Here is a 461,373-nt window from a genome sequence, read left to right as displayed (position 1 = left end):
GGCAGAACCCCGACGTGCGGTATTTCCACGACGAGGTGGCCCCGCACCTGGACGGCGACCGGGTGCGGTGGCTCGGCACGGTGGCCGGCCGGGACCGCGACACCCTGCTCGCCGGCGCCCGGGCCACGCTGTTTCCGCTGCGCTGGGAGGAACCGGGCGGCACGGCGGTGGTCGAGTCGCTGGCCCTGGGCACACCGGTGGTGGCGATCGCCCGGGGCTGCCTGCCCGAGCTGGTCGAGCACGGGCGCACCGGCCTGCTCACCGGCGACGCCGAGGAGCTGGGCGAGCTGGTGCTCGCCGCCGATCTGCTGGAGCCCGACGAGTGCCGCCGGGAGGCGTCGGCCCGGTTCACCCCGGCCGTGATGGCCCGCCGCTACCTCGCCCTCTACGAGCAGCTGCGGCGTCTCGGCACCGCGCCGAGGCTCCAGGCCGCCTGAGGTGTCGGCCCGGCCACGGTCCGGTTTCACCCGGTGAGGGGCCGGGTACCTGGCAGGCTCCGCGAAGCAGGCGAGACGAGGGTGGAGATGGGCAGCCGGATCATCTGCGAGGTACACGACGGGGCACCGGTCACCGTCGTACGCCTCGTCGGCACCCTCGACATGATCACCATGCGTCGCGCGTACGACGTGCTGGCGGGGTGTCTGGCCCGGCAGCCCGACGCGCTGGTGGTCGATCTGGCCGAGCTGACCGTCCGGGACCACCTGGCGGTGTCGGTCTTCGCCGCCGTGGCGCGCCGCGCGGCGGGCTGGCCGGTCGTGCCGTTGGTGCTCTGCGCGCCGCGCCCGGAGGCCGCTGCCCCGCTGGCCGGGTCGACCGCCTGCCGGGTGGTGCCGGTGCGGGACACCTGCGACGAGGCGACCCGGGTCGCCGGCGCGTCCGCCGTGCCCCGGCTGCGGGTCCGCCTGGAGCCGGTGTCGGCGGCCTGCCGGCGGGCCCGGGAGCTGGTCGCCGACGCCTGTGCGCGGTGGAACCTGCCCGAGGCGGTCGGCCCGGCCTCGGTCGTGCTCAGCGAGCTGGTCGGCAACGTGGTCCGGCACGCCGGCACGCCGATGCAGGTGACGGTGACCCTGCGGCGGCCGTGGCTGCATCTGGCCGTGGTCGACGGCAGCCACGCCGGGGTCCGGCCCGGCGAGGCCGGGCAGCGGGACGAGGGCGGCCGGGGGTTGCTGCTGGTCCGCGAGCTGGCCGAGCGGTGGGGCAGCGCGCCGGCCGGCGACGGAAAGGCCGTCTGGGCCACACTGCCGGCGAATTGACCGAAATTACCCCTCTCGCCTGGTTACATGGTCGACGGGGTGGGTAGCCATGCCCGTCCTTTCTGTCGTCAGCGGGGTGAGAACTGATGCCCAAGCGGGTAACCACCGAACCCGGACAGGACCGGGGGCCGGCCATCCTCGCCCCGGCCCGGTTCGGCGGCTATCCCGGGCCGCTGCGCCGGCCGATCCCCGGCGCATCGCTGGTCAGGTTCCTGGCCACCACCGACCACAAGCAGATCGGCCTGCTCTACCTGCTGACCTCGTTCGCCTTCTTCCTGGTGGGTGGCATCGAGGCGATGCTGATCCGGGCCGAACTGGCCCGTCCGGGCATGCAGTTCCTCACTCCGGAGCAGTACAACCAGCTATTCACCTCGCACGGCGCGGTGATGCTGCTGCTGTTCGCCACCCCCGCGGCGTTCGGGTTCGCCAACTACATCGTGCCGATCCAGATCGGCGCGCCGGACGTCTCGTTCCCCCGGCTGAACGCCCTGGCGTACTGGCTCTACCTGTTCGGCGGCCTGATGGTCGTCGGCGGCTTCCTCACCCCGCAGGGCTCGGCCGACTTCGGGTGGACCGCGTACGCGCCGCTGAGCACCGTCGAGCACTCCCCCGGCGTCGGGGCGAACATGTGGGTGGTCGGCCTGGTGGTGTCGGGTCTGGGCACCATCCTCGGCGCGGTCAACCTGATCACCACGATCCTGACCCTGCGCGCACCGGGCATGACCATGTTCCGGATGCCGATCTTCACCTGGAACATGCTCTTCACCAGCGTGCTGGTGATCCTGGTGTTCCCGCTGCTGGCCGCCGCGCTGCTCGCGCTGAGCGCCGATCGGCTGCTCGACGCGCAGGTCTTCAACCCCGACACGGGTGGGCCGTTGCTCTGGCAGCACCTGTTCTGGTTCTTCGGCCATCCCGAGGTCTACATCATCGCGCTGCCGTTCTTCGGCATCATCACCGAGATCATCCCGGTCTTCTCCCGCAAGCCGATCTTCGGCTACACCGGGCTGGTCCTGGCCACCATCGCGATCACCGTACTGTCGATGACGGTCTGGGCGCACCACATGTTCTCCACCGGCCAGGTGCTATTGCCCTTCTTCAGCCTCCTCAGTTACCTGATCGCGGTGCCCACCGGGGTGAAGTTCTTCAACTGGATCGGCAGCATGTGGAAGGGGCAGCTCACCTTCGAGACACCGATGCTGTTCGCCATCGGCTTCCTGGTCACCTTCCTGCTCGGCGGGCTCACCGGCGTACTGCTGGCCAGCCCGCCGGCCGACTTCCACACGCATGACAGCTACTTCGTCGTCGCGCACTTCCACTACGTGGTCTTCGGCACCGTCGTCTTCGCGCTCTTCGGCGGCATCTACTTCTGGTTCCCGAAGATGACCGGGCGGCTGCTCGACGAACGGCTCGGCAAGCTGCACTTCTGGACCATGTTCATCGGCTTCCACGGCACCTTTCTCGTGCACCACTGGCTGGGTGACGAGGGCATGCCGCGCCGGTACGCCGACTACCTGCCCACCGACGGGTTCACCACCCTGAACACGATCTCCAGCATCTTCTCCTTCGTGCTCGGCGCCTCCACCCTCTTCTTCATCTGGAACGCCTGGAAGTCCTGGCGCTACGGCGCGGAGGTCACCGTCGACGACCCCTGGGGCTTCGGCAACTCCCTGGAGTGGGCCACCACCTGCCCGCCGCCGCTGCGCAACTTCGACCGGATGCCCCGGATCCGCTCCGAGCGCCCCGCCTTCGACGCGAAGTACGGCGAACTCGTCTCCGACCTGGGCCGTGACCTGCCACAGCGGACCACCAAGCCGCCGCAGGAGTTCACCGACGAACTGCACCGCGAGGAGCACGTGCCGGAGTCGCCCAGTGCCGAGGGTGCGCGCGGGGCGCGGGAAGCCGTCGCGTACCAGCCCGCGCCACAGTCCGGCGCCCGCCCGGTCGAGGTGCCGGAGCCGGAGGAGGTGCGCCGGCCGAGCTTCGAGGAGACCGACGAGCCGGAGGGCAACCCGCTGGCAGCGGAGAGCCGGCCGGAGACCGACGAGCGGTGGCAGCATCCGCGCGGGCACGGCGACAGCCGGGAGAACTGACCCGCGACGCGGCGGTGGGGCGGCACCGGCCGGTGCCGCCCCACGACGTTGTGCTCCGCTACCGGGCCCGGACCGAGGCGGTACGCGACTGGTTGGCGGCCTCGGACTCGGCGGGACCGTTCTGCCAGGGCGGCGGCGCGTCGGCCAGCATCGCCTGGCGCAACCAGGTCAGTGCCCGCGACAGCAGCCGCGACACGTGCATCTGGGAGATGCCGAACCGGGCCGCGATCTCGGCCTGGGTCTGGTTGCCGTAGAACCGCATGGCCAGGATCCGCCGCTCCCGCCAGGGCAGGCGGTGCAGCAGCCCGCTGACCGTCACCCGGTCGTCGACCGACTCCAGCGCGATGTCCGACTCGCCGACCAGGTCGCCGAACTCCGCCGAACTCTCGCCGCCGACCGGCGCGTTGAGCGAGGCCGGGCTGTAGCCGGCCGCCGACTCCAGCGCGGCGAGGATCTCCTCCTCCGGCGTCTCCAGCCGCTTCGACAGCTCCGCGACCGTCGGTGCCCGGGACAACTCGCTGGTCAGCGCCGCGGTCGCCTGCCCCACCTCCAGGATCAGGTCGCGCAGCCGGCGGGGCACGTGCACGCCCCAGGTGCGGTCCCGGAAGTGCCGCTTGATCTCACCCACGATGGTGATCGCCGCGTACGCGGTGAACGAACCCCGTTCCGGGTCGTACCGGTCGACGGCGTTGACCAGCCCCAGACGGGCCACCTGCTCCAGATCCTCCAGCGGTTCCCCGCGACCCCGGTAGCGGCGGGCCAGCCGGCCCGCGAACGGCAGCGCGAACCGGACCAGGTCGTCGCGCGCCTCCTGGCGACGCTCCGGCGGCAGTCCCTCGATCCGCGCCGCGTACGCCAGCGCCGCCGCGTCGAGGTCCTCCAGGCCCCGATCGGTGGGTGGTGGTGTGGTTGTGATGGTCTGTCCGAACATCCGCGCCTCCCTCGGGAAGGACCCCGCCCGGATTCGCCGACACCGGGCACGCGCGTAGGCACGCACGGGCCTGTGAGTGGGTTACGTGACTGGGATGCCAGCGGGTGACGGCGCCGCCTCGCGCAGGGTGATCAGCCCGTCGCAGCCGGCGGTGTTCCCGCTCCGTAGGTACTCAATCACGGGATCGCGGGTTCGCGAGGATGTTTCGTCAGCCCGGTCTCAACAGATCAGCAGGCCATGGTGGCTGCCGCCGTCGCGCAGCGCGGCCAGGGCGTCGGGCACCGCGAGCGGCGCCGGGCTGGGCAGGTCGTACGGCTGGGCGCGGAGCACCTCGGTGGCCCGGCGGGTGGGCACGGTGGTTACCGGGTAGCCCCGGGCCGAGGTGCGGTCCAGGGCCCGGCGCCGCCGGCCGAAGCCGGCGATCGCCAGCCACTGCGGCAGCCCGGCCAGCGCCGGCGAGCGTACGCCCGGCGGTTCCGGCAGCACGTCGACCGAGGTGTACGACTCGCTGCCGGCCAGCCACCACTCCACCTGCTCGACGCTGCGCCGGGTGGCGTTCTCGCACCAGTACGGCACCAGCCCGGCCCGGATCACCTGCCAGGGGTCGAGGAGCCGGCCGCACTCGACCACCAGCCGGTCACCGGTCTTGCCGGCGGCGCGCAGCCACCGGCGGTACAGGTCGGCGGTGGCGGCGCTGAGCGCCTCCGGGGCGGGGACGAGGACCCGGTGCAGCGGATGATCGTGACGGGTGGTCCAGTCCCGTACGGCGCGGTCGAAACCGGAATCCACCGCGTGCTCGGCAGCGCCGGGCGGTGCGGAGATCTCCGGCGGATCCCAGCGCGTGCTGTCCCCGCCGGCCGAGCGCAGCACCTGGCGCAGGGCGTGGCTGTCCGGGTGGAAGTCCACCGGGTTCAGCCCGCTGGCCGGGCAGCCGAGCTGGAAGCTGTGCCCGTCGGCCGCGTCGATCACCGGCCAGGTCCGGGTGTCGCCCAGCACCAGCACCGGCGCTCCCGGCGCCAGCCGATCGGCCAGGAAGCTCCGGTACGCGGCCGGCAGCGCCCGCCAGCGGCCGGCCAGCGCCACGGTCGCCCCGGCCAGCGCGCCCCGGCTGGCGGGGCAGTGCACCTGGCGCAGGTGCAGGTCGGGGTTGCCGGCGAGCACCCGCCCGGCCAGCGCCGCGCCGTGATCCAGGGCAGCCCGGGGGCGGTCCACCGCGCCCTGCGGCCAGTGTGCGGTCATCTCGAACCCGGCGGGCAGCCAGGGCATGCCGAGCGCCACCGCCAGGTGCACGGCAGCGCCGTGCGGGGAACCCAGCAGCACACCCGGGTAGCGGCGGGGTGGGTACTGGTCGACGAACCACCGGGCGACGCGGGCCGCGTCGACCTCGGCCGCCTGCCCGGCGGTGAGGGCGACCCGGCCGACCGAGCGGATGGCGGCGGCCCGGCGCACCGGGTCGGGGGTACCGGCGAAACGGGACACCGGTCCGGCGTGGCCGAGGTCGGCGCAGTCGCTGCCGCGCAACGCGCGAGCGGTGGCCGCGACGAGTATCCGGGCGCTGCTGCCGGCCGCCACGACGCGGTCACCGGCCATCCCGGCGCCGGCCGCCGTGAGTCCCGGGCGCACCTTGCGCACCGGCCCCACCTTGCCTCGATCGCTCACCACGCGGCCCGGCTTCCCGCCACGATGCGGGTTAAACAGGGCATCCCCCCACCGAGCGGCATCAATCAGCGGATCTTGACCGTTCCCGGCGACAGCGGCCGAGACGGGTCAGGCGCCACCCCGTCCCGGGGTGACCGGGTCGACGTAGCGCAGCACCGCGCCCACCCCGTCCACCAGTTCCGGCGCCTCCTCCGCGCCGAGCACGGTCAGCTCGGCGTCGGTGCCCACCAGGGCACGCACCAGCGCCGCGTCGGCACGGACCCGCGCCGGTTCGGCCACCGTGGCGAGCTGCCCCGGTGCGGTGGCGATGTCGGTGGCCGCCGGACCGATCCAGAGTTCGCCGTCGGCGGACGGATCGTCCACGATCAGCATGGTGTCGACCTGGTTGCGCTGCAGCGCGGCCACCACCGCGTCCAGCCCGGCGCCGACGTCCTCCTGCATGCCGAAGCGGTCCAGTGCCGCGGTCACCCGCTGGTCGGCCACCTCGGCGATGGTCTGCACGGTGAGGTCGTCCAGCAACGCCTGGTCGGCACCGCCGGCCCGCGAGCCGGCGTCGGTGCGGACCACCATGTCCTGCCACCGTTCCGGCATCTGTGCGGCGATCATGCCGGTGGCGCGGACGTCGCCGGCCACCACGACCACCTCGGCGCCGACCCGCTCGGCCAGTTCGACCGTGGCGGCGGTGACGTCACCGGCGTTGTGGTGCCAGGCCTCCATGGCGGCCCGCTGGTAACGCGACTGGGACCAGCCGCCGGGCTTGACCCGGCGCAGCTGATAGCTCTCCCGCCCGACGACGTGCGCCCGGCGCGGCACGCCGCCGGCGCTGACCGACATCGCGTCGGCACCGGTCCGGTCGGCCAGCACCCGCACCCACGCCACCTGCTCGCCCCGCTGGGCCAGCAGGGGCATCACGTGCGGCAACGGGGCGTACGCGGCCAGGTCCCGGCGCGGTGGGGCGGACAGGTACTCGGAGAGCACCACCCGGCCACCGGCGCCGAACACCGCCAGACCGTAGTCACCGGGCATCGGGTCGTGCCCACGGACCACCCCGTCGATGGCGGCGACGGTCGGCTCGTCGGCCCCCTGCTCGGCCAACTGCCGTTGCAGGGCACGCCACCGCAGATCGAGTGCCGGGTGCGCATCCTCGGTGTCCAGCGAGGCGTCCAGGTAGACCGAGCACCACGGGCCCGGACGCTGGTAGAGCGGACGCAGGAAGGACAGCTGCATGCTCGACCCCTTTCCAGCTCGACCCACCGCTTACCCGCGCCACCCGGCTTGTCACCTGCCCACACTCGCGTGACCGGTTTTCATTCACGTCGTTCAACCCCGAGGATCGATACGATCTGTAGGCGTAAGCGGACTCTGGGTGGTGGCCATGGACACGACATCGTATTCCCGGCGCAGCCTGCACCCCACCGGTCGGATCCTCACCGCGCAGATCGTGCGCCTGATGGACGGCTATCCCCGGGAGATACGGGTGGGGCAGCCGGTGCTGGTGGTGGTGCTCGCCGCCGCCGGGGTGGCCGGCCTGCTCGCCAGGCTGGTGCGGGCCCTGCTCTCCGCCGGCTCCGGGACGGGCCGCCGCAGCTTCAAGGAGCTGAAGAAGGGCCCGGAATATCTGGTCACGCCGGTCCGCCTGCGCGATGCCGACGGCCGGCTCTACGAGGTGGAGCTGCACGGGCACCTGCCGCAGAGCGCCCTGCATCCGGCGGACCACGTCCAGCTGACCCTGCGCGACCAGGGCGATCCCGACCTCGCCCCGAAGATCGAACGGATCGTCAACCTCACCACCGGGCAGCTGCTCCGGCCGCGTACGGCCACCATGTGGTCGCACCTGGGCCCGCCCCTGCTGCTGCAGGCGGTGCTGGGGGTGCTGGTGCTCGTCGCGGTGGCCGCCTGTACGGCACTGACCTGAGGCGCGCGTTTCCGGCCCGGGCGGCGGGGGCACTGCTGCCGGCATGTTCGCCGGGTTCACGCTGGAGGAGATCGACGTCGGCCCGGTGCGGCTGCGGGTACGCCACGGCGGCTCCGGGTCGCCGGTGGTGCTGTTGCACGGGCATCCGCGCACCCACGCCACCTGGCACCGGGTGGCGCCACTGCTCGCCGACCGGCACACGGTGATCTGCCCCGACCTGCGCGGCTACGGTGGTTCGTCGAAGCCACCGAGCACCCCCGACCACGCCACGTACGCCAAGCGGGCGATGGCCGGCGACGTGGTGCGGCTGCTCGACGCGCTCGGCCATCCCCGCGCGGCCGTCGTCGGGCACGACCGCGGGTCGTACGCCGCGATGCGGACCGCCCTGGACCACCCGGACCGGGTCACCCACCTCGCGGTGCTCGACGGGGTGCCGATCGGTGAGGCCCTGGCCCGCTGCGACGCCCGGTTCGCCGCCCGCTGGTGGCACTGGTTCTTCCTCGGCCAGCTCGCCAAGCCCGCCGAGCGGGTGATCAACGCGGACCCGGACGCCTGGTACGGCGGCTCCCCCGAGCAGATGGGCCGGGAGGCGTACGACGACTACCGCCGGGCCATCCACGACCCGGCCACCGTCCACGCGATGTGCGAGGACTACCGGGCCGGGCTGGGGCCGGACCGGGCGGCCGACGACGCCGACCGGGCCGCCGGGCGCCGCATCGGCTGCCCGGTGCTGTTCGCCTGGTCCACCCGCGACGACCTGGTCGACCTCTACGGCGACCCGGCGGCGATCTGGCGGGACTGGGCCGACGACGTGCGGGCGGTGCCGATCGAGTCGGGTCACCACATGGCCGAGGAGGCCCCCGGACAGCTGGCCGAGGCGCTGCGCGCGTTCCTCGCCGAACGCCGGCCGGACTGAGATCGCGGTCGGGCCGAGGTCGTCGGGCCGAGGTCACGGTCGGGCCGAGGTCAACGGTCGGGCCGAGGTCACCTTGCCCGGGGTGCCGGCCCGGCGATCAGCCGACCGGGGCGGGCTCGCGGGCCGGTTCGTCGACGTCGAGCATGCCGCGCCGGCGGGCCCACCGCTCGAAGGCGAGGGTGGCGAAGGGTGGCACCGCGCAGGCCAGCGCCACACCGGTGGCCAGCAGGCTCCACCGGTGCACTCGGGCCACGGCCAGCACCAGCACGCCGTACGCCACGAAGAGCGCGCCGTGGATCGGGCCGAAGATCTGCACCCCCAGCTCGTTGCCGGGCGGACCGTACTTGACCGCCATCCCGGCCAGCAGGCCGGCCCAGGAGATCGCCTCTGCGATCGCCGCCATCACGAACAGCCGGGTCACCTTCTCACGCACGCAGCCATGCTAGCCGCCACTTCGCCGGCGATCCGGGCTTCCCCCGATGGCATGGACGTGCGACGTTTGGGGTACCAGCGGTGACAAGGTGGTGACCATGGGCGAGGAAGTCGGCGTGCAGACCTTCAGCCGCCAGGACCGGGCTCGCTACCGGGACAAGGTACGCCGCTGCCTCGACGTCTTCGCCGAGATGCTGCGCGAGTCCCGGTTCGACGTCGACCGGCCGATGACCGGGCTGGAGATCGAGCTGAACCTGGTCGACGCCGGGTCGATGCCGGCGATGCGCAACGCCGACGTGTTGCAGGCGGTGGCCGACCCGAGCTTCCAGACCGAGCTGGGCCAGTTCAACGTCGAGATCAACGTCGCGCCCCGGCGGCTGGCCGGCACCGGCACCGCCGAGTTCGAGGAACACGTACGCGCCAGCCTGAACGCGGCCGACCAGCGGGCCCGCACGGTCGGCACGCAGCTGGTGATGATCGGCATCCTGCCCACGGTGCTGCCCGAGCACCTGACCGCTGCCACGCTGTCGGCGAACCCCCGTTACGCGCTGCTCAACGAGCAGATCTTCGCCGCCCGGGGCGAGGATCTGCGGATCGCCATCAACGGCGTCGAACGGCTCGCGGTCACCGCCGACACCATCACCCCGGAGGCGGCGTGCACCAGCACCCAGTTCCACCTCCAGGTCGGCCCGAACCAGTTCGCCGACTACTGGAACGCGGCCCAGGCCATCGCCGGGATCCAGGTGGCGCTCGGCGCCAACTCGCCGCTGTTCTTCGGCCGGGAACTCTGGCGCGAGACCCGGATCCCGCTGTTCCAGCAGGCCACCGACACCCGCCCCGAGGAGATCAAGACCCAGGGCGTACGCCCCCGGGTGTGGTTCGGCGAGCGGTGGATCACCTCCGTGTTCGACCTCTTCGAGGAGAATGTGCGCTTCTTTCCGGCGCTGCTGCCGGTCTGCGACCCCGAGGACCCGTCCGAGACGCTCGCCGCCGGCGGCGTACCCACCCTGGCCGAGCTGCGGCTGCACAACGGCACCATCTACCGGTGGAACCGGCCCGTCTACGACGTGCTGAGGGGTCGGCCGCACCTGCGGGTGGAGAACCGGGTGCTGCCGGCCGGGCCGACCGTGCTGGACACCGTCGCCAACGGGGCGTTCTACTTCGGACTGGTCCGGGCACTCGCCGAGGCCGACCGGCCGCTGTGGTCGCAGATGTCGTTCAGTGCCGCCGAGGAGAACTTCACCACCTGCGCCCGGCACGGCATCGACGCCCACGTCTTCTGGCCGGGCCTGGGCTACCTGCCGGTGACGGAGCTGGTGCTGCGGCGCCTGCTGCCGCTGGCCCACCACGGCCTGGACCGCTGGGGCGTCGACCCGGACGAGCGGGACCGGCTGCTCGGCATCATCGAGCAGCGCTGCCTGACCGGCCGCAACGGCGCCAGCTGGCAGGTGGCGACGCTGCACCGGCTGGAGTCGACCGACCAGCTCGACCGCCCGGATGCCCTGCGCGCGGTGGTGCGGCACTACGTGGAGCTGATGCACAGCAACCGGCCGGTCCACGAGTGGCCGATCCCCTGACCGACTCCCGACACAGGGAGTGACGATCCGATCACGACGGTTACGGTGAGTGCGTTTCCGCCCGACGGGTCGAGAGGATCCCGCCGATGCCACCACCGCTCCGCCACGCCGTCCCACTCACCGTCGCCGCGCTCGTCGCCGCCCTCGCCCTTCCGCCGCCCGCCCCGGCGGCGCCGCCCACCCCGGCATCGCAGGTCGGTCCGGCGACGCAGGTCGGTTCGGTGCGCGCCACGGTCCGTGACGCGACCACCGGCACCCCGGCGCGTGCCTGCCTGTCCCTGGTCCCCGCCGACCGCGACCAGCTCACCGTGGTGGGGCTCGGCGAGGAGCAGGCCGGGCGGCACGGCGGCTGCACCGGCCTCGACGGCAGCGACCTGGTCGCGACCGACGTGCCACCGGGCCGCTACCACCTGCTGGCCCGGCCGTACGACACCGCGCGGCACGGCTGGCAGTGGGTCGGCGGGCACGGCGGCACGGGACAGCGGGAGCGGGCGGCGATCCTGCGGGTGCGACCCGGCCGGACGGTGGTGGCACCGCAGGTACGGCTCGACCCGCCCGGCACGGTCACCGGCCGGCTGACCCGGGCGGCGGACGGCAAGCCGGTGTCCGGCGGGCTGGTCTTCGCGCTACCGAGGATCCCGCACCCGAAGTACAGCGAGGGCGCGATCACCGACGACGACGGCCGCTACACGCTGACCGGTCTCGGGCCGTACCACTGGCCGCTGTACTTCACCGGCGCCCGGCTGGCCAACCAGTGGTCGGGCGGGACGGCGGACCGGGCACGGGCGCGGCCGGTGCGGGTTCGGGCCGGCGCGACGGTCACCGCCGACCAGGCGCTCGTCGCGGGCACCGTGGTCAGCGGGACGGTCAGCGTACCCGAGTTGCCGTCCTACTCCCAGGTCGTCGCGTTCCACGAGAGAACCGGTGACGTGGTGGGCGTGGCGGAGGTCGGGTCCGACTACACCCTGCGGCTGCTACCGGGGCAGCGGGTGGTGCTGCGCTGCGACTGCCGGTACGCGCCGAGCCGCTGGTATCCCGACGCCGACGGGATCGGCGGCGCGACGCCGCTGCGGGTGGGCCGTACGCCGATCACCGCCGACTTCGACCTGACCGGTCCCTGACCGGTCCCTGACCTGAGGTCACGACGTGGGTGCACCGGTCCGGTGCCCCATCCCGGGCATTCAAAGTGAGGTTAGGCTGTGCTAACTTCTACAGTCAGTAGAAGAGCCGAGGGCTTGATTCCCCCGCCATCGAAGGAGCCTCACCGTGCCCGTATCCACCCGAAGGTCCGTGCTGGCCCTGGCCTGCGCGGGACTCCTCACCGCCGGTCTCGCCGCCTGCGGCGGCGAGGACACCGGCGCCGATGCCAGCCCCACGAGCGCGTCCTCCGACAAGAAGATCACCGTCTACAGCGGCCGGAGCGAGTCGCTGGTGCAGCCGCTGTTGGACAAGTTCACGCAGCAGACCGGGATCACGGTCGAGGCGCGGTACGCCGGCACCGCGGCCATGGCGACCCAACTGCTCGAAGAAGGTGACAGGTCACCAGCCGACGTCTTCTTCGCGCAGGACGCCGGAGCGCTCGGCGCGGTGGCGAAGAAGGGACTGTTCGCGCCGCTGCCGACCGAGGTCACCCAGCAGGTGCCGGAGTCGTACCGGGCGCGCGGTGGCGAATGGGTCGGCGTGACGGCACGCTCCCGCGTACTCGCCTACCACCCGGACCTGGTACCGGCCGCGCAGCTGCCCGCCTCCGTCTTCGACCTCACCGGGCCGGCCTGGAAGGGCAAGGTCGGGGTGGCACCCACCAACGCGTCGTTCCAGGCGTTCGTCACCGCGATCCGGGTGCAGCACGGCGATGCCCGGGCCACCGAGTTCCTCGCCGCGTTGCAGGCCAACGACCCGCAGGTCCGGGACGGCAACGGCCAGATCCTGGAGGAGGTCGAGTCGGGCAAGCTCGCGGCCGGCCTGATCAACCACTACTACCTCGGTGAGATCGCCAAGGAGCAGGGCAAGACCCCGGAGACGATGACGGCCAAGCTGCACTTCTTCCCGAACGGGGACACCGGCGCGCTGGTCAACGTCGCCGGAGTCGGCGTGTTGAAGAAGGCCGCCGACGACGCGGACGCCCGCGCCTTCGTCGACTACCTGCTCAGCGCCGACGCCCAGACGTACTTCGCGGAGCAGACCTACGAGTACCCGGTGCTCGCCGGTGCCGCGGCGCCGGCGTACGTGCCGCCGCTCGCCGAGCTGGCGGTCCCGGCGATCGACCTGAACGACCTTGACCAGCTCGAAGCGACCATCGAGCTGATCAAGAACTCGGGGCTCGTGCCCTGAGCAGCTCGTTGTCCGTGCGAGGGCGGGTCCGTTCCGGCGGGCCCGCCCTCGCCGGGACGCTGCGTCGATGGGCGCCCCGACCGGTGCTGCTGGCGTGCGCCGTCGTCGCCGTCGCGGTGGCCCTGATCCCGCTGGCCTACCTCGCGGTCCGCACCGGCGAGGCCGGCTGGGCACGGATCACCGAGGAGTTGTTCACCCGGCGGGTTCTCCGGCTGTCGGTGTACACGTTGGGACTCGCCACGGTGGTCACCGCCGCGAGCGTGTTCCTCGGCGTCGGCGCCGCGTTCCTGGTCACCCGCACCGACCTGCCGTTCCGGCGGGCCTTCGCGGTGCTGGCGGCGCTGCCCCTGGCGGTGCCCACCTACATCGCCGCGTTCGCCTGGGTCTCCACCGTGGACGGCTTCGCCGGATTCTGGCCGGCCGCGCTGGTCCTCACCATGTGCTCGTACCCGTACGTCTACCTGCCGGTCATCGGCGCGCTCGCCGGTGCCGACCCGGCCCTGGAGGAGGTGGCCCGCTCGTTCGGGCGGAACGCCTGGCAGGTGTTCCTGGTCACCCTGCGCCAGGTCCGGCCGGCCGTCGTCGGTGGCGGATTGCTGGTCGCCCTCTACGTGCTCTCCGATTTCGGCGCCGTCTCGATCCTGCGGGCCGACACCTTCACCCGGGCCATCTTCATCGCGTTCGACCTCGGCTTCGACCGCACCGGCGCCCTGGTGCTGTCGAGTGTCCTGGTCGCGCTCACCGTGCTGATCCTCACCGGCGTGACCGCCGGTCACCGCCGGGACGCCCGGCTGGCACCGCTCGGCACCGTCCGACGGTCCCCGGCCCGGCTCCGGCTCGGTCGGCTGCGCTGGCCCGCCGTGACCGGGCTGGTCATCCTCCTGGTGCTCGCGCTCGGCGTCACCACCGCCAGCCTGGGACACCGGCTGGCGCAGGGTTCGTCCCGGCCCGGCACCCTGTCCGAGGTGGTGACCGCGGCCGGCAACTCGCTGTGGCTGTCCTTCACCGGCGCCGCACTGACCACCCTGCTCGCCCTCCCGCTCGGACTGCTCGCCGCCCGGGTGCCCGGGCGGTTCAGCGCGATCCTGGAACGCGCGAGCTACCTCAGCCATGCGCTGCCCGGCCTGGTCATCGGCCTCTCCCTGGTGTTCTTCGGGATCAACGTGGTGTACCCGCTCTACCAGACCACCGCGCTGCTGGCCCTGGCGTACGCCGCGCTGTTCCTGCCGCTGGCCGCCGCCTCCGTCACCAGCGCGGCGATGCACGCGCCGCCGGTGCTGGAGGAGGTGGCCCGATCACTGGGCAGCGGTGGGCCCGCGGTGTTGCGCCGGGTCACCCTGCCGCTGCTCCTGCCGGGCATCGGCGCCGGCGCCGCCCTGGTCTTCCTCACCTGCATGAAGGAGTTGCCGGCGACGCTGCTGTTGCGGCCGACCGGCATGGACACCCTCGCCACCGAGTTGTGGACGAACACGTCGGTCGCGGCCTACGCCGGCGCGGCCCCGTACGCGGCGTTGCTGGTGCTGCTCTCGTCGGTGCCGACCTGGCTGCTCACCGCCCGTACCGGAATCCTGACGAAGGAGAGTGCCCCGTGAGCCAGCTGGAAATCCGCGCTCTGGTGAAGCGGTTCGGGACGGTGCCGGCGGTCGGCGGAGCCGACCTGACCGTGCCGACGGGCACCCTCACCGCGGTGCTGGGCCCGTCCGGATGCGGCAAGACCACGCTGCTGCGGTGTGTCGCCGGGTTCGAACGGGTCGACGCGGGCACGGTGGAGATCGGTGGACGGGTGGTGGCCGGCGCCGGCCGGCACGTCCCGCCGCACCGCCGGCAGGTGGCGATCGTGCCGCAGGAGGGGGCCCTCTTTCCGCACCTGTCGGTCGCGCGGAACGTCGCCTACGGGCTGCGCCGGGCGGCCCGCCACGGCGATCGGGTCCGGGAGGTGCTCGCCCTGGTCGGGCTCACCGGCTACGAGGATCGGATGCCGCACCAGCTCTCCGGCGGCCAGCAGCAGCGCGTGGCCGTCGCCCGCGCGCTCGCACCGCGACCCTCGCTGATCCTGCTCGACGAGCCGTTCAGCGCGCTCGACGCCACCCTGCGCAGCGCGGTGCGCGACGACGTACGGACCGCGCTGCACGCCGACCGGGCCACCGCCGTGCTGGTCACGCACGACCAGGCCGAGGCGCTGTCCATGGCGGACCAGGTGGCGGTGATGCGGTCCGGCGCCATCGTCCAGACGGCCACCCCGGTCGAGGTCTACCGTGCCCCGGCCGACGCCTGGACCGCCGGCTTCGTCGGTGAGGCGGTCCTGCTGACCGGCACGCTGTCGGCCGGGGGGGTGGCGACGCCGCTGGGTGTGCTGCCGCTGGCGCGTCAGCTGCCGGAGGACCGGGGCCCGGTGCGGGTCATGGTGCGCCCGGAGCAGATCACCCTCAGCCGGGACGACGACGGCACCGCCGCCGTCGTCGACCGGGTCGACTTCCACGGGCACGACGCGTTGCTCAACCTCCGGCTCGACGGCGGCCTTCCGGTCACCGCCCGGGTGCTCGCCGGCGCGGCCCTGCCGCTGGTCGGCGACGAGGTCCGGCTCCGGGTCCAGGGCACGGCGCTGGGCTGGACACACGAGACCTCCGTCGCGCCGACCGCACCGCGCGCCGCGATCCGGTCGTAGTCAGTCCTTGCGGTCGCGGGCGTGGGCCAGCAGCTCGAACAGGTCGTAGACACACTCGCCGGTCCAGACCACGGTGCCGGCGGCCATCAGCGCGGTCACGCCGACGATGACCGGCGAACGGAGCACGGGCGGCGCGGCGAGCAGCGAGGCGACCCGGCGGGGCACCACCCCCGCACCGCCGAGTTCCGGCCGCGACGGAGCCAGGCCCAGTGCGGCGGCGTGCCGGCGTCGTCCCGTCGCGGCGAGCGCCGCCGCACCGACCGCCCGGGCGACCGTACGTCGGCTGCCCACCGCCACCGCGGCGTACTCGTCCGCCGCGCGTTCGACCAGGTACTCGACCTCGCGCAGCAGCCACCGGAACACCGGATGTACGGCCGCCGCCAGCGCGACGAGCAGGACCAGCCGGTGGTGCCGGCCCACCAGATGCGCGCGTTCGTGCGCCAGCAGGGCCTCGTACTGCTGCTCGTCGAGGGCGTCGCGCATGCCCCTGGTGACGATGATGTGCCCCGGATCGCCCGGCACCGCGAAGGCATCCACCGAATCGTCGTCCAGGACCACGACGTAGGTGCCCGGAAGCAGCCGGTCGTACCGCCGGGCGGACACCATGGCCCGCCGGTGCACGACCCACGCCCGGGTGACCGCCACCCCGGCCACCAGGAGCCAGACCAGCGAGAACCAGGACACCCACGGGACATGCGCGGTGTCGGCGCGGACGACGTGATCCGACCAGTCGAAGCGGCGCGCCACCGCCGGAAGCTCGGCGAACGCCTTCAGCGCGAAGGTGGCCAGGTTGACGGCGCTGGCGGCCGCGGCGACCACGGCCGACCAGGCGAGGGCGATCGCCGCGATGTCGGGACGGAACCGACGTGCCAGCAGCCGGGCCGCCACCACCACCGCCACCGGCGCCACCAACACAGACCAGACGAAATGATCAAACACGCCCGCTCCCTGATCACGAGTCGGCTCCCAGTGTGCCACCAGGCGACCGGTACGCCGAAGACCGCGTGACGGCCATGGTGTCGATAGAGTCCCCACCGTGACACCACGCGACTCCGCCGACGTCGAGGAACCCGGCGGCCGACGCCGTCCCGGTGAGCTGGAGGCGGGCATCCTCGACGTGTTGGTCGCCGCGACGACGCCCCTCACCCCGGGCGAGGTGCGCGAGCGGTTGACCTGGTCGCCCCCGCTGTCGTACAGCACCGTCGTCACGACCCTCACCCGGCTGTACGAGAAGCACGCGGTCACCCGGCAGCGCGACGGGCGGGCCTACCGCTACGCCGCCCTCACCGACTCACCCGCCCTGGTGGCCCGCCGGATGAGCCAGTTGCTCGGCGCCGAGACCGACCACGCCTCGGTGCTCCGCCGGTTCGTCAACGGCCTGAACGAACAGGACGAGGCGGTGCTCCGCCAACTGCTCCTCGACGAGGACCAACCCGGACAGGACTGAGCCGCCACACCGCGCAGCTCCGATGTAAAAGTTTCTAGACATCACGTCAAAGACTCCTTACTCTGAGTGTGTCAAAGATTCTTTACCTCGGGGAGGCGGCCGTGACGCACGAGGAGAAGCGGGCCTGGATCATGCTGGTGGTCAGCGTGGTCGCCTACGCCGTGTACGCGGCCGTCGTCCTGAGCCGGGCCGGCGGGGCGCTGACCGCGACGCCCTACGCCGGCACTCTGCTGTGGACGGTCGGCGGTGCGATCGTGGCGAACATCGTGGCCGAGATCGGCATCGGCGTGGTCAACCCCCGCGCGCCCCGGACCAGGGACGTGCGCGACCGGGAGATCGGGCGGCTCGGTGACCACGTCGGGCAGGCGTTCGTGGTCATCGGCGCCGTGTCGGCGATGCTCATGGCGCTGGCCGAGTGGCACTGGTTCTGGATCGCCAACGTCATCTACCTGTGCTTCGTGCTGTCGGCGGTGGTCGGTTCCCTGGCGAAGGTGATCGTCTACCGCAGGGGCGTGCCGCAGTGGTGAAGCCGACCCGCGTCACCAACAACATCCGCGCGTTGCGCTTCGCGCGCGACGAGATGACCCAGGCCGAACTCGCCGAGCGGATCGGCGTGACCCGGCAGACCGTCATCGCCATCGAGCAGGGCCGCTACTCGCCCTCGCTGGAGATGGCGTTCCGGATCGCCCACGTGTTCGGCGTACCGCTCGACGACGTGTTCCAGTATCCCGAGGAGGCGGCACCGTGAAAGCCATCGTGCAGGACAGCTACGGCCCGGCGGACGTGCTCGAACTGCGGGACATCGCGCGGCCGGCCGTCGGCGACCGCGAGGTGCTCGTCGAGGTACGCGCCGCCGCGGTCGACCCCGGCGTGTGGATCCTCATGGCCGGGCGCCCCTACCTGGTCCGGCTCGCGGCCGGGCTGCGCCGACCCCGGATGCCCGTGCGCGGCCGCGACCTGGCCGGGGTGGTGACCGAGGTCGGTGCCCGGGTGACCCGGTTCCGGCCGGGCGACGAGGTGTTCGGCACCTGCCTGCGGGGGTCGTACGCCGAGTTCGTCGGCACCGACGAGCGGCGGCTGGCCCGCAAGCCGGCCAACCTGTCGTTCGCGCAGGCCGCCGCGGTGCCCGTCTCCGGGATGACGGCCCTGCGCGCGGTGCGCGACAGCGGCCAGGTGGGTCCGGGTCAGCGGGTCCTGGTGATCGGCGCGTCCGGCGGCGTCGGCTCCCACGCCGTGCAGATCGCCAAGGCGTACGGTGCCACCGTCACCGGAGCCTGCGCCACCGCCCGGGCCGACTTCGTCCGCTCCCTCGGCGCCGATGACGTCCTCGACTACACCCGCGAGGAGATCGACCGCGACGGACCGGTCCACGACGTCGTCATCGACACCGGTGGCGACCGTCCCCTGTCGCTGCTGCGGCGCGCGCTCACCCCGCGCGGGACGCTGGCGCTGGTCGGCGGCGCGTACACCCGGGGTCCGCTGCTCGGCGGCTACGGCCGGCAGATGTTCCGCGCACCGCTGCTGACGATGGTCGTCGGCCAACGGCTGCGCAGCGTGAGTGCGGTGGAGCGCCCCGGGGACCTCGACGAGCTGCGGGAACTCGTCGAGGCCGGCGCGCTTGTCCCGCCGGTCGACCGCACCTACCCGCTGGCCGCGGCGCCGGACGCGCTCCGGCACCTCGCGACGGGGCGCCCGGCGGGCAAGGTCGTCGTCACGATCTGAGGACCGCGGGACACCGGCCGGCCTGATCAGGCGGTCATCGGGGTGGCGCGATCGGCCACCGGCGGCGCAGCGCCTTGTGCGCCTCCACGGCGACCACGATCGACAGCGCCACCGCGACGATCACGGCCCAGGTTCCCGGCCGCAGCGGCTCCACCCGGAGCATGTACCGGGTGGGCGGCAGGTACAGGGCCACCACGTGCAGGGTCAGCGCCCCCGCCGTCGCCAGGAACAGGAAGCGGTTGGAGAACGGGCTCATCCGCAGCAGGGACCGGGAGTGGGACCGCGCGTTGCCCGCCTGGAACGCCTGGAACACCACCATCGTGCTCAGGGCCACCGTCTGGGCGTACATCAGCGAACCCGTGGCGGTCAGCTCCCGGTGGAACATCCACAGCGTGCCGGCGGCCATCACCACGCCGGAGATGACCGTCCGTTCCCAGAGCAGCCGGGACATGATGCCCTCCCGGAGCCGGCGTGGTCGGCGGCGCAGCACGCCCTCGGCGCCGGGTTCGAAGGCCAGGGCGAGATCCTGCAGGCCGCTGGTCACGATGTTCAGCCAGACCAGTTGGGCCGGCACCATCAGCAGCGGCCAGCCCAGCCACAACCCGCTGAGGATCGCCAGGGCCAGCCCGGCGGCGGTGGAGACGAGGAAGAACGTGACCTTGCGGATGTTGTCGAAGGTCACCCGGCCGACCCGGACCGCGCTGACGATGGTGGTGAAGTTGTCGTCGGCCAGGACCATGTCGGCGGCCTCCCGGGCCACGTCGGTGCCGTCGCGGCCCATCGCCACACCGATCTGGGCGGCCCGCAGCGCCGGCGCGTCGTTGACGCCGTCGCCGGTCACCGCCACCACCTGCCCCGAGTCGCGCAACGCGGTGACGACGCGCAGCTTCTGCTCGGGCGAGACCCGGGCGAAGACCGAGGTGTCGGCGACCACGTCACGCAGCTCCCCGTCCGACAACCGCCGCAGCTGCGTGCCCTCCAGCACCCGGGCGGGACCGTCGGTGATGCCCAGTTGCCCGGCGATCGCCCCGGCCGTGGTCGCGTGGTCCCCCGTGATCATGAGCACCCGGATGCCGGCCTCCCGGCACTGGCCGATCGCCTCGCGCACCCCCGCGCGGGGCGGGTCGGCCATCGCCTGTAGGCCGCAGAAGACCAGCTCGCCGGGTTCCCGGTCGAGCACGTCGAGGTCGCCGGAGTCCACCACCCGGTACGCGAACGCCAGCACCCGCAGGCCGCCGGCCGCGAAGTCCCGGGCCGCCTCGGCGACCGCGTCCGGATCGAAGGGCACCGTCCCCTCGGCGGTCAGCATTGCCGTGCACATGCCCGCGACCCGTTCCGGTGCGCCCTTGACGTACAGCGTGTGGCGGCCGGCCTCGGTGCGGACGCTGGCCGAGTAGCGCCGGGCCGGCTCGAACGGCTGTTCGGCGACCACCCGGTGCTCCCGCCGTACGACGGTGGGGTCCAACCCGGCCCCCAGCGCCACCGTCAGCATCGCCACCTCGGTGGGGTCGCCGACCGTGGCCAGCCGGCCGTCCCGGCGGGCCACGTCCGCCTCGTTGCTGAGGACGCCGGCCAGCAGGGTCAGCCGCAGTGCCTCGCAGTCACCGGCCGCCGCCACGGTCGCCGGGTCCGGCTGCCCGTCGAGCCCGACGCGGTCGAACCGGAAGGTCCGGCCCCCGGCCCAGGCCGCCCGCACGGTCATCCGGTTCTCGGTGAGCGTCCCGGTCTTGTCCGAGCCGATCACGGTGGTGGAGCCCAGCGTCTCCACGGCCGGCAGGTGCCGGACGATCGCGTTGCGCCGGGCCATCCGTCGCACCCCGATGGCCAGGGTGATCGTGACCGCCACCGGCAACCCTTCCGGCACGGTGGCCACGGCCAGCGCCACCGCCACCATGAACATGTCCCGGACCGACTCGCCCATCAGCAGGCCGCTGACGAACGCCACCGCCGAGACGGCCAGCACGGCGATCCCGACGAGCTTCGCGAAGCCGGCTATGGCGTGCTGCAACGGCGTGGTCGGTACGCCCTCGTTCCGGATCAGGCCGGCGATCGCGCCGAGTTCGGTGTCGGTTCCGGTCGCCACGACGACCCCGGTACCCCGGCCACTGCTGACCGCGCTGCCGCTGTACGCCATCGAGCGGCGGTCGGCGACCGGCGCCTCGGCGTCGACCGGTGCGGTGTCCTTGCCCACCGGCTCCGACTCGCCGGTGAGCATCGACTCGTCGACGCGCAGCGTGTTGGCCACGGTGAGCCGCAGATCGGCCGGGACCCGGACGCCGGACTCCAGCAGGACGACGTCGCCGGGCACCAGGTCGACGCTGTCGATCTCGCGTTCCCCGCCGTCCCGGACGACCCGGGCGTGCGGCACCACCAGCTGGGCCAGCGCCCGTACCGTCCGCTCCGCCTTGCGCTCCTGGGTGAAGCCGACGACGGCGTTGAGGGCCAGCGCCGCCGCGACCACGATCGAGTCCAGGTACTCCCGCAGCAGCAGCACGATGACGAAGGCGACCAGCATGATCACGATCAGCGGGCTGCGGAACTGGCGCAGCAGCACGATCACCGCCGGGGTGGGCCGCTCCTCGGCGAGGCGGTTGGGCCCGTACCGCTGTCGGCGCCGCGTCGCCTCGGCCGCCGCCAGCCCCCGGTCGCCGGTGGTCAGGACCCGCTCGACCTCGTCGACGGGCAGCGCATGCCACGGGTTGTCGTCCGGGTGCCCGGCCGCCCGGTCAGCGGGCCGGCCCCGCCGCTGCGACGGCGCGGCCCCCGGGCCGGAGCGGCGGTTCACCGTGCCGCGAGCCGCGCGGGCCGGGCGACGGCGGCACGCCGACGCACGTCACCCCGGGTCACCGGGTGGTCGTGCGCTGCTGGCCCCATCTGCCCGATGCTAGTGGACCGGACGTCAGTCGACGCCGAACTCCATCGCGGCGCGGTCCAGCGCCTCGTCCTCGGCGGACGAGACGCCCCGGGAGGCGATCGCCTCCGCGCCGCCCTCCGGCATCGCGCCGATCAGCCCGGTCGAGGCCGCCTGCGCGGCGCCGACCACCCGCTGCGGGGCACCACCGACCATGCCGAGGGTGGCGTACTGCTCCAGCTTCGCCCGCGAATCCGCGATGTCCAGGTTGCGCATGGTGAGCTGGCCGATCCGGTCCGCCGGACCGAACGCCGAGTCCTGCGTACGCTCCATGGACAGCTTGTCCGGGTGGTAGCTGAAGGCCGGGCCGGTGGTGTCGAGGACCGAGTAGTCCTCGCCCCGGCGCAGCCGCAGCGTCACCTCGCCGGTGACCGCCGTGCCGACCCAGCGTTGCAGCGACTCGCGCAGCATCAGCGCCTGCGGGTCCAGCCAGCGCCCCTCGTACATGAGCCGGCCGAGGCGGCGGCCCTCGGTGTGGTAGTTGGCCAGGGTGTCCTCGTTGTGGATGGCGTTGACCAGCCGCTCGTACGCGGCGTGCAGCAGCGCCATGCCGGGCGCCTCGTAGATGCCCCGGCTCTTGGCCTCGATGATCCGGTTCTCGATCTGGTCCGACATGCCCAGGCCGTGCCGGCCGCCGATGGCGTTGGCCTCCAGCACCAGGTCGACCGCGCTGGCGAACTCCTTGCCGTTGATCGTGACCGGGCGGCCCTGGTCGAAGCCGACGGTGACGTCCTCGGTCGGGATCTCCACCGACAGGTCCCAGAACCGGACCCCCATGATCGGGTTGACCGTCTCGATGCCGGTGTCCAGGTGTTCGAGCGTCTTCGCCTCGTGGGTGGCGCCCCAGATGTTGGCGTCGGTGGAGTACGCCTTCTCGGTGCTGTCCCGGTACGGCAGGCCCCGGGCCAGCAGCCACTCCGACATCTCCGTGCGCCCGCCCAGGTCGGTGACGAAGTCGGTGTCCAGCCACGGCTTGTAGATGCGCAGGTGCGGGTTGGCCAGCAGGCCGTACCGGTAGAACCGCTCGATGTCGTTGCCCTTGAAGGTCGAGCCGTCGCCCCAGATCTGCACGTCGTCGGAGATCATCGCCCGCACCAGCAGCGTCCCGGTGACCGCCCGGCCCAGCGGCGTGGTGTTGAAGTACGCCCGCCCACCCGAGCGGATGTGGAAGGCGCCGCAGGTCAACGCGGCCAGGCCCTCCTCGACCAGGGCGGCGCGGCAGTCGACCAGGCGGGCCAGCTCGGCACCGTAGCTGAGCGCGCGACCGGGCACCGAGGCGATGTCGGGCTCGTCGTACTGGCCGATGTCGGCGGTGTACGCGCACGGGATGGCGCCCCGGTCGCGCATCCAGGCGACCGCGACGGAGGTGTCGAGGCCGCCGGAGAAGGCGATGCCGACACGTTCACCGGTGGGCAGGGAGGTGAGAACCTTGGACACGAGGAAAAGTATGCATCACGCCGCATGGTCATGCAACGGGAACCGGGGGATTTTCGGCGCGATGTCACAGGGCCTCCCCCGCCGGTGTCTGGATGGGCGAGACCGGCACGCGAGGAGGAGACATGACCAGGATCCCCAAGACCGAGATCACCGGCGTCTACGGCGCCGTGCTGAAGAGGTTCACCCGGAAGATGTTCGGCGAGGTGCCCGAGCCCCTCGCCGTGATGTGGCACCACCGGCCGGCGCTCAACGCCAGCCTCACCCTCGGCCGCAGGGCCGCCAAGTGGAACAGGTGCGACAAGGACCTCAAGTCGTACGCCCACATGGCGGCGGCGTCCCTGATCGGCTGCTCGTTCTGCCTCGACCTGGGCTACTTCCAGGCCCGCAACGAGGGGCTGGACATGACCAAGGCCCGCGAGGTGCCCCGGTGGCGCGAGTCGGAGGTCTTCACGCCGCTGGAGCGGGACGTCCTGGAGTACGCCGAGGCTATGTCACAGACCCCGCCGACGGTCACCGACGAACTCTCCGCCCGACTCCTCACGCAGCTCGGCGCCCCGGCGCTGATCGAGCTCACCTCGTGGATCGCGTTCGCGAACCAGGCCGCGCGGACCAACTTCGCGCTCGGCATCGAGGCGCAGGGGTTCGCGGCGGCGTGCGGCCTGCCGCCCCTGGCGCGGCCGGGCCACGTACCGTCGCAGGCATGACCGACGATCCGTTCGTCGCACCGCGGCCTGCTCTTCACCGCCGCGTACGAGATGCTCGGTTCCGCCGTCGACGCCGAGGACGTCGTGCAGGAGACCCCCTTCGACCTTGTTGATCATGAAGTTGGCGGGGGCTTTGATCTCTAGAACGCCCGCTAACCTCATGATCGACGCGGGCATATTGAGCAATCGAGAAGAAGAGGCGCTCTTGGCGGATCCACCATCATGGATTTTCACCCTCCGTGATGTCGAGGAGCGTTTCCGTGACCCAGGCCGACAGACGCACCCGCCGTCCACCCGCAGACCGTGAGATCCGGCTGCCGTCCGAGCCCCGCGCGACCTCCGTATTCGTCGTCGGGCACGTCCCCCGCCGGCGCGGGCTGATCATCCTGCTCAGCGTGCTGGGCGGCTTCCTGCTCACCGTCGTCTGGTCGGCGGAGTTCGTCGACTCGACCATCGGCGACAACATCGCCAACACGATGCTGGGCCACGACGCCAAGGAGACGCCGCTGAGCGGGGCCGTGGCCGGCGTGCTCTTCGCCTTCGTCTCCGGCGTCGCCGGCACCTTCACCGCCTGCAACATCGCCGCCTTCGGCGCCCTCGCCCCCTTGGCCGGCACGTCCGACGGCCGGCTGAGCCGCTTCCTGGCACCGCTGCGTCCGCTGGGCTGGATGGCGGTCGGCATGATCGCGGTCTCCGCGGTGTACGGCGCGATCGTCGGCCTGGTCGGGACGTCGATGCCACAGTTCTCCACCGCACCGAACACGCCCGGATCACTGTCGCCGCGCAGCATCCAGTCCATGGTGGTCTTCGGCCTCATCGGCCTGATCATGATCTACCTGGGGTTGGCCGCGCTCAAGGTGGTGCCGGACCCGTTCGCCCGCATCTCCCGCCGGTACCCCAACGCCCCGCTGGTCTTCATGGGCGCGCTCGTCGCCGGCTTCCTGATCGGACGGCCGTTCCCGCTGTTCCGTCAGATGTTCCGCGACGCCGCGGAGAGCGGCAACCCGCTGTACGGCGCTGCGGCGTTCACCCTCCAGTCGCTCGGCAACATCATCATCATGGCGGTGCTGTTCCTGCTGTTGGCCTGGTTCGCCGGCAGCCAGCTCCAGAACTGGTTCGCCGCCCGCCCGACCCGACTGGCGGCGACCATCGCGGTGGCGTTCCTCGTCGCGGGCGTCTTCACGTTCCTCTACTGGGACATCCGCCTGCTCGCCCGCAGGGAGATCATCCCCTGGTATCCGACCGCCCCCTGGGCATGACCTGCTCCGGCGCTCGGCCGATGTCGCCGGGTCCGGGCCCGGCCGGCGACTCGGCGGACGAGTCGGTCCCCGGCTGGAAGTCGTACCCCTGCTCGATCAGCCGGTCGTACACCCGGTGCCGGGCCAGGGCCAGCACGTGGGTCTCCACCTCCGCCTCGGCACGCAGTTCCGCCACCACCTGGCGGACGGCCGCCTCGACCGCGGTGACATCGGTGTCCGGGAAACGCTCGGCGACCACCTCGATCTCGCGTTCGACGGCCCGCTCCGGATCGTCCAGCGCACCCAGTTCCGACGTTTCGCGGCTCGCGGCCGACGCCGGCCGCGACTCGTCCGGCACCTTCGGATCGTCAGTCATAGCTCCTCCTGGCTCCAACCTGCTGCCCGTTAGCGCCCTCCATCTCCGGGCGCCGCCGACCGCAAACCGGGAACCCCGCCACCCGGCGATGCGTTCGACAAGAGTTCACCTTTCCGCCAGCCCGCGATCGAAGAAATGGAAGCGGCGCCGCACGGTATCCCCTAGCCTCGCGAGGAGAATCCACGCCCAACCCGACACGAAGAGGAGATCGACCATGAGGACGTCCGGCGGTTTTCCCGGTCCCTTGTCTGTCTCCACCGCCGGAAAGGCACTTCGTGTTAGGTCTGTTCGAGAATCCGGTTGACCCCTTCCCCACCGGCAATCACCCCACCCCGGCCGCCAGCGTCCGGCGGTTTCTCCTGCGGGAACTCCGGCCGCTACGACCGGTCGCCGCGGCCGCCGTCGCCACCACGATTCTGGGCGCCGCGATCGAGGTGTGGCTCATCGGGTACGCCGGCCGCCTGGTCGACACGCTCGCCGCCGCGAGCCCGGACACGCTCTGGGCCAGCCACGGCACCGAGCTGCTCACGGTGGCCGTGTTCGTGCTGCTGGTCCGGCCGCTGATCAACCTGGTCGGCGAGGCCCTGGACGACATCGCGTTCCGGGCCAACGCCCGCCCGCTCGCCCGCTGGCGGGCACACCGGCACGTGTCCCGGCAGTCCGTCGGCTGGTTCCGCGACGACCTCGCCGGGCGCATCGCCACCTGGGTCCGCGACGGTGGCGATGCCGCCAGCACCGCCGCGTACTCGGTCATCCACACGCTGGTGTTCGTGATCGCCTACATCGCCGGCTCGGTGTGGCTGATGTCCACGATCGACGTGCGCCTGCTGCTGCCGCTGGGCGCCTGGATCCTGGCGTACGCGCTGCTCATGCGGTGGGCGGTGCCCCGCTACCGGCGCGCGTCGGAACGTCTGCAGGACGCGGAGTCCGCGCTGACCGGCCTGCTCGTCGACTCGTACGCGAACATCGACACGCTCGCGCTGCTCGGTGGCCAGGACACCCGCACCGAACACGACGTCCGGGTGTTCGCGCGGGCCAGACGCGCACACCTGGACCTGCAGCGGGTCGAGGTGACGATCAACAGCATCATGATGGCGTTCGGCAGCGCGCTGCTCGTGGGGCTCGTCGGATACGGGATCGTCCTCTGGCGTACCGATGCCGCGCCCCTGGGTCTGGTCGCGGCCGCGCTGGCGCTCAGCTTCCGGATCACCGCGATGGCGGAGTGGCTGCTGGACGCCGTGTCGTCGCTGTTCGGGTCCGTCGGCGCGCTCCGGCGTGCCCTGCGGACCATCGCGCAACCGCTCGCCGTCGCCGACACACCAGAGGCAACCCCTTTGCGGGTACGCGGCGGAGCCATCAGCTTCTCCCAGGTCAGCCACCACTACGGCCGCGGCACGGGTGGGCTCGACCGGCTGAGCCTCGACGTCGCCGCCGGGGAACGTGTCGGCATCGTCGGCCGCTCCGGCGCCGGCAAGTCCACGCTGGTCGGCCTGCTGCTGCGGTTCCACGACGCGGAGTCCGGCACCATCATGATCGACGGCACCGACATCAGGGACGTGACGCAGGAGAGCCTGCGCGGCCAGATCGCCATGGTCGCCCAGGTGGCCACGTTGCTGCACCGCTCGGTCCGGGAGAACATCGCCGGCCCCGGCGGGATCGACGACGTACGCATCGAGGAGGCCGTGCGCCGGGCCTCCGCCGACAGTTTCGTCGCCACGCTGCGGGACGCGGACGGCCGGACCGGCCTGGACGCGCATGTCGGCGAGCGCGGCGTACGCCTCTCCGGTGGCCAGCGGCAGCGGATCGCGCTGGCCCGCGCGTTCTACCGCGAGGCGCCGATCCTGGTCCTGGACGAGGCCACCTCCGCGCTCGACTCCGAGGCGGAGGCCGCCATCCACGACACGCTCGACGAGGTGATGACCGGCCGTACCGTGATCGCGATCGCGCACCGCCTGTCCACCATTGCCCGGATGGACCGGATCGTCGTCCTCGACGCCGGCCGGATCGCGGAGCAGGGCACCCACGCCGAGTTGCTGGAACGCGGCGGGATCTACGCGGACCTGTGGTCGCGGCAGTCCGGTGGATTCCTCGGCACGACCGTCGACCAGCACGGGACGCAGCCGCGCGTACCGGCTGATGTTCGTGGTGTCGTTGCCCAACGCACCGCCGACAACGCCGGCCGCCGCGCCGACCGCGGCTGAGCTCGGCGCCTCCGAATGGCCCGGTACGTCGAGCCCCACAGTGCTTTGGGAGTGGATCCGTGGCAGTAGAGGCCCCGATCCCGCGCGGACAAGTGCCCGAGGCGGGTCACTACGTGACGGGCAGGCCGACGATGATGGTCGACATGCGGGAAACGGTCGCCATCGCGCTGATCACGGCGCTGTCCACACTGACCGCCGCCGGGCTCACCGGGCTGATCACCGCGCTCACCGTGCGCCGACAGGTCGCAGGTCAACTCGCCGCCGCCCGGGAGGAGCGCGCCGAGCAGCGCACGCTCCGCCGGGGCCAGGCGCGGCGGGACACGTACGTCGGTTTTCTGGCCGCCTGCGACCGGGCCTACCGGGCGTTGGACACCGGGTGGGTCGGAGCGGAGACCGCACCGGGCGGGGAGGCGCCGTACCCGGCGCTGCGCGCCCTCGACGAGGCATACAACCTGGTGCTGCTGGCGGGCCCGGACCCGGTCGCCGAGGCCGCCGGGCGCACCGTCCGCAGCATCAACGAGGAGTACGCCCAGCAGCGCCTGCTCCATCAGGAGGCCACGAGCAGCGGCCCGCTGGCGGTCCGGCATCGCACCGAGCACCTTGCTGCGCTGCGGCACCGGACCGCGCGACGCGACGCCTTCGTCGCCGCCGCTCGCGGGACGCTGGAACTCCGTTGACGGCATTCCCAGGCCCACGGACGCCGCGGCCGATCACCGGGTGAGGCCGACGAGGGCGGCCAGGCGAGCGACGCCGGCCGGTGCTGGGTGCCGCTGGGCGATCTCGCCGATCACCGTACGCGCCAACGGCCGGCACCGGACCCCGGCCGGCGCGACAACGTCGGCGTCGACCAGCGCCCGCGCCGCACCCCGCAGGTCACCGACCTGGAGGTACGCCCGCGCCACGTCCACCAGGTAGGCGCCCCGGTGCTCGGCCGGCAGCCGCCGCCACCCGTCCCGCCGCAGCACCGCCGCGTGCCCGTGCACCGCCGCCCCGGCCTCCCCCAGCTCGATCGCCGCCACCACCTGCGCCAGCTCGACGGTGGCCAGCCCGAACCCAGTCCGAACAGGGGCGGTAAGTCCACGCCTCAGTTGCCCGATTGCGCGGACCTGATTCGGCGGCCGTGATCGTGGCGGCGTAGCTGTTCGACACGCCGGGCTGGGACCAGCTGCACTGCCACGAAAATGGTGGGCGCTCGCTCAGCGACGCGTCAGGACGCGGCACCACCAGGGTCTCGTGGTCAGGCCAAGGGCAGCGGCGGGGACGGAACCGGTCGTAGACTCCCTGGGCCCCGCCGCAGCACGGCGCACCGATCCGGGAGGACGTCCGTGGCGAGTGACGCACACGAACCGGGCAAGATGTCAGCTGCCTCCGGCACCGAGGTGCCATCGACCGCCGGCCCCAGTCGCAGTCGCCTGATCCTGGGGGTCGTGACGGTCGTGGTCGCGGTGGTCGCGGTGGTGGCGGGCCTGACCGTTCGGGCCACCCGACGGGCATCGAAGACGGACGACATTTCCAGCGGCCTAACCACGTCAGTACCCGTCAGATTCGACCTCGGCCACCAGTTGCTCCACCTCGGCTATCTGCCTGGCCCCGTCCTCGACGCCACCTACACCACCGAGCCCGGCGTTCACCGACTCGAGGTCTACGGATCGTTCGATGGCGCTTCGACCACTGAGGAGGACGACACCTCCTCAGACGAGACCGCCTGGCACGTCGAGATCTGGATGGCAGCGCGGGGCGCCGACGTCCACAGCTTCGTTCCAGTGGACGAAGACTCAGGCAAGGAGGGCATTCCTCGTGAGCGGGTCAAGCCGGTACACGGTCGTCCCGCCTTCCAGTCCATGTCGGACCAGAATCGGGTGCTGGCCTGGGAGTACGCGCCGGACGCGTGGATGCGAATGAGGCTAGGCACGGTGAGCACTGCCGAGCGTCGCGATGAGATGACGCGTCAGGTGGCCGAGGGCGTTCGCTGGAATACCACGCCACGGACCCTGCCGTTCCAGGTGGTGGGCCTGCCCGACGGTGCCGTGCTGGAGAGTACGTACCGACGTTGGGAAGCGGACGGACCTGTAACGGCCTCCGCCGATTACCTGGTGGCGCCGGTCAAGGACATTCACGAGTATCCGCGACCTGTCATCCAGGTCGGTGTCAGCACCAAGAGCCTGTTCCGTACCAGAGACAACGACCGTGTCACCGTGTCGGGCCGGTCCGCCACCGCTTTCGAATCGCGAGGCATCGGCACCTCAGGAGTCTACCGGGTGGCGCAGCTTCCCGGTGGGTGCGCCGAGTGCGTCGCGGAGCTGTTCATCGCTCGAAGCGCTACTGCCGCGGTGGGTGACCGGGACGACGCACTGAAGCTGGCCGCCTCGATTCGGCTGGTGGAGGGCCACGAGGATCCCGCCCAGTGGCGCTTCTGGTAGCCAACGGCTAACGGCCACCGGCTGTCAGAGCGCGACGATGGCTGCTGTTTCGGCGGGGAGTTCGATGCGGTCGCGTTGCACGGTGACGCCCTCGCCGGTGGCCAGCAGCACCCGTCGGGCCACCCCCGGCAGCGTCACCCGCTGCGGCTTCGACGCCAGGTTGGCCGCGACCAGGCAGCCACCGCGCCGCATCACGACGAAGCGGTCGCCGTGTCGCACCTCGATCGCGAAGAGGTGTGGGTCCGACAGCTCGGGGCGGGACTTCCGCAGCGCGATCAGCCGCCGGTAGAAGTCGTACATCGCCCGGTGCTCCGGCTTTTCCAGCTCGGCCCAGTCCAATCGGGAGCGTACGAACGTCTGCCGGTCCTGCGGGTCCGGCACGTCAGCCGACGACCAGCCGTGCGAGGCGAACTCCTGGCGGCGACCGGTGACCACGGCAGTGGCCAGCTCCGGCTCAGGATGCGAGGTGAAGTACTGCCACGGGGTCGAGGCCGCCCACTCCTCCCCCATGAACAGCATCGGCGTGAACGGTGCCGTCAGCAGCAGCACGGCCCCCACCCGCAACAGCCCCGGCGACAGCGACGCCGAGAGGCGATCACCCACCGCTCGGTTGCCGATCTGGTCGTGGTTCTGCAGGTACGCCACGAAGCGGTGCCCGGGGGTACGCGGGTCGACCGGCCGCCCGTGCTGGCGGTTGCGGAAGCTGGACCAGGTGCCGGTGTGGAAGAACGCGCCGGTCAGCACCTCGGCCAGGCACTCCATGGTGCCGAAGTCGCCGTAGTAGCCCTGCCGCTCCCCGGTCAGCAGGGTGTGCAGGGCGTGGTGGGCGTCGTCGTTCCACTGGGCGTGCAGGCCGTAGCCGCCGGCCTCCCGTGGGGTGATCAGCCGGGGGTCGTTGAGGTCGGACTCGGCGATCAGCGACAGCGGGCGCCCCAGGTGCGTCGAGAGCGATTCGACCTCGACGGCGATCTCCTCCAGCAGGTGCACCGCGCGGGTGTCGGGCATGGCGTGCACGGCGTCCAGCCGGAGGCCGTCGACGTGGTAGTCGCGCAGCCACATCAGCACGCTGTCGGTGATGAAGCGGCGTACCCCGTCGGAGTGTGGGCCGTCCAGGTTGACCGCGTTGCCCCAGGGGGTGTTCCGCTCGGCGAGGTACGGCGCGAACTTCGGCGCGTAGGCCCCGGAGGGCCCGAAATGGTTGTAGACGACGTCGAGGATCACCCCCAGCCCCTTGGCGTGGGCGGCGTCGACCAGCCGTTTGAGGCCGTCCGGGCCGCCGTAGGGTTCGTGCGGGGCGAACCAGCAGACCCCGTCGTACCCCCAGTTATGTTCGCCGTTGAAGGCGTTGACCGGCAGCAGCTCGATCATGTCGACGCCGAGGTCGAGCAGGTGGTCGAGCTTGCCGATCGCCGCGTCGAAGGTGCCGTCCGGGGTGAAGGTGCCGACGTGCAGCTCGTAGAGGATGCTGCCGGGCAGTTGCCGGCCGGTCCACGCCCCGTCGGTCCAGCCGAAGGCGGCGTGGTCGTAGATCCTGCTGGGCCCGTGCACGCCAGCCGGTTGCCACCGAGAGCGGGGATCGGGCAGGGGTTGGTCGTCGTCGTCGAGCAGGAACGCGTAGTCGGTGCCGGCGTCGGGCACCTCGACCCGCCACCAGCCCTCCCGGCCGGCTCTCATCTCGTGGTCGGCGCGGCCCGGCAGACGCAGCCGCACCCGTTTCGCCTCCGGTGCCCAGACCGTGAACTCGGACATGATGCGGCCTCCCGGGTCAGGTGGTGGGCACCAGCAGCGCGACGGGATAGGTGGCGAACAGGTCGGCGAGACGGACCTGACCGCCACTGTAGACCTGCCCGGTGAACAGGCACGACATCTCTTTAACGGGCAATGACAGGGTGGTGTCCCGCCAGCCGCCGGCCGCGGCCAGGCGCACCGGCAGCCGGGTGGCCACGGCGACCGCGCCGCCCCGGTCGAAGGCGACGACGTGCCGGGCGGCCGGCCCGTGGGCGGTCACCGGCAGGTAGTCGCCGAACAGGTCCGGGCGGTCACGACGCAGCCGCAGGGTCCGGGAGACCACGAGCAGCTTCGCCGCGCCGGTGTCGTCCACCGCCGGCCGCCAGCCGGCGTCGAGCCGGGCCAGCAGTTCCCGGCGTACGCCGAAGTCGACCGGGCGGCGATTGTCCGGATCGACCAGGGAGTTGTCCCACAGCTCGGTGCCCTGGTAGGTGTCGGGCACCCCGGGCATGGCCAGCTGCACCAGCTTCTGCCCGAGCGAGTTCGACCAGCCCGGCGGGGTGATCTCGGCGGCGAACGCGGCCAGCTCGGCATGGACGGTCGGGTCGTCGTACATCGCGTCGACCAGGGCGTGCAGGGCCCGTTCGAAGGCCGGGTCGGGGTCCGTCCAGCTGGTCGAGGCCGCCGCCTCCCGGGCCGCCTTCTCCGCGTACGCGTGCAGCCGCTCCCGTGGCAGCGGCCAGGCGCCGACGGCGGTCTGCCAGAGCAGGTGGGCCAGGGCGGCATCGGGCAGCGGGACCGCCGCCATCCACCGGGTGACCTGGTCGGCCCAGCGGCGCGGCAGCTCGGCGAGGACGGCGAGCCGGGCCCGGACGTCCTCGCCCCGTTTGGTGTCGTGGGTCGACAGGGTGGTCATGCTGGCCGGCCAGCGCTCGTGCCGACCGGCGGCGAAGCGGTGGAACCGGCCGGGCCGGGTGCCGAAGTGGGTGGGGCTGCCGCCGACCTCGTTGAGCGCCACGAACCGGCTCCACCGGTAGTAGGCGGTGTCCTCGACGCCCTTGGCCATCACCGCGCCGGTGAACTGCGGGAAGCGGCGGGCCAGCTCGTCGTCGGGGTCGCGCAGCCGCCGGGTGATCGCGTCCAGCGCGCCGGTCACGTCGGTGCGACGGCGGCCCGCCTCGGCGCGGGCGTTGGCCAGGTGCCGGGCGCCTTCGGGCGGGTAGCCCCGGTAGACGGCGAAGGCGGCGGCCAGTTCGGCCAGGGCGGCGCGGGCGGCGTCCCGGTCGACGTCGGGGGCGAGCGCGGCCAGCCGGGTCAGTTCCGCCGACAACAGCCGGGTGGCGGCGGCGAGCTTCGTGTCGTGGGTCAGGTCGGCCCAGGAGGTGGCCCGGCCGGTGAGCCGGGTGTCCAGGGCGGTGAGGTCGGCCTCCGCGTCGCCGTCGACGAAGAGGCCGCCGACCGCGGCGAGGGCGTCGTAGCCGGTGGTGCCGTCCACCGGCCAGGAGGGCAGCTCCTCGCCGTACTCCAGGATCTTCTCCACGATCAGCCACGCGTCGGGCGCGGCGTCGCGCAGCTGGGCCAGGTAGCCGGCCGGGTCGCGCAGCCCGTCGGGGTGGTCGACCCGGATGCCGTCGACCTCGCCGGCCGCCGCCCACGCCAGAATCAGTTCGTGGGTGGCGGCGAAGACCTCCGGGTCCTCCACCCGCAGCCCGGCCAGGCCGGAGACCGCGAAGAACCGGCGGTACGTCAGCTCGGCGTCGCCGCGCCGCCAGGAGATCAGCTCGTAGTGCTGCCGGTCGTGCACCTCGCGGGGGTTGCCGTCGCCGGTGCCGTCGGCGATCGGGAAACGGTGCTCGTGGTAGCGCAGTTCCCCGTCGGCGAGCTTGACGTCGTCCAGCGCGTCGGGGGTGTCGGCGAGCACCGGCAACCGCAGCCGCCCGGCGTCCCAGTCGATGTCGAACCAGCGGGCGTACGCCGAGTCGCGTCCCCGGCGCAGCACGTCCCACCAGGCCGGGTTGGCCACCGGCACGGCCACCCCGGCGTGGTTGGGCACGATGTCCACGACCAGGCCGAGCCCGGTGTCGCGCAGGGCGCGCAGCAGCCGCTGCCGGCCGGCCTCGCCGCCGAGTTCCGGGTTGACCCGGCGGTGGTCGACCACGTCGTAGCCGTGCGCGCTGCCCGGCGCGGCGGCCAGCAGCGGCGCGCTGTAGAGGTGGGTGACGCCGAGGTCGGCGAGGTAGCCGGCGAGGCCGGCGGTGGCATCCAGGTCGAAGCCGGGGCGCACCTGCACCCGGTAGGTGGCGGCGACGGGGCGCGGGTTCGCGGGCATGTCAGGCCACCCTCTCCAGCACCACCAGCGAGCGGTCCGGTACGCAGACCGTGCCGCCCGCCTCCACGGTGGTGCCCTTGTCCTGGTCGGGTTCGGCGGTGCTGATCACGATCTCCCAGCGCTGGCCGAACTCGACCGGCGGTGGGGTGAAGTCCAGCGGTGCGTCGTGGGCGTTGAAGCAGAGCCAGAAGGAGGCGTCGCGGTGGCGCTGGCCGTACTGGCCGCGTTCCCGGATGCCGTCGCCGTTGACGAAGAGCGCCACCGACCGGCCGAAGTCGTTGCCCCAGTCCTCGCCGGTCATCTGCCGGCCGTCGGGGGTGTACCAGGCCAGGTCCGGCAGGGGTTCGTCGACTCCCCGGCCGTGCACCGGCAGCCCGGTGAAGAAGCGGCGGCGCTGGAACACCTGGTGCTGGCGGCGGAACTCGACCAGCCGGCGGGTGAAGTCGAGCAGGTCGGTGTCGACGGTGTCCCAGTCGACCCAGGCCAGCTCGCTGTCCTGGCAGTAGGCGTTGTTGTTGCCGCGCTGGGTGCGGCCCAGTTCGTCGCCGTGGCCGATCATCGGCACGCCCTGCGACAGCAGCAGCGTGGCGATGAAGTTGCGCCGCTGCCGGGCCCGCAGGGCGAGCACCCCCGGGTCGTCGGTGTCGCCCTCGACGCCGCAGTTCCAGGACCGGTTGTGGTTCTCGCCGTCCCGGTTCTCCTCGCCGTTGGCCTCGTTGTGCTTGTCGTTGTACGACACCAGGTCGGCCAGGGTGAACCCGTCGTGGCAGGTGACGAAGTTGATGCTGTGGAAGGGGCGGCGCCCGTCGTCCTGGTAGAGGTCGGCGGAGCCGGAGATGCGGGAGGCGAACTCGGCGAGGGTGGCCGGTTCGCCGCGCCAGAAGTCGCGGACGGTGTCCCGGTACTTGCCGTTCCACTCCGTCCACTGTGGCGGGAAGTTGCCGACCTGGTAGCCGCCGGGGCCGACGTCCCACGGCTCGGCGATCAGCTTGACCCGGCTGACCACCGGGTCCTGCTGCACCACCTCGAAGAAGGTGGAGAGGCGGTCCACCTCGTAGAACTCGCGGGCCAGGGTGGCGGCGAGGTCGAAGCGGAACCCGTCGACGTGCATCTCGGTCACCCAGTAGCGCAGCGAATCCATGATCAGTTGCAGCGAGTGCGGGCTGCGGACGTTGAGACTGTTGCCGGTGCCGGTGTAGTCGACGTAGTGCCGCCGATCGTCCTCGGCCAGGCGGTAGTAGCTGGGATTGTCGACGCCCTTGAAGCTCAACGTCGGGCCGAGGTGGTTGCCCTCGGCGGTGTGGTTGTAGACCACGTCGAGGATCACCTCGATGCCGGCCGCGTGCAGCGCCTTGACCATGCCCCGGAACTCCTGCACCTGCTGGCCGAGGTGACCCAGCGCGGAGTACGCGTGGTGCGGGGCGAAGAAGCCGATGGTGTTGTAGCCCCAGTAGTTACGCAGCCCCAGGTCGGTCAGGCGATGGTCGTTGACGAACTGGTGCACCGGCATCAGCTCGATCGCGGTGACGCCGAGCCGGGTCAGGTGGTCGATCATCGGCAGCGAGGCGATGCCGGCGTACGTGCCGCGCAACTCCTCGGGGATGCCGGGCAGCCGCATGGTCAGCCCGCGTACGTGGGCCTCGTAGATCACCGAGTGGTGGTACGGGATGCGCGGCGGCGCGTCGTTGCCCCAGTCGAAGTACGGGTTCACCACCACCGACTTCGGCATGAACGGCGCCGAGTCGGCCGTGTTGATCCGCTCCGGATCGCCGTGTTCGTAGTCGTAGACCGCCGGATCCCAGCGCACGTCGCCGTCGATCGCCTTGGCGTACGGGTCGATGAGCAGCTTGTGCGGGTTGCAGCGCGTCCCGCCGGCGGGGTCGTACGGGCCGTGCACCCGGTAGCCGTACCGCTGCCCCGGCCCGATCCCCGGGATGTACGCGTGCCAGACGTACGCGTCCACCTCGCGCAGCTCGACCCGGCGCTCGGCGCCGGTGTCCCACTCGTCGAAGAGGCAGAGTTCGACCTTCTCGGCGATCTCCGAGAAGATCGCGAAGTTGGTGCCCATCCCGTCGTAGGTGGCCCCGAGGGGGTACCGCTCGCCCGGCCAGACCTGCATGTCGCTCCTTCGGCCCAGTGTCGTGAGCGCGCGAGGTAATGCCCCGCACGGTCCACCGCCAATCCATCCGATCGGGTGAATGCCCGGTATCCGCCCGACTGACCCGGCGTGAACCCTTGCGGTGTCATCAGTCACTGTGGCCGCCTTCGAGGTGCGGGATCGGCCGTCATGACGTTTCCTTGTCTGCGGGCGCGTCTCCGCGCGCCTACCGATCCTCGCACCGCCGGACGCGTCTCCGCGTGTCCGAAACCCAACGCTGCCCCTCGCCGTCACCGACGCCGGCGCGTTCCTCCCTGCACGGACGGAGATTGATGTGACGACCCTGCGGGTCGGCGGGCGCCCCGCCACCGCCTCGGACCGCGTTCACCGCCCCACGCTCACCTCGCGACCCCAGGTTCCGGCGCAGCCCGGCCCGCTCGCCGGGTCGCCGACCCGCCGCATCCTCATGCTGTCGTGGGAGTACCCGCCGGTGCTCGTGGGCGGCCTGGGCCGGCACGTGCACGCCCTGTCGGTGGCGCTGGCCGCCGCCGGGCACGAGGTCACCGTCGTCACCCGGCACGCCGAGGGCGCGCCGCTAGAGGAGTACGTCGACGGGGTGCGCGTCGTACGCGCCGCCGAGGATCCGGTCACCTTTCCGCTGGCCACCGGCTCGCTGCTGGCCTGGACGATGGCGTTCAACCACACCCTGACCCGGGCCGCGCTGCGCGCCGCCGCCTCCGGCGGGTACGACGTCATCCACGCCCACGACTGGCTCGTCGCGCACACCGCGATGACCCTGCGCGATCACCTCGATCTGCCGCTGGTCACCACCATCCACGCCACCGAGGCGGGCCGGCACCAGGGCTGGCTGCCCGAGGAGATGAACCGCACCATCCACGGCGTGGAGCACTGGCTGGGCGGCGAGTCCACCCGGGTCATCGTCTGCTCCCGCTACATGCGCGACGAGGTGACCGGCCTGTTCGGCGTGCCGGCCGACCGGGTCGACGTGGTGCCCAACGGGGTGGAGCCGCACCGCTGGCGGGTGCCGGCCTCCGCGGTGGCCCGGGCGCGGGCCCGGTTCGCCGGGGACGGCCCGCTGGTCACCTTCGCCGGCCGCCTGGTCTACGAGAAGGGCGTGCAGCACCTGCTCGCCGGGCTGCCCCGGCTGCGCGAGCGGCACCCGGGTCTGCGCGCGGTGATCGTCGGCGACGGCCCGTACCGGGCCGAGTTGGAGGCCGACGTGCACCGGCACGGCCTGGCCGGCACGGTCAGCCTGCCCGGTTTCCTCGGCGGCACCGACCTGCCGGCGGTGATGGCCGCCTCGGACTGCTTCGCGGTGCCCAGCATCTACGAGCCGTTCGGCATGGTCGCGCTGGAGGGCGCCGCCGCCGGTGCGCCGCTCGCGGTCGCCGAGACCGGCGGGCTCGCCGAGATCGTCGAGCCGGGTGTCACCGGGATGACCTTCCGCCCGCACGACCCGGACGCACTGACCGACGCGGTGCACGCGCTGCTCTCCGACGCCGAGCGCGCCCGCGTGCTGGCCCGCCGGGCCCGCGCGATGGTGCACGAACAGTACGGCTGGGCGGCGATCGCCAGCCGCACCGCGTCGACGTACGCCTCGGCGATCGCCCACGCCCCGGCCGTCACGGCCGAGCGCGCGGCGCGGCAGATGGCGCACGGCCGGGCGCTGCCGAGCGTGCCGGAGGGCAACCTGCTCGCCGCCGCCGGCCTGCGCTGACCCGGCTCCGGTCGGCTGCCGGCGGAGCGGAGACGGCCCTTCGGTCGGCCGCCGGGCGGAGCGGAAACGGTCCGCCCGGCAGCACCGGACTCCGCGGTGGGCGGGTCGGGACGGGCGGTGGGAACGTCCGTCACGCCTGTCGAGCTGATGGCACAGACGGATCGATCGGGCCGGCGGGTGGCCACCGTGGCCGATCCCGACCGGACGGCGGCTGGCACCCTGGTCGGCATGCGTGCGATGGATGGTGGCGACGTCGACCAGGCGGTGGCCGAGATGATGCGGGTGCTCAGGCCGCACGAGGCACGGGACTGGGATGGCCGGGCCGGGACACTGGAGTGGAGTTGCCGGACGACGGCGGCCCACGTCGCCCACGACCTGCTGGCGTACGCCGGGCAGGTCGCGGGCCGGCCGGACGACGCGTACCTGCCGTTCGATCTCGTGGTCCGCGACGACGCCGCGCCGCGCGACGTGCTCAACGTGGTCACGGCCAGGCCCGGTCGGCCAGTTCGTGGTGTCGTTACGATCCGCCGAGGTCCCGGCCGGTGGCACGTCGGGCCTCGCCGGGGTGGCCGGCGAACGTGAGCAGGGTGAGTGACGGCCGCCGGTCCCGCAGGGGCGGAAGGTTCGACAGCCGCCGCAGCACCCGGGACCGCCAGAGCCCTCGACCGGGCGGCAGGGCCACGTCCACCGCGCGCACGACCTGCGGGATCTCCGTGGCGAGCCGCCCGGCCTCGGTGACGGAGAGGTGGAACGGCATGGGCGGGGCGGTGTAGCGGTCGGAGAGATTCAGCCCGGCCAGGGTCCGGCGGCTGAACCAGGCGGGGATCGAGTCGAAGATGAGCTGCCCACCGGGAAACCGCTGGGCGCAGTCGGCGATCAGGGCCAGCACCTCGGCCGGCGGCAGGTACATGAACAGCCCCTCCGCGACGATGAGCACGCCCCGGGCCGGGTCGACCCGGTCCCGCCAGGACCGGTCCAGCGCCGAGACCGCCAGCGGGATGATCCGCGGCTCGGGCGGCAGCAGGCGCGCCCGTACGTCGAGCACGGCGGCGGCGTCCACGGAGAGCCAGTCCACGTCGGGGCGGCCGGTCCGCCAGTAGGTCGTCTGGAGGCCCTCGCCGAGCGCCACGATCGTCGCCGCCGGATGCGCCGCGAGGTACCCACGCACCGCGGCGTCGATCGCCCCCGCGCGCAACGGATGGGACTGGCTGGGGCGACCGAACCGGTCGAAGTCGTAGTCGATCGACTCGTAGAGCCGGACCGACCACGGATCCTCGAAGTCCGACCGGGGGTTCATCGCCTCGACCGCCCGGTTCCGCAGCGTCCACAGGCTCGTCGCCGCGACTCCCTCCAGCACCTCGCCATTGACTCGTGCTTTCGACATCGCACACCGCCCTCGCATTAGGTTAGGCAAACCTAACCTAATGCAAGGGCGATCGCCGCCACGCTCACGGCCAGGCCCGTTCGGGCAGGTCATTCTGTCGTTACGATCTTGTATCCGCACTGGTGACCGCCGCTTAACATCCGACACACTCGCAGGCATCCGGCGGCGGTGAGGTGCGAGGAGGGCGCGGGTGCGGGTGCTCCTGGTGGAAGACGACCTGCGCGTCTCGGCGGGCCTCGCGTCGGCGCTGCGGCGGCGGGGGCACGACGTGGTCCAGGCGGTGACGGCCGCCGAGGCGGTCGAGGCCGACCCGGTCGACCTCATCCTGCTCGACATGAACCTGCCCGACCGCGACGGTCTCGAGGTGTGCCGCCGGATCCGCCAGCACGACGAGGGTGTCGCGATCATCGCGGTGACAGCCCGCGTCGAGGAGCACGACCGGGTGGCCGGGCTGCGCGCGGGCGCGGACGACTACGTGGTCAAGCCGTTCTCGATGGTCGAACTACAGGCGCGCATCGAGGCGGTGATGCGCCGCACCGCGCGTACCGCCCGACCGCTGTCGACGTTGCAGGTCGGCGCCCTGCGCATCGATGTGGACGCCCGGCGGGTCTGGCTGGGCGAGCGCGAGGTCGGCCTGTCGCGCAAGGAGTTCGACCTGCTGGTGGCGCTGGCCCGGCAGGCGGGCACGGTGGTGGCCCGGGACCGGCTGCAACTGGAGGTCTGGCAGACCACCTGGGCGACCCGGCACAATCTCGACGTGCACGTCGCGGCGCTGCGCGGCAAGCTGGACGACGCCGGCCTGGTGGAGACGGTACGCGGCGTCGGCTACCGGCTGCGGGCCGGCTGAGCCGCCAACCTCAGATCATCCTCAAGAATCCCAGCTCGCGGCCCCGTCGCCGGCCGGGTGCGGGTGTGCTGTGCGTACCCAGCCATCCCTCCTGTTTGGAGATCCCCTTGAGATACAGACGGACAACGGCCGGTGTCTTCTCCGCCCTGCTCGCCGTCACCCTCGCGGCGACCGCGCAACCCGTGCCGGCGAGCGGGCAGCTCGCCACCATCGCGCAGGTGGAGCCGAACCAGGTGCAGGGCCTCACGGCCGTGCAGGGCGACGGGTACGCCACCCTGGCCTGGACCCCGGTCGCCGGGGCCACCGACTACGAGATCGAGCGCACTCCCGTCGCCGACGACGACACCGCCACCGGGAATTCGGTGACCGTCGGTGTCTGGCGGCCGAACCGTCAGATCAACACCTCCGCGCCGACCTTCGCCGACGCCGGCTTCGCCCCCGGCAACCGGTTCCAGTGGCGGGTCCGGGCCCGCTTCGACGGCGCCGCGCAGCCGTACTCGGCCCCGGTCAGCGGCACCACCCGGGGGCACTGGGGCGACCCGGACGCGCCCGGTGCGGGCCTGCGCACCCAGTGGGAGACCACGCTGGGCGCGCAGTACACCAGCGACGTCAACGAGTACGCCTACACCGCGGCGGTCGACGCGCTGAGCGAGCGGGTACGCGTGGTGGAGATCGGCCGCACCGTCAACGACCGGCCGATCAACATGTTCGTCATCGGCTACCCCACCCCGCCGGCCACCCCGGAGGCGGTGGCCGCGACGCACCCGCTGGTGGTCAACTGCAACGTGCACGGCAACGAGCCGGGTGACCGCGAGGCGTGCCTCATCATGGCCCGGCAGCTGGCGTTCACCGACGACGCCGCCACGCTCGACCGGCTGTCGACGACCACCATGCTGATCGTGCCGACGATCAACGGGGACGGCCGGGCGGCCAACACCCGGGGCAACTCCACCGGGCAGGACCTCAACCGGGACTACTCCCTGATCCGCCAGCCGGAGACGCAGGCCTTCGTGGAGATGGTCCGCGACTACCGGCCGGTGGCCAGCTACGACGGCCACGAGTACGGCAACGCCAACACCGGTGACCTGCCGATGCTGCCGCCGCGACACCAGAACGTGGCCCAGGGGATCTTCGATGAGTCACAGCACATGATCGAGGGCCACATGTACACCCAGGGCGCCAGGGACGGCTGGTGGGCCTGCCCGTACGGCTGCACCGGTGCCAACGTCGGCCTGGGTGAGGAGACCATCCTGCGCAACACCCTCGGCCTGAAGAACGTGGTCAACTCGCTGCTGGAGCTGCGCAGCTCCGGCGGACCGACCCGGCCGGACGAGGGCAACACGGCCAACAACCGCCGGCGCAAGACGTACTCGGCACTGTGGACGTTCCACCAGTTCCTCGCGTACCACCGGGCGAGCGTCGGCGACATCACCGCGGCCCGCGCCGAGGCGATCAGGTTCCAGTCCGCGAACACCGGCCGGATCGTCTTCCGGGGCTCCCGCCCGATCGAGGCGTATCCCGCGCCGCACCCGGGTGACACCCCGCCGCCGCTGGATGCCCCGGCGGCCGACCAGATCCTGGCGCAGCCGCCGTGCGCGTACAAGCTGACCGAGGAGCAGTACCACGGTGCCCGCACCGACGGCCCGACCGGCCGGCAGACCACCGTGGCGCAGCGACTCGCGGCGCACGGCTGGAAGGTGATCAAGGTTGCCGGCGGGTACCTCGTACCGCTGTCCCAGCCGGAGCGGGGTCTGGTGCCGCTGCTGCTCGACGGGCAGGCCGCCGAGGGCCTGGTCGCCGGCGAGCGGATCGCGCCGACGCTGACCGGCACCCACAACGGCCCGCTGACGGTCTCCGGGGTGGCCTGCCTCGCCGGTGCCACCGTCCGGGGCCCGGTCCGGGTCCAGCCCGGCGCCACGCTGATCGTCAACGGCGGAACGATCAACGGCCCGGTGGACGCCAGCGGCGCGGCCGGGTTCGTGCTGACCGCGGGCACGGTCAGCGGTCCGGTGAACGTCACCGGCACCACCGGTCCGGTCCTGCTGGTCGGCAACCGGATCAGCGGCCCGGTCAACGTGGTCAACAACGCGGGCGCCGCCCCGCTGGTGGCCGGCAACACCGTCAACGGCCCGCTGGGCTGCACCGGCAACGCCGCCGCGCCGGTCGACCTGGAGGTCGCCAACTCGGTCAGCGGTCCGACGTTCGGCCAGTGCGTACGCCGGTGAGCCGCTGAGCCCCGCCCCTCTGGTGCCGGCGGGCCGGATCCGCGCCCGGCCCGCCGGCACCCCCACCCGGAGTGGAGAAGACCGTGACCAACACACCTGCGGCCGCGACGCGTCCGTCCCGGCGCCTCCTGCCGGTTGCCGGCGCGGCCCTGGCCGCCCTGCTGCTCGTGGTGCTCGCCAGCAGCGGCGGCAGCGGCAGCGGTGACGGTGGCGCGGGGGCGGTCGACGCCGCGCCGGCCGCGGTCACCGTGACCGGGCCGCTGTGCGACCTGCTGCCGGCGGGCAGCGAACCGGGCAACCCCAGCTCGCTCGCCGGCCAACCCGCCGACCAGGCCCTACAGTGGATCCCCGTGCTCACCACCTTCGAGGCTGCGGTACGCGCCACCGGCCTGGCCGACGAGCTGACCCGGGGGGTGACCATCCTGGCCCCCACCGACGACGCGTTCGTCGCCATGTTCTCCCGGACCAACCTCGACGAACTGCTCCTGCGGGACACCGACGTGCTGCGCGACCTGCTGCGCGATCATCTCGTCACCGGAGTGCTGCCGGTGTCCGAGCTGATCGCCGCCGGCACGGTGACCACCGTCGCCGGCACCACTCTCACCGTCACCGGCCGCACTGTCACCGGTCGGGGGCAGACCGCCCGCGTCGACGAGGCCGAGACGGTCTGCGCCGACTACCAGGCGGTCGACGCCCGCATCCACGTCATCGACCAGGTGCTCGGCGACCTGCCCAGCACGGCGGGCGAGGACGACGACGGGCACCCGGCGCACTGACCGCCAATCCCCGCGTACAGCGACGGCCGTCGACCGGAGGTGTCCGGTCGACGGCCGTCGTCGGGTGAGGTGTTACCGGTCAGCGCTGTGCGGCGGGGTGGTAGTCCCGCTCGGCGGCGCCGGTGTAGACCTGCCGCGGGCGGCCGATCTTGGTCTCCGGGTCGTTGATCATCTCGCGCCACTGGGCGATCCAGCCAGGCAACCGCCCGAGGGCGAACAGCACCGTGAACATCTTCGTCGGGAAGCCCATGGCCTTGTAGATCAGGCCGGTGTAGAAGTCCACGTTCGGGTAGAGCCGCCGGGAGACGAAGAAGTCGTCGGCCAGCGCGATCTCCTCCAGCTGCATCGCGATGTCCAGCAGCGGGTCCGGCTTGGCCATCCGGCCGAGCACGTCCTGCGCCGCGTTCTTCACGATCGCGGCCCGCGGGTCGTAGTTCTTGTAGACCCGGTGGCCGAAGCCCATCAGCTTGACGCCGTCCTGCTTGTCCTTCACCTTGCGGACGAAGGACTGCACGTCGTCGCCGTCGGCCTGGATCCGCTCCAGCATCTCCAGCACCGCCTGGTTGGCGCCGCCGTGCAGCGGACCGAACAGCGCGTTGACCCCGGCCGAGACCGAGGCGAACAGGTTGGCGTTGCTGGAGCCCACCAGCCGGACGGTCGAGGTGGAGCAGTTCTGCTCGTGGTCGGCGTGCAGCACGAGGAGCATGTCCAGCACGCGGGCCACCACCGGGTCGACCTCGTACGGCTCCGCCGGCACGCCGAAGGTCATCCGCAGGAAGTTCTCCACGTAGCCCAGCGAGTTGTCCGGGTACAGCAGTGGCTGCCCGATGGACTTCTTGTAGGCGTACGAGGCGATGGTCGGGACCTTCGCCATCAGCCGGACCGTGGACATCTCCACGTGCTCGGCGTCGAAGGGATCGAGGCTGTCCTGGTAGAAGGTGGAGATGGCGCTGACGGCCGAGGAGAGCACGGCCATCGGGTGCGCGTCCCGGGGGAAGCCGTCGAAGAACCGGCGCATCTCCTCGTGCAGCAGCGAGTGCCGGCGGATCCGCTCGGTGAACGCGGCCAGCTGGTCCGTGGTCGGCAACTCACCGTAGATCAGCAGGTAGGAGACCTCCAGGAAGGAGCTCTTCTCGGCCAGCTGCTCGATGGGGTAGCCCCGGTAACGCAGGATGCCCGCGTCGCCGTCGATGTAGGTGATCGCGGACGAACAGGCGGCGGTGTTGACGAACCCGGGGTCGTACGTCGTCATCCCGGTTTCCTTCAGCAGCTTGCCCACACCGACTCCGGCGGGGCCCTCGACCGCGGAATGTACCGGCATCGACAGCTGCCCGCCGGGGTGATCGAGCTTGACTTCCGTCATGTGGTTCCTCGCTTCGCCGGCAGATCTACGTTGAATTGCCTTCGCTTCTACCGTAATTGCGGTTGCGGCGACACCGCCCCTCGTGGTTCAGCGGTGAGGTCTGCGTCACCCGATTCCCGACCCGGGAGCTGGGAAACCCCGACGAGCGGGACGTACGGGCACGGAGAACACACAGAGGGTGCAAGCACTCCGGGGCGCGCGGCACTGGCCGGCGGCGCTGTCCACCGGCTCAGGAAAGACGCGTCAGGAGATCGTCAGGTGGCGCAGGCCGCCGCCGGCCTCGACCAGGTACAGGTCGAGCCGGTTGGCGCCGGCGTGGAAGAGCCGGTCGTCGGCGAGCAGCGCGGCGAAGCGCCGGCCGCCCGGGTCCGGGGCGACCACCGGCACCACCGCCGCGACGGTGCCGTTGACGGCCACCGCCAGCTCGGTGCCGTCGGCGACCTGGTCGGGCACGGTGCCCCAGATCATGCCGGGCAGCAGGCCCTCGTCGGGATCGACGTGGCGGAAGGCGTCCAGCCCGCCGACCCGGGCGTCGCCACCGGGCGGCGCGTCGCCCACGGTGGTGCCGACCAGCGGATGCGGGGCCGCCGGTGGCGGCGCGGCGGGCACGCCGCCGGTGATCGGCATCGGTTGCGACGGACGGTCGTAGAAGACCTTGCCGGCGTTGGTACGGGGTGCCTGCCGGGCGGAGCTGCCGTCGACCCGCCAGGGCAGCCGGATGGCCGCCTCGTCGGCGATGGTCGGCAGCAGGTCGACGTGTTCCCAGTTGCGGTCGTCGATCTGCCCGCTGCGTTGACCCGGCGTCTTGACGAACAGCGGCACCCAGGCGACCTGGTCGGCGGCGGCCCGGATGGCATCCTCGCCGCGCCCCTGCACGCCCTTGGTGAAGCTGACCCCGTGGTCGGCGGTGACCACCACGAGCGCCTGGTCCCACAGGCCGGTGGCCCGCAGCGTACGCATCGTCTCGCCGATCAGCCGGTCGGTGTAGCCGAGCTGGGCGAGGTGACGGGCGCGGGCCAGGTCCACCCAGCCGTCGCCCTCGTTGGGGAAGTCCTCCGGCGCCTCGTAGCGCGCCCCCGACGGCAGGTACGCCCACGGCGAGTGCGGCATCAGCAGGTGCAGGAAGTGCAGCGTCGGCCGCTGCGACGGGGTCAGGCCGTTGAGGAAGCTGGTGAACCGGGCCGGCTGGTTGACGTTGAGGCTGTCCCAGCGGAACTTCGGATCGGTCGGCACCGGCTCGGCGGCGTCAATGCCGGCCTCCTCGGCGGTTTGCTCGCGGTAGGAGTCCTCCGGATCGATCCGGCTGTCGTGCGGCGCGGTCACCTGGCGCAGCAGCCGGCCCGTCTCGCGGGCCAGCACCCCCATGCCCTGCTCCGGGGTGACCGGCTGCTCGCAGCGGCTCGGCGGGCAGAGCCGGGTGATGCTCTCCTCGGCGCGGATGTCGTACAGCCCGCCGAGGGCGGTGAAGAGGTTGTCCGGGTAGTGCGAGTAGTGCGGGGCGAACGGCTCCGCCGGGTAGCGGCCGGTCAGCATCGCCGGCAACGCGTACGGCGTCCAACCGCTCACGCCGGTCGCGTTGCGGTACCAGGTCGAGGCGGCCGCCAGCTCGGCGAAGTGCGGGAACCGGTCGGCGTCGACGGCACCCGCCCGATCGAGCAGGGAGACCAGCGGAAGCTCGTCCAGGATCAGCATGACCACCGGCGGGTGCAGGCTTCCGGTGGCCGTACCGGCCACGCCGCCGTCGCCGCGCGGCAGCACCACGGGACCGGTCGGCGAGGCGAACAGGAACAGCCCGACGAAGACCAGCGGTCCGGCGGCGGCCAGGCGCAGCACCCGGCCCGGGGCCCGCCACCGCCGGTCCGCGGCGATCCCGGCGGCACCGACCACCCCGGCCACCAGCAGCAGCGGTACGCCCCGCAGCGGCGTGGTGTGCCGGCCGACCTGCACCGCCAGCGCGGCCGCCAGCAGGCCCAGGGTCAGGCTGTGGGTGACCGTCCGGACCGCCCGCCCGGGGAGGCCGGCGAGCAGGCCGACCAGGCCGAGTGCCGCCGTCGGCAGCACCGCGACCAGGGCCACCAGCAGCAGGATCTCGCCCCGGTCGGCTCGGTGGAACAGGAAGAAGTCCGGGCTGCGACCGAGGATGTCCAGCAACGGCTGGGTGATCACCAGCCCGACCAGCGCGGTGACCTCCAGCAGCCGGCCGGCCTCGGTCCGCCAGCCGCCCCACCCCCACGCCCACCGCCACCGCCACCGGCCTCGACGGTCCGTTTCGTCGACGGCCGCGCCGGGATCGGCGGTGGGCAGCTCGGTCACGGAATGACCACCCGGTACAGGGTCCGGGTGCCCGAGGGCAGCTCCAGCCGGTCCTGGACGGTGCCCGTGGCGGCGAGCAGCGCCTCGAAGGCGTCCCGCCGGTAGTCGGGGAAGATGCCGTCGGGCTTGTTGGCCAGCAGCCGGGCGGCCATCGGGTCGTCCGGGTGGACGAACTCCACCACCAGCCGGCCGCCAGGCGCGACGAAGCCGGCGAGGCAGGCCACCACCTCCGGCAGCGGCACGTTGCGGCCGATCGCCAGGTGGTGCACCAGCGCCAGGGCGAGCACCGTGTCCGCGCTGGCCCGGGTGGCGAACGAGGCCCGCTCGACACCGCGCCAGCCGCCGCCGGGGGACGGGTCGGCCAGGTCCATCACCAGCGGCAGCACCCGCCGTTCCGCCTCGCCCCGCAGGGTGCGGTACAGCCGGTCGACCACCGCCGGGTCCTGCTCGACGGCGACCACGTAGTCGGCGTGCCGGGCGGCGAGGCGGGCGTACCGTCCGTCGTTGGCGCCCAGGTCGAGCACCAGCCGCCGCCGGCCGGCGGCGGCCAGCGCGGCGGTGACGAACCGCTCCTTGCCCGCCCGGTCGTCGCCGGAGTAGCCGCAGGTCTGTTGGTAGTCGACCCAGTGGGTGGGCGGTGACTGATGCTCCAGGCGCCGGACCAGCTTCTCCATCCCGCGTACGGTGGCCAGCGCCAGCTCGCGGGTGTAGCCGGCGGCCCGCAGCTGCGCGCGCACGTCGGCGGTGCTGGTCGCGGCGTTGCGTCGCTGCACGCTGCCGTGCAGATGGACGTGGGTGAGCACGCCGGGCAGCAGCCGGCGCACGCCCTTGAACAGCGGGCCCATCTGGTCCGGCTCGATGCCGTCGACCTGTGCGCGCAGCCAGGGCTGGAACGCCAGCCCCAGATGGGCGCCGAGCATCAGCGGGTAGAGCAACGTCTGGCAGAACTGCCGGTAGCCGGCCCACGGCTCACCGTCGCGCAGCGGGGTGAAGGACCCGACGTCGATGAAGACCGGCTCGGTGCCACGCCACTGGAGGTTGTACGCCGAGCCGTCCTTGGTGGTGAAGCCCGCCGGCAGGGCCGCCCGGAGGATCTCCAGGTGCAGCAGCGCGGCGTCGCGCAGCATGGCGAAGGACCACTCGTACGGGTGCGAGATGAACGGGACGCGTTCGTGGCGCAGCACCGCCGCCCAGCCCGACGGGGCCGGACCCGCCGGCAGCTCGTGCCGCGCCGGTCCCGGCAGCTCCTCGGTGCCGCAGACCTTGCCGGCGGCGAGCAGCGGCGGGAAGAAGCTGCTTCCCGCCAGGGCGCGCCACTGTGCCGCGGCCGTCTGGTCGAGCGCGCGCAGCACGTCATCGCCAGCGTGGAACACCCGGTTCGCCGGGTCACGGAACGAGCCCGGCTCCGGGCGCGGGTCGGCGCCGGACTCCGGGCGCGCATCGGCGCCCGGCTCTGCGCGTGGGTCGGTGCCGGGCTTCGGGCGCGGATCGGCGCCGGGCTCTGGGCGTGGGTCGGTGCCGGGCGAGGCAGGTCGCGGTGACCGGCCCAGGTCCGGGATCGTCATCGCGGGCGGTCAGCTCTGGTCGGTGGGCTGGCGGCGGAACCGGCTGACGAGTCTGCGCCAGTAGAGCTTGGCCGCCACCGCGACGCCGGCGATCCCGCCGACCACCGCCTGCACGATCAGGCTGCCGGATCCCGCGTCCAGGTAGGCCAGGTGGTTCACCGACCGCTCCTTCCCTCGCCGTCACGACACCGGCATCAGCCACCGTTACTCGCATTTCGGATTTAAGCGGTGTAGCCGGACTTATGCCACCGTACGCTGCTCACTGCTGCCTGTCGGGCACAAACGCCCACTTCCCCGCGTCCGTTTCGTTCAAGACGGACGACTCCGGACGGCCCTAGCCTCACGGTCATGACCCTGACGCCACACCTCGACCTGATCGGCCTGGTCGCCGCCGACATGGCCCGCACGCTGGACTTCTACCGCCGGCTGGGACTCGACATCCCGGCCGGTGCGGAGCGGGAGCCGCACGTGGAGGTGACCCTGCCCGGCGGCCTCCGGCTTGCCTGGGACGACGTCGCGACCGTGCGCTCCTTCGACCCGGAATGGACCCCGCCGGTCGGCGGCCATCGGGCGGCGCTGGCCTTCCGCTGCGCCAGCCCGGCCGAGGTCGACCGCTGGTACGCCGAGCTGACCGCCGAGGGCCACCACGGCCACCTCCCGCCCTGGGACGCGCCCTGGGGCCAGCGCTACGCCGTCCTGCACGACCCCGACCACACCCCCGTCGACCTCTTCGCCCCCCTCCCGTCCCCCTCGCCCTCCCCCCAGTCACCTGGTTGATCATGAAGTTGTTGCCCCGACACGCCGGCCGGGACGACAACAACTTCATGATCAAGGGGGTGAGGGAGGTGGGAGGAGGGGGGTGGGGGGTAGGCCGGTGAGGGCTCTCGTGTCGCGGGTGAGGTGGGCCTGGTCGGCGTAGCCGGTACGGGCGGCCACCTCGGCCAGCGGCACGCCGCTGCGGGCCAGGGCGAGCGCCCGGCGCAGCCGCAGGATCCGGGCGAGGGTCTTCGGGCCGTACCCGAACAGGTGCCGGCTGCGCCGCAGCAGCGCGCGCGGGTCGAGGCCGACCTCGGCGGCGGTCGCGCCCACCGTGGCGCCGGCGGCCAGCGCGGCGGCCACCCGGGCACCGAGCGGATCCGGGCCGCCGGCGTCCCGCAGCCGGCCCGCCACCACCTCGACCAGCACGGCCTCGGCGTCCGACCCGGCCCGGTCGGCGAGCGCCGCGACGGCCCGGTCGCCCCACAACGCCCCCAGGGGTACGCGCTGGTCGCGCAGTTCCACCGCGGGAACGCCGAGCACCGCCGGGCCGACCCCGGGCGGCAGCCGGAGCCCGACCCACCGCTCCCCCGGCGCGCTGGTGGACAGGAACGCGGTGCGGTCCGGCCCGGCGACCAGCAGCCCGGCCCGGCTGGACCAGAGCAGGTCGAGACAGCCGTCGGGAAGCACCCGGGTGGGCGCGGGACGGTCCGGCGCGGTGCTGGTCCACACCGTCGCACCCGCAACCCCGGCCGGTCGTTCCCGATACACCCACACCCCCACCCCACCCACCCTCCCTCTCACCCACCCCTCACTGCCGTTGATCATGAGGTTAGCGGCAGTTTTGGAGATCAGAGTCGCCGCTAACCTCATGATCAAACCGGGTGGGTGGGATCCGGCAGCCGGACGGTGAACACGGTACGGCCGGGGCGGGTGTCGAGCGAGACGGTGCCGTGGTGCGCCTCCACCACGGCGGCGACGATGGCCAGGCCGAGTCCGGTGCTGCCGTGCGCCCGGGAACGGGAGCTGTCGCCCCGGGCGAACCGTTCGAAGACCTCGGGGCGCAGCTCGGGCGGCACGCCGGGGCCGTCGTCGGTGACGCTCAGCTCGACGGCGCCGTCGGCCAGCCGCAGGCGGGTGGTGACGGTGCTGCCGGACGGGGTGTGCACCCGCGCGTTGGCCAGCAGGTTCGCCAGCACCTGGTGCAGCCGGGCGGGGTCGCCGGGGACGCGGATCACCGCCTCGGGCAGGTCCAGCCGCCAGCGGTGTTCCGGGCCGGCCACGTGCGCGTCGCTGACCGCGTCCACCACCAGCGCGCTCAGGTCGACCGGCTCGACCGCGAGGGGGCGGCCGGCGTCCAGCCGGGCCAGCAGCAGCAGGTCGTCGACGAGACTGGTCATCCGGGTGCTCTCCGACTCGACCCGGCGCAGCGCGTGCGCCACGTCGGGCGGGACGCGGTCCCGGCCGCGGCGCGCCACCTCGGCGTAGCCGCGGATCGCGGCCAGCGGCGTACGCAGTTCGTGGCTGGCGTCGGCGACGAACTGGCGTACCCGCGTCTCGCTGGCCTGCCGGGCGGCGAGCGCGGCGGCGACGTGCCCGAGCATCCGGTTGAGCGCCGAGCCGACCTGGCCGACCTCGGTACGCGGATCGGTGTCGGCGGCCGGCACCCGCTCGGAGAGCGCCACCTCGCCCCGGTCCAGGGGCAGTTCGCTGACCCGGGCGGCGGTGGCCGCGACGCGGCGCAACGGGCGCAGGGTGGCCCGGACGATCAGCGCACCGGCACCGCCGGCCACCAGCAACCCGGCGGCGGTCACCCCGGCCTGCGCGGCCACCAGCCACCAGACGGTCTCCTGCACCCCGGACAGCGGCACGCCCAGCACCCGCACGGTCCCGGCGGCGGACTGCCGGGCCACCAGCCGGTAGCTGCCCCGGTCGCCGAGGCCGAGGCTGTGCGGGCGGCCGTCGACGGGCACCTCGACCAGCGCGGCGACCTCGTCGAGCGGTACCGCCTGTTCCTGGCGGGCGACCAGCGTCCACGCCTCGGTGACCCGGCCGTCGACGATCTGCGCGCTGATCGTGCCGGCCGGGAAGCCGCGCGGCACCCGGACGTCGCCCCACGGCCCGTTGCCCGGCCCCGGCTCCCACGGGGCGCTCGGCCGGCCGCCTGGGCTGAAGAGCAGCTGCTGGTCCACCCGGGAGATCAGGAACTGCCGCAGCGCGGCCGTGGTGATCGCGCCGACGGCCAGGCTGACCACGGCGAGCAGGGCGACCAGGATGACCACCAGCCGGGTCCGCAGCGACCAGCCCGCCAGCCACCGGCGCACCGCGCTCACTCCGCCGGCTTGAGCAGGTACCCGGCCCCGCGCAGCGTGTGGATCATCGGCGGGCGACCGGCGTCGATCTTCTTCCGCAGGTACGAGATGTACAGCTCGACCACGTTGGCCTGGCCGCCGAAGTCGTAGTTCCACACCCGGTCGAGGATCTGTGCCTTGCTCAGCACCCGGCGGGGATTGCGCATCAGATACCGCAGCAGCTCGAACTCGGTGGCGGTGAGGGTGATCAGCTGCCCGGCCCGGCGCACCTCGTGGCTGTCCTCGTCCATGCTCAGGTCGCCGACGGTCAGCACCGCGTCCGGGCGGGTGGCGACGGCGAAGCCGGAGCGGCGCAGCAGCGCCCGCAGCCGCGCGATGACCTCCTCCAGGCTGAACGGCTTGGTGACGTAGTCGTCGCCGCCCACGGTCAGCCCGGCGACGCGCTCCTCCACCGCGTCCCGGGCGGTCAGGAAGAGCACCGGCACGGCGGCATTGTCCGCCCGCAGCTTGCGCAGCACCTGGAAGCCGTCCAGGTCGGGCAGCATCACGTCGAGCACCACCGCATCGGGCTGGAACTGCCGGGCGGCGCGTACCGCGGCCGTCCCGTCGCCCGCCGTGCGCACCTGCCAGCCCTCGTACCGCAGCGCCATCGACAGCAGGTCGGTCAGGGTCGGCTCGTCGTCGACGACCAGGACCCGGACCGGCTCGCCGTCGGGTCGGCGCAGCTCCACGCGGCCCGATCCGACCGCTCCCTCGCTCATCACGGTTGCCAGGGTGGTGCGGCGCACTGTGTCCCGTCTGTGCGGATCCTGTGCGCCAGCTGGGCGGCGGTCCCGCTCCCGGCCGGGCCGGACATCACTCGGTCACACCGACCGGGTCGGTACGGACGAAGCGCATGGACCAGACCCCGGTCGCGTCGGGCCGTTGCCGGGCGTAGAGATGGTCCGCGGCGGGCGTGGCCGCCGCCTGCGGCCGGCGCAGCACCCACAGTCGCGGCGGAGCGCCGTCCGGGCCGGCCGGTAACGACCGGACCAGGTCGTCGGCCGGTCCACCGACGAAACGTACGGTCACCTCACTCATCACCCGCTCCGCCTCCAGCCCGCCCGGCAGGTCGGGCGTCCCGGCTCGCACGGTAACGCACCGGCCGCCGTCGGAGGCCGGTTTGCCCTGATCGGAGGCGGGGTACCGTGCCGACGCCACGGGCACGCGGGCCGGGGTGAGCACCACGAGGGTAGGGAGCGGTCGATGCGTACGCTGGACGGGAGGTACCGGCTCGAACAGCGGATCGGCATCGGCGGGATGTCGGAGGTCTGGCGAGCGCACGACGCGGTGCTGGACCGACCGGTCGCGGTGAAGCTGGTATCGCCCGGCCAGCCGGACGGCGTGGCGTCGGTGGAGCGCATCCGCGCCGAGGCCCGTTCCGCGGCCCGTCTCGTCCATCCCAACGTCGCCAGCGTCCACGACTTCGGCACCTGCGACACGGCGCCGGGGCGCGCGCTGCCGTACATCGTGATGGAGCTGGCCGAGGGGCGGACGCTCGCCACCCACCTGCGCGCCGGGCCGCTGGACTGGCGCATCGCGGTGCGCGTCTGCGCGGAGGTGGGCGCGGCGCTGGCCGCCGCACACGCGCACGGGATCGTGCACCGCGACATCAAGCCGGCCAACGTGATGCTCACCCCGGCCGGGGTGAAGGTGCTCGACTTCGGCATCGCCACGCCGGCCGGCGCCATCGACACCGCACCGGACGGCCTGCTGGTCGGTACGCCCGCGTACCTGGCGCCGGAGCAACTGCACCGGGCTCCGGCAACCCCGGCGGCCGACATCTACGCCCTCGGGGTGCTGCTCTACCGCTGCCTGGCCGGGCGCCTGCCGTACCTGGCGGACAGCGTCACCCAGCTGCTCGACGCGCAGGGACGCCAGCCTCCGCAGCCGCTGCCTGAACTGCCCGGGCTGCCCGCCGAGGTGGCCGACCTGTGCCGCCGCTGCCTCGCCGAGGATCCGGCGCGACGGCCGAGCAGCCTGGTGGCCGCGCTGCTGCTCGGCGAGGCGGTGGACGCCCGGGTGTACGTGCCGATGCACGAGCCGCTCATGCCACGGCAGCGGCCGGCGGCGGTGAGCCCGTGGACGGACCGGGCGGCGGCCGAGGTCACCGAGGCGGCGCGCGGCGTCCAGTGGAGCCGGCAGGGCGGCTGATCCCGGTTTCACCCGATCGGGCGCGGGTAGCCGGGCGGGGAGTGACGGGAGGAACGCGATGCCGAGTTCCTGGTTGAACGAGGTTGCCGCCGCGACCGCCGAGGGCGGTCACATCCACACCGACGACGAGGCGCTGTCATCCGCCCTCGCCTCGCCGTTGGCGCCGCACTGCACCGGGCTCACCCCGTCGCAGCTGCTCGCCGCCGCCTTCGCGTCCTGCCTGCACCACGCGGCGGTCGAGGCGGCCGGTGGGATCACCGACGAGGCGCACACCGTGCAGGTACGCGCGGAGGCGAAGCTCGGCCGCGACGACGACGGCCGCTACCGGGCCGACGTGCACGCCTCGATCTCCTCGGTGGGCCTGACCCGGCAGCAGCTCGCCGAACTGGTCGAGCACGCCGACCAGCTGTGGCCCTTCTCCAGCGGGGGCGGTAGCCGGCACCGGCTCACCGTCACCCCGGCCGAGAACGGCCGGCACTGAGCCGCCGGGCCGGGCGGCGCTGCCGGCGCCGGGATGGCCCGACCGCCCCAACGGGCGACGCGGTCGGGCGGACCCGGGGTCGCCCGTTCGGGGGAGGCGCGCGCCGCGACACATCGAGCCCCACAAGATCACCGTTTCGTACGGCTTTGCCCGCCCGTTTACGACATTTACGGAATTACGGATAGGGGATTTCCGTCCGTTAAAGAATGACTCGCGGAGAATCACCAGATGAATAGCCGCGAATTGTGACGCATGCCACCAACCGACCCGGTGGCATGCGGCCGCTGTCTTTCTAGCCTCGGCGGGTGCATCCCGACGACCAGACCGACCAGCAGCTGACCCCCCAGCAACCGGCGATCCCTTCGGCCGACGCCACATCATCCGAAAGGCTGACAGGCCGGCACCGCGCAGCGGTGGCCCCGCGCAGCGTCCGCGCCCTGCTGACCTCCACTCCCCTACGGGTGGCCCTGGCCACCGGCGTGGCCTGCTGCCTCGGCGCCGCGGCCGTCGTGGCGACCAGGGACGACGACGAGCCACCACCGTCGCTGCCGACCGAGGCGGTGGCCGACCGCGCCCTCGCCGCCCAGGACGAGATCGCGTCCCGCTCCCTCGACCGCAGCCCCTCCCCCACCCCGGCCAGCCCCAGCCCGACCGCTTCACCGACCGCATCGCCGACCGCCAAGGCGTCGGCCAGCCCCAAGCCGAAGAAGACCCCCACCAAGCCGCCGCGCCCCAAGCCGGTGGCCGGCCTGACCCAGGCCCAGATGGACAACGCCAAGGTGATCGTGGACGTCGGCGTCGACATGGAGATCCCCCGCCAGGGTCTGGTGATCGCCGTCGCCACCGCGATGCAGGAGAGCACCCTGCTCAACTACGCCAGCGGCGTGCTGCCCGAGTCGCAGAACTACCCCCACCAGGCCATCGGCTGGGACCACGACTCGGTCGGGCTGTTCCAGCAGCGCCCCAGCAGCGGCTGGGGCACCGTACGCGACCTGATGCGTCCCGCGTACGCGTCCCGCGCCTTCTACGAGGCGCTGCTCGAAGTGCCCGGCTGGCGGCAGATGAGCCTGACCCTGGCCGCCCAGGCCGTGCAGATCTCCGCCTACCCGTACGCCTACGCCCAGCACGAGGAGCGGGCCGCCACCATCGTGGCCGCGCTGACCTGACCCGCGACGCGGTGGTGGACCCCGGGGCGGGGTCGGCCGGGCGGGTCAGGCCCGCTTGGGCAGCACGACCACGCGACCGAAAAACTCGTCGATGCGGTGGACCACGTCGTTGAAGTCGTCCAGGTCGATCGGCTTGGTGACGTACGCGTTGGCCTGAAGCGTGTAGCTGCTGATGATGTCGGTGTCCGCGTTCGACGTGGTCAACACGACGATCGGGATGGTCCGCAGGTCCTCGTCGCTCTTCACCTCGCCCAGCACCTGCCGCCCGTCCATCCGGGGCATGTTCAGGTCGAGCAGGATCACGTCCGGGCGCTGGGCGTCGCCGTGCCGGCCCTCACGGCGCAGGAACTCCATCGCCTCCTGGCCGTCGCCGACCACGTCGATGACCTTCTCGACGTCCGAGGTCGACAGGGCTTCCTCGATCATGAGCACGTCGCCCGGGTCGTCGTCCACGACAAGGATGCGAACCGGAGTGAGGGTGCGTGCGCCCATCATTACCTGCCTCAGCTCGGCCAGGACGGAACCCACGGTCCCGCGCTGGCGGAAATCTAGCCCATGCCCGGCCGGCCGGTGCCCGCCGGGTCCGCGACGTCAGATCCGGATGCTTGCCGCTCGGCAAGTATAGGGCGGCCGATGGCCTGCCGGACTGTACGCCCCCTGTCGCGGGGACCACCCTCCCGTCGCCAACAGGGCCGCCCGCCCGGCCGCAGGTGACCCGTCCCCGGGCGCGGCAGGGGGATGGCCGCAGCGACCGGGGGCGGGTGTCTTACTTCGAGGGGTGCACGGGAACCCAGTCCGTGAAGCGATGGTGAAGGTCCGCCGGAGGGGTGCCGCACTCCAGTTCGGCAAGCTGCTCGGCGGCCTCTTCGCGCAGGCCCACCAGGTAGACCATCAGCGCGGCCAGGCGGCCCTTGTACTCGGCCAGCAGACGCAGCTTCGCCGGTGAGCACGGCCAGGCTGCCGCCTACCTGGACACGCAGCTCTACGGGCAGGTGGCGTCCGAACCGGGCGATCTCGTCGCCCTTCTCGCGGCGTGGGAGAATGTGCGCGGGGCCGCGCTACCACACCAGCAGTCGATACAACTCATAAGGGATGTGGCAGAGACATGGACCTGACCGGCGCCAGGTGGCGGAAGAACAGCCGCAGCGGCGCGAGCGGCGGTAACTGCGTCGAGGTCGCCGACAACCTGCCCGGCGTCGTCGGCGTCCGGGACAGCAAGGACCCGACCGGCCCGGCGCTGACCTTCGGCCCCGCTGCCTGGCGGACCTTCGTCGCCCAGCTCGCCGAGCGCGCCTGACCCAGACGCGCGAGAGCGCCCACCCCTCACCCCACCCCTCTCACGCCACCCTCGCCCCACCCCGCTGCGCCGATCATGCACTTGTGGTCGCCCTTATGCGAGGGATGCCCGCTTTACGGCGACCATAAGTGCATGATCGCGGGAGCGGGAGCGGGGGTGCCCGTACCGCTAGACCGACGGGGTGGCCCCCGACCCTGGGACCAGGGGTCGGGGGCCGGAGAAAGGCTCAGGTCACCGGGATGGGCTTCGGGTGGTCGGGACGCGGTGTCGACTCCGCGTCCTCGGGAGGCCCCGAATCGGGAGTCTTGAACAGATAGCGGACGAACTCCGCGACCGTCCCGTCGTCCCCGGGCCACTGCCCGGCGCAGTCGACGCCGATCACCTCGCGGCCCGTGCCGTCGGCCTCCTCCACCAGCGCCCACAGGCTCACCGCGTAGCAGCGGGTGCTCTCGGGGTCCAGGCGCCACCGGGCGTACCAGCCGGGTCGTGCGGGGACGATCTCGACTATCCGCTTCATCACGACCTTCCCTTCCGCCGTACCTCGGAAGATCTTCGGTCCACCGCGATCGTCGGCCCCGCCCGGGTGACCGCCCCTCACCCCGGCCGGATGAAGCCTCGCCGCCGGCACCGAACGGCCCGCCGGCCGCGCCCGAGCGATCGTTTCGCTCCCGGTAGCGGCGGGAAGGCCATCGACGAAGCCCGCGAAACAGCAGCGGAAGCGAGGTGTCACCATGCGCAAGCAGATGGAGGGCGACAACCAACGTCGCCGGGCGCTGGCCCGTCAGGCCCGGGAGCGCGGCATGCCGGCCGCCGACGCCGGTGCCAGCCTGAGCGCGACCAAGCAACCCGCCCATCTCGACCAGAACAGGCGGGCCGGCCCGCCGCCGGCCGGTCCCGCTCCCCCGCCGGCCGGCATCCCGCAGCGCCCCCGGCCCCGGCCGGAGCCGGGCGTCGAGGCGCCGGGGGTCACCACCATGGGCTACCGCGACCTGGTCGAGGATGTCGTCCGCCGCGCGGGCGTCGACTTCCCCACCGCCAAGGTCGGGGTGGAGTCGACGGTGCTCGTCCTGGCTCGCGCCCTGGAGGTCGGCGAACGTCGGCGGCTGCTGGAGGCCGTCCCCGCCTCGCTGCACGACGTGGTCCCGGTCGACGGGATCGAGCGGCGCCAGGACCTCGGCGGATTCCTGGCCGAGGTGGGCCGGATCAGCGGCCGCAGCCCCGAGCAGGCCCGCTACCAGGCCGAGGCGACCCTCGCCGCGCTCGCCGAACACGATAGTGACCTGGTCGAATCGCTGCACGTACCGGACCAGTTGCGGGAGCTGCTGAACCCGCCGGCGGTCGGCGGCGGCGTGGTCGGCGCGAGCAGCGCCACGCCCACGCTCTCGGACGCGGAGCTACGCGCGGCCCTCGACGAGTTGCCCTACTGGTCCGGTGACGGCAGCGCGCTGTCACGGACCGTCGAGCTGCCGCCGGGCAACCTCGACCGGGTCCTGGACCGGCTCGATCAGCTCCGTGACCAGAACGGCCGTGGCCCACGGATCGGTCGGGCCGACCCGAGCACCGCCGTACTGACCGTCACCAGCAGCAATGCCGGTGCGGTGACCGCGATGGACATCGACCTGGCCCGTGCGGTCGACGACGCGATCGACGAGGCCGGCGCCGGGATGGCCGCCGGCTGAGGGTCACCGGCCGGCTGCCCGTCGGCCCGCGCGGGCCCCACCGCGCGGGCCGGCCGCGCGGTCAGCGGGCCCGCGCCGGGATCTCGGGTGAGGAACTCTCCAGCGGTACGGCGTTGGCGGCGATCAGGCCGAGCTGTGCCGCCGAACGGGGCAGTGCGGCGTCGAGGAGCCAGTCCGCGCTCACCCGGGCCCGGTTACCGGGCATCGCGAGCAGGTGATAGCCACGGGTGACCGCCTTCGCCGGCAGGCCGGACAGCGGCACCTTGAGCGGGTTCGCCGCCGCCTGCTTGCCGCCCAGGTCGACCACCCACCCGAGGTCGTGATGCTTGTACGGCCGACGGCGCCCCTGCCCGTAGGAGGCGGCGATGTTGTGCGCGGCGAGCTTGCCCTGCCGCTGGGCGTGCTGGGCGGTCATCGTGCAGATCTCGCCCGCCCGGGCCAGGTCGGGCACGGCGGCGGCATCGCCGCAGGCGTACACCTCCGGGAAACCGGGGACGTTGAGGTACTCGTCGACGACCAACCGCCCCTTCTCGGTCCGCAGGCCCAGTTCCGCCACGAAGGGGTCGGGCCGTACGCCGACGCACCAGACCAGGGAACAGGTGGGCACGTACTCGCCGTCGGTGAGCTTGACCCCGTCGGAGGTGGCGACCGCCACCGAGGTGCCCATCCGGACATCCACCCCGCGCCGGCGCAGCACCCGGTCGGCGGTGACGGACATCCGTCGATCCAGCTCCGGCAGCACCCGGGGCGCGACGTCCAGCAGCATCCACCTCGGGCGGGCCTTCAGCCGGGGACGCTGGGCGGCCAGCTCGTCGGTGAACAACTTGCCGTGCGCGGCCACCTCGGTACCGGTGTAGCCGGCACCCACCACCACGAACGTGGCCCGGGCCTGCTGCTCGGCCGGGTCCTCGGCCTGCTCGGCCAACTCGATCTGCCGGACCACGTGGTCGTGCAGGTAGAGCGCCTCGGGCAGACCACGGAAGCCGTGCGCGTACTCGGTCACGCCGGGGATGGGCAGCAGCTTGTTGACGCTGCCGACCGCGAGGATCAACCGGTCGTACGCCAGCCGGTTGCGCTCCCCCTCCGGCTGGGTGAAGCCGACCCACCGGTTCTGCAGGTCCACGCTGTCGGCCTCACCGATGACCACCCGTACGCCGTCCAGCGTGCCGGTCAGCGGCACCGCGATCCGGCCCGGCTCCACCACCCCCGCGGCCACCTCGGGCAGCAGCGGCAGGTAGAGGAAGTAGTCGGTCGAGTTCAGCAGGACGATCTCGGCCCGGTCGCGGGCCAGCCGGCGCAACGTCTTCGCCGCGTGGTACCCGGCGAACCCGGCCCCCACGATCACCACACGAGGCTTCGTCATGCCGGGCCGGTTCCCGTCCCGGGCCACGGCAAACGTGACACCGGGAACCGTCACCCGGCCCCGCGGCGGGCCAACGCGGCACGCGTGGCGGTGACGAAGCTCCAGAACGGCGGCAGGGTGGTGTGCCGCCGCTGTGCCCGGGTGTTGGTGCCGAACATGGCGTTGCGCAGCGGCGTGCTCAGCTCCAGTTGGGCGCCCTGCTGGGACAGCGTCCGGTTGACGATGTTCCTCGGCTGGACGCCGGCCAGGGCCGCCAGGGCGGGAGTGGTCGGGGCGTCCAGGGCCAGGACGCCGATCGCGGCGTACTCCTGCCGGAGGTAGGTCCGCAGGACGGCGTCGAGCCCGCCTACGGCGACCGCCTGCGCGGTGTCGGGCAGGCCGAGCTGGCCGGCGGTGCAGCCGTGCAGGGAGACCGCGTACCGGGCGCCGCCGCAGAACGACTCCGCCTGCGGGTCGTCACATCCGGTCGAGGTCACGTGCAGCTCGCCGTTGTTGGCGGCGCGCAGCCCCTCGAACATCCAGTAGTCGTACGTCGCGCCGGTCGGGGTGAGCGTGGCCGGGTGGTAGCCGGCGACCGCGAGGCCGAGCTCGGAGGTGCCCACCTCGATGCCGCCGCCGTGCGGCGCGATCACGACGGTGTTCGGGAAGCCCACGACGCCGGCCAGATCGTCGTCGAGCGCGCCGTGCCGCCGGAACCGCCGGGCGTAGTCCACGCCCTCGGTCAGCGTCGGGCTCGCGTACAGCTCGCTGTTGGTCTGGTAGAGGTCGTCCGGGGCCGCGACGGCCGGTCGCGGCGCCACCGCGACCAGGGCCGGCGCCCCGACGGCCGCGCCGGCCAGAGCGGTCAACATCGTCCGTCGCCCGATTCCCGTCATCGCCGCCCCTCCGTCAGTCGAAGGACGACAGTAGCCACTCCGCCGCGACGGGAGGGGCCCGCCGGACAAGTCGGGCTATCGGTCGGGCGGCATCGGGAACTGGAGGAAGGTGGCGCCCCGCAGGTCGAGCCAGGCGCGGTCGGGCGCCCGGACCAGCCGCAGCAGCACCTCGGCGCAGTTCGGGCAGCGCCCCACCAGACCGGGCGTGTGCGAGTAGACCCGCAGCCCGGCCACCGGCCCCGGGGTGCCGCAGTGGGCGCATCGGGCGGTGGCGGTACTCAGGTCGACCGCGAACACCTCCCCCAACGGGCCGTCGAGCATGTTGCCGTCCACGTACGGCAGCGGGTTCATCCGCGGGCCTCCTCTCAGCCGGTCGGGCCGAAGCGTTCGGTACGCACCCGCCGGGCCGGGTGGCCCAGCCCGACGAGCAGATCGGAGACGGTCTCCACGAAACCGGTGGGCCCGCAGACGTACACCAGCGGCTCCAACTCCGGCGGCCAGCCGTGCGTGTTGACGTCGGCGAGGCCGAGCCGGTGCGGTCCGCCGCGCCACCCCTCGGGCGCCTCACGGGTGTAGACGTACGCCACGTCGAGACCGGCGTCGTCGCGGACCCGGTTCCGCAGTTCGTCGACGTAGAAGACGTCGGCGGGAGTGCGGACGGAGTAGATCAGCCGGAAGGGCGCCCGGCTGCCGGCCGCCCGCCGTGCCCGGATCATGGCCATCAACGGCACCACCCCCGAGCCGCCGGCCACCAGCAGCACCGGGTCGGTCTGTTGCGGCCGCCAGACGAACCAGCCGCCGATCGGTCCGCGTACCTCGACCGGGTCGCCCTCGCGGTAACCCTCGACCAGGAACGGCGACACCTCACCGTCGGGCACCCGCTGGACGGACACCTCGATCCGGTCGCCGTCGGCGGGCGCGGCCAGCGAGTACGACCGGGCGGCCTGGTACCCGTCGGTCGCGGTCAATCGGATGTCGACGTGCTGGCCGGGCAGGTGGGCCGGCCAGCCGGGCACCTCCAGCACCAGGGTCTGCGCGGTCGGTGTCTCCACCCGGCGGTCCACCAGCCGGGCCGGCTGCCAGCCCATCCGCCCGCTCAATCGCCCTGGTACCGCTGCTCACGCCACGGGTCACCGTAGTCGTGGTAGCCGGCGGTCTCCCAGAAGCCGGGGGTGTCCTCGACGGTCAGCTGGATGCCGCGCACCCACTTGGCGGACTTCCAGAAGTACAGGTGGGGCACCAGCAGCCGGGCCGGGCCGCCGTGCTCGGCGGGCAGGTCGTCGCCGTCGAAGGTGTGCACCAGCCAGGCCCGCCCGTCGCGCAGGTCGTCCAGGGGCAGGTTGGTGGAGTAGCCGCCGTACGAGTGGGCCAGCGCGTAGTCGGCCGCGCTGTCCACGCCGTCGAGCAGGGTGTCCAGGGACACCCCCCGCCAGGTGGTGCCCAGCTTCGACCACCGGGTGACGCAGTGGATGTCGACCGTCGGGGTCTCCTGCGGCAGCGCCATCATCTCGTCCCAGCTCCACCGGTACTCCGTGCCGGTCTCGGTGCTGATCACGAACTCCCACTGGTCACGCGGCACCCTCGGGGTCGGGCCGGCGGAGAGGACGGGAAAGTCGGGGGTGAGGTACTGCCCCGGGGGCAGGTCCGGCGCCCCGGAGCGTGGCCGGCCCTCGAAGCCCGGCGTGACGATACCCACCGCTCAGTCGTACCACGGAGGGCCTGACGGTCGGGCGCGATCACTTCCGTTCGGTGACGATCTCCTTCGAGCCGGGCACCACGTTGCGGGTCGCGCGCAGGCTGGTGATGGTGACGATGGTCAGCACCAGGATGATGACCGCGAGGGAGACCTCGGTGGGAATCAGCGGGACGCCCGGCCAGATGCCGTGTGCCCAGTGCAGGCCGAGCTTGACACCGATGAAGGCCAGGATGACCGCCAGGCCGTAGGTGAGGTGGACCAGCCGGCTCAGCGCCGCGTGCAGCACGAAGTAGAGCGCCCGCAGGCCGAGCAGGGCGAAGGCGTTGGTGGCGAAGACGAGGTACGGGTCCTCGGTGATGCCGTAGACGGCCGGCACCGAGTCGACCGCGAAGACCACGTCGGTGGCGAGCACCGCCACCACCACCAGCGCGAGCGGGGTCAGCGCCCGCCGGCCGTCGACCCGCACGATCATCTTCGTGCCGTGGTACTCGTGGACCACCGGCATGAAGCGGCGCAGCAGGCGCACCGAGCGCATGGTGCCGATGTCCACCGTCTGCTCGTGCCCGGTGAACGCGTCGCGCAGCAGCTTGGCCGCGGTGAACAGCAGAATCAGCGCGAAGATCAGGAAGGCGAAGTCGAGGGTCTGTAGGGCGGCCGCGCCGAGGGCGATGAAGACCCCGCGCAGCACCAGCGCACCGGTGATGCCGAAGAGCAGCACCCGCTGGGCGAGCACGCTCGGCACCGCGAAGGCGGCCAGCAGCAGCATGAAGACGAAGAGGTTGTCGACCGACAGCGACTTCTCGACCAGGTAACCGGCGAGGTAGTCGATGCCCTCCTGCCGCCCGTACCGGGACCAGATCCAGGCGCCGAAGGCCAGCGGCAGGGCTATGTAGAAGGCCGACCAGCCGAGTGCCTCCTTCAGGGAGACCTCGTGCGGGCGACGGGTCACCACGAAGTCGAGCACCAGCAGGGCGATGACCCCGACGATCGTGATCGCCCAGAGCGATGGCGTGGCCACCGATTGCAGGCCAGCAGCGGCATGCGACAAATCGGACATGGGGCCTCCTCGAACACCGTGTCATGTTCGAGGTCTCCTTCACCCGCGTTTTCGCGGGCAACCACCCGAGGCACGCTCCGGGCGCGCCGTACTGACCGGCATGGTTCGTGGGAAGTACTCCCCTCGTGCCGACAAGGCTAGAACAGCCGGTTCCCGATCGCCACGCGGGGCACGCCGGGCCGGGGTGGCGCCGCTCACCTGGCTATGGCGGCGCCGCCCACCTGGCTGCGGTGGCGCCGCTCACCACCGCAAACGCCCCACCGGCGACGTGAGCGCCTATCGTGACCCGGTGACCGCAGACCTGGCAGCCGGCCCGCTGGCCGGCGTACGCGTGGTCGAGCTGGCCGGGATCGGCCCGGGCCCGTTCGCCGCCATGATGCTGGCCGACCTCGGAGCGGACGTGATCCGGGTGGACCGGGTGACCGAGGTCGACACCTCGGCGTTCGGCACCCCGCATCCCGACCTGCTCAACCGGGGGCGCCGCTCGATCGGGGTGGACCTGAAGTCCGCCGACGGCCGGGATGTCGTGCGTGCCCTGGTCGGCGGCGCGGACGCCCTAGTCGAGGGGTTCCGGCCCGGGGTGACCGAACGGCTCGGGCTCGGCCCGGCCGACTGCCACGCGGTCAACCCACGGCTGGTCTACGGCCGGATGACCGGGTGGGGCCAGGACGGCCCGAGCGCCCCGCACGCCGGGCACGACATCGACTACCTGGCCCTGACCGGCGCGTTGCACGGCATCGGGCGGGCCGACGAGCGGCCGGTGCCGCCGATGAACCTGCTCGGCGACTTCGGCGGCGGCGGGATGATGCTCGCCCTGGGCCTGGTCTCCGCCCTGTACGCGGTGCGTGGCGGCGCGGCCGGTCAGGTGATCGACGCGGCCATCGTGGACGGGGTCGCGGTGCTCAGCACCCAGATCCACGCGCTGCGGCAGCTCGGCATGTGGCGGGATCCGCGCGGGGTCAACCTGCTCGACGGCGGCGCCCCGTTCTACGACACGTACGAGTGCGCCGACGGGCGGCACCTCGCGGTCGGCGCGCTGGAGCCGCGCTTCTACGACGAGCTGGTCCGGCTCACCGGCTTCCCGTTGCCGCCGGACGAGGCGGCCGACCGGACCGACCCGGCCAACTGGCCGGCGCTGCGCGCCGCCTGGGCGCGGCTGTTCCGCACCCGTACCCGGGACGAGTGGGCGTCCCTGCTCACCGCCTCGGACGCCTGCGTGGCGCCGGTGCTCGACTGGCGCGAGGCGCCGGAGCATCCGCACCTGGCCGCCCGGGGCACCTTCGTGCGCCGCGACGGGGTCGTCCAGCCGGCGCCCGCGCCCCGGTTCTCCGGCACCCCCACTTCGGTGCGCCGGCCCCCACCGTGGCCGGGTGAGCACACCGACGAGGTGCTCGCCGAGGCCGGCTTCGCTCCAGACCGAGTCACCGAGCTGCGGGCCGCCGGGGCGATCGCCTGAGCGGCGTCCGGCCGAGACGGTTCACCGGCGGCGCAGCGTCGCGCCGGGCGCCAGGGCCGGCTCGACCATGCCCCGGTAGTCGCGGGGCAACTGGACCACCAGCTCGTCGAACTCCCCGCCGGTCACCGCCTCGCGTACGGTGATGAAGACCGCCCGGACCACGTCCCGGGCGGCCGGCTCCGGCACCCCGGCGCGTACCGCCACCCGGGCGACGAACTCGGCCGCGCCGAAGCGCTCCGCCGCCTCGGTGTCCGGCGTCGGGCGCAGCGGCAGTCGCAGCGGCGCGGGCAGTTGCACGGCAAGGTCCAGCACCTCGCCACCGGTCAGCCGCTCGGCGAGCGTCTCCAGCGTCGCCTCGATCAGTTCCACCGCCCGGGCCGAGGACGTGCTGGTGCGCTGGGCCACCTGGCCGACGAACGTGTCGTAGTTCATCGCGCATCCCTCCGGCACGCCGCTTACCCCGGGGGCCGGAAGGGAAACGGCGGCCGGTTTTCCGCCGGTTTTTCCGCCAGGTCGGCGCGTGACGGCCGCCCGGGTGGGTATCCGCGCCCGGTCGTGGCCGGATCGAAGCCGGGAGGAGCCGACACCATGGCGAGTTACTCCGACGTCCTGCAGTACCTGTCCAGCCTGGACTTTCCCGCCGGCAAGGACGACGTGGTACGCGAGGCCGAGCGGGAGGGAGCACCACCGGACGTGCTGCGGGCCCTGCGCGCGCTGCCTCCGGTGGACTACGCCAACGGCAACCAGGTGGCCCGCTCGGCCGGCATCGACGCGGCGCCCGAGGTCACCGACGCGCAGCGCGCCGCACAGGCCCGGGACAAGCGTCACCAGCGGGTGTCTCAGCACCTGCGCGGCATCTGATCCGGTGAGCCCCGATCCGCGGATCGGGGCTCAGGTGGGCGCCCCGGCCGCGAACCGCGGCCGGGAGCGCCCCTGCGTAACCACCTGCCCTGGTGGCGCCCACGCCCGAACCGGGTCGCGGCCACCAGGCGGCCGGCAGCCGCCCGAACCGGGCGGCTGCTGTTACTGCGATCAGGTTACCGCACGCCATCGTCCGAACGGATGAGGGGTGCCGACAAAGAGCTTCATCCCGCCAGCTCCGCGTATCGTCGTTCCAGGTCGACCCGGGCGAGGGCACCGACCAGCCAGGCGAGTCGTTCCGACTCTCCCCCACCGGCCAGCCCGGCGAGATCCTCGGCGGAACGCCCCAGCCCGAGCCGCCGCGCCGCCGTCAGCGCACGCCGGTCGGCCACCGGCGCGACCTCCCCCCACAACGCCTGCGCCTCGCGCAGGAACAGGTCCGCCACCTGGCCGTCCACCCCGGGCAGCGCGGTGAGCAGGGCCCGTTCGCGCGTCGGGTCGCGGTGCGCCGCCGACCGCAGTCGCCGCAGGTCGCCGCCGTACCGCTCGACCACGGTGCGGGCCAGGTCACCCAGCAGGTCGGCCAGCGCGTCGACGTCACCGCGCTGACCGCTGTCGCGCAGCACCCGGGCCCGTTCGGCGGGCAGCGAACGGGACAACCGGGCCGCGCTGTCCCAGCCCGCACCGGGCAGCGCGTGCGCGCTGTCCAGGGCGCGCCGGAAGTCGCCCCGGCGGGCGAGCAGGATCGCGAGGCAGAGCAGCTGGAACAGGCTGGCGGGGTTGTTGGTGACCCGGAAGCCGTACTGCTCGGCGAACCCCCGGCCGCTGCCGGCGAGCCGGCGTGCCAGCCGCTTGCGGTCCTCGATGGTGGCGGGCGTGGTGGGCATGAGCGGCCGTTACCCGCACCCGGGGCGACTAGTCCCTCACGAGTCCCGGAAGCCGCCGGACCGGTCGCGGGCCTTGAGCCGGGTGGTGGGCAGCGTCGGCGCGGGCAGCGGCGGGTCCGGGTCGGCGGCGACGGCGCCGAAGCGCCGCCCGGCCATCCAGTCCTCCCGCGCGGCGACGATCTCCTCGTGGCTGCGGCCGACGAAGTTCCACCACATCACCAGCGGCTCCTCGAACGGTGTGCCGCCGAGCAGCATCAGCCGGGTGCCGGGTTCGCCGCGCGCGGCGAACGTGTCCCGTCCCGTGCCGAGCCAGAGCAGCGCACCGGGTGCGAGCGGCACGCCGTCGACCTCGGCGGCCCCGTCGAGGGCGAGCAGCGCGTACTCGAAGTCGCGCCGCAACGGCAGCGCGACCGCTCCCGCCCCGGCCAGCTCCAGCTGCGCGCCGAGCAGCGGGGTGTGCACCCGGGCCGGCGAGCGTTCGCCGGCGAGTTCCCCGACCAGCAGGGTGACGTCCAGGTCGCCGTCGCGCCACCGGGGCAACTCGGCGTGGTGGGCGAAGTCGGCCGCGCCGGCCCGGGCCGGGTCCGGCAGCGCCACCCACAGCTGTACGCCGTGCATCAGCGGCGGATGCTCGGCCGGCGAGCGCTCGGAGTGCGCGATGCCGTGGCCGGAGGTCATCACGTTGAGCTGGCCGGGGCGGATCGGCTGCTCGTTGCCGAGGCTGTCGCGGTGCAGGATCTCGCCGTCGAGCAGCCAGGTCACGGTCTGCAACCCGGTGTGCGGGTGCGGCGGCACCTCCATGCCCGGCCGCTGCGCCACGTCGTCGGGCCCGAAGTGGTCGACGAAGCACCAGGCCCCGACCAGGCGCCGGGTGCGCTGCGGCAACAGCCGGCGCACCGTGGTGTAGCGGCCCAGCGGCACGTCGTGGCCGGGCAGCAGGACGCTGCCGGGGTCGACGGTCGCCACACCGGGAGGTCGGGTCTGCGCGGGCATCGACTCGGTACGCTCCACAGGCCGACCCTACGCCCGTTCGGCGCCGCCGCGCCCGGCCGGACCGGACTCCCGCGGGCCCGGGTTCGCACCGCTGGCGCCGGGCCGCTCGCCCACTCGCTCGGCGACCTTGCCGGCGCAGCGCCCCAGCACCGCGCGGGCATCGAGGCCCAGGCTCTCGATGGCGACCAGGGCGGTGAACGCGGCGTCGGCCAGCTCCGCCGCCACGTCCTCCCGGGTGTGGGTGACGCCCTTGCGGGGGTTCTGGCCGAGCAGCCCGATCCAGGCGCCGGCCACCTCGCCCGCCTCCTCGGTCAGCTTCAGCATGCGACAGGTCAGCTCCGCCTGCCCGGTGCCGTTCGCCTCGTCCAACCAGCCACGCGCGGTCCGCACCGCCTGCCAGATCGTCTCGTCCACGACGACCAGTGAACGCTACGGGTCCGGTGAGCCGGACGGCGGTGACCGACCGGAGCCGGACACACGGGTACCGGTGCCCGCCGAGGGAACGGCGGACACCGGTACCGGTGTCTTGTCCGGGCCCTGCCCGGAGTGCTGGATCAGTGCGCGCCACCGGCACCGAAGCGGTTGCGCCGCCGCCACAGCACGGTGCCGAGCAGCAGGACCGCGCCGGCGGCCACGAGACCACCACCGACCTTCATCGGCGTGCCCAGGCTGCTGCCCGTGACCGGCAGGTGCGGCTTCTTCTTGTGCAGCACCCGCAGCTCGGTCGTGGCGGTCCGGCCGGACTCCCGGCCGGTCGCGGTGAAGGTGAGCAGGCCGGTCACCGACGGCGTGTACCGCCGGGTGAAGACGCCCTGCGCGTTGGTCCGAGCGGTGAAGCTCAGCGGCGCGCTGGCCTGGAAGGCCACCGGTGCCATAGCGACCGTGCTGCCGTCGCTGCGGCGGGCCGTGCCGGCGGCCGGCGCGGCCAGCGGCGTCACCGAGACCACGATGTCCACCGTCTCGTTCGGCCCGAAGTTGCGGCCGGTGAGGATGACCGTCTCACCCAGGAAGATGGTGGGTCGGTTCACCGTCAGCGAGGCGAGCACCGGCGGATAGGGCGGTGGCTGGGGCGTATCGGTGACTGTTGGCGCCGGCTGCGGCTGCGCCGCCCCCGCCGCGGTCGGCACGGCCACCACGGCCAGACCGACCGAGAGCGCCATGATGATGCGGGATAGCCGCATGGTTCGTTCCCTCCTACTGAGAACAGCTGGGTGCGGTAACAACTTGGGTGGTCCATGGGGTGGCGGTCGGGGTCAGCCACAGCTCGGCAGCCCCGCTGTCCGTCTTGCCCGTCAGCAGCGAGACCTCCAGCGTTCGGGCCCCGCCCGGGCCGACCTCGACGTTCACGGTGGCGACCTGCCGGCGCCGCTCCGTGCCGTTACCCACGGAGGTCTCGGCGCCGTCGAGGTGGGTGTCGAGCACCGACCCGCCGGCCGGGCCGTACACCGACACGAGCGTCCGGACGGTGTACGGGTCCCCGGTCCGCCCCAGGCCGAGGACCGACTTGCTGAGCCCCGAGGCCGGTGCGGTGGACCGGAGCGTCACCCTGAGGTTCAACTCGCGGCGACCGTCGGCGTGGCAGTCGCCGACCGTCAGGTCGGCGGTCTGTCGGAGGTAGTAGCCGAGCTTCGCGCCGCTGCCGTCGTTGAGGAACACGCCGACCGTCGGCACGGTGTCCTGTTCCGGAAGCGTCCCGGCCATCCGGCTGTCGCCGAATGTCCGCTGTTCCTCCGGTCGGGCACTCCAGAACAATATCCGACGTTCTTGTATAGAGCGGTCAAATGCGGACAGTAACCCATTCGGGTGCACGTTCCTCGCGAACAGGGTGTCGAACACCGTGGCGGCCGCGGCCGCGAAGAAGCTGTCCTGCTCCTCCGGAGCCATCCGCTGATACGCGTCGTTGAGCAGCGTCCGCACCGCGTTCTCGGCACTTAGCGACACCCCGCCCGGCACCCGTACCGGCCCGGTGGCCTTCAGCAGGTACGACAGCACCACCGGGTCGACGGCGAGGACACCGTCGACGGTCACTCCGCTGTGCCGGCGGTACATCTCCCGGTACAGCGAGGCGGCGGTCGGGAAGTGCGGGCTCAGGTTCACGTCCGCCGGATAGATGCCGGGCAGGTCCCCCCAGAGGGCCCGCAGCTCCTTCGAGATCTTCAGCGGCTTCACGAACCGGCCGAGGCTCGAACTGCTGCCCTGCGCGCCCATCTTGACCCGGCCCTGGTCCGCCTCGATCACCGCGTACGCGCCGAACATGCCGCCGGTCGCGCGCAGCTCCGCCGAGTTCTGCGACACCAGCAGGTAGCGTCGCGGACCGTCGACGCCGAGCAGCGGCGGCAGCAGGCGACTGGCCCGGTCGGCCGCCGAGGTCATCGCGGCCAGTCGGTCGATCTCACCGCGCAGGTCCTCCAGGGCGCGCCGGACCTGCCCGACCAGCCGGTCCCCGGAGACCTCGGCCAACTCCGTACGGGCCTGCTGCACGGTCGCGTCGACCGCGACCAGCTCGTCGGTGACGGCGCGCAGCCCGGAGACGTCGAGCCGCCCCTCCTGGGGCACCAGGTCACCGAGGTCGACGCGGAGCAGCGCCGGGAACGCCTGACGGGCGAGATCGTCGATGGCGATGGCGATCTGCCGGACCGCGGAGAGATTCGCCCCGGCGATCGGGGTCTGCCGGCCGAGCCACCAACCGGGATCCCCGGTGGCCCGGCGGGCCGCCCCGGACTGCTCCTGCAACGCGGCGAGCGTCCGCTGGGCGCGGGCGGTGTCGCCACCGACCAGGTGGGCGCTCAGTTCGCCGGCCAGCCCGGCCGCGTTGACCAGGTGGGCGCGGGCCTGCCAGCCGCGCAGACCGACCCAGCCGGCCAGGCCCAGCACCAGCGAGCCGACCACGAGCGTGGTGAGCAGGGCGCGGCGCAGCCGCGCACGCCGACGGCGGCGACGCCGGCTGGCCCGACGACGAGGGCTCTCGCTCTCCGTCACACCACACTCCAACTCGTCGAAAACGGACAGAAGACCACATACGTTCTTAACACTTAACGGCGAAACTGGTGGGTTAATGACGCTATTAGCCGTTATGCGAGATTCGGTCGTGATTCATGTCCCGGGTGGTGCCGCCGGCCGCCGCGTCCCGCAGCAGCTCCTCTATCCGGTCCACCCCGGCCGGCAGCGACATGTCCCGCAGGTACGCCTCCCGGCCGCGCCGGCCCATCTCGGCCCGTGCCGGGGCGGGGATGTGCGCCGCCAGCCAGAACCGGTCCGCCAGGCTGGCCCAGTCCTCGGGCGGGCAGGACAGCCCCGCCCGGGTCCGCTCGACCAGGGCGGCGGTGTCCCCGCCGGCCGAGGCGACCACCGGCGCCCCGCACGACAGCGCCGCCTGGAGCTTGTCCGGCACGGTGCTGCGCAACTCCGGCAGGTCACGCAGCATCACCAGCTGGTAGTCGGCGGCGGCGTACAGCTCGGGCATGTCCAGCGGGGACCGCCGGTCGACGAACCGGACGTTGTCGGCCCGCAGGTCGGCGGCGAGCCCCCGCACCCGCCGCTCGTCGGCACCCGAACCCACCAGGACCAGGTCCGCGGTGTCGCCCAGGGCCGCCGCGGCCCGTACCGCGGTCTCCAGCCCCTGCCGCGCCCCGATGGTGCCGGCGTGCATCACGACGCACCGCTCGTCGCGGCGGACCAGTCGGCGCGCGGCCGCGCTGGCCTGTGCCGGACGGAAGATGCGCTCGTCGGTCCAGTTGAGCACCACCCGGACCCGCGCCCGATCGATCCCGGTCGCCACGACCGCGTCGCGCAGCGACGGCGCGGTCACCGCGATCGCGGTGGCGGCCCGATAGGTCCGGGCCATGGCCGCGCGGACCCGCCCGGCCCAGCGGCCGTCGTCGACGCCCTCCGGCGCCTCCTCGGCGCACACGTCCGGCACGTGCAGGACCACCGGCACGGGGCCGAGCAGGCGCAGCAGGGCCGCCGAGGCGAACGCCGCCGCCGGCGGCTGGTGCACGTACAGCACGTCGACGCCGGCGAGAAATCGGCGCCCCACCAGCGCCGCGCTGCCGGCGAAGGAGAGCCAGGAGGCCATCCGGCCGCGCGCGGTGGCATCACCGGTGCTGTACCGGGGCACCCGGCGCACGGTCAGCCCCCGGCTGCGGGTCTCGTGGTGCCAGCGCTGCCGCCAGCCCGGGTAGACGTGCCCGCCCGGGTAGTCGGGAAAGCCGGTGAGCACCCGCACCTCGTGACCCCGCCCGGCCAGTTCCTCGGCCAGGCTGCCGGGGATGAACGCCGGTTCCGGCGGGAAGTGGTAAGTCAGGATCCCGATCCGCACCGTCACACCTCCGTCCCGGCCCGCCGGTTCGGCGCGCCGCCCGGGACCGTGGGCGCCGCGGCTGCGTACGATTCCGGCATCCCCTCCCGGGGCGGGCGCCACCGGCGACCGCTTCTCGTCGCGGTGCTACCGCCCGCGATCGCGTCGTCGAGGGGGTTCCACATGGCCAACGGGGTGCTGTTCGTCTGCCACGCCAACCTGTGCCGGTCACCGATGGCCGAGTACGCCGCGCGTCGCCTGCTCGCCGGCCGTCCGGTGCTGGTGACCAGCGCCGGCACCGACGCCGTCGAGGGCCTGGCCATGCATCCGTACGCGGCGGAGATCGCGGCGGAGACCGGCGAGGATCCGGCGTCCTTCCGCAGTCGACGGTTGCTGCCGGAGCACCTCACCGGCGCGACGCTGGTGCTGACCGCCACCCGGCGCCAGCGCTCGATCTGCACCGCACTGGCGCCCGCGGCGCTGCACCGGACGTTCACCCTGCGCCAGTTCGGTCGGCTCGCCGCCGCCGTCGAGCCGCCGGTGGACGAGCCCGGCGACCCGGTGCAGGCCGCGGTGGCCGCCGCGGCCCTGGCCCGGGGGCGGCTGCAACCCGCCCCCGGGGAGGCCGACGACCTGCGGGATCCGGTGAGCGGTACGCCCGAGGACTTCCGACGCTGCGCGGAGGAGATCGACCGCGCGTTGCGCCCTCTGGCGGCGCTCATCGAAGCACCTCCCTACGCTCTGCGCCGCGACGAGGCACCATCGCACTGAGCCCGATGATTCGCTCGCTGCGCACGCTCATCGGGGCAGCCGGGTGAGTTCCTGGGTGTGGTCGCTCGTCTCGGCGGCCTGCGCGTGCTCGGCGTGCCGGCCGGCCGATGCCCGGTCCGTGGGCACCGTCTGGGCGCCCGACGCGGCGGCGACCACGCGGTATGCCTCGTACTGGTACGCCTCGGTCTTGGGCACCCGGGCCATGTTCAGCACGCAGCCGAGCAGCCGCACCGAGACCGAGTGCAACGCCCGGGCCGCCGCCGCCACCTGCGCCCGGGAGGTACGTCCCTGCTGCGTGACCAGCAGAGCGCCGTCGGCCTGCACCGCGACCACCACACCGTCGGTGACCGCGAGCAGCGGCGCGGTGTCGATGATGACGATGTCGGCGGACTCGCGCAGGGCCAGCAGCAGGTCCGACATGGCCTTCGAGCCGAGCAGCTCGCTCGGGTTGGGCGGGGCCGAGCCGCTCGGCAGCACGAGCAGGGACTTGTCGCCCCAGCGCTGGACCACGTCGCCCACGTGCACGTCGCCGACCAGCACGTCGGTCAGCCCCACCCCGGCGTCGATGCCCAGGTAGTCGTCGACCTTCGGCCGACGCAGGTCGGCGTCGACCAGCAGGACCCGCCAGCCCGCCTCGGCCAGGGCGATCGCCAGGTTGCACGACAGCGTGGTCTTGCCCTCGCCCTGCAGGGCGCTGGTGACGGCGATGACCCGCGCCGGCTCGTGCACGTCGACGAAGCGCAGGTTGGTCCTGAGTTTGCGAACCGCCTCGGCCCGCGCCGAGGTCGCGGCGTCGCCCACGATCAACGGGGCCGAGCGTGCGGCGGTGTCGATCGGAATCTCGCCGAGCAGCGGGCTGCCGGTCACGCGTTGCAGCCCGGCGGCGTCGCGCAGCCGCACGTCGGCCATGCCGCGCAGGATCGCCAGGCCGACGCCGGCCAGCAGGCCGAGCAGGGCGCCGATGGCGGTGTTCCGGACCGGCTGCGGCGAGACCGGGGTGGGCGTGACCCGGGGCCCGCTGACGACCTCGATCTTGATCGGCCCGGGGCTGCCGTCCGGCCGCGCCTCGACCTTCTGCACGAGTTCGACGAACTTCGCCGAGAGCGCCTCGCTGACCCGCAGGGCCCGGGTCTGGTCGGTGTCGGTCACCGACGCCCGGAGCAGGACCGTGCCGGTCTCGGTGGAGGTGCTGACCCGGCGCTGGACCTCCTCGGCGGTCAGCCCCAGTTGGCTGTCGGCCACCGCGGCCTGTGCCAGCCGGTCGCTGGTCAGCAGCTCCGCGTAGGACTTCACCCGCTGCTGGAGGAAGAGGCCGCCCTGGTAGGCGTCCGTGACACCCTGGCTCGGCGTGGTGACGAAGAAGGTGACCGAGGCGACGTAGCGGGGCTGGGCCCGGACGGTGACCAGGGCGGTCACGCCCAGGGCCACCATGAGCGTGACCAGGACGATCCACCAGTGCCGGCGCACGAGGCGTAGTTGGCGGTACAGGTCCATCAGGCGGGCCTCCGTACCGGGCCGGTAACGCCAAAGAACTTCACGAAAACCCCCAAGGTCGTCTCAATCTCGTGAAACCATTAAAGCGGCTCATGCGGCTTATGTCCGGAGTTAGGTATTTTCCTGGGTCAGTGGGATCGCGTCCGCTGTGACCAACCGGACCGACGGGCCGTCGGAATCGCTTCCGGCCCGGAAAAGTGCGGTGTGTTCTTTCGGTCGGCAGTGGATAAGGTCGTGCACGGTGTGCCGGGAAGCCTGGTCGGCGATGGTGCAGTGCTGCCCTTCGACCGCGAGATGAGCCCCGGACATGAACCACCAGCCCCCGCGCCCCGAGCGCCGCGGCGTACGCCGCCTCTTCGCGCGTACCTCCTGGCCGGAGGCGCGCTTCGTGGCCGACGTGCTGCGCACCGAGACCGTCGGTGGCGCCCTCCTGCTCTTCGGGGCCGTGCTCGCCCTGCTCTGGGCCAACTCGCCCTGGGGCGACGCCTACGCCGAGCTGGGGCGATGGGTGCCCTGGCCCGGCGGCTCGGCGCTACACCTCGACATCGACCTGGCCACCTGGGCCGCCGACGGCCTGTTGGCCATCTTCTTCTTCGTGGTCGGGCTGGAACTGAAGCGCGCATTCGTCGCCGGTGACCTGCGCGACCCGCGCCGGGCGGTGCTGCCGGTGGTGGCGGCGATCTGCGGCATGATGGCGCCGGCGCTGATCTACGTGGGGGTCACCGTCGCCGGCGGCGGCGAGGGACTGCGCGGCTGGGCCGTCCCGACCGCCACCGACATCGCCTTCGCGCTGGCGGTGCTGGCCCTGATCGGGGCCCATCTGCCGCAGGGGCTGCGCGCCTTCCTGCTCACCCTGGCCGTGGTCGACGACCTGCTCGCGATCACCATCATCGCGGTCTTCTACACCGACGACGTCAGCCTGCTACCGCTGCTCGGCGCGCTGGCCCCGATCGCCCTGTTCGGCCTGCTGGTGCAGCGTCGCCGCACGTGGTGGTGGGCGCTCGTCCCGCTCGCGCTCGTGGCCTGGACGCTGGTGCACGCCTCCGGGGTGCACGCCACGGTCGCCGGGGTGCTGCTGGGCTTCACCGTGCCGGTGCTCGCCGGCCGGAACGGCGACCCGCGTCGCCCGATGCCCGGCCTCGCCGAGCACCTGGAGCACGTGTGGCGGCCGATCTCGGCCGGTGTCGCCGTACCCGTCTTCGCGTTCTTCGCCGCCGGGGTCTCGCTGCGCGGCGCCGACCTCGGCGCGGTGGTCACCGACCCGATCGTCCTGGGTGTCGTGCTCGGTCTGGTCGTCGGCAAGTGCGTCGGCGTCCTCGGCTCCACCTTCCTGCTCGCCCGGTTCACCCGGGCCAGCCTGGACGAGGACATCAGCTGGTCGGATCTGCTCGGCGTGTCGTTCCTGGCCGGTATCGGCTTCACCGTGTCGCTGCTCATCGGCGAACTGGCCTTCGGCTCCGACGGCGTGGCCGGTGGCAACGTCAAGGCCGCGGTGCTGGGCGGATCGCTGATCTCGGCGCTGTTGGCCACCGTGGTGCTGCGGCGGCGCAACAGGTTCCACCGGGCGATCGCCCTGAAGGAGCAGGTCGACCTCGACCGGGACGGCGTGCCGGACGTCTACCAGCGGCCCGGCGCCTGACCCGGTCGTCCCGAGCCACCGACCTGTCGCTGCTCCTGCTCGATCTCCCGGCCTAGGACGTAGTTCAGGACGGTCCGGATGGCGGCGATGGCGGCGAGCTGGCCGATCTGCGCGAAGGTCGGCGACAGGGCGGTACGCAGGATGTCCGCCGCCAGCTGGAACTCCAGCCCCAGGGTGAGGAAGCGGCTCAGGGTCAACCGGATCCGGGTGAAGACGGCGGCGTCGCGGTAGCGCAGCCCGTCGAGCACGAACCACAGCGCCGCCCAGGCCGCTCCGGCAGCGATCACCAGGGCGCCGACGAGTTCCACCGCGGTCACCAGGGACTGGTGACCGTGCTCCAGGATCGGCGCCACGTCCACCCGGGCGCCATACCCGGCCGGCACCCGGGTAGTCGGGCGTGCCGCGTCGGGCCGCGGCCCGACGCGGCCGCTCAACTCAGCTGCGCGACCGCCTCGACGATCAGCCAGACACCACTGATGGCGAACAGGGCGGCGGCGCCGAACTTGATGGTGCGTTCCGGCAGCTTTCGACCGAGCAGCCGGCCGACGACGATGGCGAGCGCGTCGGCGGCGACCATGCCGATGGTCGAGCCGATCCAGGTGCCGAACCAGCCGTACTGGGTGGCCAGGGTGATCGTGGCGAGCATCGTCTTGTCGCCGAGTTCGGCCAGGAAGAACGCGACACCGACGGCGAACACGGCCGACTTGCCGCCCTTGGCGGCCTTGCGCTTCTCCTCCTCGGTGAGCGTGTCACCGCGCAGGGTCCAGATGCCGAAACCGATGAAGGCCAGGCCCGCCAGCAGCGAGATCCAGCCGGTGGGCAGGGCGGCGCCCAGCCCGTAGCCGATCGCCACCGAGGCCAGGTGCACCACGGCGGTGGCGACGGTGATGCCGATCAGGATCGGCACGGTGCGGTATCTGGTGGCGAACGCCAGGGCCATGAGCTGGGACTTGTCTCCCAGCTCGGCAACGAAGATGACGCCGAAGCTGACCGCCAGCGCGACGAGGAAGCCCTCCATGATGTCCTTCCGGATCTTGCCGGGAGGAGGCACGGGGACGCCCTCGACCCGGCCGTTGAGCCTGGGTCGAAGGTCTCGCCCGCCTCGTCTGACGAGGCCGCGTGGCCGGATGCGGAACGCACCAGTATGTCGACCACGACGTTGCGGGCTACTCCCCTTCGCTACGCCGAGCCTAGCCGATCATCGGCCGCCGCGGCGCCGCCGGGTGAGATGGCCCACCACCGGACCCGCCGCCCAGCCCGGCTGGGCGGCGACGGCCCGTCACGCGGCCCGGGCCAGGGTGACCCCGAAGAGGCCGTCCGGGTCGGTCCAGAACCGCTGGGTGCGGAACCCCGCCGTGGCCAGTTCGGCGGCGATCCCCTCCGGGCGGAACTTCGCCGACACCTCGGTGCGCAGCTCCTCCCCGGCGGCGAAGCCGACGTCCAGGTCCAGTACCCGCACCCGCATGGGCCGCTCGGCCCGCAGCCGCATCTCGATCCACTCGTGCGCCGGATCCCAGAGTGCGACGTGGGCGAACGCCTCCGGGTCGAGGTCGGCCCCGAGTTCCCGGTTGAGCACCCGCAGCACGTTGCGGTTGAACTCCGCGGTCACCCCCGCCGCGTCGTCGTACGCCGGAACGATCACCGCCGGGTTCTTGACCAGGTCGGTACCGACCAACAGCCAGTCACCCGCCTCCAGGGCGGCGCGCATCCGGGCAAGGAAGTCGGCCCGCTCCGCCGGGAGCAGGTTGCCGATGGTGCCGCCAAGGAAGATCACCAGCCGCCGCCCGCCGGTGGGCAGCCGGTCCAGGTGGCGGGTGAAGTCCCCGACGATGCCGCGTACCCGCAGCCCGGGATAGTCGGCGGCGAGGGCGGTGGTGGAGCCCGTCAGGGCGCTGACCGACACGTCCAGCGGCACGAACGTCCCCAGCCCGCCCCGGTGGGTGAAGGCGTCCAGCAGGAGCCGGGTCTTCTCCGACGACCCGGAACCCAGCTCGATCAGGGTCTTCGCGCGCGTCAACTCGACGATCTCGGCCGCGCGGTCGGCCAGCACGGCACGCTCGGCGCGGGTGGGGTAGTACTCGGGCAGCCGGGTGATCTCGTCGAACAGCTCGCTGCCCCGGGTGTCGTAGAACCATCTCGGCGGCAGCCACTTCTCCGGCGCGGTCAGCCCGACCCGTACGTCCCGCCGCAGGCTGCGATCCAGGTCCTGGTCGTCGAGGTGGATCTCCAGCGGCTCAGCGCCCATCAGCTTCCCCTTCCGTCGTGCGTGTCGGTGGTGGTACGGGCCGGCTCACCACGCCGCCAGCGGGCGCTGGCGTACCTCGGTCGCGGTGGCCGCCACGAGCTGCCCCTCGGGCACCTCACGCCAGCCCGGTTCGTCGTCGTGCGGTTCGGAGGCCAGCAGCACCGAGACCGGTGCCGCACGCAGCGACAGGGCGTGCCCGGCCGCGTTGGCGACCACCGTGTGGCCGTCGGTGAGCAGCAGGTTGAGCCGCGAGCCGGGGGCGGCCGCGGCGACCGCGGTGACCGTCTCGGCGACCGCCCGAGCCGGCCCGAGGCCCGCGCGCAACCGGTCGCGCACCAGCGCCCACAGCAGCGCCGAGTCGGTCGACGCGTCGAGAGTGAGCAGGTCACGAACGGGTAGTGCGGCGGCGAGCGGGACCATCGAGTCCGGCCAGCCGCGCACCACACCGTTGTGGCTGAACAACCACCGGCCCTCGGCGAACGGCGCGGCGGCGGCGTCAACGACCGGCATGCCGACGGTGGCCGAGCGGACCGCGGCCAGCACCGCGCCGGCCGAGGTGACCGCCGCGAGTCCGGCGATCGTCGGATCGCTCCAGATCGGCTGGGCCCGGCGGTACCGCACCGGCGCGCCGCCGCCGTCCGGATACCAGCCGACGCCGAACCCGTCGGCGTTGACCGTCCCACCGCCACGCATGTCGCGTGGCGCCCAGGACTGGCGCAGCAACGAGTGCGGCGGATCGAGGAGCAGCTCACGCAGGGTCACCGGCGGCCCCAGGTAGGCCAGGTGTCGGCACATCAGGCCACCCGGGCCGGTCGCCTGGCTCCCGTCACCGGTCGACCTCGTCGGCCCGGGCGTCGCGGGCGCAGCGGAAACCGCTGAAGATCTGCCGGCGGATGGGGTAGTCCCAGTTGCGGAACGTGCCCCGGCAGGCGGCCCGGTCGGTGCCGAACGAACCGCCCCGCAGGACCTGGTGGTCGTCGCCGAAGAAGACCTCGGAGTATTCCCGGTAGGGGAAGGCGGCGAAGCCCGGATATCCCCGGAACGGGGTGGAGGTCCACTCCCACACGTCGCCGACGAGTTGGTGCACGCCGAGCGGCGAGGCACCGGCGGGGTAGGCGCCGACCGGCGCCGGCGACAGGTGCCGCTGCCCCAGGTTGGCGTGCGCCGGCGTCGGCTCCTCGTCACCCCACGGATAGCGACGGGAGCGGCCGGTCGCCGGATCCCAGCGGGCGGCCTTCTCCCACTCCGCCTCGGTGGGCAGCCGCTTGCCCGCCCAGCGGGCGTACGCCTGTGCCTCGTGGAAGCAGACGTGCACCACCGGCTCGTCGTCGCGGACCGGATCCCAACGGCCGAAGCGCCGGTACGCCCAGCCGTCGCCGTCACGCCGCCAGTGCAGCGGCGCGCTCAGCCCGGCCTGCCGGCGGTGCCCCCAGCCCGTCTCGGTCCACCAGCGCGGGTCGTCGTACCCGCCGTCGGCGATGAACGCGCGGTACGCACCGTTGGTCACCGGCGCCGCGTCGATGACGTACGCGGGCAGCTCCACCCGGTGGGCCGGACGCTCGTTGTCCAGCGCCCACGGGTCGGCGTCGGTGCCCATGACGAACGGGCCGGCGGGCACCAGCACCTCAGCGGGCACCCGCACGGCCGGCTCGGGCGGCGGCGGCGCGTGCAGCACCGCAGGGCCGGAGCGCAGCTGGTGGGTGGCGAGCATGGTCTCGTCGTGCTGCTGCTCGTGCTGCACGACCATGCCGAAGGCGAAGCCGTCGACGACCAGCCGGCGACTGTCGAAGGCGACGCGGTCCAGCAGGTCGTACACCTTCTCGCGGACGGTGGCCACGTACGCCCGCGCCTCGCCGGGCGGCAGCAGCGGCAGCGACGGGCGGTCCCGGCGCGGCTGTTTGAACGCGTCGTACAGGTCGTCGATGTCGCTCCGGACCGCCTCCCGCCGCCCGACGTCGCGGACCAGCCAGAGTTCCTCCTGGTTGCCCACGTGGGCCAGGTCCCACACCAGCGGGGACATCAACGGCGAGTGCTGGCGCGTCAGGTCGTCGTCGTCCACCGCGTCGGTCAGCAGGGCGGTACGGGCCCGGGTGCGGGCCAGCTCGGCCGCGATCCGGCCGCGGAGCTCCTCGGGGCCCCGGTCGGTGCTGGTGGTGTCGGTCACCGCTGACTCCTCTCCGCGGCGTGGCGCCGCCGTCGTACTCCCCGGTCGATCTCGTCGTGCAGGGCCGGCGGCAGGTCCAGCCGCGGCAACGCCGCCAGGGCCAGGTCGAACAGGCCGGCCGCGGCCCGGGCCAGGATCGGGTCGCGCAGACCCTGCCGCGCGGCGCGGTGCCAGCCGTCGGCCGCCGGTGCGGTCACCGCCGCCGCCTCGGCGACGGTCTCGGGACCGCTGAACAGCGCGCTGAGCACCGCCAGCGGCACGGTCCAGTCGCGGTCGGGCTGGGTGTCGAGGTAGCGCAGTTCGAGGTATCCGCGCGGGCGCACCGGTGGGAAGAGCGTGCTGACGTGGTAGTCGAGGTCGTCGACGCTGGGCGGTCGGCCCAGCGCACCGTCGATCCAGTCGGCGAACGTGACGCCCGGCGGGGGCGTCCAGTCCGCGCCGTCGCCGCGCACACAGAGCAGCGGGGCGGCCAGCACGTACGCGGTCCAGGCGGCGACCGGATCCTCGCCGGCCCGGCCCGGCGTCCAGACCGGCGCCGTCCGGGCCGGGTCGATGCGCCACCACGCGCCCATCCGGGCCGACGCCCAGCCGGTGTCGCGGCCCGCGTGCCGGCCGGCGGTGGCGAAGGCGGCGAGCAGCGGCGGCCCGACCGTGTGCGCCAGCTCCCAGCGCGCCACGAGCTGCTCGGGCTCCCCCGCGTCGAGACAGATCTGCAGGCCGGCGCTGCTGTACATCATCGTCTGCCCGTCCGGCCCGTGGCGGTCGAAGACCCGACGCATGGCGCGGTAACGCGGGGTGTCGATCACCGGCTGCGGGTGTCGGTACGGATCGATGCCGGCGCGGCCGAGCGTCAGGCCGGCGGCGTCCAACAGGCGGACGACCTGGTCGATGTCGGACTGGGTCGCCTCGATCAGCGCGGCGACGGAGGCTCGCGGCGGGGTGGAGATCTCCACCTGCCCGCCGGGCTCGACGGTCACCGCGCCGCCCTGGAGCAGGCGCAGGGCGGGGCTGGTCGGGTCCAGCGTGGTGGGGCTGTACGGCCCCAACGCCGCGCGCAGTCGCGCGGCGTCGACGGGACGGCGCGGGTCGACGGCGTCGTGAACCGTCCACTCGAGCTCGACCCCGGTGCACGTGGGTGGACCGGTCTTGAAGCAGATGCGGGCGAGATGTCGAGCGGCCGCGGCGCGGTCACGCAGCACCCGAACCTGACCCACCTCCGAAGACGTCACCATGCCACCGCTCCCCTCTGCGGACCGGACCGCCGCCCACCGTAACCCGCACCGGTGACATTCACACCGATCGTCGTCGTCTCCACCATCATCTGTGTAGCAGGGGTCAGCCGCCCGTCGAGTGGAATTCACGATCCGGCCGGATCCCGCCCGACGAGGAGCCGTACGCCCGGACCGTCGACGCGCCGTTCGGGCACACTGTGGGTACGGTGGTGCCGTGTTGTATGCGGAGGTCGTACTCAGCGGTCGGTACCGCCTGGACGAGCGCGTCGCCACCGGCGGCATGGGCGACGTCTGGCGGGGAACCGACCTGATCCTCGGCCGCCAGGTCGCGGTCAAGGTGCTGTTGCCCTCCCTGGTCTCCGACCCCGACTTCATCGCCCGGTTCCGTGCCGAGGCGCGGATCATGGCGGCGCTGCGCCACCCGGGGATCGTGCAGGTCTTCGACTGCGGCGAGGACGACCTACCCGACGGCAGCCGGGCCGACTACCTGGTCATGGAGTTCGTCACCGGTCAGCCGCTGTCCAAGCGGATCGAGGCCGAGGGGCGCCTGGACGTGGGCGTGGCCATGTCGGTCGTGGCGCAGGCGGCGCAGGCGCTGCACGCCGCGCACCTCGGCGGGATCGTCCACCGCGACGTCAAGCCGAGCAACCTGCTGATGCAGGAGGACGGCACGGTCGTCCTGGTCGACTTCGGCGTCGCCCGTTCGACGAACGTGACGAGCATCACCAGCACGAACGCGGTGCCGGGCACCGCGCTGTACATGGCGCCCGAGCAGGCCGCCGGACGGCCGGTCTCCGGGGCGACCGATCTGTACGCGCTCGGCGCGGTCGCCTACTGCTGCCTGACCGGCAGCCCGCCGTTCACCGGCGACAACCCGCTTCAGGTCGCCGTCCGGCACCTCGACGACCCACCGCCGGAGCTGCCGCCGGACATCCCGGAGGCGGTGCGGGTGCTGGTCGCCCGCGCGCTGGCGAAGGATCCGGCCGACCGGTTCGGCAGCGGTGCGGCGATGGCGGAGGCCGCGCGGGCCGCCGTGTCGGAGGGCTCCCTGCCCACGGCGATGGTCCCGGCGGCCACGTCCCTGCGCGGCGCGGGGCCGGACACCCGCACCGACCTGCCGGTGATCGGCGCCCGGCCGCCCGGCCGGCGGGGACGCGGCGCGCTCGTCGGCGCGCTCACGGCGGTGCTGGTCGGCTTGGCGGCCCTCGGCGCGGCACTCGGCGCGGCCACCGACGCCAACACCCCGGCGGTCAAGCTGCCGACCACCACGCCGACGGCCGAATCCACCGCCGAGGAGCAGGCACCGCCGAGTCAGGAGGAGAGCGCACCCGCCCGGGTGCCGCCGTTGGTGCCGGCCGGCTCGACGGGCCGGGCGACGGAGTCCCCGTCGCCCGAGCCGACCACGCCGCAACCGACCGTGTCGAGTGAGCCGACGACGCCGGAGCCGACGACGCCCAGCCCTGAGCCGACGGAGACCGGCAGCCCCAGCCCGTCGACCGATCCACCCTCGCCGACGCCGACGACCTCTCCGGCGGTGCCGCCGGAGACCGGGGACGGCGGCGCCTGAAGTCCCGGCCGCCCCGACCTTCCCGGATTCCCCGAAACGGACGTACGGCACCACACCGCGCTCTAGGCTCCTCACCAGCAGTTATCTCCTACCGTTCGGGAGTCCGGGTGAGCGCTCAGAAGGTGGTCGTCGTCGGCCAGGGTTACGTCGGCCTGCCGCTGGCCATGCAGGCCGTCGAGGCCGGCATGGCGGTGGTCGGCCTCGACGTCGACCCCGACCGGGTCAAGCGGCTCGCCTCCGGCGAGTCGTTCGTGTCGGACATCCCCGCCGACCGGCTCGGCCGGGCGCTGGCCAGCGGCCGCTACCACCCGAGCACGGCGTACGCCGACGCCAAGGACTTCGACATCTGCGTCATCACCGTGCCCACGCCGCTGCGCGACGGCACTCCCGACCTGAGCTTCGTGGAACAGGCCGGCACGGCGGTGGGGCCGTACCTGCGACCGGGCTGCATGGTGATCCTGGAGTCCACCACCTACCCGGGCACCACCGAGGAACTGCTGCGCCCGCTGCTGGAGTCGGCCAGCGGACTGCGCGCCCCCGGCGACTTCCACCTCGGCTACAGCCCGGAGCGGATCGACCCGGGCAACCCGACCTGGCGCCTGGCGAACACCCCGAAGGTGGTCTCCGGGGTGGACGCCGCCGCCCTGGCCCGGGTTGACGAGTTCTACCGGCGGCTGGTGGAGCGGACGGTGCCGGTGGACTCGACCCAGGTCGCCGAGCTGACCAAGCTGATCGAGAACACCTTCCGCCAGGTCAACATCGCTTTGGTCAACGAGCTGACCATGCTCTCGCACCAGTTGGACATCGACGTGTGGCAGGCGATCGAGGCGGCGTCGACGAAGCCGTTCGGCTTCATGCCGTTCCGCCCCGGCCCGGGTGTCGGCGGGCACTGCCTGCCGATCGACCCCTGCTATCTCTCCTGGCAGGTCAAGCGCCGTCTCGGCCGGCAGTTCCGGTTCATCGAACTGGCCAACGACGTCAACCACGAGATGCCCGAGCACGTGGCGCAGCGGGTGATGGCGGGGCTGAACCGCTCCGGACGGGCGGTCAACGGGGCCCGGCTGCTTCTGCTCGGCCTGGCGTACAAGCGCAACACCGGCGACATGCGCGACTCACCCGCCGTCGACGTGGCCCGGCGGCTGCGGGACCTCGGCGCCGAGGTCCGCGCGGTCGAGCCGTACGCCGAGGCCCACCACCTCCCCGCCGGGGTGCTGACGGTGGACCTGACCGAGCGCGAGGTACGCGAGGCCGACGGGGTGGTGGTGATCACCGACCATGACGCGTTCGACTACGACCTCGTCGCCCGGCACGCCCGCTACGTCTTCGACACCCGCAACCGCTGCACCGGCCCCACCGTGGAACGTCTCTGACGACACACCAAGCGCACGGTGACCGATGTGACAACGGCCAGCGACCGTCCACGTCGGGCGGTCACGCGGCGTACCCTGAGGGGCGAGGTCGCGGCGCTCGTGTCCACTGAAGAAGGACACGCCATGTGACTCAGATCACATCGATGGCCCTCTTCTGGGGGTAAGGTACGGCCATCGTCATCCCCCTTTCGAAGGGCCTCGCCGATGGTCAAATTGACCCTGCCACGGGGGCGGCAACTGCGTATCGTCAGTGTGGCCGCCACCGGGCTCCTCCTCGCCAGCATCGCGGTTGCCTCACCCGGCAGCGCGCAGACGGTCTCGCAGACGGCCGTAGAGCCTGCCGCGGCCGTCGAGGCACCTCTCGGTGTCGACGAGATCGCCAGCAGCCCCAACCTCAAGCTGATCGCCAACCTGCCGAAGCAGGCGCCGTTCGACACCACCGCGGCGCTCGGCACCGACATCGCCTTCCAGGGCAAGTACGCATTCGTCGGCAACTACGACGGCTTCGTCATCTACGACGTGTCCCGGCCGAGCAAGCCGAAGATCGTGTCGCAGGTGCTCTGCCCGGGCGCGCAGAACGACGTCTCCATCTACGGTGACCTGCTCTTCCTGTCGACCGACGCGTCCCGCAGCGACGACTCGTGCAGCAGCGTCTCCCAGCCCGCCACGATCAAGGAGTCGTGGGAGGGCATCAAGATCTTCGACGTCAAGAACAAGACCAGTCCCCGTTACATCAAGTCGGTCGAGACGGCGTGCGGCTCCCACACCCACACCCTGGTGCCGGCGAAGGACAAGAAGTCGGTCTACCTGTACGTCTCCTCGTACAGCCCGAACGACACCTTCCCCGACTGCCAGCCGCCGCACGACTCGATCAGCATCGTCAAGGTGCCGCTGAAGAAGCCGACCGACGCGGCCGTCGTGGCCACGCCGAACCTCTTCCCCGACGGTGGCTACGAGGGCCGCACGGGCGCCTCGGCGACCACCGGCTGCCACGACATCACCGCCTACCCGGAGAAGGACCTCGCCGCCGGCGCCTGCATGGGCGACGGGGTGCTGCTGGACATCAGCAAGCGGGAGGCGCCGCGGGTGCTGCACACCGTGCGGGACACGACCAACTTCGCGTTCTGGCACTCGGCCACCTTCAACAACCGCGGCACCAAGGTCGTCTTCACCGACGAGCTGGGCGGTGGCGGCGGCGCCACCTGCAACGAGGCCGTGGGCCCGGAGCGCGGCGCGAACGCCATCTACGACATCACCGGCAAGGGCAACAGCCGGAAGCTGGAGTTCCGCAGCTACTACAAGATCCCGCGGACCAACGGCGACACCGAGAACTGCGTGGCGCACAACGGCTCGCTGATCCCGGTGCTCGGCAAGGACATCATGGTCCAGGCGTGGTATCAGGGTGGCATCTCGGTGTGGGACTTCACCAACTCCCGCAAGCCGAAGGAGATCGGCTTCTGGGAGCGCGGTCCGCTGTCGGACAGCCAGCTGATCGTGGGCGGTTCCTGGTCGGCCTACTACTACAACGGGCACATCTACTCCTCTGACATCCAGAAGGGGCTCGACGTGCTCGAACTCAACGACTGGCGGACGTTGACGGCCAAGCTGGTCCACTTCCGCGAGTTGAACGTCCAGACCCAGCCCAGCTACCTGAGCTGGTAGGGCCAGCGCGTTCCACCGGGCCCGGTCGCTCCCGCACGGGAGTGGCCGGGCCCGGTCGCGTACCAGCGGCCACAGGGGTCGCGTTTTCTCCCGCGCGTCCCGGGTACCTCGTCCGTCACCCAGGAAAGGGGTGCGAGATGACGCGCAACGAGTACCACGTGGTGCCCGACGGCGGTGGCTGGAAGGTGGAGCAGGGCAGCACCGTCGTCGGCACGTACGACACCAAGCAGCGGGCGGTCGACGCCGGGCGCGAGGCGGCACACGGCAACGAGCCCAGCCAACTCGTGGTGCACACCGCCGACGGGAAGATCGAGACGGAGTACACCTACCGGGACGACCCCTATCCCCCCGCCGGCTGATCCGGCCGCACCGACGACGGCGCCGCCGTCCGGCGTCAGCCGGGCAGCGGCGCCTCGTCGCCGTGGTTGCGGCGCGGGGAGACCAGCCGCCGCATCATCGGCGCGGCGTTCCACCGCGCGGCGCCGACCAGGTCGCGGGCGTGTTCCAGCACGGTGTAGTCCGGCCTCGCCCGGCCGGCGGCGAGCGCGGCGTCCAGGTCGTTGCCGCAGCGCATCAGCACGCTGTCGAAGTCACGGCGTACCGGCTCCAGCAGGTGGTAGCCGAACGAGCGGTGCAGCCGCGCGAAGAGCGGCTTGTAGAGCCGGGCCCGCTCGTGCAGCCCCGAGGAGTACGACATCGGGTTCTTCGGCCGGCGCCGGATGTAGTCGGGCAGCATGTCGGCGAAGGCCCGCCGCACGATCCACTTCTCCTGGCCGTCGCGCATCTTCAGGTCGACCGGCAGCCGCATCGCCAACTCGACCAGGGCCAGGTCCAGGAAGGGCACCCGGGCCTCCACGCCGAAGCCCATGCTGGTGCGGTCGACCCGCTGCAACTCCGTACGACAGAGGTTGCGGATCTTGTGCAGGAAGAGCCGGCGGGACGCCTCCGGGCCGACCTCGTGATACATCGGGTAGCCGCCGAACAGCTCGTCGGAGCCGTCGCCGGTGAGCACCACCTTGACGCCCAGCTCCCGCAGCCGGCGGAAGATCGGCACCGAGACCACCGCGTTGATGATGTCGCCGTACTCGGTCAGCTCCGAGATCCGGATCGCCTCCCGCACGTCGGCGAGCCGGATGTCGCGCGGGCGCAGCTCGATCACCTCGTGCCGCACGCCGAGGTCCTTCGCCAGCCGCCGCGCGTACGCGAGATCCGGGCTCTCCGGCACCCCGACGGTCACCGCCACGCAGTCCGGGTGCAGCTGCGCCGCGTGCAGCAGCGCCAGCGAACTGTCCAGGCCGCCGGAGAGCACCACCCCCACGGTCAGGTCGGTGTCCAGCCGCACCCGGATGCTGTCGGTGAGGGCGGTACGGACGAGCAGGGCGGCCTCGTCCGGGTCCGTCACCACCGGCAGGCCCGCGCCGAGGGCGAGCAGGTCCACGTACGGGCGCAGCTGGACCTGCCGGTCGGCGTCGACCCAGCCGTGGTGCCCCGGCGGCACCTCGAACACCGGCGCCCTGAGCCGGACCAGCGCCTTGACCTCGCTCGCCACGTGCAGGCACCCCGGGGTCCGCGCCCAGTACAGCGGCTTGACCCCGAGCGGATCCCGCACCAGATAGGCACGGCCGGTGGCCCGTTCGACGATGGTGAAGGCGTACTCGCCGCGCAGCCGGGTCACCACCTGCTCGCCCCAGTGCGCGAACGCGGCGAGCACGACCTCGGTGTCGCTGGTGCTGCGGAACTGGTGACCGAGACCGGTCAGCTCGGCGCGCAGCTCGTGGTGGTTGAAGACCTCGCCGTTGTAGCAGAGCAGCCAGCGCTCGTCGGCGGAGACCCAGGGCTGCACCGCCCGGTCCCGGTCCACCACCCGCAACCGCCGGACCCCGGCGAGCAGGCCGCTCTCGTGCCGGGTCTCGGTGACCTCGCCCCGCTGGGCGAGCACGCCGAGCATCCGCCGGAAGATCGCCGGATCGGCCTCCGGGCCGATGCTGAGCATGATTCCGCACATCGTCAGATCCCCATCTCGGCTTCGTACGCCCGGCGCAGCCGCGGGGTCGCGGACGGGGCGAGGCAGATGTGCCACGCCTGCCCCTCGTCGACCACGTTGATCTCACCGGCCTCCTGCCGCTTCAGCAGCAGCCCGGCCAGCACGTCGCGGACGCCGAAGCGGCCGTACCAGGCCATCTCCACGTCGGCCGCCCAGCCCAGGCAGTGACCGCTGGGCACCATCGCGGCGTACCCGAGACGCCGCAGCCGGTACTGGTGCTCGGCGCTGCGGACCAGGCTGGTCACCCAGAGCGGCGGGGTGCCCGCCGGGGTGGCCGCGGTGAACTCGCGGCCGAGGTCGTTGAGCAGGGCGACCACCTCGCGACGGGCCTGACGGAACAACAACCCGGCGGTACGCGGGGTGGCGTCGGGCAGCACCCGGCGGCGCAGGGCACGCACCCCCCGGCCGACGATCGTGCGGGGCTGTTCGGTGTACCGGAACCGCAGCAGGTCCCGTCGCCGCAGCCACTCCAGGTCGATCAGCTCCGCGCTGCGGTGCACCTCGGTGTCGGTGAGGAAGGTGGACGCGTCCCGCCACCACATCACGTCGATCCGGGAGAGCAGGTAGATGCGGACCAGCGCGGTGAGGTCGCCGGCGGAGCTGCGCTCGTTCGGCTGGTACCGCGCCATCTCCAGCAGCAGGGTCTCGCGGGCACCGATCAGGCCCTGGGAGGTGGCGTCGAGCACCGTCGCGATGGCCGGCTCCCGCAGCCGCTGGTCGATCAGCACCTGGCGGGCCTTGGTACTGCTCGCGCCGACCAGCGCGCTCACCTCGACCAGCAGCTCGGCCACGGCATCGCGGTACGCGTCCAGGTCCGGCACGGCGGCGGGGACGCTGCGCGGCAGCCGGGACACCGCGCGACGGCGGGCCGGCGCGGCGTACGGGACGGGAGCGCCCGACTGCTGTCTCGGGCTACGGCTGGGCACACGCATGGTCGGGTCCTCTCCGTCGCGACGTCACGGCGTATGTCACCGTCAGCGACACCGTAACCACGCACAGCGGGAGGAGTCCGAACAATCCTCCTATCTACTCCAGACGAAGTCAGCACGGACGGCGGCGCCGCGGAGGCCGTTCCCGGACGATGCGACCCACCGGCCGCTGGACACCTCATGTACCATCCGGTACATAGCGATCGACAGGAGGCACTGCCGATGCCGACCATCACCCTGACCGCCGGGACGATCGACTACACCGACACCGGCGGCGACGGCCCGACCCTGGTGCTGCTGCACGGCGTGAACATGGACGCGAGCCTGTGGCGCCGAGTCGTCGACGAGCTGGGCCCGGGCGTGCGCTGCGTGTGCCCGACGCTGCCGCTCGGCAGCCATCGACGCCCGATGCAGCGACCGGAGCTGGTCACCCATCGCGGCGTCGCCGCGCTGGTCGGAGAGTTGATCGAGGCGCTGGATCTGCGCGACGTGACGCTGGTCGCCAACGACTGGGGTGGCGTGCAGTTCCTCGTCGCCGACGGGCCGACCGACCGGCTCGCGGGCATGGCGCTGGTCGCCTGCGAGGCGTTCGACAACTTTCCGCCCGGAAAGCCGGGCAAGGCGATCGCCATGAGCGCCCGCGTACCCGCGCTGGTGTGGTTGTCGATGCAGCTCCAACGCTTCGGCTGGTTCCGCCGCGCACCGGGCGGCTGGGGATGGATGAGCAAGCGCCCGATCCCCACCGAGGTGCTGGACGCCTGGTTCCGGCCGGCGCAGCAGGACGCGGCGATCCGGCGGGACCTGCGCACCTTCGCGCTCTCCACCCCGTCCCGAAACGAGCTGCGGGCCATGACGGCGCGGCTCGCCTCGTTCGACCGGCCGGTGCTCGTGGTGTGGGCACCGGAGGACAAGCTGATGCCCCGCGCGCACGGGCCCCGGCTCGCGGCGCTGTTTCCCCGTGGCCGGCTGGTGGAGATCGACGACAGCTACACCCTCGTGCCCCAGGACCAGCCGCGCCGGCTCGCGGCGGAACTCACCCGGTTCGTCACGACCGAGGTCGCCGGGCCGCCCCGCTGAGCTGGGCCTCCCCCACCCCGGCCGTCACGCGGCCGGGCGCGGCGGCCGGGTCGAGTCCAGGAAGGCGGCCATGGTGGCGTCGGCCGCAGCCCGGTCACCGGTCAGCGCCAGCTCGAACAGGACGCCCCGGCTCATCGCCATCGCCATGCGCGCCTGGGCCTGCGCCCGCGCGGCCGGGTGGCCCACGTCCTCGAAGAACCGGGCGAGCCGGTCGGTCCAGACGACGACCCACGTGCGCAGCGAGCTCGCCCACGCGTGCCCCTGCATCGCCGCCGCCGCCATCTCGAAGAACAGCGGCGCGAACGCGCGGTCGTCGGCGAGCCGCGACCAGAAGCGCCAGGCCCCGTCGTACGGGTCGTCCGCCGCCTCGCGCAGCAGCGACTCGAACAGCTGCTGCTGATCCCGCCAGACGGCGTCGACCATCGCGGTGAGCAGCCCCTCGCGGGAACCGAAGTGGTAGATGAGCATGCGGTGGCTCGTCCCGATCTCCGCGGCGAGGGCACGCAGGCTGGTGTCGCCGACGCCGTTGGCCGCGAACCACCCGATCACCCGCCGCAGAAGGGCCTCCTGGGGGCCGCTGGCGGGCTCGGTGACGGTCACGACACGCATGCTACGGCCGCCCCGGGTCCACCACGGCGAACCAGGGGTCGGGGCTCACCGGCACGCGGCGGCGGGTCGGCGCGGCGCGTTCCGGTGGTCGCCGCAGCGGGTAGGTGGGCGTAATGAAAGGCTTGACCCCATGAGTTCCACGCCCGTATCGCCCGACCCGTCCACCGAACCGCCCGCCTTCGCGGATCTCGGCCTGCGACCCGAACTGCTCGCCGCGCTCGCCGCGCTCGGCTACGAGGAGCCCACCCCCATCCAGCGGGAGGCGATTCCTCCACTGCTGGCCGGCCAGGATCTGCTCGGGCAGGCGGCGACGGGCACCGGCAAGACGGCGGCGTTCGCGCTGCCGCTGCTGCAGCGGATGCCGGAGGACCGGGCGGGCGATCCGCTGGCCCTGGTGCTGGTGCCGACGCGGGAACTCGCGGTGCAGGTGTCCGAGGCGTTCCACCGCTACGGCAAGGACCTCGGCGCCCGGGTGCTGCCGATCTACGGCGGTCAGCCCATCGGCCGGCAGTTGCGGGCGCTGGACCTGGGCGTCGACGTCGTGGTGGCCACCCCCGGCCGGGCCCTGGACCACATCGCCCGGGGCACGCTGCGGCTCGGCGACATCGCCACGGTGGTGCTCGACGAGGCCGACGAGATGCTCGACATGGGCTTCGCCGAGGACATCGACGCGATCCTGGAGCACGCCCCCGAACAGCGGCAGACGGTGCTCTTCTCGGCCACCATGCCGGCACGCATCGACGGGATGGCCCGGGCGCACCTGAACGATCCGGTGCGTATCCTCATCACCCGCGAGCCGGCGGTGGCCGGCGAGACACCCCTGGTGCGGCAGAGCGCGTACCTGGTGGCGCGGGCGCACAAGCCGGCGGCGCTGGGCCGGGTGCTGGACGTCGAGTCCCCCACGGCGGCGATCGTGTTCTGCCGCAGCCGGGAGGAGGTCGACCGGCTCACCGAGACGATGAACGGTCGCGGTTACCGGGCCGAGGCGCTGCACGGCGGGATGAGCCAGGAACAGCGCGACCGGGTCATGGGCCGGCTCCGCGCCGGCACCGCCGACCTGCTGGTCGCCACCGACGTGGCGGCCCGTGGGCTGGATGTCGAGCAGCTCAGCCACGTGGTCAACTACGACGTGCCGTCGGCCCCCGAGTCGTACGTGCACCGCATCGGCCGGGTGGGGCGGGCCGGCCGGGAGGGCGTGGCGATCACCCTGGCCGAGCCGCGCGAGCACCGGATGCTCAAGACCATCGAGCGGGTCACCGGGCAGCGGATCCTGATCGACAAGATCCCCACCGTCGCCGACCTGCGGAACCGCCGGCTCGAGCTGACCCAGGCCGCCCTGCGGGAGAGCCTGCTGACCGACGACCTGGACCCGTTCCGGGTGATCGTCGAGACGCTCAGCGACGAGTTCGACCTGATGGAGGTGGCGCTCGCCGCGGTGAAGCTGGCCCACGAGGCGGTCCTGCCCGGCTCCGACGAGGCCGAGGAGGAGATCCCGCAGGTCGCGGTCCGCCCGCCCCGCGAGGGCCGGGAGGGGCGACCGGGGTACGAGAGCCGGGGCGAGCGCCGACCGGCGCGCCCCCGCACCAGCGGCACCACGCAGGTCTTCATCGGGGTGGGCCGGCGGGCCGGGGTGCGCCCGCAGGACCTGGTGGGCGCGATCACCGGGGAGACCCGGGTGCGCGGCCGGGACATCGGATCGATCGAGATCGCCGACCGTTTCTCCCTGGTGGAGGTGCCGATCTCGGTCGCCGACGAGGTCATCGCCGGGCTGCGCGGCAGCACCATCAAGGGCCGCAAGGCCACCGTACGCCGCGACCGCGACGACCGCCGCTGAGGCGCGAGGAAGGGCCCCCGCCGGTGCTGGCGGGAGCCCTTCCCAAGGATGCTGGCCGGATCCCTTGCCTAGGGTGCTGGCCGGATCCCTTCCCTACGGTGCTCAGGCGGCGGTGAGGCGCTGGTCGCCCAGGGACGTCGGGTCGATCTCGGCCGGGCGCAGCGCCAGGGCGAGCACGTCGGCGACGTCGGCCAGGGTGTGCACGGTCAGCGCCTCGCGCACCTCCGACGGCAGGTCGTCGAGGTCCGGCTCGTTGCGGGCCGGGATGATCACCTCGGTCAGGCCGGCCCGGTGCGCGGCGAGCAGCTTCTGCTTCACCCCGCCGATGGGCAGCACCCGGCCGGAGAGCGTCACCTCGCCGGTCATCCCGAACTCGGGGCGTACCGGCCGGCCGCTGGCCAGCGAGGCCAGGGCGGTGACCATCGTGATGCCGGCGCTGGGGCCGTCCTTGGGCACCGCGCCCGCCGGCACGTGCAGGTGGATCCGCCGCCCGGCCAGGGCGTTCGGGTCCAGACCGAGCCGGCGGCCGTTGGCCCGCAGGTAGGAGAGCGCGATGTGCGCCGACTCCTTCATCACGTCGCCGAGCTGACCGGTCAGGGTCAGCCCCGGCTCACCCTCCATGCTGGTCGCCTCGATGAACAGCACGTCTCCCCCGGCGCCGGTGACCGCCAGGCCGGTGGCCACGCCCGGCACCGCCGTGCGCTCCGCCGACTCCGGCGTGTGCTTGGGCCGGCCGAGGTAGCGGACCAGGTCGTCGGCGCCGACGTGCACCGACGCCGGGTCGTCGGCCAGGGCGACCGCGATCTTCCGCATGATCTTCGCGAGGGCGCGCTCCAGCTGCCGTACGCCGGCCTCCCGGGTGTACTCCCCCGCGATGCGACCGAGCGCCGCCTCTTCGACGTCGACCTCGTCGGCGGTCAGCCCGGCCCGCTCCCGCTGCCGGGGCAGCAGGTGGTCGCGGGCGATGGCGACCTTCTCGTCCTCGGTGTAGCCGTCCAGGGTGACCAGTTCCATCCGGTCCAGCAGCGGGCCGGGGATGGCCTCCACCACGTTGGCGGTGGCCAGGAACAGCACGTCGGACAGGTCGAGGTCGACCTCCAGGTAGTGGTCCCGGAAGGTGTGGTTCTGGGCCGGGTCGAGCACCTCCAGCAGGGCGGCGGCCGGATCGCCCGCGTACCCCGCGGAGAGCTTGTCGACCTCGTCGAGCAGCACCACGGGGTTCATCGAGCCGGCCTCGCGCAGCGCCCGGACGATGCGGCCGGGCAGCGCGCCGACGTAGGTACGCCGGTGGCCGCGGATCTCGGCCTCGTCGCGGATGCCGCCGAGCGAGACCCGGACGAACGTGCGGCCGAGCGAGCGGGCGACCGACTCGCCGAGGCTGGTCTTGCCGACACCGGGCGGACCGGCCAGGGCCAGCACCGCGCCGGAGCCGCGGCCGCCGACCACCCCGAGGTCACGCTCGGCGCGCCGGTTGCGCACCGCGAGGTATTCCAGGATGCGGTCCTTGACGTCGGCCAGGCCGGCGTGGTCGGCGTCGAGCACGGCCCGGGCCGCCGCCAGGTCGGTGTTGTCCTCGGTACGCGTGTTCCACGGCATCTCCAGCACCGTGTCGAGCCAGGTGCGGATCCAGCCCGCCTCCGGGGAGGCGTCGCTGGCCCGCTCCAGCTTGCCGACCTCGCGCAGCGCCGCCTCGCGTACCTTCTTGGGCAGGTCGGCGGCGTCCACGCGGGACCGGTAGTCGGCCGAGCCCTCGGGCGCGTCCTCGCCGAGTTCCTTGCGGATCGCGGCGAGCTGCTGGCGCAGCAGGAACTCCCGCTGCGACTTCTCCAGCCCCTCGCGTACCTCGGAGTTGATCTGCTCGGTGACCTCCTGCTCGGCCAGGTGCTCCTTCACCCAGCCGACGAGCAGTTCCAGCCGGGCCGTGACGTCCGGCGCGGCGAGCAGTTCGGTCTTCTGCGCCAGGCTGAGCCAGGGCGCGTAGCCGGCCGAGTCGGCCAGCTCGGAGAGGTCGGTCATCCGCTCCACCGCGTCGATGACCTGCCACGCGCCCCGCTGCTGGAGGACGGAGGTCACCAGGGCGCGGTACTCGCGGGCGAGTTCCCGGGCCTTGCCGGCCGGAGCGGGTTCGTCGAGTTCGGTCGCACCGACCCAGAGCGCCGCGCCGGGGCCGGGCACGCCGGAACCGATGCGGGCGCGGGTGAGACCGCGGATCACGGCGGCCGGCTCGCCGCTGGGCAGCCGGCCGACCTTCTCGATCGTGGCGATCACGCCCACGGAGCCGTATTCGCCGTCCAGGCGCGGCACGGCGAGCAGCCTACGGTCGCCGGTGGCACGGGCCGCGTCGACCGCGGCCTGGGTGGTCGGGTCGAGGGTCACCGGGATGACCATGCCGGGCAGCAGCACGGCGTCGGTCAGTGGAAGTACCGGAAGGGTTGCCATCGAACACCTGCAATCGCATTGAGTTGAGCGTGTATGGCTCAAGTCGCGACGGGCCGCCGTTGTTCCTCCGTGTGATCCGGAACACGGGTTCGGGCCACGGCCGGCCGCCGCAGGTTGCCGGGCCACACGGGGTCGGCCTGCGCGAACCAGATCCAAAACGGGATATCGGCGTCACGCAAAACGCGAACCACCACCAACGTGCGCTTTTGTTGCGCAATTGCGGGGCGATGAGTCAAACTTTGACCACACCCCGCCCGACACAGGGAGTATTCGACGATGGCCAAAAAAGTAATCACGGTGCTGACCGACGACCTCGACGGCGGAAAGGCGGACCGGACGGTCGAGTTCAGCCTCGACGGCGTGGCGTACACCATCGACGTCTCCGACGAGAACGCGGGAGTCCTGCGCAAGGCGCTGGATCCGTTTATCGATGCCGGCCGGCGACTCGGTCGCGGCGGCACCGACACCGTTCGCAACCCGCGTCGCGCCGGCGGTTCGGGGGCCGCGGGAATGAACCGCGAGCAGAACCGCGCCGTCCGGGAATGGGCGGTCAGCAACGGCTACAAGATTTCCGAGCGGGGCCGTATCCCCGTCGAGGTCGTCGAGGCGTACAAGAACCGCTGAGCAGCGAGAATGTCGCTCCGACGCGGTGTGGTCCCGACACCGCGTCGAATGGGCGGGTCGCCTGCCCGTAGCTGTTGCGCACCGATCGACCTGCCACGGGTGAACGGCGCCGAACATGCCGCAGGGCCGCCCGGAAATCTCCGGACGGCCCTGCGTGCCTGGCCTCAGCTCACGGCCTCGGCCTTCGGCGTCAGTTGACCTGGATCCGCACCGCGTCGAAGGCGGGGGTCTGGTTGGCCCGCTCCGACATCGGGATGCGGTGCGAACCGTCACCGGCCCAGACCGCGCACTGCGCGAGACCCGACTCCGGCAGGCCCGGAATCTGGATGGTCACCTCGTCCGGCTGGGCGCCGCCGCCGCCGTCCTCGGTGGCGACGAAGAAGGCCGGCACCGGCTCCGGCGCCGGGGCCTCGTCGGTGTTGTTCAGCATCCGGCAGGCCGTGTGGAAGTGGCCACGGGTCAGGCCCTGCTCGTTGAGCAGCGAGCTTTCCAGGTAGTAGCCGCCCTGGCCGGCCGGGAGGAAGCGGTCCCGGATCAGGTTGCGGGTGCTGACCCGGATCGAGAAGCCCTCGTTGCGGTCGATCTGCTGCGGGAAGTCGGTGATCAGCAGCGACGGGTTGTTGGCCGCGGAACCCACCTCACCGAAGGCGGTGCTGATGCAGCGGTTGCCGTTCTGGAAACCGTCGTGCGCCTGCAGCTGGCTGTTGTTGCAGTTGTTGGCCAGCACGTCGAGGCCGTTGTTGCCACCGTTGTTGCCGCCGTTGTCACCACCGTTGTCACTGCCGTCGTCGTCGCCCTCGTTGGTGTTGTCGACGGGCTGGACCTGGCAGGTGGCGAGATTGGCGAGACCGCGCGGCCGGGGGCCGAACCGGTCGATGGCGTTGGTGATCCGGTTCAGGGTCGCCCGGCGCTGGTTGGCCAGCGGATTGAGAACGCTGCTGCGGATGAACGCCTCGTCCGCGTTGGCCTCCGCGGCGAGCCGCTGGTCCGCCGCGGTGATCTGGGTCTGCAGCGCGTTCAGGTTGCGGTCCACCTCGGCGCGGGCGCGGTCGGGCACCTGCGGCAGCCGGCTGACCACGTCCGGACAGGCCACCGCGAGGGTGCCGGTGGTCGCGTCATCGGTGCCGTCGCGGGTGTCCACACACTCCTCGACGGTCTGCTGCCCGTCGCCCCAGTGGTTGACTACCCAACGGCCGTTCTGCCAGGTGCGGGTGGTGGTGGCGCCGCGGGCCTCCGGTGCGGTGGCACCGGGGCTCGGCTCCACGCAGGCGGCCGACGCCGGCCGGGCCTGCTGGTTCGCCCGTCGGTCACCGGCCGACGAGATCTGGGTAACAGCGACGACGCCGCCGAAGACAGCGAGCGTGGCGCCAGCGGCCAGAAGTCTCTTGGTCCGCGCGTTACCGGATGGTGGCCGCGACCGGGTTGACCTGCGCATCGAATTGCTCTCCTTCTCGATCCGGTACCTGATTCGTGACTCGACGGACCGAACGGAATCGTGGTGGCCCGCTCGACGGGGACCGTCCGAGCGTGCCGGTGGCACGTCGACGAACGACGATGCCCTTTCCGCACCGTCTCCCGCGCCTGCCGGTGCGGGTTGGGGAGATCCTGTCCATTCCCGGTGAGGTACGGGCGCGCCACGACGGCGGTTCAAAGGGTGCCGACTTTTTTCCGATGTTTCTTTCCGCGCGCGGCCCGCTACCGTCCGCTCCTGGCCAGCCGGCCGCTCAGCGGACGGTCACGCCTCGCAGAGATGGTCGTACGCGAAGCCGTCCACGAGTTCGTCCCGGCGACCCTGTAGTCGCCGGATGTCGGCGCGCAGATCCGCACGGGACATCAGCGACGACACGTCGGCCTCCCCCGTCCGCAGCCGCTCGCCGACGGCGAGAACGGCCAGGTCCTCGGCGAGCCGGGCCGGGTCGACCCCACAGGAAAGGCGGTACGGCCGCAGCGTCACCCGCTCCATCAGGAAGCTCCCCGGACGCACCTCGACCCAGCTCCACCCCTCGACCGGTCCCTGAGCCCACCGCACGTGCAGCCCGCGCAGGATCGGATCCGCCAGCCGGCGCGCCACGTACGCCTCGATCGCCTCGGTCCGGGCCAGCGCGCCGAGATCGTTGACCGCGCCGTCCCGCCCGTCGGGCAGCCGGCCGACGATGTCCCGGAAGCCGACGGCGGCCGCCTCCGGACCGCTGGCACCCTCGGCGTACCGGCGGGCGTCGATCACGTACCCGATGACCCGCGGCCCGTGCTCGGCGGCGCGCAGGGTGGCGGAGGCGATCCGCAGCAGGGGCAGACCGACGGCGGCGGCGACCGCCTCCGTGGTCCGCTCGGCCCGCCGGGCGGTGGCGTCGGACGACGGTGGACGGAACTCGACGGCGAACTGCGGGCGTCCCGTGTCCTCGGCGCAGACCACCTGGTCGAACAGGGTGCGGGCGGCCGTGTTCCACTGGCTCGCGGTGAGACCCGGTGGCCGGCGCCGGACCACCTCGCCCAGGCGCAGGCCGGCGTGCATCCGCTGCCCCGACCGGAGCAGCACGGGGCCGCGCCCGGCGCCGCTCGGCACCGTCGCCAGCCAGCGGTCGTCACCGGTCATCGTCGTATCCACCCAGTGATCCCTTCAACCGACCGTGCCGTCCGGCGGATCGCATGGTCGTCATGTGCGGACGCCGCGCGGTTCAGGTGGGTAAGGATGCAATCCTGCCGCCGACCGATCGAGTCTAGGATGACGATCATGCCGGCCGGCTCCACCGGTCGGGCGTCGGCGCGTCGGCGGCGGGCCCAGCGGGCCGGCCCGGCCGGGGAGGTGACCAGGTGCGGGTGGTGTCGCTGGTGCCGTCGCTGACCGAGGCGGTGGCGTTGACCCTGCCCGGGCTGCTGGTCGGGGCCACCGACTGGTGCACCCACCCGGCCGACCTGGACGTGCCCCGGGTGGGCGGCACCAAGTATCCGGATCTGGACCGGGTCCGTGCGCTCCGCCCCGACCTGGTCCTGCTCAACATCGAGGAGAACCGGCGCGAGGATGCCGCCGCCCTGGCCGCCGCGGGCGTACCGGTCCGGCTGACCTATCCGCGCACCGTGGACGGTGCGCTGACCGAACTGGCCGACCTGCTCCGCGACCTCGGCGCACCGGCGGAACCCGACTGGCTGACCGCGGCCCGGCACGCCTGGGCCGCGCTCCCCGGGACGCCGGTCGCCCGGCGCGCCGTGGTGCCGGTCTGGCGGCGCCCCTGGGTGGTACTCGGCGCCGACACCTTCGCCGGCGACGTGCTGCGCCGGCTCGGCGTCGCCAACCGCTACGCCGAGCAGCCGGAACGGTACCCGCGGCCGAGCCTCGATCAGCTGCGGGCACAATCACCCGACCTGGTCGTGTTGCCGGACGAGCCGTACCGGTTCACCCGTGACGACGGACCGGAGGCGTTCCCGGGCATCCCCTGCGCCCTGGTGTCCGGACGGCACCTGACCTGGTACGGCCCGTCGCTGGCCGAGGCGACCGCGGTCCTGACCGCCCAACTCGCCGACCCGCTCGTCGCCGGCTGACCGCCCGCGTGGGCCCGTAGTGGCCGGCCACCGAGTGCCGACCGCAGCCCGGAAGGATCCGGCCAACGTGCCCGGCAGGCCCCGGCGGACCGGGTTCGGGGAGGTCCCGGCGGACACGGGTCGAAGGTCCCGCCCGGTTACGGCCCGGTCGGCCCTGACCGCCGGCTCTCCCACGGCGTCCAATAGAAGTGCCACCGGGAGATGCGGTGCGAAGCAGAGAAGGGACGTGGACACGATGACCGCGATGATCGAGCGGAACACCGCCATCAAGACCCCGGGGGCCGAGACCGTCCGGGAGCAGACCACCCGGAAGCGGGCCACCCGTTACCTGCTCGCCGGGCTCCGCCTGGCGCTGGGCTGGGTCTTCCTCTGGGCCTTCCTGGACAAGATGTTCGGCCTGGGGTTCGCCACCGAGACGAAGAACGCCTGGATCAACGGGGGCAGCCCGACCGAGGGCTTCCTCACCTTCGGTGCCGCCGGCCCGTTCCAGGGCTTCTACAACGGCATCGCCGGAGCCGCCTGGGCAGACTGGCTGTTCATGATCGGGTTGGCGGCCATCGGTGCGGCACTGCTGCTCGGCGTCGGGGTGCGCATCGCCGCCGCGGCGGGTGGCCTGCTGCTGGTGCTGATGTGGACGGCCGTCCTGCCTCCGGCGAACAACCCCTTCATGGACGACCACCTCGTCTACGCCGGTGTGCTGGCCCTGCTCGCGGTGACCAACGCCGGTGACACCCTGGGCCTGGGCCGCACCTGGGCGCGGCTGCCGATCGTCCAGCGGTTCGGCTGGCTCCGCTGACCTGATCACCTCCCCCACGCGGCGGGCGTCACCCCAGGTGACGCCCGCCGCCCACCCCCACCCCCACCCCCACCGCGCCGATCTTGCACTTATGGTCGCCGTTACGAGCCCTTTGCGGCTTTTACGGCGACCATAAGTGCAAGATCGGCGGTTGGGGGGCGGCCTGCCTCGGTCTGGGGGCTGCCTCCGAGGTCACGGGCATGCCGTGATCCTGGCTGCCGTAAAGTCCGGCAGGATTGTGCCGACCGAGCCCGACGTCCCAGGAGAATCCGCATGAACCAGGCAGCGAGCAAGCCCGAGATCGGTCCGATCGAGGGCGCACCGCCGGCCGACCTCGTGGTCGAGGACATCACCGTGGGAGAGGGCCCCGAGGCCCAGCCCGGCCAGGTGGCCCGCGTCCACTACGTCGGGGTTTCGCACTCCACCGGCGCCGAGTTCGACGCCTCCTGGAACCGGGGTGAGGCGTTCGAGTTCCCGCTCGGCGGCGGGCGGGTCATCGCCGGCTGGGACCAGGGTGTGGTGGGGATGCGGGTCGGGGGCCGGCGCCGGCTGACCATCCCGCCGCACCTCGGCTACGGCAGCCGGGGAGCCGGTGGCGTCATCAAGCCCAACGAGACCCTGGTTTTCGTGGTCGACCTGCTCGGCGTCCGCTGATTACCGCGTCCGGCGCCGGCCCCCGTGCCCGGCGCCGGACGCATCAGCGGCAGCCACCCCCGTGCCACCGGCACGTCGAGCCCGGTGACGCGCCACCCACCGGACCCCCAGCGGCGGCCACCCGGCCCGCGCCCGCCGCGTCATCTACCGGTGCCGGCACCGCCCCGACGTCCGCCCCGACGCTGGCATCGGCCCGACGCTGGCATCGGGGCCCGGCTCCGGCGTCGGGCCGGCGCTGGCATCGCCCCGGCGCCGGCGTCGGTCCCGTCCGGCCTCATCCCCGTGCTGGCGTCTGTGCGGCGCGGAGCCGGGTCACGCCGCCGCGAGCACCCGCCCGGGTGCCGGGCCGACGACCGGGATGACCCGACGCAGGCCGGTGGCCCGAAGCACCCGCTCCACCACGGGCGGCGGGTCGACCAGCACCAGGTCGCCGCCCTGGGACCGCACCCACAGCCGGGCCGCCACCAGCGTGCGCACCCCGGCCGCGGAGAGCAGCCGGACACCGGAGAGATCCACCCGCAGCTCCGGCCGGGCGGGGGCCGCCCACAGGGCGGCGCGGAACGCGCCGACGGTGGCGATGTCAATCACACCGACCGCGCGAACGCACACCGCGTCGTCGGACACGCTGGTCTCGACGTGGAACCGCTCCTCGCGCTCTCGCATGAAACGAACCTATCCCTCGCCACCGACACATCCACCCCACCGAAGGGCGGTTCCGGGTAAGCCCAGGGCATGACCCGCAGGCGCGGCGCGTCCACCCTAGGGACGATCCCCCGGGGACGCGGGACGCGGGACACGGGCGAGATCGCCGCGATCCAACGCCACGCACGCAAACACGACCCAACCCGGCAAACACGACCCGACCCGCCACACAAGCACGACCTGGCCCAGTAAGCACGAGGCCGACCCGGCAAGCGCGAGGCCGGCCCGGCTCGCGAGTCACGGCCGGCCGGGCCGGGGACCGCTCCGCAGCGCCCATGGGGTCACGCCGGGCCGACCCACGACGGGCGGCCCGGCGCGTACGATCCGGTCAGCCGCCGCTGGTGGACGGCTGTGGTTCCGGCGAGCCACCGGCCACCGCGCCCGGGTCCGGCGCCTGGGTCGGCGTCGGCCGCAGACCTGCGGGCACGGGTAGCGCGCTGCCCTTGGCGAACTGGTCCCAGCTGACGTTCCAGGCAGTCCAGCCGTTGCCTTCGTTGAGCTCGACCTCGGTGCCCTTGACGGTCACCAGGTCGCCGACCTGGGTGACGCCCATCAGCCAGTCCGCGTTGGCGGCGGAGAGGTTAGTGCAGCCGTGCGACACGTTGGTGTACCCCTGGTCCCCCTCCGACCAGGGCGCGCCGTGGATGAACTCGCCGCCCCAGGTGAGCCGCTGCGCGTCCTCGACGTCGACGACGTACGGATCGGCCGAGCCTCGCGTGTCGAACGTGGTGAACTCGTGTTTCTCCATGATCACCATCTTGCCGCTGGAGGTCGGTGTGCTCGGCTTGCCGAGGCTGACCGGCAGCTTGCGCAACAGCTTGCCGTCCCGGATCACCGACATCTGCTTGGTCTCGTTGTCGATCTCCAACTCGACCTGGCGGCCGATCTTCGAGGTCGCGCGCCGGTCGGCGTCACCGACGTTCTCCTTGCCGATCGGTAGGCCCTCCAGCGCCGAGCGGACGCTGATCGTCGTGTCGGGTCGCCAGAAATCGGGCGCCCGGTAATAGACCTGACTACCGTCGGACACCCAGGACCAGGTGCCCGGCTGCGGCGGATCCGTCTTCACGAACAGACGGCGTTGCACATCTGCCCTGGCCTCTTTCGGAATTGGTGGGTCGAAGGAGACGGTCACCGGCATCGCCGTCCCGTACGTCCGCTCACCGGCAAAATACAGGACGCTGGTGATCGCCGGTTTAGACGATTTCGGCTGAGTCGTGAAGGTGGTCCTTCGAGTGACCGTTTTTCCGGAGTCGCTGGTCGCGGTGACCTCCGCGGTGTAGGTCCGCTTCGGCTCCAACGGCCGGCTCGGCACCCAACCCGTACCGTCCTCGCGCGGCTCCGCCGCCACGGTCGCACCCTTGTCGTCGGTGATCCGTACATCGGTGACCCGACCGTGCTTGACGGCGGTGCCGATCTCGCCGCTGATCGGCACGTCGCGCGTGCCCTCGGCCGGCGTCACGGCCAGCTCCGGGTTGGCCCGCGCCTCGGCCGGCTGCCCCGACTTGCGGTCGCTGGTGCAGGCGCCCAGCGCCAGCGGTGCCGCTGCGACGCTCACCGCCAACAGCGTCAGTCGCCGCCTCAACATCATGATGCGTCCCCCCGTTTATCGCCGCTTCCTCCGCCCACATTCTCCCTGGCTCGGCGCCGTCGTTTTCGCAGTTTCCAGCAAGAGCGGCAGCATTGGAGCCCGGTTATTTCTCCGTTATCGCGCCACGACGAACGAGGAATAGCGACTGGCGACGCGACGGGCGAAATCCGGCAGGCGACGGCGCACGAACCCATCTCGACCTCTTGGCGGTCACCCGGTCCGCATGTCACACGAACCGCCGAGAGGATGAAAAAACGATCGCGGGGTTCGCGTCCGGACTTTCGGCCGAGGGCCGGACGCGAACCCGCGATCGACGCGAGGGGAGGGTGTCAGACGGCGGCGATCAGCAACGCGGGCCGCTCCACGCAGTCCGCGACGTGCCGTAGGAAGCCACCGGCCACGCCGCCGTCGCAGACCCGGTGGTCGAAGGTGAGGCTGAGCTGCGTCACCTTGCGGACCGCGAGTTGGCCGTCGACGACCCACGGCTTGTCCACGATGCGGCCCACGCCGAGCAACGCCGCCTCGGGGTGATTGATGATCGGGGTCGAGCCGTCGACACCGAACACCCCGTAGTTGTTCAGCGTGAAGGTGCCTCCGGTGAGCCGGGCCGGCGGCAGTTCGCCGGCGCGGGCCGCCGCCGTGGTGGTCGCGAGTTCGGCGGCCAGTTCCGCGGTGGTGAGCCGCTCGGCGTCGCGCAGCACCGGCACCACCAGGCCACGGTCGGTCTGGGCGGCGATGCCCAGGTGCACCCCGGCGGACTGGATGATCCGCTGCCCCTCGGTGTCGACCCGGGCATTGAGTTGCGGGTAGCGGCGCAGTCCGGACAGGCAGATCCGGGCGAGCAGGGCCAGGATGCTCACCGGCCGCTCCGGGCTGGCGGCGTTGATCGCGGCCCGGGTCTCCAGCAGCGCGGTGGCGTCGGCGTCCACCCAGATGGTCACCTCGGGGATCTCCCGCCGGCTGCGGGAGAGCTTCTCCGCGATCGTCCGGCGGATGCCGGTCAGCGGGATAACGACGTCCTGCGTACCCGCCGGAGCCGGCCCGGCGTGCCCCGACTGCCGCGTTTGCCCGGCCGCGAGCGGGTCCGCCACCGGCTGCTCCGCGCCCACCGGGAGCCCGGCCACCGTGGTCGGCGTACCGGCCCGGCTCGCATCGGAGGTGAGCCGGGCCGCCGCCTCCACGTCGGCCCGGCGGACCACGCCGCCGGGGCCGCTGCCGCGCAGCGCGCGCAGATCCACCCCGTGCTCGCGGGCCAGCCGCCGCACGATCGGCGAGATCACCAGCGCCGGCACCGGTCCGGCCTCCGGCGGGACGGATACCGTCGCCACCGGACCGGGCGCGACCGCTGGAACAGGCGCGACCACCGGACCGACCGCCGGGTCGGACGCGACCGACGCCGGGGCGGGTGGGGTGGTCTGCGGGTGGGGGGTGGTCGGGGCGCCGTCCGCCGTCGACACGGGCGCCAGCCGGGGCCGGCGGCGCCGCCGGGAGCCGCCGTGTCCGGTGCCGTACCCGATCAGGACGTTCCCGGAGCCGGCGCGCTCCTCCTCGCGGTACACGGCGTGCCCGACCGGTTCAGCCCCGCCCCCACCGGTCCCGGCCGCACCGGCGGCAGCGGAGACACCGGCGGCGATCGGCTCGGCGACGGTGATCAGTGGCTGGCCCACCGGGCGTACCTCGCCCTGGGCGCCGTGCAGGGCGACGACCCGGCCGGCGTACGGGCAGGGCACGTCCACGACGGCCTTGGCGGTCTCGACCTCGACCACGGTCTGGTCCACCGTGACGGTGTCGCCGACCGCGACCCGCCACTGCACGATCTCCGCCTCGGTCAGCCCCTCACCGAGGTCGGGCAGGAGGAAGGTGCGCTCGGTCATGCCGCGCTGCCCTCGGTCGACCAGCGTGGGTCCGGCTGGTCGTCCCACTGCAACCGGGCCACCGCGTCCAGCACGCGGTCGACCGAGGGTAGGTGGGTGTGCTCCAGCATCGGCGCCGGGTACGGGATGTCCAGCCCGGAGACCCGCAGCACCGGCGCGTGCAGGGCGTGGAAGCAGCGCTCCTGCACCCGGGCGGCGATCTCCGCGCCGACACCGGCGAAGCCCTGCGCCTCCTGCACCACCACGCACCGTCCGGTACGCCGGACCGAGGCGGCGACCGTGGCGTCGTCGAACGGCACGATGGTGCGTACGTCGACCACCTCAAGATCCCAGCCCTCCTCGCGGGCGGCGTCGGCGGCCTCCAGTGCGACCGGGACCGCCGGGCCGTACGCGACCAGGGTGGCGTCGCGCCCGGCCCGGCGTACGACCGCCCGACCGAACGGCTCGGTCCGCGCCGGCAGGGCGGTCTCGGCGCCGGCGAAGTAGAGCTTCTTCGGCTCCATGAAGACCACCGGGTCGGGGTCGTCGATCGCCTCCCGCAGCAGCGAGTACGCGTCGTCGACGGTCGCCGGGGTGACCACCTTCAGGCCGGGGGTGTGCGCGTAGTACGCCTCGGAGGAGTCGCAGTGGTGCTCCACGCCACCGATCCCACCGGCGTACGGAACCCGGATCACCATGGGCACGCTGAGCGCGCCTCGGGTGCGGTTGCGCAGCTTCGCCACGTGCGAGGCGATCTGCTCGAACGCCGGGTACGCGAACGCGTCGAACTGCATCTCGACCACCGGGCGCAGCCCGGACATGGCCAGCCCGACGGCGAACCCGACGATGCCGGCCTCCGCGAGGGGCGTGTCGAAGCAGCGCTTGTCACCGAACCGGGCCTGCAGCCCGTCGGTGATCCGGAAGACCCCGCCGAGCTGGCCGACGTCCTCGCCGAAGACGAGCACCCGCTCGTCGTCGAGCATCGCGTCGGCGAGCGCGGCGTTGAGGGCCTTCGCCATGGTCATGGTGGCCATCAGGCGTCCTCCTCCGCGGCGGCGGCCAGTTCGGCGCGTACCTGCTCGCGCTGCTCCACCAGTTGCGGGGTAGGCTGGGCGTAGACGTGGTCGAAGAGGCTGAGCGGGTCGACCGTGGGCTGGCCGTTCATCCGGTCACGCAGCCGCGCGGCGTACGCCTCGGCCTGCTCGGCGAACTCGGCGACGGCCGCGTCGTCGAGCGCCGCCCGCCCGCGCAGGTAGGTCTCCAACCGGGTGAGCGGGTCACGGTCGCGCCACGCCTCGACCTCGTCGGCGTCGCGGTAGCGCGTCGCGTCGTCGGCGTTGGTGTGCGGCTCCATCCGGTAGGTGTGCGCCTCCACCAGGAACGGCCCCTTCCCGGCCCGGGCGTGCGCCACCGCCCGGTTGAGCACGGCGAGCACGGCCACCGGGTCGTTGCCGTCGACCTGCTCGCTGGGCACGCCGTAGCCGACGCCCTTGTAGGCGAGCGACGGCGCGGCGGTCTGCCGGGACAGCGGGACGCTGATCGCGTACCGGTTGTTCTGCACGAAGTAGACGACCGGCGCCTTGAACACGGCGGCGAAGTTGACCCCCTCGTGGAAGTCGCCCTCGCTGGTGGCGCCGTCGCCGATGTAGACCAGCGCCACGGTGTCGCGCCCCTGGTACGACTCGCCGTAGGCCAGACCGGCGGCGTGCACGCACTGGGTGGCGAGCGGGGTGCACTGCGGGGCGGTCCGCCGGGCCGCCGGGTCGTAGCCGCAGTGCCAGTCGCCGCGCAGCAGCGTGAGCACCTCGACCGGGTCGATGCCACGGGCGGTCAGCGCCATCGACTCGCGGTAGGTGGGGAAGACCCAGTCGTCGTCGCGCAGCGCGAGCACGCCGCCGACCTGGCAGGCCTCCTGGCCACGGGAGGACGGGTAGACGGCGAGCCGGCCCTGCTTGGTCAGCGCGGTGGCCTGCGCGTCGAAGCGCCGGCCGACCACCATCCGCCGGTACATCTCGCGCAGCGCCTCGACCGGCGGCTCGGGATAGTCGGCGCGGGGCGGCCGCAGGGTGCCGTCCGGGTTCAGCAACCGCACCGGCTCGGCCTGGGGCAGCAGGCCGGCGGAGGGATCGGGCGCGGCCGGAGCGGCCGGGGTGCCCGGCCGCTTGCGCGGTGATGCCCTGCGGGCCGCCTGGGGGGTGGTCGTCACGGCGGGGACCTCCTGGACGTGTGGTGGCCCTATGCTCCTGCGGTTGGATGATTGACTCAAGATTCCCGGCAAACGCGGGACGGACGGCACTCAGGAGAGGTGACGATGAGCCAGGAAGCCGCCGAAGGGCCGGACCGACCGGGCGGAACGGGACGTTCGGCAGTCGCCCTCGACGAGGTGGACCGGCGCATCCTCGACGAGCTGACCCGCGACGGGCGGATCTCCATCCGGGCCCTCGCCGAGCGGGTGCACGTCTCGCGCACCAACGCGTACGCCCGCGTGGAGCGGCTGGTGCGCGACGGCGTGGTCACCGGCTTCGCCGCCCGGGTCGCGCCGGAGGCGGCCGGCCTGGGCACCTCGGCGTACATCGCGCTGACGATCAGGCAGAACACCTGGCGCGAGGTGTCGGCGGAGCTGGCCCGGGTGCGCTACGTCGAGCACGTGGCGCTGCTCAGCGGCGAGCACGACGTGCTCGCGCTGGTGCGGGCGCCGGACAACGCCACGCTGCGGGACGTGGTGCTGGACCGGGTGCAGCGCATCTCCGGGGTGCTCGCCACCCGCAGCTGGCTGGTCTTCGAGGAGTACGACGGGGTACGCAGCCCGTGGGCGTGACGGCTCAGCGCTCGGGTGGGGACTCCAGGCCCTCCCGGTCGGCCAGCTCCAGCAGCGGGTCCAGCGGGAAGCGTCGCTCGTCCAGGCCCGCGTGCGGGTCGCCCCGGTCGGCGAAGCGACCCGGCATGGTGGTCACGTCGAAGTCCTCCGGCCGGGCGTCGTCCAGCTCGGCCCAGTCCAGCGGCGCGGAGACCAGCGCGGCGGGCGTCGGGCGGATCGAGTACGCCGAGGTCATCGTGTGGTCCCGGGCCATCTGGTTGTAGTCGACGAAGACCGGCCGGTCGCGCTGCTCCCGCCACCAGGTGGTGGTGACCAGGTCCGGGCGGCGCCGCTGCATCTCGCGGCCCAGCGCCAGCACGGCCCGGCGGCAGTCGCCGAAGCTCCACCGTGGCTCGATGGGGACATAGACGTGCAGGCCACGCCCGCCGGTGGTCTTCGGATAGCCGACCAGGCCCAGCTCGTCGAGGAAGGCGTGCACCTCGTGCGCCACCGGCACCACCCGGTCGAATCCGACCCCGGGCAGCGGGTCCAGGTCGATGCGCAGCTGATCCGGCCGCTCGACGTCGGCCCGGGTCACCGGCCAGGGATGGAAGCGCAGCGTACCCAGGTTGACCGCCCAGATCACCACCGCCAGCTCGGCCGACGCGACCTCGTCGGCCGTCCGGCCGCTGGGGAAGGTGATGTGCGCGGTGCCCACCCAGTCCGGCGCGCCCGCCGGCACCCGCTTCTGGTAGAACGCGTCGCCCCGGTTGCTCTGCCGGGTGGCGATGGTCGCGCCCTCGAAGACCCCCCGGGGCCACCGTTCCAGCATGGTCGGCCGATCCCGCAACGCGCGCAGGATGCCGTCGCCGACGGCGAGGTAGTAGCGCACCACGTCGAGCTTGGTCAGGCCGCGCTCGGGGAAGTACGGCTTGTCCGGGCTGGAGACGCGGACCGTCCGCCGCCCCACCCGGATCTCCTCGGCCGCCGTCGCCACACCTGAGAGGTTACGACGGGACCGGCAGGATCCGGCGCCACGCCGGTGGCGTCGCCCGTGGCCGCCACTCCCTCGGGTATCCCACCGACACCTCCTCGAAGCGCACCCCGTCGTAGGAGGTGGTACGGGGGATGTGCAGGTGACCGTAGACCACCACGGCGGCGCGGAAGCGTCGGTGCCAGTCGGCCGTGGCCTCCGTACCGCACCACTGCGCGAAGATCGGGTACCGCAGTACCCGGGTCGGTTCCCGCACCAGCGGCCAGTGGTTGACCAGCACGGTCGGCAGGTCGTCGGGCCGCTCGGCCAGCCGCCGCGCGGTCTCGGCGACCCGTCGGGCGCACCACGCCGACCGGCTCCGGTACGGGTCGGGGTGCAGCAGGAACTCGTCGGTGCAGACGATGCCCGTACGGTACGCCTCGGCCAGCGCCGCCTGCGGCGTGTCCAGCCCGTCCGGCCGCCAGCTGTAGTCGTAGAGCAGGAACAGCGGCGCCACCAGCACCGGCCCGCCGGGCCCGCGCCAGATCGGGTACGGGTCCTCCGGGGTCAGCACGCCGAGGCGCCGGCACAGCTCGACCAGGTGACGGTAGCGGTCCACCCCGCGCAGCCGCACCGGATCCGACTGCGGGGTCCACAGCTCGTGGTTGCCGGGCGCCCAGAGCACGGTGCCGAAGCGACGCTTCAGCGTGGTCAGCGCCCACTCGATGTCGGCCACGGTGTCACCGACATCGCCGGCGACCAGCAGCCAGTCGTCCGGGGAGTCGGGACGCAGCGCCTCGACGATCGCGCGGTTGGCCGGGTGGCCGACGTGCAGATCGCTGATCGCGAGCAGGCTTCCCCCACCCCGGGCCGTCATGCGCCGATCGTAGGCGGGTCGGCCAGCGGTGGCGAGATGCCCACCCGGCCAGTGCCCGAGGCGCCGGGCGTCGGAGCCGGTAGGATCGGCGGGGGCCGTGACTGGCGCGTGGGGATGGAGCACCATCGGGAAGCGGCCCCGTCATGAGGACGCACGCCGAGCGCCTGGGCCTTCCGCACGTCACCTGGAGGTCGCATGTCCCGCAACGCCGAGTCCACCGCCTTCCGCAGCGCCCTGGAGGTGATCCGTGGCGTCGAGCCGCGGGTGGCCGAGGCGATCGGGGCGGAGCTGGCCGACCAGCGCGAGTCGCTCAAGCTGATCGCCAGTGAGAACTACGCCTCCCCGGCCACCCTGCTGGCCATGGGCAACTGGCTCAGCGACAAGTACGCCGAGGGCACCGTCGGGCGCCGATTCTACGCCGGCTGCCAGAACGTGGACACCGTCGAGGCGCTCGCCGCCGAGCACGCCCGGGAGCTGTTCGGCGCGGCACACGCGTACGTGCAGCCGCACTCGGGGATCGACGCCAACCTGGTGGCGTTCTGGGCGATCCTGGCCGACCGGGTGGAGGCCCCCGCGCTGAAGCGGGCGCAGGCCCGGCACGTCAACGACCTGACCGAGCAGGACTGGTTCGCGCTGCGGCGCGAGCTGGGCGACCAGCGGATGCTCGGCATGTCGCTGGACACCGGCGGTCACCTCACCCACGGCTTCCGGCCGAACATCTCGGGCAAGATGTTCGACCAGCGCAGCTACGGCACCGACCCGGCCACCGGGCTGATCGACTACGACCGGGTCGCCGAGGCGGCCCGCGAGTTCCGGCCGCTGGTGCTGGTCGCCGGCTACTCGGCGTACCCCCGGAAGGTCAACTTCCGGATCATGCGGGAGATCGCCGACTCCGTCGGCGCCACCTTCATGGTGGACATGGCCCACTTCGCGGGCCTGGTCGCCGGGAAGGTGTTCACCGGCGACTTCGACCCGGTGCCGCACGCGCACATCGTCACCACCACCACCCACAAGTCGCTGCGCGGCCCGCGCGGTGGCCTGGTGCTGTGCGGCCCGGAGCTGGCCGATCAGGTCGACCGGGGCTGCCCGATGGTGCTCGGCGGCCCACTGCCGCACGTGATGGCCGCCAAGGCCGTCGCCCTGGCCGAGGCCCGCCGGCCCGACTTCGCCGACTACGCCGGGCGCATCGTCGACAACGCCCAGGCGCTGGCCGAGGGCCTGCTGCGCCGGGGCGCCACGCTGGTCACCGGCGGCACCGACAACCACCTGGTGCTCATCGACGTGACCGGCTACGGCCTGACCGGCCGGCAGGCGGAGCAGGCGCTGCTGGACTCGGGCATCGTCACCAACCGCAACGCGGTGCCGCAGGACCCCAACGGCGCCTGGTACACCTCCGGCATCCGGATCGGCACGCCGGCGCTGACCACCCGCGGGCTCGGCACGGCGGAGATGGACACCACCGCCGAGCTGATCCACACCGTGCTCAGCCAGACCGGCGCCGGGGCGAACCCGGACGGCACGGCCTCCAAGGCGAAGTACGTGCTCGACCCCGCCCTCGCCGACAAGATCGGTCGCCAGGCCAGCGAGCTGCTCGCGGGTTTCCCGCTCTACCCGAGCGTCGACCTGGGCTGACCCGCCCCGGTGCCGGGCCGGCGTCCGGCCCGGCACCGCCCGCGCGGTTCACCGGCGCGGTCCGGGTCAGGAGAGCGGGCGCTTGAGGTGGTAGCGGTGCACCTCGGTGCTGCCCTGCACGTTGTTGACGTCCTCGGCCGCCGAGACCAGTTCCCAGCCCTCCCGCCCGGCGAGGTTCAGGTGCGCGATGGCGGTGTCGCCGTACGCCGTGATGTCCTTGCGGGATCCGTCGGGGCCGTACCAGACGAACGTGACATGGAAATTGCGGCCCTGTCCCTGGTACCGGCGGACCAGCAGGGCGTACTCCCAGGCAACCATGCCGCCCATTATGACCGTCCACCCAGGACCACGGCAGGGTGGCTGTCACAGATTGCCGAGCGGTGAACGCGATGTGTCCCTCCCCCTATCCCAGGGCCACGGTGCGCAGCTCACGGGCGGCGGCCGGGTCGGCGCAGCCGGCCAGGGCCAGCGCGTCGCGCAGTTCGTCGGCGAGCAGGGCCAGCGCGGCCCGCGCACCGGCCTGCCCGCCCACCGCCAGGGCCCAGAGCATCGGCCTGCCGACCAGCACCCCGTCGGCACCCAGGGCCAGCGCGCGCAGCACGTCGACGCCGCCCCGGATCCCGCTGTCCAGCAGCACCTCGCAGCGGTCGCCGACGGCCGCGACCACCTCGGGCAGCATGGTGACGCTGGCCGGCACCCCGTCGAGCTGCCGCCCACCGTGGTTGGACACCACCACGGCCCGCGCGCCCGCCTCCACGGCCCGGACCGCGTCGGCCGGATCGAGGACGCCCTTGACGATCAGGGGCAGGTCGCAGTGCTCGCCCAGCCACCGCAGGTCCGTCCAGCGCAGCGCCGGCGCGAAGGCCGTGCCGCCGCGCGCGGGCATCGGGGTGACGCCCGGCGTACCGCCGTGGGCGAGGTCGTCCCGGCCGCCCGGCAGGTTCGCCGCGACCAGCTCGGGGGGCAGCCGGAAGGCGTTGCGCACGTCCCGCAGGCGCCGGCCGAGCACCGGCACGTCCACCGTGACCACCAACGCCCGGCAGCCCGCGTCGCGGACCCGCCCCAGCAGGTCGGCGACCAGGCCCCGGTCGCGCAGCCAGTACAGCTGGAACCAGACCTCGGCACCGGTGGCCGTGACCTGCTCGATCGGTGTGCTGCCGAGGATGCTGGCCAGGTACGGCACCTCCGCGGCGCGGGCGGCGGCGGCCAGCGCCGGCTCGCCGTCGGGATGCACCAACCGCTGGTACGCCATCGGCGCCACGCCCACCGGCATCGCGTACGCGCGCCCGAGCAGTCGGGTGCGCAGGCTGGGGGTGTCCACGCCGGTCAGCACTCTCGGCAACACACCGACCCGATCGAGGGCGGCACGGTTGTGCCCGAGGGTGATCTCGCTGCCGCCACCCCCGTCGACGTAGTCCCAGACCTGGGCCGACAACACCGTCCGGGCGAGGTCGGCGAAGTCGGCCAGGCAGACGGGGCTGGGCGTGATCTCCATGGTCTCCACCATCGCCGACCCGTGACGTGTGGCGCCAGCGCCGCACGGCACCTCCCGGGTCCTGAGCGCGGCCATCTGGCGTACCGTCGGGAGATGGCCACGTGAGACGACGTACGGCGGATCGCGCTCGGTCTGCCCGAGACCAGCTTGCGGCCCTCGACTTTGATCGACGCGCGAAGATCTGCACAACTTCGGGGATGTTGCTGCCTCAACTCCCTGCGAGGCAGCAGTATCAGGGATGTTGCGCGGATCATGAACACGGGCGGGACGACGACGTGCCCCGCGGCAGGGATCATCCTTACGGTCGCTCGGCGCGGCGCGGGTTTGTTCGCTGTTCGTTCGTCCGCCATATCGGCGTCGCCGGGGGCGGGTACCGTTCCCGCCCGTGATCAGCCGTACGGCGACCGCCGAGGTACGCGCGCTGCGCCGCATCGGCGACGCCGCCGCGCACAGCGCCTTCACCGACCTGGTCCGGCACGCCGGGGCCTGGTTCTGCGCCTTCCGGGAGGGTCGGTCCCACCTGTCCGACGACGGTGCCCTGCGGGTGCTCACCTCCCCCGACGGCCGCGACTGGCGGCCGGCGGCGCTGCTCACCCGACCCGACGCGGACCTGCGCGACCCGCGCTTCGTGACCCGCCCCGACGGCCGGCTGCAACTGCTCGCCGCCGCCGCGACCGGCGGCGCGCAGAAGCGGTTCCACACCGTCGCCTGGCTCAGCGACGACGGGCACCGGTGGGCGGGCCCGCAACCGGTCGGCGAACCGGGAGTCTGGGTCTGGCAGGCCGCGTGGCACGGCGACGTGATGTACGGCGTCGGCTACGCCACCCGGGAGCCGAGGTTCGCCCGCCTCTACCGCAGCGAGGACGGCCTGGACCTGCGCCCGGTCGTGCGGACGCTGTTCGACGGTGGCTACCCGAACGAGTCGGGACTGGTCTTCGACCCGGACGGCACCGCCACCTGCCTGCTGCGCCGCGACGGCGACCCGGCCAGCGCCCAGCTCGGCCGGGCCCGACCGCCGTACCGCGAGTGGACCTGGACCGACCTCGGGGTCAGGGTGGGCGGGCCGGCGCTGTGCCGGCTGCCCGACGGCTCACTCGTCGCCGGGGTGCGCCTGCACGACGGTGCGGTGCGCACCGCGGTCTGCGCGGTGGACGTGACCCAGGGACGGCTACGCGAGCTGGTGGCGCTCCCCTCGGGCGGCGACTGCAGCTACCCCGGCCTGGTGTGGCACGACGACCGGCTCTGGGTCAGCTACTACTCCTCGCACGAGGGTCGCAGCTGCGTCTACCTCGCCGAGGTGACGCTCACCCCGTTCCAGGTCTGACCCGGCCTCGACCAGCGAGAACAACGGGCCGGTCATGGGATCGCCACCGTTCACCACCCAACGTCCGTGCGGGAGCGGAGCCGCCCGCGGGTCGCGTGCTCGGAGCACTGCGGGCACCCTACGGCAGCGACGATGCGCGCTACCACCTGCAAAGGGACGGACGATAAAGGGCGGCCGGCGGGATTGTCGGCGCGCTCTCCGAAGGGCATGATCGGAACCGTGTGTCAACTGTCGGTGAGCATCAGCTGACCCCCCGTGAGCCGGGGCCGTGAGCCGAAGTCGTGAGCCGAGTTCGTTTAGCCGGGGCCGCGAGCCGGGGTCAGGCCGGGACCGGCGTCTGGGCGTGGATGTGGAAGCGCAGCGAGCGGGCGTCGGTGAAGCACTCCCGCATCGGCCGGACCAGCTCGCGGTGCTCCGGGCTGCGTTCCCACGCCTCGAAGTCGGCCAGACTGGCCCACTCGCTGGTGATGAGCCACTGCTCCGGGTCGGTCGACGAGCGGCACACCTGGTCGACCAGGTGGCCCGGCACGCCGCCGGCGACCAGGTGCCGGACCGCCTCGTACGCCCGCAGGAAGTCCTCGGTGCGCTCGTCGGGCACCCGTACCAGGAAAACCACGCGTCCTCGCGTCATCACCGCTCCCGTCCCTCCGGTGGTGCCCCGCGCAGCACCAGCGCACTGTTGAAGCCGTCGAATCCCCGGGCGCAGACCAGCGCCACCCGGGTACGCGGGCGCCGGGACGCCCGCAGGAAACCCAGTTCACAGCCCTCGGCCACGGTGTCCGGGCCGGCCGAGGCGGGCAGTGTGTCGTGCGCGAAGGCGAGCAGGGCGGTGGCCACGTCCAGCGCCGAACCGCCCTGGTGCGCCCGCCCGGTCAGTTCCTTGTGGGTGCTCACCGGCGGCACGAGACCGCCGAACGCCGCGCGCAACGCGGTCGCCTCGGCCCGGTCGTAGCGGGGCACTCCGAGGGCGTCGGGGACCACCACGTCCACATCGGCCGGTTCCACCCCGGCCCGGCCCAGGGCCAACCGCATCGCCCGGGCGTACTGGTGCGGGTCACCGGCGCCCTCGGCCGAGGTGTGCACGGCGTCGTGGGTGGCGCCCCAGCCGGTCACCTCGCCGTAGATCCGGGCACCCCGGGCGGTCGCGTGCGTCAGTTCCTCGACCACGAAGACCGCGCCGCCCTCGGCCGGCAGGTAGCCGCTGGCGGTCGCGTCGAACGGTCGGTAGGCCCGCTGCGGATCGGGCACCTCGCTGAGCAGGCCGGAGCGCAGCTGGCAGGCCAACGCGTACGGGCTCAGTGGGCACTCGGTCGCCCCGGCGAGCACCACCGAGGCACCGCGCCGCACGGTCCGCACCGCGTGGGCGAGACTGTCCAGGCCGCCGGCCGACTCGGCCACCAGCACGCCGCACGGGCCCTTCGCCTGGTGCCGGATGGACAGCTGCCCGACGCTGGCCGCGTAGAACCAGGCGATCGACTGGTACGCCCCGACGGTGCGCGTCGGCGACGACCAGAGCCGCTGCAGCTCCCGCTGGCCGAAGAGGTTGCCGCCGGAGGAACTGGCCAGGGTCACCGCCCAGCCGTACGGGTCGGTGGCCCGCTCCGGCAGGCCCGCGTCGGCCAGTGCCAGGGTGGTGGCGGCGAACCCGAGATGGGTCCAGCGGTCGGTCTGCACCAGGGCCCGGTTGTCGGCGTACCGGGCCGGGTAGAAGTCGGCCACCTCGCCGCCGAGCCGGGTCGGGTAGCCGGTCGCGTCGAACAGGGTGATCGGGCCGGTACGGCGCCGGCCGGACAGCACCGTACGCCAGTGTGCCGGCGCGCCGACGCCGCTGGGCGCGACCACCCCGACGCCGGTCACCACCGCCCTGCGTGGCCGCTCGGTCATGCCGGCACGTCCCGGGTCAACCGGCGGAACAGCATGGCCGACTGGAAGCCGCCGAAGCCGCTGCCCACCGAGAGCGCCACGTCCACCGGCACCTCCCGGGCCTCGTTGGGCACGTAGTCCAGGTCGCACTCCGGATCCCGGGTGGCCCAGTTGGCGGTCGGCGGCACCACTCCGAACTCGATGGCCAGCGCGCAGGCGGCCATCTCGATGGCACCGATGGCGCCGAGCGAGTGCCCCACCATGGACTTGATCGAGCTGACCGGCACCCGGTACGCGGCCGTACCGAGCGACCGCTTGAAGGCGGCCGTCTCGTGCCGGTCGTTCTGCCGGGTGCCGGAGCCGTGTGCGCTGATGTAGGAGACGCTCTCGGGTGCCAGCCTGGCCTGCCTCAGCGCGTCGGTGATGGCCAGCCCCATCTCCAGCCCGTCCGGGCGCAGCCCGGTCATGTGGTAGCCGTTGCTGCGGCTGGCGTAGCCGGCCACCTCGCAGTAGACGTGCGCGCCGCGCCGCCGGGCGTGCCCGGCCTCCTCCAGCACCAGCACCGCCGCCCCCTCGGCCAGCACGAAGCCGTGCCGGTCGGCGTCGAAGGGGCGGGAGGCGTGCGCCGGGTCGTCGTTGTCCGGGCTGGTGGCCTTGATGGCGTCGAAGGAGGCGACGGTGACCGGGGAGATGGGCGAGTCGGCGGCGCCGGCGAGGACGATGTCCGCCTCGCCGTCGACGACGAGCTGGTGGGCGTAGCCGATGGCGTCGATGCCGGAGGTGCAGCCGGTGGAGACGACCTGCGCCGGGCCGTGCAGGCCGTGCCGGCAGGCCACGTCGGCGGCCAGGCTGCTGGGCACCAGCGCCGGGTAGAGGTACGGTCCGCCGAGCGCGGTGTCGACCAGCCAGCGCCGGCCGCTGTCGCTGACCGTCACGTACTCCTGTTCCAGCGCCATGGTGCCGCCGACGGCGGTGCCGAGCACGACACCGGCGCGGTCCCGCTCGGCGTCGGTGAGTTCCAGCCCGCTGTCGGCGACGGCCTCGGCGGCGCAGGCCAGCGCGAACTGCACGTACCGGTCGGCGCGCTGCCGCTGCGTCGGACTCAGCCCGGCGGCGTCCGGGTCGAAGTCGCATTCGGCGGCGATCTGGGACCGGAACGGTGCCGGGTCGAAGAAGCTGATCCGCCGGGTCGCCGTCCGCCCCTCGGTGATGCTCTTCCAGAACCGGTCCCGGGTGACACCGCCGGGGGCCACCACCCCGACGCCGGTGACCACGGTGCGCCGGGCGGTCACGACCCGTCCCGCTGCTCGACCAGCTCGGTGTCGACGTGGCCGAGTTCCGGCCGTGGGGCCAGCGGCCCGAGATGGAAGACCACCTCGGCGGGCAGGTGGCCGGTGTTGCGCAGCCGGTGCCGGACGTTGCGGGCCACGAAGAGCGCCTCGCCGGCGGCCAGTGACACCGGCTCGTCGTCCAGGTCGACGGTGATCGCGCCCCGGGCGAGGTAGAGGAACTCCTCGCTGTAGGGGTGGTAGTGCTCCGCGATCCGCTCGCCCGGCGCCATGGTGGCCACGCCCATGAACCCCGAGGTGCTGCCCACCGTACGCGGGCCGAGCAGGACGCGCAGTTCGCCGCCGCGGCGGCGGTCGGCGGGCACGTCCCGGGCGGCCACCAGGGCGAGGTCACTCATCGCCGGCTCCCGCCCGCTCGCGGGCCAGCCGCTCGATGCGGTCCTTGATCACGGCCAGCTGCACCACGCTGTTGGTGTTGATCCGCTCGGTCATCCCGGCGTTGTCCACCGGTGCGGTCGGCTGCATGGCGAAGTCCTGCACCCAGGTCATCCGGACGCCGTCGGGCTCCTCGGCGTAGGTCCAGTGGATCCGCATGTACTCGAACGGTCCGGTCTCCACCCGGCGGGCCCGCACCTGGCGGCTGACCGGGTCGGCGGTGCGCTCGCTGACCCAGCTCCAGGCCACCCCGAACTCGTCCGGATGCATGGTGAGCCGGAACCGGACGGTGTCGCCGTCGCGGTCGAGGATCTCGGCCTGGGCGTACTCGGTGAACAGGTCGGGCCAGCCCGCGACGTCGTTGGTGACCGACCAGACCAGCTCCAGCGGCGCGGCGATGACGATGCTGTTCTCGGTGTGCCCGGCCGGGTCGGCGCGCCGGGCGACCAGGTCGGCCACGGCGGGGATGCTCAGCTGGGCCGCCTGCTCCGGGATGCTCACCTGCCACCGGTCGGTGACCACGGCGGAGAGTTCGAGCAGCGCGAGCGAGTCCATGCCCAGCTCCTCCAGGGAGGCGGCCGGCGCGCGGGCGGCGGCCGCCGGATCCAGCCCGCAGTTGGTCACCAGGATGGCGGTGATCTCCGCGGTCAGGGAGCGGTGGTCGATGACGGTCATCGTTTCCTCCTGGGATGTGCGGGGGGCGGTGCGGCGATCAGTCGGTCGACCAGGCCGGTGGAGTAGGTCCCCTTGCGGAAGTCGGCGTCGTCGAGCACCCGGCGGACGAACGGGATGGTGGTGCGGACCCCGGGGCCGGAGATCTCGAACTCGCCGAGCGCGCGTTCCAGCCGGCTCAGCGCCAGGTCGCGGTCCGGCGCCCAGACCGCGACCTTGGCCAGCAGCGAGTCGTAGTACGGCCCCACCAGGTAGCCGGTGTGGCCGTGGGTGTCGACCCGGGTGAACGGGCCACCGGGTGGCACGAACCGGTCCAGCCGACCGGGGGTGGGGGCGAAGTCGCGGTCCGGATCCTCCACGTTGACCCGGCACTCGACCGCCACCCCGGTGAACCGGACGTCCTGCTGGCGCCAGCGCAGCGGCGTGCCGGCGGCGATGTGGAACTGCTCGTGGACCAGGTCGATTCCCGTGATCATCTCGGTCACCGGGTGCTCCACCTGGATCCGGCAGTTGATCTCCAGGAAGTGGAACCGTTCCTCGGCGTCCACCAGGAACTCCACCGTCCCGGCACCGGTGAAGCCCACGTCGAGCGCGCCGCGCAGGGCGGCCTGCGCGATCGCGTCCAGCGTCGGCCGGGACAGCCCCGGGGCGGGCGCCTCCTCGACCAGCTTCTGGTGCCGGCGCTGCACCGAGCAGTCCCGGGTGCCCAGGTGCACGCCGTTGCCGTGGGAGTCGCAGAGCAACTGGACCTCGACGTGCCGGGCGTCGGTCAGGTACCGCTCGACGTAGACCCGGTCGTCGCCGAAGGCGGCCTGGGCGGCGGCGCGGGTACGCGCGTACGCCCGGGGCAGGTCCGCCGGGGCGCGGACCACGGTCATCCCCCGCCCACCGCCCCCGGCCGCCGCCTTGACGATGACCGGGTAGCCCACCTCGGCGGCCACCGCCGCGGCCTCGGCCGCCGTCGGCACCGGCTGCACCGCGCCGGGCGCCAGGGGCAGCCCGGCGCGGCTCATCAACGCCCGGGCGGAGGACTTGTCCGCCAGCACGGACATCACGTGCGGCGGCGGGCCGACGAAGGTCAGTCCGTTGTCCGCGCAGATCTCCGCGAAGTCGGCGTCCTCGGAGAGGAAGCCGTAGCCGGGATGCACCGCCTGCGCACCGACCCGGCGGGCCGCCTCCACCACGGCGGCGACGTTGAGGTAGCTGCGTCGGCTGGCCGAGGGACCGATCCGGACGGCCTCGTCGGCCAACCGCACCGCCGCCGAGTCGGCGTCCGCCGAGGAGTAGACCACGGCGGTACGGATGCCCAGCTCGCGGCAGGCCCGCAGGATGCGCAGCGCGATCTCGCCACGGTTGGCGATCAGCACCTTGGAGAACATCGGCACCCCACCTCAGGCCGGGTCCAGGGCGACCAGCGGCTGGTCGTACTCCACCGGCTGCCCGTCGGCCACCAGCACCTCCGTGACCCGTCCGGCCCGGTCGGCGGTGACCTCGTTCATCAGCTTCATCGCCTCGACGATCCCGACGACCTGCCCGGGCCGGACCAGGTCACCGACCGCCACGAAGGCCGCGGCGCCGGGCTGGGCCGCCCGGTAGAAGGTGCCGACCATCGGCGACCGCACGGCGGTACGGGTCGCGGGCTCCGCCGAGGGCGGGCCGGCGGACGGCGGGATCGGCGCCGGGGCGGTGGCGCCGCCGGCGCGCGCCGTGCCGGACGGTACGCCCGAACCGGATCCCGGCCCGGCCGGCCACTCCCACTCCACCTCCAGCTCGGTGTCCCCGCAGCGCAGCCGCAGCCGGCGTACCGGACCGGCCAGTTCGGCGACGAGGTGCCGGGCGTGCCGACGCAGCCCGGCCAGCGCGGCCTCGGTCCCGGCGTCCAAGGGCTGGGCGTCACCGGGCTGGGCGTCCACGGGTATGGCATCCCCGGGTTGGGTGTCCGCCGGCCGCGCGTCCACGGGTGTGGCAGGTGCCGGCGCGCCGGCCGAGGGGCGCGGCACGTCGACAACCGTCGGGGCCGCGACCCCGACCGGCGGCAGGGTCGCCGGAGTACCGGCGACCACCGGCCTGGCGCCAGCGGTGCCGCTCACCGGGCGTCCGCCCGGACACCGGCGCGCGCGGCGCCGAAGCGGCGGAAGCGCCGTCGCCGCTGCTCGACCAGGGTCGCCGCCGGCACGTCGAGCAGCGGCAACAGGTTCGCCAGCAGCGCCTGGCGTACGGCCCGGGCCGTCGCCTCGGGATCGTCGGCGGCCGAGCCGGCCGGTTCGGGCACCACCTCGTCGACGACGCCGAGCCGGCACAGGTCCGGCGCGGTCAGCCGCAGCGCGCGAGCCGCCTGCGGCGCGGCCGTACGCCCCGGCCAGAGGATCGCGGCGCAGCCCTCGGGGCTGATCACCGAGTAGACCGCGTGCTGCAACATCAGCACCCGGTCGGCGACCGCCAGGGCCAGTGCCCCGCCGCTGCCCCCCTCCCCCGTCACCCCCGTCACCACCGTCACCACCGGCGTGGGCAGCGCGCTCAGGGTCAGGATGTTCTCGGCGATGGCCGCGGCCTGGCCGTGCTCCTCCGCCTCGACGCCCGGGTCCGCCCCCGGCGTGTCCACCAGGGTCACCACGGGCAGGCCGAGACGCGAGGCGAGGCGCATCAGCCGCAGGGCCTTGCGATGCCCCGCCGGGGTGGCCATCCCGAAGTTGCGGGCCGCCAGCTCGGCGGTGGTGTGTCCCTTCTGGTGGCCGACCACCATCAGGTGCCGGCCGTCGAGCCGGGCCAGCCCACCGACGACCGCCGGACAGTCGCCGCCGAGCCGGTCACCGTGCAGCTCGGTGAAGCCGTCGAAGGTGGTCTCCAGATAGTCCAGCGTGGTCGGACGGCCGGGATGCCGGGCCAGGCGTACCGTCTCCCAGGCGTCGCGGACCGGTGCCCGCGGTGGCTGCGGTGGCCGGGCCGCCGCCATCGGCGCCGCCGGCCCGCCGGAGCCCACCGGCCCGCCGGGGTCCGCCGGTACGCCGGGGTCCGCCGGCCCGCCGGAGTCCACCAGGCGGCGGCCGGCAGCCGCCGCGGCGAGCAGTGTCGCCAGCCGGGCGCGCAGCGCGTGCCGGGGCACCACCATGTCGACCTGGCCGTGCCGCAGCAGGAACTCCGCCGTCTGGAATCCCTCCGGCAGGCTGCGCCCGGTCACCTGGCGGATCACCCGGGGGCCCGCGAAGCCCATCCGGGCACCGCTCTCGGCGAGCACCAGATCGGTGCTGGTGGCGAAGGAGGCCGCCACACCCCCGTAGGTGGGGTCGGTCAGCACGCTGACGGAGAGCAGCCCGGCCTCGCGCAGCGCGGCCACCGCCTGGCTGACCGTGGCCATCTGCATCAGCGACAGAGCGCCCTCCTGCATGCGGGCGCCGCCGGAGGCGGTGACCAGGATCAGCGGTACGCCCGCGTCGAGCGCCTCCTCGGCGGTACGGGTGATCAGCTCACCGACGGCACACCCGAGACTGCCGCCGAGGAAGCGGAAGTCCATCACGGCGAGCGCACAGCGGAACCCGCCGACGGTGGCGGTGCCGCAGAGCACCGCCTCCGGCAACCCGGTGTCGGCGCGGGCGGCGGTGAGCCGGTGCGGGTACGGCAGCACGTCGACGAAGCCGATCGGGTCCACCTCGACGGCGCGCTCGGGCAGCGGCCGGAACGAGGACGGGTCGACCAGCTGGCCGACCCGCTCGGGCGCGGCGAGCCGCGCGTGCAGGCCGCACTCGGGGCAGACGTCGAGGTTGCGGCGCAGCCGCTTGCGGTAGAGCAGGGCGGCGCAGCCACCGCACCGGGACCACAGTGTCTCGCTGGAGCGCGCGGTGGCGGTCACGGCCGCCGCCCGTCGAAGCGGTAGAAGCAGCGGGCCATGGCGTCCCGGGGCGAGCGCCAGGTCGGCAGGTACGGCGAGATGTACGGGCGCAGCCGCTCGCTGATCCGGGCGAACTCGGGATGGTTCCGGGCGGCCTCCACGGCGCCGTCGCCGGCGGACTCGGTCTCCAACAGGTGCACGTAGAGGTCGTTCAGGCGATACAGCGACCGGTGCCGGACGCCCACCAGGCGGGGCAGTTCGGTCGTGTCGGACTCGGCGAAGATCTCGGCGACCGCCGTCTCGGCGCTCGGGTCCACCTTCGCGACGATCAGCGTTCGGTCCATGCTGGTCCTCCCCTCATGGGCCGGTGGCGACGCCGCCGGTCTGCCCGGACGGCTGCCGACACCATGCGGAGCACGCCGTCACCCCGGCGTCACCGACACCCCCGCCGAGAACGCCCGCCGGTGACGCTGCGTTGACGCACGCTGTGTATCAGCTGGACGCACCGAGCCGGGAGCGCTGCCATGATTGTGCAGTTCAGAGGTGGTTTCACAGAAGCGGTCACGGTGCATTGCCAACAACATCGTTGACTCAGAGTAACTGTGATTGATAATCTTCGCGGCGGTCAGACCCGGCTCCGCACCCACCACGTGCGACGGCCCCAGAGAGTCGACAGTGGCGTCACGGTGGCCACGCCGGGCCCCGGCCGAGACCCGCAACCGACGCGTTCCGCAGGGGGTGCCGCCGTGACCGCCGATCCGCCCACCCTCACCACGGGCCAGCGCCGCGACGCCGAGGTGGGCCTGCACCTGCTCGGTGGCTTCCGGCTGAGGCACGGCGACGCCCCCGTGGTGGTGCCCCGGGGCCTGCAACGGGTCATCGCCCTGATCGGGCTGCGCCCCGGCGCCACCCGGGCCCACCTCGCCGGGCTGCTCTGGCCGGAGGCCGCGGAGGAACGGGCCCTCTCCTCGCTGCGCACCGCGCTGTGGCGGCTGCGCCAGGACCCCTACTGCCCGCTGACCACCGCCGCCGACACCGTCCGCCTCGACCCGCTGGTCCGGGTCGACGTCGACCGGCTCGTCGACACGGCCGGCCGGGTCCGCGACGGCCAGGCACCGGCCGACGCCGCGGAAGCGCTCGCCGCCGGCCGGCACGACCTGCTCCCCGGCTGGTACGACGACTGGGTGCTGGCCGACCGCGAACGGCTGCGCCAGCTCCGGCTGCACATGCTGGAACAGGTGGCCGGCCAGCATCTGGCCGCCGGGCGGCACGGCGAGGCGCTGGAGGCGGCACTGGAGGCGATGGCCGCCGAGCCGCTGCGCGAGACACCACACCGGCTGGTCGTCCGCATCCACCTCGCCGAGGGCAACGCCTTCGAGGCGGTGCACGCCTTCTACGTCTACCGTGACCTGCTGCTGCGGGAACTGCGGCTGGAACCGTCGCCGGCGATGAGCGCGCTGCTCGCGGAGACCCTCGAACCGATCCGGCGGGCGAGCCGACCGACGAACGGCGCCCACCGGCACCTGGTCACGCGGGCCACGTTCCCGGCCCGCTGACCGCGTCACCGCACCCGCCCCGCCCGTTGACGGGCAGGTGACTGCGGCGGGGACAGGGTGTGCTCACCGCGGTCCGCGACCCGGCATCCGTCGGGGCCGGACCACCGTCGAGAGGGGTCCGATGAGCCGTCTAGTGATCGTCAACAGGATCATCCCGGGCGCGGAGGGACGCGTCGCGCAGATCTTCGCCGAGTCCGACGAGACTGAGTTGCCCAGCCTGACCGGGCTACGCCACCGCTCCCTGTACTGCCTGCACGATCTGTGCGTACACCTCATGGAGACCGACGACGTCGGCGCGGACGCCCTCGCGGCGGCCCGCAACCACCCGCTGTACCGGCAGGTCAACGAGCGGCTGTCCGCGCACACCTCGCCGTACCTGCCGACCTGGCGCTCGCCGCGCGACGCGATAGCCAACTGCTTCTACCGCTGGGACGGCGCGGACGTTCCCGCGCCGCGCCCCGCCGGCTGACCGGGCGGCACCGTGGCATCCCGACCACCGCACGTCCTGGTCATCGGCGCGGGCACCGGTGGCCTCTGCCTGGCGCACGGGCTGCGCCGGGCGGGTATCAGCGTCGCCGTCTACGAACGGCACCGCGGCAGAGGCGAGGGGCTGCTCGGCTACCGCGTGGGCATCGGTCCCACGGGCAGCCGGGCGCTGCGCGACTGCCTGCCGCCGGAGCTGTTCGAGATCTATCTGGCCACCTGCGCCCGATCCCCCCGACACTTCAACGTGCTGAGCCAGCGAATGCGTTACACGGCGTCCTTCCCGCTGCGGCCCGACACCCACCCGGTCGACACGGAACGGTCGGTGGCCCGGATGACGCTGCGCCAGGTGCTGCTGACCGGGATGGAGGACGTGGTCCACTTCGACCGCACCTTCACCCGGTACGAGCAGCACGACGACGGGACGGTCACCGCCCACTTCGCCGACGGCGGCACCGCCACCGGTGACCTGCTCGTGGCGGCGGACGGCACGCACTCCGCCGTCCGCCGCCAGTACCTGCCGCACGCGGCCATCCGGGACGCCGGGACCATCAACATCGCCACCCGGGTACCGCTCACCGCGCGCACCCGGGCGTTGCTGCCCGACAGCGTGCAGCGGGGCATCTCGCTGATCTTCGGCACCGGCGGGGTGATGGGCGTGCTGCACGTGATGGAGTTCAAGTGGGACCGTGACGGTCGACTCAAGCCGGACACCGCCCCCGCCGACGCCGCGCTGCTCGCCGACTGGCCGGGGCTGCGCCACGACCCCACCCGCGACAACATCAACCTGATCGTCTGGAGCACCGCCCGGCGGTTCCCGCCGGACATCATGCGGCGCCGCGGCACGGAGCTGATCCAGGTGGCCCTGGAGCTGACCGCCAACTGGCACCCCCACCTGCGGGAACTGCTCAGCCTGGCCGACCCGGACAGCGCCCTGCCGATCACGGTGTCCACCTCGGAGCCGGTGCCGCCCTGGAAGAGCAGTACGGTCACCCTCCTCGGTGACGCGATCCACACCATGACGCCCGGCCGGGGCGTGGGGGCCAACACGGCGCTGCGGGACGCGAACCTGCTGCGGCGGCAGCTGATCCTCGCCACCGGCGGCGAGAAGACCCTGGTACAGGCGGTGGCCGACTACGAGGCGGCGATGGTGCCGTACGGATTCGCCCGGGTGGCCGACTCCCTGGCCCGCAGCGGCACCAACGGCGACGACCGCATGTACCAGCCGGTGTTCGGGCGGCTCGCGCTGTTCGGTGCCCGGGGATACTTCCGGGTCACCAGCCGGGTGCCCCGGCTGCGGCGCAAGTTCGTCGACGACTTCTACACCTACCGAGGTGAACAGGACTGATCCGGCACACCGCGAGCCCCGGCGTCCCCACCCGGTGCCGGGGATCGCGGCCGTGCCGATCCCTCCACACCGTCCGTTCCGTACCGGACACCTGCCGTAGCCTCCGCGCGGCCCGCACGGACTGTTACCTGGCCCGCCTGTTGCCCCGGCCGCGCGTGTGCAAAGCTGCCGGCGAGTTTTTCTCGCGACGATCCGGACGTGAACCTCAGGGAGGGTTACCGTGGGCGAGTCCTTCGGGAACTGGCTGATACTGCTCGTAGCGCTGCTGGCGGGTCTGGCGGTGGGCTGGGTGCTGCTGCGCGGCCGGCGGGGTGAACCGCCCGCGCCGACGACCGGGACGGCGAGCGACGCGAACGCCGAGGAGACCGAATCGACCCCGGCCGCCACCGGCGCCGCGCCGGCCACCGTCGAACCGACGGCCACCGAACCCGCGACCGTCGAGCCCGCGACGGTCGAGCCCGCAGCCACCGCGCCCGCGAGCGCGAGCAGCGACGCCGCCGAGCCGACGCCGGCCATCGTCACCGAACCGGCCGACACCACCGTCGAGCCCGTGGCGGTGGACGCGGTGGCGGCGCCGCAGCCCGGCGAGCCGGTCGTCGCCCCGGTCGACGCCGGGCCGCCGGCCGACGCCGCCCCGGTCGACGCTGAGCCGGCCGCCGTCCTCGACGGACCGGCCGCGGACGCGACCGCGGAGCCACGCCCGGCGGTCGCCACCCCGCCGGTGCGGCCGACGGCCGCCCCCGAGCCCGTCGCGCCGGCCGCTGTCGAGACCGTGGCGCCGGCCGAGCCGGTGTCCGCCGAGCCGGTGTCCGCCGCGGCCGCGACGGACGACTTCCGGCGCATCCAGGGCGTCGGGCCGAAGATGGCCGCCGCGCTGCACAGCGCGGGCATCCGGACCTACCAGCAGCTGGCCGAGCTGGACGAGGCCGCGCTGCGGGAGACCGTCAAGGGCGCCGGGCTGCGCGCCACCGCCAGCCTCGTCACCTGGTCCCAGCAGGCGAAGGTGCTGGCCGCCCAGGCCGACGGGGACGCCTGACACGTCCGGGGCCGCCGGTTGCGGGACGCCCTCACCGGGCATCCGCACCGGCGGCCCCGGCGTACGCCCGTTCCGGTTACCGGCGCCGATACCGGCACGGCACCGGCGGTCACGACGCTACGGTCGGTACGCCGAACTGTCGCCGGCCGCCGGGAGCATCCGTGCCGTTCGCCCAGCCGGAGCAGGAACAGCCACGACCTGTCCCTGTCCGCCGTCCGACGTCGCCCCCCAGGGTGACGCTCCTGGAACTCTTCTTCGACCTCGTCTACGTCGTCGCGCTGGCGCTCATCTCGCAGAACCTGGCCGACGACATCAGCTGGACCATGGCCGTCCAGGCGCTGATCCTGCTGGCCGCGGTGTGGTGGACCTGGACCATCACCACCCTGGTCACCGACCTGTACGACCCCGACCGCACCGAGATCAAGGCGCTCATCGTCACGGTGATGTTCGGGGTGCTGCTGATGACCACCGCGATCCCCAAGGCGTTCGGCGACCGGGGGCTGGTCTTCGCCGCCTCGTACGTCGCCATCCATCTGGGACGCGGGGTGTTCCTCCTGCTGACGGTGCGCAGCGACCCGCACATCCGGCGGCGGGCGGTGCGGATTCTCTCCTGGTTCGCCGTGTCGGCCGTGCCGTGGATCATCGGCGCCTTCGTCTCCGACGACGCCCGGTTGGCGCTCTGGCTGCTCGCCCTCGGCATCGACTACCTGGGACTCCGGCTGGCCTACCCGGTGCCCGGGCTGGGCACCGTGCCCACCGCCCACCGCAGGTTGACCGCCGATCACCTCTCCGAGCGGTACCAGCAGTTCTACACCATCGCCCTGGGCGACGCGATCCTGGTCATGGGCATGGCCTACAGCGAGCGCCACTCGCATGCCGAGAACAGCATCGCCCTGGTCGTGGCCTTCGTCACCACCCTGCTGCTGTGGCGGGTCTACGTGCACAAGGCCGGAGAGCTGCTGCCGCTGGCCATCCAGACCGCCAGGAACCCGAGCCACTTCTGGAACACCGCCCCGTACACCCATCTGCTGATGGTCTCCGGGGTGGTCACCACCGCCGCCGGCTTCAAGCTGGTGCTGCAGGAACTGCCGGCGCGGACGCCACCGGCGTGGGCGGCGATCATCCTGGGCGGGCCGGCGCTGTTCCTGATCGGCCGGGCCTTCTTCGAACGGGAGGTGTTCAGCCGGGTCTCGCCGTCGCGCCCCGGCGGCGTACTGACCCTGCTCATCGCCGCGCCCGCGGTGTTGTTCCTGCCGCCCCTGAGCGCCTCGGTCGCCGCCATGCTGGTCCTCGCCGGAGTGGCGCTGTCCGACTTCCGGCGCAGCCACGGCCGGCCGCCCGAGGCCCCCTCGCCGCCGTGAGGTCGATCGGCCTCCGTTAGCCGTCCGACCCGGTTGGGTACAAGGCCCCAACCTTGCAACCCACCCCCGACCGTGGAGGAAGCCATGCGTGGTACGTCGATCTTCGGAGTCCTCGTCGTGATCTGGCTCGTCATCGGCGCCATCGCCGCCGGCCAGCGCGGCTATTACAGCGACGAGGAGGCCAACTGTGCGGAGGTCGGCACCATCCTGGTGACCATCGCCGCCGGGCCGCTCAACTACGTCGGTGCCAACCCGAAGGTCGACTGCGAACTGCCCCAGCCCTCCCAGTGAGTGGTCAGCGACGACGACGGGTGCGCCCGGCCCGCTCGTTCCGGTCGCAGGACCGGACGCGGCGGCCGGACGCACCCGTGCGTCGACCTGCGGCGCTCAGCGGAAGCAGTGCGCCACCGGCACCTTGCTGCCCGCGCAGTTGGTGGGGTTGTTCTCGATGACGACGCTCTCGTCGTCGATCTTGACCTGGGCCCGCTCGGCCTGGATCCCGCCGGCCTTCCCGGTGGACTGGTTGCCGACCACCCGGCTCTTGTAGAGCGAGGTGGAGCCGGCCGTCACGAACAGTCCGGCGCCCTGGGACCGCTTGCCGACCGCGTCGTTGCCCTCGACATCGCTGGCGCGCACGAGCAGGTTGGACTTCTCGGCGTGGATGCCGCCGCCATTACCGCGCGTGGTGTTGCCGCTGATCACGCTGTCGTCCAGCGGCACCAGGCCCTGGAAGGTGGAGATCCCGCCACCCGAGGTGGTGGCGACGTTGTCCCGGACGGTCAGTTGCCGCAGCACGAGCACCGCGTCGGAGTTCGCCAGGCCGCCGCCGACCTCCGCACTGTTGTGCGCCACGAGGGTGTCGAAGACCTTCGTACGGGCGGAGAAACTGGCCAGGCCGCCGCCCTTGGCCGCGTTGTTCCGCACGAAGGTCGAGGAGTACACGTCCCCGGCGGCCCGGAAGTTGGCCAGGCCGCCGCCGTAGCTGACCGCGCTGTTGTGCCGGAACTCGGTGCGGTGCATGGTCATCACGCCGCCGTTGAGCAGGCCCCCGCCCTTGCCCTCGGCGCCGGCGGCCCGGTTGCCGATCAGCCTGCTGTCGCTGATCCGCAGGTTGCCGTCGTTGAAGATGGCGCCACCGCCGCCCTCCGCCGACAGCGAGGTGCTGCCGACGACGGTGACCCCCTCGACGACCGCGGTGGCACCGTGCACGACGTGGATGCTGCCGCCCTCCGCCGCCGACCGCCCGTTGCGCAGGGTGACGTCCCTGAGGGTCAGCTCGCCCCCGTCGCGGACGGTGAAGAAGCGGAAATCGGCGGCGTCGACACTCCGGACGATGGTCGCACCGGCACCCTCGATGGTGATCCCGTGGTAGATGACGGGTAGGCCGGCGGTGTCGTCGGCGGGGTTGCGCGGCGGCGCCTCGGCGTCGCCCGGATTCTCGGCGGCGTCGGCGGCCTCCCGCGCGTCGCGGATGCCGCCGTCGTACTCGTCGGGCTGCTGGAAGGCGTCGGTCAGCGTGTAGGTGCACTTCTCGGCCAGCCGCAGCGTGGCACCGCCCTCGGCGTTCGCCCGCACCAGCGCGGCGATGAGCCGGGCGGAGTCGCAGGGCACCGGCACTGCCGTGCGCTGGGGCGGGCGCCCGTGGTGACCGGCCGACCGGCCGGGCGCGTCCGCCGCGTCCGGTCTGTCGCCGGGGTCGCGGCCGGCATCGGGGTCGTGCCGCCACTCGGGGCGCTGCCGGTCCGCTCCCCCGCGTTGCGGCGTCTCGTCGATTCCGGGCACATCGGTCTGCAACATCGCGGCGGGCTGACCCGGGTGCGGCGCCGCCGGGTCACGGTCGGCGGCCGAGGCGGTGACGGCGGTCAGGCCCGCCGCTCCGGCCACCAGGCTGCCCGCCACCAGGCCACCGGCCAGCAACCACCGGGACCGCCGTACGGGTCGTCTGGACCCGCGGCTCCCTTGGTACGTGGACATCAACGTTCCTGCCTCTCGTGCATGCGAAACACTGCCGCTACCGGAAACGGGCGCGGAGTGGCTGACCTCGCTCCAGCCACCAGAGGCCACCGTACGGCGATGGAAGGAACAAATCCGTCATACGTGAATAAGTAAGCCATTCGCCTTCACATCCGCCCAAGGATGCGGGCTCGGCGTCCGTGGCATGCGCGAGGGCCGGCCGACACCCCCCGGGCCGGCCGGCCCTCACTTCCCCCGCGATCCCCGTGGTCACTTGTCCGGGCGAGGCCGCCCGGGCGGGTCGGATGCCCCCGCGCCCCGCCCCGGACGGAGCGCGGGGACCCCCCGTCCCGGCTACTGCAGGAACGCCCCGAGGGGCGACAGCAGCAACCGACCGAGCGCAGCGGCCGTGTCGTCGAGCCGCCTGCGCTCGCGCTCGTGCTGGTGCGGATCGTGCCGACACCGCCAGATGCGCTGCGCGTTGCGCCAGGCGACATCCCGGGTGTACCCGATCAACTCGCCCTGGTACCAGTCGTCGATGTCGCCGTTGAGCATGTCGATGAGCAGTTGCCACTGCTCGAGGTAGCCCCGGCGCAGACCGGGGATCTTGTCGGCGAAGATCTTGTTGATCTCCAGGTAGTCGCGGTGCTGGTCGCTGCCGTCGACCGGCTCGGACTCCAGGTGGTCGAACGTGGTGACCAGCGCGAACGGCAGGTCGAAGTTGATGTGCGCGTTGACGCCGGCCGCCGCCGAGGGCAGCGGGCGGGCGTCCGGGCCACGCATCCGCTCGAACAGGCACGACCAGGCCCTCGGCGTGCTCGGGCTGGAGTCGCTCCACATCCGCAACGCGTCGAAGTAGCGGGCGGCGAACTCGACGTCCAGCCGGGACAGGAAGACCGGGTCGACGAACCGGTCGGCGTAGAGCCCGTCCAGCACGCTGGTGGTGATGGTGAGATACAGCTTGTTGAAGTCGGCCAGCGGGCAGCTCTCCATCAGCGGAGGCAGTCGGACCAGCATGTCCTGCAGCTTGGTCAGGTGGTCGACGACGGCGGGCACGTCGCTCGGGTGGTCGGCGAGCAGGTCGACGATGTCCCGCTGCACCGGCCCCCAGACCGGCTCGCCGCAGTCGCTCATGTTGCCTCCAGGCTGCTCGCCGGCGCCGCCATGCCGTTGCGGCGCCGGGCACAGCCTCTCAGGCGACGCCCCCGGTGGACATCAGTAGAACTACGTATCCGACACCTACGCGCGACTACGCAGGAAGATGGCGCTCGCCTGGACCCGGGTACGCACCTGGAGCTTGTCGAAGATGTGCGAGACGTGCACGCCGATGGTCCGCTCGCTGATGAACAGTCGCTGGCCGATCTCCCTGTTGGTCAGCCCCTCGGCCACCGCGGCCAGCACCTCGCGTTCCCGGGCGGTCAGCGCGGCAAGCTCCTCGGCACCCGACCCGTCCGGCGTCACCGTCCCCGGGCCACGTTCCTCCAGCTGGACCCGGGCCCGCCCGGCGAGCGTACGGATCTCGTCGGTCAACGGCACCGCGCCGAGCGCCTGCGCCGCCTGGTACGCCCGGCGCAGCAGCTTGCCGGCCGTGGCAGCCTTGCGGCGGCTCGCCAGCAGCGCCTCGGCCTGACGCAGCCGGGAGTACGCCGCCGGATACGGGTGGTTGCGGTGATCCCACTCCGCCGCCGCCCGCCCCCACAGCTCCGGTTCCGCCCCGTCGAGGCGGCTCACCTCGGCCGCGCACAGCGCGAGGTACCCGTCGACCACGTAGCGCACCGGCCGGGCCGCGCGCTCGCTCCGGCCGGCCACCCGATCGGCGATCTCGCGCAACCGGCGTACCGCGTTCTCGTCGACCGCGACCGTGCGGCTGGCGTGCGCCTCGGCCTCGGCCCGCAGCCCGTGCCAGACCAGCACGGCGAGAATGACCAGGTCGTCGGAGCGGGTCTCGGTCAGGCCCCGCTGCACGGCGTGCCGGGCCAGGTCGTGCCGCCCCTGCCACATCGCCATCCCGGCACGCAGGGTGAGCAGCGGGATGACGTGCCGGGCCCCGCCACCGGCCAGAATGGTCGCCACGGCGTCCAGGTCCCGGTTGGCCGCCTCGGCATCGCCGTAGCCGACGGAGAGCCGGCAGCGGGCCAGCAGCAGCTCGACCGCGTCCGCGCCGGAGGGGCGGTGCCGCAGCGCCGCCGCGACGACCTTCTCCGCCTCGGCCCACTGCCCCACCCGGAACAGCCCGTTGGTGGCGATGGCCAGCAGTCGGGTCTCGTAGGAACGGCCCAGCCCCAGCTCGGCCACCCGCTCGGCGCCCCGCCGGGCCACCACCACCCCCTCTTCGAGGATGTTCAGCGGCCCGGTGAGCAGCTCGGCCAGGTGCAGGTACGCCAGCGCTACATCCTCCGGACGGCCGGCGCGCTCGGCGGTGGCCAACGCCCGCCGCAGCACCGCCAGGCCCGCGTCCGGATCCTGGCGGTACGCCTCGGAGAAGCCCAGCGCCGCACTGGCCAGGACCACCTCCGTGATCGCGCCGTCCACCTGCTCGGCCAGGGCCAGCGCCTCCCGCGCCCGCTGGCCCGCCTCGGCGTACCGGCCGAGTTGCAGCAGCAGCTCCGCCAGCCGGGCGGCGGCGGTGGTCCGCTGCCTCGGGGTGCAGTCGGCGACGTCGAGGGCCTGCTGGTACTCCACCTCGGCCAGCGCCGAACGGCCGGCGGCGGCCAGGTAGCGGGCCCGGCGGATGTGCAGCTCGCAGGCCGGAAGGTCGGTGTCGGCGTTGGCCAGCTCCTCCAGCAGGGCCAGCGCGCGGGCGTACTCCCCACAGTGGTGGGCGGCCTCGGCGGCGTGGCCCAGCAGGGCCGCCCGGTCGGCGCCGGCCAGCCCGCCGGCCAGCTCCACCGCCACCGACCAGTGCCGGTGCGCCTCGGCGTAGCCGTACAGCCGCTCCGCCTCCTCGGCGGCGGCCACCGCCGCCGGCAGCGCCCGCTCCGGCTCGCCGGCCAGCCGCCAGTGATGGGCCAACCGGGCCTGGTGCAGCTCCTCGGGTGCCGAGGTCAGCGCCTCGGCGTAGCGACGGTGCAGCACCGCCCACTCGGCGGGCAGCAGCTCGCCCTCCAGCACCTCGGCGACGAGCCGGTGGCGCAGCCGGTAGCCGTCGTGGGAACTGACCAGCAGCCGGTGGGAGACCGCCGCCTTCACGGCGTCGAGCAGCTCGTGCTCCGGCAGCGCGACCACCCGGGCGAGCAGCCAGTGCTCGACCGGTTCCACCCCGGCGGCGACCGCGTGCACGGCCCGGTGGGCGGGCTGGGGCAGGTCGTCGACCCGGGACAGGAAGACCTCGCGCAGGGTGTCGGAGAGCCCGTCGCGCCCGTCGCGCAGATCCCGGGAGAGTTCCTCGACCACGAAGGGGTTGCCCCCGCTGCGCCGCCACAGCTGCTCGGCCGCCTCGGCGGCGAGCGGGCGGCGCACCAGCGCCGCGGCGAGTTCCTCGGTGCCGGCCCGGTCGAGCGGAGCCAGGTCGAGCACCCGCACCGAGCGAAGGCGACGCAGCTCGGTGAGCACCCGGCGCAGCGGATGCGCCCCCTGCAGGGACTCCGACCGCACCGCCGCCAGCACCGACAACTGTAGGTCGCCGAGGCCGGCGAGCAGGTAGAGCAGCAGCTGGCGAGTCGTCCGGTCGACCCACTGCAGGTCGTCCAGCACCAGCACCACCGGGCGCCCTCCGGCGATCACGCTCAGCCCACGGGAGACCCGCTCCAGCAGCGCACCCGCGCCGTCCGGGCCGGCCCGATCCTCGGCGAACACGCCGAGTAGCGCGCGGACCGACGCGGCGGTCGGTGCGGCCAGGTCGGCGTCGAGGCGACGCAGCGCCTGCCGCAGCGGGTGCAGCGGCGAGGCATCGCCAATGTCCAGACAGGAGCCGGTGAGCACCAGGGCACCCCCGTCGCTCAGTCGCTCCCCCACCTCGCGCAGCAGCCGGGTCTTGCCCACCCCGCTCTCGCCGGTCAGGAACACCGCCGCCGTGTTACCCGGCGCCACGTCGTCGAGCAGCGCGGCGCGCACCGTCGCCACCAGGTCGGCCCGACCGACGAGCGGTGTGCTGTCCACGTCGCTGGCCATGGCTCGCAGCCTAGTCACAGGGTCGGTTCCCGTTCTACCGCCGCAGGGCGTCTGTCCTACTCATCGCGTCGACATTGCGACCAAAGGTTGCGTCCGGCCGACATACGTCGTTCTGCAGATCCGCCGTCAGACCGGCGGTGACAGGCTCCGGACATCGTCAGCGAGCACGGGGGGAGAGGCAGGTGCGATCTCCATGCCCATGTCTGTTGTCGCTGCTCACGGGCAGGTGCGCTGGCCGGTGCCGGAGGAGCGGCGGACCGTGACCGTCCTCTTCGTCGACATCGTCGGCTCGACCCGGCTGGTCGAACGGCTCGACCCGGAGGACGTCCGCGCCCTGCAACGGGCCTACTTCGGCACGGTCGCCCGGGTGCTGCGGCGGTGGGACGGTGCGGTGGAGAAGTACGTCGGCGATGCCGTGATGGCCCTGTTCGGCGCGCGCCGCGGTGACGGGTGGGAGGCGTACCGGGCGGTGCGGGCCGGTCTGGAGATCCAGCGCGCCCTCGACCGCCACCCGCCGGCGCCCGGTCTACAGGTGCGGGTCGGGGTGGCCACCGGCGAGGCGGTGGTCGACCTCTCGGTCCGCCACCAGGGCGGGCACGGCGTGGCCAGCGGCGCGGTCATCACACTCGCCGCCCGCCTGCAGGAGCACGCCCCGCCCGGCGGGCTGGCGGTCTGCGCGACCACTCACCGCGCGGTCACCGGGCTGGTCGCGCAGCGCCCGGTACCGGCGGTGGCGCTGGCCGGCAAGGCGCTGCCGGTCGACGTCTGGCACGTCACCGGCACCCTGCGGCCCCGACCGTCGCACCACGACGGCCCGCTGCTCGGGCGCCGCCGGGAGCTGGCCACCGCCCGGGAACGTGTCGCCCAGGCGGTACGCGGCCGCGGCGACCGGCGCCTGCTGCTGCTCGGCCCGGCCGGCAGCGGACGCAGCCGGTTGCTGCGGGAACTGGCCCGGACCACGCCCACGGTGGACGGTGTCCCGGTGCGGTGGTGCCTCGCGGCGTGCCCGCCCTGCCCCGACGGGCCGCTGGAGCCCGTCGCGGACGTGGTCCGCGGGCTCGCCCAGGCACGCGCCACCGACGACCCCGAGACGGTACGCCGCCAGCTGGCCGCCGCCCTGCACGCGCTGGTGCCGGCCGATCGGCTGGGGCCGGCGCTGGACGCGGTGGACGACCTGCTCGGCGCGGCCGATGCCACGGCGGGTGCCCGGGCGATGGCGCACTGGCGGACGGTGCTGCTCAGCCTGGCCCGGCGGCAGCCGGTGGTGGTGGCCGTGGACGACCTCGACCGTGCCGCGCCGGCGCTGCGGCGCCACCTGGACACCCTGCTCGACCTGGCCGACGCGGGCGGCCTACCCCTGCTGCTGGTCGGGACCGGCGCCCAGGACACCGGCGATGCCACCCGGCCGGCGACCCAGCTGCGGTTGCGTCCGCTCGACTCGGTGACCACCGGCCGGCTGCTGCGTCGCCTGCTGCACCGCGCCGGTCAGCCCGTCGGGCTGGCGGTGCGGCTGATCCCCCTGGTCGGCGGCAACCCTGGGCACGCGGTGGCGTACGTGCGCTCACTCACCGGCGGCGACCCGGCGCGGCTGCCCGTCCCGGAGAGCGTCCGTCGGGTCGTCGAGGCACGGCTGGACCGCCTCGACGGTAGGCGGCGGGCGGTCCTGATGGCCGCCGCCGCCCTCGCGCCGGGCTGCACGCTGGGGGAACTGGCCGGCGTCCTCGGCTGGCCCGCCGCGCAGGCGGCGGTGGAACAGGCCGCCCTGGCCGGCTCCGGCCTGCTCGTGCCGCTGCCGGCCGGCGGCTACGACGTCGCCGACCCGGTGGTCCGGCAGATCGCCTGCGCCCGGCTGCCCCGGGCCGTGCGCGCCGACCTCGCCCGGCGGGCCGGCGCCCGCGCGTCGGCGATCCGGACGGCACCGGGCGGCCCGGTCCGGACCCCCGACGCCACCGCCGGGACGCCGGCGACCCGGGCTCTCCCCGGCCGCCCGGTCCGGGCCCCCGTCGGATCGTCGTCAGGCCAGGAAGGCCAGCACCCGACTCCAGGTCAGCTGGGCCGCGGCCGGGTCGTGGTCGGCCAGGGTCGGGTCGGTGAAGAGGTGCCCCACCCCGGGGTAGCGGTGCACCACGAGATCCGCACCGGCCACGGTCATCTCCCGCTGCCACTGGTCGACCTCGTCGGGCGGGTCGTACGCGTCCGGATCGGCCAGGTGCAGGTGGATCCGCAGGCCGGGCCGGACCGCGGCGGGGGCACCACCGGTGCCGTGCAACAGCAGCAGGCCGGCGGTGTCGGGGCGTTCGGCCAGCAGCGCGCCGGCCACCCCGGCGCCCATCGAGAGCCCGGCGAGCACGGTGTCGGGCGGCAGCTCGTCGAGCGACGCGCGGGCCCGGTCGAGGACGGTCTGCTGGCCGATGCGGCTCAGCAGGGCAAACCCCTCCTCGACGGAGTCGACGGCGGGCACCCCGTACAGGTCGGGGGCGTGCACCTGGTGCCCGGCGGCGCGCAGCCGGTCGGCGGCGTCCAGCACGGCGGGCCGCCGCCCGTACACGGGGTGGAAGAGCGCGACATGTGCCATCCGGACATCGTGCCCGATGTCTCCGACATGTCCGATCGGGCGCGCGGGATCCGCCCGGTCACGCTCAGCCGTGCTCGCCGGCCGGTGCGCCGGACCCCGCCCCCGGATCGCCGACGCCGGGGGCGGGGTCCGGCCGCAGCACCCGGCTCTGTCCACGGAACTCCGCGACCACCTCCCCGCCCGCGCGGCTCACCGTGACGTCGTAGATGCCGCTGCGGCCGTACCGGGTGCGCTCGGTGGCCCGGGCGACCAGCAGGTCCCCCTGCCGGGCCGGGCGGACGAAGGCGATGTCGGCACCGGCGGCGACGGTGGCCGGGCCGTGGCTGTTGCAGGCCAGCGCGAAGGCGGTGTCGGCCAGCAGGAACACGAAGCCGCCGTGGGCGATGCGGTGACCGTTGACCATGTCTTCGGTGATCCGCATCCGGGCCACCGCGGCGCCGTCGGCGGCGCTGACCAGCTCGATGCCGAGCCGGTTGGACGCGACGTCGGCGTCGAACATCTCGTGCGCGGCGGTGCGCTGCGGCTCCACGGTGCTCCCGGATCCGTCTCGGCCGGGTGGCCTGCCCGCCCGGCGGACGGACATCATGTCACCGCGCGCCAGCCGGGTCGGACCGGCATCCCGGTCCGACCCGGCCCGATCATCGCCCTGCCATCTTCTCGTACTTGCAAAAGATTGGCAACAACTCTGGACAGTGCGCCGTCCGGTAACTAGCTTGGTCGACATGACTCCTTACATCGCCGACGCCGACGCCTGGCAGGAGAGCTGGGACCGGCAGCAGGAGGCGTACCTGCCGGACCGGGAACACCGGTTCACCACCATGCTCGACGCCGTCGACGCCATCCGCGACACCGCGCCGCCCCGCCTGCTCGACCTGGCCGGTGGCACCGGCACCATCTCGCTGCGCGCCCTGCGCCGCTTTCCCGACGCCGAGGTGACCCTGGTCGACCTGGACCCGGCCCTGCTCGCCCTCGCCACCGCCTCGCTCGGTGACCGGGCCGCCATCGTCTCCGCCGACCTCGGCAAGCCGGACTGGCCCGCCGCCCTGCCGCACCGGCGCTACGACGCCGTCCTCACCGCCACCGCGCTGCACTGGTTGCCCGCCGACCGGCTGGCCACCCTCTACGCCGAGATCCGTGATCTGCTCCGGCCGGGTGGCCTGCTGGTCAACGCCGATCACATGCCCGACGACGCCCTGCCCGAGCTGACCAAGCGCCTGCTCGCCCGCGCCGAGGAACGCCGAACGGCCCGGTACGCCGCCGGCGCCGTGCCCTCCTGGTCACAGTGGTGGGACCAGGCGGCGCAGGACCCGGTGCTGCGTCCACTCGTGGAGCAACGCCAGGTCATCTACCCCTCGGGCCACAGCCCGGAGTGGACGCCCCCGGTCTCCTGGCACCTCGACGCCCTCACCGACGCCGGCTTCCGCGAGGTCGGCACGCTGTGGCGCGGCGGCGCCGACGCCGCGGTCGTCGCCGTGCGCTAGGCGTAGGCTGCCGCAGTCAGTCGACAGGGCGGGCGGAGGGGGCGGCGTGGTCGAGTTCCACCACCTCGCCGGGCGGGTGTGGCTCTGCCCCGGCGACCCGGAGCCGGAGCTGGTGCAGGCCGGCGTGGCCGTGATCGCCGACGAGCGGGGCAGCGTCCTGGTCGACGCCGGGCAGAGTCCGACGCACGCCCGCGAGATCCGGTCCGCGTTGCACGCCGCCGGCCTGCCGGCACCCCGCTGGCTGGTCTACACCCACCACCACTGGGACCATGTCTGGGGTGCCTGCGCCTGGCCCGACGTGGAGATCGTGGGTCATGTCACCGGTGCGGAGCTGCTGCGCGCCGAGGCATCCCGCCCGTGGAGCACCCGCTACCTGCGCGAGGAGGTGCTGCGCGACCGCCGGCTCGGGCCGAGCTTTCGGGCCCGCGCGCTCGCCGTCGACTCCTGGGACGAGCTGACGGTGCTGCCGCCGACCCGGGTCTTCACCGACGAGGTGGCGTTGCCGACCGGCGTGCTGGTACGCCACGTCGGCGGCCGGCACGCGCCGGACTCCACCGTGGTCGTGGTGCCCGACTCCGGGGTCATGCTGCTCGGCGACAGCTGGTATCCACCGCCGCTGCACCTGCGCGCGCCCGACGACGAGCCGGACCTGGCACTGGTCGGGCGGCTGCTGGCCGACGACATCGGCTGGTACGTCTCCAGCCACAGCCCGCCGATGACCCTCGCGCAGGCCCGCGCGGCGATCGCCGGCTGAGGTGGCGGCGGTACCCTCCCCCGATGATCGACTTAGCGGCCCGGGAGAACGCCGCCTGGTGTGACCTGGTCTGCCGCAGCCACGGCCGGCCCGGTTCGGTGGACGCGGACGCCTGGTCGGTGCCGCGCCGCTCGCCCCCGGGCTATCCCGACGCGGTGACCCTGCGGCCCGGGGTCGGGGCGGGCCTGCTCGGGCGGGTCGACGCCGGCCCGGAGGCGGCGGTGAAGGACAGCTACGCCGACCTGGATCTGGCCGGTCACGGCTTCCAGGTGCTGTTCGATGCGCAGTGGCTGCACCGACCACCGGCCGAGGCCGGCGCCGCGACGCTCGTCGCGGTCGACACCGCCGCGGGGCTGACCACCTGGGCCGACGTCCACGGCGGCGGGCGGGTCTTCCGCCCGGCCCTGCTGGCCGAGCCCGGCGTACGCATCCTCGGCCTGGCCGACGGCCACGGCGGGTGGGTCGGCGGCGCGGTGCTGCACGACGTCGGCGAGGTGGTGGGCGTCAGCAACGTCTTCGCCGCCGGGGTGTCCCCCGACGAGGTCTGGGCCGGGGTGTGCGCGGCCGGTGCCGGCCGGCACCTCGTCGGCTACGAGCACGGCACCGACCTGGCGGTCGCGCAGGACCACGGTTTCCGGGCCGCCGGCCGGCTACGCGTCTGGGTCCGCTGAGCCCGCCCGCGCCGGCGCCCCCGTGCCGCCGGCAGCGGGCGGGCGGGCCGCGGGAACCAGGAACAGGGTCGGCAACAGGAGCAGCGGTACGACCAGCAGCGCCCGCAGCGTGCCGACGTGGTCACCGAGGAGGCCCAGCAGCGGCGGACCGGCGAGGAACGCGGTGTAGCCGATCACCGCGACCACGCTGACCCGCACGTGCGCGTGCTCCTCCTCGTCGGCGGCGGCGCTCATGCCCACCGGGAAGCCGAGCGAGGCGCCGACGCCCCACAGCACGACGCCGACCACCGCGACCGGGCCGGAGCCGGCGAGCACCGCCAGGCTGGCGCCGACGACGGCGAGCAGGATGGTCGTGCTCAGCACCGGGCCGCGTCCCCACCGGTCCAGTGCCACCGTGCCGAGGGTGCGGCCCACCGTCATGCCGACCACGAAGACGCCGAAGACCGCCGCGCCGGCCGCCTCGCTGAAGCCGTAGCCGTCGATGAAGGCCACCGCGAGCCAGTCGTTGGCGCTGCCCTCGGCGAACGCCGCGGCGAGCACCAGTAGGCCGATGAGCAGGGTGCGTGGCTCCCGCCACGCGGCGAGCAGGCGGCTCCGGCGGCCGGCCGAGGTTCCGGCGGCCGCCGGCTCGGCCGGCAGGAACGCGCGCGCCCCGAGCAGGGTGCCGCCGAGCACCAGCGCCGCCAGCACGCCGAGGTGGACGGCGACCGGCACACCCAGCCGGGCGGCGCCGGCGCCGAGGCCGGCGCCGGCCACCGAGCCGAGACTCCAGGCGGCGTGGAACCGGGGCATCACCGTCCACCCGAGCCGGCGTTCGACGGCGGCGCCCTCGATGTTCATCGCGACGTCGCAGCTGCCGGAGCCGTAGCCCAGGGCGAACAGACCCACCGCCACCCCGGGCAACGAACCGACGATGTCGGCGGACACTCCGATGATGGTCAGCCCGAGCGCGACGAGCAGGGTGGACAGCGCCACCGCGCGGGCCGCGCCGAGCCGCTGGGTCACCAGCCCGGCGGTGGGCATGGCGAGGATCGCGCCGAGGGACATGGCGAGCAGGAGCAGGCCGAGGCGGCCGGGGCTGAGGCCGAGCCCGTCGCGGATCGCCGGCACCCGGGCGAACCAGGTCGCGACGGCCAGCCCGTTGAGGGCGAACACCACCGCCACGCCGTTGCGGGCGGCCAAGACCGCCCGGGACGGATTCGGTCTGGTCGGCGGGGTGGCGGGGGTGGTGACGGCGGGGTCCACGTACGTTCCGGTCCTCTCCTCGGGGCTGCCGCAACGATCACACACCTGGGAGCGCTACCACCACAATCCATCTCCGGTCCTTACCGTCGATCGTCGGGCGCGGCATGATGCAGATGGGCGCCCGGGCACCAACGGCGGGCGGAGGCAACGGGGAGAAAGATCATGACTATGGCAGCGCACCGGCCGGCCACCCTGGCAGACGTCGCTCGCGTCGCCGGGGTGTCCCGGTCGACGGCGTCGCGGGTCATCGCGGGCACCGGCTTCGCGTCACCGACCGCACGGGAGCGGGTGCGCGCGGCGGCCGACCGGCTCGGCTACGTGCCGAACTCGGCGGCCCGCGCGCTGGTGCACGGCACCGGCGTACGGCTGCTGGTGGCCGTGGTGGGCGCCAGCCCCGCCGTCCTCGACGACAGTTACGTCGACCAGGCGGTCGCCGCGATGGCGCGGGTCTGCGCGCCGTACGGTCTGGGGGTCACCGTGCAGTGGGTGCCGCTGGACGTGCCGGACGAGCTGACCCGGCTGACCGACGACCGGGGCGTGGCCGGCCTGATCATGCTCAACACGACCACGGCGCTGCTCGACCTGGTACCGCGACGGCTCCGCGGCCGGTCCGTGTCGATCGGGATCGGCTCGGCCGCGGTGCCGTCGGTGGACATCGACAACGGCGGCGGCACGGCCGCCATCGTCCGTCACCTGTACGCCGTCGGTCGCCGGCGGATCGCCATGGTGACCGGTCCCCGCTGGCTGGCCTGCGCCCACCGCTCCGTGGAGGCGTACCGGGGGCTGCTGCGCGACGCCGGCCTGCCGGCACGGGAGGTGACCGGTGACTTCAGCGCGGCGCGGGGGCGCGCGGCCGCCCGGGAGGTGTTACGCCGCTGGCCGGACACGGACGCGATCGTGGGGATCAGCGACGCGACCGCGTTGGGCGTGATCGGCCAGCTGCGTGCCGACGGCGTACGGGTGCCCGACGACGTCGCCGTGACCGGTTTCGACGACATCCCGCTGGCCTCGGCGGTGGCGCTGACCACGGCGAGTCACCCGGTACGGCGCATCGCCACGGCGGCGGCGACCACGGTGCTGGAGCACCGCCCGGCGCCGGCGGCGACCCTCTTCCCGTCGGCGCTGGTCCTGCGCGACAGCGCCTGAGCGCCGGGCGTCCCGCCCAGCCGGCGGGTCGGGTCAGCCGGCCGCGGCCAGCGCGGTGAGGTCGGTGTGCTCCGGCGAGCCCAGGAAGCGGGTCAGCACCTCGACCGTGCCCGGGGTGTACGGGCGCCCGTCGAGGATCTCGGTGGCGGGCAGGAAGACGAGTGCGGCGCCCTCGCCGAGGACCACGTCCCGCTGGCCGGCCGGTGTCGCGGCGCAGAAGTAGTGCTTGACCCGGCCGTGCTCGGGCACCTCCTGGCGGGCGAAGGCCCGCAGCCCGTCCGTGGTCACCCGCAGCCCGGTCTCCTCGTGCAACTCGCGCACCGCGGTCTCCTCGGGGCTCTCCCCCGGCTCCCCGTGCCCGCCCGGCAGTCCCCACACGTCGGGATGGCGCACCGCGTGGGAGTCGCGCAACTGCATCAGCAGTCGCCCGTGCCGGTCCACCAGCAGCACACAGGAAATCGGCACCATGCCGGGCAGCCTAACCGTAGCCAACGGGGCCTGTCCGCACCCAATGAACCCTTTCCGCCTGAATCGCGCGGCCGAACCTTTCAGAATATCGATTTCCACGGTTCGCGACCTCGGCCGAATGTGACCGGCTCCGGGTAAGATCGGCGACTTGCTTGTGACTGATCGCTGACTGATGGGTCGGACGGCGAGCGCACACACTGTGCCCATGAACACGGGACCCGAGCGCATCAGGATACTCCGCGGCGCGGTGTGTCTCGTTCTCCTGGCGGCCCTCTCCGGCTGCATGCAGCTCAACGCCGGCTTCACCGTCAACGCCGACGACACGGTCAGCGGTCAGCTCCTGCTGACCGCCGAGCGCAAGGTCCTGACCCTGAACAACAGGACGGTGGAGGCCGGTTTCGCCGAGCTCCGGCAGAACATCCCGACGCTACCGGTCGGACCGGAGACCCGATACGAGGACGCGACGCACTTCGGTTCCCAGATCAACTACCGAAACGTGCCACTCGCCCAATTCAGCAGCGAAAGCCTGAGCATCATTCGCGACGGCGACCGCTACGTGTTCGCCCTTCCGCTGGACCCGAAGAAGTACGGCGGAAAAGTGGCCGAACAGGATCCGCAGAATCAGGCCAGGTTCATGTTGTTGATGTCGTTCGAGATCACCGTGACCTTCCCCGGCCGCGTCCTCGACGTCAGCACGGGCGGTCAGGTCAACGACCGGACCGTCACCTGGCGGGTCAATCCCAACGAGGAGAAGCCCACCGAACTGCGTGCCGTCGCCGAGGCTCCACCCCGACCGTCCGCCGCGGCCGACAGCGAGGACACCGGCGGCGGGATTCCCTGGCTGCTGATCGCGGCCGGCACGGTCGTGCTGCTGCTCGTCGCGGTGCTGGTCGTCCTCCTGCTGCGCCGTCCCGGCCCGGCCGGCGGCCCGGCCCCGGCCGGCGGCGCGCCCGCGACCGGCGGGCCCACACCGGGAACGCCGGCCACCACGAACCCCGGCCCGCCGGGCGTCGGCTGACCAGCCGGCTGGCCGCCCGCATTGTGGGCGGCACCCACCCACACCTCACCGGCACCACGCAACACCGAAGGGGGATCGGCGATGAACGATCTCTTCACCTGGGCGGCGCTGGGCAGTCTCACCGGCGCGAGCGCCGCGACACTGCTCGCCACCAACGTCATCGGCGGACTGATCGGCCCGAACGCCGACGCGGCCCGCAAGTGGATCGCGCTGGGCATCGCGCTCGCGCTGTCGTACCTCACCGCGGCCTTCGCCACCGACGCGGGCCCGGAGAAGTGGATCATCGCGTTCTTCAACGGCCTGGTCATCTTCTCCGCCGCCCTCGGCGTCAACCAGCTGCCGCCCGGCAACCGGCAGGCGACGCCGACCCGACTGGCACAGGGCACCGAGCCCCGATTCATCCGCTCCTGGGCCTGAGAGGAGCGGTCATGGTCTTCGGGATCATCAGCGCCGCCGTCCACGTCGCCGCGGGCGCCGTGCTCGGCCAGCTCGCCGGTGGCACCCTCGGGCTGCTCGTCGGCGCGGGCCTCGGCCTGCTCCTCGGTGCGGTCTTCGGCTGGGCCATCGCCTCGGCCCAGGTCTACGGCACCGATGCCCGCGGCGTGTTCCTCTTCGTCGTGGACCACACCTGGAGCCTGCTCAACACCATCGTCGGCGCGCTCTACCTGGCCGTGCACCTCGTCGTCGGTCACTCGCTGGACCGGACCACCTCCCAGCACAGCTGCCGGGTCAACGTGGCCGAAGGGGTCTCCCCCCGCTACGCCACCACGCTCGGCACCGTCTGCGCCGGCTCCGGCCCGGGCATCCAGCGACACGAGGACGTACACATCTTCCAGGCCCGCCTCCTCGGCCCGCTCTACATCCCGCTGGTCGTGGCCAACTACGTACTGTTCACCGTCGCACCGGTCTGGCTGCTCTACCACGACCACGCGGGCGCGCCGATCAACCGCTTCACCCGGTACTTCGAGATCGGCGTCTACCCGCACGTGTGGAACGAGGCCATCGCGTACCGGATCCAGGGGACGCCGCCGCGATGACCGGTGCGGGTCCGATCGAGACGGCCACCGCCGAGCTGGCAGCGTGGCTGGCCGGGGCGGCGGGTGACGCCGTCCCGGTCGGCCCGCCCCGGCCCGACGCCGACCCCGGCCGGTTGACCCTGTGGCCGCTGGAGCTGCGGCCGGCGCGGCAGACCCGGGGCAGCGGCGCGCCGGAACCGTACCGGCTCACGGTGCGCTACCTGCTCGCCGCCGGCGGGCCGGACGCCCTCGCGGCGCTGGACCGGGTGCTCGTCGCGGCGACCGCCGCCGGGCGCACGCCGGTGCTGGAGGCCGGCGATCCGGCGCTGTGGGCGGCCTTCGCGTCCCCGCCCCGGCCGGCCCTGCTGATCGACGTGCCCGTGCAGGTCACCCACCCGAGCCAGCCGGCCGCACCGGTGCTGCGACCGCTGCGCCTGCGCCAGCTGGAGATGCTCACCTTCGACGGGCGCGTCGTCGGCCCGGCCGAGCAACCCCTCGCGGCGATGCGGGTCGAGGTCGTCGGCCAGCCGTACGCGACGCAGACCGACCCGGCGGGCCGCTTCCGGGTCGTCGGCGTGCCCCACGACCCGGAGCATCCCGCACCGATCCGGCTCCGGCTCACCGGCCGGGGGCAGGTGCTCACCGCCGAGGTCGACCCGACCGAGCCCGACATCGTCATCGTCTGCGCGCCACCGTCCCACTGATCCGCCGTCCCACTGATCCGCCGATCCGCTGACCCACTGACCCGACCGCACGGGAGGACCGATGCCCACCTACTTCTCGCCCGGCATCTACGTCGAGGAGGTGCCCGCCGGTGCTCGGCCGATCGGACCGGCCGGCACGAGCACCGCGGCCTTCGTCGGCGTCGCACCGGACCGCAACGCCCGCCTCGGCGAGGCCCTCGCCGTGAACAACTGGACCGACTTCCTCCGGCTCTACGCCGACGGCGACCAGTTGGAGAGCACGCCGCTGGCCCGGGCCGTCTTCGGATTCCTGGACAACGGTGGCACCCGCTGCTGGGTGGTCAACGTCGGCGAGGGCGGCGCGATCTCCGGCACCGGCCGCCAGCGCGGCGGGTTGGACCTGCTCGAGGCGGTCGACGAGATCTCCATCCTGGCCGCGCCCGGCTTCCACGACCCGGTCTCCCACGAGGCGCTGCTGAGCCTGGCCGAACGCACCCGCACCATGGTCGCCATCTGCGATCCGGCGCCCGACATCGACGACATCTCCACCCTCACCCGGGTCGCCACACCCGGCTCGGGCCGGCCGCCGAAGCCGAGTGAGGCCGGCGGCCCGGACGCCCCCGCCGCCGGTCCTGGCGGGTCCGGCGCGGGCTCCGGCGGCGGCGGTGGCGGGAGCGGCGGTGCGGGCGGCGGCCCGGTCGCGTACCGGCCCCGGCAGTCGGACTTCGGCGCCCTGTACTACCCCTGGCTGCGGGTTCGCGACCCGCTCAGCGGCGAGTTGGTGCTCACCCCGCCGAGCGGGCACGTGGCGGGCATCTGGGCGCGCACCGACGCCCTGCGCGGGGTGCACAAGGCGCCGGCCAACGAGCCGGTACGGGGCGCGGTCGACCTGGGCCACCTGGTCACCCGCGCCGAGCACGACGTGCTCAACCCCAAGGGCATCAACGTCATCCGCTACTTTCCCGGCGAGGGCATCCGGGTCTGGGGCGCGCGTACCCTCGCCGCCGAGGCCAGCGAGTGGCGCTACCTCAACGTCCGGCGGCTCTCCATCGCCATCGAACAGGCCATCGCCAACGGCACCCGCTGGATGGTGTTCGAGCCGAACGACTACACGCTGTGGCGCTCGATCCGCCGGGACATCGGCGCCTTCCTCACCCGGGTGTGGCGCGACGGCGCGCTGCTGGGGCGTACGCCCGAGGAGGCGTTCTTCGTCAAGTGCGACGAGGAGACCAACCCGGCCGACGTCCGCGACGCCGGCATGGTGGTCGCCCACATCGGCATCGCCGTGGTCAAGCCCGCGGAGTTCGTGGTGTTCAAGCTGAGCCAGTGGGCGGGCGGCACCGAAACCGAGACGATTGGAGGCTGACATGGCGACCACGGCCACTCCGCAGCCGGGCACCCCGGTCGACCCGTACCGCGCGTACAACTTCAAGCTGCTGGTCAACGGCGTGACCAATGGCCACTTCACCGAGGTCAGCGGACTGGAGGTGAACATCCCCGCGCTGGCCTACCGGGAGCAGGGCAACGACCGGATCCGGATGGTCCCGGGGCAGGTCGAGTACGGGCCGGTCACCCTGCACTTCGGCCTGACCGCGTCACGGGAGTTGTGGGACTGGGTGCACGCGGTCGCCCGGGGCACGGTCAACCGCCGCAACGTCTCGGTGGTGCTGCTCGACGCCGCCGGCACGGCGGAGGTGCTGCGCTGGAATCTGATCAACGCGTGGCCGACCAACTGGCGGGGCGCCCACCTGAACACGCTGGGCCAGGAGATCGCCATCGCGGCACTGACGCTGCGCTACGAGAGCCTGGAGCTGGAGGCCGGTGGTGCCGCGCCGACGCCCGCGTAACTGGTTGGCCGGCCGGCTCCGGTCCGCGGCGCGTGCCGTGGACCGCGTCGCCGCCGTGCTCGACATCTCCCCCACCCCCGGCCCGAGCAGCGGACCAGCCGCTCCGGTCGGGAGTGGCGCCGGAACCGGTGCCGGTGACGGCGGGTCCGGTGCGGGCGGTGCCGGTGGGTATCGGCGGCCGGGCCAGCCACCGGAACACTGGCTGCGGGTGGTCGAGACACACGCCCCCGGCCTGCTGCGCGACCTCGCCATCGACCCGCCGCCCGGCGGTGCGGCGGCACCGGACGGTGCGCACGCCGACGCCGACCCGCACGCCGGTGCCGGGCTAAAGGGCGGACCCGGGGCCGGTCCGGAAGCCTCGGCCAAGGCGCACCGGGACGGGTGGGGCGGTACGTCCCACGACCACGCCGAGACCGCCTCGGCGTACCCCGGACCGGACGGTGGCACGACCACGGCGACCACCAGTGGGTCACCGGGGGTCGGTCCGGCTCCCACCATCTACTCCCCCGCGCCCTTTGCTCTGCTTCAACCCGCGCATCACCCGACGTCCGGTATCCGGACAGCGGCCGGTGCGTCGGTTGAAGCAGAGCAAAGGGGCGACGCGGGGGTGTCCCGCGCCGGCCAGCGGACGCCCGCCGGGACGCCGCCGGGCGGGATCTCCCACCGGCAGGCCCGGCCGCAGGGCCCGCCTCCGGTGTCGCCAGCGCAGCCGGCGGCCGGCGGTGACGGCGCAGCCGTCACCGCCCATCGGCCCCGCCGCGCGCGTGCGGACCGGGCGGGCCCGGGCGGGTCGGGTGCGGACCGGACAGGTGCGGATGGGACAGGTGCGGACCGGGCGGGCCGGGTCGCGTCGGGTGTGGACGGTGCGGCACGGCCGGGTGGTGCCCGGACCGGGCCGGCGCGGATGCCCGCGGGGAGGGAGCGGGCCACGACGCGGGCGCACCTGAGCGTGGCGCCGGAACCGGCCCTGACGGATCGGAGCGCGCCCGCACCGCCGCCCACCGCACCGGGCCCGCAGGCCGCACCACATTCGGAGGCCACCGGGACCGGCCCGCAGGCCACCGGGACCGGCCCGCAGGGTGCCGGGACGGGCCCGCAGGGTGCCGGGACGGGCCGGCAGGCCGCCGGATGGGGCCGGCTCGATGCCGGGTCGCGGCTGCCGACGGAGGGCTCGACGCAGCCGTCGGCGGGGATCGGGGCGCCCGCCCGGGCCGTGCCCCGGCACGTCACCGACCGCCACCGGACGGCCGGCACCGGCCTCGCGGACGGGGAGATCCAGGCGGGAGGCCGGATCCCAGTCGGCGACGGACGCTGGCCCGGTAGCGGGTGGTTCGACGGCGACGGACGCTGGCCCGGCACCGCCGGCGTCTGCTGGCCGGATCTGGAGTCGTCGCCACGGTCGCGCGCCGGGTGGCCGGGGCGCGATCCGTGGCCGGCGCTTCCCGACGACCGCACACTGTGGTCGGCAGCCGGACCGGGTCGGACCGACGCCGACCATCTGCGCCGGCTCGACGGCGAGCAGGCGGGTGGCTGATGGAACGCGTCGCCTTCCTCATCGACACCACCGGCGAGCGGATCGACTGCCTGCTCAACCCGGAGACCGTCCAGGTGACCCGCCTCGCCGGGGTCCGGCATCGGGGCAGCGCCGGCAGCCAGCTCACCGGTGCCGGGCTGGCCGACGACCCGCTGGTCTTCACCGGCGGCGGGCGTACCGAACTGGTGCTCGACCTGCTCTTCGACACCGACTTCGCCGAGGGCCAGGTCCGCCCCGCCGACGTGCGGGCACTGACGCGTCCACTGTGGATGCTGGCGGAGAACTCCGCGGTCGAGCACGGCTGGCTGCGGCCGCCGCTGGTGCGGTTGGTCTGGGGCAAGACCTGGAACGTGCCCGGCGTGATCGTGGCCGTCGCGGAACGCTTCGACGCCTTCACCGCCACCGGTTCACCGCGCCGCTCGTGGCTGCGGCTCAAACTGGTCCGGGTGGCGGAGGATGCCGGCCGCGCCCAGGAGGGATTCGCCGAGGAACTCTCCGTCGCGCAGACCCCGGCCGTCGCGCCCGGCACGGCCGTGGTCGCCGCCGGCGACGGCGCCGCCGCCGACTCCTCGGGCGTACGCTTCGATCTGCTCGCCCACGACGCGCTCGGCTCGCCGCTGCGCTGGCGGCTGCTGGCCGAGCACAACCGGATCACCGACCCGCTCGCCGTGCCCGCCGGCACCGCCCTGGCCGTGCCACCGCTGCCCGGCACCGGCCTGGCCGTGCCACCGCCATCGGGCACCGCTCCGGTCGTGCTGCCGTCCTCCGGACCCGCCAGCGGCGGGAGCGGATCGTGACCGGCGCCGCGCCCCGGGCGCTGACCGTGCTGCTCGACGGGGCAGCGCTGCCCGACGCGGTGCACGGCCGGGTCACGTCGGTGCGGGTGGCCGCCCGACTGGACCGGCCCACCCAGTGCGAGGTGGCGCTGGACGCCCGCCCCGGCACCGCCGCGCTGACCGGGCCGGTGCGCGTCGGCGCGAGCCTGGACGTGCGTCTCGACGGGCACCCGGAGGCGCTGTTCACCGGCGAGGTCACCGCCGTCGAGGTCGAGTACGCCGCCGACGGCCCCGCCATCGTGCGGGTGCGGGCGTACGACGTGCTGCACCGGCTGCGCAAGCGGCAGCGACTACGGGTCTTCGAGTCGGTGACCGCCGCCGGGCTGGCCGCGGAACTCTGCGCCGACCTCGGCTTGCGGGTTGACGCGGAGGTCGACGGGCCGCAGCTGGACCGGCTGCCGCACCACCGCCCCAGCGACCTGGACCTGCTGCTGGAGGTGGCCGGGCGGGCCGGGCTGCACCTGAGCGTCGACGGTGACGTGCTGCGCCTGGTCACCCTGCAGGGACACGGCGAGGCGATCCCCCTGGAACTGGGCCGCGACGTGCACGGGCTGCGCCTGTCGGTCAACGCCGACACCGCCGCCGGGGAGAGCGCGGCGCTGGGCTGGCACCCGCAGCGGGCCGAACCGATCGTCCAGCGCGCCGGCACGCCCCGCTGCGGGCGGCGTACCGCGGTGGACCCGGATCCGGCCGACGTCGGCGCGGACGGCACCCGTACCGCCCTGGACCAGCCGGGGCGCAGCGACGACGAGATCGCCGCGCTGGCCCAGGCCCGGCTCGACGCCCGGGCCGCCGCCCTGGTCACCGCCGAGGGGACGGCCGAGGGCGATCCCGCGCTGCGGCCCGGCCGTCGGGTACGCCTGACCGGTGTCGCCGAGGCGGTGGCCGGCACGTACGTGCTGACCGAGGTGGTGCACACCGTCGACGCGAACGGCCACCTGAGCCGCTTCTCCACCGCACCGCCACCGGCACCGCCCGCCGGGCCACCCGCCGCGGCGGTGGTCACCCTCGGCACGGTCACCGACGTCACCGACCCCGACGGGCTGGGCCGGGTGCGGGTGGAGTTGCCCGCGTACGGCGGGGCGGACGCCGGTTGGCTGGCGGTGCTGTGCCCGGGAGCGGGGCGGGGCAAGGGCCTGGTGGCGCTCCCCGATCCGCAGGACAGCGTGCTGGTGGCGTTGCCCGGCGGCGAACCGGCCTCCGGTGTCGTGCTCGGCTCGCTCTTCGGCGCCGTCGAGCCGTACGACAGCGGGGTGGACGACGGGCGGGCCCGGCGCTGGTCGCTGCGGACCGCCGGCGGTCAGCAGGTGGTGGTCGACGACGTGGCGGGCAGCCTGCGGCTGAGCACCGACGCCGGCAGTTGGCTGGAGCTGACCCCGCAGCTGGCGACCCTGCACGCCGCCACCGATCTGGTGCTCTCCGCACCGGGCCGGGCCATGGTCGTCCGCGCCCGCAGCGTCGACTTCCTGCACGCCGAGACCGTCGAGGATCCCGAGACCGCCGCCGAGCGGGCTCGCGTCCTCGCCCGTGCCCATCACGAAGGAGGCGGCTGATGCGCTGGATCCACCGTGACTCGGTGATCAGGTGCAGTCACGACGGCCGGGTGCGCAACCGGGCGTCACAGGAGTGGGTCACCGTGGCCGGCGTGCCGGTGCTGGTGGCCGACGACCCGAAGGGCCGCGAGATCGTCGCCTGCCCGAACTACGGCGCCACGGTCAAGCCGTGCACCGGTACCGAGCCGGTGCGGGCCGGCTACAGCGACTGGGTGCGCGTCGGGGGTCGACGGATCGTGCTGTCCCACCTGTCGGGGTTCACCAACGGCAGCCCACCCGGCCAGTTCACCTACCGGGTGCGCGACCCACGGCAGCGCTTCGTGGGGGCCGACCGGTGAGGGCGATCCGGTTCGTCGGTGCCGGCTTCGACCCGAGCCGGGGCAGCGGGCTGGGGTTGACGGCGGCCGGCGGGCTGGCCATGACCGACGGCGACGAGACCGTACGCCAGGCGCTGTTCCTGCTGCTGTCCACCACCCCCGGCGAGCGGCTGATGCGTCCCGGGTACGGCTCGCGCCTGCACCGGCTGGTCTTCGCCCCGAACGACGACACCACCGCCGGGCTGGCCATCCACTACGTACGCGCGGCCATCGCCCGCTGGGAGCCGCGCATCGACGTGCTGGACGTCGATGCCGGGCCGGACCCGGACGACCCGTGGCGCCTGGTGATCCGGCTGGACTACCGGATCCGGGCCAGTCTCACCCCCGGGCAGCTGGTCTTCTCCGTCGACCTGCTGCCCGCCGACGACGAGCCGCCCGCCGGGCCCATGCCCGATCCCGGCGCCGACGCAGAGGAGGCGCGATGACGCTGCCCGTGCCGCACCTGGACGATCGGACCTTCCTCGACCTCGTCACCGAGGCCCGGGACCGGATCCGGCAGTCCTGCCCGGGCTGGACCGACCTGTCCGCGCACGATCCCGGCGTCGCGCTGCTGGAGGCGTTCGCCCACCTCACCGAGGTGATGATCTACCGACTGAACCAGGTACCGGAGAAGGCGTACGTCTCCTTCCTCAACCTGCTCGGGGTGAGCCGGCACCCACCGACGGCGGCCTGGGCGGACGTCCGGTTCACCCGCACCGGCACCGACGACGCCCCGCTGCGGATCCCGGCCGGCACCCGGGTCGCCGCGGCCCGGGGCGCCGACCCGCGGCCGGTCGTCTTCGTCACCTGCGAGCCGGCGCTGCTGCCCGCCGGGCAGCGCGAGGTGACCGTCCGGATGCACCACTGCGAGCCGGTCGAGGCGGAACTGCTCGGCGTCGGCACCGGCGCACCGGGGCAGGTGCTGCGCGCCGCGCGGGCGCCGCTGGCGCGTACCGCCGAGCCGCTGGACCTGCTGCTCGGGGTCGAGGTGCCGGCCGGATCGGTGGAGCTGGGCACGGCGGCCCGGGAACACGACGGGCGCACCTTCGAGATCTGGCACCCGGTGGACAGCTTCGCCGGCCTCGGCCCGCAGGACAAGGCGTACCTGGTGGACCGCTGCTCGGGGACGGTGACCTTCGCCCCGGCGCTGGACCTGCGGGCACCCGACGGCAGGGCAGCCGACGACGTGGCGCCCGACGGCACGGCACCCGACGGCGTGGCAGCCGACGGCAGGGCAGCCGACGGTCCGGTCGCGGCGGTGCCGCCGGCCGGGCGGCAGGTGCGGCTCTGGTACCGCGCGGGTGGCGGACCGGCCGGCAACGTGACCGCCGGCGCCCTGACCAGCCTGCGTGACCCACTGCCGGGGGTGAAGGTGGTCAACCCGCTGCCGGCGGCCGGCGGGCGCGAGATGGAGAGCATGGAGTCGGTGCTGCTCCGCGGGCCGTACGCGTTCTTCGGCCAGCAGCGCGCGGTGACCGCCCGGGACTTCGAGGTGCTGGCCACCGCCTCCGGCGGGGTGCGCAGGGCCCGCGCGTTCACCCGGGCCGCCGTCTACAGCTTCGCCCGCCCCGGCGAGGTGGAGGTGGTGCTGGTGCCGCACGTGCCGGCCGACGCGCGGCCCGGCGGCCGGCTGCCGGTGGAGGTGCTGCGCCAGCACGAGGTGGAGGAGGCCCGGCTGCGCGTCGAGGCGGACCTGGAACGCCGCCGCTCGCTGGGCGCCACCTGCCGGGCCTCCTGGGCACGGTACAAGGCGGTGTCGATCCGCGCCCGGGTGGTGGTCCGCCGCGAGGAGGACGTCGACGCGGTACGCCGGCGCATCCACGACCGGCTGCACCAGACGCTCAGCCCGCTGCCCACCCCGCTCAACCCGGCCGGCTGGGCCTTCGGCGAGCCGCTGCGGGCGTCCAACGTGTACCGGCTGCTGGAGCACGCCGAACCGGGGGTGCGCTACGTCGAGTCGGTGCGCTTCGAGGTCGACGAGGCGCCGGACGTCCAGGTGCGGACCCTCGCCGCCGACGAGTACCAACCGCGTACCTGGTACGCCGGCAGCGGTGGCGTGCTGTTCCGGTCCACCAACGCGGGGGCGGGTTGGGAGCCGGCGGGGTGGTTCGACGGGGAGACCGTGCAGCGGGTGGTGCCCGCGCCCGCCCCGGTCAGGCCGGGCATCGTGCCCCGGCCCGGTTCGGTGGCGGTGGCCACCGTACGCGCCGGTGGCGGCTCCCGGGTGCACCTGAGCACCGACCTGGGCGAGACCTGGTCGGTACTGGCCGACCTGGACTCGCGCATCGGCGACCTGGCGTGGATCGACCGGGACGGCGCGGGGGCGCTACTGGTCGCCACCGACACCGGCCTGTACGAGGTCTCCCTGCTGCCCGGCGCGGTGCCGTTGCAGATCCTGGTCGACCCGGCCGACGCCGACCGGGGTTTCTACGCGGTGCGGGCGTTCGTCTCGGAGCGCGGCGCACCCGGGGTGGCGGTGGCGGCCCAGGCCGGTTTCGGGGTGTACCTGTCCGGCAACGCCGGCCGCCCCGGCAGTTTCACCCACGTCGGCCTGGCCAACGTCGACAACCGGATCCTCACCGTGCAGTACGACGGCCCGGCCACCCTGCTCTGGAGCGGCGCCGGGGAACCGGACCCGAAGAAGCCCGGGCAGGGCTGCTTCCGGGCCCGGCTGTTCGAGTCCGACGTGAAGTGGCAGGCGGTGCAGGCGGGGTGGGTCGGCGGCACCTGCCGGGACCTCGCGTTCAGCGGCACGCTGGCACTGGCCGCGACGCAGAGCGGCGGGGTGCTGCGGCTGGACACCCTCGCCGCGCAGCCGCAGTGGGCGCCGGTGATGGTCAACTGCGGGCTGCCGCTGCGCGACCGGACCCGGTTCGTGCCGGTGGACACGGTCGCCGCCACCACCGGAGCGGAGCGCCTGGTGCTGGCCGGCGGCGAACGCGGCGTGTACCGCAGCGGCGACGCGGTGGACTGGTCGGCCAGCGCCAACCAGGCCACCGCCGACGTGGTGACCGTTCCCGACACCTGGCTGCTCTGCTCCGGCGAGCACGACATCGAGGTGGTGCGGCAGGATGCGTCGAGCGGCCATTGAGCGGCTGCTGCCCGCGGCCTACCAGCGGGCCTGTGTGCCGGGCAGCGTGCTGTGGGCGCTGCTGGACGTGATGGAGGCGTTGCACGCGCCGGACGAGGCGGTGCTGGCCGAGGTCGACGCGCTGTTCGCGCCGTACCAGGCACCCGGCCCCATGGTGGCGTACCTGGCCCGGTGGGTGGCGATGGAACACCTGGTCGCCGCGCCCCGCCGGGAGGCACCCCTGCCGCTGCCGCCGAGCCGGCTGCGCGACCTGGTCGCCCACGGTGCGCTGCTGGCGACGTGGCGGGGCACCCCGTACGGGCTGCGCACCGCCCTGGAACTGGCCACCGGGGTCACCGGCTTCGTCCTCGACGAACCGGTCGGGCGGCCCTTCCACGTGGTCGTCCGGGTGCCCGAGGCAGCCGCCGACCAGCTGGCCCTGGTCGGCCGCATCGTCGAGGCGGAGAAGCCGGCCGCCGTCACCGCCGAGATCACCATCGAGGATTCGCCACCGGAGCGCGCGGTCGGCCGGGCCAGCGTCCCGTCCTCCCCCGTGGGCCCCGCCTCCCCCGTTCCCGCTCCCGAGGAGCCGTCATGACCACCGAATGGACCGTCGTCGCCGCCGCCGAACAGTTCACCCTGGACGGCCGCAACGCCGGTGAGCTGACCTTCACCGTCTCCAACCCGGGCGTCGCGCCGGACACCGTGGTGTTCGACGTGGCACCCGGTGAGGGCACGCAACGGTCGTGGTTCACCGTCACCGAGCCGCAGCGGGTGGTGCCCGGTCAGGGCTCGGTGTCGTTCCTGGTCCGCCTCGCCGTGCCGCCCGGAACGCCGCCCCGGCGCTACGACATGACCGGGTTCGCGTACTCGGCGAACACCGCGCCGGAGGAGAGTTCCCGCTCCAGCGGCCGGGTCACCTACGAGGTGCACGCGGTGCCGCCGCCGAAGCGTACGCCCTGGCGGTGGATCGCCGCGGCCGCGGCGGCCTTGGTGCTGGTGGTCTCGGCGGTGGTGGTGTTCCTGGTGACCCGCGAGGAGGAGCCGCCGCCGGAACTGCGGGTGGTGACCATCGAGGCGGAGACGCTGGTGGCCGGGGCGCGGGTCGACTCGCCGTCGGGCTCCGCGGCGACCGTGGCCGTGCAGCAGAACTGCTGCGAGGTGACCTGGTCGCAGGACGCCCAGCTGTTCTTCATGGGCCGCGCGGTCAACGACCGGGTGACCGTGACGGTGGACCTGCCCGCCGAGGCGACCTGGCGCTTCTCCGCCGTCCGGACCACCTCGTTCGACTACGCCAACACGGTGTTCCTGATCGACGGCCGGCAGGTCGGCGACCCGTTCATCGGCTTCACCCCGAAGGTGCAGATCACCGACTGGGTCGACGTGGGTCGGATCCGGCTCGGCCCGGGGGCGCACCAGATCACCCTGGTCGCGATCGGCAAGACGCAGAGCACCAACCGCTACTTCGCCGGTATCGACGCGCTCCGGTTCACCGAGGTCACGCCGGACGGCCTCTGATGAGCACGCAGCAGAAGGCGCTCCTCGCCGCGCTGGGCGTACTGCTGGTGGTGCTCTTCGTGGTGGCGGTGGGCGCGGGCCGCGACGACCGGGGCGACCCGGCGGCCCGCAACCCGCTGGTCGACCTGCTGGGCCGGGTCGGTGGGGGGCAGAGCGCGGTCGATCCGGCCTCCGTCGAGGCGGACTGCGCCGACGCGCCCGGGTTGCTGGCCGTCACCGACCGGTGCGCGCTGCGGGTGGCCGATCCGGGTGGGCTGCGCGTCCTGATCCTGCGCAGCCCGGCGGCGTTCGTCGTGCGGGCGCCCGCGCCCGGCGAGGCCGACTTCACCGTGACCGACGAGGTGACACCGGCCGACGACGGCACCGGCGCGGTGGCCCGCGTCGCCGTCGACCGGGCCACCACGGTGCTGGTGAGCTGCCCCGGCGGCTGCCTCGTCACGGTGGCGCGGGACTGAGGCGGGGAGGCTCGGGATGGGTGCGTTGCGCAGGCCGTTCCTGCTGCTGGCCATGCTCGCCCTGGTGCTGGCGGTCGGCGTGGAGATCGGCGCCGGCCTGCTGCTGGGCGGGAGCGACGCGGGCGCGGCGCTGACCGGCAGCGCCGACGATCTCGGCGTGGACGTGGGCGACGTGAGCGGGGTCAGCGAGCCGTCCGGGCGCGGCACCGGCTACCTGGCTCTGATCGACGCGGTCGCGCTCTGGACCACCGGGCTGTTCTGCCTGGGTCTGCTGCTGCCCGAGCGGCTGCACGGCCGGATCCAGGGCGTCGCGACCCTGGTCTTCTCCATCATCCTGATCATCGTGGCGTTCCTGGCGCTGGTGTTCGCCTTCATCGAGCTAATGATCATGGTTTCGCTCTTCCTGGCCCCACCGTTCGGCACCCTGGCGTACCTGGCGCTGTGGGGGTTCTTCCCGGTCGGCGACGCCGCCGTGCTGCTCGGCCTCGTCCTGCTGCTCAAGCTCGCCTGGGCGGGGCTGCTGATCCTGGCCCAGCCGAAGTTCCTCCAGAACAAGGGCCTGGTCCTGCTGATCCTGACCAGCCTGCTCTGCACGGTGGTGCTGGAATTCCTGCACCACCTGGTGCCGGTGATCCTGGTGAGCATCCTCGACGACCTGGGCGCCCTCGTCTTCGCCGTCGTCGCGATCGTCTGGGCCGTGGTGCTGCTGATCGGCGCGATCCCGGCGATCGTCAAGGCGGTCCGGGCCACCGCCGCCCTCCGCGCCGAGCCCGGCCCGCACGGCTGAGCGGCCGGCGGGTGCGCCCGCCGGCTATGGTTGTCCCGTGATCGGGCTCGGTGTGCTCTGGTACCTCGTCGGCGTGCTGGCCGACGTGGGTGCGTCCAGCATGCTGTCCGGCACGGCCGCGGCGACCGGGGTGCTGCTCACCGTCGTGCTCGCCGCCTCGGCCCTGCTCCCGCAGGTGGTGGTCGATCCCGACCTGCGGATCACCCGCCGGGTCCTGCGCGAGCGGGCCCGGCGTACCGGCGTTCCTCGCCATCGCGACCCCGACGCTGCCGGTCGGGCCCGCCCCCGAGCCCCCACCACGACCCTCGCGGTCGCCTGAGCCTTCGCCTTCGCTCTTCTCCTGCCGCTCGACGGCGACCGCAGCCGAGAAGTTCCTGCTCGTTCTCAGTCGTAGGTCGTACGTCGAGGGGTTATCCATGTTCTTCAGTCCGCTGATGGCGGTGATCTACGGAGGCATCTCCGCGATCCTGCTGTTCTGGCACTCCGCCTGGCAACTGCTGTTCGGCGACGCAGCCACGCTGGGCACCACCTGGTCGTGGGTCCTGGGCATCGTCTTCCTGGTGCTCACCGTCCGGGCCGTCCTGTTTCCGATCTTCGTCAAGCAGATCAGGTCGCAGCGGGCCATGCAGGCGTTGCAGCCGAGGATCAAGGAACTTCAGGAGAGGCACAAGGACGACCCGGAGACCATGCAGCGGAAGCTCGTCGAGCTCTACCGCACGGAGAAGGCCAACCCGTTGATGGGCTGCCTGCCGATGCTGGTCCAGATTCCGGTGTTCCTCGGCCTGTTCCACGTGTTGCGGCACCTCAAGCCGACGATGCCGGAGCACATGAAGACGCTGTACGGCTGGACGGTCACCCAGTTCGACAGCGCGTCGTCCGCGACGCTGTTCGGCGCGCCCATCGCGGGCAGCTTCCGCTCCTCGGCGCAGGAGCTGGCCCTGCTCGGCGCCGAGGGCGTCACGGTGAAGGTGGTCGCCGCCGTCCTGATCGTCGCGATGATCGCGACGACGTACCTGAGCAGCCGGCAGCTGATCCTCAGGACCGGGTGGGCCGAGGACCCGCAACAGAAGATGGTGCAGCGGCTGATGCTCTACGGCATCCCGTTCTCGCTGCTCGTCTCGGGCCTGATCTTCCCGATCGGCGTGATCATGTACTGGGTGATCACGAACCTCTTCTCGCTCGGCCAGCAGACCTGGGTGCTGCGCAAGCAGTAGCCCGCACAGATCGTGGTACGTCGCGGCCCGCGACGTACCACGATCTACCGGTGCGGAGGTCAGCTGACCTGGGAGGTCGTCCAGCGGGGGGAGGCGGTGGTGACCGGGGTGGTGTCGCCGGTGAGGGTGGTCCGGGCCTGGGCGTGCCGGTGGGCGCTGGTGCCGACCCAGAGTTCGACGTCACCGGGTTCCACGACCCGGGTGAGCGTCCGGTCGGAGAAGGCCAGGCGGGTGGTGGGCACCGTCAGCTCGACCGTGGCCGACTGGCCCGGCTCCAGGTGGAGCCGGTGGTATCCGAGCAGCTGCGCCACCGGTCGGGTCACCGAGGCCACCAGGTCACGGCCGTAGAGCTGGACCACGTCGTCGCCGGCGACCGCACCGGTGTTGGTGACGCGTACGGTCACCTGCAGCGCCCCGTCGGTCGGCACCGTGGCGGGCACCGTCAGGTCGGCGTACTCGAACGTCGTGTAGGACAGTCCGTGGCCGAAGGGCGCCGCGGGCGTCGACGGCAGGTTGGTCACCTCGTTGCCCTCGCCGAGCGTGGGATGCAGGTAGGAGTACGGTTGCGCCCCCGCCGAGCGGGGCAGGCTGACCGGCAGCCGGCCCGACGGGTTGACCCGCCCGGAGAGCACGCCCGCGATCGCGCCGGCGCCCTCCTCACCGGGGAAGAACGTCTGCACCACCGCCGCGCACCGGGCCAGCGCCCAGTCGACCGCGTACGGCCGGCCGGTGAGCAGCACCAGGACGACCGGCGTACCCGTCGCCAGCACCGCCTCGACCAGGTCGCGTTGGACGCCGGGCAGCGCCAGGTCGTCCCGGTCACAGCCCTCGCCGACCGTGCCACGCCCGAAGAGACCGGCGTGGTCGCCGACGACCAGGACGGCGACGTCCGCGGCGGTGGCCGCCTCGACCGCCTCGTCGAAGCCGGACCGGTCGTCGTCGTCCACGGCACAACCGCGCGCCCAGCTGACGAGATCGCCGCCGAACTCGTCGCGTACCGCGTCGAGCACCGTCGGCACCGCGATGCCGGTCTCCACGTCGGGGTGCTGGACCAGGACGTGGTTGAGGAAGGAGTAGCAGCCGAAGAGCGCACTCTGCCGGTCGGCGTTCGGGCCGATGACCGCCATCCGCCGGCCGGCGGGCAGCGGCAGGGCGCCCTGGTTGGCGACCAGGACGAGCGACTCCTCCGCCAGGCGGCGGGCGATCGCGCGGTGCTCGGGCGAGTCGAGGTCGACCGCCTGCGGCGGCTCGTCGGTGAAGGTGGCGTCGAGCAGCCCGAGTTCCAGCTTCTGGCGCAGCACCCGCAGCACCGCCCGGTCGACGAGGGACTCGTCGAGCTTGCCGGCCCGCACCGTCTCGGCCAGGGTCAGGTAGGCGTCGCCGGTCGGCAGCTCGATGTCGACACCGGCGGTCAGCGCCTGCACGGCCGCCTGCGCGTGGTCGCCGGCGACGTGGTGCAGGAGGTTGAGGAACGCCACGCCGAAGTAGTCGGCCACCACCGTGCCGTCGAAGCCCCACCGGTCGTGCAGCACACCGGTCAGCAACGTCGGATCGGCGGCCACGGGCACCCCGTCGATCTCGGCGTACGAGTGCATCACGGAGCGCGCGTCGCCGTCGAGGATCGCCATCTCGAACGGCGGGAGCAGCACGTCGGCCAGCTCCCGGGGGCCGGCGTGCACCGGGGCGAAGTTGCGCCCGGCGCGCGAGGCGGAGTAACCGACGAAGTGCTTCAGCGTGGCGTGCACGCCCTGGGACTGCAGGCCACGGACGTACGACGTGCCGATGGTGCCGACCAGGTACGGGTCCTCGGCAATGCACTCGTCGACCCGGCCCCAGCGCGGGTCACGGATCACGTCGAGCACCGGGGAGAGACCCTGGTGGATGCCGAGTGCCCGCATCGACGCCCCGATGGCCGCGGCCATCTCGGTGACCAGGTCGGGATCGAAGGCGGCTCCCCACGCCAGCGGGGTGGGGAAGGTGGCGGCCTTCCAGGCCGAGAGGCCGGTGAGGCACTCCTCGTGCACGATCGCCGGTATGCCGAGCCGGGTGCCCGTCACCAGGTCCGCCTGGAACTTCCACAGCCAGGACGCCCGCGCTGCGGCGTCGACGGGGCGGGTGCCGTAGGCGCGGGTGAGGTGGCCGAGTCCGTGCCGGGAGAACTCCTCGAGCTGGCCGATGTCGCCGAACTCGCCCTGCAACGGTGCGACGGCCTCGCCCTCACCCTTCTCCCAGAAGCCGACGAGCTGCGCGACCTTCTCCTCGATCGTCATCCGACCGAGCAGTTCCCGTACGCGCGCCTCGCCCGCTGGCCCATACCGCTCGGGCCGGTCGGGTCGGACGGGCCGGTCCTGACCCGGACCTGTTGGGGCCGACACCGGTGCCGGCCCGCCCACGACTTCGTGGACCTCAGTCATGCTGTGCTACCCCTCTGTTGCTGGTGCCGCTGCCGCTCAGCCCTTGACGGCGCCCTGCAGGCCACCGACGATCTGCTTCTCGGCGAACGTGAAGAAAACTAGCGCGGGCAACATTGCCAGCGACGTGAAGGCCAGGATGCCCGCCGTGTCGGAGGTGTACTGGCTGGAGAAGTTCTGCACGCCCAGCGGCAGGGTGTGCAGGCTGGCGTCGCCGAGCACGAGCAGCGGCAGGAGGAAGGCGTTCCAACTCGTGACGAACGCGAGGATTCCGACGGTGACCAGCGCCGGCCGGGACAGGGGCAGCATGATGCGCCAGAGGAAGCCGATCCGACCGGTACCGTCGATCGCGGCCGCGTCCTCCAGCTCACGGGGAATGGCGGCGAGGAACGGTCGCAGGATCACGATCGTCAGCGGCAACGCGAAGGCGATCTGCGGCAGGATCACCGCGTAGTACGAGTTGATCAGGTTGAGGTCGCGCAGCATGAGGTAGAGCGGCAGGATCGCCGCACCGGCCGGGAAGAGCAGGCCGAGCGTGAAGAAGGTGTAGAGCACCTCACGCCCACGGAAGGTGTACCGGGCGAGCACGTACGCGGCGCTGACCCCGAGCATCACGACGCCGAGCGTCGTACCCAGGGAGACCACCGCGCTGTTGAACGCCTGCCGCCAGAAGTTGCTCTGCGTCAGCACCCGGACGTAGTTGTCCACCACCCACGGGTCGGGCAGCGCGGCCGGGTCCGCGACGATCTGCGGAGTGGTGCGGAACCCACCGATGATCACGTAGACCACCGGGGCGATCGACACGGCCGCGACCGCGAGCGCCAGCGCGTAGGTGAGCGGGTTGCCCCACGGCACCGGGCGGCGCTTGGCGCGCGGGGACAGGACGGCGTTCGCGGTCACGATCAGTTTGCCCTTCTGGTGATGGCGCCCTGGATGTCACGGCGGAGGAAGAAGCGCTGGAACAGCAGCGCCGCGACGAACGAGATGGCGAAGAGGATGACCGCCACCGCGTTGCCGTAGCCCCACAGCCGGGCGAAGAACCCGTTGTCCACCATGTACGTCGCCATGGTGGCCGACGCACCGAGCGACCGGACGGCGGGCACCGAGGTCACCCAGATCACGTCGAAGACCTGCAGCGAGCCGATCATGGACAGGAACATCCAGATCCGGATCGTCGGGCCCAGCAGCGGAAGCGTCACGTGACGCTGGGTCTGCCACCAGCTCGCACCGTCGATGGCGGCGGCCTCGTTGAGCTCCTGCGGCACGTTCGACAGGCCGGCGAGCAGCAGGATGATGGCGAAGCCGACGTACTTCCAGGTGAGGATGAACAGCAGCGTCCAGATGACGAGGTCGAGGTCGGCGAGCCACGCCTGCACGACGCTGCCCAGCCCGATCGACTCCAGCATCGCGTTGACCGTGCCGGCGTCGGCCAGCAGCAGCTTCCACATGATGCCGACGGTGACCTCGGCGAGCACGTACGGCACGAAGGCCAGCAGGCGGAACACGGTGCGCCCGCGGAAGTTGCGGTTGAGCAGCAGGGCCACGCCGAGAGCGATCGGCCCCTGAATCAGCAGCGACCCGAAGACGATGATGGCGTTGTTGCGCAACGCGTCGAGGAAGATCGGATCCTGGAAGGCGAGGACGTAGTTGTCGAAGCCGACGAAGTCCGTGGGCGGTCCGACCCCACGCCACCGGTAGAGGCTGTAGTAGAACGCGAAGCCCATCGGTACCAGCACGAACATCACGTAGACGGCCACTGCGGGTGTCGTGAGCCCGATGATCTCGTACCACTTGCGTCGGGTCTCGGCGGCCCGGTCCGAACGCCGGGCAGGCCGGAGGCCCGCCGGCGGCGCGGATGCGCCGCCGGCGAGGTCCAGGGTGGGGTTGGTCGACGTCACTTGCGCGCGGCCGCCTTCATGGCCTCGACAACCTGCTCGGGGGTGCCGTTGCCCGCGAAGATGGCGACGATCGCGTCGTTCATCGCGTTGCCGACGGTGCTGCCGAAGGCCGTGTCCAGCCAGAGCTGCACGTACGTCGCGCCGGTGGTGGCCTCCAGGATGGACCGCAGGGCGGGATCCTGGACGCCGTCCTCGGCACCCTTGGCGACCGGCAGGCCGGTGCCGGTCGCGGCGTAGCCCTTCTGCACCTCGGGGCTGACGAGGTACTTCAGGAACTCGACGCACTCGGCCGGGGCGTTCTTGGCACAGGAGAAGCCGTCGCCACCGCCGAGGGCCGCCGTCGGGTCGCCCGCGGACCCGGCGATCGCCGGCACCGGGAACCAGCCGAGGAACCCGGCGAGCGCCTCCTTGTCGGTGGTGACGGTGTCCAGGGTGCCCCGGTTCCAGTCACCCATCAGCTCCATCGCGGCCTTGCCGTTGGCGAGCAGGCCGTTGGCGCTGGTCGGGTCGTTCTGACCCGGCGTGGCGATGAAGTTCCGCTGGAACGGCTCGGTGTCGATGAAGGTCTTCAGGTCCTGGCCGGCCTTCACGAAGCACTCGTCGTCGAAGACGGTCTCGAGCGACGCCTTCCGCAGGGTGTCGACCGAGCAGGCGCGCAGCGCGAAGTTGTACCACCAGTGCGCGGCGGGCCACTTGTCACCGGCGCCGACGGCGATCGGGATGACGTTGATCGCCTTGAGCTTGGTGACGGCGTCGTTCAGCTCGTCGAACGTGGTCGGCGGTGCGGCGATGCCGGCCCGCTCGAACATGTCCTTGTTGTACCAGATGCCCTCGATGCCCATCCGGTACGGCAGGCCGTACTGCTTGCCGTCCACCGCCCAGATCTCGGTGGCGCCGCCGATGTTCTCGATCTCGGCCTTGGCCTGCTCGGTGATGTCCTTGAGGTAGTCGGCCTCCACCTGCTCGCGGATCTCACCGCCGCCCCAGGACTGGAAGATGTCCGGCGGGTCGTTGCTCAGCAGCGCGGCGGGGAGCCGGGTGCGCTGCAACTGGTTGGTCTCGATCCCCTCGACCTCGATCGTGACGGTCGGGTGGAGATCGGAGAAGTCCTTGGCGACCTTCGTCCAGTAATCCTTGCCCGGCCCGTCCTGGGAGGCGTTGTGCCACCAGGTCAGCGTCACCGGGTTCTTGAACAGATCCTCCTCGGGGGGAGCCTCGCTCTCGCCGCCGCCGCCGCATCCGGCGGCGAGCAGTGCTGTGGTAAGGGATAGTGCTAGGAAGGTGGTTGCACGACGCTTTATAGCCATCGGTGTCTCCTCGACTAGTTAGTCGGGTGCTCGGCCTGACGGCGAGTTTTACAGCCACGTAACCCTGTGTCAATCGGTGTCGATAACGTTTTCGACTCGCCTGCGATCAGGGCCGGATGGCCCTCTATCATCATCAACGTGGTGTTCCCGCAGCGTGTCAAGATGTCGGACGTGGCCCGCACCGCCGGCGTCTCCGTGGCAACCGTGTCCAAGGTTGTCAACGGCAGGTACGGCGTGGCGCAAGCGACCGTGGAGCGAGTCCAGCAGGTCATCCGCCAACTCGGGTACGAGGCCAGCCTGGGGGCGCAGAGCCTGCGCAGCCACCGCACGAACGTGCTGGGCATCCTGGTCGCCGAGTTCGAGCCGTTCTCGACCGAGCTGCTCAAGGGCGCGTCCACCGAGGTCGCCGGCACCGGCTACCAGCTGCTGGCCTACTCCGCCGGCGACGGCGCCGGAGCGGCCGTCGGCTGGGAACGCCGCTCGCTGGCCCGGCTGTCCGGAACGCTCATCGACGGGGCCGTGATCGTCACGCCGACCGTGGTGGAGACCAAGCAGGGATTCCACGTGGTGGCCGTCGACCCCCACACCGGCCCCTCCGGGCTGCCGACCGTCGACTCCGACAACTTCGCCGGCGCCGTGCTCGCGACCAGCTATCTGTTGTCCCTCGGCCATCGCCGCATCGGGCACATCAGCGGACGCCCCGACCTCGAGTCGTCACGCCTGCGTGAGGCGGGCTTCCGCAGGGCCATGGCCGACGCGGGCGTGCCGGTGGACGAGCGACTCGTGCGCGTCGGCGGGTTCCGGATCGAGAGTGCCGCCGGCACGGCGGCGGAGTTGCTCAGCCTTCCCGACCGCCCGACCGCGGTCTTCGCGGGAAACGACCTCTCCGCGATCTCCACGCTGGACGTCGCGCGGGGCATGGGCATCCGGGTGCCCGACGACCTGTCCGTGATCGGCTTCGACAACATCCCCGAGTCGGCGCTGGTCAACCCGCCGCTGACCACGATCATGCAGCCGATACAGCGGATGGGCGCCGAGGCGCTGCGCCTGCTCATCGACCTGATCGCCGGCGTCGAACGCGACACTCACATCCGGCTGCCCACCGAGCTGGTCCTCCGGGCGTCCTGCCGCCCACTCGGCCCCGCCGGGCTGCCACTCGACCCGGCCGGGCTTTCGCGGGTCAGCGACGCATCGAATTCCGTACGCCAGCCACAGGGCTGACGCGCCGGAGGCAATTTCTTCCACAATCGTGGATGTCACCGAGAATTGTCAAACCTGGGTGACAGTGCGCTTTCGAGGAGTAATGCCACCCTCCCCGGACCGTTTCCGCGCGGGCCGTTCCGCGCCGTCAGAGTCCGTCCGTCAGGGCGGCGGCGGTGGCGCGGTCGAGCGTCCCGTCGGCGACGATCACCCGGTAGTGGCCGTGCCGGCTGGTGCCGGCGGGGACGGTCGCGGTCTCGGCGAAGGCGAAGGCCGCGCAGACCCCCGGGTACATCGTGGTCCGCACGAACCACCGGTCCCCGGGCCCGAGACCGCTGAAGACCAGGGTGTACGCCCCACCCTCCGGTGCCCGCCCGCGCAGCGCCAGCCACGGCTGGTCACCGCCGTTGACCGCCTCCTCGCCGTCGGACGAGGCGGTGAACACCTCGGGTGGCTCGGCCGCCACGGCCCGCCAGAAGAACCCGCCGTAGCCGGCCCCGCCGGGGCGGCCGTTGGTGGCCGGGCTGCCCAGCGTGACATCGCGGTCGTCGGGCGCGGTGAGGGTGCTGGTGACGTCGAGCCGCCACGCGCTCCCCTGGCCGGGCACCGCCGAGGCGGCCAGCGTGCGCCGCTCGGCGAGCAGGATCCCCCCGGCGGGGTCGCACCAGTGCAGGTGGTGGTCGAGACGGTCGGGTGCCCGGTGCGCCCATCCGGTGTGCACGATCCGGCCGTGGTCGGCGCGCCAGGTGTACCCGACGTCGCGCACGTACGTCCGCCCGCCCCAGAGGTTGGTGCCGTCGACGTCCTGCACGGCCAGCGAGGCACCGAGGTGCCAGACGTGGTCGGCGGGCAGCGCATCGGTCACCGGGGTGCCGGCCAGCGTGCGCACCGGGTGCAGGTAGGGCCGGGGCCCGTGCGTCGCGTCGAGGTCGCGAGCGAGCACGTACCGGGCGACCGGCGTACCGCCGACGAGCAGGTGCGGATCGTCGCCGGCCGCGACCGGCCAGTGCGGGTCGGCGGCGGTCACGACAGCTCCACGCGGGTGACCGGCCGGCGGCGGGCCACGGCGTGCACGGCGGCCAGCAGGTAGCCGGCGAGGATCGGCACCGCGACCGGGGTGACCAGCACGCCGAGCAGCGTCGCGACCACCGTGGTGCCGGCCAGGGCGGCCCAGTGCGCCGGGTGGTCGAGGCAGGCGCGGGCGGCGCGGACGGCCGCCGACCGCCACCCGGTGCCACCGGTGCGACCCACCTCGACCACGATCGCGGCGGCGTAGCCGAGCAGGGCCGCCGCGACGGCGGTGGTGATGCCCAGCGCCACCGCACCGCCCGGCACCCGGCCGGTGGCCAGCGCGGCCAGGTCGGCGGCGAGCAGGCCGACGGCGGCGAGCCCGATCAGGGCCACCGGCAGGCCCGGCAGCAGGCCACGACCGAAGCGCGACAGCGTACGCCGCGCGGTCGGCCAACCGCCGGTGGCGAGCCAGTCGTGCACGGCCGCGCTGGCGGTGCCGATCGCGGCGCCGGCGGTCAGCACCGGCGCCGCGGCGAGCACGGTCAGGATGCCCAGCAACGCCAGGTCGGCGGCGTCGCGGACGGTGTCGCGCCAGTCGCGGCGCGGCTCGCGCCGCTCGTCAGCCCTTGAGTCCACTGGTGTTGATCCCCTCGACGAGCATCCGCTGGAAGGCGACGAAGAACACGAAGACCGGCAACAGCGACAGCACCGACATCGCGAACATCGGCCCGACCGCGCTCTGGCTGGTCGAGTCGATGAACAGGGTCAGCGCCACCGGGACGGTGTAGTCGCTCAGCTGGGACAGGAAGACCAGTTGCCGGAAGAAGTCGTTCCAGGTCCAGATGAACGAGAAGATCGCGGTGGTGACCAGGGCGGGCCGGCTCAGCGGCAGGATCACGTGCCGGAAGATGCCGAACGCGTTGGCGCCGTCGATCCGGGCCGCCTCGTCCAGTTCGCGGGGGATGCCGCGCATGAACTGCACCATCAGGAAGACGAAGAACGCCTCCGTGGCGAGGAACTGCGGGATCAGCAGTGGGAGGTACGGCCAGTCCCCGCCGACCAGGCCGAGGGTGCGGAAGAGGATGTACTGCGGCACGATCAGCACGTGACCCGGCAGCAGCAGGGTGCCGATCATCACGGCGAACCACATCCCGCGCAGCCGGAACCTCAGCCGGGCGAAGGCGTACGCGGCCAGCAGGCAGCTCACCGCGTTGCCGACCACGGTGAGCAGGCTGACCGTGGCGCTGTTGAGAAAGAACCGGCCGAAGCTGACGTCGAAGTTGTGCCACCCGTCGGTGTAGTTGCCGGGGGTGAACCGCTGCGGCAGCAGGCCGATGTTGTTGACGATCTCCTCCGGTGACTTGACGGAGGTCCCGATCATCCAGATCAGCGGGTAGAGCACAACCACAACGATGGCCAGCAGCACGACCAGCCGCAGCCAGGAACGGCTGCGCGGGCGGTGCGGGCGGGTCGCCGCGGGCGGGGCAACGGTGCTCGCCACCATCAGCGGTCCTCCCCGTCGGAGTAGTGCACCCAGAACCGGCCGGTGCTGAAGAAGATCGCCGTGATGATCGCGATGGCGATCAGGAACACCCAGGCCATCGCGGAGGCGTAGCCCATCTCCAGGTCGGTGAAGCCGGTGATGTAGAGGTTGAGCGTGTACATCAGGGTCGAGTCGACCGGCCCGCCGGTGCCGTTGCTGAGCACGAACGCGGCGGTGAAGCCCTGGAAGCCGTTGATGGTCTCCAGCACCAGGTTGAAGAAGATCACCGGGGAGAGCATCGGCAGCGTCACGTTGACGAACTGCCGGACCTTGCCGGCCCCGTCGACCGAGGCGGCCTCGTACAGTTCGGTCGGCACCTGCTTGAGCCCGGCCAGGAAGATCACCATCGGTGCGCCGAACTGCCAGATCGCCAGCACCATCAGCGTCTCCAGCGCCCAGTCCGGGTCGTTGACCCACGGCTTGCCCTGGATCCCGAACAGGGCAAGAAAGGAGTTGAACGCCCCCTCCCGGTTGAACATGTTCACCCAGACGATGGCCAGCGCCACGCTGCCGCCGAGCAGCGAGGGCAGGTAGAACAGGCCGCGGAACAGCCCGACGCCGCGCCAGGCCCGGTTGAGCAGCAGGGCCACTCCGAGCGCCGCGGCCAGCTTCAGCGGTACGGCGATGAGGGCGAAGCTGAGCGTGACCCGCACCGAGTGCCGCCAGGACGGATCGCTGGTGAACATGCGTTCGTAGTTGGCCAGCCCGATCCACTCCACCTCGGACCACGGCGTGAGGATGTCGTAGTTGGTGAAGCTGAGGTACAGCGACAACAGCATGGGTATCGCCGTGATGCCCATCAGACCGATGAGCCAGGGCGACAGGAAGACGTATCCGGCCAGACCTTCTCCGTGCCGGATCCGTCCGGTCCCGCGCCGTGTGGCGTCGGGCCGGACGGATCCGGTGCCGCGTCGGGTCGGGTCGGGCGCCGTGGTCAGGGCCACGAACTGCTCCTCTCCGGGTACTGCGGCGGTCAGGAGGCGATTGCCGCCTTGCATGCCTCGACGAACTGGGCGGCGGCCTCGGCCGGGGTGGCCCGGCCGTACTGGGCGTTCTCGGCGGCCTTGGTCAGCTCGGCGCGGACCTTGCTGTGGCCCTTGATCGGCACCTGGGGCGACTCGCCGAACGTCTCGGCCAGCTCGGTCTCCACGGCGATCGACTGCTTCATCGCCTCGTCGGTGGTGCCGTCGCTGACCACCTGGCGCAGGTCCAGGTTGGACGGCAGGCCACGGTCGGTGCCGAGCAGCTTGACCGCGTCCGGGTCGTTGGCCAGGAAGTTGATCACGTCCACCGCGATGTCGGCGTTCTTGCTGCCCCGGAAGACCGACCAGTACATCGAGGCGCGGGCCCACTGGGCGCTCGGGTCACCCGGGTAGGCGATGACGCCCAGCTCGTCGGCGGTGTTCTTCTTCAGCTCGGGCATCTGGTTGACCCAGACCCAACTGGTGCCGGCCTTGCCGGTGACCACGAGCTGCTTGGTGATGTCGGTGGCGTTGCCCTCGTGGATGACGTCGGCGGGGGGCGTGGCGCCCCGGTCCCGCGCGCCCTTCCACAGCTCGAACCACTTGGTCACGTCCTCGGCGGTGAACCCGAGGTCGGTGCCGGAGTAGAGGTCCTTGCCCTGCTGGCGCAGCCAGACCCAGAACGCCTTGTAGTCGGCGCTGGGGTCCTGGGTGCCGGGGACGCCGGTCTTCTTGCTGACCGCCTCGGCCCAGGCGATGTGCTCCTCCCAGCTCATCCCGGTGGTCGGCTCGGGCAGGCCGTTGTTGGTCAGCAGCGTCTTGTTGTAGACCAGGCCCTGGGTGTTCTCCCCGGAGGCCAGGCCGGCGAGCTTGCCGTCGACCACGCCGTACTGGAGCAGGCTGGGCGGGAACTTCGAGGTGTCCAGGTCACCGGAGTCCTGGTACGGCGTGAGGTCCAGGGTGGTGTTGCGGGCCGCGTACTCGGCGAGGAAGTTGTCGTCGATCTGGAAGATGTCCGGCGGGTTGCCGCCGGCGGTCAGCGTGGCCAGCTTGTCGAAGTAGCCCTGGTTGGCCTGCCAGGTCTTCTCGAACTCCACGTCGGGGTTCTTCTGCGTGTAGAGGTCCAACGCCTGCTCGGTCAGCTGGGCCCGGGCCTCACCGCCCCACCAGAAGATGGAGACCTTGGTCTTGCCGTCGGATCCGGCGTCGTCGCCGCAGGCCGCGGCCGCGCCGACCATCGGCAGGGCCACGACCGCGGCGAGCAGGCCGCGCAGCAACCGGCGGCGGAGCAGGGGGGTACGGTAGGTGCGCCCGTCGGGCGCGCTGGCGGTGGGGTGCGTTGCGGGGTGCATGTGCGCTCTCTCCTCGGCGTTAGGAGGCGACGACGTCACCGGCGGCCACGATCGGGCTGCCCGGGTCCGCACGGCGATGCGGGCCCGGGCCTGCGGCAGCGGCACCGGGACGTTCCCGGCCGGCATAGGGGCCCGGCGCGGTGGAGTCGCGGATGACCAACTCGGTCTGGAGCATTACCTGTGCGGTGGTACGACGGACGCCGACAGCCACCCCGGCACCGCTGCCCCGCCCGGTGCGCGGAGCCTCGGTGTCCTGTTGCAGCAACATGTCGACGGCCGTCCGGCCGGCGGCCGCGGTAGGCGTGGCCACCGTCGTCAGCTTGGGGCGGGTCAGCCGGCTGAGGGAGATGTCGTCGACCCCCACGACACTGACCTCCTGCGGCACCCGGACCCCGAGTGCGTCGAGCCCTTCGAGGAGGCCGATCGCCATCAGGTCGTTGTAGGCGAGCACGGCGGTGACGCCGGCCCGGCGGACCTGCTCCGCCTGGGCCAGACCGCCCGTCTCGGTGGGCGGGTTGGGGCCGAGCACGGTCAGGTCGGCCCCGGCGGCCCGGGCCGCCGCGCTGGCGGCCCGCCGGATCTCCCGGCTGGTCCAGGAGCCGCGCGGCCCGCCGAGCAGGGCGATCTCCCGGTGGCCCAGCCCGGCCAGGTGCTCGATGGCCGACCGCGCGCCCTGCCCGACGTCCATCAGTACGCACGGCAGGCCGGCCAGCTGGCGGTTGACCACCACCAGCGGGACCTCCCGGCTGAGCTGCTCGATCAGGCTGTTGCTCATCCGGGGGCTGCACAGCAGCACCCCGTCGACCTGCTTGGCCAGGGCGTGGACCAGTTCCTCCTCGGCGGCGGCGTCCTCGTTGGTGTCGGCCACGAAGACGTGGTAGTCGCGGTGGCGGGCCTGGCTCTCCGCCGCCTTGATCAGCGGCGGGAAGAACGGGTTGGCGATGTCGGCGATGATCAGCCCGATGTTGTGCGTACGGCCGGTGATGAGTGCGCGGGCGGCCCGGTTGGGCCGGTAACCCAGATCCTCGGCGCACGCCAGCACCCGTACCCGGGTCTCCGGGTTGACCAGGTGGGGTGCGGAGAAGGTGCGGGAGACCGTGGAGATGTGCACTCCGGAGGCCCGCGCGACATCCCGGATGGTGACTGGCATTCAGGCCCCCTTCGTCGATGTGTCGGCGGTCACGGTGCGCCAATTAATGCAAACGGTTGCTCCAGTGTCAACGGCGAATGGTTACAGCTGTGTTTCGACGGCGCTCTCGCCATGCGCTCCAACAGGTACTAACCGGATCAAACGCCACCGATTTGCGGCGCCTCGTTGACTCCGGCCGATCGAGCGTGGTTACTTCAGTGCAAAGGTTTGCACAAAGATCGAGGAGGATCGGTCCGTGTCACCGCAACCCGGCAGGCGATCCCGGCACGCCGTGGTCGGCACCGGCGCCCGCGCCGAGATGTTCGTCCGGGCCCTGGTCCGCGACCACGCGGACACCGCCGAGTTGGTCGCCTTCGCCGACGTCAACCAGGCCCGGATGGACGCGCACAACCGGTGGCTCGGCGAGCTGGGCCACCCGCCGGTGCCGACGTACCAGGCCGGTGACTTCACCGCGATGCTGGCCAAGGAGCGCGTCGACGTGGTGCTGGTGACCTCGGTGGACGTCACCCACGACCAGTACGTGGTGGCCGCTCTGGAGGCCGGTTGCGACGTGGTCACCGAGAAGCCGATGACCACCGACGCGCCGCGCTGCCAGCGCATCCTCGACGCGGTGCGGCGCACCGGCCGGCGGGTGACGGTGGCCTTCAACTACCGCTACAACCCGCTGCACGAGCAGCTGCGCCGGCTGCTCGCCGAGGGCGCGGTCGGTGAGATCGGCTCGGTGCACTTCGAGTGGCTGCTGGACGTGCGCCACGGCGCCGACTACTTCCGCCGCTGGCACCGGGACAAGGCCAGCTCCGGCGGGCTGATGGTGCACAAGGCCAGCCACCACTTCGACCTGGTCAACTGGTGGCTGGACGCCACGCCCGTGCAGGTCTATGCCGCCGGCCGGCTGTTCTTCTACGGTGCCGCCGGCCGCCGGCACGGCTACGCCCGGGACTACGACCGGGCGCACGGCAGCCCGGCCGCCGACGACGACCCGTTCGCGCTGCGCCTGGCCGAGCATCCCCGGCTGCGGGAGCTGTATCTCGACGCCGAGGCCGTCGACGGGTACCACCGCGACCGCAACGTCTTCGCCCCCGGGGTGAGCATCGAGGACGACATGGCGGTGCTGGCCACCTACTCCACCGGCGCGACCATGACCTACCACCTCACCGCGTACGCGCCCTGGGAGGGTTACCGGGTGATGGTCAACGGCAGCCGGGGCCGGCTCGAACTGGAGGTCACCGAGAGCGAGTTCGTCAGCCCGGCCGCGGCCGGCGCGCTCAAGGGGGCCGCCCTGCACGGCGACCAGGCCGCCGCCGAGGGCGGCGCGGCTACCCTGACCCTGCGCCCCTTCTGGTCTCCACCCCAGCGCATCGAGGTCGACGGGTACACCCGGCACGGCCACGGCGGGGCGGACGCCCGGATGACCCGGGTGCTGTTCGGCGGCGTACCCGATCCACTGCATCGCGCGGCCAGCGCCCGCGACGGCGCGCTGGCCCTGCTCACCGGCCTGGCCGCCAACCGGTCCTTCGACACCGGCGCCCCCGTGCGGGTCGCCGACCTGCTCACCCTCGACTGACCTCGACCACAGGAGCCGCACCCCGTGCCCACCTCGACCCGACCCGACCTGCTCCTCCCCGCCGAGCCGGGCCAACGCGCGCTGGCCCGGGAGTTGTACGCGCTGGTGGCGCAGCTGCCCATCATCTCACCGCACGGGCACGTCGACCCGGCGATGCTGGCCGAGGACCAGCCGTTCCCCGACCCGTCCCAGTTGCTCATCGTGCCCGACCACTACGTGACCCGGATGCTGCTCAGCCAGGGCGTCGCCCCGGGCGAGCTGGGCGTGCCCAGCCACGACGGCAGCCCGGTGGAGACCGACGGGCGGCGGATCTGGCGCCGCTTCGCCGACCACTGGCACCTGTTCCGGGGCACCCCGTCGCGGCTGTGGCTGGAGCAGACCTTCACCGAGGTGTTCGGCGTCGACACCCGACTCACCCGGCAGACCGCCGACGAGGTGTACGACGCGCTGGCCGCCCGGCTCGCCGAGCCCGACTTCCGGCCCCGGGCGCTGTTCGAGCGGTTCAACATCGAGGTGCTCGCCACCACCGAGTCCCCCCTGGACGACCTGGGCCGGCACGCCAAGCTCGCCGCCGACGGCTGGGGCGGTCCGGGCGGGCGGGTGGTCACCACGTTCCGCCCGGACAACGTGGTGGACCCGGACTTCGAGGGCTGGTCGGACAATGTCGACCGGCTCGGCGAGATCGCCGGGGAGGACACCGGTACGTACGCCGGCTACCTGGCCGCCCTGCGCTCGCGCCGGGCCGCGTTCATCGGCGCGGGTGCCACCTCCTCCGACCACGGCCACCCCACCGCCCGCACCCTCGACCTGGGCGCCGGCGCGGCGACGCTGTTCGACCGGCTCCGCCGGGGCGCGGCGGAGCCCGGCGACGCCGAGGCGTTCCGCGCCCACATGCTGGTGGAGTTCGCCCGGATGTCGCTCGACGACGGCCTGGTCATGCAGCTGCACCCGGGCGCGGTGCGCAACCACAACCGGTGGCTGCACGCCCGGCACGGCCGCGACGTCGGCGGCGACATCCCGCAGGTCACCGAGTACGTGCACGCCCTCGCCCCGCTGCTGGACGCGTACGGCAACGATCCCCGGCTGCGGGTGGTGCTCTACACCCTCGACGAGGACACCTTCACCCGGGAACTGGCGCCGCTGGCCGGCGGATACGCCGCCCTGCTGCTCGGCGCGCCCTGGTGGTTCCTGGACTCCCCCGAGGTGCTGCGCCGGTTCCGCGAGACGGTCACCGAGACGGCCGGCTTCTACAACACCGCCGGGTTCGTCGACGACACCCGGGCGTTCTGCTCCATCCCGGTCCGCCACGACGTGGCGCGCCGCATCGACGCCGGCTTCCTGGCCCGGCTGGTCGCCGAGCACCGGTTGCCCATGGACGAGGCGGCCGAGACCGTCGTCGACCTCGCGTACCGGCTGCCGAAGCAGGTCTTCAAGTTCGGGGAGGCACGGTGAGCGCGAGGAGCGCAGCGCAGCGGAGCACCGCAGTCGCGAACGAAAGGGCAGCTCAGTGACGGTTACCATCACCGGGGTCACCGTGCACGACGTGCGGTTCCCGACCGCCGCCAGCGGCGACGGCTCCGACGCGATCAACCGCGGTGACTACTCGGCCACCTACGTGGAGCTGAGCACCGACGGCGGGCCCACCGGCGCGGGGTTCACCTTCACCAACGGCCGCGGCAACGAGATCACCTGCGCCGCGGTACGCGCCCTGCAACACCACGTGACCGGCCGTACGATCGACGAGATCGCCGCCGAGCCGGTGGCCTTCTGGCGCTCCCTCGTCGCCGACGTGCAGCTGCGCTGGCTGGGCCCGGAGAAGGGGGTCATCCACATGGCCACCGGCGCGCTGGTCAACGCGGTGTGGGATCTGCGGGCCAAGCTGGCCGGCAAGCCGATGTGGCGCTATCTGGCCGAGCTGTCCACCGAGGAACTGGTGGCCAACGTCGACTTCCGGCACATCACCGACGCGCTCACCCCCGACCAGGCCGCCGCGATCCTCGACAAGGGACGCGACGGGCTCGCCGACCGGCTCGCGGTGCTGGAGCGCGACGGCTTCCCCTCGTACACCACCTCGGTCGGCTGGCTCGGCTATCCCGACGACAAGGTGCGGTCCCTGACCCGCGCCGCGTACGCGGCGGGCTGGCGGGCGATGAAGATGAAGGTCGGCGGCCCGCCCGCCGACGACCTGCGCCGCGCCCGGATCATCCGGGCGGAGATCGGCCCGGACGCGCTGCTGATGATGGACGCCAACCAGGTGTGGGACGTCGACGAGGCGATCACCAACATGACCGCCCTCGCCGAGGTCGACCCGTACTGGATCGAGGAGCCGACGCACGCCGACGACGTGCTCGGCCATGCCCGCATCGCCCGCGCGATGGCCGAGCTGACCGGCGGGCGGTGCCGGGTCGCCACCGGCGAGGTCGCCGCCAACAAAGTCATCTTCAAGCAGCTGTTGCAGGCCGAGGCGATCGGCGTCATGCAGATCGACGCCTGCCGGGTGGGCGGGGTCAACGAGATCCTCGCCGAGATCCTGATGGCCGCGGAGTTCGGCGTGCCGGTCTGCCCGCACGCCGGGGGCGTCGGCCTCTGCGAGTACGTGCAGCACCTGGCGATCTTCGACTACCTGCGGGTGGGCACCAGTCTGGAGGGACGGATGGTGGAGTACGTGGACCACCTGCACGAGCACTTCGTCGACCCGGTACGCACCCGCGACGGGCGCTACCTGCTGCCGACCGCACCCGGCTACAGCGCCACCATGCACCCCGAGTCGATCGCCACCTTCCGTTTCCCGGACGGCCCGGCGTGGCGGTGACCGTGGGCGCGTCCCGGCTGGGCCTCGGCGCGCTGCGCCGGCTGCCGGTCGAGGCCCGGCCACTGGTCCGCCCGGGCGCGGTGCCCGCCGGCGTGGTCCACCTCGGGCTCGGCGCGTTCCACCGCGCCCACCAGGCGGTCTACACCGAGCGGGCGATCGGCCTGGCCGGCGGCGACTGGGGCATCGTCGGCGTGGCCCCGCGCAACGCCGACGTGGTCGACACCCTCGCCGCGCAGGACAACCTCTTCAGCGTCAGCACGCTCTCCGCCGCCGACTCGCACACCCGGGTGATCGGCGCGCTGGCCGGGGTGCGACTGGCCACGGCCGACCCGCTGGCGGTGGTGGCCCTGCTGGCCGACCCGGCGATCCGGGTGGTCACGCTGACGGTGACCGAGAAGGCGTACCAACTCGACCCGGCGGGCGGCGCGCTGCGCCCGGATCCGGCGCTGGTCGCCGACCTGACCAGCGACCGGCCACCGGCCACCGTGCCGGGGCTGCTGGTCCGTGGCCTGCTGGCCCGGGCCGCCGCCGACGCCGGGCCGATCGCCCTGGTCAGCTGCGACAACCTGCCCGCCAACGGCCGCCGGCTGCGCGGCCTGGTGACCCAGTCCCTGGCGTACGCGGGCACGCCGCAACCGATCCTCGACTGGGTCGGGGCGCAGGTCGGCTTCCCCGGCACCATGGTGGACCGGATCGTCCCGGCCAGCACCCCGGAGACCCTGGCGGCGGCCCGCCGGGCGCTCGGCGTCGCGGATCTCGCGGCGGTGGCGGCCGAGCCGTACACCCAGTGGGTCATCGAGGACGACTTCCCCGGTGGCCGGCCCGCCTGGGATGACGCCGGGGCGGTGCTCTGCGCCGACGCCGGCCCCTGGGAGCGGCTGAAGTTGCGCGGCCTCAACGGGGTGCACTCGGCCATCGCGTACCTCGGCGCCCTGGCCGGCTGCGAGACGATCGCGGAGACCCTCGCGCTGCCGCACCTGACCACCGTGCTGCGCCGGCTGATCGCCGAGGACGTCGCGGCCAGCTTCGCCCCGCCCGACGGGGTCGACGTGGTCGACTACGGCGAGCAGGTGCTGGAACGCTTCGCCAACCCGGCAATCCGGCACCGCACCCTCCAGGTGGCGATGGACGGCTCGCAGAAGCTGCCGCAGCGGATCCTGCACACCATCGCCGACCTGCGCGCGGCCGGCCGTAGCGCCCGGTGGGCCGCACTGGTCGTCGCCGCCTGGATCCGGTTCGCCCAGGGCACCGCCGACGACGGCCGGTCGCTGCCGCTCGACGACCCCCTCGCGGAACGGATCCGGGCGGCACTGGCCGCCGCGCCGCGGACCCCCACCGGCGCCGTCGACGCGATGCTCGCGCTCGACGAGGTCGTCCCGCCCGAGGTGGCCGCCGACCCGCAGGTCCGCGCCGACGTGGTCGCCTGGCTCACCGACCTGCACCAGCACGGCGTCCCCGCCACCCTGGCCGGTGCGACATGAGCGAGAGGACGGGCCCGCTACTGACGCCTGAGGTAGCGGAGGGGCCCCCTGTTAACGTTCCGCGGGTGGCGCTGGTCGGCGCCAACGGGCACGGGCGGTGGCACCGGCGCGTGATCGGCGGGCTGCACGACGCCGGGCAGCTGCGCCTGGCCGCGCTGGTGGACACCCGGCCGATCGAGCAGGAGCCGGCGGCCCCGGTGCCGGCCGGCACCCCGACCTTCACCGATTACCGGGCGATGCTCGCCGAGGTCACACCGGACGTGGTGGTCATCTGCACCCCGCCGCACACCCACCTGCCGATCGCCCGGGACGCGGTGATCGCCGGCGCCGACGTGCTGCTGGAGAAGCCGCCGGTGCTCTGCACCGCCGAGCACGAGGAGCTGGCCGGGGCGCTGGCCCGCACCGGTCGGGTGGCGCAGGTCGGCTTCCAGGCGCTCGGCTCGGCGGCGCTGACCGCGCTGACCGACGCGATGTCGGCCGGCCGGGTGGGCGCGGTGAGCGGCATCGCCACGCTGGCCGCGTGGCAGCGCCCGGACGCCTACTACGCCCGCGCGCCCTGGGCCGGCCGGCGTACCGTCGACGGCCGGCCGGTGCTCGACGGCGCGCTGGCCAACCCCCTGGCCCACGCGGTGATGCAGTGCCTGGCGATCGCCGAGGCCGTCGGCGGCGGGCCGGTGGCGCCGGTCAGCATCGAGGTGGAGCGGTACCGGGTGCGGCCGATCGAGGTCGACGACACCGCCATGCTGCGGGTACGACCGCGGCACGGTCCACCGATCGTGGCGGCGGTGACCCTCGCCGGGGAGGACTTCCTCGCCGGGGAGGTGCGGGTCACCGGCGACGCCGGGCGGGCGGTCCTGGAATACCCGTCCGACCGGTTGCTGCTGCCCGGCGAGACGGCTGCCCGCGAGGTGCCCGGCCGGCGCGGGCTGCTGGAGAACCTGCTCGCCCACCGGGCCGCTCCCGGGGTGCCACTGATCGCACCGCTGGCCCGCACCGCACCCTTCACCGCCGTGCTGACCGCCCTGCAGGCGGCGCCCGCACCGACGCTGCTCGGCGGCGGGCTGGTCGACGCCGTCGGCGACGGCCCGCAGCGGGTGCTGCGGGTGCGGGGCATCAACGAGGTGCTGCGCCGGGTCGCCGAGCAGGGCGCACTGCCGTCGGAACTCGGCGTGTCCTGGGCGGTGCCACCATGGCGGGCCGTTCTGGCCGGGCCGGAATAGGAGGCAGCACCGCAACGGACCTACAAATACCCGATCCCGCCAGGGTCGAGGTCAACGCGATGACCAGCAGCTTCCCGACCGGTACACGTCGGGGCGATCCCGGCCGAAAGTAATTACTGCAACAAAGCTGCACATGATACATATTGACCGCCATAAAAACATAACCGTAACCTTCGTCACTAATACGAAACAACGACGAAGGAGCGGGACGAGCCGATGCGCAGACTCGCCGCCGGCGCGGCATTGATCACTCTCACCCTGACCGTCGCACCCACCCCGGCGGTGGCACACCCACCGGCCGGCGACGGCGGCGCGGTCGCCCTGTCCGGGCCCCGCCCCGCGCCCGGCGGCGCGGCGGCGCTGTCACCCCTGGCCCGCCAGCTCGGCCGGCAGGCGCTGCCCGCCCGCGACGGCTGGGCCGCGGCCGGACCCGGCACCACCGGCGGCTCCACCGCCGCGACCGACCAGGTCCACGTGGTCAGCAGCCGCACCGAACTGGTCACCGCGCTCGGTGGCGACAACGCCACCAACGCGACGAACTCCACCCCGAAGATCGTGTACGTCACCGGCACCATCGACGGGTTCGAGGACGCGGACGGCCGGCTGCTCGACTGCACCGACCTCGCCGACCCCGGGTACTCCCTGGAGACCTACCTGGCCGCGTACGACCCGGCGGTGTGGGGCCGGGTGGCACCGAGCGGGCCGGTGGAGGAGGCCCGGGTGCGGTCGGTGACCAACCAGACCCGGCAGACCCAGATCAACGTCGGCCCGAACACGACCCTCGTCGGGCTGCGCGGGGCGCGGCTGACCGGCCTCACCCTGATGATCGACCGGGCCCCGAACGTCATCGTCCGCAACATCACCTTCGACGACGCCCGGGACTGCTTCCCGGCGTGGTCCCCCACCGACGGCGAGACCGGCAACTGGAACTCGCAGTACGACCAGGTCTCGGTGCGGCGCAGCGAGAACGTCTGGATCGACCACAACACGTTCACCGACGGCGACAACCCCGACAGCGCCCAGCCGACCTACTTCGGGCGCCCCTACCAGGTGCACGACGGCTCGCTGGACATCACCCACACCGCCAGCCTGGTCACCGCCTCCTGGAACCGGTTCGTCGGCCGGGACAAGCTGATGCTGATCGGCTCGTCCAACACCGTCGGCCCCGACGTCGGCCGGCTCGACGTCACCCTGCACCACAACCTCTTCGACGGCGGGCTCCAGCGGCTGCCCCGGGTCCGCTTCGGCCGGGTGGACGTCTACAACAACGCCTACCGGCTCGGCGGCGACGGCTTCGAGTACGCCATCGGCGTCGGCGTGCAGTCCGCCGTGTACGCGGAGAACAACCACTTCGTGCTCGGCACCGGCATCAGCGCCGCCGACCTGCTCTACGACTGGGACGGCACCGCCATCACCACCCGGGGCAACTGGGTCGACCCGGCCGGCGGGCTGCCCCGCCCGGTGGACCTGGTGGCCGCCTACAACGCCGTACACGACCCGGATCTGAGCCCCGACGCCGGTTGGACGCCGACGCTGCGCCACGGGCCGGTGCTACCCGCGCCGCTGGTGCCGCTCGTGGTCGGCCCGCTCGCCGGCGCCGACCGCCTGCCGCTGTAGCCCCGGCCGGAAACCCCATCACGGCATCGCAGCACCACCACCGATAACAAGGAAGGTGAGACGAGGATGAGACGACCAGTCGCACTGCGACTCCTGGCCGGGCTGGCCGCCACCGCCATGGGAGCCGCGGTATGCGTGGCCCTGACGACACCGCAGGCGTCGGCAGCGGTCGGCAGCGCCACCGGCTTCGCGACCCGCAACGGTGGCACCACCGGCGGTACGGGCGGGCAGACCGTACGCGCCACCACCGGAACCCAGATCCACGCCGCCCTCTGCGGCCGGGCCAGCAGCAGCACCCCGATCATCATCCAGGTCGAGGGAACCATCAACCACGGCAACACCACCAAGGTGTCGGGGTCGAGCTGCAACACCGCCGCCGACGTGATCGAACTCAAGCAGATCAGCAACGTCACGATCCTCGGCGTCGGCAACGGGGCGATCTTCGACCAGATCGGCATCCACATCCGCGAGGCCAGCAACATCATCATTCAGAACGTGACCGTCCGGAACGTCAAGAAGTCGGGCTCGCCCACGTCCAACGGCGGCGACGCCATCGGCATGGAGGCCAACGTCCGCAACGTCTGGGTCGACCACGTCACGCTGCTGGCCTCCGGTGGTGAATCGCAGGGGTTCGACGGTCTCTTCGACCTGAAGAACAACACCCAGTACGTCACGCTGTCCTACAGCATCCTGCGCAACTCCGGCCGTGGCGGGCTCATCGGGTCCAGCGAGAGCGACCTGTCGAACGGCTACGTCACGTTCCACCACAACCTGTACGAGAACATCGACTCCCGCGCGCCCCTGCTGCGCGGCGGCGTCGCGCACATCTACAACAACCACTACGTACGGCTCAACGAGTCCGGCATCAACTCCCGGGCCGGTGCACAGGCCAGGGTGGACAACAACTACTTCCAGAACTCCAAGGACGTGCTGGGCACCTTCTACACCAACCAGGCCGGCTACTGGCAGGTCAACGGCAACATCTTCGACAACGTGACCTGGTCGTCCCGCAGCGGCGACACCAACCCGGCCGGCCCCAACCCGCAGTCGAACACCAGCGTCAGCATCCCGTACTCGTACAGCCTCGACGCGGCCAGCTGCGTGCCGAGCATCGTCAGCCAGACGGCCGGCGCCAACCGGGGCATCCGCACCTCGAACGGCAACTGCACGCCGCAGAGCCCGACCGCCGGACCGACCAGCACCACGCCGCCGCCGAACCCCACCACTCCCCCGCCGACCAGCAACCCCACGCCGACGCCGAGCCAGCCCAGCGGCACCAACCTGAGCATCGGTGCCGACTCCGACGGCTCCAGCAAGGCCAGCGGCACCAGCTACGGCGACGTGCGCGACGGCAACATGAACACCGCCTGGTCACCGAGCGGCGCGACCGGCCAGATCTCGATCAAGTGGGGTTCCGCCACCACCGTGTCCAGGATCAACATCCGTGAGGCCTCCGGCGCCACCGGCAACATCCGGAACTGGCGGGTCCTCAACCACGACAACGGCGCCGTCCTGGCCTCCGGCACCGGCGCCGGCGTCATCACCTTCGCGGCAACCTCGCTGCGCAAGGTCACCTTCGACATCACCAGCTCGACCGGCACGCCGAGGGTCGCCGAGTTCGAGACGTACGCCAGCTAGCGGCTGTGCGCCGGCGTACCCGCCGACGCCGGACCCGTGGGTGGGACCGTCAGCCCTGACGGCCCACCCACCTCCCGCTGTACGCCCTTTGCTCTGCTTCAACCCACGCACCGGCAGCGCCCCGGAAGCGATGCGTCCAGTGAAGCAGAGCAAGGGGGTGCCGGGCAGGTACCGATCGCCGGCCGGGGCCGGCCGGGCCGGCCACGGAACGTGGGCCCGCGTTCGGCCTCGCCGTCGTACGGCAGAATCTGCGGGCGATGCACGCGGCGGCCATTCTCACCGCGCTCGCCGACCTGGCTCCGGCCGGCGCCGAGCGGATCTTCGACGTCTCCGGGACCGGGCGACCACTGGTCTGGCTCTCCGAGCCGGACCGAGGCCCGCGCGGAGCCCGGCTGGACCGTCTGGCGGCACTGGACGCGCTGCACCGTGACGAGCGCATCCTCCGCCGTGGCCTGGTCTTCCTGGTCGGCGGGGCGGACGTGGACGGCGCCCGGCGGCGGATCCGCCTGCCGCTGCTGGCCCAGCCGGTGCGCCTGGAGCGGCACCGTCGCGGCTACTGGGTCGAACCCGCCGGAGACCTCGAACTGACCCCGCTGATCGAGGACCGGGACCTCGCCGCCCGACTGGAGGCCGCGCCGGGGCTCGCCGGACCCGGCTGGCTGACCGCGACCGACACCGCCGGGTGGATAACCACGGCGGCCGAGGCCGCCGGGCTGACGGTGGACGCGGTCGTACCGCGGCCGCCCCGCAGCGTCGACGACACCGTCCTCACCGCCGTCGCCGCCGCCGCGATCTTCGTCAGCCGCGACGTGTCCGCCGGCCGGTTCCGGGACACCCTGCGCGGCTGGGCGGGCCGTCCCGGACTGCCGGACACGGCGCTGAGCCGGCTCTACCTCGGCACGAGCGGCACCACGGCCGACCCCACGGCCGACGCCACGGGCGACCCCGTCAACGGCGGGACCGACGACGTCCTGTCGCCGCTGCCGCTGAACGACGCACAACGCGAGGTGGTCCGACGGGTCCGGACCGAACCCGTGGTGGTGGTCTCCGGCGCGCCGGGCAACGGCAAGAGCCATGCCCTGGTCGCCGCCGCGCTGGACGCCGTGGGCCGGGGCGGGTCGGTGCTGGTGGCGACCCAGTCGGTACACGCCGCTGAGGTGCTGGGCGAGTTGCTGCGCCGGCACCCCGGGCCGCCCCCGGTGCTCTTCGGCGACGCCGAGCGGCGCGGAGCCATCGCCGCCGACCTGACCGGCGGGGTGCCAGCCGGCGTGGACGACGCACGGCTGCGCGCGGACGCCGCCGCCGTGGCGGCCGCCCGGGACCGCGTCAGCGCCGTTCGGGCCGGGATCGTGGCGACCCTGGAACTGGAACGACTCGCCGCCGCCCTACCCGGCTGGCAGCCGCTGCTGCCCGCCCTGAGCCACGATGCTCCGGCGGTGTTCGAGCCGGGCGCCGACCTGGCCGCGATCCGCGCCGCCCTGGACGGCGCGAGTCGCGACGGGGACGGCTGGTGGCGGAGCCTGCGGCGCGCGCACGCCGCCCGGCGGCTCCGACGGCTGACCGGCGCCGCCCCCGGCGTACCGATGGAACGGCTGCGGGCCGCGGTGGACGCCGCGGACACCGTGCGCGCCGCCGCGCGACTGTCCAACCAGCGGCGGTACGGACCTGACGGCCGCCTGGCGCGGGCTGGCCGAGGCGGACACCGCACTCGCCGACGCGGTCGGCACCGCCCTGCGGCACCAGGCCACCAGCGCGCGCCGGTGGACGGCGCCGGCCCGGCGGGCCGCCAACGGTCTGGGCACCGCCCTGCGGGCCGGGCGCAACCGCCGCCGGGAACTGCTCGCCGGGCTGAACGCCGACGCCCTGGTGCGGGCCCTGCCCCTGTGGGTCGGCACGGTGGCCGACGTCGAGGACCTGTTGCCGCCGGTGGCCGGCATGTTCGACCTGGTGATACTCGACGAGGCGGCGCACATCGACCAGCTGCGGGCCGCCCCGGTGCTCGCCCGGGCACGACACGCGCTGGTCGCCGGTGATCCACGACAGCTGCGGTTCGTGTCCTTCGTCGCCGACGTGGACGTGGCCGCCGCGCTGCGCCGGCACGGCCTGGAGCGCTACGCCGACCGGCTCGACGTCCGGCGGTCCAGCGCCTTCGACGTGGCCGCCGGAGCCGCGCCGGTCACCTGGCTCGGTGAGCACTACCGGTCCACCCCGCATCTGATCGGGTTCTCCGCGCGGCGGTTCTACGACGGCCGGCTGATGCTGGTCACCCGGCATCCGCGCAACGAGCGGACCGACGCCATCGACGTGGTGCCGGTCGCCGACGCCGTCGTGGTCGACGGCGTCAACCAGGCCGAGGTGGACGCGGTACTCGACCTGGTCCGCGCGTTGGCGGCCCAACCACCCCCGGGCGGCGTCGCGGTGATCAGCCCGTTCCGGGCGCAGGCGGACGCGGTGGAGGCGGCGCTACTGTCGGCGTACGACGTTGACGAGATCGAACGGCTGGCCCTGCGCACGGGAACGGTGCACGCGTTCCAGGGCAGCGAGGCCGACGTGGTGATCGCCTCACTCGGGCTGGTCGACGGCGACCCGCCGGCCCGGCACCGCTTCCTGGCCGAGCCGAATCTGTTCAACGTCCTGGTCACCCGGGCCCGGAGGCATCTCACGGTGGTCACCTCGCTGCGCGCCCCCGAGGGCATCGTCGGCGACTACCTCCGGTACGCCGACCAGCCGCCGCCCGGGCCCGAGCCGGACGCCGCCGGGCCGGACCCGTGGTCGCGCGCGCTCGCCGTCGAGTTGGCCCGGATCGGGCTGGCGGTCCGGCCCGGCTACCCCGTCGGCCGGTGGCGGGTCGACCTGTGCGTCGGCGACGACGCGGACGCGGTCGGGCTGCTCTGCGCGGTGCACCCGGACGGGGTCGCCGCCCACCTGGAACGGCAGCGCACCCTCACCCGCGCCGGCTGGCACCTGTACGACGTGTTCGCCAGCCGCTGGGCCGACGACCCGATCCGAGCCGCCCTCGACCTCGCCGCCCGCATCGCACCACGATGAACGCAGCACAGACAGGCGAACCGGACAGGCTCCTTGAGTACGTCGTGGCGGCCGGGACGTCCGCCAGCCTCGCCACTAGCGTGGCGGGTCGCCAACCGGTGGTATTGATGTAGCGAGAAGCTCTCCGACAGGGGGTCACGGCGGCGTGAGCAATGAGTTTTCCACTCGACGGCAGACCTTCAACGCCCTCGCGCTCGGCGTGCTCCTGGCGCTCATCGGCGTGTCCTTAACGTACGCGTTCACGCCGTTGCTCAAGCAACGTGAGGAGGGCGCGACCGACCCGCTGGTGCTGGGCGAGGCACCGTTCCACGTCAGCGTCCGGGAGGCATACCACGAGGCCGACGACGGCGCGCGGTGGGTGTTCCCGGAGAAGCTGCCGGTCGAGGCGTTCTCGTTCTACCACCAGCAGCCCGGGCAGCCCACTCCCAGTCTTGAGCAGCAGCACGCGGTGACCAGCGAGGCCATGACCTCACTCGGCGGCATGCGGGTCGGCGAGAATTGCAGCCCGGAGTGCGTCTCCGTGTCGCGCTACCGGGTCACCCTCACCGGTAACCGGAAGCAGCCCGTGCACATCGACTCCATGCGGGCCGTGGTGCGGGGAGAGCGGCCCGCGCCCGACGGCACGCTGTTCAACATTCCGCCAGAGGGCGGCGGGCCGGTCGACGTGGTCTACCTCGACCTGGACTCGGCGGACAAGAACGCCGTCACCGTGGACGAGCGGGGGAATCCGACCCGCCGGCACTTCACCGACGTGGAGAACCGGTTCGCAGCGGAGGGGGAGCCGCTGGTCTTCGAGGTCATCGGCGCGACCAATCGACCGGTGCTGTACGAGTGGGAACTGGTGCTGGAGGTGACCCAGGACGGCCGCCAGGAGACGATGGTCGTAGACCTGGGATCGGGTGAGGCGCTGCGCACGATCGGCTGGCTGGCGGTGCCGAAGTACGGCGCGCGGTACAGCACGGATCGGGGCCTCAATCCGAAGATCATTGAGCTGAAGTAGCCCACGCGCTACGGGCGGCCCGCGTAGTGCAGAAACGCGACCTCGTGCCGGAGCGGCGCGGCGTCGCCCTGCTGCACATCGGCAAGCCGAAGAATCTCCACCGTCCAGAACGGGTCGGCCTCGACCCACAGTGGCGCCTCCAGCCGCTGCACGAGAATGCCATGGTCCCCGCAGTGATAGCGGGCGGTGAGCTGATCAGGCAGCGGCGGGTGCGGGCCGCCCCACCGCATCGTGCACCTCGTGCCGTCTCGAAGCTCGATCACCAGAGGCTGGCGCTGATCTTCCGCGGGTGGCTCGATCCGGCCCGGTTTCTTCCGCACCGCATGCCGGCGCAGCTCGTTGCTGCCCGGCATTCCGCAGAGCACCGTCTCGCGGCTCGCCTCGACCCAGCAGGCGTGCGCGCCGAGCGCGAACGGAAAGCACGACACGATGTCCGGCGCGGTGGCGGCGTACGCGGGCGAGCAATCGTCCAGTTTGTATCTCTCACCGGCGTCGGTGACGCGGTAACCGTCAGCCGCGGCGCCGTCGGCGTCCACCGGCGCGAACGTGACCACCTCGGTGCGGTCAGCCGCTCCGGGTACCGGCTTGCTGAACTCGGCGCAGGTCGCTTTCCCGGTCACGTCTTCCAGGCTGGACGTGGTCACGCACACCACGTCCTCCGGCCCCTGCGGCAGCGGTGTGCAGACCTCGACACCGGCCCCCTCTCGGCAGCCCCAGTACAGCAGCACCACCCCGGTCGAGACGACCCCGGTCAGCGAGATCGCGCGCAGCGGCTCATCCGGCTCCTGCAAGACCCGGATGACGGGCAGGCACTCGCCCAGCGCCACCGCCTCAACGCAGCGTTCCTCCTGCCTGCCCTGCACGGAGACCTGCGCCGCGACGGAGGTGAACACCAGCCACACGGGACGGCCCTCGGATCGCGGGCCGTCGCGCAGCAGCCACACGCCGAGCATGCCCACGGCGCCGACAACAACGGCGACGACAAGCGGCAGCAGGAGGCGTCGAGATCTGGCCATCCGGTACCCGACAGTCACGCGCCGCCTCTCCTCGTCCACCCGTCTGGAGGGTCGGGTAGAGCATAAGACCACTCACGCCTGTTCCGATCTCCCTACGCATTACGAGTGCGTCGTTCTGGGGATCACCGGGGTCGGCGGCTGGCCAGGATGGCGAGGGTTTCTTGGCGTACGACCTCCGGCTCGCGCACGAGCCGACGATGGGCGAAACGGACGACCAAAATGCCGACGGTAGCCAGTTGCGCATCGCGGCGCAGGTCGATCTCGCGCTGGCGGGGGTCGCCATGGGTGGTGGCGCCGTCGAGTTCGATGTTGACGCGTTCCGGCTCGGCGAACAGGTCGAGGTAGATGGTGCGGTGCCCGATCGTGATGCGCGCCTGCCGCTGGAACGCCGGCATTCCGGGGCCGGTGAAGACCCGCTCGTGCCCCCAGATCTCCAACGGACTGCGGCAGCCCTCGGCGAGCCGGGTCAGCAGCGTACGCAGCGCGACTCGGTCAGCCAGCCTCGCCGTGCCGTCGAGCGCCGCCCGCAACCGCCCCGGGGTGGTCAGCCGATCGTTGACCGCCCTGATCATCGGCGCTCGCTGCTCGCCCAGGGAAAGCATCGGCCAGGAGTCGACGAGGGCCCGCTCGATGTTGGTCACCGGCAGCCCTCGTCGTACCACCACCGACGGTGGGCCGAGGGTGAGGCGACGGCGCCGGTGGACCCGCACTCCGGGCCGGTTCCGCAGGCCGCTGGCGGCTGGCGTGCTCACGTGCAGCAGTTCCCCGGGCAGCTGTCGGCGCAGCCCCCAGATATCGAGGGCGGTGAGGTGGCTGAGCGCGCCGCGCCCGCGTACCCAGGCGGAGACCGCACGACGGCCGAGAGCCGGGCCGATCCGGGTGAGCGGCGGGACGCTCCGATCGTCGAGCAGGTGCGCTGCCGCGAACACCTCGGGGAGCACCCGCACCAGATCACCGTCGGTGCACGCCCGTTGCAGGATCCACTCCGGCACGACCTGCTCGACGACGGATCGGGTCACCAGGCCGTGGCCGCGCTCCACGAGTTCCGCCAACACTGCGTCCATGCCACCGACCGTGCCGCCCAGCGCCAAGGTCCCACAACGGCGAAGCGCCACACCTGTGGACGACAGGCCCGCTGTGGACAATCCCCATCGCCCACCACGATCTGCTATGGCGCGCCCTGGTCCCTTGAGGTGTGTGTCTCAACGTGGCGGTGTGGCTGTTCACGCGCCGGCGTGTCGAGCAGCCACAGTGCCACGCTCAGGGAGCAGAGGGCTGGGGAGGGCGATCCACTCGTTGTCGGCCACCAGGACGACAGTGCCGTCCAGCTTGGGCAGATCCTCTCAGCCGCCGACGGCGGCGGGCAGCGCCGGTCCACCGGAAGGTGGGGGAGATCGGATATAAGAGACGCATGGAGTTGCCGCCGTACCTGGCCACCATGCCGATGCACGCGATCACCGAGATGCACGGCGAGGCCGGCCTGCGGGAGCGGTTCCGGCTGGAGAGCGAGACGTTCGACGCCGACGACCGGCGCCGCCTCGACGAGGCGCTGGACCTGGCCGCCCGGTTGCACCGCGACGACCGGCGGTCCCGGGAGCCCTACCTCAACCACCTGCTCCGGGTGGCGATCCGGATGATGCACCACTACCAGGTACGCGACATCGACGTGATCGTCGCCGGCCTGCTGCACGACGCCGTCGAGGACCACCCCGCCGAGTTGGCCGCCGACCCGCCCGCCGGCGACCCGCTCGCCGCCGACCCAACCGCCGCAGCTCTGGCCGTGCTCGCCGATCGGTTCGGTCCCCGGGTGGCGCGCCTGGTCGCGGCGGTCACCAACCCGCCGTGGGATCCGGATCGGGACCGCCACCAGCAGTACCACGAGCACGTCGCCGCCAGCCTCGAACGGGAACCGTGGGCCCGGGTGATCAAGGTTTCCGACTTCACCGACAACGGCGTCGGGGTGATCCACTCTGTCGGCCCGAAGGTCGAGTCCTCGGCCCGCAAGTACCGTCCGCTGGTGCCGGTGTACCGCGACCTGGTCACCCGCGCCGACACTCCCCTGTCCGCGCCCGTGAAACAACACATCCTCGAACAGCTCGACCTGGCCGAGGAGCGCTTCAGCGCCATCCTCGACGAGCCCGCCCACCAGCCCTGAGCCGACGAGCCCGCCGCCCACCAGACCCGAGCCGACGAACCCGCCCACCCGATCTGAGCCGGTCGGGTCAGTGGTCGGTAGCAGTGCCGGCGTGCGGGGCACGGGGCTCGGGCCTGATCCTGCTCACCAGCAGGGCGGCCTGGGCCACCGACCCCCCACCGACCCCGAGGCCGCCGCGCGCCGCGTCGTAGAAGCGGTCCCGTGCCTCGTTGGCCCGGTGCAGCAGGTCCGGCAGCTGGTGGTCGGTCGACCGGTCGCGGGCGAGGCGCTCGATGTCCCACACCGCGTCCCGCCACGCCCGCGCCGCGGTCACCGCGGGCCCGTCGCCGAGCAGCAGGACGTTCTCCCAGGCGAGCGTGTGCCGGAAGTCGGCCTCGGCCAGCGCGGCGAGTTCGGCGTCCCGATCGCGGTAGCCGCCGATCAACCGGCCGGCGATCGTGTGCACCTCCTTGAGCGCCCGGGCGAACTCGGCGTACGCGTCGAGCCGGCGCTCGTCCCAGCGCACTGTCTGGTTCCGCCGCCATCGTGACCGGTCGGCGAGCGACGTGGCGACGATCGTGCCGACGGTACCGACGAGCACACCGAGTAGCGCGGGCAACTGCGTGGCGACAGCGTCCATGACCAGACAGCCTGACAAGTGCCGGCAACCGGCGCTAGGTCGTCGACAGTGGACGTGCCGTGGGTACGATGTCGATCTAGACCCACCGACCCCTCCGATAGGAGTCAGGCATGGCCAGCCCGGATGCCGAACTCACCGCGAAGCTCCAGCCCGAGGTGCCGCACGCCGCGCGGATCTGGAACTACTGGATGGGCGGCAAGGACAACTTCCAGTCCGACCGGGCGGCCGGCGACGCCGTGGCCGAGGTCTACCCGGAGATCGTCCTCATGGCGCGGCACTCCCGCCGGTTCCTCATCCGTGCCGTGCGCCACCTGGCCGCCGAGGCGGGCATCCGGCAGTTCCTGGACATCGGCACCGGCCTGCCCACCATGCAGAACACTCACGAGGTCGCCCAGAGCGTCGCGCCCGAGGCACGGATCGTCTACGTGGACAACGATCATATCAAGCCGCGTTGTTCACACCCGAACGTTCACCGTCTAGTTGCCATGCATGGCTAGGGCCGGCAAGCCCTATACCGGCATTTGACACCCTATTTTCGTCACATGTAGTCCGTTTTGATTGGGTACCGGTTGGCGGTGGCGGCCCAACACGACCAGGAATCGTGGACCCGGTCGCCGCCGCGTTCGTACCGTCTGCGGCACCTTCCTCCCTTGAGGAGGTGGCCCGATGAGTTGGTCGCAGCGTTCAGAAGGCCAACCCACGCCGGCGGGCCGCCGCACCCCAGCCGAGCCGCGTCATCCCGCCTGGTGTGACCGTTCGCGGTGTACGGCCGATCCGGCGAGTCAGGCTGACGGGTTTCGGAGCGGTGAGCACCGGTCAGCGCCGATCCGCCTCGACCTGACCACGGTGATCGCCCTCTCGCCGCAGGCCGGCGAGGCGTTTCTGACGCAGGCTGTCGCTCCGTGGCCGTGCGACACCTACCTGCGTATCCGGCACGGCGATACCGAGATCGCGATGGCGGCGCAGGACGCATCCCAGGTGTTGTCCGCGCTGCGGCTGCTCACGACCGAGGCCGAGGCCGATGGTGGGTGGTCGTGGTGAGGAGCCGTACGGATCGGATCTTGACGGCCGTGACCGTGGTGTTCGTCGCCGGGTTGGCCGTCGTCGCGGGAACGATCTCGTTCGCGCACATGCACGAGTTGGCGACCGAACACGATCAGGATGGGTGGAAGGCGTTCGCGTTCCCGATCAGTGTGGACGGGTTGGAGATCGTCGCCGCGTTGTACATGGTGGTGCAGCGGCGTGCGGGACGGCGGACGGGTTGGTTGCCGTGGGTCGCGTTGGTGGTCGGCACCGCCGCGAGCCTGGCCGCGAACGTCGCGGTCGGCGGTGACAGCGTGATCGGCAAAGTCCTGGCCGGCTGGCCGGCGCTGTCGATGCTCGTCTCGGTCAAGCTGCTGTTCAGCATGATCGACCACGGCGAAGACGATCAGCGGACGGCCGCCGATCGTCCTGTCGTCCCCGGGACGGTCCCGCAGACTGGCCCGGACAGCGGACCGCTCGCCGGTCCGGCCGCGGACGACTTGATCGGGCTCCAAGGCCCGTCCGCGACCGGAAGGACGGCAGAGGGCACCGGGTCCATGCCGGGGCGGTCGAGCGACACGGCGTCCGCCCCCGCGCCGTTGGACGTGCGTCCGGTGGCGCACCTGCTTCCGGCCGCACGGGCGGCTCGCGCGGCGCTTGCGGCTACGGGACGTCCCCTGTCACGTGACCGGTTGGTCGACGCGATGCGCGACAACGGGCTCGGCGTATCCAACGAACGCGCGTCACTGCTGCTGAAAGCTCTGAGGGCAGAGCAGGTTCCGTTGACTTCCGGCGTCAACGGCCAGCCCGCAGGAGCGACCAGGAACACGAAGGAAGGACCCTGAGCGGAGTAGTGGGGCGGGGTCAACCTTCGTCGACCGAATGTCGGCGGGTGTCCGCACCTGTTCCGGACCGGAGCTGATGATGCGGGCGGCCCGTCGGCGGCGGGGAGTTCGCTCGCCGAGACCTCCCGGATAACCTCCAGCCGACCGTGAGACATCGATCAAGTGGGGTACCCCTGGATCAGGGGTACCCCACTTGCCTTGATGCTCTTGCGACGACGACATAACTGTTGGTAGCAGCAGGTAGATAGCAAACAGCGACCCCCTATGCGATGGGAGTCGCCCGTCCGTCCTGTCGTCTCAGCCGGTCACGGCGTGTGCCTAGTCGAAGAAGTCGAACTCGCCCTCGCGGACCCCGCCAACGAATGCTTCCCACTCGGCCCGGGTGTAAATGATCACGGAGCCGTCGGGGTGGTGGCTGTGCCGCACGGCGACTCGCCCGCTTCCATCGGCGAGCGGCCCAGCCTCGACGCAGCTCGCGCCACCGTTGTCACTCTTGGTGCTGATGTGCCAGGCGACGCCCGCTAGGTCCGGACGGCCCGGCGCGTGCGTCTCTGCTGCCTTCACGTTATCTCCTCTGTCGCTGCCGAGATGCGCTCGGCTGACTCTTCCGGTGTCAAGGTCACACGCTGCAACCGATCGTACGTCTGGACGAACCGCTCAGCGCCTGGGGTCTCGACGTAGATCGCGCCGCCGAGCGTCTCGGTGTACGCGACATCGGGGTACGGCTCCACCATCGTGAACACCTTGAACGCGCCCGCCGGGCTGGCGTGTGCACCCGCTTTGAATGGTAGTACCCGGATCTCGATGTTCGGCCTGTGGGCGCACTCGCTGAGGTGTCGAAGCTGATCACGCATCGCCTCGGGCTTGAGGGCCGTGCGCAGCAACAGGGCCTCATCGAGGATCGCGTGAAGCTGCGTCGGCTCGTCGCCGGTGAGCACTTGCTGACGCATGATCCGAAGCTCAACCGCCCGCATGACCTGCTCGTCTCCAAGGTCCGGATCGGCTGCACGAATCGCCGCCTCGGCGTACGGACTGGTCTGGAGCAAGCCAGGCAGGAGGGTGCCATCGAACGAGTGGATCGCCTGGGCGCGGGACTCCAGCCACACGTAGTCGATGAACCGTCGATCCACCGCATCGGCGAAGCCGTCCCACCAGCCCTTCTGCCACACCTCCTCCCGCAAGGTCAGCAGTCCCGCGCGGCGTCGTTGGTCGCTGACCGAGTAGAAGTCCAGCAGGGCGAGTAGATCGGCACGCCGGATGGGGTACTCGGCTGACTCGAACCGGCTCACGGTCGACGGGTCACGCTCCAGATACTCGCCCGCCTGCTTCAGGGTGATTCCGGCACCTTCGCGGATTTCTTTGATCTGCTGACCCAACCACTGCGCACGCAGCGTAGGCCCATGCCTCGTCGTCACGCTGTCCATCGTCCGCTACACGATCGGTGGGGTGCAACCAGGTGATCATGACTGGTCCCGATCCCCGGTTCTGTGTCCTACAAGTTTGCGTGATCCACAAACTTGTATCCTACGGATGTGCGTGCCATCCTGATCCCGTTGGGCTCTCACGGCACAGTTGGGCGTTTCACGCAGACTTGTCTTGATCTGGCCCAGACGGCAGGCCGGGGCGGTTCAGCTGCAAGCCCGTCCGCTCTGGCCCCCTGATCTGCGAAGGGGGTTGATGCTGCATGTTGCTCGGAGCCACGCTCGCCGCGTTGCTGGCGGGCTACCTCGCAGGGCTCTGGTCATTCAAGGTCAAGAGTCGGTGGTGTCCGCGCTGCGGCGCGACGACCAGCGATCTTCTCCACAAGATTGCCGGGCACCGCCGATGATCACGTTCATGGTCAGCGACGTGACCGAGGTCCACGGGCCTGCCTGCAAGCACAGCACCGGCAGGCTGCTCATACAGGTGGGGCCGATCGATGGTCAGATTCGCCTGCCCCGCCACGAGCACGAGGGCTCGTGACATGGCTACCTATCACGGCGGTCAGCAGATCGACCATGCGCAAGCGATGTTGGACCGACACGCGGTGTCCAGCGGTGACGGGCTATGTGTGGCGTGCAAGGTACTCGGACCGTGCGCGAAGCACGAAGCGGCAGCCAAGGTGTTCCTGCTGTCGGCGCGGCTGCCCCGACGACAGCCGGGCGCGACACGGCCGGAACTGATGGGCACCAAGCAGGGTGACTTCGGTTGGCTGTCAACGAGGACGGCGAGCTGACATGCCGACCGTGACGGCTGCCGAGCACCGAAGTCGCGGGTTGCGCCCAGCGCACAGAAACCCTGGGTAGGTCGGGGCCGAGGTCCAGCTTCGCACGGTCGTCGCACCCGTCGAACCACCCGCCCGTCCGTCGCTTCTGCCCCAACAATCACCGAACAAGGAACGGAACATCCTTCATGGCGTATCAACCGGGACCGAACGAGTTGCTGCGGGCAGCACGACTGGCACTGCGGTCTCCCACGGGCTCGGGTCGGCCGTTGTCACGCCAGGAGTTGGCCGACGCGGTCAACGCCTACCTGTACGAGCACTTCGGTCGACGCTTCGCCATCGCGGGCCACTACATCGGCAACCTGGAGCGCGGCCAGACCCGCTGGCCGTCCGCGCACTACCGAACAGCGCTGCGCGCGGTGTTGGACAAGGCCACGGACGCCGAACTCGGCTTCTTCATCATCCAGGGCCACGCCGACGATCCCGACGTCGCTTCCGCCGAGCCGCCCCCACTCCTGGAGCCATCTCCGGTGGCGGTATCCGATGTCGGCCCGGCGACGCTGGCGACTGTCGCCCTGCCTCCAGCAGCCACCCTTGCGGGGCCGAATGTCGGCGAGCCGTTGGCCATGACTACGGAAACGGCGATGGTGCAGATCAGCGTGCACGGGAAGGCTGCGGCCACCGTCGTGTGCCACGACGCCGTGCCGCCCGGCCATGTCGCGATCGTGGCCGGGCGGGTCCGAGTGCTGATCGACCCCGCTGATGCCGTGTCTGCGGAAGTCACTTCGGCCGTGGGCGATGCGCCGTTGGTGGCCGGTGGAGCCCGGGTGTACTCGATCGTGCAGCGGGGGCAGTCACGATGACCCCTACACCGCCTACACGGCCCCAGCGTCGGCACATTCCGACCGCACCGCGCCGAATCAGCACGGCGGGCGGAATCACCCCCGCTCAGGTGGCTGACGCGCGCAAGGACCTCGGCCGACACCTGGCCCACTGGCGCACCGCCGCCGGGCTGACACAGGTCGACCTCGCCGCACGCATCCTCTACTCCCGCAGCCAAATCGCCAACGTCGAGAGCGGCCGAGACAACACCACCCGCCGCTTCTGGCAAAACGCGGACGCCACCCTCGGCGCACACGGAGCACTGCTGGCCGTCTACGACCAGGCACACGCACTCATGCGCGACTTCCACGCCCAGACCGAACTGGCCCGCGACCAGGAACGCCAGTTGCCCACTACGCAGCCGGCGCCACTCACCTCAACCTGTACCGCCTCCCCAACTCAGTGCGAAGGGTGCGGGCCGACCGTTGTCGGCCGGTGGACCAGACGCGAGATCCACGCCTTGCGCGAAGCACTACGGATGAGCGTGCGCGCGTTCGCCGAACACCTCGGCCTGACCCCGGCAGCCATCACTGCCTGGGAGCACCGGACCACCCCCGCAACCCCGACGCTCGCGGCGCAGTCGGTGTTGGACCAAGCCCTCACCCTCGCCGACACCGACTCCAAGGCCCGCTTCCGGCTACTTCTCGACAACCCTCACGACCCTCCTCACCGCCAGGACGACCGACCAAAGGCAGGTAGGTCCACCGGCACGTCGATGGCTCACGAGGACCAGACACCACCGACACCCTGACCACCACGGGCCGAGACGGAAGAGGGGACCGCAATGCATCGACCGATTCCCAGTCTGCGCGGCACCCTGACCCACGTCACCGCGATCGAGCTGTACCAGCGTCACTACGGCACCACGGCCGAGGCGTGCGCGAGATGCGGCAGACCGACCCCGTGCCCTGTGCGGGCGTTCGCCGCATCGGTCATCGCGGCGGCCGGGGAAGACCCCCACTGGTATGACAGCCGACGCGCTCTCCCCACACCCGCCGGACCGGTAGCCGATCAGGCACGGCAACCCGGCCCCGTTCCGGCGACCGAACAGGACCACGGGCCGGCGCAACCGGAGCACGTCGGCTACGCGGTCGGCGGGCGTCTTGCGCCGTTGGACGCCGAGGGCTGGCTATACGAGCGGGAGCACGATGATCCGCCACGGCGCACACCCCGATGCGATGCATGAGCGCGCGTGGGCACTGGCCGGGGCGGCGCGAGGAAGCGCGGGGCCGGCGGTGAGCCGGGAGCCGGGACGCCCGGTGCCCCGGGAGCGAGGCCCCCCGGGAGTCGCGGTGTCTCGTGCGCGGCAACGGATGTGACTTTCTCGCCGATCGACTCACGCCTTTTGCGGTCCGGTCGGGCGCTGTCCCGACCACCCTTGGAGCAAGGGAGACATTGACCATGACCATGCTGGGTATGCCAACCGTCCCTCCCGCGTCGCCTCCGCAGGCGACCGGGCCGGTGGCGTTCACCGCCGGGCACCACTTCGCCGTGACCGGCACGGCGAGCATCGAGGAGCTTACCGAGGCGGCGACGGTGCCGCTGTCGGTCATTCTTCAGATCACCAAGCGGTGCAACTTCGACTGCTCGTTCTGCTCGGAGACGTTGCAGCTTCCCGACCCGACGTTGGCGGAGTTGGACACGATCCGCGCCAACCTGGCCGGTGTGGGCCGGGTGTTCCTGTCCGGCGGGGAGCCGTTGCTGCGCAGGGACTTCGGCGAGATCGTGGACATGTACAGCCAGGACTTCATCCTTGGTATCCCGACGAACGCCACCCGAGGGTTGCAGCACGCGAAGTCGATGGTGGGCAAGGTGGCGTTTGTCAACGTCGGGTTGGAGGGGCCACGCGCCACGACCAACCGGGTGCGTGGTGACTACGACCAGGTGATGTCCGGGGTGCGGGCGTTTATGGACGCGGGGTTGTCGCTGTCGTTGTCGGCGGTTGTGTACCGCTCGACGCTGCACGCGCTTCCGTTCACGTACCAGATCGCCGACGTGATCGGCGCGGGCAAGCTGAAGCTGATCCTGCCGCTGCGTAAGGGCAACGCCCTCGGGTTGGAGGCAAACGAGTTCATCAGCATCGATGAGGCGGGGCGGGCGTTCGACCGGCTCATGGAGGCGCGGTCGATGCACGACTGGCGGCCCGCGCTGCGCATGACCTGCTGGACGCCGGAAACCGAGGGTCACATGATCCTCGTGGAAGTGACCGGCAAGGCCAGCGCGTGGCCCGTGTACGACGCTCCGGACCTGCTGGAACCCCTCGGCAACGTGCTCACCGAGCCGGTGACGGAGATCTGGAAGCGCTACCGGTTCAAGCGAAACCACTTCGCCAAGTACCTCGGCAAGAGCATCCGCACGGCCGCCAACGCCGGCACCGCCCCACCCGCAGAAGGGCATGCCCGTGCGTGAGTTCACCAACCTGCAATGGCCGGAAACACCGTTCGGGGCCGAGCAGCGCCCCTTCGGCCAGCATTGGGACATGCTCACCGCCTTCACGCTGGAATGGACCGGCCGACCGGAGGATGCAGGGTTGCCGGTCGCCTCGGCGGCGGTGTACCTGCGGGTCCGCAAGCACGGCGCGGCGCATCTGATCGCCGATGACACGCTGTCGATCGGGTTCCGCACGGTCGTGATCGAGGATGCGGCAGAGGTACCGGACCTGCTCAGGCTGACTGACCGGGAGTTGACCGGTGCCCGCCGACTAGGGGTCATCCTGGCCGGACACCGCCTCAGTGACGACCTGACCCGCATGAACATCCTCTCCGGGGTGCCACTGCGCGGGGCGGCCGAGGTGCTGTCCGCCTGGGCGAACCGGGCGGTCAAGCAACGCGGCGTAGCGGTCATGGTCGACACGGCCTCGGAAGCCAGCGCGACCGGGGCGGACCTGAACATGCCGCTGGAACCGGTCCCGGAGCCGGTGCCCACCTGCCCGGCGTGCGCGGCCGATGTCGCCCGCCGCGCCCTGGCCCGTTGTCTGGCAGTCGGCCTGACGGCTGCCGTGCACACCGACCGTTACACCTGGGAGGGCACCTTTCGCGTCGCCGACGCGATCGACCGGGCCGCGTGGGATGTCCTCGCCACCGACACCGACACGGCCTGCTGCCCGCCCGGCGGCACGGTCGCCTCGCCCGCCAACACGGACGCCGTGCTCACCCCTGCCCAGGGCTGAGCGGCGCTAGGGTCGGTGGCCGTCGCCCGCTCCGATCCCAGGGCGGGCGACGACCACCGGCATCAATCAGAGGCAAGAGGCTTCCGGAAGGGCTATGGCAGTGCAGGTGATCAGCGACCTCGGCGGGCCAGGAACAACGCCAGCACGTCCGACAGATGCCCGGCTCGTCGCGTCGGTCGACGTCGAGTGGAGCAAGAACTACCGCATCAAGAACGGCAACCGAGCCTTCTGTTACTCGATCGTGTGGCTCGCCGTCCCCGCGTCGGACCAACCAGTCCGGCTGGCCGGCGGAATGCCGTTCTGGTCCACCAGCGTCTACCTCGACCACGACGAGGAGCGGCCGGAACTGGTGGAGGCGGCAGCGGCCGACATCGGCGCGGCAGTCGCCTCCGCTGACCTGATCGTCGGGCACCAACTGTGCAGTGACCTGGCGGTGCTGGCCGCGAACGCCGGGGACGCGGTGCCGGCGGCGGTGCCGGCCGCGCGGCGGGCCTGGCACGAGCGACGCGCGGACCCGGCCCGCCGGGTGGTCGACACCCGGTTTGACGCCGGGCACGTCCTGTCCGGCGCGTCGCGGCGCCTTGTGGACGTGTGTGGCGAACTGCGTCTTGACGTGACGCAACCGGAGTTGGCCCGCAAGTCGATGACGGCGCTGCACCGGGACTGGCTGGAGCGCGGCGATACCGAGGCGCGCGAGCGGGTTACCGTGCTCAACCTGCGGCACAGCCTGTCGGCGGCGTACGTGGCGCTGCGCGCGGCCGGGCACCTGACCTGGCGGGCGCCGCTGAACGTGAACGCGAACCTCGCCGCGCAGTGGGCGGGCAGGGTCGCCTGGCTCGACCATCCGACGTTCCGTGAACTACTCACGCGACGGCGGGCGGCGCGGTGAGCGTGCGCGGCTGCGTGCTGGTCGGCATCGAGGGCACCCACGCATCCGGCAAGACCACCCTCGTGCACGCGCTGACCGCGCACTACCGGCAACGCGGGGTGCTTGTCGACTGCGCCCCGGAACCGGCCCGCACGAGCCCCTTCATCGAGGAAACCGTCATCCACGGCAAGGGCGGCTTCGACCTGGCGTGCGAGGTCGACCTATTCGCCGCGCAACTGTCCGCCACACTCCGCGCAGCCCGCCACCACGCCCTGTTGATCTGCGACAAGACGGTGGTCAACGTGCTCGCGTATGCGCGGATGGTCCTGGCCCCCGAACCAGGTGGCACCGACGCGGCCGTGCTGGAGGCGATGTCGGGCCTCTGTGCTGCGTGGGCGCCTGCCTCCTACGATGCGGTGTTCTACCTGCCGGACCGCTTCGACCACCCAGCCGACCCGATGCGGGCCAAGGTCGCCCACCTGCAAGCCGAAACCGCCGAGGCGGTCCGCGCCACCTGCGCCGATGTCGGATTGCCGCTGGTTGACCTGCCCGCCGGGCTGGACACCGCCGGGCGCGTGGCATGGATCATCCTGCGAGTCGATCCGCTGCTTGCCGGGGCGACCGGCTAGCCTCTGCGGGCGTGACCGCCTCACCCACGCACCCGGTTGACGTACTGCTGCTGCTCACCCACGCCGATCATGTCCTGTTGGCGCTGCGGCAAGGCACCGGCTACGCCGACGGGCAATGGAACCTGCCGTCCGGCAAGCTGGAGCGCAGCGAGGACGCGGTTAGCGGTGTGGTCCGTGAGACATGCGAGGAGATCGGCGTACGGCTCGACCTCGCCGAACCACGGATGGTCACCACCGTGCACCACCGCAACACGGCCGGGCTCTCCCGCGTCGGGCTCGCGTTCGCGGTGGCGTTCGACCCGGCCCGACACGGGGAGCCGGTCAACGCCGAGCCACACAAGTGCGCGAAGATCGAGTGGTTCCCGGCTGACATGCTGCCATCGAACACCTACCCGTACACCGCCGCGTGTGTGCGCGCGTTCCGCGATGGTGCGCCGTTCGCGCTGAGCGGCTGGGCATAGCCGCGATGGGCGCGGGTGTCGCGGTGTGGTGGTGGCGCTGCCAGGCAGCGCTCGGCCTCGACGCCGCATCTTCGAATTGCCGGGCCGAGGCGAACGCCGCCTCCCCTACTATGCAACCGATTCCGCGCTGATGATCTACAAACGACGGCTATATCGACCCGGGACATGCGCCAGACCACTCCGCTCGAACAAGCGGAGTCCATCGGCATTATTCGACAGCAGCGCGCCGCGCCGCAGTCGCTCACGGCTTTAAATAGCACTTGGCACGCGACCACCGTCAGATCTGAAATTCTGTCCGCAGCAGACGGACGGACACGTGGTGGTCGCACCTCGTCTACCCGGCCCTCTCCAGCAACATCTCAAGAAACGGCTTGCCATATTAGACACCCGGATGAGAAGGAATGAGCTGCGAGCGGCTCGGCTTCAGCGACGTAACTCCGCTCACCTTCGAATAGCCCCTATGGGCCTGGCTTGAACCCATGACCGATTCGGCGTGAGAAATCCGGCAAGTTCCATACCCGCCATATAGAGTTCACGCTTCAGGGACTTGTCGTCAAGCCGCCTGTTAATAACCGACTGTCGCCATACTGAGTCGCCGATCTGGTATTCGATAGTGAAAGAAAGCAGATTGGGACCAATTCGGTCCAGGTCATGCATGCTAATGGCGCAGCCTTCTGCCATGACCCTTCTGAACGGCGGCTCTGCGGCGTAATCCCGATCGGGTGGATCTCGCTGAATCAGCACTTGCCCCTCATCGGACACGTGTGAACGGCAGGTCTTCAGGAATGCTCGGGCCTGATCGATGTCCGGCTTCTCGATCAAGTGTGACATGAGCAGAACGACGTCGAATTGGCGTTTTAGATCGAGGTCCTCGATGCGTGATTCGACGGTCTCGGCTCCTTTGATATGAGCCAACATCGCGGCGGACTCGTCGACCGCAACAACCTTGTGCCCCAACTTCAGGAGAGGGTGGGTGATTCTTCCCGCACCTGCTCCTAGCTCGAGAATGCTCGCCTCAGGGGGAATTGCTTCGTGGATCAACTGCGGGGCGGTGCCTGCGGGAAGGAGCGCGTAAAGCTCCACCGGGCAGCCGTCGGGCGTCATGGAACCTGCGAAATTTGTCATGATTGCACACCCGGGAAATTTGCTCGTGATCAATGGCGTGACGGAAGTTGTTTCCGCGCGCACCGCGACCGTCGCGCGCTGGTGGTTAGCGAAGTTGCGCCGACGGAAGTCGCGGTCCATAGCAGCCCCCCGCAATGCGGAAGAGTAGTCAACAGTCGGGGGCCATGGATGCTGCGCTGTGCAGACCGGGCCCATAGTTACTGGCACTGCGTACTGTCATAAGCGGAAAAGAGACCACAGCAGTCGCCATCAAGGTCCTCGTCGAACACGCCTGCTTCAATCGCTGGGTGCTGGCCTGTAAGGTTTTTGAACTCTTTGCTGTTGAGCGGAGGATTGCCTTGGATCTCGATCGTGCAGTCGGATGCGATAAAGTCTATGTGCACGTCACAGGAGTAAAGCTGGCCCTTTACCTGATTACTCTGACCGAAGCCAATATGGAGGCCCGGGAATCTCTCATTCAAGTGAGAGTTCAACGGAATGAACTGCTGAATCCCGATGTTGGTGCCGAAACCAAGCTCGCCGACCCGGTCCGCGTTGGGAAGGCGCAAGCATCGCTCGATCAGCTTTCTTACCGATGCATTTTCGCAATGATAGTTCATCATGACGCCATTCTCGATCTCGAACGTCACAGGATGATTTTCGAGTCTTGCGTCAAGCTTCGTATGTGCAGTGGAGTTGAATGCGCCGTCCGCGACGAACCTGCCGCTAATATGGGCGGGAAAGGTGGCTACTTCGCCGGCCGGGAGAAGCACGAAGGCTCCCTCTCGCGGGATTCCACGGTTACTCACCCAGCGATAGCGGCTGGGGTCGAGGGTGATGTCCAGTTCGGATCCCGAGGTTGTCCTGACCTTGAATTTCTCGGCGGATCTCAGTACCTGTAGGAGCCCAGCGTTGATGTTGTTCAGAGTGCCCGGTGGTGTCGTAACGCCCTGCCTGAAAAACTCTTCGCCGGTCATGATCGTCCGGAACGTCTCGATCTTGGCGTCAGAGAACGGTTCTAGGGCTCGACGGATCCACGGCGAAGGCGTAACGACGTCATACTCGATACAGAGGACTAGAAGGCGGGCGGCTATCTTCTTTGGATCAAGCGATTTTCTGAGCTTGTCCGCGAAGGTCGTGATCGTCGCGTCGGAGAGCGTATCCAGATCCATGAGAACCGTAGGAACTTCACGGATATTTAGCTCGGCGGCGACCCAAGCAGCAGGCCGTCGCGCGTTGCGTGCATAAAGAACGAGCACCTGATCATCGTGTCTGACGCGAAGATACTGATCAAGCATTAGTGAGACGCCTTGCCAGACGTGCTCGTCTGGCCCACCTTGCTCAATCAAGCCATTATCAACCGACGCGCTAGTGCTCATGCCGAGAGTCTCCCGATGATTCGGAATCGAGTACCGCAAGGGCTGGACTTGCTACTTATTGGCACCCCGTGCGGACAAGATCCGCACGGGGTGCCAATAACGCACTCGGCAGACTCAGCCCTCGGTTTCCCACCCAGAGGTGAAGCTGACCGCTTCGTTGTCGCTCGCCGAAAGGATGTCTACCGACTCCACGACTGCGACTGGCGCCTCCTGCGTAAGCATCGCGTTCATCGCTGCTGCCGCTCGGTCGTTGCGTTCCAGAAGATCGGTTTGCGCCATCTCACGTTCCCCTCACTTTCGCGGGCAGAGAAATGAACGTAGCATCGACACGCCTCAGTGTCAAGTAGAGTGTGTTCGCTTAATATGTTGCCACCGTCGAAACTGTTTGGACGAATAGCTCGCGATGAGCAGATAAGGGCGTCTGGTCGATTCATAAATCAACGGTCAACGGACACCGTGGCATCGTGGGGCGCTTTGTCACGCAATGTGTGGATGAGGATGGGTAGGACAGCTAGTGTGCCGATGCCGGCGAGCATGAAGGTGGTACGCGCGCCGACGAGGTCGACCAGCAGTCCGGCGGCTGCGTAGGCGAGGCCGGCTCCCAGTTGGGCGGCGGTTCCGAGGGTGCCGAAGACCCGGCCCAGGAACGGGCGGGGCACAAGATTCTGAATGATCGTGTCATAGCCGATGTTCTCCACGGCGTTGCCCGCGCCAGCGATCAGTTGTGCCGCCATGACGACGGCGAGAACGGGTGCTGCGCCTGTGACCAGAATGCCTATTCCCGTGGCCGCGATCGCGACGATCAGCAGCGCCGCGGGCGAACGGCCGCGGGCGAGTCGGATACACGCGAGGGATGCCAGCAGCATTCCTGCGCCGAACGCGCTGGCCGCTAAGCCATACGCGGCGGGTCCGGCGTCGAGGTCATCGCTGGTGAGGAACACCAGGGCCACGTTGTCCACGGCGGCGAAGGCCACCACGACGAACAGGGTGAGGACGAGGATGCGGACACGCCGGTGCGTCGCGACGTAGTGGATACCGGCTGCGGCATCAGCCCAGATGCCGGTGGTTGCGTTGGGGTCGCGGGCGGGTGTGATGGCGGGGAGCCGGGTGAGTAGCAGCGCGGAGGCGAGGAAGGTCGCGGCGTCGATTGCCAGGGCGGTGTGGAGTCCGCCGGGCCCGGTTGTGAGCAGGCCGCCCAGGGCGGGGCCGATGGCCAGTTGCAGGGTGCGGGACATCCCGAACAGGGCGTTTGCCGCAGTGCGGTCGGACGGGGCGACCAGGACCGGGATCAGGCTGCGCCCGGCCGGATTCCGGATCGTGGCCACAACGCCGGCGATCGCGACGAGCGGGACCAGTACCGGCAATGGCGGCAAGGTGACGGCGATTGTGGCGATGACCAGTGCTTGGGCCAGATCGCAGGCCACCATCAACCGGCGGGTCTGGATTCGGTCGGCGAGCACTCCGGCCAGCGTCCCACCGAAGCGCGGTAAAGCGTTCGCCAGCAGGAGCATGCCTACGCCGGCCGACCCGTCGCGTGGAGCGACGAGAAGCACGAGCGCCGTCAGCGTGATCCCGTCGCCGATGAACGACACCGCCCGCGACATGCACAGCACGCGGAAGGCAGGGTTCCCGCGCAGCAGGCGGGCTCGGGGGGCAGGCTCCGCGACAGGCGGTGTCACTTGCGTCATGGCCGTCAGGATTGCGCTACCGCCGTCCCGGCCGCGCCGATTCGGCGCACGCCGAATCGGCGCGTGTCATCGTGGTCGCGTGACGCTTGTGTTGAGGTTCGGTCCCGGTGACGCGGCCAGGTGCCGATTCGCGATATCGCCGCTGCAGGAAACCATGTCGGCGCTGCTGGTGCTCAAGGACCCACGTCGCCACGGCTGGTACCTGCCATGGCTACGCGACATCCAACCCGTCGCCGCCGAGGTCGACCTGAAGCTGCTGAACCTCGCCACGCCCACGAAGGGATACGGGCCGGATTTCCTCTGGCCTACCCCGACCAGCCCGCTGACCACTATTGACGACGACCTCGCCCAGGTCCAGGCGACCGATCCCCGCACTGTCGCCGCAGAAATCACTGCGCATATCCGTCGCCTCGACCGGCGTGCGATACCGGCAGATCTGCGCCGAGCCCTCACCGACGACCCCGCGAAGACCCGCGACATGCTTGCTGCGCAACAACGCCTGGCCTGGCAGACCCTGATCGCCCCCAGATGGGATCAGATTCGGGGCCTGCTCGACGCGGACATCACCACCCGAGCCCGGCACCTGGCCGACGCCGGCATGGAAGGACTCTTCGCGAACCTGCACCCACGAGCCGAATGGCACCACGACGCACTGCACCTCACCGGGCTGAACCCCAACACCGTCGACCTACGCGGCCGTGGACTCGTTCTCGTCCCGACCGCCTTCGGCTGGCCCAACCTCGGCATCGGCCCCACCGACAGCAGCTCGACCGCACCACCAGCCCTCGTCTACCCGATGCTCGGCGTAGGACGACTCTGGGAACGATCCATACAAAACTCAGCAATCACTCGACTCCTCGGCACCGGACGCGCCTCCGTGCTGGCCGAGACCCACATCCCCAGCACCACCAACAGCCTCGCCCAACGAATCGGCCTGGCACCCGCCACCGTCTCGCAACACCTCACCGTCCTCCGCGACGCAGGACTCGTCACCGCACAACGCCGCGGCCGAGAAGTCCTCTATCAGCAAACTCCCCTCGCCGCAGCACTCCTGCTGCCAAACCGGATGTCCCCTCCGCAGCCTCGACAACCAGCGAGCTGAGGTTCCCGCTAGCGGGTCCCCAGACCGAAGCCCCAGGTTTGGAAGGGATGGGACTGCACGGGACTGCGTAGATTTCCGTGTTTGACCTGGGTGTGGTCCGTTGGACAGGACGTTGATCCTGTCCGGGAAGGACCACGTCATGGCAGTCAAGAAGAACGCTGTTCAGCTTCCGGAGCCGTCGGCGGCGGAGGTGGAGTTCGCTCAGCAGTTGGTGGAGCGGGCCAAGGCCGACGGGGTGTCTCTGGTGGGGCCGGGTGGGCTCCTGGCGGGGATCACTCGTACCGTGCTCGAATCAGCGTTGGATGCGGAGCTGGATGCGCATCTCGACGAGGCCGGTGTCGACGAGGCGACCGGCCGGCGGGCCAACGTGCGTAATGGTCACGGAACCAAGACGATGCAGACCGATGTCGGGCCGGTGCGGATCCAGGTGCCGCGGGATCGGGCCGGATCGTTCACCCCGCAGATCGTGCCCAAGCATGTTCGCCGGTTGGACGGGTTCAACGAGGCGATCCTGTCGCTGTATGCGAAAGGGTTAACGACCGGGGAGATCTCGGCGCATCTGGCGGATGTGTATGAGGCCGATGTGTCCCGGGAGTTGATCAGCCGGGTCACCGACAGTGTCCTGGCCGAGATGGAGGCGTGGCGGCAGCGGCCGCTGGACCGGATCTATCCGGTGGTGTTCATCGACGCCCTGGTGATGAAGATCCGCCAGGGGCAGGTCGCGAACCGGCCCGTCTACGTCGTGGTCGGCATCAGCCTCGACGGGGAACGCGACGTGCTCGGTATGTGGGCCGGCACCGGCGGTGAAGGCGCCAAACAGTGGGCCGGCTACTGTCGGGGTACTCGTTGGAGTGCAGAGCTACGTACGGCTGATCTTGCAAAGGTCGCTGCTCAAGATCGAGGATGCGGCAGACGCAGTGCCTGTCCGTCGCAACCGCGTGGCCCAGAAAGGCGCTACCGCGCCGCTTCCCCTCCTCGCCGCTGCGCGGCTGCGGTGCGGGTCGGCTTGGTCTCGATTTGCCGCAACAGGCTCACCGGCTCTCGGGCGGATCAGGCGAGCTTGTCCATGCGGACACGCTCCACGCCGCAGATGGACTGCATGAAACGGGGTCAGCGGTCGCGCTCGATGAACGTCGATGGCCTGAATGATCTTCTGGGATCCGCGGGTACGGCAAACTCTGCACATTCAGCCGTACGCGCCTGTGCACTTGAACCTGTACCCCGACAGCTACCTCACCGAACTACGTAACCGAGGCGTCGAGGACGTGTTCATGGTCTGCTCCGACGGGCTGAAGGGCATGACCGACGCCATCGAGCAGGTCTGGCCCCTCGCGGTGCACCAGCAGTGCGTCGTCCACTTGGTGCGGGCCAGCCTGCGGTACACGAATCGCAAGGACTGGCAGAAGATCACCCCCGCACTGCGGGACATCTACACCGCCCCCACCGTCGCCGCCGCCGAGGCCCGCTTCGAGGAGTTCGCCACGCAGTTCGGTGACCAGTACCCCGCCGTCATCCGGCTCTGGCGGACCTCCTGGCCACAGTTCGTGCCGTTCCTGAACTACGACCACGAGGTCCGCAAAGTCCTCTACACCACCAACATCATCGAAAGTTTGAACGCCCGGTTCCGGCAGGCCGCCCGCAGGCGCGGGCACTTCCCGACCGAGCAGGCCGCGATGAAGGTCCTCTACCTCGTCGTCCAGCAGAAACGTAGAGGCGGCGGGAGCATCACCGGCAGGGTCTACGGTTGGGCCAAGACCCTCAACGCCCTGATCCTCGCCTACGGCGACCGGATCACCATCTAACAGCATCGATCACACCACAGGCCCAAACACGGAAATCGAGGCTCTGTCTCACATTCGGTGGTGACGGAGGGTGCCGGTTAGCCGAGCAGGATTCGGTGTCGTAGAAGGTCGAACCCGGCGCGTCCGTACATTTGCCGCTTGATCAATTTGGTTTTGGTGTTGACGCCTTCGGTGCCGCCGTTGTGGAAGGGGGTTGTCAGGGCGGCGTTGACGGCGTCGCGGTCCAGGCCGAGGCCGCGGGTGAAGGTGTGTAGGTGGGGCAGGTCCGTTGTTGTGACCTCGGTGATCCATGTGTCGAGACGGTGGTCGTTGCCGGCTGCGGGTGTGAGGAGGCTGGCGAACGAGCCGATGAAGCCGGTCAGCGTGGTCATCTCCGGGCAGGCGGCGGTGAGGGCGTCGACGAGCGACCGTTGGTGGTCTGTGAGCTGATCGGGTGGGGTCAGGAGGTAGCGGGTGAGGCGTCGGGGTGACAGGGCTGGGCGGTCGGCTTCGACGCGGCCTTGGGTGATGTAGCGGTAGAGCAGGTTGAGGCTGCCGGTGTAGCCCAGTTCCCTGATCTCGGCGAGGAGTTGGGTGGCGCCGACGGCGGGGTCCTGTTGGCGGCGTTGGCGTAGGTGGGCGCGGTAGGGGTCGACGAGGGTGGGCCGGTACTGGGGTGCGCGGACCAGACGTTCGGGTTGGCTGATGCGGGCGTAGCGTTTGATGGTGTTGAGGCCGAGGTTGAGGCGGCGGGCGCATTCGAGTAGGCCGACGCCCTTGTCGAGCAGATCGTGGACCTGCTGCCACCGCTGCCGGGTGGTCACGGCCCGGATGCCGTCCTGGGGCGGTAGGCCGGTGGTGGCCCAGCACGTGCTGTGTGCGGTGACTTCTTTGCGGACGGCTTCGGCGAGGTTGTGCCACAGGTGCCAGCGATCGGCGACCTGCACCGCCTGGGGTAGGGCGCGGCGGACCGCTTCGGCGTAGGCGCCGGAGGAGTCCCGGCACACTATCTCGACACCGGGATGCTCACACAGCCACGTCTCCAACGTGTGGGCCTTGCGGTCGGGCAGCACATCGATGCGCTCACGGGTGACCGCGTCGATCAGGACGGTGGCGTAACGGCGACGACGACACAACGCGAAGTCGTCGACCCCGAGCACGCGGGGCACCCGCCGCTGCGGCAACGGAATACGCAGCAGCGCCCGCAGGGCAGTGTGCCGGGACATGACGACCATCGCCAGGACCGACATCAGGCGAGCACCGGCCCGGCCGGCCAGCTGACGCACGACCGCAGCCACCTGCGAAATCAACCGGGACGTGCGACGCTGGTAACGCTCCAGAACTCCCGGAAGCTGCTCCCGGAACGTGCGACGGCAGCCCTGCGTCGGGCACACCAGACGGCGCACTCGTACCCGCAGCACCACCGGCCGGGCATCGACCGGCACATCCGCCAGAGTCCGCTGGTGATACCCGTGCACCCGGCCCGTCACCACCTTGCAGCCCGGACACGCCACCGTCGCTTCAGGAGTCCGAGCCCGCACCAGAATCCGCTCGCCCTCGTCCGTGACGTCATCGATCACCAGCGGGGACAACCCCGAGAACACCATCTTCGTCAGATCATCGATCTTGCACACATGACCTCAACGACATCGATTACCTTCGGTCACCACCGAATGTGAGACAGAGCCGAAATCGACACACTCCCCTTCCAGGAGAGGACCCAACCACATGTGCACACTACCCGACATCTATCGATCCGATGGTGCTCGTACACGCCCGGGCCCTGCTGTCGAGCACGACCTCCGAGGGGGTCACCACCTACGTACCCGCCGACTACCACGACCCGGAGAAGATCCTCGCGGAGGCGGCGGAGACGCTGGACTTCGACCAGCCCATCGCCGTCATGTTCATGGGCGTGCTGGGCTACGAGCCCGACCTGGACGTGGTCCGCTCCATCGTGGCGCGGGTCATGGACGCCACCGCCTCCGGCAGTCACCTGGTGCTGTGGGACGGCACCGACACCAGCCTGGCGGTGGTCTCGGGTGCCGAGCGGCTGGCCCAGAGCGGCGGCGTTCCGTACATTCTGCGCAGTCCGGCGCAGCTCGCCAGCTGCTTCGACGGGCTGACGCTGGTGGAGCCCGGGCTCGTGCCGATCCCGCTGTGGCGCCCGAACGACCCGGACGCCCAGGCCATCGACGCGTACGGTGCCGTGGCCCGCAAGCCGTGACCGGCCGGCCGCCGGCACCGGGGCCCGGCTAGGCAGCCCACCGCGGCGCCGGCCGGATCCGGGCGGCGAGGCCGCCGGCCAGCAGCGCCAGGCCGACGACGTGCAGCACCCGGACGACGGTCGGTGCGAGGTGGGCGGCGCCGGGCAGCAGCGGCACGACCGCCAGACCGGCGACGGCGACGACCGCGGCGCTGACCCAGAACACCACCGGTCGGCGTACGCTGGCCGCCGCCGTGCCCCCGACGATGCTCCGCCTGCCGAGGCGTGCGGCGAGGACGATCGCCGCCCCGGTACCGACCACGGTGCTCGTCAGATCCGACACGGTCCACCACGCGATGTCGGTAACGTCGGACCACCGTAGGCCGAACATCACCCGTAGCCAGTTGTCGGTGTGCGTGAGCCAGTCCCACGCGAGGTGGCTCGCCGCGCCGACGAGCGCCGAGCTGACCGCGATCCACCAGCGGTGCGGCCACCGGGCCACCGAGCCGTGGCCGCGCCAACCGAACCAGCGGTCGCCGGGCAGGTGGGCCAGGATGCCGTCGGCGCAGAACCGAAAGGCCGCCGCGTACGCCAGCGCCACCGGCAGGCACCACCAGAACAGGGCGGGCCAGGAGTGGGTGTCGGCGAAGCTCTCGCCGCTGGGTCCGGCCGCCAGGTAGACGACGTCCGGTGCCACCGCGCCGGTGCCCAACGCGACGCCGTCGCACCATCGTGGCCGCCACATCTTCAGCGCCAGCACCGGCGCCGGGTGTGCGGGAAAGGTCAGTGGCACGCGCGGAGCTTAGTCCGAGCTTCGCTGACCGGTGAGGATCGGCGGGTAGCGGGTAAGCCGACCGGCAGGCGGGCCGATGGTTCGTCGTGGGAGGAGGGGCCGGCCATGCGCACGATCGAGCTGACCGACGGTGGCCACCGGGTGATCGTGGTCGCGGTCGACAAGGGCGAGGAGGCGGTCGCCGTCGTCAACGAGGTGGCGAAGGGCGCCGGCGTACGGGGGGCCCGGGTCACGGCGGTCGGTGGCTTCCATCGCGCCGAGGTCGGCTACTTCGACCGCCAGGCGCGCGACTATCTTCGCATTCCCGTTCCGGAACAGGTCGAGGTGCTCTCCCTGCTCGGGGACATCGCCGAGGATCAGGGCGAGCCGGCGCTGCACGTGCACGCCGTGCTCGGCCGCCGGGACGGCACGACGGTCGGCGGGCATCTGCTGCGCGGCGAGGTCTGGCCCACCCTTGAGGTGATCATCACCGAGGTCGGCGGGAACCTCACCAAGAGGTTCGACCCGGAGACCGGCCTCGCCCTGCTGAACGGCAGCGGCCAGGGCTGACGACCGGCGCCACGCACGCAACCGGCCGGGCGGTCACCGCACGAGCGCCAACGGGCATAGCATGTGGTCGATGGATCTTTCCTCCGTCCCTGGCGGACTCCGGCCACCAGCCTGACCGAAGGAGACGCGCGTGCGTCGAGCCCCCCATCTGGCACTACTCGGCGCCGGCCTGTCCGGCGCACTGGCACTGAGCGCGGCACCGGCACCCGCCGCCGCCCAACCCGCACCGACCACCCCGGCGGGGATCGTGGTCGTCGACGGCATGACCCAACCGGTGTTCTCGCTCGCCGACGCGATCGAGGAGCGGGTGTATGTGCAGACCACGGTGGACACCGACCGCGACGGTCGCCTCGACCGGGTCGCGATCGACATCTCCCGGCCCCGCGAGACCGCCACCGAGGGCTTCAAGGTGCCGGTCATCTTCGAGCACAGCCCGTACCGCAAGGACGTCTGGTACGACGTGCCGTACCCGAGCGTGCTGGTGGACGAGCTGCCGCAGAACGGTATCGCCCGCCGTTCCGGCCAGCGGGCGTCCGACGTGGCGGCCCAGCGGGCGGTGGCAAAGGCCAACCTGCCGGGCTCGCTCGACGACTACTACGTGCCACGGGGGTACGCGGTGGTGCTCGGCCAGAGCGTCGGTACCGGCGACTCGGACGGCTGCCCGACCAGCGGCGACCAGGCCGAGACGCTCGGCACCCGGGCGGTCGTCGACTGGCTGAACGGGCGGGCGAAGGGGTACGACGAGGCCGGTGCGCCGGTCACCGCCGACTGGACCACCGGCGCGGTCGGGATGACCGGCGTCTCCTACAACGGGACGCTGCCCAACCAGGTCGCCACCACCGGCGTCCCGGGGCTGCGGACCATCGTGCCGGTCGCCGCCATCAGCAGCTGGTACGACTACTACCGCGCCAACGGCCTCGTCGTCGCACCCGGGACGTACCAGGGCGAGGACGTGGACGTTCTGGCCAAGTTCACCGCCGGCCAGGCGCGGGCCGAGGGGCGCTGCGCCGACGCGATGGCCGAGCTGACCGCCCGGCAGGACCGGGTCACCGGCGACTACTCAAGGTTCTGGCGGGACCGCGACCACCTCGACGCGCGGAGGGTGCGGGCCAGCGTCCTGCTCGTGCACGGCCTCAACGACTGGAACGTGAAGACCGAGCACTTCGCCGGCTGGTGGGACGAGCTCACCCGGCATCGGGTCCCGCGCCGGATCTGGCTGCATCAGGGCGGGCACGGCGGCCCCGGCAACAACGCGTCGGTGACCCTGCCCGACGGCCGCACCTGGACGTGGAAGCAGACCGAGAACCGCTGGTTCGACCACTGGCTGTGGCACGTGCCCAACGGGATCATGGACGAGCCGACCGCCGTGGTGCAGCGCGAGGATCAGGTCTACACCACGTACCGCAACTGGCCCGATCCGGGCGCCCGCGAGGTGCCGCTGCGGCTGGCCGCGACCGGCCCCACCACCCCGGGCGCGCTCACCTCGCGCTGGCCGCCGAAGGGCACGGTCGAGCAGCGCTTCGTCGACGAGGGCCGGACGATCCACCCGGACGACCTGATCGCCGACCCGGACGCGGCGAACCCGCACCGGCTCGTCTACCGCTCCCCCGCGCTGACGCGGGACGTGCGCATCTCCGGGCGCCCCGAGCTGCGGCTGCGGACCGCGATCGACAACAAGCCGGGCGCCAACCTGACCGCGTACCTGGTCGACTACGGCCCGGCCGGCTCGACCGCCGCGCCGACGGTCGTGACCCGGGGCTGGATGGACCCGCAGAACCGCGTGGACCGGTCGCGCACCGTGCCGCTGACGCAGGGCAGGCGGTACGACCTCCGGTGGACCTTGGAACCCAAGGACCACGTCTTCCCGGCGGGCCACCGGATCGGCGTGGTGATCTTCTCCAGTGATCAGGAGTACACCCTGCTGCCGCTGGGCGGCACGCGGCTGCGGGTCGCACCGCAGCACAGCGAGTTGCGCCTGCCGGTGGTCGGCGGACGGGGGGCACTCGGCTTCTGAGCTGCCGACGGCGTACGGGTGCCGGGCCGGGGCGGGCCGCAGGAGCGGACCGCCCCGGCCACCACCGGTCAGACCCGGGTGCCGGCCCGCAGGCCGTCGAGCGCCACGTCGAGGGCGGCCTCGAGGTGTTCGGTCCGCCCGGTGGCCAGCAGCAGCACCACACCGCCCTGGATGCCGGCCAGCAGCGCCGCCGCGGCCCGGTCGGCGTCCACCTCCGGGGCGACCTCGCCGGCCGCCTGCAGGTGCCGGATCCCCACGACGAGTCGTCCCTGCCAACGCTCCATGAGCCCGGTCACCACGGCCTGCGCCCCGGGGGAACGCCGGGCCGCCGGCCCCAGCAACCCGTTGAGCGGGCACTGGAAGCCCTGTGCCCGGTAGCGCTCGACCACCCGGTCACGCCATGCCTGCCAGGCTGGCCAACTCGTGAGGTCGTCGAGCATCGGCTGCTGGTCGACGAGGACCTGGTCGGCCTCGTGCCGGGCCACCGCGAGGAGCAACTCCTCCTTGCCCTGTGGGAAGTAGTGGAAGAGCTGCCCCTTGCTGGTGCCGGTGCGGGCCATCACGTCCTCAAGGCGGACGTCGTCGACGCCACGCTCGCGGACCTCGGCGGCGGCACCGGCGACGATGCGCGCCCGGGTCGCCTCTCCCTTGCGGGTCAGTTCGCGGGCCACGACGCCCCCTCGTCTGTCACGGCGCGGTCCAATCGTAGCGAGGTGGCCACCCGGCCCGGAGCACGCTCACCGGTCAGGCGGCGCCGTTGAACACCGGGGGCGCGTAGCCGGCCGGCTTGTCGCCGATGCCGAGGCCGGGGTTCACGATCCAGGACTGGTACTCCGGGGTGAACATCGAGTACGGCGGTGCGGCGGTGGGCGTACTGGCCTCATCGAGCCGGGAGCGCAGCTCGCGCGGGATCTCGAAGTCGAGCGCGGCCAGGTTGCCGTCGAGCTGCTCGACGTTGCTCGCCCCGACCACCGCCGAACCGACGGCGGGCTGGGTGACCACCCAGTTCAGCGCCACCTGCGCCATGCTGCGGCCCAGTTCGCCGGCCACGCCCCGCAACGCCTCGACCACCCGCCACTGCGCGTCGCCGACCGGCTGGTGGTTCGCCCCGCCGTCGCCGAGGCGCCCCGCACCGGCCAGGCCCTCGGCGGTCCGCCGGTACTTGCCGGTCAGCAGGCCACCGCCGAGCGGGCTCCACGCGCTCAGGCCCAGCCCCAGCGACTGCGCCATCGGCGCGAACTCCGCCTCGATGCTTCGGGTGACCAGCGAGTACGGCAGCTGAACGGTGACCATCGGGGTCAACGCGTGCGCCTCCGCCACGCTCTGCGCCCGCGCCGCGTACCAGGCGGGCACGTCTGACAGTCCGGCATAGCGGATCTTGCCGGCCCGCACCAGATCGTCGAAGGTCCGCACCACCTCCTCGACCGGGGTGATCCGATCCCAGGTGTGCAGCAAGTACAGGTCCAGGTAGTCGGTGCCGAGCCGGCGTAGCGACTCCTCGGCCGCCCGGATCATGTGCTTGCGACCGTTGCCACTGGCGTTCGGGTCGACCGGATCGACGGTGTTGGTGAACTTGCTGGTCAGCACCAGCCGCTCCCGCGCACCGGTGGCGGCGATCAGCCGGCCGAGGATCCGCTCGCTCGCCCCCGCGGTGTAGAAGTCCGCCGTGTCGACGAGGTTGCCGCCGGCCTCCAGATACCGCCGGAAGATCGGCTCCGCCTCCGCCTCCGTCCGCCCGTACGCGGCGTGGAACCCGCCGGTGCCGAAGTTCATCGTGCCCAGCGCCAGCCGGCTCACCCGCAGCCCGGACCGGCCGAGCAGGTAGTAGTGGTTCATGAAGGGTCCTTCCCCGTGTGCGTACCGGCCCGGATCGGACCGCTCGGAGCACACTGTGGCTCGGCGATAATGGACCCGCAAGTCCAGGATTGCCCTCACCGCGGCCGGCGCATGGCGACCTCGTCGGCGGTATGGGAATCGGGGCCTGTACCGGAGACACGTTCGTAGCCGACGAGGACGACGAGGAACGCGGCGAGCAGGGCGAGGGTGAACAAACCGGGCAGGAACCGCCCGGCCGGGACGAGCGCCAACGCGACGACGGGGGCGAGGAGCTGCGCCAGGGGCACCGACCGGAGGGCGACCCCGAGAAACGTCGCCCGGCCCGCGAGATACAGGGCGGCGCCGCCGAACAGCGCGGCCGCCGGGGTCCACGCCAGGCGCGACCCGGCGGCGGACGAGGGCTCGTCGTGCGCCAGGGTGGCAATCGCCTGGTGTACCCCGAACGCCAGGTAGATCGTCCCGATGACCAGCGCGAAGTGGATGGCGCTGTAGGCGTTGACGGCGAGTCGGTCCCGCCGTGGGCTGGGCTCCCTCATCAGCTCCTCGCCCGCGGCCATCGAGTTCACCCGGTAGAGCTGGAACAGGCAGACCGTGATGACGAGGGCGAACAGCGCGGCCAGCAGGACCGGGCCACGGATCATCTCGGTGCCGATCCCGGCACCGACCGAGATCAGGGTCTCGCCGAGCGCGATGATCACCATGAGGCCGTGCCGCTCCACGAAGTGCCGTGGACTCCGCAACGGCCACCCGCTCAGCAGGGAGGCGACCAGCCCGCCGGCGAAGTCGATGGCGAGCGCCGCCGTCCAGAGCGGCAGCTGCGCGGAGCCGCCGAGCACGGCGCCGAGGACGAGCGGGATCCAGGACAGCGCGGTGATCAGGGTGTAGATGCGCAGTGTGCGGTGCAGACGTTGGTCGTCCTCCGCCGCGCGGTGGTAGAGGACCAGGTGGATCACCCGCAGCACGAGGTAGGACAGCAGCAGGACCAGGCGCGGCAGGGCGGCGGCCTCCCAGATGTCCGGGACGACCACGGCGGCGAGGAAGACGGCGGCCATGGCGGCGGTGGTGCCGGCCCGGATCAGCCCGACGTCGGCGCGGGCGTGGTTGCCGAGCCAGCAGTAGGTCAGCCAGGAGATCCACAGCAGCAGGAGTACGACGAGGCCCTTCACCAGGGTCAACGGCGAGGCGTGCGCACTCATGTACTCGGTGACCCGGATCAGCGCGAAGACGAACACCAGATCGAAGAAGATCTCGTACATCGTCGTCCGGTGTGTCTCCGCGGTCACCTCCACCCGCGTCCTCAGAATCCGCCACATCGTCCCATCTTCATCGCTCGGCGGGCCGCGATCGGGACGATCGCCCAAGCCAGCGGCGGGACCACCGCCGGCCGGGCCGCACCCTCATCCGGACCCGGCCCGGCCCGCTTCCTGCCGCAGGTAGCGGTCGAGGGTGGCCCGCCCGTCCGGCACGAAGGGCCAGGTCGGGTCGGCCAGACGGGTGACCAGATCCGCGAGGTCGAGCCACCAGCCCGCGGCCACCTCGCTGGGCTGGTGGACCACCGGACCGCAGCGGCGGGCCTCGTAACGGGCCTCGAAGACGTACGCCAGGTAGCTGGCGTACGCGTCGGCGTACCAGTACCGCAGGCAGGGCCGGATCTCGCAGTTCGCGACGCCCAGTTCCTCGGTGAGCTCCCGGGCGGCCGCCTCGAACGGGTCCTCCCCGGCGAGGACGACGCCTCCGGCGAAGGCGTCGTGCAGGCCGGGGTAGAGATCCTTGGTGTCGGTGCGGCGGTGGACGTAGACCCGGTCCCGCTCGTCGCGCAGCAACACCGCCGTGGCGGCGTGCGGCAGGTTTCCGGCGCGGACCACGCTGCGGGGCGCGGCGCCGGTGACCCTGCCCGACAGGTCGCCCTCGGCGTACAGCGCCACGAGTTCGTCCACCTGGTCACCGTAACGGCGACCGGGGTCCGGCGTCCCCTGCGGTGTCACGGTCTGAGCAGCCGGAACGCGATGAACCCGGGAGACCGCGCCAACTTCTCGCTGACCTCGGGATAGCGGGCGGCCATGGTCTCGGCCGGCCGTGGCTCGACCAGCCGCTCGATGAGAAAACCCGCGTCGGTGAACTCCCGGCACCACGCCTGAAGCGGCTGCCGCCAGTAGCGCACCCGCCAGCGCGTCTGCCAGACCTCCTCCACCGGTACGCGGTCGAAGTAGCCGCCCCCGGTGAGCAGCCAGTCGCTGGTCGGATGGGTGGTGGAGACGACCAGGTGACCACCCGGACGCAACACCCGGTGCAGCTCGGCCAGCGCCGCCGGCCGGTCGTCGACATGGTGGATCACCAGCGCCAGCAGGACGAGGTCCTGCGTCGCGTCCGGCAGCCAGGTCAGCGGTCGCTCCAGATCCCACACCCGCAGGTCGGCGCGCGTACCGAGGCGACGCTCGGCCAGCCGCACCATCTCCGGGCTGGCGTCGAACGCGGTGACGACGGCGCCGCGGGCGAGCAGTTCCTCGGCGTACAGACCCGGTCCGCAACCGGCGTCCAGCACCCGGGCACCCGTGACGTCGCCCAGCAGATCGAGCACCGCCGGCCGGTCGTAGTGGGCGTTGTAGGCGCTGTCGTACGCGTGGGCCTCGAACTCGGCGGCGAACGGCTCGTACATCGGCTGGGCGGGGTGGCTCACCCGGCCGATGGTGCCATGGCACCGGGTGGCCGAACGACCGGATTCCGCGCCTCGACCACGGGCAGCGGCCATCGTCGGGGCCAGCGCGGGCATCGATCGCCGGCCATAATGCTCCCTGTCGACATTGGACCGGGAGGGATCAGGCGATGAGGCTGGGGCTGCACTACTGGAACTTCTCCACACCCGCCGAGCCGGCGGAGATCGCTCCGACGCTGGCCGAGACCGCCCGGATCGCGGAGCAGGCCGGCTTCTCGGCCTTCACCGTGATGGACCACTACTTCCAGATGGAGGGCGTGGCGCCGGCCGAGGAGCCGATGCTGGAGGCCTACACGACCCTGGGTTACCTGGCGGCGAGGACGACGCGGATGACCCTCGGTGTGCTGGTCACCGGGGTGATGTACCGCCATCCGGGGCTGCTCGCCAAGATCGTCACGACGCTCGACGTGCTCTCCGGGGGCCGGGCCCGGCTCGGCATCGGCGCGTCGTGGTACGAGCGGGAGCAACGCGGCCTCGGCGTGCCGGTGGTTCCGGTGGCGGAACGCTTCGCGCGTCTCGAAGAGACGCTGCGGATCTGCCGGCAGATGTGGAGCGACGACAACGGCCGTTTCGAGGGCCGGCACTACCAGCTGGCCGAGACGCTGAACGTGCCGCCACCGATCAGCCGGCCGCACCCGCCGATCATGATCGGTGGCGGCGGCGAGAAGAAGACCCTGCGGCTGGTGGCCCGCCACGCCGACCTGTGCAACCTCTTCGGCACCAGCCCGGGTGAGGTCGCCCGCAAGCTCGACGTGCTGCGGGAACACTGTGCCACCGAGGGCCGCGACTACGACAGCGTCACCAAGACCGTCCTGGCCACCCGCTCGCCGTTGGCCGACGTCGACGCGTTCGTCGCCGAGGTGGCCGAGTACGCGGCGCTCGGCGTGACCGAGGTGCAGACGATGCCCGACCGGCACCCGGTCGAGTTCGCCGAGCAGCTGGCCGAGCAGCGGGTGGTGAGCCGGCTGGCCGACCTCTCGCCGGGGCGATAGGCCGGCCCGCCAGCACCGGCGGCCCGCCGACCGCCGGTAGCAGCGGCCAGGCCGCCCCGGCTCGGGCTCAGCGCCCGCGCCGGCTCAGCGGTTGGTCGCGAGGTCGCCGCAGTCGGTCTCGTCGGGCAGCAGCGGCCGCAGGGTCACCGTCCAGCGCGTGCCCGCCGAGGTCCACGGGGTCGCCGTCGTCGCGTCCGCCGCCACCGCGAGCACCTTCCGGGCCTCCTCGCCGGTGGCCGTGACACAGCCCAACCCGAGGTCCGTGCCGAGGTCGGCGCCGGGCAGCGTCGGGCCCGGCCAGGCCACCTCGGGCTGCTCGCCGGCCTCGGTGTTGGCGACCCAGGGCTCGGCGACGGCCGCGACGGCGGTCGGAGCGTACGCCTGCGTGCTTGCCTGCGCGGCGGCGAGCGGGCCCGACTCGGCGGTCAGCGAGTCGGCGAACTCGCGCAGCCTGTCCCGGCCCGCCTGCTGGTCGCCGGTGAGCCCGGTCTCCGTGCCGCCGCTCTCGGCGAGGGCGTACACCTCAAGCTGCTCGACCCCGTTGTCACCGAGCACGGTGAAGCGGGTCGACGGCGCGTCGGCGACCGGCGGCGTGCCGAGGTCGGCGCCGCCGCCCACCCCGGCGGCGCGGGCCGCCGTGATCAGCTCCTCCAGCTCGGCGGCGCCGATCGTGCCCACCTGGAGGTTGGGCAGCGCCGGGCCGGGATAGATCATGGGCACGGGGCCCTGCGTGATCACCCGGCCGTCGCCGTAGACGCTGATCGCGGGCAGCCGGGTGGCCAGCATCGCCGGCGTGACGAACCCGCCGGTGTGGTCCATCCGGAACACCACCGCGTCGGCGGAGTAGGACCGCTCGGGAGAGTCGGCTTCGCCCGAGCCGGTGGCACCGGTCTGCTGGCCACAGGCCGCGGAAGTCAGCAACAGCAGGGGGACGACCGCCAGCCGCCCGCTTCGACGAATCTTCATGCCGATCGGACGTCGGCGGAGTCCGTTCGGTTGCATCCGAGCTTCCCGTAGACCGGCAACGGCCCTGACGGTTCCGAACCGGAACCGTCAGGGCTCCGCGGCACGACGACACCGGCGGGCGGGCGTCCTGGCCGGCCTCAGCGGGAGTAGTACTCGACGACCAGTTGCTCGTCGCAGATGACCGGCACCTCGGCGCGACGGGGCAGCCGGGTCAACCGGGCGGTCAGCCCGGCCAGGTCCACGTCGAGGTACCCGGCGGGGCGCTGCGGGGCGTGGCTGCCGGCGGCCGCGACGACGAAGGGCGTCTTGGTGCGGCTGCCCTCGCGTACGGCCAGCAGGTCGCCGGGGACCAGCCGGGCCGACGGCCGGTCCACCCGCTGGCCGTTGACGTTCACGTGTCCGTGGCTGACCGCCTGGCGGGCCTGGTAGATGGTGCGGGCGAAGCCGGCGCGCAGGACGAGCGCGTCGAGCCGGGTCTCGAGGTCGATCACCAGTTCCTCGCCGGTCTTGCCCGGGCGGCGCACCGCGCGGTCGAACGCCCGGCGCAGCTGCCGCTCCCGCAGGTCGTACTGCGCCTTGAGGCGCTGCTTCTCCAGCAGGCGGACCTTGTAGTCGCTCTCCTTGGTCCGCGCGCGGCCGTGCACGCCGGGCGGGTAGGGCCGCCGCTCGAAGTACCGCACGCACTTGGGGGTGAGCGGGATGCCGAGGCGGCGGGACCGCTTGATCTTAGGACGGGACTGGTTCATCATCACCTCTCTAGTAAGGTAAGGCTAACCTAAACGGAGGTGGGACGTTGGGCAAGACACTCCCGGCGGTGACGACCGGCACCCCGGCCGAGCGGCTGCGTACGCTGCTCGCCGTCACCGACTCGCTGACCCTGCGTACGCCCCGCCACCACGCGGACCTGGTCGGCCGGCACACCGTCGCCGCCGACGGCCGCCTGCGGATGGCCCTGCCCGCCCGCGCCGAGGTGGCCCGACACCTGTTCGACGTGGGCGAGACTCCCGCGCTGATCGAGCTGACCGACCTGGCACCCCTGCCCGTACGCGACCGGGTCCGCGCCCGGGCCACCCTGACCGGCTGGCTCACCCTCGACGAACTCGACGGTGACGACCTGACCACCGTCCTCGACCTGGCCGCCGCCGACCTCGTCGACGCCGACGGCGACGCCAGCGTCGACCCGGACGAACTGGCCGCCGCCCGCCCCGACCCGCTCGCCCCGCACGAGGCCGACCTGCTGCGTCACCTGCACGAGCAGCATCCGGAGGCGATCCACCGGCTGGGCCACCTCGTGCCCGCCGAGCAGCGCGGCGGCGCCCGGCGGATCCACCCGCTGCGGCTGGACCGGCACGGGATCGTGCTGCGCCTGGAGCTGCCCACCCACCACCGGGACGTGCGGATCGCCTTCGCGGCGCCGCTCGCCGGTCCCGAGGACGCGGCGGAACACCTGGCGCGACTGGTCGGCCCCACCCCGTCCTGCCGGGCGTGCGCCATCACCCACCCGTAACCCGCCGCCCCGCGGCACGCCCTCCCCGAACGGAGCCCCCATGCAGCCGAGCCGAGCAGAGATCGCCCGTACCCTCGCCAGCAGCACCGCGCCCGCCACCGTCGTCGCGCGCCACCTGCCCACCGTCTCCGGCGTGCGGCACGGCGCCGCCGACGACGGTCGGATCCTGCTGCTGTGCCGTCGCGGCGACCCGCTCACCACGACGGCCCGCAACGTCCTCGTGCACATCGCCGACGAACCGCCGCTGCCGTTCTCACCGACCTGGGGCCGGGTGCGCGTCGGCGGCCGGGCCACCCCGTTGACCGGGGACGCCGCGCGGACCGCCGCCGACGCGGTCGCCGCCACCCTCCCGGACCCCGACCTGCTCGACGTGGGCCACGGCAGCGTCATCGTCGAGGTCGTACCGAAGCGTGTCACACTGACCGGCCGGGAGCGCGAGCTACCGGTGAACCTGGCCCACTACCGGCACGCCGCCCCCGACCCGGTGGTGCCGGCGGAGCGGCCGTTCCTGGTCGACCTGGTCGACCACCACGGCCCGCAGCTCTACCCGTTCCTGCGGCAGCAACTGGTCATCGCGGGCATCGACGTGCCCGCCGACTGTCTGCCGTGTCCACTGCGGCTCGACCGGTACGGGCTGCTCGTCTCCGTACCCGCCGGCAGCGGCACCGCGACCTACCGGCTCTGCTTCACCCCGCCGCTGCAGGGCCAGCAGGACCTGATGGACCGGCTGCATCCGGTCCTGTTCCACCACCGCTGCGACCACCACTGACGGTCTGAGGTCGGGCCGGTCGGTCACGGAAAGTCGTCCGGGCTGGTCCCGGGCAGCGTCGCCAGCAGTTGCCCGGCCAGGCCCCGTACCGTGGCGTCCGGCTGGCGGGCCAGCCGGACGAGAATCGGCCGGGTGCGGGTGTCCCCGCCGTAGTGGCGGGCCAACGCGAGCAGGGCCGTACGGCGGATCTCCCAGTCCTCGTCGTCCACCAGCCGCATCAGCAGCTCCCGCACCCCCGTCCGGCCGGCCAGGTTGGCCGCGAGCTGCTCCGCGGCCCGGCGGCGGACCTCCAGGGCCGGATCGTCGCGGACCAGCCCCACCAGCAGCACCCGGACCTCCGGATCGCTGCCGAAGTGCTCACCGAGTGCGGCGGCGATGCGGGCCCGGATCGCCGGATCCCGATCGGCCAGCCGACGCATCAGGCGCAGCGTCACCGCCATAGAGGGCGAACCACGCTCGGTCAGGCAGCACACCGCCGCGTCGAACGCCGCCGGGTCGCTGTCGGAATCGATCCGCTCCAGCAGCACGTCGGTCACCACATCGGGGCTCGCGTACGCGCTGAGGGTCTCCACGGCCGCCAGCCGGATGCCGGCGTAGCTGTCCCGACGGGCCCGCCGGGACAGCGTCTCCACCAGGCCGTCGGTCTCGCCGGCCCGGGCCAGCGCCTGCGCCGCCGCGCGCAGCACGTTCGGATCGGGATCCCGGCGGACCTGTTCGGCCAGGCACTCCCCCACCGCGACGTCGAGCGGGTCGCCGAGGCGGGCCAGGCTGCGGGTGACCCGCAGCCGGACGATCGGATCCCGTTCCTCGGCGGCGCGGCTGATCAGCAGGTCACGCGTGGCGTGCCCGAGCAGCGGCCGGCCGGTGATCAGGGCGACCGCGGCGAGCCGGACGCTGGCGGTGGGGTCCTGGCGGGCCCGCTCCAGCAGCAGTTCGCCGGTGCGGTGGTCCGGGTACGCCTCGGCCAGCGCGCGGACCGCGGCGAGCCGCACCGTCGCGTCCTCGTCGGCGCGCGCCGCCTGCGCCGCCACCGCCCAGCCGGTGTCGTCCATGCGGTACCGGTCGGTCAGCGCCGTCACCGCCGCCGCCCGCACCGACGCGTCCTCGTCCTGCTCGATCCGGTCCACCAGGCGGTCCCGGCACCGTCCGTCCGGGTCGCTCACCTGCACCAGCCGCTGCACCGCGACCGCACGGACCCGTGCGGAGCTGTCCGAACCGGCCAACTTGAGCAGCAACTCGGTGCCCTCCGCGCCGGGGCTCCCGGGCAGCAGCTCCGTGATCAGGCAGCGCCGCACCTCGTCGTGGGAGTCGCCACCGATCCGCGACAGCGCCCGGCCCCGGGCCGGCTCGCTCTGCTCGGGCACCGTCAGCAGGCAGCGCAGCGCGCACTGCACCACACCGGGGTCGGTGTCCACCGCCAGCAGCCGCTGCATCGTCTCGGCGACGCCCGGCAGGTCGGCGCAGCGCGCGGCGAGCACCGACGCGGCGGCCCGCCGTACGCCGGTGTCCCGATCCTCGGCGGCGCGCGTCAGCAGCAACCCTCGGACCTCATCGGTCAGCTCGACCCGCCCGAGGGACTGCACGGCGAGCGCGCGTACCGCGGGATCGGGTGAGCCGGCGAACTCGCGCAACACGTCCACGAGATCGGGCGCGGCACCGAAGCTGGCGACCAGCGCGCGTACCGCCGCCTGCCGCACCGCGGTCGAGCCCTCCGCCCGCGCCTGGGCGAGCAGCAGATCCCGGCAGTACCGGCGACTGCGGCTGGTGGTGTCCAACCGGCCGGCCGTCTCGGCCAGGCCGGCGACGAGCGTGATCCGCGCCTGCCGCTCGCGCCCCTCGCCGAGTTCCCGGACCAGGACCTCCTCCAGCTGTTCCTCGGCGGTGGAGAGCACGGCGGCGGACCGGGTGGCGAACGTGGAGCCGGAGCGCCAACTGGTGCGCACCCCACGGCGGCGGTACCAGTGCAGGAAGGCGGCCCGGCCGGGCCACTGCGGCCCGAGAGCCCGGATCGAGGAGAGCAGTTCCTGCTCGGTGAGCTCGACGAGATTCGGATCGTCGGCGGAGATGCCGTGCTCCACCAGCAGCACGATCTGGCGCAGCACCGCCTCGCCCGCGCCGGCCAGCCCGGCCGGCCGGGGCGCCTCCGCCACGCACTGCGCGGCCAGCACCAGGTTCCACGGTGGACTGGGCAGGTTCAGCGGGGGCCAGGGCTGGTTGACCTCGGTCGCGAGCAGGGTCACCAGGTCGTTGGCGACGTCGGCGGGCAGCGCGCTCGCCACCAGCCGCAGCACCTCCCGCCAGGACGGATCGGCCCAGTGCTCACGGAACAGCGCGCGCAGCTGGTCGATCCCCCAGGCGTCCGGGTCATGATCGAACCTGTCCACGATCTCCTCGGCACAGAAGAACTCCAGGAACGTGCGGTGTACGAAGCCGAACAGCCGCAGCCCGTACCGTTCCAGGATGAAGCTCCGCTGGCGCAGTTTGTCGATCATCGAGTACGCCATGGCGTGCGCGCGCTCGTTCTCGAAACCGTAGAACTCCACCAGGTGATCCCGGAAGATACCGGACAGTTCATCCGCTTCGATGTAGTTTCCGGCCGGCCCGGACTCCCGGCACTGCATCCAGAACGCGAGATGGCGCAACAGTCGCAGCTTCGCCTGCGGATCCAGCGGTGGCACGTCGCCGTGGCTCTCCCGCAGTTGCTTGGTCACGTCCCATTCGGAGATCAGCACGTCCGTGACGTGGGCGTAGAGCCGGCGCCGGTTACGCGGCAGCGGGCGGTCCCGGCCGACGATCGCCATGAGCATCAGCAGCAGCGGATTGCCGGCGATCTCGTGCATCGCCCGGGACTGGCGCACCACGTCGAGGATCTGCCGGCGTTGCCGGTCCGCCTCCACCGACGGGGTCGGCATCACGTAGCGGTACCAGTTGCCGAGGAACCGGGCGATCCGCTCGTCGTCGAGATCCTCCAGGGTGAAGTGGTCGAAGCCGGCGTTGGCGAAGGTGTGCCGCAGGTATCCGGCCGCCCGCGACGTGACCACCGTGCGCACCCCGGAGTACTCGTTGGCGAAGGTGGCGATCTGCGCGGCCATCTCCTCTCGCTGCGCCGGGTCGAACACCTCGTCCAGGCCGTCGAAGAGGAACAGCGCCTGACCACCCTGCCGCAGGTACGCCTCCAGCACGTCCCGGTCGATCCCGGCCAGCCCCTGCTGGTGACGGTGACCGACGTAGTCCAGCAGGCCGTCGCACCGGCCGTCGCCACGGTGGGCGGCGTACGACCGCAGCTCGATCAGGACGGGTAGGTACTGGTCCAGCGCCGCCAGCCGGGGCTCCTCGCAGACCCCGGCCAGCGCCAGCGCGAGATACCGGGCGGCCGCCGACTTGCCGGAGCCGGGATCGCCGAGCAGCACGATCGCCCGCCGGGCCGGGTCGCACACCACGTCGAACAACGGCGACGCGTCCTTGGCCGCGTACTCCTCCCAGAGCCGCTCCACGTCCCTCGGGTCCACCACGCCGGGCAGCCCGCCGCCGTCGTCGTCGCTCGGGCTGGAACCCGCCCAGCGCCACCAGGCCAGCGGCATCTCCGGTCGGGCGTCCTCGTGCACCCTCGGCTCGACGAACACATTGGACAGCCCGACGGTGAGATAACCGATGGTGGGCCGGGGCGAGACCGCGTCCAGCGGCACCGCCTGGTAGCGCAGCCGCAGTTGCTTGTGGTACTGGCTGCGCGCCGCCTCCGGCAGGTGCGTGTCCGGATCGCCGGGCTCGCGCGCCGGCGACCGGCCGCTGCGCACGTCGGCCAGCGCCACCGTGACCTTCGCCGACAGGTCGTCCACACTGGAAAAGAATGCGCAGAGGTGGCGTTCCTTCAGCTCCCGCCGCAGCGCCACGATCTGCTGCCAGTCGCCGTTGCGGTCGACCATGTCCACCGGCCACGGCGTGTCCTCGGCGAGCAGGAAGATCAGGCAGGGCTTGCCGGCGGCGAGCGCCTCGCGGTACTCCAGCTCGGTGATGGAGGACTCCTGGCCGGGCGGCCGGAACCCGTAGCGCCAGGCGAAGAGACCCACGTACAGATCGCAGCGGCGTACGTCGGTCAGGCAGCGTTCCAGCGGTGGGCGGACGTCGGCACCGTACGCCTCCATGGCGACGTCCTCGATCTCCAGGCGCCGCGCCACCGCGTGTACGGCCGCACGATATTCCAGCAGGTCCTGTTGGGTGGCCGAAATGTAGACCTTCATGGACGGCAAACTCCAGGGGTGGCTGGCGACCGCATTCCTAAAATATCAGCCGCCGTCACATCCATCGGCCCCGTGAACGTCCGCAACCCCCGGCACATATCGGCTCTCACCGCACTGTTGGGCCTATGATGGGCGCGGACGGATTCGGATCCGATCACCGACCGCGGGCCCATGCGCCTGGCGGTGTCTCCCGTGGTGCCGATGCGGAGGAACCATGCTCACGGTGGGCGAGGTGCACACCAGCCTGCTACAGCACAGCACGGCGTTGGCACAGGACCAGAGCGCCGAGGTGCTCAGCCTGGTCGAGGGCGAGGCCGTGTTGACCTCGCGGCGCCCGTCGCTCTACGCGGTGTCGCCCGACGTCCGCACCGGTGTGGACTGCTGGCTGCCCAGCGCGAAGAACCGCCAGCTGCGTGGAGTCGGCGCGGTGGTCACCCGGGCGGTCATCACCGGCGGCCGGATCGTGCAGGCCTCCTCCATCATCCAGGTCGTGGCCGGGGAGCGCCGCCGGCCGTGGTCGTACTATCTGGCCAACCCGGGCGTGCTGGAGACCGTGGGCAAGCTGGACGCCGAGGATCTGGCCAAGGGTTTCCTGCATGGCAACGCCGCCGACGTGCTGAACCTGGACGCGATCACCGGGCGGGTGCTCGACGGCGTGCAGATGTCCGACCTGCTGGACCGACGCCCGCCGCTGCGCGCGGCGCGCACCCGGCTCCGGTGGACCGCCCAGATCCATCAGCAGCCGGGCGAGGCGGCCACCGCCGACGTCGCCGTGGACTCACCGACGCTGCGCACCGTACGACTCACGGTGAGCCCGCAGGACGTACCGGCGGCGGTCGCCGGCCTCTGCGAGGATCTTGCCCTGCACGACTGGCTGCTCACCATGCTCTCCGCCCTGGTGGAGGCCGCGGTGACCCGCACCGGCTCGACGCAGGAGCACATCGAGCGACTGCGGCCGGTGCTGGAGCACCTGTTGCACCTCTGGCTGCCGGGCGCGCGGGTCGACCCCCGGCTGCGGCCGATCTGGGACCGGCTGGAGCAGGTGCCCGGGTTCAGTCGGCAGTGGCAGTCGTCGGTCAACTGGATCCGGGATCAGATCACCGTGGGCAACATGAGCATCCTGCGCGACCTGGCCGGCCGGGTGGCGGTCAACCAGCTCACTCCCCGATGAAGACGTAGCTCAGCCGGTCGACCAGCTCGTCGGGCAGCTCCAGGCCCTCACTGCCGGCCCGCCTGGCCACCTGCCGTGCCACCGCTGGTGGCACCGCCACCTGGCCGAGGATGGTCCGCACGGCCAGCTCGACCGGAAGGTACCGGGTGTCCATCAGGGTCACCGTGCGGTACCCGCAGAACGGCGCGGCGTCCGGGTTCAGCTGGACGATCGCCGGCAGTCGGTCCCACTCGGTGGGCAGCGGCTCGTCGGGGGGTAGTTGGTACGGCTGGGTGATCGTCTGGCCCCGGTGCCGCAGCACGCCCAGCCGGGTCATCTGCCAGACCGAGGCAAGCAGCGCGCAGGCCCACACCCGGCGCTCCGGCTCGTCGGACCACAACTCGACGTCGACGAAGATGGAGTGCGGGGCATCGCCGGACTGCAGGGGTGGCGACCACGGCACCGGCAGGGTCATCGCGGGCGTGTCGGCGTGGCCCGGCGAGCGTTTGCCGTTGGACAGCCAGCCCGACTCGCTCAGTGGCGGGCGGCTCCCGGTGGTGTGCCGCGGTGGCTCCACCACCAGCGTGTCGACCACCAGCCGGGCCAGTTCGACATCGTCGTGCCGGGCGAAGCTGGACTCCCGGGCCACGTAGTCCAGCACCAGGCCGTGCTCGGCCGCGGCCTGCTGCACCTGCGGAATCACCTCGCGCGGCGTGGCGAACCGGTGGAAGTAGTCGTCGACCAGGAAACAGGTGCTGATCCTGGGTTGCCGGTGCGGGCGCAACCCCCGGCGGGCCAGTGCCGGGATCGCCTGGGCCCAGTCCGCGATCCGGCCGAACTTGCGGCGCAGGTCCCGGCATCCGTCGCCGAAGTCCTCCGCGTAGACGTGCCCCAGCTCCACGGACAGGTGGGAGTACGCCACGCTCTCCGTTCGACGCACCGCGGCTGCCTCCTGAAACCTGACATCCACGCTCATCACACGGTCTCCCATGCCGTCTCGTCGAAGAGCTTCTCGGTCAGCTCCACGAAGGCATCCACGGTCTTGCCATTGGCAATCTTGGTCTGCACGTCATTGTCCGAGATCAACTGCTCGCGCCACTGCAGCAACGGATCCAGCGGCACCGTGCCGAGCAGCGTCGTCCGCCCGGTGCCGCGCCGGCGGGCCAGCTCCGCCAGCTCCGCGTCGCACCTGCGGAGGAACGCCTGCTGCGCCAGGTCGAGGTGGCCGACCTCCGGACCGCGCGAGTCGATCCTCGCGGTCCGCACGAACCGCAGCGACTCGCGTAGCCGGTCCGGTTCGTGGCCGTACTCCTTGCCCATGGCCAGGATCCCACCGGCCTCGAAGGCGAGGTCCGCCGCCGCCATCACGTGCTGCGGGGTCCACCGGTGGAAGACCAGCCAGCGGACGGTCACCTTGCGCAGCGTCCGGTTGGCGGTGGCCGCCAGCGCGATCTGGCTGGCGTACGACCGGCCGGCGCTCAGGTCGACCAGGGTCAGGTCGAACTCCTCCTCCAGGCGGAGGAACAGCTCGGCGCAGCGCCGGCCGATGTCGTCGGTGAAGCCGAACTCGCTGCCGTTGCGCTGCCCGGGCAGCAGCACCAGCGACCCGGAGCCGGTGGGCCGCTGGCGCAGGCTGACCCGCTCGGAGGTGCCCCACACGTCCAGCTGCTCCGGCGACGGGATCTCGCCGCGGAGATACCGGTGCAGGCCGCCGCCGTTCGGACCGGCGCCCTCGATCCCGTTGGTCGCCTGCGGGATCTGGAACGTGATGCCGGCCGTCGGCGAGCCGAAGTCGTAGTCCAGGTAGCAGGTGGAGCGGCCGGAGAGCGCGCTGCGGTAGGCAATGTTCGCCGCGGTCACCGAGCGCCCGGTGCCACCCTTGTGCGACGTGACGAAGACCAGCATTCAGATCCCCTCGCTGGCCTTCTGTTGGCCGGTGGTGATGTCGTTGAGCAACAGCAGCAGGGTGCTCGCGAGGGCGGCGGCGGTGCCCGGCCGCTCGTCCACCAGCGACTGTGCCCGGCGCAGGGTGGCCCGGATGCTGCGCATGGTGCGTTGCATCGACTCGCCGGCGAACGTGCCGCTCATCAACTCGCGGTCGAACACGTACTCGGCCTCGTCGATGAGATTCTGGGCGTACGTGGCGAGGCTGCCCGCCCGGGGGAACGGCCGCTCCCAGAGCAGCTCACCGGCGTTGACCAGGGCCTGCACGACTCGCTCGGTCAGATACCACGAGGGCGCCTCGGGCAGCTGCGCCAGCCCGGGAAACGCTCCGCCGGCGTGATCCCACAGCCCCCGGTGCCGGCCCTCGGGAATGCGACGCAGCAGGAGATGCTCCCACACCTCGTCGGCGAGTTCGAGCAGCTCGCTGCGCCGCCGGGCATTGTTCAGCAGCCCGGCGACGGTGGTCGCCCGCTGGAGCAGCACCGTGGAGAACTCGTTGACGTTCCACGTCATGATCGGCTTGGACGTGGCGTCGTTCAGGGTCACCTGCTTGCCCGGCGCGTGCACGACCAACGCGGGCTCCCGGGGCGAGGCACGCCGGGTGATCCGCCCTCGCTGGGCCAGTTCCACCAGGACGTTCGCGATCCGCCCGAACTCCTCGTCGCCGCCGCGCCCGCTGGCGACCAGGCCCTTCACCGCGAGCGAGGTGGCCTGCAGGGTGTAGTAGTCGGTCCGGTCGCCGTCGGTGGTCCGCCAGGGAATGTCCTCGATCGGCCATCGACGCCGGTTGCCGAAGGTCGCCACCGCCGCCCAATACCTGCGGGTCAGCTCCCAGCGCAGTTGCAGGATCCGGAACAGTCGCTGCTGTTCCTCGTTGAGCAGGCCGAGCAGGCGGGTGCGCTCCGAGTTGAGATCGTCGATGGCGTCCACCGCGATGACGGTGAAGTAGAGGTAGGGTGCGTTCTCCGCCGCGCCCTCGCGCTGCGGACCGATCGGCTCGCTCGTCGAAACCTCGTCGGCACCGGCGATGGTCCCCCACGACCAGCCGCACTCGAAGAGCATCTCGCTGTTGTCCAGATCCTCCGTCACCTGACCGGATCCGACCACGACGTTGCGCAGGCTCGCCATGGTGTCCCGCAACTGCTCGCGCAGCGCGGCCACGACCTCGCGGCGCGGCAGCTCGTCCTGGTTGACCATGTCGCACAGCCGGATGCCGAACTCGTCGGTGGCGGCGAAGACGGAGGTGCTGAAGCTGCGCAGCAGCCCGACCATGGCGGCGGTGAGCCGCACGCTGGCCATCTCCTCGAGCTCGTCCAGCTGGGCCCGCAGGTCGGCCCGCTGGGTGGAGCGACGATAGATCTTGGCGAAACCGATGGTGGCCAGGGTGAGCGTGACGGACACCGCGAACGAGTCGACGACATCCATGGAGCGCTGGTCCTCGGTGAGATCCGGACCACCCTCCACCGGGGTGAGGTAGGTGCCCCCGCCGAAGGTCGGCGCGCCACTGTCGTCGGTGTAACGGACGAAGTAGTCAGTCATGATCTTGACCAGTCGGCGCGGAATCTCGATCGCACCGCCGATCGAGCCGAGCGCCTCGACGACCTCCTCGTCGATGCGGTCCGGATCGTCCAGTGCCAGCACGGGGATCTTGGTCGCCGGCAACAGCAGGGTCAGCAGTTGCTCCGCGTCGCTGATGGAATTGGATCCACTCCGGCCGCCCCAGTGCCATTCGCCCTTCTGCCAGCAACTGCGCACCGTCGCCCGCCAGATGTCGATGACCTCCTGGCGCGGCTGCATCCGCATGGTTCACCACCGTCCGCTGTAGTCGTCGAAACGGAACTGCTGATGTCGCCCCGCACACGATGATCCACGATGACGTGCACCCACCATCGTATCCCTGTCGGAGCGTCGCCTGAACGGCCGCGCGTACCAGATGTTCCGGGGAAACCGGACAGTCGAGTGTCCCGTCGGGAGTGGCGCGGCGAGCCGCCGCGAGCAATCCGCGCGGCGCTAGCCGCGACTACGGCCGGTGACCAACAGCATGCCCAGATACCCGTCCCGCAGCGACGGCGTGGGCCGCACCTCGTACATGTCCACGTCGTACGCGCCGGCCGCGACGCTCGCCACCACCTCCGCGCGTTGCAGTTCCACGGCCGGGAACCAGCGCTGGCCGACGCGGTAGCCGTTCGAGCCGAGCATGAACGCCGCGGCAAAGGGTGAACCGGGCCGCAGCGCGCCGAGGAACCGGCCGATGGCGTGCTCGGATTCCGCCCGGTCCGCCGAGATCGAGCAGGCCACGAAGAACATCGTGCCGGCTCCCCAGGCATGCCTGGGCAGGTCGAAGACGCTGAGCTGCACCACCCGACCCACTCGCGCCAGGTGGCCCCGCGGATCGGCCAGCGCCGCGTACGCCGGGTGCTCCGCGCACACCTGCCAGTACGCGTCCCAACACTCGTCGTAGCGGTCGATCTGGCCGCGCAACCAGCCCACATTCGCCGCGGACCATTCGCACAGTTCCACGCTCCGCGCGAATGGCAGAAGGGCCAGTGCCGGGTAAAGGTTTGCGCCGGATCCCACGTCGACACAGCGCACGTGGGAAATCTTCGCGCCCGCGAAGAAGTCTCTTATCCGACAGAGAATTTCGTGATCATCGGCGCGCAGTAGGGAGTAGTTGTGCTCGACGTAGGCGCCAGGGTCGAAGCCATCCCACTCGACCTCGGAATTCACCGGTTTCGGGGATTCAGCTCGTGGCGGCGAGGTCGAGGATCCACTGCAACCTGTGCCAGCCGCCGGAATCAATGCCATGGAGGCGCCTCCATTGAAGTCGGCGGATCACTGTGGTCCTTGCTCCGACGCGCTCAGCCCGTTGCCATTATGCATCGAACGCGATACCGACTCGCAAGTGGTGACGCCGGTGCCTACCCGGCCGGTGGCATCGGATCGGGTTCGGCGACGGCCGACTCCGCCAGCCGTCGTGAACGGCCGTGCCCGATCACCGACAGGCCGACCACCCGGCGACTCCAGGGGCGCACCCTGATCGTCACGGTGTCACCGTCGTGGCAGCTCTCCGCCCACCGGCTGGGCAACCCCCAGGCGGTGGTCCGCTCGTCGGTGCCGTCGTCGACCGCCAGGTAGTGCAGCCACGGCCGGGCCGGCTCGTTCTCGCCCTGCGCGGAGGTGCGCCACACCTGCACCCAGAGCACCTCGCCGGTGATGCTGCGCTCGGTGACCAGGTCGGTCAGGCCACGGACCAGTGTGTAGACCCCGGAGGCCAGCACCAACACCGCGAGGACGACGACGCCGTCGACCACGAGGGTCACCGCCCGCTCGGCCCGGTCGGCCGTGGCGGGTGGCAGGTCGACGGCGCCACCGAGGACGTGCAGCAGGAAGGCGCCGACCGCGATGCTGATCACCGCGCTCAGCAGGAGTCTCGGCACCGTCCGGCCGTAGCGCGGCAGCAGGCGCGGGTAGCGCACCCGCACCCGGTGCCAGGTGCCGCCGTACGACGACCAGACCAGCGTCCGGTCGCCCATGCCGAGGTCGAGCACGGCGCTGGTCAGGCGGGTCGCGCCGACGGCGGCGCCGTAGCCCAGGTAGCGATCCCAGATCGCCACCGAGGCCGGCGGCAGCTCGTTGAACTGCTCGTGCCCGCGCAGCCAGTCCCGGACGCCGAGCCATCGCGCCGCCGTCTGGCGGCCGAGTTCCGTGTCCCGTTCACCCGGTGACACCCCGGCGATCGTGGCGAGCGCGGCGAACGTGATGAAGCCGGCGGCCAGGCCGGGGTTGTCCTCCGTACCGTGCCAGATGCCGTAGTGCAGGGCGGCCAGGCCGACACCGACCGCGGCGACCACCGCGAGGGCGACCAGGAGGGTGGTCACGGCCGGACCGAAGCGCCGCCGCGACAGCCCCGCCGCCCGGGCATCCGCGACCACCTGGGCGCGCAGCCGCCGGTTCCACGCCCTGGCCTGCGTCGGGTCGCGGAAGGTCAGTGCGGTCAGTGGCAGCACGCCGTTGACGGCGAGCCCGCGTACCCGGTCGAGCACCCGCCGCTCGTACGGCCGCAGCCTGCCCTCGTCGGGCGGGGTCGGCGGCAGGTGCAGCGTGGTCTGCATCGGATCGTCGCCCGGCTGACGCAGCTCGACGTGACCACGGGCGGCGAGGTCGAGCAGCGTCGACTCGACCGCGTCCTCGGTGACCGACCAGCGGTTGACCAGCAGGCTGACCAGGGCGGGCGGTTCGGCGCCGAGTTCCGGGGTGGCGGGCGCGGGCACCGGCCGGGACGGTCGGGTGCTCACCCGGACGATGCCGTAGACGAGGAACCAGGCGCCGAGCGCGACCGCGCCCACCGCCACGTCGAACAGCAGGCGACGGTCCATCATCGGCTCCGGTCAGAAGCGCACCTGGACGGCGGCGCGTTCGCCGTCCAGGGCCCCGAAGAAGTCCACCGTCCGGAACCCGCCCAGGCCGGCGACGAGGTTGGTGGGAATGGACTCCACGGTGGTGTTGAACGTCTGGACGGCACTGTTGTAGAACTGCCGCGCGTACGCGATCCGGTCCTCCGTCCTCGCCAGCTCGCCCTGCAGGACCGCGAAGTTCTCGCTCGCCTTGAGATCCGGGTATGCCTCGGACAGCGCGAACAGCCGGCCGAGCGCGCGGGTGAGGGCGTTCTCGGCGCCGGCCCGGTCGGCCACGTCGGCGGTGCCCGCCGCGGCGATCGCACCGCTGCGGGCGGCCACGACGGCCTCCAGCGTGCCGCGCTCGTGGACCGCGTAGCCCTTGACCGTCTCCACCAGGTTGGGCACGAGGTCGTGCCGGCGCTTGAGCTGCACGTCGATCTGCGCCCAGGAGGCCCGCACCTGGTTGCGCTGACGCACCAGGCGGTTGTACGCGATCAGCGCTCCACCGATCGCGACCGTCACCAGCAGGCAGAACAGCCCGCCGACGACGCCCACGACGACGCCCCTGCCCATCCGTGCCCCCGAACCACCGCCAGCATCCCGATGGGCATGAGCATGCGGGCCCGGACCCACCGGCCGCAATCAGGTGAACGGTTGCCGGGTCAGCCGCCGGTACCCCCGGACGAGGCGGTGCTGCCCGCGGCGCCGCCGGCCGGGAAGCTGGCCCGGTCGGCCTCGGTGTCGACGTCGCCGCCGGTGGCGACGTCGCCACACGGTACGACCCGCAGCTGCGCCACCCGCTCCCGCAGGTACCCGCGGGCACCCGCGTCACCGGCGGCCGACGCCGCGACGCCGGCCCAGTGCGCCCGGCCGAGCAGGACCGGGTGACCACGCCCGGTGCCATAACCGGCGATGGCGAGCGCGTCCGGGGCGGCGAGCCCGGCCAGCCGGCGTACCGCCTCGGGGGTGACACCCGGCATGTCCACCAGGAGCACCACCGCGGCGACCGCTCCGGCCGGCCGGAGCGCGGCGAGACCGGCCCGCAGCGAGGAGCCCAGCCCGGTGGCCCACTCGGGATTGTCGATCACCATCGCACCGGCGAGGTCGGCGCGGGCACGAACCTCCTCGGCCGCCGCACCGAGCACCGTCACCACCGGACAGCAGCCGCCGACCCGTGCGGTGACCACCGCACGTTCCACGAGCAGCCGGCCGCCGAACTCCACCAGCGCCTTGGGACGCCCGTAGCGCCGGCCCGCTCCGGCGGCGAGCACCAGAGCGGCGACGGGTGTGCCATGCCGTGCCGCCGGTCGCGCGTCCACCGTCGCACGCTAACACCGGGCGGACCTCCGGCCGGGGCGTACGCGATGCGGTCTAGTCGCCGGCGGAGCTGCTCAGCTCGGCGAGGGCACGGCGGGCGCGGTTCTGCTCCTCGGGCCGATCGATCTCCGTCGCCAGGGCCAGGGCCTGCGCGTGCCGGGCGATCGCCTCGTCCCGCGCGCCCTGCCCGGCGAGGGCCCGACCGAGCCCGTTGAGCACGCAGGTTTCGCCGTACCGTTCGCCGATGTCCCGGAAGAGTGCGAGGGCCGGCTCATAGCAGTCGACGGCGTCCGCGAACCGGCCCAGTGTGACGTAGGTGTCGCCGAGGTTGTTCAACGCGGTCGCCTCGCCGCCGAGATGCCGCAGCTCGCGGAAGATGACCAGGGCGCGGCTGTTCTGCTCGATCGCGGCGGCGGGGCGGCCCTGCCGCTCGTGGGCGGCGCCGAGGTTGGTCAGGGTGTTCGCCTCACCGACCCGGTCGCCGATCTGCACGAAACGGTCGAGCGCCAACTCGTGGTAGCCGCAGCAGCGCTCCCACTCCCCCACCGACATCAACAGCACGCCCAGGTTGCCCAGCACCCGGGCCTCACCACGAACGTCGCCCGCCGCGCGGAACAGCGGCAGCGCCCGCTCCAGATGCCCGACCCCCTCCGGATTGCGGCCCAGCTGCCAGCACACCACGGCGAGGTTGGTCAGGGCGGTGGCCTCGGCGACGCCGTCGCCGAGCAGCCGGGCGGCGCGCTCCGCCTCGGTGTGCACGGTGATCCCGTCGCCCGGATATCCGCCGTTGTCGAGATAGGCGTACAGGGTGCCGGCCAGCCACACCGCGTGTTGCGGCCAGCCGTGCCGGGCCGCGTGCACGCAGACCGCCACGAGTGTCGCGCGTTCCGCGTCCAGCCAGCGCAGCGCCGCCCGGGGTTTCTCGAGCCGCGGGCCGGCCGGGGAGCGCGCCGGCAGGGGCGGCCGCCGGTGCCGCTCGGCCGGGTACAGGGCGTCCATCGCCGCCGCGGCGCTGTGCAGGTAGTGGTCGAGGAGGCGGGTCAGGGCGGCGTGACGATCCGCGGGCCGGTCCTCGTCCCGACCGCGCTCCCCCGCGTACGCCCGGACGAGGTCGTGCAGCGCGTAGCGGCCGGCGACGGGCTGCTGGACCAGGTACTCGGCGGCGAGGTGGCGCAGGTGCGCCGCGGCGGTGGCCGCATCCGTGTCGAGCAGGGCGGCCGCGCCGTGCTCGTCCAGATCCGCGCCCGGGTGTACGGCCATCCGCCGCAGCAGCGTCTGTCGCTGCTCGGGCAGGTGCTGGTAGGACAGGTGCAGCGCCAGCTCCACACCGGTGTCAAGCCGGCGGTGGCGGTGGCGCTCGTCCAGCCGGTCGGCGTGGTCGGTCACCGTCCACCCGGCCCGCGTCGCCATCTGACCGGCAACCACGCTGAGCGCCAACGGCAGGTGCCCGCAGCGCAGCGCGACCCGCCGATGCGCCGACGGGTCGGCACCGACCGCCACCCCGGGGAGCGAGCGGATCAGCAGTTGCTCCGCCTCGTCCGGGGTGAACAGGTCGATGTCGAGGTGCAGCTCCGCGTCGAGGTCGGCGAGCCGGCGGCGGGAGGTGACCAGCGTCAGGGTGCCGGCGACGCGCGGCAGGAGCGGGCGTACCTGCGCCACGCCGGCCGCGTTGTCGAGGACGATCAGGACGCGCCGGCCCGCGAGCCGCTCGCGGAACGCCGCCGCACGCTCCGCCAGGCCGTACGGAATCTCGTGGCCGGACATGCCCAGCAGGCGTAGGAAGCCGTCGAGGACGGCGGCCGGCTCGGCCGGGGGCTGCCCCGGATCGGGGTGGAAGCCACGCAGGTCGACGAAGAGCGTCGTATCGAATCGACCCTCGTCGACCAGCAGCTGGCCGGCGTGTACCGCGAGTTGGGTCTTGCCCACCCCCGCCATCCCGGCGAGCACGCAGAGCCCCGACCCGGGCCCGGCCGCGCCGCGGGTCGCCGGATCCGGTCCGCCGGTCACGGCGGCCAGCCGCCGCAGGCGATCCAGCTCCACCTGCCGGCCGATGAAGGTGCCCACATCGCCCGGTAGCCGGTCGAGCACCCGCACCTGCGCAGCCGCCGCCGTCTCGGCGAGACTCACCCGCAGCGCCTGCCGCCAGTGGGCGAGGTAGCTCTTCTCGTCATGCAGCGCCCGCACCACCGCGAGCACCAGGTCGCCGTTGATCCGGCGGCGTCCGGTCTTGAAGCAGTCCACGACCGTGCCCCGGCGGGCCTGCTCGCCGGCGGGACGACCGTCGGCCCGCCACTGCTCGTTGACCCGCCGGGTGATCGTCTCGTACGACGGGTCGCCGGCCCAGAGCTTGAGCGCGCGCAGGCAGCCGACCAGCTCATCGAGACTGTGGGCCGGCCCCGGGTCGGGCGGGCCGACCGCCGGCCCGCCGGACACATCAGCCTTCATGACCAACCCCCGAAGAAGGACGACAGCAATCGATAACAGTGTCCCTCATACGGATTCGTTTGGACTTCGCCGGCCGGCGGTGCGGTCATGCTGAGATCACCAGGGGTGATGGCCCGCCATGGGAACGGGGGCGTGGCGGACCATCACCCTCCGTGGCAGGACGGGGCCTAGGCGAAACGGGCCGGATCGCCGGCGCCGACGCGGACGATCTCCGGCTCGCCGTCGGAGAAGTCGACCACAGTGGTCGGTTCGGTGCCGCAGTCACCCGCGTCGACCACCGCGTCGACCGCGTGGTCGAGACGTTCCTTGATCTCCCAGCCGTGGGTCATCGGCTCGTCGTCGCCGGGCAACAGCAGGGTGCTCGACAGCAGCGGCTCCCCCAGCGCGTCGAGGAGCGCCCGGGTGACCGCGTGCGCCGGGATGCGTACGCCGACGGTCTTCTTGCGCGGATGCAGCAGGCGGCGCGGCACCTCCCTCGTCGCGGGCAGGATGAAGGTGTAGCGGCCGGGGGTGGCCGCCTTCACCGCCCGGAACACGGCGTTGTCGAGCTGCACGAACTGGCCGAGCTGGGCGAAGTCGCGGCACACCAGCGTGAAGTGGTGGCCGCTGTCGAGGTGGCGGATCTCCCGGATCCGGTCCATGCCCTCCTTGTTGCCCAACCGGCTGCCCAACGCGAAGCACGAGTCCGTCGGGTAGGCGATCAACCCGTCTCCGCGAACGACGTCGACCACCTGACCGATGGTGCGCGGTTGCGGATTGTCCGGGTGCACGTCGAAGTACCTCGCCATGGGCCGAAGATTACGCCGCCCCGCACCGCTGTCATCTTGCCGACAGTGCGCCACGTACGCCATACGTCGACGCTCATCGTTGTCCGTATGGTCGTACGCGCTTCCGGCGGCGGCTACGGGGACATGCTCCGGCCCCCGGCGACGCCCACCCCGGTACGGCTCACCGTGCTCGCCTTCGCGCTGCTGTCGCTGCTGTTCGCCCTGGCGACGGTGCACCGGCTGCTGGCCGAGACCGGCTCGCTCGGCGCCGTCGCCTTCTTCGCCGTCATGGCCACGGCGTGCGGGCTGGTCGCGGTCAGCCTGGCCGGCCGCCGACGGTGGGCGCCCTACCCCGCGTACGCCCTGGCGGGCCTGTTGGCCACCGCCTCGCTCGGCCTCTTCGGCGCGATCACGATCGTCGGCCTGGGCCTGCTGGCCGGGGTGGTCGGTGCCCTCAACACCCGGGCCGCCCGGGACTGGTTCGGCGGGCGCCGCCGGCTGCGGTGACCTCCTCCGGAGTCCGGGCCCGCGACGGCGCCCGGGCGGTGCCCGAGGGTCCGCCCGGGATGGTCACGGCGGGCCGGCGAGCCCCGCTACGCGGCGGCGGGCCGGGCATGACCCGCCACGCTCCGGCGGGCCGGGCATGACCCGCCACGCTCCGGCGGGCCGGCGTGCTCCGCTACGCGGCGGCCGAGCCGGTCACCTCGGGCTCCTCGTCGGCCTCGATCGCCGCAGCCGTCTCCGGCTCGGTCGCCGGGGCCTTCTCCGACTCGGTCGGGGTCTTCTCCGGCTCGGCCGCCGGGGTGGCCCTCGGGTTGACCCAGGAGAACTCGATCTCGATCGAGAACTCGTCGGCGCCCTCCTGCTCGATCTCCAGCTCGCAGTGCACCTCGTCGGCGACGGTGATCGTCCCCGCCGCACCGTAGAAGACCTGCCCGGTCTCCAGCTGGCTCGCCACCTGACGCAGCCAGGCGGCCAGATCCGCGCGCGACACCGTCCGGTCGTCCTCGTAGATGTCCATCCCGCAATGCTGACATCCACAGCGGACGTCCGGCGAGCAGGGGTGCGATGCGGGCGCGGCATCGGGACGAGAGTTTCTCAGCCCGGCCGACCCGCCGCCGGACCGGTGCCACCCACGTCCGTCCCGGACGGCGCGGCAAGCTCCCGCCGGCGTACTCCGGCGGCCAGCGCGGTACCGATCGCCAGCGCCACGCCGGCGGCCAGCAGCGCCGCCGACCCGCTGACCCACAGGATCAGGATCGCGGCGACGAGAGCGCCGGATCCCAGCGCGACGACCGCGCCCACCCGCCGGGGCCACGCCTTCCCGGTGCCGCCGGCGATCCGGCTGTCGGCCGAGAGGTTCACCAGCGTCGACGTGATCACCACCGTGGAGAGGTCCCGGATACCGATCTGCCGGGCCACCGCGGCCTGCGCGCCCAGCACCACGGCCAGCAGTCCGGTCGTGATCAGCGCCGCGACCCCACCCGGTGCGTCGACGGCTGTCCAGAACCCGGCCAGGGCGAACGTCAGCGTGGTGCCGCCCGCCAGCACGGCCAGAGCGGAGCGGGACAGCTTCGCCCGCCCGGTCGCCCGCGCGGTCAGCCGACCGGTCAGCACCGCGCCGAGCATGAAGGCGAGCAGCGCCAGCACGTTGTTGAGCACGGGAATGTCCGGGGCACCGGCCAGTCCGAAGCCGATGAGCAGGACGTTTCCGGTCATGTTGCCGGTGAAGACCTGATCCAGGGCCAGGAAGCTGACCGCGTCGATCGCCCCCGCACCCACGGTCAGCACCAGCAACGGCACGTCGTACGTCCTGATTGTCACCCTTGAGAGGCTCGCAGAGGACCGGCCCCGGCACGTCCGTTTGGCGGCGTCGACGGGCTGTCGGCCAGGTCACCCCACCGCCCACCGGCGACCGCACATCCCATGGACCACCAGCTCGGGCACGGAACGGGCCAGCCACCCTCCCAGCTGGCTCCGCAGGCCGCACTCACCCACCGATGCGGTTTCTCCACCAGGCGAAGCGCGCAATCTTGGACAGTTTCCGTTCGCGCGGAACGGAAACTGTCCAAGTCACCCGGTCTCTTCGGGACGCCGCGCAGGCGCGAAGAGGGCGCAAGATCCGCACAGTTTCAGGGCTACTGCTGCCTCAACTTCGGTTGGCGATTTAACGCTTCGTGCGTCTGCGTCGCTTGATGATCGTTTTGTGGCGTGGGGTTGGTTGCTGGTTGCGGCTGCCTCTTGGTCGTCCTGGTCCTGGTCGGGAGGGTTTCGGCGGCTTGGCTGGTGTGGGTAGGTGTGGGTGCAGGCTGCGGAAACCTCGTCGGACCCGGTAGGGAGTCAGGGTGGTGGTGGTCAGGGGTCGTTCCCAGGGCAGGCGTTGGTCGGTGATCAGGGTTCGGGCGAGGCGGAGTTGGGTGTGTGCCGCCGCGACGATCCAGGTCCACAGGTCTGCTTGGCTGGGATGACGCACTGCTGGGGTGGTCCAGGCGAGGTGTTGTTTGATGAACCGGTTGGTGTGTTCGATGGCGAATCGGCGTAGGTAGGCCCGCCAGATCAGGTCAAGATCGATCGGGTCGGGGCCGGCGGTCCACAGCCACAGGGTTTGTGGGGTGCTGGCCTCGACGGTTCGGGGCAGGCTGATCCGTACGACGGTGCCGCGGATGATCGGGGCGGCCAGACCCTTGGTGTTCTTCGCTGCCCACCGGCGTCGGGGGCCGGGTTTGGGGTGCAGCCCGGTCCATGCTTGGACGTGGATCGGGCCGTGGGTGTCATCGACGGTGTGCATCTCGTGGGTGGGGTCCGGCCAGGTCGTGGGGTCAGCGCAGGCGAATCGATCGCCATGCTGTTTGGGTCGGCCGGGACTGCCGGGGGTCTTGGCCGGCGGGTCGGCGTAGAAGACCCGGTCCCGGCGGATGCGTCCGATGATCCGGGCAGGGGCGTGGGGATCGGACGCCACCCGAGCTGTCGCGGTGATCGGGCAGTAACCGGCGTCCAGGCAGAACACCGGCACCACACCCGGCCGCCGGCGGGCCAAGCCCCGCACCACAGCGCTCATCTGGCCACACGCCACCTCGGTGGCGTTGTCCTCAGGGTCCACCCGCACGACATCGACCGGCGCCGTCCAGGAATCCGGCGTCGCGGACACCTGACAAACCCACTGATACGCCCACCCCGGCACCACCCGCCCCCGCCGATCGCCACCCGGATCAGGCACCCGACACATCCCCCGCCGCGGCGAACACCCCGCCTCCGGACGCGGCCACGCCGTCACATCCACCGCGAACACCGGCCACCACCCCGGCAGAGCACCGATCAGCAGATCACGCACCGCCGCGACGTCCACCCGCCCCCTCGACAACGACGCGTACACACTGCCCCACCCCCGACGCAGCGCCGGCTCCAACGTCAGATACGGCAACGACGCCAACGAACCCGGCGTGGTCAACACCGCATCCGTCACCTCGAACAACGTGTCCGCCCACCGCGTCAAACACTGATACCAACCCTGACGGAACTCCACCAACCGGTGACGCTCACCCCCGGTTGCTTCCCCACCCACACCCGCATGACCCACAATGACAGCCACGGCCACCGCCCCACATCGAAGATCTTGGTCGATCCCGATGATCAGGCGGTGGCCGCCCCACGTCACGCCAACACACCGAACGAACCACACGCCACCTCCACCACCCCCAACCCACGAGTTAAATCCTCAGCTTCGGCCGAGGCAGCAGTATCAGGGAAGTTGCGCGGATCATGAACCCGGGCCGGGACGTTTGTCGCCGTTGCGCTGTGGTGGGCTCCCTCTACCGGTCAGATCTCCTATTGGATGCCGACGAAGAGACTGCGCGCCGGCGGCACCTGCCGCCGGAACGTCGTCCGTTGCGTGGGTTGAAGCAGAGCAAGGGGCTGGCGAGGTGAATCGGGGGGAGGGCGGGAGGAGGGCGACCCAGGTGGCTGGTGGCGTTGTCGAGTCCGGCCGGGTCCATGGCGCAGGGACTTGCTCGACCGGCGTCGTGCTGGTTAGGTATGCCTAACCAAACTTCTCGGGAGGGTTCGATGTCGTCGTCGCCCGCTGCGACCGAGGCGATCGGCGGTCTGGACAGCACGGTCGTCGTCACCGACCAGGTCGACCTTGAGGCGCTCGCCCAGGTCTACCGTCGGGTGCACGCCGCAGACCTCCACCTGGTCGACCACAGCGTGCCGACCGTGACGGAGCGCCTCCGGTGGACCGCCGAGGCGCCCGGCTTCGAGGCCGCCCTCGGCTATGTCGACGGCCACCTGGCGGGGACGGTGATGGGCTGTCCACTGCCACCGGAGACGCTGTGGTGGCGCGACCTGACCTCGACACACGATCCCGACCTCGCGATCGAGTGGGAGGGGCGCACCTTCGCCGTGTGCGAGGCGTTCGTGCTGCCCGAGTTCCGCCGGCATCGTCTCGGCCTCCGGATGACGACCGAGCTGCTGGCCCGGCGCCGCGAGGAGCGGGTCGCGCTCGCGGTCGCCGAGACCAACACCCGGGTGTGGCACGCGCTGCAACGGATCCGGTTCGACCACGTCGGCGACCTCGTCCCGTTTCCGGGCTGGCGCTCGCACCGGATGTTGGTGCGGGCGCTGCCGCTGACCTCCGCTCCGTGAGCGGGTCACAGCTCTGAGCGGGTCACAGCTCTTCGTCACCCGAACGCATCCATGGTGGAGGAACACGTGAAACGGAACTGGGAAGCCCTCGTGCTCAAGGCGTTCGGGGGCAGGAATTTCCAGCTGACCGTCCTGGAGAGCGAACCGGTCGGCGACCGTTACCAACGGTTGCTCGTCGACGGGGGCGAACTCCTGCGCACGTGCGGTATCCACCCCACCATGTGGATCCGGCTGTGGTTCGACAACGACGGCCGCCCTCATCAGCGGGCGTACACCCTGGTCGACCCGGACGCGGCGAGCGGGCGCTTCCACCTCGTGTTCGCCCTGCACGACGGCTGCGCCGCGCGGTGGGCCACGACGGCCCGGCCGGGAGACACCATCGAGGCGACCGTGCAGGGCAGCGCCTTCACCCTGCCCGACCCGGCGCCGGCCCGCCTCTACCTGGTCGGGGACGCGGCGTCGCTGCCGGCGGTGAACAGTCTGCTCGACGTCGCCGGGCCCGCGTCGGCGCGGATCTGGATCGAGTACGCCCACGACGGCGAGCGCACCCTGCCGCTGCGGACCCGCCCGCACGACGACGTGGTGTGGGTGCCGCGCCGCGACGAGGGCGACCACCTGGTGGAGGCGGTCACCACGGCCCTCACCACCGTCCAGGACGACGCCCTGTACTGGGTGGCGTGCGAGGCCGCCAGCACCCGCAGCATCGTCAAGCACCTGAGGCGGGGTCTCGGCGTCGGCAAGGAGCAGGTGGAGGCGCTGGCCTACTGGCGCGCCCGGTGACGGGTCGCCGCGCCGGCTCGTGATGCTGTACCTGACCGCCCTCAATCCGACCGACGCCGTGCTCGACGGCCTGCTGCCGGCCGCCGACTCCCTCGGCGTGCCGGTCACCGTGCTCACCGACCGGCCCGACGACTGGCCCCGAGCGGTGCCGGCGCGGCCCTGCGCGGTACGGGATCCGGACGCCGTCACCGAGGCCGTCCGGGCCGGGCCGACGGCGGTGGGTCTGCTCTCCAACAGCGACCACCTGCAGGCCGCGACCGCGCTGGCGGCCGGCCGCCTCGGTCTGCCCGGGAAGGATCCCGAGGCGGCGCGGCGCTGCAAGGACAAGGCCGCCATGCGGCGGGCCGTCGCCGGGGCGGGCCTCGACGTCGTACGTGCCCGGGTGCTCACGCCGGATCAGGCGCCGGCGTTCGACGCCTTTCCCGCCGTGGTCAAGCCCCGCGACGGGGTCGCCAGCGAGGACGCCTACCTGGTCACCGACGAGGACGACCTCGGCCGTCGGGTCGCCGAGATCCGCCGGCGCCGCCCGGGCGCGCCGCTGGTGGTCGAGGAGTACCTGCCCGGCGACGTCCGGACCCACGACACCCTCGGTGACGCCCGGACGCTGGCCGTGCTCGGTGGCTGGCGTACCACGCTCGGCCCGCCGCCCACCTTCACCGAGCAGTGCCTGGAGTGGGCACCGGCGACCCCGGCGGTCGCCGCCGGAGTGCACGCCCAGCTGGACGCGCTCGGGGTACGGTTCGGCGCCTGCCACACCGAGTTCGTCGTGCACGACGGGCGGCCCCGCCTCATCGAGGTCAACGACCGGCTGATCGGCGACCGGATGGACCTCATCCTCGCCGAACTGCTGGGGGTGCCGCTGTTCGAGTACGTCATCCGGCTGCACCTCGGCGAGGCCGTGGCCGACCTCGGCCTGCCCGACCCGACCACGCTCGGGCGGACGGCCCGGGTCGAGTACGTCTGCGCCGACCGGAGCGGCACCCTCGTCGCCGCCCCCGGGCACGTCGACGCGCTCCGCGACGGGGTGCGGCTCGGCTGCCGCCCGCTGCGGGCGGTGGGCACCGCTGCCGGGTGGACCGGCACCAACCGGGACTACCTGGCCGTGCTGCACGGCATCGGGCCGGACCCGGTCACCGTCCGCCGTACGCTGGCCGACTTCCGCGCCGGCCTCGACTGGCTGATCGCCCCGTGACCGAGCGCAAGCGAGCGAACCATCAACGCAGTGCGGAAGAGCCTCGCGGCGTCGCCGACCGCAGGGAGGCGGCGGCGTGAGCATGCGCGAGCGAGCGAACCATCAACGCAGTGCGGAAGAGCGGGAGGTGTTCCGCCGGGTGCTGGACGCCCTGCTGCGGGAGGACCATCTCGGCCTGAGCAGCCGGGGCGGGCCCGACCGCCCCGGCTGGTGGCAGGCGCCCCACCGCGCCGGCCGGTTGCGCCTTCCGGTACGCCCCGACGGGTTCCAGCATGCCGTCCGCCTGGCCCGCGCGGAGGCGCACCTCCACGAGCCCGGTCATCCGGCCCGGCGGGTCGACACGGTGGCGGAGCTGCTGGACCTCCTCGCGCCGGAGGCCGACGCCGAGGCCGAGGAGGGCTGGCGTGCCTTCGTCGCCGAGTGCCGGCAGGACCTGCTGGCCCGCCGGCTGGCCGCCGAGACCCGGTCGCGCACGTACGCCCGGGTCGCCGCCGCCCGCGCCACCACGCCGGCCGGTCTCGCCGGCGCGCTGCTCGACGACGTGCTCGCCGCCCACGCCGGCCATCCCGTCTACCCCACCGACCGGTGCCGCCACGGCCTCGACGCGGACGAACTGCGCCGGTACGCACCCGAGCACGCTCCCACGTTCGCCCTGCGGTGGCTGCCCGTGCCGGCCCGGGAGCTGCGGCTGAGCGGCCGGCTGCCCGACTGGTGGCCGACCCCCCGCCGCACCGGGGAGGTGCTGCTGCCGGTGCACCCGCTCACCGCCGACCGGGCCGACCTGCCGGTCCTCGACCGCCCGGCCGTCACCGTACGGCCCACCCTGTCGATGCGGACCGTCGCCCTCGACACCGATCCGGCGACGCACCTGAAGCTCCCGCTGCCGACGGCGACCCTGGGCGCGCGCAACCGCCGTACCCTCGCACCCGACTCGCTCTCCGACGGGGCGGCGGTGGCCGGGCTGCTGGACCGCCTCGCCGCCGGCGAGCCACGCTTCGCGGGCCGGATCATCCACGCCGACGAGCGCACCTTCGGCCACTGTGGCGACGACGAACTCCGGTCCTTCCTGCTGCGCCGCCTGCCGGCCGGGTGGGAACGGGCGACGGTGGTGCCGGTGGCCGCCCTCGCCGCGGCCGATCCGACCACCGGTACGGTGGCCCAGCGGGTCGGCGGTGGCGATCCGGCACGGCTGCTCGGCTCCTATCTGGATCTCCTGCTCGACTGGCACGTGTTCCTCTGGTTACGGTACGGAGTGGCGTTGGAAGCACATCCGCAGAACATCCACCTGGTGCTGCCGCCCGACGGTCCGGTCCGGCTGCTCTACAAGGACAACGACGGGGCCCGCCTGGATCGGCGGCACGCGGAGACGGTGCGGCTGCGCGACGAGCGGATGTGGATTCGCCACCCACGGGAGCTGGCCGACATGTTCGTCACTATCACCATTCACCTGGCCGCCGCGGCGCCGCTGCTCGCCCTCGCGGAGCAGGGCGTCGACGTGCCCACCCCCGCCGAGGCGCTCCCGCCACGGCTGCGCGCCGCCCGCGACCGGTGGGGCGACACACCCGCCACCCGGCGCCTCGTCGACCGGGTGCTCACCGCCGACCGGCTGCCCGTCAAGGCGATGCTCACCGCGGGCACGCTGCTGCCCAAGCACCGGCTCGGCTGCACCGACGTGAACAAGCACTACCTGCGCACCGGCCCCAACTACCTGCGGAGCGACTCGTGAGGGGTCGGACGGCCGAGGCCGCCGCCCAGCCGGTGCCGGCGGAGCAGCCGCTGCCGGCGGAGTACGCGGCCGACCTGGCCGCCGCGCACACACTGCTCTCCTGCTACCTGCGGGAGGTCGCCGCGCCCGACGGGGAGGCCGAGACCACCGGCACGATCGTACGCATCCGGCTGCCGCACCTCGGGCTGACGCTCTCCTGCCGGCTGTCGCGGGTCTCCCCCGTCCTGGCACACCGCTACGTCGGCCCCGTCCGGTGCCGGGCCACAGTGGACGGCACCGCCGTCACGGGCGGTGCATTGCCCGACGAGCCGGTCGACGGCGCGCGGCTCGCGCGGCTGCTCGCCGCCGAGCTGACCGCCCGCACCGGCCTGGCCAACGACGAGTTCGTCGCCCAGGTGCTCGGCAGCCGCGACACCCTCGCCACGCTGCTGCACCGGCGTCCGCCGGCCGATCCCACCCCGACCGGTGACCCGGTGGTCGACACCTACGTCGACTCCGAGCAGTCCCTGGTGCACGGGCATCCACACCATCCCAGTCCGAAGTGGCGCAGCGGTGATCCGGCGAGCTGGCACCGCTATGCCCCGGAGTTGCGCAGCGCCTTCCGGCTGAGCTGGCTCGCCGTCCCCGCCGACCTGCTGGCCGGTGACGGGCCGTTCGACGAGCTGATCGCGCCGCTGGACCCACCCGCCGCGCCGCCCGGGCACCACCTGCTGCCGGTGCACCCCTGGCAGCTGTCCCTGATGCCACCGGCCGATCCTCGGTTGCGCCGCCTCGGTCCGGCCGGCGTGCCGGTGCGCCCGACCGCGAGCGTCCGTACCCTCTACGCGCCGTCGGCCGACCTGTTCCTCAAGACCAGCCTGCACGTACGCATCACCAACTGCCTGCGCAAGAACGCGCGCTACGAGCTGACCGGTGCGGTGGCGCTGACCCGGTTCCTGGCCGGTGTGCCACTTCCCGAGCGGATCGGTCTGCTCGCCGAGCCCGGCTACCGGACCGTCGACCTGCCCGGGCCGGACGAGGCGTACGGCACGATCCTGCGTACGGGCCTGCGCGAGCACCTGCGGCCGGGCGAGACGGTGCTGCTGGCCGCCGCCCTGGCCGCGACACCGCTGGCCGTGCCGGACCCGTTGGACTGGTGGCGGGCCTACGTCGACCTTCTGGTCCCCACGGTCCTGCGGCTGTGGCTGCGCCACGGCGTCGTGCACGAGGCGCACCTGCAGAACGTCCTGGTGGTGCTGGATCCGGACGGCCGTCCGGCGCGCCTGCTCCTGCGTGATCTCGAAGGGCTCAAGCTCGACACCGGCCGCCTGGCGACCTGGCCCGACCGGGTGCCCCGGCAGGCCGCCTACACCACCGCCCAGGCGGCGCGGCGGGTCACCTACTGCCTGTTCGTCAACCATCTCGCCGGTCTCGCCGCCGCCCTCGCCGACGCTCATCCCGGCACCGAGCATCGGCTGTGGCGCCACGTCCGCCGGGCCGTCGAGGCGTGCCACGCGGAGCTGGGCGAGCCGGCCGAACTCGCGCCGCTGCTCGACGGCGCCCCGCTCACGGCAAAGGCGAACCTGCTGGTCCGCTGGCGCCGGGAACCGGACCAGTGGGCGCCGTACGTCGCGGTGCCCAACCCGCTGGGCGGTGCCGGGTGACCCGACCGGCGTACGTCTACGACCTCGCCGCCCTGGCCGGCCACGCCGCCGCCGTCCGGGCGGCCCTGCCCGAGCGGGTCGAGCTGCTCTACGCCGTGAAGGCCAACCCCGACCCGGGGATCCTGCGGACCCTCGCGGGCACGGTCGACGGTTTCGAGGCCGCCAGTCGCGGCGAACTGCACCACCTGGCCGCCGTGCTGCCCGGCCGGCGGGTGGCCGCCTTCGCCGGACCGGGCAAGACCGAGGAGGATCTCGCCGCGGCACTGGCCGCCGAGGTGGCCCGGGTGCACGTCGAGTCCGCCACGGAGCTGCACCGCCTCGCCGGGCTGGCCCGCGCCGCCGGGCGTACGGTCGACGTGCTGTTGCGGGTCAACCTGCCCGTCGCCACGCCGGGCGCGGTCCTGGTGATGGGCGGCGCGGCGAGCCCGTTCGGGATGGACCCGCAGGAGGCGGTCCGGCTCACCGACGACCCGCCGGCCGGGGTCCGGGTACGCGGCGTGCACGCCCACCTGGCCAGCGGGCTCGACCCGGCGGCCGCTGCGACGGTGGCGCGCGGGGTGACGGAGTGGGCGGTGCGGCACCTGCGCGCCGGGGAGGTGAACGTCGGCGGCGGCATGGCCGTCGACTACCGCCACCCGGATCGCCGCTTCGACTGGCACACCTACGGCCGGCTGCTCGGCGAGGTGCTGGCCGAACACCCGACGGTCCGCCTGCGGATCGAGCCGGGTCGCGCCGTGAGCGTCTACTGCGGCTCGTACCTGACCGAGGTCGTCGACGTCAAACGGTCCCAGGGCCGGTGGTTCGTGATCGTCGCGGGCGGCACCCACCACCTGCGGACCCCGGCCGCCAAGGGGCACTCCCAGCCGTTCGTCGTGGTGCCCCGGGGCGGGGCCGGGCCCCGGACCGACGGCGGCCCGGTCACCGTCGTCGGCCAGCTCTGCACGCCGAAGGACGTGCTGGCCCACCCGGACGACGGCGACCCGATCGCGGTCGGCGACGTCCTCGTCTTCGGGATGGCCGGTGCCTACGCGTGGAACATCAGCCACCGCGACTTCCTGCTGCACGATCCGCCGAACTTCACCACCGGTGACCCGCTCGCTCTCGCCCGCGTCTGGGGCCGCTGACCTCCCGCTCGGTGAGCAACGACTCATCCGCCTTCCGCTGCCCTGATCTTGCTGCTAGCTTTTGCCAAGTATTTGCAAGAACCAAGGGAATGCAGATGGGGGTACGGTGACCGTCACCGCCCTGCCGACGGGCCGGCCGGACCTGCTCGGCGTCGCGGCACAGCGCCGCCGGACCGGGCTCTGGCTGCTCGCCCTGGCGGTCGGGCTGATCCTGACCGGGGTGGCCGCGGTCGGCTCCGGCGCGATCGGGATCCCCCCGGCGACCGTGGCCCGGATCATCGGGCACCACCTCGTCGGCCTGCCCGGCGAGGTGACCTGGACGCCGCCGCAGGAGGCCATCGTCTGGCAGGTCCGGCTGCCCCGGGTCCTGCTCGGCATGCTGGTCGGCGCCGGACTGGCGGTGTGCGGCGTGGCGTTGCAGGCCATGGTGCGCAACGTGCTGGCCGACCCGTACCTGCTCGGCATCAACTCCGGCGCCTCCAGCGGGGCCGCCGCGGCGATCCTGTTCGGGGCCGGCGCGGGCTTCGGGCAGTACGCCCTGTCCACCAGCGCCTTCCTCGGCGCGCTCGGTGCGTCGCTACTGGTCTTCCTCATCGCGCGCAGCGGTGGGCGGGTGACCTCGATCCGGTTGCTGCTCTCCGGCGTCGCCGTCGGCTACGCGCTCTACGCCACCACCAGCTTCCTGATCTTCGCCTCCGGCTCCGCCGAGGGCGCCCGGTCGGTGATGTTCTGGCTGCTCGGTTCCCTCGGGCTGGCCCGGTGGAACGCCCTGCTGCTGGTGGCCGCGGTCGTGCTGTGCGGCATGATCGGCTACCTGACCATCGCCGGTCGACGGCTCGACGTGCTGGCCATCGGCGACGAGACCGCACAGACCCTCGGCGTGTCACCCGACCGGTTCCGGCTCCGCCTGCTCGTGCTGGTGTCCCTCAGCGTCGGTGTGCTGGTCTCCGCCGCCGGCAGCATCGGGTTCGTCGGCCTCGTCGTCCCGCACCTGGCCCGGCGCATCGTCGGGGCACCGCACGTACGCGTGGTGCCGGTCGCCGCCCTGCTCGGCGCCATCCTCCTGGTCTGGGCCGACGTGCTCGCCCGCGTCCTGCTGGCTCCCCAGGAGATCCCGATCGGGATCATCACCGCCCTGCTCGGCGCCCCCTTCCTGCTGATCCTGATCCGGCGTCTGCACGCCACCGACGCCTGAGCACCCGATGAGTCGAGGAGAATCGATGAAGGCAACCCGTCTCGCCGGCACCGCCGCCGCGTCCGCCCTCATGCTGCTGGTCGCCGCCTGCGGCGGGGCCGCCGACGAGCCGACCGCCACCGGCCCGGGCTACCCGGTCACCGTCACCAACTGCGGCGTGGACGTGACCTTCGACGCCGCGCCCCAGCGGATCGTCCTGCTCAAGAGCGCGGCCGTGCCGTACCTGCACTCGCTCGGCGTCATGGACCGGGTCACCGCCCGGGCCGGGCAGTACCCCAGGGAGTACTACGACGCCGCCACCCTCGCCGAGCTGGACCGGATCCCGCTGCTCACCGACAAGACCGACACCAGCGGCCACCTGCAGATCTCCAAGGAGGTCGTGATCAGCCAGGAACCCGATCTGGTGCTCGGCGAGGTCGACAACCTCTCCCGCGACACCCTCTCGGCCGTGGACATCCCACTGCTGGAGGAGCCCGCGATGTGCCCGAACACCACGGCCACGCCCACCTTCGACGACATCTACGCCCAACTGGAGACGTACGGCCGGGTGTTCGGTCGTGAGGCGGCGGCCGCCGATGCCGTCGGCGCGCTCAAGGAGCGGATGGCGACGATCCGGGCCGGGGCGGGTGCCTCGTCCGGCCGCACCGCGGCGGTGCTGTACCCGACGGTCGGCGGCGGCGTCACGTACGCGTACGGCACCGCCAGCATGGCCCACCCGCAGCTGGAGGCCGCCGGCCTGCGCAACGTCTTCGGCGACACCCCGGAACGGGTCTTCGAGGTCACCGTCGAGGAACTGCTCGGCCGCAACCCCGACGTGCTCATCCTGCTCTACGGCGACGGCGACCCGGCGGCGGTCGAGCAGGGCCTGACCGGCCTCCCCGGCGCCGAGCAGCTCACCGCCGTCCGCAACGGCGACGTGCTGACCCAGCTGTTCAACTTCACCGAGCCACCGACCCCCCTGTCGATCGACGGCCTCGACCGGATCGTGCAGCGGTTCGGGACCGGCGCGTGATCCGGGCGACCGGGGTCTCCTGGCACTACGGCGCCAACCCGGTGATCGACGGGGTCAGCGTGACCGCGCGCCCCGGTCGCGTCCTCGGGCTGATCGGCCCGAACGGCAGCGGTAAGACCACGCTGCTGCGGCTGCTCTACGGCGCGCTACGCAGCGGCACCGGGCGGGTCGTCGTGGACGGCGACGACCTGTCCGCCCTGCCGCCGCGCGAGGCCGCGCGCCGGCTGGCCGTGGTCGTGCAGGAGACCGGCGGCGAGACCGCCCTCACCGTGGCGGAGCTGGTGCTGCTGGGCCGGGGCCCGCACCTGTCCACCTTCCAACGGACCGGCCGGACGGATCACGAGATCGCGGCGCGCTGCCTGACCCGGGTCGGCGCCGCCCACCTGGGTTCGCGGGCGTTCGCCCGGCTCTCCGGCGGTGAGCGGCAGCGGGTGCTCATCGCCCGCGCACTGGCCCAGCAGGCCACCCACCTGCTGCTCGACGAGCCCACCAACCACCTCGACATCCGTTACCAGCACGAGATCCTCCGCCTGGTGCGCCACCTCGACACGTGTTCCGTCGTCGTGTTGCACGACCTGAATCTGGCCGCCCGCTACTGCGACGACCTGGTGCTGCTCGGTCAGGGCGGGGTCGTCGCCGCCGGCACCACCGACAAGGTCCTCGACCCGGCCGTGTTGGAGCCCGTCTACGGCATCGGCATCCAGCGGCTCGAACTTGACGGCGCCATCCACCTGCTGTTCCACCCCGTCGACCAGCCCGCTGTGGAGAGGAGTGCCGCATGACGGCGCAGGACCGGATCAACGCGTACTGGACCGGCCGCGCGCCCGGCTACGACGAGTACCAGCGACGGCCCGACCGCCTCGCCGCCGACCAGCGGGCCTGGGCACAGGTCTGGGCCGAAGCCCTGCCACCGGCGCCGCTGGACGTGCTCGACGTCGGCACCGGCACCGGGCAGGCCGCCATGGTGCTGGCCGGACTCGGCCACCGGGTCACCGGCATCGACCTCGCCGAGGGCATGCTGGACCGGGCTCGGGTGCACGCCGCCGCGATGGTCGCCGGCCCGGTCATCCGGCACGGCGACGCCGTACGCCCGGACTTTCCGGCCGCCAGCTTCGACGCCGTCGTCAGCCGCTACGTGATGTGGACGCTGCGCGAGCCGGAGACGGCGGTGGCGAACTGGATCCGCCTGCTGCGCCCCGGCGGCACGGTCGCGGTGGTCGACAGCACCTGGTTCCCGCACGGCCTGGACGACGCCACCGAGAACTTCGCCGACCACTACGACGGCGAGGTCCGGGCGGCGCTGCCGCTGGCCACCGCGACCTCCATCGACCAGACCGTGGCGGTGCTGGAACGGGCGGGCCTGACGAAGGTCGCGGCCACGCCGCTGCGGTCGATCTACGAACTGGACCGGCGGTACGGCGTGGCACCGCACCACGAACATCGGATGCAGTACCTGGTCACCGGGTTCCGCCCGGCCGGTCAGTAGCCGCCTCCCGGAGCGCGGCGAGCGCGGTTCGCACCGCCGGTGTGTGCTCGACCGCATCGTGCACCACCACGTGGATCGACCGCATCGGCGTGGGGCGGACCAGCCGGACACTGGTCACGCCGTCGGGCAGCGTCGCCGCGGCGAGCGCGGGGAGCACCGTGAGACCGATGCCGGCGCCGACGAAGGCGAGCGCCGTCGGGTAGTCGTGCGCCTCGACCCGGAACGTGGGGCTGAAGCCCGCGGCGGTGCAGGCTTCGATGAGGTTGGCGCGGCACCAGCCCCGGGCGAAGTCGTTGTCGATCCAGCGGTCGTCGGCGAGGTCGGCCAGGTCCACCGCCTCCCGGTCGGCGAAGCGGTGCCCGGCGGGCAGCGCGGCGACGTAGGAGTCGTCGAGAAGGTGGTGGGCGGTGAAGCCCGAACCGGGGTCGAAGCCGGCGGGCGCCACCATCACCTGGAGGTCGGCGCGTTCCTCCCGGCTGTTCGGGATGTGCTCGCGCAGTTCCAGGTCGAGCCGGACGCCGGGGAGGTCGGCGGTGATCCGCCGCACCACGAGCGGCATCCACGCCGCGCCGACCGACGCGAAGTAGGCGATGGACAGGACACCGGTGCGACCCGATCGCAGGTCGGCGATGAGCGACTCGGCCTCGCCGAGGCGGGCGAGCACCCGGTCCGTCTCGGCGGCCAGGGCGTGCCCGGCGGCCGTGGGTCGCAGGCCCCGCCCGACCCGGGCGAGCAGGGTGAGGCCCGTCTCGCGCTGGAGCGCGGTGAGGTGCTGGCTGACGGCGGAAGGGGTGTAGCCCAGGTTCGCGGCGGCCGCCTGGACCGACCCGGACGCGACGACGGAACGGAAGACCCGGAGGCGGTGGACGTCGAGCACGCCGCAACTATAAAGCGCTACTGAACTGTCGTGTAGAAATAGTCGCTGGTCCTTAAGAGTCAGCCGGATCAGAATCACCGCATGACCCGCTCCGAGACCACCGCCCGCACCCGGGACGCCGCCGGGGACGCCCCCGCCCGGCCCGCCGATCGGCCCCGGTCCTGGCCGATCGGCGCCGCCGCCGGGACGACGGTGCTGCTCTGGGCGTCGGCGTTCGTCGGCATCAGGTTCGCCGGGCACGACTACTCCCCCGGCGCCATGGCGCTGGGCCGGATGGCGGCGGCGTGCATCGCGCTGAGCGCGTTCGTGGCCCTCACCACCGGCGCCCGACGCCGCAGCGGGCGCCCGGGGCACGGCACGCCGGAACCGGGCGGCCCGGCGTCCCGCCGCTCCGGCCGGCCCGGTGGACGGACCCTGGGGCTCGTCGCGCTCTGGGGCGTGGCCTGGTTCGGCGGGTACAACGTGGCGCTCAACGCCGCCGAGCGGCTGGTCGACGCCGGGACGGCGGCACTGCTGGTGGCGGTCGCGCCCATCCTGGTCGCGGTGGCCGCGATCCTCGTCCTGGGCGAGCGGCTCACCGGCCGGCTCGGCGTGGGGGTGGCGGTCGCCTTCGCGGGCGTGGCTCTGATCGCCGCCGGCGGCTTCACCGGGCACGCCGACAAGGTCGGCGTCGCGCTGGCGGTGTTCTCCGCCATGCTGTACGCCTTCGGCGTGCTGCTCCAGAAACGCCTGCTGGCACGCGTGGACGCCGTGCGGATGACCTGGCTCGGCGCGCTGGCCGGCACGGTGGCCCTGCTGCCGTTCGCCCCCGCGCTGCTCGGGGAACTCGCCACGGCCCCGCCAGCGGCCACCCTCGGCATGCTGTACCTGGGCGTCTTCCCGACCGCGATCGGCTTCCTGACCTGGGGCTACGTCCTGTCCCACTGGACCGCGGGTCGCACCACCGCCACGACCTACCTGGTTCCGCCGGTGACCGTCCTGCTCTCCTGGACGCTGCTGGGCGAGATGCCGGCGGCGCTCTCCCTGCTGGGCGGTGCCCTCTGCCTCACCGGCGTGGTCCTTGCCACGCGCCGCTGACGCCGCCCTGCCGTGTCGGCCCGGGCGGTCCCGTGCGGGAGCACCACCCGGCGCGGCGATGTCAGGTCTGCCGTTGCTCAGGCGTCGAGGCTGCCGGTCTTGATTCCCTGGACAAAGCCGGCCCACTGGTCGGCGGTGAAGGACAGCACTGGGCCCTGCCGGTCCTTGCTGTCGCGGACCATGACGACCTGGGGCGGTGTGGCGACCTCGACGCAGTTGCCGCTGGAGCCGGACCTGGTGCTCTTGCGCCAGGTGACGCGAGGCAGGTCCATGCCGTGGCCTCCTAGGTGATCAGGTCTGCTGCAATCGCACGCAGCGTATCTCGCGTGGGCTTGGGTGCCAGCGCAAGGGCTTGTAGTTGTTCGTGCGCTGCGGCGTAGGCGGCGATCTCCCCTGGACGTTCCAGGTATAGCGCCCCGGTCAGGGTGTCGACGTAGACCATGCGCTCCTCGGCTGCGTCCGGGTAGGGTTCGGGCATCGGCGGAAAGTCGAGGATCACGAAACTGCCATCGAACCCGACGCCAGCCGAGTAAGGCAGCAGCTGAATCTGGACGTTGCTCCGTGTGGACTCCTCCACCAGTCGTGTGAGCTGCTGGTGCAGTACCTCCGGACCGCCAACCATCCGGCGGGCCGCGCCCTCGTCGATGACCACGCGGAGCATCGGCGGGTCGTCGACCGTCAGGATGGCTTGCCGCTCCATCCGCAGCGCGACCTGTCGCTCAACCTCGCCGTCTCGCATCGGGACCGGCGCACCCTCGAAGGCTGCCCGCGCGTATTCCTCGGTCTGCAACAGGCCGGGCACCATCTGGCACTCGTAGGTGCGGATGACGGACGCCTCGGACTCCATCCCGACATACGCGGCGAACCAGTCGGGCAAGACGTCGCTGTACCGCTGCCACCACCCGCGCTGCTTCGCCTGACGAGCTACCGCGATCACTGCTTCGGCCTGGGCACCTTCCACGCCGTACAGCGACAGCAGGGCCCGCACGTCGTTCGGGTGTGGCCGGACCTCGGCCGTCTCGATTCGGCTGAGCCAGCTCGCGTCATGGTCGACGCGCCTCGCCGCTTCCGCTGACGTGATCCCTGCTCTGTCACGGAGTTGCCGGAGGGTCAGCGCCAAGCGTCGGCGCCTGACGGTAGGGCTCTGACGTGGAGGCATGACCGTCATCTTGCCATGCGAAAAACCTGACTTCCCTTCGCAGACACGCAGAAGGAAAGTCGACGATCCGCATATTGCGGATTGCCCTCGTGCATGGGACGGTGTTGCCGGGTGTGGTGGTCGGATGACCGTGCGTGGCCCGGCTGCCGCGCCCCTATCGACAAGGGGGCCAGATGAGCCGGCACATGACCTACGACCAGTTCCTGCTTGGCGCAGCGTTCACGCTTGCGCGCAGGCACCGTCCGACGTGGAATCACATCCCCAGGCGGGCGACCTGCCGATGCGGACGGGATCTCCGCTGCCGAGCCACGTACCGGGTGCCAATCAACCGGGGCTACTGGCCGAGGGAGGCGCCATGACCGCGCACGGGCCGGTGCTGCCCATCTGGACCTGTGCCGGGTGTGGTGCTCCCTGGCCATGCCGCACCCGTCGGGCTGAGCTGCAAGCCGAGTACGACAAGGCTCCGGTGTCCCTGGCGCTCTACCTGGGCTCGTGCATGCTGGCAGCCAGTCAGGACATGGGATGGGCTCCGGCCGGGCAGTTGCACCGAAGGTTCCTCGGATGGCTACCGTGACCACACTCCGCGCTGGCGACCTGCTCCGTGTAGGGCCTGAGGCCAGCGTGCAGTTCTTCCGGCCGATCCTGTTCCGCGTGATCCGGGTGCTGGATCGGACCACCTACGACGGGTGGATCTGGCTCGAAGGCTACGAGTTGAACCCGGCAGGGGAAGCGGTCAACCGGCGGGCCATCTTCGTCCAGCCGGCTGGGCTGCGGATCGCCCCGACACCCGTGATGGTCGGGCAACCGAGGCGGAAGAGGCTCCCAGCCGGCGCGTGACGATCTCAGTCGTATGGGCGGTTGTCCCGCGCCTCCGGATCGGCCGAGAACGTGTGGAGTTCCGTAGCGCCATCGTCGGCAGACAACCACACGGGGTGCCACGCCTTCGCGGCGGCAGCGTTGCGGACAGCGGTACGGCAGTGTGGGCAGCCAACGTGCAGTGGCTGCCCCTGCCGTGGCGCGCCGGGCGGTCCCGTACGGAAGGACCGCCCGGCGCAACGATGTCAGGTTCCGCGTACCTCGGTGGCGGCCGTGACCAGGTGCCGCAGGGACGCCTCGACCTCGGGGTAGCCGCGGGTCTTCAGGCCGCAGTCCGGGTTCACCCACAACCGCCGGGCCGGCACCGCCGCGACGGCCCGGCGCAGCGCCTCGATGACTTCGTCCTGCGGCGGCACCCGGGGTGAGTGGATGTCCCACACCCCGGGGCCGACACCCCGGCCGTAGCCGATCGCGGCGAGGTCGTCGAGCACCTCCATCTTGGAGCGGGACGCCTCGATGCTGGTGACGTCGGCGTCGAGCGCGTCGATGGCGGTGATCACCTCGCCGAACTCGGAGTAGCAGAGGTGGGTGTGGATCTGCGTGTCGTCGGCGACGCCGCTGGTGGCCAGGCGGAACGCGGCGACGGCCCAGTCCAGGTACGCCTGCTGGTCGGCCCGGCGCAGCGGCAGCGTCTCGCGCAGCGCCGGCTCGTCGACCTGGATGACCCGGATGCCGGCGGACTCCAGGTCGTGGCACTCGTCGCGCAGGGCGAGCGCGACCTGGTCGGCGGTGTCTGCCGAGGGCTGGTCGTCCCGGACGAACGACCAGGCCAGGATGGTGACCGGGCCGGTGAGCATGCCCTTGACCGGCTTGCTGGTCAGCGACTGCGCGTAGGTGGACCACGCGACGGTCATCGGCGCCTTCCGCGCCACGTCGCCGTAGATGATCGGCGGGCGTACGCAGCGGGAGCCGTACGACTGCACCCAGCCGTGCTCGGTGGCGGCGAACCCGTCGAGCTGCTCCCCGAAGTACTGCACCATGTCGTTGCGTTCCGGTTCGCCGTGCACGAGCACGTCCAGTCCCAGCCGCTCCTGTAGCCGGATGACGTGCTCGACCTCGGCGCGCATCCGCGCCGTGTACCCCGCGTCGTCGAGGCTGCCCGCGCGGTGCGCGGCCCGGGCCTTGCGCAGCTCGGCGGTCTGCGGGAACGACCCGATCGTGGTGGTCGGCAACTCCGGCAGCCCGAGCCGGTCCTGCTGCCGGGCGGCCCGGCTGGCGTAGTCGCCGCGCTGCCGGTCGGTGGGGCGCAGCGCGGCCAGGCGTCCCCGGACGTCGTCGTGGCGCCAGGCCGCCGGGATGGGCGGCAACGGCGCGGGCAACGCGGTGGTGCCGTCGCGCAGCGCGCGGCCGAGCAGGACGACCTCGTCGACCTTCTGCCGGGCGAACGCGAGCCGCTCGGACAACTGGGGGTCGAGGCGGGTCTCGCCGGACAGGTCGACCGGGACGTGCAGCAGGGAGCAGGACGTGGCCACCGCGACCTGGTCGGCCAGCCCGGCGACCGTCGCTCCGGCCGCGACGGCGGCCCGCAGGTCGGTACGCCAGATGTTGCGGCCGTCGACCAGGCCGGCGACGATGGTCCGGCCACCCAGCGGGCCGGCGGCGGCGAGCCGGTGCAGGTTGCCCGGCCCGGCGACCAGGTCCAGGCCGATGGCCTCGACCGGCGTGTCCAGCAGGGCCGGTAGAGCGTCGCCGAGTTCGCCGAAGTAGGTCGCCACGAAGATCTGCGGCCGCCGCGCCAGCTCACCGAGCCGGGTGTACGCGCGGCGAAGGGCGTCGATCTCCGCCGGGCTACGGTCGGCGACGTAGGCGGGCTCGTCCAGCTGCACCCAGGCAACCCCCGCCTCGGCCAGCGCGGTGAGGATCCGGGCGTACGTCTCGACCAGGTCGTCGAGGCGGGCGAACGGATCGTCGCCCTTGGCCAGCAGCAGGAACGTGGCCGGCCCGACGAGCACCGGTCGGGTGGTGATGCCCAGCTCGCGGGCCTCGGCGTACTCGCCCAGCGCCTTCGCCGGGTTCGCGGTGAAGACGGTGTCGGCGCCGATCTCCGGCACCAGGTAGTGGTAGTTGGTGTCGAACCACTTCGTCAGCTCCAGCGCCGGCTCGGCGTCGACGCCCCGGGCCATGGCGAAGTACGTGTCCAGCGCCGACAGGCCCAGCCGGGCGAACCGGGCCGGGATCGCGCCGACGGCCACGGCGGTGTCGAGCACGTGGTCGTAGTAGGAGAAGGTGTTCGACGGGATCGCGTCGAGGCGGGCATCGCGCAGCGTACGCCAGACCTCGGCCCGGAGCCGGGCGGCGGTGCTCTCCAGATCGCCGGCGTCGACGGTGCCGGCCCAGTACGCCTCCACGGCCTTCTTCAGCTCGCGGTGGGGGCCGATGCGCGGGTAGCCGAGCACGGTGCTGCGACCAAATGCGGTGGTCATCCAGGGGTCCTTCCCTCGAAGTGCCCGGCGGCACGGGAGGGGAGGCAGGTAGGTCGGGTACCGGCTTCCGCCCTGGCCCTCCCGAGAGGCCGCCGACGGCGCACACCGGCGGCGTGCGCAGCGCTGGCAGGTCTTCGGACTCGTGGGCCTGACACCGGGTCACCTCGTGACACCGGGTCGCCTACTGGCCGTCGCTTCCCAGACCTCGCGGTCCAGTGCTCTGTTGACGGCGGTCGTTCCCACTCACCGCTGCGGGGCAGTCCCGGTCTCGCACCGGGTTCCCTCTTACGACGTCCCCACCGCCAGGGCCGGGACGAACCAACACCGTTGACCATCATATGCGCCCCGCGGGCCGCCCGGCGAGATCGAGAAGATCGTCACCGGGCGGCCGTTGGTGCGGCGTCGGTCAGAAGTCGTCGTCGAAGGCGACCGTGCCGGTCACCCCGACCTGGTACGCCGACACCCGCCGCTCGAAGAAGTTGGACAGCTCCTGCACGTCCTGCAACTCCATGAAGGCGAACGGGTTCTTCGACCCGTACAGCGGTGCGATGTCGAGCTGCGCGAGCCGGCGGTCGGCCACGTGCTGGAGGTACTCGCGCATGTCGGTCAGGGAGAGCCCGGACACGCCCTGTTCGAGCAGGTCCTCGGCGAACTGCACCTCGCACTCGACCGCCTCGGCGAGCATCTCGCGTACCTGGCCGGCGAGGTCGTCGTCGAACAGGTCCGGCTCCTCCCGGCGCACGGTGTCGACCACGTCGAAGGCGAAGGCCATGTGCATCGACTCGTCGCGGAACACCCAGTTGGTGCCGGAGGCGAGACCGTGCAGCACCCCCCGGGACCGCAGGAAGTAGACGTAGGCGAACGCGCCGTAGAAGAACAAGCCCTCAATGCAGGCCGCGAAGCAGATCAGGTTCAGCAGGAACGCCCGCCGGTCGTCCCGCGTCCTCAGCTCCCGCAGCTCGAAGATCGAGTCGATCCAGCGGAAGCAGAACTCGGCCTTGCGGCGGATCGACGGGATGTTCTCCACCGCGGCGAACGCCTCGTACCGCTCCTGCTCGTCGGGCACGTAGGTGTCCAGCAGGTTGAGGTAGAACTGGACGTGCACCGCCTCCTCGAACAGCTGGCGGGACAGGTAGAGCCGACCCTCGGGGCTGTTGACGTGCTGGTAGAGGTTGAGCACCAGGTTGTTGGCGACGATGGTGTCGCCGGTGGCGAAGAACGCCACCAGCCGGCTGACCAGGTGCCGCTCCGCCGGGGACAGCTTGGCCAGGTCGGCGAGGTCGGAGTGCAGGTCGACCTCCTCGACGGTCCAGGTGTTCTTGATCGCGTCCCGGAACCGGTCGAAGAAGTGCGGGTAGCGCATCGGCCGCAGGGTCAGGTCCATGCCCGGGTCGAGCAGCAGGTGCCGCGAGCCGGCGCTGCTGGTGCTGGTGCTGGGTTCGGAAACGGTGGTCATTGGCATGCCTCGCAGCTTTCGGGGTTTTCCAGGGAGCAGGCCAGCGCCTCGTCGTCGGTCACCGTGACGAGCGGTGTGACCGCCCGGGTGGCGGTCGGCGTGACGGCGACGGTGGCCTGCTGGATCCGCGTCGCCGGGCGCGAACGCAGGTAGTAGGTGGTCTTCAGCCCGGACTTCCAGGCGTACAGGTACATCGAGGAGAGCTTGCCGATGGTCGGCGCGCTCATGAACAGGTTCAGCGACTGCGACTGGTCGATGTACGGCGCGCGGGCCGCCGCCAGGTCGATCAGGGCCCGCTGCGGCAACTCCCACGCGGTACGGAACAGCTCCCGCACGTCCGTCGGCAGCTCGGCGATGGCCTGTACCGACCCTTCGGCGCGTTTGATCTGCTCGCGGATGGGTGCCGTCCAGAGCCCGCGCGCCTTCAGCTCGCGGACCAGATAGGTGTTGATCTGGAGGAACTCCCCGGACATCGTCTCCCGCTTGAACAGGTTGGACACCTGCGGTTCGATGCACTCGTAGCAGCCGGCGATCGAGGCGATCGTCGCGGTCGGCGCGATCGCCACCAGCAGCGAGTTCCGCAGGCCGTGTGCGGCGATCGTCTCGCGCAGCGCGGCCCACCGCGGCACCTGGGTGACGTCGGCGCCCCAGAGGTCGGGGTGCAACTCGCCCCGGGCCGCCCGGGTCTCGGCGTACGCCGGATGCGGGCCGAACCGCTCGGCGAGCCCGGCCGACGTCTCCAGCGCGGTCAGGAAGACCTCCTCCTGCACCCGGGTCGACAGCTCCCGGGCCTGCGCGGAGTCGAACGGCAGCCGCAGCGTGAAGAACGCGTCCTGCAGACCCATCAGCCCGAGCCCGACGGGGCGCCAGCGGGGGTTCGACGCGGCGGCCTGCTCGGCCGGGTAGTAGTTGATGTCGATCACCCGGTCGAGGAAGACCACCGCCGTGCGGACGGTCGCGCGCAGCCGCTCCCAGTCGACCCCGTCGGCGGTGACGTGCGCGCCCAGGTTGACCGACCCCAGGTTGCAGACCGCGGTCTCGGCGTCGTCGTTGACCTCCAGGATCTCGGTGCACAGATTGGACAGATGGATGGTGTTGCCCGGCCCGCCGGTCTGGTTGGACAGCCGGTTCGAGGCGTCCTTGAACGTCATCCACCCGTTGCCGGTCTGCGCGAGGGTGCGCATCATCCGCCCGTACAGCTCGCGGGCCTTGACGGTCCGGACCGCCTTCTTCTCCGCCGCCCGGTACGCCTCGTCGAACGCCTCGCCGAACAGGTCGGGCAGCTCCGGCGCCTCGGAGGGGTCGATCAGCGACCAGTCGCCGTCCGCCTCGACCCGCCGCATGAACTCGTCCGGGATCCAGTTGGCCAGGTTCAGGTTGTGCGTACGCCGGGACTCCTCGCCGGTGTTGTCCCGCAGCTCCAGGAACTCCTCGATGTCCGGATGCCACGGCTCCAGGTACACGCAGGCCGCGCCCTTGCGACGGCCGCCCTGGTTGACCGCCGCCACCCCGGCGTCGAGCGTCTTGAGAAACGGCACGATGCCGTTCGACCGGCCGTTGGTCCCCCGGATCAACGCGCCACGACCCCGCACCCGCGACCAGGAGATGCCGATGCCGCCGGAGAACTTCGACAGCTTCGCGACCTGGTGATAGCGCTCGTAGATCGAGTCCAGTTCGTCGCGCGGCGAGTCGACCAGGAAACACGACGACATCTGGGTGTGCCGGGTACCGGAGTTGAACAGCGTCGGTGAACTCGGCAGGTAGGCCAGGCTCGACATCAGCCGGTAGAAGTCGATCGCCTCGCCCGGCGACTCGGAGAGCCCGCAGGCGACCCGCAGCAGCCAGTACTGCGGGGTCTCCACCACCAGCCGGGTCTCCGGATGCCGCAGCAGGTACCGGTCCGCGACCGTACGCAGGCCGAAGTACTCGAACCGCAGGTCACCATCCGGGTCGATGGCGTCGTCCAGCTTGCGCGCGTTGCGGGCCACGAACTCCGCGGTGCCGTCGCCGATCAGCCCCAGGCCGTGCGCGTACCGGATCGACTGGCTGAAGCTCGCCACCTGCTGCCCGCGCACCTCCTTGTCCACGTACGCGGCCAGCAGTCGGGCGGCCAGCTTCGAGTACTGCGGCTCCTCGCCGATCAGCTCCGCCGCCGTCTGGATCGACAGCTTGTCCAGCTCGGCGGTGGTGGCGCCGTCGTACAGGCCGCTGATCGTCTTCGTCGCCACCCGCAGCGGATCGATCTCGTCCAGGTCGGCGACCCAGCGCTCCACCGCCTTGACGATCTTGTTGACGTCCACCGGCTCGGTGGCGCCGTTCCGCTTGCGGACCTGCATCACGTGCCGGCGTAGCTCCGGCCCCGCCTGCTCCTGGGTCACCGTCACGGTCCCCCTCCTCACGCCCGTCCCCAAGGTCGAGGGCGCGCAGGGAGGACGCCGCCGGTCACCCGACGGCAGGCTTGCCCGGCTGACCAGCTGGTGGCGTCGGCCGTCCCGCGCGGCCTTCGACCGCCGCACGCGACGCGTGCGGCGCACTGGCAGGTCTTCGGACTCGTGGGCGTCGTGCTCGCGTCTACTGGCCGTCGCTTCCCAGACCCGGCGGGCCCAGTGCTTGTGTGACGGCGGTCGTTCCCACTCACCGCTGCGGGGCAGTCCCGGACTTCCACCGGGTTCCCTGTTGCCTCGACCACCGTGGATTGACGGTCGAACCAGCTGCGGCTAACACCATATATGGGCACAGCAGAAAGTTGGCAACACCAGATGGTGTGTCGGGCGAGTCACAGCGCCGGGTCGCTCACGGCGCGCGTCGTCGCCCTGGACGCCCCGCGTGGTCCAGCCGGCCCGCCGTCGTCCGCAGCGTCCAGCGCCCGGGGTCGCCGCGGAGCACGGTCGCGGTCAGCGGCGCGATGTCGATCCGCCAGAACGATGCCGGCCCGGCGCCGATCGCGTTCACCACCAGGGCACGGATCACCATCGGATGGGTGACCGCGACGAGCGTGCGTACGGTGCCGGGCACGGCACGCAGCCAGTGGCCGGTCCGGTCGAGCAGGTCGTGCAGCGATTCGCCGCCGTGCGGGGCCGCCCGCGCCTCGGTCAGCCACGACTCGACCTCGGCCGGCCGCTCGGCCACCAGGTCGTCGAGCGTACGACCGGCCCAGCGGCCGAGATCGGCGTCGCGCAACCCGTCGTCGACGGTCGGCGCGAGCCCGAGCGCGGCGGCGGTCTGCACGCAGCGCCGCGCCGGCCCGCAGCGGACCTCGTCGGCCCGGGGCAGCAGCTGGGCCAGGGCGGTCGCGTCGGCCAGCCCATGCGCGTCGAGGGGCTCGTCCCGGGGAAAGGCGACCGCCCGGGTGGCCGCCGTGGGCGCGTGGCTGACCAGCACCAGCCGGGTCTTCATGGCTTCTGACCTCCGCCCCTCGGTGCCGGCGGGTGCCTTCCGGCCCACTGCGGTTCGTGTCGGCGCGTTGACACCCCCGCCCGGCCGGCCGTAGCGTCCGGGGGCACAGCGACGTGGGAGGAAGCCGGTGAGACTCCGGCACGGTCGCGCCACTGTAACCGGTCATGGGCTCAGCTGCCCTGGCCGGGAGTCAGACCCTCCCCCGTCGCCGAACCCGCTATGGGACGCGTGATCCCGAGGAGGTCGCTGTCATGGCCGACGTGTCACTACCCACCCCCGCCGCCGTACCCCGACCGGCCGCCATTCCGTTGCGTGAGATCGCGCCGTGGGCCGTCTTCGGCACGGTGCTCGCGGCCGTGCTGCTCTACTTCGTCGGCGTGGAACAGGGCGTGCTCGCCGTGTTCTCCGGCGAAGTGCTGCACGAGTTCGTGCACGATGGCCGCCACCTGCTCGGTTTCCCGTGTCACTGAGCCCGGCGGGAGACTCCATCATGTCCACACGCTCGCTTCTCGTCCGGGGCATGCTCGTCGGCCTCGCCGCCGGTCTCGCCGCCTTCGTCTTCGCCGTCCTCGTCGGTGAGGGCCCGGTCGGGCAGGCCATCGACTTCGAGGCCACGCAGGCCGCCGCGCACGGTCACGGCGGCGACGACGAGCCCGAACTGGTCAGCCGCACGGTGCAGAGCACGGTCGGCCTGGCCACCGCCACGCTGGTGTACGGTGTCGCGCTCGGTGGCCTGTTCGCCCTCGCCTTCGCGGTCGCGTACGGCCGGATCGGCCGCTTCAGCCCCCGGGCGACCGCCGCGCTCGTCGCACTCGGCGGCTTCGTGACCATCGCGTTCGTCCCGTTCCTCACGTACCCGGCCAACCCGCCGGCCACCGGTGATCCGGACACCCTCGGCCAGCGGACCGGCCTGTACTTCCTCATGATCGTCATCGCGGTGGCCGGTGCTCTCCTCGCCCTCCACCTCGGACGGTGGCTGCGCCCTCGCTACGGTGTCTGGAACGCCACCATCGCCGCCGTGGGCGCCTACGTCGTGCTCATCGCCGTCGTCCAGTTCGCCCTACCGACGATCAGCGAGGTCCCCGACGGCTTCCCCGCGCTCGTGCTCTGGGAGTTCCGGCTCGCCTCGCTCGGCACCCAACTCGTCACCTGGACCGTGCTGGGGCTGCTCTTCGGCGCGCTCGTCGGGCCCGCCAGGAGGGCGCCCACCGTCCCGGCCGAGAGGGCGCGTGTCGGCGCCGACCCCGCGTAGCGGTACGGCCGGCCGGCGACGGGTCCTCATCCTCGGTGGCACCGCCGAGGCACGGGCCCTCGCCGCCCGGCTCGCCGACGAGCCGGCGACCACGGTGATCTCCTCGCTGGCCGGCCGGGTCGCCGATCCCCGGCTGCCGGTGGGCGAGGTACGCATCGGCGGGTTCGGCGGTGCGCCGGGACTGGCGCGGTGGCTCAGCGAGAACCGCATCGACGCGGTGGTGGACGCGACCCACCCGTACGCCGCCCGGATGCGGGTCGCCGCGGTCGACGCCGCCGCCACCGTCGGCGTACCGCATCTGCGGCTGGAGCGACCGGGCTGGTCGGCGCGGCACGGCGACCGGTGGCACCGGGTGCCCGACGTGGACGCCGCGGTACGCGCGCTGCCCGCGCTCGGTCGACGGGTGCTGCTGACCACCGGCCGGCAGAGCCTGCCGGCATTCCTGCCACTGACCGGGCTGTGGTTCCTCGCCCGGGTCGTCGACGCGCCCGCCGGGCCGGTGCCCGCCCACGTCCGGCTGCTGCGCAGTCGCGGCCCGTATACCGTCGACGGCGAGCTGGACCTGATCCGCGCCCACCGGATCGACGTGCTGGTGACCAAGGACAGCGGTGGCCCGCTCACCGAGGCGAAACTCGCCGCGGCCCGCCGGCTCGGGCTGCCCGTGCTGATGATCGACCGCCCGGCCGCGATCGCCTCCTCGACGGCGGTGGCCACCGTGGAGCAGGCGCTGGGCTGGCTGTCCGCCCGGCACGCTCAGCCGGGGTAGCTGCGCGGCGTCCACACCGCCACGGATCCGTCGCCCCTGGTGCTGACCTGGGTCGTCGACGAGCCGACGATCAGCAGGCAGCGCATGTCCACCGTGTCGGGGTCGAGGTCGGTCAGGGTGGTGACGGTGATCGTCTCGCCCGGCCGACCGACGTCGCGGGCGACCACCACGGGCGTCTTCGGGTCACGGTGACGCGCCAGCACGTCGCGGGCCGCGCCGACCTGCCAGCGGCGGCTGGCCGAGGCCGGGTTGTAGAGGGCGAGGACCAGGTCGGCCGCAGCGGCGGCCGCGAGGCGGGCCTCGACCACCGGCCAGGGCTTGAGCCGATCGGAGAGGGACAGCACCGCGAAGTCGTGCCCGAGCGGCGCGCCGATCCGGCTCGCCGCGGCCTGCGCCGCGGTGAGGCCGGGCAGCACCCGCACCGGTACGTCCGAGAAGCGGGCCTCGGCGGTGGCCACCTCGTAGACCGCGCTGGCCATCGCGAAGACCCCGGGATCGCCGGAGGAGACGACCGCCACCCGGGCTCCGGTGAGCGCCAACTCCAGGGCATGGGCGGCCCGGTCCGTCTCCACCTGGTTGCCGGAGGTGTGCCGCTGCTGGCCGGGACGCACCGGCACCCGGTCGACGTAGGGCCCGTAGCCGACCAGGTGCTCGGCCTCGCGCAGCGCCCGCGCCGCCTCCGGGGTGAGCCACCGGGGCCCGGCCGGGCCGAGGCCGACGACCGCGACCTCCCCAACCCGCCCGGCAACCGGGGCCGGCGACGCGTCCCGGGCGACCGCGCTGGTCGGGCTGGGCAGCAGGGCCAGGGAGAAGTACGGCACCTCGTCCGCCGACACCTCGGCCATGGGTGCCTGCCGGCCCTTCGCGGAGGTGGCCCGCTCCACGTACCACGTCTCGGGCAGCCGGCCGGCGTCGGCGACGGCGGCCCGGACGTTGTCGAAGGTCCGGCCCAGCTTGAGCACGGCGGCGGCGTCGGTGTCGGCGAGCCGGCGGGCCAGTTCCTCGGCGGGCAGCGTGCCGGGCAGGACGGTCAGCACCTCGTCGCGTTCGACCAGCGGCCGGCCGAGCACGGCGGAGGCGGCGCTGACCGAGGTGACGCCGGGCACGACCTCGGCCGGGAACCGGTGCGCGAGGCGTTCGTGCAGGTACATGTAGGAGCCGTAGAACATCGGGTCGCCGGCGCAGAGCACCACGACGTCCCGCCCGGCGGCGAGGTGGGCGGCCAGCCGCTGCGCGCTGTCGTCGTAGAACTGGCGGATGACCCCCTCGTAGCCGGCCGGATCATCGGTGCCCTCGGTGGTGACCGGGTACACCAACGGCTCGTGGCGGTGGTGTTCGCGCAGCAGCCCGGCGACGATGGACCGGGCGATGCTGCGGCCGTGCCGGGCCGAGTAGTAGGCGATCACGTCGACCTCGGCGATCAGCCGGGCGGCCTTGACCGTGAGCAGTTCCGGGTCGCCGGGGCCGACACCGACGCCGTAGAGGGTGCCCGGTTGCGTCAACGTCACTCCACCTCGCTCGCGATGCCGTTCACCGCCGCCGCGGTGACGGCGCTGCCGCCGCGACGCCCGTGAACGACCAGGTACGGGATGCCGGCCGGGTGCCCGGCGAGGGCCCGCTTGGACTCGGCCGCGCCGATGAACCCGACCGGCACACCGACCACGGCCGCCGGCCGCCCGAGACCGGAATCGATCATCTCCAGCAGTCGGAACAGCGACGTGGGAGCATTGCCGATCGCCACCACCGCCCCGTCGAGCCGCTCCCCCCACAGCTCCATCGCCGCGGCGCTGCGGGTGGTACCCCGCCGCCGGGCCAGCTCCGGCACCGCCGGGTCGCGCAGCGTGCAGAGCACCTCGTTGCCGGCGGGCAGCCGGGCGCGGGTCACCCCGGCGGCGACCATCGCCGCGTCGCACAGCACCGGCGCACCGGCCCTGAGCGCCGCATGACCGGCGGCGACCACCTCGGGGTGCGCCTCCACGTCGTCGACCAGGTCGACCATGCCACAGGCGTGGATCATCCGGACCACCACCCGGGACACGTCAACGGGGAACCGGGACAGGTCGGCCTCGGCGCGGATGGTGGCGAACGAACGGCGGTAGATCTCGGCACCGTCACGGACATAGTCGTAGCTCATGCCGGCACTCCGCTTCGCTCCGCGCCGCCATGAGGCACACCCGCACAGAGCCTGACGATTCGCTCGCTCCGCTCGCTCATGCCGGCACTCCCGCACCGTTCGCTCATGATGGTCTCCGTGCCTGTGCGACCCGCTCGGCCAGCGGGCCGTGGTGGTCCCCCCGTGGGCTCGCGACACGGTAACCGGCGCCGGTGGCCACGGCGAGGACGGCCGGACCGGCAGGTCGCCCGCAGCAGCGGTCGCACCCGGCCCAGTGCAGCGGCAGCGCATCGGCAGCGGGCACCTCGGCGGACGGCCCGACGGCGGGCGGTGCGTCGGCGGCGAGCGCCCCGGCGGCAGGCGCATTCGCGGCGGGCGGTGCGGCGACGGTCAGGGCGGCGGTGGCGTCGGCGCGGACGTCGGCCAGGGCGCTGCCACAGCCGGGCCGGCCCGCGCAGGCGGTCACCCCGACCCACGGCGACGCCGGATCGACGACGAGGCCGGCCTCGGCCAGCCGGAGCGCCGCCGCCTCGGGTGGTCCGCTCACCACGAGCGTGCGCCACGGGGTCACCACCACCACGGACGCGCACGCCAGCGCCGCCACGGCGTCGGCCTGCCCGGCGGTGAGCCGGCCCAACCGCGCCGCCGCGACCACGAAACCATCCGGATACGGGCCGACGGGGGGCGGCGCGGCCTGTGGCGGCACGACGCGGGGCGGCGCGGCGTGCGACGGCGCGGCGGCCGGCGGCCCAGGGTGCGGCGGCGGCGCGGGCTCTGGCGGCGCGACGTGGGAGGCGGTGGCCGGGTGGGTGTGCGGGCCGCGCAGCGCGGCGACGATCGCCGGAGACGCCTGCGGCAGGTCGGCGATGCGCCAGACGTCCCGCCGGTCGGCACGCTGGCGCAGGAACGCCCGGGCCGCAGTGACCACCGCGTCGGCGACCTCGCCAGCATTGGCCCGCAGCCCGAGATCCCGCCCGGCCACCAGCAGCGCGCCGGTGTCGGCCGTCCAGCAGAGATCGGCGCCGAGCCCGGTGACGTCGCCCCGGCCGTCGTCGAGGGCGACCAGGAAACGGCCGCTGAGGTCGGCGAGGTCGGCGGCGGCACACAGCGCCGCGTCGACGGCCGCCACGACGGGACGGACGTCAGCGTGCCCGCGCCGGTCCAGGCCGCTCAGGGGCGAGGCGACGATGTTGCGGACCCGCTCGTGGCTGGCGCTGGGCAGCAGCCCCGATTCCACCAGGACGGTGGCGACCCGGTCGACGGTGCGGAGGTCGGGGATGCCGCGCAGCTGCACGTTCCCCCGTGAGGTCAGCTCCAGGGTGCCGTCCGCGTAGCGCCGGGCGGCCTCGGCCAGGCGGCGCAGCTGCGGCACGCCCAGTTGGCCGCCGGGTATCCGGACCCGCACCAGCAGCCCGTCGGCGGCCTGGTGGGCCCGCAGCAGCCCCGGGCACCGGTCGTCCCCCGGACGACCCGACGGGGAGGAGACAGCGGACACCTCGCCATCGTAGAGTCGGGCTCTCGGCGCGGTTTCGCGCCGAGATCAGCATCACGCGGTCGGCGTGGAGGAACCCGGTGCGAGTCCGGGGCGGTCCCGCCACTGTCACCGATCCGGCGCCCGCGCGCCGGCTCGGGAGCCAGACACTCCGGTCGGCCGCGACCGACGACCACGGGCGCGGACCCGGGGAGGAGTCGACCATGGCCGGTCTGGTGACCGCATGATCCTCTTGCTGTCCACATCGGACACAGACCTGCTCAGCGCCCGCGCCAGCGGTGCCGCGTACCGGCTGGCCAACCCGGCACGCGTCGGCGAGGAACCGGAGGCGCTGGCCGACCTGCTCGCCGGCGTCGATCTCGTGGTGGTCCGCATCCTCGGCGGCTACCGGATGTGGCAGCGCGGCCTGGACACGCTGCTCGCCGGCAACCTGCCGGTGGTCGCCCTCGGCGGCGAGCAACTGCCCGACGCGGACCTGATGGCCCGCTCCACCGTGCCCCGGGGCATCGCCGCGCAGGCACACGCCTACCTGGCCCAGGGCGGGCCGGACAACCTCCGCGAGCTGCACGCCTTCCTCAGCGACACGGTGCTGCTCACCGGCCACGGCTTCGCGGCCCCGGCCGAGCAGCCCAGCTGGGGGGTGATGCCGCGACCGGCGTCGACGGTGACCGGCCCGACGGTGGGGATCCTCTACTACCGGGCGCACCAGCTCAGCGGCAACACCGCCTTCGTGACGGCGCTCTGCGGGGCGGTCGAGGAGGCCGGTGGTGTGCCGCTGCCGGTGTTCTGCGCGAGCCTGCGTACCCCCGATCCGGAGCTGTTGGCGACTCTTGGCCGCGCCGACACGCTGCTGGTCACGGTCCTCGCCGCGGGGGGAACCCGGCCGGCGGAGGCCTCCGCCGGCGAGGCCGACGAGTCGTGGGACGTGGGCGCGCTGGCCGCGCTGGACGTGCCCGTCCTCCAGGCGCTGGCGCTGACCCAGGACCGGGCGAGCTGGGCCGACAGCGACGACGGGCTCAGCCCGCTGGACGCGGCCACCCAGGTGGCGGTGCCGGAGTTCGACGGGCGGCTGATCACCGTGCCGTTCTCGTTCAAGGAAACCGACGCGGACGGCCTGCCGCACTACGTCGCCGACCCGGAACGCGCCCGACGGGTCGCCGGTATCGCGGTGCGGCACGCCCGGCTGCGGCACGTCCCGCCGGCCGAGCGGCGGATCGCGGTGGTGCTGTCGGCGTACCCGACCAAGCACGCCCGGGTCGGCAACGCGGTCGGCCTGGACACCCCGGCCAGCGCGGTACGGCTGCTGCGGGCGCTGCGCGAGCGGGGCTACGACGTGGGGCCGGTCGAGGGGGCCGACGCGCTGCCCGGCCTGGTGCCCGGCGGCGACGGAGAGGACGCCGACGGCGACCGCCTCATCCACGCCCTGATCGCCGCCGGTGGGCAGGACCCGGAGTGGCTCACCGAGGAGAAGCTGGCCGGCAATCCGGTACGCGTGCCGGCGGCCACCTACCGCCGCTGGTTCGACGCGCTCCCGGCGGAGCTGCGCGAGGCGATGACCGGGCACTGGGGACCGCCACCGGGTGAACTCTTCGTCGACCGGTCCACCGACGCCGACGGCGAGATCGTGCTCGCCGGCCTGCACGCCGGGAACGTGCTGCTGATGATCCAGCCGCCCCGGGGGTTCGGGGAGAACCCGGTGGCCATCTACCACGACCCGGACCTGCCGCCGACGCACCACTACCTGGCCGCGTACCGGTGGCTGGACGAGGAGTTCGGCGCGCACGCCGTGGTCCACCTGGGCAAGCACGGGTCGTTGGAGTGGCTGCCCGGCAAGAACCTCGGTCTCTCCGCGAGCTGCGGCCCGGACGCGGTCCTCGGCGAGCTGCCGCTGGTCTACCCCTTCCTGGTCAACGACCCGGGCGAGGGCGCGCAGGCCAAGCGTCGGGCGCACGCCACCATCGTCGACCACCTGGTGCCGCCGATGGCGCGGGCGGAGAGCTACGGCGACATCGCCCGGCTGGAGCAGTTGCTCGACGAGCACGCCACCATCGCCACCATGGACCCGGCCAAGCTGCCCGCCGTACGGGGGCAGATCTGGACGCTCATCCAGGCCGCGCGGCTCGACCACGACCTCGGGCTGGACCAGCGACCGCACGACGCCGAGTTCGACGACTTCCTGCTGCACGTCGACGGGTGGCTCTGCGAGGTCAAGGACGCCCAGATCCGCGACGGGCTGCACGTGCTCGGCCACGCCCCCACCGGCGAGGCCCGGGTCAACCTGATGCTGGCGATCCTGCGCGCCCGTCAGGTCTTCGGCGGGCGGTCCGACGCCGTACCCGGGCTGCGCACCGCGCTCGGCCTCGACGAAAGCGCGGCCGAGCAGACCGCCGAGGTGGACCGGATCGAGGCGGTGGCCCGCCGGCTGGCCGAGGCGATGGAGCACCGCGACTGGGCGGCCGAGGCCGTCGACCCGGTCAGCGCCGAGGTGCTCGGCGCCGACCACCCGCACGCCGCCGCCGTACGCCGGGTGCTCACCTTCGCCGCCACCGAGGTCGCGCCCCGGCTGGCCGGCACCACCGGGGAACTCGACGCGGTACTGCACGCCCTCGACGGCGGCTACGTGCCCGCCGGACCGAGCGGCTCGCCGCTGCGCGGGCTGGTCAACGTGCTGCCGACCGGTCGCAACTTCTACACCGTCGACCCGAAGGCGATCCCGAGCCGGCTGGCCTGGGAGACCGGGCAGGCGATGGCCACCTCGCTGCTGGAGCGCTACCGGCGGGACACCGGCGACTGGCCCCGCTCGGTCGGCCTGTCGGCCTGGGGCACCTCGGCGATGCGTACCGCCGGTGACGACATCGCCGAGGTGCTGGCCCTCATCGGGGCCCAGCCCACCTGGGATCCCGCGTCCCGGCGGGTCACCGGCTTCGAGATCGTCCCGCTGGCCGACCTGGGCCGGCCCCGCATCGACGTCACGCTGCGGATCAGCGGCTTCTTCCGGGACGCCTTCCCGCACGTGGTGCTGCTGCTGGACGACGCGATCCGCGCCGTCGCCGCCCTCGACGAGCCCGACGAGAAGAACTACCTCGCCGCGCACGCCCGCGCCGACACCGCCCGGCACGGCGACGACCGCCGCGCCACCACCCGCATCTTCGGCTCCAAGCCCGGGGCGTACGGTGCCGGGCTGCTGCCGCTGATCGACAGCGGCAACTGGCGCGACGACGCCGACCTGGCGGAGGTCTACACGGTCTGGGGTGGCTTCGCCTACGGCCGTGGCCTGGACGGGCGGCCGGCCCGCGACGACATGGAGTCGGCGTACCGGCGGATCGCGGTGGCGGCGAAGAACACCGACACCCGCGAGCACGACATCGCCGACTCCGACGACTACTTCCAGTACCACGGCGGGATGATCGCCACGGTCCGGGCGCTGACCGGGCAGGCGCCACGCGCGTACATCGGCGACAGCACCACCCCGGACGCGACGCGGACCCGGTCGCTGACCGAGGAGACCGCGCGGGTGTTCCGGGCCCGGGTGGTCAACCCGCGCTGGCTCGCCGCGATGCGGCGACACGGCTACAAGGGCGCGTTCGAGATGACCGCCACCGTGGACTACCTCTTCGGCTACGACGCCACCGCCGGGGTGGTCACCGACTGGATGTACGAGCAGCTCGCCCGAAGCTACGTCCTGGACCCGGAGAACCAGCAGTTCCTGCGCCGGTCCAACCCGTGGGCCATGCGCGGCATCGTCGAGCGGCTCAGCGAGGCCGCCGACCGGGGCCTCTGGGCCAAGCCCGACCCGGCCCTGCTGGACGCGCTGCGGCAGGCGTATCTGGAGGTGGAGGGCGACCTGGAGGACGCCGGCTGACCCCGTGCCGGGGTTTCACGGCATCGGTGTTTGGGTGCGTTTCTTGTTGCCCTGGCAGCAAGAAACGCACCCAAACACCCGGAGGGACTGACCATCCCTCACCGGGTGAGGCCGACCAACGTGGCCAGCGGGCCACGCCGGCCGGTGCGGGCCGCCCCCGGGCGATCTCGGCGAGGAGAGTACGCCCCGACGACCGCATCCGCGAGCTCGCCGCCGCGCTCGATCCGTACCAGGCGGTGCCTCAGGTAGCCGACCTGCTCCGACGTCTCGGGAGCAGGCCCCAGCGCGCATAGCCGGCGAACATGTCGGTACCAGTCGACTAGCGTCACCGGCGTGACCTGGACGGAACCCGCCATCTGGTACGCCAACCTGCCGGCCTTCTACGCCGCCGCAGCCGCCTTCATCACCGACCCGGCTGGGGACGTCCTACTCGTCAAGCCCACATACCGCGATCACTGGGCCTTCCCCGGCGGCTACGTGGAGACGGAGGAATATCCGCACCAGGCCTGCGCCCGTGAGGTACACGAGGAATTGGGCATCTCCATCGCCGTGGGCGATCTACTGGTGCTGGACTGGTCGCCTCCGACCGGGCCACGTCCCCGCGCCCTCGTCCACTTCACCTTCGACTGCGGCACGATCGGCGGGCTCGACAGGATGAGCCTGCCTGGTCAGGAACTGGAGAGGATGGCCTTCGTACCGCCGGAGCGAGCCGAAACCCTCCTTCCCGCCAATGTCGCCCCACGGGTACCCGCCGCGATACGGGCTCGTGCCGGACGCGCTCCGGTGTACCTTCCCGACGGGCCGGCAGGTGGGCTCGTCTATCCAGCGAGGTCATGACATGCGGCAAGTGGGGCCTTCCCGGCGGCGCGATGGCCCGAGTTGCCGCGAACCGTGACCGCTTCCTCGGCCCGGGGGCCGGCAGCTAGGCCGGGAGGTTGCCGGGGGTCGGGGTGGGGTGGCGCGGCGAGACGGCCGGGCGAGGGGTGGGGGGCGCCGATCCGGTGGCGTGCCGGTGCGCGGCGGCGGCGAATCGGGCGGCCAGGTGCGGATGTCCGGCCCAGTGCACGTGCAGGTAGGAGGCGTGCACGGTGCCGTCCGGGCCGGCGACGATGCCGTCCAGGGTCGGCGCGGCGACGCCGTGCGCCGCCGACGGGCGGGGGCGGAAACGCCAGGCCGGTGCCACGCCGGGTCGCCCGCCAGGCGGGAGGTCGGCTGGCGGGAGGTCGGCTGGCGTGGCGTCGGCTGGTCCGCCGAGCGCGGCACCGGGCGGGGGGTCGATCCGGGTGCGGTGGAACTCGTGGCCGGTGACCGGGGCGTCGAGGTCGGCGATGGCGCTGGCGGTGGCGGCGCGGGCCTCGCGGTAGCCGAGCGTCAGCCGGTCGGTCATCCGGGCGCGCACGGGTAGCACGCCGGCCATCGCCGCGCCGTCGAGATCCTGTGCGAGGTAGAGCAGTCCGGCGCACTCGGCCACGACCGGTAGGCCGGCGGTGGCGGCGGCGGCCACCGCCCGGCGCAGCGGCGCGTTCTCCGCCAGCGTGCCGGCGTACATCTCGGGGAAGCCGCCGCCGAGATAGAGCCCGGCGGTGCCGTCGGGCAACCCTGGATGATGCAGCGGGTCGACGGGGGCCAGGTGGAGGCCGGCGGCGGCGAGCAGGTCGTCGGTTTCGGCGTACCGGAAGGTGAACGCCGAGCCCGACGCGACCGCGACGGTCGCGTCGACGGTCAGGCCGTCCAGCGCGGCGGCGGGATCCCACGCGGGGCCGGGCAGCGCGGGCGCCTGGTGGGCGACCGCGACCACCGCGTCGAGGTCGACGCCGGCGGCGATGTGCGCGGCGAGCGCGTCGACCGTACGCCGCGCGGCGGCGACCCGCTCGGCGGCCGGCACCAGGCCGAGGTGGCGGCTCGGGGTGTCCAGCGTCGGATCGCGGCGCAGCGCGCCGAGCACCGGGACGCCGGTGCCGGCGAGCGCCTCCCGGATCTCCGTCTCGTGGGTCGGCGAGCCGACCTTGTTGAGGATCACCCCGGCGACGGAGAGCTGCGGGTCGAAGCTGGCGAAGCCGTGCACCAGCGCGGCGACGCTGCGCGAGGCGCCGGAGACGTCCACCACGAGCAGCACGGGGGTACGGGTCAGCCGGGCCACGTGTGCGGTGGAGGCGAAGCCGGCCCGGCCGATGGCGCCGTCGAGCAGGCCCATCACGCCCTCGATGACGGCGAGGTCGGCGGGTGCGCCGGTGGTGGCGCCGTGCCGCAGCAGTGGCAGGATCCGCTGCTCGCCCTGGAGGAAGGGGTCGAGGTTGCGACCGCGACGGCCGGTGGCCAGCTCGTGATAGCCGGGGTCGATGTAGTCGGGGCCGACCTTGTGGCCGCTGACGGTGAGGCCGCGCCGCCGCAGCGCCGCCATCAGGCCGGTGGCCACCGTCGTCTTGCCCTGCCCGGAGGCGGGCGCGGCGACGATCACCCGGGGCGGGAGGGTCACCATTCGATGCCCCGCTGGCCCTTCTGCCCGGCGTCCATCGGATGCTTGATCTTGGTCATCTCGGTGACCAGGTCCGCGGCGTCGACCAGTCGTGGATCGGCGTCCCGGCCGGTGATGACGACGTGCTGGTGGCCGGGTCGCTGCCGCAGCGTCGCCACCACGTCGTCGACGTCGATCCAGCCCCACTTCATCGGGTAGGTGAACTCGTCGAGCACGTAGAGGTCGTGTTCGCTCGCGGCGAGCCGACGCTTGATCTCGGCCCAGCCCTCGGCGGCCTGCGCGGCGTGGTCGGTCTCGGTGCCCCGGGTGCGGCTCCAGCTCCAGCCGGCGCCCATCTTGTACCAGGCGACCGGGCCGCCCTGCCCGGTCCGCTCGTGGAGCTGGCCGAGGGCGCGCAGCGCGTTCTCCTCGCCGACGCTCCACTTGGCGCTCTTGACGAACTGGAAGACCGCGATCGACCAGCCCTGGTTCCAGCCGCGCAGCGCGAGCCCGAACGCGGCGGTGGACTTGCCCTTCATCTGTCCGGTGTGGACCATCAGCAGCGGTCGGTGGCGGCGCTGGCGGGTGGTGAGCCCGTCGTCGGGGACGGTGACGGGTTGTCCCTGTGGCATCAGGCGGCCCTCCTCGTGGTCCGGCCGGCGGTGTGGGACCGCACCGCGTGGGTCAGCGGGTCGGCGGCGACGCCCTCCAGGGGAAGGTGTTCCGCGCCGAGAAGGGCGGCGAGTTCGGCGGCCAGCCGCATCCGGACCCGGCCCTGCTCGCAGTCGACGACCACGGCCGGGGTGCCATCGGCGGCGAGCAGCCGAGCGGCCCGCCGGGTCCGGCCCACGGCGTCCGGGCCGGCGGTGGCGCGGCCGTCGGTGACCACCACCAGCAACGGGCGCCGACGCGGGTCGCGGATCCGTTCGACGCGCAGCACCTCCCGGGCACGCAGCAGCCCCTCCGCCAACGGGGTACGGCCGCCGGTCGGCAGGGTGGCCAGGCGGGCGGCGGCGACCTCCACGCTGGCGGTCGGAGGCAGGGCCACCTCCGCGTCGGCGGCCCGGAAGGTCACCAGCCCGACCTTGTCGCGGCGCTGGTAGGCGTCGAGCAGCAGGGACAGCACCGCGGCCTTGACCGCGCCGACGCGCTGCCGGGCGCCCATCGAGCCGGAGGCGTCCAGGCAGAACAGGATCAGGTTGCTCTCCCGGCCGTGCCGCACCGGCAGCCGGACGTCCACCGGGCGGACCAGGAGACCCGGCCCTCGCCGGCCACGGGCCCGCTGGTGCGGTGCGGCGGCGCGCAGCGTCGCCACCAGGTCCGGCCGCCCGGCCGCCCCGCCGGTGGGGCGCCGCGCGCCGACCGTACGCCCGCTGGTGGTCAGGGCCGCGGATCGGCGCCCGGCGGCGCCGGCTCCGGTGCCGGTGATGCGCAGCAGCCGCGCCCGGTAGGGGGCGGCCGCCGGTACCGGCGCCGGTGCCGGCCGGTCCCCGTTGGTCTGCCCGTCGGGCCGGGGGTCGGTGTGCCGCTCGTCGGCCCGCCCGTTCTCCGTCCCGCCACCCGGCCCGCCGCCGTCGGGAGGGCCGCCGTCGGGGTCGTCAGGGCCGTCCGGGTCGTCGGGGCCACCCGGATCGTCGGGGGGTGTCGGGTCGTCCGACGGCGGCTCCGGCTCGTCCAGCCCGGCGTCGCTCAGCGCGCGGTCGAGGTCCGCGTCGTCGGCTCGGGGCGGGTCGAAGGGGTTGCGGCGCTGGCGGTGCGGCAGGGCCAGCCGGGCGGCGACCCGCACATCGGCAACGGTCACCTCGGTACGCCCGCACCAGGCGGCGTGTGCCGTGGCGGTGCGGGCGATGACCAGATCCGCGCGCATCCCGTCCACCTCGGCGGCGGCGCAGAGGGTGGCGATGCGCAGCACCGTGGCGTCGTCGAGGCGTACCGCCGGCAGCAGCGTCCTGGCCCGGGCGACCCGGGCGCCCAGCGCCGCGTCCGCGTCGGCGTAGCGGGCGGCGAAGCCGTCCGGGTCCGCCTCGTACGCCAGCCGCCGGCGCATCACCTCGGCCCGCACCTGCGGATCCCGGCTGGCGGCCACCTCGACGGTGAGGCCGAAGCGGTCCAGCAGCTGCGGCCGCAGCTCCCCCTCCTCCGGGTTCATCGTGCCCACCAGCACGAACCGGGCCGCATGGGTCACCGACACGCCCTCGCGTTCCACCGTGGCGCGCCCCATCGCCGCCGCGTCGAGCAGCACGTCGACCAGATGGTCGTGCAGCAGGTTGACCTCGTCGACGTAGAGCAGGCCCCGGTGCGCGGCGGCCAGCAGGCCCGGATCGTACGCGGTCACGCCCTCGCTGAGGGCGCGTTCGAGGTGCAGCGCGCCGAGGACGCGGTCCTCGCCGGCGCCGACCGGCAGCTCCACCAGCCGGGCGGGCCGGGTGCGGGCCGGCGGCGAGGCCGGATGCGGGCCGTCCGGGCAGTACGGGTCGGTCGCCGCCGGGTCGCAGGAGAAGCGGCACTCCGCCACCACCTCGACGGGCGGCAGCAGGGCTGTCAGGGCCCGGACCGTGGTGGACTTCGCGGTGCCCTTCTCACCCCGCACCAGCACGCCACCGATGGCCGGGGAGACCGCGCACAGATTCAACGCCAACGCCATGTCGTCCATGCCGACGACGGCGGAGAACGGGTACGACCGCACGGCCACACCTTTCACCTCGCGCGGGTGTCCTCGCCCACGGCGGTCACTGACCGCGCCGGCGCACAGCGGCGCTGGCGGCGCGGTACGGCGGGACGAGTGTCTGGCTCCCGGACGCGGCAGGCGAGCCGCACCGGTCACAGTGGCGGGACCGCCCCGGAGTCGCCGACCCTGCCGGGCCGACCCACCGGTGTTCCTCACCGCGCCGTCGCCGCCGATGATGTCACACCCGCCCCCGGGGCGGCAGGGCCGCGATCTGCTGGACTACCGTTGCGCCGCGTGAAGTCCTTGACATCCGACGAGCCGGTCACCGTCGTCGGCATCGGCGCGGACGGCTGGGCGGGCCTCGGCGAGAGCGGCCGCAGCGCGCTCGCGCGGGCGCAGGTGATCCTCGGCGGGCAACGGCACCTCGACCTGCTGCCGGCGACCGTGCCGGCGCAGCGGGTGCCCTGGCCGACGCCGCTGCTGCCCGCCCTGCCCGACCTGCTCGCCGCCCACGCCGGACGGCGGATCGGCGTGCTGGCCAGCGGTGATCCGATGTGGTTCGGCATCGGCACGCACCTGGCGCGGCTGGTCGGCGCCGAGCGGATCCGGGTGCTCACCCACCCGTCGGCGATCGCGCTGGCCTGCGGCCGGCTGGGCTGGCCGGTGGAGCGGGTCACCGTCCGCAGCGCGGTGGCCCGTGACCTGGACGGCATCCGCCGCGACCTGGTCCCCGACCGGCTGTTGCTGGTTCTCAGCCGGGACGGCGCCACCCCGGCCGCCGTCGCCCGCCTGCTCACCGACGCCGGGTACGGCCCCAGCGAGATGACGGTGCTCGCCGCGCTGGGCGCCGAGCGGGAACACCGCGTCGACGGCCGGGCGCAGGAGTGGGGCGCCGAGCCGGGCGACCCGCTCAACGTCGTCGCCGTCCGGGTCGTGGCCGCGGCCGGCACCCGCGTGCTGTCCACGGTGCCGGGGTTGCCCGACGACGCCTTCGACCACGACGGCGCCCTCACCAAGCGGGAGGCGCGGGCGCTCGCCCTGTCCCGCCTCTCCCCCACCGCCGGTGAGCTGCTCTGGGACGTCGGGGCCGGCAGCGGCAGCATCGCCGTGGAATGGCTGCGCAGCGACCCGGCCACCGCCGCCGTGGCGGTGGAGAACCGCGACGACCGCGCCGAGCGCATCGCCGCGAACGCCCGCCGGCTCGGCGTGCCGCACCTGCGGGTGGTACGCGGCCAGGCGCCGGACGCGCTCGCCGGGCTGCCCGCCCCCGACGCGGTGTTCATCGGTGGCGGGCTCACCACGCCGGGGGTGTGCGACGCGGCGTGGGACGCGCTGCGCCCCGGCGGGCGGCTCGTCGCCCACGCCGTCACCCTCGAAGGCGAACGCGAACTGGTCGACCGGGCGGCCCGGCACGGGGGCGACCTCACCCGCCTGTCGGTGGAACGCGCCGCGCCGCTGGGCAGCTTCACCGGCTGGGCGCCCGCCCGACCGGTGGTGCAGTGGGCGGTGCGCAGGCCATGACCGCCTACTTCATCGGCGCGGGGCCGGGCGCCGCCGACCTGATCACCGTACGCGGCCAGCGCCTCCTCGCCCGTGCCCCGGTCTGCCTGTACGCCGGCAGCCTCGTCCCCGCCGACCTGCTCGCCACCTGCCCGCCCGGTGCCCGGCTGGTCGACACCGCCGAGCTGACCCTCGACGAGATCGTCGCCGCGATGACCGACGCGCACCGCGACGGGCAGGACGTGGCGCGGCTCTGCTCCGGTGACCCGGCCGTGTTCAGCGCGGTGGCCGAGCAGGCCCGCCGGCTCGACGCCGCCGGTGTGCCGTACGAGATCGTCCCGGGGGTGCCCGCCTACGCGGCGGCGGCCGCCGCGCTGCGCCGGGAACTGACGGTGCCGACGGTGGGCCAGACCGTGATCCTCACCCGTACCCAGGCCCGCTCGACGCCGATGCCGCCCGGCGAGGACCTCGCCGAGTTGGGTCGCAGCCGCGCCACCCTGGTGCTGCATCTGGCCGTCGCCCGCACCCGCCAACTCGCCGACCGGTTGGTCGACCACTACGGCGGCGACTGTCCGGTGGCGGTGGTCGCCAACGCCAGCCGGCCCGACGAGACGATCCTGCGCGGCACCCTGGCCGACATCGCCGACCAGGTCGAGGCCCACGGGATCCGCCGTACCGCCGTGATCATCGTCGGTGCCGTCCTCGCCGCCGACGGCTTCCCGGACAGCTATCTCTACTCCCCCGGCCGGGACCGCCACGCCCCGCGCCCGGCCGACCCGGCGGGGTGAGGCGGATGCGGACGATACTCGTCATCGGCATCGGTGCCGGCGATCCGGGCCAGCTCACCCTGGCCGCCGCCGAGGCGATCCGGCAGGCAGACGTCTTCTTCCTGCTCGACAAGGGCGCCGAGAAACACGACCTGATCGCGCTGCGGCAGGAGCTGATGGTCCGCTTCGCCCGGCCCGGTCACCGGGTGGTCGAGCTTCGGGATCCCGACCGGGACCGCACCGCCGACGGGTACGCCAGGGCGGTGGACGACTGGCGGCGCGAGCGCGCCACCCTGCTGGAGGCGGCCATCGCCGAGCACCTGGCGGCCGACGGCTGCGGCGCCTTCCTGGTCTGGGGCGATCCGGCGCTCTACGACAGCACCCTCGCCGTGGTCGAGGAGATCCTGGCCCGGGGGCGGGTCAGCTTCGCCCACACCGTGATCCCCGGGGTGAGCAGCGTGGCGACGCTCGCCGCCCGGCACCGGATCGGCCTCAACCGGGTCGGCCGCCCGTTCCTGGTCACCACGGGCCGCCGCCTCGCCGCGCGGTTGCCGGCCGACGTCGACGACATCGTGGTGATGCTCGACGCCCACTGTGCCTTCACCCGGTACGTGGACGAGGAGCTGGACATCTACTGGGGTGCCTACCTCGGCACCCCGGACGAGATTCTCGTCGCGGGTCCGCTGCGGGAGGTCGCCGCGCGGATCGTCGCGACGCGCCGGGAGGCCCGCGAACGCAAGGGCTGGATCATGGACACGTACCTGCTACGTCGCCGCGACCCGGCCGGACCGTGACCGGGGCACCACCCGCACGGGCGGCAGGGGCGTACCACCGGTCGGTGGCACGCCCCGGCCACCGGGGGTGGCCCGCTGGGTGGAACGTCAGCAGGTGTTGAGCATGGTGTTCAGCGCCGACTTCTCCGCGCTGTCGACGGAGAGGCCGTAGTACCACTTCACCTGGATCCAGGCACGGGCATAGGTGCAGTGGAACGCGGCGCGCGGCGGCTTCCAGTTGGCCGGATCCCGGTCGCCCTTGGACGAGTTGACGCTGCCGGTGACCGCCCACAGCTCGGGGCCGCCGAGGTCGTTGGCGTAGGTCTGGCGCCGCGCGGTGGTCCAGGAGGAGGCCCCGGACCGCCACGCCTCGGCGAGCGGCACCACGTGGTCGATCGAGATGTCGGCCGGATTCGTACGGGTCACGCCGTCGTAGGGGCTGTACCACGACCCGGAGGTCGGATAGCAGTCGGAGCCGACGACGACGTTGCTGCCGTCGCGCTTGAGGACCTGCTCGCGGGTGTTGCAGGTGCCGGTGATCGTGATCCAGTGCGGGAACAGGTCCCGCCGGTAGCTGGACTGGTTGGCCTCGGCCCGGACGGTGAGCGAGTTGAGCCGGCTCACCGCCGTGCTGTACGCGGGGATGTTGGGCGGTGTGGCGTGGGCCGGCGGCGGGACCAGTAGGACGGAGAGGACGACGGCGACCACCGTGGCGAGGGCGGCCTTGTGGGCGTGGGCCACTGCGCGACTCCTGACTGTCTCCTGCCACGGCGGGTGGGGGTACCCGGCTGGGGGATGGCAGGGACGACAGGATTGTCGCAGGTATTGCGATCAATAGATCCCGCCCCGTGGGAAGGCGCCGTGAACGCCGTGTAAAGACACTCCGGCGTCAGTGCAGCGCGGGCAGGATGACGTGCTCCAGCAGCGTCGCCGAGGTCTGCCACTGGTCGGGGTCGTCGTAGTTGCCGGCCGTGATGGCCACGGTGACGCCCAGCTCCGGCACGACGACGAGGCGCTGGCCACCGTTGCCGTGGCCGCTCGCCAGGCGATGGTCCGCCACGGTCTCCAGATACCACTGGTAGCCGTAGTGCGCGCCCCAGGTGGTCTCCAGCCGGGGCCGGAGCATCGTCCGGATCCACTCGGCGGGGACGATCTGACGACCGTCCCACGCGCCGTCGGCGAGCACCAGCTCGCCGATCCTGGCCAGGTCGCGCGGGGTGAGCCGCAACCCGGACGCGGCCGAGGCCACCCCGTCCACGCCGACTGTCCACTCGACATTGTGGATGCCCAGCGGCGCGAACAGGACCGTTCGCGCGTACTGCGCCAGCGGCTGCCCGGCTCCCTCGGCGATCAGCCGACCGAGCAGGGCGCTGGCACCGCCGCAGTAGTGCCACTGGTCACCGGGTGGTGCCACGATCGGCCGTTCCAGCACGTACCGGTACCGGTCCGGCGCGAGTTCCATCGCGATCTCGGCGTTGGCCGGGCTGTCGTACGGCACGTCCTCGCGCCACTCCAGCCCCAGCGACATCGTCAGGGCATGTTCCACGGTGAGCCTCGATCGCTCGGGATCGGCCGCGAGATCGGGGTATTCCGGAAACTGGCCCAGCAGCGGCTGTTCGGGAGACGGGACGCGGCCCGCGCCGAGCGCGATGCCGTACAGCAGTGCGGTGATGCTCTTGGTGACCGACCGCAGGTCGTGCAGCGTCTCGGGCCCGAACTCGACGACACCCAGCGGGAGGCCCCAGCAGAAGTCCGTGCCCGCGCCGTAGTGCTCCAGGAGCGTCTCGCCGTCGCGGACCACCACGGCGGCGTGCAGACCCGCCAACCGCCCGTCCCGCAGCGCCTCCGCCACCCCGTCGCGCAACTCGGTCCTCATCCCACCCTCCACTCGGGAGACCACTGGGCCGGTGATGGTGACGCGGTCACCCTATCGCCCTGACGCGACCGGTCTCGTACGCCCACATGGCGATCTCGACCCGGTTCCGGGCGCCGAGCTTGCCCATCAGGCTGGCGATGTGGGTCTTGACGGTGCTGAGGCTGATGTACAGCTCGTCGGCGATCTCGGTGTTGGTGCGGCCCCGCGCGACGGCGACGAGCACCTCCTCCTCCCGGTCGGTGAGCGCGTCGATCGGCTGCCTCGGCGGCGCGGCGGGCCCCGCGTCGGCGAAGGCCCGCAACAGCCGGGTGGTGATGCTCGGCGCGATGAGCGCGTCGCCGTCGGCGGCGGCGCGCACGGCCTGGGTGAGCAGGGCCGTGCCGGCGTCCTTGAGCAGGAAGCCGCGCGCACCCGCCCGCAGCGCGGCGTAGACGTGCTCGTCCAGGTCGAAGGTGGTGATGACGACCACGGCGAGCGGGTCGGCGACGGTGGGGCCGGCGAGGCGGCGGGTGGCCTCGATGCCGTCCACGCCGGGCATCCGGATGTCGAACAGGCACACGTCCGGGCGCAGCCGCCGGGCCAGCTCGACGGCCCGGCCACCGTCGCCCGCCTCGCCCACCACCTCGATGCCCGGCTGGGCGTCGAGAATCATCGTCAGCCCGGTACGGACGATCTCCTGGTCGTCGGCGACGACCACGCGGATGCCCATGCCACGATTATGCGGCGGCGGGCGCCCGGGGCAGCGCCACGGCCACGGTCCAGCCCCGGTCGGGGTTGGGGCCGGCCTCGCAGGTGCCGCCGAGCAGGCCGGCCCGCTCCGTCATGCCGACGATGCCGAATCCGCCGGCACCGGGGCGGATCGCGCTGGTGTCGCCGTCGTCGCTGACCCGCAGGCGGACGGACCCGGGCTCGGCGGCGACCCGGACCTCGATGCGGGTCGCATGCCGGGCGTGCCGTCGCGCGTTCGTCACCGACTCCTGGGCGAGCCGGTAGATCGCGGTCCCGACGGTCGCCGGGATGTCGTCGAGATCGCCGTGCAGCTGCACGTCGACCACCGGACCGGGCGGTGACCGGTGCGCCAGCCGCATGATGTCCGGGATGCCCGGGCTGGGCGCCAGGTCGGCCGGTTGGGCCCGGCGCAGGACGCGCACCATCGTGCGCATCTCGGCGAGGGCCCGGGTCGCCTCGGCCTCGATCACGCGGAGCGCGTCGACCGCCGCGTCCGGCCGGGTCTGCGCCACCGCGATCCCGGCCTGGGCGCGGATCGCCATCGCCGAGACGTGATGGGCCACGGTGTCGTGCAGGTCGCGGGCGAGCCGCTCCCGTTCGCGCAGCTTGGCCTGGTCGAGCCCGCGCGCCCACAGCCGGGCCCGGTACCGCAGGGCGGTGGCCAGGGCGACGACCGCGACCATCACCACGAGGCCGGAGAGGGCGTCCGCGAGGCCGAGGTGACCCACGGCCACCGACAGCGAGATCTTGGCGAGGATGAGCGCGGCGCCGGCCACCGCCTCCCGGCCGGACCCCCAGCGGACCAGCGCGTACGGCAGGAGCAGCACGTACACCATGGCGGCCAGTTCCGGTTCGTGGCCGACGAACAGCGCGGCGACGCCGGTGGTGGTGAAGACGATCGCGACCATCAGCAACGGCCTGGTCCGGCGCCACAACAGCGTCGGCACCAGCGCCAGCGCGACGACCGTCGAGAAGACGGGCGTCACCAGGTCGGAACGGAACACTCCTTCGAGGATCGCGAGTGGTACGAGCACGCCCACCAGCGCCCAGTCCCGCCAGGCCCGCGCCGGCGGGCCCGGGGCACGGGGTTCGGCCCACACGGAGCGGAGCAGCTCGCGCACGCCTCCGATGCTACGCAGCATCGCCGGGCACCGGACCGGCCCAAAGTACGGCGGGCGTACCGGCCCATCGACCGAGCCGACTCCGGCCCGCGCTGCGATGAGTTCCACCGCCGCCGTCGCGAGGATCGACGAGAACACGAGTTGACCGCGCACCGCGAAGGGACGCCGCCGTGAAGTCTTCCGCCCGCTCGAACTGGCTCATCCCCGCCGGGCTGCTCGTGCTCGGCATCGTGCCGGTGCTCGCCGGCGGCCTCCGGTTGGCCGAGTTGGCCGGCGGCGCCCCGGTGCTGCCGGACGGCGACCGGATCGCCTCGGTCCCCGTACCCGTGGTGCTGCACATCGTCAGCGTGACCGTGTTCAGCGTCCTCGGCGCCTTCCAGTTCGCGCCCCGCTTCCGGCGGCGCCGCCGGGGCTGGCACCGGGCCGCGGGACGGCTCCTGGTCCCCTGCGGGCTGCTCACCGCGCTGACCGGCCTCTGGCTGACCCTGTTCATACCCCGGGCGGCCCTCGACGGTGACGCGCTCGCGGCCATCCGCGTGCTGGTGAGCGTCGCCATGGCCGCGTCGATGGTGCTCGGCCTCGTGGCGATCCTGCGCCGGGACGTCGCCCGGCACCGCGCCTGGATGATCCGTGGCTACGCGCTCGGGATGGGCGCGGGCACGCAGTTCTTCACCCAGGTGGTCTGGCTGGCCGCGGCCGGCCCGCTGACGATGTCGAGCAAGACCGGCACCATGGCCGCCGCCTGGCTGATCAACGTGGTCGTGGCGGAGTGGATCATCCGTCGCCGCGCGGTCGGCGGCGTCGGGCGCCCGGTGCGGGTGGCGAGCGCCGCGCCGGTCCGGTGACCCTCGACGGCCGCCGCGACGAGCGACGCGGCCGGCACGGTGGGAACCCGTGCCGGCCGCGTCGCCGGTGGTGGTGGTTCAGCTGGCGTACGCCTCCAACTCCCAGATCGAGTGGCCCCACGCCGTGCCCCGCGCGGTGCCGTAGATCCGCAGGTAGCGGCCGTTCGCGCCGAGCGCGGTGTGCTCGTCCACGCCGCCGTCGGCGCCGGTCACCGTCCGCACGTCGACCCAGGTGGTGCCGTTGTTCGAGGTCTGGATGACGTACGCGCTGCTGTACGCCGCCTCCCAGCTCACCTTGACCCGACCGATCGCCGTCGGGCTGCCCAGGTCCACCCGGATCCACTGCGGGTCGGCGAACTCGCTCGACCAGCGGGTGGTGAGGCTGCCGTCCACCGCCTGGGCGCCGGACATGCCGACCCCCTCGTCGCTGGAGGTCAGCGTCGGCCTGTTCAACAGCAGGTTGCCGCCCGATGGGCCGGTCGGGCCGCTGGTGCCGCCGTACACCTCGAACTCGAACAGCGAGTAGCCCCAGGCGGTTCCCCGGGCGGTGCCGGTGAGCCGGACGTAGCGGCCCGTGCCGGTCAGCCCGGTCAGGTCGTCCACACCACCGTCACCGCCGGTCACCGTCCGGATCGTGGTGAAGGTGACCCCGTCCGGCGAGGTCTGGATCTGGTACCCGCTGCCGTACGCCGCCTCCCAGGTCAGCTTGACCCGACTGATGGCGTAGCTGGCGCCCAGGTCCACGTCGATCCACTGCGGATCGCTGAACTCGCTGCTCCAGCGGGTGTCGAGTGCGCCGTCGAACGCGTTGGCGGCGACGAAGGGCCCTTCGGCGCTGGACGCCCGGGCCGGCTTGCCCCGGGCCAGGTTGGCGCCCGGCTCGGGATCGGGATCGGGATCCGGCCCGGGGCCGCCCGGGCTGGTGGAGAGGGTGAACTCGTCGATGTCGAACATCCCTCCCCCGCCCTTGAAGACCAGGAACAGGGTGCGGGTGCCGGTCGGTGCGGTGACCGCGCCGGTGACCGTGGCGAAGGTGGCGTAGCCGCCGGTGGGTACCACGGTGGCCGAGCCGACCAGCGGCCCGGTGGGCGAGTCGACCCGCAGTTCCAGGGTGCCGCCCGCCCCGGCCGGGGCGCCGACCCGCGCGCTGAACGACTGCACGCCGGTCAGGTGGTACGGGTGGAACGAGATCCAGTCGTTGTTGTCGATGTAGCCGACGGCCGCGCCGCCGTGCGCGCTGCCCGGCGTGGTGACCTGGATGCCGGACGAGTCACCGAAGTGCTCGGCCTGGCGGGTCCGGGGTTGCAGCACCGCCTGGGCGTGCGTGGTCAGCGGCGGTTGGCCACCGCCGCCGAGGTCGGTGTAGGAGGCGTCGATGATGCCGAAGATGTTCGCCGCGGTGTCGTGCTCGCCGTCGGCCGAGGTCTGGATGACCCCGGTACAGCCCTGCGTACTGCTGATCTGGTGACCGTGCGAGTCATGGCCGAGGACGTAGCTCACCGTCACCCGGGCGCAGTCGATCGTCGCGTCCTGGGCGTCGGTGACGGTCACGGTGAACGGCACCGCGTCCCCGAAGTTGAACGTCTGCCCGTGCAGCGGGGCGTTCACGGTGACCACCGGGGCGCTGTTGCCGACCGTGATGACGGTGCTCGCGGTGGCGGTCTTGCCGGTGCTGTCCCGGACGGTCAGCGTCGGGTTGCGGACCCCGTTGGTGGTGTACGTGTGGCTGGGGTTCGCCGCCGTGGAGTCGGTGGTGCCGTTGTTGTCGAAGTCCCAGGCATAGGTGATCGGGTCGCCGTCCGGGTCGAGCGTGCCGGCCGAGGAGAACTGCACGGTCAGCGGCGCGACGCCGCTGGTCGGAGTGGCCTGGATCTGCGGCACCGGCGCGCGGCCCTCGCGGGCGTACTCGATGCGGTAGAGCGCCGAGTTGGCGTCGCCGTTGAACCAGCCGGTGCCGTAGTCGAGGACATAGAGGGCGCCGTCCGGACCGAACTCCATGTCCATCACTTGGGTGCCGGTCCACGGGAACGGGTTGATCTTGAAGGGTTCGCCGGCCGCGTCGAGCTTGATGTTCTTGATCCAGCGGCGGCCGAACTCACCGGCGAAGTAGGTCCCGTCGTAGTACTCCGGGAACGCCACGGCGGAGGTGTTGCCCGGGTCGTACCGGTAGACCGGGCCGCCCATCGGGGACAGGCCGCCGCCGGTGAACTCCGGCGGGGAGCCGGATCCGCCGTACGGCAGCCAGGCCGGGATGGCCGGTGGCAGCTGGGTGATGCCGGTGTTGTTGGGCGAGTCGTTCACCGGCCCGCCCGCGCAGTCGAACTTCGGCCCGGACGGCCCGGACGGGAAGGTGTAGTCGTTGTAGGCGTCGTTGCGGGCGGTGCAGTACGGCCAGCCGTAGAAGCCGGGCCGGTCGATCCGGGCGAACTCCACGTTGCCCGCCGGTCCCCGGTTCGGGTCCGCGGTGCCCGCGTCCGGACCGTAGTCACCGAGGTAGACGATCCCGGTGGCCTTGTCCACACTCATCCGGAACGGGTTCCGGAAGCCCATCGCGTAGATCTCCGGGCGGGTCCGCGCGGTACCCGGGGCGAACATGTTGCCGGCCGGGATGGTGTAGCCGCCCGCCGCGCTCGGCCGGATCCGCAGCACCTTGCCGCGCAGGTCGTTGCTGTTGGCCGAGGTGCGCTGCGCGTCGAAGGCCGGGTTGCGGCCCGGCCGCTCGTCGATCGGGGTGAACCCGGCCGAGTCGAACGGGTTGGTGTCGTCGCCGGTGGAGAGGTACAGGTTGCCGGCCGCGTCGAAGTCCAGGTCACCGCCGACGTGGCAGCACATGCCCCGGTCCGTCGGTACGTCCAGGACCAGGGTCTCGCTGGCCAGGTTGATGGTGTGGTCGGCGTTGACGGTGAACCGGGACAGCCGGTTGACGCCCTTCCAGCGGTCGAAGTCCGCCGGGGTGCCGGTGGCCGGGGCACCGCCGCCGGGGGTGTCCAGCGGGGGCGCGTAGAAGACGTACACCCAGCGGTTGGTGGCGAAGTCCGGGTCGACCCTGATGCCCTGGAGGCCCTCCTCGTCGCCGGTGTAGACGGGCAGGGTGCCGGCGACCTTGGTGTTGCCGGCCGCGTCGGTGTAGCGGATGACACCGTTGCGCGCGGTGTGCAGCACGCCCCGGTTCGGCAGCACGGTGAGGCTCATCGGCTCGCCGGTCTCGGCGACGCCCTTGGCCAGCTCCACCTGCTGGAAGTTGGTGTCGACGGTCGCGCCGCACTCGGTGGCGACCGCGCCGGCCGCGCCCAGGATGCCGCCGAGCAGGTGCTGGCGGAAGTTCGGCTCCGCGTACGACGCGTCGGTGTGGCCGAGGCCGGTGTACCAGGCGCGACCACCGGAGTAGTTGTGACACCAGGAGATCGGGTGGTCGTGCCCCATGCTCCCGCCGCTGTAGGTGCTCTCGTCCAGGGTCGCCAGCACGTGCACCTTGCCCCGTGGGTTGGCGCGGTAGTTGTACCACTCGTCCAGCCGGGTCCAGCGCTGCGGCAGCGTCGCGGTGGACGGGTGCACCTGGTCGACGACCTTGATGGTGGCGGTCTGGTCCGCCGGGTGGGAGGCGAAGTACGCCCCGACCAGCCCGCCGTACCAGGGCCACTCGTACTCGGTGTCGGCGGCGGCGTGCACGCCCACGTACCCGCCACCGCTGGCGATGTAGCGCTCGAACGCGGCCTGCTGGGCGGCGTTGAGTACGTCGCCGGTGGTGGACAGCCAGATCACCGCGGCGAACCGGGCCAGGTTGGCGTCGGTGAACTGGGCCGAGTCCTCGGTGTTCTCCACGGTGAACCCGTTGGCGGCGCCGAGTTGCCCGATGGCGGCGATGCCCGCGGTGATGGATCCGTGCCGGAATCCGGCGGTCTTGCTGAACACGAGCACGCTGAACGGTGCGGCGTTGGCGGCGGGCGGCACGGCGGCGACGCCGCCCAGCACGAGGATCGCGCTCAGCCCGACGCCGAGCCACGATCTCAGGGATCTGCGCACGGTGGGTCCTTCCACTGCGGTGTGGGTGCGTGCGCCGATCACGCCTGGTGGTGGTGAGAGGTGGTGGTGCCGTGAGGCATTGAAGTACATGGTTACGGCCGGATCGTGCGCCCGTCAAGCCTTCTCCGGTAATCCGTGAGAGCGTTATCTCCGCAGCTCAGCGCGACCGGACGGGGCGAGATCGAATAACGGTTTCCGGCGCCCGGGTTTCGCCGCGCCGCCCGCCGCCGACAAACCAGCGCGGCATTCCGCGAAACGGTTCAATGGCGGAATGAACGGCAGTGTGATCAACCTTGGGGCGCCCTACGTCGGGGTCCTCGCCCTGCTCGCGCTCGTCGGTGCCGGGATCGTCGCCTGGTTCCGGGTGGGCGCGCCGGCCGCGGTGGTGACCGCCGCCACCCGGGCCACGGTGCAGTTGGCGGCCGTCTCACTGATCATCGTGGCGGTGCTGCGTTCGTGGTGGTTGACCGTCGCCTTCGTCGTCGCGATGTACGCCGTCGCCACGGTCACCTCGGCGCGGCGGGTCAGCACGCTGCGGGCCGGCTGGCCGACGGCCCTGCCGATCGGGCTGGGCGTGCTGCCGGCTGTGGTCCTGCTGCTGGTCACCGGGGTGCTGCCGGTCACCCCGCTGGCGGTGCTGCCCAGCGCCGGCATCCTGATCGGCGGGGCGATGACCGCCACCACGCTCGCCGGCAGGCGAGCCCTGGACGAGCTGCGTAACCGGCACGGCGAGTACGAGGCGGGGCTCGCCATCGGCCTGACCCAACGCGACGCCGCACTGGAGGTGTGCCGGCCGGCGGCCAGCCAGGCGCTCATCCCGGCACTGGACCAGACCCGCACCGTCGGGCTGGTCACGCTGCCCGGGGCCTTCGTCGGCGTCCTGCTCGGCGGTGCCTCGCCGGTCCAGGCCGGCGCCGCCCAACTGCTGATCCTGGTCGCCCTGCTGGCCGTCGAGGCGATCGCGGTCGCCGCCACCGTCGAACTCGTCGCCCGCCGGCGGCTCCGGGCGGCCCGCTAGCCGGCACCGGCCACGGACGCCACAGTGCCCGGTCCGGCGTGACCTGTGGCCCTGTCGCCGCCGGGCCGGCGGGCAAAGGCTGGAAACAGGGCCGGAGGCCCGGCTCGCGAGGAAAGGAGCGCGTGATGAGCGAGCAACGGTACGAAGGACGGGTGGCGCTGGTGACCGGCGCCGGCTCGGGCATCGGGCAGGCGGTGGCCGTGCGGCTGGCCACCGAGGGCGCGTACGTGGTCGGCTGCGACGTGGACGCCGACGGGCTGGCCGAGACGGAGAAGCAGATCGTCGACGCCGGGCGCACGGCGGTGACGGTGATCGGGGACGTGAGCGTGCAGGCCGACGTGGAGCGCATCGTGGCCGCGCTGCCCGACGGCCGGATCGACCTGCTGGCCAACGTCGCCGGCATCATGGACTTCTTCCTGCCGGTGACCGAGGTGGACGACGCCACCTGGGAGCGGGTCATGGCGGTCAACGTCACCGGCCCGATGCGGTTGTCCCGGGCGGTGCTGCCGCTGATGCGCACCGCCGGCGGCGGAGCGATCGTCAACGTGGCCTCGATCGGTGGCCTGACCGGCGCGGTGGCCGGGACCGCGTACGTGACGTCGAAGCACGCCCTGATCGGCATGACCCGGTCGATCGCGGTCCTCTACGCCGCCGACGGCATCCGGGCCACCGCGATCTGCCCCGGTGGCGTGGAGACCAACATCGGGCGCACCGCGGTGCCGAAGGTCCCGTGGGCGTACGAGCGGCTGTCGACGTCGTTCGCCCGCAGCACCCGTACCGCCCAACCGGACGAGATCGCCACGCTGGTCTCCTGGCTCGGTAGTGCCGAGGCGGTCAACGTCAACGGCGCGGTGGTCACCTCCGACGGCGGGTTCACCGCGTGATCCCCGCCGGACACGGCGGTGGGGGTGCCGGCGGTCACCGGCACCCCCACCTGTGTTCCGACGATCAGCCCGTCGCGCACGTCGCGGTGGGTGTGGTGTTGTTGCCGTTCTTGTAGAGCGTGATGCCGAAGTTGTTGCCGTTGCCGTTCGGGCGTGCCGTGAGCGTGCCGCTGGAGCCGCTGATCGAGGCGTTCCAGCTGTTCTGCAGGCTCTGGCTGCCGTTGGTGCGGATGGTGACGACCCAGTTGCTGCTACCGCTGGTCGAGAAGTTCACGTTGAACCGGTCGCTCCACTCGTCCCCGCGGCTCACGCTGACCGAGCAGCCGCCGCCACCGGGCGGCGGGTTGGTGGCGGTGGGGGTGGGGTTCGGGTTGGACCCACCGGTGCCACCCACCGTGATGTTGGAGCTACCGCTGCTCTGGTACCCCTCGGTGGCCATGATCTGGTAGTAGTGGTTGCCCAGGTTCATGCCACGGCTGGCCCACGCGTCGAAGTGGTTGCCGGTGGTGATGGTGCCGCCCACCCGCTTCGACGTCCGGACGCTCCAGTACTGGTAGAACGTCTGGGTACCGTCGATCGACGGCTGCTGGACCCGCTGGGTGCGGTAGATGTCGTACGTACCGCCGTCGCTGTTCACCGTGCCCATGGAGCTCGATCCCGGGGGCCGCCAGCTGCCCCAGCTGTCCACGATGTAGTACTCGACGAGCGGGTTCCTCGTCCAGCCGTAGAGGGTCAGGTACGAGTTGCCGTTCGGGCTGTAGGTGCCCGAGTAGGTCACGGTCCGACGCGTGCCCGGGTTCCAGCCCTTGCCCGCGACGAAGTTGTTGACGTTACTCCACTGGGTGCTGTACTGGCCGCCGTTCCCCATGGTCATGGAGACGTTGCCGCTGTCCTTCCAGAAGGAGTAGAAGTAGCCGTTGTGGTTGCCCTCCGAGTTGGTGGTCACGGTCTGGGCGTGGGCGGGGCTGGCCACCATCGCCGTGGCTCCGGTCGTGACCAGCGCTACGGCGCAGGCGGCGCCGATGAGCGTCCTCAGGCGACTGCGCCTGCGGCGACTCAGGGGGACGGGGCCGTCATTCATGCTTCCTCCTCGTGACGGCTGGCCGGCGGCCAGCAATGCGGTGCGGGCCGGGGGGTGCCGGTGGCCGGACAGCAGCCATCGACGGTCGGCGTCGTACCGCCAGTGGTGGTGGTGGGGTGCCGGTCGCCCCGCAGGATGACCGGCGGAGTAGGTAGCGATGTTCGACGATCATCTAGCGGCGTCGATGGTCAACAGTATTGAGCCGACGCCGTCGACCCGTCAACAACTTCCGGAAATACTCTCGAAACCTTGCTGTGGCACCCGTCCCGCGCGAGAAACCGTTGGCGCTGCTCAGTAGCGACGACCTGCCCGGAACGCCGCCGCCCAGGTCCGCCGCCGAGGTTCAGGGTCGGGCGCCAACATCGGCGGAAGTTCCAGAGACCTTCCGGATGGTGCCGGGCCGCGCCGACCGCGCATCCGGGCACGTCAGGCGGGCGGCGGTGCGGTGCTGGCGCGGACGACGAGGCGCGTCGGCACCAGGTCGGTGCCCGCGTCGGTGCGCCCGTCGCGGATCTGCCGCAGGAGTGCCTGCACGCAGCGGCGGCCCACCTCGGCGAAGTCCTGGTGCACGGTGGTCAGCGGCGGCAGGTAACAGGACGTCTCCGGGATGTCGTCGAAGCCGACCACGCTGATCTGCTCCGGCACCCGTCGCCCCCGCTCGTGCAGGGCCCGCAGCACGCCGAGGGCCATCTGGTCGTTCGCGGCGAAGACGGCGGTGCAGTCGCGCCGCGCCGCCAACCGCAGGCCCGCCCGGTAGCCCGACTCCGCGGACCAGTCACCGCGCTCGACCGGCGGCACCGGACGGCCGTACGCGTCGAGCACGCCCCGCCATGCCCGGGCCCGCCGTTCGCTGGCGAACGACTCGGCCGGACCGGCGATGTGCCACACGGTGTGGTGGCCGAGGTCGAGCAGATGGCGGACGGCCTGCCGGGCGCCGTCGGTCTGGTCGGTGTCGACGACGCGGTGACGGTCGCCGGCGTCGGAGTCGACCACCACGGCGTGCACCCCGGGCGGCAGGGCCACGGTGTTGGTGTCGAGCAGGTGGATCTCGATGATGACGATGACGCCGTCGACGGCGAGTTCGCCCATCCGGGTGAACGCGCCGAGCACATTGTCCTGGGTGGGCGCGCCCAGTGGGATCAGGGTGATCGCGTAGCCCTCCGTCGCGGCGTGCGCCGCGATCGCCTCGACGGTGCGGCTGTTGCCGGTCGAGGTGAGATTGAACAGGATCACCCCGATGGTGTTGAACTGCCCGTAGCGCAGCGCGCGGGCGGCGCTGTTGGGCCGGTAGCCCAGCTGCCGCATCGCCTCCAGCACCTGCTGCCGGGTCCGCTCGACGACCGCGGGATGGCCGTTGGAGACCCGGGACACGGTCTGGGACGACACCCCCGCGGCCCGGGCCACGTCCGCCATGGAGACCCGCTGCTTGCGGCGTCCTCCCGGGATGCCCGAGCCCGCGCGCTGCGCGACGGGCGCGGGCTGGGATCGATGCCCTCGGGCGTCCGCATCCATCGTTGCTCCTGACTGGACGGCCACCGGCCATGCCGGTGCGGCCGAGGGGATCGCCTTGACGGCCATGGTGAGGGGTGTCACCATACCGCAACGCGAGTTTACGTAAACATTCGCCGCCACCTCCGATGTTCGCCGCCACACGGCCGGCGTCCGACGGCGATGTTTACGTAACCATCGCCGTCCCGGCGATCGGACGGGAAGGAGCCCACCGAATGGCGTCGCCCGGCACCGCCCGCCTCCCATCCGGCCGCGTACGTCGCCGCTCACCCCGCCGACCGGCGTCGACCGGCCGGCGGCGGTCGCGGGCCGGTTGGCAGTTCGTCGCTCCCTTTCTGACGGTCTTCACGCTGGTCTTCCTCGCGCCGATCGGGTACTCGCTGTACCTGAGCGTGTTCCGGACCCAACTGGTCGGCGGCACCACGTTCGTCGGGCTGGACAACTACACCAAGGCGCTGACCGACCCGCAGTTCTGGTCGGCGTTCGGGCGGGTCGCGCTCTTCCTGGCCGTGCAGGTCCCGATCATGTTGTTCCTGGCCCTGCTGATCGCCCTGGCCATCGACAGTGGACGGCTGTACGGGGCGTCGTTCTTCCGGATCTCGGTGTTCCTGCCGTACGCGGTGCCCGCGGTCGTCGCCACCCTCATCTGGGGCTTCATGTACGGCACCCGGTTCGGTCTGGTCGGGAACCTCAACGCGGCGCTCGGGGTGTCGCTGCCGGACCCGCTCTCCCCCGACCTGATCCTCGCGTCGATCGGCAACATCGTCACCTGGGAGTTCGTCGGCTACAACATGCTGATCCTCTACTCCGCCCTGCGGGTGGTGAACCCGGCGCTGTACGAGGCGGCGGCGATCGACGGGGCGGGACAGCTACGGATCATCAGGGCGATCAAGCTGCCGGCGCTGCGCGGTCCCCTGCTGATCGCCACCATCTTCTCGATCATCGGCAGCTTCCACCTGTTCAACGAGCCGAGCATCCTCAAGACCCTGGCGCCGAACTCGATCACCACCTACTTCACGCCGAACTACTACGCGTACACGCTGTCCTTCGCCGGGCAGCAGATCAACTACGCGGCGACGGTCGCGATCGTGATGGGCGTGATCACGATGGCCGTCGCCTACCTGGTCCAGCTCCGCGGCGTGCGGAAGGCGGTCTGAGCATGGCCACCACCGCCACCGCCACCGCCGACGCCACCCGCACCGCCGTCCCGCCGGCCGGGCCCCGGCCACCGAGGATCCGGCGACGCGCCACGCGCCGCCGGAGAAGCGTCACCCTGACCGCGCTGACCGGCCTCGTGCTGGTGTACGCGCTGCTGCCGCTGGTCTGGCTGCTGATCAACGCGACCAAGACGCAGCAGGGGCTGTTCGACTCCTTCGGGCTGGCACTGGCCGAGGACTTCGCGCTGCTGGACAACATCGTCGACACCCTCGCCTACGACGACGGGATCTTCCTCCGCTGGCTGCTCAACACCGTGCTCTACGTGTCCGTCGGGGCCGGCGGCGCCACCCTGCTGGCCGCGCTGGCCGGCTACGGGCTGGCGAAGTTCGACTTTCCCGGCCGGAAGGCGATCTTCGCGGTGGTCATCGGGGCGGTGGCGGTACCGGGTACCGCGCTGGCCGTGCCCACCTTCCTGATGTTCTCCCGGCTGGGCCTGACCGACACCCCCTGGGCGATCATCATCCCGTCGCTGGTCTCCCCGTTCGGCCTCTACCTGATGTGGATATTCGCCGACGACGCGGTGCCGGACGAGCTGATCGAGTCCGCGCGGGTCGACGGCACCGGCGAGTTCCGGACCTTCTTCTCGGTCAGCGCGCCGTTGCTGGCCCCGGGGACGGTCACGGTGCTGCTGTTCAACGTGGTGGCCACCTGGAACAACTACTTCCTGCCGTTGATCATGTTGAAGGACCCGGACTGGTATCCGCTCACCATCGGCCTCAAGACCTGGAGCCAGCAGGCCGGCACCGCCGGCGGTGAAGCGATCTTCCACCTCGTGATCACCGGTTCGCTGCTGACCATCGTCCCCCTGATCGCGGCGTTCCTGCTGCTCCAGCGGTACTGGCAGTCGGGCCTGTCCACCGGCGGCGTCAAGGAGTAGCCGCGCGATCGCCCACCACCCCACCCACACCGGACATGTCCATGAAGGGAACGATCATGTTGGTCCTACCCCGCCGAACGCTCCTGGCGAGCGCCGTCCTCGCCGTCTCGCTGCTGGCCGCCGGCTGCGGCTCCGGTGACGCCGGCGACTCCGACGGATCCACGGCCACCGTCTCCGAGGCCGACATCGCCGCCGCCCTGGAGGCCGGCGGCAGCATCACCGTGTGGGCCTGGGAGCCGACCCTCAAGCAGGTGGTCGCCGACTTCCAGGCCCGGTATCCGAAGGTCACGGTCGACCTGGTCAACGCCGGCACCGGCAACGATCAGTACACGGCGCTGCAGAACGCCATCACCGCCGGCTCCGGCGTGCCGGACATCGCCCAGGTCGAGTACTACGCGCTGCCGCAGTTCCTGCTCGCCAAGGCGCTCACCAACCTCGACGGCTACGGCGCCGGCACGCTGGAGGGCACCTTCACCCCGGGGCCGTGGAACGCGGTGCGATCCGGCGACGGCGTCTACGGCCTGCCGATGGACTCCGGCCCGATGGCCCTGTTCTACAACAAGGAGGTCTTCGACCGGCACGGGTTGCAGGTCCCCACCACCTGGGACGAGTACGTCGCCGAGGCCGAGAAGCTGCACCGGGCCGACCCGAACGCGTACATCACCAGCGACACCGGCGACGCCGGCTTCACCACCAGCATGATCTGGCAGGCCGGCGGTAGGCCCTACGCCGTGGACGGCACCACGGTGGGCGTCGACTTCGCCGACCCCGGCACCCAGAAGTTCACCGCCACCTGGCAGAGGCTCATCGACGGCAAGCTGCTCGCACCCGTCAACCCCTGGAGCGACGCCTGGTACAAGGGGCTGGGCGACGGCACCATCGCGACACTGGTCATCGGCGCCTGGATGCCGGCCAACCTGGAATCCGGCGTGGCGGCCGCGCACGGCAAGTGGCGGGTCGCCCCCATGCCGCAGTGGGAGGCGGGCGGCACGGTCACCGCCGAGAACGGCGGCAGCTCCCTGGCCCTGCCCGAGCAGGGCGCCAACAAGGCCCTCGCCTACGCCTTCCTGAAGTACGCCACGGTCGACGAGGGCGCGCAGACCCGGGCCGACGGCGGCGCCTTCCCCGCCACCACCGCCCAGCTGAACGCGCCGCAGTTCCTGGACAAGGAGTTCCCGTACTTCGGCGGCCAGCAGGTCAACCAGGTCCTCGCCGAATCCGCCACCCGGGTCGCCCCGGGCTGGTCCTACCTGCCGTTCCAGGTCTACGCCAACAGTGTCTTCGGCGACACCGTCGGCCGGGCGTACCTCGGCGGCGCGACCCTCCAGGACGGCCTCCGCGCCTGGCAGGACGTCTCGGTCACCTACGGCCGGGAACAGGGCTTCACCATCCGGTAACCCGCCGCGCCGGCCGGCCGCCAGTCGCGGCCGGCCGGCGTGCGTCCGGGTAGGCAACGCCAGTTACGTGGGGAGTTCGTCGTGGGAGAACACCGTGCGCACCGGTGGCTACGCTGGCCGTCGGAACCGGACCGGGCCCGCCTGGGGTTCGGTGCCGACTACAACCCCGAGCAGTGGCCCCGCGAGGTGTGGCGCGAGGACGCGCGGGCGATGCGGGCCGCCGGGGTGAACATCGTCTCGTTGGCGATCTTCTCCTGGGCGCGGCTACAGCCCCGCGCGGAGGAGTGGGACTTCGCCTGGCTCGATGAGGTGATGGACCTGCTGCACGCGTACGACATCGCGGTGGACCTGGCCACCGCCACCGCCTCCCCACCGCCCTGGCTGGCCAGCACGTACCCGCAGATCCTGCCGGTCGACCGCGACGGCCGCGTGCGCTGGCCCGGCGGCCGGCAGCACTGGCGCCCCACCTCGCCGATCTTCCGCCGGCACGCCCTGCGGCTGACCCGCCGGCTCGCCCGGCGCTACGGTGCCCACCCCGCCCTGGCCGCCTGGCACCTCTCCAACGAGCTGGGCTGCCACAACGTCTACGACTACTCCGACGACGCCGCGGCCGCCTTCCGCGCCTGGCTGCGCACCCGCTACGGCACCCTGGCCGCGCTGAACCGGGCCTGGGCCACCTCGTTCTGGTCCCAGCACTACAGCGACTGGGGGCAGATCCTGCCGCCCCGCCTGGCCACGTCGTATCCGAACCCGACCCAGCAGCTCGACTTCAAGCGCTTCTCCTCCGACGCCCTCAAGGAGCACCTGCGCGCCGAACGCGACCTGCTGGCCGAGCTGACCCCCGACATCCCGGTCACCACCAACTTCATGGTCATGGGCGAGACCAACGGGATGAACTACGCCGACTGGGCCACCGAGGTCGACTTCGTCGCCAACGACCACTACCTCACCCCCGGCCCGCAGGCGTACGACGAACTGTCGTTCTCCGCCAACCTCACCGGAAACCTGGCCGGGGGGCGGCCCTGGTTCCTCATGGAGCACTCCACCAGCGCCGTCAACTGGCAGCCGGTCAACCTCGCCAAGCGACCCGGGCAGCTGGCCCGGGACTCGCTCACCCACGTCGCGCACGGCGCGGACGCGGTCTGCTTCTTCCAGTGGCGGCAGTCGGCGGCCGGCGCCGAGAAGTACCACTCCGCGATGATCCCGCACGCCGGCGAGGACAGCGACGTGTTCCGCGCCGTCACCGACCTGGGCGCCACCCTGCGCGCCCTGGCACCCGTGGCCGGCACGCCGCGCAGCCGCGCCCGGGCCGCCATCGTCCTGGACTGGGATTCCTGGTGGGCCGCCGAACTCGACTCCGGTCCCACCGACCGGCTGCGCTACCGGCAGGAGGCGCTGGACTGGTACAGCGCCTTCCTCGACCTCGGCATCCGCGCCGACGTGGTACCGGCGAGCGCCCCGCTGGAACAGTACGACCTGCTCGTCGCCCCCATCCTGCACGTCGTGCCGGGCGCCCTGGCCGACCGGCTGCGCCGCTACGTCACCGGCGGCGGCCACCTGGTCACCACCTACTTCTCCGGCATCGTCGACGAGCACAACCATGTCTGGCTCGGCGGTTATCCCGGTGCCCTGCGCGACCTGCTCGGCATCCGCATCCAGGAATTCGCCCCGCTCGCCGACGGGCAGACCGTCGGGCTCGACAACGGCACCACCGGCACCCTCTGGACCGACCACATCGCGCTCACCGAGCCCGGCACCGAGATCCTGGCCCGCTACCGCAACGGCGACCTGGCCGGCCGGCCGGCCCTCACCCGGCGGGTCGTCGGCGCGGGCTCCGCCGCGTACGTTTCGACCCGGCTCGGCCCGGCGGGCCTGTCGACCGTCCTGGCGGAGTTGGCCGACCGGGCCGGCGTGCACAGCGAACTGCCCGGGGAGCTACGCGGGCGCGTCGAACTGGCGGTACGCGGTCCCTACCGGTTCCTGATCAGCAGAACGGACCAGCCCGTCGACGCCGCCCCGCTCGGGCCCGCCGACACCGTCCTGCTGCGGGCGACCGGCGTGACGGTCGTCCGCACCCCGGCCGGCGGGCGAGCCTCCCACGAGGCTCACCCGCCGCAGAGTGGATCGGGGGTCTAGAGGGTCCAGTGTTGGTTGGTGCCGCCGTAGCAGTCGTACTGCTGGATCCGGGTACCGTTCTCGGTCGAGGCGCTGATCACGTCGAGGCACTTGCCGGAGTGGCGCGCGACGATCTGGGTGTAGCCGCCCGAGCTGCGCAGTTCCCACTGCTGGTTGGTGCCGCTGTGGCAGTCGTACTGGGCGACCCGGGCATTGTTCGCGGTCGAGGCGCTGGCCACGTCGAGGCACCGGCCGGAGTGCTGCGAGACGATCTGGTAGTAGGCACCGCCGACCGGCTGGAGCTGCCACCGCTGATTGGCGCCGCTGTGACAGTCCCACTGGATGATGTCGGCGTTGTTCGCGGTCGAGGCGCTCACCACGTCGAGGCACTTGCCCGAGTTCCGGTTCACGATGCTGGTCACCTGGGGGCCGGCACCGGAACCATCACCCCAGCCGTGGCGAACCCGGTCCGCGCCGCTGGGATTGCGGACGCTCAGGGTGATGTTGGTGCCGCTGCCCTGGCGCGCGAACATGGAGTACCAGTCGTAGGTCTGGCCCGAGGTGACCTTGCCGCCGAGCGCCGGCCAGTAGACCGAGCCCATGGTGCGGGCGCGCATGCTGTCGGTGACGGCCCGGATGTGGCGGACGAAGTTGTCGGTGCTGCTGGCGTTGTGGTAGTTCAGACCGGTGTCCATCGGCCCGCCGAACTCGGTCAGCACCGCCCGCGAGGCGCACGAGCCCAGGCGGGTCTCGAAGCTGTTGCGCCAGCCGGCGTAGTCGTTCTCACCGAACATGAACGCGTAGTGGTGATAGGAGAGCAGGGTGCCGCTGAACCGGCTGTCGTTGCAGACCGGCCGCAGGTCGGTGTTGTAGCCGGTGCCGCTGACGAAGATGCGGCCCCTCGGCACCGACGAGCGGGCGTTGATCCAGTTGGCGGCCACGTTCATCCACTCGGACTCGCTGTAGCCGTGCGGCTCGTTCATCGGCTCGAAGTAGACCCGGCTGTTGGCGCCGTACTGGGAGATGACGGTGTCCCACATGGAGTTGAAGGCGCCCATGTTGGTGATCCGGCCACCGGAGGACGCACCGTCCTCCCAGTAGGTGAGGATGACCTTGAATCCCCGCTCGGTCGCGGCGTCGATGGTGCCCCGGTAGGCGCTCCACCACGACGAGCTGACGGTGTGGGTGTTGACCGGCAGTCGGACGGTGTTGACGCCGAGGTGGTTCTCCATCCCGGTGTAGATCGCGTTGGCCTTGGCCCGGACGGTGGCGTAGCTGTCCGAGGAGCTCAGCCCGTCGAGGACGAGGGTGCCGGTGGTGAAGTTGTCGCCCAACCGGGCCCAGTTCATGCCCCGGAACTGGCTGGTGTTCGCGCTGGCCGGCGTGGCGTGGGACACGGCGACGACCGGTACCAGGATCAGCGTGCTCAGCAGGCTGACCAGCAGGCGCCAGGCGGAACGTCGGCGCGGCGTCGGGAACGGTTCGGGGGTGGTGACATGCATGGCGGTGACCGATCTCGTGAGAACTGCGTCGGTGAGGGATGGATCCGTTGGCGGGCTAGACGGGCAGGGCCGTGCCGTGCCGGCAGCCGGAGCAGCCGACCGCGCTCAGCCCGGTCCAGGTGTTGAGGTCGGTACTCGTCGCGGTCCACACCCCGCCGTTGGTGTACCGGTCGACGTAGATGCGCCACCTGCCGTCGTCCAGCCGGACCAGGGACGGTCCCTCGTAGCCGGAACTCCAGAGGGTTCCCCGGTTGGTCCAGCCCTCGAACAGGTTCGCGGTCGTGGTCCAGTGCTCGATGAACTTGGTCGTCTCGTTCTTCGCGAACGCGTGCCAGGTGTTGCCCGACTTCACCACGACGGTGTCGATGTAGTTGGTGGCCAGGCCCCACATCTGCGCGGGGCCGCTCCAGGAGGTCAGGGCGGTGTTCTGCGCGGTGTAGACGTACGGGCGGAAGCAGTTGGAGCACGTGGTGGCCGCGACGCTTGCGATGATCCGGATGGTGCCGCCCTCGACGTAGAACTCGGGAGCCCAGGTGAATCTGGTGTTGGCGATCCCCGAGTTGACGCTGGCGACGTGCGTCCAGGACGTGAGGTTGGTGCTGGACGCGATGTTGAAGTGGGTCGAGTTGGTGGTCCAGGACTGGACGGTGTACGCGATGTAGTACCGGCCGTTGTGCCGGATGATGCTCGGATCGCGCAGCACGCCGGTGGGGCCTCGGTAGTTGGTGTCCGACAGCACGCTGTAGCTGGTGCCGCCGTTGGTGGACCGGTAGACCCACAGTTCCTGGTCCGCCGCGCCGTCACCCTTGAACGTCGTGTAGATCAGTGTCGTGGCGGCCGAGGCCGGCGGCGGCGCGGCGACGGCACCCGCGACGAGGGCGAGGACGCCGACCAGTGCGGTCAGCCAGCGCAGGCGCCGGCGCGATCGCTGTCCCGACGGTGTCATGTTGCCTCCCTTGGCTCTGCTGGTGCCCGGGACCTGGCTCTGCTGGTGCCCGAGCCCGGCGGTCAGACCGCGGTGCGGGACCACTGCTGGTGGGTGCCGCTGTGGCAGGTGAACTGCTGGATGTCGGCGCCGTCGCCGGTGCCGGCGTTGACCACGTCGAGGCACTTGCCGCTGTGGCGGGCGCGGAGTTGGTAGTAGCTGCCGGTCGCCACCCACTGCCACTGCTGGTTGGTGCCGCTGCCGCAGGTGTACTGGATGATGTTGGCGCCGTCGGCGGTCGAGCCGGAGGAGACGTCGAGGCACCGGCCGCTGTTCTGGTTGACGATGCGGAAGTAGCCGCCACCGGCGTCCTGGAACTCCCAGCGCTGGTTGCCGCCGCCGTTCCAGGCGTACTGCTTGACCTCCGCGTTGTTGGCCGTCGAGCTGCTCACCACGTCCATGACCCGGCCGCTGTTGCGGTTCGTCACCCGGTAGTACGTCGGTGAGTTCGCGGTGATGGTGCCGGTGGCCGTGTCGATGGTGATCGACGGGGCCCAGCTCAGGCTCATGCTGGTGCTCGACGGGAAGGTGATCGGCAGCCAGACGTACTGCGAGTCGTTGACCGGCCCGCCCCAGGCGCCGGCCCAGCGGTCGCCCATGTAGAGGTAGCTCGTCGTGGAGGTGCCCTGGATCGGCAGTACGAACGTCGGCTGGGAGCGGAAGGTGGTGGAGTCGCCCACGTTCGTCCAGCCGGTCCACGGGCCGGAGATGCTCGACGCGGTCGCGTACCTGGCCTGGTTCGGGTTCCAGCCGGTCGCCCCCGAGGTCAGCATGAAGTAGGTGCTGCCCCGCTTGAACAGCGCCGGGGCCTCGCGGTGCGCGTCGTTCCAGAAGTTGCCGACCAGGCTGGCGACGTTGAGGAAGTCCGCGTTGAGCCGGTAGATGTGCAGGTCGTAGTTCTCGTCGGCCGCCGAGATCATGTAGCCGGTGCCGTTGTCGTTGTAGAGGGTGATGTCCCGGGACATGTGCCCGAGCGGGCGGAAGCTGCCGTGGTAGGTGTAGTTGCCGTCCACGGTGGCCGACGACGCCACGGCGGCGCGCGCCTCGCTGTAGTTCGTGCCGTTCTCCTTGTGCATCCACATCACGTAGCGCCCGGTGCTGGCGTTGTAGATGACCTTCGGCCGCTCGATGTTGGCGACCTGCAACTCGCTGGCCGAGGACTGGGTGAGCACGTTGTTGCGGAACTCCCAGTTGCGCAGGTCGGTGGAGCGGTAGACCGACACCGCCCGGAACGTGTTGTTCGGGTTGCGGTTCTCGCCGAACCAGTAGTAGTAGTTGCCCACCTTGAGCACGCCGCCCCCGTGGGCGTGCAGGGGGTTGCCGCTCGTGTCGGTGAACTGGGTGCCGTTGGTGATGGTCACCGGTGCCGCCTGGGCGGGTGTGCTGTTGCCGGTGACCGCCGACGCCACCATTCCGGTCGTCATGGCGAGCGCCGTCGCGAATGCCAGGAGCCGTCTACTCGTTCTCACTGCGTTGCCCCTTCTGTCGGAGGGAGACCGTCGCGGGGACGGCGGAGCCACGCATGGGTGACCATCCGTTGCCCGGTGCCGCGACGATGCCGCCGGTCCGGCGCGGATCGCCCGGACCATCGGCGGTTCACACGTGGGCAACACCTTGGTAACCGACGCGGGATTCGGGGCGCCACAGTTCGTACCAAGTCATTCACGAACGTACATAACCGAACGTCCGGGTCCTCCGATCACGCCCTGGTCGGCGAGGCCGGACGCCACCCCGACGGCGACGGTGACGGCGGCGTCGAGGGGCGGGGCGCGGCGGTGGACTCGCGGATGCGCAGGGCCGGGCTGATGACGACCCGGTGGGTGGGGCGCTCCGGGTCGGCGAGGCGGTCGGCGACGAGACGCACGGCGGCGCGGCCGATCGAGCGGCGCGGCGGCCGCACCGCGGTCAGCGGCGGGCTGAACAGGCCGGCGACCTCGTCGTCGTACGCCACGATGGACAGATCACCGGGCACGGCCAGTTGCCGCTCCTCGCAGCGCTGCACCAGCGCGATCGCCTCCGCGTCGGCGTGCACCAGCAGCGCGGTCGTGCCGGTAGCCGCGCAGCGGTCGAGCACCTCGTCGATCAGGGCATCCCGCTCCGGCGAGCGCGAGTCCGGCACCACGGCCTCGACGGTCGCCGTGGGGTCCAGCCCGCAGTCGTTCGCGGCCTCCAGCCAACCCCGGCGCACGTGCGGACGGGTGGGGCTGTTGGCGTCCAGCACCACGCCGACCCTGCGGTGACCGAGGGAGGTGAGGTGCCGCACCGCCATGGCCGCGCCCAGCGCGTGATCGGTCACCACCGATTCCATCACGGCGTGGTGGGCGCCCACCGTGGCCGTGCGCTCCAGCAGCACCACCGGGACGCCGGCGTGGGCCAGCCAGTCGATGGTCCGCTCCGCGGTCGACGTGTCCATCCGCGGCGCGATGATCAACCCGTCGACGCCCATCCGGTCGACGAGACGTTCCAGCTGGGGCCGGTCGTCCTCGGCGTCGTAGGAGGAGCCCCGCAGCACGACCCGCATGTCCAGCTCGCGGGCGGCCTCCTCGGCGCCCCGGGCCACCTCCGGAAAGTAGTAGTCGAGCGACGGCACGAGCATGCCCAGCGTGCGCCCGCTGAGGGAGGACGGGCCGGCGGCCGGCGCCTCCGGCGCCGGCGATTCGTCGGGGGTGATGAGGGCGACCCCGCCGTGCACCCGCTGGACCAGCCCCTCGGCGGCGAGTTGGGCGATGTCGCGCCGGATGGTGACGGCCGCGGCGCCGAGCGCCTCGGACAGGTCGGAGATGCGCATGGCCCCGTCGCGTTGCAGCGCCTCCAGTAGCAGCTGGCGGCGAGCGACCTGAAGCGGCGCCCGGGTCTCTGCCGCGCCGGTCTCACTGCCTTCCAGGGTCATCGGGTACCTCCGAGAGCGCGTCGTGCGGATGGGTTTCCTCGACCGTGAGGACGAGTGCGCCGGTCGGTCCGAGCGCGGTGACGTCGATCGCGATGCGGGTGAGCCGCTCTCCCCACACGGCGGCGAGCATAGGATCGTCGAGCACGCGAGCCGTCGACGAGCCCGGTGCGGACGCGGGCCGCCAGCTCACCGCGAGGTGGCCGGCGCCGTCCAGGGCGGCGATCGTGGCGCGGCCCGGACCGAGCTGGACGTCGCCGGCGACGAGCAGGTGAAGCCGGGTCGACGCGGGCGCCGCGTCCGGGTCGAGCTGCCAGGCGTCCGTGATCACGATCCGTCCACGGTGGCGCTCGAACCGGGCGGTACGCCGCCAGCTCCGCAGGTCGGTGCGCGGGTACGCGTCGGCGATGTCCAGGCTCAGCTCGGCCACGGCGTCGTCGACGGTCGCCACGACGTGCCGGGCGGCGTACCCCCGGCCGGGCGCCTGCGCGGTGTCGCGGACGTGCGGAACGTTGTGCCAGTCGCTGCGCATGGTCCAGATGGCGTAGCGGTCCCGGCCGAAGGTCCGCGCGGTGTAGGTGGGGCGGCCGGCGTCCACGAGCACCGGCACCCCGTCGAGGGCGACCACGACGGAGCCGACGTCGTTGTGGTTGTGGTGCTCGCCGTTGTGGCCGCCCTTGACCGCGAGGGTCAGCCCGGCCGGGCTGCCGGCCGCACGGCGGGCCAGGAGCACCTGGGTGGAGGGGAACCACACGTCGCGCGGCAGCGGTGGTGCGGCCGGTCCGGCGGCGGTCCACTCCGGCCCGGTGGCGGTCCACTCCGGATCGGTCAGGGCCCGCAGTAACCGGCCGAGGCCCTGCTCCTCGTTGGCGACCGGCGCGTCGGGCCGGCGGTGGGCGGCGGCGTGCGCCTGCGCGTCCCGGTCACCGACCCGCCGGGCGGCCCGGTGCAGGGCGTGCCACGGCTGGGTGTCGGTGGCCGGCCGGGCCGAGCCGTCGGCGTGGTTGAGGTACCAGTCGCCGCCCAGGTGCATCCGGTGCGGAAAGGCCACGGTGTGGCACAGCGCCTCGCCCGGCACGCCGTCGAGCGCGCCGCCGGTGGCCTGGGCGAGCAGGTCGAGCGCCTCGTGCGCCCGGCAGGCGCCGTTCCACCAGTAGCCGTAGCCCTCGTCGATGGCACCGTCGGCGGGCAGCGACGCGACGTACCGGTCGAGCCCCTCGACCACCAGCTCGACCAGCGCCGCGCGGCGGGGGCGATCGTCGAGGTCGTCGAGCAGGCGCAGCCCGGCGACGAGCACGTTGCCGTGGATCCACGCGCTCCAGTTGTGCACGTCGCCGTCGAGGCCGAGCCAGTGCCAGTCCCGGCGGGCGGCGAACGGGCGCAGCACCCGCCCGTCGACCTCGTGGCGGATCCGCGCGCGCAGGCCGGGCGCGTGCGTGTCGAGCGGCCCGCCGAGCAGGTGGTCGATCCAGGCCAGCTGCGCGGCGACCTCGCCCGCGCCGAGATCGAGGTAGGGGTCGGTGACGGTCGGCAGCACCGCGCCGTGCACCGAGCGGGTGTCGTCGTGCGCGGGCCAGCACCAGCTGCTCTGCTCGCACAGCAGCGTCACCCCGTCGACCACCTCGTCCAGCCAGGTTCCGTCGAGGGTGGCCGCCGCCAGGACGGCGGCCCGGGTGAGCCGCGCCTGCCGGGCGAAGACCCGCTGCTCGTACGCGTCGCGGTCGCCGTCGCGGAAGTACCGGGCGTACTGGCTGGCCAGCGGCGTCGGCCAGGCGGTACCGAGATCCCGCTCGGCGCGGGCGCGCAGGTGCCGCAGCGTGGCGGGGTGCGGGTGTGCCCAGACGGCACGCTCCGACGCGGGCGGCACCGGAAGGGACGCCTCCGGCGGCGCCAGGACCCGGGCCAGCGCAGGCCCGCTGGCACCCAGCCACGCCGCGGCGAGCGGGCCTGCGAAGCGGTCTGCGGCGGCCATCATTCCCCGAGTTGCCGAGCGGTTGTGAACGGTCCCGACCGTATCAGAGCGCTTATGGCGCGAAGCTGGAGAGAACTCGTCTCCGTCGCCGTGACGGCGAGTGATATCCGGAGCTTTGAGGGCTTTGGTCCGGAATATGCGAGTTATCGGCCGAGAGCCGTGGTGACCCTGGTCACAGCACTTTACGACCCTGTTCTGTGCTCTTCTGATCGGACATGTTCATCTCAGTTTCGCAACGGCATTGACTTGTTCAGTTGTGAGCGTTTTACTTCGGAAACCCGATCGTTGCCTGCGCGACACATAGCCGGGCAACGCCCCGCACCACTGCCCCGGAGGCGGCTCGATGCGACAGGATCTCGGCTGGGCCCGCAGTGACTGGTTGGCCCTCGCCGACCGGCTGCTCGCCGCCGCCCGGCCGTTCGCGTCCCCCGGGCACGCCCTCGTCACCTTTCCCGGCGCCGCGGGCGGTTACGGCCGGGCCGTCGACGGCCTGGAGGGGTTCGCCCGGACGTTTCTGCTGGCCGGGTTCCGGATCGCCGGTGCCCGGGGCGTCGGCGTCGACGAACTCGCCGACCGGTACGGCGCCGGCATCGCCGCCGGCACCGACCCGACCTCCCCGGAGCGCTGGCTGCGGCTGGACGAGCACCCGCAGGCCAAGGTGGAGGCCGCCGCCATCGCCCTGATCCTGGACCTGACCCGCCCCTGGATCTGGGACCGGCTGCCGTCCACCGTGCAGGAACGGGTGGTCGACTACCTGGCTCCGGCGGTCGGCGACCACACGTACCCGCGCATCAACTGGGTCTGGTTCCGGCTGGTCGTGCAGACGTTCCTGCGCTCGGTGGACGGGCCGCACGCACTCGACGAGATGGCCGAGGACCTGGCCACCCACGACGGCTTCGCCCGCGCCGACGGGTGGCTGTCCGACGGGCCGGAACGCGCCTACGACCACTACGTGGGGTGGGCCCTGCACGCGTACCCGACCCTGTGGGCCCGGATGACCGGCGCCGCCGACCTGGCCGAGGAGCGCCGCGAACGGGACCTGGCCGCCCTCGACCGGTTCCTGCGGGACGCGGTCGCCCTGGTGGGCGCCGACGGGTCGCCGCTGATCCAGGGACGGAGCCTGGTCTACCGGTTCGCCGCCGCGGCGCCGTTCTGGGTCGGTGCGATCGCCGGCGTGCCCTCGGTCGACCTCGGCCAGTTGCGTCGCGCGGCCACGCGCGTCGTGCGCCACTTCGTCGACCGTGGCGCCCCGGACGACCGTGGCCTGCTCACCCTGGGCTGGCACGGGCCGTGGCCCCGGCTGGCCCAGGCGTACTCCGGTCCCGGCTCGCCGTACTGGGCGAGCAAGGGGCTGCTCGGCGTCGCGCTGCCCGCCGACCATCCGGTGTGGACGGAGCCGGAGCGGCCGCTGCCGGTCGAGGAACCCGACACGGTACGGGCCATCCGCGCGCCGGGCTGGCTGGTCTCGGCCACCCGCGCCGACGGGATCGTCCGCGTCGTCAACCACGGCACCGACCACGCGACGGAAGGCGCCACCGTCGGCGACTCCCCGCTCTACGCCCGGCTCGGTTACTCCACCGCCACCACCCCGGTTCTCGACGAGAGCGGCTGGCGCAATCCGCTCGATCAGTCCGTCACCCTCGTTGACCACGCGGGCCGGGCCACCCACCGCGCCGGCATGCGCCTGCTGACCGTCCAGGTCGACGGCGACGGCCTCGGCGTGGCCGGGTCGCGGGCGTTCGCCCACTGGGTCGACCCGGATCCCGGCCAGCGCGACCACGGCAGCGGCCGCACCGGCCCGCACCGGCCGGCCGGGCACCTCACCGTGTACTCGCTGGTCCGCGGCGCCTGGGAGCTGCGCCTGATCCGCCTCGACGACCTTGCCGCCGGCGTCCAGGCGGCGGCGCTGCGGCTGCGGATCGGCGGCTGGGCCCTCGCCGGGGACGCGACGGCCGCCTGTGCCGACGGTGTGACGACCGTGACGGCGAACGGCCTGACCAGCCGGCTCGAATCGGTACACGGAGACGGAACGGCCGGTGCCACCACCGTCCCGCACGGCGGGCCCCTGGCCGGCGGGCTGGTCGTGCCCTGGTTGGACCACGCCGCCGAGCCGGGCAGCTGGATCGCCGCCCTCACGGAGCTGACCTCGGGGTCCACGGCACCGCAGGCGTGTCGGGCCCTACTGGACGACGACGCCGACGGCCTGCACGTGGCGGTCGACTGGCCCGACGGGGCCAGCACCGCGACCCGCCTGGACCTGGAACGGCCAGGCCCGCCGCCCGGCGGCCTGGTAGCAGTGCGGGCCCACCCGGGCCCTTGACCTAAGGAGAAAGGGATGAAGCGCGCGATACCGGCCGTCATCGCCGCCGCGACGGCGCTGACACTCGTCCTCGCCGGTTGCAGCGGTGACGAGGAGCCAGCCGACCCCAACGCCCCGGTGACGCTCACCCTGGCCGGCTGGAGCCTGGCGTCCACGCCGGAGTTCAAGACGCTCGCCGACGGATTCAGGGCGACGCACCCCAACGTGACGGTCGAACTCAAGGAGTACGACGCCACCAACTACGACACCCAGATGACCGCCGACCTCGCCGCCGGCACCGCCCCCGACCTGTACGTGCTGAAGAATCTCAAGAACTTCTACACCTACCAGAACGGCGGTCAGCTCCGCGAGGTGACCGAGTTGGCCGCCGACCTCGACGACGTACCCTCGCTCGCCGCCTACCAGGTCGACGGCAAGACGTACGCGGTGCCGTACCGGGCGGACTCGTGGGTGCTGTACTACAACAAGGAGCTGTTCGAGAAGGCGCAGGTGGCCCTTCCCGACGGCAGCTGGACCTGGGACGACTACGCCGCCAGGGCCAAGGAGCTGACCAGCGGGCTCAAGGCCACCGGGTCCACCGCCACCGGCGCGTACCTGCACGTGTGGCAGTCCACCGTGCAGGGCTTCGCGTTGGCCCAGACGCCGAACGCGGACCTCCTCTCCGGTGACTTCGGCTTCCTCAAGCCCTACTACCAGCGTTCCCTGGACCTGCAGGCCGCCGGTGCGCAGCCGAGCTTCGGCACCGCGAACACCAACAAGCTCACCTACCAGGCGCAGTTCGGCAAGCAGCAGTCGGCGATGATGGTCATGGGCACCTGGTACATCGCCACCCTGCTCGCGCAGCGGGAGAGCGGCGACGCGGACACCTTCGAGTGGGGCATCGCGCCCGTGCCGCAGTTCGACACGTCCACCGCCGGCACCTCGGCCACACCGGTCACCTTCGGCGACCCGACCGGTCTGGGCATCAACCCGAAGATCAGCGGATCGAAGCTGCCCGCCGCACAGGCGTTCCTCAGCTACGTCGCCGGCGAGGAGGCCGGCAAGGCCCTGGCCGGCATCGGCATCACGCCGGCCCGGTTCTCCGAGCCGGTCACCCAGGCGTTGTTCGGGCTCGACGGGGTGCCGCAGGACGACCTGTCGAAGTTCGCCTTCGCCACCCACACCACCAAGCCCGAGAACCCGGTGTCGAAGCACACCGCCGGGCTGCAGAACCTCCTCAACGAGATGCACACCGCGGTGCTCTCGAACAGCAAGGGGGTCGACGCGGCCGTCGACGAGGCGCAGAAGCGCGCGAAGAACGAGGTCCTCAACCAGTGACGTCGCGGCGGGTCCGGCCCGACGGAAGCCGAGCGCCGGACCCGCCCCAGCCCGAACGATCCCGGAGATCTCTATGGCAATCATGCCGCAGGCGCGGCGCAGGCACCGCGAGCTGGTCTGGCGGAACACCGTCGCCGGCTGGTCGTTCATCCTGCCGAACTTCCTCGGCTTCGCCGTGCTCACGCTGGTGCCGGTCGCGGTGTTGTTCTACATGGCGTTCACCAACTGGAACGTGTTCGGCGTGGCCGAGTGGACCGGCAGCGCCAACTTCCGCCGGATGTGGGGCGACACGAGCTTCTGGACCGCGCTGCGGAACACCCTGTACTACACGGTGTTCCACATCCCACTGACCATGGCGGCGGCGCTGGGCCTCGCGCTGCTGCTCAACCGCAAGCTGCGCGGGGTGGCGTTCTTCCGTACCGTCGCGTTCTTCCCGTACATCACCTCCATCGTCGCGATCGCCGTCGTGTGGAACCTGCTGTTCAGCCCGGAGTACGGGCCGGTCAACGCCTTCCTGCGGACGGTGGGAGTCGCCAACCCGCCCGGCTGGACCACCTCGGCGGACTGGTCGATGCCGGCGGTCATCCTCATCGGCACCTGGCGCTACATGGGCTACTACATGCTGCTCTTCCTCGCCGGCCTGCAGACCATCCCCGCCCAGCTGTACGAGGCCGCGATGATCGACGGCGCCACCCCCTGGCAGCGGTTCGTGAACGTGACCCTGCCCGGGCTGCGGCACACCACGTTCTTCGTCACCGTCCTGCTGACCATCGAGAGCTTCAAGGTCTTCGACCTCATCCTCGTGATGACCGACGGCGGCCCCGGGCAGTCCACCCTGGTGCTGTCGCAGTACATCTACCAGAAGGGGTTCGAGGAGAACCAGTTCGGCTACGCCTCGGCGGTCTCGGTCGTGCTGTTCGCCATCTGCTTCGGGGTCACGATCATCCAGTTCATGATCAACAAGCGGAGGAACGGCTGATGACCGCGACCGACCTCGCCCCGCCAGCCACCGTCACCGTGCCCGGCACCACCGGCTCCCCCCGGCGTCCACCCTCCCGCGCCTGGCGGGTCGCCGGCTACGCCGGCATCGCCCTCGTGGCGGCCGCGCTGCTGCTGCCGTTCTACTGGATGGTGATGTCCTCGTTGAAGACTGACAACGAGGTGTTCACCATCCCGCTCAAGTGGGTGCCCGACCAGCTGGTATGGCGCAACTACGTCGACATCTGGCAGCAGTCGGACATGACCACCTGGCTGGGCAACACCCTGCTGCTGTCGGTCATCGTCACCTTCCTGCAGGTGCTCACCGGCAGCTTCGCCGCCTACGGCTTCGCCCGCATCCGCTTTCCCGGCCGCAACCTGCTGTTCCTGGCGTACGTCGGCACCATCGCCGTGCCGTGGCAGTCGTACATGATCCCGCAGTTCATCATGATGTCGAAGCTGCAACTGTCGGACACCCTCTGGGCGATCGTCGCGCTGCAGGCGTTCGGTGCCTTCGGTGTGTTCCTGATGAAGCAGTTCTACGAGACGATTCCCGAGGAGCTGAGCGAGTCGGCCCGGGTCGACGGGCTCTCCGAGTTCGGCATCTACCGGCGGATCATGCTGCCGCTGTCCCGCCCCGCGCTGGCCAGCCTGGCCCTGATCACCTTCGTCACCACCTGGAACGACTACCTCGGCCCGCTGATCTACCTGCGCAGTCCGGACCTGCGCACCGTCCAGCTGGGACTGCAGACCTTCATCACGCAGTACAACGCCGAGTACGCACTGATCATGACCGGGTCCGTGCTGTCCGTGCTGCCGGTGGCGGCCATCTTCCTGCTCGGGCAGCGGTACTTCATCGAGGGCATCGCCACCACCGGACTGAAGGGCTGAGCCATGCGCCTGCGCCACGACACCATCTCCGCCATCTTCGACGGCGTCTGGGTCGCGCTCGTCACCAACCTGCTGCTGGTGGTCGGCTGCCTGCCCCTGGTGGTGCTCCTGTTCACCACCGAGGCGGCGCGGGCCTGGCCGCTGTACGCGCTGGTCGCGCCCGGCTGCGCGCCCGCGCTCTGCGGGGCCTTCGCGGTGATGTCCGCGTACTCCGCCGGTGACACCGACGGCGTGTTCCGCAGGTTCGGCCGCGCCTGGCGGGCCACCCTACGTCCCGCGACGCGCTGGGCCGCCACCGCCGTGGCCGTCCTGGTCGTGCTGGGCGTCGACGGGTACGCGGCGTGGGGCAGCCGGGCGGGGGCGCTCACGCTGCCGATCCTGGCCATGCTCACCGCGCTCACCGCCGCCACCGCGCTGCTCGGGCTGGTGACCATCGCCGAGCGACCCGGCGCCCGGCTGCGCGACGTGGCCCGCGCCTGCGCGTACCTCGCGGTGCGCCGCTGGTACCTCACCGCCACGTCACTGCTGGTCCTCGCGCTGCTGGCGCAGCTCTTCGTCGCCCGTCCGGCGATCGCGCTCGGTGCGGCGGCCGCGCCGCTGCTCTACGTCGTGTGGGCCAACAGCCGGTACAGCCTGCGCGCCGCGCTCGATCCATCGGCGGCCGCGCCCCAGATCAAGGGAGAACTGCATCCATGACGGCGACCGACGTCCGTCCCAGCCCCGACGCCGACGCCATGGCGGCCGCGGTGGCCGCCGCGATTCGCACCGTCGACGCGAACATCGACGCCTTCGGCGACCGGTACCCTGCGGACACCACCGCCGGCAACCGCTACCCGCTGCGACCATCGACCGCCGGCCAGCCGCCGGGCGCCAACGTCGGCTGGACCACCAGCTTCTGGCCCGGGATGCTCTGGCTGGCCCACGACCTGACCGGCGACGAACGCTACCAGCGGGCCGCGCTGTCGCACGTGGACGCCTTCGCCACCCGGGTGCACCACGGCATCGACCTGGACACCCACGACCTCGGATTCCTCTACACCCTCTCCTGCGTCACCCCGGCCCGCCGGACCGGCGACCCGCGTGCCCGGGACGCGGCCCTGGCCGCCGCCGACCACCTGATGACCCGCGTCCTCGAACCGGCCGGCATCATCCAGGCCTGGGGCGACCTGGACGATCCGCGCCAGCGCGGCCGCACCATCATCGACAGCCTGATGAACACCCCGCTGCTCTTCTGGGCCGGCCACACCACCGGCGACGACCGGTACGCCGCCGCGGCCCGCCGGCACACCACCCAGCTGCGCCGGCACATCCTGCGCCCGGACGGCACCACCTTCCACACCTTCTACTGGGATCCGGACACCGGGGCGCCGCTGCGCGGCGAGACCGAGCAGGGCCACGCCGACCACTCCTGCTGGGCCCGCGGCCAGGCGTGGGGGATCTACGGGTTCGCCCTCAACCACCGCTACACCGCCGACCCGGCGCTGCTGGTGGCCGCGCAGACCTGCGCCGACCACTTCCTCGCCCATCTGCCCGCCGACCACGTCGCCTACTGGGACCTGGAGTTCGGCGACGGCAGTGGCCAGGAACGCGACAGCTCGGCCGCCGCCATCGCCGCCTGCGGCCTGGTCGAACTCGCCGACAACCTCACCGACGCGGGCAGCGCCGACCGGTACCGGGCGGCCGCCGACCGGATCCTGCGCTCCCTCGTCGACAACTACTCCACCGGCGGCCATCCGGTCGCCAACGCGCTGATCCTGCACGGGGTCTACGACAAGCCCAAGGGCATCGGCGTCGACGAGGGCAACCTCTGGGGCGACTACTTCTACATGGAGGCCCTCGCCCGCGCGACCGCCCCCGGCTGGACCAGCCCCTGGTGACCGCACCGACTCCCCCGCCCCCGCTCTCCGGAAAGGTGATCATGGACTACCGCTACCACTGCACCATCCCCGCCGCCGACGGCCACAACACGCTGCCGGTCAATCCCTGCCAGCTGCTGGACTTCGCGCTGCTGAAGCTGCCGGCCGGCCGGTCGTGGACCGGCGAGTCCGGTGACCGGGAGATCCTCGCGGTCATCCTCGGTGGCAGCGCGAGCTTCACCGTCGCCGACCACCACTTCGCCGAGGTGGGCCGACGCCCGGACGTCTTCTCCGGCGCACCGCATTCCGTCTACATCCCCGCCGGTGCCACCGTCACCGTCGAGGCCGTCACCGACGTGGAGATCGCCCTGCCCAGCGCGCCCAGCGACCTGGTCACCGAGCCCTACGTCATCGCACCGGAACAGGTCGTCGGTGGCCGCTGGGGCGCCGCCAACTTCGGCCGCACCTACCACCAGATCCTCACCGAGATCTCCCAACCGGACCTGCCGGCCCGCCGGCTCATCGTCGGCGAGACCTACACGCCCTCCGGCAACTGGAGCACCTACCCCCCGCACCGGCACAAGGTCGACGACCTGCCCGCCGAGGCCGCGCACGAGGAGATGTACTACTACCGCGTCGACCCGGCGGGCGGGTTCGGCATCAGCCGGGTCTACACCGACGAGGGGTACGAGGAGAACGTCACCATCCGCGAGCACGTGATGCAGATGATGCCCGAGGGATACCACACCGTGGTCAGCGCGCCCGGCTACACCACGTACTTCCTGTGGTTCCTGGCCGGCACCCAACGCACCCAGGGCGCGCGCGAGGACGCCGACCTGGCCTGGGTCGGCCAGACCGTGCCGACCCTGCGCAGCGTGGGCCTGTGACGATGGTCCTGGACACGTTCCGCCTCGGCGGTCGCGTCGCCCTCGTCACCGGCGGGAACCGGGGCATCGGCCGGGCCATCGCCATCGCGCTGGCCCAGGCCGGCGCCGACATCGCCCTGCTGGGGCGCGGCGACCCCGCCGAGACGGTCACCGCGGTCGAGGAGCTGGGGCGGCGGGCGCTGGTCGTACCCGCCGACCTCGCCACCGCCGGCCCGGACCAGCTCGCCGACGCCGTCGACGCGGCCACCGCCGGGCTCGGCCGCCTGGACATCCTGGTGAACAACGCCGGCATCATCCGCCGCGCCGCCGCCGTCGCACACCCGCCCGAGGACTGGGACGCGGTGCTGCGGGTCGATCTCGACGCGGTCTTCCACCTCTGCCAGGCGGCCGGGCGGATCATGCTCGGCCAGGGCCACGGGAGGATCGTCAACGTCGCGTCGATGCTCTCGTACCAGGGCGGCATCCGGGTGCCGTCGTACACCGCCGCCAAGCACGCGGTCGTGGGCCTCACCCGCGCCCTGGCCAACGAGTGGGCCGCCGACGGGGTCAACGTCAACGCGATCGCCCCCGGCTACATCGCCACCGACAACACCGCTGCGCTACGCGACGATCCGGACCGGGAACGCGCCATCCGCGAGCGAATCCCGGCCGGACGCTGGGGCACGCCCGAGGACCTCACGGGCGCCGTGGTCTTCCTCGCCTCGGACGCCGCGCGGTACGTGCACGGGGCCGTCCTCGCCGTGGACGGGGGCTGGCTCGCCCGCTAGGAGTGTGCGCATCGTGGAGACAGAGCGGCTGTTCGGACCCCAGCGACAGGAGCGACTGCTCGCCGAGCTTCGCGGTCACGGCGCGGTGCGGGTCCGCGACCTCGCCCGCGAGTTCGGCGTCAGCGAGCTGACGGTCCGCCGCGACATCGCCGCCCTCGCCGAGCGTGGCCTCGTGTCCAAGGTGCACGGCGGCGCCACGCTGCCGACGCACAGCAACACCCTCAGCCAACCCCGACGAGCCCCGGTCCGCTTCACCATCGGCATGGTGGTGCCCTCGCTCGACTTCTACTGGCCGCCGATCGTGGCCGGCGCGCGCGCCGCCGCGGCGGCGCTCGGGGTCAGCATCCAGCTGCGCGGCTCCAGTTACGACCCCGACGAGGACCGCCGCCAGATCACCCGTCTCGTCGAGGCCCAGCAGGTCCAGGGCCTGCTGCTGGCGCCGAGCCTGGACGGCGACGACGCGGACGAGATCCTCGAATGGATCGGCGGGCTGCCGGTACCGACCATCCTCGTCGAACGCCAGCCGCGCCGGTGGACGCCGACCACCCGCCACATCGAGTGGGTACGCAGCGACCACTCGCTCGGCCTCGAGATCGCCGTCTACCACCTGCGGCAACAACGGCACCGACGGATCGGGCTCGTCCTCGCGCAGGGCAGCCCGACGTCGGCGCACCTACGGCAGGCCTGGCGGACGGCCGCCACCGATCCCCGAACGTCCGGCACCCTCGTCATGCAGGAAACGGTCACCGCCCCCGGGGAGCGGGACGTCATCGTCCGCCTCCTCCGGCAGTGCAAGCTCTCCCGGATCACGGCGTTGATCGTGCACAGCGACCCGCACGCCATCGCCGTCGCCCAGTTCTGCGCCGAGTTGGGCATCACCATCCCCGGCGAACTGGCGATCGTGTCCTACGACGACGAGGTCGCCCATCTCGCCGATCCCGCGATCACCGCCGTCCGGCCGCCCAAGAGCCACGTCGGTCGCCTCGCCGTCGAACTCATGGTCTCGCGCCTGCTCGACGGCGAACGCCGCCCCGCGCACCGCGTGCTCCTCGCCCCCGAACTGGTCGTCCGCGGCTCGTCCCTGCGGTTCGCCCCGATGCGCTAGGTCCTCGACGCCTCGCCGGTCACGGCGGTGCGCCCGCCCCCTTCAGGGACGGGCGCACCACACGGCCACGTCACGCGGGCCGCGCTACACCGGGGTACGGGACCACTGCTGGTTGTCCTGGTTACCGCAGGCGAACTGCTGGATGTCGACGCCGTCGCCCGTCCCGGCGCTCACCACGTCCAGGCACTTGCCGCTGTGCCGGGCCACGAGCTGGAAGTAGCTACCGACGGCACGCCACTGCCACTGCTGGTGGGTAGCCCCACTGCAGGTGTACTGGACGATGTTCGCCCGATCCGCCGTGGACGCGCTCGCCACGTCCAGGCACTTTCCGCTGTTCTGGTTGACGATCCGGAAGTAACCGCCGCCGGCGTCCTCGAACGTCCACCGCTGGTTCCCTCCGCCGTTCCAGCCCCACTGCTTGATCTCGGCGCCGTTGGCCGTGGACGCCCCGATCACGTCCAGCACCCTGCCGCTGTGCCGCGCCGTCACCCGGTACTGTTCCGCGACCCCGGACGAGACGGCGAGCACCGTGCCGTGACGACAGCCGGAGCAGTTCACGCTGCTGAGGCCGGACCAGTTGTCGAGGTCCGAGCTGGTGGCCGTCCAGATGCCGCCGTTGGTGTAACGGTCGACGTAGATGCGCCAGGTGCCGTTCTCCATCCGGACCAGCGCCGGTCCCTCGTACCCCGAACTCCACAGGGCGCCACGGGAGGTCCAGCCGCTGGTGAGGCTCGACGTGCTCGTCCAGTGCTCGATGTACTTCGACGTCTCGTTCTTGACGAAGGCGTGATAGGTGGCGCCAGAACGCACCACGAAGGTGTCGATGTAGTTCGTACCGAGCCCGCCCATCTGGACCGGCCCGCTCCACGACGTCAGGGCGCTGTTCTGGGCGGTGTAGACGTAGGGCCGGAAGCAGTTGGCACATGTCGTCTGCGCCACGCTCGCGATGACGCGTACGGTGTTCCCCTCCACGAAGAACTCCGGCGCCCAGACGAACCTGGTGTCGGCGATCCCCGAGTTGACGCTGGCCACATGCGTCCAGCTGACCAGGTCGGTGCTGGATGCGATGTTGAAGTACGTGGAGTTCGTCGTCCAGGACTGGGCGGTGTGCGCGATGTAGTACCTGCCATTGTGGTTGATGATGCTGGGGTCGCGCAGTACGCCGCTCGGCCCGCGGTAGTTCGTGTCGGCGAGGACGCTGAAGCTCGTCGCGTCCGTCGACCGGTAGACCCACAGCTCCTGGTCGGCCGCGCCGTCGCCCTTGAAGGTGGTGTAGAGGTAGGTCGTGGCCGCGGATGCCGGGCTCGCGAGGACGAGTCCGGTGCTGGCGACGACGAGCAGGAGGGCGGCCAGCCGGGCCACCGACCGTCTGATCTTGCTGATCTTGCGTACGCCTTGTCTCATGCCGGGTTCCATGGGTTTCTACTCGAGGAAGAAGGTGGCGTCGGCCCGGTCGGCGGCGGTGCTGACCGGTTGGATGTGCAGCAGGTAGTCGTAGTGGCGCACGTACCGGCCGGCGACGTTGGCGGACTCGAACGAGACTCCGGCCGAGTCGGACAGGCCGCTGCGCTGGTAGAAGCTCGCGTCGTTGCGGAACTGCGTGGAGCCGTCGTTCTGCTCGACCCAGACCTCGTTGTTGCGGTGCCGCAGGTAGTAGCCGGGGAAGTTCGTCGACTCCAACGAGACGGTCGCGCTGCCGGCGAGCCCGGTCACGATCCGGAACTGCGAGTCGGCGAGGTTGGTCACGTCCGCGTCGATCCGGGCGCGGTAGTTGTAGTGCCGGATGTAGCGCTGCGGGAAGTTGGCCGAGCGCAGCCGGTACGGTGTCACGCCGTCGGGAACCGGAATGCCGAAGTTCGGCGTGCCGTCGGCGTTCCAGTACAACTTCTGGATCCGGGTCCGGCGGTCCGGGTTGTTGAGCGGTTCACCGGAGATGTTCTGGTAGCTGCGGTCGTGATACACGAGGATGTCGCTCTGCCCGTCCTCCGACACGGTGAACGAGTTGTGGCCGGGGCCGTACTGGCTCGTCCGCGAGTTGCTCGCGAAGACCGGGTTGGGGTTCTTCGTCCACGACGACGGGTCGAGCAGGTTCGCCGAGGCGCTGGCGGTGAGCAGACCGATGCAGTAGTTCGCGTCGGTCGCGCTGGCCGAGTAGGCCATGAAGACCCTGCCGTTGCGGATGATGACGGCCGCTCCCTCGTTGACCCGGTGGCCCCGGGTCTCCCAGCTGTGGGTCGGCACGCTGATGCGTACCTGCGATCCGCTGATCTGCCACGGATTGGCACCCATCCGGGCGAGGTAGAGGTTGGAGCTGGCGTTGATCCCGGGTTCCGACTGTGCCCAGGCCAGATAGCGCTGCCCGTTGTGCACGAAGGTGGTGGCGTCGAGGGCGAACGAGTCCCAGTTCGTCACGATGCGCCCGCGCTCGGTCCAGGTGCCCTGGAGCGGATTGGCGCTGGAGTTCTCCAGCACGTACATCCGGATGCGCCAGATGTCGTCGGCCCGCCCGGCCGCGAAGTAGACGTACCATCTGCCGTTGATGAAGTGGATCTCCGGTGCCCAGATGTGCGCCGACATCTCACCGCTGGTGTGCCGGGTCCAGATGGTGGTCTCGGGGGCGCTGGCGAGCCCCTGCAGCGTGGTCGCCCGGCGCAGCACGATCCGGTCGTACGCCGGCACGGTGGCCGTGAGGTAGTAGTAGCCGTCGGTGTGCTTGACGATGTGCGGGTCGGCCCGCTGCGCCACCAACGAGTTGGTGTACCGGACGGGCGACGCCGCCGAGGCGGGCATGGCTCCGTATCCCGTCGTGAGGACCACCGCCACGGCCGCCAGCGCGCCGACCAGCGCACGCGACCATCGATTCAGGATTCTCATGACACCCTGCCTTCAGACGTGGAAGTTGGCGCCGACCGGGAACGGTCGGCAGGTCATGGTGTTGTCGGGGTGGTGGCGGCTACGGGGTGACGCGGAACGTCGCGTCCTGCCGGTCGCTGGCGCTCGAATTCGCGCTGAGCGGGTCGATGCGCAGCAGGTAGTCGGCGTGCCGGAGGTAGCGGTCCGGGAAGTTGTGCGACCGGAACGACTGCCATCCCGCGTCCGCCAACCCGGCGACCCGGTGGAACGTCGCGTCGGCCCGGAACGTCGCGGTGTTGTCGTCGGCGTCCAGCCGGATCGCGTAGTTGCTGTGCCGCAGGTACCGGGACGGGACGTTGACCGACTGGAAGGAGACGCCGGCCGGGTCGGCCAGGCCCGGCACCATCCGCCACAGCTGGTCCTGGTACGGGTCGAACGGGTACGCGTCGAGCCGGCCGATGTTGCCGGCGTGCCGCACGTACCGGTCCGGGAAGTTCGACGACTTGAGCCGCACCCAGTTCGGCAGGCCCCACCGGGACACCAGGCCGGTGTACTCGGCGCCGCTGATGCCGGCGATCGAGCCGTGCTTGGCGTTCAGCGGCGGCGTGTAGTCACGCTGGTTGAGCGCGGTCCACGAGTTGCCGCCGATGGTCGACGTGGACCACGCGTAGAAGTCGTTGTTGACCGGGCTGAACGAGTCGCCCCACAACCGCCAACCGTTGCCCTCGTTGTTCTTCACCAGCAGCGGCGCCTCGATCGCGCCGCCCTGCCGCAGTCCACTCGTGTACGTGGTGAAGCTGTTCGGCGCCCCGGTCGAGGAACGCGCGCCGTAGAGCAGACCGTTGGCGAGGTTCTTGTAGTACAGGTAGTAGGTCGAGCCGTCGACCACGATGTCGCCGTCCAGCACCGGAAACCCGGGGCTGAAGAAGACCTGGTTGGCCCCGACCGTCCGGAAGTCGGAGGTGTAGTTGACCATCAACACGTCGCTGCCGTTGTTCGCCGAGTAGACGATGCCGTACTGCCCCCGTGCGGCGTCCCAGAACGCGGTCGGGGCCCAGGTGTGGGTGTTCAGGCTGTGCATCCGGATCCGGCGGTAGCCGGTGAACCCGGTCAGGTCGGTCGAGTCCCACACGTGCAGGTACTGGTTGTTCTGGCTGAAGTCGGTGCCGTTCAGGTCGGTGGCCAGGATGACGAACGTGCCGTCGCGCTTGCGCAGGATGAACGGATCCCGCAGGCCGCGCGTGCCGGCCGTCGGCGTGACCACCGGATTGTTCTGGTTCAACGGCGACCAGTTCAGCCCGTCCTGACTGACCGCCAGGTGCAGGCCGTAGTTGGCCCCGTTCCGGTTCGGCGTCTCGGTGAAGTACGCGAACACGTACGCCGTGTTGGCCGCCGATGCCGCCGGTGGCGCGGTGACCACGGCACCCGCCGTGGCCGCCGTGGACAGGGCGGCGAGCAGGGCAAACGATCTTCGGGTCAGTAGCACGATGACGGCCTCTCGCTCGTGGGACGGGTGCGGGCTGGGCGCTGCGACGCGGCGATGGCAGGTGCGCCTCGCCGGAGTTCGCGGGTCAGCTCGACTGTCTGTTAGCGCTAACAGTTGGCGGCCACGCCGCGACAGAATCGAACGGCGATGGACGTGCGACACTTCATCACGGGTGCCGGCCCTGACACGGGCGTCGACCGCAGCCCGTACGCGCCAGACCGATTACGGTAGTGTTACCGATGAATGTTAGCGGTAACACACTATCTGTCAAGCCTCGACCACCCTCGATCGGAGTCACCCGGCCGGGCGCGGCGCTCTTGACCTCCACCGGGCTTCAGGTTCTACGTTCGACGCCCGTCGTCCACCCCGGGGGTGCGCAATGACCATGCCAGACCTACCCGACGCCGAACTCGCCGCTCAGCCGGCCGCCTACTGGACCGGGGTCGCCTACGAGGCGCTGATCGCCTTCACCCGTGCGCGGCACGCCGGGTTCGGCTTCACCCAGCCGCAGATCTGGCTGCTCCGCAACCTGTCGAAGCACGACATCTCGCCCGACGGTCACGGCATGACCATCCCCGAACTGGAGCGGGCGATGAGCACGTACCTCAGGAGCGAGGACGACCTGGCGGCCGAGGCCGAGGTGTTGCTGGATCGCGGCTGGCTCACCCGCGACGGCGAGGGCCGGCTGTGGCTGACCGACGCGGGCGAGCAGGCCCGTATCGAGCTGAAGAAGCACGCCCCGGCGATCCACGATCGGATCCACCAGGGCATCGACGACGCCGACTACGTCACGGCGCTGAAGGTCCTCCGGCAGATGATCCGCAACGTCGGTGGTCCCGCCAGGTAGGCGAGCCCGGCCACCGCCGATCCGGGCGCTACATTTCTGTCGTGTACGCTCCGTTCTTAGGGCAGGCTAACCTTTGTTGCCGCCGCTACGGAGCCCCTCACCCCTTGGCAGAAAGCAGAACCATGTTGCGCCTTCGTTACGCCGGACCGCGCGGCACCGCCGCGTCGGTCCGACGTCTCATCGTCGCCGTGACCGCCGCCGCGACGGCCCTGGCGCTGGCCGCCTGCGCGACGGCCGGCGCCGGCAGCACGTCACAGACCGGAACGGCCCGCACGATCACCCACGAACTCGGCGAGACAGCGATCACCGGCACGCCGGGCCGGGTCGTGGCGCTGGAGTTCTCGTTCGTGCAGGCGCTCGATGCGCTCGGCGTCCAGCCCGTCGGGATCGCCGACGACGATGACGCCGACCGCATCCGGCAACTGCTGGGCGCGCCGATCGAGTACACCTCGGTGGGCACCCGGCTGGAGCCGAACCTCGAACTGGTCAGCAGCCTGAGCCCGGACCTCATCATCGCCGACCTGACCCGGCACACCGCGATCGTGCCGCAGCTGAAGCAGATCGCCCCGACCATCGTGCTCAACAGCTGGGAGGGCAGCTACCAGGACATCAAGGACGCCGTGGTCACCATCGCGGATGCCCTCGACGATCGCACCAAGGGCGAGCAGGTCGTCGCGCAGCACGAGGCGCGCATCAAGGAACTGGCGGCCCGGATACCGGACGGCGAGGATCGCCGCTTCCTGCTCGCCGTGGCGACGCCCGATGCGATGAGCCTGCACACCTCCGCCGCGTTCAGCGGTTCCGTGTTCCAGGCGTTGGGCCTCAGCGCCGCCGTCACGGCCGACGACGCGGTCGAGTCCGGCGTGGGCATCGAACGCCTGCTGGACGTCGACCCCGACGTGCTGTTCGTCGCGACCGACGGACCGGGCACGGTGTTCGAGCAGTGGCAGAAGAACTCCGCGTGGTCGTCGATGTCGGCCGTCGCCAAGGGCTCGGTCTTCAACGTCGACCGCAACCAGTACGCGCGCTTCCGCGGCCTGCAGACCGCCGAGACGATCGCGGCGGACATCGTCCAGAACGTCGTCGGTGAGCGCTGACGCCGACGCGGCACCGAAGGCGCGGGCGGTCGGGTCCGACCGCCCGCGCCGGGCGCCTGCCGCCGTCGCCATCGCCGGCGGGCTGCTGCTGCTCCTCGTGGTCGGCGTGGTCAGTCTCGGCACCGGCCCGACGGGGATCGGCTGGTCCCGGGCGATCGCGGCGCTCCTCGACGACGAGCCGTCGCGGCTGCGCAGCCTGGTCGTCGACGTGCGGCTGCCCCGGGCGCTGCTCGCCGTCCTCGTCGGTGGCAGCCTCGCCGTCGCCGGACTGCTCGCGCAGGCGCTGACCCGCAACCCGCTCGCGTCGCCGCAGACGTTCGGGATCAACGCCGGTGCGGCGGTCGCGATCGTGACCGCCACGATCGCGTTCCCGAATCTCGGCGCCCTCGGCACCGTGGCGGCACTCGTCGGCGCGGCCGTCGTCGGCGCCATCATGTGGGCGCTGTCGACCACCGGCGCGGTGACCATCGTGGGGCTCGCGCTGGCGGGCATGACGATGCAGATCGTGCTCTCCGCGCTCGTCCAGGCAATCCTGATCATGAACAATTCCACCCACGACATCGTGTTCTGGCTGGCCGGCTCGGTCACCGGTGCGCAGTGGGACGACGTCGCCCTGCTCGCCCCCGCCACCGCCATCGGCTGCGCCGCCGCACTCGTCGGCTCGCGTTCGTTCGCGCTGCTCGCCCTCGACACCACCACCGCGGCGAGCCTCGGGCAGCGCCCCGCCCGCGCCGCCGGGGCGGCCGCGACCATCGTCGTCGTGCTCGCGGGCACCGCGGTCGCGGTCGCCGGGCCGATCGGCTTCATCGGCCTGATCGTTCCGCACATCGCCCGGCGCCTGGTCGGCCCGCGCTTCGTCACCCAACTCGTCGCCTGCCTCGTACTCGGCCCGCTGCTGCTGCTCAGTGCCGACGTGCTCGCCCGGCTCGTCGCCTTCCCGGCCGAGACACCGGCAGGGATCGTCACCGCCCTGCTCGGCGCCCCGGTCTTCCTCATCCTGGCCATCCGCGCGAGGCGCGCGTGACCGCCGCGACCCGCGCCCCACGCACACCCGGGCGGGAATCAACCGGAGCGGGCGCGGCAACGACGCGCCGTGCCCTGGCCGTGGCGGCGATCTCGGCCGCGCTACTGCTCCTGGCCGTGCTGAGCACCGGATTCGGCGCCGTCCCGCTCACCCCCGCGGCGGTCGTCGACGGGATGTTCGGCGGTGACCACGCGTTCATCGTGCAGCAGTACCGGCTCCCCCGCATCGGGGTCTGCGTCCTGGCCGGCGCCGCTTTGGCGGTGGCGGGAATGCTGCTGCAGTCCGCGGTGCGCAACGCGCTCGCCTCTCCCGACGTCGTCGGCGTCACCAAGGGCGCCGGGCTCGGCGCCATGATCGCCACCGTGCTCGCCCCGCCCACCGCGCTGCTCGTCGCCGTGCCGGTCGGCGTCGTGGCCGGCGCCCTGCTCGTGACGCTGCTGCTGCTCGGCGTCGCCCGGCTCGTCGGCAGCCGCGGAGCGACCCTCGCCCTGGTCGGCGTCGCCATCGCCGCCATCGCCGGCGCCGCCATCCAGTACCTCATGGTCGCCCACCCCGGATACTCGGATCAGGCGATGGTGTGGCTGGCCGGCAGCGTCTACGGCAGCACCCCGACCGACGTCGCGTTCCTGGCGATCTGGCTGCTCTGCTGCACCCCGTTCGTCCTCGTGTGCGCCGCCCGGCTCGATCTGGCCGCCTTCGACGACGACACCCAGGGCAGCCTCGGCGTCGCCCCGGTCGTGAACCGCACCCTGTTCGTCTGCACCGCGGTCGCGCTGACCGCCGGTGCGGTCAGCGCGGTCGGCGGCATCGGGTTCCTCGGCCTGCTCGCCCCGCACCTGGCCCGGCTCGTCGTCGGGCCACGCGCGCGCTGGTGCGTGCCCACCACGGCGCTGCTCGGCGCCATGCTGCTCACCCTCGCCGACCTCACCGGGCGGCTCATCGCGCTGCCCAACGAGATTCCCGCCGGCATCGTCGCCGCCATCGCCGGTGGCCCCTACCTCCTCTTCTTGCTCTTCAGAGAGGCCAGACGAGATGGCTGACGTCGCTGTCCCACTGCTCGAGGCACGCCGCCTGTCCGTCGGATACCACCCGGGCAACCCCATCCTCGACGGGGTCGACCTGACGATTCCACCCGGACGCATCACCGCGCTCATCGGCGCGAACGGCAGCGGCAAGTCCACCCTGCTGCGTACCCTCGGCAACGCCCTCCCGCCGCTGCGCGGCCAGGTCCTGCTCGACGGCACGGACCTGCGGGCGATCCCGCGCCGCCGCATCGCCCGCACCGTGTCGATGCTGCCGCAACAGCCGGTCGCGCCGGAGGGCATTACCGTGCGGGGGCTCAGCGAGTTCGGCCGGCACCCGCACCGCGGGTTCCTCACGAGGGAGCGCCCCGAGGATCGGGCCATCGTCGAGCAGTCGCTCGCCGCGGCCGGGCTCGACGACCTCGCCGACCGTACGCTGGACTCGCTCTCCGGTGGGCAACGGCAACGCGCCTGGATCTCCATGGCGCTGGCCCAGGACACCCCCGTCATGCTGCTGGACGAGCCGACCACCTACCTCGACATCGCCCATCAACTCGAGGTGCTCGACCTCCTCGCGGACCTCAACCGCCGCCGTGGCACGGCGATCGTCATGGTCGTGCACGACCTCAACCAGGCCGCGCACTACGCCCACCACGTCGTCGCCGTCCACAGTGGGCGCGTACACGCGACCGGCACACCGCACGAGGTCCTCACCGAGCAGCTCGTCAAGGAGGTGTTCGGCGTCGGATCGGTCGTCATCGACCACCCCGTCACCCACGCCCCGCTCGTCCTGCCCCTTCCCCGCACCCCGTACGCCGTCGCCACCCTTGGCTCGCAGACCGATACCCTGGCGGGCCGGAGGTGGCGGCAACGATGAGCGGCGGAACCGGCAGCGACGACGTACTCGCCGAGCGACTGCGCACGCACGGGGGCACCCTGCCGCGCGCCGAGCGCAGGATCGCGGAGTACCTCGCCACGGTGCCCCCCGCCGAGCTGCCGTTCCTCGGGGCCACCCAGATCGCCCAGGCGACCGGCACCAGCGACGCCAGCGTCATCCGCACCGCGCGCAGCCTCGGCTTCAGCGGGCTTCCGGAGCTCAAGCGCGTCGCGAGCCGACCCCGCCGCGTCGAGGTGTCGCGCGCCGAGCGCCGGCAGGCGCAGCTGTCCGCGCTCGGCGGTGAATCCGCGACGGTCGCACGGGCGTTCCACGACGCGTTGCGGGAACTCCTCGACGACAACGAACAACTCCTCGACCTCACGGAACTCGAACGCGCCCGAGCCGCGATCGTTGCCGCCCAGACCGTGTGGACGATCGGGATCGGCACCTCGGGCGCCGCCGCCCTGTACCTCGCCGACCAACTCACCCGCGCCGGACATCGCGCACGCTGGACCCGCGCGTCCGGCTTCGACCTCGCCAACGAACTGCTGGCGGTCCAGCCGGGTGACGCCATCGTGCTCATCCACGCCGCCAGCCCGATCCGGGAGTTCGCGGACGTGATCGCGTGGGCGTCCGGCGCGGGTGTTCCCGTCGTCCTCATCACCGGCACGCAGCTCGCCGAGCGCTACCGCGACGAGGTCTCGGCCGTGCTGCGCTGCGTGGGCACCGCCTCGGAACTCACCCGGTGGGTGATCGCCGCCGTGCAGCTCGCCGAACTCCTCGCGATCATCGTCGCCACCTCGGATCCGGCGCAGGCGGCCGGAGCCAGCAGGCGCCTGGCCGAACTCCGCCAGGCGGTCGCCGGCGAGCCCTCGGCGTGACCCGACGGCGTCAGTAGCCGGTCACCGTCACGGCCACGGAGCCCAGCGCGGCGGCGAGCAGCACGCTGCCGGTGGCGAGCCCGGTGACGGCGCTCACCGGCAGCGCCCGCGCGCGAGCCACCGGGATCGCGGCGACCGCCACCAGCGTGATCAGGGCCGCCACCACATGGATCAGCGGGTAGCCGATGAGCGCCGCGACCGGAAACAGGTGTACGCCGACGACGAAGGCCACCCAGGCCGAGATGAGATCGGCACGGCGGCGTACGGCGAGCAGCCCGGCGCCGAGCGCGGCGGCGCCGAACTCGATGCCCACGACGATGCCGAAGGCCCGGCTGGTGTCGTCGTCGAACGCCGTGCCGGCCGACCAGTGCCGCCAGGCGAGGAGCCCGCCGACGATCGCGGTCACCGCGGCGACCGCCGAACCGATGCCGAGCGGGACACGCCAGCCCTTCGGCGGCGCCTCCTGCCCCCAGCCGTACCAGCTGAGGGCGAAGAACCCGAAGATGACCGCGGTCGCCGCCGCGTCCCGGACGTACTCCGCGATCATGCTGCTTCCCGTCCGTCACGACTCGATCTTGCCGATGCACAGTAGCACCGGCCGCCGGCCCTCCCCCGACCCGCTCTAGGTGGCGAACTCGACGCCGGCGAGGGCGACGGCACGGTACGCGGCCAGGCGCTCGGCCTGTTCGACGATGCTGTCGCGCGCGGTGGCGGGCAGCTTCCGCCACGGGTGGACGGCGACCTTCAACGTCCTGCCGGACTTGCGGGGACGCCAGGTGCCGACCACCTCGCCGTCGACCAGGACGGCGCCGGGGCGACCCAGCACCGGCCACAACTCCTTGGCGTGGGCCGTGCCCGGCACCAGGGTCGCTCGGTCTCTGGCCTGGAGGAAGAGGTCGAACGGGCCGAGCAGGCGGACCGCCGTGGCGGCGGCCGACTCCAGCGCCGGTTCGTCGGCGGCCAGGAGCGAGCGGGCCTCGCCGCCGACCATCACCACGATCACGTCTTCGGGCCAGCGTGCCTTCACCTCCTTGACCGGAGCATCGAGATAGTCGGCGACGTGTTTGGGAGTGGCCGGGCCGAGCAGACGGAGGTACGTACGGATGAGGTCGAACCTGTCGCCCGGAGCGACGGCCTTCTCGAACCCCGCGGTGCGCTGCAGGACCGGCGGTGAGGTGTCGAGTCGCAGCTCCAGCCCGGCCCGCACGGCGGCCAACCGGAACGGCATCTCGTAGAGGTGGGTGGCGCCGCATGGTCGGCAGGACCGCAGGTAGGGCTCGGGCATCACCGCCGCCAGACGCCCGGAGACCTCGCCCTTGACCGTCGGCCCGGTGACGATGGCCCGCATCTGGGCGGCCACCTCGTCGAGGGCAGCCAGGATGCCGATGCCCGCCGCCTTCAACGGCCGGGCGGCATCGTAGATGCGCTTGCCCGCGTCAGCGTCGGAGAACGGCTCGACGGCGGCCGCCACCTTCCCCAGGTCAGCGCGACGGTACAGGTGGGGAGCACCGCGCACGGTCCACAGCAGGATCAGATCCGCCACGGACGACGCCGCCACATCGACCCCGCGGATGGCCAGCGCCCACCTGCCGCCGTCCGGTCCGGTCTCCTGCACCCCGATATCGAGCACTGCGGTGTCTGCGAGCGTGCCCTCGACCCGGTCGAGCTGCTGCGCCTGGACGCGGAAGTTCATCACCTGCCGCGGATCAACCATCCCGTTACCCTAGGTAGTACCCCCGACAGGCGCCAACCCGGACGACGCTCCGGTCAGCACGGCCCGACGTCGCGCCACGGCCCGTGCGGCGACCCGCCCGGCTCCTGGTTGCGGCTGTACCACTGGGCCTGCCAACGGCGGCCGGCATGTACGACGGTCTCCCCGCCCTCGTACACCCAGGAGTCGGTCCAGGCAGGGTAGGTGCGCCCGGCACAGCCGGTGGCGGTGCCCACCCTGGCCCATGCTCCCCACGGCGAGGCGTCCGGCCGCGCGCCGCTGGTCCACCACAACGCCTCGAACACCGCGCCGCCGAACGTCACCCGGTCACCGGCGTGATACACCGTCCTGGCGTCCCACACCGGCGGGGCGGGATCCTCCGGCACCGCGGCCTCGCGCTGCAGCAGGGTGACCCGGTCGATCGTGACCGTGCCCGGGTCGAGGCGCAGGCTGAGGGTCGGCGCCCACCCGGTGATCTCCTGCCCGGTCATGGTGAGGCTGAGCAGGCCGGACCGGAGTGGCCGCCACTGGCCGTCGCGCTCCAGCCACGACGTCAGCTCCCCGTGGTCGACGACCGCCGCCAGCCGGTCGCCCGGTTGCCACGTGACGGCACGCGACCCCGGCCCGGTCGACAGCGCTCGACTCCGGCCGGCCACCACCACGTCGAGGCCGCTCTCCCGCCGGGTGTGGTTGTACCAGCTGTGGGCCCGGTTGCCCGGGCCGTCCGTCAGGCCGAGGAACAGGCTGTCCTCTGCCGCTCCGGTATCGGCGAAGCGGGCCGGCTCGACGATCAGTGCGAAACTCTCGCCGGCCGGTACCGGCAACGCCAGATGGCTCCACCGGCGGCCGTCCGCCGTCGCGGTGAGCACCCCCGCCGCCGTGTCCACGCGCAGCTGCACCGCCGGCTCGCCACCCTCGCCGTGGCTGCGGTACTCGTCGAGACGATCCGTGGTGAAGTCGTCGTCCCAGGTGACCTCGCCGAACGTGGCCGGGTCGAACGGCTCGTCGGTCGGCAACGCGGCCCGCGCCGGCGGCACCGACGGACCGGGGACCTCGGTGCCCTCCTCGGTCACCCACTTCGCGCCGGTGTCGTACTTCGTGATGGTGAACGCGTCGAGGGTCTCCCCCACCCGCACCGGCGACTCCCCGCCCGCGACGGTGTACGTCGCCACGGACTCGTACCGCAGCGTCCCGCCGTCCACCGTGATCGCCTGGTACGCCGAGACGTCCTGTGCCCGCCGGACGGTGACCGCGTTGTTGCGCTCCCACACGCTGTCGGCCAGGTTCAGCCGGTACTGCTTGCGTCCACCGTTGGAGACCACGTACACCGGACCGGCCGTGATTCCGGCGCTCGCCGTCGCGGACGAGTCGTGATGGCCGCGCCCGTACGAGTGATCGTGGCCCTGCAACACGAGGTCGACGTCGTTGCGCTCGATGACCGGCAGGATGTACTGCCGCCAGTCGGCCTCGTCCCGCACGTTGCCCGCCCCGTCCAGCGCGGTCGAGAAGATCGGCTGGTGCGCGAGGACGACCGCCCACCGGTGCGGGTTCTCCCGCAGCACCCGGTTGAGCCACGTCGCCTGGGCCGTCATCCAGGCGCGACGCCCCACCCCGCAGTCGAACGTGGCAAGCCCGGGCGGCCGGATCAGCGTACAGATGTCGTCCCGGTTGGCGTTCAGCGTGATGAACCGGACCCCCTGGTGGTCGGTGAAGTAGACGGTGTCCGCGAGGACCGCGGCCAGGTGCGCGCCGTACCCGGCGGCATACTCCCCCGCGTCCGAGGCCACCGGCCCATTGCGGGCGTACTCGAAGTGGTCGGTGAAGTTCTCGGCCAGCGGCTGCCCGCCGATCTCGTGGTTGCCGAGTGCGGTGAGCACGTTGTGGGTGGTGCGCAGGCGGGCGTTGGCCTCGAACCAGTCCTCCCACTCGACCTCGTTGGTGGCGGTGTTGACCAGGTCACCGGCGTACATGCTGAGCGCCGCGTCCGGATGCGCCGCCACCGCCCGTGCCACGGTGCCCGCCCACTCGGTGGCGATCCCCTCCTGCGCGTCACCGAAGTACAGGAAGGTGAAGGGCGCCGCCACGGCCGCGGCCGTGGTGAACGCCGACCATCCGCTCCACCGGCCCGCGCCGCCGACCCGGTACTCGTAGGTGGTTGCCGGAGTGAGGTCCGAAAGAATGGCCGAGTGGCTGCGCGCCGGATAGCCGCCGACGGTGCGCTCCGGCAGTTCCGTCGCGTCGACCCGCCTGGTCGGACCGCCACCGGCGGGCCGCAGCTCGACCACCCCGTCGATCGGCAGCAGGCTGCTGGTACGCCAGGTGACGTGCTGCGCGGTGGACGGGTCCTGCGCGGGGTTGAGCACGACCCGCCACGGCTCGCCGGTCGGCGCCTCGGGGTCGACCTGCTCCCGGGTCGTGGTCGCCACGTCGAAGACGTGCATGATGCCCCGGTCGGTGTGCTCCGGCAGAAGCACCGCGGCGATGGTCTTCGTCGGGTCCACCGGGGCGGGTCGGGTGCCGAAGACCCGGAAGGTGCCGCCCCCGCTCGTGCCGTCGCGGTGGTGGCGGCCGGTCACCTCGACCAGGGCCGTGTTCCCACCGCCCGGGGCCGCCGCCCAGTCGCTGAACTCGACCGGCACTGGCTGCCGGGAGCCGTCGGTGTACTCGACCTGGGCCGTGCCGCGGGCCGGCCCGTTCGTGGCCAGGCCGAGGAACGACACCGCCGCGGCCTGGGTCGGCGCCAGGTCGATCCGCTGCCCGTGCACGATCCAGTTGTCGGGCTCCCCGTCGGCGACCGCCGGCCAGGTGAAGACCACGCCGGTGGTGCCGTGCGCGATCTCGGCCCCGGGCGCCGCGCCGGCCGCCGCCAACTGTTCCCGGGGCAGCGACCAGTCGCTGAGGTCGAGCGAGCCCCGGTTGCCCGCGCCGGCCGAGGTGATGCCGATGTTGTTCCGGTCGTGACGGCCGTCGTCGTACGAGGGCGGCACGTCGGCGGCGCCGGTGCCCCACGTTCCGGGGGCCGCGGACAGGGTGAAGTCGAGCACCCCGCCGGCGGCGGCGAAGTCACCGCCCACCCAGGACGCCGACTGGGCAACCCCGTTCACCGACAGGCCCGTCGTGTACCGGCCCGAGCCGCCGGCACCCGGTGCGTTGATCTGGTAGGCGCGGTCGACGCCGGCCGGGTCGATCGTGATCGACTCGAACATCGGGGCACTCACCATGAGGTCCGCGGTGCCGTAGATCGCCGGGTAGATCCCGAGGTTCGCCCAGACGTACCAGGAGCTGAGCGAACCCTGGTCGTCGTTGCCCGGTAGCCCGGTCGGCGTGGTGTCGTACAGCTCCGCGACGGCCCGGCGGAGCACGTCGGTGGTCTTGTGCGGGGCCCGCAGCCAGTGGTAAACCCACGGCGAGTTGAAGGTCGGCTGGTTGCTCAGGTAGTTGCCGGTCTGCGTGTACGCGCCGGCGTCCAGCTGCGCCATCAGCACGTCGAGCGCGCGTTCCGACGCCTCGATGCCGCCCCGCGCCTCGACCAGGCCACCGATGTCGTGCGGCACCATCCAGCCGTACTGGTATCCGGTGGCCTGGTTGAACTGGCCGCGGCCGGCGGCGTCGTCGCGCACCCGCAGGTCGAAGGAGCGGTCGAAGCCGGTGCGCTCGCGCGGCCGGATGTGCCCGGTCTCGCCGTCGAAGACGTTGCGCCAGTTCTGCGCCCGCCGCATGAAGGCCCGGTAGGAGGCGTCGTCGTCGAGCCGGCCGGCCAGCTGCGCGATGGCGAAGTCCTCGACCGCGTACTCCAGGACCCGGGCGGTCGCGAAGTTCCCCTTGCGGTTCTCGACCATGCCGGTGGCGAAGTACTGGTACGCGTCGGGCCGGGTGCTGGTGTCACCCGGCAGCCGCTGCGTGTCGAGCAGCGAGCGGAGCGCCGCCGCCCGGTCGTAGTCGGTGGCGCCGAAGGCGTCCGCGGCGGCGAGGGCGATCGGCAGGGAGTCGGCGGCCATCCGTGCCTGGACCAGGTTGTACGTCGGCCCGTCGTACCAGGTGCCGGTCTGCTCGGCCATCAGCACGAGCGACTGGTTCACGTCGCTGGCCACCCTCGGGTACGCCATCGCGAGCAACTGGGCGTGGCCGCGGTAGAAGTCCCAGCCGGCGAAGTTGACATAGAGCTGTCGACCCGGCGCGACCCGGCGCCGCTCGCCGTCGTAGCCGACGTACTCGCCGTTGACGTCGTTGAAGACGTTCGGGTGGTGCAGCGCGTGGTAGAGCGCCGTGTAGAACGTGGTCCGTGCCTCCCCCGTCCCGCCGCGGACGCTGATCGCCCCGAGCGCGTCACGCCAGGCGTCGCGCGCCTCGCTCCGGACGGCGTCGAAGCTCCTGCCGTCCACCTCGGCCAGTCGGTTGCGCTCCGCGTTCTCGACGCTCGTGTACGACAGCCCGATCCGGGCGGTCACCGTGGCGCCGGGCGCGAAGGTGAGGAAGGCCCCGGTGCCGTGCCGGGCCGTGGTGCCGCTGGCGGTGGTGGCGCCGACCCTCGTCGTGGCGTCCTGCCACACCCCGTGCGAGGCGAACGGCTGGTCGAAGGTGGCCGAGAAGTGCACGGTGTAGTAGGTGCCCTGGTTGCAGACGGCACCGGCGGTCACCGTGCCGGTGACCCGCCCGGCCGCCGGGTCGATCGTGACCTGGCTCGCCCGGATCGAGTTGTTCGACCCGGAGACGTTCAGCAGCAGGGTCGCGCTGCCGGCCCCGGCCGGGAAGTCGAACCTGCTCACCGCCGACCGCGGGCTCGCGGTGAGCGCGGTGGTCACACCGTTGTCCGTGGTGACCGAGTAGTACCCGGGCTGCGCGATCTCGTTCTCGTGCGAGAAACCGAGGTAGTAGTCGCGGATGTTGGCGCCGGGGGCGCGCGGTGGTGCGCCGGCGTCGAGCGCACCGGTGAACGGGATGACCGGGAAGTCGAAGCCACCGTAGTTCCCCGTGCATCCGGTCCCGGACAGGCGGGTCATGCCGAAGCCGCGCAGCTGAGTCGCCGTGTACTCGTACCCGCCCTTCTCCCCGTTGGCCCCCTCCCGGTACGTCGTCGGGCTCGACTGGACGAGACCGAACGGCACCGTCGCCCCGGGGAAGGTGTTGCCGTAGGCGTCGTTGCTCTTGTTCTGGGTCGGATCCAGCTCGGTGCCGATGAACGGGTCGACCGCGTCGAACGGCGCCAGGTCCCCGGCCACCGCCGCCCTCGCGGCCGGCACCGCCACCGCAGCCGGCACCGCCGCCACGGCCGGCACCGCCACCGGCGAGGCCGCGAGGACGACCACCGTCGACAGCGCCACCACCAACCACCTGCGTCGCGACGAGGGCATACCGGTTCCTTCCGCAAGGATCAGGACGTCTCCACTATCCAGGCGCCGCCCTGCCGGCTCCCGGCCGAGAAGTGATCATGCAGTGAACAGATCCCGCTCACACAGGCCCTAGCGGGACTGCTGGTCGGTGCGTACCGCCGGCGCCTGCTCGAGCACCGAGGCGGGCAGTTGCGGCCCGGCCGGCAGTTCCAGCGGCTGCTTGGCCCGGGTGACCAGCTCGACCACGGTCTGCGACAGCCGGTTGGCCGACTGCGCCATGGACTGGTTGGCGGTGACGATCGCGTCCACCACCTCGGCGCGCTTCTGCTGGCCGTAGCGGACCGCCTCTTCGATGCCCCGTGCCTGCGCGTCGATCGACTCCGCGACCTCCAGGAGGGTCTCCGGGCGGATGGTGGGGGTCTGGATGGTCCGGGCGATCTGCGGCACGGCGGACTGCGACGCCCGGGCGTACGCGGAGAGCACGTCGTTGGCGCCGTCGGCGACCGCCTGCTGCATGTCGGCGGCCTGGTTGGCCTGCAACAGCAGCGCCCACTGCGCGATGGTGAGCTTCATCGTCGGGATGGTCAGGTTCATCAGCAGCGCGAGGCGCTGGCCCAGGCCGTAGTTGAGCGTCCGGATGTTGCGGACCTGCGGCGAGGTCGACCAGGCCACGAAGAGGCGCTGCTGGAACTCGTTGATGCGCACCTCGAGCGCCTGGATGAACTCGGTGACCAGGGAGAGCCGTTCCTGCTGGTCGCGCTCGTCGACCGCGCCCGGCGTGACGGTGATCGACCGGGCCTCGGCGAGCGCTTCGTCGCGGACCAGCTCCATCACCGCGATCGCGCCGATGAGCTGGCCGATGGCCGCCTCGTTGGCCTTGTAGAGCTCGTCGCAGAGCACCACGTTGCGCCGCAGTTCGTGCTGCTTCGCGCTGAGCTGTCCGGCCACCCTGTCGAGTTGCTGCTCGACCGTCCTGGCCTCCTCGAAGAGCATCTCCAACAGGTCGCGGCCCTTGCGGAACAGGCCCTTGACGGCGTCGGAGAACTTGTTGAAGGTCTCCCGGATCCGGGGGTCGCTCGGGTCGTACTTGCGCCGGAACGTCCGCATCCGGTCGTTGAGCTGCCGCATGATGCTGGTCAGCTCCGGGATGTCGACCCGCCCGACCTCCTTGAAGATCCGGCTGACCTGGGTGTTGACCTGGTCGATCGCGCTGTTGCCGAAGGATGCCAGCTGTTCGGTGTTGGCCAGCATCGCCGGGTAGAGCTGCCGGGCCGCGGCCTCGGCCTGGCTGCGCTGCGCGGGGGTGAGCAGGTCACTGCAGACCAGCTCGCGTGGCTGGCCGGCGGTCAGCGCGCCGGTGATGGCGGTGTCGGCCGCGCCGGCCGGCGGTTCGGCCGCGCCCCCCACGATGCTGCCGAAGTCGATCTGCAATCCGTCGGTCATGACCCCTCGGTCCCCTCACTGGCAGGTGTTGGCGTCCTTGATGCAGTTCAGCAGCGCGAGCGTCACGTCGGCGGCGGGCGCCGGGGTGGTGCGGATCTGCTCGGCGAGCGCGAGATCGGGAAAGTCGGCGACGTCGTTGGCGCCGACCTGTAGCGCCGACCGGAACCCGTACGTCTTCCAGGCGATCGCCTGGATCTCCGGGTCCTTCATCGCCTCGATCAGGCGGGCGGCGGAGGCGTTGAGCGCCAGCAGCGGATGATCGCTGTAGATGGTCGGGTCGGGGTAGAGCAGCCGGACGTTCTTGAGCACGCTGGCGGTGTTCACGTCGCCGTGCGCGACCAGCTGGATGAGCTGGTTCTCGTAGCCGGCGTAGAGCGGTGACTTGAACTCGCCGCCCTGGGTGAGCCATTCCCGGAACCCGGAGTCGGAGCTGCGTGCCTGTAGCCCCTGCGCGTCGTACACCGCCCGCATGGTGGGCAGGGCCCGGCGCGCCTGGGCGAGGTTCGGTGCCTGGAACACGTCGTCGGTGGCGATGATGCTCAACTGGAGCTGGGCGAGCACGAAGCCGCTGTTCGACTTGGCCGCGTCGGTGCTGGCCACGCTGATCGGCCCGCGCAGGTCGGCCGCGCCGATGCCGTCCCAGGTCTGCTTCTTGAGTACGTGCTCCAGCAGCAGGGACTTCATGTCGACCAGGTAGTACCGGTTCTCCCGCTGCTCGACGAGACCGCGTTTGATCAGGGCCTCGGTGCCGCGCGGCCCCGCGTAGACCACCTCGGGAGACTGGAGCAGGTTCTCCGCCCGGTAGTCCGGGAACGCGCCCTGATGCTGCGCCTCGAAGACGCTCTGCGCGCTGGCGCTCGACGGCCAGAGGCAGTCGAGCTGGCGTGCCTTGAGGTCGTCGCTGCTCAACTGCACCTGGTCGTACGAGCCGAGTGGCTGGAAGCTGATCTCCAGCTGGTACCTGTCGCGCAGGATCCGGGTGACGTCGGCGTCGGCCATCAGCTCGGTCTTCTCGGAGCCGCCGAGGCAGCTGACCACGGTCGGCGGGGCGGCCGAGGTGGCCGGTTCGTCGGCACGGACCCACAGCGCCGCGGCGACGACGCAGACGACGATCACCGTGACCAGGCCGATCAGGAATCGAACGCTCGGCAATCTCACGATGGCTCCTTCATCCCAGTTCCGGCAGCTTCGGCGGTGCGACGGTGTCGAGGTTGGCGCGGTACTGCGCGATGTCGCCCTGGTTGACCAGCCGCACGCTGTCCAGGGCGAAGGCGGCGAAGCGGTCGAACGCCAGCTCCCCGCTGCGCTTGAGCGCCTCCGGATCGGTGTAGAGCACCGGCTTGCGCTGGATGTCGAGGTACTGCCGCACGGCACCGTCGAGGCTGGTCAGGTGGCCGCCGATCTGGCTGGCCGTGGAGTAGAGGCTGTTCGGCGCGGCCGTGCGGACCCGGTCGAACAACTCGGGTACGTAGTGGCAGGCCGATTGCAGGGCGGCGCGGGCGGCCGGTGCGTGCACCTCGCGGCTGAGCCGTTCGACGCCCCGCAGGACCCTGAGCGCCTCCTCGACCTTGACCCGCGCCTCGTCGTGGTAGTCGTCGCCCTGGGCCTGGGCGGGGCTGCGGTCGTCGAGCATGAGGTACGTGCCGAGGGCCGCGGCGACCGCCAGCAGCGGCGCCCACAGGAAGCTGCCGCTGCCGGCGAAGACCCCGGTGAACACCGCGACCGCGGCGGCGAGCGCGACCGGGGCGGCCAGTTTCCTTCTCATCGCGGCGCCCGGGGTCCGTCGGTGGGGCGGCCGGTCACTTGTAACCCGCCGCCTGACGCAGCGCCGACACCAGGTCGTCCTGCTGGACGTACGCGCCGCCGGTGGCCGTGGCCACCTCCCTGAGTTGCGCGGCGTCGACGTCGCGGCCGAAGGCGATGGCGACCACCGGTACGCCCAGCGACGTCAGCGCCGCCACCGCGCCACCCCGGTCGGCGCTCTCGGACTGGCCGTCGGTCATCAGCACCACCAGCCGCCGCCGGTCGGCGGGCTGCGGCCGGCTCAGCTCGGCGGCGGCCCGTTGCAGGCAGGCGTACATGTTGGTGCCGCCGGTGGGGCGGTAGGCGTTGATCCGCTCGGTGAGCCCGTGCAGGCCGGCCGCGTCGTCGCCGTCCACCACCCACGGCGTGCCCTCGACGAGATCCCGGTTGAAGATGCCGACGGTGGTCGAGTCCTGCGGGTGCGTACGCAGGAAGTTGAGCGCGGCCTGGTCCTGGTCGAAGATCTGGTGCGCGGCGGCCTGCACCCCGTTCCATCCCTCGTTCGCGGCCATCGACCCGCTGCCGTCGAGGCAGTAGAACGTGTTGACAGGGCGCCGGTACCGGGTCTGGTAGCGGTCCAGCGCCGCCTCGATGACCGGCGCCGCCGGATACTGGATGCCCTGCTCGTTGATGGTCGCCTGGATGCCCCACTCCGGGTTGAACACGGACAGGTCCGGGTTGTCCAGGGTCAAACCGACGCCGGTGACGGGGCGCCGCCCCAGCTTGAGCAACTGGGCCTGCGCGCCCGGGTCGGTGAGCAGGTGGTCCTGCAGCTCGCGGACGATGCCGCGCCGGACGGCGTCGCCCTCGTCGCCCTGCGGCAGGAAGCCCAGTGGCGCGTCGCTGATCGCCAGCGAGCCGCGGGGGTACGCGACCACCAGCGGCTCCTTGCCGGCCCTGACCAGCTCCTGGTTCTTCTCGATGACCAGGTCCTCGTAGGTGAACATGGTGCGGCAGTCGGCCGGGCGGGCGAGGCACTCGGTCATCAGGGTGCCCGTCGACGGCGGCGTCTGGTCCATCGCCGCGATGAACCGGGTGACGCCCTGCTCGACCGCCGGGGAGTCGAGTTGCTGCTGACTCAGCGGGGTGCCCGGGCCGTTGCCGGCGAAGTAGTTCATGAAGCCGAACAGCACGGTGGCGCCGGAGTTGGACTGCGTCGGGTTGGTCACCCAGACCCGCGTACGGCCCGACTCGACCGCCCGCAGGATCTCGGCGATCCCGACGTCCGCCCGGTCGGCGAAGCCCAGCCGTTGCATCTCGCCGCGCCAGCCGGCGAAGACCACCGGCGTCAGGAACATCGGCTGCACGTCCTGCAGGACGTTGGCCTTGTCGCCGAGCTGGGAGAAGACGCTGGAGGCGAACCAGTAGGCGTCGTGCTCGCGGCTGCCGGCGGCGAGCAGTCGGGCCTGGTCGACGGAGCCCTTGAGCGTCACCTCGCAGTGGTACCCCTTGCCGGCGCACCACGGTTCGACGATCGTCTCGACCACGCTCTCCTGCTCGGACCCGGCGACGATCCGCAACGTTGGTCCGTCGATGCCGGTCGACCTGCGCGGATCGGGCTCGTCGCTGGTACATCCGGCGGCAAGCACCATCATCGCAGCGGCGACCGCCGCAATCCCCTTGACCCGCACCTGTGCCCCATCCCGTCGCTGCCGTTGATCTTCGAAGGACCTGGCTTGTTGGTAGCAGCGGTGAACGAACGGGATGGAGAACACAGGGTGAACAATGAGCCTCCGCGCCTCAGCGGGTACGCGGGACCAGCCCGGCGGCGCCCGTCGCCGCGCGGGCCGTCGATGGCTGGTCGAGCCGATCGGGCGGGTTCAGCCGATCGGGCGGGTCGAGCCGGTCGAGCCGCGCGAGCGCGGCGGTGCCGTCCCGGACCACGGTCGCGGCCAGCGCGGTGCTCGCCGGGTGGGCGCCGCTCTGCCGCGCCGCGTCGGCGATCCGGACCGACTGCGTCAGGTGCGCGCGCAGGTGCCCCGCGACCAGCCGGCGGAACGCCTCGCCAGTGGCCGAGCGCAGCGTGGCCAGTTCCTCGTCGGTGACCATGCCCGGCATGTCGTGGCCCTCGTGCGGGTTGGTCGACGGCGCGCCGGAGTCGCCGAGCAGCCGGTGGGACCGGGCCAGGTCGGTGCGGTGGGTGGCCTCGACCTGGGCGGCGAGGCGCCGCCAGGCCGGGTCGGTGGTCCGGGTGGGCACCAGGTCGAGCACCGGCAGCAGCCGTTCGGCCATCGCCGCCGTCAGCTGGAGCCAGGCGATGTCGGTGGCGCTGAACGCCCCAGCGGCGGTCGAGCCCGGCGCCGCCACGCTCGTCGGTGCGGCATCGCTCGTCGGTGCGGCCTGGCTTGTCGGTGCGGCCTGGCTCGTCGGCGCGGTGGCCGGCGGCGAGGTGCCGCCGGTGGCGGGCGGTGACCCGGCGGAGCAGCCGGCGACGAGCAGCACCGCGAGCAACGTGGACGGTGCGGTGACGGTGACCCGCATCCGGCCTCCTCGGCGTCCGGGGCGGCGGGCCCGGCGTGACCGGGCCCGCCTCGGGTGCGATCGTGTCCGGCTCAGATCGGCCGGCCGTCGTGCCCGCACTTGATGACCGGACGGATGCAGTCGCGGACCCGGCGGGACAGTTCCGCCACCGGCCAGGCGTTGAAGAAGTCGCCGTGCATCGTGTAGCCCGGCCCGGAGGCCAGTCGGAACCGCGACGGGTCACCGTTGACCGGGTATCGCAGCACCTGCCGCAGCTTCGGCACGTGCACCGGGTGACTGGCCGGGCAGGCCTGGTTCACCGGGTACGCCAGGTGGCTCTTGTGGTCCGGCGAGTCCAGGTCCCGGCCGTTCCAGCACTGCGGGAAGTCCAGGTACGACTCCAGCATCGTGCCGGCCGGGCAGTTGACGAAGTCCTTGGACGGCGGCACGTGCCCGGCGTGCAGGCAGGACCAGCGGGCGATGCTCTGACCCGGCCCGGTGGCCACCGCGTTGCCGGCGACGAGCCGCAACCCCAGCGGGAACGGCTGGGTCTGCGCGACGACGTCGTCGCGTACCCCCTCGCCCAGGTAGTAGAACGTGGCGATGGCCGGCTCCACCGGCACGTTGTTGTTGTAGAGGGTCGGCACCCAGTACGACGAGACGTCCACCCGCGGGTTGCAGGTGGTGGGCGAGTTGACCAGGTCGGGAAGGGTGGTGTGGGCGTTGGTCACCGTGCTGCCGAAGAAGCTGTGCATGTGCGAGGCGCCGGGCAGCCCGGGGAAGATGATCGGGTCGTCCGGGAGCCGGTGACTGTAGGTGCAGTCGGCGGGGAACTCCGCCACCCGGATGGCGTTGATGCCCGGGGCGGCGTCGGCCCGCGCGGTGGTGGACACCACGTAGGTGCCGAGCAGCACCAGCAGGGCGCCGATCGCCGTGGCGAGGCGCAGTCGGCTGCGGATGGCGGAGAGGGGTGCGGCCCTGTCCATCTCGTGACTCCTGTCGGGGGTACGGGTCAGGGACACCTCCGGCGCCGCCGCCGAAGACATCGGAGTTTCCCTGGCCAGACTGGTGGTGGTCGGTGGGACCCGATGTGAGAGAGCGCTCTCTCGTCCAGCCTCACCCGAATGTCGACACTTGTCAATACGTCCGGCAGTTGGTGGGAATCAGGCAATAGCGTCGGCGGTCAATCGGCGCGCTGTCCGACCCGGAGGACGCTCAGGTAGCGGCGTGCCGCCCGGTCGCCCATCCGGGTACGGATGCGCTCGGCGACGGCGTCGAGGAGCGGCTCGCGGACGTCGCGATCAAGCCTCCGGTACGGCGACGTCGAGCGAAGGAGATCGGCGAAGCCCGCCCCGTCCAGCCACTGGACGGTCGGGTGCCAGCGCACGACCGTCGGTCCGAACAGGCCGCCCGGATCGGCCACCGGTCCCCAGCCCACGTCGGTGGCGCGCACGTCGTCCTCCGACGGCGGATGGCCCCAGTCCGGGTTCCCGGGGGCGAACCGCTCGTGCAGGTCGACGGTTTCGGCGTACACCTCCGGCTTTCCCGGTCGGCGGACCACGACGTGGCCGAGCAGCGCCAGCCACCCGCCGGGACGGAGCACGTCGTGCGCTCGCCGCCAGCCGATCGACGGGTCGACCCAGTGCCAGGACGAGGCGGCCACCAGGAGATCGAAGCGTCTGCCGCGGTCGTCCCACGCCTCGAACGTCGACCGCTCCACGGTGACCCTGCCGAAGGCGGCGAGCCGTCGGCGGGCCAGTGCCGCCATGCCCGCGCCCGGCTCGACGGCGGTCAGCGCACAACCGAGCGCCGCCAGCGAACGGGTCGCCTGGCCGGTCCCGCAGCCCACCTCCAGCACCGACGATCGCTCGCCGACGCCCGTGACGGTGACGAGATCGGCGACGAGGTCGTCGGGGTATCCCGGCCGGATCCGGTCGTAGAGCTCCGGCACCTCGTCGAACACCCCACCGAGGTCACGCCGATTCGGGATCGCCACCGCACCATCCTGCCAAGACTGCCGCCGCCGCACCGGCGGAGGCCGGATCGCGCCCTGGTGGCGCGGGCCAGGAGGCGTCGAGCCCCGGTCGATCGCAGGTGGATCGACCGGGGCTCGGCGGTGCGGTCGGGTCAGACCAGGTCGAACCGGTCGAGTTCCATGACCTTGGTCCAGGCGGCAACGAAATCGGCGACGAACTTGCCCCGCGCGTCCTCGCTGGCGTAGACCTCCGCGAGGGCCCGGAGCTGGGAGTTGGAGCCGAAGATGAGGTCGACCGCGGTGGCGGTCCACTTCACCTTGTCGGTGGCCAGGTCCCGGATCTCGTACACGTGCTCGTCGGACTCCGACGCCTTCCACCGGGTGCCCGGGGAGAGCACGTTGGTGAAGAAGTCGTTGGTCAGCACGCCGGGCCGGTCGGTGAGGACGCCGTGCGGCGTGCCGCCGACGTTGGCCCCGAGGGAGCGCAGACCGCCGACGAGGACGGTCATCTCGGGCGCGGTCAGGTCGAGCATGTAGGCCCGGTCGAGCAGCAGCACCTCCGGCTGGGTCTTCTCGCCGGCCCGCAGGTAGTTGCGGAACCCGTCGGCGCGCGGCTCGAGGACCCGGAAGGAGTCGACGTCGGTCTGCTCCGCGGTGGCGTCGGTGCGGCCCGGCCGGAACGGCACGGTCACCTCGACGCCGGCGTCGCGCGCCGCCTTCTCGACGGCGGCCGAGCCGGCCAGCACGATCAGGTCCGCGAGCGAGATCTTCGCCCCGCCGGCCTCGTTGAACTCCCGCTGGATGCCCTCCAGGGTCGCCAGGACCGTCGCGAGCTGCTCGGGCTGGTTGACCTCCCAGCTGCGCTGCGGCTCAAGGCGGATCCGGGCGCCGTTGGCGCCGCCCCGCTTGTCGGTGGACCGGAAGCTGGCAGCCGAGGCCCAGGCGGTGGCGACCAGCTGGGCGGTCGTGAGGCCGGACTCCAGGATCTTCGCCTTGAGGGCGGCGACGTCGGCGTCACCGACGAGCTCGTGGTCGACGGCCGGCACCGGGTCCTGCCACAGCTGGGCCTCCGGGACCCACGGCCCGAGGAAGCGGCTGACCGGACCCATGTCGCGGTGCAGCAGCTTGTACCACGCCTTGGCGAACGCCAGCGCGAACTCGTCGGGGTTCTCCAGGAACCGGCGCGAGATCTTCTCGTACGCCGGGTCGACGCGCAGCGACAGGTCGGTCGTGAGCATCGTCGGCAGGTGCTTCTTCGACGGGTCGTGCGCGTCCGGAACGATCGCCTCGGCGTCCTTGGCGACCCACTGCTTCGCGCCGCCGGGGCTCGTGGTGAGTTCCCACTCGTAGCCGAAGAGGATCTCGAAGAAGCGGTTGCTCCACTGCGTCGGCCGGTCGGTCCACGTCACCTCGAGACCGCTGGTGATGGTGTCCGCACCCTTGCCGCTGCCGTGGGTGCTCAGCCAGCCCAGGCCCTGCGCCTCCAACGGGGCGGCCTCGGGCTCGGGACCGACGTGGTCGTCGGCGATACCGGCGCCGTGGGTCTTGCCGAAGGTGTGGCCACCGGCGATGAGGGCGACGGTCTCCTCGTCGTTCATCGCCATCCGGCCGAAGGTCTCGCGGATGAAGTGCGCCGCCGCGGCCGGGTCCGCGTTGCCGCGGGGGCCCTCCGGGTTGACGTAGATGAGCCCCATCTCGGTGGCCCCGACGCCGGTCACCATCTCCTTCTCGGAGGCGTAGCGCTCGTCGCCGAGCCAGGCGTCCTCCGGACCCCAGAAGATCTCCTCGGGCTCCCAGACGTCCTCCCGGCCGAAGCCGAAGCCGAAGGTCTTGAAGCCCATCGACTCCAGGGCGACGTTGCCGGCGAGCACGAGCAGGTCGGCCCAGGAGATCTTCTGGCCGTACTTCTGCTTGACCGGCCACAGCAGCCGGCGGGCCTTGTCCAGGTTGGCATTGTCCGGCCAGCTGTTGAGCGGGGCGAACCGCTGACCGCCGTCGCCGGCGCCGCCGCGACCGTCGTGGATGCGGTAGGTGCCCGCGGCGTGCCAGCTCATCCGGATCATGAGGCCGCCGTAGTGGCCGAAGTCGGCGGGCCACCAGTCCTGCGAGGTGGTGAGAACCTGGACGATGTCCCGCTTGAGGGCCTCGACGTCGAGCTTGGCGAACTCGCCGGCGTAGCTGAAGCTCTCCCCCAGCGGGTTGCCCTTCGGCGACTGGGCGTGCAACACCGAGAGGTCGAGCTGGTTGGGCCACCAGTCCCGGTTGGTACGCGGGCGGCCGCCGGTCTTCGGCGTCGGCGAGTCGATCGCCGGGTTCTCACTCTCGCTGCCCCGCGCGGTCACGGAGTCGTGCGCGACCGGGCAACCGGCCGCCGCCTTCTGGTCCACGCCCTGCGCGCTCGCGGGCGCGTTGTCCTGGGTGTCGCTCATCTGTTTCCTTCCGAACTGGCGGATCACTGGCGGGTGCGTTCGGTCGCACAGTCGGGGCAGGTGCCCCAGTAGACGACCTCCGCCTCGTCGACCACGAAGCCGTGGTCGCCGGAGGCGGTGAGACAGGGAGCATGGCCGACAGCGCAGTCGACGTCGGCGATCGCGCCGCAGGAGCGGCAGACGACATGGTGATGGTTGTCCCCCACCCGGGACTCGTACCGGGCGGTCGCCCCGGCGGGCTGGATGCGCCGCACCAGGCCGGCCTCGGTGAGCGCGCGCAGCACGTCGTACACCGTCTGGTGGGACACCGTGGGATGATTCGCCCGCACCAGGGCGATCACCGTGTCGGTGTCGACGTGCCGGTGGTCACGCAGCGCGGCGAGCACCGCCAACCGGGGCCGGGTCACGCGCAACGAGACCGCCCGCAGCTGCGCCTCGAGGTCGGTCATCACGTGACGAACCCTAGCCCACTCTTCTGGAATAAATCCAGTTTATCGACGCCTGCGGTCGCGTACCGTCGCAGCAACCGAGGGAACCGACCTAGGGCATGAGGTCGGGTGGATCCCAGGCGACGTGCCGTGCCATGGATCTCAGCGCCACCGACGCGGGGGTGAGCCGCATCATCGCGTTGCGCAGCGCCACGGCGACCGGGTTGTCGAGCTGCTGACCGAACCTGCCGGCCAGCAGCGAGGCCCGCGCGACGCTTCGGGTACGCGGAAGCCGCAGCTGGTCGTAGCGGGCCAACGCCTCCCCCGGCGGCGCCCCACCGGCGAACGCTCGGCCGAGCACCACCGCGTCCTCGATCGCCTGACAGGCGCCCTGTCCCAGGAACGGGGTCATCGCGTGGGCGGCGTCGCCGACCAGCGCCACCCGGCCCTTGACGTACGTGTCGGGTAGCCGATCCAGGTGGTAGAGGTCGTGCCGTAGGACCGCCTCGGCGGGGGTGGCGTCGATCAGCGCCGCGATGGGCTCGTGCCACGCGCCGAAGCGATCCCGTACGGCCGCGTGCTCGTTGGTGGACCGCTGCCCCGCCGGAGCGCACACGGCGGCGTACCAGTAGACCCGGTTGTCCGCGAACGGGAGCATGCCGAACTCCGCACCCCGGTCCCAACTGAGTGCGGCCGGGACCGGTTCGGGCCACGGCTGTGGTGTCACCCCGCGCCACGCGGTGGACCCGCAGTATGCCGGCAGCGGGAGATCCGGCCACAGCAGGTTACGCACCCTGCTGTGGATGCCGTCCGCCCCGACGACCAGGTCGGCGGGGATGGTGACCGAATCGCCATCGCGCAGGTAGGTCACCTCGGCGGGCGGCCCGTTGGCCATCAGGCTGAGGCCCGCCCCGACCTCCCCGAACTCCGGCTGCCGCTCCAGCACCGTCACCTGCCAGCCGGCCCGGTGCAGGGCCAGCGCGCTCGACAGCCCGGCGATCCCGCCGCCCACCACCACCGCAGAAGGTGGTGTCCGCATCTGGCTCGTCACGTGTCCCTCCCACTCTCTCTACACCTGTAGAAGTACTCTACAGGTGTAGAGAAGGCGAACGAGGAGGCGCGGTGACCGGCAGTCGGATTGCCCTGCTCGCGGACGCGGCGATCGACCTGATCGCCGAAGCCGGCATGCGCGGGCTGACCCACCGGGCGGTGGACGCCCGGGCGCGGTTGCCCCTCGGCTCCACCTCGGCCTACTTCCGCACCCGGGAGGCGCTCATCGAAGGCGTGGTACGGCGTCTGGCCGAGCTGGAGTGGGCCGACATCACGCGGGACCAGCTGGCGTCCGGCCCGCCCCGCGCCGACCCGGCGCCGCTGACCGCCGCCGACATCGAGCACCTGGCGATCGGCATCGCCACGCTGCTCGACCGTTGGCTGAGCGCCCACCGCAACCGGACACTGGCCCGGTACGCCTGCCTGATCGAGGCCACTCACCGCCCCCAGTTGCGCCAGATCCTGAGCCATGGCACCGCCTTCCGGGCACAGGCCGAGGCGTTGCTGGCCCGCGCCGGGGCGCCCGACCCATCGCGGCAGGGCGCTCACCTCGTGGCGTACATCGACGGTCTGCTCTTCGATCGGCTGGCCGGCGCCGGCGCGCTGACCGCTCCGACACCGGGCACCACCGAGAGCCGGGAAGATCTCCGCCAGGCCGTCCAGGCCGTGCTGTACGCCACGACGGCGCCACACCCCTAGCCCCGCACTACGCTCGGAGGTCCCGGCCGAGAAGACACCGGTGGTCGAGGTGCGCATCCGCAACCACGTGGGCACCGCACCGCCGGCGCGTACTGACAGGTAGCGGATTCTCCAGCGTTGGCCCGTGGTGTCGGTGCTGGCAATCCTCGGCCAATCAGGAAGTTTGAAACTTGCTGCGACCAAGGGGTAGCGCATTGCTGTCCGTGGTTGGATGATTGCCGCCAACGCATTGCTGATCCCGGTACGTCCACGCCGACCGGAGGGATTGTCCGTGAAGCATGACCACTCGCCTGTCCTGCCGGGTTCCGGCGCTACGGACTACGCGCGTTATATGCGGACGGATACTTTGCTGGGTCTGCAACGATCGCCGGGCGAGGTGATCCATCGCGACGAGCTGCTTTTCCAGGTGGTGCACCAGTCCGCCGAGCTGTGGCTGAAACTGGCGGCGGCGGAGCTGGCCGAGGCGACCGATCGGGTGGATGCCGGGGAGCTGTCGGTCGCCGAGGCGCTGCTGGTCCGGGCGACGCTCGCGGTCCGGTTGATCACCGACCAACTGGACATGCTGCGGTATCTGTCCCCAGTGGACTTTCAGGCGATGCAGCCGGCTCTCGGCAACGGTTCCGGCGCGGAGTCGCCGGGTTGGCGGCAGGTCCAGTCGGCCAGTCGGAAGCTCGGTCGCTCGTTCGACGGGCAGCTTGCCGTCCGGGGTGTCCCGGCCGCGGACCTGTGCCCGGCGGACCTGTCGGATCCGCTGCACCGGCTCGCCGAGGCGATGGTGGAGTGGGACGAGCGGGTATCGCTGTGGCGGGTCCGTCATTACCAGGTGGCGCTCCGAATCGGTGGTCACCCACCGGCTGGCACCCCGGGTAGTCCGGTGAACATGCTGGCCAAACTCGCCGGACACCGATTCTTCCCCGAGCTGTGGCAGGTGCGGATGCACTCCACCGCCGACGATTAGCGTCGCTCAACCTCAACCTTCGCGCCGGCACAACCTGCGGCCTTTGACCGTGGTTCGTCTCGTCAATTTCGAGGGGTGACACGTGCGTGCTGTAGCTCACTGGTTGTCCGGTACGGCCGGACCGCGCAGCTTTCCCTATTCGGCGGTCCTGGACGAATTTCACCGGGTCGGTAAACACTTTGTCGAAAAGAGCTTCCTCGCCCTGCTCGACGAGGCGCGGGGGAAGGTCGCCAGCCGGACACCAGCCGACGGTGACGCCTCGACACGGCTGCTGACCGACTTTCTCGACGTCGCACTCGACAAGTGGGACGGCCGCTACGACTACCGCAGCTACCTCGCCCTACGCCTGCTCCGGTTCTCCGATGGAGCAGACGATCAGTCCCCGGCAGCGCGGGCGGCCGACGGACGGCGTGCCCGGGACCGGCTCCTCGTCCGCCTGATCGCCGACACGCTGGCCTTCGAGTTGGCTGCCGCCGCGCACACCACCGGGCTGCTGCCACAGCACCGCCCCGGGCCGGCGGTGGTCACCAAACGTTGCCGACTCGGGGTCCGCGCCGCTGCTCCCGCGCTGGCCCGTCTCGGCCTGAACAAGGCGGTCGGTGCGGACGACCCGGCCACCGCCGCCGCCGACCTGCACGCCATCGCCGGTGACCTCGCGTCCCCCGAGGATCCGTCGCTGCGGTTGAGCATGCTGCCGGTCCACGTGACGCACGACGAGTACCTGTTCATCCGGGTGCTGCAGGGCTATGAGTGCCTCTTCGCCGGGGTCGCCGACGAACTTCGCGCGGTGGTCACCGCACTGGCCGGGGACGCGCCGGGCGCCGCCGCCGACCGGCTCGGGTACGCGGGTGACCTGCTGCGCGCCGCGGGTCCGCTCTTCTCTCTGCTGGCCACCATGCAGCCGGAGTCGTTCCGCACGTTCCGGCAGTACACCGAGGGGGCCAGCGCGATCCAGTCCCGCTCGTACAAGCTGGTGGAGTCGCTGTGTCGTACCCCGGATGCGGATCGGCTGGACTCGGTGGCCTACCGGGCGGTGCCGGAGGTGCGGGCCCAGGTACAGGACGGCCAGCCGACGGTTGACGAGACGTACCGGTCGGCTGTTGCCGATGGCCGGCTCGCCGGTCCGGACCACGCCCTGGTGGCGCGGCGGATGGCCGCGTTCGCCGGCACCCTGTCGCAGTGGCGACGCACCCATCACCGGCTGGCGGTGCGGATGCTCGGCGCGCGCTCCGGCACCGGCTACACCGAGGGCACGCCATACCTGGCGGCGGTCAGCGCCGCACCGGTCTTCACCGCCGTGACCACCGATCCACCTGCGGCCGACCGGAGTGGAAGGCACTGCGCGTGAGCCAGTCCGAGCAGAGCCCACGATGCCTCGACACCGGCACGCACGCCGCCCTGCGCGCCGAGTTCCCCCTGTTGCAGACCTGCGTCTACCTGAACAGCAACTCCACCGGCGCGGTGCCGAGGGGGGTCGAGCGGGTGCTGCACGACTACTGGGAGACGCTACGCACCTGGCGCGACGACGTGTGGCAGGACTGGCACGTCGGCCTTGACCGGTATGCCGACTCGGTGGCCGCGCTCCTCGGCGCGCCGCCGGGCAGCGTGCTCACCGACGCGAACCTGAGCACCTTCCTGGCCCGGGTGGCGTCCTGCTTCGACTACCGCCCGCCGCGCAACCGGGTGGTCAGCACGGATCTCGACTATCCGACGGTGCCGTTCATCTTCCGGGCGTACGGCCGCTATGGCGCCGAACTCGACGTGGTCGGCACCGGTGGCCCCCACCTCGACCAGGACGCTCTCGAGGCCAGGATCGACGAGCGGACGCTGCTGGTGTGCGTGCCACACGCCAGCTTCACCTCCGGCGCCACCGTCGACCTGCCCCGCCTGGTGGCCCACGCCCACGACGTCGGCGCGTTGGTGGTGGTGGACGCCTTCCAGACCGTCGGGGTGGTGCCGTTGGATGTCACCGCGCTCGGCGTCGACGTCGTCATCGGCGGTTCCCACAAGTGGCTGTGTGGTGTCGGCACCGCGTTCCTCTACGTCCGGCCGGACCTGGTGCCGCTGTTGACGCCGGCGGCCACCGGCTGGCAGGCCGGCGACCGCGCACTGACGTTCCGGCCCTCGCACGGGTGGGCGGCGGGAGTGCGCCGGTTCGCCGGTGGCACACCGTACCCGCCCACCTCGCTGGTGTCCCAGGTCGGTCTGGACCTGCTGGCCGGCGTCGGCGTCGACGCCATCCGGCGGCATTCGCTGGCGCTCACCCAGCGGCTGCTGGACCGGGCCGAGGCCGCCGGCATCGTGGTGGTGAGCCCCACCGACGCGGGCCGACGTGGCGGGGTGGTGTGCCTGGACGTCCCCGACGGCGAGGCCGTCAAGCAGCGGCTGGCCGCCCGCGGCGTGATCTGCAGCTGGCGTGGCTATCTGCGGGTCGGCCCGCACGTCTACAACACCCTCGACGAGATCGACCTGTTCATGGACGCGTTGGAGAAGGAGCCGCACCGGTGACCGTCACCCTCTCGCCCCGGGCGTTGATGAGCCTGCTCGTCAACGGGCCCAAGGCCATGGACGTGCTGCAGACGGCGCTGGACCTGGGGCTGCTCGACGCGCTGGAGCCCGGACCGGTCCGTCTCGACGCGCTGGCCGCCCGGTTCGGGGTGCTTCCGCTCCGGCTGTACAAGTTCCTCGACTGCATCGAGAGCCTCGGCTGCTTGACCCGCGACGAGGCCGACGACGACATCGGCGCGACCAGCTACCGAGCCGTGCCGGGGCTGCACGACGCGGTCAACGCGGTGGTCGGGCCGGGCGCCACCGAACGGGACCGGGACCGCTACCCCTGGCGGCAGTTGCACGGGCGGCTGGCCGAGAGCCTGCGCGGCGACGTCAGCATCGACGACGGTTTCACCTGGCCGCCGACCACCGCCGCCCAGACCGCGGAGTTCGAGCGCAGCATGGCCCTCGGGCTGGGGCCGGCGATCGAGACGGTACGCCGGCACGCGGGCCACCTCTGGTCGGACCGGCGTCGCCTGCTGGACGTGGGCGGTGGCGACGGGACACTCGCCGCCCACATCCTCGACGCCGCGCCGGATCTGCGGGCCGACGTGTACAACCTGCCGGCGGTGGCACCGCTGGTGGCCGCCACCCGGGCCACCTCCGGTCACCCGGATCGGCTGGGCTTCGTCGGCGGCGACTTCTTCGCCGAACCCCTGCCGCCGGGCTACGACGCGCTCTCCTTCGTCCGGGTACTGCACGACTGGCCCAACGCCGTGGCCCGCGAACTGGTGCGACAGGCGTACGCGGCGTTGGAGCCGGGCGGGCTGATCCTGATCTGCGAGGAGTTCCGCACCCCGGACCGGCTGGCCATGCAGTTCTTCTGGAGCTACTTCCTGATCGGCGTCGACAGCAGCGTCAGCCGCCTACGCGAGGCGGACTTCTACACCACACTGCTCGAGGAGATCGGCTTCCAGCACGTGGCAGTGCTTCCCGGCACCTGGGAGCTGGTCACCGCGTACAAGCCGGACTCCGCCGCCCGTCGAACACCTCATCCGCCGGCGGTGCCTCCCGGCGGAACACCGTAGCCGCGAGCGCGCCGAGGAGCGGCAGCGGTGAGCAGTTCGCTGCGGCGGCCGAAGGAGCGCCGGTACGCGGCGGGCGAGGTGCGTACCGTGTCGCGGAAGCCTCTGCGCAGGTTGGCGGCCGAGGAGAGGCCGGTCCGGTCGGCGACCGCGTCGACCGACAGGTCGGTCTCTTCCAGCAGCGCCTGAGCCGCCGCGATGCGCTGGTGGAGAAGCCACCTGCCTGGGCTGACGCCGAGTTGGTCGGCGAACCGGCGGGCGAGGGTACGCGCGGACACCCTCGCGAATCTGGCCAGGGCGTCGACCGTGAGGGGTTCATGCAGCCGTTCGACGGCCCAGTCCAGCAGGGGCGCGAGAGAGTCTGGCGGGCGCTCGGTGTGGGCAGGCGCGGCGTACTGAAGCTGCCCGCCCTCGCGATGCGGTGGCATGACCATGTGCCGCGCGATCTGCGCGGCGTAGGCGGCGCCGTGGTCGGTGCGGACCAGGTGCAGGCAGAGGTCGATGCCGGCGGCGGTGCCCGCGCTGGTGGCGATGTTGTCCTGGTCGACGTACAGCGTGTCGGGTTCGACGGCGACGTTCGGGAAGCGGGCCTGTAGCTCACCCGCCATCCGCCAATGGGTGGTGGCTCGACGATGATCGAGCAGTCCCGCCTGGGCGAGCAGGAAGGCACCGGAGCAGATCGCCACGATGCGCGCGCCGCGCTGATGCGCCCGCCTGACCGCCTCGATCACGGCAGGTGAGGCGGGCTGGTCACGAAGCTGCTGGCCGGGGATGACGATCGTGTCGGCGCGCCGCAGCGCGGACAGTCCTGCGGGCACCACCATCGCGTAGCCCGCGAGGGTCGGCACCGCGCCCGGTTCTTCGGCGCACACCGTGAACTCGTAGTGGGCGGGAAGGCCGGGGCGGGGCACTCCGAAGACCTCGGCGGCGCACGCCAACTCGAACGTGGATTGCGGCGGCAGGACCAGCGCGACGACCCGATGGAGCACCATGGCAAGAAAGTACCCTGGCGCGTCAGGCCAGACACTGGGCTGATCGCGGATCCACGGCCACCATGTAGCCATGAGGCAAGAACACGATGATGTCCAGGTCCTGCACGTCGACGAGGTGGACGCGGTGGAGGTGGCCCCCGGAATCCTGCGGCGGCAACTGCCGAGGACCGAATGGGCGGGCGGCTGGATGTACGACTTCGCGCCCGGCAGCGAGTGGCCGGAGGTGGACGTGCACGAGGGCGAGGAACGCTACTACGTCGTCTCGGGCGAGTTCATCGACAGGGGCCATCGGCTCGGTCCAGGCAGCTACGTGGTGTTCGCGCCAGGCAGTAGTCACCGACCACGGACGGAAACGGGCGCGCGGATGCTCGGCATCAGCATCCTCCCCCGCTGACGGCTCGCAGACGGCCATCCCCGCCGTGACCCATTCGCGCTATCAGCTCGACAGCGCACACAGCCCACCCCAGGCGCTGCCGGCCTGAATCGCCTCGGCGAAGGTCCGTGGTGGGCGGCCGAGGGCGCGCCGCACACCGTCGGACACGTGCGCGTCCTTGCCCAGGCGGAGCGACTCGGCCACGTTGGCGAACGCTTCGGCGTCCGTGGCCGGTACACCCTGCTCCACAAGCTCGGCGACGTACTCCCGCCTCGACAGCGGCACGTATCGGACGGTGCGGCCGGTGGCCGCGGAGAGGGTGGTGGCCACTTCGGTGAGTGTCACCGGGTTCGGGCCGGACAGCTCGTAGGTCTGGCCCGGGTGGCCATCTTCGGTGAGGGCGGCGACCACCACTGCGGCGACATCGTCGGCGTCGAGGAAGCTGGCGGCGCCGTCACCGGCGGGAAGGCGCAGCTCACCGGCTCGGACGGCGTTGGCGTAGATGCCTTCGGTGAAGGTCTGTGCGAACCAGCCGGGGCGGCTGATCGTCCACTCCAGCCCGCTGTCGCGTACGGCGGCTTCGCTGTCGAGCGCCGCGTCCCGGATGCCGCTGCTGCCCTGGATGTAGTCGGGATCGTCGAGGCCACGGCCCGAGGCGAGGACGATGCGCCGCACTCCGTGACGCACCGCGCTGTCGACGAACGGGCGGACCAGCCGGCTGCCGTTGAGCTGCACGAGGTAGAGCGCGCGCACGCCGTCGAGCGCGGCGTCCCAGGTGCCGAGGTCGGTCCAGTCGAAGGGGTGCTCGCCGGTGCGGGACGCCGCGCGCACCGGTATCCCGCGGGCGCGCAGCCGGGCGACGACGCGGCGTCCGGACTTGCCGGTGGCCCCGGTGACAAGGATCGGTGGTGCGTTCATGACTCGAGCCAACCGGGACGGGACGCGAGGATCCATGCTCTGGACGATCTGACCGATGTCCCGGCGTCTACACTCGCGACGGTGGATGCGGTGTCCGAGCTGCTGGCGGACGTGTGGGGCCGCGGTGCGGTGTTCCGGCCGACGGTCCTGCGACCGCCCTGGGTGCTGCGGATGTCCACCGGTGCCCCGCTGATGCTGGCCGTGATGCTGCGAGGCCATGCCTGGGTGGTCGCCGACGGGCGGGATCCGGTGCGCATCGCCGAGGGCGACATCGCCGTCGTGCGCGGCGACGTGCCGTACGCCGTGGCCGACGCCCCGTCGTCGGCTCTGTCGTCGGGCCCGATGTGGACGGTCACCGCAGCCGACTACTGCCCCGGCGGCACCGGGCCCACGCGTTCCTGCGGCAGGCGGGACGATGACGACCCCGACGACGGTCCCGTGCTGCTCAGCGGGGCGTTCGAACGCCGGGGTGGGCTCAGCGGCCGCTTGCGGCAGGCCCTGCCCTCCTTCCTGGTCGTGCCCGCCGCCGGCAGCGCGATCCCGTCGGCGGAGGCGATGGCCGAGGAGGTGACCCGCAACCGGCCGGGGCAGATGCTGGTGCTGGAACGGTTGCTGGACCTGATCCTGGTTTCGGCGCTGCGTGGGTGGTTCGACGACGCCCCGGGCTGGTGCCGTGCCCTGGACGATCCGTGGGCGGGCAGCGCCCTGCGGCTGATGCACGACAGTCCGGCGTACCCGTGGACGGTGGCCGAGTTCGCCGCGAAGACCGGGGTGTCCCGGGCAGCGTTCGCCCGCCGGTTCACGGCGCTGGTCGGCGAACCGCCGATGACCTACCTGACGGGCTGGCGGATCGCCCTCGCCGTCGAGCTGCTGCGTCACACCGACCTGACCGTCGACGCGATCGCCCGGCGGGTCGGCTACTCCGGGGCGTTCGCGTTGAGCGTGGCGTTCAAACGGGTACGCGGCTCGCGGCCCAGCGACCACCGCCGACAACCTCGTGAGCGACGGTGAACAGCGGTCTCGCCCACGCAGGAGGCGGTCCAGTTGTACGCCGATTGTGCGCGGTTAGTACGACGGCCGCCGTACCATCGGCCCACTGAAGCAAAGATCCTCTAGAGCTGTGACTGTCCTGGAGGCCCGCGATGCAGCAGCCCCCTGTCACGATCGTCGCTGTCGGTGACTTCGGTCGCGCGGTCGCCGGCCGCCTGGTGTCCAGGATCGCCGGGACGCACGTGACGGAGAGCGCCCCGGCGGCGGCAACCACTCCGCTGCTACCGATCGTGCTGGCGTCCTGGCGGGAAGCCCGCACCGTCGCCCGGGCCATCGACGCGAACGACGCGGTGCCCTGGTGGCTACCGGTGATCCTGGCGCACCCGCAGATCCGGGTCGGGCCGGTCTTCGGCCCACACGTGTCCGGCTGCTATGACTGCCTACTGGGCCGGGTGCTCGCCGCCGACCCGCAGCCTCACCTCACCAGGGCGCTGTGGGACCTGTACGACCGGGACGCGACGGCCGGCCCGCTCGGTTACCTTGAGCACCACGCGAGCGTCGCGGCGGCCCTCGCCACGATGCTCATCAGGCACGACGATTCCTCCCGCCGCCGGGTCCTCCGCTACAACGTGCTCGGCGGCACCCTGCGGGTGGACGAGTTCGTGCCGGTCGACGGCTGTTCCCGGTGGAAGCACCCCGGGGCGGCGGAGACGATTTCCGGTGCGATCGGCAGCGCGGGAGTTCCGGAGTGACCGGGCGGGTGTACCGCCTCAGCGGTGGGCTGGTCGGGTTCGCCGTCGGTGACGTCTACGTCCTGGAGGGCGGCCCGGCGCGGGTGGGTTTCACCAGGCCCGGGGCGACGGACGTCCTGCCGCAGATCTGCGAACTGCTCGACGGCAACCACTGCGTGCCGCACATCGCGCAGTTGCTGTGCGTTCCGGTGTCGGAGGTCACCGACTGGATCGCGCTGCTCGTGCGGCACGGACTCGCGCACCCCGTCAGCGCGGGTGCCGCCGTTTCGGCGGGAACCGGCCCGCCGACGCCAGCGGCTGACTTCCTCTCCCGTACCGCCGGCCTTGGGCACCCGGCCGACGTGGAGCAACTGCTGGACAACCTGTGCCAGGGCCGGGCCCTCGTGGCGGGACGCGGCTGGCTCCCCGCCGCGATCACCGCCGAGTTGGACCGCAGCGGAGTCACGATGCGGCCGTACCATCCGGACCTGCTGGTCGGGGTGCCGCCCGCCACGGCCGGCGGCCGGGCCTCGGCGCTCGTGGTGGAGGTCGTCAACGACGGCGCACCCACCGCTCTGGCCGCGACCCTGCGCTCCGGGCAGTGGTGGCTCGGCGCCCGGGTCGACGATCGCGGCGGGTCCGTCGGGCCGCTGCTGCGCCCGGGCCTGTCCTGCGCCTGTCAACTGCCGCCACCACCTCGGCCCGACCGGTCCGGCCCGGCGGCGACGACGGTCGACCTGATCGCGACGCTGGTGGCCGGCGAGGTCGTCCACGCGCTCACCCGCGGCGCGGACCTCACCACGCTGGATGCCATCCTGGAGATCCGCTGCTCCGACGGGGCGCCCGTGGCGATCGACCGGCGTCTTCTCCGCCGCCGCGGCTGCACCGACTGCGGTCCGAACGGCACCGTGGACGAGGGCCGGCACGGCGGGGAGTACGAGCGGGAGAACACCATCCGGCCCACGCCGCGACACCTCCCGCTCCGGCCCAGCCCGTTGCTACCGCAACCGGCCCACCCGCTCGCCGATCCGGTGCGGGACGCGGCCAGCGGATGACCTGCCGGCACCGCGGCCGGCATATCGTGGCGGCCTACGGCAGACTCTCCCGCATGGCGGTCGCGGCGGGGTGCACATGGGATCAGGTCAACGCACGGCGTCTGGAGCGCGCGGGGCTGACCGGGCCCCGCCGCCACGGCGAGGCGGCGATCGGGCAGGTCGCGACGGCACAGTGTGGCGTACACGCGCAGGTGATGTCGGCCGCCGAGTGGTCCCTCGGGTCGCGGCTCGACGGGGTGTCCCGGCAGGCCGTGCAGGATGCGCTCTGGCGCGATCATCGCCTGGTGAAGACGCGAGGGCCGCGCGGCACCGTGCATCTGCTCGCCGCCGCCGAGCTGCCGATGTGGACGGGTGCGCTCTCGGCACTCCCGGCCGGCCAGGACGGGCAGCCTCCGGGGGTACGGATGACGAGACCACAGATCGAGGCAGTGATCGAAGCGATCGGCGACGCGCTGCGGGAGGCCGACCTGACCGTTGACGAACTCACCGAGGCCATCGCCGAACGCGTCGGCGACTGGGCGGCCGATCGGGTGATGGAGGCGTTCGGTGACCGATGGCCGCGGTGGCGACAGGTCGAGCACGAGGTGGCCAACCGGGGTGTGCTGTGCTTCGGTCCGCTGCGGGGCCGCAAGGTGACGTATACGAGCCTGTCGCGGTTGCTGCCGGGCTGCACGCCGGCCCCGGGCGAGGTCGCGCTCACCGATCTGCTGGAGCGCTACCTCTGGGCGTACGGGCCGGCGACACCCGCGCACGTGGCGCAGTGGCTGTCGATTCCGCGCACATTCGCCACTGAAATGTTCCGGCGAGCGGCCGATCGATTGGAGCCAATCGATCTGGAAGGTGAGAAAGCCTGGGTGGTGGCGGGCGACCGCGAGTTCGACCAGGAGCCGCCGGCCGGACTTCGACTGCTGCCCTACTTCGACGCGTACGTCATCGGCTGCCATCCCCGCGACCGGCTATTCGCCGGCCGCGCCGCCCGGCGCGGGCTCGCCAACGGTCAGGCGGGCACCTTTCCCGTGCTCCTCGTCGACGGCCAGGTCGCCGGCGTGTGGCATCAACGCAAGTCCGGACGGCGGATCGACGTGACGGTGGAGCCGCTGGACGAGTTGTCGGCCGCGCGGCGCCGCGCGCTCGACGAGGAGGCGGAGCGGCTTGCCGCGTTCTTCGGGGCGCGGGCGACGGTTCGGATCGGCCCGATCACGGTCGGCGGTCACGCCTAGCCTCCACGAGGCCGGGTGCGTAACTTCAGTCAGCGCTGCCGCCGAGAGCACCGTTGAGCAGGAAGCCGAGAGTGTGCAGGCCCTCCTGCGCGTTGAGCCGGGCCGGCCCCGCGGCCACGCCCGTCGACACAGACATGCGCCTTTCGGGGTGTAGCGGTCAAACACGATCGTGTTGATGGGGTAGGCTCTGCGGCGCAATTCAACTAGAGTCATAACAGTGGCAATAACAGGAGTCGTGGGGCAGATGGCGAAAGGGCAGAAGGGCTGGCTCCCGCAGGGTGAGCTTGCCGTGACCCAACCGGAGTTCGGTCAGCGACTAAAGGCCCGGCGCTCGGCGCTGCGCATGTCGCAGCGCGAACTCGCCGGTGATTCCGTCACCCCGAGCTACATCTCCCTGCTGGAAGCGGGCAGCCGGGTACCGACACTGGACGTGGTGGTGTATCTGGGCCACATGCTCGACTGCAGTCTGGAGGAGCTGCTCGGCGTGGACTCGGTGCCGCTGCTGCCGGCGGAGGCCACCCGCCGCCCCCTCCTCTTCGAACAGGTCCTGGCCCGCAGCGCGAGCGAGGTCGGCGACCACGCGCAGGCACGCCGGTTCCTGGAGAGCGCGTTGGCCAGCGCGAGGTCCGACGGCCTGCCGGAGCGCGTGGTCGACGTCGGCCTGGAGTTGCAGGACACCCTGCGGATGCTCAGCGAGCACCAGGCCCGGCTGCGGCTGCTGGAGGAACTGGCCGAGATCCCCCTCGTGCAGTCCGCGCCGGAACTGCTGCTGGTGGTCAAGACCCATCTCGCGTCGGTGCTGCGCGACCTCGGCCAACTGCGCGAGGCCCGGCGCACGGCGTACGGGGCCCTGACTCACCTGCGACAGCCCGGAATCGGCGGCACGAGCGTGCACGTACGGCTGCTCGGTGTGCTGATCTCGGTGCTCTGCGAGGCCGGCGAGCTGGACCAGGTCGAGCCGCTGATCAGCGAGATGCTGAACGTCGCGGACAAGCTGGACTGGCCGGGCTTCGTCGGCCGGGCGCACTGGGTGGCGAGCATGGCGTACGCGCAACTGGGCCGCCCGGAGGAGGCACGCCAGCACTTCGGGCTGGCCCGGGACGCGCTGGCCTTCCCCAGCATGTCGCTGATCGACTGGCTGCGGTTCTGCCGCTCGGCGGCGTCGGTGCTGCTGGACATCGGCGACGACCTCGACGGCGCGCGGCAGTGGATCCGTGACGCGGAGACCACGTCGCGGATGCTCGGGCTTCCGCACGAGCAGGCCATCGTCTCCGCGCTGCGCGCCCGGTACGAGCTGAACACGGGCAACCCCCGGGAGGCGCTGCGGTTGTACGAGCCGCTGACCGGCCCGGACACGCCGCTGGCCGGCCTGGACCTGATCTACAGCTACCTGAGCCACGCCAGCGCGCTGCACCAGACCCACGAGACCGACAGGGCGATCGCCCTGCTGCGCTCGGCCGTCGAGCTCTGCGAGAGGGGCGGCTCGTACCAGCTCGCCGCGCAGGTGTGGCGGCAGATCGACGAACTGACCCGGGAACGCGACACGGTGCTGGCGGCGGACGACCAACCATAGGAGACGCGGTGGCCGACGAGACGACGGATCTGCTACGACGGCTGGCGTCCCTGCCGGCGAACCGACGTGCGGCGGCGCTGCGGCTGCTGGGACGCGACAGCGGCGCCGGCTCGTTGCGGCCGCGCCCCGATCCGAGCGCGCCGGTACGACTCTCCAGCGGACAGGAGCAGGTCTGGCTGACCGACCTGATGACCGGGGAACCGGGAAGTCTGGTCGACCACGTCGCGTTCCGACTCACCGGCCCACTCGACCTCGCCGCGCTCCAGGCCGCGTTCGGAGATCTCGTCGCCCGGCACGAGCCGTTGCGCAGCCGACTGATCCGCCAGGGCGAGATGCCGATGCTCGTGTCCGGGTCCGCGCCGGTGGATGTCAGCGTCACGGAGCTGCCGGCGCAGGGAGTCGCCGTGGCGACCGCGGCCGCCACGAGCGATCTCGCGGTGCCGTTCGATCTGGAGCAGGGACCACTGGCGCGGCTGAGACTGTACCGGCTCTCGCCGGACGACCACGTCCTGGTGCTCGCCTCGCACCACATGGTGACCGACGGAGTCTCGCAGGGTGTGCTCCTCGTCGACCTGGAGGCGCTGTACCAGGCTCGGCGCGAAGGTCGGCCCGCCGCGCTCCCGCCGCTGACGGTCCACTACGGCGACTTCGCCGAGTGGCAGCGCGGCTTTCTCGCCGGCGACCGGCTGACCGCGCTGACCCGGTACTGGACGGATCGACTGGCGGACGCGTCCGCTCGGCTCGCCCTGCCGTTGGATCGTCCGCGCTCGGCCCGACGCGGCGGCGCCTACCTGGACGCCGTCGCCCCCGCCGGGCTGGCCGACCGGGTGACCGCCGCGGCCCGCCAGCACGCGACGACGCCGTTCGTCGTCCTGCTGACCGCGTTCCGGCTCCTGCTCTGGCGCCTCACCGGGGCGCGCGACACCCTGGTCGGTACGCCGATCAGCGCGCGGCCGCTGGCCGAGACCGAGAACATGGTCGGCTACTTCCTGAACATGGTGGTGCTGCGCGGCGCGGCCGACCCCGACGCGTCGGTGCGCGACCTCGTCGCCGCCGAACACGCCTCGGCGATGTCGGCCTACGCACACCAGGACCTGCCGTTCGAGCAACTGGTGGCGCAGCTGCGTCCGCCGCGGGAGATCGGCTCCACGCCGCTGGTGCAGACCGTCTTCTCGGTCGAGGGACAACCCGGCATGAGCGGCAGCTACCTGGGGGTGGACTGCGAGGAGATCGTGCTGACCGGTGGCTGGGCGCAGTACGACCTGATGGTGAAGGTGGTCCGCGACGCGGACCTGACCGCCCGGTGGGACTTCGACGACGCGATCATGGATGTGTCCCGGATCGCGCAGTGGGCGCAGGAGTTCTGGGCGCTGGTCGACGCCGTGGTGGACGACCCGGACCGCCGGGTGCGCGACATCCCGGGGCTCGGTGACGTGCCGCCCGCCCCGGCCCAGGCCGACGTCGAGGTGCTGGCGTGGGCCGGCACCGCGGAGCGGGTCGAGCCGCAGGGCTACCTCCAGGAGACCATCGCCGCTGCCTGGCAGGCGCTGCTCGGTGTCTCCCCCGGCGCCCACGACGCCCTCTTCGACCTGGGCGGGCACTCGCTCACCGTCGCGCAGCTCTCGTTCCGGTTGAGTGAGGCGTTCCACGCCCCCGTCGGGGTGGCCGAGCTGTTCGGGTACCAGACGGTCGCCGCCCAGGCCGAGTATGTCGAGGGCCTGCTGCTGGACCGCGCGGCGCGGTTGTCGCCCGACGAACTGGCGCGGTTGCTCGACGGCCGGTCCTGACCCGAGGCGGACTCTCTCTCCCGGGTGGGTTCCATGGCGACGGCACGGACCGGACCATCGACGGCGGGCTCCACGATCAGGCCGTGAGGCCCGCGGCACGATCAGGCGGTGAGGCTTGCGGCGAGGTCGCGGACCCGACGGCAGGCGGCCAGCAGGGGGCGGAGCCGCTCCACCGGATACATCTGTGCGGCGTCGCCGGGCCGGTACATCCGCTCCGGCGCGGGATGGGTCTCGACCAGCAGTCCGTCCACCCCGAACACGGCGGCCGCCAGCGCGGCCGGCGCGACCGCGGCGGCGCTGCCGGTGCTGTGGCTCGGGTCGAAGATGACGGGCAGGTGGGTGTGCCGACGCACCGCCGCCACGGCACCGTAGTCCAGCTGGTACGCCAGCGACCGGTCGAACGACACGACGCCCCGCGCGCACATGACCACGTGCGGGTTGCCGTGGCTGACCACGTACTCCGCGGCCCTGAGCCACTCCACGACGGTCGCGCGGACACCACGCATCAACAGCACCGGACGGCCGCAGCCGCCGAGTTCGGTCAGGAGCGCCCGGTTGGTCATGTTGCGCGGGTCGACCTGGAGGCAGTCGGCAACCTGGGCGACCGGCTCGACGTCACGCGGGTCGACCACCTCGGTGATGACCGGCAGGCCGCCCGCCGCGCGGACCTCGGCCAACGCCGGCAGGCCGGCACGTCCCTTGCCGGGGAAGTGGTAGGGCCCGCTCCTCACCTTGAACAGGCTCGCCCGCACCGCGTCGGCACCGGCACGACGCACCAGCGAGGCGGTCCGCACCGTGTCCGGCACCGATTCGAGAGCACACGGGCCGGCCCCGCACCACCAGCCACCGCCGCCGACGTGCCCGGTACCGAGCGGCACCCGCTCCGGAAGCAGCGCGTTGGCCCGGTCCACCAGCCAGTAGCCACGGTCGGCGGTGCTGTGCCAGGCGCGGATCGCGGCGGAGGGCACCCGGGTGACCAACCGTTCGTCCCCGGCGACGACCAGGAAACACCGGCCGGCCAGGCGAACCGGCCACGCGGTGACGTCCTCGTGCCCCGCGATCCGGTCGCCGAGCGAGACCAGCTCGGCGTCGGTGCTGTGTGGGGCCACCTCGACGAGCACGGGTCAGCTCCGCGTGGCGACGCGCAGCCGCGCGCGGACGAACTCCGAGAGTTCGACCAGGGTGGGGTGCTCCAGCACCGCGCGTACGGTGACCCGCGCCCGCAGCCGGCTGTTCAGGCGTACGGCGAGCCGGTTGGCCGACATCGAGTCGCCGCCCAGGTGGAAGAAGTGGTCGTCCAGACCGATCTGCGCCACGGGCAGCAGGTCCGCCCAGAGCTGGGCAAGTTGCCTCTCCACCTCGTCCCGGGGGGCCCGGTAGGGCTTGCGTAGCGTGGTCCAGTCGGGGGCGGGCAGCGCGTTGCGGTCCACCTTGCCGTTGGCCGTCACCGGCAGCCGGTCCAGCAGGGTGAACGCGGCCGGCACCGCGTGCCCGGGCAGCACGTCGACGATCGCGGCCCGGACCAGGTGTGGTTCGGCGGTCGGGGCGACCAGGTAGGCGCAGAGCTGGCGCTCGCCGTCCTCGTCGGCCAGGGCCACCACCACCGCGTCGTCCACGCCGGGCTGGGCGAGCAACGCGCGCTCCACCTCCGCCGGGTCGACCCGGAACCCCCGGATCTTGACTTCCCGGTCGACGCGGCCCCGGTGGTGCAACCGCCCCTGCTCGTCGAAGTAGGCGAGGTCACCGGTGCGGTAGAGCCGGGCACCGGGCGGACCGTACGGGTCGGGCCGGAAGCGGTCGGCGGTGTGGCCCGGGTCGCCCAGGTACCCCCGGGCGAGTTCCGGTCCACCGAGGTACATCTCCCCGACCGCGCCGGGCAGCAGGCGGCGCATGCCCGCGTCGAGCAGTTCGACGCGTACGCCCGGCCACGGCCGGCCGATCGGAGGCGGGGCGGCCCGGTCGGCGGCGGTGGCGGTGGCGCTGGTGAGGCGGTCCTCCCACGGCACCAGGCAGCTGCTGATGCCGTTTGCCTCGGACGAGCCACACGCGACGGCGACCTCGAACGGCAGTTCCGGCGCCGCCCACCGCCGTACCTTGTCGCTGCCGACCGTCAACAGTCGCAGGGCCGTGTCCGCGGGCCAGGGCAGTTGGTATAGCTGCTCGGCGAGGGGCATGCTGACGTACGCCTTGGTGATCTGCTCCCGCACCAGCCAGTCGCGCAGCAGCGGCGCCGCACCGACGATCTCCGGCGGCGCGGTGTGCACACTCGCCCCGGCGCACAGGTACGGCCACAGCTCCCCGACCGACACCGAGGAGCCGGGTGGGGCCAGCCAGGCGGCGCGGTCCGCCGCGCTGATGCGGTGGCCCTCCTGGTGGGTGGCGACGGAGTGGGCGACCGACCGGTGGAGGACCGCGACGCGTTTGGGCGTACCAGTGGACCCGGAGGTGTGCACCACGTAGGCGACGTCCTCGGGATGCAGGGTGATGCCCGCGTCGTCGGAGGGCAGCCGGTGGATGCGCGGCCACTCGGTGTCGACGGCCACCACGGTGCCCGCGGCGGCCGGTAGGACGGCGCCGAGCCGAGCCAGGGTGAGTACGGCGCGCGGGCGGGCCAGTTCGAGCACCTCGGCGATCCGCTGCGCCGGATGGGCCGGATCCAGCAGGATCGCCGCCGCGCCGCTCTTGAGGATGGCGAGGAAGGAGACGAGCATCTCGCTGCCCCGGTCCATCATGAGGGCGACGCAACCGTCCCGCTGGGCGCCGAGTTCCCGCAGCACCCGCGCCAGCTGGTTGGCGCGCGCGTCGAGGTCGCCGTAGGTCAGGGTGCCGGGGCCGGATCCGAAGGCGGGGCGCTCAGGGTGGCGGTGTGCCTGGCGCGAGACCAGTTCGGGCACGAGCCCCGACACCTGGGCGGTGTCGGCGGGGCGCCCGTGGTGCGTCAACCACTGCTGCGCCGTCCGGTCCGGTACGGCCAGTGTCCCGATGGGCCGGTGGGGGTCGTCGGCCATCTGTGCCATCAGGGATGCGAGGTTGCGGTCCAGTTCGGTGGCGAGCATCGGCGCGGACCAGCCCGGCGTGAGCTGCCAGGAGATCCTGGTCTCGTCGCCGGCGAGGAGGAGCTGGGCGTCGGGGGCGGGGCGCGGGTGGCGCCAGTGGAACGCCGCCGGGGCCGACACCTCGTCGGCGTTCCAGGATGCCTCGGCAATGGCGTCGACGAGTTGCGCCGCGGTCGTCCGCCCGGACGGCACGGGCACCGTCGCCGACGCGCCGTCGACCCGCAGGGCGACCCGGCCGGGCGCGTGCGGGCCGCAATGGCGGAGCAGCACGAGCAGGGCGGCGGCGTAGGTCGCCCAGTGCGGGGACACGGCGTCCCGCGCGGCCGTCCCCGGGGCGACCTCTGCCGATGTCTCCGTGGTTGCGGATGTCGTCGATCTGGGATGCGGCGCCGATGCGGTCACAGCGGTCTCCTCGCGCGAGCCGTGGGTCACGGCCAACCCCTCGGACCACCAAGCATAACTAGAGTCAGCGATATGTCGAAAGAATTGAGACTCTAGTTGTCGACAGTTATGCTCCCGGGCAGTGCACACCCGAGGAGGGCTTATGAGCCTGGCGGACGACGACGACGCCGAGTACGTGGTGGTCTCCAACGACGAGGAGCAGTTCTCCCTCTGGTTAACCGAGCGCAGCCTGCCCAACGGCTGGCGCGAGGCGGGAAAGCGGGGCAGCCGCGAGGAGTGCCTCGCCTACATCGAGCAGGTCTGGACCGACATGCGGCCGCGCAGCCTCCGCGAGTTCGCGGCGCGTCCGTCGACGCAGTGATCCGCGCCGTCGTCTTCGACATCGACGACACCCTTGTCGACTTCTCCGGGGCGACCGGCCGCGGTCTGCTGGCCCATCTGGCCACGACCGCCCCGGTCAGCACCGCCGACACCGACCGGTACCTCGCCCTCTGGCGGCACCTGGAGCGCATCCACTTCAACGCCTACCTACGGGGCGAATACAGCTTCACGGAACAACGCCGGCGCCGGGCGCGGGAGTTCTGCGCGACAGCCGGGTTCCCGCTGGGCCCCGAGGAGGCCGAGGTGGACGCCTGGGTGTCGCGGTACCTGGCGCACTGCGACCGGGCGTTCGTGCTGTTCCCCGACGTACTGCCCGCGCTCGACACCCTGGACTGTGCCGAGCTCCGGCTCGCCGCGATGAGCAACAGCGACCGGGCCTACCAGGACCGCAAGCTGACCGCACTCGGCATCCGGCACCGGATGGAGACCCTGGTCTGCTGCGACGACGTCGGCGGCGTGGCGAAACCGGATCCGCGGATCTTCCACGCCGTCTGCGACCGTCTCGGCATCGCACCAGCCGAAGCGGTCTACGTCGGGGACCGACTCGACTCCGACGCCCGCGCCGCCATCGCCGCCGGACTGACCGGGGTGTGGCTGGACCGGACCGGGAACGGGCACGCCGACGTACCCATCATCACCACACTCGACGAGCTCGGCCGGGTGCTGCCTGCCCGGACGGTGCGGAAGGGAGCCCGATGACGCTGACCCGACCGGGAACCAGCTTTGCCGGAAGGTGGTCGGCACTGAGCGCCCAGCGGGGCGGCCTCTGCCTCGGGGTCGCTCCGTCACCGGCCTGGCTGCAGCGATGGGGCCTGGCGGACAGCACGGAGTCGGTGCGCCGCTACGGCGACGTGCTGCTGGACGCGGCCGGTGACACCGTCGCCGGCTACAAGATCCAGACCCCGTTCTACCTGCGCCACGGTGCCGCCGGAATGGCCGCGTTGCGCCGCTTCCGCGACGGCGCACACGAGCGGGGCGCGCTCGTGCTGCTGGACGCCAAGATCGGCGACGCCGACGACACGATGGCCGCCTACGCGGACCTCTACCTCGGACCGCAGAGCCAACTCGGCGGGGACGCGGTCACCGCCTGCGCGTTCATGGGCGCGGCGACACTGCACCCGCTGCTGCGGATCGCACAGGACCGTGGTGCCGCCGTCTTCACGCTGGTGCGTACGTCGAACCACGGTGCCGGGGAGGTTCAGGGCAGCCGTACCCCCGATGGCCACAGCACCGCCGAGGCGATCGCGGACGCGCTGACCGCCTGGCATGCCGAGCACTGCGGTACCCCGGAGCCCGGACCGGCCGCGGCGGTGGTGGGTGCCCGGTTGCCCGAGTCGGTGCAGTTGGTTCGCCGCCTGCCGCACAGCGTCCTGGAGATTCCCGGGTTGGGCCGGGCCGACCGCCGCACCGAGGAGGTCCTCACCCCGGTCCGGGACGCGACCGACCGGGCGATGCTGACGGTGACGACCGGGGTGCTGCGGCACGGTCCCGTGCCGGCCGCGCTGCGCGCCGGGATCCGGTGGTGGCAGGAGGAGATCGCCCGGCACCGCTAGGCGCGCCGGTGTCGGGGCCCTCGGACCGGCCGAGGGCCCCGACATCCGGTCCGTCGTGCTCAGCCGGCGAGTTCGGACAGTCGCTGCCCGGGTCGCCGCGCCGCCGCCAGCAGCAGGTCGCGCCACCGGGCCAGCAACCCGCGTGCGCTCGCCGCATCCCACAGGTTGGTGTTGAACTCGACGCTGAGCTCCAGCCGATCGGCCCGGACCGCGGCGGTGAAGTACAGGTCGTTGCGGGCCGTGTCGAGCCGGGTGAACTGCCAGTCGACCGCGCAGCCGGCCAGGTCCCAGCCGCTGCGGTCGGGCTCCTGCCACTCCACCGCCACCTGGAACAGGGGCAGCCGATCCAGTTGCCGCGGCATCGCGGCGGCCCGTACCAGCTGGGGGAAGGGCAGGCCCTGGTGGTCGTACGCGTCGAGCACGGTGTCCCGCACCCGGGCCAGCAGCTCCGCGAAGGACGGGTCACCCGCGCAGTCCACCCGCAACACCAGCGTCGCGATCGTGCATCCGACCAGCCCCGGTGCTCCGGGCAGGCGGCGGTTCTCCCCCACCGCGCCGATCGGGATGTCGTCGCTGCCGGCAAGCTGGTGCAGCAGCGCCGCCAGGGCGGCGGTGGCCAGGACGAACGGGCTGACCCGCTGGGTGGCGGCCAGCCGCAGCACCGTGCCGGTCTGCTCCGGGTCGAGCAGGACGGCGAGCTGGTCACCGTCGAAGGTGGGCAGGGGCGGCCGCGGCAGCGGGGTCGGCAGGGGCAGCACCGGCAGCCCCGCCAGGGTCCGCTCCCAGTACGCCCACAGCCTGGTCGGTTCGGGGCCGGAGAGCCACTCGTCCTCCCACCGGGCGTACTGCTGCCAGGTCAACCGGGGCGACGGCGACGGTGCCACGTCCCCGGCGACGAGTGCGTTGTAGCAGGCGCTCAGGTCCCGACAGAACGCCTGGTAGCCCACCCCGTCCATGGCGATGTGGTGCACCGTCAGCAGCAGGACGTGTCGCCGGTCGGGTGCCACGATCAGGGTCGCCCGGATGCCCGGCTCCCGGGCGAGGTCGAACGGTCGCAGCGCCTGGGCCACGGCGAGCCGGTCGATCTCGGCGGCCCGGGCCTGCGGCGGCAGCGCACTCAGGTCGGTGACGGCCAGCTGCGGACCGTGCGGCTGCGGTACCTGTACCGGCCGGTCCACCACGAAGCGGATCACGCTGCGCAGCATCTCGTGCCCTTCGACCACCCGTGCGAACGCCTGCCGTAACGCGGCCGGGTCGAGTGGGCCGGTGATGTCGACGCGCAGCGGGCTGTGATAGGTCGCCCGACCGGGCGCGAGCCGGTCGAGTACCCAGATCTGGGTCTGCGCCGCCGTCAGCGGGGCGCCGGCGGCGCCGGCCGGGACGGCTGCCGACCCGGGCGGCACGACGCCGGGCCGGGCGGCCGTGCCCGCCCGCAGCGCGCCCGGGACGGCCTCCCGCTCGATCCGACGGACCAGGGACCGCACCGTCGGTGCCTCGAAGATCCACCGGATCGACACCGGCCTGCCCAGCTCGGTACGCAGCCGCGACGCCAGCTCCGCCGCCATGATGGAGTGGCCGCCAAGGGCGAAGAAGTCGTCGTCGTCACCGATCTCGTCCTGGGCCATCACCTGTCGCCAGATCTCGCGCACCTGGCCCGCGAGCCGACCACCGTCGGTGCTCCCGTCGACGGGGCGGTCCATCTCGATCACGGTGGGAATCGCGTAACGGGGCAGTCGGGTGGCGAGGAACTCGGCCAGCTGCGCGGATGTCGGCGCCGCGTCCCCGGCGCGGGTCACCCGGGCCCGCAGCACCGGCGGAGCGCCGTCGTACGCGACCTGCGCGGCACGGACGCCGGGGTGCACCGAGAGCGTGGCGGCCACGTCGTCCAGCGGCACCGTGAGACCGTTGACCATCGGGTGACGGTCACGCCGGCCGAGCCGTACGATGTCTCCCCGCTCGTCCACGAAGCCCAGGTCACCGGTGTCGGCGAGGATCTGACCGTGGACCGGCATGAGCCGGTCCACGACCAGCCGGACGTGCTGCGGGTCGATCGCCACGATCCGTCCGGTCACGCCGCGTGGCGCGAGGGTGTCGATTCCCTGCACCACCTGCTCCGACGCGGGAACGGGGGTACCCGCCGGCGGAACCTCGGCGATCGCCACGGCCCGTTCCGCCGCGGACAGCATCGGCAGGTCGGTGATGGCCATCCGGGGTGCCTCGATCGCCGCGGCCAGCAGGGTCCGCAGGTGGGTGAAGAGGCCCCGGACGAACGGCTCGGGGAGCAGGGCCTCGTCGAACTCGAGCCAGAAGCCGAGGCTGCCCGGACCGGTCTGGGCTTCCACGATCAGGTCGAAGCGGGAGCGGGAGCGGGGCACGTGTTCGTAGCGGATGCGCAGGGTGTGGCCGCTCAGCTCGGCGTCGCGGACGTCGACGTGCGAGAAGACCACCTGTACCAGCGGGTGGTAACTCGGATCCCGGTCGGGTCGGACCAGGTCGACCAGGTGGGAGAAGGGCAGCCGGTCGTGGTCGAGCGCGTCGAGGCTGACCTCCATCACGTGCCGTACCAGCTCGTGGAAGGACTGCTCGGGCGCGGGCCGCAGGCGTAGCGGCACCGTCGCGGCGAAGAAGCCGACCAGCGGCTCCCACTGCTCGTCCGGGCGGGCCGCGCTGGCCGTGCCGATCAGCAGGTCCTGACGACCGGTGTAGCGGTGCACGACCGCGGTGAAGGCGGCGAGCAGCACCGCGGCGGGGGTGCTGCGGCCGCCGGTGGCGTACCGGTACAGCGACCGGGCCAGACCCGCTGGGAAGGTGACCTGGATCCGCCGCCCGCGCGGGGACTTGACCGGCGGGCGGAGGGTGGCCGGACGCAGGTGGAGGACCGGGACGGCGCCGTCGAGCTGGTCGCGCCAGTACCGTCGCTCGTCGGCGAGTTCCCGCTCGTCGAGCAGCCGACGCTGTTCCTCGGCGAAGTGCCGGTACTGGCGCGGCAGCGCCGGGAGGTCGGGCACCCGACCGGCGGCGAACGCCTCGTAGGCGGCCAGCAGCTCGTGCAGCACCACCCGCAGCGACCACCCGTCGGCGACGATGTGGTGGGTGGCGAGCACGAGCACGTGCTCGGTGTCGTCCAGGTGCAGCAGCGACGCGCGGACCAGCGGACCCGTGCGCAGGTCGTACGGGGGGTCCGCGACCATCGCGGCGAGATCGGCCACCATCCGGTCGCGCAGGGTCACCGGCACGTACGACAGGTCCGTCGGCTGACCCAGGTCGATGGTGAGTTCGGGCAGGATGCGACAGACCGGTGCGCCGTCGACGGTGTCGAAGGTGGAGCGCAGCACCTCGTGCCGGCCGAGGACCACGTCGAGGCTGCGCTGGAGCAGCGGCAGGCGCAGGTCGCCCTCGATGCGCAGCACCCAGACCTCGTTGTAGGTGCCGGGCGCGAGGCTCTCCATGAGCCAGAGCTGCTCCTGCGGGAACGACAGCGGGGCGAGCCGGCCGGCGGCGGTCTCGATGTCGGTCACCCCGCCCCCCACCGCCGGGCCAGGAGCCTGGTGACCGAGTGCCGGTGCGGGATGGGCTGGTCCGCGTGGGAGGAGACGACGTCGTCGTCGTGCACCTCGGCCAGTTCCCAGTCCGGGTTCAGGTAGTGACCGACGAGGGTGCCGTGCGGCAGGATGCAGCGCGGCGGGTTGACGTGGTTCGCCAGCTCCTGTGCGCGGTCGTTGAAGGAGCACAGGACGTGCCAGCCACCGACCCGGGTGGCCTGTTGCAGGGCGGTGACCGCCTCGGCGACGGCCGCCTCGTCGGCGAGCCAGTGCGCCACGCTGTCGAAGACGACGACGTCGTAGCTGGCCGGCGGGAGCGGTTGGGTGAGGACGTCGCGCACCGACCAGGTGATCCCCGGCTCGTGTGGCCAGGCCCGGCGGGCGTTGCGCAGCGCCAGCTCGGAGATGTCGGTCGCGTCGACGAGCGCGCCCTGCCGGGCCAGGTACGCGGCGTTGCGTCCCTCACCACAGCCCGCGTCCAACACCCGAAGGCCCTCCAGCGAGGTGCGCTGGGCCAGGCTCTCGACGACCGGTTCCGGATCACGCCCCCAGAGGCAGGGGCTCATCTCGTAGCCGCGGTCGCAGCCGCCGTCGAGCGTCGCGCCGCTCATGCGGTCGCCTCCACGTCCTGCACGGTGCGCAGCTTCGGAATCGGCGAGAAGATCAGCCAGAGCAGCGACAGCGGGATGCCCACCGCGGTGATGAACAGCGTCGCCCGCAGGCCGATGGCGTCGCCGAGCAGGCCCGCCACGAGCGCGGAGATCGGTACCAGGCCACCGATGAGGAACCGGAAGCTCGCGTTGACCCGCCCCAGGATGTTCTGCGGGATCACCATCTGCCGCATGGTCATCTCGGCGATGTTGGAGGAGACGATGCCGTAGCCGACCACGAAGTGGATGACGCCGAAGAGGATCGCGGCCATGGTCGGCGTACCGTCCACCAGCGGAATGGTCATGATCGGCACGACGGCCAGCACGTAGGCGACGATCAGCAGCCGCCCGTAGCCCAGCACCTTGAGCAGCTGGCCCATGGTGAGCGCGCCGATGAGCCCACCGACGCCGAAGGCGGCGAAGATGAGGCCGAGTGCCGCCGGGCTGATGTTGAACTCGCGCGTGGCGTAGAGCACGAAGAGGGTGAGCATCAGCACCGAGAAGAAGTTGAAGGTGGCGCTGTTGCCGGCCAGTGCCCGCACCACCGGGTGCCGGACGGTGACCCGCAGGCCATGGCCGATGTCGCTGAAGACGCCGCGCCAACCGCGTCCGATATCCTCGGCGGGCCGCTCGACCGGCGGCTCCGGCGTCTTCACCAGCATGATGGCGATCGCCGAGGCCAGGAACGAGATCGCGTCGATGACCAGCGCGAACGGGGCGCGCAGCGCCTGCACGAGCAGACCGGCCAGTCCGGGCCCGGCGATCTGGGACAGCGAGTCCGTCGCCTGGAGCCGGCTGTTGCCGGCCATCAGCTGCTCCCGCGAGACGATGCTGGGCAGGTAGGAGCGGTAGGCCAGGTCGAAGATGACCGACAGGCACCCGACCGTGAAGGCGACGAGGTACATCACCGTCATGGTCAGCGAGTCGAGGAAGGCCAGCACCGGAACGAGACCGATCACGAAAGCGCGGGCCAGGTCGGTACCGATCATCAGCGGGCGCCGGCGCATCCGGTCGACCAGGACGCCGAAGAGCAGCATCGGGCCGAGGAAGGCCAGCTCGCGCAGGGCCGACATGATGCCGATCTGGGTGGCGGTCGCGTCGAGGATGAGGATCGCGGTGAGCGGCAACGCCAGGGTGGTGATCTCGGTGCCGAAGGCGGAGATCGCCTGTCCGAGCCAGAGCTTGTTGAAGTCACGGTGACGGTTCAGCGATGGCGATGGAGCGCCGTCATCCGACGGTGCCCCATCGTGAACGGTTTCGGTGCTCATAACGGGGTTTCCTCTCGGGCTCCGAGCACGGCCGGCGCGTTGCCGGTGGTCCAGGGGTCGCAGAGCAGTGCGGAGTCGCCAGCGTGTCGGCGCAGCGCGGTGACGGCGGTCGCCGGGTCCTTCGCGGCGACGGTCAGCCGCGAGGTGGCGTACACCTGGTGCGACGGGTTGTTGAACGGTGTGCCGGTGTACGGCACCTCGGCGGCGTACCGGTGGGCCGGCAGCGCCGCCGACGACGGCAGGTGGTGCAGTGAGAAGACGGGTACGTCGGCGGCCAGCGCGGCGATCCGCAGGGTGCCGCAGATCCGCGGGTTGATCTCCAGGACGAGGCCGGCGCCGTCGGCCTGGACCAGGAACTCCACCTCCAGGTAGCCGTCGACGTCCGCGGTCCGCGCGATCGTCTCGGTGACCTCACGCAACCAGGCGTCGAGGTGGGGGGTGATGCCCGGTGCGGGGCACAGCCGCAACCGGCGCCAGGGCGGGACCAGCATCGGCGACGTCGATCCCTTCCAGACCGGGGGCAACGTGATGGTGCGCCCGGCGGTGCGGTGGGCGACGACGGAGTACTCCACGCCGTCGGCGTACCGTTCGGTGAAGCACTGCGGGGACGCCGACACCTCGGTGGCCATCCGGATGCCGATGCTCTGGGTGCTGTTGCGGCCCTTCACCACCAGCGGGTCGCCGTCGGCGTCGGCGAGGGTGCCCTCGCCCTGGTAGTGCCAGGGCGCCGTGGGGATGCCGTGCCGGTCGAAGAACCGCTTCATCGCCACCTTGTCGATGCCGAGGGTGGCCGCGCCGGCTGACTGGACGATGGCCCGGTGGCCGGCGGCGCGCAGCCCGGCCGCGAGTTGCCGGTCACGGAGCAGCGTGTCGTGGCTGGTGAGGAAGACGGCGGTCGCGGCGCTGAGGCCGTCGAAGCCGCGCCGCAGTGTCTCGGCGCCGACCCGTGGTCCCTCGCCCAGATGCACCTGGCGATCGCCGGGTCGCCACTGGACGAAGTGGGTGAACCAACTGGCCAGGCTCTCCACCCCGACGAGGTAGACCGAGACCGGGCTCATCGGGGTGCCGCCAGGTCGGACAACGCCCGGTCGGCGGCGCGCAGGTACGCGCCGAGGAACTGCTCCTGGGGCTGGTTGAAGAAGGTGCCCGGGAGGCTGATCCACTCGTCATGCAGCCGGACGCTGACCGGGAGGTCCTCCGGGGCGTACGCGAAGCGTTGGCGCAGCGTGGCCGGCGAGTACGCGTGCCAGGTGGACGGTCGGGCCCCGGTGAAGACCGACGTGCGGTGCAGCGGCGCGGTCTGCGGTACACCGGCGCGCACGCCGTGCCGCCGCAGGGCGGCGACGAGATCGTCGCGGCCGAAGCCGGCGCGTCGCGGGTCGACGCGCAGCACGATGTCGTACCAGCCGCCCATGGTGTGCCCGGGTGCGATGCCCAGGCCCTCGACGCCGGGGTGGGCGCCGAGCGCGGCGACGAGCGCGGTGGCGTTGTGGTGTTTGGCGGCCACGAGTTCGTCAAGGCGCCGCAGGTGGCTGCTGGCCAGGACCGCCGCGACCGGACTGATCCGCAGGTTGCCGCCCAGCCCGACGTCGGCGAGACGGCGCAGCGCCGGATCGCGGACGGTGAGGTTGCTGCGTTGGCGGAAGCTGCTCAGCAGGCACGCCAGGTCGTAGTGCCGGGCGTCGCGGCAGGCGAGGACGCCGCCCATGCCGCCGCTGACCAGTTTGAGGCCGCCGATGCTGAAGACCGCGAGGTCGCCGAAGGTGCCGACCGGGACACCGTCGACGGTGGACCCGTGGGCGTGTGAACAGTCCTCGATCAGCGCCAGCGACCGCTCGCGGGCCAGCCGCGCGATCTCGGCCATCGGACAGGGGTGGCCGAACAGGTGGGTGACCGCGATGGCCCGGGTCCGGCTGGTGATCCGGTCGGCCAGGGTGGCGGCGGTGACGTTGCCGGTGGCCGACCCGCTGTCGCAGAGCACCGGGGTGGCACCGAGCACGAACAGCGGAGAGGCGGTGGCGAGGAAGGTCAGGGAGGGGACCAGCACCTCGTCACCGGGGCCGAGCCCGAGGACGTAGTACGCGGCGAGCAGCGCGCTGGTGCCGGAGTTGACCGCGAGGACGTGGCGTCCGTCCAGGACGGCGGAGAAGAGCTGCTCGATCTCGGCGAGTTCGGGACCGTGCCGGTAGTCGAAGGTGCGGCCGGCGCGGATCAGTGCGGTGGCCCGGGCGACGGCCTGGTCGTCGTAGACCGGCCACTCCTGGGGATGGTCGATGGCCGGCGCGGTGGCGGCGAGTCCGGTGGAGGTCATGGCGGCCTACCGCGCCACGCTGAGCAGGTCGTCGTCGATCAGCCGCAGTATCTCGCCGGCGTGCTCGTGCACGAAGAAGTGTCCGCCGGGGAAGATGTCCACGCGACAGGGGCCAGTGGTCTCGCGTTCCCAGGCCCGGGCCCGCTCCGGCGTGGCGTAGTCGTCGTCGGTGGCGGCGAAGGCGTGCACCGGCACCGACGACGCGGTGGTGTACGGGTACCGCCAGGTGGCGCCGATGGTCAGGTCGGCGCGGATGACCGGCAGGGCCAGCTGCATGAGGTCCGGGTTGCCGAGCACCTCGGGCGGTGTGCCGCCGAGGTCGGCCAGCCAGGCCAGCAGCCGGTCGTCGGGTTCGGCCCAGGCCACCTCGGGGATCCGTAGCCAGGGTGCGGGGCTGCCGGAGACGAAGAGCCAGGTGGGCAGCGGGCCGCCCTGCTGTTCGAGTCGCCGGGTCAGCGCGTACGCGATCCGTGCCCCCATGCTGTGCCCGAAGAAGGCGAACGACCGCTCCCGCAGCAGCGGGTCGAGGGCGTCGACCAGCAGGTCGAGCAGGATGTCCATGGCGGCGATGGGACGTTCACCGAGCCGGTTCTCCCGGCCCGGCAGCTGCACCGCGGCCACCTCGACCTGGGGCAGCCAGCGGTGCCACTCCCGGTACGCCGACGCGCCGCCCCCGGCGTACGGGAAGCAGAACAGCCGCGTGGGGGCGGCGAGGTTCGGCGTGGCGATGGTTACCCACTTGTCCATCAGCACCTCAACTCGTCTTGACCGCCGATGACAGACGGAATTTACCAGAGTCAACGCTTTAAGTCATGACACTAGTCATGACGAGTCAACAGCGGGAGAGGGAATCGCCCTGCGCCTCCCACAGCGGCCACATCCCGTGGTGGGCGGTGCGGCCGTGCGCCATCCGTACGTTGTCGACCACCAGCAGGTCGCCCGGTGTCCAGGACACCCGGACCGTCGAGGCGTCGATCGCCTCCTGCACCGCCACCAGATCCTCGGCCGGTACCGGCTCCCCGTCGCCGTAGCAGGTGTTGAACGGCAACCCGTCGCGGCCGTACGCGCCCACCAGCACGTCGCGCTCGTCCGGTTGCAGGCTCCACTCGCTGAGGAAGGCGATCTGGTTGAACCACGCCGGGCTACCCGTGTCGGGGTGCACGAAGGTCGACGAGCGGGCCTGCCGGGTACGTAGCGTGCCGTCCGGCAGCCACTCGTGGCCGATCCCCTGCGCGGCGCAGTACGCCTCGACCTCGGCGACCGTCGCCACCTCGAACGCCTGTCCCCAGCCCATGCCCACATACGGTCGGAAGTTGCGGACCAGCATCCAGCCTCGGGTGAGAAACGCCTCGCGGACCCGCGACGACAACCGGGACAGCGTCTCGACTCCGTCGGCGAGCAACGTCTGCCCCGAGGACACCAGCCCCGCCGGATGCGCCAGGAGCAGGATCGCGGGGAACTCCAGGGCATGGCTCTGCTCGTTGTGCGGGCACATGTCCCGGTACGCCGGCCAGGTCGGTGCGCCGTACACCTCCCCCAGCACGCGCGGTCGCGGCGCGAACGGCTCCCGACGCGGGCACCGCCGCACCAGTGCCCCGACGACCGCCGCGAAGCGCGCGGGGGTGTCCAGGGCGAGCCCGCGCAGGTGCACCACGCCGGCCGCGGCGAGCCGCTGACGGAGTTCGACGCGGTGGTCGCACACCCAGTCGACGGCGTCAGCCGCGCCGATGTCGACCCGCCATGGCGCGACGGCCTGGCCGGTACCCGCCGTCGCGGTCACCGCGACACCACCCGGGCGACGATCTCCACGGCCCGGTCGACATCGGCGCGGCTGACGCCGCGGTGGGTCACCGCGCGGATCCGGCCGTGCCCGAACTCCGCCACCCGCAGCCCGAGGTGGGCCGTCTCGGCGACGAACCGCTGCCAGGGCAGGTCGGTGAGTCGGAACAGGACGATGTTCGTCCGCACCCGCTTCGGGTCGATCGTCACCCCGGGCAGCTGCGCCAGCCCGTCGGCGAGGCGTAGCGCGTTCGCGTGGTCCTCGACGAGCCGCTGCGGCATCCGCGTCACCGCGACCAGCCCGGCCGCGGCCAGCACACCCGCCTGGCGCATCCCGCCGCCGAGCAGCTTGCGCGCCCGCCGGGCGCGGGTGATGACGTCGGCGGGACCGGCCAGCATCGAGCCGACCGGGGCGCAGAGTCCCTTGGAGAGGCAGAACTGCACGGTGTCGGCGTGCCGGGCCACGTCCTCGGCGGTGGTCCCGGCCGCCAGTGCGGCGTTGAACAGGCGGGCCCCGTCGAGATGGACCGGGACGCCGCGCTCGTCGGCGAGGTTCCGCACCGCCGCCAGGTACGCCTCGTCAAGCACCACGCCACCGGCCCGGTTGTGGGTGTTCTCCAGGCAGATCAGCGCGGGCAGCGCGAACTGCGGATCGTCCGGATCGTCGGGAAAGGCCGCGGCCAGCCGGTCGAGCGGCAGCCGGCCGTCCTCGTCGGTGACGACCGGCTCGTAGCTCGCCCCCGCGCAGACACTCGCGCCCGCGGCCTCGTACAGGTAGATGTCGGACTCGTCGCCGACGACGACCTTCGCGCCGCGCGGCACCTGGGCCAGGATCGCGCACAGGTTGGCCATCGTGCCGCTGGGCAGGAAGCAGGCGGCCTGCTTGCCGGTCAGGTCCGCGCTCGTCTCTTCCAACTCGCGGACGGTCGGATCCTCGCCATAGACGTCGTCGCCGAGCGTTGCGCTGGTCATCGCGGCGAGCATCTGCGGGGTCGGCAGGGTGAAGGTGTCGCTGCGCATCTCGATCACGCCCGTACCATCACTTTCTCGTCAGTCGCGGCGGTGCCGTCCGACGCGGGGGTCACCTCCAGCGCCACCCGGGCCAGCGCCTCGTCGAGGCTCGCCCGCACCGCCTCGGGGCTGTCGCCGTCGGCGATCACCCAGCCGAGCCGGCCGTACGCGTCCACCGCCGGGCCGACCGTGGCGCCGGGCCGTGCCGTGACGGTCACGTCGCGCACACCCGGCAGCGCGGCGGCCTCCTCGACGCCGTCGACGGCACGGAGCACCCCGGAGGTCGCGGTGGTCAGGAAGCGGATCCCGGCGTACCGGGTCGGGGGTGCCAGGGGTTCCACCGGCAGCCCGGCCGCCGCCCGGAGCTGCCGCTCCACCAGGTCGAGCCCGGACGCGAGGCGGATCAGCTCGGGGATCATGCCGCCGGCCAGCCGGGCGTTGATCTCGACGACCACCGGCCCGGCGTCGGTCAGGCGGATCTCGACGTGCGCCGCGCCATGGCCGAGCCCGACCGCGACGAGCGCCCGTCGGGCGGTCTCCCGAACCGCCTCGCTCGCCGGCCCCTGCGCCGCCGGGAAGACGTGACCGACCTCCACGAAGTGCGGCTCGGGCCCGACCTCCTTCGCGGTGACGCCGACGATCTCCACCCGCCCGTCCGACGCGAAGGTCTCCACACTCACCTCCGGGCCGGCGAGGTACTGCTCGACCAGCACGGCTCCGGAGGTCGCCTGCCCGCGCACGTTCACGCTGACCGCGAGCAGCGCGGCGACCTGTGCCCGCGCCTCGGCCTCGGTGCGGCACAGCCGGACCCCGGTCGAGGCGGAGTCGTCAGTCGGCTTGACCACGCAGGGCAGCCCGGCCCGCGCCACCGCCGCGGCGACCTGATCCGGGGCGCGCACCACGGCGTACCGCGGCTGCGCCAGACCCGCCCGGTGCAGCAGGACCCGGGTACGGGCCTTGTCCCGGCACGCCGCGACCGCGTCCGCGCCGCTGCCGGCCAGTCGCAGGCAGTTCGCCAGGGTGGCCGCGGTCACCAGGTAGAACTCGCTCGTGGTGGTGATCCCGGCGAGGGGACGCCGCCGGGCCCGCCGGGACAGTGACGCGCGGAGGGCGTCGATGTCGTTGGTGTCGCACTCGACCACCTCCGCCGGGGTGTCGGACAGCCCGAGGTACCGCCCCGGGCGGTTGGTCAGCAGGACCGGGCGCAGCCCCAGCCGCGCCGCCTGGCGCAGCGCCAGCATCCCGGTGCCGGTGGTGTTGGACTCGACGAAGATCAGCTCCCGGCGCGGCACCGGCGCGTACGACCAGGAGGTGACCTGGCTGCCGTACGGCACCGGCACCGGTTCACGGGCCAGCGGAAGATCGTCGAGCCGCTGCTCGGTCCAGTACGTGTCGTCGTAGAAGCCCTCGGCATACCGGTCGCCCCGGTCGGGCAGGATGCCGACCACCCGGGCGCCCCGGGCGAGTCGGGCGGTCAGTCCCTTCATCACCTGGTACACCGATCCGGCCGAGTTCCCGGCGAAGATCGCCTGTTCCCGGGCGAGGTCGCGGGTGGCGGCGAACGCCTCCCGGTCGTTGAGCCAGTGGATCTCGTCGATCACCGCGTGGTCGAGGTTCTCCGGGTGCAGGCTGTTGCCCAGGCCGCTCTGCCGTCGACGGGGCAGGTCGGGTTGGCCGAACAGGACGCTGCCGACGCAGTCGACCGCGACGACCCGCAGGGCCGGCTGGTGCTCGCGCAGGGCGCGGGCGGCACCACAGAGGGAACCGCCGCTGCCGACCGAGCCGACCAGCACGTCGACCTGTCCCAGGTCGGCGGTGATCTCTCGGGCCAGCGCCCGGTAGGCACGCGGGTTCAGGGGGTTGCCGTACTGCTGCGGCCAGTACGCGCCGGGCAGCTCCCGCCGCAGCTCGGCGAGGCGCTCCAGGCGGGCGCTCTGCCACCCGTGGCGCGCCATCGCCGGCACCACGTGCACGACGCAGCCGAGCGCGCGGAGCTTGGCCAGGGTGATCGGGTCGATGCGGGGGTCAGTGACGATGTGCACCGGGTGTCCCAGCACCGCGCCGACCAGCGCGAGCCCGAGCGCCAACGTGCCGGAGGAACTCTCCAGGATCGGTGCGCCCGGGGCCAGCTCGCCGCTCTCCCGCGCGGCGAGCACCACCTCGCGGGCGACCCGGTCCTTCATCCCGTACGGGTTCTGTAGTTCCAGCTTGGCGTAGAGCTGCACGTCGCCGGGGGCCCGCAGGCGGACCAGCGGCGTGTGCCCAATCGCGTCCACCATGGAGTCGAAGCGCATGGCAGCTCCTATCGGTAGTCCACACAGAGGGCGTGGTAGAGCAGGACCTGGTCGCTGAGTTCGGCGCAGCGGCGCAGGGTCAGGTCAAGGCGGCGCTCGTAGCCGAGCGCCTGGTGCGGTAGGAGCACGCCGATCGCGGTGCCGCTGTGTGCCACCACGACACCGACCCCACCCGCCTCGGCGCAGATCGCGAGCATCGCGGTCAGGCACCGCTTGGGCCGCAGCTGCTGGTTGATCTCGGCGCTGCGAGTGGCCACCCGGCCGACGGTCGCAAGGTCACCCACCGCGACGGCGGTGGTGATGGTGTCCAGCAGGCGCGCGTACTCGGCCCGGGTGGCGGCGGTGAACGGCTTCGGGATGCGGTTGAAGGCGACCGTGTCCACCGTGCCGCCCTCGTCGATGCCGACCACGGTCAGCGGCGGCAGCACGCCGAGGCGGGCCCGCAGCCGTACCGCCCGGTGCGCGAAGGCCACCACCTCCGGGTACATCACTCCGTCGGTGGGTTCGATCTCCCGTAGAAAGTCCTCGATGCCGGTGTCGGGCAGGTGGACGCCGAGCGCGTTGGCGGCCGCGCGGGCGGTCGCCACGAGGTCCGCCGAGGAACTGGCCAGCCCCTTGCCCTCCGGGATGGTGCTGTCGAGCACCAGTCGTCCCCCGGCTCCGGGTGCGTAGACGGCGAGCATCGCCTCGGCGAGTCGGCGTGCCTTGACCTTGTGCGCGGGGACGACACTGACCCCGCCCGAGGCGGCCAGCTCGAAGGTCGCGGTGGCCCACCGGGCGATCGGCAGGGTGACCAGGAAGTCGACCTGATCCGGCAGCACGCCCTGGAGCAGTTCACCGAAGGTGCCGAAGGCGGAGCTGACGCCGGTGGCGGTCCGGGCCCGGTGGGCCTGCCCGGTACTCATGGCGCCACGGTCGCGGTCGGCGGTCCGGCGGCGACGAGGGCGTACGCCTCCCGGACCGCGGACTCGACGGTGCCGCGACGCCGGTGCCACTCGCGCGCCAGCGCGTCGAGCGCGGTCTCCTGGCGGTCCAGCAGGTCACGGACGTGGTCGGGCCGGGCGGAGCCGGCGGAGCACTTGACGGCCAGTTGCCCGTCGCTGTCGAGTCCCCGCAACCGCGCCGCCGGCTCGGTCAGCGGGTGTCCCGCCGCCTCGGCCAGGCGGGCCAGCAGCCGTGGGTCCGGCCGGTCCAGGGGGTCACCGGCGGCCAGTTTGGCGCTGACGTACCGCCCGACGACGACCTGCGCGGTCCGCCAGGGGACGCCCTCGTCGAGGGTGAGCCGGTTGGCGAGGGTGAACCCGCCGAGGAACTCACGGTCGCAGGCGGCCCGCATCGTCTCGGGATGCCAGCGCAGGTGCTCCAGGACGGCCCGCAGCAGGGCAAGTACGCCACGGGCGGATCGGAACAGGTCGTGCAGGTGGGCGCCGGCCTCCTTGGAGACCTCGACCATGTTGCTGTAGGGGGTGGACCGTTGGCCGGTGGCGAGGTCGAGGGCGAGTGAGGTCAGGTGGGCGGTCCGGCCCCGGATCCGCTCCAGCACCGGATAGTTCTTCTTCTGCGGCATGGCCGCGGAGATGCCGGCGAGTTCGTCGGGCAGTTCGACGAAGCCGTAGGCGCTGCTGGCCCAGGCCATCAGGTCGGTGACGAACCGGCTCAGCCCCACGCCGAAGTGGGAGAACTCGCCGGCGATCTCCAGCGCCCAGGCCCGGGACGCGACGGCGGTCAGCGCGTGCGGCTGCGGGCCGGCGCAACCGAGCAGCAGGGCCATCCGGTCCCGGTCCCACGGCAGCTCCTGGCCGCTCATCGCGCCCGCGCCGAGTGGGCTCAGGTTGATCTCGTCGTAGGTCATCACGAGTCGCCGCAGCGTCCGCAGGCAGTGCTCGACCAGTGCGCTGAGGAAGAAGCCGGGCGTGATGACCTGGGCGGCCTGCAGGTGGGTGTAGCCGGGCATCGGCAGGTGTGCGACGGCGCCGGCCCGGTGCCGGGCGACCCGGGCGAGCTCCAGCAGGGCCTCGGCGAGGTCGAGCAGCTCGCTGCGGGCGTACAGGAGGTGGGCGGTGGCCTGGATGTCGTTGCGGCTGCGGTCGACGTGCCAGGCGGGCGGCACCGCCGGCAGCCCGGTCAGCACGTGCCGCTCCAGCGCCAGGCAGATGTCGGAGAGGTTGGCGGCCGGGTCGGCCGTGATCCGCTCGGCGGTGGCCTCGTCGAGCAGCCCGGCGATCGAGGCCGCCTCGGCGTCGGTGACCAGCCCCATCCGGGTGTACTCGGCGAGCAGCACCCGCTCGACGAGCCGGTACCAGCCGAGCAGGTGGTCGGCCTCGAACCGGAACTGCGGTGCCAGCACGTGCTCGTGCAGGACGGCGGACGGCGCACGGCCGAGCCGCCCGGTGAGCGGCGGGGTCGGGTCCGCGACCGGTCGCCCGGTCACGCGGCGATCCGGGTGGCCACGACCGACCGGAGGAGGTCGACCACCTCGACGGCGTGGGTGCGGAGGAAGTGCCGTCCCGCACCGGGCAGGACGACCGGCCGGGCCGCCGGGGCGAAGCGCCGCCAGGCCCGCTCGGGGTGCGGCTCGGCCGCCAGCCGCATGTCGTTGTCGCCGGCGACGACCCAGGTGGGAACGGGCAGTTCCGGCCAGCCGTCCCGGGCGTTCTGGAGGAAGTGCGCGGCACCGCGGGTGTCGTGCCGGTATGCCCGTTCGATGAGCGCCTCCCGTTCGCTCTTGAGCTCGTCCAACTCGGTGTAGGTGGCCTCGGCGGCCATCTGCCGGCGGATCTCCCCCTCCCCCATCGCCTCCAGCTGGGCGAGATCCGCCGCGAGCTGTGTCGGGTCGGCGGTGGCGGCGGCGAGGAAGAGCTGGGCCGGCGGGCGGCCCCGCTCGTGCAGCCGGCGGGCGCATTCCAGCGCGATCGCCGCACCGGCGCCCTGGCCCCAGAGGATCAGCGGCGTGGTGGTGCGCGCGGCGATCTCGTCGGCGAGCCGGCCGGCGACCTGCGCCACCTCTGCCAGGGGCTCGTCGGGGCGGGCGAGGTCGTGCCCGGGTAGCTCGGTGGCGAGCAGCGCACAGTTCATCGCCGTCAGGCCGGCGACGAGCGGTTGGAAGTTGAGCGCGGTGCCGGCCGCGTCGGGCACGGTCACCACCGTCGCGACGGGCCGCTCCGGCGCGGCCAGGGCCTGTAGGAGCAGCGCCTGGTTGGTGCTGCTCGCGGCCTGGGCGAGGTCGGCCAGCACCGGATTGCTGGTCAGGTCGGTGAGGGTGATGAGGTGCTTGAGCTTGACGATCAACCGGACCGCCGAGAGCGAGTTGCCGCCGAGGGCGAAGAAGTTGTCGGTGCGGTAGATGTCCTCCAGCGGGCGGTTGAGTACCTCGGCCCAGGCTGCCGCGAGCCGGCGCTCCAGCGGGTTGGTGGCCGGTTCACGGTCCTGGTGCGCGGTTGCCTGGGTGCCCGCCCGGAGGGCGGCGGCGACCAGCGCGGCCTTGTCCACCTTGCCGTTCTCGGTCAGCGGCAGCGCGTCGAGCTGGTGGACCGTGGAGGGGACCATGTGGGCCGGCAGCAGGTCGACCAGCCGACGTTTGAGATCCGGTACCGGTTCGTCGGCGGTGAAGAAGGCGGCGAGGCGCTTGCTCGTCCCGATCGGGACGACGACGAGGCAGGCGGAGCGTACGCCGGGCACCCGCAGGACGGTGTTCTCGACCTCACCGACCTCGACGCGCATTCCACTGATCTTGACCTGCTCGTCGCGGCGGCCGAGGAACTCCAGATGCCCGTTGGGCAGCCAGCGGCCGTAGTCGCCGGTCAGGTACATCCGCTGGCCGGGCTGGAACGGGTCGGCCACGAAGGCGAGAGCGCTCCGGTCCGGGTCGTTGATGTAGCCGGGGCCGACGCAGCGACCGGCGAACGCGATCTGTCCGGGCGCGCCGAAGGGTACCGGGGCGAGACGACTGTCCAGGATGTACACCGACACGTTCTGCACCGGGCGGCCGACCGGGACCAGTTCGGTGGCGGGCACCGCCCGCATGATCTCGTGCGTCGTGTCGTCCGAGACCTCGGTGGCGCCGTAGGCGTTGACCAGGGGGACGTCGGGGAAGCATCCGAACCACCGGGCGACGAGGTTGCGGGAGATGGCCTCGCCGGTGACGCAGACGATCCGCAGTGCCGGGCGTTGCTGCGGGGCGAGGTCCAGATGGCCGAGGAGGACCTCGAGGTAGGAGGGGACGAGTTGCAGGACGGTGATCCGTTCCCGGTCGAGGGTGGCGAGGAACGCCTCGACGTCGAGGATCACCTGCGGCGGCACGAGGACGGTGCGACCGCCAACCAGCAGCGGTGCCAGCACCTGCCACAGGGAGATGTCGAAGCACTGCGGCGCGTTCTGGCAGACGGCGTCCTGTTCGCTCAGGTCCAGGTCGTCGATCTTGGCGCTCAGGTGGTTGAGCATGCCGTCGTGGGCGCAGACCGCTCCCTTCGGCTCGCCGGTGGAGCCGGAGGTGAAGTAGATGTACGCCGGGGCGTCGGCCGCCACGGACACGCGCGGGTCGGTGGTGGCTCCGGGCGCCTGCAGCGGAAGGACCGGGACGTCGGCGATCGGTTCGACCGACGCCTCGGCTAGGAGCAGTCGGGCGGCGCTGCGCCGCAAAATGCCGACGATCCGGGAGCGCGGATAGGCCGGGTCGACCGGGAGGTAGACCAGACCGGCCTTGAGGATGCCGAGGATCGCGGCCACCCACGGCAGGGTCCGCTCGCTGAGCACGGCGACGACATCGCCGGGACGCGCACCGGCCTCGACGAGCCGGTTCGCCACCGCGTTGGCGCGCTGGTCCAGTTCGGCGTACGTCCACCGCAGCTCGCCGAGGACGGCGGCGACCGCCTCCGGGGTACGCCGGGCCTGTTCGCCGATCAGCTCGTGCGCCCGCCGGTCGGGTAGCTCGCGCAGCTCGCCGTGGAGCACGTTGAGCTGCCGCCACACGTCCTTGCCGGTCAGCAGTGAGTGCTGCTCGTGCGGTGCGTCCAGGTCGGCGGCGATGGCCCGCAGGACCTCCCCGAGGTACTCGCCGACCCGTGACGCGTCGACGTGGCGCAGCAGGTCGGCCCGGTGCCGCAGCAGGACGGCGCCCGGTGGTTCACCGTCGAGGGTGGCCTCGCCGGTGTCGGTGCCGAGCAGGGAGCGCCAGGGGCCGGGGGGTAGCTCAGGCTCCCCGGTCAGCACCGACCTGACCTTGGTCCAGGCTGCGGCGGCCACCTGCCCGGGTGGCACCTGCGCGGCGTGGGCCGCCCTCGTCACGGCGGCGGCCGCCTCGTCAGACAACTTCCATCGATCGTGGTCGACCGGTACCGATAGCGACTCTGTCACGTACTCGCCCCTCCCCACGTGCGCATCCGTAGTCAGCGTCTAGCAACTACTGTAATCTCTTCACAACTACAGTCAATATCAGGTGACTGGGTGGCTTGGCCGGATGGCCGGACACGAAGGGTCGACCGAAACGGAGGTACGGCGCGTGGAGCGGATGCGCCTGCCCAACGGCTGTGACGTCGCGCAACTGAACGCCGGCGAGACGAGCCTGATGTACCGCAACATCGTGACCGGACGCGCCTACCTGCAACACGGCGTCACGCTGACGCCGGGTGGGACCGTCTTCGACGTGGGGGCGAACGTCGGCATCGCCTCGCTCTTCTTCCACTGGGAGGCAGGTAGCCGCGTCCTCGCGTTCGAACCCGCACCCCGGTGTTACCAGGCGCTCGCCGCCAACTTCGCCGAACACGGCGTCCGCGGCGCCGCCTACCCCTTCGCCCTGTCGGACCGTTCCGGCAGCGCGGTGCTCACCAACTACCCGGAGATCACCGCGATGACCAGCTTCCACGCCGACCGGGAGTACGACGAACAGCTCACCCGCACCTTCCTCGCCAACAGCGGGTTCGACACCGACGACATCGAGGAGATGGTGGCCGGCCGGCACCACAGCGAGACGCTCACCTGCGAGCTGCGGACCTTCTCCGACGTCGCCGACGAGCTGGGCGGCGCACCGATCGACCTGGTGAAGATCAACGTCGAGAAGGCGGAGGTCGAGGTGCTGCGCGGGATAGCGGAACGACACTGGCCGGCGATCCGACAGGTCGTCGTGCAACTGCACGACATCGCGGGACGGCTGCACCACCTGCGCCAGGAACTCACCGGCCGCGGATACCGGGTCGGTGTGGCCCAGGATCCGCTGCTCACCGGCACCGACATCGTCGAGTTGTTCGCGGTACGCACGCACGGAGGCGCGGGATGAACCAGCTGACCGACGTGGACCTGGGCGATCCCGAACTGTACGTCAGCGGCGACCCGTACCGGGTCTGGGACCACCTGCGTGAGCACGCTCCGATGTACCGCAACCGGCGGCCCGACGGCGCCGAGTTCTGGGCGATCACCACCCACCGCCTGGCCACCGCCGTCTACGAGGATCGACAGTCCTTCACCTCGGAACGCGGGATGCGCATCGGCGGTGAGGGTGCCGCCGGGCGCGCCTCCGCCGGCAAGATGCTGATCGTCACCGACGGGATCCGGCACCGGCGGATGCGCGACGTGCTCAACCCGGCCTTCACCCCGAAATCGGTACACCGGCTGGAGCAGAGCATGCGCGCCATCGTGCGGCAGCTCCTCCAGGAGGTACGCGACCTCGACTCCTTCGACTTCGTGGACCGCTTCGCCGGGCGGCTGCCACTCTACGTCACCTGCCAGCTGCTCGGCGTACCGCGCGACGACTGGGACCTGATGATCGAGCTGACCCGTACCGCATTCGGCTCGGTCACCGAGGTCGACGGCGAGCCGATCAGCGCCGAGTCACAGGAACAGGCGCATGCCGACATCTTCCTGTACTCGGCGGACCTGATCGCCGAACGCCGCCGCAGGCCCGGCGACGACCTCGTCAGCGCCATGGTGACCGGGCAGTCCGCCGGCTACCGGATGTCCGACGAGGACATCCAGGTCAACATCAACGGCATCCTGACCGGCGGCAACGAGACCACCCGGCACGCCACGGCCGGTGGCGTGCTGGCGTTCGTCCAGAACCCGTCGCAGTGGCACCGGATGCGGCACGAGACCGGCGCCGTCATGCCGACCGCCGTCGAGGAGATCCTGCGCTGGACCGCGCCGAGCCTGCACGTCATGCGCACCGCGCTCACCGACGTCATGGTCGGGCCGCAACTCGTCGAGGCCGGTGAACAGGTGACCGTCTGGAACCCGGCGGTCAACCGCGACGAGGCGGCCTTTCCCGACGCGTCCCGCTTCGACATCACCCGATGGCCCAACCGGCACGTCACCTTCGGCATGGGGCAGCACTTCTGCATCGGGGCCGCCCTGGCCCGGCTCGAACTGCGGGTCGCCCTCGACGCCCTGGCCAGCCAGGTGACGCGCTTCGAGCTGACCGGACCGGTCCGCCGGCTCAGGTCGAACCTGATGTGGGGTCTGGACCAGCTTCCCGTACGCATTCACCTGGAGGACGATCGTGACTGAGGCGCTGACCTCCGCGGGGCCGACGGGTGCGCTCGGCGCGCCGACCGACCTGACCGACGACCCCCGACACGTGGAGTACTGGCGGCGGCACCTGCGGGGCGCCCCGCCTCGGCTCGGCCTGCCGTACGACCGGCCACCGGTGCCCGGTGCGCCCCTCACCGCCGCCTCCTGCGAGCTGACGCTGCCACCGGAGGTCGGCCGGGCGGTCGGCCGGCTGGCCCGGCGCGAGCGGGCGAGCGCCCTGATGGTGGTGACCGCCGCCGCGGCCGGCTGGGCGTCGCGCCTCACCGGACAGGACGACGTGCTGGTCAGCACGCCACTGGCGCGGGCCCGGCACCCGGAACACGTGCTGCCCGTGACGGTACGTCTCGACTGCGCCGGTGAGCCCACGTTCACCGATCTCCTGCGCCACACCCGGGACGTGCTGCTCGACGCGTTGGCGCACCGCAACCTCGACGCGTCGACGCTGCTGGCGATCTCCGGGCCTCCGCAACTGGCGGTCTCGGTCGGCCCCACGCCGCCGCCCATGTGCGACGGCACCGAGCTGCACCTGTGGGTGGCCGAGGACGGCGGCCGGGCCCTGCTGCACTACCGCTCGCCCTGGTTCGCCGCGGCCACCGCGCGGCGGCTGCTGGACCAGCTCACCCTGCTGCTGGCGGGTACCGCGGTCGACGACGGCACCCGGCTGTCCGAGCTGCCGATGCTCAGCCCGGCCGACCGGGAGCTGCTGGACCGGCTCCCCCGCCATCGCGCGGACGCACCGTTGGCCGTACCGGCGCAGCTGTTCGCCGAGACGGCCGCGGCCCGACCGGACGCCGTCGCGGTCCGGACCCGCGACACCACGATCAGCTACCGGGAGCTGGAGGACCGGGCGACGAGGCTGGCACATCACCTGCGGCGGTCGGGCGCGGGTCGCGGCTCGGTGGTGGGTGTCTGCGTCGGACGCGGTGTGGATCTGCCGCTGAGCTTCCTCGCGGTGCTCAAGAGCGGGGCGGCGTACCTGCCGCTGGATCCCCGGCACCCGGCCGAGCGGATACGCGACATCCTCACCGCCGCCGGGGCGTCGCTGGTCGTCACCACCAGCGGCGAGGCCGGTGCGGTGGCCGCCCACACCGGTCCGCTCCTGCTGCTCGACCGCGACGCGGAGGCGATCGCCGCCCAGCCCGACACTCCCGTCACCGACCCGCCGGCCGCAACGGACCTGGCCTACGTCATCTACACCTCCGGCTCGACCGGACGACCCAAGGGGGTGGAGATCACCCAGGCCGGACTGGCCAACCTGGCGGTGACGTTGCGGGACCGATTCGCGGTGGGCCCGGACGACCGCACGTCACTGTTCTCCTCGGCGGCCTTCGACGCCTCCGTCTGGGAGATGGCGATGGCCTTCGCCGGTGGGGCGTCGCTCGGTGTCCTCAGCACCGCCGAGGCGACCCCGGCGGAGATCGCCGCGGAGATCCGGGAGCTGGGCCTGACCGTCGGCACGTACCCACCGACCCTGCTGCGCGCGCTGACCCCGGACGATCTCGGCAACCCGCGCGTGGTCGTCTCCGCCGGGGAGCAGTGCGACACCGACCTGGCCGCCGTCTGGGCGCCCGGCCGCCGTTTCGTCAACGCGTACGGGCCGACGGAGACGACCGTCTGCGCCACCTTCACCGACGTCGCCGCGCCGGTCACCAGCGCGCCCCCGATCGGCGTGGCCCTCCCGAACCTGGCGGTCTACCTGCTCGACCGCGCGTTGCGGCCGGTGCCGGTCGGCGCCCCCGGGGAGATCTTCGTGGCCGGGGTCGGACTCGCCCGCGGGTACCGGGCGCAGCCCGCGACGACCGCTGCGGCGTTCCTGCCCGACCCGCACGGCCCGGCCGGCTCGCGCATGTACCGCACGGGTGACCTCGGACGGTTCGGCAACGACGGCCAGTTGCACCACCTCGGTCGGGTGGACCACCAGGTGAAGCTGCGCGGCTTCCGGGTCGAGCTGGGCGAGATCGAGCATCACCTGATGGCACAGCCAGAGGTCCGGGACGCCGCCGTGGTGGTACGCCGGGACGGCGGCCACGACCGGCTGGTGGCGTACCTGACCCTCAGCGACCCGACCATCGACCCGGTGGCGCTGCGCGGAACGCTGCGCGCTCCGCTGAGCCGGGCACTGCCGGACTACATGCTCCCGGCCAGCTACCTGGTGCTGGACGCGATGCCGCTGAACAGCAGCGGCAAGATCGATCGCGCGGCCCTTCCCGAGCCCTCGGGCGAGGCTGCCGACGAACCGGCCGGGCAGTGGCAGACCCCGGATGAGCAGCGCATCGCCGGCTACTGGCGGGAGGCGCTGGGCGTACCGAGGGTGGGGCGCACCGACAGCTTCTTCGAGTTGGGCGGGCACTCGCTGGTGGCAGCCCAGATGATCGGCTCGGTCCGGCAGGCGTACCAGCTCACCCGGTTGCCGATGCGCCTGTTGTTCGAGAAGCCGGTGCTGGCCGACTTCGCCGCGGCGGTCAGGCGGCTCCAGTCCGCGTGACCCGGACACCTCAGCCGGTTAGGTCCTCCGCGATGACCCGCAGCAGGGCCGGCGAGGGGTCCAGGAAGGCCCAATGGTCGCCGTCGAGACTGACCGCGCGGTCCCGGCCGAACCGGGTCCAGCCAGCGGTCAGGCTCGGCGGCACCGTGCGGTCGTGCCGCCACGACAGCACGGTGACCGGGCAGGGCATCGTGCCGGGCGGGGCACCGCCGAAATCGCGGTAGGCGCGCAGGTCACCCTCGACCGCCTCCATGGCCAGCTCGACGATCTCCGGTGACGGCGCGACGCCACGCGCCCGCATCAGGTCGGCGACGACCTCGGGCAGGCGGTCTGCGGGGACGTCGAGCAGGCCGCCGAACGGCACCTGGTCGGGGGCGACCATCGAGGAGGCGAAGAAGCGCCGTGGCGGGTGGCCGGCGGCGGCCAGTCGCAGCGCCACCACGTAGGCGGCGAAGACGCTGTTGCAGTGCGCGAAGAGCGCGTACGGCCGGTCCAGCAGCGGCGCCACCGCGGCCAGCAGGTCCTCGGCGAACGGTCCGTACGCCTGGTGTGCCGGTTCCAGCAGCCGGTTCTCCCGGCCCGGTGGTTGCAGCAGGCAGACCTCGACGTCACCGATGCGGCGCGGCCAGCGGTGGTACATCGAGGCGCCGGCGCCGAGGTACGGCAGGCAGAACAGGCGGCTGGCCGGGTCACCCTCGACCGGGCGCAGCAGCCATCCGTTGGCGCGGGCGGCATCTACCGGCATGGTGTCCTCACCTCACGGGAGACGGATGCGGGCGAGCGCGGCGCGGTCCACTTTCCCGGTCGTGGTGGTGGGCATGGTGCGCAGCGCGCCGATCGCCGCGGGTCGCAGGTATCCGGGGAGCCGGTCGCACAGGTACGCGCGGAGCGTGTCGAGCGCCGTCACTGGCGCGGCCGGACGCAACTGCACGTACCCGACGAGGCGCTGGTCCGCGCCGGCCGGTACGACCACGGCGGCGGCCACCGCGACGTCGGGATGTTCGCTCATCACGTTCTCGATCTCGCCCAACTCGATCCGGTGACCACGGATCTTCACCTGGTCGTCAGCGCGGCCGCGCAGTTCGAGTCGCCCGTCGGGCAGCAGCCGCGCGCGGTCGCCGGTGCGGTAGAGCCGCTCGCCGGGATGGTCGGGATCGGGCACGAAGCGCTGCGCGGTCAGGGCGGGCCGGCCGAGGTAGCCACGGGCCAGGCAGGCGCCGCCGAGGCAGAGCTCACCGACCGTACCGGGCGGCACCGGATGGAGCGCGGGGTCGAGCACCACCGCCCGGGTGCCAGGAATCGCGACGCCGATGGGCAGCACGGCGGGCGGTGGCCCGGGGCGCACGATGTCGCTGACGGCGTACATGGTCGCCTCGGTGGGACCGTACAGGTGGTGGACCCGTTCGACGCACTCCGCCAGTCGCCCGCCGAGCGCGGGCGGCACCCGGTCGCCGCCGATCAGGGCGACGAGTCCGGCGGCACCGGTCCAGCCGGTGGTGAAGAGCAGCTGCCAGGTCAGCGGCGTGGCGTGCAGGTAGCGCGGGGTGGTGGCGGCGAGCAGCCGAGCCAGGGCGGGACCGCTGCGGGCCTCCTCGCGTCCGGCGATCTCGACCTGACCGCCGGCGCAGAGCGGTAGCAGCAGTTCCAGCATGGCGATGTCGAAGGTGGGCGGGGTGACCGCGAGCCACCGCTCGCCGGGGGCGTAGGCCAGCGCACGGGCGGTCGCGGTGAGGCAGTTGACCAGCGCGCCGTGGGTCACTCCGACGCCCTTGGGCCGCCCGGTGGAGCCGGAGGTGTAGAGCACGTACGCCAGCTGGTGCTGGTGCCCGTCGAAGCCGATCTCCCCCGGCGCCGGGGCCAGCGTGTCCAGCCGGAGCACCGGCAGCCCGGCCAGGGCGGGCGGTACCGGTCGCGCCCCGTCGGTGAGCACGAGGCGGGCCTGGGCGTCGGCGGCGACATAGCCGAGCCGCTCCGCCGGGTGGGTGGCGTCCATCGGGACGCACACCGCGCCGGACGCGGCGATCCCCAGCAGCGCCCCGGGCAGGTCGACGCCGCGGTCTGCCAGGAGGGCGACCCGGTCCTCGGCCCGTATCCCGGCGTCGGCGAGCCGGTCGGCCACGGCGCGGGCCAGGCCGGCGACGGCCCGGTAGTCGCGCGACCGGGCGCCGTGGCGCACCGCGGGAGCGTGCGGGGCCCGCCGGATCCACGGCCACACCAACTGCGGTACGGCGATCGCCGCACTGGTCGTCGTCATCCGATGGTGTCGGTGATGAAGCGGGCGAGCCGCCCGACGCCGTCGACGATCTCCTGCTCGGTGAGGTAGCTGACGGACAGGCGGATGGCACGCAGTCCCGCCTCGGCGCCGGGCTCGACGTGGAAGTAGCTCATCGGGGTCCACAGCACGCCGTACTCGCGGGCGCAGTGGTCGAGTTGCTCGTCGGCGGCGACGAACGGCACGGTCAGGCTGAGGAAGAAGCCGCCGTCCGGGTCGTTCCAGTCCACACCGAGCCGTTGGCGCAGCGGCGGCGGGAAGTGGCGGTCCAGTTCGGTGCGCAGCAGGCGCATCATCGCCGAGTACCGGCGGGCGGCCGGTGCGGTGGCCTCGCCGAGGCGATGGCCGGCGCGCAGCAGCAGCCCGCCGACGAGGGCCTGGCTGACCGGCGAGGTGTTCACCGTGACCATGCTCTTGATCTTGCTGAGTTCGTCGGCGAGCAGGCCGACGCCGTCCGGCCGGTGCACGACCTGGTCGGCGATGACGTAGCCCACCCGGGCGCCGGGAAAGGCGGACTTGGCGAAGGATCCGACGTGGACGACCTGCCCGTGCCGGTCGAGCGCCTTGAGCGTGGGTGGCCGATCCGGCGGGCAGAGCAGCCGGTACGGGGAGTCTTCGAGCACCAGCGTGCCGTGCGGGCGCAGCACCCGCAGCAGGCGCTCGCGGGCGTCCCGGCTCATGGTGGTGCCGGAGGGATTGGCGGCGTCGGGGACCAGGTACAGCAGGCGGGCCCGCCGGCCCTGGGCGGTGAGCCGCACCAGGAGACGGTCCAGGTACGCCGGGTCGGGACCGTCGCCGGTCTCGGGCACCGCCAGCACGGTCACGCCGAGCAGGCTCGCGACGCCCGTGATGCCGGTGTAGCACGGGTCGGGCACCAGCAGGACGTCGTCGGGGCCGGCACAGAGCGCCCGGACGGTGATCAGGAGGCCCTCCTGCGCCCCCACCGTGATCACGTACGCCTCGGGGGCGGCGCGGATCGCCTCGTCCTCGGTGACGGTCCGGGCGACGATGTCGCGGATCGTGCCGGCGGTCGGTCCGTACTGGAACAGTTCGCGGGTCAGCGCGGTCTCACTGTGCCCGTCCGCGCATCGGTGGTCGAGGTAGGCGCGCAGGTGCCCGGTCAGCTCCGCCAGGTCGTACCCGTCCTCGAACGGGCGGCCGGGCGCGAACGACACCGCCTTCGGGTAGCGGGCGACGATCTCGTTGAGGAAGGTCATGGTGCGCAGGACGGGATGACGGAGGCTGGCGTGCAGCTGGGTGAGGTGCAGACCGGTCGACGGCGGCGCGCTGGCCACCGGGTCGGTCGCCCGGCCGGTCGACGGCGGCCCGCCGGCCGGCTCGTGAACTCCGATCGCCGGGGCGGTGATCGTGGCGGGGCCGATGCCGGCGACGGTGGCCAGACCGGCCAGGAGCATGCACTCGGTGGTCTCCTCGATCAGGATCCGGAGGACGTCGCCGACCCCCTGCTCCCCGTCGACGGCCAGCCCGTGCAGCACGGGCCGGCCGACGAACACGGCGGTGGCGCCCAGGGCCAGCGCGGCCAGCACGTCGCCGCCACCGCGTACGCCGCCGTCGAGCAGGACGACGACGGAGCTGTCGACGGCGCGTACCACCTCGGAGAGCGCGTCGACGGCGGCGGGTACCCCGTCGAGCTGCCGTCCGCCGTGATTGGAGACGACCAGGCCGGCGACGCCCGCCGCGACGGCCAGCCGGGCGTCCTCGGCGGTCAGCACGCCCTTGACGATCACCGGAAGGGCCGTGGCGTCGCAGAGCCGTGCGACGGTGTCCCAGGTGAGCCCGGTCGCGAAGCTGGTCGCCGCGTGCCCGGCGGGACGGCTGGCGCCGTCGCGCCACGACGCGGGCAGGTTGACCGGCACGACCCCGTCCGGCAGTCGGAAGCCGTTGCGCAGGTCACGCAGGCGTCGGCCGAGGCAGGGGACGTCGACGGTGAGGACCAGCGCTTCGAAACCGGCCCGCTCGGCCGCGCCCACCAGGTTCGCCGTCTCGGCCGGGTCGCGCAGCGGATACAGCTGCAACCACAGCGGAGCGGTGCTCTGCGCGCGGATCTCGGCGAAGGTGCGGCCCGCCATCGTGCTGACCACCAGCGGTACGCCGTGGGCACCGGCGGCCCGGGCGGAGGCCAACTCCCCGTCCGGGTGGACCAGCGTGTGGTACGCCATCGGCGCGATGCCGACCGGGGCGGCCCAGCGGCGGCCGAGGACGGTGACGCCCGGGTCGACGGTGGTCACCCCGGTGAGCACCCGGGGCCGGAGCCTGATCCGGCCGAACGCCTGACGGTTGGCCGCGAGGGTGCGTTCGTGGCCGGCCCCACCCTCGACGAAGTCCCAGATGTCGGCGGGCAACGTGGCGCGGGCCGCCGACGCGAGGTCTTCGAGGGTGAGGTAGGGCCGGTGCGGTGCGGTCATCGGCTGCGGGCGCTCTCGCGTTGGCGCTCGCGTTCGACCGCCTCGTAGAGGGCGCGGATGTTGGCGCTGCCGAAGCCGCGGGCGTCGTTGCGCTGGATGAGTTCGTAGAAGAGGGTCCGGCGCGGGTACGGCGAGCGGGTGAAGATCTGGAGCAGGTAACCCCACTCGTCGCAGTCGGCGAGGACCCCGGTGTCGCGCAGGTCCTCGATGCGGTCGCTGAGCGAGGTGACCCGTTCGAGGAGGGTCTCGTAGTAGACGCCCGGTGGGGTGAGGAAGGCGATCCCGGCGTCGCGCCCCTGCCGCACGGCGGTGACGATGTCGTCGACCAGGAAGGCAAGGTGCTGTACGCCGGCACCCGAGTGCCGGTCGAGGAACTCGTCGATCTGTCCGGGCTCGTGTGACAGGTCGGGCTCGATGAGGGTGAACGTGATGGCGCCGGAAGGGCTGCGTACCACCACCGAGTCCATCGCCTGCGCACCCACCTCGATGTACTCGCTGGAGTAGCGGGGCAGACCGAAGGCGGACGCGTAGTGGTCGGCCGTCTGCTGCAGGGTTCCGCCGGGCAGGCAGACGGCGATGTGGTCGAGCGCCTGCACGTCGAGAGCACCCCGGGCGACGGCGGGCTCGGGCAGCGACGTCCATTCCAGACCGGGTGGCAGTGGAGCCGCGCCGGTGGGCAGCAGGGTGTGCACGACGGGCCCGAACCCGGCGGCGACCGCGACGCCCGGCGACGCGGGCAGCATCGGGGTGCCCGCGCGGACCAGCGTTCGCACGTCGGCGTCGAGGTCGGTACTGGTCATCGGGATGTCGATGATGCCGGCGCCGTGCCGGTCGAGATGTCTGGCAATGGGCCCACCGGTGCCCACCGGGGACGACACGACGATGGTCACCGGGCCGTTGCGCAGCGCCAACGCCCGCCGGTCGGCGTCGGCGGCGCTCGCCGCCGGCACGAAGGCGAGCCGGTCGCAGAGGTAGTCGATGGCGCCCTGCGGTTCGTCGGTGACCAGGTCCAGGTACGGGATGTCACGAAACACTTGGACTCCCACCGCTGTTAACTGTTGTTATGTTGACTTTACTGCTGTCACTGTATGCGTTTAGTATCGCCTCGTCAACGGGCGCAGGACGCGGGCCGCGACGGCTGCCGACGTCGATGTGACCGGTGGCTTTTCCCTGATCGGAGTCGCATGACCAGTCAGATGAGGATCTTCATCCGCGACGAGGAACACGATGTCGAGGCATTCGTGGTCGCCGACTCGTTCGTCGCCGGCCGGGCGATGGGCGGTACCCGGATGACCACGGACGTCACCGTCGACGAGGTCGCCGCCCTCGCCTCGGCGATGACCAGAAAGCTGGCCCTGGCCGGAGTCCCGATCGGCGGCGCGAAGGCGGGTATCCGCTGCGGACTGCCGCCGGGACCACACCGCAACCGGGTCCTGGCGGCGTTCGGACGGCAGATCGCCCCGCTGTTGCGCGGTGGCCTGTACCTCGGCTCGGACCAGGGCATCACCCACGATGACCGAGACCTGTTCTTCTCCGCCGCCGGCTTCGACCCGCAACGTCGGCTCTCCTGGCTGCCCTGCGGCTGGGGCGACCTGTGGCGCCGCTGCCGGGAGGTGACCGGATTCGGCGTCTGCGAGGCGGTCGACACGGCCGCCGGAGAGCTGCTCGGCCCGGATGCGGTGCGCTCGATCGCCATCCAGGGCTTCGGCGTCGTCGGGCGGGCGGTCGCCTCCGGGCTCGCCGCCCGCGGCTACCCCGTGGTCGCGGTCGCCGACCGGCACGGCACCATCAGCGCCCACGGTGGGCTGCCGGTCAGCGCACTGCTGGACGCCACCGACAGCACCGGCAGCATCGACCGGTGGCGGCTGCCGCCCAGCCTCGACCTGACCACCACACCCGACGCCTGGCTCGACGTGCCCGCCGACATCCTGGTGCTGGCCGCCGGCAGCGGCGCGGTCAACGACGACAACGTGCACCGGGTCACCCCACGGTTGCTGGTCGAGGCAGGCAACCTGACGTGCACTCCCACCGCGGAGGCGACGCTTGCCGGGCGCGGCGCCTACACGCTGCCCGGCCCGGTGGTCAACGTCGGGGCGGCGGCCGTGACCGGCCTGCTGCTGACCGACTCGGTAGGCAGGTGCGCCGACCCGGACAGTCTGGTCGCCGGCCTGTTCGAAACCGTCGCCACGATCATCCGGGGCAACACGACCGAGGTCATCACCCGGGCCCGCAGCACGGACCAGCCCCTGAGCGTCGTCGCCGACGCCCTCGCCGCCGAACGGGTCGGCACGCACGCCGCGACCGTGGAACCGCTGACGGTATGAGCCCCCGCGTCTGCGTCTACCACCCGAGCATGGGTCCGGCCATCGCCCGGGCCCTGCGGGCGGCCCACCCGTCGGTACGCGTCGACGTCGCGCCCGACGTGCGGGTCGACCCGCCACGACCAGAGACCATCGACGTCCTGGTCGCCAACCGCCTCCCCGACGGCCTGCTGGGCCGCTGCCCGCGGCTGTCCTGGCTGCACCTGACCGGCACCGGCACCGACCACCTGGCCGCCGCCGGCATGGCGCCGGGGCTGCGCGTCACCACCTCCGCCACCGTCCCGGTCCGCGCCGTGGCGGAATTCGCCTGGATGGCGGTCCTGGCGTTGGCCAAGGACGCGCCCCGGCTCCGCGACCAGCAGCACGAACGGCGCTGGTCGCCGCCGGACGCACGGCTGGTGGCCGGGTCGCGGCTGCTGCTGCTCGGTCTGGGCCGCATCGGCTCGGCGATCGCCGAGCTGGCGGCCCCGTTCGGCGTACGGGTCACCGCGGTGACCCGTACCGCCCGGCCGTCGCCGCTGGCGGACGCGGTCCTGCCGCCGCACCTGCTGCGGGCCGCCGCGGCCGACACCGACCACCTCGTCAGCACCCTGCCGAGCGACCCGAGCACCCGGGGCCTCGTCGACCGTCAGGTGATCGAGGCGCTGCCGGCCGACGCCGTCGTGGTCAACGTCGGCCGGGCCGACACCCTCGACAGCGGCGCCCTCGTCGCCGCGCTGCGTGCCGGCCGTCTGCGCGGCGCGGTACTCGACGTCCACGACGTGGAGCCCCTACCACCCGACAGTCCCCTGTGGGAGGTGCCCGGTCTCTTCGTCACCCCGCACGGGGCGTACCGGTTCCCGGAGGAGGAACATGCCGTCGCCAAGGTCTTCCTGGCCGAGTTCGCCGCCTGGTCCCGCGAGAGCGCGACGGCCGGCCAGGACGCTGCCGCCTGCCCGTTCCTGGCTCGCAACGGGGTGATCCGATGACCACACAGCTCACCCTCGACCCGGCCGCGATGCTCGCCGAGGCCGGCCTGCCCGCCGACCCGCAGGCTCCCCATCAGCAGGGCCTGTACCGGCTCGCCGAGGCGTTGCGCGACGAGGCCCGGCTGCACCCGCGCGGTGCGGCGGCGGTGCACGCCGGCCTGGTCACGGCGCTGCGGCTGCGCGCGGCGGTGCACCGGCTGCACGCGGAGGTGCCGGAGGTCGGCAAGGTTCCGCTGCGGCGGCCCATCTTCGTCACCGGGCTGCTGCGCACCGGCACCACACTCGTCCAGAACCTGCTCACCGAGCACCCCGCGCTGCGGGCACCCGCGCTGTGGGAGCTGATGCTGCCGGTCAGCGACCCCGGCGCGAGCGAGCACGACCTCGCGGACCGGGCACAGGGGTACGTGGACGAGTACTACACCGTCGCCCCGCTGTTGCGCTCGATGCACTTCCTCGACGCGCGGCGCCCCGACGAGTGCCACCGACTCACCGGCAACGCCTTCGCCAGCATGGTCTACGGGATGCGGTACCGGGTGCCCTCGTACGACCGTTGGCTCGACGAGACCGGCATGCTGGCGGCGTACCGTGACCACCGGCGCCAGGTGCAGGCGATCCTGTGGCGCCGCCCGGGCCGGGACGTGGTGCTCAAGTGCCCGTTCCACCTGTGGCACCTGCCGGACCTGGTCCGGGTCTACCCCGACGCGCGGATCGTGGTGCTGCACCGTGATCCCGCCGTCGCCGTCGTCTCCACCTGCCTGCTCTGCGAGACGGTACGCGGCGCCCGTTCGGACGCGGTCGATCGGCACGAGATCGGTCGACAGTGGTCGTCCGCGGTCACCACCGGGCTGCGCCGCTTCGCCCGCGACCGGACGGCCCTGCCCCCGACGGCGCAACTGATCGAGGCGGAGTACACCGCCCTGGTCCGCGACCCGATCGCCACCATGCGCGGCATCTGCGACCAGCTCGGCGTCGGGCTGGACGGGCCGGCCGAGACGGCGATGCGCCGTTACCTCGCGGCCCACCCGCAGTACAGCACTGGCGCCTACCGCTACCGCGCCGAGGACTACGGCCTGGACCCGGCCCGCCTGGCCCGGGACCTCACCCCCCTCCGACGCTCGTGACCCGCACATACCACGACACCGGCACCCGGGAGGACCATCGTGACCACCCCCCAGTCTCGCGCGGCCGCGCTGATCGCGGCCACCAACCAGCCCTCGGCGGAGGCGAACGAGGCATTCACCATCGGCCTGCTGACGCCCGTCACCGGCCCCGGTGACGCCACCGCCGGCGAACTCATCACCCGGGCGGCCTGCCTCGGCGCGGAGTACCTCAACGGGCGTGGCGGCGTGCGTGGTGGCCTGCCGGTGCGACTGGTGCTGCAGAACGACCAGCCCCTGGAGGAGGGCGAGATCATGCAGCGCAGCGCGGTCGGCGCGCTGGCGAAACTCGCGCTCGTGGACCAGGTGCACGCGGTCATCGGGCAGTGGCACCTGCGGACCGCACCCGGGGTGTCGGCGGCCGCCGAACTCTTCGGCGTACCGCTGTTCGTGGAGAACGGGCACAGCACGCTCACCCAGCAGCACCGCCGTACGCTGTTCCGCACCTACTTCACCATCGCCGACCGGGCTCCGATGATCGCGGACCTGCTCGTCGAACAGGGCGTCCGCCGGGCGGGGATCCTGGCCGCGGACACCGTCTTCGGCCTGATGAACGCCGACACCATCGCCGACGAGCTGACCGCGCGCGGCGTCGAGGTGCTCCGCTTCGACTTCCCGCAGGACAGCACCTACGACGTACGCGACCAGCTGCGGGCGGTCAAGGACTTCGCGCCGGACGTACTCATCAACGGCGGTGTCGTCCGCACCAACTACATGATCATCCAACAGGCGGCGGAGGTCGGGCTGCTGCCCGGACCGATGCTGGTGGTCCTCTTCCCCTTCCCGATGCGGTCCGAGGACTACTGGCGGCTCGCCGGCGAGGTCGGCAACCACGTCGTCTGGCCGGCCCTGCTGTACCGGCCGTCCTGGCCCGGCCTGGCCGAGATCGGTCGCTGGTTCACCCAGCGCTACGCCGAACGCTTCGGCTCGTTCCCACCGGACAACGCGTTGAACGCCTTCACCGACGTCACGATCCTCGGTCAGGCCGCCGACGCCGCCACCGAGCTGAGCCGCGACGCCCTGATCGACGCGCTGGAGACCCACGAGTTCGACACGTGGCGTGGCCCGGTGCGGTTCCGCCGGGACGAGGAGCACTGGCACCACAGCCCACCACCGATCGTCCTGATGCAGTACCAGCGGTTCGGGCAGACCTTCGACGAGGCGACGATCGTCTACCCGCCCGAGGCCCGCACGGGGCAGCTGACCCGACCCGACCGCGACGTCCAGGTCGCCCGGTGACCGAGGACCCACCGGCGATGGCCGCCGACCGGCTCCTCGCCACGCTGCGGGCACACGGCGTGGACCGGGTCTTCTGCGTACCGGGCGAGAGTTTCCTGCCGGTGCTGGACCGGCTCGCCGGTGCCGGCATCGACCTGGTCACCTGCCGGCACGAGGGTGGGGCCGCGTTCATGGCGCTGGCCGACGCGAAGCTCACCGGAACGCCCGGGGTGGTGCTGGTCAACCGCGGTCCGGGCGCGACGAACGCCGCCATCGCGGTGCACTCGGCGGACCTCGACGCCACCGGGCTGCTGCTGATCGTCGGCGACGTCCGCACCGCCGAACGGGGGCGGCGGTCCTTCCAGGAACTCGACCACCAGGCCGCCTTCGCCGGGATGTCCCGGGGCGTGTTCACCGTCGGGCACCCCCGCCACGTCGCCGAGTTCACCGCCCGTGCCCTCGCCGCCGCGCGCGGCGGGGTGCCCGGACCGGCCGTCCTCGTCGTACCGGAGGACGTGCTCGCCGAGCCGGTGCCGCCGTCGGTCGGCGGCGCACCGGTGGTGACCGAACCCGCCCGGCCACCGGCCGGGGCGGTGGACCGGACACTGGCCCTGTTGACCGGGAGCGAACGGCCGGTACTGGTCGCCGGCGGCCGGCTGGACAGCCCGCAGGGCCGGCGCGCGCTACGCGAGGCCGCCCGCCGGCACCGCCTGCCGGTGCTGGTGACCAACAAGCGGCAGGACCTGTTCGACAACACCGACCCGCTGTACGCCGGGCACCTGAACCTGGCCACCCCACCGCGACAGCGCGACCTGATCGGGCGGAGCGATCTCGTACTGGCCGTCGGCACCCGGCTCGACGCGGTCAGCACCCAGCGGTACACGCTGCCCGACCCGGCCACCGCACTGGTGCACGTGTACCCGGACGCGACCGTGCCGGGCGGGGCCTACCAGCCCCGGCTGGCGTACGCCTGCTCCCCCACCGCCTTCCTGGAGCAGCTCGCCGCCGCACCACCGCGCGCCCCGGCCGACGACGGCTGGCTCCGGCAACTCGCCGGCCACGAGGCGGAGCAGGCCCGGTGGCACCCGGTCACCGCCTCCGACGGGGTCGTCTTCGGCCAGGTCGTCGCGGCCCTCGGCGAACTGACCTCGGGACGCGGCACCGTGACGGTCGACGCGGGCAACTTCACCTCATGGGTGCATCGCTACCACCGGGTCGCCGACGGTGGCCGGCTGCTGGGCATCGGGTCCAGCGCGATGGGCTTCGGCGTCCCGGCCGGCGTGGCGGCCGCCCTGCGCCGCCCGGGGGAGCCCACCGTGGTCTTCGTCGGCGACGGGGGCTTCCTGATGACCGGGACAGAACTCGCCACCGCGGTCCGGTACCGCGCCCGGGTGGTGATCGTGGTCGCGGACAACGGCAGCTACGGCACGATCCGCCAGCACCAGGAGCGCGCCTACCCGGGACGGGTCGCCGGGACCGACCTGACCAACCCCGACTTCGCGCTGCTCGCCCACGCGTACGGGGCGCTGGGCCTGACCATCGGTACGGATGCCGAGGTGGAGCCGGTGCTGTCGAAGGCCCTGGCCCACCGTGGCCCCGTCGTCGTGCACGTACGGACCAGTCTCGCGCACATCTCCGCCTACCAGCACCTCGCCGGCCTGAGGAGGACCCGATGAGCATCGCAGAGCGACTGACCGGCCTCGTCGGCGCCGAGCACGTGCTGCTCGGCGACGCGATCGGTGGGCGGTACGCGCAGGACCTGTGGGGCAGCGACCGGGTCGGCGCGCCCACGGTGGTGGCCCGTCCGGCGAGCACCGCCGAGGTGGCGGCCGTCCTGGCGGAGTGCCATCGCCGGCGTCAGCCGGTGGTGGTGCAGGGCGGGATGACCGGACTGGTGGGTGGCGGAGTGCCGGACGCGCACGAGGTGGTGCTCTCGCTGGAACGGATGACCGCGATCGAGGAGATCGACGTGGTCGGCGCGACGATGACGGTTCAGGCGGGTGCGACGTTGCAGCAGGTGCAGGAGGCCGCCGAGCGGCACGGACTGATGTTCCCGCTGGACCTCGCGTCGCGCGGTTCGTGCACGATCGGTGGCTGTCTGGCCACCAACGCGGGTGGCAACCGGGTGCTGCGCTACGGCATGACGCGGGATCTGGTGCTCGGCGTCGAAGCGGTCCTCGCCGACGGCACCACGCTGCCGGGGTTGCACAAGCTGGTCAAGAACAACGCCGGGTACGACCTCAAGCACCTCTTCATCGGCTCGGAGGGGACGCTCGGCGTGATCACCCGCGCGGTGCTGCGCCTACAGCCGCTGCCCCGGACCCGCTACGTGGCCTTCTGCGGGCTGCCCGGCGTCGACGCGGCGCTCGCGCTGTTGGGCCGGCTCCGCGCGGCGATGCCGGGCTCGATCAGCGCGTTCGAGGCGATCTGGGACGAGGCGTACCAGCTGATCCTGCCGCTGCGGGACACGGTGCGTACGCCGCTGACCGGCCGGTACCCGGTCTACGCGCTGGTGGAGATGCAGGGTTCGGATCCGACCGGCGACACCGAGCGGTTCGTCGCCGCCCTGGACGCCTGCGACGACCTGATCGCCGAGTCCGCCGTCGGTCTGGAGCCGGCCGAGGTGGCGGCCCTGTGGGCGGTACGGGAGCGGATCCCGTCGCTCATCCTCGGTGGCGAGCTGCCGCTCTTCGGTTTCGACGTGAGCCTGCCCGCCACCTGCCTGGAGACCTACCTGGCCAGGGTCGACCGCGAGTTGCGCGAGCTGTGGCCGCAGGTGACGCTGCAGGTGTTCGGGCATCTGGGCGACGGCAACGTGCACATCGCGGTCGTCACCGGCGAGACCACCCGCAGGCGCAAGTCGGAGGTGGAGCACATCGTCTACCGCAATGTGGAGCGCTACCAGGGATCGATCTCCGCCGAACACGGCATCGGCTTCGAGAAGGAACCGTACCTGGCCTACTCCCGCCGTCCGGCGGAGATCGCGACAATGCGGCTGCTCAAGCAGGCACTCGACCCGCGCGGGATCCTCAACGGTGGGCGGATCTTCGCCGCCGTCCCCGCCTGCCCGGCCGCGCAGGCGCAGCCGGAGGTGCCGGCGTGACCCTGCTCCGCAGCGACCTGCGCCCGTACGGGACCTCGATCTTCACCGCGATGAGTCAGCTGGCGGCGCGACAGCAGGCGGTGAACCTGGCACAGGGGGCGCCGGACTTCGGCCCGCCCGCCGCGCTGCTGGCCGCCGCCGACGAGGCGGTCCGCAAGGGTGGGCACCAGTACAGCCTCAGCATCGGCGTGCCCGCGCTGCGCCAGGCGGTCGCCGCCGACCTGCTGCGGCGCTACGGTCGCCAGGTCGATCCGGAGACCGAGGTGACGGTGACCGCCGGTGCCAGCGAAGCGATCTGGTGCGCCGCCATCGGGCTACTCGAACCGGGCGACGAGGCGATCGTGCTGGAGCCCTTCTACGAACAGTATCCGCCCAGCGTGACCGCGGCCGGGGCGACGGTACGCTACGTCTCCTGCGGTTTCCCCGACTTCCGGCTGGACCCGCAGCGGCTGACCGAGGCGTTCACCCCCCGTACCCGGCTGGTCTTCCTCAACACGCCGTGGAATCCGGCCGGCCGGGTGCTGCGCCACTCGGAACTGGCGCTGCTCGGCGAGCTCGCCGACCGGTACGACGCCTACCTGGTCTCGGACGAGACCTACGAGCACCTGACCTTCGATGGTGTGGCGCACCTTCCGGTCGCCGAGGTGCCGGCGTGCCGGGACCGTACGGTGACCATCTCGTCGGTGTCGAAGACCTTCTCGGCGACCGGGTGGCGGGTCGGCTGGGCCGTCGCCCCACCGGCGCTGACCGCGGCGCTGCGCGCGGTCAAGCAGTTCGTGACGTTCGCGCCGGCGACCCCGCTGCAACTGGCGACGGCCGCAATGCTGGGCGAGGCCCCGGCGAGCGGCTACTACGACCTGCTGCGCGCCCAGTACGCCCAGCGGCGGGCGGTGCTGCGGGACTACCTGCAACGCACCCCGTTGACGCTGGCCGAGAACGAGGGGACGTACTTCCTTCTCGGCCGGTGCCCGGACGACGACGTCGCCTACTGCACCGACCTGATCCGCAGCCGGGGCGTGGCGGCGATCCCGGCCTCCCGCTTCTACGCCGACCCGGGCCGGGGCAGGGGACTCGTCCGCTTCGCATTCTGTAAACGCCTCGATACGCTGCGCCTGGCGGGTGACCGCCTGACCGGAGAAGGGTGAACTGACGATGGAGTCGACACCGCTGCCCCTGGCGGCACGGGACTACCTCGAACCGCTGGCGGCGGAGATGGCCGCGTTCGAGGCGATCGCCCGCAAGGCTGACCTGTCGCTGCCAGTGCGGGTGAGCCGCCACTGGCAACTGCGGGATCTGGTTGGTCACCTCGGCGGCATCCACCGGTGGGCAGCGGAGAACATCCGCACCGGCAAGCGGGCCCGGCAGGTACCGAAGCCGGACGAGGACGTGGCGCCCGCGGACTGGTACCGCGCCGGGGCGGACCTGTTGCTGCGCGAGCTGGCGGAGACCGATCCGCACGCGCCGTGCTGGAACTTCAGCACCGTGCCACGCACCGCCGACTTCTGGTTCCGCCGGCAGTTGCACGAGACCACGATCCACGGCCGGGACGCCGACCAGGCGCTCGGCGAGGTGCGACCGGTGCCGGACCTGCTGGCCGCCGACGGTGTGGACGAGGTGCTGCGGGTGATGCTGGCGGTGGGCCACCGTTGGGACGGCAAGCCGGTGGCCGCGCTGACCGGCCCGGTGGCGGTGGAACTGCCCGACACCGGGCACCGGTGGGTGCTGTCCCCCTCGGACGGCCGGGTGCCGACGGTCAGCGGCCCGGCCGCGACCGCGGCGGACGATCCGGTGGCAGTGCTGCGGGGGCCGGCCGAGCAGGTGCTGCTCCTGCTCTGGCAGCGGCTGCCGATCGCGGCGGGGAAGCATCTGATCAGCGGTGACGCCGACCTGGTGCAGCGGCTGCTGAAGAGTCAGATCACCCCTTGACGTCTCAGACGCCCAGGCCGCCGCTGACCACGAGCTGGGTGCCGGTCACGTGCCGGGACTCGTCGCTGGCGAGATAGAGGATCGCGGCTGCCGCGTCGTCGGGCGTACCGAGTTCACCCATCGGCACCCGGGCCAGGTACGCGGCACGGGCCCGGTCCACGTCCGGGTCGAAGAGGGCGAGCACCTGGTCGCCGAGTTCGGTCTCGACGAGTCCGGGGTGCACCGAGTTGCACCGGATGCCGTACCGGCGCCAGGCACAGTGGACCGCGACCGACTTGGTCAGCTGGGTGACCGCGGCCTTCGCCGCACCGTACGCGGTGAACAGCGGGGTGGACATGAGTCCGGCGGTGCTGGAGACGTTGACGATGCTGCCGCCTCCCCTGGTCCCCATCACGCGTACCGCGGCGCGGCAGCCGAGCATGACGCTGTCCAGGTTGACGGCGAGGATACGCCGCCACTGGTCGAGTTCGACCTCCTCGATGTCCTGCGCCTGGTCGTCGCCGATCCAGCCGGCGTTGTTGACCAGGATGTCGAGGCGTCCGTAACGGGCCACGACCGCGTCGACGACCTCGTCCCAGCGGTGTTCGTCGACCACGTCCTGGGGCAGGTACCAGGCGGTCCCGCCGAGCCTCTCGACCGCGGCGGCGCCACGCTCGGGGTCGCGGCCGGTCACGACGACGGCCCGTGCGTCGTGCCGGGTGAACGTCTGGGCGGTGGTCAGGCCGATGCCCGCGGTGCCGCCGCTGATCAGGCAGACCTTGCCGGTCAGCCGCATGGTTGCCCCCTCGTCACGGTCCCGCGCCGTCGAGCAGGCGCTGCACCTCGTCGTCGGTCATCGATTCCACCCTGGCCAGCACGTCGTCGAGGAGGTGCTCGTCGACGGCCTGCGGAGCCAGTTGCCGCCGTACCTCGGTGGCGAGCGTGGCGAGCGTGGGGCGCTGGAAGTAGCTCAGGGCGTCGACCTCGACGCCGAAGGTGAGCTGGGCCATGGCCACCAGCCGGATCAGCATGACGCTGTCGCCGCCGATCTCGAACAGGTCGTCGTCGGCGGACACCGGTACGCCGGGAAGCACGACCCCGTAGCACTCATCGCGCAACCGGTGCAGAACCTGGTCGTCTCCGGTGCCGCCGGTCAGGTTTTCGGTGTCCACCCGCACCCTCCCGATCAACCGAACAACAACTCAACTATTGACTGTAGTTATATCCTGAGTCAAGGCCGAATATCGGAGGCGACGCATGACCACGGAGTCCGACGCGGAAGCGATCCAACGGCGATTCGCGCACCTACCCGCCGAGCGCCGCAGGGCGCTGGAACGAGTGCTCCGCGCCCGCGCCGAGCCACCTCGTAGCGCCGCGCCACTGGCCCCCCGAGCCGACCCCGACGCACCCGTTCCCCTGTCCTACGCGCAGGAGAGGCTCTGGTATCTCGAACAGCTCTACCAGCGCCGCGACATCTTCGCCTTCCCCACCGCCAGCCGCCTGCGTGGACCGTTGGACCTGACCGCCCTCCGCAGCGCCTGCGCCGACCTCGCCGCCCGGCACGACTCGTTGCGCACCGTCGTCACGACCGTGGACGGCGCGCCCACGCAACGGATCCTGCCCGTGCGCACCGTGGACTTCGAGCTGGTCGACCTGACCGGCGCCGACCCCGCCACTTGTGCCGAGCGGGCCAGCGCCGAGGCGCTCACCGGCTTCGACCTCGCGACGCAGCCCCCGCTGCGGGTACGCGTCTACCGGCTCGCCGCCGACGACCACGTCCTCGTCGTCAACCAGCACGTGGCCGTCGCCGACATGCCATCCCGGGCGATCCTGCTCCGCGATCTGTGGAACCGGTACGAGGCCGCCGCGTACGGCAGCGCGCCGCCGCTGCCCACCCTGCCGATCCAGTACGCCGACTTCGCCGTCTGGCAACGCGACCGCCTCGACGGGGAACGGTTGGACCGGCTGCTCGACTACTGGCAGCGGCACCTCGCCGACGCGCCGCACAAACTGGCCATGCCCACCACCCGGCCCCGTCCCGCCCGGCACGAGGGCTCCGGGCGGTTCTACTACGGCACCGCGCCCGAAGGGCTGGGCGAGCGGGTGCACGAGGCCGCGCGGTCGTGGCGTACCACCCCGTCGGTCCTGCTGCTCGCCTGCTACCGCATCCTGCTGTGGCAGTACAGCGGCCAGGAGGACATCGTCGTCGGGGTGCCCAAGAGCGAGCGGGCCCACCCGGAGACGGAGAACCTCATCGGCTACTTCGTCAATGTGCTGCCCCTGCGGTCGCAGGTACGGGACACCGACACGGCACGGCAGGTCATCGCCCGCGAGCACACCCGCGCCCTGGCCGCGTACGCCCGGCAGGAGCTGCCGTACGAACGGGTGGTGCGGGCCGTCAACCCGGTCCGCGAGGCCGGCGTGCCACCGCTGTACCAGGTCTCCTACTCGTACCTGGCCGACGCCGGCCCCGGGCTGCCCCTGTCCCCCAGCGGTCTGCGCGGGGAGCCGTTCCCGCTGCGCTCCGAGGGCACCGAGTACGACCTCGGCGTCAACATCCTGCACGGGGTACGGCTCGGCGCGCAGTGGCCGTACAACGACGACATCTTCGACGAGTCGACCGTCGAGACGCTCGCCGGACAGTTCTGGGCGCTGGTCGCCGCCGTCGTCGCCGATGTCGACACCCCGGTCACCGCGCTGCCCGTGACCTCCACCGGACACGACGGCACGGCACCGTCCACCACCGGTGCAAAGCCGCCGCACACCCCCGGCGACGCTGCACCCCGCGCGACGATCCCGGCCGCCGCCGCTCTCGTCGGTCCCGTCGGCCGGCTGCTGAGCACCGCGCCACCCGGCAGCGCCCTGGCCGACGTCGACGCCGGGCTGGCCGACGCCACCGGGGCCGAGCTGACCCGGGTCCCCGGCGGCGGCACCGACCTCGCCGCGCTGGTGGACCGGCTGCGACCGGGCCTCGTCAGCGCGACCACCGCGCTGCTGGCCCGGCTCCCCGCCGGCTGGCGGGCCCCGGATGGCTGTGCCCTGCTGGCCGTCGGTGACCTGCACCGTGCCGCCGCCGAGCGCCTCGCCGCCCGGGCCGGCCTGGTCTGGTACGGCTGCCTACGCCCCGGCGGCGGCCTGGCGACGCTGGGCCGGCTGTCCGTCGGCCGGGAACGGGTCGGCGCCGGCCGGCCGCTCGCCCCGCTGCGGGCGTGGACGGCACACCCGTCGGGCCGTCCGCTGCCGCAGGGCGCCTTCGGCACCCTGCACCTGCGGGCCGCCGACGGTCCGGGGCCGGCCGAGCCGACCGACTGGTACGCCCGGCTCCGCGCGGACGACACGGTCGAACTCGCCGGCCCGGCCGCCGACCGGACCGTCCTGCGCGGGGTACCGCTGCACCCGAGCGAGATCACCGACCTGCTCGTCCAGCTTCCCGGCGTACGGGACGCCACGACGGTCACCACACCGGACGGCACCCCGCACGCGTACCTGGTGCTGGCCGAGACGGTCGACCCGGAGCAGGTGCGGCAGTGGTTGGGTCAGCGGTTGCCGAGCTTCGCCGTCCCGGGGCTGACCGTGCTGCCCGGCCTTCCCCACACCGTGGACGGACGCGTCGACCGGGCCGCGCTGCCCACACCCACCACCGACGGCGGATCCGACTCCCGACCGCCGTCCGGCCCCACCGAGCAGGTCATCGCCGGCGCGTGGACCGAACTGCTGGGCCGGGCACCCGCGTACGTCGACGACAACTTCTTCGACCTCGGCGGGCACTCCCTGATGCTGCAGCAGCTCTCGGCCCGGCTCTCGCAGGTGCTGGGCGGCCCCGTGCCGCTGATCGAGCTGCTGGAGCATCCGACGGTGGCGCAGCAGGCCCAACTCGTCGGCGAACTCGGTCTGGCCGGTGAGCCGGCATGAGCGACGCTTCGCTGCACGAGCCGGTCGCGGCCCTCCTGCGCGACGAGGTCATCGCGGCCGTCCTGCCCGGACACGAGATCGATCCCACGGCGAACCTGTTCGAGCTGGGCGCCGACAGCCTCGCCCTGATCCGGCTGGTGAACCGCACCAACTTGGTCTTCGAGGTCGAGGTGGACGCCGCCGCGTTCTTCCAGCAACCCACCGGCGAGCTGTTGGCCCGCCTGGTGGTGGCGCAGTTGGACGGCGACCTGACGGAAGGCACCCCACGGTGAGCAGCTCCGACGACGATCCCCGTCTCGGCGTGACCGTGACGCACCGGCGCTACGTCTCCCGGTCCGACGTCCGCTACGCGGGCGACCTGGTCAACGGCGCGTACGCGCTGGCCGGCTTCGGTGACGCGGTCACCGAACTCGCCATCCGCACCGACGGCGACGAGGGGCTGCTCGCCGGCTACCGGGCCGTCGAGTTCCACGCTCCGATCCGTGCCGGCGACGTGGTCGAGTTCGCCGGCACGGTGACCCGGGTCCGCACCCGGTCCCGTACGGTCGCCCTGACCTGCTCGGTGCTCTGCCGGGCCGAGCCCGAACGGGGGGTCACCTCGGCCCGCCCGCTGGACCCACCCGTCGTCGCGGTCACCGCCGAGGCCACCGTGGTGGTGCCTCCGGCGCGGTGACCGCCCACCCCCGGCGGTGCAGGTCCACCCCGGGCGGTCCGGCGACCCCCGGGGTGGACGTTGGTCCGGTCGTCTCACCCGTCGCCGAGTCGCTGCCGGAGCACCTCGCCGATCTCCGCCAGCGGCGCGGGCTCGGTCATCGTCCAGTGTGTCGCCGCGACGTCGATCCGTGCCAGTCCGCCGCCGACGTACGGCTGCCACGTGTCCGCCGTGGGCGCGTCCTCGGGTCGTCCTTCGGTGGCGGTGACGAAGAGGACCTCGCCGTCGTAGCGGCGGGGCACGTGGTGGCGCATCGCGTCGAGGTGACTCGCGGCGGCGCGGGCGAGCGCGGCGATCTCACCGGTCCGCAGCTGCGCCAGCGCGGGGTTGGCCCCGCGTACCAGCCGGGCGAGTTCCTCGTCGTCGGGCAACGCGGACAGTGCGGAATCGGTCCGGCTCAGCTCGGGGTCGCCGGTGAGCACGCCGAGCACCTCGGCCGGGGTGGGCGGCTGCGCGGCCGCGCCCTGCTGCGGCACCGGGTAGGCGTCGAGTAGCGCCAGGACGCCGACCTGCTCGCCCCGCTCGCGCAGCCGCACCGCGATCTCCTGGGCCACCAGTCCGCCGAACGACCAGCCGAGCAGGTGGTACGGCCCCCGGGGCGCGACCGCGCGGATCTGCCCGAGATACTCCTCGGCCAGGGCCGCGATGTCCCGTGCCGCCGCGTCCGGATCGGTGAGCAGGGGTGACTGAAGGCCGTACAGCGGCCGGTCGGGCCCCAGGTGCCGGGCGAGCCCCGCGTAGCCCCAGCTGAGACCGGTGAACGGGTGGACGCAGAACAGCGGCTCCCGGCTGCCGGTGGAGCGCAGCGGCAGCAGGACGTCGAGACCGCCGTGCTCGGGTCCGCCGGAGAGCAGCCCGGCGACGGTGGGGGTGACGAAGACCGACCGGACGCTGAGCTGCCGCCCGGTCGCCGCGGCGATCCGGTTGACCAGTTGGACCGTCAGCAGTGAGTGGCCGCCCAGGTCGAAGAAGTTGTCGTCGATGGTGACCCGGTCCAGGCGCAGCAGGTCCGCGACGACGCCGCAGGCGATCTCCTCCTCGCGGGTGCGGGGTGCCCGCCCCGTACCCCCGCCCCGGCCGGGCTCGGGCAGCCGGGACCGGTCGAGCTTGCCGTTCGTCGACAGCGGCAGCCGGTCGAGCAGGACGAAGCGCTGGGGCACCAGGTGTTCCGGCAGTACGTGGCGGGTCTCGTCCCGCACGTCGGCGACGAACTCCGCCTCCGACCGGGGACACCCGACCTGCGCCGGTCGTGGCGACGGCGGCGGGTCCTCGGGGCGAACCGCGTGCAGGCTGACCAGCCCGGTGCCCGCGAGCAGTGCCGGCGTGCGCCGGGTGACCGCGAACCCGTGGCGGATGAGCAGCGCGGTGAGGTCGTCGGCGCGGCCATCGGTGTCGTCGGTCTCCACCAGCACCTGCCGGATCAGCGGCCAGTGCTCGTCGCGGATCCCGCGCAGCACGTCGAGTTCACCGCGCTCGACGTCGATCTTGAGTAGGTCGACTCGCGGCACGGCAGTCTCGTCGAGGACGGCGGAGAGGGTCCGCAGCGCGACGGTGAGCCGCTCCGGCCGCAGCCGCTCGTCGAGCAGCTCACGCCAGTGGGGACTGTCCGGACTGTCCGCCGACACCCCTTCGTACGCCTCGACGATGCGGGCGTCGGCCACGGTGTCCGCGTACCGGCCGGACATCACCGACAGGTGCGGGTAGTAGGTGAAGTCGACCTCGCCGTCGGTCTCGCCGAGCCCGTAGGCGAAGGTCCGCGCCGGCACCCCGTACAGGGTGGTGTTGACCTCCAGCATCTCGTGCAGCGCGGGCACCGGCTCGAAGGCGTACGTCACGGCGTCCGGGTACGCGCGGTGCAGGGCGAGGCTGAACATGCCGACGTGCGCGCCGACGTCGAAGACACACGCGCCGGGCGGCAGGTCGAGCCGTGCCGGTGACACCGCGCCGTCCTCGAACAGCTCCCGGTGCAGGAAGGTCGCGGTGGCCCGGTCCGGTGCCGCGACGACGGTGCCGTCGGGGAGCGGCTGCCACGGCAGTGACTCGGCGGCGCGCAGCGTTGCCAGGCGGTGCATCACGGGTTCCGTCGCCGGGTCCGGCACCAGGTAGCCGATGAGTTGGGCACCGCCGTCCGGTGCGGGTCGGGCCGCGACAGCGGCGTGCGCGACGCCGGTGTGCCGGGTGAGTGCCTCCTCCACCTCCTGGGGTTCGATGCGCAGGCCACGGATCTTCATCTGGTCGTCCGCGCGGCCCATGAACTCCAGTGCGCCGTCGGTCCGCCACCGGGCGAGGTCACCGCTGCGATACATCCGGGCACCGGCGGGGCCGTACGGGTCGGGCAGGAATCGCTGGGCGGTCAGGGCCGGTTGCCGCTGGTAACCGTCGGCGAGCTGGCGGCCGGCGAGGTACAGCTCGCCGGTGACGCCGATCGGTAGCGGGTTCAGGTGGCCGTCGAGGACGTAGAGGCGGCTGTTCCAGACCGGTCGTCCGATCGGTACCGGTCCGGCGTCCCCGGGGTGGCAGTGCCATGCGGTGATCTCGACGGTTGCCTCCGTCGGGCCGTACAGGTTGTGCAGTTCCGCATCGAGGAGCTGGTGGAAGCGGCGCTGCACCACGGCCGGAAGCTCCTCGCCACTGACGAAGACCCGCCGCAGACCGGTGCAGGTCGCCGCGGCGGGCTCGGCCAGGAACGCCCGCAGCATCGACGGTACGAAGTGCACGACGGTGACCCCGCCCTCGCGGATGCGGGCCGCAAGGCGGCCCGGGTCGGCCTGCTCCCCCGGTGCGGCGAGCACGAGCGCGGCGCCCACCTGCAGCGGCCCGAAGAACTCCGGTACCGACACGTCGAATCCTGCCGGTGTCTTCTGTAGCACCCGGTCGGTGGCCCCGAGGGGGTGGTGGTGCTGCATCCAGCAGAGCCGGTTGACGATCGCGTGGTGCGACACCACGACCGCCTTCGGCTGCCCGGTCGAGCCGGAGGTGTAGATCACGTACGCGGGGTGCCGGGTGTGCAGGGTGCGCGCCGGGCGGGTGGCGGGGCGGCTGGCCAGTTCGGTGCGGATCCGTGGGTCGTCGAGGGCCACGACCGGTACGTCGAGATCGGGCAGCTTGACGTCGCTGGTGGTCAGGACGACGGTCGGGCGACTGTGGCGGACGGCGTACCGCAGTCGCTCGGCGGGGTGGTCGATCTCCAACGGTAGGTAGGCCGCGCCGGCCTTGTGTACGGCGTAGAGGGCGACCATCAGCTCGACCCGACGGGGAATCGCGACCGCGACGATCGCCGCGGGCGTGACCCCGTGCGCGATGAGCTGGTGCGCGAGCCGGTTCGCGGCCTCGTCCAGCGCCGCGTAGCTGACGGTACCCGTGTCCGCGACGACGGCGGGGGCACCGGGACTGCGGTCCACCTGTGCCTCGAAGAGGTCGGGCAGGACCGCGTCGGGGACCGGATGGCCGGTGCGGTTGAACTCCTCGAGAACCTGGTCGCGTTCCCCCGGCAGGAACAGGTCCATGGCGTCCAGCGGCTGCGCCGGATCACGGCTGACGGAGTCGAGGAGGTGGACCAGCCGGAGCGCCAGCCGGTGCACGGTGTCCCGGTCGAACAGGTCGGTGGCGTACTCGAACGAGCCGAGGATGCCGGCCGGCCGGCCGTCGGCGTAGCTCTCCTCCGCGCCGAGCACCAGGTCGAACTTGGCCACGTGCAGGTCGACCAGTTCCGCGGTCACGGTGACGTCGCCCAGCGGGGGCAGGCTGCCCGCGCCACCGCTGTTGACCTGGAGCACCACCTGGAACAGGGGGTGGTGCGCGGCGGTACGCGGCGGATTGAGCGCCTCGGCGAGCAGTTCGAACGGCAGGTCCTGGTGGGCGAAGGCCGCGAGATCGGTGTCGCGTACCCGGGTGAGCAGCTCACCGAAGCTGGGATCCCCGGCGGTGTCGGTGCGCAGCACCAGGGTGTTGACGAAGAAGCCGACCAGCGCGTCGAGTTCGGCCTCGGGCCGGCCGGCGGTGGGTGCGCCCACCGGAATGTCGGTGCCCGCACCGAGGCGGGTCAGCAGGGCGGCGAACGCGGCCTGGAAGAGCATGAACATGCTGACCCGGTGGCGTTGGGTCAGGTGGAGCAGGCGGGCGTGCAGCTCGGCGCCGATCGGGAAGGTGAGCAGGTCGCCCCGGTAGCTGGCGACGGCGGGGCGGGGCCGGTCGGCGGGCAGTGGCAGCGCGGGCGGTAGTTGCGCCAGCGTCCGCTTCCAGTAGGCGAGCTGGCGGCCCAGCGGGCTGTCCGGGTCGGTGACGTCGCCGAGTTGCGCCCGTTGGCGCAGGGTGTGGTCGGCGTACTGCATCGGCAGCGGTCGCCAGGTCGGCGCCTGCCCGCCACGGCGGGCCGTGTAGGCGACGCCCAGGTCGGTCAGCAGTGGCAGCAGGGAGAGGCCGTCACTGGCGATGTGGTGCAGGACGAGCATGAGCACGTGCTCGTGCTCATGCTCGTGCTCCTGCGGCCCGGTGGGCAGCAGCCACGCCCGGATCGGCAGGTCGGTGGCGAGATCGAAGACGGTACCGGCGGCGTCGGCGAGAAGCTGTGGCAGTTGTTCCGGCGCGACGTCCGGACGGACCAGCGGGACGTGGGCGTCCGCGATGATCTGCTGCACCGGCTCGCCGTCGACCGACGGGAAGACGGTACGCAGCACCTCGTGCCGGGCCACCACGTCATCGAGCGCGGCCCGCAACGCTTGCGGATCCAGCGGCCCGGTCAGCCGCAGCGCCATCGGCACGTTGTAGGTGGCGGTCGGGCCCTCCATCTGGGCCAGGAACCACAGGCGCCGCTGGGCGTAGGAGAGGGGAAGCCGGTCCGGGCGCCCCGGTGCCGCCTCGGCCGCCGCCCCGTCACCCGCCGTGTCCGGCTCGCTCACCGGCCCGGTCACCGGCTCGCTTGCCGGCCCGCGTACCGGCTCGGTGTCGGCAGCCGCGACGGCGTCCGGTGCCAGCGGCTCCACGGCGACCAGCGGCGGAGGCTGGTCATCGTCGACCGGGTGCCGGCCCGCGGCGTGGTCGCCCGTCAGGTGGTGGGCCATCCCGGCGACGGTCGGTGTGTCGAAGATGGTCCGGATCTCCAGCTCGACGCCGAGTCGCTCGCGTACCCGGTTCACCAGCCGCACCACCAGCAGCGAGTACCCGCCCAGGTCGAAGAAGCTGTCGTCGACGCTGATCTCGTCCACCCCGAGCACCTCGGCGAAGAGTTCGCAGAGCACCCGCTCCGGTTCGGTGCGGGGGGCGCGGCCGCCGGTGAGGTGTGGTGCGGGCAGCGCCGCATGGTCGATCTTGCCCACCGTGGTCAGGGGCAGTTCGTCGAGCATGACGTAGCTGCCGGGGACGACGTTGGCGGGCAGGTCACGGGCGAGGTGGGCGCGCAGTTCGGCCTCGTCGGGCACCCGGGAGCCGGGAACCAGGTACGCGACGAGCCGGGGGCCGCCGGGCAGGTCCGTACGGAGCAGGACGGTGGCCCGGCGTACGTCCGGATGGCTGGCGAGGCAGGCCTCGATCTCGGTCAGCTCGATCCGTACGCCGCGCAGCTTGACCTGGGTGTCGATGCGCCCGAGAAACTGCAGGTGGCCGGTCTCGCTCCAGATGCCGAGGTCGCCGGTGCGGTACATGAGTTCACCGGGGCGGAACGGATTCGGCACGAACCGCGCCGCGGTCAGCTCGGGGGCGTTCAGGTAGCCCCGGGCCAGACCGACGCCGCCGACGGTGATCTCGCCGGGCACCCCGATCGGGGTGGGCTGGTCGAACCGGTCCAGCACGTAGACGAAGCGGTTCGGCATGGCCCGACCGATGGGGGGCTGTCCCCGCCACTCGCGGTGTTCGCAGACGTAGTAACTGCAGCCGATGGTGATCTCGGTGGGGCCGTATCCGTTGACGAAGCGGCGGCCGGGGGCGCGCCAGCGGTTCACCAGGTCGCCGGGCAACGCCTCGCCCCCGACGAGGATCTTGCGCAGCAGCGGGTGGTCCGCCGGCGGGATGAGGCTCAGGACCGCCGGTGGAGCGCCCAGGTAGGTGATGCCCTCGGCCTCGATCAGCCCGGAGAGCGAACTCGGGTCGCTGCGCAGCGACTCCGGGGCGAGCACGAGGGTGGCCCCGGAGGTGAGCGCGGAGAAGATCTCGCCCTCGGCCAGGTCGAAGTTGACCGCGGCGTACTGCAGCATCTGGTCGCCGGGTCCGAGTTCGAACACCCCGGTCATCCAGGAGACGAAGTTGGACAGCGCGCCGTGTTCGATGAGCACGCCCTTGGGCCGCCCGGTCGAACCGGCCGTGTACAGGACGTAGACGAGCGAGGACTCGGTGACCGGCGACGGCCCGGCGGGTTTCGGCGCGGCGTCGATGGCGGCGGCGTCGAGATCCAGCCAGACGGGCTCCCAGCCGGTGCGCTCGGGGAGGCGGTGACGTACCCGGCTGTGGCTGACCACCACCTTGGCCCCCGCGTCGTCGAGCTGGTACGCGAGCCGGTTCGGCGGGTGGGCGAGGTCCAGTGGCAGGAACGCGGCGTCGGCGTTCATCACCGCGAGGAAGGCGACGACGGTGTCGATGCCGCGCTCCAGGCCGACCGCGACGACGTCCTCGTGCCCGACCGCGCGACCCCGCAGGTAGCCGGCCAGCCGGTCGGCCCGTTCGACCAGCTCGCGATAGGTGATCTGGTCGTCGCCGTGCCGCAGGGCGATGGTGCGTGGGGTGCGCGCCGCCTGGGCCGCGATCTGCCGGTGCACCGGCTCGCGCAGGTACGGCCGGCGCGCGCCCTGCCATGCCTCCAGGACCTGCTCGCGCTCGATCGGGGTGAGTACCGGCAGCTCGCCCAGCACGGTGGAGCTGTCCGCCGCGACGGCCTCCAGCACGGTGCACAGGTGCGTGACGAGCCGCTCGATCCGGGGCGCGGCGAACAGGTCGGTGCGGAAGTCGGCGCTGATGTGCAGCGCTTCCTCCGCTTCCCGGACGGTCAATGACAGGTCGAACGGATGCCGGTCCAGCCCCGCCTCCACCAGCGAGGCCGTCACCTCGGGCAGGTCCAGCGGTGCGCCGACGGCCGCCTCGGGTAACAGTTGGAGTCCCACCTGGAACAGGGGGTTCCGCCCGGCCTCCCGTTCGGGACGCACCGCGGCGACGACCTTCTCGAACGGGACGTCCTGGTGCCGCCAGGCGCCCAGGACGGTCCGTTGTACGCGGTCAAGCAGTTCGTCGAAGGTGGGGTTGCCGCCGACACGGGTGCGCAGCACGACCATGTTGACGAAGTGGCCGATCATCTGCTCCAGCTGGGGATGGTGCCGGCCGGTGGTGGTGGTGCCGATGACGATGTCGTCCTGCCCGGTGTAGCGGGACAGCACCGCGTCGAAGGCGGCGATGAGAGTCATGAACAGCGTCGCGCCGCGTCGGCGGGACACCTCGCGCAGGGCCGGCACCACCGCGCCACGGAGGACCGTCGTCACGCTGTCGCTGCGGTCGGAGGGTACGGCCGGGCGCGGGAAGTCGGTGGGTATCGACAACGTCGGCAGGTCCCGCAGCGTCTCCTGCCAGTAGTCCAGCTGCCCGGTCAGCGTGTCGTCGGGTCGGCCGCGCTGCCACAGCGCGAAGTCGGGGTAGTGCACCTGGGGTACGGCCAGCGCCGGCTCGACGCCGGTCACCGCAGCCCGGTACAACTCGGTCAGCTCGGTGACCAGGGTCTGTGCCGACCAGCCGTCGACACAGATGTGGTGCATGGTGAGGGCGAGCAGGTAGTCCCGCGGCCCGACGACGGCGACCGAGGCCCGGAAGAGGGGCTCCCGGTCGAGGTCGAAGGGCGCGTCGACGGCCTCTCGGGCCCAGCGCGCGGCCGTGGCCGCCCGTTCAGCCGCCGGGGTATGCGACAGGTCGACGACGGTCACGGCGCCGCCGGTGTCGTGGACCACCTGGACGGGTCGACCGTCCCGGTCGACGACGGTGGTGCGCAGTGCCTCGTGACGACCGATGAGGTGGTGCAGGCTGGCGCAGAGTGCGCCGACGTCGAGCCGCCCGCGGAGCCGGAAGGTGGCGCCGAGATTGTAGGTGCTGGTGCCGGGGGTCAGCCGGTCCAGGAACCAGAGATGCTCCTGTAGATGGGACAGCGGCACCGGCCCAGTGTCGTCAGGGCGGCGTCGGATGAGGTCCTGCTCGGGTTCGCCGAGGCTGCCGGCGAGTCTTCTGAGCACCTCGTCCCGCTCGTCGGCCGGGAGTGAACGGACTCGATCCCCGAAGCTATCCATAGCCACCCCCACCCGTCACATGACTGTAGTCTTTGAATGATGACTACAGTAATGTCGAGGGCATGCAGCGTCAACGAGATCCACTCACCCTCGCCGCTCGCCCGAGCGCCGCTGGCGGACCGAGATTCACCGAGAATCCACCCCGGCGGATATTTACAAGAGTCATGGTGATCAGTAACGATGCATCAGGTAGTCGATCGCCAACACAGCGTTGGGAGGTTGTCCAGTGCACACCCCTCACCTCATCGACTGGCCCTGGTAAACCCACCCGCCCGGCGCCGTGCGGACCGTCGGCCGGCGGTCCGCACGAGCCCCACGTACCACCCCGAAACCATCGAGCCACCCGCACTCCGGACACGGCCGCTCGCCGGGCGTCTCAGCCATGAACGGCGCGGTGGGCTACACGATCAGCGCGCTCCACAGCGTCATCGCGCTCGCGCTCGTCCTCGCCGCCGCCTACCTCTTCCGCCGGCTCGCCCGGCTCATCGGCCAGACAGGAGTGGTCGGGGAGATCACCCTGGGGCTGCTCGCGGGCCCGCTCGTCCTGGCGATTGGCGGGGCCGGCGCGGCCGAGACCCTGCTCCCGGCGGACGTACTCGCCGTCCTGCAACTCTGCGGCCACGTCGGCCTCGTCCTCTTCCTCGTCGCGACCGCCGCTGAACTCACCGCCTCCACGGTGTCACTACACGGCCGTGGGATCGCCTGGGTGACGGCGGGAGCGCTGTTCCCGTCCCTGGCCGCCGGCGCCGCGCTGGCCGGGTGGCTGCTCTGGCTCGACGATCCGAACCTACGCGGTGACGCTCCCCAACCCGCGTTCCTCATCTTCATCACCATCGCGCTCGCCGTCTCGGCGGTACCCGTCCTCGCCCGCATCATCACCGACCACGGCCTGACCGGAACCCGTGCCGCCAAACTGTCCCTGTCGTCCGCGGTGGTCGTCGACGCCATCGCCTGGCTGCTGCTCGGGTTGGCCGTGGGCCTGGCCGGCACCGGCACCCACGCGGCACTGACCGGAATCCTGGTGCTCGTCGGCGGTCTCGGCACCTCGCTCCTGCTTCGCCGCCTGCTCGCCGCCGCCACCGTCCCCCCGGTCCTCGCCAGACACCCCTACCCCGTCGCCGTGGCGGTCGCCGCGGTCGCCCTGGTCGCGGCGCACGCCACCGAGTCCGGCGGGCTGACCGCGATCTCCGGCGCCTTCCTCGTCGGCCTGTGTCTGCCCGCCAGGGACCCGTGGATGGCGTCCGCCGTCAGGCGGGTCAACCGGGTCGGCACCGCGCTGCTGCCGGCGTTCTTCGTCGCCACCGGGCTCACCGTCTGGACCGCGCAGACCACGGCGGTCCCCTGGCTGATCATCACTGCGGCGACCGTCCTCGCCGTGGCCGGCAAGACCCTCGGCAGTTACGTCGGCGCCCGCCTGGCCGGCGAAACACGACACACCGCCCGGCGGGTCGGAGTGCTGCTCAACGCCCGGGGTCTCACCGAGATCGCCCTGTTGCAGGCCGGACACGCCGCCGGCATCGTGACCGGAGAGCTGTACCTCGCGCTGGTCGTCATGGCCCTCGTCACCACCGCGATGACGGGCTGGTGGCTGCGGTTGATGGACCGCCGCCAGCAAGAACCGACAGCGGTCGCCGCTCACGCCGACACCGACCCGGACAGGTCGCCGAGCCGATCCGGTCCCACTGGTCGCCACATCCGGTGACCGGGGTAGCTGTCCCAGGCTTGCCACCATCTACCCGTCCGCGGCTCGACCCGGCGACCACACCCGCCCAGAGCTCCCCCCGCAGGGAATCCTCGCGTCTGAGCTGTCAGTATGCGGTAGCAGCGACGATCGTTAGCAGGCGGTTCTGTACGGCAAGATGCATCTGCTCACCGGCGTCATTGAGGAGGTCGAGGGCTTCTTGACAATGGGCGTGGGCGGTGCGGTGTTCCCCCGTGGCGACGAGGGCCTCTGCAAGGACGACGAGTGCCCGCGCCTCACGTAGGGGGTCGGCCAGTCCTTCGCTGACTGCTCGGGCAAGGGTGGCCTCGGACAGACAGTGGCGGTGTTGTCCCAGGTGAAGTCGAGCTTCTGCGGCGGCAACGAGCGCGTCGCAACGGATGACGTCGTCGTTGACGCGGTGGTGTACGATCGATCGCTGCCATCCCATACAGCGCCGTCGGCCGAGCTTCGGGAGCGAGCTGCGCAACCGGCAAGGCACGCCGACCTTTGATCGGCTCGCCCCTCAGCCCAGCGGGAATCGAGGGGGTACCACCGCTGACACGACCGGGCAGTCACCACGACCACCCCCGAGACGAGGCGGCGCAGACAACGCTGGGAACTGGAGTCCGGTGGTCAAACGGGTTTGACCACCGGGATTCGTGCCGAGGTTTCAGTCCGAGCCGAGGCCGTAGCGCTGCGCCAGCAGTCCCGCCTGGGTCCGGTTGGTGCAGCCGAGCTTGGTCAGCACGCGGGACACGTACCCCTTGACGGTCTGCTCGGTCAGGTGCAGCCGGGCGCCGATCTGCGCGTTGGACAGGCCTTCGCCGAGACAGGTAAGGACCTCGACGTCCCGCGCCGTCAGCCCGTCGGGCAGGGCCGACCGCGCCACTCCGGCCAGCAGTCCCTTGGCTGTGCCGGGCGGGAGGACCGTGTGCCCGGCTGCGGCCAGCTGCACCAGCCCGATGAGGTCCTGGGGGGGCGTCGACTTCAGCAGGTATCCCGCCGCGCCCGCGCGAAGGGCGGCGAGGATGTACCGGTCTGCGTCGAACGTGGTCAGCGCGACGACCACCGGCGGCTTGGGCAGTGCGATGATCCGTGTGGTAGCGACCAGCCCGTCTACGCCCGGCATCCGCAGATCCATGAGCGCGAGGTCGGGCTGGTGCCGGATCACCGCGTCGAGCCCGGCCGCGCCGTCGTGCGCCACCTCAACGACCCGGATGTTGCCGGCGGACTCGAGGATCGTGCGCAGGTGGGCACAGACCATCGGATCGTCGTCAACGACGACCACGCGCGCCGGAGCCAGGTTCATCGGTCCGGCCGTCCCGGCAGGTCGGCGCGCAGTTCGAAGCCGCCGTCCGCGCACGGGCCGGCCGTGAACGAGCCGCCGATCAGCTCGATGCGCTGGTGCAGGCCCAGCAGCCCCGTACCTGAGCCGCTCGTGGCGAGCGCCGGGTCGGGCGGCGCGGTCGCGGTGCTGTTGCGAATCGAGAGGGCCAATCCTTCCTCGCCGTACGCGAGCTGCAGCCAGGCGGGAGCGCCCGCTGCGTGCTTGCGCACATTGGTCAGCCCCTCGTGGACGAACCGGTACACGGTCCGGCCGACGACCGGCGCGACCGGGATCGGCGCGCCTATCTCGACGACCTCGACCCGCGTGCCGGCGGTCCGCGCGGCGTCCAGCAAGGGAGCGAGGTCGGGCAGCGCCTGCGGCGCGTCCTCGTGGTCGCCCGGCTCCGGCAGCATGCGTACGAGTTCGCGAAGCTCGCCCAACGCCTTGCAACCCGTCGCCCGGATTCGCTCGGCCGCCGCAAGCGTGGTCTCGTCGGCCGAGGTGAGGCCGAGCGCCCCGGCCTCGAGGACAATCAGGCTGACTCGGTGCGAGACGACGTCATGCATCTCGGCGGTCAGCCGCGCCCGTTCCCGCGCCACAGCCTCGGCGGCGCGCAGGTCACGCTCGCGTTCAGCCCGTTCGGCACGGTCCCGCAGCGCCGCGAGAAGACGGCGGCGGGCTCCCGCGTACAGGCCGAGGAGGACCGGGATCCCGATCAGCAGCAAGCCGTTCCGGAAGCTTCCTAACGCAGGCTGCGAGGGAACGACGGCTACGGCGACGAGGGCGGCGATGGCGAGCCAGGCCGAGCGGCTGCGGCCCGCGTACACCGCCACGGCGTAGGCGGCGAACGGAGCCGTCGGAGCCACCAGCACGGTCGGCTCCCCCGCGTATGGGCGCAGTACCGCGCCCGGCACCAGCGCCTCTGCGAGCACGAGGACGGTGCTGAAGAGCACCGCGATCCAGGCCACCGCGCCCGGGGCCGAACGGCGCCACCACAGCACGACGGCCAGCACGACCAGCACCGCCGAGCCGCCCAGGCCATACGGGCGAACTACCGCGTTGGGCCCGTACATGAGCAGTACGCCGACCATCACGGCCAGGACAACCGTGGCCGCGTCCACCATCGCATGCCGGCGCATGCCGCAACCCTATTCGCAACGCACACCCGTCGAGTACTGACGAAAGTAGGTCGGTCGGCCCACGTTCCGGGCTGTCGGAGCGGGACTGCGCAGGCGTCAATAGAGTGCATGACCGCACCCGACCGGACCACCCGCCGACTGCTCACCTGTGGCGTCTTCGGCCCGCCCCTGTTCGTTATCGCGTTTCTCGTCGAGGGGGCGCTGCGACCGGGGTACAGCATGCTGCGCCAGACCGTCAGCGAACTCGCGGCCGGCCCGCGGGGCTGGCAGCAGATCGCCAACTTCCTGGTGTTCGGCGTCCTGCTGCTCCTCTTCGCCGCGGGGTTGCGCCGCGCGACGAGAAGCGTGGTGGTGCCGGCACTCGTCGCGCTGATCGCCGCCGCGCTTGTCGTGTCCGGCCTCTTCGTGACTGACCCGGTCCACAGCGCTGCGACGTCCTGGCATGGCACCGTGCACAACGCTGCCGCGATACCGGTGTTCCTCGGCCTACCGGCGCTGTGCCTAGTCGTGGCTGTACTGTCGCTGCGCCGCGGCAGTTGGGGCTGGGCGGTGTACAGCACCGTGACCGCAGTGGCGATGCTCGCCACCATCCAGGGCCTAGCGAGCGATGCCTACGCGGGCCTCTTCCAGCGCATCACCATCGTCCTTGGTTGGACCTGGTTCACCGTCCTCGCGCTTCGGGTGCGCGCCGGTCAGTCGCCGATGGCCACCAGCGAGGTGGGACGGTATCGAGGTCGTTGACGCCGACCATGGTCATCGGCGACGCGAACAGCACCATTCCGCGGCACCTACTCGCCGAGACGGTCGAGCGGATGCCGGATGCCGGATGCCGGCCTCGTCACCCGACGTAGCCCGTCGTGGTGTCCATAGTAGAGTGGCCGCAGGTGTCTGCCGATGCGCTCCCACAGGTGGTCGTAGCGGCGATACGTGATCGGCTTGCCGTTGCGGTAACGCAGCAGCGGCGTTGTCGGCGCGGCCGGCCGCTCCTCCACGTGCTGTTGCAGATGCCGCATCAAGGTAGGCGACACCGGCTGCCAGCGCACCGTCTCCCCCTTCTCGTGCAGCATGATGAGGCACTGATCCGGGTCAAGGTCCGCTGGCCGTAGAGCCAGCGCTCCGCCTCGGCGGCAGGCTGTCTCCGTGTGTAGCCGCAGCGGTAGGCAGTCCAGAGCCGGGTCGTCGCCGGTCGTGGCGGCGATCTGATTGATCTCGGCGAGCCGGGTGTCCGGCACCGCGCGGCGGGTGCTGGGTAGGCGCCGCGGTTTGGCGACCTTCCGGGCGGGATTGTCCGCCTCGGCGAGGTGCCCGTCGGCGACGGCGTGGTTGTAGAGACATCGTAAGGCGGCGATGAGGCTGCTCCGCCGCGCTGCGACCGCCGCGGGCGTTGCGGCGGGTGACGACGTGCGCCTTGACGTGCTCGGCGAGGCGCTTGATCTCGGTCGGATCAGGCTCGTCTAACCGCCGGTGGCCCCACTCCTTGAGAACGCGGTTCCAGTTAGGAGGCGTAGACCCTGCGGGTACCCGGGCTGACCGCCTCGGACACCACGGGGATGTACTCGGCGAACGTCGGTGCCGGCGGACCGGCAGGGGCGCTCTGTTGCAGGTCGCCCGGTGAGATACCAAGCCGGGACAGCAGGAGCATTGCCGCGTCCAAGGTCAGCCTGGCTCGGCCGACTCGAAGATGGCTGCATGGTCATACGGCCCCACCGTCCAACGCAGCCGCCTGCGATGCGGTGATCATCGCGTGCACGGCGGCCGGCGGATAGACCACAAGCCGCCCGACAGCCGGGTCAGCGACCAGCAGGACCCGACTGCCGGCTGCGAGCCCACACCAGTGCCGGACCGTCGCCGGCAACCGAACCTGACCAGGCCGAGTCACCCGGAACGCAGCATGCGGATCGGCCGTCACCACCACTAGTACGGCAGCCGCCGTTTGAGATGTCGCTGGTGGGGCCTGGTAGGCGAGGTGCGGCCACCGCGTGATCGTCTGTCTGCTGTGGACATAACTTCAGATCTGGCGGTGGCCGCGTGCCACAGCGTAAACCCTGCCCGGTGGCGGCAGGTTCTGGCCGGGGTGTGTGATGCGTTCGCGGGACGGTTCGGGCGGGTCGAGCCGCGGCGCACGGCTACGGCGTTCGTGAGTGGGCTGCTGGCCGACATTGAGGTCAAGACGTGCTGGCAGTTGGCGGAGCGGGCCGGGCATGCCCGGCCGGACGCGATGCAGAGGTTGTTGTATCGGGCGGTGTGGGACGCCGACGCTGTCCGCGACGATCTGCGCGACGTGGTCGTGGCCCGGTTCGGTGACTCGGACGGCGTGCTGGTTGTCGACGAGACCGGGGACCTGAAGAAGGGCACGCATTCGGTCGGGGTGCAACGCCAGTACACCGGCACTGCCGGCAGGATCGAGAACGCGCAGGTAGGGGTGTTCTGCGGCTATGCCAGCCGGCATGGGCACACGCTGATCGACCGCCGGGTCTACCTGCCGGTGTCGTGGACCGATGACCGGGACAGATGCCAGGCCGCTGGGGTTCCCGACGAGGTTGCCTTCGCCACGAAGTCCGAGCTGGCCGCCGACATGATCACCGCTGCGGTCGACGCCGGCGTTCCCGTCGGGTGGGCGGCTGCGGACGAGGCCTACGGCAACAGCAGCGTCTTCCGCACTCACCTGCGCGAACACCGCCTGGGCTATGTCCTGGCCGTGTCCCGCAGCCACCTGGTCCCTCTCGACGGTGGCAAGACCCGGGTGCGGGCTGATCGGGTCGCCGTCGACCTACCGGCCTCGGCGTGGCAGCGCCGCAGCGCAGGCGCCGGATCCAAGGGCCCGCGTTTCTACGACTGGGCCTGGCTCAACGACGTCTGCACCGATGCCGACCCCGACGACGGCGGCCACCACAGCCTCCTGATCCGCCGCAACACCACCACCGGCGAGCTGGCCTTCTACCGCTGCTGGACCCCGCAACAAGCCACCCTTGCCCGACTCGTGCGGGTCGCGGGCATCCGCTGGACGGTCGAGGAAAGCTTCCAGGCCGCCAAGGGCCAGGTCGGCCTCGACCAGCACCAGGTCCGCCGCTGGGACTCCTGGCACCGCTTCACCACCCTCGCCCTGGCCGCCCTCGCCGTCCTGGCGATCTGCGCCGCCGACGCCGACGACGACTCCACCGACACAGGGCTGATCAAGCTGACCGTCAACGAGACCCGCCGACTGATCAACACCCTCGTACTCCGCCCGATCCGCGACCTCACCCACCGTCTGCGCTGGTCAGACTGGCGCCGCCGCCATCAAGCCCGAGCCCGCCAAGCCCACTACACCCGACGCCTCAACCTCGAACACCAGCCATAGTCCCGAACGGCGGCTGCCGTACTAGGCCACCACGCACCCGAACATCCACCCAGGTACCCGATAGCCACCCCAGAGCAGGGATAACCACCGCTTCGGCCAGCCGAACATCACGATCGATCGCCGCCATCCCATACAGCGCCGTCGACCGCGCCTCGGGAGCCAGCTGCGCAACCGGCAAGGCACGCCGCCCTTGATCGGCTCACCCCTCGACCCAGCGGGAATCGACGGCGGCACCACTGCCGCCACGACCCGGGTAGTCATCGCGACCACCGCCGAGACGAGGCAGGGAAGACAGCGCTGGGAGCTGGAGTCCGGTGGTCAAACGGGTTTGACCACCGGTACGTCACATCACGCAGATATGCGGGGAAACTGTGTCCGAGGGGGAAGCTGAACACATATTTAGAGCATCCACGCTTAGCGTGGGTGTTCATGCATTCAACTTACCAGCTCACGGGACTGAGACAAAGCATCCCGCCCCAGCTCCTTCATACCTGAGTTTGGTCACCGCCTCGCGGCGCGACGGGGTGTAGCGCTCTGACCTGGGGTGTTGGGTGCTGGTGGGATGTTTCTGAGGCACTAATTGGTGTCTTACGCTCGGGTTCGTGGCGTGGATTCGGCGGGTGCGGACGGCTTCGGGCGCGACGGCGGTGCAGATCGCCGAGTCCGTTGGCGGGCGTCGGCGGATCGTTGCTCATGTGGGCTCGGCGCGTACCGAGGCTGAGTTGGGGCTGCTGTTGTCGCGGGCCCGCGAGCTTCTCGCCGATCCCGGGCAGGGTGAGTTCGAGCTCGGTATCGAGCCGGTCGCGCCGAGGGCGACGTTGGTCGGCCCGGCCGGTGACGCGGCGCTGTTGGACGCCGACGGTTCACCGGAGCGTGGGCCAGCGGCGGTCGCCGCGCCGCGGGTGGTGTCGACGGCGTCGCGGGTGCTGTACGACGTGCTGGCCTCGGTGTTCACAGCCCTGGGGTTCGACGCGGTGGGTGACAGGGTCTTCCGGGACCTGGTGATCGCGCGGATCGTGGAGCCGACCTCGATCCGAGACACCGGCCGGGTGCTGACCGACCTGGGTTGTAAGCCGGCCAGCGAGAAGACGATGCGCCGCACCCTGACCCGCGCCCACACAGGCGCATACCGCGACCAGATCGCGCAGTTGTGCTTCGCCCACGCCATGAGCAGCGGCGATGTCAGCCTGTGCCTGTACGACGTGACCACGTTGTACTTCGAGGCCGACAAGGAGGACGACCTGCGCAAGGTCGGATACTCCAAGGAACGACGCGTAGACCCGCAGATCGTCGTCGGGCTGCTCGTCGACCGGCACGGGTTCCCGTTGGAGATCGGCTGCTTCGCCGGCAACAAGGCCGAGACGCTGACGTTGCTGCCGGTCATCCGCCAGTTCCAGGCCCGCCACCAGATCACCGGCATGGTCATCGTCGCCGACGCCGGCATGCTCTCGGCGACCAACCTACGCGAACTCGACGAGGCCGGCCTCGGCTTCATCGTCGGCTCCCGCACCACCAAAGCGCCGATCGACCTGGAGTCCCACTACCGCTGGCACGGGGACTACTTCACCGACGGGCAGATCATCGACACGATCACCCCCCGCACCGGCACCAACCGCGACAACGACCCCGCCCTCAAAGCCGAACCGGTGTGGAACCCACGAACCCATACATCCTCGTGGCGGGCGGTGTGGGCCTACTCAGCCACCCGCGCTGTCCGGGACAACAAGACCCTCAACGCCCAAGAGGCAAAGGCACGAGCCGTCATCGCCGGAGAGAAGACGACCCGAACCCCGAGGTTCGTCACCATCAACGGCAACACCCGCACCCTCGACGAAGCGTCACTGGCCAGAGCACGCAAACTCGTCGGGCTCAAGGGCTACGTCACCAACATCGGCCACCACGTGATGAGCCCCAGCAACGTGATCTCCAACTACCACGACCTGTGGCACGTCGAGCAGTCCTTCCGCATGTCCAAAACCGACCTCGCCGCCCGACCCATGTTCCACCACACCAAAGACGCCATCGAGGCACACCTGACCATCGTCTTCACCGCCCTGGCCGTCACCCGCGAAGTCCAGAACCGCACCGGACTCGCGATCCGCAACGTCCTCCGTCAACTACGCCCACTACGATCCGCGACCCTCGCGATCAACAACGCCACCCAGACGTTCCCACCCCAAATCGACCCCGACCAGCAAGCCATCATCAACGCCCTCACGCCGAGCGGACCTCAGGCACTAACGAAATGACCAAACTCAGGTCATAGGGGCGGCCTTGGCAGTGCTGCGAACTCTCCGCAAGGAGTCGAACCGCACTACTGGCTCGATGAACTGTAATCTATTCCCGTCGCCACAAGACCTTCGCCCGAGGCGAACAACCCGGTGGGCGTGCAAGCCTGCAGATGACCCTGGGACCACAGTGGCACCTCGCGCCCTGACCAGTGCGATCCGACGGTCGCAACCTCGCTGGCAGCGCCCTAGTCATGCTGTCCCAGAAGTCAACCGAGAGTCGCTGGGCGTCATTGGTTCCTTCTCCAGCAGGCCAGCTATGTTCCGTCCGCCTGGTGAGGTGTGGTAGTCGCTGGGCGCGCCAAGGATCTTGTAACCCGCGTGGGCGGCGAGTGTCTGTCCTGGCCACGGTCGGCCTGCTCGGAGTGTGTTGTTTGACCACGCTGACTATTCAGCAGGGCATCAGTGATAGCGGAGTACCGGATGTACTCCTGCTCAAGCCGCAACGAAGGCGCGAAGATATCATCGAGGAGGTCACCGAGGAGCGACCGTTCTTCTGCGGTGAGCTGGGAGAGTGCACGGCGAGTCGGACTGGGCTCGGATCCCCAATGCCCACGGTGGGCCAGCAACGTTTTTCGGTCCATGAGTATCGAATGTGCATGGGGAAAGATTTCCCGGATTCGATTAAGGATTGCAAAGCCGTGTGTGTCGATATCGCCCCAGTAGACGATATTTCGTTCGTGAAGCCATGTTAACGGCTCGAGTTTCGCTACCGCGTAGCCGCTTCCGTGAATTACGGCCGCGTCTTCGATGGCGGGGAAGGCAAGGAAGGTGGTCTCGTTCTCGACGACGTAGATGGTCGATACAGGCGATGGCGTCGCGGCCAGCTCGTCGGCGCGCACAGTGATGTCGGCGAACGGCGCGGAGCGTCGGTGTTCGTCGAGGAAGCGGATCCGAACCAGCACCGGCTTGGGTCGCATTCCGTAACGTTCGGCGAACGCAGACGGAGGATAAGCGATCTTGACCCGCTCGACGGGTAGGTGCCGATCCAGGATTTCGGCAAGGATGCCGCGGCGTGTCTCGATGAACTTCGTGTCGACGCCGGGGACGTCCACCTGCCGCAGATAGGTGGCGGGGTTGCCGTGCCGACCGATCCAGGTGGCCGTGTCGAGGAGGCGAGTCCAATCTTGGTGATGGTGAAGGACCTTCATTGGGTGCTCCATGGCCCACTGAGCTACCGCCGGTGAGGCAGAGTGGGTCAGGTCGAGCAGGACTTGGTAGCGGTCGACTAGCTGGCGAACGCCGAGCGTTCGCCAGAGGGCGTCGGGGGTGTCAATCCACGCCTTGTGCGGTAGTTGGTTGGTGCCGACCAGTCGACCGCCGACGCGTCGATATTCGACCCGTACGGTACTGCCATCGGTCTGCCGCCAGCGGGACGCCCACTGTTGGACGTCGCCGAACTGGTCGGCGATCGCCGTGACGTTCGGCCCTTTGAGCGCAACGCTGACCGGCGTCGGCGGGGTGCCTTGGGCGATGTGACGGAGAAAGTCGCCGCGGTCCCAGCGTCGTCTGAGGCTGGCGATGACGTCCTCGAAGGTGCTCCAACCGGTGGAGTCGCTCCTCGCGGGCATAGCTAGATCTCCGTTGAGGCTTCCGTGTGGGCTTGCCGCCGGTGTTGGTATTCCTCGATGCTCAGTGTCTGTAGTCGGGAGAAGTTGCCGGTGGGATTGTCGACGAAGCCGACGGCGGATACGTGTGGCTCGATGACGTGGATCTTCTGCAGGGGCGTGACGATCAGCAGTTGCAGGCCGAGGCGCTGAAACAGGGCGAGGGCGAAGCGGGTGGAGTCGTCAGAGCCGCGGCCGAAGGCTTCGTCGATGACGACGAAGCGGAAGGTGCCGGTGGTGTCGGCGTCGAGGCGGAACTGGTAGGCCAGGGATGCTGCCAGGATGGTGTAGGCGAGTTTTTCCTTCTGCCCGCCGGACTTGCCGCCGGAGTCGGCATAGGTCTCGTACTCGGCGTTGCCGTCTCGCCAGCGCTCGGTGGCGGTGAAGGTGAACCAGTTGCGGACGTCGGTGACGCGCCTGGTCCAGGCGCGGTCGGGTTCCGTCTGGCCCTCGCGGCCTCTGAACCGTTCGACGAGGGCCTTGACCTGGAGGAACTTGCGCTCGGAGTACTGCTCTGAGTCGTCGTTGCCGAGGGCGTCGTCGGTGCATGCCCGCAGCTCGGTGCGAAACTCGCGGATTTCGACGTTGGGTGTGGGGTTCCCATCGAGCCGGATGTATCGACCTGGGTTGTAGTCGATACCGACGAGGGACTCATTGATGGTCGCGATGCGTTCATTGATGAGCGCAGCCTGCTGACGTAGCTGGGAGTGGAAGGTGGCGATGTCGCGGATGGCGTTGGTGTTGAGGTAGGTCTTGAATTCGTCCTCGAAGCGGGGCAGGTCATCGTGGACGAGGCGCTGATGCATGGCCCGGTACTCAGCATGGGCGGCGAGCGAGGCGTCCATCTCGGCGCAGTCGACGGGATACCTGCTGCGGAAGGCCGCCATCAGGCCGACGGCCTTGTTGCTCTCCTGATTCTGCTTTTTCATGGTGTCCTCGCGTTGACGGTTCAGCGTCGTCGTGAGGCTGTCGCGGAGCCGGTACCAGCCGTCCGGGGTGGCCGGCGGGGCGGGGATGAGAGCCATCAGTTGGGGGAAGTGAGCGGTCGCTGCGTCATGGCTGGGATCGTGAAGGAAGTCGTCGGCCTCGGTGCGCCGTTGCGTGGCTGCGGCCGACTCGGTTTCCGCTACCGTGATTGCTTTGTGGTGTTCGTCGCGGCGGACTTTCGCGTCGGTGATGAGACCGCTGAGGCGTTCGAGTTCGGCGGTGAGCTCCACGATTCCCTGGGCGCCTGCCTCGATGCGTTGTTTCTCCTCACGTAGAAGCCCCGCTTGGCGGGAGGCTGTTTCCCAGTCGAGGTCGGTGAAGTCACTGAACATGGTGATTTTGTGCAGGTCCGCCAGCCGCAGGCTCAGCTTCTTGAGGGCGTCGCCATGCTTGCGCTCGGTGGCGCGTGCTGCTCGCAGGAGGGCGTCGATACGTGTTGCCTCGGCGATGAGCGCCTCGATCTTGGACTCGCTGGACCAACCAAGGACGTACTGGCTGCGGTCGTCGATGCGCCCGCGGTCGTCCTTCTCGTGTCGCCCGGATGGGTCCTTGAGCTGACCAGTACGGGTGATCGCCTTGGGTTCGTGCCGGAAGTCGGCCATCGAGGTGACGCATCGATGCGACGCGCGGTGCCGCAGCTCCCGCTTGAGCCAGGCGCTGAGCGGGCTGTCTTGCAGGTCGAGCGTGTCACAAAGCAGGAGAGCATCGTCGGCCGTTGGCTTGTCAGCCGGCCGGAGCACGGCGAGCGGCACGCGGTAGTAAACGAGCCGCCCGCCCAGGTGGTGACCGTCAACCCAGTCGGCGACCGCTCGGTAGTGCTCTTCGGGGACGAGCAGCGAGAGCGCGAAGCCTCTCAGCACGCGCTCTGCGGCGCCCTCCCACTCCGCGTGCTCGGCACGCACCTGAATCAGTTCACCCACGTAGGGCAGCTCGCCTTCCGGCAGTTCGATTGCGGCGCACAGTCGCTGCCGGAGGGCCAGGTTGTGCCGGGGGATGTTGCTCGGCCGGCCATTGAGGCTGCGCAGCTCATCGTTGACCTCTGCGGCCTCCTTTTCGAGGTCTCGAACAGCGACACCTGCGTCGGTGGCGGCGGTGTGTAGGTCGGCGACCTCGCTGTCGTGCTGCTGAATCTCTTGCGTCACGGCCGCCTGTCGGGCAGCGAACGTGGAGGCGTCAGCGATTCGCGCTAGCTTGGCGGCGTCGAGTAGCGCGTTAAGGCTGCTCAGGCGGTTGCGCCGCAGGTCGAGGGTGTTCTCCATGTCGGTGATGTGGCGTTCGAGTTCGCCGAGGCGGCCGCCGCCGAGGCCTTCCCGGGCGAGGTCGGCGCGGCGGTGCGCGTCCTCCATGCCTTTGATGTCGTGATCGACCTGGCGAACGAGCCCTTGGTTGCGTTCTCTGTCGTCGGCCAGGGCTGCGATCTGCTCGTCCAGGAGATCAGCGCTACGGCGTGCGGTCAGGTGTGGCAGCGCGGCGCGTTGGGCATCCACTGTTTCCAGGGTTCGCCCGAGTCGTTCGTGTGCGTCGCAGGCATCGATGATCGGGGTGAGTCCGGCGATCTGCTCTCGCGCCCGGAGAACGGCGTCATGGGCGCGATTGAGGTCGTCGAAGTGGCTGATGAGTTGACGGATCACCGCTGCGGAGTCGAAGGGCTCGAGCATGTGGCTCCGGACGAAGTCGTTGAGGTTCCCGACCGCTTTCATCGACACAGTCTGGTGGAACAGATCCATCGCCTGCTCTGAGGCGATGCCGAGCCGGCGACGGAAGTCCTGACCGTATTCGGGAAAGTGATCGGCGATCTTCGCCCCGTACTGGCGTAGCCGTCGACGCAGTTGGCTGATCTCGGTGCCGAAGTTGAGGAAGTCGTCGGCGATCGTCAGTGCGGTGCCAGCGGTGACGTAGAAGCGTTCCGGTTGGCCGCTGTTCCCATCGTGCAGCCAGAACACCTGCGCGAGGGTCACCGTCGTGCCCAAGCTCTCGTCGGTGAAGACCCCGAGGATCACCGAGAAGCAGCTACCTGCGCGCAAGCCGACCGGCCGGGATGTGCCGGTCGCGTCATTGCTTTCTGACTTGTAGTACCCGAGCACGTAGGAGCGCAGTGATCGTTCGCGAGTCTCGGCTCCGGCCGCCTTGTTGTAGGAGATCTTGTTGGCCGGTAACAGGAGGGTGGTCACCGCGTCGACGAGGGTTGATTTCCCGGAGCCGATGTCGCCGGTGAGAAGGCTGTCGGCTCCGTCGACGTGGAATGTCCAGATCCGCTGGTCGAAGGTGCCCCAGTTGCGGACTTCGAGACGGTGCAGACGGTAGCCATGTTGTGTCATGCGGCGCCTTCCGCGTCTGGGGAAAGTTCGGCGGCGTACTCGGCGAGCCGGGCGTCGAAGTCCGCGAGCCACTGGGCGTCGACGAACGCCTTGACGATCCGGCGGACCTCGAAGCTGGGCTCCTTGTCCTTTGTCCGGCGTAGGAAGCCCAACTCGATGACCTTTGTCAGATGCGCATCGATCTGGTCCACCAGGCGGGCGTCGTCGGCACCCGAGGGCATGAACACGGTGAGCATGTCGATGATCTGGCGGCGAGAGAGAACGAGTCGAGGGTCGGACCCGCTGGCGTCTGCCTCGGCAAGTTTGCGGCGCAGCAATGCCAGCAGGAGACTGACGTGAAACGACAGGGACCGACGAGGCACCAGCCGCGGCACAGGCGGAAGGTCCGGGTCCTCAGGTCGGGACTTCAGATAGGCGTAGCCCTCCGACTCGTCAACGACGACGACCAGGCCGAGCACAGCGACGTGGTCGCGGACGTGCGGCTGCAGGACTGACAGGTGGTGCCACGCCGCCGTGTGGGTATCGCGGTAGACCACGCCCTTCATCAGCTGGGTCACCGCCACCGACAGCGATGGCTCGTCCTGCGAATCGGGTGGAGTCACCGGCCGCTGTCCTCCCTGTCGCGGACGAACATCACGGTCGGAGCGGTCGCGGTGCGACGACCGCCTGCGGCATCGGTCCAGGTGATCGATTCGCGACGCGCCTCGTCGAATGTCACCGTGAACGAGCCGTCGTCCAACGACAGGTAGGCGACAAGCTCAGCTAGGCCCTCTTTCAACGGATGACGGCTCATCACGTCTCGCAGGGGCACCTGAGACTGCTCGCGCAGCAGGTCACGCACGGCGGCTATCAGACGGGCGGGGTCGACATAGACCTGTTCGAACAGCGCGGACAGGTCGACCTGCCCGGTAGGTTCCTCGGCGGTGACGCTGTCGACGGCATGCCCGGCCCGGGGCCGGTACAGCGGCCGTTCCATCGGCAACACGACATCGACCTTCGTGTCGTCAATCGACGTTTTCACCGCCGACGTGTCGCCGTCGCGCAGGATCAGCGCGTGCGCTTCGATACTGCGCAGGACATCCATGACCCTGCGATTTTCCAGCCACGCTTGGTCGTCAAGGAACCGGCGGAGCTGTTCCGAGAGTAGCCGTACCGTCGATTGGGTTCGGCCGGCCGCGTTCAACCAGTCGTGCTGCACGCGGGTGATGCGGTGATCGACCTGTCCGACGGCGGCCAGGGTCTGCACGCGTTCCAGCAGGTCGGTGAACTCCTCCTGTCGTCGGATCGACAGGAGGAAGTCGTAGAACGCGTCGAAGCTGCGGCCCTGGTCGGACCCGGAGATCGCGTGGCGGCCACCGACAATCTCATCGAGCAGTTCGCCCTTCGATCCCTGCCAGGCCGCGATCCGCTCACGTACCCGACGGTCCAGGGCGCGGAAGTTTTCCTCTACCTCCCGCAGATCGCCGAGCAGGCTGCGCGCTGTCGCCACGAACTGTTGGTACCGGTCGCGTTGGGCAGCATCGTCGAGGATTGTGAAGTCGCCCACGCGAACCCGAGCGATCTCCGCGTCGATCTCACCGCGGCGTCGTTGTAACTCCTCCAGGCGTGCGTCGGAGTCGGTCTCGGCACCAAAGGCCATCTGCCGGAGCAGATCAACCCCGATGTTGAGCCGTGACTCCGTACCAACGAACTCGCGCGCCTGCAGAGTCCGCACCCATGCCAGAGCGCGTTCGACGGCAGGGGTCGCGTCGAAGTGCACCTCGTCGGAGTCCGGCGGGTAGTACCGGCGTAGCCAGCCCGCATCCGCCCAGTCACCAAGGTAGGCGCGGGCGTTCTTCGGAAACGTTGCCTCGCCGTACTGTTCGTTGAGCGCGAACAGGGTGTCATCGAGCCGTTCGGCCAGCTGGTCCCCCGAAATTGACCGGATGTTGTCGTCGACGAACACCTGTCCCAGGAACCGCAGCACCAGTGGGGCGTGGTCGGCGCGAAGCAGCCGCCAGGCCTGGTCCTGCCTGCGCAGCCAGTCAATCTCGTCGTACTCCACGGGCGCCTTCCCTCTCGGGCTCGCGTAGCGGCGGTAGGTTAACCGCACCCTGCGACGAAACCAATACCTGTGGTGATCAACCGACAGAGTTTCGGCTATCGCGATGACAGTGCAGCGCGGGCTGCCTCACCGGAGCTTGTTGAGCGGCGTCCCGTCGCGCTCGCGGCGCCAGGCTGTCCAGCCGTTGGCCGCTCCAGCCGCACAGGCACTGGCAGCGTCTGATGGTGACTGATAGCGGCGGCCAGCGATCTCCAGCTCTCCGGATGCCAGGACAACAGCGATGAAGGTCTTACCGAGGCGAGGTCGACGCCAGTAAAGGCGTTCCCCCACCTGAAGATCTCCGCGAGCCATCAGAGGGGCAAGCGGACCTTTCGGCGGACCGACCGGCTGCGCCGGCGCGGTCGGTTGGTCGTCGATGTCGACGACGACTCGCACTCGTAGGGGTTCCTTGCGACGCAGCCCGTCAATGACGAGTTCGTCGTCAATCACCAACGTGATCTCCACAGCCACTACTCTCCGTCTCTACTCTTCTGAGATCTTAGCATCGTTCAAGCTTCAGCGATTGTCAAGTACGGATGCGGCAATGAGCCCAACGACGACGAGCACGATGACAGCGAGTCATCGCCATGTCTCGCGCGTCATCACGAGGCGCGACCAGAAGACCCGCCGGTCCCGTGCAAGACTGTCCACGTGGTGAGCGTCCTTGAGCGTGAAGTCTTCTCCGAGGCCGAGGCGGCACGGCTGCTGCGCGTCGCCCAGTCGACGCTGCACTACTGGCTTGAGGGCGACAAACGGCGAGGCAAGAGCTACAAGCCGATCCTGCGCACCGAACCGCGCGGCGGCCGCTCCGTGACGTGGGCCGAGTTCGTCGAGGCTGGCCTGCTGCGTGAGTACCGCCGCACCCATCGAGTGCCAATGGTCGAGCTGCGGGCCTTCATTGACCTGCTCCGGGAGCGGTTCGACGTCCCCTACCCCCTGGCCGACCGCCGCCCCTACGTCGCCGGCCGTAAACTGGTTCTCGAAGCACAGACGGCTGCTGGCCTCGACCCGGACTACTGCCTAGTGGCTGTCGTCGGTGGCCAACTGCTGCTCACACCACCCTCGGCCGCATTTTGGGAACGCGTGACGTGGGACGGCGACCTTGCCGCCGGTTGGCGTCCAGACCCCAACCCCCAGTCCCCCGTGCGCATCCTGCCGGACGTCCGCTTCGGCCGGCCGTCGATCAAGGGCATCAGCACCGAAACGATCTGGGAGCAGGACGAAGTCGGGCTCAACGTCGATGAGATAGCCGAGACCTACCAACTCGACATCGCCGACGTTCGATGGGCGCTGGCATACGAGAACTCCCAGCGAGCGGCGTGAGCCGGATCAAACCCGCCGAGGTTCGCTACTACCTCGACGCTGACCTACTTGGTCTCGCACGGGTTCTCGCAGGACTACGCCCCGACATCACCTACCCCGGCGACCCCGGGGCAGTGATCCACAAGCGGCACCGGCCGCCATGCCCGATCGCTAGCCCGTCGGTGAAGGACACCGTGTGGATCCCGGAAGTAGCCCGACAAGGTTGGTTGATCATCACCCGCGACCGCCACATACAAGAACACCGGCTGGAAATCGCCGCAGTGCGTGACCATGCGGCAAAGATGATCGCGCTCACCGGCGAGGACGCGTCCAGCGTGTTCGCGCAGCTCGAGGTGGTCATGAGTCGTTGGCGCGACATCGAGCGCTGCGCGGCGGAACCGGCACCCTTCATCTACGGCGTCACCCGCACCGGCATGCGCAAGATCTCGCTTTACTAGCACCGCCCGTCATCCGGAATCCACCACCTGCAACTGGCCGACGGATCTCCCCGCTGTCGGACTCACCGAAGCCGGGCCTGGCCCGGCATACCTGCGCACCAGCTTCCCGCTGCATACGATTGTCATAGGGATCGCTGCACCTGGCCCTGTCATCGCAACTCAGCCCTACCAGCGCAACTTGCGCAGGCGCGTTCGGTCAAGCGGGCGGATCCGAAGTGCCGCCAGTTCGCCACGCAGTGTCGGACGGACAACCTCAAGCCACTCCACACCGTCGTAGTCGGCAAGGCATCGGGGCGCCGAAGACAGGTACCGCAGCCCGAAGCCAGCGAAGTACGGTGTCACCTCGCCTCGGACGTCCTGCCCATGCAGGTGAATAGAACCTGAGTCCACCCCCTGCTGCTCGTAGTGGGCGAGCACGGCTTGCCCCGCTCTGAACGACACACCGCCGGGCTGCCATCTCTCCCGCAGGTACGACGCACTTTCAGCGCTATCCACAACGCGGTCCTCAAGAGCCACACGTTCCAGTTCGATCGCACGCATGGCTACCGCTTCGAGAAGCTGCTCACGCACCGGTCGCGGCAACCACCGGTCAAGCCCCTCAAACTCGGGGCTCATCGCGTCCCGTGGGGCACGGGCCGCCGTCGGATCTACCGCGATGCCACGCAGCCTCTCCAGAGCGACGCTCAGGTCGTCACCCCGGCGCCACAACAGCGTCAAGTCGAGATCCGCCCGCGCCCGCATGTTGTAGACCACCTGACATCCTCGTGTCCGGCCGACCAGCGGCCGGCGCAAGTCTCCGTGTGGATCCCGGCCAGCACTGAGCGCCTGCGCCCTCTCACCCGCAAACTGCCAATCAGTCCCATCGAACTCGATATCCAGATCAACGTCAGCAGGCTCTGGAGCTCCCCGGGCGAACGAACCAAACACGTACACCTCGGTCACCAACCGAAGCGGCCATTCGTCCTGCAGTTGGTCAAGACGCTCGAGGAATTGCTCGACAAGCAGCGCCGCCCGTTGTCTCTTCATGCTACTGATAGTCACATCGCTGATGCCGCACGTCGAGCTGCTCCAGGCACGCAGATCAACGAGCCCTACTCGCGCGCTGCTCACCGCGGGCCGCAGCATCACAGTGACTGCCAAGATGATCAGCTGTCCGGTCTCCTATGTGCCGGGCGGCTCCTACTTCAGCCGCTGTCACCGCCCCGCCGGGTTCTCGCCACGATCCCGCCGCAAGGATCACGCCTGACGGGGTGTTCCTCACCGACGGTGACCGCACGTGGCTCCATAAGCTGTACGTCGGAACAGGAGAAGGGATCCGGCGATGAGTATCGACATCACCTGGGGACGCGGCGACGGCGCCGCGTCGGTCAGCACCGTCGCCGAACTCGACGCCGCACTGGACACGATCAGTCACGCCCACAGCGCACAGCTGCCCTACTGCGTCACCCTCGTCGCTCCCGGCGACGGCGAGTTTCCCGTCATGCTCGACATCTGCGTCGGGCACCCCGATCGGTCGTTCGTTTACCACGTCGCCGCCGACGGCAGCAGCGCTTGGGGAGACCAGCCAGACCTCGAACCCGGGCCCGCGTTCACCTTCGACTACGCCGGCACGCCCACCGACGCCTGGCCCGAACGCACCCGCGTCACCAACGCGACCGCCCGGCAAACGGCACGACAGTTCCTCACTAGCGGCGGGCAACGAACCGCCGCGCTGGCCTGGGAAACCGCCGAATAGCTTCGAGCATGGCCACGGCTCACAGGGCAGATGCCACGACCACGGTAGGACGTCAGTCGCGGGGCCGCGCCGCGTGCGGTGTACCCCGGAGCCGCCGACATCCCGGGAGCACCGCACGCGGCCCCCATCCCTTACTCGGTCGTGGGTGAGACGGTGCCGCCCGCCTGCGACCACCGGTCGGCGTGGGGAGTTTGTCGATTTCCGTGTTTGGGCCTGTGGTGTGATCGATGCTGTTAGATGGTTATCCGGTCGCCGTAGGCGAGGATCAGGGCGTTGAGGGCCTTGGCCCAACCGTAGACCCGGCCGGTGATGCTCCCGCCGCCCTTACGTTTCTGCTGGACGACGAGGTAGAGGACCTTCATCGCGGCCTGCTCGGTCGGGAAATGCCCGCGTCGGCGGGCGGCCTGACGGAACCGGGCGTTGAGGGACTCGATGATGTTGGTGGTGTAGAGGACTTTGCGGACCTCGTGGTCGTAGTCGAGGAAGGGCACGAACTGTGGCCAGGAGGTGCGCCAGAGCCGGATCACGGCCGGGTACTGGTCACCGAACTGCGTGGCGAACTCCTCGAAGCGGGCCTCGGCGGCGGCGACGGTGGGGGCGGTGTAGATGTCCCGCAACGCGGGGGTGATCTTCTGCCAGTCCTTGCGATTCGTGTACCGCAGGCTGGCCCGCACCAAGTGGACGACGCACTGCTGGTGCACCGCCTGCGGCCAGACCTGCTCGATGGCGTCGGTCATGCCCTTCAGCCCGTCGGAGCAGACCATGAACACGTCCTCGACGCCTCGGTTACGTAGTTCGGTGAGGTAGCCGGCCCACTGCTTGGCGCCCTCACCGCCGGTCCCGGCCCACATACCGAGGACGTCGCGTTCCCCGTCGAGGCTGATCCCGACCACGACGTAGACGGGCCGGTTCGCGACCTGCCCCTGCCGGATCTTCATCACCAGCGCGTCGATGAACACCACCGGATAGACCCGGTCCAGGGGCCGTTGCCGCCAGGCCTCCATCTCGTCCACGACGCTGTCGGTAACCCGGCTGATCAACTCCCGAGACACGTCAGCGTCATACACATCCGCCAGATGCGCGGCAATCTCCCCGGTCGTCAGGCCTTTGGCATACAGCGACAGGATCGCCTCGTTGAACCCGTCCAACCGGCGGACGTGCTTCGGGACGATCCGCGGTGTGAACGACCCCGTCCGGTCCCGCGGGACCTGGATCCGCACCGGCCCGACCTCGGTCTGGACCGTCTTCGCACCGTGCCCGTTACGGATGTTGGTCCGCCGACCCGACTCCTCGTCGACGCCGACCTCGTCGAGGTGGGCATCCAACTCGGCGTCGAGCGCTGATTCCAGGACGGTGCGGGTGATCCCCGCAAGGAGCCCTCCCGGGCCGACCAACGAGACTCCGTCGGCCTTGGCCCGCTGCACCAACTGCTGCGCGAACTCCACCTCAGCCGCCGACGGCCGCGGAAGCTGAACAGCGTTCTTCTTGTCTGCCATGACGTGGTCCTTCCCGGACAGGATCAACGTCCTGTCCAACGGACCACACCCAGGTCAAACACGGAAATCTAGGCTCTGTCTCACATTCGGTGGTGACCGAAGGTAATCGATGTCGTTGAGGTCATGTGTGCAAGATCGATGATCTGACGAAGATGGTGTTCTCGGGGTTGTCCCCGCTGGTGATCGATGACGTCACGGACGAGGGCGAGCGGATTCTGGTGCGGGCTCGGACTCCTGAAGCGACGGTGGCGTGTCCGGGCTGCAAGGTGGTGACGGGCCGGGTGCACGGGTATCACCAGCGGACTCTGGCGGATGTGCCGGTCGATGCCCGGCCGGTGGTGCTGCGGGTACGAGTGCGCCGTCTGGTGTGCCCGACGCAGGGCTGCCGTCGCACGTTCCGGGAGCAGCTTCCGGGAGTTCTGGAGCGTTACCAGCGTCGCACGTCCCGGTTGATTTCGCAGGTGGCTGCGGTCGTGCGTCAGCTGGCCGGCCGGGCCGGTGCTCGCCTGATGTCGGTCCTGGCGATGGTCGTCATGTCCCGGCACACTGCCCTGCGGGCGCTGCTGCGTATTCCGTTGCCGCAGCGGCGGGTGCCCCGCGTGCTCGGGGTCGACGACTTCGCGTTGTGTCGTCGTCGCCGTTACGCCACCGTCCTGATCGACGCGGTCACCCGTGAGCGCATCGATGTGCTGCCCGACCGCAAGGCCCACACGTTGGAGACGTGGCTGTGTGAGCATCCCGGTGTCGAGATAGTGTGCCGGGACTCCTCCGGCGCCTACGCCGAAGCGGTCCGCCGCGCCCTACCCCAGGCGGTGCAGGTCGCCGATCGCTGGCACCTGTGGCACAACCTCGCCGAAGCCGTCCGCAAAGAAGTCACCGCACACAGCACGTGCTGGGCCACCACCGGCCTACCGCCCCAGGACGGCATCCGGGCCGTGACCACCCGGCAGCGGTGGCAGCAGGTCCACGATCTGCTCGACAAGGGCGTCGGCCTACTCGAATGCGCCCGCCGCCTCAACCTCGGCCTCAACACCATCAAACGCTACGCCCGCATCAGCCAACCCGAACGTCTGGTCCGCGCACCCCAGTACCGGCCCACCCTCGTCGACCCCTACCGCGCCCACCTACGCCAACGCCGCCAACAGGACCCCGCCGTCGGCGCCACCCAACTCCTCGCCGAGATCAGGGAACTGGGCTACACCGGCAGCCTCAACCTGCTCTACCGCTACATCACCCAAGGCCGCGTCGAAGCCGACCGCCCAGCCCTGTCACCCCGACGCCTCACCCGCTACCTCCTGACCCCACCCGATCAGCTCACAGACCACCAACGGTCGCTCGTCGACGCCCTCACCGCCGCCTGCCCGGAGATGACCACGCTGACCGGCTTCATCGGCTCGTTCGCCAGCCTCCTCACACCCGCAGCCGGCAACGACCACCGTCTCGACACATGGATCACCGAGGTCACAACAACGGACCTGCCCCACCTACACACCTTCACCCGCGGCCTCGGCCTGGACCGCGACGCCGTCAACGCCGCCCTGACAACCCCCTTCCACAACGGCGGCACCGAAGGCGTCAACACCAAAACCAAATTGATCAAGCGGCAAATGTACGGACGCGCCGGGTTCGACCTTCTACGACACCGAATCCTGCTCGGCTAACCGGCACCCTCCGTCACCACCGAATGTGAGACAGAGCCGAAATCTACGCAGTCCCACCGCCTCGAATCTCACTTTAGGACGGTGAGAGATGCCCGTGGCACGTCATCGGAGTCAGCGCTCGGTATGGGCGGGTTGGATTTTCTTTGGTGTAGTCATCGCCGGTGTAGTGATGTACTTGGTCGTAGTCGGACTAGACAAGGCCGACAAGACGGCCAGCAGTATCGGCGCGGTCGTGGCGTTGATCGCTTTAGGAGTTCCGTACCTACTAAACCCACGGAAGACTGGAGGCGTCTCGGTGTCCGATACGGACCTCGTATACACACCGAGTCCGACCTACGAGCGTGCCGCCGCTGGTGCGCCCGACCATGACCTTGACCCGCTGACTACGGCCCTGCTCGCCATCGAGCGGTACGTTCGCTGGTTGCAAGACGTTTGCCAGTACCAGCCCACAACCGTGTCCCTCGACTGTCAGCAGTGGTTGGCTTCTATCGGGTCTGCGTCATCGACGCGATACTGGAGCGCTCGTTAGCCGACTACGTCCCCGACCCACGGTCCCTCCGGGCCGAGTCGCCGACCCTAGGACTGGGGCACTTGCAGTTCGAAGCTCTGATTGCGACCGCTCGCCAGTCCTCGAACCGGACGACTTCGCCCGGGTCGCAATCTTGGGCCTGCTCGGTCTGCGGATCTTCGAAGCCTGCGGATCGAGCATCGCCGACTTGGGCGAGGAACACGGCCGCCGGATCCTACACGTGTGCGGGAAGGGCGGCAAGGTCGTCCTCGTCTCAGACTTCCACGAGCCCCATCGATGGGATCAGTCTCAGATGTTGGTGCCCGGCCGCCGAGCGACCGGAGGGTGGGCGGAACGTGGCTGTCTCACGGGCCGTTCCCACTTCAGGACGTAGTAGACCATCGCGCGAGTGATATCGTGCCGGTTCGGTTCCTCGCGGATCCACTCGTAAATCTGCCGCGGCCCCCAGCTGGGCTCATCGAGCGCGATTCTCTTGATGTAGTCGTATTTTGCATCGGTCAGGTCTGCCGGCCGTTCGGCAGGTGCCAAGTCGGCGTCGCGGATGACGTTGTGCACCGGTTCGCTGGTGTCGTCGTCATGGACCATGCGGACCTCCGGTGGGGTCGTCCACGTGACCACGCTATAGACGATCGCCGACGCCGGTCCATGCCAGGCTGCGGCGGGACGGTGACGTGAATACGGCATGATCCTGCCCGGGGCGCGGCGGTCCGTCTGCTCCTCGACGGTAGATGCTTAGCTCTTGCCGGTGGTGGTCCATGTCGCGGTCGTCGATCCCCTTCCGATGTTCCGGCATGGCGTCGCGACCGTGCTGACTCCTGCCGGTCACCGGGTCGAGACACCGGAAGACGTCCTGGCGTGGGCGCGTTCCCGCCAGCCTGCGGTGGTCCTGGTCACGCTGTCGTCCCAGCAGAGTTGGGATCTGCTCGGTGCGCTGCACGACGCCGGGTCCGCTCACGTTGTGGCGCTGTTGGAGGAGCAGCCGGCGGAGCAGACAGCCAGCATGGCCGGTGTTCGGGCAGTGCGGGCCGGCGCCACGTCCGTGCTGTTCCGAGGCTCCGAGGGGGAGGCAGTGTTGCGGACCGTGGAGGCAACCGCCGACGGTCTGGCCGTGCTACCTGCCGACGTTCTCACCGCGCTGGCCAGTGCGAGCCTGCCGAGTGGCGGTTCGCCGGACCGGCCTGCGGAGGAGCGGCTGTCGTGGTTACGCCAACTCGCGGCCGGTGCGACGGTGGCTGAGCTGGCCGGTCGCGTCGGTTATTCGGAGCGTGCGATGTTTCGGATGCTGCGATCGCTGTACCGAGACATGGGTGTGGAGACGAGGATGCAAGCGGTCCTGCGGGCGCAGGAGCTCGGATGGCTTCCGCCTGCAGCCGATCGGTTATCCCGTCGGCCGTGACCCGGTGTTGGCCAGTACCTCGAGCACCGGCCGCAGCCCACCGGGCCGCTGGGCGTAACCATCGAGCCGGCTCACCAGCATCTGCATCCGTTCGCGAAGGTAGGGTGCGGCCGCCTTGGTCACGTCGTTGGCTACCGTGAACTCGTCGTGGGCGGGGCGGAGTGACTCGCTGGTATTCAGGCGTTGGCCACAGATGGCGAACCCCAACATGTGGCGCGCGCCAAAGTCACGCCCGTCCCGATCGATCCGCTTGCGGGCTTGCTCGGCGAGGTCGTCGAAGAGGCGCCCGGCGGTGACAGGATCCGACTCCTGGGTCGTGAGCGCCCGCAGCGCGAGCACGATGAGGGCCTGCCCGTCCCGCCGGTACCGATCCGCCTTCTCGATGTGCTGCCTGGCCGTCCCGACCTCGTCCCGTGTCAGATAGGTCATGGCGAGGGTGGTGCGGGCCTGCAGGATGGTCACCGGATCGTGCACTCGCACCGCCTGCTCGACCGCGTCGTTCGCCATCTCGATCGCCTTGCTGAGCCTGCCCTGCGCGAGCAGGAGGTCGGCGCGGGCATCTTGGCAGGCGACCAACCGCCAGCCGTCCGCACGGGATGCCGCCGCCTGCTCGGCGTGCTCGATGTACTCCTCGGCACGGTCGGGGTCCTTCATCTCGGTACACCAGCGGGCGAGCCGCAACAAGATACGGATCATCCGCGCGTAGCCGTCGCTTGCGGCGCCAGATGCGTCCGCGAAGTCAGGGCGCGCCGCGATAGCGAGCGCCTCCTCCTCGCGGGCCAAGGCCTGGTCGTACTGTCCCCAGCGCCTGTGACAGTCGGCCAGCCCTCCGAGCGCACCCATCAGCACCACCAACGCGCGCTGTGTCTGCGCTTCCGACCGTGCCTGTTCGTAGTAGTTGTAGGCGTGCTCGGCGTCGCCGTTCTGCCAGTACATTGCGCCAAGGTTGGCGCGGATCTTGGTGCGGAGCTCGGGAGTGCCGATCTCCTTCGCCCGGTCCAGCGCGCGGCCGTATGCCTGGCTGGCCCCGTCGAAGTCTCCACGCCGTCCATATAGGTCGCCCAGCACGTTGTCGTTGGCCATCTCCGCGGCCGGATCGCCGAGCTTGCCGCACACTTCCAGGCGCTGGTCGAATAGCAGGAAGCCGCAGTTCCACTCATTCAGGATGTCGGCAGTCAGCGCGATCACGTCGTAGGCCACCGGATACCACCCACTCCTGATCAGCACACGTATCTGAGCGAAGTGGATGTGGAGATCATCAATGTCGCGTGGCTCTGCCACGCGCCGCCGCCCCAGCGCGATTGCCGCGCGTCGCAGCAGGACGCGTCGCTTCCCGGCGTCTCTGGGCAGCAGCGCGTCGACGTCAGCCACCTCCAGGTGGTACAGCCCGCCTTGTGTCGCGGTGACGAACTCGCTCTCCGCTAATACCTCCAGAATGCCCTCGACCTCGTCCCGGGTGGCCTTGCCAGCCAGCGCCTCGGTTACCCCGGCGGCCTCGATTGGTGTCGCGAAGGCGGCGAGTGCCTCAATGACGCGGCGGCGGGGCGCGGGCAGGTGCTGGCACAGGAAGTCGGCGAGGCGCCGCGGCGCGTCCGCCGGCTCCATCTGCGCAACGTTCGCGAGGAGGGTAGCTACCCGGACGGCAGGTTCGGAGTGCGTGATGATCGCCTGCATCAGCTGGGCACAGCGCGGGTTGCCATGCAGCCTCCAGTACAGCATCGTCAGGTCCGCCGGCGGTAGGTCAGTCAGCCCGAGCCGGCCCCGCTTGTCCAGGGCGCGCAGAAGGCTCGCGAAGTCCGGCTTCGGTAGGCGCCCCAGAGCGATCGACGGATCTACCGTGGACCAGATGCCACGGGTCTGAGCCTCCAGCGGGTCCCGGCTGAGCAGCACGACAGCCACGCGGTGCCGATGGTTGGTGGCGAACGCTTCCAGCGCCTCGTCGAGCTGAAGGTCGACGTGCCTGCGATCGCCCGGGACGACGAGGTGCTGGGCGGAGTCGATGACGATGACGATGTGTCTCAGCTCCGTCCCCTCCAACGCCGCTTCCAGGCGGCCGAGCAGTGATTCGCCCGGCCGGAGTACGGCGGGCCTGCCGTGCCGGCCCTCAAGATCTGCGATCAAGTTGCGCACGTCCAGCCTGCCGTACGGCACCGCCTCATGCCTGTACACCGAAACGGTCCTGTCGGCAGCCCTCACCTCGTCGAGTACCGCGTCGACCAGCCTGGTCTTACCGATGCCCGGCGGGCCGGTGACGGCAACGACGCCCCACGGTCCCTCGGTTAGCCGGTCGCGAAGACGCTCATACTCGCTGTCGCGGTCCAGCAGTGAAGGATCTCGCCGCAGCTGAGGTGCCGGGGCGGCCCGGTCGACCTCTTTCCGCATCGAACGCAGCGCGATCACCAGGGACGCGCCGCCGAAGACGGCACCGAGGCTGCCGGAGACGGCACCCACGATCCAACCGGTAGCCTCGATCCACGGCCAGGCGCCCTTCTCCGGGTCACCGAACGCCCGCCACCAGCCAAACCGCGTCCCAAGGGCGACGAGCAGTGCCAAAGCAGCGATGGTGAACACCGCGTACAACGGACGACGCGACCTGCCAGCCATCCCGTAATGATGCCGCCACATTCCGTATTGAGAAAGGGGCCATAGCCCAGGGCTCAGCTGCTCCTTCGCCGGTCCGGCGGCCTGCAGCGCTGCCCGCAGCAATCGCATGACCCGCCGCACAGCCTGCGCGGGCACACGTACTGCGTAACCCAACGACCCCGCGCCGTCGCTGACGGGAGCCCAGTACCACCTCACCGTGGCCCAACAGCCAGGGCTCGTTCGCCAACAGCCGATCCGAGGCGGCCAACACGACTGGCCGAACCAGCCGCCACGGCGTCCCTCAACATGGCCAACAGTCCTGGTCAGAGCAGATCTGTCCGACACCGGATCATGATCGTTTTCTGTTGGGTGGGCGGGTTACGGTGAGGACTCATTTCTGAGTTCTCTATCGTGCACCACCCCCGGGCCTTGGCCCGTCACGGCAGGAGCCGCACCCGCCCACCCGCCTCATCGGCCGGTCGGCAGCGACATCTCCTCCCGCGACGTTCCGCCCACCAGCACCACCAAATCTCTCCCACGCTCTCCACGCCGTCGCTTCGTCCAACGCTGTTGCCCACCCATGGATCTATCCGGCCAACAGCCGCGATGGCGACGCATCTCGCCGACCATTTCTGTCTTCGAGTGGACGTAGACGCATGTCCGCGTCCTTGACCATCGTGGTCACTCTCGACCCCGAAATCACCACTGACGCCCTGACCGGCTCCGCCGCGGACCGCGTCCACACGCAGGGGCACCTTCGTCCCACTGAGCCTTTCCGAGTAACGGTGTAGGGACTCGGGGTAACTGGCGCGGTCGGTGGTCCGGACGCGCCCGGATCCGTTGCGGTACAACGAGAAGACGCAGAACCCCGGTATGAAGGTGGTCCTTCCCGGGATCACCGTCATCGAGGTTCTGCGTCGCCATGAGTGACACATACACCGCCGTCCTGCCCGTACGCGAGGCGACCGTGTCGTTCCTGTCCGGCCTCCTGCACGCGCAACGGCAAAGGCTCGGAACCCGCGCCGAGACCCGGTCGTTGGGCTGCTTCAAGCAGGCCGTCCTGGTGATCCGTTGGTTGATCGACGGCACCCGCGTCTCGCAACTGGTCGCCGACAACAAGATCAGCCGGTCGACCGGGTACGCGTACCTGCATGAGGGCATCACCGTGCTCGCCGCCCAAGCGCCCGGCCTGCACTCGGTGTTGCTGGCCGCGAAGATGGCCGGCTACGCCCACGTCAACATCGACGGCACGCTGATCGAGACGGACCGGTGCCGCGCCCCCGGGCCGACACCCGGGGTAGATCTGTGGTGGTCGGGCAAGCATGACAACCACGGCGGGAACGTACAGGTCATCACCGCTCCGGACGGGTGGCCGCTGTGGACCTCACCGGTACGCCCCGGCCGTGAACACGACACCACCGCGCTGCGCGAGCACGGCATCCTGCCGCTGCTGAGCACCTGGACCGACGGCGATCTACGGGTCCTCGGCGATCTCGGCTACGAAGGCGAGGCCGACACGATCACGGTGGCGTTCAAGAAGCCGCGCAACGAAGCCTGCACCGACGTGCAGCAGCAGTTCAACAAGGCCCACAACGCGGTCCGCGCCATCGGCGAACGCGGGAACTCCCTGCTCAAGACCACCTTCAAAGCGCTACGCAACGTCAGCCTGTGTCCCTGGAACATCGGCCGGATCACCGCTGCCGCCCTGGTCCTACTCCACATCGACCACGGCCGCACTACATGATCACCCAACGCCACCAGCCGTTACTCGGAAAGGCTCAATGGCTGAACGAGCAGTCGGAGGCGCGTACAAAGCCGCGAACCCGTCGACGGGGCAGTCTGCGTTTCGCGTTCTACGGTCGGATGTCGACGGTTGAGCACCAGGACCGGGCGACGTCCCGGAACTGGCAGCTGGACTGCGTGACCGAACTCGTGTCCGGTCACGGGGAGATCGTCGCCGAGTACTTCGACGTCGGCTGCTCCCGCCGTCGCGGCTGGCGGCACCGCCCGCAATCCACTGCCCTGTTGGCCGCGCTCGGCGATCCTCTACGCGAATTCAACCATCACCGCACCGGTGAGAGGTGGACCCTCCGGACTGTCGCGGCGATCCTCGCCAATCCCCGCTACACCGGCCGGCAGGTATGAAACCGGCAACGCACCGACGTCGACACCACCAATTGCGCCCGCGACGCACGCGGAACCGTCCGCTGGAAACACACCAAGGACTGGGTGGTCTCTAATCAACAAGCCCACACCGCACTGGTCACCGAGCAGGAGTTCATCGCCACCCAGGCCGTCCGCTTCCGCCGAAGCGCCCACGACGGTACTGCCCGCAGCTACCTGCTCACGGGCCTGCTGCGATGCGGACTATGCGGCCGGAGGATGGACGCCCACTGGGTCAATCAACGCCCCGGCTACCGATGCCGCCACGGACATACCAGCAGCCAACGCCCCGGCAGCCGGCGTCGCAAGATCCTCTACCTGAGGGAGGACCACATCATCGCCAGGCTGGCCACCCATCCGAGCATCGCCGAAGACGCCCGCAGCCCGCACGCACTGGCCACATTCCTACGCGCCAATAGGATGGGCGTGGTGTGCGATCAAGCGCACTGCACACCGATCAAGGAATTCTTGCAGGTCAACCCATTGCACCCATGATCGATATGGGGTAATGATGTGTCCGAGGGGGGACTTGAACCCCCACGCTGCGGGCCGCTGACCTGCGCCAATCCTATCGACCCTGCTCAGCGCGTGTCCAGTCGTACCCGCTTGTAGCCGCTTGTGGCCCGTTGTTCCCGCCCGTTATCCCGCCGGGATCACCGTTGATCTTGCCCAAGCAAAGGGGGCCAGCGCATCGCACCGGCCCCAGCTATACGGCTACAGTTCCACGGACCCGTGCACCGTGTCGGCCGCGTCCCTCGGGACTTCCTCCCAGGCCCAGAGGCCGCCCATCACGACGTACATGCCGTGCTCGTTCGGCTCGATCCGCAGGTATTCCCCGTCCTCACCGAGGGCACTGCGGCCGACCACGATCGTGTCGCCGTCCCACCGCATCTCCGGGACGTCCGCGTCGAGGGTACGGCTCAGTCTCGGCTCGGTCATGCCGGACGACTCGTAGACGGCCCGCCAGTGCCGGCGAGCGTGTTCTTCGTCGGTCACGATCGCCTCGGCCACGTTGCGGGTGCATTCCCACAACGCCCAGCCGTGCCAGCGCCTCAACAGCGTGCCGGCGTACGCCGACTCGAAGCGTCGGCCGCCGTCGTACGGGTACTCCAGCCACTCGCCCGCGAAGTACCCGGACTCACCGGGTCGCAGGTCGATGTCGAGGTCTAGGGGCACGTCCATCTCAGCGGGCGGCCGGTCAAGAGTCATTTCCACGTGAACTCCGTCTTGGTCAGTCGAACAGGGTCAGGGCGGGCGGTTCGCGCCGCTCGCCAAGCTCGGGCACCTCTCGGCCGGTCTGGTCTTCCCACCACGCGGCGAACATTCGCCGGTGGCACCAGTTGTCCGGCGGAGGCACGGACAGGTCGCAGAAGCAGAGCAGGACCAGGCGACCGGCGCCGGCGACATCGGCGATCTCCGCCAGCTGCTCGGAGATCAGGTCGACTCCGGCGTCTTCCAGCCGCTCCAGGTAGATGTGCCGGTACGGGCCCTCGGCCATCTTGAGCATTGCGTAGGTCGGCGCGAGGAGCCGGGCGTACCCGGCCAGGTCGTACGGCAGTGGGAACCGGGGAGCGCCGACGGTCGTCCGGATCGGCGCGCCCTGTTCGGGGCGGAACCGCTGGTAGCGGTTCGTGAACAGCTGCAACTCAATCTCCATCTTGAGGCTACGTGTGGTCGTCGTAGAGCTGCCCGATCACTGCGGTCAGCTCGCCCCGGTGTGCTGGGCTACGTCCTCCCCTCAGCCGGGCGGCCACCGCCCGGCACCATCCGCGGTTGACGGCGAACCGCGCCGCCACGTCGTCCGGCGCGTAGCCGTTGACCAGGTAGCGGGTGGCCAGCGCCGCCACGTCGTCGCTGACCGGTGCGTTGGCGGCCGCCGGCACCGGTGCGGGTGGCCGGCTCCGGCGTGGCGGCAGCTCGGCTCCCGTCTCGCGCCGGGTGGCGCGGGCCCGGGCCAACGCCCGGTCCCGCGCCGTTTCCGGATCCGCGCCGGCCACTACCGTGCCCGCCGCCGTCGTTGCCGCAGCCGCCTCCGGTACGCCAGGCGCATCACCCGCAGCCGTTCCCGGCGCTGGTCCGCCAGTCGGACTAGCGCCGGGAGCGCGCGGCACACGGCGACGCCGAGCGCGCGGATCAGCCCGGCCAGCCCTCGGGCGGCCGCCTGGACGATCTCCCAGCGCCGCGCGAGGACGGCGGCGACCTGCCGCCACCACGCCGCGACGGCCTGCGCCAGCTGACGGCCCAACTGCTCCAGCGCCGACCGAATCCGGGCGGCCTGCTCCGGGTCGAGCTGCGGCACCGCGACGACGGGCGAGGTCACGCCGCCGCTCTCGCCTCGGCGTGAGCCTCGGCCGCCGGCAGCGGCACCACGGCGCTCGCCGGCAGCTGCACCAGCCACGTCCGGCCTACCCGGGCCAGCCGCTCGGTCAGCTCGTTGCGCACCTTCTCCGCGCCCTGGGCGTACTGCTCCAGGTAGCCGAGCGTCTTGTGCGCCTCGGGGTCGGTCTTGGCCTTCTCCCTCGCCGGTGAGAGCAGCCACCACTCGTTGGCGGCCACCTCCATGTCGGCGACGTCGCACGCAAACGCGATCCCGTGCAGCTCGGCTGGCTTGTGAATCGCCTCGACCACGGCGGTGGCCAGGTCGCGGGCGTCCCGCTCTGCCAGAGCCAAGCCGAGCTCCTCTGCCATCGTGATCAGCGCTGCGGTGGCCAACTCGCGGACGGCAACGTAGCCGGGCAGGGCGTTCCTGACCTGGCGGGCCTCCGTCTCGATCTTCGCCTCCTGGCTCATGCGACACCTTTCCGCCCTGATTGATGGCCGCAGTAGAGCATTGCGGCCGTACAGCATTCGGACACAGTGGTCCCTTCTGTTCCGGTTGCCTCGGCAGATGACCTGCCCTTACTTCTGCGACGAGCGCCGGATCGACGTGGGTGTCGAACTCCGCCCGGAGGGTGACCCGGTAGGTCACCGGCCCGGACGGGACCGCGTTCGGCAGCCGCGCATGCCAGTGCAGCTCGGTCCGCGTCCGTCGCACGTCCGCCGTGGGTCGGCCGGCTCGTGCGGCAGCGGCCAGACCCACAGGGCCGCGACCACGGCGCGCACATCGATCTTCCCCAGCAGACAAAGTCGTACATAGACATTGTACGCCGACGGGCACTAGCTGTCAAATTGAGACCGTACAGGTCGAAGGCACATGTACGCGCCGATCGTCTGCTCGGGGTCCAGCGCCCGCCGCTGGTCGTCGTCGGGGTTGAGCGCGGGCACTCTCGAACAGCGGCCCACCATCCCACGCCAGGCACACCTCCACCGGGTCTTGGTCCCCGCGCCGCGCTCTCCGAGGATCAAGCAGGCTGGGCGGCAGACCGATCGGGCCAAGCGCGGGCATCAGCGCGCTGCCCACGCTCACAGGCGTCCCACTGTGTCGGCATTGGGTACGCCGCCAAGACGAGAGCGCCCCGCGCGACCGCGCGGGGCGCTCGTTGCGACCCCTTACCTGGCGTTCACAACCGATTTTGGTGTCGCAGGATGATCTGTAGTGCGGTGTCTGTCGCGTCACGGATCGTCTCAAGGGCCTCGGCCAGGCCGTCCGGGTACTTCACGGTCTCCCGCATGTATGCCGCAGACGTCTCCAGCGCCTCACCTTCTTCGGGACCGTCGTGCACCCGCAGCCGGAGCGCCATGGCCATCAGCTGGTCGTCAAGGTTCACGCCCGGGATCCTGCCATGATCAACCGGCCGAAACTGGTGCCACGTCGACCAGCTCCGCCGGGATGCTCACCGCGACATCCGGGTCCAGTTCGACGGTCGCCGCCGCCGCGAGAGCCTGGGCCTTGCGCAGCTTCGCCGACACCTTGCCCGCCAGCGAGCGGAGGTCGTCAACGCGCTGCCGGTGACCGGCAACGCCGCCCTCGGCGCCAGCGAGCACCCGCGCCAGTTCCTCGGCGTCCATCTGCGCCAGCTCGTGCAGGACTTTCCCGGCCGCCGACAGTCGCTCGATCTTGCTCACGACCTTCTTGCGCTCCTCCACCACCCGCGCCTGCGCCTCCTCGTCGTGCTCGGCCTTGTCGAGCTGGAAGAACTCGGCCTGGTCCTCGGCCGCCTTGCACGCCTTGGCGAACGCCTCCGCATCCCGCGCCGAGGAAAACTCGCCCCGAGCCCACCGGACGACGAACCGCCGCTGCTGGTCGGCGCTCAGCCGGCACACGTACCAGGCGACGCCCACCTGCATCTGGCCCTTGGCGACGAGCTGCTTCGCGTCGTCGATCAGGCCGAGCAGATCGATCCGCCAGCCGATGTACGGCTGAGACTTGCCGAACAGCTCCGCGATCGCCTCCGTCTCCCAGCCGGCGTCGGCGAGGCGCGCGTACGCGGAAGCCTCCTCCATCGGCGTCATGTCCATCCGGTTGACGTTCTCAGCGACCTGCGCGATGAACGCCGCCTCGTCGTCCATCTCCCAGACCATCGCGGACAACTCGGCGATGTCGCCCTGCTGCGCGGCCCGCCAGCGTCGCTCGCCGACGACCAGGCGGTAGTGGCCCGGCTTCCCCGTCTTGCGCACCGCGACCGGCTGGAGCTGGCCGAGCTTCTTCATCGAGGCCGCCAACTCGGCCAGTTCTTCCTCGGTGAACAGCTTGCGGGGCTGGTCGGGGTCCGCCTCGATCTTCGCGACCGGGATGCTCCGTAGGGCTGGCTTCGCCACCATCGTCTTCCTCATTCCACGTGAAGGAGTACGGCTTTCGTACAACTTCATTGTATGCGAAAGACGATCTTGTCGTCAATGTTATATGTACGCCAAGGAGGATGTCAAAGTGGCGGCGGGGCGTTCGCGGCCAGGGAAAACAGGGTCGGGACGTGGATGACCGCAGCGGTGCTCTGTGACAGCCACCGCCGAAACCGCCCACCGGCCGCCGGGGTGGCAGTGGTCGACATCGCGGGCGGTGTCGGCGTCGGCGGCCTCAGAAGTCCGGCCAACCGCTGCACCTGCTCGTCGCTCAGCTCTACCTCATCCACCCGCCCGGAGGCCAGTTCCGCCTCGATCCGCTGGGCCAGCTTCAACACCTCGATCTTGCGCCTGCGCGGCACGCTACGTCCCCCCGTTTCTCGCATCGATGCACCAGCAGTGCCACTGCGACCCGACAGCAGTGGTCACGGTTAAGGCGCCCTTAAGAAACCGCGATGAAGATCGTAAACCGTTGACCACGGGGAGCGACAGCCCAAATGGATAGCCGGAAGCAACTTTCAGCCGATCAAGCAAACGGTTGCAACCCGGAAGGCAGGAGCGCCTAGGAGGACCGGCGGCTCACTTCCAGACGAATTCCAGCCGCTCGGCGTCCAGGTGCGTCCTCCCCGGCTGCGTCGCCGGCAACACAACGATTCGGTCCAGCACCAGCGCCAGCAACTCCCGCCGCCGCTCCAGCGGCGCATCCACCCACCAGGCCGCCAGGCCCTCGGGAGTCGTCGCCGGCAGCGACTGCAACCGCGCAGACTGGGCCAGCGCCTCCTGGAGGGAGCGTCGCTCCAGCTTCGCCTCTTCCTCGATCGCCTTGAGCGTCACCAAGCTGATCTCCCGCTTCGCGTACGCCTGGCCGGCCTCCATCAGCCGCTCGTCGATCGCCTCCACCGCGCGAGCGACGTGTTCGCTAGTGAGGGTCGCAGAACCCACGGCAGCCTCTAGCCGAGCGCGCACCTTCGGCGACGCCAGTCGCGCCAGGGCGCGGGTAGCCACCTCATCCTCCAGGGCGGCTGCCGCAATCCGGATCCGGCCGCACCCGTAGCTCGGGCTACCCGATCGGCACACATAGCCGCGCTTGCCGCTGTTGCTCGGCTGCGTGTACAGCGACTTCCCGCAACGCCGCACCTCGTCGCCCTCACCGTCGAGGGGGAATCCACATGCTAGGAACCCCCCGCTGAGCAGGTACTTGCGTACGTTCGTCGCAGTCGGCTGCTTACGCGACGGGTCGTCAAGGACCTCTAGCAGCTTTCGATGTGTGCTCTTCTCAATGATCGGGTCCCACTCGCCCTTGCCGACCACCTCACCGCGGTACGTCTTGAGACCTGCCAGGCGTGGGTTCCGCAAGAGGCGCGACAGCGACTGCTGAGTCCACGGGCGCCCGGCGGACGTCATGATTTCGCGCTTCCGCAGGTCGGCGACGATGGAGCGCATGCTCTCGCCCTCCAGGACGCGCTGCACGACCTCGCGGATCACTGCGGCCTCAGCCTGAATGACTGTGCGGCCCGTTTCGTCGTACCCGTAGCAGCGCACTTGCGGCCCCCCAGTTGTCGTTCTCCCTGTTGATTTCTCCGGCCGGCAGGCCCCAACACCGCCTCAGACATCGGACGTTGGCCAAGACCCCCACCTTGACCTGCGTCGGCGCTGTTAGCATTCTGCCTCGACCCAGACAGGACGACCTATAAGGTAGCAGTGCGTCAACGCACTGTGCCACCCACAAGAGCGTGTGAGTTGCGACATCGTTACCGACAGCGGCCGACGCCGGATGCTCACAACCGTCCCGATACGATTCGGCAGCGTACTCGACGCTAGGTATCCGCAGCGCAGAGAGCCCGGAACGCCGCGTAGAGCGGGTTCCGGGCTCTCTGTTCGCTTTGAGCTGGCGTGGGGCCGACCAGCCATTTGTCCCCCGACAGTTACACCGGTGGGCCCCACACCGCTTCTGACGCGACGCATCGCGTACGGTCACATTTAACCACTGCGACCGCATCGCACGCCACTACGAAGAGGCCAGCATTCTGAGCCTGTTCAGGCATCCTGGCGGTTCGGCCTGGGGTGAGGCCGCCGCCGCGTGACGCTCCACCTCTATCGGATTCCAGCGCCAGCCGGCGCCCGGTCGGCACTCTCGCCGACGTCGCCGCCGGCTTCTTCGGCATTGCGCTCGGCCTTTGCTTCTGCGATGCGGTCCCGGCCCCACCTCTCGCCGCGTCCAAACTGCTTGCCGAGCGCCTTGCCGGTCAACGGTTCCCCGGCGGCAGCGGAGTCACGCCAAGCCCTCCGGGCGGCAGCCCACAGTTCCTCCGTCGCCGCGTCGGACGGCACCGGCGGCGGTGTCACCGGCAGTGGCTGCTGCTGCGGCCAGGGCACCGGTGGTACGACCGGCTCCATACGCGGCATCGGGTCCGGCCCCGACGGCACCGACACCTGCTCGGCAGCAGGCTGCGGCTCCACCTCTGGTAGCGGATCCGGCACAGGCCCGGGGGCAGACCGCGGCACCGAGTCGGGAGCGGCAGCCGGCCGCCCGGCAAGTGCCGGTTCATCCAGCGGCATCGGCACCGGCCGCGGCGCGGCGACAGCCAGGGCGGCGGTACGCTCGGCGGCGATCGCGTCGCGCCGCTGGTGCGCAAGCACGACCAGCGCGATCGATGCCACCAGCGCCAAGCCGTCGACGGACAGCGGCAGGGTGCTCGCCGTCAGATTGTCTTCGCCGTACTCCAGGGCCAGGGCCTTCATGTGTCGGTAGCTCGCCACCGCGGCGACGCCGGCAACGACCACGGTGCCGATGATCTGCAACGCCCTTACCGGCGGATGCCGCGGTGCCGGCACCCGCATCATCACCTCGGAGCACAACAGCAGCGCTAGGGGCGGCCAGCCGGCAACGAACTTCTCCCCGATGCCGTCTCCCGCGTGCGCGATGTTTGCGGCGAGGCTCGCGCCGATCCCGGCAGCGAATGCCGACCAGGCGACCACCCACGCGCCCTTGCTCGGGCGCTCCGGTACCTCGGTGCTGGCGGTCTTCTCCACGTGAACCACTGCCGTCACCTCCCGGCAGGCCCGCCGGCAGCGCCGGCCTCGCGCAGCATCGCCGCCAGGGTCCACAGTGCCGCGCGAGCCGATGCCGCACTGTGCTGGCTCGGCGCTGCCGCGACGTGCTCGGCAACGGCAATCCACGCGGCACGCGGAAATGCCGGGTGGAGTCGCTGCCGCGCGCATCCCTCGCACCATCGCAGGCTGCCCAGCTTTACCGCCACCTGACGGTCGCCGATGTCGCGGCCGCAGCCGAGGCACCACGGCGCCCACTCGTCGCCGACCATGAAGGCCGGCAGGCAAACCGTGATCTCGACGCTGGTGCGGGGCGGCGGCGACTCCGGGTCGGTCCGGCCCAGGAACTCCAATGTGTCCACTCATCTTCCTCCACATGTCGAGGCCGTCCGGGAAGCCCTCAGCGGCCGTCGTCGGTCTTTACAGCTCGGTCAGCGTTCCGCCGACCAGTTCGCCGCGCTCCGCCACCGTCGCCTGGTGCTCGTGCAGGTGGCTGGCGCACAGCAGCTCCGTCTGCCCAGCCCTATTCCGTTGGGGCGGGCTGTGGGCGGACGGACGGAACGGGCTAGTCCCGCGCGGGCCGCTCACCCAGCCGCCGCGCCTCCAACTCGGCCGCCGCCTCCAACACCCACGCCCGGGGTGCCGGCCGCCAACTCGCCGGCCGAGGCCGGCACCGGCCGCCCGGCGACGTCCGCTCCGCGTCGCATGATCGGCAGCGGAGCGTCAGCCACACCAGCCCGCCGCCGTCCTGGACCGACCCGTCTAGCAGCCCGCCGCAGCCGTCGCATACCCCCACCGGCCCGCCCTCGGCGGCCGCGGTGAAGGCGTCGACGTCGACCAGACCGTCACGCACCAGGCTCGCGTAGATCGCCACCGCCCACCTCCCGGTCTCCGACGTGGAGCGGGGCCGGGTGGCGCTTGCACACCAGCCGGCCCCGCACCGCTCACTCCGGCGGTGCCGCCGGCAACGCCAGCAACTCAGGCAACGCCAGCCGACCGTCCCGGTAGGCTGCCGCGACCTCCTCACGGCCGCCCTTCCTGAAGCTCAGCGTCGTCGACGGCGGGCCCGGCTCCGCGATCTCCACGAAGTCGAGAACCCGGCCCGTCTCACCGTCGACGACGGTGCCGTCCCGCTCGACTCGCAACCGACCGAGCAGCGCCTTCCGGAACGCCGCCCGCACCGACTCCACCGGCTTCGGGACAGTCGCTTGGACCTCGGTCGGATGCTCCGCCTTGCAGTACGCCAGGAACCCGGCCTCCTCGACCACGAAACCCGCCTTTGGCAGGGAAAGCGTCACCTGCGCCACCGCGCCGTCGTAGCCCGGCAACCGGACCTCGATCGTCGTCACACCCAACGCCCGGTGCAGATCGAACAGGCCGGAGTCTGCGTCGGCCCGCACGGCGTCGTACACCTTCTTCACCTCGTCCATGAGGGCCTTGAGCACCGCCGCCCGCATGGCCCGCTGCTGCACGTCGCTCACCGGCCCGCCCTCGCCGTCTCCGCCATCCGGCCGGCGTCGCGGGCCTGCTGCGCGGCGGCCGACTCGGAGGTGTCCGGGTCGGCCGCATGCGCACCAGCCGCCTCGGTCACCGCGCTGGCGAGCTGCGTACCCGGGACTCCGGCGGCACGCCGGGCGGCTGCGATCTCCGCACCCCGCGCGTTGAAGGCGTCCCGCAGCCGCTGCGTCTTGCCGAGCCGTTGCGCCCGCTGCCACAGCACCGCCAGGTCCTCTCGCGACGTGCACGCCGCGAGCGCCTTCGGCCAGTCGACGTCCCGCGTTGGCTCGCCATAGTCCAGCCAGTCGAGCAGCTGGTGGCCCAGCTCCGCGCCCGGCTTGTGAATCACCCGGTCGGCGAGAGCGTCGCACCGGCTTTTTGTCACCCGCAGGTAGTGCTCCGCGTCGATGTCACCGACCACGTCGAACTCGAACTCGATGCCCTCGCGCTGGTCGGGCTGCATTCCCAGCTTCGCCACCTTGGCCTTGCCGTCCGTTCCCTCGACCAGCTCGTAGCGCTGCTTGGACCGCAGGCACACCACGACGTGCCCGGGGAAACTCATCAGCGCCTCGATGTACGCCCGCTCGAACGGGCGCACTTCCCGCCATCCATCCATCGACCGGCCGCCGTGGTTGCGGGCAGCCAGGTCGACCATCTCCAAGACCCCGCCGGGCCCGAACCAGTAGTGCGACAGCGAGTCGATGATCAGCCCGCCAAACCCGACCAAGGCCGCCTCGTCAATCAGCTCGATCAGCTGGCGCGGGTCGTACCGCACCGGGCTGATCTTCGAGAAGCCGTACCCGCCGGCCTCCTCGGGCGTCATGCCGCCGACACCGGGCAGCTCCGGGTTCACCGCGTACTTGTCGGCCGAGTCCCGCTCGGTGTCGACGAACGCGATCCGCTCGATCCCATCGGTGATCGTGACCGCACCAGTGAGCGTGTACAGCAGCTTGAGGCCAGTCAGGGTCTTTCCCGCCCCGCTCGGCCCTGCGAGGGCGATGCGCGCCTTCGCCTTCTTTCGGGTAGCGGGCATGAACCGCGAACTCATCTCGTCCCTTTCCACGTGAACGAACCTACATAGATACCATACGGTCGCAATGGTTGACCGTAGCCGTACAGCATCCGCTTACGAAAAAGTGCCCGCGTGGCTCACGCAGGCCAGCGCTCCGACGGCAGCCGGCAGGCCGCAGTCTCCGTGCCAGCAGATCACCGGTGTGGCCAGTTCAGTGCAGCCGCCCGGTACCGCGTGCCGCCAGTCGTCCCCGGCGGGAACCAGCTCGCCACCACAGGTCACACACTGCGCGAACTCAATCGGCACCCCGTGCGCCGTCATTCCCCGATCACTTTCCTCTCCCTTCTCGATACGACGTTCAGTCGTCGGGTGTGCAGCGGAGCCGACTTCGTGCATCCGGGGAGCGCGCATCTGCCGTTCGGCCCCTCGATGTACGCGTGGTCGTCGCCGCCGGTGCCGGCAGACTGAACCGGTTCTTGTTCCCCGTATGTCTTGCGTCCGAGTGGCGGACCAACTCGGTCCGATGAGCGGACTAGCGCTAGTCCGCGTGTCGAACCATTGCCCGCCTTCACTGGTCCGCCTCTCGAACCAGCCGACCCGGACGAGTCGGACGTGCCGGACGCCGCTGGTCCGGCACGCGGACCAACCACGCCCAACTCGGTGAGCGCTCGCAACAGGTCGGGCGGCACCCCCAGGCGATAGACCGTCCTCGCCTTCTTGCTCCGGGCGTCCGCGACCGTCGGCCGGTCGCGCCACACCCACTTGTGCTTGGTGCGCTCCTCGCCGTTGTCGCCGTCTTTGCCCTCCAGCAGGTTGAGCCACTTCGCGACCGTCGATCGGGCGAGCCCGGTCGCGTTCACCAGGTCTGTCAGGCTGGGTGTGAAGCGCTCCGGGATCGTCGCTGTGGCAGGGTCCGACCAGGTGAGCAGCGTCAGGATGAGCTGCCGACCGGGAGGGTCGAGCGGGCACAGCCTGTGCCTCACTGCGCGCTCGACCGTCCACCTGTCCATCATGGAGGCGGCCTCTCTGTACAGCGCCGCCAGCGCACCGTCGCCCGAACTGGCGTACGATGCGCGTGCGACCCGTTCTCTGTTCCGGGTTAGCCTTCGGCCCCGCCAGATGACCGCCTGGCGGGGTCGACGCGTTTTCCGGCACCCTACACCCGACCTGTACGGCCGCAGTTCGGTCGGGCTTGCTCACAGCCATGCTGCCTCCTCGTCTTCTTCGAGCACGTCCCACGGGTCCCACACGATCTGCCGCTTCGTCTCCTCGGCGAAGGCGTAGATCGTCGTCAGCTTCCACACCGGGTTGTTGCTGACCTCGCCGTCCTCTTTCGGCAGGATCCCCTTCGACCGCCACTGGTACGGCGTGTTGTCCTTCACGTCGAACATCCGGACGATCTCCTTGAGCCCCACCACCGGCGGCAGGTCCAGCGGCCCCGGCTTCGTCAGGTTGTCGGACACCTTGCGCGCGACCGCCTTCAGCTTTGTCCGGCTCACCTTCACGGTTCCTCTCCTCCCACGGCCGACTGCCATACAACGTCAATGTACGGCACCCGCCGGGGATGGTCAGGCCGCCACCCGGGCGATGATCGTTGGCCCGCGACGCACCACGTCGCGGGCCATCGCCAGCAGGCGACATCGTCCGATCAGGTGCACCCGGCCGTCCGAGAAGATCGACGCCGGATCCAGCGGCACCTCGTCGAGGACCGGCACGGCGAACTCCTCGGCCAGCGCCAGCGCCACGTGGTCGTGCCGCCACGACGGCATGAGGCCGAACCGCACGCCTGCGCCGGCGAGCCGGACGGCGACCCGCCGGCTGGCCATCGCGTTGCGCTGCACGTTGCCGACCAGCAGCACCAGGTCACACAGCCGCGCCGCCTCGACCTGCGCGCCGCCCAGCGTTCGGTCCAGGTCGACCACCTTCACCTCGGCCGCGTTCTGCTCGACCTCCACCGCCGGGTAGTCCGGCGCGTCAACCACTCGCAACGACGTGACCGGCGCACCGAGCCGGTCATCGACCCCGCCACGCCCAATCGCGTCGACCAGCAGCGTGCGCCAACCCTCGTCGGCGGCGACAAGCGCCAGAGCGACCGCCAGAGTGGTCGCCCCGGCGCCGCCGTGGCCACCAACCACACCGATCCGCACCTCGGCAGGGCGCCCACCAGCAACCGTCAACGCTACGAGTTCGCGGAGACCAGGCGCAGCGCGGGGCAGCCTGCACACAGCCGAATCCGGGTATTCGGCCTGCCAGCCGCGAATCGCGGCGGCCAACCGGTCGCCGGTCAGCGCAGCCGGTGCGACGATCTGCATCCGCGGGTGCGCCGGCATTCCAGCCGTCAGCGCCTGGCGCCGCGCGTCGACCAACACGAGCAGCGCGGTCCGCCATTCGTCGACAGTCGGCTTCCCGACCACAACCTCCACCTCGACGTCCCCGAGGGCGTCCAGCACCTCATCGACAAACTCATGGCCCCGGGCCACGAGCAGAAGCTTCCCCATCCATTCCTCCTCTACAAACGGGGCATTGCATACAAAGACATTGTATGACACAGATAGGTTTGCCGTCAATAAAGTATGTACGCTTAGTGAGCCGCTTTGCCCGATGTGCCTCCCGCTCGCTATGCTGGTGTCTCCACGTGAACGCAGCGCAGCCCCGGATTTCGCGATCCGGGGCTGCGCTGTGTCCGATGACCTTCAAGCCGGCGGTAACGGGTAGTCGACGGACACTCGCACGATGTCGTTCGTCGCAATCACGGACGTCGAGTGCATGTCCAGCAGAGTCAACTGACCGAGCGTGTCCAGCACCGCCGACCCAGACGTGACCGACGACCGGAACAGGTGATGCTTCGGCATCGTCGGTCTGAACCTCGGATCGGTCAGCGTCACCATCAGCGTGTCCGTGATGTTGCCCAAGGCGCTCGCCGTGATGGCCGCGCCAGTGCGCCGCACGTTCAGATTCAGCTCGATGCGCGAGCCGACGATCCGGTAGGAGTTGTCCTCCTGCGCCCAACCCGGTGCGTACGTCACCGCCAGCTCGTTGGTCACCACCCCGGTGTCGGTCAGGTACGCCGACCGGGGCGGTGCTCCCAGGTACCCCACCACATGGTGACCGGCCGGCGGCGTCATCAGCACCATCACCCGCGCGTCATTCGGCAGCGCGCCCACCAGCGACACGACCCGCATCGGCGTGGCGTCGCCGTCCATTACCACAAGGAACCCGCCATCGGACGCCGGGCCGGCCGCTGTCGCCGGCCGCAGCCGGCTCGTGATCCCCATCGCCAACACCCGGTCGAGGACCGCTGCGGCGATCGCCCGCACCGGGACCTGCACCATCCGCTGGTCGATCACAGGTCATCGCCGCCCGTGCCCGGGGTACGCGCGACGCAGCGTGTGTCGCATCTCCCCACCAGCGGCCAGCGGCATCGTCCAGCCCGTCTCCAGCCACGGCACTCCGTCCCACCGCACCACGTCGTACCCGTCGTGCCGCGGGTCCGGCGGCGTCGACAGCTCCACCGTCTCGTACGCCGTCTGCTGGATACCCAGCGTCCGCGCATACACGTCGACCGCCACCTGCGACGGCAGCTGCGCCTCCACCACGCGCGGCAGTACGAACCCTCGCTGCGAGATCGAATGCGGCGCCGACGCGGGTACGTCGTACACACCTACGATCGGGGCGACGTCCGTCCCCGGATCGTTGCTGACCACGACGAAGCGGTTCGGGGCGGTCAGCAGCTCCGAACCGCGCGCCGCCGACCCGCGGATCACCCGCTGCGAGGCGTCCAGGTCGATCGTCGGCCGCCGGCTCGCCGGCTCGAACGCCCGCATCAGCCGCAGCCGGCCGCCATGGTTGAACCACGGCAGGAAGAAGTTGCCCTGCCTGGACAGGTCCCGCAGTGCCATCCCTCGCGTGTTTCCCGGCGACCACGACGACACCGACGTCAGGTCCGTCCAGTCCACCTGCACCTCGCCGATCGGCAGCCCCGCCAGCAGCCTCAACACCGCCTGGTCGACCCGCTGCCCGCCGCCCTCGAAGCCCGTCTCCAACTCCTGGTCGACGACGAACATCTCGTCGAACAGGACCAGCGGTGCCGTCGACCCCGCCGACGTCTGCAACTGGATGGCGTCGCCAACCATGTAGCGGCCCAACGGGTACTCGCGCCCGCCGACGATCATCGAGATCGCCACCCGGTCGGTCAACGGCCGCAACCGCCGCGCGTCGGCCACGCCCAGCGTCAGCGA

At 71.9% G+C, this 461,373-nt stretch carries 402 protein-coding genes, 4 pseudogenes and 5 riboswitches (2 of these 411 only partly in view); of the genes and pseudogenes, 195 read left to right on the top strand and 211 right to left on the bottom strand.

Annotated elements, in window-relative coordinates; genetic code table 11:
- The 3 genes from O7615_RS26270 to ctaD all read left to right on the top strand — a co-directional run.
- On the top strand, positions 1–437 hold the 3' portion of the coding sequence (locus O7615_RS26270) for a glycosyltransferase (RefSeq protein ID WP_278180460.1). 721 nt of this gene lie to the left of the window's left edge; 437 of the gene's 1,158 nt are visible here — the last part of the coding sequence; the start codon falls outside the window, past its left edge; it ends in the stop codon at positions 435–437.
- Between the two features lie 87 nt (positions 438–524).
- The gene (locus O7615_RS26265) at positions 525–1,253 is read left to right on the top strand and encodes an ATP-binding protein (protein ID WP_278180459.1); all 729 of its coding nucleotides are present in this window, start codon (positions 525–527) and stop codon (positions 1,251–1,253) included.
- Between the two features lie 86 nt (positions 1,254–1,339).
- Positions 1,340–3,343 carry a cytochrome c oxidase subunit I gene (gene ctaD, locus O7615_RS26260; protein WP_278180458.1) on the top strand — a complete coding sequence of 668 codons (2,004 nt, stop codon included), beginning with the start codon at positions 1,340–1,342 and terminating at the stop codon, positions 3,341–3,343.
- A gap of 58 nt (positions 3,344–3,401) precedes the next feature.
- Here the strand turns inward: ctaD and O7615_RS26255 are convergent, their stop codons facing one another.
- From O7615_RS26255 to O7615_RS26245, 3 genes are all read right to left on the bottom strand, one after another.
- On the bottom strand, positions 3,402–4,274 hold the full coding sequence (locus tag O7615_RS26255; RefSeq protein WP_278180457.1) for a SigB/SigF/SigG family RNA polymerase sigma factor: 873 nt from the start codon (positions 4,272–4,274) through the stop codon (positions 3,402–3,404).
- Between the two features lie 219 nt (positions 4,275–4,493).
- Positions 4,494–5,864 (bottom strand): hypothetical protein, encoded by a 1,371-nt coding sequence (locus O7615_RS26250; protein ID WP_278182240.1) that lies wholly within the window; start codon positions 5,862–5,864, stop codon positions 4,494–4,496.
- A gap of 177 nt (positions 5,865–6,041) precedes the next feature.
- The gene (locus O7615_RS26245) at positions 6,042–7,160 is read right to left on the bottom strand and encodes a Vms1/Ankzf1 family peptidyl-tRNA hydrolase (protein ID WP_278180456.1); all 1,119 of its coding nucleotides are present in this window, start codon (positions 7,158–7,160) and stop codon (positions 6,042–6,044) included.
- Between the two features lie 139 nt (positions 7,161–7,299).
- Here O7615_RS26245 and O7615_RS26240 point away from each other — a divergent pair, with 139 nt between their 5' ends.
- Entirely contained in the window at positions 7,300–7,848 is a 549-nt protein-coding gene (locus O7615_RS26240) for a hypothetical protein (protein ID WP_278180455.1), read from the top strand.
- 43 nt (positions 7,849–7,891) lie between these two features.
- A complete protein-coding gene (locus O7615_RS26235; RefSeq protein WP_278180454.1) occupies positions 7,892–8,764 on the top strand; it encodes an alpha/beta hydrolase in 873 nt (290 codons plus the stop codon).
- Positions 8,765–8,861: 97 nt separating this feature from the next.
- Here the strand turns inward: O7615_RS26235 and O7615_RS26230 are convergent, their stop codons facing one another.
- Positions 8,862–9,167 (bottom strand): DUF3817 domain-containing protein, encoded by a 306-nt coding sequence (locus O7615_RS26230; protein ID WP_278182239.1) that lies wholly within the window; start codon positions 9,165–9,167, stop codon positions 8,862–8,864.
- 127 nt (positions 9,168–9,294) lie between these two features.
- Between O7615_RS26230 and O7615_RS26225 the strand changes: the two genes are divergently transcribed.
- The 5 genes from O7615_RS26225 (at position 9,295) to O7615_RS26205 (ending at position 15,769) form a co-directional block, all read left to right on the top strand.
- Positions 9,295–10,773, top strand: coding sequence for a glutamate--cysteine ligase (locus O7615_RS26225; RefSeq protein WP_278180453.1), 1,479 nt, complete (start codon positions 9,295–9,297; stop codon positions 10,771–10,773).
- Positions 10,774–10,859: 86 nt separating this feature from the next.
- Positions 10,860–11,894, top strand: a complete 1,035-nt coding sequence (locus O7615_RS26220; protein ID WP_278180452.1) for a hypothetical protein — start codon at positions 10,860–10,862, stop codon at positions 11,892–11,894.
- 145 nt (positions 11,895–12,039) lie between these two features.
- Positions 12,040–13,104, top strand: coding sequence for an iron ABC transporter substrate-binding protein (locus tag O7615_RS26215; protein ID WP_278180451.1), 1,065 nt, complete (start codon positions 12,040–12,042; stop codon positions 13,102–13,104).
- Between the two features lie 59 nt (positions 13,105–13,163).
- Positions 13,164–14,696, top strand: coding sequence for an iron ABC transporter permease (locus O7615_RS26210; RefSeq protein ID WP_278182238.1), 1,533 nt, complete (start codon positions 13,164–13,166; stop codon positions 14,694–14,696).
- Positions 14,693–15,769, top strand: coding sequence for an ABC transporter ATP-binding protein (locus tag O7615_RS26205; protein WP_278180450.1), 1,077 nt, complete (start codon positions 14,693–14,695; stop codon positions 15,767–15,769). Before O7615_RS26210 ends, O7615_RS26205 begins: the two co-directional genes overlap by 4 nt.
- Here the strand turns inward: O7615_RS26205 and O7615_RS26200 are convergent, their stop codons facing one another.
- Positions 15,770–16,708: a M48 family metalloprotease gene (locus O7615_RS26200; protein WP_278180449.1), complete on the bottom strand. Its 939-nt coding sequence runs from the start codon at positions 16,706–16,708 to the stop codon at positions 15,770–15,772. It lies immediately after the preceding gene.
- 97 nt (positions 16,709–16,805) lie between these two features.
- On the opposite strand from O7615_RS26200, the gene O7615_RS26195 reads away from it, so the two are divergent.
- From O7615_RS26195 to O7615_RS26180, 4 genes are all read left to right on the top strand, one after another.
- On the top strand, positions 16,806–17,216 hold the full coding sequence (locus O7615_RS26195) for a BlaI/MecI/CopY family transcriptional regulator (RefSeq protein ID WP_278180448.1): 411 nt from the start codon (positions 16,806–16,808) through the stop codon (positions 17,214–17,216).
- Positions 17,217–17,317: 101 nt separating this feature from the next.
- The gene (locus O7615_RS26190; RefSeq protein WP_278180447.1) at positions 17,318–17,743 is read left to right on the top strand and encodes a hypothetical protein; all 426 of its coding nucleotides are present in this window, start codon (positions 17,318–17,320) and stop codon (positions 17,741–17,743) included.
- Positions 17,740–17,964, top strand: coding sequence for a helix-turn-helix transcriptional regulator (locus O7615_RS26185; protein WP_278180446.1), 225 nt, complete (start codon positions 17,740–17,742; stop codon positions 17,962–17,964). The genes O7615_RS26190 and O7615_RS26185 overlap by 4 nt, the downstream gene beginning before the upstream one ends.
- Positions 17,961–18,938, top strand: coding sequence for an NAD(P)-dependent alcohol dehydrogenase (locus O7615_RS26180; RefSeq protein ID WP_278180445.1), 978 nt, complete (start codon positions 17,961–17,963; stop codon positions 18,936–18,938). The genes O7615_RS26185 and O7615_RS26180 overlap by 4 nt, the downstream gene beginning before the upstream one ends.
- Before the next feature lie 34 nt (positions 18,939–18,972).
- Here the strand turns inward: O7615_RS26180 and O7615_RS26175 are convergent, their stop codons facing one another.
- Both O7615_RS26175 and argG read right to left on the bottom strand, forming a co-directional pair.
- Complete coding sequence (locus tag O7615_RS26175) at positions 18,973–21,723, bottom strand: HAD-IC family P-type ATPase (RefSeq protein WP_278180444.1); 2,751 nt, start codon at positions 21,721–21,723, stop codon at positions 18,973–18,975.
- Positions 21,724–21,837: 114 nt separating this feature from the next.
- Positions 21,838–23,286: an argininosuccinate synthase gene (gene argG, locus O7615_RS26170; protein WP_278180443.1), complete on the bottom strand. Its 1,449-nt coding sequence runs from the start codon at positions 23,284–23,286 to the stop codon at positions 21,838–21,840.
- A 122-nt stretch (positions 23,287–23,408) separates the two neighbouring features.
- Here argG and O7615_RS26165 point away from each other — a divergent pair, with 122 nt between their 5' ends.
- The 3 genes from O7615_RS26165 (at position 23,409) to O7615_RS26155 (ending at position 25,249) form a co-directional block, all read left to right on the top strand.
- Complete coding sequence (locus tag O7615_RS26165) at positions 23,409–23,990, top strand: carboxymuconolactone decarboxylase family protein (RefSeq protein WP_278180442.1); 582 nt, start codon at positions 23,409–23,411, stop codon at positions 23,988–23,990.
- 6 nt (positions 23,991–23,996) lie between these two features.
- The gene (locus tag O7615_RS26160) at positions 23,997–24,134 is read left to right on the top strand and encodes a sigma factor (RefSeq protein WP_278182237.1); all 138 of its coding nucleotides are present in this window, start codon (positions 23,997–23,999) and stop codon (positions 24,132–24,134) included.
- Between the two features lie 116 nt (positions 24,135–24,250).
- Positions 24,251–25,249: a hypothetical protein gene (locus O7615_RS26155; protein ID WP_278180441.1), complete on the top strand. Its 999-nt coding sequence runs from the start codon at positions 24,251–24,253 to the stop codon at positions 25,247–25,249.
- Here O7615_RS26155 and O7615_RS26150 read toward each other — a convergent pair.
- The gene (locus O7615_RS26150; protein ID WP_278180440.1) at positions 25,215–25,604 is read right to left on the bottom strand and encodes a hypothetical protein; all 390 of its coding nucleotides are present in this window, start codon (positions 25,602–25,604) and stop codon (positions 25,215–25,217) included. The two genes, O7615_RS26155 and O7615_RS26150, sit on opposite strands and share 35 nt — an antisense overlap.
- A gap of 275 nt (positions 25,605–25,879) precedes the next feature.
- Between O7615_RS26150 and O7615_RS26145 the strand changes: the two genes are divergently transcribed.
- Positions 25,880–27,805, top strand: coding sequence for an ABC transporter ATP-binding protein (locus O7615_RS26145; RefSeq protein WP_278180439.1), 1,926 nt, complete (start codon positions 25,880–25,882; stop codon positions 27,803–27,805).
- Positions 27,806–27,948: 143 nt separating this feature from the next.
- Entirely contained in the window at positions 27,949–28,482 is a 534-nt protein-coding gene (locus O7615_RS26140; protein ID WP_278180438.1) for a hypothetical protein, read from the top strand.
- A gap of 33 nt (positions 28,483–28,515) precedes the next feature.
- Here the strand turns inward: O7615_RS26140 and O7615_RS26135 are convergent, their stop codons facing one another.
- Positions 28,516–28,827 (bottom strand): hypothetical protein, encoded by a 312-nt coding sequence (locus tag O7615_RS26135; protein ID WP_278180437.1) that lies wholly within the window; start codon positions 28,825–28,827, stop codon positions 28,516–28,518.
- A gap of 405 nt (positions 28,828–29,232) precedes the next feature.
- Here O7615_RS26135 and O7615_RS26130 point away from each other — a divergent pair, with 405 nt between their 5' ends.
- A complete protein-coding gene (locus O7615_RS26130; protein WP_278180436.1) occupies positions 29,233–30,225 on the top strand; it encodes a hypothetical protein in 993 nt (330 codons plus the stop codon).
- A 24-nt stretch (positions 30,226–30,249) separates the two neighbouring features.
- On the opposite strand, the gene treZ is transcribed toward O7615_RS26130, so the two are convergent.
- The 3 genes from treZ to glgX are packed head-to-tail and all read right to left on the bottom strand — an operon-like array spanning position 30,250 to position 36,401.
- Entirely contained in the window at positions 30,250–31,974 is a 1,725-nt protein-coding gene (treZ, locus tag O7615_RS26125; protein ID WP_278180435.1) for a malto-oligosyltrehalose trehalohydrolase, read from the bottom strand.
- A gap of 16 nt (positions 31,975–31,990) precedes the next feature.
- Positions 31,991–34,282 carry a malto-oligosyltrehalose synthase gene (gene treY / locus O7615_RS26120; protein ID WP_278180434.1) on the bottom strand — a complete coding sequence of 764 codons (2,292 nt, stop codon included), beginning with the start codon at positions 34,280–34,282 and terminating at the stop codon, positions 31,991–31,993.
- Position 34,283: 1 nt separating this feature from the next.
- Complete coding sequence (glgX, locus tag O7615_RS26115) at positions 34,284–36,401, bottom strand: glycogen debranching protein GlgX (protein ID WP_278180433.1); 2,118 nt, start codon at positions 36,399–36,401, stop codon at positions 34,284–34,286.
- Between the two features lie 313 nt (positions 36,402–36,714).
- Here glgX and O7615_RS26110 point away from each other — a divergent pair, with 313 nt between their 5' ends.
- Positions 36,715–38,118 carry a glycosyltransferase family 4 protein gene (locus O7615_RS26110; protein ID WP_278180432.1) on the top strand — a complete coding sequence of 468 codons (1,404 nt, stop codon included), beginning with the start codon at positions 36,715–36,717 and terminating at the stop codon, positions 38,116–38,118.
- A 117-nt stretch (positions 38,119–38,235) separates the two neighbouring features.
- Positions 38,236–38,700: a hypothetical protein gene (locus tag O7615_RS34350; RefSeq protein WP_347405102.1), complete on the top strand. Its 465-nt coding sequence runs from the start codon at positions 38,236–38,238 to the stop codon at positions 38,698–38,700.
- On the opposite strand, the gene O7615_RS26100 is transcribed toward O7615_RS34350, so the two are convergent.
- Complete coding sequence (locus tag O7615_RS26100; protein WP_278180431.1) at positions 38,636–39,502, bottom strand: class I SAM-dependent methyltransferase; 867 nt, start codon at positions 39,500–39,502, stop codon at positions 38,636–38,638. The two genes, O7615_RS34350 and O7615_RS26100, sit on opposite strands and share 65 nt — an antisense overlap.
- Positions 39,503–39,692: 190 nt before the next feature.
- On the opposite strand from O7615_RS26100, the gene O7615_RS26095 reads away from it, so the two are divergent.
- The 3 genes from O7615_RS26095 (at position 39,693) to O7615_RS26085 (ending at position 43,350) form a co-directional block, all read left to right on the top strand.
- The gene (locus O7615_RS26095) at positions 39,693–40,349 is read left to right on the top strand and encodes a response regulator transcription factor (RefSeq protein WP_278180430.1); all 657 of its coding nucleotides are present in this window, start codon (positions 39,693–39,695) and stop codon (positions 40,347–40,349) included.
- Between the two features lie 107 nt (positions 40,350–40,456).
- Positions 40,457–42,574 carry a M14 family zinc carboxypeptidase gene (locus tag O7615_RS26090; protein ID WP_278180429.1) on the top strand — a complete coding sequence of 706 codons (2,118 nt, stop codon included), beginning with the start codon at positions 40,457–40,459 and terminating at the stop codon, positions 42,572–42,574.
- Between the two features lie 83 nt (positions 42,575–42,657).
- Positions 42,658–43,350, top strand: a complete 693-nt coding sequence (locus O7615_RS26085; RefSeq protein ID WP_278180428.1) for a fasciclin domain-containing protein — start codon at positions 42,658–42,660, stop codon at positions 43,348–43,350.
- 79 nt (positions 43,351–43,429) lie between these two features.
- On the opposite strand, the gene O7615_RS26080 is transcribed toward O7615_RS26085, so the two are convergent.
- The 4 genes from O7615_RS26080 to O7615_RS26065 all read right to left on the bottom strand — a co-directional run bounded on the left by O7615_RS26080 (position 43,430) and on the right by O7615_RS26065 (position 48,750).
- Positions 43,430–44,713 (bottom strand): citrate synthase, encoded by a 1,284-nt coding sequence (locus tag O7615_RS26080; protein WP_278180427.1) that lies wholly within the window; start codon positions 44,711–44,713, stop codon positions 43,430–43,432.
- Positions 44,714–44,956: 243 nt separating this feature from the next.
- Positions 44,957–47,026 (bottom strand): sulfatase-like hydrolase/transferase, encoded by a 2,070-nt coding sequence (locus tag O7615_RS26075; protein ID WP_278180426.1) that lies wholly within the window; start codon positions 47,024–47,026, stop codon positions 44,957–44,959.
- A complete protein-coding gene (locus O7615_RS26070; RefSeq protein ID WP_278180425.1) occupies positions 47,023–48,591 on the bottom strand; it encodes a methyltransferase in 1,569 nt (522 codons plus the stop codon). Before O7615_RS26070 ends, O7615_RS26075 begins: the two co-directional genes overlap by 4 nt.
- A 9-nt stretch (positions 48,592–48,600) precedes the next feature.
- Entirely contained in the window at positions 48,601–48,750 is a 150-nt protein-coding gene (locus O7615_RS26065) for a hypothetical protein (protein ID WP_155220336.1), read from the bottom strand.
- A gap of 195 nt (positions 48,751–48,945) precedes the next feature.
- Between O7615_RS26065 and O7615_RS26060 the strand changes: the two genes are divergently transcribed.
- Positions 48,946–49,368, top strand: a complete 423-nt coding sequence (locus tag O7615_RS26060) for a VOC family protein (RefSeq protein WP_347405131.1) — start codon at positions 48,946–48,948, stop codon at positions 49,366–49,368.
- Positions 49,369–49,419: 51 nt separating this feature from the next.
- Here O7615_RS26060 and O7615_RS26055 read toward each other — a convergent pair whose 3' ends face one another.
- The 4 genes from O7615_RS26055 to O7615_RS26040 form a co-directional block, all read right to left on the bottom strand.
- Positions 49,420–50,118, bottom strand: a complete 699-nt coding sequence (locus O7615_RS26055) for a helix-turn-helix domain-containing protein (protein ID WP_278182236.1) — start codon at positions 50,116–50,118, stop codon at positions 49,420–49,422.
- Between the two features lie 104 nt (positions 50,119–50,222).
- Entirely contained in the window at positions 50,223–51,659 is a 1,437-nt protein-coding gene (locus tag O7615_RS26050; protein ID WP_278182235.1) for a HAMP domain-containing sensor histidine kinase, read from the bottom strand.
- Positions 51,660–51,676: 17 nt separating this feature from the next.
- Positions 51,677–52,423 carry a response regulator transcription factor gene (locus O7615_RS26045; protein WP_278180423.1) on the bottom strand — a complete coding sequence of 249 codons (747 nt, stop codon included), beginning with the start codon at positions 52,421–52,423 and terminating at the stop codon, positions 51,677–51,679.
- A gap of 91 nt (positions 52,424–52,514) precedes the next feature.
- Entirely contained in the window at positions 52,515–52,790 is a 276-nt protein-coding gene (locus tag O7615_RS26040; RefSeq protein ID WP_278180422.1) for a hypothetical protein, read from the bottom strand.
- 114 nt (positions 52,791–52,904) lie between these two features.
- On the opposite strand from O7615_RS26040, the gene O7615_RS26035 reads away from it, so the two are divergent.
- From O7615_RS26035 to O7615_RS26025, 3 genes are all read left to right on the top strand, one after another.
- Positions 52,905–53,852 carry a serine/threonine-protein kinase gene (locus tag O7615_RS26035; RefSeq protein WP_278180421.1) on the top strand — a complete coding sequence of 316 codons (948 nt, stop codon included), beginning with the start codon at positions 52,905–52,907 and terminating at the stop codon, positions 53,850–53,852.
- A gap of 58 nt (positions 53,853–53,910) precedes the next feature.
- Complete coding sequence (locus O7615_RS26030) at positions 53,911–54,333, top strand: OsmC family protein (RefSeq protein WP_278180420.1); 423 nt, start codon at positions 53,911–53,913, stop codon at positions 54,331–54,333.
- Between the two features lie 305 nt (positions 54,334–54,638).
- Positions 54,639–55,499 (top strand): hypothetical protein, encoded by an 861-nt coding sequence (locus O7615_RS26025; RefSeq protein ID WP_278180419.1) that lies wholly within the window; start codon positions 54,639–54,641, stop codon positions 55,497–55,499.
- Positions 55,500–55,544: 45 nt separating this feature from the next.
- Here the strand turns inward: O7615_RS26025 and O7615_RS26020 are convergent, their stop codons facing one another.
- Positions 55,545–55,991, bottom strand: a complete 447-nt coding sequence (locus O7615_RS26020) for a response regulator (RefSeq protein ID WP_278180418.1) — start codon at positions 55,989–55,991, stop codon at positions 55,545–55,547.
- A gap of 613 nt (positions 55,992–56,604) precedes the next feature.
- On the opposite strand from O7615_RS26020, the gene O7615_RS26015 reads away from it, so the two are divergent.
- Positions 56,605–56,796, top strand: a complete 192-nt coding sequence (locus O7615_RS26015; protein WP_278180417.1) for a DUF397 domain-containing protein — start codon at positions 56,605–56,607, stop codon at positions 56,794–56,796.
- Positions 56,797–57,022: 226 nt separating this feature from the next.
- Here O7615_RS26015 and O7615_RS26010 read toward each other — a convergent pair whose 3' ends face one another.
- Positions 57,023–57,313, bottom strand: a complete 291-nt coding sequence (locus tag O7615_RS26010) for a hypothetical protein (RefSeq protein WP_278180416.1) — start codon at positions 57,311–57,313, stop codon at positions 57,023–57,025.
- A gap of 214 nt (positions 57,314–57,527) precedes the next feature.
- On the opposite strand from O7615_RS26010, the gene O7615_RS26005 reads away from it, so the two are divergent.
- Positions 57,528–58,475 (top strand): DUF2267 domain-containing protein, encoded by a 948-nt coding sequence (locus tag O7615_RS26005; protein ID WP_278180415.1) that lies wholly within the window; start codon positions 57,528–57,530, stop codon positions 58,473–58,475.
- A 61-nt stretch (positions 58,476–58,536) separates the two neighbouring features.
- Here the strand turns inward: O7615_RS26005 and O7615_RS26000 are convergent, their stop codons facing one another.
- From O7615_RS26000 to O7615_RS25975, 6 genes are all read right to left on the bottom strand, one after another.
- A complete protein-coding gene (locus O7615_RS26000) occupies positions 58,537–59,838 on the bottom strand; it encodes an NAD(P)/FAD-dependent oxidoreductase (protein WP_278180414.1) in 1,302 nt (433 codons plus the stop codon).
- A gap of 50 nt (positions 59,839–59,888) precedes the next feature.
- Positions 59,889–60,713, bottom strand: coding sequence for a poly-gamma-glutamate hydrolase family protein (locus O7615_RS25995; protein ID WP_278180413.1), 825 nt, complete (start codon positions 60,711–60,713; stop codon positions 59,889–59,891).
- 75 nt (positions 60,714–60,788) lie between these two features.
- The gene (locus O7615_RS25990; protein ID WP_278180412.1) at positions 60,789–61,064 is read right to left on the bottom strand and encodes a DUF6510 family protein; all 276 of its coding nucleotides are present in this window, start codon (positions 61,062–61,064) and stop codon (positions 60,789–60,791) included.
- A 14-nt stretch (positions 61,065–61,078) separates the two neighbouring features.
- On the bottom strand, positions 61,079–61,801 hold the full coding sequence (locus O7615_RS25985; protein WP_278180411.1) for a ferredoxin reductase: 723 nt from the start codon (positions 61,799–61,801) through the stop codon (positions 61,079–61,081).
- An 8-nt stretch (positions 61,802–61,809) separates the two neighbouring features.
- On the bottom strand, positions 61,810–62,409 hold the full coding sequence (locus O7615_RS25980; RefSeq protein ID WP_278180410.1) for a sulfite oxidase-like oxidoreductase: 600 nt from the start codon (positions 62,407–62,409) through the stop codon (positions 61,810–61,812).
- A gap of 40 nt (positions 62,410–62,449) precedes the next feature.
- A complete protein-coding gene (locus tag O7615_RS25975; protein ID WP_278180409.1) occupies positions 62,450–63,466 on the bottom strand; it encodes a TerC/Alx family metal homeostasis membrane protein in 1,017 nt (338 codons plus the stop codon).
- 289 nt (positions 63,467–63,755) lie between these two features.
- On the opposite strand from O7615_RS25975, the gene O7615_RS25970 reads away from it, so the two are divergent.
- Positions 63,756–64,922, top strand: coding sequence for a CaiB/BaiF CoA-transferase family protein (locus O7615_RS25970; protein ID WP_278180408.1), 1,167 nt, complete (start codon positions 63,756–63,758; stop codon positions 64,920–64,922).
- 21 nt (positions 64,923–64,943) lie between these two features.
- On the opposite strand, the gene O7615_RS25965 is transcribed toward O7615_RS25970, so the two are convergent.
- Complete coding sequence (locus tag O7615_RS25965; protein ID WP_278180407.1) at positions 64,944–65,354, bottom strand: DUF2267 domain-containing protein; 411 nt, start codon at positions 65,352–65,354, stop codon at positions 64,944–64,946.
- Between the two features lie 156 nt (positions 65,355–65,510).
- Between O7615_RS25965 and O7615_RS25960 the strand changes: the two genes are divergently transcribed.
- The gene (locus O7615_RS25960; protein WP_278180406.1) at positions 65,511–65,783 is read left to right on the top strand and encodes a DUF2795 domain-containing protein; all 273 of its coding nucleotides are present in this window, start codon (positions 65,511–65,513) and stop codon (positions 65,781–65,783) included.
- Positions 65,784–66,007: 224 nt separating this feature from the next.
- Here O7615_RS25960 and O7615_RS25955 read toward each other — a convergent pair whose 3' ends face one another.
- The 6 genes from O7615_RS25955 to O7615_RS25930 form a co-directional block, all read right to left on the bottom strand.
- Positions 66,008–66,670 (bottom strand): hypothetical protein, encoded by a 663-nt coding sequence (locus O7615_RS25955; RefSeq protein ID WP_278180405.1) that lies wholly within the window; start codon positions 66,668–66,670, stop codon positions 66,008–66,010.
- Between the two features lie 36 nt (positions 66,671–66,706).
- The gene (locus O7615_RS25950) at positions 66,707–67,681 is read right to left on the bottom strand and encodes a pirin family protein (RefSeq protein ID WP_278180404.1); all 975 of its coding nucleotides are present in this window, start codon (positions 67,679–67,681) and stop codon (positions 66,707–66,709) included.
- Positions 67,682–67,690: 9 nt separating this feature from the next.
- Positions 67,691–68,077 carry a MazG-like family protein gene (locus tag O7615_RS25945; protein ID WP_278180403.1) on the bottom strand — a complete coding sequence of 129 codons (387 nt, stop codon included), beginning with the start codon at positions 68,075–68,077 and terminating at the stop codon, positions 67,691–67,693.
- Positions 68,078–68,217: 140 nt separating this feature from the next.
- The gene (locus tag O7615_RS25940) at positions 68,218–68,844 is read right to left on the bottom strand and encodes a hypothetical protein (protein WP_278180402.1); all 627 of its coding nucleotides are present in this window, start codon (positions 68,842–68,844) and stop codon (positions 68,218–68,220) included.
- A gap of 13 nt (positions 68,845–68,857) precedes the next feature.
- Positions 68,858–70,642, bottom strand: a complete 1,785-nt coding sequence (locus O7615_RS25935; protein WP_278180401.1) for a DUF4012 domain-containing protein — start codon at positions 70,640–70,642, stop codon at positions 68,858–68,860.
- 85 nt (positions 70,643–70,727) lie between these two features.
- Positions 70,728–71,981, bottom strand: a complete 1,254-nt coding sequence (locus tag O7615_RS25930) for a glycosyltransferase family 4 protein (protein ID WP_278180400.1) — start codon at positions 71,979–71,981, stop codon at positions 70,728–70,730.
- 162 nt (positions 71,982–72,143) lie between these two features.
- On the opposite strand from O7615_RS25930, the gene O7615_RS25925 reads away from it, so the two are divergent.
- Positions 72,144–72,731 carry a low molecular weight phosphatase family protein gene (locus O7615_RS25925; RefSeq protein WP_278180399.1) on the top strand — a complete coding sequence of 196 codons (588 nt, stop codon included), beginning with the start codon at positions 72,144–72,146 and terminating at the stop codon, positions 72,729–72,731.
- A gap of 27 nt (positions 72,732–72,758) precedes the next feature.
- On the opposite strand, the gene O7615_RS25920 is transcribed toward O7615_RS25925, so the two are convergent.
- Complete coding sequence (locus O7615_RS25920; RefSeq protein WP_278180398.1) at positions 72,759–74,225, bottom strand: polysaccharide biosynthesis tyrosine autokinase; 1,467 nt, start codon at positions 74,223–74,225, stop codon at positions 72,759–72,761.
- A gap of 307 nt (positions 74,226–74,532) precedes the next feature.
- Between O7615_RS25920 and nhaA the strand changes: the two genes are divergently transcribed.
- Positions 74,533–75,864: a Na+/H+ antiporter NhaA gene (gene nhaA / locus O7615_RS25915; RefSeq protein WP_278180397.1), complete on the top strand. Its 1,332-nt coding sequence runs from the start codon at positions 74,533–74,535 to the stop codon at positions 75,862–75,864.
- Here nhaA and O7615_RS25910 read toward each other — a convergent pair.
- The 6 genes from O7615_RS25910 to egtA all read right to left on the bottom strand — a co-directional run bounded on the left by O7615_RS25910 (position 75,843) and on the right by egtA (position 81,505).
- Positions 75,843–76,247, bottom strand: coding sequence for a DUF1622 domain-containing protein (locus O7615_RS25910; RefSeq protein ID WP_278180396.1), 405 nt, complete (start codon positions 76,245–76,247; stop codon positions 75,843–75,845). The two genes, nhaA and O7615_RS25910, sit on opposite strands and share 22 nt — an antisense overlap.
- Positions 76,248–76,294: 47 nt before the next feature.
- Entirely contained in the window at positions 76,295–76,882 is a 588-nt protein-coding gene (locus O7615_RS25905; RefSeq protein ID WP_278182234.1) for a TMEM165/GDT1 family protein, read from the bottom strand.
- A gap of 261 nt (positions 76,883–77,143) precedes the next feature.
- Entirely contained in the window at positions 77,144–78,109 is a 966-nt protein-coding gene (egtD, locus tag O7615_RS25900) for an L-histidine N(alpha)-methyltransferase (RefSeq protein WP_278180395.1), read from the bottom strand.
- A 45-nt stretch (positions 78,110–78,154) separates the two neighbouring features.
- The gene (gene egtC, locus O7615_RS25895) at positions 78,155–78,904 is read right to left on the bottom strand and encodes an ergothioneine biosynthesis protein EgtC (protein ID WP_278180394.1); all 750 of its coding nucleotides are present in this window, start codon (positions 78,902–78,904) and stop codon (positions 78,155–78,157) included.
- Between the two features lie 31 nt (positions 78,905–78,935).
- Complete coding sequence (gene egtB, locus O7615_RS25890) at positions 78,936–80,273, bottom strand: ergothioneine biosynthesis protein EgtB (RefSeq protein ID WP_278180393.1); 1,338 nt, start codon at positions 80,271–80,273, stop codon at positions 78,936–78,938.
- On the bottom strand, positions 80,270–81,505 hold the full coding sequence (gene egtA / locus O7615_RS25885; RefSeq protein ID WP_278180392.1) for an ergothioneine biosynthesis glutamate--cysteine ligase EgtA: 1,236 nt from the start codon (positions 81,503–81,505) through the stop codon (positions 80,270–80,272). Before egtA ends, egtB begins: the two co-directional genes overlap by 4 nt.
- Before the next feature lie 214 nt (positions 81,506–81,719).
- Between egtA and O7615_RS25880 the strand changes: the two genes are divergently transcribed.
- From O7615_RS25880 to O7615_RS25865, 4 genes are all read left to right on the top strand, one after another.
- On the top strand, positions 81,720–83,072 hold the full coding sequence (locus O7615_RS25880; protein ID WP_278180391.1) for a serine/threonine-protein kinase: 1,353 nt from the start codon (positions 81,720–81,722) through the stop codon (positions 83,070–83,072).
- A gap of 107 nt (positions 83,073–83,179) precedes the next feature.
- Positions 83,180–84,442, top strand: coding sequence for a nucleotide sugar dehydrogenase (locus tag O7615_RS25875; protein WP_278180390.1), 1,263 nt, complete (start codon positions 83,180–83,182; stop codon positions 84,440–84,442).
- Between the two features lie 204 nt (positions 84,443–84,646).
- The gene (locus tag O7615_RS25870) at positions 84,647–86,104 is read left to right on the top strand and encodes a hypothetical protein (protein WP_278180389.1); all 1,458 of its coding nucleotides are present in this window, start codon (positions 84,647–84,649) and stop codon (positions 86,102–86,104) included.
- Between the two features lie 137 nt (positions 86,105–86,241).
- A complete protein-coding gene (locus O7615_RS25865; RefSeq protein WP_278180387.1) occupies positions 86,242–86,463 on the top strand; it encodes a DUF2188 domain-containing protein in 222 nt (73 codons plus the stop codon).
- A 35-nt stretch (positions 86,464–86,498) separates the two neighbouring features.
- Here the strand turns inward: O7615_RS25865 and O7615_RS25860 are convergent, their stop codons facing one another.
- Together O7615_RS25860 and O7615_RS25855 are read right to left on the bottom strand one after the other, a co-directional pair.
- Entirely contained in the window at positions 86,499–88,109 is a 1,611-nt protein-coding gene (locus tag O7615_RS25860; RefSeq protein WP_278180386.1) for an asparagine synthase-related protein, read from the bottom strand.
- 2 nt (positions 88,110–88,111) lie between these two features.
- Entirely contained in the window at positions 88,112–89,080 is a 969-nt protein-coding gene (locus O7615_RS25855; protein WP_278180385.1) for a hypothetical protein, read from the bottom strand.
- Between the two features lie 219 nt (positions 89,081–89,299).
- Here O7615_RS25855 and O7615_RS25850 point away from each other — a divergent pair, with 219 nt between their 5' ends.
- Positions 89,300–90,154 (top strand): alpha/beta hydrolase, encoded by an 855-nt coding sequence (locus O7615_RS25850; RefSeq protein WP_278180384.1) that lies wholly within the window; start codon positions 89,300–89,302, stop codon positions 90,152–90,154.
- A 24-nt stretch (positions 90,155–90,178) separates the two neighbouring features.
- Here the strand turns inward: O7615_RS25850 and O7615_RS25845 are convergent, their stop codons facing one another.
- Complete coding sequence (locus O7615_RS25845; RefSeq protein ID WP_278180383.1) at positions 90,179–90,754, bottom strand: TetR family transcriptional regulator; 576 nt, start codon at positions 90,752–90,754, stop codon at positions 90,179–90,181.
- Positions 90,755–90,893: 139 nt separating this feature from the next.
- Here O7615_RS25845 and O7615_RS25840 point away from each other — a divergent pair, with 139 nt between their 5' ends.
- Entirely contained in the window at positions 90,894–92,597 is a 1,704-nt protein-coding gene (locus O7615_RS25840) for a DEAD/DEAH box helicase (protein WP_278180382.1), read from the top strand.
- A gap of 102 nt (positions 92,598–92,699) precedes the next feature.
- On the opposite strand, the gene lon is transcribed toward O7615_RS25840, so the two are convergent.
- Positions 92,700–95,036 carry an endopeptidase La gene (gene lon, locus O7615_RS25835; protein WP_278180381.1) on the bottom strand — a complete coding sequence of 779 codons (2,337 nt, stop codon included), beginning with the start codon at positions 95,034–95,036 and terminating at the stop codon, positions 92,700–92,702.
- Positions 95,037–95,312: 276 nt separating this feature from the next.
- Here lon and O7615_RS25830 point away from each other — a divergent pair, with 276 nt between their 5' ends.
- Positions 95,313–95,660, top strand: a complete 348-nt coding sequence (locus O7615_RS25830) for an Lsr2 family protein (RefSeq protein WP_278180380.1) — start codon at positions 95,313–95,315, stop codon at positions 95,658–95,660.
- A gap of 190 nt (positions 95,661–95,850) precedes the next feature.
- Here the strand turns inward: O7615_RS25830 and O7615_RS25825 are convergent, their stop codons facing one another.
- A complete protein-coding gene (locus tag O7615_RS25825; RefSeq protein WP_278180379.1) occupies positions 95,851–97,095 on the bottom strand; it encodes a hypothetical protein in 1,245 nt (414 codons plus the stop codon).
- Positions 97,096–97,395: 300 nt separating this feature from the next.
- Entirely contained in the window at positions 97,396–98,253 is an 858-nt protein-coding gene (locus O7615_RS25820) for a DUF2726 domain-containing protein (RefSeq protein ID WP_278180378.1), read from the bottom strand.
- 218 nt (positions 98,254–98,471) lie between these two features.
- Between O7615_RS25820 and O7615_RS25815 the strand changes: the two genes are divergently transcribed.
- The 3 genes from O7615_RS25815 to O7615_RS25805 all read left to right on the top strand — a co-directional run bounded on the left by O7615_RS25815 (position 98,472) and on the right by O7615_RS25805 (position 100,647).
- Positions 98,472–99,197 carry a helical backbone metal receptor gene (locus O7615_RS25815; protein ID WP_278180377.1) on the top strand — a complete coding sequence of 242 codons (726 nt, stop codon included), beginning with the start codon at positions 98,472–98,474 and terminating at the stop codon, positions 99,195–99,197.
- 226 nt (positions 99,198–99,423) lie between these two features.
- Entirely contained in the window at positions 99,424–99,993 is a 570-nt protein-coding gene (locus tag O7615_RS25810; protein WP_278180376.1) for a DoxX family membrane protein, read from the top strand.
- A gap of 273 nt (positions 99,994–100,266) precedes the next feature.
- Entirely contained in the window at positions 100,267–100,647 is a 381-nt protein-coding gene (locus O7615_RS25805) for an FKBP-type peptidyl-prolyl cis-trans isomerase (protein WP_278180375.1), read from the top strand.
- Between the two features lie 312 nt (positions 100,648–100,959).
- Here the strand turns inward: O7615_RS25805 and O7615_RS25800 are convergent, their stop codons facing one another.
- From O7615_RS25800 to pdhA, 5 genes are all read right to left on the bottom strand, one after another.
- Complete coding sequence (locus O7615_RS25800; protein ID WP_278180374.1) at positions 100,960–101,310, bottom strand: STAS domain-containing protein; 351 nt, start codon at positions 101,308–101,310, stop codon at positions 100,960–100,962.
- A gap of 367 nt (positions 101,311–101,677) precedes the next feature.
- Complete coding sequence (locus O7615_RS25795) at positions 101,678–102,937, bottom strand: Ig-like domain-containing protein (RefSeq protein ID WP_278180373.1); 1,260 nt, start codon at positions 102,935–102,937, stop codon at positions 101,678–101,680.
- A 329-nt stretch (positions 102,938–103,266) separates the two neighbouring features.
- Complete coding sequence (locus tag O7615_RS25790) at positions 103,267–104,811, bottom strand: dihydrolipoamide acetyltransferase family protein (protein ID WP_278180372.1); 1,545 nt, start codon at positions 104,809–104,811, stop codon at positions 103,267–103,269.
- Positions 104,808–105,824 (bottom strand): alpha-ketoacid dehydrogenase subunit beta, encoded by a 1,017-nt coding sequence (locus tag O7615_RS25785; RefSeq protein ID WP_278180371.1) that lies wholly within the window; start codon positions 105,822–105,824, stop codon positions 104,808–104,810. The genes O7615_RS25790 and O7615_RS25785 overlap by 4 nt, the downstream gene beginning before the upstream one ends.
- Positions 105,824–107,029, bottom strand: a complete 1,206-nt coding sequence (gene pdhA, locus O7615_RS25780; protein WP_278182233.1) for a pyruvate dehydrogenase (acetyl-transferring) E1 component subunit alpha — start codon at positions 107,027–107,029, stop codon at positions 105,824–105,826. Before pdhA ends, O7615_RS25785 begins: the two co-directional genes overlap by 1 nt.
- 72 nt (positions 107,030–107,101) lie before the next feature.
- Here pdhA and O7615_RS25775 point away from each other — a divergent pair, with 72 nt between their 5' ends.
- Entirely contained in the window at positions 107,102–107,608 is a 507-nt protein-coding gene (locus O7615_RS25775; protein WP_278180370.1) for an Lrp/AsnC family transcriptional regulator, read from the top strand.
- Positions 107,609–107,612: 4 nt separating this feature from the next.
- Here the strand turns inward: O7615_RS25775 and O7615_RS25770 are convergent, their stop codons facing one another.
- Positions 107,613–108,584 (bottom strand): DNA primase small subunit domain-containing protein, encoded by a 972-nt coding sequence (locus tag O7615_RS25770; protein WP_278180369.1) that lies wholly within the window; start codon positions 108,582–108,584, stop codon positions 107,613–107,615.
- Positions 108,585–108,594: 10 nt separating this feature from the next.
- Entirely contained in the window at positions 108,595–109,437 is an 843-nt protein-coding gene (locus O7615_RS25765) for a metallophosphoesterase (protein ID WP_278180368.1), read from the bottom strand.
- Positions 109,438–109,524: 87 nt separating this feature from the next.
- Positions 109,525–109,614: riboswitch (ZMP/ZTP riboswitch) on the top strand.
- A gap of 18 nt (positions 109,615–109,632) precedes the next feature.
- On the opposite strand from O7615_RS25765, the gene O7615_RS25760 reads away from it, so the two are divergent.
- Positions 109,633–111,069 (top strand): glycine hydroxymethyltransferase, encoded by a 1,437-nt coding sequence (locus O7615_RS25760; RefSeq protein ID WP_278180367.1) that lies wholly within the window; start codon positions 109,633–109,635, stop codon positions 111,067–111,069.
- Positions 111,070–111,135: 66 nt separating this feature from the next.
- Here O7615_RS25760 and O7615_RS25755 read toward each other — a convergent pair whose 3' ends face one another.
- On the bottom strand, positions 111,136–111,396 hold the full coding sequence (locus tag O7615_RS25755; RefSeq protein WP_278180366.1) for a hypothetical protein: 261 nt from the start codon (positions 111,394–111,396) through the stop codon (positions 111,136–111,138).
- 76 nt (positions 111,397–111,472) lie between these two features.
- Entirely contained in the window at positions 111,473–112,576 is a 1,104-nt protein-coding gene (locus O7615_RS25750) for an alpha-hydroxy acid oxidase (RefSeq protein ID WP_278182232.1), read from the bottom strand.
- Positions 112,577–112,949: 373 nt separating this feature from the next.
- On the opposite strand from O7615_RS25750, the gene O7615_RS25745 reads away from it, so the two are divergent.
- Positions 112,950–113,888 (top strand): exo-alpha-sialidase, encoded by a 939-nt coding sequence (locus O7615_RS25745; RefSeq protein ID WP_278180365.1) that lies wholly within the window; start codon positions 112,950–112,952, stop codon positions 113,886–113,888.
- Positions 113,889–114,207: 319 nt separating this feature from the next.
- Here the strand turns inward: O7615_RS25745 and O7615_RS25740 are convergent, their stop codons facing one another.
- The 9 genes from O7615_RS25740 to O7615_RS25700 all read right to left on the bottom strand — a co-directional run bounded on the left by O7615_RS25740 (position 114,208) and on the right by O7615_RS25700 (position 122,317).
- Positions 114,208–114,519 carry an antibiotic biosynthesis monooxygenase family protein gene (locus O7615_RS25740; RefSeq protein ID WP_278180364.1) on the bottom strand — a complete coding sequence of 104 codons (312 nt, stop codon included), beginning with the start codon at positions 114,517–114,519 and terminating at the stop codon, positions 114,208–114,210.
- Positions 114,519–115,772 carry a beta-ketoacyl synthase N-terminal-like domain-containing protein gene (locus O7615_RS25735; protein WP_278180363.1) on the bottom strand — a complete coding sequence of 418 codons (1,254 nt, stop codon included), beginning with the start codon at positions 115,770–115,772 and terminating at the stop codon, positions 114,519–114,521. The genes O7615_RS25740 and O7615_RS25735 overlap by 1 nt, the downstream gene beginning before the upstream one ends.
- A complete protein-coding gene (locus O7615_RS25730) occupies positions 115,769–117,043 on the bottom strand; it encodes a beta-ketoacyl-[acyl-carrier-protein] synthase family protein (RefSeq protein ID WP_278180362.1) in 1,275 nt (424 codons plus the stop codon). The genes O7615_RS25735 and O7615_RS25730 overlap by 4 nt, the downstream gene beginning before the upstream one ends.
- Positions 117,040–117,438, bottom strand: a complete 399-nt coding sequence (locus O7615_RS25725; RefSeq protein ID WP_278180361.1) for a cupin domain-containing protein — start codon at positions 117,436–117,438, stop codon at positions 117,040–117,042. Before O7615_RS25725 ends, O7615_RS25730 begins: the two co-directional genes overlap by 4 nt.
- The gene (locus O7615_RS25720; protein WP_278180360.1) at positions 117,431–118,150 is read right to left on the bottom strand and encodes an SRPBCC family protein; all 720 of its coding nucleotides are present in this window, start codon (positions 118,148–118,150) and stop codon (positions 117,431–117,433) included. Before O7615_RS25720 ends, O7615_RS25725 begins: the two co-directional genes overlap by 8 nt.
- Entirely contained in the window at positions 118,147–119,526 is a 1,380-nt protein-coding gene (locus O7615_RS25715) for an acetyl-CoA carboxylase biotin carboxylase subunit (RefSeq protein WP_278180359.1), read from the bottom strand. Before O7615_RS25715 ends, O7615_RS25720 begins: the two co-directional genes overlap by 4 nt.
- A gap of 12 nt (positions 119,527–119,538) precedes the next feature.
- Positions 119,539–120,066, bottom strand: a complete 528-nt coding sequence (gene accB, locus O7615_RS25710; protein WP_278182231.1) for an acetyl-CoA carboxylase biotin carboxyl carrier protein — start codon at positions 120,064–120,066, stop codon at positions 119,539–119,541.
- Positions 120,067–120,233: 167 nt separating this feature from the next.
- Positions 120,234–121,994, bottom strand: a complete 1,761-nt coding sequence (locus O7615_RS25705; protein WP_278180358.1) for an acetyl-CoA carboxylase carboxyltransferase subunit alpha — start codon at positions 121,992–121,994, stop codon at positions 120,234–120,236.
- Positions 121,991–122,317 (bottom strand): TcmI family type II polyketide cyclase, encoded by a 327-nt coding sequence (locus O7615_RS25700; protein ID WP_278180357.1) that lies wholly within the window; start codon positions 122,315–122,317, stop codon positions 121,991–121,993. Before O7615_RS25700 ends, O7615_RS25705 begins: the two co-directional genes overlap by 4 nt.
- On the opposite strand from O7615_RS25700, the gene O7615_RS25695 reads away from it, so the two are divergent.
- The 7 genes from O7615_RS25695 (at position 122,316) to O7615_RS25665 (ending at position 128,048) form a co-directional block, all read left to right on the top strand.
- A complete protein-coding gene (locus O7615_RS25695; protein ID WP_278180356.1) occupies positions 122,316–122,441 on the top strand; it encodes a hypothetical protein in 126 nt (41 codons plus the stop codon). The genes O7615_RS25700 and O7615_RS25695 overlap by 2 nt on opposite strands.
- Before the next feature lie 278 nt (positions 122,442–122,719).
- Complete coding sequence (locus O7615_RS25690) at positions 122,720–123,529, top strand: BTAD domain-containing putative transcriptional regulator (protein WP_278180355.1); 810 nt, start codon at positions 122,720–122,722, stop codon at positions 123,527–123,529.
- Between the two features lie 121 nt (positions 123,530–123,650).
- Complete coding sequence (locus O7615_RS25685; protein ID WP_278180354.1) at positions 123,651–123,998, top strand: TcmI family type II polyketide cyclase; 348 nt, start codon at positions 123,651–123,653, stop codon at positions 123,996–123,998.
- 12 nt (positions 123,999–124,010) lie between these two features.
- A complete protein-coding gene (locus O7615_RS25680; protein ID WP_278180353.1) occupies positions 124,011–125,360 on the top strand; it encodes an NAD(P)/FAD-dependent oxidoreductase in 1,350 nt (449 codons plus the stop codon).
- Positions 125,361–125,580: 220 nt separating this feature from the next.
- Positions 125,581–126,396, top strand: coding sequence for a helix-hairpin-helix domain-containing protein (locus O7615_RS25675; protein ID WP_278180352.1), 816 nt, complete (start codon positions 125,581–125,583; stop codon positions 126,394–126,396).
- Between the two features lie 233 nt (positions 126,397–126,629).
- Entirely contained in the window at positions 126,630–127,757 is a 1,128-nt protein-coding gene (locus tag O7615_RS25670; protein ID WP_278180351.1) for a low temperature requirement protein A, read from the top strand.
- Between the two features lie 84 nt (positions 127,758–127,841).
- Positions 127,842–128,048 carry a hypothetical protein gene (locus O7615_RS25665; RefSeq protein WP_093402652.1) on the top strand — a complete coding sequence of 69 codons (207 nt, stop codon included), beginning with the start codon at positions 127,842–127,844 and terminating at the stop codon, positions 128,046–128,048.
- Between the two features lie 96 nt (positions 128,049–128,144).
- On the opposite strand, the gene O7615_RS25660 is transcribed toward O7615_RS25665, so the two are convergent.
- The 3 genes from O7615_RS25660 to O7615_RS25650 form a co-directional block, all read right to left on the bottom strand.
- On the bottom strand, positions 128,145–129,731 hold the full coding sequence (locus O7615_RS25660; RefSeq protein ID WP_278180350.1) for a hypothetical protein: 1,587 nt from the start codon (positions 129,729–129,731) through the stop codon (positions 128,145–128,147).
- 333 nt (positions 129,732–130,064) lie between these two features.
- Complete coding sequence (locus O7615_RS25655) at positions 130,065–130,844, bottom strand: DUF5995 family protein (RefSeq protein WP_278180349.1); 780 nt, start codon at positions 130,842–130,844, stop codon at positions 130,065–130,067.
- A gap of 105 nt (positions 130,845–130,949) precedes the next feature.
- Positions 130,950–133,820: a LuxR family transcriptional regulator gene (locus tag O7615_RS25650; protein ID WP_278180348.1), complete on the bottom strand. Its 2,871-nt coding sequence runs from the start codon at positions 133,818–133,820 to the stop codon at positions 130,950–130,952.
- Between O7615_RS25650 and O7615_RS25645 the strand changes: the two are divergent.
- Positions 133,819–135,183 (top strand): annotated as a pseudogene (locus O7615_RS25645) (adenylate/guanylate cyclase domain-containing protein); the annotation flags it as partial. The gene O7615_RS25650 and the pseudogene O7615_RS25645 overlap by 2 nt on opposite strands.
- A 651-nt stretch (positions 135,184–135,834) precedes the next feature.
- Here O7615_RS25645 and O7615_RS25640 read toward each other — a convergent pair.
- Complete coding sequence (locus tag O7615_RS25640; RefSeq protein WP_278182230.1) at positions 135,835–136,395, bottom strand: dienelactone hydrolase family protein; 561 nt, start codon at positions 136,393–136,395, stop codon at positions 135,835–135,837.
- Positions 136,396–136,459: 64 nt separating this feature from the next.
- The gene (gene paaI, locus O7615_RS25635; protein WP_278182228.1) at positions 136,460–136,894 is read right to left on the bottom strand and encodes a hydroxyphenylacetyl-CoA thioesterase PaaI; all 435 of its coding nucleotides are present in this window, start codon (positions 136,892–136,894) and stop codon (positions 136,460–136,462) included.
- A gap of 223 nt (positions 136,895–137,117) precedes the next feature.
- Here paaI and O7615_RS25630 point away from each other — a divergent pair, with 223 nt between their 5' ends.
- From O7615_RS25630 to O7615_RS25620, 3 genes are read left to right on the top strand one after another with little or no spacing between them, the layout of a single operon-like run.
- Positions 137,118–137,876, top strand: a complete 759-nt coding sequence (locus O7615_RS25630; RefSeq protein WP_278180347.1) for a class I SAM-dependent methyltransferase — start codon at positions 137,118–137,120, stop codon at positions 137,874–137,876.
- A 46-nt stretch (positions 137,877–137,922) separates the two neighbouring features.
- Complete coding sequence (locus tag O7615_RS25625) at positions 137,923–138,630, top strand: MBL fold metallo-hydrolase (protein ID WP_278180346.1); 708 nt, start codon at positions 137,923–137,925, stop codon at positions 138,628–138,630.
- A 23-nt stretch (positions 138,631–138,653) separates the two neighbouring features.
- Positions 138,654–139,301, top strand: coding sequence for a hypothetical protein (locus tag O7615_RS25620; protein WP_278180345.1), 648 nt, complete (start codon positions 138,654–138,656; stop codon positions 139,299–139,301).
- Here the strand turns inward: O7615_RS25620 and O7615_RS25615 are convergent.
- On the bottom strand, positions 139,281–140,546 hold the full coding sequence (locus tag O7615_RS25615) for an MFS transporter (protein ID WP_278180344.1): 1,266 nt from the start codon (positions 140,544–140,546) through the stop codon (positions 139,281–139,283). The genes O7615_RS25620 and O7615_RS25615 overlap by 21 nt on opposite strands.
- Before the next feature lie 168 nt (positions 140,547–140,714).
- On the opposite strand from O7615_RS25615, the gene O7615_RS25610 reads away from it, so the two are divergent.
- Positions 140,715–141,692, top strand: a complete 978-nt coding sequence (locus tag O7615_RS25610) for a LacI family DNA-binding transcriptional regulator (protein ID WP_278182227.1) — start codon at positions 140,715–140,717, stop codon at positions 141,690–141,692.
- 33 nt (positions 141,693–141,725) lie between these two features.
- On the opposite strand, the gene O7615_RS25605 is transcribed toward O7615_RS25610, so the two are convergent.
- A complete protein-coding gene (locus O7615_RS25605) occupies positions 141,726–142,160 on the bottom strand; it encodes an NUDIX domain-containing protein (RefSeq protein WP_278180343.1) in 435 nt (144 codons plus the stop codon).
- 205 nt (positions 142,161–142,365) lie between these two features.
- Between O7615_RS25605 and O7615_RS25600 the strand changes: the two genes are divergently transcribed.
- From O7615_RS25600 to yidC, 18 genes and pseudogenes are all read left to right on the top strand, one after another.
- Positions 142,366–143,178, top strand: coding sequence for a DUF3153 domain-containing protein (locus O7615_RS25600; protein WP_278180342.1), 813 nt, complete (start codon positions 142,366–142,368; stop codon positions 143,176–143,178).
- A gap of 81 nt (positions 143,179–143,259) precedes the next feature.
- Positions 143,260–143,595, top strand: coding sequence for a hypothetical protein (locus tag O7615_RS25595; RefSeq protein WP_278180341.1), 336 nt, complete (start codon positions 143,260–143,262; stop codon positions 143,593–143,595).
- 11 nt (positions 143,596–143,606) lie between these two features.
- The gene (locus tag O7615_RS25590) at positions 143,607–144,215 is read left to right on the top strand and encodes a glycine zipper family protein (RefSeq protein WP_278180340.1); all 609 of its coding nucleotides are present in this window, start codon (positions 143,607–143,609) and stop codon (positions 144,213–144,215) included.
- Positions 144,212–144,898, top strand: a complete 687-nt coding sequence (locus O7615_RS25585; protein ID WP_278180339.1) for a carboxypeptidase regulatory-like domain-containing protein — start codon at positions 144,212–144,214, stop codon at positions 144,896–144,898. Before O7615_RS25590 ends, O7615_RS25585 begins: the two co-directional genes overlap by 4 nt.
- 61 nt (positions 144,899–144,959) lie before the next feature.
- Positions 144,960–146,243, top strand: coding sequence for a phage tail sheath subtilisin-like domain-containing protein (locus tag O7615_RS25580; RefSeq protein WP_278180338.1), 1,284 nt, complete (start codon positions 144,960–144,962; stop codon positions 146,241–146,243).
- A 1-nt stretch (position 146,244) separates the two neighbouring features.
- Positions 146,245–146,724 carry a phage tail protein gene (locus O7615_RS25575; protein ID WP_278180337.1) on the top strand — a complete coding sequence of 160 codons (480 nt, stop codon included), beginning with the start codon at positions 146,245–146,247 and terminating at the stop codon, positions 146,722–146,724.
- Positions 146,702–148,258, top strand: a complete 1,557-nt coding sequence (locus tag O7615_RS25570; protein WP_278180336.1) for a hypothetical protein — start codon at positions 146,702–146,704, stop codon at positions 148,256–148,258. Before O7615_RS25575 ends, O7615_RS25570 begins: the two co-directional genes overlap by 23 nt.
- Positions 148,258–149,055, top strand: a complete 798-nt coding sequence (locus O7615_RS25565) for a hypothetical protein (RefSeq protein ID WP_278180335.1) — start codon at positions 148,258–148,260, stop codon at positions 149,053–149,055. Before O7615_RS25570 ends, O7615_RS25565 begins: the two co-directional genes overlap by 1 nt.
- Complete coding sequence (locus O7615_RS25560; RefSeq protein WP_278180334.1) at positions 149,052–150,647, top strand: phage baseplate assembly protein V; 1,596 nt, start codon at positions 149,052–149,054, stop codon at positions 150,645–150,647. The genes O7615_RS25565 and O7615_RS25560 overlap by 4 nt, the downstream gene beginning before the upstream one ends.
- Positions 150,647–150,985: a hypothetical protein gene (locus tag O7615_RS25555; RefSeq protein ID WP_278180333.1), complete on the top strand. Its 339-nt coding sequence runs from the start codon at positions 150,647–150,649 to the stop codon at positions 150,983–150,985. Before O7615_RS25560 ends, O7615_RS25555 begins: the two co-directional genes overlap by 1 nt.
- On the top strand, positions 150,982–151,449 hold the full coding sequence (locus tag O7615_RS25550; RefSeq protein WP_278180332.1) for a GPW/gp25 family protein: 468 nt from the start codon (positions 150,982–150,984) through the stop codon (positions 151,447–151,449). The genes O7615_RS25555 and O7615_RS25550 overlap by 4 nt, the downstream gene beginning before the upstream one ends.
- Positions 151,446–154,094, top strand: coding sequence for a putative baseplate assembly protein (locus O7615_RS25545; RefSeq protein WP_278180331.1), 2,649 nt, complete (start codon positions 151,446–151,448; stop codon positions 154,092–154,094). Before O7615_RS25550 ends, O7615_RS25545 begins: the two co-directional genes overlap by 4 nt.
- Positions 154,075–154,671: a phage tail protein gene (locus O7615_RS25540; RefSeq protein ID WP_278180330.1), complete on the top strand. Its 597-nt coding sequence runs from the start codon at positions 154,075–154,077 to the stop codon at positions 154,669–154,671. Before O7615_RS25545 ends, O7615_RS25540 begins: the two co-directional genes overlap by 20 nt.
- On the top strand, positions 154,668–155,591 hold the full coding sequence (locus O7615_RS25535) for a hypothetical protein (protein ID WP_278180329.1): 924 nt from the start codon (positions 154,668–154,670) through the stop codon (positions 155,589–155,591). Before O7615_RS25540 ends, O7615_RS25535 begins: the two co-directional genes overlap by 4 nt.
- Positions 155,591–156,046, top strand: coding sequence for a hypothetical protein (locus O7615_RS25530; RefSeq protein ID WP_278180328.1), 456 nt, complete (start codon positions 155,591–155,593; stop codon positions 156,044–156,046). The genes O7615_RS25535 and O7615_RS25530 overlap by 1 nt, the downstream gene beginning before the upstream one ends.
- Before the next feature lie 16 nt (positions 156,047–156,062).
- Entirely contained in the window at positions 156,063–156,833 is a 771-nt protein-coding gene (locus O7615_RS25525) for a hypothetical protein (RefSeq protein ID WP_278180327.1), read from the top strand.
- A 37-nt stretch (positions 156,834–156,870) separates the two neighbouring features.
- On the top strand, positions 156,871–157,152 hold the full coding sequence (locus tag O7615_RS25520; RefSeq protein WP_278180326.1) for a DUF6412 domain-containing protein: 282 nt from the start codon (positions 156,871–156,873) through the stop codon (positions 157,150–157,152).
- 115 nt (positions 157,153–157,267) lie between these two features.
- Positions 157,268–158,041, top strand: a pseudogene (yidC, locus tag O7615_RS25515) (membrane protein insertase YidC); the annotation flags it as partial.
- Between the two features lie 65 nt (positions 158,042–158,106).
- On the opposite strand, the gene O7615_RS25510 reads toward yidC, so the two are convergent.
- From O7615_RS25510 to O7615_RS25495, 4 genes are read right to left on the bottom strand one after another with little or no spacing between them, the layout of a single operon-like run.
- Positions 158,107–160,461: a glycoside hydrolase family 3 N-terminal domain-containing protein gene (locus O7615_RS25510; protein WP_278180324.1), complete on the bottom strand. Its 2,355-nt coding sequence runs from the start codon at positions 160,459–160,461 to the stop codon at positions 158,107–158,109.
- A gap of 36 nt (positions 160,462–160,497) precedes the next feature.
- Entirely contained in the window at positions 160,498–161,364 is an 867-nt protein-coding gene (locus O7615_RS25505; protein ID WP_278182226.1) for a carbohydrate ABC transporter permease, read from the bottom strand.
- A complete protein-coding gene (locus O7615_RS25500) occupies positions 161,361–162,356 on the bottom strand; it encodes a sugar ABC transporter permease (RefSeq protein WP_278180323.1) in 996 nt (331 codons plus the stop codon). The genes O7615_RS25505 and O7615_RS25500 overlap by 4 nt, the downstream gene beginning before the upstream one ends.
- Positions 162,353–163,663 carry an extracellular solute-binding protein gene (locus tag O7615_RS25495; protein WP_278180322.1) on the bottom strand — a complete coding sequence of 437 codons (1,311 nt, stop codon included), beginning with the start codon at positions 163,661–163,663 and terminating at the stop codon, positions 162,353–162,355. The genes O7615_RS25500 and O7615_RS25495 overlap by 4 nt, the downstream gene beginning before the upstream one ends.
- 141 nt (positions 163,664–163,804) lie before the next feature.
- On the opposite strand from O7615_RS25495, the gene O7615_RS25490 reads away from it, so the two are divergent.
- Positions 163,805–164,884, top strand: coding sequence for a LacI family DNA-binding transcriptional regulator (locus tag O7615_RS25490; protein WP_278180321.1), 1,080 nt, complete (start codon positions 163,805–163,807; stop codon positions 164,882–164,884).
- A 127-nt stretch (positions 164,885–165,011) separates the two neighbouring features.
- Here O7615_RS25490 and O7615_RS25485 read toward each other — a convergent pair whose 3' ends face one another.
- Genes O7615_RS25485 through O7615_RS25460 form a run of 6 tightly spaced genes read right to left on the bottom strand, consistent with a single transcriptional unit; the run spans position 165,012 to position 170,881 of the window.
- Entirely contained in the window at positions 165,012–165,890 is an 879-nt protein-coding gene (locus tag O7615_RS25485) for a PmoA family protein (protein WP_278180320.1), read from the bottom strand.
- On the bottom strand, positions 165,887–166,510 hold the full coding sequence (locus O7615_RS25480; RefSeq protein WP_278180319.1) for a hypothetical protein: 624 nt from the start codon (positions 166,508–166,510) through the stop codon (positions 165,887–165,889). Before O7615_RS25480 ends, O7615_RS25485 begins: the two co-directional genes overlap by 4 nt.
- Positions 166,494–167,378, bottom strand: coding sequence for a carbohydrate ABC transporter permease (locus O7615_RS25475; protein ID WP_278180318.1), 885 nt, complete (start codon positions 167,376–167,378; stop codon positions 166,494–166,496). The genes O7615_RS25480 and O7615_RS25475 overlap by 17 nt, the downstream gene beginning before the upstream one ends.
- On the bottom strand, positions 167,378–168,361 hold the full coding sequence (locus tag O7615_RS25470; protein ID WP_278180317.1) for a sugar ABC transporter permease: 984 nt from the start codon (positions 168,359–168,361) through the stop codon (positions 167,378–167,380). Before O7615_RS25470 ends, O7615_RS25475 begins: the two co-directional genes overlap by 1 nt.
- Before the next feature lie 29 nt (positions 168,362–168,390).
- On the bottom strand, positions 168,391–169,731 hold the full coding sequence (locus O7615_RS25465) for an extracellular solute-binding protein (protein ID WP_278180316.1): 1,341 nt from the start codon (positions 169,729–169,731) through the stop codon (positions 168,391–168,393).
- A gap of 19 nt (positions 169,732–169,750) precedes the next feature.
- Positions 169,751–170,881, bottom strand: a complete 1,131-nt coding sequence (locus O7615_RS25460) for a LacI family DNA-binding transcriptional regulator (RefSeq protein ID WP_278180315.1) — start codon at positions 170,879–170,881, stop codon at positions 169,751–169,753.
- 235 nt (positions 170,882–171,116) lie between these two features.
- On the opposite strand from O7615_RS25460, the gene O7615_RS25455 reads away from it, so the two are divergent.
- The 10 genes from O7615_RS25455 (at position 171,117) to O7615_RS25410 (ending at position 185,261) form a co-directional block, all read left to right on the top strand.
- The gene (locus tag O7615_RS25455) at positions 171,117–172,445 is read left to right on the top strand and encodes a Gfo/Idh/MocA family oxidoreductase (RefSeq protein WP_278180314.1); all 1,329 of its coding nucleotides are present in this window, start codon (positions 171,117–171,119) and stop codon (positions 172,443–172,445) included.
- 24 nt (positions 172,446–172,469) lie between these two features.
- Positions 172,470–173,897 (top strand): glucuronate isomerase, encoded by a 1,428-nt coding sequence (gene uxaC / locus O7615_RS25450; protein WP_278180313.1) that lies wholly within the window; start codon positions 172,470–172,472, stop codon positions 173,895–173,897.
- Positions 173,898–173,952: 55 nt separating this feature from the next.
- Positions 173,953–175,257, top strand: a complete 1,305-nt coding sequence (locus tag O7615_RS25445) for an enolase C-terminal domain-like protein (RefSeq protein WP_278180312.1) — start codon at positions 173,953–173,955, stop codon at positions 175,255–175,257.
- Positions 175,248–176,738, top strand: a complete 1,491-nt coding sequence (locus O7615_RS25440; protein ID WP_278180311.1) for a mannitol dehydrogenase family protein — start codon at positions 175,248–175,250, stop codon at positions 176,736–176,738. The genes O7615_RS25445 and O7615_RS25440 overlap by 10 nt, the downstream gene beginning before the upstream one ends.
- 65 nt (positions 176,739–176,803) lie before the next feature.
- Entirely contained in the window at positions 176,804–177,958 is a 1,155-nt protein-coding gene (locus tag O7615_RS25435; protein WP_278180310.1) for a Gfo/Idh/MocA family oxidoreductase, read from the top strand.
- Positions 177,959–178,174: 216 nt separating this feature from the next.
- Positions 178,175–179,575 (top strand): pectate lyase, encoded by a 1,401-nt coding sequence (locus O7615_RS25430; RefSeq protein ID WP_278180309.1) that lies wholly within the window; start codon positions 178,175–178,177, stop codon positions 179,573–179,575.
- A gap of 66 nt (positions 179,576–179,641) precedes the next feature.
- Complete coding sequence (locus O7615_RS25425; RefSeq protein ID WP_278180308.1) at positions 179,642–181,213, top strand: pectate lyase; 1,572 nt, start codon at positions 179,642–179,644, stop codon at positions 181,211–181,213.
- A 257-nt stretch (positions 181,214–181,470) separates the two neighbouring features.
- Entirely contained in the window at positions 181,471–183,246 is a 1,776-nt protein-coding gene (locus O7615_RS25420) for an AAA family ATPase (protein ID WP_278180307.1), read from the top strand.
- Positions 183,149–184,261: an AAA domain-containing protein gene (locus O7615_RS25415; protein ID WP_278182225.1), complete on the top strand. Its 1,113-nt coding sequence runs from the start codon at positions 183,149–183,151 to the stop codon at positions 184,259–184,261. The genes O7615_RS25420 and O7615_RS25415 overlap by 98 nt, the downstream gene beginning before the upstream one ends.
- Positions 184,262–184,406: 145 nt before the next feature.
- Positions 184,407–185,261 carry a hypothetical protein gene (locus O7615_RS25410; RefSeq protein WP_278180306.1) on the top strand — a complete coding sequence of 285 codons (855 nt, stop codon included), beginning with the start codon at positions 184,407–184,409 and terminating at the stop codon, positions 185,259–185,261.
- 8 nt (positions 185,262–185,269) lie between these two features.
- Here the strand turns inward: O7615_RS25410 and O7615_RS25405 are convergent, their stop codons facing one another.
- Positions 185,270–186,205 carry a hypothetical protein gene (locus O7615_RS25405; protein ID WP_278180305.1) on the bottom strand — a complete coding sequence of 312 codons (936 nt, stop codon included), beginning with the start codon at positions 186,203–186,205 and terminating at the stop codon, positions 185,270–185,272.
- Positions 186,206–186,399: 194 nt separating this feature from the next.
- On the bottom strand, positions 186,400–187,341 hold the full coding sequence (locus O7615_RS25400) for a DUF559 domain-containing protein (protein ID WP_278180304.1): 942 nt from the start codon (positions 187,339–187,341) through the stop codon (positions 186,400–186,402).
- A gap of 347 nt (positions 187,342–187,688) precedes the next feature.
- Between O7615_RS25400 and O7615_RS25395 the strand changes: the two genes are divergently transcribed.
- Positions 187,689–188,432, top strand: coding sequence for an HD domain-containing protein (locus tag O7615_RS25395; protein WP_278180303.1), 744 nt, complete (start codon positions 187,689–187,691; stop codon positions 188,430–188,432).
- 67 nt (positions 188,433–188,499) lie between these two features.
- Here the strand turns inward: O7615_RS25395 and O7615_RS25390 are convergent, their stop codons facing one another.
- Entirely contained in the window at positions 188,500–189,051 is a 552-nt protein-coding gene (locus O7615_RS25390) for a hypothetical protein (RefSeq protein ID WP_278180302.1), read from the bottom strand.
- 110 nt (positions 189,052–189,161) lie between these two features.
- Between O7615_RS25390 and O7615_RS25385 the strand changes: the two are divergent.
- From O7615_RS25385 to O7615_RS25375, 3 genes and pseudogenes are all read left to right on the top strand, one after another.
- A pseudogene (locus O7615_RS25385) lies at positions 189,162–189,488 on the top strand (SAM-dependent methyltransferase); the annotation flags it as partial.
- Positions 189,489–189,897: 409 nt separating this feature from the next.
- Positions 189,898–190,092, top strand: a complete 195-nt coding sequence (locus O7615_RS25380; RefSeq protein ID WP_278180301.1) for a hypothetical protein — start codon at positions 189,898–189,900, stop codon at positions 190,090–190,092.
- A 35-nt stretch (positions 190,093–190,127) separates the two neighbouring features.
- On the top strand, positions 190,128–190,919 hold the full coding sequence (locus O7615_RS25375) for a DUF2637 domain-containing protein (RefSeq protein ID WP_278180300.1): 792 nt from the start codon (positions 190,128–190,130) through the stop codon (positions 190,917–190,919).
- 318 nt (positions 190,920–191,237) lie between these two features.
- Here the strand turns inward: O7615_RS25375 and O7615_RS25370 are convergent, their stop codons facing one another.
- Entirely contained in the window at positions 191,238–191,483 is a 246-nt protein-coding gene (locus tag O7615_RS25370) for a DUF397 domain-containing protein (protein ID WP_278180299.1), read from the bottom strand.
- Complete coding sequence (locus O7615_RS25365) at positions 191,480–192,295, bottom strand: helix-turn-helix transcriptional regulator (protein WP_278180298.1); 816 nt, start codon at positions 192,293–192,295, stop codon at positions 191,480–191,482. Before O7615_RS25365 ends, O7615_RS25370 begins: the two co-directional genes overlap by 4 nt.
- A gap of 385 nt (positions 192,296–192,680) precedes the next feature.
- On the opposite strand from O7615_RS25365, the gene O7615_RS25360 reads away from it, so the two are divergent.
- From O7615_RS25360 to O7615_RS25325, 8 genes are all read left to right on the top strand, one after another.
- On the top strand, positions 192,681–192,881 hold the full coding sequence (locus O7615_RS25360) for a hypothetical protein (RefSeq protein WP_278180297.1): 201 nt from the start codon (positions 192,681–192,683) through the stop codon (positions 192,879–192,881).
- A 525-nt stretch (positions 192,882–193,406) separates the two neighbouring features.
- Entirely contained in the window at positions 193,407–193,985 is a 579-nt protein-coding gene (locus O7615_RS25355) for a hypothetical protein (protein ID WP_278180296.1), read from the top strand.
- Positions 193,986–194,074: 89 nt separating this feature from the next.
- The gene (locus tag O7615_RS25350; RefSeq protein ID WP_278180295.1) at positions 194,075–194,755 is read left to right on the top strand and encodes a helix-turn-helix transcriptional regulator; all 681 of its coding nucleotides are present in this window, start codon (positions 194,075–194,077) and stop codon (positions 194,753–194,755) included.
- A 665-nt stretch (positions 194,756–195,420) separates the two neighbouring features.
- Positions 195,421–196,413 (top strand): radical SAM protein, encoded by a 993-nt coding sequence (locus O7615_RS25345; protein WP_278180294.1) that lies wholly within the window; start codon positions 195,421–195,423, stop codon positions 196,411–196,413.
- Positions 196,400–197,173: a hypothetical protein gene (locus O7615_RS25340; protein ID WP_278180293.1), complete on the top strand. Its 774-nt coding sequence runs from the start codon at positions 196,400–196,402 to the stop codon at positions 197,171–197,173. Before O7615_RS25345 ends, O7615_RS25340 begins: the two co-directional genes overlap by 14 nt.
- A 94-nt stretch (positions 197,174–197,267) precedes the next feature.
- Positions 197,268–198,062: a hypothetical protein gene (locus O7615_RS25335; protein ID WP_278180292.1), complete on the top strand. Its 795-nt coding sequence runs from the start codon at positions 197,268–197,270 to the stop codon at positions 198,060–198,062.
- Positions 198,059–198,670, top strand: coding sequence for an ATP-binding protein (locus tag O7615_RS25330; RefSeq protein WP_278180291.1), 612 nt, complete (start codon positions 198,059–198,061; stop codon positions 198,668–198,670). The genes O7615_RS25335 and O7615_RS25330 overlap by 4 nt, the downstream gene beginning before the upstream one ends.
- An 11-nt stretch (positions 198,671–198,681) precedes the next feature.
- The gene (locus O7615_RS25325; RefSeq protein WP_278180290.1) at positions 198,682–199,131 is read left to right on the top strand and encodes an NUDIX domain-containing protein; all 450 of its coding nucleotides are present in this window, start codon (positions 198,682–198,684) and stop codon (positions 199,129–199,131) included.
- Between the two features lie 441 nt (positions 199,132–199,572).
- On the opposite strand, the gene O7615_RS25320 is transcribed toward O7615_RS25325, so the two are convergent.
- From O7615_RS25320 to O7615_RS25305, 4 genes are all read right to left on the bottom strand, one after another.
- A complete protein-coding gene (locus tag O7615_RS25320; RefSeq protein WP_278180289.1) occupies positions 199,573–200,376 on the bottom strand; it encodes a class I SAM-dependent methyltransferase in 804 nt (267 codons plus the stop codon).
- A 77-nt stretch (positions 200,377–200,453) separates the two neighbouring features.
- Positions 200,454–201,614, bottom strand: a complete 1,161-nt coding sequence (locus O7615_RS25315; RefSeq protein ID WP_278180288.1) for a hypothetical protein — start codon at positions 201,612–201,614, stop codon at positions 200,454–200,456.
- Positions 201,615–201,728: 114 nt separating this feature from the next.
- A complete protein-coding gene (locus O7615_RS25310) occupies positions 201,729–201,893 on the bottom strand; it encodes a hypothetical protein (RefSeq protein WP_278180287.1) in 165 nt (54 codons plus the stop codon).
- Positions 201,894–202,051: 158 nt separating this feature from the next.
- Complete coding sequence (locus tag O7615_RS25305) at positions 202,052–203,302, bottom strand: MFS transporter (RefSeq protein WP_278180286.1); 1,251 nt, start codon at positions 203,300–203,302, stop codon at positions 202,052–202,054.
- Positions 203,303–203,381: 79 nt separating this feature from the next.
- Between O7615_RS25305 and O7615_RS25300 the strand changes: the two genes are divergently transcribed.
- The 3 genes from O7615_RS25300 (at position 203,382) to O7615_RS25290 (ending at position 206,206) form a co-directional block, all read left to right on the top strand.
- Entirely contained in the window at positions 203,382–204,404 is a 1,023-nt protein-coding gene (locus O7615_RS25300; protein WP_278180285.1) for a DUF5937 family protein, read from the top strand.
- A gap of 139 nt (positions 204,405–204,543) precedes the next feature.
- Positions 204,544–205,653 carry a transposase gene (locus O7615_RS25295; RefSeq protein WP_278180284.1) on the top strand — a complete coding sequence of 370 codons (1,110 nt, stop codon included), beginning with the start codon at positions 204,544–204,546 and terminating at the stop codon, positions 205,651–205,653.
- Complete coding sequence (locus tag O7615_RS25290; RefSeq protein WP_278180283.1) at positions 205,613–206,206, top strand: transposase; 594 nt, start codon at positions 205,613–205,615, stop codon at positions 206,204–206,206. The genes O7615_RS25295 and O7615_RS25290 overlap by 41 nt, the downstream gene beginning before the upstream one ends.
- A 77-nt stretch (positions 206,207–206,283) precedes the next feature.
- On the opposite strand, the gene O7615_RS25285 is transcribed toward O7615_RS25290, so the two are convergent.
- Positions 206,284–207,792, bottom strand: coding sequence for an ISL3 family transposase (locus tag O7615_RS25285; RefSeq protein WP_278176342.1), 1,509 nt, complete (start codon positions 207,790–207,792; stop codon positions 206,284–206,286).
- Between the two features lie 152 nt (positions 207,793–207,944).
- On the opposite strand from O7615_RS25285, the gene O7615_RS25280 reads away from it, so the two are divergent.
- Complete coding sequence (locus O7615_RS25280) at positions 207,945–208,412, top strand: SAM-dependent methyltransferase (protein ID WP_278180282.1); 468 nt, start codon at positions 207,945–207,947, stop codon at positions 208,410–208,412.
- A gap of 28 nt (positions 208,413–208,440) precedes the next feature.
- Here the strand turns inward: O7615_RS25280 and O7615_RS25275 are convergent, their stop codons facing one another.
- The gene (locus O7615_RS25275; RefSeq protein WP_278180281.1) at positions 208,441–209,184 is read right to left on the bottom strand and encodes a DUF4184 family protein; all 744 of its coding nucleotides are present in this window, start codon (positions 209,182–209,184) and stop codon (positions 208,441–208,443) included.
- Between the two features lie 105 nt (positions 209,185–209,289).
- On the opposite strand from O7615_RS25275, the gene O7615_RS25270 reads away from it, so the two are divergent.
- Both O7615_RS25270 and O7615_RS25265 read left to right on the top strand, forming a co-directional pair.
- A complete protein-coding gene (locus O7615_RS25270) occupies positions 209,290–209,733 on the top strand; it encodes a PPC domain-containing DNA-binding protein (RefSeq protein WP_278180280.1) in 444 nt (147 codons plus the stop codon).
- 130 nt (positions 209,734–209,863) lie between these two features.
- Positions 209,864–211,747: a Xaa-Pro dipeptidyl-peptidase gene (locus O7615_RS25265; protein WP_278180279.1), complete on the top strand. Its 1,884-nt coding sequence runs from the start codon at positions 209,864–209,866 to the stop codon at positions 211,745–211,747.
- 68 nt (positions 211,748–211,815) lie between these two features.
- On the opposite strand, the gene O7615_RS25260 is transcribed toward O7615_RS25265, so the two are convergent.
- From O7615_RS25260 to O7615_RS25240, 5 genes are all read right to left on the bottom strand, one after another.
- Entirely contained in the window at positions 211,816–212,418 is a 603-nt protein-coding gene (locus O7615_RS25260; protein ID WP_278180278.1) for a TetR/AcrR family transcriptional regulator, read from the bottom strand.
- Between the two features lie 73 nt (positions 212,419–212,491).
- On the bottom strand, positions 212,492–213,583 hold the full coding sequence (locus tag O7615_RS25255) for an aldo/keto reductase (protein WP_278180277.1): 1,092 nt from the start codon (positions 213,581–213,583) through the stop codon (positions 212,492–212,494).
- A 95-nt stretch (positions 213,584–213,678) separates the two neighbouring features.
- Positions 213,679–214,896 (bottom strand): low temperature requirement protein A, encoded by a 1,218-nt coding sequence (locus O7615_RS25250; RefSeq protein WP_278180276.1) that lies wholly within the window; start codon positions 214,894–214,896, stop codon positions 213,679–213,681.
- An 84-nt stretch (positions 214,897–214,980) separates the two neighbouring features.
- On the bottom strand, positions 214,981–215,520 hold the full coding sequence (locus tag O7615_RS25245) for an NUDIX domain-containing protein (RefSeq protein WP_278180275.1): 540 nt from the start codon (positions 215,518–215,520) through the stop codon (positions 214,981–214,983).
- Between the two features lie 44 nt (positions 215,521–215,564).
- Positions 215,565–216,260: a class I SAM-dependent methyltransferase gene (locus O7615_RS25240; RefSeq protein WP_278180274.1), complete on the bottom strand. Its 696-nt coding sequence runs from the start codon at positions 216,258–216,260 to the stop codon at positions 215,565–215,567.
- 146 nt (positions 216,261–216,406) lie between these two features.
- Here O7615_RS25240 and O7615_RS25235 point away from each other — a divergent pair, with 146 nt between their 5' ends.
- Entirely contained in the window at positions 216,407–217,288 is an 882-nt protein-coding gene (locus O7615_RS25235; RefSeq protein WP_278180273.1) for a TIGR03560 family F420-dependent LLM class oxidoreductase, read from the top strand.
- Between the two features lie 84 nt (positions 217,289–217,372).
- Here the strand turns inward: O7615_RS25235 and O7615_RS25230 are convergent, their stop codons facing one another.
- Entirely contained in the window at positions 217,373–218,254 is an 882-nt protein-coding gene (locus O7615_RS25230; RefSeq protein WP_278180272.1) for a hypothetical protein, read from the bottom strand.
- Between the two features lie 137 nt (positions 218,255–218,391).
- Positions 218,392–219,000: a 30S ribosomal protein S4 gene (rpsD, locus tag O7615_RS25225; protein WP_278180271.1), complete on the bottom strand. Its 609-nt coding sequence runs from the start codon at positions 218,998–219,000 to the stop codon at positions 218,392–218,394.
- A gap of 47 nt (positions 219,001–219,047) precedes the next feature.
- Between rpsD and O7615_RS25220 the strand changes: the two genes are divergently transcribed.
- Together O7615_RS25220 and O7615_RS25215 are read left to right on the top strand one after the other, a co-directional pair.
- Positions 219,048–219,761 carry a DUF2470 domain-containing protein gene (locus tag O7615_RS25220; protein ID WP_278180270.1) on the top strand — a complete coding sequence of 238 codons (714 nt, stop codon included), beginning with the start codon at positions 219,048–219,050 and terminating at the stop codon, positions 219,759–219,761.
- Positions 219,762–219,801: 40 nt separating this feature from the next.
- A complete protein-coding gene (locus O7615_RS25215) occupies positions 219,802–220,530 on the top strand; it encodes a DUF2470 domain-containing protein (protein ID WP_278180269.1) in 729 nt (242 codons plus the stop codon).
- Between the two features lie 23 nt (positions 220,531–220,553).
- On the opposite strand, the gene O7615_RS25210 is transcribed toward O7615_RS25215, so the two are convergent.
- Positions 220,554–224,768, bottom strand: a complete 4,215-nt coding sequence (locus O7615_RS25210; RefSeq protein ID WP_278180268.1) for a HEAT repeat domain-containing protein — start codon at positions 224,766–224,768, stop codon at positions 220,554–220,556.
- 214 nt (positions 224,769–224,982) lie between these two features.
- On the opposite strand from O7615_RS25210, the gene O7615_RS25205 reads away from it, so the two are divergent.
- Positions 224,983–225,939 carry an SCO2521 family protein gene (locus O7615_RS25205; protein ID WP_278180267.1) on the top strand — a complete coding sequence of 319 codons (957 nt, stop codon included), beginning with the start codon at positions 224,983–224,985 and terminating at the stop codon, positions 225,937–225,939.
- Here O7615_RS25205 and O7615_RS25200 read toward each other — a convergent pair.
- The 9 genes from O7615_RS25200 to O7615_RS25160 form a co-directional block, all read right to left on the bottom strand.
- Positions 225,926–226,858, bottom strand: a complete 933-nt coding sequence (locus O7615_RS25200) for an SCO2522 family protein (RefSeq protein ID WP_278180266.1) — start codon at positions 226,856–226,858, stop codon at positions 225,926–225,928. The genes O7615_RS25205 and O7615_RS25200 overlap by 14 nt on opposite strands.
- A gap of 35 nt (positions 226,859–226,893) precedes the next feature.
- Positions 226,894–227,823 (bottom strand): SCO2523 family variant P-loop protein, encoded by a 930-nt coding sequence (locus tag O7615_RS25195; protein ID WP_278180265.1) that lies wholly within the window; start codon positions 227,821–227,823, stop codon positions 226,894–226,896.
- On the bottom strand, positions 227,824–229,665 hold the full coding sequence (locus O7615_RS25190; protein ID WP_278180264.1) for an SCO2524 family protein: 1,842 nt from the start codon (positions 229,663–229,665) through the stop codon (positions 227,824–227,826).
- Between the two features lie 207 nt (positions 229,666–229,872).
- Entirely contained in the window at positions 229,873–230,667 is a 795-nt protein-coding gene (locus tag O7615_RS25185) for an SCO2525 family SAM-dependent methyltransferase (protein WP_278180263.1), read from the bottom strand.
- Between the two features lie 113 nt (positions 230,668–230,780).
- Positions 230,781–232,238: a DUF2207 domain-containing protein gene (locus tag O7615_RS25180; RefSeq protein ID WP_278180262.1), complete on the bottom strand. Its 1,458-nt coding sequence runs from the start codon at positions 232,236–232,238 to the stop codon at positions 230,781–230,783.
- Positions 232,239–232,250: 12 nt separating this feature from the next.
- On the bottom strand, positions 232,251–232,832 hold the full coding sequence (locus tag O7615_RS25175; protein ID WP_278180261.1) for a LemA family protein: 582 nt from the start codon (positions 232,830–232,832) through the stop codon (positions 232,251–232,253).
- An 89-nt stretch (positions 232,833–232,921) separates the two neighbouring features.
- Positions 232,922–233,578 carry an NTP transferase domain-containing protein gene (locus O7615_RS25170; RefSeq protein ID WP_278180260.1) on the bottom strand — a complete coding sequence of 219 codons (657 nt, stop codon included), beginning with the start codon at positions 233,576–233,578 and terminating at the stop codon, positions 232,922–232,924.
- Positions 233,579–233,630: 52 nt separating this feature from the next.
- Positions 233,631–236,021 carry a tetratricopeptide repeat protein gene (locus tag O7615_RS25165; RefSeq protein WP_278180259.1) on the bottom strand — a complete coding sequence of 797 codons (2,391 nt, stop codon included), beginning with the start codon at positions 236,019–236,021 and terminating at the stop codon, positions 233,631–233,633.
- Between the two features lie 167 nt (positions 236,022–236,188).
- A complete protein-coding gene (locus tag O7615_RS25160; RefSeq protein ID WP_278180258.1) occupies positions 236,189–236,809 on the bottom strand; it encodes an L-threonylcarbamoyladenylate synthase in 621 nt (206 codons plus the stop codon).
- An 87-nt stretch (positions 236,810–236,896) separates the two neighbouring features.
- Between O7615_RS25160 and O7615_RS25155 the strand changes: the two genes are divergently transcribed.
- Positions 236,897–237,295: a hypothetical protein gene (locus O7615_RS25155; RefSeq protein ID WP_278180257.1), complete on the top strand. Its 399-nt coding sequence runs from the start codon at positions 236,897–236,899 to the stop codon at positions 237,293–237,295.
- Between the two features lie 172 nt (positions 237,296–237,467).
- Here the strand turns inward: O7615_RS25155 and O7615_RS25150 are convergent, their stop codons facing one another.
- The 3 genes from O7615_RS25150 to O7615_RS25140 all read right to left on the bottom strand — a co-directional run bounded on the left by O7615_RS25150 (position 237,468) and on the right by O7615_RS25140 (position 240,311).
- Complete coding sequence (locus O7615_RS25150) at positions 237,468–237,809, bottom strand: amphi-Trp domain-containing protein (protein ID WP_278180256.1); 342 nt, start codon at positions 237,807–237,809, stop codon at positions 237,468–237,470.
- 77 nt (positions 237,810–237,886) lie between these two features.
- Complete coding sequence (locus tag O7615_RS25145) at positions 237,887–238,612, bottom strand: YoaK family protein (protein ID WP_278180255.1); 726 nt, start codon at positions 238,610–238,612, stop codon at positions 237,887–237,889.
- 343 nt (positions 238,613–238,955) lie between these two features.
- Positions 238,956–240,311 (bottom strand): NF041680 family putative transposase, encoded by a 1,356-nt coding sequence (locus O7615_RS25140; protein ID WP_347405119.1) that lies wholly within the window; start codon positions 240,309–240,311, stop codon positions 238,956–238,958.
- A gap of 539 nt (positions 240,312–240,850) precedes the next feature.
- Here O7615_RS25140 and O7615_RS25135 point away from each other — a divergent pair.
- From O7615_RS25135 to O7615_RS25090, 10 genes are all read left to right on the top strand, one after another.
- A complete protein-coding gene (locus tag O7615_RS25135) occupies positions 240,851–241,429 on the top strand; it encodes a GNAT family N-acetyltransferase (RefSeq protein WP_278180254.1) in 579 nt (192 codons plus the stop codon).
- 66 nt (positions 241,430–241,495) lie between these two features.
- The gene (locus O7615_RS25130; protein ID WP_278180253.1) at positions 241,496–242,209 is read left to right on the top strand and encodes a siderophore-interacting protein; all 714 of its coding nucleotides are present in this window, start codon (positions 241,496–241,498) and stop codon (positions 242,207–242,209) included.
- A gap of 22 nt (positions 242,210–242,231) precedes the next feature.
- A complete protein-coding gene (locus O7615_RS25125) occupies positions 242,232–243,401 on the top strand; it encodes a siderophore biosynthesis protein (protein ID WP_278182224.1) in 1,170 nt (389 codons plus the stop codon).
- An 82-nt stretch (positions 243,402–243,483) separates the two neighbouring features.
- Complete coding sequence (locus O7615_RS25120) at positions 243,484–245,127, top strand: IucA/IucC family siderophore biosynthesis protein (RefSeq protein ID WP_278182223.1); 1,644 nt, start codon at positions 243,484–243,486, stop codon at positions 245,125–245,127.
- Positions 245,124–246,770, top strand: coding sequence for an IucA/IucC family protein (locus O7615_RS25115; RefSeq protein ID WP_278180252.1), 1,647 nt, complete (start codon positions 245,124–245,126; stop codon positions 246,768–246,770). The genes O7615_RS25120 and O7615_RS25115 overlap by 4 nt, the downstream gene beginning before the upstream one ends.
- Positions 246,767–247,894: an alanine racemase gene (locus O7615_RS25110; protein WP_278180251.1), complete on the top strand. Its 1,128-nt coding sequence runs from the start codon at positions 246,767–246,769 to the stop codon at positions 247,892–247,894. The genes O7615_RS25115 and O7615_RS25110 overlap by 4 nt, the downstream gene beginning before the upstream one ends.
- Before the next feature lie 106 nt (positions 247,895–248,000).
- The gene (locus tag O7615_RS25105; protein WP_278180250.1) at positions 248,001–249,089 is read left to right on the top strand and encodes an iron ABC transporter permease; all 1,089 of its coding nucleotides are present in this window, start codon (positions 248,001–248,003) and stop codon (positions 249,087–249,089) included.
- 25 nt (positions 249,090–249,114) lie between these two features.
- Positions 249,115–250,101, top strand: a complete 987-nt coding sequence (locus tag O7615_RS25100; RefSeq protein WP_278180249.1) for an ABC transporter substrate-binding protein — start codon at positions 249,115–249,117, stop codon at positions 250,099–250,101.
- On the top strand, positions 250,098–250,883 hold the full coding sequence (locus tag O7615_RS25095) for an ABC transporter ATP-binding protein (protein WP_278180248.1): 786 nt from the start codon (positions 250,098–250,100) through the stop codon (positions 250,881–250,883). The genes O7615_RS25100 and O7615_RS25095 overlap by 4 nt, the downstream gene beginning before the upstream one ends.
- Positions 250,880–251,587 (top strand): class I SAM-dependent methyltransferase, encoded by a 708-nt coding sequence (locus tag O7615_RS25090; protein ID WP_278180247.1) that lies wholly within the window; start codon positions 250,880–250,882, stop codon positions 251,585–251,587. Before O7615_RS25095 ends, O7615_RS25090 begins: the two co-directional genes overlap by 4 nt.
- Here O7615_RS25090 and O7615_RS25085 read toward each other — a convergent pair.
- On the bottom strand, positions 251,559–252,464 hold the full coding sequence (locus O7615_RS25085; RefSeq protein WP_278180246.1) for a LysR family transcriptional regulator: 906 nt from the start codon (positions 252,462–252,464) through the stop codon (positions 251,559–251,561). The genes O7615_RS25090 and O7615_RS25085 overlap by 29 nt on opposite strands.
- 81 nt (positions 252,465–252,545) lie before the next feature.
- On the opposite strand from O7615_RS25085, the gene O7615_RS25080 reads away from it, so the two are divergent.
- On the top strand, positions 252,546–253,541 hold the full coding sequence (locus O7615_RS25080; protein ID WP_278180245.1) for an EamA family transporter: 996 nt from the start codon (positions 252,546–252,548) through the stop codon (positions 253,539–253,541).
- Between the two features lie 77 nt (positions 253,542–253,618).
- On the opposite strand, the gene O7615_RS25075 is transcribed toward O7615_RS25080, so the two are convergent.
- A complete protein-coding gene (locus O7615_RS25075; RefSeq protein ID WP_278180244.1) occupies positions 253,619–253,813 on the bottom strand; it encodes a DUF397 domain-containing protein in 195 nt (64 codons plus the stop codon).
- 11 nt (positions 253,814–253,824) lie between these two features.
- Entirely contained in the window at positions 253,825–254,661 is an 837-nt protein-coding gene (locus tag O7615_RS25070; RefSeq protein ID WP_278180243.1) for a helix-turn-helix transcriptional regulator, read from the bottom strand.
- A 600-nt stretch (positions 254,662–255,261) separates the two neighbouring features.
- Between O7615_RS25070 and O7615_RS25065 the strand changes: the two genes are divergently transcribed.
- Positions 255,262–255,537, top strand: a complete 276-nt coding sequence (locus O7615_RS25065) for a hypothetical protein (RefSeq protein WP_278180242.1) — start codon at positions 255,262–255,264, stop codon at positions 255,535–255,537.
- Positions 255,538–255,761: 224 nt separating this feature from the next.
- On the opposite strand, the gene metE is transcribed toward O7615_RS25065, so the two are convergent.
- The 4 genes from metE to O7615_RS25045 all read right to left on the bottom strand — a co-directional run bounded on the left by metE (position 255,762) and on the right by O7615_RS25045 (position 262,851).
- The gene (gene metE / locus O7615_RS25060; RefSeq protein WP_278180241.1) at positions 255,762–257,999 is read right to left on the bottom strand and encodes a 5-methyltetrahydropteroyltriglutamate--homocysteine S-methyltransferase; all 2,238 of its coding nucleotides are present in this window, start codon (positions 257,997–257,999) and stop codon (positions 255,762–255,764) included.
- A 107-nt stretch (positions 258,000–258,106) separates the two neighbouring features.
- Positions 258,107–258,337, bottom strand: a riboswitch (cobalamin riboswitch).
- Positions 258,338–258,405: 68 nt separating this feature from the next.
- The gene (locus O7615_RS25055; RefSeq protein ID WP_278182222.1) at positions 258,406–259,455 is read right to left on the bottom strand and encodes a ribonucleotide-diphosphate reductase subunit beta; all 1,050 of its coding nucleotides are present in this window, start codon (positions 259,453–259,455) and stop codon (positions 258,406–258,408) included.
- Positions 259,452–261,791: a ribonucleoside-diphosphate reductase subunit alpha gene (locus O7615_RS25050; RefSeq protein ID WP_278182221.1), complete on the bottom strand. Its 2,340-nt coding sequence runs from the start codon at positions 261,789–261,791 to the stop codon at positions 259,452–259,454. The genes O7615_RS25055 and O7615_RS25050 overlap by 4 nt, the downstream gene beginning before the upstream one ends.
- Positions 261,792–261,972: 181 nt before the next feature.
- Positions 261,973–262,182: riboswitch (cobalamin riboswitch) on the bottom strand.
- A 66-nt stretch (positions 262,183–262,248) separates the two neighbouring features.
- Positions 262,249–262,851: a histidine phosphatase family protein gene (locus O7615_RS25045; RefSeq protein WP_278180240.1), complete on the bottom strand. Its 603-nt coding sequence runs from the start codon at positions 262,849–262,851 to the stop codon at positions 262,249–262,251.
- Between the two features lie 119 nt (positions 262,852–262,970).
- A riboswitch (cobalamin riboswitch) is annotated at positions 262,971–263,047 on the top strand.
- A gap of 55 nt (positions 263,048–263,102) precedes the next feature.
- Between O7615_RS25045 and O7615_RS25040 the strand changes: the two genes are divergently transcribed.
- From O7615_RS25040 to O7615_RS25030, 3 genes are read left to right on the top strand one after another with little or no spacing between them, the layout of a single operon-like run.
- Positions 263,103–263,321, top strand: coding sequence for a CbtB domain-containing protein (locus tag O7615_RS25040; RefSeq protein WP_278180239.1), 219 nt, complete (start codon positions 263,103–263,105; stop codon positions 263,319–263,321).
- A 20-nt stretch (positions 263,322–263,341) separates the two neighbouring features.
- Positions 263,342–264,103: a CbtA family protein gene (locus O7615_RS25035; protein ID WP_278180238.1), complete on the top strand. Its 762-nt coding sequence runs from the start codon at positions 263,342–263,344 to the stop codon at positions 264,101–264,103.
- Positions 264,081–264,869 (top strand): cobalt-precorrin-6A reductase, encoded by a 789-nt coding sequence (locus O7615_RS25030; protein ID WP_278180237.1) that lies wholly within the window; start codon positions 264,081–264,083, stop codon positions 264,867–264,869. The genes O7615_RS25035 and O7615_RS25030 overlap by 23 nt, the downstream gene beginning before the upstream one ends.
- Here O7615_RS25030 and O7615_RS25025 read toward each other — a convergent pair.
- The 3 genes from O7615_RS25025 to O7615_RS25015 all read right to left on the bottom strand — a co-directional run bounded on the left by O7615_RS25025 (position 264,857) and on the right by O7615_RS25015 (position 268,477).
- Positions 264,857–266,377 (bottom strand): precorrin-2 C(20)-methyltransferase, encoded by a 1,521-nt coding sequence (locus O7615_RS25025; RefSeq protein WP_278180236.1) that lies wholly within the window; start codon positions 266,375–266,377, stop codon positions 264,857–264,859. The two genes, O7615_RS25030 and O7615_RS25025, sit on opposite strands and share 13 nt — an antisense overlap.
- Entirely contained in the window at positions 266,374–267,003 is a 630-nt protein-coding gene (locus O7615_RS25020; protein WP_278180235.1) for a precorrin-8X methylmutase, read from the bottom strand. The genes O7615_RS25025 and O7615_RS25020 overlap by 4 nt, the downstream gene beginning before the upstream one ends.
- Before the next feature lie 103 nt (positions 267,004–267,106).
- Positions 267,107–268,477, bottom strand: coding sequence for a precorrin-3B synthase (locus tag O7615_RS25015; protein WP_278180234.1), 1,371 nt, complete (start codon positions 268,475–268,477; stop codon positions 267,107–267,109).
- 67 nt (positions 268,478–268,544) lie between these two features.
- A riboswitch (cobalamin riboswitch) is annotated at positions 268,545–268,626 on the top strand.
- Positions 268,627–268,697: 71 nt separating this feature from the next.
- Here O7615_RS25015 and cobN point away from each other — a divergent pair.
- Together cobN and O7615_RS25005 are read left to right on the top strand one after the other, a co-directional pair.
- On the top strand, positions 268,698–272,336 hold the full coding sequence (cobN, locus tag O7615_RS25010) for a cobaltochelatase subunit CobN (RefSeq protein ID WP_278180233.1): 3,639 nt from the start codon (positions 268,698–268,700) through the stop codon (positions 272,334–272,336).
- 333 nt (positions 272,337–272,669) lie between these two features.
- The gene (locus O7615_RS25005) at positions 272,670–273,173 is read left to right on the top strand and encodes an NUDIX hydrolase (RefSeq protein ID WP_278180232.1); all 504 of its coding nucleotides are present in this window, start codon (positions 272,670–272,672) and stop codon (positions 273,171–273,173) included.
- A gap of 172 nt (positions 273,174–273,345) precedes the next feature.
- On the opposite strand, the pseudogene O7615_RS25000 reads toward O7615_RS25005, so the two are convergent.
- From O7615_RS25000 to O7615_RS24990, 3 genes and pseudogenes are all read right to left on the bottom strand, one after another.
- Positions 273,346–274,815: pseudogene (locus O7615_RS25000) on the bottom strand (cobyrinate a,c-diamide synthase); the annotation flags it as partial.
- A complete protein-coding gene (gene cobO, locus O7615_RS24995) occupies positions 274,809–275,423 on the bottom strand; it encodes a cob(I)yrinic acid a,c-diamide adenosyltransferase (protein WP_278180230.1) in 615 nt (204 codons plus the stop codon). The gene cobO and the pseudogene O7615_RS25000, both read right to left, overlap by 7 nt.
- Positions 275,423–277,444, bottom strand: a complete 2,022-nt coding sequence (locus O7615_RS24990; protein WP_278182220.1) for a VWA domain-containing protein — start codon at positions 277,442–277,444, stop codon at positions 275,423–275,425. Before O7615_RS24990 ends, cobO begins: the two co-directional genes overlap by 1 nt.
- Before the next feature lie 309 nt (positions 277,445–277,753).
- Between O7615_RS24990 and cbiE the strand changes: the two genes are divergently transcribed.
- The 3 genes from cbiE to cobF are packed head-to-tail and all read left to right on the top strand — an operon-like array spanning position 277,754 to position 280,520.
- Positions 277,754–278,980 (top strand): precorrin-6y C5,15-methyltransferase (decarboxylating) subunit CbiE, encoded by a 1,227-nt coding sequence (gene cbiE, locus O7615_RS24985; RefSeq protein WP_347405101.1) that lies wholly within the window; start codon positions 277,754–277,756, stop codon positions 278,978–278,980.
- Positions 278,977–279,747: a precorrin-4 C(11)-methyltransferase gene (gene cobM, locus O7615_RS24980; protein ID WP_278180229.1), complete on the top strand. Its 771-nt coding sequence runs from the start codon at positions 278,977–278,979 to the stop codon at positions 279,745–279,747. Before cbiE ends, cobM begins: the two co-directional genes overlap by 4 nt.
- A 5-nt stretch (positions 279,748–279,752) precedes the next feature.
- Entirely contained in the window at positions 279,753–280,520 is a 768-nt protein-coding gene (gene cobF / locus O7615_RS24975) for a precorrin-6A synthase (deacetylating) (protein ID WP_278180228.1), read from the top strand.
- 87 nt (positions 280,521–280,607) lie between these two features.
- On the opposite strand, the gene O7615_RS24970 is transcribed toward cobF, so the two are convergent.
- The 4 genes from O7615_RS24970 to O7615_RS24955 form a co-directional block, all read right to left on the bottom strand.
- Positions 280,608–281,240: an HNH endonuclease family protein gene (locus O7615_RS24970; RefSeq protein WP_278180227.1), complete on the bottom strand. Its 633-nt coding sequence runs from the start codon at positions 281,238–281,240 to the stop codon at positions 280,608–280,610.
- A 148-nt stretch (positions 281,241–281,388) separates the two neighbouring features.
- On the bottom strand, positions 281,389–282,375 hold the full coding sequence (locus O7615_RS24965; protein ID WP_278180226.1) for a serine hydrolase: 987 nt from the start codon (positions 282,373–282,375) through the stop codon (positions 281,389–281,391).
- A 46-nt stretch (positions 282,376–282,421) separates the two neighbouring features.
- Positions 282,422–283,084 carry a response regulator transcription factor gene (locus tag O7615_RS24960; RefSeq protein ID WP_278180225.1) on the bottom strand — a complete coding sequence of 221 codons (663 nt, stop codon included), beginning with the start codon at positions 283,082–283,084 and terminating at the stop codon, positions 282,422–282,424.
- Positions 283,085–283,091: 7 nt separating this feature from the next.
- Complete coding sequence (locus O7615_RS24955; RefSeq protein ID WP_278180224.1) at positions 283,092–284,225, bottom strand: histidine kinase; 1,134 nt, start codon at positions 284,223–284,225, stop codon at positions 283,092–283,094.
- Between the two features lie 170 nt (positions 284,226–284,395).
- On the opposite strand from O7615_RS24955, the gene O7615_RS24950 reads away from it, so the two are divergent.
- Positions 284,396–285,070 carry a DUF2306 domain-containing protein gene (locus tag O7615_RS24950; protein ID WP_278180223.1) on the top strand — a complete coding sequence of 225 codons (675 nt, stop codon included), beginning with the start codon at positions 284,396–284,398 and terminating at the stop codon, positions 285,068–285,070.
- 78 nt (positions 285,071–285,148) lie between these two features.
- Here the strand turns inward: O7615_RS24950 and O7615_RS24945 are convergent, their stop codons facing one another.
- Complete coding sequence (locus O7615_RS24945) at positions 285,149–289,093, bottom strand: ThuA domain-containing protein (protein WP_278180222.1); 3,945 nt, start codon at positions 289,091–289,093, stop codon at positions 285,149–285,151.
- A 271-nt stretch (positions 289,094–289,364) separates the two neighbouring features.
- Here O7615_RS24945 and O7615_RS24940 point away from each other — a divergent pair, with 271 nt between their 5' ends.
- Together O7615_RS24940 and O7615_RS24935 are read left to right on the top strand one after the other, a co-directional pair.
- Positions 289,365–290,111 carry an ABC transporter permease gene (locus tag O7615_RS24940; RefSeq protein WP_278180221.1) on the top strand — a complete coding sequence of 249 codons (747 nt, stop codon included), beginning with the start codon at positions 289,365–289,367 and terminating at the stop codon, positions 290,109–290,111.
- A 125-nt stretch (positions 290,112–290,236) separates the two neighbouring features.
- Positions 290,237–290,995, top strand: coding sequence for an SDR family NAD(P)-dependent oxidoreductase (locus tag O7615_RS24935; RefSeq protein WP_278180220.1), 759 nt, complete (start codon positions 290,237–290,239; stop codon positions 290,993–290,995).
- 64 nt (positions 290,996–291,059) lie between these two features.
- Here O7615_RS24935 and O7615_RS24930 read toward each other — a convergent pair whose 3' ends face one another.
- Positions 291,060–292,076, bottom strand: coding sequence for a glycoside hydrolase family 11 protein (locus tag O7615_RS24930; protein ID WP_278180219.1), 1,017 nt, complete (start codon positions 292,074–292,076; stop codon positions 291,060–291,062).
- A gap of 426 nt (positions 292,077–292,502) precedes the next feature.
- Positions 292,503–293,588, bottom strand: a complete 1,086-nt coding sequence (locus O7615_RS24925) for a LacI family DNA-binding transcriptional regulator (protein WP_347405100.1) — start codon at positions 293,586–293,588, stop codon at positions 292,503–292,505.
- 212 nt (positions 293,589–293,800) lie between these two features.
- Between O7615_RS24925 and O7615_RS24920 the strand changes: the two genes are divergently transcribed.
- From O7615_RS24920 to O7615_RS24905, 4 genes are all read left to right on the top strand, one after another.
- On the top strand, positions 293,801–294,742 hold the full coding sequence (locus O7615_RS24920) for a sugar ABC transporter permease (protein WP_278180218.1): 942 nt from the start codon (positions 293,801–293,803) through the stop codon (positions 294,740–294,742).
- Positions 294,743–294,744: 2 nt separating this feature from the next.
- Positions 294,745–295,680, top strand: a complete 936-nt coding sequence (locus O7615_RS24915; protein ID WP_278180217.1) for a carbohydrate ABC transporter permease — start codon at positions 294,745–294,747, stop codon at positions 295,678–295,680.
- Positions 295,681–295,736: 56 nt separating this feature from the next.
- The gene (locus O7615_RS24910; protein WP_278180216.1) at positions 295,737–297,077 is read left to right on the top strand and encodes a sugar ABC transporter substrate-binding protein; all 1,341 of its coding nucleotides are present in this window, start codon (positions 295,737–295,739) and stop codon (positions 297,075–297,077) included.
- A gap of 81 nt (positions 297,078–297,158) precedes the next feature.
- Complete coding sequence (locus tag O7615_RS24905; protein WP_278180215.1) at positions 297,159–299,213, top strand: beta-galactosidase; 2,055 nt, start codon at positions 297,159–297,161, stop codon at positions 299,211–299,213.
- Here O7615_RS24905 and O7615_RS24900 read toward each other — a convergent pair.
- The 5 genes from O7615_RS24900 to O7615_RS24880 form a co-directional block, all read right to left on the bottom strand.
- Positions 299,210–300,694, bottom strand: coding sequence for a ricin-type beta-trefoil lectin domain protein (locus O7615_RS24900; protein ID WP_278180214.1), 1,485 nt, complete (start codon positions 300,692–300,694; stop codon positions 299,210–299,212). The two genes, O7615_RS24905 and O7615_RS24900, sit on opposite strands and share 4 nt — an antisense overlap.
- 55 nt (positions 300,695–300,749) lie before the next feature.
- The gene (locus O7615_RS24895; RefSeq protein ID WP_278180213.1) at positions 300,750–301,640 is read right to left on the bottom strand and encodes a family 43 glycosylhydrolase; all 891 of its coding nucleotides are present in this window, start codon (positions 301,638–301,640) and stop codon (positions 300,750–300,752) included.
- A gap of 62 nt (positions 301,641–301,702) precedes the next feature.
- Positions 301,703–303,103, bottom strand: a complete 1,401-nt coding sequence (locus tag O7615_RS24890; RefSeq protein ID WP_278180212.1) for an RICIN domain-containing protein — start codon at positions 303,101–303,103, stop codon at positions 301,703–301,705.
- A gap of 275 nt (positions 303,104–303,378) precedes the next feature.
- Positions 303,379–304,569 (bottom strand): substrate-binding domain-containing protein, encoded by a 1,191-nt coding sequence (locus tag O7615_RS24885; RefSeq protein ID WP_278180211.1) that lies wholly within the window; start codon positions 304,567–304,569, stop codon positions 303,379–303,381.
- Complete coding sequence (locus tag O7615_RS24880; RefSeq protein ID WP_278180210.1) at positions 304,550–306,538, bottom strand: heparinase II/III family protein; 1,989 nt, start codon at positions 306,536–306,538, stop codon at positions 304,550–304,552. The genes O7615_RS24885 and O7615_RS24880 overlap by 20 nt, the downstream gene beginning before the upstream one ends.
- Before the next feature lie 343 nt (positions 306,539–306,881).
- On the opposite strand from O7615_RS24880, the gene O7615_RS24875 reads away from it, so the two are divergent.
- The 9 genes from O7615_RS24875 to O7615_RS24835 all read left to right on the top strand — a co-directional run bounded on the left by O7615_RS24875 (position 306,882) and on the right by O7615_RS24835 (position 316,659).
- Positions 306,882–308,858 (top strand): DUF2264 domain-containing protein, encoded by a 1,977-nt coding sequence (locus tag O7615_RS24875; RefSeq protein WP_278180209.1) that lies wholly within the window; start codon positions 306,882–306,884, stop codon positions 308,856–308,858.
- 15 nt (positions 308,859–308,873) lie between these two features.
- Positions 308,874–310,175: an extracellular solute-binding protein gene (locus tag O7615_RS24870; protein WP_278180208.1), complete on the top strand. Its 1,302-nt coding sequence runs from the start codon at positions 308,874–308,876 to the stop codon at positions 310,173–310,175.
- A gap of 73 nt (positions 310,176–310,248) precedes the next feature.
- Positions 310,249–311,154: a sugar ABC transporter permease gene (locus O7615_RS24865; RefSeq protein WP_278180207.1), complete on the top strand. Its 906-nt coding sequence runs from the start codon at positions 310,249–310,251 to the stop codon at positions 311,152–311,154.
- Complete coding sequence (locus O7615_RS24860) at positions 311,154–312,044, top strand: carbohydrate ABC transporter permease (RefSeq protein WP_278180206.1); 891 nt, start codon at positions 311,154–311,156, stop codon at positions 312,042–312,044. The genes O7615_RS24865 and O7615_RS24860 overlap by 1 nt, the downstream gene beginning before the upstream one ends.
- Before the next feature lie 3 nt (positions 312,045–312,047).
- Positions 312,048–312,740, top strand: coding sequence for a hypothetical protein (locus O7615_RS24855; protein WP_278180205.1), 693 nt, complete (start codon positions 312,048–312,050; stop codon positions 312,738–312,740).
- Positions 312,737–313,921 carry a glycoside hydrolase family 88 protein gene (locus O7615_RS24850; RefSeq protein ID WP_278180204.1) on the top strand — a complete coding sequence of 395 codons (1,185 nt, stop codon included), beginning with the start codon at positions 312,737–312,739 and terminating at the stop codon, positions 313,919–313,921. The genes O7615_RS24855 and O7615_RS24850 overlap by 4 nt, the downstream gene beginning before the upstream one ends.
- Complete coding sequence (gene iolB, locus O7615_RS24845; protein WP_278180203.1) at positions 313,918–314,787, top strand: 5-deoxy-glucuronate isomerase; 870 nt, start codon at positions 313,918–313,920, stop codon at positions 314,785–314,787. Before O7615_RS24850 ends, iolB begins: the two co-directional genes overlap by 4 nt.
- A gap of 2 nt (positions 314,788–314,789) precedes the next feature.
- A complete protein-coding gene (gene kduD / locus O7615_RS24840; protein ID WP_278182217.1) occupies positions 314,790–315,554 on the top strand; it encodes a 2-dehydro-3-deoxy-D-gluconate 5-dehydrogenase KduD in 765 nt (254 codons plus the stop codon).
- A 13-nt stretch (positions 315,555–315,567) separates the two neighbouring features.
- Positions 315,568–316,659: a substrate-binding domain-containing protein gene (locus tag O7615_RS24835; RefSeq protein WP_278180202.1), complete on the top strand. Its 1,092-nt coding sequence runs from the start codon at positions 315,568–315,570 to the stop codon at positions 316,657–316,659.
- Positions 316,660–316,743: 84 nt separating this feature from the next.
- Here the strand turns inward: O7615_RS24835 and O7615_RS24830 are convergent, their stop codons facing one another.
- The 3 genes from O7615_RS24830 to O7615_RS24820 form a co-directional block, all read right to left on the bottom strand.
- Positions 316,744–318,063, bottom strand: coding sequence for an RICIN domain-containing protein (locus O7615_RS24830; RefSeq protein WP_278180201.1), 1,320 nt, complete (start codon positions 318,061–318,063; stop codon positions 316,744–316,746).
- A gap of 18 nt (positions 318,064–318,081) precedes the next feature.
- Positions 318,082–319,533, bottom strand: a complete 1,452-nt coding sequence (locus tag O7615_RS24825; protein ID WP_278180200.1) for a family 43 glycosylhydrolase — start codon at positions 319,531–319,533, stop codon at positions 318,082–318,084.
- A gap of 79 nt (positions 319,534–319,612) precedes the next feature.
- Positions 319,613–320,998: a glycoside hydrolase family 43 protein gene (locus O7615_RS24820; RefSeq protein ID WP_278180199.1), complete on the bottom strand. Its 1,386-nt coding sequence runs from the start codon at positions 320,996–320,998 to the stop codon at positions 319,613–319,615.
- A gap of 379 nt (positions 320,999–321,377) precedes the next feature.
- Between O7615_RS24820 and O7615_RS24815 the strand changes: the two genes are divergently transcribed.
- Genes O7615_RS24815 through O7615_RS24790 form a run of 6 tightly spaced genes read left to right on the top strand, consistent with a single transcriptional unit; the run spans position 321,378 to position 326,746 of the window.
- On the top strand, positions 321,378–321,845 hold the full coding sequence (locus tag O7615_RS24815) for a MarR family winged helix-turn-helix transcriptional regulator (RefSeq protein WP_278180198.1): 468 nt from the start codon (positions 321,378–321,380) through the stop codon (positions 321,843–321,845).
- A 41-nt stretch (positions 321,846–321,886) separates the two neighbouring features.
- Complete coding sequence (locus O7615_RS24810; RefSeq protein ID WP_278180197.1) at positions 321,887–322,942, top strand: ABC transporter substrate-binding protein; 1,056 nt, start codon at positions 321,887–321,889, stop codon at positions 322,940–322,942.
- Positions 322,932–323,966, top strand: a complete 1,035-nt coding sequence (locus O7615_RS24805) for an iron ABC transporter permease (protein ID WP_278180196.1) — start codon at positions 322,932–322,934, stop codon at positions 323,964–323,966. Before O7615_RS24810 ends, O7615_RS24805 begins: the two co-directional genes overlap by 11 nt.
- Positions 323,963–325,006: an iron ABC transporter permease gene (locus O7615_RS24800; protein WP_278180195.1), complete on the top strand. Its 1,044-nt coding sequence runs from the start codon at positions 323,963–323,965 to the stop codon at positions 325,004–325,006. Before O7615_RS24805 ends, O7615_RS24800 begins: the two co-directional genes overlap by 4 nt.
- Positions 324,999–325,865, top strand: a complete 867-nt coding sequence (locus O7615_RS24795) for an ABC transporter ATP-binding protein (protein ID WP_278180194.1) — start codon at positions 324,999–325,001, stop codon at positions 325,863–325,865. The genes O7615_RS24800 and O7615_RS24795 overlap by 8 nt, the downstream gene beginning before the upstream one ends.
- On the top strand, positions 325,862–326,746 hold the full coding sequence (locus tag O7615_RS24790; RefSeq protein ID WP_278180193.1) for a MurR/RpiR family transcriptional regulator: 885 nt from the start codon (positions 325,862–325,864) through the stop codon (positions 326,744–326,746). Before O7615_RS24795 ends, O7615_RS24790 begins: the two co-directional genes overlap by 4 nt.
- Before the next feature lie 10 nt (positions 326,747–326,756).
- On the opposite strand, the gene O7615_RS24785 is transcribed toward O7615_RS24790, so the two are convergent.
- The 13 genes from O7615_RS24785 to O7615_RS24725 all read right to left on the bottom strand — a co-directional run bounded on the left by O7615_RS24785 (position 326,757) and on the right by O7615_RS24725 (position 345,376).
- On the bottom strand, positions 326,757–327,293 hold the full coding sequence (locus tag O7615_RS24785) for a hypothetical protein (protein WP_278180192.1): 537 nt from the start codon (positions 327,291–327,293) through the stop codon (positions 326,757–326,759).
- 75 nt (positions 327,294–327,368) lie between these two features.
- Complete coding sequence (locus O7615_RS24780; RefSeq protein WP_278180191.1) at positions 327,369–328,460, bottom strand: winged helix DNA-binding domain-containing protein; 1,092 nt, start codon at positions 328,458–328,460, stop codon at positions 327,369–327,371.
- Between the two features lie 53 nt (positions 328,461–328,513).
- Entirely contained in the window at positions 328,514–333,808 is a 5,295-nt protein-coding gene (locus O7615_RS24775; RefSeq protein WP_278180190.1) for a GH92 family glycosyl hydrolase, read from the bottom strand.
- Positions 333,809–333,916: 108 nt separating this feature from the next.
- The gene (locus O7615_RS24770) at positions 333,917–335,230 is read right to left on the bottom strand and encodes a toxic anion resistance protein (protein WP_278180189.1); all 1,314 of its coding nucleotides are present in this window, start codon (positions 335,228–335,230) and stop codon (positions 333,917–333,919) included.
- A gap of 15 nt (positions 335,231–335,245) precedes the next feature.
- A complete protein-coding gene (locus O7615_RS24765) occupies positions 335,246–336,388 on the bottom strand; it encodes a hypothetical protein (RefSeq protein ID WP_278180188.1) in 1,143 nt (380 codons plus the stop codon).
- Positions 336,389–336,398: 10 nt separating this feature from the next.
- Positions 336,399–336,995, bottom strand: a complete 597-nt coding sequence (locus O7615_RS24760; protein WP_278180187.1) for a hypothetical protein — start codon at positions 336,993–336,995, stop codon at positions 336,399–336,401.
- A gap of 34 nt (positions 336,996–337,029) precedes the next feature.
- A complete protein-coding gene (locus O7615_RS24755) occupies positions 337,030–338,664 on the bottom strand; it encodes a vWA domain-containing protein (RefSeq protein WP_278180186.1) in 1,635 nt (544 codons plus the stop codon).
- 109 nt (positions 338,665–338,773) lie between these two features.
- Entirely contained in the window at positions 338,774–339,514 is a 741-nt protein-coding gene (locus tag O7615_RS24750; RefSeq protein WP_278180185.1) for a DUF305 domain-containing protein, read from the bottom strand.
- A gap of 71 nt (positions 339,515–339,585) precedes the next feature.
- Positions 339,586–340,539, bottom strand: a complete 954-nt coding sequence (locus O7615_RS24745; RefSeq protein ID WP_278180184.1) for a DUF1996 domain-containing protein — start codon at positions 340,537–340,539, stop codon at positions 339,586–339,588.
- Positions 340,540–340,676: 137 nt separating this feature from the next.
- Positions 340,677–341,489, bottom strand: a complete 813-nt coding sequence (locus O7615_RS24740) for a class I SAM-dependent methyltransferase (RefSeq protein ID WP_278180183.1) — start codon at positions 341,487–341,489, stop codon at positions 340,677–340,679.
- Between the two features lie 131 nt (positions 341,490–341,620).
- Positions 341,621–343,897, bottom strand: coding sequence for a catalase/peroxidase HPI (gene katG / locus O7615_RS24735; RefSeq protein ID WP_278180182.1), 2,277 nt, complete (start codon positions 343,895–343,897; stop codon positions 341,621–341,623).
- A gap of 23 nt (positions 343,898–343,920) precedes the next feature.
- Complete coding sequence (locus tag O7615_RS24730) at positions 343,921–344,346, bottom strand: Fur family transcriptional regulator (RefSeq protein ID WP_278182216.1); 426 nt, start codon at positions 344,344–344,346, stop codon at positions 343,921–343,923.
- 91 nt (positions 344,347–344,437) lie between these two features.
- Positions 344,438–345,376: an FAD-dependent oxidoreductase gene (locus O7615_RS24725; protein WP_278180181.1), complete on the bottom strand. Its 939-nt coding sequence runs from the start codon at positions 345,374–345,376 to the stop codon at positions 344,438–344,440.
- A 71-nt stretch (positions 345,377–345,447) separates the two neighbouring features.
- Between O7615_RS24725 and O7615_RS24720 the strand changes: the two genes are divergently transcribed.
- The 5 genes from O7615_RS24720 (at position 345,448) to O7615_RS24700 (ending at position 350,610) form a co-directional block, all read left to right on the top strand.
- Positions 345,448–346,074 carry a TetR/AcrR family transcriptional regulator gene (locus O7615_RS24720; RefSeq protein ID WP_278180180.1) on the top strand — a complete coding sequence of 209 codons (627 nt, stop codon included), beginning with the start codon at positions 345,448–345,450 and terminating at the stop codon, positions 346,072–346,074.
- A gap of 271 nt (positions 346,075–346,345) precedes the next feature.
- Positions 346,346–347,032 carry a tryptophan 2,3-dioxygenase family protein gene (locus tag O7615_RS24715; protein WP_278180179.1) on the top strand — a complete coding sequence of 229 codons (687 nt, stop codon included), beginning with the start codon at positions 346,346–346,348 and terminating at the stop codon, positions 347,030–347,032.
- Between the two features lie 82 nt (positions 347,033–347,114).
- Complete coding sequence (locus tag O7615_RS24710) at positions 347,115–348,380, top strand: hypothetical protein (protein ID WP_278180178.1); 1,266 nt, start codon at positions 347,115–347,117, stop codon at positions 348,378–348,380.
- Entirely contained in the window at positions 348,377–349,540 is a 1,164-nt protein-coding gene (locus O7615_RS24705; protein ID WP_278180177.1) for an aminotransferase class V-fold PLP-dependent enzyme, read from the top strand. The genes O7615_RS24710 and O7615_RS24705 overlap by 4 nt, the downstream gene beginning before the upstream one ends.
- Positions 349,537–350,610 carry a methyltransferase gene (locus O7615_RS24700; RefSeq protein WP_278180176.1) on the top strand — a complete coding sequence of 358 codons (1,074 nt, stop codon included), beginning with the start codon at positions 349,537–349,539 and terminating at the stop codon, positions 350,608–350,610. Before O7615_RS24705 ends, O7615_RS24700 begins: the two co-directional genes overlap by 4 nt.
- Here O7615_RS24700 and O7615_RS24695 read toward each other — a convergent pair.
- Positions 350,574–351,599 (bottom strand): helix-turn-helix domain-containing protein, encoded by a 1,026-nt coding sequence (locus O7615_RS24695; RefSeq protein ID WP_278180175.1) that lies wholly within the window; start codon positions 351,597–351,599, stop codon positions 350,574–350,576. The two genes, O7615_RS24700 and O7615_RS24695, sit on opposite strands and share 37 nt — an antisense overlap.
- Positions 351,600–351,669: 70 nt before the next feature.
- Between O7615_RS24695 and O7615_RS24690 the strand changes: the two genes are divergently transcribed.
- Positions 351,670–351,993, top strand: a complete 324-nt coding sequence (locus tag O7615_RS24690) for a cupin domain-containing protein (RefSeq protein WP_278180174.1) — start codon at positions 351,670–351,672, stop codon at positions 351,991–351,993.
- A 42-nt stretch (positions 351,994–352,035) separates the two neighbouring features.
- Here O7615_RS24690 and O7615_RS24685 read toward each other — a convergent pair whose 3' ends face one another.
- Entirely contained in the window at positions 352,036–352,890 is an 855-nt protein-coding gene (locus tag O7615_RS24685) for an NAD(P)H-binding protein (RefSeq protein ID WP_278180173.1), read from the bottom strand.
- 81 nt (positions 352,891–352,971) lie between these two features.
- Between O7615_RS24685 and O7615_RS24680 the strand changes: the two genes are divergently transcribed.
- The 6 genes from O7615_RS24680 to O7615_RS24655 all read left to right on the top strand — a co-directional run bounded on the left by O7615_RS24680 (position 352,972) and on the right by O7615_RS24655 (position 360,246).
- Positions 352,972–353,901, top strand: coding sequence for an AraC family transcriptional regulator (locus O7615_RS24680; RefSeq protein WP_278180172.1), 930 nt, complete (start codon positions 352,972–352,974; stop codon positions 353,899–353,901).
- Positions 353,902–354,032: 131 nt separating this feature from the next.
- A complete protein-coding gene (locus O7615_RS24675; RefSeq protein WP_278180171.1) occupies positions 354,033–354,632 on the top strand; it encodes a TOMM precursor leader peptide-binding protein in 600 nt (199 codons plus the stop codon).
- On the top strand, positions 354,629–355,666 hold the full coding sequence (locus tag O7615_RS24670; RefSeq protein WP_278180170.1) for a hypothetical protein: 1,038 nt from the start codon (positions 354,629–354,631) through the stop codon (positions 355,664–355,666). Before O7615_RS24675 ends, O7615_RS24670 begins: the two co-directional genes overlap by 4 nt.
- A gap of 53 nt (positions 355,667–355,719) precedes the next feature.
- Positions 355,720–356,886: a winged helix DNA-binding domain-containing protein gene (locus O7615_RS24665; protein ID WP_278180169.1), complete on the top strand. Its 1,167-nt coding sequence runs from the start codon at positions 355,720–355,722 to the stop codon at positions 356,884–356,886.
- A gap of 244 nt (positions 356,887–357,130) precedes the next feature.
- A complete protein-coding gene (locus O7615_RS24660) occupies positions 357,131–358,459 on the top strand; it encodes a helix-turn-helix domain-containing protein (RefSeq protein WP_278180168.1) in 1,329 nt (442 codons plus the stop codon).
- 8 nt (positions 358,460–358,467) lie between these two features.
- Positions 358,468–360,246, top strand: coding sequence for a condensation domain-containing protein (locus O7615_RS24655; RefSeq protein ID WP_278180167.1), 1,779 nt, complete (start codon positions 358,468–358,470; stop codon positions 360,244–360,246).
- A gap of 101 nt (positions 360,247–360,347) precedes the next feature.
- On the opposite strand, the gene O7615_RS24650 is transcribed toward O7615_RS24655, so the two are convergent.
- Both O7615_RS24650 and O7615_RS24645 read right to left on the bottom strand, forming a co-directional pair.
- The gene (locus O7615_RS24650; RefSeq protein ID WP_278180166.1) at positions 360,348–361,367 is read right to left on the bottom strand and encodes a hypothetical protein; all 1,020 of its coding nucleotides are present in this window, start codon (positions 361,365–361,367) and stop codon (positions 360,348–360,350) included.
- A 3-nt stretch (positions 361,368–361,370) separates the two neighbouring features.
- A complete protein-coding gene (locus O7615_RS24645) occupies positions 361,371–363,704 on the bottom strand; it encodes a non-ribosomal peptide synthetase (RefSeq protein ID WP_278180165.1) in 2,334 nt (777 codons plus the stop codon).
- A gap of 142 nt (positions 363,705–363,846) precedes the next feature.
- On the opposite strand from O7615_RS24645, the gene O7615_RS24640 reads away from it, so the two are divergent.
- The 3 genes from O7615_RS24640 to pyrF are packed head-to-tail and all read left to right on the top strand — an operon-like array spanning position 363,847 to position 365,638.
- Positions 363,847–364,065, top strand: coding sequence for an MbtH family protein (locus O7615_RS24640; RefSeq protein WP_278180164.1), 219 nt, complete (start codon positions 363,847–363,849; stop codon positions 364,063–364,065).
- A complete protein-coding gene (locus O7615_RS24635) occupies positions 364,062–364,784 on the top strand; it encodes an HAD family hydrolase (protein ID WP_278180163.1) in 723 nt (240 codons plus the stop codon). Before O7615_RS24640 ends, O7615_RS24635 begins: the two co-directional genes overlap by 4 nt.
- Positions 364,781–365,638, top strand: a complete 858-nt coding sequence (gene pyrF / locus O7615_RS24630) for an orotidine-5'-phosphate decarboxylase (protein WP_278180162.1) — start codon at positions 364,781–364,783, stop codon at positions 365,636–365,638. Before O7615_RS24635 ends, pyrF begins: the two co-directional genes overlap by 4 nt.
- A 59-nt stretch (positions 365,639–365,697) precedes the next feature.
- Here pyrF and O7615_RS24625 read toward each other — a convergent pair whose 3' ends face one another.
- The 12 genes from O7615_RS24625 to O7615_RS24570 form a co-directional block, all read right to left on the bottom strand.
- Entirely contained in the window at positions 365,698–369,156 is a 3,459-nt protein-coding gene (locus tag O7615_RS24625) for a condensation domain-containing protein (protein WP_278180161.1), read from the bottom strand.
- Complete coding sequence (locus tag O7615_RS24620; RefSeq protein WP_278180160.1) at positions 369,153–369,791, bottom strand: class I SAM-dependent methyltransferase; 639 nt, start codon at positions 369,789–369,791, stop codon at positions 369,153–369,155. The genes O7615_RS24625 and O7615_RS24620 overlap by 4 nt, the downstream gene beginning before the upstream one ends.
- The gene (locus O7615_RS24615; RefSeq protein ID WP_278180159.1) at positions 369,788–371,098 is read right to left on the bottom strand and encodes an MFS transporter; all 1,311 of its coding nucleotides are present in this window, start codon (positions 371,096–371,098) and stop codon (positions 369,788–369,790) included. The genes O7615_RS24620 and O7615_RS24615 overlap by 4 nt, the downstream gene beginning before the upstream one ends.
- On the bottom strand, positions 371,095–372,156 hold the full coding sequence (locus tag O7615_RS24610; protein ID WP_278180158.1) for an ATP-grasp domain-containing protein: 1,062 nt from the start codon (positions 372,154–372,156) through the stop codon (positions 371,095–371,097). Before O7615_RS24610 ends, O7615_RS24615 begins: the two co-directional genes overlap by 4 nt.
- Complete coding sequence (locus tag O7615_RS24605) at positions 372,153–373,409, bottom strand: DegT/DnrJ/EryC1/StrS family aminotransferase (RefSeq protein ID WP_278180157.1); 1,257 nt, start codon at positions 373,407–373,409, stop codon at positions 372,153–372,155. Before O7615_RS24605 ends, O7615_RS24610 begins: the two co-directional genes overlap by 4 nt.
- 6 nt (positions 373,410–373,415) lie before the next feature.
- On the bottom strand, positions 373,416–374,156 hold the full coding sequence (locus O7615_RS24600; RefSeq protein ID WP_278180156.1) for an alpha/beta fold hydrolase: 741 nt from the start codon (positions 374,154–374,156) through the stop codon (positions 373,416–373,418).
- Between the two features lie 85 nt (positions 374,157–374,241).
- Positions 374,242–375,189, bottom strand: coding sequence for a TauD/TfdA family dioxygenase (locus O7615_RS24595; RefSeq protein WP_278180155.1), 948 nt, complete (start codon positions 375,187–375,189; stop codon positions 374,242–374,244).
- Entirely contained in the window at positions 375,186–376,208 is a 1,023-nt protein-coding gene (locus tag O7615_RS24590) for a GntG family PLP-dependent aldolase (RefSeq protein WP_278182215.1), read from the bottom strand. Before O7615_RS24590 ends, O7615_RS24595 begins: the two co-directional genes overlap by 4 nt.
- Before the next feature lie 5 nt (positions 376,209–376,213).
- A complete protein-coding gene (locus O7615_RS24585; protein WP_278180154.1) occupies positions 376,214–378,493 on the bottom strand; it encodes a pyridoxal-phosphate dependent enzyme in 2,280 nt (759 codons plus the stop codon).
- A gap of 8 nt (positions 378,494–378,501) precedes the next feature.
- Positions 378,502–379,398 (bottom strand): kinase, encoded by an 897-nt coding sequence (locus O7615_RS24580; protein ID WP_278180153.1) that lies wholly within the window; start codon positions 379,396–379,398, stop codon positions 378,502–378,504.
- On the bottom strand, positions 379,395–380,924 hold the full coding sequence (locus O7615_RS24575) for a lyase family protein (RefSeq protein WP_278180152.1): 1,530 nt from the start codon (positions 380,922–380,924) through the stop codon (positions 379,395–379,397). Before O7615_RS24575 ends, O7615_RS24580 begins: the two co-directional genes overlap by 4 nt.
- Positions 380,921–383,800 (bottom strand): amino acid adenylation domain-containing protein, encoded by a 2,880-nt coding sequence (locus tag O7615_RS24570; protein ID WP_278180151.1) that lies wholly within the window; start codon positions 383,798–383,800, stop codon positions 380,921–380,923. The genes O7615_RS24575 and O7615_RS24570 overlap by 4 nt, the downstream gene beginning before the upstream one ends.
- Before the next feature lie 199 nt (positions 383,801–383,999).
- Here O7615_RS24570 and O7615_RS24565 point away from each other — a divergent pair, with 199 nt between their 5' ends.
- The 3 genes from O7615_RS24565 to O7615_RS24555 are packed head-to-tail and all read left to right on the top strand — an operon-like array spanning position 384,000 to position 388,496.
- The gene (locus O7615_RS24565; protein WP_278182214.1) at positions 384,000–384,764 is read left to right on the top strand and encodes an FkbM family methyltransferase; all 765 of its coding nucleotides are present in this window, start codon (positions 384,000–384,002) and stop codon (positions 384,762–384,764) included.
- Positions 384,761–385,987 (top strand): cytochrome P450, encoded by a 1,227-nt coding sequence (locus O7615_RS24560; RefSeq protein WP_278180150.1) that lies wholly within the window; start codon positions 384,761–384,763, stop codon positions 385,985–385,987. The genes O7615_RS24565 and O7615_RS24560 overlap by 4 nt, the downstream gene beginning before the upstream one ends.
- Positions 385,980–388,496 (top strand): amino acid adenylation domain-containing protein, encoded by a 2,517-nt coding sequence (locus tag O7615_RS24555; RefSeq protein ID WP_278180149.1) that lies wholly within the window; start codon positions 385,980–385,982, stop codon positions 388,494–388,496. Before O7615_RS24560 ends, O7615_RS24555 begins: the two co-directional genes overlap by 8 nt.
- Before the next feature lie 10 nt (positions 388,497–388,506).
- Here the strand turns inward: O7615_RS24555 and O7615_RS24550 are convergent, their stop codons facing one another.
- From O7615_RS24550 to hppD, 4 genes are read right to left on the bottom strand one after another with little or no spacing between them, the layout of a single operon-like run.
- Positions 388,507–389,241: a thioesterase domain-containing protein gene (locus tag O7615_RS24550; protein WP_278180148.1), complete on the bottom strand. Its 735-nt coding sequence runs from the start codon at positions 389,239–389,241 to the stop codon at positions 388,507–388,509.
- Positions 389,242–389,253: 12 nt separating this feature from the next.
- Positions 389,254–390,750, bottom strand: coding sequence for an amino acid adenylation domain-containing protein (locus tag O7615_RS24545; protein ID WP_278180147.1), 1,497 nt, complete (start codon positions 390,748–390,750; stop codon positions 389,254–389,256).
- Positions 390,747–393,194, bottom strand: a complete 2,448-nt coding sequence (locus O7615_RS24540) for an aminotransferase class I/II-fold pyridoxal phosphate-dependent enzyme (protein WP_278180146.1) — start codon at positions 393,192–393,194, stop codon at positions 390,747–390,749. The genes O7615_RS24545 and O7615_RS24540 overlap by 4 nt, the downstream gene beginning before the upstream one ends.
- Entirely contained in the window at positions 393,191–394,228 is a 1,038-nt protein-coding gene (gene hppD / locus O7615_RS24535) for a 4-hydroxyphenylpyruvate dioxygenase (RefSeq protein WP_278180145.1), read from the bottom strand. Before hppD ends, O7615_RS24540 begins: the two co-directional genes overlap by 4 nt.
- 150 nt (positions 394,229–394,378) lie before the next feature.
- Here hppD and O7615_RS24530 point away from each other — a divergent pair, with 150 nt between their 5' ends.
- From O7615_RS24530 to O7615_RS24495, 8 genes are read left to right on the top strand one after another with little or no spacing between them, the layout of a single operon-like run.
- Complete coding sequence (locus O7615_RS24530; protein WP_278180144.1) at positions 394,379–395,518, top strand: Glu/Leu/Phe/Val dehydrogenase dimerization domain-containing protein; 1,140 nt, start codon at positions 394,379–394,381, stop codon at positions 395,516–395,518.
- Positions 395,519–395,547: 29 nt separating this feature from the next.
- Positions 395,548–396,483, top strand: coding sequence for an NAD(P)-dependent oxidoreductase (locus O7615_RS24525; RefSeq protein WP_278180143.1), 936 nt, complete (start codon positions 395,548–395,550; stop codon positions 396,481–396,483).
- Positions 396,480–397,604: a sulfotransferase gene (locus tag O7615_RS24520; protein WP_278180142.1), complete on the top strand. Its 1,125-nt coding sequence runs from the start codon at positions 396,480–396,482 to the stop codon at positions 397,602–397,604. Before O7615_RS24525 ends, O7615_RS24520 begins: the two co-directional genes overlap by 4 nt.
- Before the next feature lie 39 nt (positions 397,605–397,643).
- Positions 397,644–398,879 carry an ABC transporter substrate-binding protein gene (locus tag O7615_RS24515; RefSeq protein WP_278180141.1) on the top strand — a complete coding sequence of 412 codons (1,236 nt, stop codon included), beginning with the start codon at positions 397,644–397,646 and terminating at the stop codon, positions 398,877–398,879.
- A 17-nt stretch (positions 398,880–398,896) separates the two neighbouring features.
- A complete protein-coding gene (locus O7615_RS24510) occupies positions 398,897–400,534 on the top strand; it encodes a thiamine pyrophosphate-dependent enzyme (RefSeq protein WP_278182213.1) in 1,638 nt (545 codons plus the stop codon).
- Positions 400,531–401,961, top strand: a complete 1,431-nt coding sequence (locus tag O7615_RS24505) for an FAD-binding oxidoreductase (RefSeq protein ID WP_278180140.1) — start codon at positions 400,531–400,533, stop codon at positions 401,959–401,961. The genes O7615_RS24510 and O7615_RS24505 overlap by 4 nt, the downstream gene beginning before the upstream one ends.
- Positions 401,958–403,106, top strand: coding sequence for an aminotransferase class I/II-fold pyridoxal phosphate-dependent enzyme (locus O7615_RS24500; RefSeq protein ID WP_278180139.1), 1,149 nt, complete (start codon positions 401,958–401,960; stop codon positions 403,104–403,106). Before O7615_RS24505 ends, O7615_RS24500 begins: the two co-directional genes overlap by 4 nt.
- A 7-nt stretch (positions 403,107–403,113) precedes the next feature.
- Positions 403,114–403,887, top strand: a complete 774-nt coding sequence (locus tag O7615_RS24495; protein WP_278180138.1) for a maleylpyruvate isomerase family mycothiol-dependent enzyme — start codon at positions 403,114–403,116, stop codon at positions 403,885–403,887.
- 4 nt (positions 403,888–403,891) lie between these two features.
- On the opposite strand, the gene O7615_RS24490 is transcribed toward O7615_RS24495, so the two are convergent.
- Both O7615_RS24490 and O7615_RS24485 read right to left on the bottom strand, forming a co-directional pair.
- Positions 403,892–404,662 carry a glucose 1-dehydrogenase gene (locus O7615_RS24490; protein WP_278180137.1) on the bottom strand — a complete coding sequence of 257 codons (771 nt, stop codon included), beginning with the start codon at positions 404,660–404,662 and terminating at the stop codon, positions 403,892–403,894.
- 13 nt (positions 404,663–404,675) lie between these two features.
- Positions 404,676–405,038: an acyl carrier protein gene (locus O7615_RS24485; RefSeq protein ID WP_278180136.1), complete on the bottom strand. Its 363-nt coding sequence runs from the start codon at positions 405,036–405,038 to the stop codon at positions 404,676–404,678.
- A gap of 85 nt (positions 405,039–405,123) precedes the next feature.
- Between O7615_RS24485 and O7615_RS24480 the strand changes: the two genes are divergently transcribed.
- From O7615_RS24480 to O7615_RS24470, 3 genes are read left to right on the top strand one after another with little or no spacing between them, the layout of a single operon-like run.
- A complete protein-coding gene (locus O7615_RS24480; RefSeq protein ID WP_278180135.1) occupies positions 405,124–407,778 on the top strand; it encodes a condensation domain-containing protein in 2,655 nt (884 codons plus the stop codon).
- Positions 407,775–408,050 (top strand): acyl carrier protein, encoded by a 276-nt coding sequence (locus O7615_RS24475; RefSeq protein WP_278180134.1) that lies wholly within the window; start codon positions 407,775–407,777, stop codon positions 408,048–408,050. The genes O7615_RS24480 and O7615_RS24475 overlap by 4 nt, the downstream gene beginning before the upstream one ends.
- Complete coding sequence (locus O7615_RS24470) at positions 408,047–408,451, top strand: 3-aminobutyryl-CoA ammonia-lyase (protein ID WP_278180133.1); 405 nt, start codon at positions 408,047–408,049, stop codon at positions 408,449–408,451. The genes O7615_RS24475 and O7615_RS24470 overlap by 4 nt, the downstream gene beginning before the upstream one ends.
- Before the next feature lie 74 nt (positions 408,452–408,525).
- Here the strand turns inward: O7615_RS24470 and O7615_RS24465 are convergent, their stop codons facing one another.
- Positions 408,526–416,688, bottom strand: coding sequence for a non-ribosomal peptide synthetase (locus tag O7615_RS24465; RefSeq protein WP_278180132.1), 8,163 nt, complete (start codon positions 416,686–416,688; stop codon positions 408,526–408,528).
- Positions 416,689–417,124: 436 nt separating this feature from the next.
- On the opposite strand from O7615_RS24465, the gene O7615_RS24460 reads away from it, so the two are divergent.
- Entirely contained in the window at positions 417,125–418,444 is a 1,320-nt protein-coding gene (locus O7615_RS24460) for a cation:proton antiporter (RefSeq protein WP_278180131.1), read from the top strand.
- A 670-nt stretch (positions 418,445–419,114) separates the two neighbouring features.
- Here the strand turns inward: O7615_RS24460 and O7615_RS24455 are convergent.
- On the bottom strand, positions 419,115–419,753 hold the full coding sequence (locus O7615_RS24455; RefSeq protein WP_278180130.1) for a response regulator transcription factor: 639 nt from the start codon (positions 419,751–419,753) through the stop codon (positions 419,115–419,117).
- A complete protein-coding gene (locus O7615_RS24450; protein WP_278180129.1) occupies positions 419,750–420,895 on the bottom strand; it encodes a histidine kinase in 1,146 nt (381 codons plus the stop codon). The genes O7615_RS24455 and O7615_RS24450 overlap by 4 nt, the downstream gene beginning before the upstream one ends.
- Before the next feature lie 123 nt (positions 420,896–421,018).
- Between O7615_RS24450 and O7615_RS24445 the strand changes: the two genes are divergently transcribed.
- The gene (locus O7615_RS24445) at positions 421,019–421,651 is read left to right on the top strand and encodes a DUF998 domain-containing protein (protein WP_278180128.1); all 633 of its coding nucleotides are present in this window, start codon (positions 421,019–421,021) and stop codon (positions 421,649–421,651) included.
- A gap of 47 nt (positions 421,652–421,698) precedes the next feature.
- Here O7615_RS24445 and O7615_RS24440 read toward each other — a convergent pair whose 3' ends face one another.
- Complete coding sequence (locus tag O7615_RS24440) at positions 421,699–422,142, bottom strand: hypothetical protein (RefSeq protein ID WP_278180127.1); 444 nt, start codon at positions 422,140–422,142, stop codon at positions 421,699–421,701.
- Positions 422,143–422,405: 263 nt separating this feature from the next.
- Complete coding sequence (locus O7615_RS24435; protein WP_278180126.1) at positions 422,406–422,552, bottom strand: hypothetical protein; 147 nt, start codon at positions 422,550–422,552, stop codon at positions 422,406–422,408.
- A 423-nt stretch (positions 422,553–422,975) separates the two neighbouring features.
- Here O7615_RS24435 and O7615_RS24430 point away from each other — a divergent pair, with 423 nt between their 5' ends.
- On the top strand, positions 422,976–424,250 hold the full coding sequence (locus O7615_RS24430; RefSeq protein ID WP_278182177.1) for an IS701 family transposase: 1,275 nt from the start codon (positions 422,976–422,978) through the stop codon (positions 424,248–424,250).
- Positions 424,251–424,852: 602 nt separating this feature from the next.
- Positions 424,853–426,499 (top strand): IS1634 family transposase, encoded by a 1,647-nt coding sequence (locus O7615_RS24425; RefSeq protein WP_278176203.1) that lies wholly within the window; start codon positions 424,853–424,855, stop codon positions 426,497–426,499.
- 296 nt (positions 426,500–426,795) lie between these two features.
- Here the strand turns inward: O7615_RS24425 and O7615_RS24420 are convergent, their stop codons facing one another.
- From O7615_RS24420 to O7615_RS24400, 5 genes are all read right to left on the bottom strand, one after another.
- Positions 426,796–428,109: a Wadjet anti-phage system protein JetD domain-containing protein gene (locus O7615_RS24420; RefSeq protein WP_278180125.1), complete on the bottom strand. Its 1,314-nt coding sequence runs from the start codon at positions 428,107–428,109 to the stop codon at positions 426,796–426,798.
- Between the two features lie 2 nt (positions 428,110–428,111).
- Positions 428,112–431,450: an SbcC/MukB-like Walker B domain-containing protein gene (locus tag O7615_RS24415; protein ID WP_278180124.1), complete on the bottom strand. Its 3,339-nt coding sequence runs from the start codon at positions 431,448–431,450 to the stop codon at positions 428,112–428,114.
- On the bottom strand, positions 431,447–432,007 hold the full coding sequence (locus tag O7615_RS24410; RefSeq protein ID WP_278180123.1) for a DUF4194 domain-containing protein: 561 nt from the start codon (positions 432,005–432,007) through the stop codon (positions 431,447–431,449). The genes O7615_RS24415 and O7615_RS24410 overlap by 4 nt, the downstream gene beginning before the upstream one ends.
- A 41-nt stretch (positions 432,008–432,048) precedes the next feature.
- Positions 432,049–433,494 carry a DUF3375 domain-containing protein gene (locus O7615_RS24405; RefSeq protein WP_278180122.1) on the bottom strand — a complete coding sequence of 482 codons (1,446 nt, stop codon included), beginning with the start codon at positions 433,492–433,494 and terminating at the stop codon, positions 432,049–432,051.
- Positions 433,495–433,620: 126 nt separating this feature from the next.
- Positions 433,621–433,998, bottom strand: a complete 378-nt coding sequence (locus O7615_RS24400) for a hypothetical protein (RefSeq protein WP_278180121.1) — start codon at positions 433,996–433,998, stop codon at positions 433,621–433,623.
- A 189-nt stretch (positions 433,999–434,187) separates the two neighbouring features.
- On the opposite strand from O7615_RS24400, the gene O7615_RS24395 reads away from it, so the two are divergent.
- Both O7615_RS24395 and O7615_RS24390 read left to right on the top strand, forming a co-directional pair.
- Entirely contained in the window at positions 434,188–434,856 is a 669-nt protein-coding gene (locus O7615_RS24395; protein WP_278180120.1) for a DUF433 domain-containing protein, read from the top strand.
- Positions 434,853–435,293, top strand: a complete 441-nt coding sequence (locus O7615_RS24390; protein WP_278180119.1) for a hypothetical protein — start codon at positions 434,853–434,855, stop codon at positions 435,291–435,293. Before O7615_RS24395 ends, O7615_RS24390 begins: the two co-directional genes overlap by 4 nt.
- A gap of 165 nt (positions 435,294–435,458) precedes the next feature.
- Here the strand turns inward: O7615_RS24390 and O7615_RS24385 are convergent, their stop codons facing one another.
- The gene (locus tag O7615_RS24385) at positions 435,459–436,319 is read right to left on the bottom strand and encodes a nucleotidyltransferase domain-containing protein (protein ID WP_278180118.1); all 861 of its coding nucleotides are present in this window, start codon (positions 436,317–436,319) and stop codon (positions 435,459–435,461) included.
- A 295-nt stretch (positions 436,320–436,614) separates the two neighbouring features.
- Here O7615_RS24385 and O7615_RS24380 point away from each other — a divergent pair, with 295 nt between their 5' ends.
- Positions 436,615–437,028 (top strand): Imm1 family immunity protein, encoded by a 414-nt coding sequence (locus O7615_RS24380; RefSeq protein ID WP_278180117.1) that lies wholly within the window; start codon positions 436,615–436,617, stop codon positions 437,026–437,028.
- A 233-nt stretch (positions 437,029–437,261) separates the two neighbouring features.
- Here O7615_RS24380 and O7615_RS24375 read toward each other — a convergent pair whose 3' ends face one another.
- A complete protein-coding gene (locus tag O7615_RS24375; protein ID WP_278180116.1) occupies positions 437,262–438,524 on the bottom strand; it encodes an IS256 family transposase in 1,263 nt (420 codons plus the stop codon).
- Positions 438,525–438,676: 152 nt separating this feature from the next.
- Between O7615_RS24375 and O7615_RS24370 the strand changes: the two genes are divergently transcribed.
- Positions 438,677–440,185 (top strand): ISL3 family transposase, encoded by a 1,509-nt coding sequence (locus O7615_RS24370; RefSeq protein WP_278176342.1) that lies wholly within the window; start codon positions 438,677–438,679, stop codon positions 440,183–440,185.
- Positions 440,186–441,002: 817 nt separating this feature from the next.
- Here the strand turns inward: O7615_RS24370 and O7615_RS24365 are convergent.
- Entirely contained in the window at positions 441,003–441,299 is a 297-nt protein-coding gene (locus O7615_RS24365) for a hypothetical protein (protein WP_278180115.1), read from the bottom strand.
- Positions 441,300–441,459: 160 nt separating this feature from the next.
- On the opposite strand from O7615_RS24365, the gene O7615_RS24360 reads away from it, so the two are divergent.
- Entirely contained in the window at positions 441,460–442,110 is a 651-nt protein-coding gene (locus O7615_RS24360) for a DNA-binding response regulator (protein ID WP_278180114.1), read from the top strand.
- Here O7615_RS24360 and O7615_RS24355 read toward each other — a convergent pair.
- Positions 442,093–444,681: an AAA family ATPase gene (locus tag O7615_RS24355; protein ID WP_278180113.1), complete on the bottom strand. Its 2,589-nt coding sequence runs from the start codon at positions 444,679–444,681 to the stop codon at positions 442,093–442,095. The two genes, O7615_RS24360 and O7615_RS24355, sit on opposite strands and share 18 nt — an antisense overlap.
- 934 nt (positions 444,682–445,615) lie before the next feature.
- Here O7615_RS24355 and O7615_RS24350 point away from each other — a divergent pair.
- From O7615_RS24350 to O7615_RS24340, 3 genes are all read left to right on the top strand, one after another.
- The gene (locus O7615_RS24350; protein WP_278180112.1) at positions 445,616–446,437 is read left to right on the top strand and encodes a transposase family protein; all 822 of its coding nucleotides are present in this window, start codon (positions 445,616–445,618) and stop codon (positions 446,435–446,437) included.
- Between the two features lie 119 nt (positions 446,438–446,556).
- Positions 446,557–446,838 (top strand): hypothetical protein, encoded by a 282-nt coding sequence (locus tag O7615_RS24345; RefSeq protein ID WP_278180111.1) that lies wholly within the window; start codon positions 446,557–446,559, stop codon positions 446,836–446,838.
- An 84-nt stretch (positions 446,839–446,922) separates the two neighbouring features.
- Complete coding sequence (locus O7615_RS24340; RefSeq protein WP_278180110.1) at positions 446,923–447,351, top strand: zinc ribbon domain-containing protein; 429 nt, start codon at positions 446,923–446,925, stop codon at positions 447,349–447,351.
- Between the two features lie 219 nt (positions 447,352–447,570).
- On the opposite strand, the gene O7615_RS24335 is transcribed toward O7615_RS24340, so the two are convergent.
- From O7615_RS24335 to O7615_RS24245, 19 genes are all read right to left on the bottom strand, one after another.
- A complete protein-coding gene (locus tag O7615_RS24335; RefSeq protein WP_278180109.1) occupies positions 447,571–448,071 on the bottom strand; it encodes a hypothetical protein in 501 nt (166 codons plus the stop codon).
- A gap of 16 nt (positions 448,072–448,087) precedes the next feature.
- Positions 448,088–448,513 (bottom strand): hypothetical protein, encoded by a 426-nt coding sequence (locus O7615_RS24330; protein WP_278180108.1) that lies wholly within the window; start codon positions 448,511–448,513, stop codon positions 448,088–448,090.
- Positions 448,514–448,520: 7 nt separating this feature from the next.
- Positions 448,521–448,814: a hypothetical protein gene (locus O7615_RS24325; protein ID WP_278180107.1), complete on the bottom strand. Its 294-nt coding sequence runs from the start codon at positions 448,812–448,814 to the stop codon at positions 448,521–448,523.
- Between the two features lie 38 nt (positions 448,815–448,852).
- Complete coding sequence (locus O7615_RS24320) at positions 448,853–449,176, bottom strand: hypothetical protein (RefSeq protein WP_278180106.1); 324 nt, start codon at positions 449,174–449,176, stop codon at positions 448,853–448,855.
- The gene (locus O7615_RS24315; protein ID WP_278180105.1) at positions 449,173–449,646 is read right to left on the bottom strand and encodes a hypothetical protein; all 474 of its coding nucleotides are present in this window, start codon (positions 449,644–449,646) and stop codon (positions 449,173–449,175) included. The genes O7615_RS24320 and O7615_RS24315 overlap by 4 nt, the downstream gene beginning before the upstream one ends.
- 710 nt (positions 449,647–450,356) lie before the next feature.
- Positions 450,357–450,563, bottom strand: coding sequence for a hypothetical protein (locus O7615_RS24310; RefSeq protein WP_278180104.1), 207 nt, complete (start codon positions 450,561–450,563; stop codon positions 450,357–450,359).
- 19 nt (positions 450,564–450,582) lie between these two features.
- A complete protein-coding gene (locus tag O7615_RS24305; RefSeq protein ID WP_278180103.1) occupies positions 450,583–451,554 on the bottom strand; it encodes a ParB/RepB/Spo0J family partition protein in 972 nt (323 codons plus the stop codon).
- A gap of 104 nt (positions 451,555–451,658) precedes the next feature.
- Entirely contained in the window at positions 451,659–451,937 is a 279-nt protein-coding gene (locus O7615_RS24300) for a hypothetical protein (RefSeq protein WP_278180102.1), read from the bottom strand.
- Positions 451,938–452,154: 217 nt separating this feature from the next.
- Positions 452,155–453,060, bottom strand: a complete 906-nt coding sequence (locus tag O7615_RS24295) for a recombinase family protein (protein ID WP_278180101.1) — start codon at positions 453,058–453,060, stop codon at positions 452,155–452,157.
- Between the two features lie 609 nt (positions 453,061–453,669).
- Positions 453,670–454,617, bottom strand: coding sequence for a DUF2637 domain-containing protein (locus tag O7615_RS24290; protein ID WP_278180100.1), 948 nt, complete (start codon positions 454,615–454,617; stop codon positions 453,670–453,672).
- Positions 454,618–454,622: 5 nt separating this feature from the next.
- Positions 454,623–454,988 carry a hypothetical protein gene (locus O7615_RS24285; RefSeq protein ID WP_278180099.1) on the bottom strand — a complete coding sequence of 122 codons (366 nt, stop codon included), beginning with the start codon at positions 454,986–454,988 and terminating at the stop codon, positions 454,623–454,625.
- A 203-nt stretch (positions 454,989–455,191) separates the two neighbouring features.
- Entirely contained in the window at positions 455,192–455,500 is a 309-nt protein-coding gene (locus tag O7615_RS24280; RefSeq protein ID WP_278180098.1) for a hypothetical protein, read from the bottom strand.
- Positions 455,501–455,570: 70 nt separating this feature from the next.
- Entirely contained in the window at positions 455,571–456,107 is a 537-nt protein-coding gene (locus O7615_RS24275) for a hypothetical protein (protein ID WP_278180097.1), read from the bottom strand.
- Positions 456,104–457,156, bottom strand: coding sequence for an AAA family ATPase (locus O7615_RS24270; RefSeq protein WP_278180096.1), 1,053 nt, complete (start codon positions 457,154–457,156; stop codon positions 456,104–456,106). Before O7615_RS24270 ends, O7615_RS24275 begins: the two co-directional genes overlap by 4 nt.
- A gap of 296 nt (positions 457,157–457,452) precedes the next feature.
- Positions 457,453–458,148, bottom strand: coding sequence for a hypothetical protein (locus O7615_RS24265; RefSeq protein WP_278180095.1), 696 nt, complete (start codon positions 458,146–458,148; stop codon positions 457,453–457,455).
- A 183-nt stretch (positions 458,149–458,331) separates the two neighbouring features.
- A complete protein-coding gene (locus O7615_RS24260) occupies positions 458,332–458,634 on the bottom strand; it encodes a hypothetical protein (protein WP_278180094.1) in 303 nt (100 codons plus the stop codon).
- 69 nt (positions 458,635–458,703) lie between these two features.
- A complete protein-coding gene (locus tag O7615_RS24255) occupies positions 458,704–459,684 on the bottom strand; it encodes a hypothetical protein (protein WP_278180093.1) in 981 nt (326 codons plus the stop codon).
- A 144-nt stretch (positions 459,685–459,828) separates the two neighbouring features.
- On the bottom strand, positions 459,829–460,299 hold the full coding sequence (locus O7615_RS24250; RefSeq protein WP_278180092.1) for a hypothetical protein: 471 nt from the start codon (positions 460,297–460,299) through the stop codon (positions 459,829–459,831).
- A 186-nt stretch (positions 460,300–460,485) separates the two neighbouring features.
- A protein-coding gene (locus tag O7615_RS24245; RefSeq protein ID WP_278180091.1) for a hypothetical protein crosses the window boundary here: on the bottom strand, positions 460,486–461,373 show its 3' portion. 171 nt of this gene lie beyond the right edge of the window; only the last 888 of its 1,059 coding nucleotides appear in the window; the start codon falls outside the window, past its right edge; the stop codon is at positions 460,486–460,488.

It is taken from the genome of Micromonospora sp. WMMD1082 (genome assembly GCF_029626175.1).
GTDB lineage: Bacteria > Actinomycetota > Actinomycetes > Mycobacteriales > Micromonosporaceae > Micromonospora.
The sequence above is the reverse complement of the archived record's forward strand: the minus strand, read 5'-3'. Positions and strand labels throughout refer to the sequence as shown.

What these genes read in the sequence shown, in the direction of transcription:
- O7615_RS26265 (WP_278180459.1), top strand. Translation starts at nt 525, where the DNA reads ATGGGCAGCCGGATCATCTGCGAGGTACACGACGGGGCACCGGTCACC.
- ctaD (WP_278180458.1), top strand. Translation starts at nt 1,340, where the DNA reads ATGCCCAAGCGGGTAACCACCGAACCCGGACAGGACCGGGGGCCGGCC.
- O7615_RS26255 (WP_278180457.1), bottom strand. Translation starts at nt 4,274, where the DNA reads ATGTTCGGACAGACCATCACAACCACACCACCACCCACCGATCGGGGC.
- O7615_RS26250 (WP_278182240.1), bottom strand. Translation starts at nt 5,864, where the DNA reads ATGGCCGGTGACCGCGTCGTGGCGGCCGGCAGCAGCGCCCGGATACTC.
- O7615_RS26245 (WP_278180456.1), bottom strand. Translation starts at nt 7,160, where the DNA reads ATGCAGCTGTCCTTCCTGCGTCCGCTCTACCAGCGTCCGGGCCCGTGG.
- O7615_RS26235 (WP_278180454.1), top strand. Translation starts at nt 7,892, where the DNA reads ATGTTCGCCGGGTTCACGCTGGAGGAGATCGACGTCGGCCCGGTGCGG.
- O7615_RS26230 (WP_278182239.1), bottom strand. Translation starts at nt 9,167, where the DNA reads ATGGCGGCGATCGCAGAGGCGATCTCCTGGGCCGGCCTGCTGGCCGGG.
- O7615_RS26225 (WP_278180453.1), top strand. Translation starts at nt 9,295, where the DNA reads ATGGGCGAGGAAGTCGGCGTGCAGACCTTCAGCCGCCAGGACCGGGCT.
- O7615_RS26220 (WP_278180452.1), top strand. Translation starts at nt 10,860, where the DNA reads ATGCCACCACCGCTCCGCCACGCCGTCCCACTCACCGTCGCCGCGCTC.
- O7615_RS26165 (WP_278180442.1), top strand. Translation starts at nt 23,409, where the DNA reads ATGACCAGGATCCCCAAGACCGAGATCACCGGCGTCTACGGCGCCGTG.
- O7615_RS26150 (WP_278180440.1), bottom strand. Translation starts at nt 25,604, where the DNA reads ATGACTGACGATCCGAAGGTGCCGGACGAGTCGCGGCCGGCGTCGGCC.
- O7615_RS26140 (WP_278180438.1), top strand. Translation starts at nt 27,949, where the DNA reads ATGCGGGAAACGGTCGCCATCGCGCTGATCACGGCGCTGTCCACACTG.
- treZ (WP_278180435.1), bottom strand. Translation starts at nt 31,974, where the DNA reads ATGTCCGAGTTCACGGTCTGGGCACCGGAGGCGAAACGGGTGCGGCTG.
- treY (WP_278180434.1), bottom strand. Translation starts at nt 34,282, where the DNA reads ATGCCCGCGAACCCGCGCCCCGTCGCCGCCACCTACCGGGTGCAGGTG.
- glgX (WP_278180433.1), bottom strand. Translation starts at nt 36,401, where the DNA reads ATGCAGGTCTGGCCGGGCGAGCGGTACCCCCTCGGGGCCACCTACGAC.
- O7615_RS26100 (WP_278180431.1), bottom strand. Translation starts at nt 39,502, where the DNA reads ATGTCGAAAGCACGAGTCAATGGCGAGGTGCTGGAGGGAGTCGCGGCG.
- O7615_RS26080 (WP_278180427.1), bottom strand. Translation starts at nt 44,713, where the DNA reads ATGACGGAAGTCAAGCTCGATCACCCCGGCGGGCAGCTGTCGATGCCG.
- O7615_RS26070 (WP_278180425.1), bottom strand. Translation starts at nt 48,591, where the DNA reads ATGACGATCCCGGACCTGGGCCGGTCACCGCGACCTGCCTCGCCCGGC.
- O7615_RS26035 (WP_278180421.1), top strand. Translation starts at nt 52,905, where the DNA reads ATGCGTACGCTGGACGGGAGGTACCGGCTCGAACAGCGGATCGGCATC.
- O7615_RS26030 (WP_278180420.1), top strand. Translation starts at nt 53,911, where the DNA reads ATGCCGAGTTCCTGGTTGAACGAGGTTGCCGCCGCGACCGCCGAGGGC.
- O7615_RS26020 (WP_278180418.1), bottom strand. Translation starts at nt 55,991, where the DNA reads ATGGGCGCACGCACCCTCACTCCGGTTCGCATCCTTGTCGTGGACGAC.
- O7615_RS26015 (WP_278180417.1), top strand. Translation starts at nt 56,605, where the DNA reads ATGGACCTGACCGGCGCCAGGTGGCGGAAGAACAGCCGCAGCGGCGCG.
- O7615_RS26010 (WP_278180416.1), bottom strand. Translation starts at nt 57,313, where the DNA reads ATGAAGCGGATAGTCGAGATCGTCCCCGCACGACCCGGCTGGTACGCC.
- O7615_RS26005 (WP_278180415.1), top strand. Translation starts at nt 57,528, where the DNA reads ATGCGCAAGCAGATGGAGGGCGACAACCAACGTCGCCGGGCGCTGGCC.
- O7615_RS26000 (WP_278180414.1), bottom strand. Translation starts at nt 59,838, where the DNA reads ATGACGAAGCCTCGTGTGGTGATCGTGGGGGCCGGGTTCGCCGGGTAC.
- O7615_RS25995 (WP_278180413.1), bottom strand. Translation starts at nt 60,713, where the DNA reads ATGACGGGAATCGGGCGACGGACGATGTTGACCGCTCTGGCCGGCGCG.
- O7615_RS25990 (WP_278180412.1), bottom strand. Translation starts at nt 61,064, where the DNA reads ATGAACCCGCTGCCGTACGTGGACGGCAACATGCTCGACGGCCCGTTG.
- O7615_RS25985 (WP_278180411.1), bottom strand. Translation starts at nt 61,801, where the DNA reads ATGGGCTGGCAGCCGGCCCGGCTGGTGGACCGCCGGGTGGAGACACCG.
- O7615_RS25975 (WP_278180409.1), bottom strand. Translation starts at nt 63,466, where the DNA reads ATGTCCGATTTGTCGCATGCCGCTGCTGGCCTGCAATCGGTGGCCACG.
- O7615_RS25965 (WP_278180407.1), bottom strand. Translation starts at nt 65,354, where the DNA reads ATGAACTACGACACGTTCGTCGGCCAGGTGGCCCAGCGCACCAGCACG.
- O7615_RS25960 (WP_278180406.1), top strand. Translation starts at nt 65,511, where the DNA reads ATGGCGAGTTACTCCGACGTCCTGCAGTACCTGTCCAGCCTGGACTTT.
- O7615_RS25955 (WP_278180405.1), bottom strand. Translation starts at nt 66,670, where the DNA reads ATGCCCACCACGCCCGCCACCATCGAGGACCGCAAGCGGCTGGCACGC.
- O7615_RS25940 (WP_278180402.1), bottom strand. Translation starts at nt 68,844, where the DNA reads ATGCGGCTATCCCGCATCATCATGGCGCTCTCGGTCGGTCTGGCCGTG.
- O7615_RS25925 (WP_278180399.1), top strand. Translation starts at nt 72,144, where the DNA reads ATGGCCAACGGGGTGCTGTTCGTCTGCCACGCCAACCTGTGCCGGTCA.
- O7615_RS25920 (WP_278180398.1), bottom strand. Translation starts at nt 74,225, where the DNA reads ATGGACCTGTACCGCCAACTACGCCTCGTGCGCCGGCACTGGTGGATC.
- nhaA (WP_278180397.1), top strand. Translation starts at nt 74,533, where the DNA reads ATGAACCACCAGCCCCCGCGCCCCGAGCGCCGCGGCGTACGCCGCCTC.
- O7615_RS25905 (WP_278182234.1), bottom strand. Translation starts at nt 76,882, where the DNA reads ATGGAGGGCTTCCTCGTCGCGCTGGCGGTCAGCTTCGGCGTCATCTTC.
- egtD (WP_278180395.1), bottom strand. Translation starts at nt 78,109, where the DNA reads ATGGGCGCTGAGCCGCTGGAGATCCACCTCGACGACCAGGACCTGGAT.
- egtC (WP_278180394.1), bottom strand. Translation starts at nt 78,904, where the DNA reads ATGTGCCGACACCTGGCCTACCTGGGGCCGCCGGTGACCCTGCGTGAG.
- egtA (WP_278180392.1), bottom strand. Translation starts at nt 81,505, where the DNA reads ATGGTGACGTCTTCGGAGGTGGGTCAGGTTCGGGTGCTGCGTGACCGC.
- O7615_RS25870 (WP_278180389.1), top strand. Translation starts at nt 84,647, where the DNA reads ATGGTCAAATTGACCCTGCCACGGGGGCGGCAACTGCGTATCGTCAGT.
- O7615_RS25865 (WP_278180387.1), top strand. Translation starts at nt 86,242, where the DNA reads ATGACGCGCAACGAGTACCACGTGGTGCCCGACGGCGGTGGCTGGAAG.
- O7615_RS25860 (WP_278180386.1), bottom strand. Translation starts at nt 88,109, where the DNA reads ATGTGCGGAATCATGCTCAGCATCGGCCCGGAGGCCGATCCGGCGATC.
- O7615_RS25855 (WP_278180385.1), bottom strand. Translation starts at nt 89,080, where the DNA reads ATGCGTGTGCCCAGCCGTAGCCCGAGACAGCAGTCGGGCGCTCCCGTC.
- O7615_RS25850 (WP_278180384.1), top strand. Translation starts at nt 89,300, where the DNA reads ATGCCGACCATCACCCTGACCGCCGGGACGATCGACTACACCGACACC.
- O7615_RS25840 (WP_278180382.1), top strand. Translation starts at nt 90,894, where the DNA reads ATGAGTTCCACGCCCGTATCGCCCGACCCGTCCACCGAACCGCCCGCC.
- lon (WP_278180381.1), bottom strand. Translation starts at nt 95,036, where the DNA reads ATGGCAACCCTTCCGGTACTTCCACTGACCGACGCCGTGCTGCTGCCC.
- O7615_RS25830 (WP_278180380.1), top strand. Translation starts at nt 95,313, where the DNA reads ATGGCCAAAAAAGTAATCACGGTGCTGACCGACGACCTCGACGGCGGA.
- O7615_RS25825 (WP_278180379.1), bottom strand. Translation starts at nt 97,095, where the DNA reads ATGCGCAGGTCAACCCGGTCGCGGCCACCATCCGGTAACGCGCGGACC.
- O7615_RS25820 (WP_278180378.1), bottom strand. Translation starts at nt 98,253, where the DNA reads ATGACCGGTGACGACCGCTGGCTGGCGACGGTGCCGAGCGGCGCCGGG.
- O7615_RS25805 (WP_278180375.1), top strand. Translation starts at nt 100,267, where the DNA reads ATGAACCAGGCAGCGAGCAAGCCCGAGATCGGTCCGATCGAGGGCGCA.
- O7615_RS25800 (WP_278180374.1), bottom strand. Translation starts at nt 101,310, where the DNA reads ATGCGAGAGCGCGAGGAGCGGTTCCACGTCGAGACCAGCGTGTCCGAC.
- O7615_RS25795 (WP_278180373.1), bottom strand. Translation starts at nt 102,937, where the DNA reads ATGATGTTGAGGCGGCGACTGACGCTGTTGGCGGTGAGCGTCGCAGCG.
- O7615_RS25790 (WP_278180372.1), bottom strand. Translation starts at nt 104,811, where the DNA reads ATGACCGAGCGCACCTTCCTCCTGCCCGACCTCGGTGAGGGGCTGACC.
- O7615_RS25785 (WP_278180371.1), bottom strand. Translation starts at nt 105,824, where the DNA reads ATGGCCACCATGACCATGGCGAAGGCCCTCAACGCCGCGCTCGCCGAC.
- O7615_RS25775 (WP_278180370.1), top strand. Translation starts at nt 107,102, where the DNA reads ATGAGCCAGGAAGCCGCCGAAGGGCCGGACCGACCGGGCGGAACGGGA.
- O7615_RS25765 (WP_278180368.1), bottom strand. Translation starts at nt 109,437, where the DNA reads ATGACGGCCCGGGGTGGGGGAAGCCTGCTCGCGATCAGCGATCTGCAC.
- O7615_RS25760 (WP_278180367.1), top strand. Translation starts at nt 109,633, where the DNA reads ATGTCCCGCAACGCCGAGTCCACCGCCTTCCGCAGCGCCCTGGAGGTG.
- O7615_RS25755 (WP_278180366.1), bottom strand. Translation starts at nt 111,396, where the DNA reads ATGGGCGGCATGGTTGCCTGGGAGTACGCCCTGCTGGTCCGCCGGTAC.
- O7615_RS25750 (WP_278182232.1), bottom strand. Translation starts at nt 112,576, where the DNA reads ATGGTGGAGACCATGGAGATCACGCCCAGCCCCGTCTGCCTGGCCGAC.
- O7615_RS25740 (WP_278180364.1), bottom strand. Translation starts at nt 114,519, where the DNA reads ATGACGCGAGGACGCGTGGTTTTCCTGGTACGGGTGCCCGACGAGCGC.
- O7615_RS25735 (WP_278180363.1), bottom strand. Translation starts at nt 115,772, where the DNA reads ATGACCGAGCGGCCACGCAGGGCGGTGGTGACCGGCGTCGGGGTGGTC.
- O7615_RS25725 (WP_278180361.1), bottom strand. Translation starts at nt 117,438, where the DNA reads ATGAGTGACCTCGCCCTGGTGGCCGCCCGGGACGTGCCCGCCGACCGC.
- O7615_RS25720 (WP_278180360.1), bottom strand. Translation starts at nt 118,150, where the DNA reads ATGACCGTCATCGACCACCGCTCCCTGACCGCGGAGATCACCGCCATC.
- O7615_RS25715 (WP_278180359.1), bottom strand. Translation starts at nt 119,526, where the DNA reads ATGTTCTCCAAGGTGCTGATCGCCAACCGTGGCGAGATCGCGCTGCGC.
- O7615_RS25695 (WP_278180356.1), top strand. Translation starts at nt 122,316, where the DNA reads ATGCTGGTCCTCCCCTCATGGGCCGGTGGCGACGCCGCCGGTCTGCCC.
- O7615_RS25700 (WP_278180357.1), bottom strand. Translation starts at nt 122,317, where the DNA reads ATGGACCGAACGCTGATCGTCGCGAAGGTGGACCCGAGCGCCGAGACG.
- O7615_RS25685 (WP_278180354.1), top strand. Translation starts at nt 123,651, where the DNA reads ATGAGCCGTCTAGTGATCGTCAACAGGATCATCCCGGGCGCGGAGGGA.
- O7615_RS25665 (WP_093402652.1), top strand. Translation starts at nt 127,842, where the DNA reads ATGCGTGGTACGTCGATCTTCGGAGTCCTCGTCGTGATCTGGCTCGTC.
- O7615_RS25660 (WP_278180350.1), bottom strand. Translation starts at nt 129,731, where the DNA reads ATGTCCACGTACCAAGGGAGCCGCGGGTCCAGACGACCCGTACGGCGG.
- O7615_RS25655 (WP_278180349.1), bottom strand. Translation starts at nt 130,844, where the DNA reads ATGAGCGACTGCGGCGAGCCGGTCTGGGGGCCGGTGCAGCGGGACATC.
- O7615_RS25650 (WP_278180348.1), bottom strand. Translation starts at nt 133,820, where the DNA reads ATGGCCAGCGACGTGGACAGCACACCGCTCGTCGGTCGGGCCGACCTG.
- O7615_RS25640 (WP_278182230.1), bottom strand. Translation starts at nt 136,395, where the DNA reads ATGGCACATGTCGCGCTCTTCCACCCCGTGTACGGGCGGCGGCCCGCC.
- paaI (WP_278182228.1), bottom strand. Translation starts at nt 136,894, where the DNA reads ATGTTCGACGCCGACGTCGCGTCCAACCGGCTCGGCATCGAGCTGGTC.
- O7615_RS25630 (WP_278180347.1), top strand. Translation starts at nt 137,118, where the DNA reads ATGACTCCTTACATCGCCGACGCCGACGCCTGGCAGGAGAGCTGGGAC.
- O7615_RS25620 (WP_278180345.1), top strand. Translation starts at nt 138,654, where the DNA reads ATGATCGACTTAGCGGCCCGGGAGAACGCCGCCTGGTGTGACCTGGTC.
- O7615_RS25610 (WP_278182227.1), top strand. Translation starts at nt 140,715, where the DNA reads ATGGCAGCGCACCGGCCGGCCACCCTGGCAGACGTCGCTCGCGTCGCC.
- O7615_RS25605 (WP_278180343.1), bottom strand. Translation starts at nt 142,160, where the DNA reads ATGGTGCCGATTTCCTGTGTGCTGCTGGTGGACCGGCACGGGCGACTG.
- O7615_RS25600 (WP_278180342.1), top strand. Translation starts at nt 142,366, where the DNA reads ATGAACACGGGACCCGAGCGCATCAGGATACTCCGCGGCGCGGTGTGT.
- O7615_RS25595 (WP_278180341.1), top strand. Translation starts at nt 143,260, where the DNA reads ATGAACGATCTCTTCACCTGGGCGGCGCTGGGCAGTCTCACCGGCGCG.
- O7615_RS25590 (WP_278180340.1), top strand. Translation starts at nt 143,607, where the DNA reads ATGGTCTTCGGGATCATCAGCGCCGCCGTCCACGTCGCCGCGGGCGCC.
- O7615_RS25585 (WP_278180339.1), top strand. Translation starts at nt 144,212, where the DNA reads ATGACCGGTGCGGGTCCGATCGAGACGGCCACCGCCGAGCTGGCAGCG.
- O7615_RS25580 (WP_278180338.1), top strand. Translation starts at nt 144,960, where the DNA reads ATGCCCACCTACTTCTCGCCCGGCATCTACGTCGAGGAGGTGCCCGCC.
- O7615_RS25575 (WP_278180337.1), top strand. Translation starts at nt 146,245, where the DNA reads ATGGCGACCACGGCCACTCCGCAGCCGGGCACCCCGGTCGACCCGTAC.
- O7615_RS25565 (WP_278180335.1), top strand. Translation starts at nt 148,258, where the DNA reads ATGGAACGCGTCGCCTTCCTCATCGACACCACCGGCGAGCGGATCGAC.
- O7615_RS25555 (WP_278180333.1), top strand. Translation starts at nt 150,647, where the DNA reads ATGCGCTGGATCCACCGTGACTCGGTGATCAGGTGCAGTCACGACGGC.
- O7615_RS25545 (WP_278180331.1), top strand. Translation starts at nt 151,446, where the DNA reads ATGACGCTGCCCGTGCCGCACCTGGACGATCGGACCTTCCTCGACCTC.
- O7615_RS25540 (WP_278180330.1), top strand. Translation starts at nt 154,075, where the DNA reads ATGCGTCGAGCGGCCATTGAGCGGCTGCTGCCCGCGGCCTACCAGCGG.
- O7615_RS25535 (WP_278180329.1), top strand. Translation starts at nt 154,668, where the DNA reads ATGACCACCGAATGGACCGTCGTCGCCGCCGCCGAACAGTTCACCCTG.
- O7615_RS25530 (WP_278180328.1), top strand. Translation starts at nt 155,591, where the DNA reads ATGAGCACGCAGCAGAAGGCGCTCCTCGCCGCGCTGGGCGTACTGCTG.
- O7615_RS25525 (WP_278180327.1), top strand. Translation starts at nt 156,063, where the DNA reads ATGGGTGCGTTGCGCAGGCCGTTCCTGCTGCTGGCCATGCTCGCCCTG.
- O7615_RS25510 (WP_278180324.1), bottom strand. Translation starts at nt 160,461, where the DNA reads ATGACTGAGGTCCACGAAGTCGTGGGCGGGCCGGCACCGGTGTCGGCC.
- O7615_RS25495 (WP_278180322.1), bottom strand. Translation starts at nt 163,663, where the DNA reads ATGGCTATAAAGCGTCGTGCAACCACCTTCCTAGCACTATCCCTTACC.
- O7615_RS25475 (WP_278180318.1), bottom strand. Translation starts at nt 167,378, where the DNA reads ATGGTGGCGAGCACCGTTGCCCCGCCCGCGGCGACCCGCCCGCACCGC.
- O7615_RS25465 (WP_278180316.1), bottom strand. Translation starts at nt 169,731, where the DNA reads ATGCACCCCGCAACGCACCCCACCGCCAGCGCGCCCGACGGGCGCACC.
- O7615_RS25460 (WP_278180315.1), bottom strand. Translation starts at nt 170,881, where the DNA reads ATGCCAGTCACCATCCGGGATGTCGCGCGGGCCTCCGGAGTGCACATC.
- O7615_RS25430 (WP_278180309.1), top strand. Translation starts at nt 178,175, where the DNA reads ATGCGCAGACTCGCCGCCGGCGCGGCATTGATCACTCTCACCCTGACC.
- O7615_RS25425 (WP_278180308.1), top strand. Translation starts at nt 179,642, where the DNA reads ATGAGACGACCAGTCGCACTGCGACTCCTGGCCGGGCTGGCCGCCACC.
- O7615_RS25420 (WP_278180307.1), top strand. Translation starts at nt 181,471, where the DNA reads ATGCACGCGGCGGCCATTCTCACCGCGCTCGCCGACCTGGCTCCGGCC.
- O7615_RS25415 (WP_278182225.1), top strand. Translation starts at nt 183,149, where the DNA reads ATGTTCGACCTGGTGATACTCGACGAGGCGGCGCACATCGACCAGCTG.
- O7615_RS25400 (WP_278180304.1), bottom strand. Translation starts at nt 187,341, where the DNA reads ATGGACGCAGTGTTGGCGGAACTCGTGGAGCGCGGCCACGGCCTGGTG.
- O7615_RS25395 (WP_278180303.1), top strand. Translation starts at nt 187,689, where the DNA reads ATGGAGTTGCCGCCGTACCTGGCCACCATGCCGATGCACGCGATCACC.
- O7615_RS25390 (WP_278180302.1), bottom strand. Translation starts at nt 189,051, where the DNA reads ATGGACGCTGTCGCCACGCAGTTGCCCGCGCTACTCGGTGTGCTCGTC.
- O7615_RS25345 (WP_278180294.1), top strand. Translation starts at nt 195,421, where the DNA reads ATGCCAACCGTCCCTCCCGCGTCGCCTCCGCAGGCGACCGGGCCGGTG.
- O7615_RS25340 (WP_278180293.1), top strand. Translation starts at nt 196,400, where the DNA reads ATGCCCGTGCGTGAGTTCACCAACCTGCAATGGCCGGAAACACCGTTC.
- O7615_RS25335 (WP_278180292.1), top strand. Translation starts at nt 197,268, where the DNA reads ATGGCAGTGCAGGTGATCAGCGACCTCGGCGGGCCAGGAACAACGCCA.
- O7615_RS25320 (WP_278180289.1), bottom strand. Translation starts at nt 200,376, where the DNA reads ATGGACCGCGACTTCCGTCGGCGCAACTTCGCTAACCACCAGCGCGCG.
- O7615_RS25315 (WP_278180288.1), bottom strand. Translation starts at nt 201,614, where the DNA reads ATGAGCACTAGCGCGTCGGTTGATAATGGCTTGATTGAGCAAGGTGGG.
- O7615_RS25310 (WP_278180287.1), bottom strand. Translation starts at nt 201,893, where the DNA reads ATGGCGCAAACCGATCTTCTGGAACGCAACGACCGAGCGGCAGCAGCG.
- O7615_RS25305 (WP_278180286.1), bottom strand. Translation starts at nt 203,302, where the DNA reads ATGACGCAAGTGACACCGCCTGTCGCGGAGCCTGCCCCCCGAGCCCGC.
- O7615_RS25295 (WP_278180284.1), top strand. Translation starts at nt 204,544, where the DNA reads ATGGCAGTCAAGAAGAACGCTGTTCAGCTTCCGGAGCCGTCGGCGGCG.
- O7615_RS25285 (WP_278176342.1), bottom strand. Translation starts at nt 207,792, where the DNA reads ATGGTGTTCTCGGGGTTGTCCCCGCTGGTGATCGATGACGTCACGGAC.
- O7615_RS25280 (WP_278180282.1), top strand. Translation starts at nt 207,945, where the DNA reads ATGGTGCTCGTACACGCCCGGGCCCTGCTGTCGAGCACGACCTCCGAG.
- O7615_RS25270 (WP_278180280.1), top strand. Translation starts at nt 209,290, where the DNA reads ATGCGCACGATCGAGCTGACCGACGGTGGCCACCGGGTGATCGTGGTC.
- O7615_RS25255 (WP_278180277.1), bottom strand. Translation starts at nt 213,583, where the DNA reads ATGAACCACTACTACCTGCTCGGCCGGTCCGGGCTGCGGGTGAGCCGG.
- O7615_RS25250 (WP_278180276.1), bottom strand. Translation starts at nt 214,896, where the DNA reads ATGTGGCGGATTCTGAGGACGCGGGTGGAGGTGACCGCGGAGACACAC.
- O7615_RS25235 (WP_278180273.1), top strand. Translation starts at nt 216,407, where the DNA reads ATGAGGCTGGGGCTGCACTACTGGAACTTCTCCACACCCGCCGAGCCG.
- O7615_RS25230 (WP_278180272.1), bottom strand. Translation starts at nt 218,254, where the DNA reads ATGAAGATTCGTCGAAGCGGGCGGCTGGCGGTCGTCCCCCTGCTGTTG.
- rpsD (WP_278180271.1), bottom strand. Translation starts at nt 219,000, where the DNA reads ATGAACCAGTCCCGTCCTAAGATCAAGCGGTCCCGCCGCCTCGGCATC.
- O7615_RS25215 (WP_278180269.1), top strand. Translation starts at nt 219,802, where the DNA reads ATGCAGCCGAGCCGAGCAGAGATCGCCCGTACCCTCGCCAGCAGCACC.
- O7615_RS25210 (WP_278180268.1), bottom strand. Translation starts at nt 224,768, where the DNA reads ATGAAGGTCTACATTTCGGCCACCCAACAGGACCTGCTGGAATATCGT.
- O7615_RS25205 (WP_278180267.1), top strand. Translation starts at nt 224,983, where the DNA reads ATGCTCACGGTGGGCGAGGTGCACACCAGCCTGCTACAGCACAGCACG.
- O7615_RS25195 (WP_278180265.1), bottom strand. Translation starts at nt 227,823, where the DNA reads ATGCTGGTCTTCGTCACGTCGCACAAGGGTGGCACCGGGCGCTCGGTG.
- O7615_RS25190 (WP_278180264.1), bottom strand. Translation starts at nt 229,665, where the DNA reads ATGCGGATGCAGCCGCGCCAGGAGGTCATCGACATCTGGCGGGCGACG.
- O7615_RS25185 (WP_278180263.1), bottom strand. Translation starts at nt 230,667, where the DNA reads ATGGCATTGATTCCGGCGGCTGGCACAGGTTGCAGTGGATCCTCGACC.
- O7615_RS25180 (WP_278180262.1), bottom strand. Translation starts at nt 232,238, where the DNA reads ATGGACCGTCGCCTGCTGTTCGACGTGGCGGTGGGCGCGGTCGCGCTC.
- O7615_RS25175 (WP_278180261.1), bottom strand. Translation starts at nt 232,832, where the DNA reads ATGGGCAGGGGCGTCGTCGTGGGCGTCGTCGGCGGGCTGTTCTGCCTG.
- O7615_RS25165 (WP_278180259.1), bottom strand. Translation starts at nt 236,021, where the DNA reads ATGAAGGCTGATGTGTCCGGCGGGCCGGCGGTCGGCCCGCCCGACCCG.
- O7615_RS25160 (WP_278180258.1), bottom strand. Translation starts at nt 236,809, where the DNA reads ATGGCGAGGTACTTCGACGTGCACCCGGACAATCCGCAACCGCGCACC.
- O7615_RS25155 (WP_278180257.1), top strand. Translation starts at nt 236,897, where the DNA reads ATGGTCGTACGCGCTTCCGGCGGCGGCTACGGGGACATGCTCCGGCCC.
- O7615_RS25150 (WP_278180256.1), bottom strand. Translation starts at nt 237,809, where the DNA reads ATGGACATCTACGAGGACGACCGGACGGTGTCGCGCGCGGATCTGGCC.
- O7615_RS25135 (WP_278180254.1), top strand. Translation starts at nt 240,851, where the DNA reads ATGTCGTCGTCGCCCGCTGCGACCGAGGCGATCGGCGGTCTGGACAGC.
- O7615_RS25125 (WP_278182224.1), top strand. Translation starts at nt 242,232, where the DNA reads ATGCTGTACCTGACCGCCCTCAATCCGACCGACGCCGTGCTCGACGGC.
- O7615_RS25120 (WP_278182223.1), top strand. Translation starts at nt 243,484, where the DNA reads ATGCGCGAGCGAGCGAACCATCAACGCAGTGCGGAAGAGCGGGAGGTG.
- O7615_RS25100 (WP_278180249.1), top strand. Translation starts at nt 249,115, where the DNA reads ATGAAGGCAACCCGTCTCGCCGGCACCGCCGCCGCGTCCGCCCTCATG.
- O7615_RS25090 (WP_278180247.1), top strand. Translation starts at nt 250,880, where the DNA reads ATGACGGCGCAGGACCGGATCAACGCGTACTGGACCGGCCGCGCGCCC.
- O7615_RS25080 (WP_278180245.1), top strand. Translation starts at nt 252,546, where the DNA reads ATGACCCGCTCCGAGACCACCGCCCGCACCCGGGACGCCGCCGGGGAC.
- O7615_RS25075 (WP_278180244.1), bottom strand. Translation starts at nt 253,813, where the DNA reads ATGGACCTGCCTCGCGTCACCTGGCGCAAGAGCACCAGGTCCGGCTCC.
- O7615_RS25065 (WP_278180242.1), top strand. Translation starts at nt 255,262, where the DNA reads ATGGCTACCGTGACCACACTCCGCGCTGGCGACCTGCTCCGTGTAGGG.
- metE (WP_278180241.1), bottom strand. Translation starts at nt 257,999, where the DNA reads ATGACCACCGCATTTGGTCGCAGCACCGTGCTCGGCTACCCGCGCATC.
- O7615_RS25055 (WP_278182222.1), bottom strand. Translation starts at nt 259,455, where the DNA reads ATGACCACCGTTTCCGAACCCAGCACCAGCACCAGCAGCGCCGGCTCG.
- O7615_RS25050 (WP_278182221.1), bottom strand. Translation starts at nt 261,791, where the DNA reads ATGCAGGTCCGCAAGCGGAACGGCGCCACCGAGCCGGTGGACGTCAAC.
- O7615_RS25045 (WP_278180240.1), bottom strand. Translation starts at nt 262,851, where the DNA reads ATGAAGACCCGGCTGGTGCTGGTCAGCCACGCGCCCACGGCGGCCACC.
- O7615_RS25040 (WP_278180239.1), top strand. Translation starts at nt 263,103, where the DNA reads ATGGCCGACGTGTCACTACCCACCCCCGCCGCCGTACCCCGACCGGCC.
- O7615_RS25035 (WP_278180238.1), top strand. Translation starts at nt 263,342, where the DNA reads ATGTCCACACGCTCGCTTCTCGTCCGGGGCATGCTCGTCGGCCTCGCC.
- O7615_RS25020 (WP_278180235.1), bottom strand. Translation starts at nt 267,003, where the DNA reads ATGAGCTACGACTATGTCCGTGACGGTGCCGAGATCTACCGCCGTTCG.
- cobN (WP_278180233.1), top strand. Translation starts at nt 268,698, where the DNA reads ATGATCCTCTTGCTGTCCACATCGGACACAGACCTGCTCAGCGCCCGC.
- cobO (WP_278180230.1), bottom strand. Translation starts at nt 275,423, where the DNA reads ATGCCACAGGGACAACCCGTCACCGTCCCCGACGACGGGCTCACCACC.
- O7615_RS24990 (WP_278182220.1), bottom strand. Translation starts at nt 277,444, where the DNA reads ATGGACGACATGGCGTTGGCGTTGAATCTGTGCGCGGTCTCCCCGGCC.
- cobM (WP_278180229.1), top strand. Translation starts at nt 278,977, where the DNA reads ATGACCGCCTACTTCATCGGCGCGGGGCCGGGCGCCGCCGACCTGATC.
- cobF (WP_278180228.1), top strand. Translation starts at nt 279,753, where the DNA reads ATGCGGACGATACTCGTCATCGGCATCGGTGCCGGCGATCCGGGCCAG.
- O7615_RS24965 (WP_278180226.1), bottom strand. Translation starts at nt 282,375, where the DNA reads ATGAGGACCGAGTTGCGCGACGGGGTGGCGGAGGCGCTGCGGGACGGG.
- O7615_RS24960 (WP_278180225.1), bottom strand. Translation starts at nt 283,084, where the DNA reads ATGGGCATCCGCGTGGTCGTCGCCGACGACCAGGAGATCGTCCGTACC.
- O7615_RS24940 (WP_278180221.1), top strand. Translation starts at nt 289,365, where the DNA reads ATGAACGGCAGTGTGATCAACCTTGGGGCGCCCTACGTCGGGGTCCTC.
- O7615_RS24935 (WP_278180220.1), top strand. Translation starts at nt 290,237, where the DNA reads ATGAGCGAGCAACGGTACGAAGGACGGGTGGCGCTGGTGACCGGCGCC.
- O7615_RS24930 (WP_278180219.1), bottom strand. Translation starts at nt 292,076, where the DNA reads ATGAATGACGGCCCCGTCCCCCTGAGTCGCCGCAGGCGCAGTCGCCTG.
- O7615_RS24925 (WP_347405100.1), bottom strand. Translation starts at nt 293,588, where the DNA reads ATGGATGCGGACGCCCGAGGGCATCGATCCCAGCCCGCGCCCGTCGCG.
- O7615_RS24920 (WP_278180218.1), top strand. Translation starts at nt 293,801, where the DNA reads ATGGCGTCGCCCGGCACCGCCCGCCTCCCATCCGGCCGCGTACGTCGC.
- O7615_RS24915 (WP_278180217.1), top strand. Translation starts at nt 294,745, where the DNA reads ATGGCCACCACCGCCACCGCCACCGCCGACGCCACCCGCACCGCCGTC.
- O7615_RS24910 (WP_278180216.1), top strand. Translation starts at nt 295,737, where the DNA reads ATGTTGGTCCTACCCCGCCGAACGCTCCTGGCGAGCGCCGTCCTCGCC.
- O7615_RS24900 (WP_278180214.1), bottom strand. Translation starts at nt 300,694, where the DNA reads ATGCATGTCACCACCCCCGAACCGTTCCCGACGCCGCGCCGACGTTCC.
- O7615_RS24895 (WP_278180213.1), bottom strand. Translation starts at nt 301,640, where the DNA reads ATGACACCGTCGGGACAGCGATCGCGCCGGCGCCTGCGCTGGCTGACC.
- O7615_RS24890 (WP_278180212.1), bottom strand. Translation starts at nt 303,103, where the DNA reads ATGACGACCGGAATGGTGGCGTCGGCGGTCACCGGCAACAGCACACCC.
- O7615_RS24885 (WP_278180211.1), bottom strand. Translation starts at nt 304,569, where the DNA reads ATGACCCTGGAAGGCAGTGAGACCGGCGCGGCAGAGACCCGGGCGCCG.
- O7615_RS24880 (WP_278180210.1), bottom strand. Translation starts at nt 306,538, where the DNA reads ATGGCCGCCGCAGACCGCTTCGCAGGCCCGCTCGCCGCGGCGTGGCTG.
- O7615_RS24875 (WP_278180209.1), top strand. Translation starts at nt 306,882, where the DNA reads ATGCGACAGGATCTCGGCTGGGCCCGCAGTGACTGGTTGGCCCTCGCC.
- O7615_RS24870 (WP_278180208.1), top strand. Translation starts at nt 308,874, where the DNA reads ATGAAGCGCGCGATACCGGCCGTCATCGCCGCCGCGACGGCGCTGACA.
- O7615_RS24865 (WP_278180207.1), top strand. Translation starts at nt 310,249, where the DNA reads ATGGCAATCATGCCGCAGGCGCGGCGCAGGCACCGCGAGCTGGTCTGG.
- O7615_RS24860 (WP_278180206.1), top strand. Translation starts at nt 311,154, where the DNA reads ATGACCGCGACCGACCTCGCCCCGCCAGCCACCGTCACCGTGCCCGGC.
- O7615_RS24855 (WP_278180205.1), top strand. Translation starts at nt 312,048, where the DNA reads ATGCGCCTGCGCCACGACACCATCTCCGCCATCTTCGACGGCGTCTGG.
- O7615_RS24850 (WP_278180204.1), top strand. Translation starts at nt 312,737, where the DNA reads ATGACGGCGACCGACGTCCGTCCCAGCCCCGACGCCGACGCCATGGCG.
- kduD (WP_278182217.1), top strand. Translation starts at nt 314,790, where the DNA reads ATGGTCCTGGACACGTTCCGCCTCGGCGGTCGCGTCGCCCTCGTCACC.
- O7615_RS24830 (WP_278180201.1), bottom strand. Translation starts at nt 318,063, where the DNA reads ATGAGACAAGGCGTACGCAAGATCAGCAAGATCAGACGGTCGGTGGCC.
- O7615_RS24825 (WP_278180200.1), bottom strand. Translation starts at nt 319,533, where the DNA reads ATGAGAATCCTGAATCGATGGTCGCGTGCGCTGGTCGGCGCGCTGGCG.
- O7615_RS24815 (WP_278180198.1), top strand. Translation starts at nt 321,378, where the DNA reads ATGACCATGCCAGACCTACCCGACGCCGAACTCGCCGCTCAGCCGGCC.
- O7615_RS24795 (WP_278180194.1), top strand. Translation starts at nt 324,999, where the DNA reads ATGGCTGACGTCGCTGTCCCACTGCTCGAGGCACGCCGCCTGTCCGTC.
- O7615_RS24790 (WP_278180193.1), top strand. Translation starts at nt 325,862, where the DNA reads ATGAGCGGCGGAACCGGCAGCGACGACGTACTCGCCGAGCGACTGCGC.
- O7615_RS24785 (WP_278180192.1), bottom strand. Translation starts at nt 327,293, where the DNA reads ATGATCGCGGAGTACGTCCGGGACGCGGCGGCGACCGCGGTCATCTTC.
- O7615_RS24780 (WP_278180191.1), bottom strand. Translation starts at nt 328,460, where the DNA reads ATGGTTGATCCGCGGCAGGTGATGAACTTCCGCGTCCAGGCGCAGCAG.
- O7615_RS24775 (WP_278180190.1), bottom strand. Translation starts at nt 333,808, where the DNA reads ATGCCCTCGTCGCGACGCAGGTGGTTGGTGGTGGCGCTGTCGACGGTG.
- O7615_RS24770 (WP_278180189.1), bottom strand. Translation starts at nt 335,230, where the DNA reads ATGACCGACGGATTGCAGATCGACTTCGGCAGCATCGTGGGGGGCGCG.
- O7615_RS24760 (WP_278180187.1), bottom strand. Translation starts at nt 336,995, where the DNA reads ATGAGAAGGAAACTGGCCGCCCCGGTCGCGCTCGCCGCCGCGGTCGCG.
- O7615_RS24750 (WP_278180185.1), bottom strand. Translation starts at nt 339,514, where the DNA reads ATGCGGGTCACCGTCACCGCACCGTCCACGTTGCTCGCGGTGCTGCTC.
- O7615_RS24745 (WP_278180184.1), bottom strand. Translation starts at nt 340,539, where the DNA reads ATGTCTTCGGCGGCGGCGCCGGAGGTGTCCCTGACCCGTACCCCCGAC.
- katG (WP_278180182.1), bottom strand. Translation starts at nt 343,897, where the DNA reads ATGAGCGACACCCAGGACAACGCGCCCGCGAGCGCGCAGGGCGTGGAC.
- O7615_RS24730 (WP_278182216.1), bottom strand. Translation starts at nt 344,346, where the DNA reads ATGACCGACCTCGAGGCGCAGCTGCGGGCGGTCTCGTTGCGCGTGACC.
- O7615_RS24695 (WP_278180175.1), bottom strand. Translation starts at nt 351,599, where the DNA reads ATGGTGCTCCATCGGGTCGTCGCGCTGGTCCTGCCGCCGCAATCCACG.
- O7615_RS24690 (WP_278180174.1), top strand. Translation starts at nt 351,670, where the DNA reads ATGAGGCAAGAACACGATGATGTCCAGGTCCTGCACGTCGACGAGGTG.
- O7615_RS24685 (WP_278180173.1), bottom strand. Translation starts at nt 352,890, where the DNA reads ATGAACGCACCACCGATCCTTGTCACCGGGGCCACCGGCAAGTCCGGA.
- O7615_RS24675 (WP_278180171.1), top strand. Translation starts at nt 354,033, where the DNA reads ATGCAGCAGCCCCCTGTCACGATCGTCGCTGTCGGTGACTTCGGTCGC.
- O7615_RS24665 (WP_278180169.1), top strand. Translation starts at nt 355,720, where the DNA reads ATGGCGGTCGCGGCGGGGTGCACATGGGATCAGGTCAACGCACGGCGT.
- O7615_RS24660 (WP_278180168.1), top strand. Translation starts at nt 357,131, where the DNA reads ATGGCGAAAGGGCAGAAGGGCTGGCTCCCGCAGGGTGAGCTTGCCGTG.
- O7615_RS24640 (WP_278180164.1), top strand. Translation starts at nt 363,847, where the DNA reads ATGAGCCTGGCGGACGACGACGACGCCGAGTACGTGGTGGTCTCCAAC.
- pyrF (WP_278180162.1), top strand. Translation starts at nt 364,781, where the DNA reads ATGACGCTGACCCGACCGGGAACCAGCTTTGCCGGAAGGTGGTCGGCA.
- O7615_RS24620 (WP_278180160.1), bottom strand. Translation starts at nt 369,791, where the DNA reads ATGAGCGGCGCGACGCTCGACGGCGGCTGCGACCGCGGCTACGAGATG.
- O7615_RS24615 (WP_278180159.1), bottom strand. Translation starts at nt 371,098, where the DNA reads ATGAGCACCGAAACCGTTCACGATGGGGCACCGTCGGATGACGGCGCT.
- O7615_RS24610 (WP_278180158.1), bottom strand. Translation starts at nt 372,156, where the DNA reads ATGAGCCCGGTCTCGGTCTACCTCGTCGGGGTGGAGAGCCTGGCCAGT.
- O7615_RS24605 (WP_278180157.1), bottom strand. Translation starts at nt 373,409, where the DNA reads ATGACCTCCACCGGACTCGCCGCCACCGCGCCGGCCATCGACCATCCC.
- O7615_RS24600 (WP_278180156.1), bottom strand. Translation starts at nt 374,156, where the DNA reads ATGGACAAGTGGGTAACCATCGCCACGCCGAACCTCGCCGCCCCCACG.
- O7615_RS24590 (WP_278182215.1), bottom strand. Translation starts at nt 376,208, where the DNA reads ATGCGCAGCGACACCTTCACCCTGCCGACCCCGCAGATGCTCGCCGCG.
- O7615_RS24585 (WP_278180154.1), bottom strand. Translation starts at nt 378,493, where the DNA reads ATGCGCTTCGACTCCATGGTGGACGCGATTGGGCACACGCCGCTGGTC.
- O7615_RS24580 (WP_278180153.1), bottom strand. Translation starts at nt 379,398, where the DNA reads ATGAGTACCGGGCAGGCCCACCGGGCCCGGACCGCCACCGGCGTCAGC.
- O7615_RS24565 (WP_278182214.1), top strand. Translation starts at nt 384,000, where the DNA reads ATGCGCCTGCCCAACGGCTGTGACGTCGCGCAACTGAACGCCGGCGAG.
- O7615_RS24560 (WP_278180150.1), top strand. Translation starts at nt 384,761, where the DNA reads ATGAACCAGCTGACCGACGTGGACCTGGGCGATCCCGAACTGTACGTC.
- O7615_RS24550 (WP_278180148.1), bottom strand. Translation starts at nt 389,241, where the DNA reads ATGCCGGTAGATGCCGCCCGCGCCAACGGATGGCTGCTGCGCCCGGTC.
- O7615_RS24545 (WP_278180147.1), bottom strand. Translation starts at nt 390,750, where the DNA reads ATGACGACGACCAGTGCGGCGATCGCCGTACCGCAGTTGGTGTGGCCG.
- O7615_RS24540 (WP_278180146.1), bottom strand. Translation starts at nt 393,194, where the DNA reads ATGACCGCACCGCACCGGCCCTACCTCACCCTCGAAGACCTCGCGTCG.
- O7615_RS24530 (WP_278180144.1), top strand. Translation starts at nt 394,379, where the DNA reads ATGACCAGTCAGATGAGGATCTTCATCCGCGACGAGGAACACGATGTC.
- O7615_RS24525 (WP_278180143.1), top strand. Translation starts at nt 395,548, where the DNA reads ATGGGTCCGGCCATCGCCCGGGCCCTGCGGGCGGCCCACCCGTCGGTA.
- O7615_RS24520 (WP_278180142.1), top strand. Translation starts at nt 396,480, where the DNA reads ATGACCACACAGCTCACCCTCGACCCGGCCGCGATGCTCGCCGAGGCC.
- O7615_RS24510 (WP_278182213.1), top strand. Translation starts at nt 398,897, where the DNA reads ATGGCCGCCGACCGGCTCCTCGCCACGCTGCGGGCACACGGCGTGGAC.
- O7615_RS24505 (WP_278180140.1), top strand. Translation starts at nt 400,531, where the DNA reads ATGAGCATCGCAGAGCGACTGACCGGCCTCGTCGGCGCCGAGCACGTG.
- O7615_RS24495 (WP_278180138.1), top strand. Translation starts at nt 403,114, where the DNA reads ATGGAGTCGACACCGCTGCCCCTGGCGGCACGGGACTACCTCGAACCG.
- O7615_RS24490 (WP_278180137.1), bottom strand. Translation starts at nt 404,662, where the DNA reads ATGCGGCTGACCGGCAAGGTCTGCCTGATCAGCGGCGGCACCGCGGGC.
- O7615_RS24480 (WP_278180135.1), top strand. Translation starts at nt 405,124, where the DNA reads ATGACCACGGAGTCCGACGCGGAAGCGATCCAACGGCGATTCGCGCAC.
- O7615_RS24475 (WP_278180134.1), top strand. Translation starts at nt 407,775, where the DNA reads ATGAGCGACGCTTCGCTGCACGAGCCGGTCGCGGCCCTCCTGCGCGAC.
- O7615_RS24460 (WP_278180131.1), top strand. Translation starts at nt 417,125, where the DNA reads ATGAACGGCGCGGTGGGCTACACGATCAGCGCGCTCCACAGCGTCATC.
- O7615_RS24455 (WP_278180130.1), bottom strand. Translation starts at nt 419,753, where the DNA reads ATGAACCTGGCTCCGGCGCGCGTGGTCGTCGTTGACGACGATCCGATG.
- O7615_RS24450 (WP_278180129.1), bottom strand. Translation starts at nt 420,895, where the DNA reads ATGGTGGACGCGGCCACGGTTGTCCTGGCCGTGATGGTCGGCGTACTG.
- O7615_RS24445 (WP_278180128.1), top strand. Translation starts at nt 421,019, where the DNA reads ATGACCGCACCCGACCGGACCACCCGCCGACTGCTCACCTGTGGCGTC.
- O7615_RS24435 (WP_278180126.1), bottom strand. Translation starts at nt 422,552, where the DNA reads ATGCTCCTGCTGTCCCGGCTTGGTATCTCACCGGGCGACCTGCAACAG.
- O7615_RS24420 (WP_278180125.1), bottom strand. Translation starts at nt 428,109, where the DNA reads ATGCCCGCGAGGAGCGACTCCACCGGTTGGAGCACCTTCGAGGACGTC.
- O7615_RS24415 (WP_278180124.1), bottom strand. Translation starts at nt 431,450, where the DNA reads ATGACACAACATGGCTACCGTCTGCACCGTCTCGAAGTCCGCAACTGG.
- O7615_RS24385 (WP_278180118.1), bottom strand. Translation starts at nt 436,319, where the DNA reads ATGAAGAGACAACGGGCGGCGCTGCTTGTCGAGCAATTCCTCGAGCGT.
- O7615_RS24380 (WP_278180117.1), top strand. Translation starts at nt 436,615, where the DNA reads ATGAGTATCGACATCACCTGGGGACGCGGCGACGGCGCCGCGTCGGTC.
- O7615_RS24375 (WP_278180116.1), bottom strand. Translation starts at nt 438,524, where the DNA reads ATGGCAGACAAGAAGAACGCTGTTCAGCTTCCGCGGCCGTCGGCGGCT.
- O7615_RS24370 (WP_278176342.1), top strand. Translation starts at nt 438,677, where the DNA reads ATGGTGTTCTCGGGGTTGTCCCCGCTGGTGATCGATGACGTCACGGAC.
- O7615_RS24365 (WP_278180115.1), bottom strand. Translation starts at nt 441,299, where the DNA reads ATGGTCCATGACGACGACACCAGCGAACCGGTGCACAACGTCATCCGC.
- O7615_RS24350 (WP_278180112.1), top strand. Translation starts at nt 445,616, where the DNA reads ATGAGTGACACATACACCGCCGTCCTGCCCGTACGCGAGGCGACCGTG.
- O7615_RS24345 (WP_278180111.1), top strand. Translation starts at nt 446,557, where the DNA reads ATGTCGACGGTTGAGCACCAGGACCGGGCGACGTCCCGGAACTGGCAG.
- O7615_RS24330 (WP_278180108.1), bottom strand. Translation starts at nt 448,513, where the DNA reads ATGGAGATTGAGTTGCAGCTGTTCACGAACCGCTACCAGCGGTTCCGC.
- O7615_RS24315 (WP_278180105.1), bottom strand. Translation starts at nt 449,646, where the DNA reads ATGAGCCAGGAGGCGAAGATCGAGACGGAGGCCCGCCAGGTCAGGAAC.
- O7615_RS24270 (WP_278180096.1), bottom strand. Translation starts at nt 457,156, where the DNA reads ATGCCCGCTACCCGAAAGAAGGCGAAGGCGCGCATCGCCCTCGCAGGG.
- O7615_RS24265 (WP_278180095.1), bottom strand. Translation starts at nt 458,148, where the DNA reads ATGATGGACAGGTGGACGGTCGAGCGCGCAGTGAGGCACAGGCTGTGC.